This window comes from Chitinophaga qingshengii, assembly GCF_014529935.1.
In the GTDB taxonomy this organism is placed as follows: domain Bacteria; phylum Bacteroidota; class Bacteroidia; order Chitinophagales; family Chitinophagaceae; genus Chitinophaga; species Chitinophaga qingshengii.
The window spans coordinates 1-461,373 of the sequence record NZ_JACVFC010000004.1 but is presented as its reverse complement, the minus strand read 5'-3'; the positions used below and the strand labels follow the sequence as shown (position 1 = coordinate 461,373).

The window sequence follows — 461,373 nt, the reverse complement described above, 5'->3', positions numbered from 1 at the left end:
CGGTTGTGCATAGGTGACTAAGGTGGTAAACAGCAGTGCCAGCACTGCTACGATACTTTTTCTAGTGTTTTTCTCCCTGGCTGTAATCATTCATGATAGCTTTATACAGCAGCGCCCCCACTTTGGCCGCTCCCTGTCGGTTAAGGTGTGTATAGTCTTTGTTGGCAAGTACAGTATCGCCTTCTACCCATTTTACCATAGAGCCCTGACCGCCCATAGCAGCATACAGGTTCCAGTAAGCCGTACCGTAGGTAGTAGCCAGGTCGTGCTGCACTTTCAGCAGTGCTTCAACGCCCGGCGCTGTAATATAATGATCTCCTTTTCTGTAGGATTTGTCGGCCGTGCCGATGATGAGGAAAGCTGTTCCCGGCATGTCTTTACGCAGGGAGTCCACCACTTTTTTCATGGGTCTTTCGTACCAGCTATAGTCCGTGAGTTCCGGACGGAACAATACGTTGGCGCCATAGTGGAGTACCACCAGATCGTAGGGGCGTTCCTGTTGCATGTGGCGGATCATGTCGGCAGACAGGTGTCCGAGCTCTACGCCGCTGATACCGCGGAAAGAGTAGTTATCCACATACACGCCGTTATCGGTTTCAAAACAAACGCCGTAGAGCGGTGCTGCCGGGCTGCCGCCATATTTGATGGTAAGAGAAGCCGCGCCGGTATCCTGGCGCAGGTCCAGCCTGTTCACGGGTGCGTTGCCGGAAAGAGTGTATGATTTATCGTTGATGTCTATTGATGTGGAACCAGCAGGGCCATACAACAGGGATATCTCGTCGAACTTATCGAGGCGGGGCTTTTTCACCGGTGTGTACTTGATCCAGCTGCTACCGCCCGGGTAGAAGGTATGGCCGGAAAGGCCGAGTACAATATTGGAAGGGGGGGAATTTTTATAGTGATAATCTTTCCAGTCACGCGAGAAAGTGTGCGTGATGGTAGTTCGGAAGCTGGCCACTACCGAGGTGATGGGAACAAATCCAACACCAGCACCGCCGAAATGGGCTTGCAGGCTATCGCGCAGGTCAGTGGTGATGAGGTCGCCTTCGATCATGGAATCGCCGAAGTAGGCGATGCGGACCTTTTTACGGGTACCGGCTTTGAGTTCTTTAAGGGCGTTGACAAAGCGGTCGAGGCCGGCGTTGCTATCCCCTGATTCCGGGGAGGCATAGTTCAGGATACCCTGGTACGACATGTAGTCATACACCGCATCCGGGTTAACCGGTGTTCCTTCCGGTGTTTTACCGGCAGCCGCTGCAGTAGAGTCGGCATGAGAACGCTTACTGCCACCTTTCGTAGCAGTAAGCGTTCCGTTATCTTTATCTTTTCCCGGGGTGGACGATCGCAGTTCTGACAGCATGTCCAGTTTCCGGAATTGAAAATCTCTGAATGAAAAACTAAAGTTGAGCTGGGATATAATCACCAGACACACCATTGATCCTACAATAATGTAAAAAGGATAGGCAGACTTATTTTCGCCAGGCATATTTTTGAGTCGATTAGCACACTCACTGGTCGTCGGTTGTTGGCGGCAAGCCTACGGTTAACCAGGAAGCGCTCCGTGCCAGGCTATCACTATCCATTCCTTCGTCCAGTTTATATAGTTTGTAACGGTTAATAATGGCAGTCACTCTTCTGATCCATTCATGGCCGGCAGAGGAATAGCCGCTGTGATTCATATGTTTGAGCCACACTGCGAATTCGGGGTTACCTTTCAGTTGGCTGAACCATTTTTTTCTGGCGAGAACATCCACAAAATGCTCGTAAGACGCTACTGCGGAAGCATATTGTTTGTACCTGGATTTAGTACCAGGAGATGTTTTGGAAAGATTGTTTTTTCCAACAATACCAAAGTGGTTGTTGAGCAATTTAGCATTTCTGCTGGTACCGGTGCCGGATTCGAGCATGGCTACCCCGAGGATAACGCTGGCTGGAATGCCGGTTTCCTGCATAAGTTCTACAGATACCGGTTTAAATTTCTTCAGATAATTACTCGTGGACTGTTGAGCATACCCAACATTGCTGAGCATCAGCAATAAAAGCACCGCACATACCCATACTAACCGTTTGAAGCAGGTGGTGATTACCTTTCTCATAGGAGTATTCTTTGTTACAGGTGAAAGATTGTTGTTTGTTTTCAGCATCATTACTTACCTCACATATCAACGATGATCACACATCACACCGCAATATTACTTTAAAAAATTAAATAATACGTTCTTTCTTCTACTAGCCTTATCTTCGTCGTTAATTTCTTGTTAAAAAAAATTGTCCCTATATTTAGCATCAATCCCCTTTGATGCGGCAAAAGCGCCATACCAAAGGGGATTTTTTCGCGTTTAAGCTCCGCTTTATTGCAAAGATTATGCCGGTAATTGTTTTACCAGGCTGATCCTTAATTCATCTAATTGGGCCTGATCCAGTTCTCCGGGAGCGTCCATCATTACATCGCGGCCGTGGTTGTTTTTCGGGAACGCGATGAAGTCACGGATACTCTCACTACCGCCTAAAAGCGAGCACAAGCGATCAAATCCGAAGGCGATACCACCATGAGGCGGCGCACCATATTCAAAAGCTCCCAGCAGGAAGCCAAATTTGCGTTCTGCTTCTTCCGGTGACATACCCAGTGCAGCGAACATTTTCTGCTGCAGATCACGCTGGAAAATACGGATAGAGCCACCTCCTACTTCAGTACCATTCAACACAATATCGTATGCGTTTGCCTTGATTTTAGCGTATTGGGACCTGTCGTCCATCAGGGCAATCTGCTCTGGCTTCGGTGCGGTGAATGGATGGTGACGGGCTACCCAGCGGTTTTCCTCTTCTGCATATTCAAACAGCGGGAAGTCTATCACCCACAACGGTTTATACACGTCTTTATTGCGGAAGCCCAGGCGCTCGCCCATTTCCAGGCGCAACTCACTCATGGCCTTGCGGGTACGTTCTTCTTTGCCAGCCAGCACCAGGATCAGATCTCCCGGTTTAGCCTGACATTTTTGCGCCCACAATTTCAGTTGTTCTTCATTAAAGAATTTATCAACCGAGCTCTTCAGGGTACCATCTATGTTGTATTTAACATAGATGAGCCCGCTCATACCGATTTGCGGTCTTTTCACCCATTCTGTCAGCTCATCGGTTTGTTTGCGGGTATATTCGGAGCAACCGGGCGCAGCAATAGCCACCACTAACTCGGCCTCATCAAATACCTTAAAGCCTTTCTCTTTTACAATATCGTTCAGATTAGCCAGCTTCATGTCGAAACGGATATCCGGCTTATCGTTGCCGTAATATTCCATGGCGTCGTCCCAGGTCATCCGGGGGAAATCGCCTTCCAGCTCAATGCCTTTGACCTCTTTGAAGATATATTTGGTCATACCTTCAAAAATATTCAGTACATCTTCCTGTTCTACAAAGCTCATTTCGCAGTCGATCTGGGTAAACTCCGGCTGGCGGTCGGCCCTCAGATCCTCATCGCGGAAACATTTTACGATCTGGTAGTACCGGTCATAACCACTCACCATTAACAATTGTTTAAATGTCTGTGGAGATTGTGGCAAACCGTAGAACTGGTTAGGGTTCATACGGCTGGGTACTACGAAGTCGCGGGCGCCTTCCGGTGTAGAGTTGATCAGAAACGGTGTTTCTATATCAATGAAATTCCTGGTATGCAGGTAGTTACGTGCGGCACGGCCAACCTGGTAACGCAGTTCAAGGTTCTGTCTCACCGCATTACGGCGGAGATCGAGATAACGGTATTTCATCCGCAGTTCATCCCCTCCGTCCGTGTCGTCGGAAATGGTGAAAGGCGGTGTTTTCGCCGCATTGAGAATTTTATAATCTGTCACCGTGATCTCAATATCGCCGGTGGGGATGTTTTTGTTTTTACTGGTACGCTCTGTCACCTTGCCAGTCACCTGTACGACAAACTCACGGCCAAGGGGTTGTGCATCCAGCTTATCATTCAGGCTTTCGTTGAATAACAGCTGTGTGATACCATAACGGTCCCGCAGATCAAAGAAATTGATGCTGCCAAATTTTCTGACTGTTTGTATCCATCCGGCCAGCGTTACTTCCTGACCTACCTGCTCCATCCTTAACTCCCCGCAAGTGTGCGTCCTATACATGCGTATAAAATTGATTTTTAATGTTTTATGGTTGAATTCCCTTTGGGATTGCTGTCACTGATCAGCTGTTCAGCCATACCTGAAAGGTGGGCAAAGATACGGCATGAAGCGGGCATTTCACCCCCTGGAGATGTTAAAATATCGGTTTATGTCTACTTCCGGCATCAGCAGGGCGTTTCCAGCCAATACTTCTGTAAAATGAGCCGCCATAAAGGGCGCTAGCGAACAGCCTTTGGTACCGAGGCCGTTAAAGATACCTACAGCAGGCATTTCCGGATGCATCCCTATCATCGGACGGCGGTCATTCCCGGAAGGACGCACGGCGGCCAGCTGGGTCTCCACGGTATAAGGCACCTTCAGCAACTGCTGCAGACTTTTTTCCAACACCTCCCGCTGCCTGCCGGTAGGCAGGTCGTCTGTATAATCCCATACAAAAGAAGACCCCGCCCAGAACAACTCCGGTCCATACGGCACCAGCGTGATGCTCTTTTTGATAATATCAGCCGTATGTAATCCTGGCACCCGCACCATCAGCACCTCGCCCTTGTTGGGCAGAAAGGTAAGCTTGCTGAACCAGGGATTTTTCGCCGTCGCCATACCATCACAGAAAATAATTTTCTTCGCAGCAATATCACCGTAGCGTATGCCCGTTGCCGTTACTTCCAGCGCAGACAGCTCCAGGTGCGTTTCCAGCAAAGCCCCCATACCGGCCAGAAATTGCCGCCAGGCCGGTAACAGCTCCCGCAGGTTGACGGTGGCGCCCTTTACGATCGCTGCTCCATACGGCTGGTCCAGTATATCTTCATACTCCGGCTGCTCCGGTAAGGAGGTATACTGCCCTCCGCCGGCTTTCTTCATAAAGGCATCATACATCTGTTGCGAAGGGAACACATTCCATAAGCGCCGCTCCGTAAGCACCGGCACCTGTAATATATCCGACACCTGCTGATAAGCATCCCGGGCAAACGGATAAATGGTATCATACATCCATGCCGGCTCAAACCGGCGGCCAGACACCGGGTTGATAATCCCCGCCGCCACACGCGATGCACTGTTGAACTTCGCATCATCGATCACCAGCACCTTTTTGCCCGCCTTCCATAACGACCAGCTCAGCATAGTGCCTGCAATCCCCTGTCCTACAATGATATAATCTACACTTGTCATACGCTTTTCTGAAGATGTAAAAATAGGGGATAAAAGTTGAAAGCCCGTCCGGTAGTACCAGACGGGCTTTCAACAATATATCTGCGAAACTTATTCCACTACTTTCACATTCAGTCCTTCGCTATGCGCGCTGAACTCCGGCGCATACATACACTGGGCCGTACTGATGCCATTGGAGAATTTACCCTGATGTGTCACGAACAAGGCATATTCAAACACATAAGTACCTTTAGGCAGATAACTGAAGAAGAAATCTGTAGAGGCGTCTTTAGTGCTTTCATAATAGCTGAGGCCATTCTGCCATTTGGCACCGCTCAGTACATTTTGCGGCTCAAAGCAGGCGGCGCGCATGTCTTTCAGATGGATGTATTCCATGGTCCTGTCGGCACGCAACACGATCCGAACTTTGACTTTGTCCCCCACTTTCAACTCATTGCCATCGGCAATTTTAGTGAGGACGGGGCCTTTATCGGAAGCCACTTCTTTGTACAGCTCTTTTTCCAGTACCAACGGCGTTTTAGCGGAAGTGATTTTATCCAGCTCCTCAAAATATTGCCAGTAAACGGCGCCCCAGGTGGGTTGACCTTTGCTGTCTTTCACGGTTACTTTGATATTACCCATCTCTGGTTTCACCGCTTTCGCTTCAATCTGTTGTTTGAAGTAACCCGTACCGGCTTCGGTGGACTGCTGTTTGCTGCTAACCGTTTCCTGACCCAGACGGATCGTTACTTCCGGATTGGCAGTGAGCCAGTTGCTGCCTTGCAGCAGCATAGCGTAACATGCATCGGCGGTAGCTTTGGTGGTGCTCCAGTTGTTGGTCTGTTTGTTTTTCAGCAACCAGGTTTTCATATCGGCAACGGCTGCATTGTCTTTACCAGCTACCTCAAAGGCCTCTATCAACAGGGATTGAGTTTCTATCGGCGCTTCGTGCCAACCATAACCGGCTACTACATCTTTCCAGTACATACCCATTTCCGGGTTGTTGATCGCATTTTCTTTCAGCGATTTCAGGATAGCGGCAGGCGTGGCTTTATCACCTTTTTTGAACTGGCTCAGGGCAATCATACCTTGTGTATATCGACCCATTTTAGTCCAGTATGCTTTTTGTTGAGCAGCGTAGAAGTCAAACGCTGGCTGCATTTCCTTGGGAACCGGACGGTCAAAGAAGCTGCGGGCGTACAGGTATTGTACCTGTATCGCGTTGATCTGCTGCTTTTTCAGGTCAGCCTTTGCTTTGAGCAGCTGGTGATAATCTTTGTCAAGCTGAATATCCAGGTATTGCATGGCTTTGTCGGCGATGCTGGCAGCTACCGGATCTTTCGCGGCAGTCAACTGTTGCAGGTGACCGATACCCGCCAGGATGTACTGGGTAATATAACGGTCGGACCACATACCGTTGAACCAGGGGAAAGAGCCGTCTGACTGTTGTTTGGAAGCCAGTTGGTTCAACGCTGTTTTTCTTTCCCGCTGCATGCGTTGCAGATCAAACAGCAGCGCGATGTTTTTCTTTTGCTGCGCTTCATTCTTCGCTTCCAATACCCATGGTGTTTGTTGCAACAACAGGGATTTCAGTTCTTCATTTTTCTGCAGGTTGCTCAACAGAGCAGCAGTATCCGTGGTTTTCCATCTTTCAAAAACCTTTTGAATACCTGGTACCGTGTTGGCAATATGGGTAGCCAGCGCATTGGCATAATAGCGGTTAAATACCTGTTCGGAACAATCATACGGATATTCCATCAGGTACGGTAACGCCTGTACGGCGTACCAGGCCGGGTTGCTGGTGTATTCTACGGTGATGCCCTGCTGGCGCAGTGTGGAAGACTCCCCGGATTTTGCCAGCTTATCGAAGCTGAAGCTATGTGTGCCATCACCACGCACCGGCAGCGGCAGGGCTTCTGTTACCAGTATGGAATTGGTGAGCACCGGCAGTGCGTTTTCCTCTCCATCGCTGTAGTTGCCCGACTGTGCGGTAACGCGGTACAGTAACGCGCTGGTGAAGTTGTTCGGCACCTGCAACTGGAAGGTTACTACAGTGCTTTGTCCTGCTTTAGCCGTGAAATGCTGTACCGGGAAGATGTTCTGGAACCAGCCATCTACCGGCTGCATGGTAGCAGCATCCAACAGTTCCAGGTGAGCTTGTCCGATCAGCTGTGCGTCTGTCAGGTTGCTCACTTTGGCGGTGAAGTCAATTTTATCACCGGCTCTTACGAAACGCGGTGCGTTGGGCACTACCATCAATTGTTTCTGTGTAACGATGCTGGCGTTTACACTACCGAAAGCAGCGTCTTTTGTATGGGCCAATCCCTGGAAGTTCCATTTGGTGAGGGCTTCCGGCATGGTGAATTCAAAAGAGACGTTGCCGTTTTTGTCGGTGCGTAGTTCCGGCAGGAAGAAAGCAGTTTCCCGGAAGTCCTTTCGGAGTGCGACATTGCCGGCGTTGTCCTGTTTTTGTGGTGTTTCTTCGAGCTTATCGGCCACTGCTTTAGCATCAATGGATTGGACTTCTCTCATTCTCTCGTCTTTGGCAAGCGGTGCTGCCGGAGATGGAGGCGCTGCTGCTGACATCGCCACGCCAGCAGCCCTGCCAGCTAAACTCCTTTTATACATCACCCTGTTTTCAGACATTCCCCAGCCGAAGAAATCGAGCGCATCATAGCTTTTTTCCTTAGCGGCCAGTCCTTGTTTGTCTGTCTCAAAATAATACTGGGAAGTGATCATCCAGAAGTTGTTCTGGCCATTGTACTCATTGTTGCCATAAGGCATAATGGTTGGATAGATGTCCGGCGTGCTCCAGTGGTGCGGTACAAAGGCATCCAGCGATGCGTCGTACATAGAAGCCAGCATTTCAGTGGCTGCTTTTTCGCCTTTACTGCCAGCTATTTCCACGCTCCATTTTTCTTTTTCACCAGGCAGCAGTTTATCACGGTGGGTACCTATTTTGATATCCAGCATTTTATTATCCCAGGGAATGTTGATCTGTTCCCGGGTGGCGAATACGCGGTTATCTTTTACAAAAACATACTGCAGCAGCATACCGCCTCTGTCCTCTTCGGTAGCGTTGTAATCCAGTTGTTTTATACCGCTCAGGGTGAAATTAGAACGTTGAGCAGATTGGTTCACACGGGTAAGGCTCTGTAATACGTACAGGTCCTGCGCAGAAGATCCCAGCAGCACCGCTGCTTTTTTACCGGGTTCTGTGCTGTCAGCCGGCTGATAGGCCCACAAATAAGTGGGCGTAGCCAGTGTTTTGGCCTTAGCGTCTACCAGTTCAAATACAGCTTTCTGTACCACCGGTTGACCGTTTTTATCGGTAGCACTTACCACCAGCTCATAGTAACCGGGAGTTAATTTTTTAGTATCGATCGCTACTTCGCCGTTGGCAGTGCTGGTGAGCTGTTGTTCCCATACAGCCTGTTTACGGGCCCAGTTCTCCTGTTTGTCTTCATTATCATAAATATCCGCAGGGAAATCCTTGATATAAGCAGCTTTGGAAATCACGAACTGGTCGGCCTGTTCCCAGTAGCGGGGACGCAGCAGGCGTTTGCCCGGCTCCAGTGGTTGCAAGGCCACTTTGATGGAGGCGGGTTCAAAAGTACCATTCAGGTTACGGGTAGCGATGTAGGCCTTTTTCAGGGCTGATGCTTCCGTTTTTTCCGGTACGCCGACGCTGATCTCCAGGGACTGGTAACCGGCGTTGATAGTTTGTTCGGCACTGCGTGTTTCGCCGTTCAGGTCTGTCACATCAGCGGATACCACGTAGGTGAAAATCGGTTTGTGATCGGGAGACACCGTTTTATCTGCCAGCAGCGGGAAATTTACCGTGAAGTGTCCGTTCTCATCGGTAGTGGTTTCACCATGGGCAATTTCGCGGGAAGCGGTGGTAGGCAGATAGCCTCTGAACAGCCAGAGATAAGGGTAACGGGTCCTTCTCTCTACGCGGTATTTTACGATAGCGCCGTTAATGTTATTACCGGCATAGGCCAACGCTTTGGCTTTGGCAGTAACGGTTTCGCCTAAACGATAACTACCTTTCAGCGTATCAAATTCTACATAAAACTTAGGCCGTTTGTATTCTTCCACGCGGAAAGACTGACCACCATTATTTTTACTGTCCCGCATAGAGTAGATACCATTCAGACGGCCTTCCGGCAGTACAAACTTGCCGGAGAAAGACCCGAACTCGTTGGATGTCACTACAATCGAATCTACCTTTTCGTTATTGACATCGTACAGGGTGAGGGTCGATTTCAGACCCGCTACTACTGTGCTGGTATTTTTACCCGCTTCATGCTGCAGTACAATTCCTTTGAAATAGAGGGTTTGACCGGGACGATAAATAGCTCTGTCGGTGAACAGGAACAGGCGCGATTTCTTTTCTGCCTTGTTATCTGTATTGTAGTTGTAGAGGTAGTTATAATCATCCAGGAACAGCATATCTCCCTGGCGTTCCCATTTCAGGCGCACAGAGCGGTTGGTATTCTTTGCACTTAATTCAGCGCTGCCATCCGCACCGGTAACGGTAGATTGCAGCAATGTCCATTTCTCCTGGCCGTTTTGGTATTCCTGGGAATAGGCGGATAGTTTAGTACCTGCCAGCGGTTTGCCACTGCTGCGGTCCAGCGCTACGAAGCGGGTATTGCTTTCCAGGTAGCTGATATTGGAGACCCAGCTAAACTGCACTGCCATGGGATTTTCTTTCAGATCGAAGCCGGATTTGGTGCTTGCCAGGACAATGTAATGTCCGGCGGGCAGGGCATCGATCTTAATTTCCGCCGCATGGTGTTTATAATCTTTCGGGTCGGGGAGTGTTTGTTCCCAGGCTTTCAGCGGTTTTTTGCCCAACAGCAGTTGCCAATAGCGGTTTTGCCGGTCGCGGTAATCATTCTGCGCCGCGCGGAGCGTAGCCATAAAGGTTTCGTCTACCGCTAATACACGCAGGTATATTTTATCAGTGTTTTTATATTTCACCAGTGTCCGGAAAGGAAGCGATGGGATGTTTACCTTCTCCGTTACCAGTTCAAGCGCCTGCGATTGGATCTCTCTCAGCAGGTTGTGGCAGTCCACTGCGCCTTGGGTACCGGGGCCTTTTTGGATAGCCTGTTCACATATTTCTTTGGCCTTTTTCAGGTCGGCAGTAGTGTCGGGTTTCTCACTGTTGTACAATGCGTTGCCGATGTAGGTATTGGCCAACAGGGCCAGTACGCCGGTCACTTCTTTTTCGCTGTTATAGGCAGTAGCCATCTGTTCCAGCGCCTTACGGTATTGTTGTGTTTTATCTTCTGCCAAAGAAATCTGCTGCATGTATGCGATCCTTTCCAGGTCAACATCGAGCAGGGCGGCTTTATCATTTTCGTGCAGGCGTATCAGTTGTTGCAGCAGCAGGATAGCCTGATATTGCAGGGAGGACTTATCGCTGGCGGTAAATTCGTGCCGGGCGAAGGTGGCGGCCGGCGCAAAGGCAGCCGGATCGTCGAGTTCAAACTGGTTCACCGGTTTGGTGAGGGTATTTTCGCCGGACTTATAGTAATCCAGGGCGCGGTGGGCCAGCAGGTCGAACAGCACGGGGCGAAGCCGGCGGGTGTTGGCACCTTTCACCAGGATGGGATCAAATTCTCCTACCGGTGTTTTTTCCAGGGTGGCTTTATCGGCCAGGGAAGCCTGGTAAGCGGCGGTAATCTGGCTGTGGAGATAGTCCAGGCTCCAGGAGGTGAGGTCCGGACCGGCTTTCTCTTCCGCGATAGCGGTACGGTTATAGAACCGGTACCGGTTATTGCGGAGATAATTCAGCAGTATTTCGCCTTTGATGCTTTGCAGGATGGCTTGTTGCGCTCCGGCAGCCGCCGCAATTTTCTGATTGATTTTTTCCAGATTCTGTTGGATACTGCTGTCGCTCACCTGGTCGGTATACTTCATCTGGTAGATGAGCGCTTTGAGTTGTTGGGCAGACAGTTTGTCCTTCACCGCCTGAGCGTAGATCCGGTCCGCTTCTTCCTGCGCCGATTTAGGCAGTCCCTTCTCTTCCAGGGCGGTCACTTTCTTCCAGGCATTGTCATAATAGGTCTGAGCCATCACGCTGTTGGTTAAGAATAAAACAATGAATAATGAGAGGCATAAACGCATATATATCGCTATTTACGGGTAAGTTAGTCTTTTTGTACAGGATGCAGGTATTACACAGGTTTCCACAATGGGGGTTAAAAAAAAGGTGAAAAGTGATGGGGGACCCGCTTCACTTTTCACCTTTTCAAATATATCAGGCTAAGCTGATTAAGCCATTGCTGTTTTTTTGCTCAGCACTTCAGCCATGGTTTTACCGATGTTAGCAGGGCTTTCCACAACGGTAACGCCACATTCAGCCATAATTTTCATTTTAGCGGCAGCAGTATCTTCGGCACCACCGATGATCGCACCGGCGTGGCCCATACGGCGGCCCGGAGGCGCTGTCTGGCCGGCGATGAAGCCTACCACTGGTTTAGTACCGTATTCTTTGATCCAGCGGGCAGCTTCTGCTTCCATGCTACCACCGATTTCACCGATCATGATGATACCGTCGGTTTCAGGATCGTTCATCAGCAGTTCTACCGCATCTTTAGTAGGGGTACCGATGATCGGGTCGCCACCGATACCGATAGCGGTGGAAACACCCAGACCAGCTTTAACTACCTGATCAGCAGCTTCGTAAGTCAGGGTACCGGATTTAGATACGATACCGATTCTGCCTTTTTTGAAGATAAAGCCAGGCATGATACCTACTTTTGCTTCTTCAGCGGTGATAACACCGGGGCAGTTAGGCCCGATGAGGCGGGTATTGGACCCTTGCAGGAAGTTTTTCGCCTTGATCATGTCCTGAACAGGGATACCTTCCGTAATACATACTACCAGGGCAATACCGGCTTCGGTAGCTTCCATGATGGCGTCCGCGGCGAATGCCGGCGGTACAAAAATGATAGACACATTAGCACCGGTTGCTTTTACCGCGTCAGCCACGGTATTGAACACCGGGCGCTCGAGGTGGGAAGTACCGCCTTTACCGGGCGTAACACCGCCTACAACCTGAGTTCCGTATTCGATCATCTGTGTAGCATGGAAAGTACCTTCTGTACCGGTAAATCCCTGCACGATCACTTTGCTATCCTTATTAACTAAAACACTCATCGCGCTTGTTTTATTGGTTTATTATTTTATATGTTTCTTCTTTAGGTGCGGCAAAAATAAGCCGATTTCCATAAATCTGCAATTTAGTGCCTTTAAGATAAAGCTACCAAATGCCGGAACCTACTTTTTACCGTCCCGTTTCAGCTGTTCGTCCAGGTGCTCCTTCCATTTACCATCCTTAAACATATCGAGCTGGCGCATTTCTTTGGCTTCCCGGAGGAACTCGGAGGCAAAAATAAAGTCGTTGAGCTGCTGATCCTTACTGAATACAATGTCTTTATTGCTCCCCTCCCATTGTTTCTGCCCCTGATACATATATACAATGTGGTCGCCGCTTTCCATTACGGTGTTCATGTCATGGGTGTTAATAACTGTGGTGATATTGTATTCCTGGGTAAGCTCCTTGATCAGCTGATCTATCAGCAGGGAAGTCTGAGGGTCCAGGCCGGAGTTGGGTTCGTCGCAGAACAGGTATTTGGGATTCAGTACGATAGCCCGGGCAATCCCCACCCTTTTTTTCATCCCGCCGCTGATTTCCGCAGGGAATTTTTTGGCGGCATCTTTCAGCTGCACCCTTTCCAGGCACTCCTCCACCCGCTTCTTTCTCGTTTTTAAAGAGTCTTTGCTGAACATTTCCAGGGGGAACATCACATTTTGTTCTACCGTCATACTGTCAAACAGGGCCGAACCCTGGAACAGCATACCGATTTGCTGGCGGACTTCCTTTTTGGCGTGGGCATCCATGGCGGTGAAGTCCTGGTTATCATACAGGATAGTACCGGTATCTACTTCCATCAGGCCCACGATACACTTCATCATGACAGTCTTACCGCTGCCGCTGGAGCCGATAATCAGGTTAACCTTACCGGACTCCATAACGGCCGAAACGCCTTTCAGTATCTTCTTATCTCCAAAGCCTTTGGTTATATCTTTCAGTTCAATCATGATTACAGTAATATAGCCGTTAATGCGTAGTCCATAAATAATATCAGTACGCAGCTCACTACCACAGCGGTGGTGCTGGCCTTACCGATTTCCAGGGCGCCGCCCTGTACATTATATCCATAATAGGCCGACACACTGGCAATAATAAACCCAAACGTATAGGATTTAGCCATGGCGAAAAATACGTTATAAGCCTTAAACTCCTGTCGCAGCCCCATCATAAATTGTTCGCCGGAAAGTACGCCGGACAGCACCCCTGCTTCCTTACCACCCCAGATACCCAGGAAACCCGCGATGGCTACCAGCACCGGAATCATCAGCGTGGCCGCCAGGATTTTAGGCATGATCAGGTACCCTTTGGTATTGATACCCATGATCTCCAGCGCATCTATCTGTTCAGAGATACGCATATTCCCCAGCTCTGAAGCTATTTTGGAGCCGATCACCCCGGCCAGTACAATACTGGTAAGGGTGGGCGCAAATTCCAGAATGATGGTATCCCGCACAACCTGTGCAATGGTGCTTCTAGGAATGATAGGACTTACCAGCTGGTAAGCGGTTTGAAGGGTGGTAACCCCACCCATGAACAGGGAGATGATGAATACTATCCCGAACGACCCTACGCCAATATCTACACACTGCTGCATAAACTGTTTCCAGTACAATCGCATGTTTTCCGGGCGGGAAAACATGCCTTTCAGCATCAGCAAAAAGTTTCCAAAGTGATAAAAGAATCTGAATTCCATAGCTGGTCAAAGATATGAATGATTTTGCCAATCAGATCCGAATTTAAGATTTTATGGTACGGTTAACGTAAACTACCTACCAGTAAGCGTTTTAAACTACGCTCGATAATTTCACCCATGGTTTTGCACCGGGAAAAAACAGGATCGTGATAATAGGCTGCCAGTTCATCGCCCAGCTGCTGCACCTTCTCAGGGAAAGATACCCTGTCGGTCATAATCACATCGCGCAGGTCTTTGATACGGTGGCGCTGTACCTTCAGCCTGCGGGCTATCAACGCCCGCTCTTCCTGCTGGTACTGCTTTACTACTTCTGCATTGAGGTGTTTCATAGCCAGTTCCACAAATACCCGGTTCTCCTTGAAGAACTGCGGCATATACAAGGTGCGCCGGCCTTCATAAAACTGCTGGTCGAAGTCAATAGCCCGGATACGGAATTGTACATCATCAAAATCCGGGGTGATATCGATAATAAAATTATAGGAGCGCATGTCACCCAGCAGCCGCACAAAACAACGTTCGTTGAATTTCACAAACTCCTTGGCAATACGTTTGGGGTTAAAATCCAGGCGGTCCAGGTAATGCAGGATAAACTGATCGCCCGGCACCCCGGCAATATGTTCTTCTACCAGTGTGTTGCCATCAATCAGGAAGTTCATCCAGTAGGGCGACAGGATATGTTCCAGCTCCAGGCCATAGATACGGGATGCATCCGCTACCTTGATGTAGAAATAATCATACACCTCGTTGTAGTTATTGACGATTTTGATGCGGAAAGGATGGGAATTACCAAAAGTGCAGTAGTCGATGCGTTCTATATGCAGGTGTTCTTCCGCGGTCTGATCACCACCCGCTTTCAGGATGGAGTAAATCCGCTTCAGACCGGCATGTATAGGTCCCATCATACTTTGGGAGTAAAACACGGTTTCCCACAGGGTATCTTTACCCTCTTTGTCATATACGGAAATGGAATGCTCATAATAGCGCAGTTCCTGATAGGTTAGTGGCAGCTTCACTTCCCGTTCGTACAGTTTAAGGTATTTACGGAAAGCCTCGTTGATCGGGAAAAATATCTTCTTTTTGGAAATTGACTGCATCACGCAAAGGATAATAAGATAATAGTAAGAACGCAAAGGAGCGGAAATCTGCCGCGAGATCGCATTTAACCAATTGCTATAAAGTTAGTCACTTTTTATAAAAGAAAAGGAGGGGAAACCACCTGTTAATCTACCAGGTGATCTCCGCTCCTTTGCGTTCTTAACTATTATAAAATTTGTCTTATTATCCTTTGCGTGACTTCTTTTTCGCCTCCTCTTTGCACTCGGCTACCTTGCGGCATTTCTCCTGAGCGTCTACCACGGCGATGTTCACCATGTTAACGATCTGCCTTACCGTGCTACCCAGTTGCAGGATGTGCACCGGTTTTTTCATACCCAGCAGTACCGGACCGATGGCGTCGAAGCCGGCCACTTCCTGGAGCAGGTTGTAGGCTACGTTACCGGCGGTGAGGTTCGGGAAGATCAGGGTATTCACTTCCTCGTTCATCAATTCGGTAAACGGATAGTTGTCTTTCAGGATTTCTTTGTTGAAAGCCATAGCAGCCTGGATTTCACCATCTACTACCAGTGACGGTTCACGTTGTTTCACGATTTCGCGGGCCTTAGCTACCAGCTGGGCTTCCGGCGTTTGGCTGGAGCCGAAGTTGGAATAAGATAACATGGCGATACGCGGGGTGATATTGAAGTGTTTCACTTCTTTGGCCACCATCAGGGTGATATCAGCCAGTTCTTCAGCGGTAGGATTAAAGTTTACGGTGGTATCAGCCAGGAACAGCGGACCGCGTTTGGTATTGATGATATACATACCCGCCACACGTTTTGCACCTTCTTCCATACCAATTACCTGCAGGGCCGGACGGATGGTATCTGGGTATTTACGGGTAAGACCGGAAATGAGGGCATCTGCTTCACCGGTTTCCACCATCATGCAGCCGAAGTAGTTACGTTCGCGCATGATTTTGCGGGCTTCGTAATGGTTAAAGCCTTTACGTTTGCGTTTTTCGAAGAAGAGGTCGCCAAACTGGTGGCGTTTTGCCTGCATTTCGTCGCTTTTCGGGTCGATGATCACCACATCATCGATTTCGATGGAGTTTTCCAGCATGAGCTGACGGATGCGGGCCTCATTACCCAGCAGGATCGGGAAGGCGATACCTTCGTCGTTCACTACCTGTGCAGCTTTCAGGATTTTTACGTTGTCGGCTTCCGCAAACACCACCTTGCGGGGATCGCGGCGGGCTTTGGTACCGATTACCCGGAACAGCTGGTTGTCCAGGCCCAGACGGTTGTTGAGTTCCACTTTATAGGCTTCCCAGTCGGTGATGGGATTGTGCGCTACACCGCTTTCCATGGCAGCTTTCGCTACGGCAGGCGCCACGGTGCTTAACAGGCGTGGGTCCAGCGGTTTAGGAATAATATATTTAGGTCCGAAAACGATGTTTCTTTCGTTATAGGCCAGGTTCACGATATCCGGCACGGGAGATTTGGCCAGTTCGGCAAGCGCCCTTACAGCGGCCAGTTTCATGGCTTCGTTGATCTGGGTAGCTCTCACGTCCAGCGCACCACGGAAGATATAAGGGAATCCGAGTACGTTGTTAACCTGGTTAGGATAATCGGAGCGGCCGGTAGCCATGATGATATCCGGACGAGCGGCAATTGCAGTGTCGTAGGCGATTTCCGGGTCAGGGTTAGCCATCGCAAATACGATGGGATTTTTTGCCATGCTTTTAATCATCTCCGGCGTTACCACGTTACCTACAGAAAGACCGAGGAATACGTCGGCGCCTTTCATGGCTTCCACCAGGGTGGTTATTTTGGAAGTGGTGGCAAACTGCATGTGACGCTCAGTAAGGTCGGTACGGGATTTATTCAGTACGCCGTCCTTATCGAACAGGATGAAGTTTTCCGGTTTGGCTCCCAGTGCCACGTACAGTTTCACACAAGCCATGGCAGCGGCGCCGGCACCGTTTACCACTATTTTAACTTTGTCAACTTTTTTCTTCACCAGGTCCAGTGCGTTGAGCAGTGCGGCCGCAGAAATGATGGCGGTACCGTGCTGATCGTCGTGCATCACCGGTATTTTCAGCTCTTTACGCAGCCTGTCTTCGATTTCAAAGCACTCAGGGCTTTTGATATCTTCCAGGTTGATACCACCGAAGGTAGGTTCCAGCGCTTTTACAGCCGCTACGAAGCTATCCGGATCTTTAGTATTCAGTTCAATATCAAATACGTCGATATCAGCGAATATCTTGAACAGCACAGCCTTTCCTTCCATCACCGGTTTACCCGCTTCCGGACCGATATCGCCCAGGCCCAATACAGCGGTACCATTGCTGATAACCCCTACCAGGTTGCCTTTGGCAGTATATTTATAAACATTTTCTACATCTCTGTGAATCTCCTTGCAAGGTTCCGCTACGCCCGGAGAATAGGCCAGTGAAAGGTCCCATTGAGTCTTAGTATCTTTCGTAGGTATTACTTCAATTTTGCCCGGCCTTCCCTTTGCATGATAGTCCAACGCATCCTGCTTATTCAGTTTTCTTGCCATATAAAATATAAAAGATTGTTATTGGGCGTGCAATATACGAAGTATTACACTATACGGACTATCAAAATCCGCAGTCAGTTATCAGATATTGCACTTTTCAACCACTAAATTTGCTTACTTTTACCCCGTTAAACATTCACAAATATCATGATACAACGTATTCAGAGTCTTTACCTGCTGTTGGCTGCCGGAGCCGGAGCCGCCACACTGTCATTTAACCTGTGGACAGCCAAGCTGAGCAATGGAACCGCCATATCCGTCAATGCCTCCAGCAATTACCTGTTATTCGTGCTGTACGTGATCATCATCCTGTTAGCACTTTTCTGCATTTTCCTCTTTAAAAAGAGAAAACTGCAATTCCGCCTCACTATTTTCAATATCCTGTTTGCCTTTGCTGCACTGGGTTACACCTATTACACGGTAAAGGAAACGGGCAACAAATTTGCCGCCAGCGGGACACCGGTAGCCACCGGTTCGTTCCAGTTCCCGGCATTTCTTCCGGTATTGATGATCATACTCCTTTTTATGGCCGCCAGAGGCATCTATAAAGATGAGAAACTGATCAAATCACTGGACAGACTCAGATAAACACACTTCAATATAGCCCAACAAAAAGAGAGGACTGATCATCACTGACCAGCCCTCTTTTTTATTGGATATTTTTCATCTCTCTCAGAGAAATTTAGCGGTATAACTTTCCTTCACTTTTTTCAATCCTTCCGGCACGCCTGTATACAACAGGTTTCCGCCGCCGGCGCCGCCTTCCGGCCCTAAATCAATCAGCCAGTCGGCATTGCGGATCACATCCAGGTTATGCTCAATCACCAGTACGGTATGGCCCTGGTCTATCAACGCATTGAAGGAATCCAGCAGTTTTTTGATATCATGGAAATGCAGGCCCGTAGTGGGTTCGTCGAAGATAAACAGGATTTTCCCCTGTGCCTTGCCCTTACCCAGGAAAGAAGCCAGTTTCACACGCTGCGCCTCGCCACCACTCAGGGTATCGCTGCTTTGGCCCAGTTTCACGTAACCTAAGCCTACATCGCTCAAAGGACGGATCTTATTACATACATCCTTTTCATCTTTGAAGAATTCCAAAGCCTCGTCCACACCCAGTTCCAGCACTTCGTAGATATTTTTGCCCTTGTAGGTCACTTCCAGCACTTCATCCTTAAAACGTTTACCACCACAGCTTTCGCACAGCAGGTGTACGTCTGCGAGGAACTGCATTTCAACGATCACTTCTCCTTCTCCTTTACAAGCGTCGCAACGGCCGCCGTCTACGTTGAAGGAAAAATGTTTAGGCTGGAAACCACGCATTTTGCTCAGCGGCTGCTTCGCATACAGGTCGCGGATTTCATCGTATGCCTTGATATAGGTAACCGGGTTGGAACGGGAAGATTTACCGATCGGGTTCTGGTCCACCATTTCTATCTGGGTGATATCATCCACCGCGCCTTTCAGTGCTTTGTGGTATCCCACTCTTTCCGCAAACTCGCCTTTCAGTTTCATGAGGGCAGGGTACAGGATCTGCTTTACCAGCGTGGTTTTACCTGAACCGCTCACACCTGTCACCACTGTCAGTACTTCCAGCGGGAAATCCACGGTAATATCTTTCAGGTTATGTTGACGACAACCTTCGAGCGTGATGGCTTTTTTCCATTTACGCAGTTTCAGCGGCGGCTCTATCCGGAGGTTGCCGCTCAGGTATTTACCAGTAAGGCTTTTACCATCTTCCAGTATTTCCGGGTAGGTACCGGCAAAAATCACTTCGCCGCCCAGGTGACTGGCCAGCGGCCCCATATCGATGATATAGTCGGCCTCCTCCATGATCTGTTCGTCGTGTTCCACAATCACCACGGTGTTACCCAGATCGCGCAGCTCTTTCAATACCTTGATGAGGCGGTGCGTATCGCGGGCATGCAGACCAATGCTCGGTTCATCGAGAATGTACATGGAGTTGGTCAGGTTACTGCCCAGGGTGCGGGTCAGTTGAATACGCTGACTTTCGCCACCACTGAGAGTATTAGCCACCCTATTGAGCGTCAGGTATCCTAACCCTACATCCAGCAAGGTTTTCAACCGGTGGTTAATTTCAAACAGGATACGTTTGGCTACCTGTTGGTCGTAGTCGTTGAGTTGCAGGTTATCGAACCAGTTTTTCAGGTCGGCCACCGGCATGTCTACCAGCCGGGCGATATTGCTGTCGCCCACGCGGATATACAGCGCTTCTTTCCGTAAACGGCCGCCGCCGCATTCCGGGCAAACGGTACGTCCGCGGTAGCGTGCCTGTAATACGCGGTATTGTACTTTGTAGAGATTTTGCTCTACCATTTTGAAGAACTCATTCAGGCCGTAGAAGTGTTCGTTGCCGGTCCACAGCAGCTGCACCTGTTCATCCGTGAGGTCTGCAATCGGTTTGTGCACGGGGAATCCGAACTTACGGGCTACTTTGATCAGCGCTTCCTTGTATTCGCCCATTTTCTCGCCTCTCCACGGCGCCACGGCGCCTTCAAAAACGCTCAGGCGTTTGTCGGGGATCACGAGATCGGCATCGATACCCAGCACCTGGCCGAAGCCCTCGCAGGTAGGGCAAGCGCCGTAGGGATTGTTGAAGGAAAAAAGATTCGGCACCGGTTCCTCAAACTGGATACCGTCCAGTTCAAAACGGTTAGCGAAGTGGGTCATCTCTGTACCGTTCACTTCTACATTACAATCGCCTTCTCCTTCGTAAAAAGCGGTTTGAACGCTATCGGCTATACGGTGTTTATCGTCTTCTTCAAAATCTTTGACAACCAGCCTGTCTATCAGCACCCATGCATCCGCGGGCACAGCCGGTTTCTTTTGTTCCATCAGTTCTTCGATGCGCAGCAGGCCGTTGCCTCCGGCTGATGGAGCATACAAACGGGAGAACCCTTTCTGCATCAGGATATTCAGCTCCTCTTTCACATCGCGTTTTGCATGCCGGCGGAAAGGCACCAGCAGCAATACTTTAGCGCCGTGTTCGAGTTGACTGATATAGTCCACTACATCCGCCACTTCATGTTTTTTCACGAGCTGGCCGGACACGGGGGAATAGGTTTTCCCGACGCGGCCAAACAACAGGCGGAGATAATCGTAGATCTCCGTCATAGAGCCTACGGTAGACCGGGGCGTTCGGGTGATCACCTTTTGTTCTATCGCGATGGCCGGGCAGATGCCTTTAATATAGTCCACATCCGGTTTGTTCATCCGCATGAGGAACTGGCGGGCGTAGGAGCTAAGGCTTTCCGCGTAGCGGCGTTGTCCTTCCGCGTAGAGAGTGTCCATGGTCAGGGAGGATTTTCCCGAACCGGAAACGCCGGTCACCACCACCATTTTATTGCGGGGGATGGAGACGCTCACATTCTTGAGATTGTGGACCCTGGCGCCTTTTATGAAGATACTGTCCTGCGGGTTAACCTGCTGAGGATCAATGATGGTTTCTTTTTTCTTGAGTTTTGTTGCCATGACAGAACAAATTTAAGGGAAAAGATGTTAGTTGAATAGTAAATGACGAGTGAATTCATTCACAGAAAATTAACCGGAACAACAAACCCCAAAATGGCTAAAAGCTAATCTCCAAGGGCTGAAAAGCTATTTTTAATATTTGTTTTATTGAAGTATTCTTTTATATTTGCATAGAACGTTTTCTATACCTTGGAATTGTAACAAAATCTTTAACGCTTAAAACTGCTCATTATCGCCTAAACTTTACGCTAATTAAACAACCAACAGGCTGTAAAATCTGTATTTATTTACTAACCCGTTCTAGTTGTAGAAGTTTATGCAAATAATGTACAAATTGTGCGACGAGCAGTTGATTACCCTTTTTAAGAAAGGCCACACTTCAGCATTGGAGGAATTGGTTCACCGTCATAAAGACAAGGTGTACACTTCCATATTGTTGCTTGTGAAGGATTCCTTTCTGGCGGAAGATATTTTCCAGGATACTTTCATCAAAATCATCGACACGATCCGCGCTGAACGCTATACCGAGAAGGGGAAATTTTTACCCTGGGCGATGCGTATTGCTCACAACCTGTGTGTAGACCACTTTAGAAAGATCAAGCGGACGCCGATGATCAAAACCGGCGACGATAAAGATATTTTCGATGTACTGGGCTTCAGCGACAGCTGCGTGGAAGATAAGATCATGACCCGCCAGAGCCACGATCGCGTTCGGATCATGCTGGACATGTTACCGGAAGAGCAACGCGAAGTAATCATCCTGAGACATTATGCAGAACTAAGTTTTAAAGAAATTGCAGATCTCACGCAAGTGAGTATCAATACCGCCTTGGGTCGTATGAGATATGGCCTGATCAATCTCCGGAAGATGATGACGGAGAAGCAAATTTGTCTATGAACGACCCTTTTTTTTGCTTGCCAGCAGCGGGCGGCCGGATGTAATGTCCGACCGCTCGTTATTTTTAAGGCTATCCCTTAACACTTTTCAAAGATCATCGCGGCCCCCTGTCCTACTCCCACACACATGGTAGCAAGGCCATAGCGCGCTTCCGGCCGGCGTTTCATTTCATGCAGCAAGGTAGTGGTAATACGTGCCCCGCTACACCCCAGGGGGTGGCCGATTGCGATAGCGCCACCGTTTACATTCACAATATCAGGATTCACGCCGAGGTCGCGCATACAGGCCAGCGCCTGTGATGCGAAGGCTTCGTTAAATTCCGCCAGCTGTAGCTGACCAATGGTAAGGCCTGCCCGTTGCAAAGCCTTTTGCGTAGCAGGTACCGGTCCTATCCCCATGATAGACGGGTCTACTCCCGCCACCGCCATAGAACGCACCATCGCCAGCGGCCGGAGGTTAAAACGTTTCAGTGCATTCTCCGACACTACCATCACCGCTGCCGCGCCGTCGTTGATACCGGAGGAGTTGCCGGCCGTCACAGAACCGTCTTTCGCAAAAGCCGGGCGCAGGCTGGCGAGTTTTTCCAGGGTGGTTTCCCGGGGATGTTCGTCCTGGGATACCAGCACCTGTTCTTTACCGGCAGTAACCTGCAGCGGGATAATTTCATCATTCCAGCGGCCGGCTTTTAATGCCTGTGCGTATTGTAGCTGGCTGCGGAGGGCGAAACGGTCCTGTTCTTCTCTTCCGATTTGCCATTGCCGGGCAACGTTTTCCGCAGTTTCCCCCATAGAATAAGGGTGATGCAGCGCCGCCAGCTGCGGATTGGTGAAGCGCCAGCCGATGGTGGTATCAAATATTTCTGCTTTGCGGCTGAAGGGACCGTCGGCTTTACCCATGACAAAGGGCGCACGGGTCATGCTTTCTGTACCACCAGCCAGGTATATTTCGCCGTCGCCGCACATGATAGCCCTGGAGGCGTCCATAATCGCCTGTAGACCGGAAGCGCAGAGGCGGTTCACCGTATTGCCACCCACCGTTACCGGCAGACCGGCCAGCAGGGCCGCCATACGAGCTACGTCGCGGTTATCTTCGCCAGCCTGGTTGGCGGCGCCGGCAATAACGTCTTCAATGGCGGCAGGATCTATGGAAGGGTTCCTGTCTATCAGGGCTTTCAGCACATGGGCCAGCATATCGTCCGGGCGGACGTTACTCAGCGCGCCACCATAGCGGCCTATCGGCGTACGTACTGCATCTACAATGTAAGCGACTTGCATGTTGATCTGTTGGTTTATCTGCAATATAAAACTCTTTTTTACTTCCGGCAGACAGCGGGAACGCCGGTCCCATGGGGATCTATATATCACAAACAATTGATTCACAACATTTTAATCATCAGCCTATATCTTTTTAATTGATTATCAATCGAAAAGATGATAACAGCGGGTTAGAACGCTATTTTACCTATCTTTGCAGATGCTTTCCGACTGCCGTAAGGCAGCCATTTGCTCATATAACGGTCAATAATGAAGTCTGACAAGAAAAATATCCGGCACTTAAGTCTGCCAGCATTACAAGAATATTTCGGGTCTATAGAAGAAAAGGCCTTTCGTGCAAAACAGGTGTATGAATGGCTTTGGCTGCGTCATGCGACCAGCTTTGAGGCGATGACCAACCTGTCTAAAGATCTGCGTACCAAGCTGGAGGACAACTTTGTGTTGCCGGCGGTACGGGTGGATGCCACCCAACACAGCAACGACGGCACTATCAAGAGCCGTTTCCGCCTGCATGACAACCACCTCGTAGAAGGGGTGCTGATTCCAACGGATACCCGTCAAACTGCCTGTGTATCTTCCCAGGTAGGCTGCAGCCTCAGCTGCAAATTCTGCGCTACCGGTTATATGGACCGTAAGCGTAACCTCGATTTTGACGAAATATACGACGAAGTGGCCCTCATTAACCAGCAGGCCCTGGAGCATAACGGAAAGAAGCTGACTAACATCGTATTCATGGGCATGGGCGAACCCCTGCTTAACTATAAAAACGTACTGCAGAGCATTGAGCGGATCACTTCCCCCGATGGCCTGGGCATGTCTCCCAAACGTATCACCGTATCTACCGCCGGCGTGGCTAAAATGATCCGCCAGCTGGGCGATGACCAGGTGCGTTTTAACCTCGCCCTGTCCCTCCATGCCGCCAACGATAAGAAACGCAGCGAAATCATGCCGATCAACGATTCCAACAACCTGAAGGAACTGATCGCCGCGCTGAACCATTTCTATAAAGCCACCGGCAACGAAATCTCCTTTGAATACATCCTTTTCAAGGACTTCAATGACAGCAAACAGGACGCTGACGAACTGATAAAAATCTACCGTCAGGTGCCTGCCGACCTGGTGAATATCATCGAGTACAACCCGATTGACAATGCCCGTTTCCAGAAACCCGACGCTGAAAAGGCCGAGGATTTTATGGAATATCTCGCCAAAAACCGCGTGAATGCGAGGTTGCGCCGGAGCCGTGGTAAAGACATCGACGCTGCCTGCGGACAACTGGCCAACAAAGGTTAATCAGTACAAATAAAAATATCTATGGGCCTTGCATGCATGGCCATCATTTAATAATAATTTATGAAGAAAAAACAACCTGCTAAGAAGAGCCCGGCTCCTTTTAAAGGAAGAAACACAGACAAACCGGCAGCAGGCAACCGCAACCGCTCCTCCTTCGATGGCGAAAGGCCCGGAAGAGCATCTGCAAAAGATAATGCAGGAGAAGCTCCCACTCAACGGAAACGCATATACGGCAATGACGTTCGTAAACGCGCTTCCGATAACGATGAACAGCCCATCCGTAAAAAATCCTTTGGCAAAACCGATGAGGGTTTTAACAAAGACGAGCAAGCCAGTCCCCGCAAACGCAGCTTCGGCAACGGTAAACAACCCGTGCGCAAAAACGCTTCCCGGGATGAAAACACCGGGGACGATAAGCCAGGTTTCCGCAAACGTACCTTCGGTGATAAAAAACCTTTCCGGGATGAAAACACCGGAGATGATAAACCAGGTTTCCGCAAACGTACCTTCGGTGATAAAAAACCTTTCCGGGATGAAAACACCGGAGATGATAAACCAGGCTTCCGCAAACGTACCTTCGGCGATAAAAAACCTTTCGGTAAAAAACCGGCCGATAACTATACCCGAAAAGATGAAAGCTCCTTCCACGGAGATTTCAATGATTCCAAAGGTGGTTCTAAAAAGGAAACACCCAGTGGCTTCAACCGTAAAAAATTCTTTGACCGCACCAACGACCGTTTTACTGATAAACAGGAAAGACGCATGGCTTCCAAAACCGGAGGCAAAAGCCGCCCTGAGTTTGGCCGTCATAAAAAAAGTCCCAAAGAAGACGCTGAGAACATCGGCAACACTGATTTTTCCAGGAATAAAAAAGAAAACAAAGAAAGCAGCTTCGCTCCCGGCGAAATGCCGCTGAACAAATACATTGCCCACTGCGGCCTCTGCTCTCGCCGTAAAGCGGTGGACTTTATCAAGGAAGGTAAAGTAACCGTTAACGGGAAAGTAGTACTGGAGCCGGCTACCAAAGTGACCGGCGCCGACACTGTAACGCTGGCGGACAAAAAAATCAACCTGACCAAAAATCTGATGTACATCCTGCTCAACAAACCCAAAGGGTTTATCACTACCACGGAAGATCCGGAAGGACGTAAAACCGTGATGGACCTGATCAAGGATGCTACCGGTGAAGAAAGGGTATATCCGGTAGGCCGTCTGGACCGCAATACTTCCGGATTGTTGCTGCTCACCAACGATGGTGAACTGGCGCAGACACTGGCTCATCCCAAACACAATATCAAAAAGATATACCAGGTAGAACTCGACAAACCGCTTACCAAAGCCGACTTTGAACAAATCGTTGCCGGGCTTACCCTGGAAGACGGCGTAGCCTACGTAGATGCGTTGGGTTATGTAGATCCCAAGGACAAAAAGCAGATTGGTATTGAGATCCATAGCGGTAAAAACCGTATCGTCCGCCGTATTTTCGAGCACCTCTCCTATAATGTGGAAAAGCTGGACCGCGTGATGTATGCCGGCCTCACCAAAAAAACGTTGAACCGTGGCCAATGGCGTTACCTCAACGAAAAGGAAGTGATCCTGCTGAAACATTTTAAAAAATAACTGGTGCGATTACAAGAGCATATTTTACTGGAAACACCTGATTTTGTGGTGGTGAATAAGCCGTCCGGCATGCTAACGCTGCCGGACCGGCACGATAATGAGCTGACGTCTTTGATAGCGGTGATGAAAAAAGCATACGGGGAAATCTTCACCGTGCACCGGTTGGACCGCGACACGAGTGGTATTATACTGTTTGCCCGCAACGAAGCAGCCCATAAATATTTCTCCCAGCTGTTTGAAAGCCGCGATGTAGAGAAGTATTATCTGGGACTGGTGCATGGAGAACCGAATCCGCCGAAGGGTTCTGTGAATGAAGGCATTATGGAACATCCTGTGCAGAAAGGCAAGATGGTCACCAACCGTAAAGGCAAAGCCTCTCTCACCGACTATGAAGTGTTGGAGTCTTTTGGTCTGTACAGCCTGGTGAAGTGGCGGATCCATACCGGCCGTACCCACCAGATCAGGGTACATATGAAACATCTCGGTCACCCGATTGCAGTAGATGAGTTGTATGGCAGTGCGCAACCGGTGTTGTTATCATCCATCAAGAAAAAGTTCAAGCTGGGTAAGCATACTGAAGAGGAACGTCCGCTGTTATCCCGCCTGGCGTTGCATGCTGCCATGCTGGTGTTCAAAGATCCGTCTGGTAAGACTTATACCGTAGAGGCGCCGCTGCCGAAGGATATCAGTGCGGTGGTGAATCAATTGCGGAAGCAACGGTAATCATTTAGGGATTTTGGGATTTTGAAATTTCTGGATTTTGGGAATCCGGAATTTCGGATACCATGAAGGATGAAATAGGACAGAAGTTTTTTTGGTTTAATACTGGCCCGTTGGCATTATGCCGGCGGGCTTTTTTGTTTATCTGAAAGTAGTCACGTGGCGGGAATGAAAGAACTACTACGCCGAAACACAAATATTAAAATTTCAAAATATGAAAATAAAAAAACGGGGAAAAATCCCCGCTTCGTAAAAATCAAAAACCAACCATTAAAAACTCTTATCATGAAAAACCGGGACCTGGTGGTGTAGTAGCCCGGCTTCCTGTTGTGTCGTTTTTTACTTGTTAGGCTGTGGTGTTGTTCTCAGATAAGGCTTAATAATTTTATGCCCTTTCGGAAAACGTTCCGGTATATCAGCGGTTGCCACTGCAGCTGTCACTATTACATCTTCTCCGTCTTTCCAGTCAGCCGGTGTTGCCACGCTGTATTTGGCTGTGAGTTGCAGGGAGTCGATCACGCGTAAAACTTCGTTGAAGTTCCTGCCGGTAGAAGCCGGGTAAGTGATGGTCAGTTTTACTTTTTTATCCGGACCGATGATAAACAAGGATCTTACTGTAAATGTTTCTGAAGCGTTCGGGTGGATCATACCGTAGAGGTTGGCCACTGTTTTGTCTTCATCTGCAATAATAGGAAAAGTTACGTCACAATGTTGTGTTTCGTTAATATCTCCTATCCAGCTCATATGTTTATCCAGCGGATCTACGCTGAGTGCCAGCACTTTAACGTTTCTTTTGGCAAATTCGCCATTTAATAAAGCCGTTTTACCCAATTCAGTTGTACAAACAGGGGTAAAATCAGCAGGATGAGAGAAGAGTACGCCCCAGCTATCGCCGAGATATTCGTAGAAATCTATTTCCCCTATTGTGGTCTTAGCTTTGAAATTGGGAGCAGTATCGCCCAGTCTTAAACTCATAGTTTCACAATTTACTTGATCAAAAATAGCATTTTCCTACAAAAATTATAGACTTTAAAGGAACTTTTTCTCTTTTTTATCGCTTTTTTTTAAGAACTGGATAAACAGGGGTTGATAAGTGTCATTTTTTTAATCTCATTCTCATTTCGTTCTCATCTCAGCGAGTCCGACCGGGCACCCTCCTGGTATGAAAACCAGGGAGGGCAGCAGATGGGGTACCGGTAGGGATGGTTAGGGGCAGGCCGCGCACATTAGTTGGCATACTCAGCCTGCCCTTCGGGGGTAACAATGGATGAGAGGGGTTAAACACTACAGATGAATGGCTAGGTCATAAATAGGTTTTTGGGGTCAACAAACAGGGGCAAACAAACAGGATTCAATCAACGGGATTTAATGGAACTAACAAACAAGGATACTTCGTAGGTTAAAGGGACAATGGACGGGGTTTTACAAACATCCGGATGAAAAACGGGGTTCTCACTCAGGATGATCAGAAAGATGGAGCTGCCAGGCATAATAAGCCGTACTAAAGCTAAGATCGTCGGCCAGGCCGGCTTTTAGACGGGCAGCTTCCTCTTCCAGGTCTATTTCAATAAATCCAAGGTACAGGTCAAATTTGGCGCGGAGGGTATGCAGGCATTCCTCCATTTTTTCCGTCAGGGCAGCACGCGCCGGCGGAACCGGAGGGGTTACCGGCATCACTACCACTTTCTGGATAAAATAACAGGCATCATCCGCACAGATCTCCCATTCATGGTGTTCCGGCCTGCTCATATAAAAAGCCATGTTATCAAAAACCACGGCGCCACCCAGCTCTTCTTCCAGATCAATCAGTTCAGGCACCTGGTGCATCGCTTCCAACCGCTTCACAATGGTCATTTGTACGGCATCATTTTTCTCCTGGCTGTACCTTAACATTGTATTCATTACTTCATAAGTAGTTACAAGATCACAAGGATACCACACGCCATCCTGCTGCACATGACCCCATAATGTCAGATAGTTGGAATCGTCCATAATGATTTGGCCCACTGAAATGGCCTGCATTTGCATAGTTGCTGTTGCTGTATGTGTTTTACTCATAACTATCAGCTTTTGATAACAATACAAAGCTACCTGCTCCTCACGCAAGGGATTTGCGTAGTGACAACAACGTGTGAAATTTTTTTTATCGTTCTGCCCTAAAGTCGGGAAATGCTTATTTTTAAGCCTAAATTTTACGCTTGTGCCAAAAAACAAGGACGCAGTTTCGCGCTATCGCTGGATAGACGAGCGTTTGCGCAATAAAAGGCTGCCTAAACCCACCCTGGAAAACCTGATTGAATATGTATCTGAAAAAATGGACGCGGTAATTTCTACCCGCACTATCCAGAAAGATATTCAGGACATGCGCCAGGACCCGGAGCTCAATTATATGGCGCCTATCGTGTATGACCGTAGCAGCCGCACCTACCGGTATGCGGATGACTCCTTCTCTATCAGCAATATCCCTATTGAGGAAGCTGACCTGCAGGGACTGGAAATCGCTATCGGTATACTCGAACAATTCCGCAGCCTGCCCGTTGTGCAACAGTTTGAAGACGCTATCCTCAAAATAGCCGCGAGCCTCAAAATGAACCGGGAAGCCCTCCAACACAAAGGGCTCATTAAATTCACCCGCACCTCCCAATACAAAGGCGCGCAGTTTATCCCCGATATCGTAGACGCTATCAAAAACCTGGAAGTGATCCGTATCGCCTACCAGAGCTTTGACCGCGACGAACCCAAGGAACATTGGGTGGAACCTTATCACCTGCGGGAATATCAGCACCGCTTTTACCTGATTGGTAAAAGTCAGAAAACCAGAGGCGGCGCTGTAGTCACCTTTGCGCTGGACCGCGTGGTAGAGCTATGGCCTACCATGAAACATTTTGATGAGAAAAATTTTGATGACGCCAGCTATTTTCAGCATGCGATCGGCATCACCGTACACGAGGGAGAACCGGAAAAAGTAGTGCTGTCTTTCTCTCCCAGACAAGGGAAATATATTAAGTCGCAACCTATCCACTCTTCCCAGCAGGTGCTGACAGATAACAGCAAGGAATGCCGTATCGGGCTGCAGGTGGTGATCAATCCCGAACTGACCATGCTGTTGCTGAGTTATGGCGCCCAGGTGAAAGTACTGGAACCACAGCACCTGGCAGATAAACTGGCTACAGAAGCCAAAGAAATGATGAAACGCTACAAATAATGGCCGTGATTTCGCCGATGAGCGGAGATTAAGAAATAAGCCCGGGACTTTTGGACCCGGGCTTATTTCTTTCTATTTTAACACTGGCTTTTCAAACAGCGAATCTGCCATCGGCGGATTCACTTCCACCTTGTTGGTCCGGATCTTTACATTACCTCCTATCAACGCCTGTTCTGTCAAACCGGGATAAGCATAGCCATCCACCGTTTTCCGGTAATCCGACAAATTCGTTACCAGCTCTGCTTTATGCCCCTGGTTCTCAATATCATTGGTAGCCTTTACCAGATAAAAGGTATTGGCATCCAGGTAGGCAAAACCGGTAATACCTTCTGCAGTAGTTACTTTCAGCTTATATACGGAAGCGCCGGCCAGCGTATCTTTGCCTACCAGCTCCACTTTTTTACCCTTGCCTGTGATATCAAACAGTTCTCCCGTAACATCCAGCTGTGGCTGCATCAGCTTGCGTACATTGGGTTCTATTACTTCCACATTCGGATTGGCAGTTATCGGCATATATTGCCATCCTGAGTCTTTGCGCACTACCTGTATATTCTTTCTATTCTGTACCTCAAACTCTACCCGCATGGCTTCGCCCTGCTTCACCCATTTCCGGATGGGCACTTTCACGCCCTGCGCTTCCATCTCTCCTTCCGTATATTGTGTTTTGATGGCTTTCAGCTTATCGGTGCCGCCCATAGCGGCGGTATATTTGTCCAATATTTCCGTCAGCGTCTGGGCATGCAAACTGAAGCTGCCGATCACCATCCCTGCCGCCAGCGAAAAAACTTTTAGATATCTCATAAACTACCGTTGATTTTTTTTGAAAAGTCCAATGGTACCAAAAAACGTACCTGCCTTTGCGCAGCTGCGGCATCATCGCTGAAAATGCCGGCTATTGTGTAGCTTTACGGCATGAATCATTATCAGATCTCCGGCAATGTTGTAGACATCCTGCAACAGGAAATATATCCCGCCACACTCCATATTGTGGACGGACGCATCCGGCAGATAGTTCGTAACTCCAACGACTATCCGCATTTTATCCTCCCTGGGTTTACAGATGCACATGTACATATAGAAAGCTCGATGCTGATCCCTTCTGAATTCGCGCGGCTGGCTGTAGTACATGGCACCGTATCCACCGTTAGCGATCCTCACGAAATAGCCAACGTCATGGGAGTGGAAGGTGTACAATTCATGCTCGACAACGGCAAAAAAGTACCTTTTAAGTTTAACTTCGGCGCTCCTTCCTGTGTGCCTGCCACTGTGTTCGAAACAGCCGGCGCCACCGTTAGTGTAGCGGATGTGGAGCAACTGCTGCAACGCGATGACATCAGGTACCTCACCGAAATGATGAACTTTCCCGGCGTACTACACCAGGACCCCGACGTGATGGCTAAAATAGCCGCCGCCCAAAAATATAATAAACCGGTAGACGGCCACGCTCCCGGTCTTCGCGGCGCAGACGCACAAGCCTACATCGCAGCCGGCATCAGCACCGACCACGAATGTTTCACCTTTGAAGAAGGACGGGAGAAACTGGCCTATGGCATGCATGTACTCATCCGCGAAGGTAGCGCCGCTAAAAATTTTGAAGCACTCATTCCCTTACTGCACGACCATCCGGAAAAAATTATGTTCTGCAGCGATGACAAACATCCGGACAACCTCGTGGAAGGACACATCAATCAGCTGGTGAAACGGGCGCTGGCCAAAGGCATCGACCTGTTCAAGGTATTACGTGCCGCCTGTGTCAACCCGGTACTGCATTACAAGCTGGACACCGGCCTGCTGCGGGAGAACGATCCTGCCGATTTTATCATCACCGACAACCTGCAGGATTTTAATATCCTCGCTACCTATATTAAGGGTATCAAAGTAGCGGAACATGGTAAAACGCTGATACAGCCTGTAGAAACGGCTGTCGTCAACAACTTCGTATGCCAGCCTGCCACGCCCGCCGATTTTCGTATACCCGCCACCGGCACCACCGCCACCGTCCGGGTAATGGAAGCCATGGATGGCCAGCTGATCACCAACGCGCTGCAAGCCACCTTACCCGTAGCGCATGGTCACATTGCCTGCGATATCCAACAGGATGTAATCAAACTGGTGGTGGTAAACCGCTACCGGCAGGCGCCACCGGCTATTGCCTTTATCCGTGGCTTCGGGCTGCAACGCGGGGCTATCGCTTCGTCCGTGGCGCACGACAGCCACAATATCATTGCTGCCGGTACCGATGATGCCAGCATTTGCACCGCCATCAATGGCGTGATTACCCACCAGGGTGGCATTAGTGTAGCTGAACAGGAAAACGTACAGGTACTGCCCCTGCCGGTGGCTGGCTTAATGAGCAACCTGGACGGCTATACAATTGCGGAACAATACAGTCATTTCGACCAGGCGGCCAAACAGCTGGGTTCTACCCTCGCCTCTCCTTATATGACCTTGTCCTTTATGGCATTGCTGGTGATCCCTCACCTGAAACTCAGCGACCTTGGCCTGTTTGACGGGGATAAATTTGCTTTTACGCCGGTACAGGTGTAAACAAAATAACAGCGGCTGACCTATCCGGCCAGCCGTTGTCTATATCCTGTTATTATTTTTTTTATTGGCTGATCCAGAGCGCACCATTAATAGAATCTCTTTCTGCGCCTGTTACCGAAGACAATACATTTATTTCCTGTCTCCATCTCAAAGCGCCTATCAGGGCCATTACCAGGGCTTCCTTAAAAGCTACCGTCTGCTCATCCGGCACTTCTACTTCAATACCCAATGGTTCCAGTTGCCGGCGGATCGTATCTGCCAGGAACGTATTAAATGCCCCACCACCGGTAATCAGCAGTTTAGCCGGGCCTTCCGGCATGGCTGCTTTCAGCTGGCCGGCAGCTTGTGTTATCTGCGCCGCAATATGTTCTGTATAGGTACGCAGTTTACCCTGTACGGATATACGCAGTGCCTGGATCATGGGCAGTACGGTACCGGTGCCGAAATCATTAGCCAGTGATTTAGGCCATGGCTGCTGATAGTAGGGCAATGCGTTCAGTTGTGCCAGCAGACCGGCATCACTTACACCGCCGGCAGCAAGGGCGCCGCCGTCATCATAGGGTTTGTTGAGTTGCTGTGCCAGTTCATTGAGCACCCGGTTGGCCGGGCAGATATCGAATGCCACAAAGCCTTCCGGCAGTTGAGCGGAGATATTGGCAATACCGCCCAGGTTGAGCCAGAACTGATAACCACCCAGCAGGTATTTCTCACCGATAGGTACAATAGGCGCACCCTGACCGCCCAATGCCACGTCCACCGCGCGCAGGTCGGTGATGACCGGCAGTTTGGTAACCGCTGCCATAGCGGCGCCATCGCCCAGCTGAGCCGTCATTTTTTCCCCTGGCAGGTGGAAAGTGGTATGCCCATGCGAAGCAATAAAATGTACTTTATGATCCAGTTCATTTTTCTCTATAAAAGACAGAATACGCTGGCCCGCGTAGTGACCGTAGGCTGTATGCAGCAGCAGGTATTCCCTGGCAGGCAGCGTAGTAGCGGCAGCCAGCCTTTCTACCCATTCCGGTTCATAAGGCAGGCTTTCCGACGCCTTGATGACATAAGTCCATTGTCCCCTGATTTCCGTTAACTCAGCGAAAACGATATCCAGTCCGTCCAATGAGCTACCGGACATGGTACCTATTACGTTGTATACCATTCAACTAAAATTTTGGCAAAGGTAGGATTTCCCTTCGCTAAATTTTTTTTTACCCTTTTATGGAATCTGTTATTTCCCCTGCATCATGCCGACAGAAAATACCCATATATGAAGAAATACCTCTTTCTGCTATTGCTGAGTTGCCTGGTGGTCATCCAGGCCTCCGCCCAATTGCACTCCCTGACAGGGACGGTGCAGGACAAACAGACCCACGCCCCCATAGCCGGCGCCGTTGTTAGCCTTAAAAAAGGTGGCCAGGCCCTTACCCACAGCGATAAAAAAGGCCGGTTTACCCTGCAGGTACCCGATGGACCGTTGACCCTGCAAGTTATTGCCCCCAATTATGAAACTGCGACTATACAAATTAAAGCCGGCCTCTCATCCGTTGTTGTTAACATGACCCCTGTTTCCTTTGTCTCCCCCAAACCTATCATACAAGCAGAAGACCGCACGTTATCAGAAGTAATGGTCACAGGCTATGGGCAAGCGAATGCAGCTGCACCCGCCGGCGATATGGTCCGTAACGCCGCTCCTCCCTATGCCGCCAAGCGCCGTATGGTAATAAGCAGATCTCCCCGGCCCAGTACGGAAGATTACAGTCCGATTAACGAAAACGACTTCCATGCCGTCACCGACCAGCCACTCAGCACTTTCAGCATAGACGTGGACAGGGCCGCCTACAGTAATGTGCGCCGTTTCCTGAACCAGGGCAGTCTTCCTCCACAGGATGCCGTGCGGGTAGAAGAGATGATCAACTACTTCGACTATAACTATAAAGCACCTGCCGGTAAAGACCTGGTGGCTATTTACACCGATATGGCCGTATGCCCCTGGAATACTGATCACCAGCTGGTGCGCATTGCGCTGAAAGCCAAGCAGGTAGATGCCGGCAAGCTGCCGGCTTCCAACCTGGTGTTTTTAATCGACGTGTCCGGCTCTATGGACGAAGAAAATAAACTGCCCCTGGTAAAACGGGCTTTCTCCGCGCTGGTACAACAGTTGCGGCCGCAAGACCGGGTAGCCGTAGTGGTATATGCCGGTGCAGCCGGTGTGGTGTTGCCTTCTACGCCCGGCAGTGAGAAAAAGAAAATACTGGAAGCCATGGAATCCTTACAGGCCGGCGGTTCTACCGCTGGTGGCGAAGGCATCAAACTGGCCTATAAAATTGCTTTAGAGAACCGTACGGCTAAAAGCAACAACCGCGTGATCCTCGCCACTGATGGTGATTTCAACGTAGGCGCTTCCAGCGATGGCGAACTGCAACGGATCATCGAAAAAGAAAGACAGGAAGGTATCTTCCTTTCTGTGCTGGGTTTCGGCATGGGCAACTATAAAGACAACAAGCTGGAACTGCTGGCCGATAAAGGTAATGGCAACTATGCCTATATCGATAATTTCGAAGAAGCCCGCCGTACCTTTGTGACCGAGTTTGGTGGCACCTTGTTCACCGTAGCGAAAGATGTGAAACTGCAGGTAGAATTTAATCCCGCTTTCGTGCAGTCGTACCGGTTAGTAGGCTATGAAAACCGCCTGCTGGCGAATGAAGATTTTAATAACGATAAAAAAGATGCCGGTGATATGGGTGTAGGTCATACCGTGACTGCCCTGTATGAGATCGTTTCTTCCAAAGACAAAACGGGTAAACCCGTCAACTGGGTAGATCCTTTAAAATACCAGCAGACCACCGTTGTCGGCAGCCGGCCGGAAGTGCTCACCGTGAAACTGCGTTACAAACAACCGGATGCCGATAAGAGCCAGCTGATGGAACAGGTATTGCCTTACAACAACCAGGAAGTAACAGCCGCACCGGAAGATTTCCGTATGGCCACCGCTGTAGCAGCTTTCGGGCAACTGCTGCGCAACTCCGCCTACAAAGGGAACATCAGTTACGATACCATATTACAGCTGGCTTCCGGAGCTAAAGGCGACGATACCGAAGGATACCGGGCAGAGTTTATTCAGCTGGTGAAAAAAGCCCGATTGCTCAATAAAGACGAGGAATAGGTTTCCTATATTTTCGGTAATTTGCCGCTTCAAAGCGAAGCAGATATATGATAATCAATTTAAGTGAAACAAATTCGCTGGTAGGTGAATGGCTGAGCGAGATCCGGAATATAGATGTACAGCAGGACCGTATGCGCTTCCGGCGTAATATGGAAAGGCTGGGTGAAGTAGCCGCCTATGAGATCAGCAAAACGCTGGAGTATGAGGAAAAGGAAATTACCACTCCCATGGGTATTGCCAATTGCCGGGTACTGAAAGCACAGCCGGTACTGGCGACCATCCTGAGGGCCGGACTGGCGCTCCATCAGGGTTTGCTGCATTATTTCGACAAAGCGGACCACGCATTTATCTCCGCTTACCGCAAACACAACCATGACGGCTCTTTCGATATCAGCCTGGAATATGTGAGCAGTCCTTCCATTGAAGGGCAAGTGCTGATCCTCTCCGATCCCATGCTGGCTACCGGTTCTTCCCTGGTAAAAACAATTGAACACCTGGAAGAAATAGGAAAACCCACTCACATACACCTGGTGGTAGCGATAGCCTGCACCGTTGGTATTGAATATGTGCTGCGTAATACCAAAGCCAATATTACCATCTGGGCCGGAGACATTGATGACGAACTGACCGCCAAAGGGTATATCGTACCTGGTTTGGGAGACGCCGGTGATCTGGCTTTCGGAAATAAATTACAACAATAGTCCGTTTCCTGCGTTTAATACCTGGAATTTTCGGACAATACAGCTTACGGATTTAGCAATTTAAATGAGGGCAATATATCACACGATTTTACCACCTCATGTAAATTGTTAAATCCGTAAATTTATTATAGCGACAGGCATTTCTCTTCTGTATTAATTTTTTTACACATGGATTTAATTTGAAATATAACATTTTTGGTGTACCTTCACCCTTACTGCATAAACCCTATGCTTTAAGCTTATCTTATGAAAAGAGCTTTACTATTCTTGACCATATTCTTCTATCTAAACTCATTGCGGGCACAGGATCCGCACTTTTCTCAGTTTTTCGCCTCTCCGCTCACGCTTAATCCAGCTTTTACAGGTTTATTTTCAGGCGATTATCGTATGTCAGGCAACTATCGTTCTCAATGGCGCAGCATTTCCACACCGTTTGTAACGGGCACAGCCGCTATTGATTTCGGCATCCTGAAAAACGTAATCTCCTATACAGATATTTGGGGAGTAGGTTTGATGGCGATGTATGACCGAAGTGGCGGCGGCGCTCTCACAGCCACTTATCTTTCGGCCAGTACAGCCTATCACAAAGGGCTGGACCCGGAAGGCAACCATACCATTGCTATTGGTTTACAGGGAACGCTGGTACAGAAAAGAATAGACAACACTAAACTGCAATTTGAAAACCAGATGGACAACAACGGGTACAATCCTTTGATACCCAGTAACGAAACGCTGGTAAATCCGAAAATATCCTACTTCGATCCTAACATCGGCATACTTTACAATGGCCTGATTGGAGAGTCTTCCAACATCTACCTGGGCGCCTCTTATTATCATATTACCCAACCGATAGAATCCTTTATGGACCAAACCCAGAACCGTCTAAGCTATCGCTGGACGCTGCATGGCGGCGGCTCTGTGCCGGTAAACGGGAAGGACCGTTTTCATACCAGTATTCTGTACATGAAACAAAGCACGGCCTCTGAATTTACTTTTGGCGGCGCTTATGGTTTCACCCTGAGCGAGGTGGAAGAAAACAATCCTACCGTGCTTTTCCTGGGTAGCTGGTACCGTCTGAAAGACGCGATCATTCCTTACGTAGGGATGCAGTTCAAAGGATTCCAGGTAGGCATGACCTACGATACCAACGTATCCAGCCTGAAACCGGCTTCGAATGCCCGCGGCGGACTGGAAATATCACTGATCTACATCCACACCAGGAACGAGAACAACAAGTATAAAACGTTGTGTCCCCGTTTCTGATCACCAGACCTGTCACCCTGATTATATATCGGAACCGTGTAGCCTGTGCTTCACGGTTTTTTTTATCAAGAACCCCATAAAATCAACGATTTCCGTAAATCCGGATCCGATTTGAAATATTTTTGCCTTAGTTTCGTTCATCATCAATTATTCAGATAAAATTTTCTGTCACCAAAAAAATCTCAGGCGTTGTTTTTTTCATTCAGAGAGGTACTGTCGGCCATTCAATCATATGGAAAAGCCCATCAGTTCATTATGCAGCATAAGCTGTGGAAATGGATACTGATACCCGGCATTATCTACTGCTTATTATTTTTTACCGGGTTTTATTTTGTTTGGGGTTATTCCGGTGATTTTGTGGAATACCTGACCCGGCTGTTGCACATCACCGAATGGGTACAGGACCTGGAAAGCAGCTGGGTAAGTTTCCTGTTTATTCTCGTGGCCTTCTCTGTGCGGATTGTGTTTGTATTCTGGTATTTTTCCTACTTCAAATATCTGTTTCTGATTGTGGCATCCCCTGTTTTTTCCTACCTCTCGGAGAAAACAGAAGCGATCCTGGAATACCGGGAGTTTCCCTTTAGCTGGGCACAGCTGGGCCAGGACATCTGGCGCGGCGTCCGGATGTCGTTCCGTAATATCGTATACCAGACAGCCGCCATCCTGGTGTTACTAGTCGTATCCTTTATTCCGGTCGTAGGCTGGATTACCCCCATGATCGGGTTCTTTATTGAGGCCTATTTCTATGGCTTTTCCATGATGGATTACAGCTGTGAACGGCATCGCCTCAGCATGTCGCAGAGTATACAATTTATCCGTCAGCATCGTGGCATGGCCCTGGGCAACGGAATGGTGTTCTACGTCTTCATGCTGATACCGGTGCTCGGCTGGATGCTGGCGCCATCCTACGCTGTTATCGCCGCTACCATCGATCTGCAAAACAAAAAACTGATATAACCATGAGTGCTACAGGCAAAGTGTACCTGATTCCCACTGTGTTGAGCGCTGACGCCCTGTTCAGCATTCCTGCCTATATAACCACCATTGCCCGGCAATTGCGTGTATTTTATGTAGAAAATGAACGTACCGCCCGCCGTTACCTGAAAGCATTAGACAGAAACATCAATATCGATGAACTGCAATTGCTGCCCATGCATGAAAACCAGCCACCAGATACTGCTTTAGCGAAAAAGCTGTTACAGGCCGGTACAGATATCGGAGTACTGAGTGAAGCAGGATGCCCGGCCATCGCTGATCCTGGCCACCTGGTCGTACAGGCTGCCCACAGCATAGATGCCCGTGTGATCCCGATGGTAGGTCCCAATTCCATGCTACTGGCCCTGATGGCTTCCGGTATGAATGGCCAGAACTTTCAGTTTACCGGCTACCTGCCTATCAAAGCACCAGAACGTGGTAAAGTCCTCCGCCAGCTGGAAGACGAATCCGACCGGAAAAAACAAACCCAGTTGTTCATCGAAACACCTTACCGTAACAATCAGCTGCTAAAGGATATTTTGGACCACTGTAAAGACCACACCCGGCTGTGTATCGCGATGGATATCACCGGACCGGAAGAATTCATCAAAACAAAAACGATCCGTGAATGGCGGAAAGCGTTGCCGGACCTGCATAAGCGTCCTGCGATTTTTTTACTTTACGCCGGACAGGCTTAAAAATAAAGACACAAAAAAAGAGCGAAGACGATGGTCTTCGCTCTTTTTTTGTGTCTGGCCGATTAAGGTATATCTCTTCCGGATGCATCCCTCACGCTGATTACACTGTCTACGATAAACGGACTGTAACCGCGCCAGGGCAATGCGCCGAGATATTCCTTGTAATGCAGTTCCACCGCTTTGCCGCTGGCAGTCATCAGCTGCTGCGCAATACGTTCGTTCGCCACGGAGAACTGGAACTCATTGGATTGAATTGTTCCCGCAGCCTGGCCTTTATAGCCGGACTGGATTAACTTTCCTTCATAGGTTTTGAAAACGTAGCCCTTTTGCACGAAATAATTGAGTTCCCCCGCCTTTACGCCTCTGCCAAAGACAAAGTAAAACTTGTACAGGAAGAAACCGCCCAATACCAGGATAATGATGGTAACAACAATAAAAATAAACCGCCCCATGTGATGAGTTTAGTAAACGTTATGATCAAAAGTAAAGATCCACCAAATAAATAAGACCGGCCATACCAAAGGCGCCTAATTCCAGTTCACGTTTATTCACCGCTTCAAACACATCGTTGGCCGCGTGGTGAATATCAAAATAACGCTGACTGTCCGGAGAAAGTTCAGCCATAGGAGTACCCAACAGCCGGTTCAGTTGTCCTACGTCCACACCACCACCTTCTTCTTTAAAATCATACAGGCCATAGGGTTCCAGCAGCGGTTTCCAGCTAGCCATCTTCGCTTTTTTCTCCGGCTCCATGGTAGACATAAAGCCTCTGGGTGTAAAGCCACCAGCGTCGCTCTCCAGTGCAAAGACGTGTTTTTCATTCCGTTCTTTAGCCAGTTGCGCATATTTTTTACCACCACGGGTACCGTTTTCCTCATTGGCAAACAGCACTACACGCAAGGTGCGCGCGGGTTTTACACCCATAGCCTTAAAGGTACGCAACACTTCAATAGACTGTACACAGCCGGCGCCATCATCATGGGCTCCTTCGCATACGTCCCATGAATCGAGGTGACCGCCTACTGTAATGTACTGATCGGGATATTTGCTGCCCCGTATTTCCCCGATTACGTTGTGACCAATAGTATCTGCCAGCATCTGGCAGTTGGTGCGGAGAAATACTTTCGCGGAGTTATCTTTCTTCAGCCGGTCGCTCAGGCGGTCGGCATCCTGCAGGCCAATGGCCACAGCCGGAATTTTGGGATAGGCCGAGTCATAAGCCATAGCGCCGGTATGGGGTAAGTTATTGGCCCCATGCGACATAGAGCGTACAATCACTGCCACGGCGCCGTATTTAGCGGCGCGGCTGGCGCCCTGACCACGGTATTTCACCGCATCGCCGTATGAGTGGAAAGTTTTGATGAATTCCGGTTTAAAGCGGTAGTTGTAGAAGATGATTTTTCCTTTTACCTGGTCTTTTTTGGCTTCCAGGTCCTCAAACGAAGCGACTTCCAGCACAGGGGCGGTAATACCGGCCTTTCCGGTGCCTACGGAGTTACCCAGCGCCAGTATGTTCAGCGGTGGTACAAAGTCGCGCAACCGGGACACAATACGGGCTTCTTCTTTCTCACCGCGCACCCAATGGGGCACCATACATTCCTGCAGGTATACGGTGTCAGCGCCGGCGGCTTTCAGGGCTTTTACGCCCCATTGCTCGGCCTTTACCATCTGTGGAGAGCCGGCCAGCCGGCCACCGATCGTCTTCGTCAGTACCCGGAGATTTTCATAGGCGGTGCTGTTTCTCAGGATTTCGTCGGCCATCTGTCTTAAAACGAGGGAATCTGACTGCTGAGCCCTGGTAACTGCCGGCAACAGGCAGGTCAGCAGCATTGGCAAAAGGAGTTTTCTCATATAAGCGGCTAAATTTTGCAATAAAACTAACTAATTGGCAGGGTTCTTACAAATAACAAATAAATGGTTTTAGACGCTCCGCTAATTGAAAATTCAGCGTTACCTTCGTTACGCAAAGTAATCTGGTCGCTGGCACACATCATTACAGGGCTTTATTACTGGTTGCTTTCCGTTCGTTAAAATAAAGATCATGCGCATAGGAATAGTATGTTATCCGACATACGGAGGTAGTGGCGTATTGGCTACCGAGCTGGGTAAAGCCCTGGCTGACAAAGGCCATATGGTACATTTCATTACCTACCAACAGCCCGTGAGGCTCAATGCTTTTCACGCTAATATATATTACCACGAGGTGCAGGTACCGACCTACCCTCTTTTCGATTTCCCGCCTTATGAGTCAGCTCTCAGCAGCACCATGGTGGATGTTATCCTGAACCAGAAGCTGGACCTGCTCCATGTACACTATGCGATACCGCATGCCTCTACGGCGTATATGGCCAAACAGATCGTTAGCAAACAGGGCCGTGTAGTACCGTTCATTACGACCCTGCATGGTACCGACATCACCCTGGTAGGAAGAGACAAAACCTACGCTCCGATCGTTACCTTCTCCATCAACGAGTCTGACGCCATTACGGCCGTATCTGAGAATCTGCGGGACGAGACCTACAAATACTTCCAGATAGAAAAAGATATCTCGGTGATCTACAACTTTGTGGACACCCAGCGTTTCAGTCGCCGTGAAATGCCGCATTTCCGCAATGCCATTGCTCCCAATGGTGAAAAAATATTGCTGCACGTATCCAACTTCCGCAAGGTAAAAAGGGTGCCTGATGTGGTGAAAGTATTCGCGAAAGTAAGGCAGGAAATACCTTCCAAGCTGTTGCTCGTAGGCGATGGCCCTGACAGGCCTACTATCGAATGCCTGTGCCGTGAGCTGGGCATCTGTGAGGATGTACGGTTTGTAGGGAAACAGGAGCAACTGGAAGATGTGATGTCTATCAGCGATCTTTTCCTGCTGCCTTCCGACTATGAGAGTTTCGGTCTCGCTGCGCTGGAAGCCATGGCTGCCCAGGTACCGGTGATTTCCTCCAATGCCGGCGGCTTACCCGAAATCAATATTCCCGGTCAAACCGGCTATATGAGTAATGTAGGAGACGTGGACGGTATGGCCGCCCATGCCATTAAACTGCTGCAGGACGATGCGCTGTTGGCCAAACTGCGTAAAGGCGCACTGACACAGGCACAACGTTTCCATATCAATAATATCATTCCGCAATACGAAGCGTTGTACGAACAGGTATTGCAACAACAGGCGCAGCTACTCTAACGGCCGCGTATCCATCTTTCAGGATTCTGTTGTACCATGTTGCGATAGATCTGCAATTCTATCTCTCCGGTGCTGGCCACCGCACTGCCGGCGGCCGCACCGAGTACATGTCCGCGTTTGACAGACATGCCCTTCTTCACCTGCACATTGACCAGCCTCACGTAGTTGGTGAAATATTTCCCATGGCGCAGGGTGACCATATACCCGGCGCCCGGCACACTGAATACCATAATCACCTCTCCTTCAAAGATCGCTTTTACCGCTGCCCCTTTAGGCGTAGCGATAACGATACCATTGTGCTCCACTTCCACCTTACCGACGGTACTGGTACCAAAGCGCCCGGTGATTCGGCCTGCGTCCACCGGCCACGGCAAGCGGCCCCGGTTGGCTTCAAAATCACGCGAGAGTGACAATGCTTCCGGTGTTGCTGCCAGTACATCTTCTTTAGGTGTTGGCGCCGGATCATCTTCTTCCTCCTCTTTCTCCGGTTTAACCGGTTTCGCCGGCGGCGGTTTATGGCCTGCCTTTTTAGCCGCGGCGATAGCACGTTTGCGGGCCGCCTCCTGTTCCGCTTTACGTTTGGCTGCCTTAGCTGCGGCTGCACGTTTCCGTGCCGCTGCAGCAGCCAGTTCCCGTTTACGGGCAGCTTCTATTTCCTTACGGATAGCATCCTGGATAGCACGGTCTACCTGCCGGGCTTCTGCCCTGCTCTTTTCAATATTTTGCTGTAGTTCTTTTTCCTGTTGTTGTAGTTGTACAATGGTTTGATCGGTTTCTTTTTTATCCGCTATAAGCGCACCTCGCTGCCGCTGTTCGGAATGCAGGGCGCCCGCTTTCAGCGCGCGTTCCTGTTCCAGGTTCTGAAGTTTCTGCGCCAGCAGTACTTTGGTAGACAACAGGCTTTCCGCCTGACGGCGCCTGTTCTCCCGGTATTGCCGCAGATACTGGTAGCGGCGCAGTGCATCATTGAAGCTGGTGGCTGAAAACAGGAAGTTGAGTACATCGTAGTCTCCTTTGGTTTTGTAGGTATATACTACCAATTGCGCATAACGGGCGCGCAGGGAGTCTACTTCCCGTTCCAGCGTTTGTACGTTATCGTTAGTATTGCTGATAGCGCCATCCAGCTGACTGATTTCTATATTGATGTTTTTAATCTGGGCGTTGCGGCTATCAATTCTTTGCTGCAGTTCCCGTTGCAGGCCAAGGTTTTGTTTGGTGGATTTACGGGTATTTGCCAGGGTGCGGGTGGCTTCCTGTATTTCTTTCAACAGTTCCTGTTTACGGTTTTCCAATGCTGCGCGCGATGTTTTATTACCGCGTTGTGCATACAACACTCCCGGTAACAGCCAGCAAGCTATTAAAAGAGGGATTAGCTTTCTCAAAAAGGAACGGTTTTAACATTTAGCCATTGGGTTATTTTGTTATTTGATTATTGGGGGTATCCTTCTGTTCTTCAATAATCAAATAACAAAATGACCAAATACTCAAATTATCTGCGTCTTATCCACTGCTCGGGGTTTTGTTTGGTAACCCCTTTCCAGATCTGCAGTTCTACTTCACCGGTGTTCTCGATGTCATTCACACTGGCGGTACCGATTACCTGGCCGGTTTTCACCATATCGCCTTTCTTCACGCGGGTAGTCTGCAAACGAACATAGGTGGTAAAGTATTGTCCATGGCGGATAATAATTACATATCCGGAGCCGGGCATTACTACTACAGATTTTACTTCCCCGTCGAAGATGGATTTCACGGCGCCGCCTTTGGTGGTAGCGATCACGATACCATCAGAAGGCACTGTGATATGTTCCATCACCGCATGTTGGTGTATACCAAAATGTTCGATAATATTACCGGCATCCACAGGCCAGGGCAGTTTACCCCGGTTAGCTTCAAAGCTTTCAGACAGGGCCAGTGCTTCAGGGGTAGCTTCCAGCACGTTTTCACTACGGGTTGGTGCTGGTTTTTCCGGTACCGGTGTTGGTTTCGGAGGCTCCGGTGTTGCTGCCGGCGGTGGTGTTGGTTTCGCTGCAGGTGGGTTATTGGCAGCATTGTTGTTATTGGCAGCAGCGGCATCAGCCCTCGCTTTCTCAGCCGCAGCCAGGGCTGCTTTGCGGGCTTCTTCCTCGCGTTTGCGTTTTTCTTCCGCCGCTTTACGGCGGGCCGCTTCTTCCTCCATGGCTTTGCGGCGCGCTTCTTCAATCTCACGGCGGATTACTGCACGGATAGCGGCCTGCACTTTCTGGGCGTCTTTATTACGCTGGTTAATGTCGGCTACCAGCTCTTTTTCACGGCCTTTCAGCTTCGTGAGTACTTCGTCTTTTTCTTTTTTATCCTGTTCCAGGGTAGCCCGTTGTTCCTGCTCTGTTTTCAGGGCGTCAGCACGTTTTACACGCTGGCCTTCGAGGCTTTGGATTTTCTGGTTCAGTTGTTCCTGGGTGGATACGATATTATCAGCCTGACGGCGGCGGTATTCGCGGTATTGTTTAAGGTATTGAAAACGTTTTACGGCATCGTTGAAGCTCTGTGCAGAGAACACGAAGTTCAGCATGTCGTAGGAAGAACGGTTCTTGTAGGCATATACAATCAGCTGGGCGTATTGTGCCTTCAGGGTATCCAGGTCTTTTTGCAGGGTTTTTACATCACGCGCAGCGGTGTTAATATCACCATTGATAAAGTTGATTTCCTCGTTGATATTATTGATCAGCCGGGTACGGAGGGTGATCTTGTCTCTCAGCGCACGAAGCTGGCCCAGGCTTTCCCGGGTGGATTTTTTAGTATCCTTCAGCTGTGCGTTCGCCTCCTCGATCTCCTTTTGCAGCTCTTTTTTCCTGCGCTCCAGTTCGTCCCGCGTCGGTTGCTGCTGGCCGGTATTCTGCGCCACCAGTATAGCCGGTAACAACCATATGAAACATACTAACGGGATAATCTTCTTCAAATACAACATGACTATTTTAAGTAACTGCAATTAAGTACCTGGTTCAAGTATATAAACGATAAATATACAACGTTTATTAGTTTAATGAAGGTGACAATTTACCGGGAAATTTATTACATCCGTTTATAACCGGAAGGCGAGTTGAACGGAAAGCTCAGCGGTACGTCGAAATCATAGCGGGTAAAGTCCAGCGCTACTTTGGTCACATTTTTTTCTTCTATGAAAATGCGGCGAACAGTGGGAAATTTCCGGCTGGCAACATTGGCATAATCGCCGTAGGTCAGTTCACAGGAACGTTTATTCGCAACAGTACTATCAGCATCCATCACCTTGCTTTGCTGCAGGCTATAGTCGTCTGCAAATACGTTAAACAGGCTGATAAACCGGGCATCGGCGCAGCTGAAAGAGATCACGGAAGGTGTTTTTACGAGGCCATAGACGGAGTCTGTCAGGTATATAGGGTTACCGATCAGGATATCCTGCAGGGTTTTAAAGTCGAAAGGAATATTCAGTACCTGTTCCGCGTCTGCCATACTCCGGAGTATCAGCTGCTTATCCAGCCGGTTGTAGAGTTTAAGGCTGTCCGGGGTAATCACGGCACGTATCACTTCATCGATGATAGGAGCGCTCACAGATACCCAGATAATGCTGTCCTTCTTCATACGGATGGTAGCCGTCAGGTTATTGTGGCTTTTACTTTCTGTTTCAAAAGCCAGTTTCATCCTGCCGGAGAAAGTATTGAAATCGATCTTGTTGCTGCGGATACCTTTCAGCATATTGGTGATGAAGGCGTTTCTTTCTTCCGCAGAGGTGGTATCCCGGTGGGCAGCCACCTTACTGGTGTCTGTAGCCGGGAAAGTATTGCGTGACAGTTTCTTCGGGTGACGGCAGGCGGTAAAGGCCAGACCGGCTATTCCTATTAATAACAGTAATGTTTTTTTCATGCAGCTATTAGCTTTTAGCGGTATCAGCGCTACCAACGGTGGTGTTATCGGGCCTTCCGGCCGCAAGGCTATTGAATATATTTTTTTTCAGCGATCTTACGGACAAGGCCTACGGAAGTAGCTCCTTTGTCTTTAGCCTTCTGCCAGTATTCCACCGCTTTTGTGACATCTTTCAGGTTAAATAGTATATCCCCGTAGTGTTCCAGCACATTCGGATTCTGCTGTGCTTCCGGAAATTCGAGGGCTTTTTCTATCCAGTGCCTGGCATCTTCGAACTTATCTTGCCGGAATAAGATCCAGGCGTAGGTGTCCATGTAGGTTGGACTATCCGGTTCCAGTTCCAGCGACCGTTTAGACAATTCCGCGGCGCGATTCAGGTTTTCGCCGCGCAGTGACAGGTAATAACTATAGTTATTGAGTACGAGCGCATCGTCGGGCCTTAGCAGGAGGGCTCTTTCATAGCTGCTGTCGGACTGCTGGTGCTGTCCGGTAGCATGATAGGCATCTCCCAGCAACGACTGTACGTCGGCCATAAACTTTTTCTCTCCGCTGCCGATTTCCAGCGCTTTATTCAGCGCGTTGATGGTAGCCGGATACTGTTGCAGCAAGAAGCTGGCCACACCTTTGAAGTAGTACCCCATAAATTCTTGCGGGAACTTCTCCGTTACCGTATTACTAAGCGCCTGCAGCGCATTGGGATCTTCCTTACGGGAGTAGATCCACATCAGCTGATACCATACCGAAAAGCGGCTGGAATCGAGGCTCAGTGCTTTGGTGTAGTTCTGTTGGGCACTGTCCAGCATATCCACCTGTGAGTACATATCACCCCGCAGGGCATATGCTTTGGCATCTTTAGGGTGTGCTTTTACGATCAGGGAAGTGAGCTCCAGTCCTTCTTCCACCTTGGTAGAATCCAGCTGCATCATTTGCAGGTAAGGATACACGTAGGCCACTTTTTCATCGATGCTGTAGGTGGGATTGGCAAAGGCGCGGGTGAGGAAAGCCCAGTAGGCCGTTTTGTCGTTGCTTTTACGGGCGTAGGTAGCCAGGCCCAGCAGCGCTCTGGCGTTATCCGGGTCTTTGCGGAGCACATCCTGAAAGATAGCTTTCGCCTCGGGTACACGGTCGTTGGCATCGTACACTTCTGCCAACAGGAAATAATAACGCAGCTCCTGCGGGTTGTTGTCAATGAGTTTGCGGATCTCGGCAGCTGCCGCATCTACCTGGCTCATTTTGAGTAATAGCCGTTGTTTTTGGTAGATGACCTCTTCGACTACCCCCGTTTTTTCTTCCAGCTGTGCAAACACCGCCAGTGCCGCTGCCGGCCGGTTGGCTTTGGCGAGGAACATGGCTTTGTTATACAGGTAGTCTTCATTTTCAGGGTAACGCCGGGTCAGTTTATCAAAAACGGTAGCGGCGCTGTCAAATTGCTGGTTCACCGCAAAAGCGTCTGCCAGCGTGATCTGGAACCAATGATTATCGGGGTCCATAGTGGCGGCCCGGCGGGCAAAGCCCAGGGCGTAACCGGGGTTCTGGACTTCCATGAACAGGCGGGCCAGTTCATAATAAACGGTGGGATTATTCTTGTTTAACCGCAGGTAGTCGGAATACTGCGTGATAGCAGTACGGAAATCGCCCAGCATTTTAGAGCGTTGCGCAGCAAAGAAGAGGCTGTCAGCACGCTGCTCCAGCACGGCAGGGTCTTTGATCACGGTTTGATGGCGCAGGGAATTTTTAGGCCCGCTGCACGCGCCTGTGATCAATATACCGGCAACACCTATAACGGTTAAGAATACACGCATCTATCAGGATTTACCGGTATGACCGAAGCCACCTTCACCGCGAACGGTTTCGTTCAGCACTTCCACAGGCTGCATAACCGCCTGTACATAGGGAGCGATGATCATTTGGGCTATACGGTCTCCGGGTTGTATCGTTTGTGGTTCGTTGGACAGGTTGATCATAATTATTTTGATCTCTCCTCTGTAGTCGGCATCGATCGTACCGGGTGAATTAGGTATGCTCAGGCCCTGTTTAAAGGCCAGGCCGCTGCGCGGACGAATCTGCGCTTCATAGCCTACCGGTAGTTCCATAAAAAGGCCCGTAGGTACCAATACCCTTTCCAATGGCTGGAGCGTTAAGGCCGTCTCCAGGTGCGCACGCAGGTCCATTCCTGCAGCTTGATCCGTTGCATAAGACGGCAATTCATTATCCGACTTATTGATGATTTTCACAATTATATCAGCCATTGGGCAAAGATAATTTATTATTATTTAGCGATTTTCTCCAATAACACAACTGCGTGGGCAGTAACCCCTTCTTCGCGTCCTACAAAGCCCATGTTTTCTGTGGTGGTGGCTTTTACAGATACATCTTCCAGGCCAATCCGCAGTATTTCCGCAATCACGGACTGCATTTGCGGCACATAAGGCTTGATTTTAGGGGCCTGCAGGCACAAAGTGCTGTCTACGTTCACTACGCCATATCCTTTTTCACCGATCAGCTGTGCGCAGCGGGTCAGCAGTATTTTACTGTCAATGTTTTTATAGGCATTGTCCGTATCCGGGAAGTGTACACCGATATCGCCGAGTGACAACGCTCCCAGCATGGCATCGCAGATAGCGTGCAGCAGTACATCGGCATCACTATGCCCCAGGGCGCCTTTGTGATGCGGGACTTTTACGCCGCCAATCCAGAAATCACGGCCTTCCACCAGTTGATGAAAATCTACTCCCAGACCAATACGAATACTACTCATAGCTTATATTTTAGAACATTTTTGCCAATCCGCAAGGTAAGGCTTTAAATATAAAATCCCCCCGCTAAAAAACGGAGGGACCTGATATATTTAAAATTTTATTATTTAGTTATTTATGCATTTGTTTTTACCAGCCGGTTCTGCTGTCTTCGCCACGGGGCCCTAAGTCAAATGTAAGGGTAAAACGCAGTGTATTTGACAGCGGATTACGTTGGATACCGGAACCTGAAGGCACCAGGTAAGAGAAATTCAGGCCAAAAATATCGTATTTGATACCGATACCGGCAGTCACATATTTACGATTGCCTTTGTATTTATTTTCGTTGAAATAACCGGCTCTTACAGCAAACATCTGGTTGTACCAGTATTCTGCGCCAACGGAATACATCAGCTCCTGCATTTCTTCCTTAAAGCCTCCCGGTGCATCACCGAAGGAACTGAACATTCCCTGCAGTACGCCTTTTTCCTTGTAAGCTCCGGTGGAATCCGGTGTAGGCACCAGTAATTTATTGATGTCCAGCGCGAAGGTCAGCTGGTTGCTTTCATCCAGCGCCAACGTATAGGCAGCACCGATACCCAGGTTAGTGGGGAGGAAATCCTTGTTCTGGGCAGAGCTGGTGTAGGAGATCTTTGTACCGATATTGGTAATGGCTGCACCGATGTTCAAGCGGTTGGACAGGCCATCGTCTTTTTCAAAATCTTTGGTATAGAATGCAGAGAGATCGGCTGCAAAAGCTTTCGCCGGGCGGATCTGCGCACTGCCGTTGGATTGTCCGCCGGCCAGGTTGGAATAAATATAACGGCCGGTTAATCCCATAGAGAAGTGATCGGACAATTTACGGGCATACCCTGCGTCCAGTGCGAATTCACGCGGACGGAAATCGCCCAGGTCCTGGTTACCCGCATCCCGGAAGTTGATGGTACCCAGTGAAAAATAACGGAGCGATCCGCCAATAGCCTGGTATTCATCCAATTTCGTGTATCCGCTGACGGTTGCCAGGAATACGTCGTTCACCAGCTCTTTCAGCCAGGGAGTATAGGTTGCCGCTACGCCGGCTTTGGAATCTGCAAATGGCAATTTGGAAAGGTTCCAGTATACAGAAGAGGCATCCGGAGAAATGGCCAGTCCCACGTCTCCCATAGCACCGCTTCGTGCATCGGGTGTAATGCGGAGAAAAGGTACTGCTGTATTGATTGTATTTTGACGACCATCAAGTTGATCTCTGGTCACCTGGGCTGAGGTCTCTAAACTGTTGAAAGTACCATATATGAACACAAGGCTCAAAGCTACCTTTCGGATCATGCAACGTTCGAATTTTGATAGGGTGTAAAAATAAACTTATTTATTAATATAAAAACGAAAGGGGTTGATAAAGGGATTACTCCAAATTCTGCTCTCCCATGCATAGGTCATAATAATACCATTTTTCCACCCAATGCCCTGGTTTGATCATTACTGCCTATAATCAGCCTGTAGATGTAAATACCGGCGGGTAACCTTGCTCCGGAATCACCTTTGCCGTCCCAGGGGATTCCATCAAAACGGCTGGTTCCCGAAAATATTGTGCTACGCATTTTCTTTACCAACTTTCCATCTATGGAAAATATCTGTAAATCCACTTGTAGTTGTTGTCCTTGCTGGTTGTGCAGAAAAGAAAACCTGGTTACGTCGTAAAAAGGATTCGGGTAGTTGACTACCTCGTCTACCGTCAGCGATCCCGGCGTCGCCACTTTAAAGCGGATCGTTTTTACAGTGCTGTTGTTATAGGTGTCCCAAGCCTTAATGGTAATATGATGCGGTCCTGTTGTCAATCCTGCCAGCGGAAAACGCACCTGCCCCTCCCGGTAACTGTCCAAAGATGCTTCAAAATAATCATTTAAAATTAAATATTCTGAACTATCCAGTATCGCTACCAGGCTATGTGCCGGATTACTGCCCGATACATTGATACCATTACTGTCTGCCAGATCTATCATCAGCAAGGGTGACGGCCCCGTCATATCTCCATTAATAAACGCTTTGCTGTCGAGCCATACTTTTACATCCGGTCCGGTTACATCTGCCGGTACGCCCGGCAATGTTCCTCCGGTCATAAAGCCATCAAAGTAACCACCTCCGTCTGCGATGGCATTACTGGTGTAATAACTGATCTTCCCTTTTCCCTTTCCCGGCAGCAGGTCCGCAGGCACGGTGAAGGCCATGGTAAACTCGCCCTGCTGAACCGTTTGTGTGCCTTTGAACAATACGTTTTCCTGCACCTGGAAATCAGCCGCCCGGCTGCGGGGGTCATTGCCTCTCGTACGATGCGTTACGGGCTGGTCGTACACTGTAGCCGTCAGGGTACCGTTATAATCCCGCAGTATATTGCCTTGCGCATCGGCGATATGTCCTTTGATAATACAATGTTGCAATCCTTTCAGGGTATCCGTTTCCGTTGTAACCTTCCGGCCATTGACACTATCCGTGACCACCTGCCATTTCGGGAAAGCCAGCATCAGGGAAGGATCTCCCAGCAACTGGAACTTACGGTTATTGACCACATCACCGGAAGTACGGTAGGTTTTATTTTTCCCCTCCTGTATGGCAGCACCCAAACTACGCATGGCGCCTCCCGCCTGCGGCGTGAAAGCAGCTTCCAGGTAGTTGGCGTTCATAATGCGGTTGGAATTGGCAAAAACCGCCCTGGTGGTGGTCATCAAAGCAATAGCGCCACTTTGCTGTTGCAACAGTAATTGTGCTCCCAATGAGTTTATACCCGGATCATCGAACGGTGCAAAATCACAGGTGGCGGTGATCAATAACGGTAACTGCTGTTCGTTTTTCCAATCCCGTACACTGTTCTGGTCCATAACGGTTTCTTCGGCCAGGCGGTTATTGCTGCCATGACCGCTGTAGTTCAGCACCAGCGTGCCGTTGTTTATATTGGTATTGACCGCCCGTGTGACTTCCGGCGAGCGGACGCCTGCTGACGTATTTTCCTGCGGATAGGCGTCGATGTATATTTTGCTGATGTTGGGAAGCGGATTGTTTTTAAAGATGATATTACCCATCGCTTCAGCATCTTCCAGGTGCAGGTTATCGTCTTCATCGTCGGCCAGCAGCGTTGCCCGGTTGCGCCAGGGGCCAAAGGCTGCTGGCTGCTGGTAACGGATAATTTTATCCACGGCCATTTTCGCCTCGCTGTTGTTGCGCGCAGGCAACCGCCCGATACCGATATCCAGCAGATTAGGTATATCCGTTCGGGTGATATCTTCCGCATCATCCAGGAATCCGAAAAAATCATCTGATACGTAGGAATGAATGGCATCGAGCGAAGCTTCACTTTGCCAGGAAGGTACCAGGTTGGTGTTATTTTTCAGGCGCTGACGGTAATCGTAGGAGGCGGCGCCAAATAGCAGCAGGTATTTAGGATGATCGCCCCGGTCGTAATACATTTTCACATAGTCACGGATAGCTGTCGGGTCAGGGGTACCGGCGCCAAACTCGTTGAATACCTGCGTGGCGGTGACCACATTGACACTTAACCCATCGTGTGAACGCCGCCAGGCAGCCAGGCGTTCTGCTTCCGCCAGAAAGGCATCACAGGTGACTATCAGCAGGTCGGCCCCAGGCAACCCATGCAGGTCCTGGTTGGCGATAGCGCCGGCAGGCACTGGCCGCAGGAGCGCATTGGCATTAAAGGCTATAAATTCCCGCTGTGGTCCGGCTTCTCCCGTAAATATCAGGGTGTCAGCCTGCAGCCGGGTAGCCATACGTAAGGGCATCAGCGGGTTACTCACTTCCCACACCTGCGTTTGTGCGGCAGCGTTAGCCAGGAAATACTGTGTACGGCCCACGGGAGTGGTACAACGGAAGTCCAGCATACCGCCGGCAGGGAGTTTAAGCGGGCAACGGGCCGTTAGTTCCAGGTAATCCAGCCATCCTTTGGCGTTCAGGTCCCCCGGCTGGAAGGTAACACCTACATCCAGGGAGGCATTGGTGACTGCCGCCTGGCCGGCGCCGGTAGCGGCGGTGGCAAAGGCTTCAAACACGCTGCCGCCTACGGGCAACAGATAAGCGCTGGCCGCAGTGGTCTGGTTGAGGCTCACACTAAAATTACTGCCGGTAGCCCCGCGGGCAGCCGCACGGAAACCAACTGTGACGGGGCCCAGGGGCAGGGCGGGCAGGGAAAAGCCATAGGAGCGGCTGTTGCCAATTACCTTACTAAATTCCTGTCCCCACCATTGTTTACCACTGCTGAGGAAATTCAGGCTGTCCCGTTCGTAAAAGGTATGATAGTCAAAAGCAGCTGTTTTATTGTCTGCCGGCAGGGTGTTGTTGTCTTGCCGGATACGGGCGCCGTTTTCACCGATGGTAAGGAAATAGTAAGCCACGTCGCTGTACAGATTGTACTGGTGGGTAAACCCTGGTTTTAGCGGGTCCCACTGCCAGCGGTGCGGGCCGGGTGCATAAAAGAGGAGGTAATCGTTGCCATCCAGCTGGCCGTCGCCCCCATTCTGTGCCTGAAGGGATACTTCCGGCAGGTCGTCGTAGCGTGGCTGACTGTTGGGTTCCGGCAGTAGCTGGCCTCCGGTACCGAAAAGCCGGATACTGCCCGATGCCAGTTGCCGGGTATCTATCCCCAGTTGTTGCAACAGGGAAATATCAATTTTATAGATACCGGGAGCTGCCACCGATAGTTTATACCAATGGCCTGATGCCAGCACACTATGGTCTTTATAGGTACGGGGTACGGTTTGCCCCGTTGCTGTCCTGTAATGGTATAGAAAAAATAACAGGAGTACCGGAAAAATATACGAAGGTTTCATTATCTTGATAGCCCTTTACCATCCATCCTGAAAGGCCGGTGTAATGTAGAAAAAATATAGGATAAAAATTTGAAATATATCTCTTATTTTTCGCTGCTGTACTGTTCCTGACTGTCTCCGGGAACTGGTATGGCGAGGGCGAATTACAAATTAATTTTTTTCGCCATAAAATAAAAAAGATTACATTTGCGTTTACTGTAAATATAATCGACTAAAGCTGTATCGCATGCGTAGATTAACCTCTTTATCATTGCTCGTAGGTACCGGCGTAATGCTATCCATGACTGCCTGTCACAAGGACGGTGGAGGACTTTTCGGCAAAAAGAAAGAAGTTTCCTCTGCTACCGGCTGGAACTATAACGACCAGAAAATGGGTGGTTTCAGTGTAGCCAAGAATAAAAACCAGCAAACCGGCCCGGGCCTGGTGTTTGTACAGGGCGGTACTTTTGCCATGGGTGCTACTGAGCAGGATGTAATGGGCGACTGGAACAACATTCCACGTCGTATTACAGTATCCTCTTTTTACATCGATGAGTCAGAAGTAGCCAACGTACACTACCGGGAATATCTTTTCTGGCTGGCCCGTGTTTATGGAGAATCTTTCCCCGACGTATACCGCAACGCATTACCCGACACCCTGGTATGGCGTAGTGAGCTGGCTTACAACGAGCCCCTGGTGGAATACTATTTCCGTCACCCGGCGTACAACGACTATCCGGTGGTAGGTGTTACCTGGAAACAGGCCACCGACTACTGTAAATGGCGTTCCAACCGTGTAAACGAAAAAATGCTGATGGACAAAGGCCTGCTTTCCAAAGCAGACATCTCCAACCAGTCAGACGATAACACCTTTGACACCAAAGCCTATAGCGCCGGCCTGTATGAAGGTACACCCGGTAAAATGTCCAAGTCTACCAAAGACCAGTTCAAAAATGCGGATGGTACCCCTCGTACCGCCCAGTTTGAAGATGGTGTGATGCTGCCGAACTACCGCCTGCCCACAGAAGCAGAATGGGAATACGCTGCACTGGGCTATATCGGCCAAAACCCCGGCCCTTCCAAAAAAGAAGGCAAACACGGGGAAGAGCTGATCATGAACAAACAGGTATATTCCTGGGGCACCAATACCAGCGGCCTGCGTGATATCCGCCGTGGTACCATGCAAGGTCAGTTCCTGGCCAACTTCAAGCGTGGCTCCGGTGATAACATGGGTGTGGCCGGTGGCTTGAACGACCGTGCTTCCATCCCTGGTCCTACCCGCTCCTTCTACCCCAACACTTTCGGCATCTATAACATGTCCGGCAACGTGTCTGAATGGGTACTGGACGTTTACAGACCACTCAACCCGATCGATGGGGAAGACTTTAACTACTTCCGTGGTAACAAATTCCAGACGGTTTATCAGAACGAAAACAAAGAGTTCGAAAAAGACAGCCTGGGTCACCTGAAAATGCGTGATGTGACCGACGAAGAAAGTGCCAACCGTCTTAACTACCAGAAAGGTGACGTAATCAACTACCTCGATGGTGACTCCCTCTCTCAGGTGGAATATGGCTATGGCATCACCTCTCTCATCAACGACAAATCACACGTAGTAAAAGGTGGTAGCTGGAACGACCGGGCTTACTGGCTCTCCCCCGGCACCCGCCGCTACATGCAGGAAGACATGGCCACCAACACCGTAGGCTTCCGTTGCGCCATGGACCGTGTAGGCAGCCCTGAGGGTAACAAGTTCAAAACAGGTAACCTGTTCAAAAAACAAAGACAGAAGCGATAGTTCCCGCAAAGGCGCAAAGCAGCAAAGAGCGCAAAGTTTTTTTAAGTTCTAAATAAGAAAGCAAAGGAGCGAAGATCAAATGTTGATCTTCGCTCCTTTGCTTTCCTATATTCGCTTAAATAGTCTTTGCGCTCTTTGCTGCTTTGCGCCTTTGCGGGAACTAAGACCAGAGCTCCAGGATTTCCTCCGTGTGATTTTTGGTATCCGGCTTTTTGATGATGTGGTCAATCACGCCCTTTTCATTGATCAGGAAGGTAGTGCGGTGAATACCATCATACTTGCGGCCCATCATCTGTTTTTCGCCCCAAACACCGTACTGATTCACGATCTTATGATCTTCATCGGCCAGCAGGGTAAAAGGCAGTTCATATTTTTCGATGAACTTCTGATGGCTTTGTTCACTATCTGTGCTCACCCCAATTACCTCATATCCTTTTTTAGTCAGCCCGCTATAGTTATCGCGCAGATTGCAGGCCTGTGCCGTACAACCAGGCGTCATATCTTTCGGATAAAAGTAAAGCACCACGCGTTTCCCCTTCAGATCCGTCAGTGATACGGTTTTGCCATGCTGATCTTTTCCTTTGAATATAGGCGCTTTATCGCCTTCTTTTAAGTTTGTCATATTTTAAATTTTTTCTGAGAGATTAACGTTTGAAAGAAAGACTATAGCTGCCTTCATTGCCGGCAACATCGGTCACTTTCATCACCAGGGTGTGACTGCCTGCCGGACAATGTTCATCGAACGTATAGGTAAGCACGTTACCCTTGCGGGAAAACAGGATCCATTTACCATCCAGCTCTCCGCGGAAATTTTTGATACCGCTGGCATCGCTCATTACAAAAGAGAGTTTAGTGGCTTTAGACAGGTTAGCACCTGGCTTCACCCCTACCGGCGTTACTTTCGGCGCTTCCGTATCTATTTCCAGGTGGAAGTTACCGAAATCACGGAAAGAGCCTTTATACCAGCCATCTTCCTTTACCGTAGCGGAAGTATTGCTGCTGCCCAATCCTTCGCGTACCATCACCACTTTGGGTTGCAGGTATTCCGGAATTGTTTTGGCAGGTTTTAACCGCACGTCAAAATAGTCGTGTATAGGTACCAGCGGCGTGTGCAGCCGGTAGATATTGGAATAATATTTAGGTGAAGTGGCCGCTACCTCCTGGTAATTGAAACAGATCTGATCATACAGTGCCCGTTCATCGAGGTAGAACTCCACCTGGTTGTTTTCAAAGATATTGCGGGAGTCCGGATACATAGGATTGGCGCAGGTTTTCTCCGGCGCTTCCTCTCCCCCCTGCTGCAGGTTGAGTTTTACCGTGGAAGTATTGCCGTAGGCATCTTTCACCAGTAATTTCACCTCATGTACTTCTCCGTCAGAGAGGAAAATGGTACCGTCGCCTTTCAGGTCGTGGTAGATATCCAGTTCGTTGCCCGGCAGGGAGAATAACAGCTGGATATAAGGCCCATTGCCCTTTTTCAGTTTATAGTCAATATGCGCGTTCAGGTAACGGGTTTCTTCGTAACCGATATTATCCAGTTGAAAATCGATATCCGGCACATTGTTATTGTACATGAACACCTCATAGATGCCGTAGGTATTGGGTGCATTGTCCATCCGGTCAATCGCGTTAATACCCAGGCCTACCTTGCCTGCTTTCACTTTAATCACCGGTTGGGTGGTGGTGTAGTGGTCGCCCGTTTTTTTCACCGGCAGTATCATGGGTTGTTGTTCGTAGATACTGCGCTCTCTATCGTAAATGGCTATACGATAAACGTCCGGTGCATGGGTATCAGCGATATTAAAGCCAAACAGGAGCGGGTTCAGCGGCTTTTCTGTTTGGGTATTGCGTATTTCAAAGTGCAGGTGCGGACCGGCAGAACCGCCGGTATTACCGCTCCAGGCCACAAATTCGCCTTTCTTTACCGGGAACATACCGGCCGGGATAGACAGGTCGCTGGCCCAGCTTTCATTAGCATATTGCTGTTTTTTCACGTAGGCCTGCAGGGCCGGGAAGAACGCGTTCAGGTGGGCATATACCGTCGTGTACCCATTGGGGTGGGTAATGTACAACACATTGCCAAAACCGGTGTGGGATACACCGATACGGCTTACATAACCATCTGCCGCGGCATGTACCGCCATATTCTCCCGTTGCTGGGTTTTGATGTCCATACCGGAGTGAAAGTGATTGGGCCGGAGCTCTCCGAAGTTGCCCGCCAGCTGTATCGGGATTTCCAGGGGATTCCTGAAATAGCCTTTCGGGTAGTTCTTCTCAGGGAGGGATTGCGCCGTTAATAAATGCGGTAGTAAGCAAAATAAGCCTATGACTCTCTTCATAATATGCAATGGTAGAAAAAAAATAGGAATTGAAGGACGTAATTTCTTCCGTACATTAGATGCCGCAAAACATCATTATCCTAATGTCTATCCTGGTATCACAACTGAGTAAGGTCTATGGCGAACAACGCGCGGTGGACGCTATTTCCTTTGAACTGAAGAAAGGGGAAATAACCGGATTCCTGGGTCCTAACGGGGCGGGGAAGTCCACCACCATGAAAATGATCACCGGTTTCCTGCCACCTACCAGTGGCAGCGCCAGTGTGTGCGGCTACGACATTGTGAGCCAGTCGCTCGAAGTACGCAAACGAGTAGGATACCTTCCGGAATCCAACCCTTTGTACTACGATATGTATGTAAAAGAGTTCCTGGAATTCATTGCCGGCGTGCATCAGCTGGGCGCTTCCGGCGCCGCGCGTATCCGCCAGGTGATTGAGATGACAGGGTTATTGCCGGAGAGCGGTAAAAAAATCGGTGCTTTGTCCAACGGATACAAACAGCGTGTAGGGCTGGCGCAGGCCCTGTTGCATGATCCGGAGGTGCTGATCCTGGATGAACCTACCACCGGCCTGGACCCCAACCAGCTGGCCGATATCCGGCAGCTGATCAAAACATTGGGGACCGATAAAACGGTGATTCTTTCCACACACATCATGCAGGAAGTAGAGGCACTGTGTGACCGGGTGATCATCATCAACAAAGGAAAAATAGCAGCAGATGACCGGCTGGCCAACCTCCAGCAGCAAAATGCCGGTGGTGGCTACCTGCAGGTAACTTTTGGAGAACCGGCCGCTGCGGAAGAGCTGTCACAGATAGCCGGCGTTTCCCGGGTAACCGCCCTGGAAGGCAATACCTGGCAATTGTATACCAATGAGGTAGACGCTGTGAGAAAAAACCTGTTACAATTTGCTTTGATTAATAACCGGAACATCCTTTCTTTGCAGAGCAATTCACAAAGCCTGGAATCTATTTTCCGGGAAATAACAAAACGCGTTTGACCCCAGGGTTTAAACGCCCATGCTAACCGCTAATAGCTAACAATTATAACTTTCGAATTATGAGTACTATTTCAGCAATCCATGCCAGGCAGATCCTTGACAGCCGCGGTAATCCTACAATTGAGGTAGACGTAACCACAGAAGACGGTCACTTTGGCCGTGCTGCCGTTCCTTCCGGCGCCTCTACCGGTAAGCACGAAGCAGTAGAGCTGCGCGACAACGATAAGAGTGTTTACGGCGGAAAAGGCGTACAACAAGCTATTAAAAACGTTAACGAGATCATCGCAGAAGAGCTGATCGGCTGGGAAGTAACCGACCAGGCTGGTATTGACAAATTGCTGATTTCCCTGGACGGAACCGAAAATAAATCCAAACTGGGCGCCAACGCTACCCTGGCGGTGAGCATGGCCGTAGCGAAAGCTGCTGCAGAAGAGTGCAATCAGCCCCTGTATCGTTACCTGGGCGGTGTTAACGCATTCACCCTGCCTATTCCCCTGATGAACATCGTAAACGGTGGTGCACACGCCGACAATAAAATTGATTTCCAGGAGTTTATGATCGTTCCGATCGGTGCTTCCACCTTCTCCGAAGGTCTGCGCTGGGGCGTGGAAGTATTCCACAAACTGAAAACTGTACTGAAAGGCAAAGGCTACAGCACCAACGTAGGTGACGAAGGCGGGTTCGCTCCGGAAATCCAGAGCAACGAAGAAGCTATCGAAACTGTACTGGAAGCTATCAAAGCAGCCGGTTATACACCGGGCGAACAGATCGCTATTGCCCTGGATGCCGCCAGCAGCGAAATGTACAGCGACGAAACCAAAAAATACAAATTCTACAAAAGCTCCCAGAAAGAAATTACCAGCGATGAAATGGTCGCTTACTGGGCTGAATGGTGCAACAAATACCCGATCGTTTCTATCGAAGACGGCATGGCGGAAGACGACTGGGAAGGTTGGAAAAAACTGACCGAAGCCGTAGGCAGCCGCGTACAGCTGGTTGGCGACGACCTGTTCGTAACCAACGTAAAACGCCTGAAAGAAGGTATCGATAAAAACATCGCCAACAGCATCCTGATCAAAGTAAACCAGATCGGTACTGTTACAGAAACCATCGATGCGGTAAACATGGCCCACAAAGCCGGTTATACTTCCATCATGAGCCACCGTTCCGGCGAAACAGAAGATACTACCATCGCTGACCTCGCAGTAGCACTGAACTGCGGCCAGATCAAAACCGGCTCTGCTTCCCGCACGGACCGTATGGCCAAATACAACCAGCTGCTCCGTATCGAGGAAGAACTGGGTGAAGTAGCGATCTACCCTACTAACGCTATCCGCGTAAAAAAATAATACCTCCTCATTCTATTTAGGGATTTTTTGATTTTCGATTTAGTGATTTGAAATGCAGCGGAGGCCCGCTCTATTAAATTCCAAAATCGTAAATCAAAAAATCCCTAAATTGCATTATGTCTTTTCTGAAATCCATAAAACTGCCGCGCTATGTAAAGAACAAGTTCTTTATTACCGCTCTCGCTTTTGTGGTATGGATCGCCTTTCTGGACAAGACTAACCTGATGTATCAATATCAGTTCCAGTCAGAAGTCAACAAACTGGAAAACCAGAAGGAATTTTTCATCAAAGAGATCAGACAAACCCGGGAAGAACAACAGGAACTGCTGTCCAGTCCTGAGAAACTGGAGAAATTTGCCCGCGAAAAATACTATATGAAGAAAGATAATGAAGACCTGTTCATTATTACCCCCGCTCCCCGGCAGTAATTGATTCTATCCCCTTGTGAATCATAAAAATTTATCTTAAATTAACAATACATTGCACGTTTCTGTCGTTATAAAGTAGGATACGATATTTCTTATCAAATATATATTGCATGAGTAATTTTACACTGTCTACCCTCTCCACCTTGTGTCTTGTTACTGATAGCGATCTTAAACGCCAACAGGAAGCATCATTAACATTAACCCGGGAAGAGCAGGCTTGTTTCGAGGACACCAAAGCCGTCCTCGACACGGTTCATTTTTCTCCCAGGGCCGCTACGCTCCGCTTGATTTTTGACTACGCCGCCAAAAAACCGGAGCAACGATAACCGATTGAGCCTTACTGATCTGTCTATTGTACTGTAACGTCTTTCGTACGGTTATCGGCTTCATTTTCCTATCTTTACGGCATGACCAAAAAAGAGCGCTTCGCATTCGTTATCAGCTATTTTGAGCAACACACGCCTAATGCCGAAACCGAGCTGATTTATGATAATCCATATCAACTGCTGGTAGCCGTTATCCTGTCCGCCCAATGTACCGACAAACGGGTGAATATGACCACGCCCGCCATTTTCGAACGTTATCCGGATGTGGAAGCGCTTAGTCACGCAACCTTTGATGAGTTGTTTCCCCTGATCCGTAGTATCAGTTATCCTAACAACAAAACGAAACACCTCATCGGGATGGCGCAGATGGTCATGGAGGACTTCAACGGCGAAATACCGGACACCGTAGCTGAACTGGTAAAACTGCCCGGCGTAGGCCGTAAAACCGCCAATGTGATCACTTCTGTGGTGCACCAGCAGCCCAATATGGCGGTAGATACCCACGTATTCAGGGTTTCCGCCCGTATTGGCCTTACCACCAATGCCAAAACGCCCCTGCAAACAGAATTGCAGCTGCTGAAATATATACCAAAGGAAAAAGTGCATGTTGCCCACCACTGGCTGATTCTACATGGCCGTTACATCTGCGTGGCCCGGAATCCCAAATGTGGTGAATGCGGCCTGCGTCCGGCCTGTAAATATTATCAACAGATCACCAAGGCGCAATAACTCCGGTTGGTGTATATTCGGTCTCCTAAATCATCCGTATGCGCCCATTCCTGACTGCCAGCTGGCGAAACCTGCTCATGCTCAACTTCGCCGCAGATGCCCACACGCTCCGGCCTTACCTCCCGGCCCATACCGAACCGGATACCTGGAACAACATCCACTATGTAAGCCTGGTAGGCTTCCTCTTCCAGGATACCAAAGTAAAAGGTATCGGCTTTCCCGGTCACCGTACCTTTGAAGAGGTCAACCTCCGTTTTTATGTGCGCTATAAAGACCAGGGCCAGTGGAAACGCGGCGTGGTATTCATCCGGGAGCTGGTGCCTAAACCACTCATCACGCTGGTAGCCAATACCCTCTATAAAGAAAACTACGCTACCCACCGGATGCGCCACCAGTGGGATCAGCCAGATAACAACACCCTCAACGTTCGCTACGAATGGGACGTTGCCGGCCAGCCGAATTATATGGCAGCAACGGCCTCCGCTACCACCCTCCCCCTGGAAGAAGATAGTGAAGCCGCTTTTATCACCGAACATTATTGGGGCTATACCCGGCTGAACCACCAGACCACCGGTGAATATGAAGTGGCCCATCCCCGTTGGGACCTCCATCCGGTGATCGAATATGACTACCGTTGCCATGCCTCCCGGTTGTATGGCCCGGCTTTCGGGCCTGTACTCGAACAAGCTCCCTTATCTGCCCTGCTGGCCAACGGTTCCCCGATTGCCGTCATGCATGGCAGGAAGCTACGGTCCTGAGTTTCAGGAAACCCGCGTTGTTTTTTTCTTCCATCATAAATTTCGATACGATTTATAATAATTTGCTATCTTAAGCAGTTCATTCAGATGCATTTAAAAAGCTAAAAAAACGTTATGAAATCAGCCGTAAGAGTACAATTGTCGTTCATGATGTTCCTCGAGTTCTTTATTTGGGGAGCATGGTTTGTGACACTAGGTACGTTCGTATTAAAAAATCTGCAGGACACCAACGCCAACCAGGTGAGCGTTGCGTTCCTCACCCAATCCATCGGAGCGGTTATCGCGCCTTTCATTGTGGGGATTATTGCAGACCGTTTTATTTCCGCCCAGGTAATCCTGGGTGCTATTCACCTGATTGGGGCAGCGCTGTTATGGACCTGCTCCGGTATGACCAGCTTCGACAGCTTTTATCCTGTATTGCTGGTATACATGGTCCTGTATATGCCAACACTGGCACTGGTAAACTCCATCTCCTTCCGGCAGATGAGTGATCCCAGTAAAGAGTTCTCCACCATCCGGGTATTTGGTACCATTGGCTGGATCATTGCCGGTTTACTGATCGGCTGGCTCAACTGGGAGAAAAACAATACGCTGGGCCTCACTTTCAAGATGGCTGCCGGCGCGTCCCTGTTGTTGGGCCTGTTCAGCTTTACGCTGCCTAAAACACCGCCGTTGAAAAAAGGCACAGAGATTTCCGTCAAGGAAATCCTCGGGCTGGATGCTATCCGGATGCTGAAAAACCGCTCCTACCTGCTGTTTTTCCTGGCTTCCATCGCCATCTGTATTCCGCTGGCGTTTTATTACAACTTCACCAATCCGTTCCTGAATGAGATTGGGATGAATGCTGCTGCCGGTAAACAATCATTCGGACAGGTATCCGAGTTGTTCTTTATGCTGGTAATGCCACTGTTCTTTGTTCGCCTGGGTGTTAAGAAGATGCTCGCGCTGGGGATGCTGGCATGGGTACTGCGTTATGTACTGTTCGCTTACGGCAATGTAGATTCCAATTACTGGATGCTGATTGCCGGTATCGTACTGCATGGTATCTGTTATGACTTCTTCTTCGTTACCGGTCAGATTTATACCGATAAACTGGCAGGTGAAGAATTTAAAAGTTCCGCACAGGGCTTCGTTACGCTGGCCACCTATGGTGTGGGTATGCTGATCGGCTTCCTGATCTCCGGTCCTATCGTAGAGTCTTATAAAACAAGTGGAGGCCACGACTGGCATGGTATCTGGCTGATTCCCGCCGGTATTGCCGCAGTGGTACTCGTATTGTTCATGCTGCTGTTCACCGACAAAGCAACAGAAAAAACCGCCTGATTTTTCTGTCTCTATTTATACGCTTTTAAAATGCAGCGGGGCATGGCTTCGCTGCATTTTTTCATTTCAATAAACGAAAACCGTACTGTATGGCAAACATTGCAATGCTTGGCTCGGGCTTTATCGGGCGCTTTTATGCCGATTCCCTGCAAGGACAACGTAGCAGGGATAAGATCGTAAGTATTTATTCCCGCCGGGAAGAGAGTGCGAAGAAATTCGCAGACGATTACCAGGTGGCTCACTGGACGCTGGATATGGAAGAAGCCATTGCCCGTCCGGAGGTCGGGGTAGTCTGCGTTTCCCTGCCCAACAACCTGCATGAAACAGCGGTGAACCTGTGCTGTAAACATAAAAAAGCGGTCATCTGCACCAAGCCCCTGGGCCGTAATGCGCAGGAGGCCAAACGTATGCTGGAAGCGGTAGAAAAGGCAGGTATCTTCCACGGTTACCTGGAAGACCTGGTGTATACCCCTAAGTTCCTGAAAGCCTTACAAAGTGTACAGGATGGCGCATTGGGCCGTATCCTGTGGGCCAAGTCACGCGAAACGCATCCTGGTCCGCATAGCGAATGGTTCTGGGACAAAGAGCAGGCTGGCGGCGGCTGTATGCTGGACCTCGGCTGTCATTGCGTAGAAATAGGCCGTAGTTTTATCGGCAAGGATATTAAGCCGGTAGAAGTGATGTGCTGGGCAGATACGCAGGTAAAACCGATTGATGCAGAAGACCATGCCATTGGCCTGGTCAAGTATGAGAACGGCGCCATTGGCCAGTTTGAAGTAAGCTGGACTTTCCGTGGCGGGTTAGATCTCCGCGATGAAGTAATGGGCACAGAAGGTACTATCTGGCTCAACAGCTTCCTGCGTACGGGTTTCGACATGTTTACCACCGGCAAGGGCGCCGATTATGTCGCCGAAAAAGCTGAAAGCAATACCGGCTGGCTGTTTCCCGTAGGTGACGAGCTGAATGAACTAGGTTACAACCATATGTTTACCGACATGTTCAACGCTATGGAAGCCGGTAAAGCGCCCCGTGAATCCTTCTATGACGGTTATGTGGTGAATGCTATTCTTGATGCCGCCTATAAAAGCGCCGCCTCCAAAAAATGGGAACCTGTAGAACTGGAAATATGGCGTGGCCAGGAAGGGGTTACCAAAGCCAAAACCCTGCAGGATTACAATGATCAGTACTATCTGGTGAAAGAAGAAATGACGCACTTCGGCGCTAAAAAACTGATCCTGAAAGACAAGACTACCGGGCAGATAATAGAGCAGACGATATCCTGATTTTCGATTTTTTGATTTACGATTTTTTGATTTCGGGTAGGAGAAAAAATGTTATTCCTTCCCCGAAATCAAAAAATCGTAAATCAAAAAATCTGAAAATAGTTAGATCGTTTTAATAAACAGGGCTTTCCCGAATGTGTGGTTAACCTCTACTTCCGTCAATTCCCCGTTCGTATACTTGTAGATGTTTTTTTTGCCTTCCGGCAGTACCAGTTCATACTGGCCGCTTCCCAGCGGGTGCAGGGGCAGGAATTTACCCAGGGCTTCCGAGAAAATGCGGGATACCTGTTTGGGTTCTGAAAAATAAAGATCGGCCACACAATGAGCAATCTCTGTGTTATCGATCACGGATCGGGCGCCGTTCAACACTATCGTATAGTCGTTTCCGTTACGACGCGTAGTCGTTTCCTTATCTTCCCCGTTTTTTCCCGCCACGCGGGTAGATTTAGCGAGGGTAAGCACGTTGTTATCGTACTCATTCAGGATATCGCTGTTGACCTTTGCCAGCAGTGTCTGGATGCGGGTTTTAATGGTGATGCTTTTAGCAGCGCCACTTACTTTACGTTGTGCTTCGATAGTTCCCACTGCATGATTGGCAATCCGGACTTCAAAAGTCGTCTTCTGTGCCCGTACCGGGAGGTAGAATACAGCTACCGTTGCAACGCATAACAATACACGAAAAAGGTATTTCATAAATCAGGAAACTTAAACCAGAAAAAAAATAACACCAAGGGGGAGGTAGCTGTAATAGTCCCCTTATTGAAAGTACGAAAAATCCCGGAAGTTTGGTGTATTCCCTACGATACAACGGCCAGGGGCGCAGTGAAGACTAGCTTCGCTGCGCCCCTGGCCTATGCATGTATAAACGAATCTTAACTTATAACATTTCCTTAATGCGGGTAAGGAGTTCTCCTTTGGTGATGGGAACGCCCATGATTTTATGGTACCCCTGTGCATCGATCAGGAATTGATCGCGGATGATCTTGATCAGTTGACCATTATTGATTTCCGGGATCAGTACTTTATCGTAGCTGTGGAGGATTTCACCCAGGTTTTTAGGGAACGGGCGCATGTGGCGGATATGGGCATGTGCCACCTGATGGCCTTCCGCCAGCAGTTCCAGCACGGTGCTTTTAATTACGCCGAAGGTGGAGCCCCAGCCCAGCACCAGTACCTTTCCTTTTTCCGGGCCTACTTCTATTTGTTGCAGCGGAATATGATCAGCTATCTTGTCTACCTTTTCCTGGCGGATTTTCACCATCAGTTCGTGGTTTTCCGGATCGTAGCTCACATTACCGGTAATATTTTGTTTTTCCAGGCCACCGATGCGGTGTTCCAGTCCGGGTGTGCCGGGAACAGCCCAGGGGCGGACCAGGTTTTCATCGCGGTGGTAAGGCAGGAAGGTATCTTCTCCTTCTTCGAGTTGTTTTTTGAATTTCACCTCGATAGCGGGGAGGTCGGCTGTTTTCGGGAAACGCCAGGGCTCAGCGCCGTTGGCGATGTAGCCGTCACTCAGGAGAATCACCGGTGTCATATGTTGCACCGAAATGCGGAAAGCTTCAAAAGCAGCGGAGAAACAATCAGCCGGCGTGGAGGTAGAAATGATCGGCATCGGGCATTCCCCGTTGCGGCCATAATAAGCCTGCAGGAGGTCAGATTGTTCTGTTTTGGTAGGTAAGCCCGTAGACGGACCGCCGCGTTGAATATCCACGATCAGCAGGGGAATTTCGAGCATAACGGCCAGGCCCATCGCTTCACCTTTCAGGGCCATACCCGGACCGGAGGTGGTGGTAATGCCCATATGGCCGCCATAAGAGGCGCCGATAGCAGACGTGATGCCGGCGATCTCGTCTTCCGCCTGGAAGGTGCGGATACCGAAGTTTTTGAAGCGGCTCAGTTCATGCAGGATATCAGAGGCCGGTGTAATGGGATAGGTACCCAGGAATATCGGCAGATTTGCTTTTTGGGAGGCAGCCACCAGGCCGTAGGCCAGGGCGGTGTTACCGGTGATGCTACGGTAGGTACCCGGTTCCATACGGGCTTTCTCCACCCGGTAACGGGTAGTAAAGGCTTCCACCGTGTCGGCGAAGTGGTAGCCGGCGCGCAGCACTTTGAGGTTACTTTCCAGGATTTCCGGTTTTTTGCCGAATTTTTCCTGCAGGAAAGTTTCCGTGTTGTCCATATTACGGTCATACAGCCAGTAGAGGAAGCCCAGCACGAACATGTTTTTGGCGCGGTCTTTCTCTTTCATACCCAGGGTAGTCTCTTTCAGCGCTTCGCGGGTCATTTTGGTGACGTCCATGGTATGGAGCTGGTAGTTCACCAGGGAACCGTCTTCCAGTGGGTTTACCCCTTCCGGGTAGTTGGCCAGCCGGAGGTTTTTGGCATCGAAGCCGTCGGTATTGGCGATGATGATACCGCCTTTTTTGAGGCCTTTCAGGTTAGCTTTCAGGGCAGCGGCATTCATGGCCACCAGTACGTCGCAGGCGTCGCCTGGTGTAAATATACGGTTAGAGGAAAAGTGAAGCTGGAAACCGCTCACGCCCGGCAGGGTACCCTGTGGGGCCCGTATTTCGGCGGGGAAGTCCGGAAATGTGCTCAGGTCATTCCCGATCAGCGCGGTATTATTGGAAAACTGGCTACCTGTCAACTGCATCCCGTCTCCACTATCGCCCGCAAATTTTATCACTACATCATCCAGTTGTTGAATCGAAGTATTGGACATCTATTATTCTTTTAAGGTATCTTAGTATAAGGTATTCTGTATAAAGGTGTAAATTTAGGCAATCGGCAGATGTTATATACCAAACCTGCGCAAAATCATGTTTATTTCCCACAAAAGTACACAAATACAGTAGACTATTATCGCCAGAAAGCGCCGTTTACATTACTTCTTGTTATGGGTGATAACCACAGGTTATTGGCTAAATAAATGCTAATTTTAATACAAATTCGGTGATGGGATGCGTTGGTTCTCAAATCAAATCGTATTTTTATTCCGTTAATAATTTTTAAACTATATTTTATGGCACTGTTTCAATCGAACAACCCTGTACTCAAAGAAAGTATTTTTGACAAGGCTGCTCATTCTGATGGCGCTACCATGAGCATCCGTGGTACTGTTAACAAAATGTCTTTCCTGCTGATCATGCTGATGGCAGCAGCAGTTTTCTCTTACGGTCAATTTTTAAAAGGTAGTGCTAATGTGTTCCCGTTAGTAATCGGCGGCGCCATTGGTGGTTTTATACTGGCACTGGTTATCATTTTTAAGAAAGAATGGTCCGGTTACCTGGCCCCTGCCTATGCGCTGGCAGAAGGTCTTTTCCTCGGTGGTATTTCTGCTATGTTTAACGCACAATGGCAGGGTATCGTATTGCAGGCGGTAGGTCTCACTTTTGGTACCTTTATCGCGATGCTGGTATTGTACCGCACTGGTGTGATCCGCGCGACTGAACGTTTCAAATCCATCGTTATGACCGCCACTCTGGGTATCGGTATCTTTTACCTGATTGCCCTGGTACTGCGTTTATTCCATATCGATATGCCGCTGATCCACAGCAGTGGGCTGATGGGTATAGGCTTCTCCGTAGTGGTAGTGGCTATTGCAGCGCTGAACCTGATCCTGGACTTCGACATGATTGAGCAGGGTGTTAACATGCGCGCACCGAAGTATTTCGAATGGTACGCTTCTTTCGGCCTGTTGGTAACCCTGGTATGGCTGTACCTGGAAATCCTGCGTTTGCTGAGCAAATTGAACAGGAGATAAACAAGCTGTTTTTTATCTTATATAGAAAGTCTACCGGTAAACCGGTAGACTTTTTTTGTTTTGTTAATGTCTTCCAAAAGATTTGTTAAAGCAGATTTTTCCGCCATTTTATGGCACCGTGTTTGCAAAACTATCATCAGTTCTTTACATCCAAAAAAGCGATAGCAAATAAATGCTGACAACTTTACTTTAACCATGTAATCTTTATTGTTGAACTGTATAAATCGTGTGCCATGAAAAAATTGAAAGTAACCATGTTGGCGTTGGCAGCAGTAGCGTTTGGAAGCTTTGCTTTCAAAGGAATTGATGGAGGTAGTATTGCAGGAAAAGTAACACCTGCAGACGCGGCTACTGAAGCACTGGCTATCACTGGAACAGACACGTTAAAATCACCCGTTAATGACGGTGCTTTTAGCTTTAAAAACGCCAAATCAGGCACTTACACCGTTATTGTAGGTGCAAAAGCGCCTTTTAAACCTGCTACCCTTACAGATGTAAAAGTAGAAGATGGAAGAGCCACTGATTTGGGAGAAATTAAACTGACAAATTAATCAAGAGCAATAGTTGGTTTTCATAGGGGTTAATCAAAAGCCGGTTCCGTACGTCTGTACGGCCGGCTTATTTTTTTTGGGCAGGCCCGTAGGGGTAAATGTTTCTTCAGCCGTCATTTTTGCATAGGCCCCTTTAAAAATGACTTTTATGAAGAAACAAGCTATCATAACCTACACCAGTCTCAGTGTAAGCTGGTTATTACTGATGCTGGCGATTTTCTCCCTTATCCTGAGCAGCTGTGCCAGGGACCAGATCGCCGGGTCGGGTCATGTTGTAGCGGAAACCCGCAGCACCTCTCCTTTTTCAGAAGTGGAAATAGCCGGTCCGTTTGAAGTACATCTTATCCAGGACAGCACAGCTGCCGTGGAAATCAAAGCGGAGGACAATGTTATTAGCGCCATAGAAACCAGCACCGCTGATAATACGCTGTTTATCCGGGTACGCAACCATGTTAAGTTATGGCGTCATTTACCCATACAGGTATATGTGCACAGCCGCAATTATCAGCGCATTAATTTCGCGGGATCCGGCACACTTGATAATAAGGATACCTTACAAAGCAACAAATTCGCCTACCAGATTGATGGGAGTGCCGATGCCAGGCTGGCGTTGACCGTACAGGAATTGCATACCAGGATCAATGGTTCCGGCAGTCTCGACATGAAAGGAAAGGCAGTTTCCCTCAATAGTGACATTAACGGCAGCGGCCAGATCAGCGCACTGGAGCTGGATACCAACAGGCCGATATTACCATCCGGGGTTCCGGCGACCATTCCGTTAGCGTACGGAATCAGCTGTCTGTAGGTATTTACGGCAGCGGGGATGTTACCTATTCCGGTAATCCTGCCAAAGTACAAACAGATATTAAGGGATCAGGTAAAGTAAAAAAGATCTGATTCGTATAACCTGCACTGTTAGACTGTGGTAATGCACGGTTCAACACGCAAGGGTTTCTGCAGCTGTAGCGGAAACCCTTTTTTATTTTGGGATTTTGATATTTAGATATTTGATTGTGTTATGCACCAAAAAATTTAGCCATTTGGAACGATATCCAAATGGCTAAATCAATAACTAAATATCTAAATCAATAAATCTCAAAATGATTATGCACCGCCCAGTTTGCATTTCTGCAGTACTTCCCAGGATTTGCCGTTATGGCGCAGGAAGTAGAGGTTGTTTACTTTGAAAGTAGCCTCATATTCCTTGTTTTCATATTCCGGCCAGGCTTTGTTGAACTGTTCGTCGTCGAGGTCTTTGAAGGCCACGGTTACGTGCGGTGTGAAGCCGGTACGTGCCAGCATGGTGCTGAATCCGAATTCCTTACGCAGGAAGTTGATCAGCTGGCGATGCATAGCCGCCATCGTTTCACTTTTTTCCACGTTGATAAACAGTACACGGTTCTGTTTGTTCGGGAAGGTACCGAATCCTTTCAGGGACACTTCAAAAGGAGCCTGTGTTTTGGCGAACTCGGTGAGTTCATCGCAGAAGGCTTTTTCCAGTGCAGGATCAGCGGTGAAAGGTACCTGCAGGGTAATATGGGGCAGTACTTTCAGTGCGTACATCGGACCATATTGTTCTGCGAATTCCTGTTTTATTTTAATGATTTCCTTACCTACTTCTGCAGTGGGCAGCAGTGCGATAAAGTAAATTTTATTATCAGGTTTGGGTTCAAAGCGTCTGTTTTGGCCGCCTGGTCTTGGTCTGCCGCCGCCGCCACGATTGTAGCCGCCACCACCGCCACCGCGGTTATAGCCACCACCACCGCCGCCACGGTCGTAACCACCACCGCCGCCACCGCCGCGATTGTAACCACCACCACCGCCGCCACGGTCGTAACCACCGCCGCCACCGCCGCGATTGTAACCACCGCCGCCGCCGCCACGGTCGTAACCGCCGCCGCCGCCACCGCGATTGTAGCCGCCACCGCCGCCGCCACGGTCATAACCACCACCGCCACCGCGGTTGTAGCCTCCGCCGCCGCCACGGTCGTAACCACCACCGCCACCGCGGTCATAGCCACCACCGCCTTCGCGGTTATAACCACCACCGCCGCCGCGATCGTAGCCACCACCGCCTTCGCGGTTGTAACCACCACCGTTGCCACGGTCGTATCCACCACCACGGTCATAGCCGCCGCCACCACCGCGATCATAACCACCACCGCCGCCGCGGTCATATCCGCCGCCGCCACGATCGTAGCCACCTTCACGATTGTAACCACCGCCACCTTCGCGGTTGTAGTCTGTACGGGGGCGATACCCACCCTCGCGATTGTACTCAGTACGTGGACGACGCTCTGTGCTGTCTCCACCGTTGTAATCGGGTTTTCCACCCTCCCGCTCATTGTTTAAGTTGGGTCTGTAGTCACCTCTCTCCTTGTTGGGATCATTCTCTTTGTTGGTATCAGAAGAGTAGGGCCTGCGGGGGCGTTCGTTTCTCTCAAAATTCATCTTACTTAATTAAGCGTTTGAAGCAATATTAGCTATGATTTCATAAAAATGAAATACATCCTGATAAGAGTTATACATCGGTACCGGTGAAACCCTGATGACTCCGGGTTCTCTCTAATCAATGATTATACCGGCATCTGTCATTTGCTGATGTATCTCTTTTCCTTTTTTTAGGAACAGCAAAGATAGTTGTGCGCCACGTTCATTACAATTTTTAGGTGTAATAATTTCAAAATTAATGCCTTTCAACTGCTGCAGCAAAAACTCCAGGTAATTGGTTAGTCCCTGGCTCTTTTCTCTTAAAGCGCCGATACCGGCTGCTTCAAATAGTTCGAGGGATGCTTTCAGGCTTACCATGTTAAAAACCTGTGCGGTACTTTGTTGCCATCCTTCGGCGTCTTTCTTAGGCACAAACCTTTTTTCCATTTTAAAACGTGCACTCTCTTCGTTGCCCCACCAGCCACCCAAGCGGAGAAATCCGCGGTCGCTGGCATATTTCTCATGCACAAATGCGCTTCCTACTGCGCCGGGACCACCATTCAGGTATTTATACGAACACCAAACGGCAAAATCTACTTCCCAATTGTGCAAAGCCACCGGAATATTTCCTGCTACATGTGCCAGGTCGAAACCGGCATAAGCACCTGCCCTATGAGCAGCAGCCGTAATAGCGGGTATGTCAAAATATTGTCCGGTATAATAATTAATCCCTCCGAATAAAACTAATGCTAAGCTATCACTTTCCTTGTTAATAATATCTAAAATATCTTCCGTTCTTATCAAATATTCTCCGGTTCTGGGCGAAACCTCGATAATGGCTGTTTCCGGATCGAAACCATGGCATCTGACCTGCGTTTCCACCGCATACTGGTCGCTCGGAAAAGCTCCTGCCTCCATTAACACTTTAAACCGTTGTTTGGTTGGCCGGTAAAAACTTAACATCATCAGGTGGAGGTTAACCGTAAGTGTGTTCATCACTGTTAGCTCCTGCTGGCTGGCCCCCATCATATCTGTCAAGGGTTTGCTGCAATATTGCTGATAATAAAGCCAGGGATTTTGGGCGGACCAATACCCTCCCACTGCACACTGCTGCCAATCGGCCAATTCCTGTTCTATTGCTGATTTAACGTTTTTAGGCTGTAACCCAAGTGAATTGCCACATAAATAAATTGCGTCCTTTCCTTTTCTTTGGGGGAAATAAAACTGCTCCCTTAATTTATTTAATGGATCCTGCTGGTCCTGCTCTTTAGCAAATGCTAAGGTTGCTACGTACTCCATGGTCTTCCAATCATTTGCCAGTCTTCCATTTTAATGGCTGAGGGTATCTCATCCCGGATACCTTGTGTCTTGTCTATCTACGCTAAATATATCTACTTCATAAAACAGGCAAACCTGTATAACTGTTTAAAACAGACCGTCTTCTGTCGAAAAATTAACATCCGATAATCATATGGCATATAAGGCTAAGGCTGTATATAGCTAGTAACGTGAACGCTCTGAAGGGTCAAATGTAATAATAGCTATCGAATTGCCCACCATTCTGATTGTTAAAATTTGTTAATAAAACTAAAAATATGGTTTCATCCACAATATACAAAAAAAATCCGTCCTGAAGAATCAGGACGGAGACTGTTAACCTACAACTGTTACACTGTATTACTAAAAAACGTAATTATCTTGTTTTAATTCACGGAAACCTTGTCCACCTTAGCGCCTTTCTTCAGTATCTCCTCCTGCTGTTCCTGCTCAGGCGCCGGGAAAAAATTGTAAGGCTTGTCAGACACATACTTAGGGTCGTGCAACTGCCGCACGGTTTCCTTCTTCATAAATAGCTTTAAAATCAGTACCAGGAAAGGCACATACTTCAGTGTTCTGGAAAGCCCATACCTATCAAGTACGTCCAGTGAGCGCTTATTCATGGCATACATTACCGGTACCAGGATCAGGGTCAGGAAAGTCGCAAAAATCAACCCAAACACCATGGTCCAGGCCAGCGGCCCCCAGAAGGCTACGTTGTCGCCCCCGAAGAAGATATGCGGTTTAAACTCACTGAACAGGGTGGCAAAGTCAATGTTAAAACCAACTGCCAGCGGAATAAGGCCCAAAATAGCGGCAATCGCTGTCAGCAACACGGGCGTCATACGGGTTTTGCCTGCTTCCACCACCGCCTCATACACCGGCATGTTCTGCATAATCAGCAGGTCGGTGAATTCCACGAGCACAATACCATTACGCACCACAATACCTGCCAGCGCCATGATACCTACCCCGGTCATCACAATGGAAATGTCCATCTTAAAGATGCTGAAGCCAAGGAATACCCCTATGATGCTGAACAAAATTTCCATAAAGATGACCAGCGGACGGCCAATAGAGTTAAACTGGGTCACCATAATCATCAAAATCAACCCAAAAGCCCCCAGCATCGCCATTAACAGGAAGTTCATGGTTTCCTGCTGGTCTTCCTGCTCACCGGTCATCTTGATTGTCACGGAGTTAGGATGACTGAAGTCATGCAGCGCTGTCTGGATATGCTGCACTACCTCGTTGGCGTTGAAACCGGTCAACACGTTGGAATACAGCGTGATCACCCGTTTCTGGTCGATACGTTTGATACCGGCGTAAGTATTGGAATAATGAATATCCGCTACGGCCGACAGAGGTACCTGCCTTACAGCGCCGCCCATATTCATATCCCGGTATACCAGGTTGAGGTTCATCAGGTTATTGATATTGTTACGCTGATCGTCCCGTAATCTTACCATGATTTTGTATTCGTCTTTGGCATCGCGGATCTTGGATGCTTCAAAGCCAAACAAGGCTGTACGCAGCGCTCCACCGATCTGCCGGGTGGAGATCCCTTCGTTGTTGGCTCTTTCACGGTCTATGTTGACAACGATCTCCGGTTTGTTATCTTCAAAATCACTTTTCAATTCCTCCACCCCATCGATATGCAGTGAATCCAGATAACGTTTAAGTCTAAACGAAGAACTGGTCAGTTCATCAAAATTATCGCCGGTGATCTCGATGTTGATCGGTTTACCGGTTGGCGGTCCGCCCTGCTCCTGTTCTACCGTGATGTTGGTACCCGGAATACCTTTTACAGCATCACGGATTTTGGCAAGATAAGCAACAGTAGACTGCCCGTTTCTTGCGCCGAACTCCACGAAAGCCACGGTCACCTTCCCTTTCTGCGGCTGGGTGCTCATGTCCATCTGGCTCGGGTCACCGGCGCCTTTAGCGACGTTGGAAATGATAGACTCTACAATCGGATTGTTGGCGCCCACCACTTTGGTAATACGGTCTTCCACGATATGCGTGATAGAGTCCGTGTATTTCTGGTCGGTACCATTCGGCAGCTCAATATAGGTGTAGATAAAGTTAGGATCTGCCTGGGGGAAGAATACCACCTTCGGATTACGAATACCTGTGAGTATAATGCTGAAAATCAGCAGGCCGAAAGTGGCCACCAGTATCCATACCGGGCGCCATCCTACCAGGCACCATTTCAGGATACGTTTATATCGTTCCTGCACTTTAGGCCAGAAGCTGTGCTGGAAGTGACGCGCTACACCACCCAGCCAGAAACGTTCCAGCAGGATCATCAGATAAGCGAATACCACGAAGTTGCCTGTTCCCACGCTGCCATTGGCATAACCAATCAATGCGATCACCGCAAACACGATGGAGAGTATTCTGAACTTGCGGTCAAACTTCGGTTTGGGATGGTCTTCCCCTTCGTGCCGGTCCATAAAATCCACCGCAAATACCGGGTTGATGATATAAGCTACAATCAGCGACGCTCCCAAGGTGGTGATCAATGTTACCGGCAGGTAGAACATAAATTTACCGATAACGCCTGGCCAGAATAACAGCGGTACAAAAGGCGCCAATACCGTCAGGGTTCCTGACAATACCGGCAAAAACACTTCTCCCGCCGCTATCTTGGCGGCTCTTACTATACCCAGGTCTTTTCGTTCATTAAAAATACGGTGCACGTTTTCGATCACCACAATGGCGTCATCCACCACAATACCCAATGCCAGCAGGAAGGAGAACAGCACCATCATGTTAAGGGTAAACCCATACATTGGCATCAGCAGGAAGGCGATGAACATGGAGATGGGCACCGACAAGGCCACGAAGATGGCGTTTACCGCACCCATGAAGAACATGAGGATCAGCGTTACCAGGATGAAGCCGATGATGATGGTGTTGATCAGGTCGTGCAGGGTAACACGGGTAGACTTAGATTGATCCGCGGTAATGGTCACATGCAGGCCTTTCGGGAAGTAGTTGGCTTCCATATCGGCCTTGATGGCCTGTATTTTATCAGACGCATCGATGAGGTTTTTACCGCTTTGTTTGATTACGTTGAGCGTGATTACATTCTTACCGGCCAGGCGGGCATAACTTTCCTGTTCGAGGAAACCGTCCACCACATCGGCTACGTCTTTCAGATAGACTGTAGCGCCGGATTGACCGCGTACAATGATGTTACCAATCTTAGCCGGATCTTTATATTCCCCTTTTACACTGAGGGTACGTTTCTGGCCGTCCATAGACACCAGGCCTCCGGAGATGGTAATGTTTTCTCCCTGGATAGCGCCAATGATATCGTCAAAACCGATTTTGGCAGCATCCATTTTATATTTATCAACATTGATCTGTATCTCTCTTTCCAGCTCCCCTACCAGGTCTACGCGGGTGATTTCATTCAGTGCCTCGATGCGGTCTTTCATATCATCTGCATACCGTTTGAGTGTTTGCAGATCGAAATCGCCGGAGAGGTTTACGTTCATGATAGGAATCTGGGACACATCGATCTTAACGATCTGCGGTTCCTGTGTCAGGTCTTTAGGCAGATCTTTTTTCGCGTCGTCTACTTTCTCCCTCACTTGCTGGCGGGCCGCTTCGATGTCTTCGTTAGCGTTGAATTCGATGGTGATGGCGGAGAAGTCCTGCATGGAAGTGCTTTTGATCTTCTTCACACCGGAGATGCCATTGAGTTGTTTCTCGATGGGTTTCGTCACCAGGGTTTCCATATCTTCCGGGGAAGTACCGGCATAGATGGTATTGATAAAGAACTGCGGGAACACCACTTCCGGGAACTGTTCCTTTGGCAGGTTGATATACGAAAGAATACCCGCCAGCGCAATGATAATGGTGGCTACATAGATGCTCACCTTATTATCAATGGCCCAGCTGGTGGGTTTAAATTCTTTATGAAGATTATCTTGCATACACTTGGTTTTGGCTGTGATTCAGCATTACAGTTTGATCAGGTCATTGTCGTTGAGGCCCTGGTAACCAGTGGTGATGATCCTGTCGCCGGTTTTTAAGCCGTCTTTGATTTCAGCCTTGTCGTTATAGGTGCGTCCTACTTCGATGGTTCTGCGTAGTGAAGCCAGTTGACCGTTTTTATCAGCCGCCACCATCACGAAAGGTTTACCGGAAGAATACTGGATCAGGTTCACCGGTATAACTACGGCATTGCTGGCAGTATAGTCCACAATTTTGATATGGGCGATCATATTGGGACGGATAGCGTTATCCGGTTTCAGCGGCACTTCAATTTTGATGGTGCGGCTTAGCGGGTCGATCGTTCTGGAAGCGAAAGCGATATTGGTTTTGATTTCGCGGTTGATATCCGGGAAAGAGAGGATCACGCGGTCGCCTGTTTTCAGGAGGCCGGCATAGGCTTCCGCCACGTTGGCCGTTACTTTCAGGTTATTGGCGTTTACCACGCGGAAAGTAGGATTACCGGGAGCAGCGTTGTCGCCCACTTTAGCGATCACCGCGTCTACTGTACCGCCGATGGGTGCAATGATGCGGGTTTGGGCCAGCTGGTCCTGCAGGGTGGCCATTTTCCGTTCCAGCGCTTCCTTTTGGTTTTTGGCGTTGAGGTATTGTACTTCAGAGCCTATTTTCTGATTCCAGAGATTTTTTTGTTTTTCATAGAGGATGTTGGCGAGGTCCATCTGCGTATGCAGTTCCGCCATATTGGCTTTCAGTACCTGGTCATCCACCTGGGCCAGTGTTTGTCCTTTGCTGACCTGCTGGCCTTCGCGTACGTAGATAGCCGTGATCACGCCCATGGCGCGGGCTGATACGTTTACGTTTTCGCGGGCATCCACGCTTCCCTGTACATCGATATAATGTTCAAATACCGTGTCTTTCACAGCAGACACTGTAACGTCTTTCATTCTTGCTACCGTATCTTTTTTGCCAACTTCTTTTTCCAGGGCTGCGATTTTGGTATCGAGGGCAGTTCTTTCCTGTTTCAGTTTTTCCAGTTGCTGCACTTTGTTGCCTCCGCCGCCGCAGGCAGCTATTACCACAGAGAGCACGGGGACGATGAAAAGATATCTTTTATTCATATAGCTGATAGTGATAGGTGATTGAAAAGGTTTTGCACTATAGTTTTCCGTAAGCCTTGAGCAGGTCTACCCGTGCTACGATGGCATTGTACAGTGCGGTGAAATAATTGTTCTGGGCGGTGAGCAGGTCATTTTCGGCAGTCGACATTTCCAGGCTGGAGCCCACCCCTTCACGGTATTTGATCTGGGTAGTATTGTGTACTTCTTCCGCGAGTTTCATGTTTTTTTCCTGGGCTTCCAGGTTCAGCACGTTGTTACGGAAGGTAGAAGCCGATTGTTCTCTTTCGAGATCGATACCCAGTTTAGCGTTTTCGATAGCCACTTCACTTTTTTTGACGTTCAGCAGGGCCTGGTCTACCTGTCTTCTGCGTTGTAAGCCGCTGAAGATGGGCACAGAGAGGTTGAGGCCTGTATTGAGATAGCCGTACCATGTCTGGCTTTTGAGGTAATCGAACTTATCGCTTCCGCGGAGCGCGCCTGTAGCCGCAAAAAGCTGCAGCGAGGGCAGTCCTTTCATCCTATATCTTTTCAGGTCGTATTCGTTGGCTTTTTTCTGTGTTTCGAGCAACTGGTATTCAATCCGTTGGGAGTAGTCGAAATGGTCCATGTCGGGGATGCTTTCCGTGATCCTTTCCGTGGAGAGGGTATCGGAGAGTACGACCACCTGTTTCAGTGGCATGCCCATCTGGTATTTCAGTGCAGCTACCCCGAGTTCGATGAGATTACGGAGTTTGGTTTGTTCGGTCTGGAGGTTGGTGAATTGTACCACGAGGCGGTCTACATCCAGCTTTTCCACGAGACCGTTTTTATTGATTTCCCTGGTATCGTTGAGTATTTTTTCCAGGGTATTGATATTGTTTGTCAGGATAGACAATGCTTTCTGCGCTGACAGTACATTATAATAGGCTTTGTATACGTTGGCTTTCACATCGATCTGTGATTTGGCCACATTCTGCGATACCAGTACTTCCAGGGTTTTACGGGCCTGGAGGGCAACCAGTACGCTGGGATCGAACAGCGTTTGGGTGAGCCTTACTTCCCCCATGAGGTTTTGGGGAAGCTGGAAAGTGATGACCGCAAAAGTGTCTTTACCTCCGGTCGGGGCAAAGTTTCCCACGTTGAACATCTGTTTCTGCAGGATCGGGTTATATTGGTACTGGCCGGTACCGTTGATAGTGGGTAGTGCGAGGCCGGCGACCTCTTTATTTTTGGCCAGCTGGATCAGTTCATCCAGTTTGGCCGTTTTAACGGTAGACTGGTTAGCCAGTGCATAGTCCACTGCTTCCCGGGCCGACAGGCGGACAGGTTCCTGTGACACGGACTGCTGGGCGCCGGCGGTGGTAGCCAGGGCGAGCAATCCCGCCATGGAAGCCATGCCGGTGAGCCTTCTGATTCGTTGCATAGTATTATATGTTTAGCGATAGTTGTTTGTATTTTTCGATCAGCTTATACCCTTTGGCAGATGCTACTCCGTACAGATAGTTTTCCAGCAGTACCTTTTGTACTTTGGTCATATCTGAATTGCCAGGGAACGTTTCGGGTTGAAAGCTGAGCATACATCCGTAAACGCGGTATTGAGTCAGAATTCTAATGTCGAGGTCCGGTCTGTAGAGTCCTTCACTGATGCCTCTTTCCAGGTTTTCGCGGATGGTGTTGGCCAGTGAGTTGTTCTGATAGTTTATAAACACCTGATATGCTTTCGCATGGAATTTTTGCAGGTCGAGCAGGACTACCGGGTTCATGTTCCGCATGCGGCGGTCCAGCATATCCATCACCAGGAACAGTTCCTGGATGGCGTCGTCGGATTTTTCGCGGTTAGTCTGGCATTCCTGGTCTACGATACCTATAAAACGGGTGATAGCCTGTGTTACCAGGTCATCTTTATCCATAAAATGGGCATAGAGTGTTTTTTTGGAAATGCCCATTTTCACAGCGATGTCATCCATGGTGATAGACCTGGTGCCATATTGTCGAAACAGGCTAAAAGCCGTGTCCATGATACGTTCCTGCGGTTCCATAAGAGTGCTTTAACAGGCTTTGTAATGCTGAGACAAAACTATGGAAACTTTTTAAACTTCCAAAGTTTCCAGTATTTATTTTTTACATGTGGCAACACGGAACTGTGATGGACAGGATGATGACTGATTTACTGATTAGCGGAGATTATAGTGGAGATCGGAATAAGTGACAGGAAAAAACGGGGCAGGCAATCTTCCGCTTATTTGTCTAATTTTGTGCCCTCATTCCTTTTGCCATGTCGCCAAAACTCAAATTAAAAGTGTTTGCGTCCCGTTTATTGCGGTATTTCTTTCAGGGCCTGTTGATACTGGCTCCTATCGGGATCACTGCACTGACCTTATATTGGGCGTTTGTTACTATTGACAATCTTATTCCGAAGGAGATTATTCCGGATGATACCTCTTATAACTTTTTAAAATACAAGGGCGTAGGATTTGCGCTGGTATTGATATTAGTGGTAGTGGTGGGATACCTGAGTTCTTCGTTTATTATCGGGCGGATCTTTGATTTATTCGACCATTTGCTGGAGCGGACGCCGTTTATCAAATACATCTATACCTCTATCAAAGACGTATTTGATGCATTTGTGGGCGAGAAGAAGAAGTTTGATCACCCGGTGCTGGTGCAGATTTACGGGCAGGATGTATGGGAGATGGGTTTTATTACGCAGACGGACGTTACCCATCTTGGTTTAGAGGGTTATATGGCCGTATATGTTCCCCATGCGTATGCTATTACCGGTAAGGTGTTTATTGTACCGAAGGAGCGGGTAAAACCGCTGGAGAACGTATCGGCCGGAGAAGCGATGAAATTTGCCGTGAGCGGCGGCGTTACGAATATTTAGGGATTTGGTTATTGGGTTATTTGGTCATTTATTTTCCGTGGATGTTTTGGCATCCTTGGGATAAATGACTAAATTTCTAAATAACCAAATGTTTAAATTGTTTGTTATGTTAACCCGTATCCTGATACAGCCATTCGCTGTAAGTTTCACAATTGTATTATGGTTGATTTGTCCGCTGCGAGCCGGTGGCTGGGGCTTTTTTGCGCATGAGCGGATCAACCGGCTGGCGGTATTTTGTTTACCACCGGAGATGATGGTATTGTACAAGCCGCACCTGGAGTACATTCGTGTGCACGCTACCGATCCCGATAAGCGCCGGTACATGGTGGCTGCGGAGGGGGCGCGGCATTTCCTGGACATCGATCTGCTGGACAGGCCGCCTTACCGCAGCATCCCCCGCAGCTGGCAGGAAGCAGTAGCGCGGTATGGGGCCGATTCGCTACAGCGCAATGGTATTTTACCCTGGTACCTGGAAACCATGATGGCGAGGCTTACCAGGGCATTCAGGGAGCTGGACCAGCAGCGGATACTACAATTATCGGCTGAAATAGGCCATTACGTAGCCGATGCGCATGTGCCGTTACATGCCTGTTCCAACCACAACGGGCAGTTTACCGGTCAAACCGGCATCCATGGCCTTTGGGAATCACGTATCCCCGAATTGCTGGCAGATGCGGAGTTTGACTACTGGGCCGGTAAAGCGCGTTACATCGCTGATTGGCGGGCGTATGTATGGCAGATTGTGACCAGTAGTGGTCTTGCTGCCGATACCGTACTCAAAAAAGAGAAGAGGTTATGTGAACATACTTCTCCATCGCAGCGTTATGCCTATGAGATCAGGAACGGTGTGTTAACGCGAACTTACGCTGAAGGTTATACGAAAGCATATCATCGTTTATTGGGTGATATGGTGGAGCGGCGAATGAAACAAGCCATTGCAGCGGTGGCAGCCTGTTGGTATACCGCCTGGGTAAATGCAGGTCAACCGTCCTTGCAGGAGCTTCAGCATACAAGTCTTACGGAGAGTGAGTTGCAGGAGTTCGAGCAGCTGCAACAGCGATGGACAGAGGGGCGTATGCTGGGCAGGGCAGAATAAGCGGTCAAAATATTTAGGCTGATACAAAAAAATTGGAAAAGAAATTTTATCTTTGTTCCTACCGTCTTTTAACCTATCCTACACCAGCGCCTTACAGGTTTTAAAACACCCGTGCCGTTTTTTTTCCGTTTCCTTAGAAAAACCAAAACAAAGTGGAAAGATCAAAAAATGAATTTAATCTAGATCGTAACATGAAGGTGCATAATTTTAACGCAGGTCCTTCTGTATTGCCCAACGAGGTATTATACAAAGCCAGTAAAGCCCTGATAGATTTTGAAGGATCGGGGATGTCCATACTGGAGATAGGCCACAGAACAGCGCCGTTTGTAGCGGTGATGGAGGAAGCGCGTAGCCTGGTTAGGGAACTGATGCAGCTTGATGACGACTTCGAGGTACTGTATTTGCATGGCGGTGCCACCACGCAGTTTATGCAGGTGCCCATGAATCTGCTGGAAAGCAGTGAAACAGCCGCTTATGTAGATACCGGTGTATGGTCCAACAAGGCCATCAAGGAAGCGAAATTGTTTGGCTTCGTAGATGTAGTAGCCAGCTCCAAAGACAGTAACTACAACCACATCCCCAAGCAGTTCAACATCCCTGCGCAGGCCAGCTACCTGCACATTACCACGAACAATACCATCTATGGTACACAGTGGCATATGACCCCGGTGACAGACGTTCCCCTGATTGCAGACATGAGCAGTGATATTATGAGCCGCTCTATGGACTTCAATAAGTATTCGCTGATTTATGCCGGTGTTCAGAAGAACATGGGTGCTGCCGGTGCTACGATGGTAGCTATCCGTAAAAGCATACTTGGCAAAGTAACCCGCAAGATCCCGGCTATACTGGACTACAAGAATCATATTGAGAATGGGTCCATGTTGAATACCCCTCCCGTATTTGCGGTATATATCTCCATGCTCACCCTTCGCTGGTTAAAAGAGCAGGGCGGTATACCGGCCATCGAAAAAATCAATGAGAAAAAGGCCGCGCTGCTGTATGATGAAATTGACCACAACCCGTTGTTCCGCGGTACAGTGGCCAAAGAAGACCGCAGTCTGATGAACGCCTGCTTCATCATGGATAAACCAGAGATGGAAGAGGAATTCCTGAAATTCTGTAAGAAAGAAGATATTGTAGGTATCAAAGGGCACCGCCTCTCCGGTGGTTTCCGGGTTTCCATGTACAATGCATTGCCCTACGAAAGCGTAGAAGTAATGGTGGAAGCCATGAAATACTTCTCCCTGAAGAAAGCTTAAGCTACCTGTCATTACGAAATATGAATAACGATGATTTAACTGAACGATCATTTCAGTTTGATCATCGTTATTCGCATTTCGTAATTTTTATTATTACTTTTACCCTCATCTACATTATTTATCATGGCTATTATCAGACCTTTTAAAGGATTAAGGCCCAAGGAAGAACTGGCGGCGCAAGTAGCTGCAAGGCCTTATGACGTACTCAGTTCGGACGAAGCTAAAGCCGCCGCTGCCGGTAATCCGTATTCGTATTATCATGTTTCCAAATCAGAAATAGACCTGCCGGAAGGGACAGACACCCACAGTCAGCCGGTATACGACAAAGCAGCCGAAAACCTGCGAAAGCTGGTCAGCGATGGCGTATTGTTCCAGGAAGCACAACCTGCCTACTACATCTACAAACTGGTGATGAATGGCCGCTCCCAGACCGGCCTGGTATGCGCCTCTTCTGTAGATGACTACAATAAAGGCATCATCAAAAAACATGAGTTTACGCGCCCGGACAAAGAACTGGACCGTATCAACCACATTAAAACCACGCTGGCCCAGACAGGCAACGTATTCCTGGCCTATAACGATGTGCCGGAAGTAAATGCCCTGATAGACCGCTGGCAGAAAGACAACAAACCTGCGTACGACTTCACCGCCGACGACGGTATACAGCATACCATCTGGGTTATCAATACCCCGGCAGCCGTACAGGAAATCACGACCCTCTTCGCCGAAAAGGTGCCCTGCACCTATATCGCCGACGGGCACCACCGCGCTGCTTCCGCCAGCCTGGTACAGAAAGAATTCCAGGAAAACGGTAAAATCACTTCCGTGGAAAACCCGGTCAACTATTTCCTGACCACCATCTTCCCTGCCAGCCAACTGGCCATCCTGGATTATAACAGGCTGGTAAAGGACCTCAACGGTCTGAGTAAAGCTGAATTGCTGTCACGCCTCGACTATGACTTTACCGTAGAAGAAATAGGCCATCAGCCACAACAGCCTTCCATGCTGCACGAATTCAGCATGTACCTCGAAGGAACCTGGTACCGCCTGGTAGCCAAAGAAGGCACCTACACCACCGATCCGATCGGCATCCTGGATGTAACCATCCTGTCCAACAACGTACTGGACAAACACCTGGGCATCAAAGACCAGCGTACCGATAAACGAATTGATTTCGTGGGCGGTATCCGCGGTTTACAGGAGTTGGTAAAACGGGTTGACAGTGGAGAGATGAAAGTTGCTTTCGCCCTGTATCCGGTGACTATTCAGCAACTGTTTGATATTGCTGACAGTGGCAATGTAATGCCTCCCAAAAGCACCTGGTTTGAGCCGAAGCTGCGGGATGGCCTGATCACGCATGTTATTTAATTTAATATATTGATCCCCTGGTGAAAGGCCAGGGGATTTTTTTATTCCCTTTCCTTTCCTATGTATTCCACAGAGCCTACTCCATCTATTTTTGATGATACCGAATTTGCCGCACCTGAGATAAATGCCTATCCCAGCCTCAAACAACTGTGGATATTATTCATTATTTTTTTCGGCGGTTTATTCATTGTCAATGCCAGTCTGGGATTATTTGCCGGCATCACCCACCGCGCTATCCCTGAGATATACCAGTTTATTGGGCCGCTCAACCTTGTCCTATATCTCCTCATCGCTGCCTTTACCTATCGGGAAAAGAAAAAATATGAACCAGACTACAAGCCATCGTTTGCCATGCCTCCGCTCACCGTGCTGTTATTACTGACGCTTATTACACCGGCGCTGACCATTGCTTTTACCGGCATTTCCGCCTGGCTCCATGTCAATACCTGGGTAATGGTAATGCATAAGCCATTCCTATACTTCCCGGACAACCCCCTGATCATCTTCTTCACCTTCGCAGGTCTGACGCTGCTGGAAACGCTGATCATCCGGGGTATTTTGCTGGATGGCCTGTTAAAAAGATACCGGCCAGCCGTGGCGATCCTCAATTGTGTATTATTTATATCGATCATGGGTATCAAACCGGCGCTCATCCTTTTTTACATCTTCATCCATCTGTTGCAGAACTGGGTTTATTACTACACCCGTTCCCTGCTTCCCGGTATATGGGTCACCATCGTCGGTTTAGTATTTGCCCTCCTTGTCTTTAAAAGCGAATGGGAAGAATTGTTCGCAGAAGGTTATGTTCCCACTGTTGTTACCGCATTGGCTGTGTTAGCCATAGGAGGGCTTCTCCTTCAAAAAATATTTTTATCAACATTTAAAAAAAGTATAATATAAAATTTCCTGTTTTTTATTTACGCTTGCCCGGAGAACGACCTGTGGGACATTACCCCATTTTCCTTACTTTTACAACAAACGACAGACAGGAATGCATATGAGGTCTTCTTTATTGAAAGCAGTTTTAGTTGCGGGAGTACTATTTACACAAGCGGCCGTTGCACAGGATGCAAAGGAGTTATATAAAACCGCTACCAATTTCATGCGTAACGGGGATTACTCCAATGCTGTGCTGGTATTAAACCAGGCGTTACAGTTAGAACCCGACAATTTCGAATTCAGGAAGCAGCTGGGTTTCACCTTTTATCTGAAAGGAGACCTCAACAAAGCCAAGAGTGTGATTGAGCCCCTGCTGAATAAGAAAGAGGCAGATGTACAGGTGTTCCAGATTGCCGGTAACATTTATCAGGGGCGGGAAGAGTGGAAAACCGCTCAACGCATGTACGAAAAAGCGATCCGTAAATTTCCCAACAGCGGTGAGTTGTACAACGACAACGGCACGCTGGCCATGAACTTTAAGATGTATGACGGCGCCCTGCGTTCCTGGCTGAAAGGTATTGAGCAGGACCCTGGTTTTCCGGGTAACTACTACAATGCCACCAAAACCTATTATTACAGCAACAATCCACTGTGGTGCATCTTATATGGCGAAACCTTCATGAACATGGAGAGCTTCACCACGCGGACCGCGGAGATCAGGAATATCGTATTGGAATCATACAAAAAACTCTTTAACGACCCGAGCCTTTTCGATGCCATGGTGCCTGAAGAAGAAGGCAAAAAAGGCCGGAAAAGTAAAGGTGACGGCGGTTTTGTTCAGGCATACAAACAGTGCATGGGTAAACAGCTGAGTGTGATTACCGGTGGTGTAGATCCTGACGCCCTGATTATGGCCCGTACCCGTTTCCTGCTGGATTGGTACAATTCCTATAGCAACAATTACCCTTATGCACTTTTTGATTTTCAACAGACGATGTTGCAGCAGGGTATGTTTGAATCATACAATCACTGGCTGTTCGGTCCGGCCGCCAACCAGGCCAACTATAAAGCATGGGTAACGCTGCATAAACAGGATTACGACGATTTCCTGAAATACCAGCGTAACCATCCGCTGAAACCGAGGCCGGATGAATATTACAACGACGGAAGATTCACGCTGATCAACTCAGGGTATTAATATCAGCTTCCCGGAGCAGCAATGCCGGGACGAGGAGCATGGGATGAGTAAGTGAAGCGTTATTAGCAAGCTTTTTTCAGTCCGGGTACACCACCCGGGCTGTCTGAATAATCTCAAAATCTGAATATGCTCGCTACCAAACACCAAAACACGATTGATGCCGCTGTTAAAGCGAACCACGAGAGAACCTTCTATTCGCACTATCCGGAGCACCCCAAAGCGTACGGGGAAGAAGCCCACGCAAAAGGTGTACAAAGTTATCAGCAGTTGCTGAACAAACCCTTTAAACAGCTGCTGCAAACCGGTGAAACCGGCTGGGTGGGAGAAGAAGTATCCCCTTATACCCAGGAAGTGCTGGGTGTTACCTACCCTACCTTTGCGGTAGATGATCTCGTAAGCAGAGCCGGTGAAGCCGCTCACGCCTGGGCCCACACATCCGTACAGGAAAGAGCCGGCGTACTAACGGAGACGCTTGAACGAATTAAAGACTACTTTTTTGATATCGCCAATGCCACCATGCATACCACCGGCCAGAGCTTTATGATGAGTTTCCAGGCATCCGGTCCACACGCCAACGACCGCGCCCTTGAAGCCATCGCCACCGGTTATCATGAGTTGCTGCGATACCCTGCTGAACTGGAATGGGAGAAACCGATGGGCAAGACCAGCATCCGGCTTAAAAAGACTTTCCGGGCTATTCCGAAAGGAACCGGTGTAGTGATTGGTTGCTCTACTTTCCCGGTATGGAACACACTACCGGGCGTATATGCCAACCTGATCACCGGCAACCCGGTCATCATTAAGCCACATCCAAGAGCGATTTTGCCTATAGCCATTGCGGTGAGTGCCATTCAGCAAGTGCTGCAGGATAATGGTCACGATCCGCATTTGTGTCAGCTGGCGCCTGATAGTTCCGACCATCTCATCGCCAAAACACTGGCAGAACATACAGGGGTAAAACTGATTGATTATACCGGCAGCAGTGCCTTCGGCAACTACGTAGAGTCGCTTCCCGGTAAGACTGTCTTCACCGAAAAAGCCGGCGTGAACTCCGTATTGCTGGACAGTGTTAATGACCTGGACGCAGTGATACAGAACCTCGCTTTTTCCGTGAGCCTGTACTCCGGCCAGATGTGTACCGCTCCGCAGAACTTCTTTATCCCCGAAACCGGTATCAACACCGCAGCAGGGCATGTGAGCTTCAATGATGTGGTACAGCGGTTCCACGATGCGGTAGTAGCGCTCGTCAACAATCCGAAAATGGGTCCCGGCACATTGGGCGCCCTGCAAAATGAAAACACCTACCACCGGGCGCAGGAAGCCGCGCAACTGGGTGGTAAAGTAATACTGGCCGGCACTCCGGTGAATAACGAAGAATTCGCCAAAGCCCGGGTACTGGCGCCTACCATTCTTGAAGTAAGCAGTGCTGATAGCAGTATTTACGAAAAAGAACTGTTTGGCCCGATTGTGCTGATCGTTAAGACGAAAGATACCACACACACCATTCAGCTCGCCAAACAGATGGCGCAGAAACACGGCGCCATTACATGTGCCGCTTACACCACCGATCCTGCCACCAAAGAAAAAATCACAGATGAAATGAACAGTGTATTTACCCCTGTTTCATTTAATCTTACTGGTTTTATCTGGGTAAACCAGCATGCCGCCTTTTCCGATTTCCACGTAAGTGGAGGTAATCCGGCTGGCAACGCCAGTTTCACCAATCAGGAATTTATTATCAAACGGTTTGTATGGGTAGGTAACCGGGAAATGATCGCATAGATGGATGATACCGGCGTTCGGAGCGTTCCCCGAACGCCGGGCTTTATAATTGCAGGGAGATATTTATGAAAAGTATTGCATTTATTCTTTTACCCGGCGTTATCCTGGTAGCCTGCGAGCAGGCGCCCAAGGCAGACAAGGCCAGCGCCACCAATGCGCAGACAGTGACAGCCGCCACCGGCAATGCTTATCTGGCTGATACCGCTGCCTGTCTCATTGAATGGATTGGGACCAAACCTACCGGTCAACACCGCGGTACCCTGCGGCTGGCCGGCGGCGCTATCTATGTAAAAGACTCCCTCATTACCGGCGGACAACTGGTGATCAACATGTACACATTGCAGAACATAGACCTCGCCTCAGATACCGCCATGAAAAATAAACTGGAAAGAGAACTGAAAAGCAGTTCCTTTTTTGACATAGAAAAGTTCCCTACCGCTACTTTCGACATTACTGCCGTTAATGCCTATCATCCTGCCGTTGGAGAAGAAGTAGCACTAAAAGGTGCCACCCATCTTATTTCCGGAAACCTGACGCTTAAAAGCGTGGTTAAAAACATCTCCTTTCCTGCGCGTGTTCATATAGACAAACATCAACTCACTGCTGTCGCCAATTTCAACATAGACCGTACCCTGTGGGGCATTAACTACCGGGCAGACAAATCATTACAGGACAAACTGATCAATTCACAGGTCAATATCGGGTTTCATATCAGCGCATCCAGATAGGCTATATTTTTTCGTTTTTTCTGCCGGAAAGCCGATAAAATATTTTAAATTGAGTACAGCAGCTGCTTCAATCTAAAACCACTTCACATGGAAACTACCCAGCAAAGAGATGCACGTCTCTGGCGCATTGCAAAAGCCAGGGCCGGCTTTAAATGTCATCTCATCATTTACCTGGTGGTGAATATGGGTTTATGGACCGTGTGGTTGCTCTCCGACCGGGATCTTCCCGAAAATGCTCCCTGGCCATTGGCGCCAGCCCTGGGATGGGGCATTGCACTCCTGTTACAGTACTATACTACTTATCATAAAGGCACTTTCGATGATACGCTGAAACGAATATAGCCACCCAAAAAGACAGCATAATGGACCGACCGCAGCGACTATTTGACGTAATCCGCTATCAGCTGGAAACCTATCCCAGAGAGGATATGCTTACCGGCAAAGAAAACGGACAATGGAGAAAATACAGTACACAGGAAGTAGCAGCCCTCACCCGCAAATTCAGTGCTGGCTTACTAAAGCTGGGTATCCGGCAAAATGAAGAAAAAGACAAAATCGCTATTATCTCTCCCAATAAACCGGAATGGATATTAACCGATCTTGCCGTGCAGCAGATCGGCGCCGTTTTAACGCCTATATATCCCACTATCAGTCAGCATGAACTGGAATATGTACTCAACGATGCGGAAGCGCGTATCCTCTTTGTCAACGATCAGGAATTGCTGCAAAAGGTACTTGCCGCCCGGGATAAATTTCCTACTATCCGGGAGATCTTTACTTTTAACCGGGTACCCGGCGCCCGTCACTGGACGGAGATCCTGGAGCTGGCAGACGAGGCAGACTATCCACAGATAGATCAGATTCAACAAAACATATCACCGGAAGAGTTAGTCACCATTATCTATACTTCCGGCACCACCGGCACGCCCAAAGGCGTTATGCTCTCGCATCACAATATCATGAGCAATGTGCTGGCCTGTCAACCTTACCTGCCTGTCAGCAAAAATGCCCGTGCGCTTAGTTTTCTGCCGCTTAACCACATCTTCGAGCGGATGGTCACTTACCTGTACCTCACCAGTGGTGTACCCGTCTATTATGCCGAAAGTACAGATACCATTGCCGCCAACCTGCGGGAGGTAAAACCGACCATCTTCACCACCGTGCCACGACTGCTTGAAAAAGTATATGAAAAAATTATGGCCACCGGCCTGGAGCTCAAAGGCATCAAACGGATGCTGTTTTTCTGGGCAGTGGACCTGGGCAAACGTTATGAGATTAACCACCCGCTGAGTTTCTGGTATACACTACAGCTGAAACTGGCCAACAAACTGGTGTTCAGCAAATGGCGCGCCGCCCTGGGCGGAAATATCGACTGTATTGTAAATGGCGCCGCCGCCTGTCAGATTAGGCTGCTGAAAATATTCACGGCTGCCCGTGTTCCCATACTGGAAGGTTATGGTCTTACAGAAACGTCCCCAGTCATCAGTGTTAACCGCTTCAATGTAGAAGATCGTATGTTCGGTACCGTAGGACCGGTGATCAGCAATGTAGAAGTGAAAATCGCCGAAGACGGGGAAATTCTGTGTAAAGGCCCCAGTGTGACGATCGGGTACTATAAACGCCCCGATCTCACTGCAGACGCCATCACCGATGGCTGGTTCCATACCGGTGATATCGGTGTGCTGATAGATCATAAGTTTCTCAAGATCACCGACCGTAAAAAGGAACTTTTCAAGACCTCCGGCGGTAAGTTCGTGGCGCCGCAGCCCATAGAAAACAAGTTCAAGGAATCGCCCTACATAGAGCAAATCATGGTGGTGGGAGAAGACCGCAAGTTCACCGCAGCCCTGATTGTTCCGTCCTTCGACAATCTCCGCGGTTGGGCGCAGAAACGGGGCATTGCCTTCGACAGCGATGAAACACTGCTGAAACAACCTGCCGTACAGGACCTGTACAAACAAGCTGTTGATAAGTACAACCAGTTCTTTAACCATATAGAGCAGGTAAAAAAATTTGTATTACTGCCCCACGAATGGAGTGTAGATGCAGGAGAACTCACCCCTACCCTGAAGGTAAAACGGAAGGTGATCCTCGAAAAGTACAAAAAAGAGATTGACGGTATTTATGCGCCTTCCGGCGGGAAAGTTGATATAGAAAGTCTTTAAATATTAATTTAAAACCCTTACTTTTGCAACCCGATACCCCCAAAAGGGTACCAGGATGGTCCCGTAGTTCAATGGATAGAATAGAAGTTTCCTAAACTTTAGATACAGGTTCGATCCCTGTCGGGACTACAAAAACGCTTATTCGCCCAAACTTAGTAAAGCTAAGTTTGGGCGTTTTTCATTTATGGACGTGGGTTTCAGATTAAGTAAAATATTCCCCAAACTCCTATCCGGTCTAAGGCGTTGATGAAACACCTCTCAGCTCTCTACCGGATCTTTCATCCCCGACCACTCTTTCACGGCAGTATCCACCAGCTGCCGCAATCCAACAAGTACCCCTTTCCCCTCTCCCAGCGTACCACTGGCAGCCATTCCTGATGCCAGTACCGCAGCACCTACCGGCAGAAATACAGCGCTATCCATTACCTGTGGCACCTGAAAGGATACCCATTGTTTTTTTCCATGCACCATCAGCGGGGCGCCTTCCATAGTTTTACGCCGACCCGGCCATACGATCTGTTCGGCCAGATGCAATGCTGTGCATTTATCGAAATCTACACCAATCAGCAGGACTTTTGCCGGTAATTGATAGAGCTTTCCCAGGGGGGAACTCATGCCTAACGGGTCGTGCAGCGGATGGTGACTGATAATTTGTTCAGACAGCGGCCCCAGTGCAGCGAACGAAGAGAAGGGATGATCACTACGCACAGCGCCCGGCCAGGTCCGAAACAGCTCGGCAATCTGTCCCATATCCCGTGTAGGTGTAATGCGGGGATCATAAGCGGGCATGGTATAACGAATCGTATCGACCCAGTCTTTGGGAACAGCAGGCGCTTGCCAGTTTTCAGGGTTGGTGATGCTGGCTGACTGTGCAGGCATGACTATAGTGCCTTCCTCACCGACCGCTTGTAATAATGCCTGAATAACCGCTACAGGTCCCCCATTTACCCAGCCCAGGGAACTGAGCGATGAGTGAACAAGCAGTGTGTCCCCTGACTGAATGCCCAATGATTTCAGCTGGTCGAAAAGAGCCTCTGCAGTGACAGGTTTTGTCGTCCTGTTGATCAGGTTTTCTTCAGACATAATGAAGTAAGTTTTCTTGTTAAATTATATTCAACACATAAAGTTTACCAAATAATCTTCATCTGTCTATTTTTTATATTATTTCCTGGAATGAAGGCCGATCATATTCCCTTCTGTATCCTTTAAAACAGATATAAACCCAAACTCTCCAATAGACATTTTTGGTTTGATAATTTTGCCGCCGGCATTTTCCACCCTAACCTCTTCGGTAGTACAATCTTCAGAAGCAAAATAAATGATCGTATTGTTCCCACTGCTATCCCCATCCACTTTTTCAACCAGTGCACCGGAAATATTCAAACCGTCATAATCTGCCGGAAAAAAAGACTGTTTACCCCACTCAGCCGGAGCATCCGCCAGCTGAATACTGAACACGGTTTCATAGAATTTTTTGGCACGTTCCAGGTTGGACACGTAGATATCAAACCAACAAACAGGATTTACATTTTTCATCTTTAACTTGTTTTATGTTATAGCACAAAATTGCGCCGTACAGGAAACATAAAATTGTAAAAATGGGACAAGGCTACTCTTTTCTGTCAAAAATCAAAGACATGGTTAAATGATCCCCATAAAATTCTTTGGGTGTTAGTCCGGTGAATTCTTTAAAGTCCTTAATAAAATGCGCCTGGTCATAGTATTCACCCTCATAAGCCAACGCAGTAAGACTGACATCTTTTTTATTCAACAGCATTTTGAGTGTATGCTGCAACCTGATTGTTTTCGACAGTTGTTTGGGACTTAGTCCTATTGCGAATGAAAACTTGCGGACTAACTGCCGGCGGTTAACATTTGCCTGTTTGGAAAGTTCATCTACTGACAGCTGTCCGTTGGCTGTTAATATGGTTTCGACGGTTGATTGTACAATATGATCTATTGTGCCGGCATCTTTTAGTTTGTTACATAAAAATGTTTCCACCAGGTTTATTCGTTCCGCCGTATCGTGAGCGCTTAAAATATGCTGTTCGAGGCTGGCACCTTCTTTTCCGAATAATATTTTCAATGGCACCGCCGTATTTTCCATCTCCCTGATGGGCATGGAGGTAAAGGGTAAGAACCCGTTTGGATGAAAACAAACAAAGAAAGTACCTGTTTCTCCTGTTGGTTCCACTTCATATGGCCTTGTCAGTTGCCCGATTAAAAAACATCTCGGCAACGTAATACTATCGCCGTGCTCAGGGTAGTGTTTATATACATCGCCGTAGTGGAAAATCAGTTTCATGCAACCGTCAGGAACGATGGTATTTCTTTCAGGCGTAGTTCCTGCAGGACTTTCCAATGTCCAATAACATTTTACCAGCGCTGCTAAGTCCAGATGTGGTTCATTGATTTGGCGGTTCATATATCAATATAGCCGTTTACGTGCATATATAAAAACAATAATACAATTATTTCATGCGTTCCGGCTGAACAAATCCCGATATCAACTGTAAATAATGTTACCCCAAAATCATTTGTTATGAATAACCCCGAAATACCTTTGCATCAGGCTAACCCTGAATTGTTTAAAACCTATCTGCTGGATCCCGCCTTTTCTGATGAGATCATGGTGATAAAAGGAGTTACCCTGGATGACCATCTCCTTAAATCGGAGCTGCATATCAAAGCGATTATTCAATTCCAGACCGAAGCCTGTACGAAGTTTAATGGCACGCCCGCTATACAGGTACTGGCCCGCCTCAGAAGGCGCATCCGGAATTTTATGCACTCTTCCCGGATGGCTACAGCCATCAGAAAAATAGTATTGGCGCTCCCCCTGGAAACACACGCCCTGTATGAATTAAACCCGGTTTTATTCGAGCGTTTTGTGATGGAAGATTTTTCTGTCCGTCCTTTTTCGATAGCTATCGGTGGTATTACCCAACGGGACAGGATGTTGCGGATAGAGATCGCCCTGTATATTCTGGATGATGAAATCATCCGGTTGAGCGCACGCGTAAAGCGGCAGGCCGTTGCTACTGTACGGGCGGAACACCGCAAGAACGTGAACCGCGTAATGGCGGCCTATGGCAGACTATTACCCGCTACCAACGACAATTGAATATCAGGATATTCGCCCAAACCACGGCAGATACCGCTATATCTGCCATTCTTGCGAAACCGATAAATTTTGTTGGCATTCCATACATTTATTATCTTTAATTACTACTTACGACCCATTATTTCACCCAATCACTTATTGTCATGTTAAATGTTCGTTGTCATGCCGCGGGTGAATTATGCACAGTTGTCACTGTTCCGTAGTTATGAGTACTTTCTGTTACTTTCTCCGGAGCCGTTTATTATCCGCAAGGTGGCGGCCATGAAAAGCCGGCTGGCAGCGATGATCAGCCTGCCGTCCTATAACCTGCATTCATTGGCCCACATTTCACTCATGAAATTTTTGATGGAGGAAGAAGACCAGCGGATTCTCCGGTGGGTAACTCAGGCGGTGGAGAATATTCCGGCGTTTCGGATACAACTCAATGGTGCCGGTATTTTTCATCATGGAGCAACTGCTACATTAATGTTACAACCGGCTAACCCTGATACTATCATGCACCTGCATGGCGCTATCAGTAAGCCTTTCAAACAGCAAAGAAATATCCGGCCCCACATTACCATCGCAAGAAATATCCCTGTTGCAGAATTGAGTAAGGTAGATTTGCATGATTTTGACTGCCATGACAGCTTCTGCTGCAATAAGGTCACTGTATTAAAGAAAGCAGTGGAAGCGTCCCGTTACGAGATACTACAGGAGATACCGCTGCCCGGCTATTCGCGGAAAAACTGATCCACACTACCATCCAGCCGGAAGCTGATAGCATACCGCTCCCGGCTGCCGCTGATAGACCGCGGGTACCACGAGAAACGTTTTTCATGAATAACACCGTATATGTGTGTGGGAGGTTTAGCCCCTTCTATGGTGGCAGACTTCTCAACCAGGTTCCGGTATACGTTGGCGATCGCTTTAAAGTCGATACCATCCAATGGTACCAGCTTAGCGTCTACTTTATCCCGCACCGACAGTTGTACCGGTTCCGGGCCGGACCATTGACCATGCTCAAACTGATACTTATCCACGTATTCCGGATTGGAAGGATGACGCAACTGCAGATTAATCCTGCCATCATCATATACATGGATGTCATCATAGAGATACATTTTTTTACCTGCATACGCCGGCAATGCTTTCAGTTTCGCCTCTGCTGCCTGTAGTGCCGCTTCATCGGCCAGGAAGGCGGTTTGTTTGTCGTTGCTACGGGAAGAAACACGGACCGTATCCCGATGAATGCGTGTTTCTATAGTGATAGAGGAAGAAGAAGACGTCACTGTGCTGGCCGTTGGCGCATTCTCTTCCTTCTTATTATCGGTGCTATCCTCTTTAAAAGTGTCTTTAAAAGTATCCGTCAACTGGTTGCAGGAGAGACAGCCCAGTATCAACAATAAGCCCGAAAACTTGTGCAGGTTTTTCAACATAAAATAAATTTAATCATCCAGATCACTCGCAAATGCTACTTCTGAGGGATTTTCCTTTAAATAGAATATGGAAATCTTTTCCTGCCGGACCGTTCCCAGGTCAATAAGGGAAACGATCTTTTTCAGTGCAGCAGTATAGGTTTTACCGTAGGTATCGCGATAACGCAGTTCAAACTTCACCTGCGGCTGCTCATTGATGTAAGTACCGGTTTGTGTCGCGTTCACTACGTCCGCCATGGTTTGCACACCGAAGTATTTGACATGTAACAATTTACCCGGATCACCGCCGGTAAACAGCTTCAGTAATAATCCCAGTCCATAACGGGTGAGGAAAAGAATCAGCGGGCACAATACCAGCGGGTGATAAAATTTCATGAAACGCCAGCCATAACCATTACTTTCTGTGGTGTAGGAAAAATAAAAATACCAGACGATGGCTATCGTCAGCACCAGCCAACCTACTACCAGTAATATGATCCGGCCGGGATTCAGCCCTGCCTGCCCACCGTCCACCATCATATACGGCCGCAATTTCAGTGTTTTATCGATCACCAGGCGGATAGATTTCCCTTTTTCGTAGCGCATCTCCGACGGCCTGGTATCGATCAGTTCCAGTTTTTCGGTGATGTCTGTTCCCACAAAATTTTTCAGTCCCAGTGTCAGCTTTTTTTCCACCGTATTATTCACCGTCTTCCCCTGTAAACTTTCCAGAATACGGGCATCCCGGTGCTCTCCTTCACGTAACAGGTAGTCGGCATTGCGTTTCATCTTAAACGGCAATAATATCCAGTTCCGGAACCAGCGCACTACCAGAATACCCCACAACACCACTGACAACAACAGGAGAGCGATAGCCAGATAGGGGTTGGTATCGTTTAACCCTTCCCGTGTGTTGTAATAAATAAGCATGGGAAATGGGATCGCAAAAAACAAGATATATGCTATCCAGAAATATGACCAAAATCCTTTCATGATACGAATTTAAACCAAAACGGCTAATATTAACTTTTCCTTTGAGAAAGCATCTTTATCTTTCTGTTATGTGTTGGTACAGGTTTTCCGTTTTATCAATCGTATTGTTATTAGCGTTAGTATCCGCCAATGCCCAGAATGCCGTGCAGGGAAGCATTCTGTCGGAAGACAGCATTCCGGTTGCCGGAGTAACGGTATTGAATAAACGTACCCAATTTGCTACCACCAGCAATGAGCAGGGATACTATCAATTAACCGCCCGGAAAGGCGATACCCTGCTGCTGAAGGCATTGGGTTTTGTGCCACTGCTATACATTGTCAGCAAGGACAAAACGACTGTTGTACACCAGCTTCAATCCCAGCCACTGGAGCTGAAAGCTATCAACGTAATACATTATAACTACCTGCGCGACTCGCTGCGCCTGCGCCAGGAATTCAAGAAAGAATTTGATTTCCGCCGGCCCCGTTGGAATGAAGTACTCGTCAGCGTAGGACCTGTAGTAGCTGTTAATATCAACCAGTTATACAAGGCGGTCTCTTTTAAAAAGAATAAAAAGAAAGCACGTTTCAGAAAAATATTACTGGATAAAGAAAAGGAAAACCTGGTGGAACGAAAATTTAATCCGGTACTGATACAACAACTCACTGGCATGGAGGGAGATAGCCTTACACAGTTTATGCTGAAGTACCAGCCTTCGTACGACCAGGTGAAAGATATCAGTGATTATGATTTGTATGTGTATATCCGGCAGCAGTATGATAGGTACAGGCAGCCATAAAGTTATAAAACAGGCCGTTTCAGTTGTTGTTTGCTGATGGTAAACGGGAAAACATTGGAATAGATGCTATCTCTAAACTGCCTGAATTTTAACCTGGCTTCCGTAGGGTAATCACCTTGCAGCAGAAACAGCTTAGCCACCGCCATTTCCCCGGATTGCAGCACTTGCATACTGGCGCCGGTGCTGCAATAATACTTAGCCGGCAGTGCTATATCCTGCCATTTGCCCTTTTCATTCCTAACCTGCAATGTAATCCCGGTCAAGGCACCAAATATTCCGATGCTAAATATACCGCTCCCCCGATTGTACAGAAAAACCGGTATCGCTTTATAACTCACTATGGAATCCAAAACCATTTGTGGCTGATCGTCTATCTGTTCATAATGGTAATACCGGGCAGTATTGGATATACGAAAAGCAGCATCCACCATAATTTGCAGATGCGCGCTGTCTGTATGTGTCCAGGTACTGTCTCTATAAAAATCTCTGTCTCCGGTTTGGCGGAAATGAGGTAAAGGCCGCGATGGTAATACAATTCTGTCCGTAGCAGGCCCTATGTAATAGACGGGGAATGCCGTCGTATAGTCGTCATTGTTATAAAACTTTGCCTTATCTACCGGTAATGACGAATCGATCAATATCCTTTTATCATTAGTCAGGATATTAACTGGCTGATAACGGCATCCGGCGGCCAATATGTATATAAACAATAGCAGGCGTAGTGGCATGAAGATGCTTTTACAATCAGATTCAGAAAATCACTAAATCCATATTCTTTATTTAACTTAACAGCAAATTCCCCTCATGAAAATAACACTTACCCGTACCCGTCTACTGACGATCCTTTTCATCGTGGCAGTCCTCCTGAAAGTGTTATCCCTGCTGCTTTCTGGGCATGGGCATCCGTTAATGGACAAGATGCTTTCCGGCCTGATGCTGGACATACTGTTGTTACGGGTCATTATCCTGGTACATGGCACCTATGGCCATTACCGGCAGCTGCGGGAGCAGAACCCCATACAGGATTTCCCGGAATTGCTTTTAGCGGCGTTGCAACGGGTGATCCGGCACGACAAAGTATGCCGCGCACTGGCAACAGAAATTACGCTGGTATATTATGCCTTTTTCAAATGGGGAAAGCGGGACACCGAAGCCCCGCGTTCCTGGTATGGCCGGCAAGGATTACCGGCTATTTATGGCGTTTTTATCTTCCTGTTCCTGCTTGAAATGACGGGCATGGGGTTATTACTTCCCCGGCTTCACTACCCGATGCTACACCGGCTGCTGCTGGCTGCCGGAGCTTATTCTGTCGTTTTTCTGCTGGCACAGGTGAAGGCAGTATGCGCCCGGCCAATACAGGTGGATGATAACGGTATTTACCTCCGTTATGGCCTCGTAACCTCCCTGTACATTCCCTTTGAGCAGGTGAAGGCGATCCGGGATTTCCGGGGCGCGGTAACGGACCATACCCTTCAACTCTCGCTACTGAAGGTTTTCGAGCCCTGTAACCTGGCACTGGAGCTAAAACGGCCCATTTCCGTACATGTATTGTTTAAAAAGAAAAAGCAGGTAGAACAGATCGTTTTCCGGGTGGACACCGCTGCTGCTTTCCGGGAGATGCTGATCCCCCGTATTACTTGCTGATCAGGCGATCCAGCGCATAACCGTTATACTGTATAAAGGCCAGTAACACCCCAAAAAAGGCAGCGTGTATCAGCTGTGATCCCAGTGAGTGCCAGTCTTCTATGAGGGTGGTACCGAATATGAGCATCATCATCACGATACCGCCGGCAATCAACGCCGGGCGGGTGAACAGACCCAGTATTAATAACAGGCCGATAGCAAATTCCGCGATGGGCAGTACATAACTAAAAGGCAGCACGAGGGTACGGGGTAACATGGATTTTTCGAAGGAAGTAACCATCCATTGGCTGAACCCGCTGAGTTTGGGAAGTCGTACCAGACCGTGGCCAAACATGCTGGCTGCCACCGCCATCCGTAACAGTGCAAAGGCAATTGTGTTGTTTTCCATTATTGTAATTTTATATATCAAAGGTCCGCCTTTTGCCGGTAAAATACTTTGTACAAATAGGGGATCATTCTGTAAATTTATAAGATGATACAAGAGAACTTATACCAGCCTTTTGAGATCGAGTTCCGGGAATGCACGGAGTGCCCGATAGAGCCTCATAAACACAATTTCTTTGAATTGGTGTACATTATAGAGGGCAGCGGCCTGCAGTGCGTGAATAAAAACCAGCTGCCGTACAGCGCCGACAAACTGTTCCTGCTCATGCCGCAGGATTATCATTCCTTTCAGATAAATGCCAGCACCAAGTTTTTCTTTATCCGCTTTAATGACATCTACTTAAAAAATCAGCCTAAAGAGTGGATACAACAGCTGGAATTCATCTTCCAGAATAACAATCACCTGCCGGGTTGCCTGCTGAAAAATAAAAGTGACAAACCATTGGTAAAATCACTGATAGAAGCCCTGATCCGGGAACAGGTGAACCAGCAACCATATCACAAGACCTTATCTCAACAGATTGTCAATACCATCCTGGTGATTGTAGCGCGTAATATTTCCAGCCAGTTACCGGAATCATCCAGGCAGCCGGGCAAAAGTGAAGGACCGCTCAATATCCTGCATTATATCCACGAAAATATTTACGCTCCGGAGAAGCTGCGGGCCGAACAGATCGCATCGCATTTCAATATCTCCCCTACTTACCTGAGTGAGTATTTTAAAAGGAATAACGGGGATAGCTTACAGCAGTATATTATGCAATACAAACTGAAACTGGTGGAAACGAGACTGCAATACAGCAGCATGCGGGTAGGTGAAATAGCCTATGAGCTGGGTTTTACCGATGAAAGTCATCTCAACAGGATGTTCAAAAAATACAAAGGGGTCAATCCGTCTGCATTCAGAAAAGAGTTGCAATTACAATTACAACCTAACTGATCATGCAACAAAAAAGCGCCCGCCGACGTGGCGGACGCTTTTCAATTTCTTGCAGTTACTATTCTTCCTCATCTTCTTCCTCGCCGTCGTCTTCCAGCCATTCCATGTAAGAGTAGTACCAGTCTTCCAGTTGTTCAAGCAGTTCCTGTTTCTTTTCCGGAGCGCTTTTGTAGAAGGCCTCTACATCATCAATTTCTTCAATGATATCGATGTAGGCAGTTTCTTCGTCTTCTTCTACACGTTTGGCAAAGAAGCGGGGTTTCTCGGTGTGAAAAATATATTCGTTCTCCGGATCTGTTACAGGATCGTCTGCGATCAGAAATTTAGGTAACTGTGCCATAGTGGTATGTTTTCGTTTAAATGATGCTGGTTACAAAAGTAGGGATTTCTTTCACGTGCCCGCAACATATCCCGCTTTTATTTATGGCCGAATTTTTACATCTTTATAGTCGGTTTAAACCCATACCATATGCAAGAATACTGGACAAGATGGGAAAATTGGATGAGACAGTATGCCCCAAAACTATTGCATCATCTGAATCCCGGGGTATCATACGGTGCATTCGACTCCCTTGAAAAACTTACCGAAGCAGCCATACCGGCTGATTTCAAAGATTTTTATGCCATACATGACGGTCAGCGTAAAGCCCGGCCCGGCCTGGTAGATGGCGACCAGCTGTTACCCCTGGAAGAGATCGAAAATAAATGGCATTACTGGCATGACCTCATTGCTTCGGGTACTTTTACCTACAATGACGAGCCCATCGCCTCCGAGCCGGACACCGGTATCCGGGCCGATTGGTGGAATCCCCGGTGGATACCCTTTACAGCCGATGGCTTCGGTAACTTTGTCTGCATTGACCTGGACCCGGCCCCCGAAGGCAACTACGGCCAGATCATCACCCTCTGGCATGATGACGGCCACCGCGAAATCGTAGCACGTTCCTTCCGGGAATGGATAGACCGCTACATTGATGCCATCGAAAGAGGGGATTATATTTTTGTTAAAAAGTGGGGCATTGTCAACAAAAGCACCTCCCTCAACTACAACGACTGATATTGTAACGGACTGCTGCCCGTCCACCGCCTGAAAGCACGGGTAAAAGCACTCAGTTCGTTATACCCCAGCATATACGAAATGTCCTTTAGCGGATAATTACCGGACGAGATATAATACAAGGCCAGCGATTTTCGCACCGCATCGGCTACTTCCTGGTACTTCACTCCTTCTTCCTTCAGCTTACGTTGCAGACTACGCGGACTCAGGTTAAAATTGGCCGCCATATCCTCCAACGATATAATACCCAGGTAAGAGTTGGCCAACAGGTGATTGTATACCCTTATTTGCAGGGTATTTTGGGTAGATGATTGCTGCGCCACGGCTGCTACTTTTTTCAACAGTAGCTCCTGCAGTTCATAATTGGCCGTTAGTATCGGCTCCTCCCAGTACCGGCTGTCAAACACCAGCGCATATTCCCCCGTACGCTTCACCGGGCGGCACCGGAATATCTGTTCATAGGCTGCTTCATCGGGTACGTGGTAGGGCAACCTTACCGCCTGGGGAACAATCTTTTCCAGCATCAGTCCGGATAGCTCATAAATGGTGATCACCATCAGCAGCTCTATTAAGGTACGAAGACCAGCCGTAGGCTCGTTCCCGTTACCCGTCGCCGGAATGTAACGTATCGTAAAGTTTTTGTTATTCCGTGCTATTTCCAGCCGGCATCGATCTGTCAATATATGCGTTAATGCCACCGCATGCGTCAGCGCCTCGCCCACCGTGGCGCTGGTCTGAATAATCTGTCCTACCACGCCCAATGCTGCCGGCTGCACAGCAGCTGCGAAATGCAATCCCAACAACGGATCATTGGACAGCTGCACACCATGCAACCACAGCGCATCCAGCTGCTGTGGCGTAACAGGAGGTGTATTGGTTTTCTTTAAAGCGGCCAGGTTAATGCCTGCCAGCTTGCAAAGCCTCGCCGCATCTATATCACGCTGCACGGCATATGCGATGATAGCTAATACTAGTTCTTTCATATCCTAAAGTTATTTATCCGCCACGGTATAAAAAACAGGTTGGCGTGAAATGGTAAATGGTTGTCGTGAAAAGATAAACAACAGGGTTATCGCCGATAGTAGCTTTGTATCATCAAACAAACAATAACTCATCACTCAAAAAAAAATATCATCATGGAAAATCAAACCTTATCCGTCGTAAAAGCATTTGTTACCGCTGTTCAACAGGTAGACCTTGAAAAACTGGGCGCTTTGCTGCATCCTGAGATCCAATGGCACCAGCCGGGCAACAACCGCTTTTCCGGCACCAAAAACTCCAGTGGGGAAGTATTTCAAATGGTAGGCGGTATGTTTGAAGTATCTGCCAATACCATGACTTTATCTGATGTTAAATCCATTACCGTTAACGGCGATCAGGCTGCGGTAGTATTAAACTGGAAAGCATCCCGTCCGGGCGCCACACTGGACACTGATAACGTAGACGTATATACGGTAAAAGATGGTCAGATTGTGGCAGCTAAAGTATATGCTGCTGACCTGGCGCATGAAGACCAGTTCTGGGGCAATTAGACGCGTTTGCCAGGCATCCGGCACTCCGCAAAATGAAACAACCCTTTCGGAAACGGGCATCCGGAAGGGTTGTTTTGTTGGTTGTGGCAAACAACCGGAATAATTAAGACAAGCTCAAAGTATATTTAAAACCAACGTTTCTTTTTTTTCTGGCGGCGTTCATCATCCGTAGGATATATCGGGTCTATCATGTTGCGACGCAGCATGCTACCCCCTGCTGACTGCAGCCGGTCATCCGTGGCATCCTTTGGCTGCACTGAACTTTTAATAACAGAACAGGTTATCACCACTTTTCCTATGGAACGCGGATATGCGGTAACCTGTACTTCAGGCAAATCGTATTGTTTCATGGGCTGCTGCTGCACAGTATCTTTAGGCACTGATGACAATGCCATTTCCACCTTTTCAAAGCCCCTTGCTTCCGCATAGGAATAGTTGGCAATACCTGTAATAAGACCAGCAGTAAGTAATAAAGCGGGTAAAAAAGTTTTGCGGGGAGATGCCGGTGGTTGGATAAGCCTGTTGAGCTGGTGGTCCTGGAAACGGCCACAAACTTCCCGATGGCTGTTATTGATAACAGCAAAAATTTCAGCATCCGTCATATAGGAGAAGTCTATTACGGTTTTAGCACAACTATCGCAGTGTTTACCCGCAGCAGTATTGGTCATTTTTTCCCAATTCTCCCCGCAAGGTGTAGGAACAGACAGGTACAGACCATTCGAATATCTCATAGACACAGGTTATCTCGTTAACCAATATACGAAAAAGTCCTTATACTGCCATGGGGAAAATCCCCGGTATTCCTTTTCCAGCACAAAAAAGCGACATCTGTAATTCTTTATTTTTCAACGCTGCAGAAAAAGTATTTTGGAATGGCATCAAAATTGGATTAACGCTCACAACAATCAAGTTGTTCACCTAAAAAAGATTATAATTATGAAAGCTCCAAAAAGTATTTCCGCCGTGTTGCTTGCCCTCGCTTTTGGCGCAGTGGCTACTTTACCTGCACAGGCAGTTTTTGCACAGCATAAAAAAAACAAAGTCGACAGCACTGCCGAAAAGATAGGTAACAAAACAGCCTCCATCGCAGTAAAAGGCGCTTCCGCCGTCACCGATAAAATATACAAAGGCAAAGAAGGTCCGCATGGAGAAACTGTTTACATCAATAGAAAAGACAAAAAATATATTGTCGACGAAAAGGGTAAAAAGGTATATCTGAAACCATCACAGATTCACGACAAGAAAGAGTAAGTTGTAAGTTGAAATCGTATATCTGAAACCGTCCTGGCAGCGTCCCGGACGGTTTTATTTTTTGACGGTATCTGTCGCACATAAAATTATCAAGACCCTATTCGTAGCGCAACGCTTCTATCGGATCCAGGCGGGAGGCTGCCTGCGCCGGGTAATAACCAAAGAAAACACCTGTAAGCGCACATACCATAAACGACAACACAATAGAGGATTCAGAAACAATAGTAGGCCATCCCAGCGTGAGTGTGATCACTTCCGCGGTAGTGATACCCAATATCACACCGATGACGCCGCCGGTAACGCTGATGATGATCGCTTCTACCAGGAACTGCAACAGTATATCCACCCCACGGGCGCCGATAGACATGCGTAGCCCGATTTCCCGGGTACGTTCCGTTACAGACACGTACATGATATTCATGATGCCGATACCACCGATAACCAGGGAAATACCCGCAATGGCGGTTAACAGAATGGTGAGTAAACTGCTGGTAGAGCTCAGTGTTTTAATCAGCTCTTCCATGGTTCTTACCTGGAAATTGTTTTCATCGGTGGGGCGAAGCCGGTGCGTTTCCCGCAGTATGTCTATGATCTCGTCAGTAGCCAGGGCAGAAGTCCCTTCACTGACAGCGGAGGCATAGATACTTTGAAAATAGATCGTGGCCAGGATACGTTTTTGTACGGTCGTATAGGGAGTGAGGATGATATCGTCCTGGTCCTGTCCGAAAGAGCTTTGTCCCTTGGGTACCAGGGTGCCGATCACCTGCAGCGGTATCGAATTCAGCCGGATCACTTTGCCTACCGGGCTTTCCCCGCTGGGGAACAGGTTATCGATGACGGTTTTCCCCAATACGCATACTTTGGCCGCAGTAGCTACATCCGCATCGGTGAAACTAACGCCATCGGCTATCTCCAGTTTACGGATATCGAAGTAGGAAGGCGCTACGCCTTGTAAACTGGTGGGCCAGTTGAGCGCCCCATAGATAGCCTGACCTTTGGTAGAAGATACAGGCGATACGGCACTCACATGTTCGGCATTCTTCTGTATGGCTTTTACATCTACGATGGTGAGTGTCTGAAAGCTGGCCCCCTCCACCCGCACCCCGCCAGACACGTTACTGGACGGCAGCACCGTGATCATATTGGAGCCCATAGCGCTCAGCTGGGACTGGATACTTTCTTTAGAGCCTTCCCCAATAGCCACCATGGCAATCACCGCCGCCACGCCGATAATAATACCGAGCATGGTCAGGAAAGCCCGCAGCTTGTTGCGTTGCAGCGCCTTAAAAGCGATCCGTATGAGATTGAGCGCACTCATGTTGTTTAGTTAGTAATCATCTGCCGGCGGCAGGGCGTCCAGCGCCTCTTTAGCCGAGCGAACATTTTCATTGACCGTATCCTTTACCACCTTACCATCGCGCAGCATGACGGTGCGGCTGCTAAAGGCGGCGATATCCGGCTCATGGGTCACAAAGACGATCGTTTTACCGTCTTTGTTGAGGTCCTGCATAAGCGACATGATCTCGTAGGATGTACGGGTATCCAGGTTACCGGTAGCCTCATCTGCCAGGATCATCACCGGCTGGTTTACCAGCGCACGGGCGATAGCGACCCTTTGTTGCTGTCCGCCGGAAAGCTGGCTGGGTGTATGATCCAGCCGGTCGGCCAGTTTCACCGCTTCCAGGGCTTTGATCGCCTTTTCCTTTCTCTCCGATACCGACAGGGAGGGATTGTAGAACAACGGTAGTTCTACATTCTCCAGCGCGGAAGTACGGGGTAGCAGGTTATAGGCCTGAAACACGAACCCTATTTTCCGGTTACGCAACCTGGCCAGCTCATTACGCGAGAGGTGACTGACATTGACACCATCCAGCAGATACTCGCCCGCAGTGGGCTTGTCGAGACAACCCAGGAGGTTGAGCAGCGTAGTTTTACCGGACCCGCTGCTGCCCATGATAGTCACAAATTCACCGGCATATACATCAAAAGAAACACCTTTTAATGCGCGGACCACCTCCGTGCCCATGACAAACTCACGCTTGATTTGTTGCAGTTCCAGGATCTTGTTGCTCATCGTCTGCGCCCTCCTCCCATCTTAGGCAAGAACGGGCTTTTATTACCGGCTGCCGCAGCCGGACCTGAACTACCATTGACAGCCGTTATCACGGCGTCCTGCGGCGTGAGGCCGTGGATAACTTCTATCTGCGTATTATCGTTGAGGCCTGTACGAATATGTTTCTGTAACAGGGTATCGCCCCGTAATACCCATACATAATTGGAAGAGCCTACCCTTTCCACACTTCTGAACTTGCCGCTCGTATCTGCCGGAGGCCCTTGCCGCTGCCGGTGACCGATGGCGCTCACGATCACATAATCTTTTAGTAAGGCAGAATCCGGGCGGAACTTGAGTGCCTTTACAGGCAATAGCAACACACTGTCTTTCTCCGCAGTATAGATGGTCACGTTGGCCGTCATGCCCGGCTTCAGCTTCATGGATTCATTGGAGGCATTGATGATGGTATTATACGTCACCACATTAGACGATACGGAGGGTTGCAAGCGGATCTCCTGGACATTGCCGGCAAACACATCTTCCAGGTAGGCGTCTACCGTAAAGGTCACCCGCTGCGAGTCTTTTACGGCGCCAATATCAGCTTCGTCTACACTGGCTTCTACCTGCATTTTGGTAATGTCCTTGGCAATCACAAACAAGGTAGGTGTGTTGAAACTCGCGGCCACGGTTTGTCCTACGCTCACGCTCCTGTTGAGTACCACCCCATTGATGGGCGAAATAATATCTGTAAAAGAGAGATTTTTCAGGGCCGATGCCAGCTGTGCGTTTACGCTGGCCACCTGCGCTTTTGCCTGTCCCAGTTGATTGTAGGCCACATCATAATCTGCTTTGGCAATAGCGCCGGTTTTATACAGCAGCTCCTGCCGGTGGAAGTTGTTGTTCTGATAATCCAGGTTGGATTGCGACACCTGCAGGTTGGCGCGGAACTGGTCTACCTGTGCCTGAAACAGCACCTTGTCCAGCTCTCCCAGCTTCTCTCCTTTTTTTACTTTCGAGTTAAAATCCACGTACAGGTATTTCAGCGTACCGGACACCTGAGCGCCCACAGCAACGGTATCCACCGGTTGAACGGTACCGGTGGCAGTAACGGTAGTGGCTATATGACCATAGGCAGGTTGTACGGTATCAATCGTTATCTGCTGGCGTTTCTTCCTGATAAAAACAAACCAGATGAGCAACGCCAACAGTAGTATAACCACCACGATGATAACCCGTTTATATTTTTTCATACGTCAATGCATTTATAGTTTTACAGGTACGCCCCTGTAAAAATCATATATCCTGATTGTCAATGCAGCATTGTATTTAGCCTGTATATAAGCCTGGAAGGCCTGTACATACAGGTTTTTCTGTTGCAGAAAATCCACCATATTGGCCACTCCAACTTTCAGTTGCTCCGTAGCGATACGATAACTTTCTGAAGCGTAACGCAGCTGTTCTACCGAAGCATCATACTGCCCCTGGGCGTTCAGCACGTTGATATACGCCTGTTCCACCGTTTGAGACAGGTTAGTACGTGTATCCTTCAGCGTTAGTTTCGATTGATCTACTTCTATTTTGGAAAGTTCTACATTGGTTTTATTGGCCCTTCTGGTGAATATGGGAACAGACAGGGTGAGGCCTATCTGCTGGTAGAAATTATTGTCCAGCTGTTTAAAGAAGTTGGCGCCGGGGTCTTTCAGGTAGGAGCTCCCCAGTGCGCCGCCGGCGGTGAGCGTAGGCCAGAATCCCGCGCGGGCTTTGGCCAGGTCCAGGGAAGATACGTTCACGCCCAGTTCAGCGCTTTTTATTTCCGGCCGGTTGGCCAGCGCGGTGTCCTGTGCATCCTGCAAAGGCACTACGAGGTGACTGGACACCAGTGTATCCGGGGAAAAAATATCAAAATCGTAGGCGCCGGGTAGTTGCAGCAGTTGTTTTAGGGTGAGTTTATTCAGCCGGCTCTGGTTTTCTGCTGTCACCAGGTTATAGCGGTCGGCCGCCAGCTGCGATTGCAGCGAAGCCAGGTCTTTCAGCGCAATGCTGCCTACATCGTAGCGCTGTTGTGCTTGTTGTACCTGTGCTGTGGAAGTGGTGACCAGATCCCTTACATAAACAATATTTTCCCGTGCCAGCAGGATATTCAGGTAGGCCTGGGTAATCAGGATAGTGATGTTATTGATTTCCTGGGCTACGTTCAGATCGGCGACCTGGGTAAGCAGGCCTTTTTGTTTGATGTCATAGTTGAGATAACCGCCCTGGTAGAGGGTAACACCTGAGTTCACCGCATAATTGCCCGATAAGGCGCCTTCATAGGGCATGTTACCGCCGGCGGTGAGCGTTTTGCGGCCCGTCAGGTTCATGGAGGCCGAACCCGTGAGATTAGGCAAACGGGCTGCCTTCGATAGCAACAGGTTCTGTTCGCTGCTCATCCGGCTCAGCCGCAGGCTGTTGAGCTGGATATTATTTTTCATTGCGTAGTCCAGACAATCCTGTAAACTCCAGATAGCCGGCAGTGTTGATTGTGTGCTGTCCTGGGCTATCAGCGGATTGTTGTAATACGTCCAGAAGGACAGACATAACAAAGTAACAAACCGCCGGGAAAATGTCATCGTGTAATCATTGCTGTTAGTAAATAGCTAATGACAGATATGGGGCTAAATAGCTATCCTAATATAACGAAAAAAACGAAGACCCGGGCAAAAATACCCGGGCCTTCGCCTTTTCATTCGTTATACTCAATCCTACTATCCTTTGTTATATAGCATTTTTAAACGTAGCGTTCACACGGCCGGTGCTCTGCGGAGGCTGGTGCCAGTCTTCATCATATCTCACAAAAAAGGCCATCCAGATAGTCCTGGACCAGCGCATCAGCACCGGCTGCAGGCTCAGCAACAGTATACCGTTGAAGCCCAGCCACCAGTAAATACTGTTGTCGTATATGGAGAAACCAATAAACAACCACCAGGCAATAAGACTGGCCACACAGATGGCGATAGAAAGCGCATAGCTTACATAACCGGTACCGTAATAAAATCCAACTTCCACTTCCACCTGCTGACCGCATACCGGGCACTTTTCCGGCATCTTCATACAGTTTTTCAAGTCATAGGGATTTTTGCTGAGGAAAATAGATCCTCTTCTGCAGCGCGCGCACTTGTTCGTAAATACACTTTTGAAAACATTCGGTTTATCATGATTTTTATCTGCACACATATATTGAAGCATTTAATGTCAGGAAATGTTCTTCCGGAATTCTTCAGGGGTCACCCCTTCATATTTTTTGAAGAACTTCGTGAAGTAGGAATTGTCGGCAAAGCTCAGCTGGTAAGCGATAGTAGAGATACTGATATCTACATTGATCAGTAATCTTTTTGCTTCGAGCAGCACCCGGTCGCGGATAATTTCCCCGGCCGATTTGCCCAGCATATGCCGGCAGAAAGCGTTGAGGTAATTGGGCGTTACGTATAGCAGCGCGGCATAGTCTTTCGGCAATCGTAACTGCATATAATGCTGTTCCACCAGTTTGCGGAAGTTGCGCAACAATACATAGTTATGCGGCGGTTCCTGCCGGGTATCGTCTTTCCTGGCTACCCGGCTGACTTTCACAAACATTTCCAGCATCAGCAATCGTAACATATCATGGCTATAGGCTTCCGTGCTGTCCATCTCCACCAGCATTTCCTCAAACAAGGCTGCCACTGCGAGGCTGGCTGCTTCGGGCAATGTTACCACCCCTTCTGCACTCACACCACTGAAAAACGGGAACCGTTCCACATAGGCCGCATCCTGCAGGAAAGCGTTGAAAAAACCGGCTGACACGTTCACTACATATCCGGTTACTTTTCCTTCAAAAAACCAGCTGTGCACCTGCCCCGGTATCATAAAATACATTTGCCCCCGCTCTACCGGAAAACGTTCAAAATCGATGGTATGCGATCCTTTTCCACCGGTAAAAAATGCCAGGTGATAAAAAGAATGGCGATGTGGAAATTTGATGTCCGGATGTGCTGCCAGGTAATCGGTAAACCTTGCTACCAGCATCTCTTCTGATGCGGGTTTTCCCATTCCCAACGAACAGATGTCATATGTATGGATATGTGCCTTTGACATGATACCACAAAGGTACGGGGCACCGGGAGAAGTTGATTGTGTTATATGGGGCTTCAATGGTACTTTTTACCTATTCCGGGTATTTGCAGGTTTTTCGTCATATTAGGCCCCCAGGGCTGAAGCCCTGGGGATCTGGATTATTTCACATATTTCATCAGCCAGTTATCCATCTCCCACAGCATATGCAGGATGCTTTCCTTCGCAGCATAGCCATGGCTTTCCTGTGGCAGGAATACCAGGCGTGCGGTACCGCCGTTGCCTTTGAGGGCATTGTACAGTCTTTCGCTCTGGATAGGGAAAGTACCGGAGTTATTGTCAGCCTCGCCGTGGATCAGCAGGATCGGTGTTTTCAGCTTATCGGCATAGGAAAACGGAGACATTTTATAATACACGTCGGGCGCCTGCCAGTAGGACCGTTGTTCGTTCTGGAAACCGAAAGGCGTGAGTGTACGGTTGTAAGCGCCGCTGCGGGCAATACCGGCTTTAAACAGGTTCGTATGTGCCAGCAGGTTAGCCGTCATAAAGGCGCCGTAAGAATGGCCACCTACCGCGATACGGGCTTTGTCGCCCACACCCATGGAAGTGATCTTATCCACGGCCGCTTCTGCGTTCATCACCAGCTGGTCTATGAAATTGTCATTCGGCTCTTTATCCCCTTCGCCTACAATCGGCATTTCGGTAGCGTCCATTACCGCGAAGCCGCGGGTAACCCAGAAAATAGGGGAACCGTAGGTGACACGGGTGAATTTATAGGCAGAACCACGTACCTGAGCCGCATCGCTGGCCGATTTGTATTCACGTGGATAAGCCCACATCAGCACCGGTAAACGGCCGTCTTTAGCGGGATCGTAGCCTTTGGGCAGGTACAGCATCGCGGTGAGGTCTACCCCGTCTTTACGTTTGTATTTCAGCAGCTCTTTCTGTACACCCTGCAGCAGTGGCTGCGGATGCGGGAAGTTAGTCAGTGCTGCCGCTGCTGATTTTTTCTTCAGGTTCTGCAGGTAATAGTTCACCGGTGTAGCGGCAGATTCACGGGCCACTACAATTTGCAGTTTGGCCGGATCGATTACTTCAGCTACCTGTTCAAAATAAGGAGCCTGGGAGCGCCACAGGATATTTTGTTTACCGTTTTTCAGGCTGAAGCTGGACAGGAACGGACGGTCGCCTTCCGGAGAAGCGCCCGGCGCTATCATCAGCAGTTCATTGGCCGGAGAAACGTACAATACGGAGCGGTTGTATTGGTTTTTCACGGTTACCGGATCTCCGGGATCGTTGTACCGGTCGTTTTCAGAGCGGTCGATGATGGTCACCGGCTCCTGTCCCGGATGGGAAGGGTCGATACGGCTTACCTTAACGGTCTGTTTGGTGCTGTTGCCTTCTGTTACCAGCGCCAGTTGGTTGTTAGCCCAGGTGAGACCCTGGAAACGGTCTTTCGTTTTCACCAGTTCTACCGGCGCAGCGGTGAACGGCGCTTCCAGTGTATTGATCACATCACGGAAAGGCACTTCCTTTTTAGGATCGCCGCCGTCGAGGGCCTGTGCCCAGCAGATAGTAGCGGGAACGTCGTTACGCCATTGATAACTACGGGGGTAGTTGCTGGTAGCGTCGAAGCCTTTAGGCCGCACTTCATCCAGCGGGTTTTGGGCGAGCTGTTTTACTGTTTTACCCTGGAGGTCCCAGATAGCAGTCGTGGTAGGGAAACGGTAAGCGCCCACCAGGTAAGAGTAAGGGCGGCTCAACTGCTGCACCAGTAAATATTGTTTATCCGGAGAAGGGCTGACTTCTGTATATACACCGGGTTTACCGATAACGGTTTCGCCGCTGTTGCTGATCATAACTGGTTCGGACTGGAAGTAGTAGTCGAACAGTTGTTCATCGTAAGGGTTTTTCAGCATATCCTGGTAAGTGGCGGCAGGAGCGGCTTTACCGGAGGTTTGTTGTACCGTGGGACCGTCCGGGGCCAGTGGTTTCTGCGGCGCGGCGGCGATACCGGCAGGTACCGATAATACCAGGATACGATCTTCATCGATCCAGCGGAAAGCCCCGCTGAAGGTATCGTTGAGGCGGCGGGAACTGAGTTGTTTCGCTACACCTGTGGCTACATCTGCTTTCCACAACGTGATGCTGTTGTTGGTGGTTACCGTAAAAGCCAGGCTTTTTTTCCCGGGAGACCAAACCACCTTACCAATGCGGGCGTTGGCAGGCAGCCCTGTTACCGCATATTCGCGTTTACCGTTTATTTCCTTAATACGGATGCCGGTCACGTAATTGGCGCGGCTGGGGCCAAAGTTGGCCGGATTGATGCGGTAACCGGCCAGGCGGTATTCCGGTTGCGACAGTTCTTCGATAGTAGGGAAACCGGTGCGGTCCATGATCAGCATCAGGTCTTCCCTGCCAAAGCTAACGGCTGGCGATGGCGCTGCCATGGCCAGTTCCACAATGCTCTCAGCAGGTGTCTGATACTTCAATGCGTCCTGTGCATAGGCACGGAAGGTAATGAACACCGACAGTGTTAATACTAATTTTCTCATACAGCAGTTTGATTCTGAAAAATGAATCCGGCCAAAATAGTACATTATTCCGGTTATCGGAAGCCCGATACACAAGCGGTTGGTGCTGTCAGCGTTTCAGGGTACCGAAGAGGCGGTCCCACAGGCTGGTATAAAACCCGTAATTATAGTTTTCCTGGCGATGGTGATCATGATGAAACGTAGAAGTACCGAGGTATTTCAACACTGGCCACTGTCGTATTTTTTCGGGGAGTGGTTCTATACCCAGGTGGCCTGCCATGCCAAAGACAACATTGACAGCCAGATAAAACAGGATACCGTACAGATTGAGGTTGAATGGCAACAGTAACAGTAGCCAGAGGGCGCCGAAGCTGAGTGTTTCGAGCGGATGCAGTACAAACAAATCGATCGGCGCCGGGTCTATGGCCTCGTGGTGAAGACGGTGTAACAGGCGGTATAAAAATGTTTGGTGAATCAGGTAATGAAAGGCATACATCAGCAGGTCCATCAGGAGGAACAATGCCAGCGCGTCTGTCAATATCCGCCAGGATAGTGTTTCATGTATACGGATATACCCGTGTTTCCACAGCCAGCATCCGGCAAAGGTAATGACGGTATTCAGCAGTGTGGTGAGCAGGCAGATCTGCCACTGGTGACGGCTATAGGCAAACATCTGTTGCCAGGGCCGGCGCAGCAGGCGATTACCCCAGGCCAGTACACCCAGCATGATCAGGGTATTCTCCAGGAGAAATAAAAGCCACAACTGTTCATTGGGTATATTTAGGTATTTGGTCATTTGAATATTTGATTTACGGATGTTGGAATTTTTTGATTTACGGATTTCGGGATTTGCAAGCGGTGATTAATCAAACATGGTTTAATAATAACCATCTCAAAGACAACTTCTCCCTATAAGTGCGAAATCAAAAAATTTCAATACAAAATAACCAAATAAAAAAATTCCAAAATCTTTTCCTACCTTTGCAAACATCTGATGATATGATGAATACAGGATCCGCACCATTAAAACGTCAAAACCTCGCTGAAGAAGTGGCCGACAGGCTGCAGGAGTTGATATTTTCCGGTAAATATACGACCGGGCAAAAGCTACCGACAGAACCGGAGCTGATGCAACAGTTTTGTGTGGGCCGTTCGAGCGTACGCGAAGCGGTGAAGATATTGGTGAACAAAGGATTGGTGCGGGTACAGCAGGGATTGGGTACTTTTGTGATATCACAGATTGGCGCCGGAGAGCCGCTCAGTCAGCGTTTACAACGGGCTGATTTTGAAGAGCTGAATGAAGTAAGGTTGCTGCTGGAAGTAAAAATTGCCGAGCGGGCAGCCATGCATCGGAATAACAAGGACATTGAAAAGATGAAGGGTTTCCTGAAGAAACGTTTCACCTATGCTACTTCCAATGAGCTGGAAGCTTGTATCCAGGCGGATATTAATTTCCATACAGCCATTGCCGAAGCATCCAAAAACGATATTATGCTGGACCTTTACAAAACGGTAGCCACTCACCTGAAGACCTCCTTTGTAGCGCGTTACGGCAATACTGATTCCTTTGTAGAATCACAGTCACTGCACGATGCCCTGCTGCAGAGTATTGTGGACAAAGATCCCAAGAAGGCATTGCTCTGGGCTACAAAAATCAGTACACACAGCAAATAACAATAGTACATACGGAGTTTGCGCAAGCTTCCTTCATTTTTTTATTTTAAAACATCAGATGATCTGATCTCCAAAAAAGAAACCATGGCAACACTAACACAGGAAGCGCCCAAATCGGCTTCCCAGCAGGTAGCACAGCAGACGGTTTTCCCCATTCTGATCGCGCTGAGCTTCACGCATCTACTCAACGACACCTTGCAATCGTTGATACCAGCTATTTATCCGCTGGTAAGAAACTCTCTCAAGCTGAACTTCACGGAGATAGGCCTTATTACGCTTACCTTCCAGATGTCGGCTTCTATTTTACAGCCGCTGGTGGGCTTGTACACCGACAAAAAGCCGCAGCCGTTTTCCCTGGCGGTGGGTATGACCTTCACCCTGGCCGGGCTGATCAGTTTATCCATGGCCAATTCCCTGCCGATGGTATTGATATCCGTAGCACTGACGGGCGTAGGGTCTTCCATCTTCCATCCGGAAGCATCCCGGCTGGCGCATATGGCCTCCGGCGGCAAACATGGCATGGCACAGTCCTTATTCCAGGTGGGCGGTAACGCCGGCAGTTCACTGGGGCCTTTACTGGCAGCATTGATCATTGTACCCTTCGGTCAGTTTCATGTGATCTGGTTTTCCGTACTGGCGCTGATTGCCATTTTTGTGATGATCTATATTGGTAAATGGTATCAGAACAATACCCATCGTATTAAACCGAAGAAAGTAGTGCAACAGCTGCAACAGCAGACATTGCCCAAATCAACGGTCATCATATCCATGAGTATTCTGCTGATGCTGATTTTCTCCAAATACTTTTACATGGCCAGCATGACCAACTACTATACCTTTTACCTGATAGACCGTTTTGGCTTATCTATTCAGAGTTCACAGGTATACCTGTTCATCTTCCTGTTTTCCGTAGCCGCCGGTACTTTCATCGGTGGACCTATCGGCGACCGGATTGGCCGCAAATACGTTATCTGGATATCTATTTTAGGCGTAGCGCCCTTTGCGTTGTTACTGCCTTATGCGAATCTTTTCTGGACCGCCATACTGAGTGTATTCATCGGCGTTATCCTCTCCTCCGCCTTTTCAGCTATCCTGGTATATGCACAGGAGCTCATGCCGGGTAAAGTAGGCATGATTGCCGGCCTGTTCTTCGGACTGGCATTCGGTATGGCGGGTGTAGCTTCCGCCCTGCTGGGCAAGCTCGCCGATGCCACCAGCATCCGGTACGTATACCAGGTTTGTTCTTTCCTTCCCTTGATAGGGCTCCTGACAGGATTCCTGCCTAACCTGGAGAAGAAAGAAAAGCACTAACTTTGATTTTCGGTTTTTTGATTTTTTGATTTTCGATGTTGAGAATTACTAAATCTCAAAATCGAAAATCAAAAAATCGAAAATCATTTTAGCATGTGGAAAGGTATTCTGTTGGTGCTACTGGGCGCCTGCAGCTTTGGAATTTTATCGACGATTGTGAAACTGGGCTACCAGGAAGGTTTTACCCTGGGAGAATTATGCAGCGTGCAAGCAGGCTTTGGGATGCTGGCATTGTGGGTGCTGCATCTGTTATCCGGACGTACCACCCAGGGGCTTAAAAACAAGGAAGCCCGTACCTGTTTTATATTAGGCAGCTCTACCGGCCTGGTCAGCATTACCTATTATCAAAGTGTACAATATATCCCTGCCAGTATGGCTATCATCCTGCTGATGCAGTTCACCTGGATGAGTATGCTGGCAGAATGGATGATTTATAAGAAACGTCCGGGCGCTATACAATGGGTAGCCGTATTGTTTATCCTGGCCGGGACCCTGCTGGCCGGTGGTTTATTTAACAGCAACGGCATTCAGCTGGACTGGCGGGGTATTGGATTTGGCATGCTGGCAGCCCTTTTTTACACCACCTTTATCGTAGTCAGCGGCCGGGTGGGTCATTCCCTCACGCCGGTACTCAAAAGCGCCTGGATTGTGACGGGCGCCTTTATCATTATCACCCTGTTATTTCCGCCGGCTTACCTGTGGAACGGCCGTTTCACCACTCCTCCCCTATGGATGTGGGGTATTCCCCTGGCGCTTTTCGGAACGGTATTACCACCTTTCCTGTTTGCCAAGGGTATGCCGCAGACAGGCGTAGCCCTGGGCGCCATTCTCAGCGCTGCAGAGTTGCCGGTGGCCACCATTGCGGCCACGCTGTTCCTGCGCGAAACCATTACCCCTCTCCAGGTAGGCGGTGTGTTCATCATCCTGGCGGCCATTGTAGCGGCCAACCTGAAAAAACCGAAAGCAGCACCGGCCAAAAGCGAACTATTAAACCCATGAGGTGTTTTTTTTATTTATCTTTGCCCCCGCTATAAAGCATCAAGTGATTTACGAACAGTTTTTTCATGAAAGCATTTAACTTTTTTATTCTATATCGTTTCCCGATCGGGATCGTGTTATTGGTGGCCGGTATTGCCCTCGGAGTTTCGATAGGATGGTGGGAAGCGACCGTTGTATTGCTGATCGCCGTTGTTTGTATTGTAACCCATCTCCTGTTTGGCCCTATGCGGTTGGTACAGGAAGCTGTGGAGGCCGGTGATATAGAAGGCGCCACCGCCCTGATGAACAAGGTGAAGTTCCCTAAACTGCTGTATAAACCGATCCGTTCCGTATACTACTTCATGCAAAGTAACATGGCTATGTACAGCAACGACCTGGATAAGGCCGAAGCTACTATCCGCCAGAGTATTCAGTCCGGTAGCCCGATGAAGGAATACGAAGGCATGCAGTATTTCCAGCTGGGCACTATCGCTTACCAGAAAAATGATCTGAAAACGGCTGACCAGAACCTGAAAAAAGCAGTGCGCATGGGTTTACCTGACAAGGAAAACACCGCCGCCGCCCTGCTGACACTGGCTTCTATTGCCATGAGCCGCCGTGACTTTAAATCTGCCAAGGAATACTTTCGCAGAGCCAAAGCACAGAAACCTACTACCGCCCAGATTGTAAACCAGATCAAGGAAATGGACAAGTACATCTCCAGGATGCCTGGTTGATCCAATACATATCATTAAAAGCGGGGCCGGATGATCGAATCATCCGGCCCCGCTTTTTTTAATCTCCTGCAATTGGGCGAATTCGTAATTTCGCCCCCTATGAATGCAAAATTTTACGCACTTCCCCTTCTCTTTTGGTTGCCATTTTCCGCTACAGCACAGGATTCTGTGCCCAGGATCAGCCAATTGAACGAGGTCTCTGTCACCGCCACTAAAGGCCCCCGGAAAGCCAGCGAAACCGGTAAGGTAGTCACCATCCTCACACACGAATACCTGGAGAAAAACAGCGGTAAAACCATTGCCGCCATCCTGAGCGAGCAGGCCGGAATTACCATCAATGGCGCCCAAAACAACCGGGGTACGGTCCCGGAAGTATATATGCGGGGCGCTACCAACGGCAATACCCTTATACTCATAGACGGTTTGCCGGTAAGCGATGCTTCCCAGATTGCCAATACCTTCGACCTGAACTTCATTGCTCCGGAACTGGTGGAAAGAATCGAAATCCTCCGGGGCAGCCAGTCTACTTTATATGGCTCCAATGCCGTGGCGGGAGTCATCAACATTATCACCCGGAAAAACAACGGTAAAAAATTCGGCCTGACAGCCAATACCAGCTATGGCAGCTATAATAGCTTCCTGGGCAATGTAACCGCCTATGGCAATGCAGATAAGTTCTCCTATATGGCCGGATACAAATACGAAACCTCCGACGGTCTGTCCGATGCCTATGATCCTACCGGCAAAGCCGGTTTCGACAAGGATGGTTTCCGGCAGCAATCCGTATTTGCCAAACTGGGACTGCAAGCCACTTCCCGCTGGCGGCTCCATTACCTGTTTAATTACAGCAACTACCATCACGACCTCGATGAAGGCGCCTTTATCGACGATCGTGACTATACCAGCCGTTCCAACAATATGCTCCATGGGTTCAGTAGCGAATACCAGTTTAAAAAAGGCAGCTGGCATGTGTTGTACAGCTACCAGCGTACCAAACGGCATATCCTGAATGACTCCAATTACATTGCGCCTGACGGGTTCAGTAAATACGACCTGTCCGACTTTTCGTCCAATATTCACCAGGTAGAAAGCTATGTGAACTGGAACATTTCAGGCATCCTGAGACTGGTAGGCGGCGGCAGTTTCGCCGCAGCCCGTATGGACCAGTTCAACCAGCGACTGGGCCAGCCTGCGATCTGGGACCCCAATCCGCAGATGCAGTTTTCCCACCTGTCTGACGACAGCACCCATGCCCGGCAGACCAGCGTATACGCTTCCCTGTTACTCGGTAACATCGGTGGTTTTAACATAGAAGCCGGCGGCCGGTTGAATTACCATAACATCTACGGCAGCAACCAGACATTTACCTTCAACCCTTCTTACCTGATTAATCAACATCATAAGGTATTTATTAATATATCATCCGCCTATAAAGTGCCTTCACTGTATCAGCTGTATGCGGGTATGTGGGGCAATAAAGACCTGAAACCCGAATCCACGCTGAGTTATGAAGGTGGTTACCAGGCTACGGTGGCCCATAATGCGGTAGATTTCCGGGCAGTGGGTTTTGCCCGTCGTACCAAAGACCTCATCCTCTATACCTCTCACTATACCAATGCCGACAAACAGTGGGCTTACGGTGGAGAGGCAGAGGTTGACTGGCATATTAACCACAAGCTGGGCCTGAATGTAAACTATGCCTATACAGATGGCAGGGTGTACTCCGTTGCCAAAAACGGCGGAGATTCTTCCTGGTACAACCTGAACAGGGTTCCTAAACATGCCGTGAATGCAACGCTGGGCTACCAGGTAACGCCTGCGCTTTATACCAGCGCCAGCTTCCGGTATACCGGCGAACGTTACCAGATATCTCCTGTAGCTCAGCCGATGGGAGATTATTACACCGTGGACCTTTATGGTGAGTATAAATTTGGTAACTTGCTTAAAATTTTCGCCGGGTTCCGAAATATTACGAATTATCAGTATTTTGATATCCTTGGCTATAATTCCCGCCGGTTCAACTGGAATGCGGGTCTTGTGTTGAATTTGTAAACATTAAAACCAACATAATGTCTTTAAAGAATCTTAATCCCCGGTTTGGTATACTGCTGCTGTTTATGCTGGTAGCTGGTATTATACGAGTAGTGTTGGGAGCTGATCAGTCTACTCTCCAACCCATCGCTATGTTTACGCCGGTAGGAGCCATGGCCCTGTTTGGCGGTGCATCTTTCTCTGACAAGTGGAAGTCTTATGCTTTCCCGTTGCTGACGTTATTCCTCAGTGATGTTATCCTGATGCAGGTATTCCACCGGGAATATGCGCAGGGACTGCTGTATAAAGGCTGGGCAGCCAACTATATCAGCTTTGTGTTCATTGTGCTGATTGGCCAGCTGGTCATCCGCAAAATGAGCGTAGGCCGTATCGCCGTTGCCGGTGTATCCGCAGCGCTGGTACATTTCCTGATTTCCAACTTCGGCGTGTGGATAAGCGGTTCTACCGATATCACCACCGGATTACCTTTCACCAGAGACATGGCCGGTCTGATGAAATGTTACGCTCTGGCGGTTCCTTTCATGAAGTATTTCCTGGTAGGTACCCTGGTATACAGCGCTATCTTCTTTGGCAGCTATGCCCTTGTACAACGCAAACTGCGTCTGGCACACTAACATATTTTTTCATTTTTTTATTTAGAGATTTAATTATTGTTGTAGAGCGGTATGGGTTATTACAACCTTGTTCTACAACAGTAACTAAATCTCTACATGTTTACATCCAACAAACATCGTCTCATGCGAAGATTTACACACCGTTTGCACCAGCTCTTTCTCCTGGCAGCAGCTGCATTGCTGACTTTTTCCGCCTGTCAGAAAGATAATGTGGCAGAAGTGGTCATCCCTGTTATCAGTAACCCCGGGCTTAAGGATGGTAAAGATACCATCGCTGTTGGCGACACCCGCGTACTGCGGCCGCAGCTCACCAATGCTGTCAATCCGACTTTCCTTTGGGTGGTAAACGGTACAGTGGCCGGCACAGATTCCATCTACACTTTTAAACCTACCGCTACCGGCGATTATACCATCTCCTTCAAGGTAAGTGCCGGTAACAGCCTCAACTCCTACTTTTACCGTATTAAGGTAACCGACAAGTATGACAATGGCCTTTTCATTATCAATGAGGGCTGGTTTGGTCATGCCAACGGGAGTGTGAACTTTTACCGTTACGGCGAAGATACCCTGTACCAGAACGTATACGAGCGGGAAAACCCGGGTAAAACCCTGGGTACCACCGTTGACTATGGCACTGTTTTCAACAACCGGTTTTACATCGTGTCCAAAGACGCTCCTATGGTGATTGCGGATGCGCATTCCCTGAAAGAGATTGGCCGCACGCCGAAGTTAACCGGCAACGCCAACGCTTTCTGCGGTGTTAACAGCAGTACGGGCCTTATCTCCACGACCGATGGCGTTTACCCGGTAGACCTGGGGGCCTTTACCGTAGGCGCTAAAATTGCCGGTATCACCGGCCAGGCAGGCAGCATGATCAGAGCGGGCGGTTATGTATTTGTGATGACCGAAACGGCCGGTATCGTGGTGCTGAATGCATCAGATCTGAGTGTTGCCACTACCCTGGTGAAAGCGGAAGTAGGTTTTGCCCGTACACCGGATGGCACCATCTGGGCCGGACAGGGACAGAACCTGTATGCAATTGATCCGAACAGTCTTACCGTACAAACCATTGCCCTGCCCTTCCCGCTGTACGGCGCCTGGGGAGCCTGGAACCCAACCATCATAGCCGCTTCCACGATAGAGAACGCGGTATTCCTTACCCAGACCAATTCCTGGGGCATCAATGGCAAACAAATATATAAATACCAATCCGGTAACCCGGCTTCTTTACAGACGCCCTTCGTTACCTTACCGGATAACAGAGAGTTGTATGGCGGCGGTTTCCGGTACAACCCGGCCAACAATACCCTGGTGGCCCTGGGCGTAGAACCTGGTTATGGTCAGCATTTCCAGTTCAATACCCTGTTCCAGTTTAATGCTACCACCGGTGCTGTTGTGAAGAACGTGCAGTATAACGGCTTTTTCTTCCCGGTTATCCCGGTATTCAATAACTAATTAAAGCCAACGCGCTGTACATGACGGTACCGTCATGTACAGCGCGTTTTCATTTGTATCATGATCACACTCGTTACAGGTGGCGCCCGGTCCGGCAAAAGCCGGTATGCACAAGACCAGGCGCTGGCCATTAGTCAACAGCCGGTATATGTAGCCACCGCCAAAATATGGGACGAGGATTTCGCACAACGTATCTGTCGCCATCAGGCGGAGCGGGGCGCCAACTGGACCAATTACGAAGAAGAGCTGTATGTGAGCCGGCTTCCGCTGGCAGGGCATACCGTGGTGATAGACTGTGTTACCCTATGGCTCACGAATTTCTTCGCGCTCCACGATTATGATACCGATAAAGCACTGGTATCCCTGCAAACAGAGGTGGATGCGCTTCAGCAACAGGAAGGCCACTTCTTCATAGTTACCAATGAAATAGGTATGGGCGTACATGCCGAAACAGCGATAGGCCGCAAATTTACCGACCTTCAGGGTTGGGCCAACCAGTATATAGCCCGTGTAGCCGATACCGTAGTGTTAATGGTATCCGGCATTCCGGTTGTAATTAAGAAAAGAGAGCTTTAAATCAACAACATGATGCAGATAGCCGTGTCCCCCTTGTCCGATGAGTTAAGGGCAGCCTTACAGGATAAGATTGATCAGAAAACAAAGCCACCCGGTTCCCTGGGAAGGCTGGAACAGCTGGCATTACAGGCCGGGTTGATACAAAACAGCCTGACGCCGGCATTACATCATCCTCATATTATTGTTTTTGCGGGCGACCATGGCATCGCTGCCGAAGGGCTGGTGAATCCGTTTCCACAGGCCGTTACCGCACAGATGGTGTATAATTTCCTGCAGGGAGGCGCCGCCATCAATGTATTCTGCCGGCAGCATCAGTTACAGCTGACGGTGGTGGATACCGGTGTTAATCACGAGTTTCCGGAGCACCCGTTGTTGCATGTACGTAAGATTGCCTGTGGCACCCAAAACTACCTGAAGGGTCCCGCCATGTCGCCGGAGCAATGCCGGCTGGCCATGCAGGCTGGTGCAGAAGAGGTAAAACTGGCGCACGAAGCCGGTTGTAACATCATCGGATTCGGAGAAATGGGCATTGGCAACACTTCTTCTGCCGCTTTGCTGATGAGTCATTTCACCGGTATTCCTATTGCGGATTGTGTAGGTACCGGTACTGGCAGCAATGCCCAGCAGCTGACGCAGAAAAAAGCAGTGTTGCAGCAGGTGATGGCCCATCACGTAAGGCCACATACGCCCGAACTGGCGCTGGCCACCTACGGCGGTTTTGAGATAGCCATGACGGTGGGAGCCGTTCTGCAGGCTGCCGCACTGAAAATGATCGTAGTCATAGATGGCTTTATTGTGAGTTCCGCCTTACTGGTAGCTGCCGCCATGCAACCTGCCGTAAAGGATTATTGTGTTTTTGCACATTGTTCAGAAGAAAAAGGCCACAAGGCCATGTTGGAATTCCTGGGTGTGAAGCCGCTGTTGCAACTGGATATGCGGCTTGGAGAAGGTACCGGCGCAGCCATGGCTATTCCTGTTATCCAAAGCGCTGTACTGTTCCTTCGTGAGATGGCCAGCTTTAACAGTGCCCAGGTATCAAACCGCACCATATGAAAAAACAGTGGCAGGTTTTGCTAACCGCTATCATGTTCTATACACGTATACCCGTTACCGTTAGTGCCCCCTATAGTCCTGAAATGCTCAACAAAGCTACCCGCTATCTTCCGTTGGTAGGCTGGATCACCGGCAGTTTTATGCTGGCAGTACTATATGCATTCGGCGATATTGCGCCCCGGCTGGTCACTATTCTGTTATCGATTATCATCAGCATCTGGGTGACCGGCGCTTTTCATGAAGATGGTTTCGCCGATATGTGCGATGGTTTTGGTGGCGGCTGGACAAAGGAAAAGATACTGGAAATTATGAAAGACAGCCGTATCGGCACCTACGGGATGCTGGGGCTGTTGCTGCTGATGACCATGAAATATATTTGCCTGATACCGCTGCCCCTCCATAAAGTGATGATGGCTGTGATCGTTGCGCAGCCGCTGAGCCGTTTTGTAGCAGTGACGATTATCTACACCCATCAGTATGTGAGGGAAAACGAAGACAGCAAGGCCAAGCCGGTATCCAAGGGTATCAGTCTCCCGGACCTTTTGCTGGCAGGTACTTTCGGTGTAGTGCCCCTGTTTATCGTGACCGCTTTCACCCGTAATTACGCGTTGTTGCTCATTTTACCCGCGCTGGTGCTGGTACGCTGGTACATGGCCCGCCTGATGACCAAATGGATTGGCGGCTATACCGGCGACTGCCTGGGGGCTGTTCAGCAGGTTGCGGAAACAGTCATATATTTGTGCTTTTGTATTCTCGCATGGAAATTTACCTCATAAGACATACCACGCCTGCCATTGAAAGCGGCGTGTGCTACGGCTTTTCCGATATTGACGTTGCCGATACTTTTGAAACAGAAGTAGCTGCCTTGAAGGCCAAACTGCCCGCCGGCACATTCGACGTATATACCAGCCCGTTACAGCGCTGTCATAAGCTGGCTACAGCTCTCTTTGGTAACGATGTTATCACTGATGAACGGCTGAAGGAAATGAACTTCGGCGCCTGGGAAATGCAGCCGTGGGAAGCTATTGGTAAAGAAGAACTACAAACCTGGGCGGATGATTTTGTGCTAGCCAAAGTACCACAGGGCGAAAGCTATGAAGACCTGTATACCCGCAGTATGGCGATGATAGATGAAGTGATCGTGAAGGGCAATAATGCCGTACTGGTTACACATGGCGGTGTCATCCGCTCTATCCTGGCACATGCCACCAATACCCCCCTGGTAGATTCCTTCGACCTGAAGGTGCAATATGGGAGAATTTCACAACTTCAAGTGGAAAATGGAGATATAAAAGTTATTTTTTATAATTCGTAAAGTATTCTTTTTATTAGAGTTATGTTAAAATTCCCAAATATCTCGGCAAAAGTCGAAAAAACTCTTATTTCGTGTTAACTTTATGTCCGGAATCGCCGTATATTAAAAGCACACAATAAAAAAACAGTTTATAATGGCAACATCACTTTTGAATATTCCGTTTTTGTTTCTGCAGGAAATTGGTATCAAAGAATTACTGCTGATTGCACTGGTAGTTCTGCTCCTGTTTGGTGGTAAAAAGATACCTGAGTTAATGCGTGGTTTGGGTAGCGGCATACGCGAGTTCAAAGATGCCAAAGACGAAACACCTAAAAAAGACTCAAAAGAAGCATAAAAATTTAGGGATTTTTTGATTTACGATTTTTTGATTTTGCAAATGATAAAAGCGAAGATCAAAGCGAAAGTTAATTTGCTTTGATCTTCGCTTTTATCAACCTATGAAATCAAGAAATCGTAAATCAAAAAATCCCTAAATGTTTTATTCGCAGGGAGATGCTATCTCCATTATACTTTTTTTTGAAATACCAGGAAGACACCACCATCATCACAATACCTGTCACACATACGCCCAGCACCGCATCCCCAAAAAACTGGCTCCAGGAAAGGGGCATACGGCTGGCATTCTTGAACAACATTACCCCTACACTACCCAGGTACCCGAAAGAATCCGCTACATACATGATGAATCCCACGTTACTGGCGTATTTAAACACCGCAATCAATCGTTCAAAGAAAATACAGTTAAACGGGATATAGCCCATATACAGTCCGAGACCTGTTAATGTCATCCAGGCTACCGGGTCCAGGCGGTGCTGCCGGAACAACAGTGTACTCACCAACGCTATCAGAAAACCGAAGATCACAATCAGGTGATTGAGCATAAAAGCATGATAGTTATTCTTCACAAATACCAGCAATCCCATGATCACGATAATGGCAACAGATACGGGTATTTCCGTACGGGTGAAGATGCCGGTATCGGTACCATAACCGAGGTCCTTCCAGATATCCGCCGCAAAATTGTCGCGCATATCGCGCAGTACGGTGAGCAGCACATAGCTGCCTATCAGCAGCACCAGGCCCGGCAGGAAAGTTTGCAGGAAACGTTTCCGTTCCTGTTTGTTCATAGGCACCCTTTTGGTGCGCATCTGCACGTCGGCAGCTGCCGGCGGGGGTATCTGTTCCAACAGCAGGATAAACACGAGAATAGGGCCTATAAACATCAATCCCGTTACGAAAGGCATCCAGGATTCAGAGACATGCCAGGATAACATCGTCATCTTCCCGGCAGATTTTACAAAACCGGAAGAAAAAATAAAACTGATAGACAACACTGCTCCCATAAACTCTGTGCCCCGCCTGCCTTCCAGGTAACTGAACACCAGTCCCCAGATCATACCCAATGGAAACCCATTAATAAAAAGGAATAGCACATTATACGGCGCCGGCACCATGGCAAAACCCAGCAATGCCGCCCAGGAAATCAGGATCAGCAGGATGATATATTGCGCCCGGTTGTTGCCTTTCATTTCCGCAATAAACCGGATGCCGTAAAACTTACTGCAGGCGTACCCGATCGTTTGACTGATCACCAGCCAGATTTTATAGTCGATTCCCCAGAAGGAAAGTCCTTCAAATATGCCGGCAGTAAATGGTTTACGGAAAGCATACATGCAGGAATAGGTACCAAAGGCCACTAAGGCGGCATATATAGTTAAAACAACAGTTGGCGCACGTTCCAGCCTCTTCTGTATCCAGGGAATAGTCAGCATTTCAGATCAGGTATTTGGGCCAAAGGTGCGGCTCCAATGTAAACTAATTGTTAAGCAATACTGAACTAATTGTTAAGTATTACTAAATAAAGGTATAACGGCATTAAATACAAAACGGGCCGGCCTTTTGGGCCAGCCCGTTATATAATCTTCACATTTCCGGCATTATTGCAGCAACCACATCTGTGCATTAATATCATCTGTAGGGCTACCGAACTGGCTCTTCAGGGAAGCGGTCCAGTTAATGGTATTGGCAGATTTCTCTGTATCCGGATATTTAAAACGTTTAGGTATTACGCCGCTATTACCGGTACCGGCGCCTGTCAGGAAGGTAGGCACACCCGTACGACGCCAGTTGAGGTACGCCTCCCAGCCGGAGTTTTCAAAGAAAGCCAGATATTTCTGTGTAAGGATCTGTGCGAGGCCCTGCGCATTGTTACCCTGGTACTTTACGGCTGCCTGCTGGTAATAACTGTTTTCAAAATCAAATGCGATGTCATAACGTACACCCTTATACGTTTTGGTAACTGTACCGGCAACATCGGTAGTGATGCCATAGAATCCCAGCGACGCTTTGATACCTTTTTTATACCAGGCTTCTGCATCTGCGGAAATCCATCCGCGATTGGCTGCTTCGGCCATATTAAAACACAGCTCCGGAAAACCGACGATAACACCAGGTTCGGCGGCATAACTGCTGTAGTAACGGTTCCTGCTGCGCAGGGAGTAAGCAGCGGTATCCACATTGGACATTTTGGAAGACATATCTTCCTGGCTTTCTCCGGGGGAAGCGCCTACATATGCTGTGATATCGGAAGGCAGTTTATGCAGCTCGTTTACCTGTTTGGTAGCCGGTTCCGCAGTCACGTAAACCCGGGGATCGTTCAGACCGGCCAGTGTATTGAGATAGGTAGCAGACATGTTATAACGGGTAGCGTCGAAGCCCAGGTTATCGGGGTTGGATGGATACTTGTTGATATTATTGTAGATGAACTGCAGGTTATGATCCATCGACTCCATTAATGGGTATTTAGCAGGATTACCAACAATATCCTTAAACTGTTGTGATACCTTCAAATCAGCATCTCCTGTTTTTTTGCTCAGCGCTATCAGCACCCGAAGGCGGAAGGTATTCACCGCGCGCTGCCATTTGGTTAGATCGTTGCCATAATAGAAGTCGCCTTTCAGTACCTGTCCATCGGCGGTATTGGATTTATCAGGATTGGCAATCTGCGCCGCCAGTTGAGTGTTGGCATCTTCCAGCCATTGCAATATCTGTACAAACACGGCTTTCTGTGCATCGTAAGTGGGCGTGGTATTATCCTTGCCCTGCAACGCTGTTTTCAAGGGCACATCACCTACCAGGCTGGATAAACGATAGTAGAAAAAAGCACGGGCAAACTTTCCCAATGCCGTATAGGGGTTTACGTCCTTTCCTCCCAACCGCTGCGCTTCCAGCTCCATTTGTTGTACGTTGGTAAGCGAAAAATAGCTGCTGAAATCAGCACCGTTCCAGTCATAACGCTGATCTCCGTAATAGTTATAGTTACAGCAGTCAAACTGATTCCAGCGCATCACGGCGCTCCAGGGTTTGTCTGCATTCATATCTCCCAGGATACCACCCAATACCAGGCTTGGCGGCACCTTGGAAGGTTTGTTGGTATTGATGGCATAATCTTCAAACTTTTTGTTGCAGCTGCTGAAGGCGATACCGGTGAGTGCAGCGAGGGCAACTATTTTCAATGATTTCATACGGTTCATGTTTTAGCGGATCAGAAAGTGAGATTAACGTTGAAGCCATATCTGCGGGTAGTAGGTGTTTGCAGCGTAGAAGAGCCCTGGTCTGCGGATGGATACTGGTCCAGATCCACATCCTTATTCTTGGCGAAATACAGGAGGTTTCTACCCACAAAAGAGACATTGGCAGAACGGATAAATGTTCCTTTCAGCAGGCTTTCCGGCAGGGTATATCCCAGCGTTACTTCGCGCAGTTTGGCAAAGGTTTTACTGATCAGGTTTGCTTCATTGGCTTTGTAGTATACGCTGATATAGTCCTGCAGGAAGGTTTTGGTAGTATTGGGGGCAAACTGCAGTTTATCGGCGTTGGTTACCTTCCCGCTGTTATCGTACTGGATAGGAACACCATTAGACACTACCACACCTTGCCCCAGCCATGATTTTACACCTTTATAATCCTGGTAACGGGCGTCACCCATAGCGCCTTCGGTAGTCAGGATATTACGGCCGCCGCGGAAGGTTTGTTGCTGGATATAGTCGATCATCTGGCCACCTACCCTTCCGTCGAACTGGAAGCTGAGGTTAAAGCCTTTATAGCTGAAACTGTTGTTGATTCCCCATACCCAATCGGCGCTGGCATTACCGAGGTATTGCTGATAAGGGTTCACGAGCGGACGGCCATCCGGACCGTTGATAATTTGTCCATCCGGTGTTCTGACGAATTTGGTACCGAAGAATTTATCTACCCGGTCACCTATGCCAACATTTACGTCCAGCATTGTCTGTTTACCATCTATCTCCACATATTTCTCCTGGAAGGTAGACCAGTTGGCAGTTACCGTCCATGTGAGACCGCGTGGATTTTTGATCGGAGTGCCATTCACGGTTATTTCATAACCGGTTTTACGGGTTTTCACACCGTTGAGCAGATAAGCAGAATCGCCGGTACTTGGCGCCAGCAAAAGGGTATAGATACGCGGTCCGTTAAGGTTCGTGAAGTAAGTAGCGTCAACGCCTATACGGTTTTTCAGGAACCGCAGATCCATACCCACCTCCGTCACCTTACTGGTAAAGGGTTGCAGGTCTTTATTATAAATTACCCGTGAGTAATAAGCGGCTGCCTGGTTACCATATACCTGGGATACGGAATATACCGGGGAGTTATAACGGGGACCATCATACGAAGATTGGTATTCGGTGCCATATCCCAGCGGGTAGTTAGCTTCCGGTGTAGCGCCGATGGTTGGCACCGTGAAACCACCTTTCACGTTGGCATAGGAACCACGGAATTTCAGAAAAGAGATCACTTCCGGCAGCCGTACATAGTCGGATAGTACAGTACTAAGCGAAACAGAAGGATAAGAGTAGGCATTGTGCGCCGGCGGCAGACTGGAAGCCTTATCCAGCCTGTCAGTCAGCGATATCGTAGCATATTTGCCCAGATCAATATCTACATAACCATAGGCGCTGAGCACCAACATAGGTGCGCTGTAACTGGTAGCATACAACGGATCACGGGTGTTTCCGAAACCATACCATTCCGGGGCATTCAGGTAGTTGGTGGAAACGAAGCTGGAATTATATTTAAACGAACGGGCACTACCGCCTACGGATGCACGTATACCAATTTTGTGTGGGAACACGTTGGCATAGGACAACATCAAATCCGTATTGTTTTCGTAGAGCGAACGTTTGTCTTCCCGGTAGTCGCCTTTACCTTCTTCACGGCCATACGGGTGAGCAGAGAAAGGCATTTTTTCTGTACGGATCAGGTCATAGCTGGTTATCTGCGTGCGAGCCATCAGCTCCAGCTTGTCCGTGAATTTGTAAGTCAGCTTAGCATAACCGTTGAGGTCTGTTTTATGATGACCGCGCAGCCATTCGTAAGCCAGGAACCAGGGGTTGTGGTAGCGCTGGTATTCAGCGTAGATGGACTGAATCCCTTCTTTACCAGGCTGCCAGTAGTTACGCATATCGTCCATGCTCCAGTCGGCGCCTGCCCAGATAACGGTGTTATAGATAAGGCTGTTAGGCCCGTAGGTTACGTCCGGGAAGTTGTCGCTCGACTGCCGGTTGTAGTTGAGATATCCTTCCAGCCGCAGTTTGGGTGAGAAACTGTAACCAGCGGAGATATTAAAGTTGACGATATCGAGGGAGGTATTGGGCACAATACCTTTCTGATAGGAATTGGACAGGGAGAAGCGCAGATCAGCTTTATCAGTATGGGCAGAAACAGCCAGGTTGTTGGTACTCAGCATACCGGTACGCAGGAAACGCTGCAGGTTATTTTTTCCGCGGGCGATCCAGGGTGTACCGGTACGTTTACCCGTAGCCGGGTCAATAGGGCTGTCATACTGCGGGATGAGCTGTCCTTCAAATTTAGGTCCCCATACATCGTAGTCCGCGTCGTTTACGCCGGCGCCTTTACCGTCCACGAAAGCGTATTTACCGTGGTCGCCGGGGCCGTAGAGATCCTGCACCTTAGGGATGGCATTAAAGCCTTTCTCGAACATGGTACTGGAGTTGAACTCAATGGAGTAGCCTCTTTTATCTTTAGAACCTTTTTTAGTGGTGATCATGATAGCGCCGTTGAGGCCGCGGGAGCCATAGAGCGCCGAGGCTGTCGCGCCTTTGAGGACGGTATAACTTTCGATATCATCCGGGGAGATGTTCCAGGTATCCGAATTGATGGGTACCCCATCCACCACGTAGAGGTTAATGTTATTACCGCGGAGCTGTACCAGTGGCGCAGCCAGCAGTTCAGCTGACGCCCCTACCGTGAGGCCGGCTACTTTACCTACCAGGCCGTTGACAGGGTTAGGTTCCCGGGCTTTAACCAGGTCGGCGCCTTTTACTTCCTGTACGGCATAACCTACCCGTTTTATTTCCTTACGTATACCCAGTGCCGTTACCACTACTTCATCCAGTGCTTTTTTATCCTGTTGGAGGAGCACGGTGACGAAGGTTTGATGGTTGACCGGGAACTTGCCGGTGAGGAAGCCGATAGATCTTACTTCCAGGATGTCGGCAGGATTGGCGCTGATACTGAAGTTACCGTTGGCATCGGTGACAGCTCCTTTATTGGCGCCTATTACTTTTACCGTAGCGCCGATGACCGGTTGGTTATCGCCGCCGGAAAGGACTTTTCCGGTTACGGCTTGTTGAGCTGCCGCTGACATTACGTTCAGCAAAAGCAATAGCAGGGCACATAGCTGCGTAAGCGCCCGTCGTAGGTTTAACTGCATGGCAATTTAGATTAAGGGGTAATGTTGATTACCATGCAAAGGTTAAGTTCGAATATGACGGAAATGTTAAGCTATACTAAAATTAACGTTAAGTATTTGTATATAACTAGTAAAGAAAGTTTACTATTTATCATTCTCCAGGAAGAAGTAAACGACGAGGATCTGGGCGGTATCTTCACCGATATTAGCCGGTTTGTGTCCCAGCCGGCCATCGAAGAAGAGGGAATCACCTTCTTCGAGGATATATTTTTCATTGTCGATCTGGTATTCCACACGGCCTTTGATGATATATTTATATTCATAGGCATCGGTTTTCACGATCTGGGATCGGCGGGCTCCTTTTCTAAGCTCCAGCATCACGATATCTACCGGGAAATGTTTGACGTTTTTGGTCAGGATTCTTTTGTACTGAAAACCTTTAGCCGGTTCCTTTTCAAACTCCTGATAGGAAGATTTTTGTTTGATGATGACTTTAGACTGTTGCGACTGCTGGTCTATTTCGTTGAAGAACTCGTTAAGATCGAGATTCAGTGCCCGGATAATATTGATGAGTACCAGCAGGGAGGGCACGGTACGGTTATTCTCGATCTGCGAGATGAGGCCTTTACTGACTTCTGCCTTGTCTGCCAGCTCCTGTATGGTAATGCCTTTGGCTTTCCGTTTTTCCTTGATCCTGTTACTGATCTGAATAATAATGTCCTCGGTCATATAGGTCGGTCTTGGCGCAAAGATAGGGAGAGAAAGCTAATGCTTTACGTTATATTTCTGCCGTTTTCCCTTTCGCAAAATGCTGATTGGCAGGCGCTCTTCGTGTATCCCAGCCGGTTAATCCGCTAATTTTTTTTTAAAAATAATATCAATATTTCATGTAATTTGGGATTATTCCGGAGAAAATGTAACTTCGCGTTCCCTTTTGGCCTCGTAGTACAATGGATAGTATAAGAGTTTCCGAAGCTCCAGATTCAAGTTCGATTCTTGACGAGGCTACCAGCAAAAGCCGCAAACGCAATACAGATAAGCGTTTGCGGCTTTTTTATTTTAACATCGTTGTCATTCTTGTTGTCAGAACGTTAGAAAGTTAATTTTTTGAGGTTTTGAGAGCTTTTGTAATAGTACTTTCTGCGCTCATTTTATTACTTTCAGATAAAAAGTAAGGGAATTCAGCGGTATCAAGTGAGAAAATCTCGATTCATATAATTCAGGTTTCCTTTCTGCGAACTTAATGAGTCTCTTTCGGAAAAAACCCATCTTCCCATTTTTATATTCTCTGTCAAATTCGATTCGTTCTATTTGAAATTTCACCCTGGAATACTGGTACTTATGGTGAAAAGCGTGATTAGGGTCAAAATATTTAAACCACCATACCCCAAAAAAGTTAACATGAGTAGGGTCGATGGCAGCATAAAAGCTTCTAAAATAAGGCACGGCAATATTTACCCGGGCCCCATTTTTTGAAATCCTGTAAATTTCTTCAATTACATTTATTGGTTGCGGAATATGTTCAAGAACATTATCCATCCATATCTCGTCCACCGTATTATCTTCGAATGGATAAGGATAGTTGGTTAAATTGTGAACAATATCCACCCCCGTTAAGGATAGCGAATCCACACCGACGAACCCCTCCCGTTTGGAGATACCGCAGCCCAAGTCTAATTTTAACATAATTTGACGTTGATATTTTATTTTAAATTTCTTGGTTATTGGGATATAATTACTATTACTATATCATTCTCGGGAACTCACTTACAAAACAAACCAAATCTATTAAATATTCATCAATAATGGATTTTCCCAAAAAAATATAATAAAAAATACCCACTCAGAGAACTGAGTGGGCGCTATAGTCTTTGGGGTTACACTATTAGTCCTGGTTATTGACGATCTTTTAGGGTTAACATTTAACTATTGGGCAACAAAACAATGAATGCACTTTCGAGTAACTTCTTTTAGGAAACTGATGTAAAACTACAGTATCAGGGTACGCCATTTAAAGTGTATCAATATCCGCAGGGAATGCTTTGATATTCGCGGCGAATACTGATATTTCTGCTGATGATGAAAGGGGATTTTATTAAGAATAATATTGCACAAACTTACCTATCACACCAAGGTGTTATGCTATATAGCAGGCTTTTATCTATATTTGGGATCGACGTAACTAGATAACCAAAATCTGAAATTGTTTCCCAACTCCTTATGCCAATGACACCTATTGATTTGTTTGGGACCAACAGCTGAATCTGTAAACAACAAACATAAAATCTAAAAAAAATTGTGCTGTTGCAAATACTGATGGGATAGATCATTTTTCAACCAAAAAATTAATTTTCCCTATTATCCAGGTGTTACTTTAAAGCACTGTAGCAAACCCGGTTTTTGTTTTCGAAGAAGTGATGTCAACATCCGTACTGTAACTTTTCAGATCTAACCCGGTCTGCCTGAATTTTTTTGCCGTTTACAAGATATACTTATGAGTAACCTGTAGTAACGGGGGAATCAACCTTTCTGCTATTACCAGGCTCAGAACTATATACCGTAAGTGGTAGGGGAACCCTTTTTTCTAAAAATTATCAACCAAAATCTAAATCTAAATTGCTCATGAAAAATTTGCTACTCTTATGGCTGTTCGTGGCCAGCAGTATTGTGCATAGTTATGCTCAAACACGAACAATCAGCGGAAAAGTCACAGATGGAAAAGACGGCACACCACTGCCGGGTGTCACCGTTAACATTAAAGGCACCAAAGCAGGCACCATGACGGGCTCCGATGGTGGTTATAAAATACAGGTAGGCGATAATGCCACGCTGGTTTTTTCCTATGTTGGTTATTATAGTACCGAAGCGCCGGTCAACGGTAAAACCCGCGTAGATGCAGCACTACGGGTAGATATGAAAGGATTGCGGGAAGTAATTGTGACCGGTACAGGCTCCGCTATTGACAAAAGAAAGGTCGCCATCTCCGTAGAAGCATTATCTGCCAAAGACCTTCCCAAAGTACCGGTAGCATCTATTGACCAGGCCCTGGTAGGAAAAATAGCCGGTGCGCAGATATCTTCTATTTCCGGTCAACCAGGACAACAGGCACAGATCATTTTGCGTGGTATTAATACCCTAAAGACCACTCAACCTATGATCTTGCTTGATGGCGTAGAAGTCAATGCCGGCTATAGTATGAACGGTTCTGAAAGTAACCTCTCCTCCAGGCTTTCTGATATTGATCTTTCCAACATTGAAAGAGTGGAAGTAGTGCAGGGCTCAGCTGCCGCTACTATCTATGGCGCACAGGGCGCCAACGGTGTTATCCAGCTGTTCTCCAAAAAAGGCTCACGGAGTGGTAAAATCAATGTTAATTTCAGCTCACGGGTGAGCTATGACAACGTGCTGAAAGGTAATTTCAAATATCTTAACAAACACTACTACCCTACCGATAATGAAGGTTATATCGTGGATGGCGCCGGTAAACGCATCAGGACTAACGCCTCAGGACAATGGAGCCAACCTAATAAAGAGGTGACGAATAACACGGTAATAGACAAGGATTATAAAGAGCCTTTATACGATCACATTGATCAGGTATTCAGGAAAAATTCTCCTACCTACAATAATAACATCAATATTTCGGGTGGCCGCGAAGGATACGATTTCTCGATCAATCTCTCTAATCTCAAACAACAGAGCATTATTCACGGAGACTACAGCAGGACCAACCTTTCCGTGAACCTGGGAGCAGACATCCTGAAAAATCTGAAAATCCGGTCCACGACACAACTCGTTACCTCTAAAAATACCACAGGAGGCATTACCGGTCAGAATAATATCTATAGCGGCCTGGGCACCGCCATGTCGACAGAACCGTTCGTAGACCTGCTGTTAAAGGATTCTATTGGTAACTACCCTGTCAACAGCGTTCTAACCAGCAACGCTGTATTCCCCTACTATACTTTCCAAAACAGAAGTTATGAGTCGAAAAATAATCGGGTCATGCAGGCCATCAATCTTAATTACAAGCCTGTTAAATACCTGGAAATAGATTATAAATATGGTATCGATTACTCCCGGGTTGATCTCACTGATTTCATTCATAATCAGGAGAACACTTTAACGCCCGATAACAGCATCAGTCCCATCAACGGGAAATTAGTGCACGACCAGGATAAGGAAACGATTCAAAACTCCCTGCTGTCCCTTTTCGTAAGAACTGACTTCGAGAACGATTTCAATTGGAAGATTCCGATTCAGACCACTACCAATTTAACCTATGACTGGCGCAAACGTTCTTATGGCAACCTAACAGCAGAAGGGGTTGGTTTCGCTCCTTTCCCTCCTTATACCATGCGTTCCGCAGGCACCAAGACAAATAACGAAACAATCACCGAGTTCATTACCTTCGGTTACCTGATCAACCAGCGTATTGATTACGGCAACCTGTTTGGTATATCAGGAGGTGTCAGGGTAGATTACTCTTCCGCTTTCGGCCGCGGTAATAAACCTTTTGCTTTTGCCCGTGGTGACGCGTATTTCAGATTGAGTGAAATACTAAAAATTCCCAGCATATATGAATTTAAGATCAGAGGCGCCTATGGGGCGGCAGGTATCCAACCAGACGCATATGACCGGCAGGTTACATTGACGGGAGCTGCCATCGGCGATGCCAGTTACCTGAGCCTTAGAAACACCTTAAATAACCCTGATCTTACCGTGGAAAAGTCTTCAGAAACTGAAGTGGGAATCGACTTCAGCATGGAGTTAAGTAAAGGAAACTGGTTTAGAAAGCTCGCTGTTACGCCCACTTACTGGATCAAGAATACGACCAACGTTATCAGGCCGCTCGATCTTCCGCTTTCTACCGGTGCTGCTGAAATTACTACCAATGCACTAAGCATCAAATCAAATGGTTTCCAGTTTTCTGTTGACCTCGATGTACTGGAAAGCAAAAAATGGTACTGGAATTTTGGTATCAGGTTCGGTAAACAACGTTCCCTGGTTGACCAGATAGCCAATCACAAATCCATCACTATTGGGGGTTCAGGTTCCGGACAATTTGTACTGAAAGAAGGAGAAGCACTGGGGGCCTTTTTTGGCGTTACGCCGCTTACCAGCATCGATGATCTTCCTGCAGGCGCAGTAAAAGGTAATTACGAAATAGGGCCGAATGGATGGGTCGTTAATAAAACTTCAAAAATGGTGATGTTTGGCTCTGAGAATAAAAAAATCGGCGACCCTACCCCTAAGTTTAATATGAGCTCCACCAATACCCTTACCTTCAACAGTCAGCTTACGCTCTCCTTCCAACTGGACTGGGTATACGGCGGCCAGGTATATAACCAAACCCGTCAATGGTTATACGCTGATAAAGTCAGCAGCGACTTTGCAAAACCCGTTACGATCGATGGTAAAACAGGGGCTTTTGTAAATTATTATAACAGCCTTTACAACACCAACAATACCAACTCGGCATTTGTGGAAGATGGCTCCTTCCTGAGACTGCGTGACCTGACGCTGAACTACCGGTTGGATAAATACCTCCGCAACAAATTCATCAACAATGCACAGGTAAGTCTTACCGGAAGAAACCTGTTCACTATCAGTAATTATTCAGGACTTGACCCTGAAGGCAGCGCGATGCTTAACAATCCGGCCCAGAGAGGTATTGATGTATATGCCTTCCCTAACTTCAGGTCCATACAAATTGGTGTTACGTTCGGTTTCTAAAAAACAAAAATCACGATCATGAAGAAGATATTTCTTACAATATTATCAGCATCCCTTCTTTTTAGTTGCAGCAAAGACAGCCTGGACCTGGTGAATCCCAACTCCCCGAATCCCGCCGTACTAAAAACAGAAGAAGGTCTTACCAGAGGCGCCCTGGGTATCTATGCGAAGTTTGGCCTTGAATACTGGTGGCTGACCCTCGCCAACCACGACATCATGGGGGATGCCTTTACTATCAGCGCCGGTAACTATTCCTGGAGATGGATTAACCAGGTCAGCAAAATCACGTTATCTGACGGAACGGTGCTCACCCCTCCCCAGGGCGGTGCACAGGGAACGGAGCTGAAGAACCGTAACGACCGGTCCTTTGGTAATGACAACGCTTTCTACAACGAATGGGCCGCGCTTTATTTAGTGAATAACCAGGCTAATCTCCTCCTGGATGTTACTTCCAAAGATGATCTGACAATGAGCGGCAGTGCGGATGCAGTAACTTCCAAAAAAGCGCTGATACGTGCTTTCGCATATTGGTGGAAAGGATTTGTCTATTCCCGCATCGGTTCCATTTATATTGCCGGTGTTCAGGCCGACAAATTCGAAGGCGGCACCCTGCTCAACAGCAACTTCGTCACACATGATGCCATTGTAAAACTTGGCAATGACAACTTTGATGCCTGCGCCGCAGAGCTGAACAAAGTAACGAACGAGGATGCCTACAATGCATTGTTTGCACGCATCATCCCCGGCTTTACGATGGGAGGAAAAGGCGGGGTTATCAGTCCGGCTGCCTGGAAAAGGCACCTCAATACCTACAAAGCCAGGAACATACTGGCCAACAAAAAGGTAGCTCAGATGACCAGTGCCGACTGGACTAATGTTTTAACACTCGCTACTGCGGGCCTTGCCAAAGACGACCACATCTTCACCATGCGTAGTTACGACGTGAAAGATCTCGTAGGTATCACCGCCTGGGCCCCTTATCGCCTGCTGAATGGCTGGGACCTTCCCAGTGAACGTTTCGTTCAAGACATCAAAGCCGGCGACAAGCGGTATACCCGTAATGTCATTGGTCCTGTTACCCCTTATGGCAATGAAAGAAACAGGGGCGCCCAATACTCCACCAGGTGGCGGCTGAATGATATCAGAACCGGCGGTGACTGGGTTTCCACGACCATTGGTATGGCAGAAATACCCGTCGGTTGCTCTTATGAAGAAAATGAGCTGATGATCGCCGAAGCCAATATTTATCTCAACAATATTGAGGAAGGCTTAAAACATGTTGATAACGTACGCGATTACCAGAAATCAGGGCTCCCACATGTTTCCGGCACCGGTCTCTCACAAGCGGATGCACTCGAAGAGCTGCGCCGCGAAAGAAGAATCGGACTTTTCCTGAAAAATGTAGCCTTCTATGATGCCAGAAGATGGGGTATTACCGCAGCAGGTGGTGGCCGTAAACATGCCTGGGTGGTAAAACCCAACAACCAGGTGGACACCGATGCTACGATCGAATACAACTATCTCGAGTACTGGGACGTACCACAGAATGAGCTGGACTTCAATACTCCCAGCAGCGTATCTGCACCGGTAAAATCCAATTAATTATTCATTTTGTACATAAAAAACGGGGACGGCTAAAGGCCATCCCCGTTTTTTAAATTTTTAAGATCCTATTTTTCCAATACCAGTTTATCCAGCTCCGCAGTGATAAAACGAATTTCTTCTCCACTCAGCTGTATCTGCGCCGCTCGGGCGTTTTGTACGGCCTGTTCGGCATTACGGGCTCCTACCAGCGCAATGGTGATGCCTGGTTGTTCGATTGTCCAGCGAATGACGAGTTGGGAGAGCGACGCATTTTTAGCTGCTGCCAGCGGCGCTAACTTTTCCAGGAACGCATTGGTTCTTTTCAGGTTTTCCTCGCGGTAGAAGTAGATACCGGCGCGATGGTCGCCTGGTGCAAACTGATGCCCTGGCTTCATCTTACCCGTCAGTAATCCACGTTCCAGCGGACTGTATGCCAGTATAGACAAGCCATTCTTCATACAGTAGGGCACATCTTCCACTTCAATTTGCCGTTTTACCATGCTATAGGGTACCTGATCAGACACCAGCGGTACATATTTACGGGCTTCTTCCAGCTGTTCAGCATTGTAGTTGCAGACGCCGGCATAACGGACCTTTCCCTGTTTGATCAATGCTGCCACGGTTTCCATGGATTCGGCAATAGGCGTAGTAGAATCAGGCCAGTGGATCTGATATAAGTCAATATAGTCAGTACCCAGCCGGCGCAACGTATCCTCACACTCCTTAATAATACTGGCTTTTCCCGCATATTTATAAATATCGATGTCCTTGCCATAATTATCCTGGCTTTTGAAGGCGAAGTCACCTTTGGCCAGGTCCCAGCGCATACCGAATTTCGTCAGGATCTGTACTTTATCCCTTGGAATACCTTTGATCGCTTCTCCCACAATTTCCTCGCTGGTACCCTGTCCGTAAATAGGAGCAGTATCAATGGCGGTAACACCCTCTTCATAGGAAGCCCTGATGGCCCTTACGGCGTCTTTACGTTCCGTGCCGCCCCACATCCAGCCACCGGCAGCCCAGGCGCCGAAAGTGACTACAGATGCTTTTAAGTCTGATTGGCCTAATTGTCTGTATTGCATAGTCTCAATTTTATCATGCCCGAAAACGTTTTTTACAGGCTTACAGTAAATTCAGCATAAAATACTACTTTCCTGTTTTAATACGTAATACTCCCGATCAGTATGATGATACTTAGAAAAGTTAATATGGAAGACTGGCCTCTTCTTCTTGAATGGAGAAATGATATTGAAACCAGGAACAATTCCCATCATCCCGAACCAGTAGCGGAAGAAGATCATAAGCGCTGGCTCAATACGGTATTAAATAACCCTAACAGGCATTTATATATTGCTGTTGACGATAATGAGCCGGTTGGAACAGTAAGGGCCGATTTCGAACCGCATACACAGACATATGAGTTATCGTGGACGATCTCTCCGCAATTCCGGGGGAAAGGGGTAGGTAAAAAAATGGTCGGACTGCTGGTTGCCTTGCTGGCTACCGGTGCAAAAGTCAGAGCAGAGGTAAAAAAAGGGAATATCGCATCCGCCAAAATAGCTGAATCCGCCGGTCTTTCCTTTCAAAAAGAAGAAAATAATATCCTTCATTACTCCAACTATATGGAATAACGAAGGATATAGGTCTTACACAGCCCTTCGTAATACCATACGTATGTTTATCCGGAAAAGAAAGACAGACCACATATACAAAAAATAAATCCTGCAGTAATAAAAGCGGCCTGATCTATCAATCAGGCCGCTTTTATTTTCAGGACAGGTCTAATTCACTTAACTCCAGCCAGCGCATCCCCTTGTCATCCAGCAGTTGTATTACTTCGCCTATCCGGTGTGTAAGTGGTTCCATTTCTTCATAAGGCAGTGTACCGCTGGATAATTTCGCTTCTATGGCCTTCTTTTCTTCTTCCAATGCCGCCATTTCTTTTTCCAGGTTTTCGAACTCTCTTTTTTCCTTGAAGCTCATTTTACGGGCGCCATCTGCGGGAGCGGCAATTGTAGTCTGAAAAGTTGCAGCTTTGACTTCTTTCTTTTCCTCTGTTTTTCGTTTGTCCTCGTCTTTTTGCCATTCCCGGTATTGGGTATAGTTACCAGGATAATCCCGTACTACGCCGTCACCCTCAAATACAAAGAGGTGGTCTACCAGTTTGTCCATAAAGTAACGGTCATGGCTAACAATGATCACACAGCCCTGGTATTCCAGCAGGAAGTTTTCCAGGATGCTGAGCGTAGGCAGGTCCAGGTCGTTGGTAGGTTCATCCAGTACCAGGAAGTTGGGATTGCGGAACAGGATAGAAAGCAGGTGTAACCTTCTTTTTTCTCCGCCGCTAAGCTTGGAGATATAGGTATATTGTTTTTCTGCAGGGAACAGGAATAATTCAAGGAACTGGGCGGCACTCACTTTGGTGCCATCAGCCAGCGGAAAGTTCTCTGCAATATTTTTCACAAATTCAATCACCCTCATATCTTCCTTCACTACCAGGCCGGTTTGGGAATAGTTACCAAACACGATGGTTTCACCGATGTTGATTTTACCGGAATCCGGCTGTTCGGCGCCCAGCAACATATTCAGGAAAGTAGATTTACCGACGCCGTTTTTACCGACAACGCCTACACGCTCTCCTTTTTTGAAGGTATAGTCAAACCCTTTGAGGATGACGTGATCACCATAGGCTTTATATACTTTTTTAAGTTCCAGTATTTTTCCACCCAGGCGGGTCATTTTAACATTTAGCTCCAGCTGCTGATCGGCGATCCGGGTGGTGGCTTTTTCCTTCACATCATAAAAAGCGTCCTGGCGGGCTTTGGACTTGGTAGTACGGGCTTTCGGCTGTTTCCGCATCCATTCCAGTTCTTTCCGGTAGGTATTGCGGGCTTTTTCAACGCTGGCGCGGTCCATGTCCTCACGGGAAGCTTTGCGTTCCAGGTAGTTTTCGTAGTCGCCTTTGTAGATGAAGAGCTGTTCCTGGTCCAGTTCCATGATTTCGTTGCAGACGCTGTCCAGGAAGTAGCGGTCGTGCGTAACCAGTAAGAGGGTTACCCGTTCCTGGTCGAGGTAGTTTTCCAGCCATTCGATCATGCTTACATCAAGGTGGTTGGTGGGTTCATCCATGATGAGCAGTACATGTTTATGCTCAAATCCGATGTCTATCAGCACTTTGGCCAGGGCCACCCTTTTTTGCTGTCCGCCGGACAGGGAGCCTACCGGCTGATCCAGGTGATGTATATTGAGTTTACCGAGGATCTGCTTTACCTTGGCATCGAAGTGCCAGGCATTGAGCTCATCCATGCGGGCAATGGCGGCTGTGAGCTTTTCCAGGTCCGGTTCCTGCCCTTCTTCGGTCAGGAGTTCGTATTCCTTGATAGCGTTGAGGGTGGGGTTATCGTGATCGAAGATGTTTTCGATAACGGACTTGTTCAGGTTAAAATCGGACTGTTGCTCCAGCATTACGACGGTCACATCCTTATGTATCCATACTTTTCCTTCATCAGGGATTTCTTTTCCCAGGATAATTTTAAGCAGGGTGGATTTACCCGTTCCATTCAGCGCCACCAGCGCTATTTTATCACCTTCTTCGATATGAAAAGAGATATTCCGGAATAAAGGCTTAACGCCGTATGATTTAGTGAGCCCTTCTACTGTAACGTAATGCATAACCGCGAAGTTATACATATTCAGGAAAACTCCCCGAAATCCCGAATTATGTATTTGATATTATGATTTTTTTCGTATATTCAGTATAGGAATGGATCGCCGGACGGATAATCCTACACCTCATGATAAAGTCTTTTGTTGTTCGTTTTATTTCGGCCTTTGTCCATTATCCTTGCCCCTCTTTTGCGTAAAATAAAAAGCCCTTGCGCGTGAAGCGGAAGGGCTTGCGTGTTTTTAGCACCTACACATTCTTAAAAATCGTAATAGAACTGTCTGAAGGAGCTACGAAGCCCGAAACTAAAGATCAGGTCATTTCTGGAATCAATATCATTTTTCAGCCGACGGACAGCCAGAGAAGTTTCCAGACGAAGATTGTATTTGGGATTCAAGACATAGGCAATAGTACCTTGTGCATAGAGCAGGTTGGTTTTAACACCTTGTCCGATCCAGTTCCCATATTCGTTGGGGTGAGTTGTGTAAGGTTTGGAAATATCGTGGCCGAAGTTGGTTTTTTCATCCGGGTCGCCGCCATATTTGGCGTACATGAGTTCTCCACGGCCGTACCAGCGCTTATAGCGGTAGGTAGCGATCCCCAACACCTCCTGGAAGTTAGCGCCTAATGGGTGAGCCAGCGACTGGTTATAGTGTTCGTAGTTGATCATAGTGCTCTTATAGCTGTAGGTATAAGGTCTTACAGCATTATATTCTCCCTGCAGGTCCAGGTTTTTCACCTTAAACAGGTCAAATGAACGGAAGCCCAGTTGCCAGCTCTGTTTATTGGCCCACCAGCCTTTTCCGCGGAATACCTCTTTCAGTTTGAATTCATCCAGCACCAACTGACCATAGACGGTAGTTTTGGGGAACAGTTTGTACTTGAAACTGGCACCTACCAGGGCGTTATCAGATGACCCTTCAGAAAACTCCGCTGAACGGAGGAAAATGATCGGGTTCATATAACTCCAGTCGAAGCCCCGTTTGCGGCCGGAAGAGTCGGCATCAGGCCATATAACGGCATCAAAGAGACCGATTGTCAGGCGTTTGTTGACATTCCAGTCCAGGAAGTGGAAAACGCCCCATTTTTTATAGTAGCCGAGGTCATTATAGGCTGTTGCAAAGTCCTTACTGTGTTTGTCCATAAATTGGGCCCACATGGCAGTGTATTGAACATTACCAAGGTTGCCTGTCAATTTAAGATAAGGATAGCTGAACTGAATATCAGACAAAATCAGGGAGCGGTAACCATCGCCGATAAAGTTTTGACCGTAACCGGCAGTAACGTTCAGGTATTTATTGGGCGTGTAAGATAACAATGCTGTGGCATAATTATAGTCATACGCTTTGCCATCGCCATAATACTTAATGCCACCCTGACCAGGAATGATATCGTTTTTCCGGATATACTGGTCCAGGTAATAAGGAAATTTACCTTGATTTTCGTAGAAGGAAGATTCAAAATAGAACCTGGTACCAATATTCGCCTGGATAATGGCTCCCCGCGTATTTAACCAGGTCGTTTTGCTGCCATCACGGGTTTTACCTATCTGGAAGTCTGGCAGGAAGTCGATAAATACATTATATTCTTTGTTTCTGAATTCAAGCAAATGCTCCTGGAATAATTTACGGTAAAGCAGGCTACGTTTTATAGTATCCGGCTGGGTATACATTGCGCTGGTATCCACATGCAAAATAGGCTTAAAAGCAGTGTGGTGATTAACAGTGTCAAGATACAGCTCCCGTATGTTCATATGATTGTACGGAAGAGTAACCGGTAATTTTTCCTGTGCACTGGCGGCACGGGTCAGCAATAAGATTGCCGCCACCCAAACGAGATACTTCATTAATTTTTGTTTGGTTCTAAAATTTGTTAACGCACAAAATCAGGTGTCACAAACATCTTCACTATGACCTGGCAAATGCGTATGGCAGGTTCCAATAAAGCGTAAAGATAATATTTTCGGTAAACTGTGATGACAGCGGCGGGATGAAATATAAAAAAGAATAACCCTGTCTTCTACACGAAAAAAGGCAGGGCTATAAAAGCAATGTTCAAATTTCCGGAGTTAGGGGAAATAATCCAAAACTATTTTGCGGCAAATTGGCTTGATCGTACTTCTTCATATACTTTACGGATGCCTTCCTCCAGGTGGATCGAAGCTTTCCAGCCATAGCTATGCAGCTTGGTTACATCCATTAATTTGCGAGGAGTTCCATCCGGCTTAGTAGTGTCAAATACCAACGCCCCTTTATAATCAACTATGTTACTGATCAGGTGTGCTAAATCCTTAATGCTGATATCTTCTCCTACTCCAATGTTTACAAGGCCTTTTTCATTGTAATGCTGCATAAGATAGTAGCAGGCGTCAGCCATATCATCTGCATGAAGAAACTCGCGCCGTGGCGTACCTGTTCCCCAAAGCACAACTTCCGGTTGCCCATTCTGCTTTGCCTCATGCATCTTTCTCAACATAGCAGGCAATACATGCGAATTATTCAGATCATAATTATCATTAGGCCCATACAGGTTGGTAGGCATCACTGAAATAAAGTTACAACCATATTGCGCCCGATATGCATCACACATTTCGATACCTGCGATCTTGGCGATGGCGTATGGTTCATTGGTTGGCTCCAGCAGGCCGGTCAGCAAATATTCTTCTTTTAATGGCTGAGGGGCCATTTTGGGATAAATGCAGGAGGACCCCAGAAACATTAACTTTTTGGCCCGGTTCAAATATGCATGGTGAATAACATTATTTTGAATCATCAGGTTTTCATAAATGAACTGGGCCCGATATGTATTGTTAGCAACGATACCTCCCACTTTAGCCGCAGCCAGAAATACATATTCCGGCTTTTCCTGTTCAAAAAATGCAGCTACTGCCGCCTGGTCACGCAGATCCAGTTCATTGGATGTACGGGAAAGAATGTTGTTAAATCCTTCCTTCTCCAACCTTCGCACAATGGCAGACCCCACCATCCCGCGATGGCCGGCTACATAAATCTTAGCTCCCGATTCCATGCTATTCAAATTGGTTTAACACTTTATAACCTGCATCCAGTAACAGTTTTTCCCTTTTGAACAACTCTACGTCAGCAGCTACCATTTCTTTCACCAGAGCCGGCAAGTCGTAACGCGGGCTCCAGCCCAGCTTGCTTTTAGACTTTGCCGGATCTCCAATCAGCAAATCTACCTCAGTTGGCCGGAAATACCGGGGGTCTATCGCTACTACTTCCTGGCCTGGCGTTAAAGAACAGTCAGGATGGGCAACATGTTTCACGTATCCTTTTTCTTCTGCTCCTTCTCCCTGAAACTCCACTTCTACACCCACCTCAGCAAAAGCCATACGGATAAACTCCCTGACGGTGGTAGTGATGCCGGTAGCAATCACAAAATCCTCCGGCTCTTCCTGTTGCAGCATCCTCCACATCGCCTCCACATAATCTTTGGCATGGCCCCAGTCCCGCCTGGCATCCAGGTTCCCCATATAAAGCATGTCCTGCATACCCATTGACAACTTGGCCACAGCCCGGGTAATTTTACGCGTTACAAAGGTCTCTCCCCTCAACGGACTCTCATGGTTAAACAGAATACCGTTGCAGGCAAACATACCATAGGCTTCCCGGTAATTGACTGTGATCCAGTACGCATACATTTTAGCTACCGCATAAGGCGAGCGGGGATAAAAGGGCGTTTTTTCTGATTGAGGCACCTCCTGAACGAGACCATACAATTCCGATGTGGAAGCCTGGTAAATCCTGGTTTTTTTGGTAAGCCCCAGTAATCTCACTGCCTCCAGTATTCGCAGGGTCCCAACACCATCCACATCCGCTGTATACTCAGGCGCTTCAAAACTTACCTGAACATGGCTCATCGCACCCAGGTTATATATTTCATCCGGCTGTACTTCCTGGATAATCCGTATCAGATTAGTACTGTCCGTAAGATCGCCGTAATGCAGTTTAAAACGAACATGCTTTTCATGCGGATCCTGATACAAGTGATCTATTCTATCTGTGTTAAAAAGAGAACTTCTTCTTTTAATACCATGTACCTCGTAACCTTTCTTTAATAGAAGCTGTGCCAGATATGCACCATCCTGGCCCGTAATGCCTGTAATAAGGGCAATTTTCATTATAGTATATGTTGTATTTACACAAAAATAGGGTTCTTTTCCTATCTCACATAAGAATTATACAAAACATATCAATAAACTCCGATTGGATAATGTCTTGTTTCAGGCTTGGAAAAGTATCAATAAGAAACTCCTGACACTTTTAAAACCCTGCCTTCACCACCCTGAAAATCCACATATACAGTAGTAGTATTTGAGCTGCTGTTATAGCTGGCCTTTAGCGGGCTAAACACCTTTACTCCTTTTCTGTAGTTCGTATAAGGTACCGCCAGGGAAACCCTGGACACCAGGTTATTTTTTAATACAATGGGCACCTGTTTGAGCGTTTGTGCTGATTTATTAAAAAGCATTAAATTATACTCCCCGTTTTTCACCAATGATTTGAAGACCCCAATAGTCATGTTATTGTTTTTCACAGCAGCCAAAAGTGGCGTGCCGGCGGTAATGGTTTCTCCGTCTTCCGGCTGCTGATTATAAGGCTGTCCGGATATCTGATAAACGCCTGTACTGGTGGAATTCATTACAATCGGCCCCCACACGTCCCGCATAAAAGCATTGATTTTCTGTATCTGAAAATACTTGTTGGTGGGCTGTTTGTTATCAGCAATCATAGCGGCCCCAAAAGGCATACTTGACCCTACAATGGTCTGATAAGTAAAATATAATAACCCTTTAAAACCGTATGTAACGGGTGCAAAGACCATAAAATTGATCTGATAGGGCCCCACGTCAGTATATTCCCTGTGTTTGGTTGTCAGTACACATCCCCAGAGTGGCCGGCCGGCCGCTTTTTTCCGCAGAATATATAAATTATAGAAATAATTGTCCTTAATTCCGCCTTGTATAAAGGGATAGAAATCATATGAAATCATATCCGGCGTTTCAGGGGAGTTGACCGGGGAAATATAACTGTCGAGATAATTTTCATACTCCTGTCTGGTCTTGAAAACATAAACCGGTAACAGATTTAGGTAGGCCAGTTTCCCAGGGTCCTTCGTTTTCACAAAAGCCATCCATTTCCTGATGGCAGCAGCATCCTTGGGCAACGGCTCATCATATACAAAATAGCCATAGAATGCCGACCGCTGTTGAGCATCAAAACCAGATACAAATTTCAACCAATCAGCGGCCTGAGCTGCATTAAAATCAACACCATTCTTTTTCGATGAGCTCAGATTTATTTGTAGCCCCTTCAGGCCCAGTTGGCTTAACAGCTTAAATTTATAAGCGACAAATTTAAAATCATAACACCCGTCCACTCCTGTCAGCAACTCCAGGTTACAATTTTTAACTCCTTTCAATAAGCTGATGTATGCCGCGGTGTCAAGTTTACAATCCTTTACCTGCGGGTCATAAAAAGTCCCCAGTATAAATTTGTCCTGTTTCCATTGCCCATAACCACTAAAGGAAAAAATACATGCATAAATGATAATAGCTATTATCTTTTTCATAGAATGTGAATTTCGCATATATTATAATTTTAACTAAAACATAACCAAATTAGGTTATAGGATAAAAGGAGTGGGGACTGAAAAATAAAGTTAAGGATTTCCTGCTGGATTTAGATCTGCAAAATAGAGCCGGGTTTAAACTATCAATATTTTATGTAAATTACAGAGAGTCCTCATTTCCCTTATTTTAGTATTGTAATTCGTATCGTTATTCCTGATCATTGCCAGTATCGATATTCTATATTGTTATTTCTGATTAAAATATCAGCCATGCAGCAAAACATCTATGAGACCACAAACGGAGCATATAAACAAAAGAATCCAAACTGGCATATCGAAGATTCTTCCTGGAAGGCTTCACAGATTATGTCTATGTTGAACCGAAATAACCTGCACCCCCAAACGATCACTGAAATCGGCTGCGGCGCCGGAGAAATATTACATCAGTTATACCTTCGGCTGCCGACAGACACCATTTTCGAAGGATATGAAATTTCGCCGGATGCTTATGCACTAAGCGTATCAAGAGCTAACGAAAGACTCTCTTTTAATTTGAGCGACATGTCAGAAGTGACGGCCCCAACAGACTTACTGCTGATGATGGACGTATTTGAACATGTAGAAGATTATATTGGTTTTATCAGGAGCTGCAAAGACAAAGCCCGGTATAAAATATTTCACATTCCACTCGACATTTCCGTACTCGCGCTTTTCAGAGGCACTATTATGAAAACCAGAGAGAAAGTGGGTCACCTTCACTACTATACCAAAGAAACGGCCATTGCTACCATTAAAGACTGTGGATATACCATCATTGATCATTTCTATACCCCAAGTGGAGTTCAGCTCTCCAGGTCATTCAAATCAAAAATAGCGAAGCTGCCAAGAATATTATTATATAATATCAATAAAGATTTTGCCGTTACTTTATTAGGCGGTCATTCTCTTCTTGTGTTAGCTGAATGAACATAGCCGGCTATTTAAATTCAACTCAATGCCTTATTGATCTTACTCCTTTCCTTATCAAAAAACCAACCCCATTTATTAAAATAATAAATGGCGCTTTTGATATGATATTTCAGTAGCAACGGCGATTTATAGGATCCTTTCGCGAATTCATGATAGATAGCCACTTGTGGATAATATATAGTATCATATTTGCTGTGTATCCGCCTGGTAAGGTCTACATCTTCCATGTACATAAAAATGTTCTCATCAAACCCTCCGACTTCTTCTAAAACACCTGCCCGCATAAACATAAAACAACCCGATAAATTTGGGATATTCATAATATCATCCAAACTCCGATGCTGCATTTCATACCTCATCATCCTTTTCTTAAATAGCCCGTGAAGCGGCTTAGGTATAAACCTTCTGGCAAAAAGATCAAATGGCGTAGGCAACATTTTGCATGAACTCTGTAAAGAACCATCCGGATACAACGTTTTTACGCCTAACTGACCTATATGCACATGCTTTTGCATATAGTCGAAAATATCCGGCAAAACGGTGGAATCAAAATACACATCACCATTCAAAATAAGGTTATAATTCGTTTCATTCCTGCTTTTTCGGATAGCAAGATTATGAGCTGAGCCAAAACCAATGTTTTTACCAATATGTATATATTCAATATTCTCCTTGTCAATATCCGCTAATACCCGCAATGAGTCATGAAGAGAATTATCAACCAGATACACTTTCAGTTTTAACGGGCTTTTGAGTACTGAAACAATTGCATTTTTCACCGTTTCAGCATCACTATTATATAAAACGATGGATACCACTACATCATACATAAATCACAATTATCTGAGATAAAAAACATTAGTTAATATTTAGTCATTATAAACTTCGGAACAAGGAAAAATACTGATCACAGATAATGCTAATTCGATAGTTTTCGTTATATCTTTTCAGAATATTCTTCGAAAATTCCGTTTTATTGTTCAACACGCTGTCCAGCGTATTACTCAGGTCCTCTATATCATGTAGCCTGTAAAAACCAACCTCATGGTCACTAAACATTTCTTTCAGGTTGGATAGATTGGAACAAACGGTAGGTATTCCCCGGCTCGCCGCCTCTAGTAATACAAGCGGAAATCCCTCAGAAATAGAAGTCAATCCATAAACATCAAAATAGCGAAAATAATCAGTAGCATTAGCCCTGTAGCCTAAAAACAAACATCGATCGGTCACTCCCAGCTCATTAGCCAGTTGTATAAGCAACTCTTTTTCTGCTCCGTCTCCTATGATCACCAACGCAAAATTCCGGTTCAGCTTCAACACCCTGATCAATTGATCGTATCCCTTTATTTTTGAGATGCCTGCCACCGCGCCAATAACATGATAAGATTTCTTCAGAGCAGCGATCTGTTTCAGATCGGAAGCATCTATCATACCATCTTCCGTAGCAACAGTAGTCCTTCCATTATAAATATAGGTAAGCAATGTTTTATTGATCCGCTTTTCATAATACCGTTGCATATCACGGGACAAACAAACAACTTTATCAAAACGGTTTAAAAAGGCACACCATATACGTTCAATAAAAAAAGCTTTGAAAGCACCGTAATTATTCTTCATATCCTTATCCATATAACTATGAATGGTAGCCACCATCTTGGCCGGCCTGATATGTTTCTTACCACGTGCTACCAACATGTTGGGCATAAACATATGCGAATGCACAATATCGTATCCGTTTAGTGCGATGTCTTTAATAGAACGGAATTGAATAGTTTCGCAGTTAAACTTCAGCTCTACAATATCCTTTAAATAAAAAACGGTACATTCCACACCCGCTCTTGTCACCATTTCGTTGACCAGGTCCCTGGCCACAATAACGGGTCCTTTATTGGCGAGAGAAGGTAGTATGAATGCAATTTTCATATTGAATATTTAATTTGTTAAATCAGCCCCTCATCTTTCCATCTGCAAAACATCACATTTATGATAAACAAAGGAGTCCATAAAACAACCACGCTGCTCAGGAATATCAAATTGGCCAACATATAATACTTACTTTTCTTCGTATTGTTAACCAACCACGCAATTATCAGCAGCGAAATAAAGATGCCTTCCTCCACCAGCAATTTCATATACTGGTTAGACTCTCCTTTTCCAATGCCGCTATTTTCGATGTAACTGGGGGAATGCCCTAACGCCAGATCTACGATACCGGAAGTCGCTAATATCAGCAAGCTCGATTGAATACGTTCATCCCTGTCACCGTATGACGAATTACCTAATGACTCCCCCACCTGGTCTTTGGGTATCATCAGCATCCCTATAAATGCCAGCGCCATGACAGCCCCAATTACGATGTTCTTTATTCTAACCCCCAGATTAAGTTTTCCCAGTACACCATAGGCCACCATTACCAGAAATACAACAGCAAATACCAGGACTCCTCCCATGGACAGGGTAGATAACGCTCCCGCAAAAATTATTGCTTTAGATAAAAAATAAGGCAGCCCTCTGGACTTAAAATACTTGTCTGCAATAAAAAAATTAGTCGTCAGAAACCATGCCGTATAACTAGGCTCCATCATATAACCAACAACACGCCCCAATTCAACATCTCCAAACTTCTTTGGAGCGATATATCCAAATAGTGGATGATAATAAAAGTTGTAATAATCAAAATCCCCCAGCTTAACTTCCTTATACGGGATTAAATCCAGATTGAAGGCCAGAAAGGATAAAACGGCCATTACAGCAGTGACCATAACCAACATATACAAGCCTTTTGACAACAGGTAAGGTAATAGTGGTAATCGTCTGGCAATGTGCATCAATAATACTGCATATCCAATGAAGGCAATAGTATACAGTATGCCGGGTAATGACTGTGGAGAGTTTTTTCTCCACAACAAAGTCAATACGACAGCAACCGGAATATAAATCAAAAAAAAGTAGAAGATGGGTTTCTTCCTCCATGATATAATAAACGAAAGCGCTAACAGAAGCAACAGCACTCCAATACGGACGGCAGCCGGTACCAGCAGCGACCCTGCAAAAGGCAGAGAACTCATCGTCAGTATGGATATTAGAAAAAAGAAAATCGCTTCCAGCATCTGTTATTATTATCGTAAACCAATTTCTATTTGCGAATCATTGCTATTAACAGGTGGCAACAGGCATTAAATTTTATTACCGGCGCTCCTTTGGCTATAGCCTTTGTGTAAAGCTTTATCGCTTCCCGGAATTCACACATCTTATGCTTGATCCTTCCGGTAAGATAATATTGAAATCCCAGCGACTGTGCATAAGCAACACTACCGGCCGGCAGTTCATGCATATGACGCCCAAACACAGCGCGGATGCGGGCAATCTGTTTATCATTCACCCCGGTTATATTACCATCTCCTGTCCAATAAGCGCCCATGGACTCCGAAATAACCCCAAAACGATATCCTTTTTGAGCCATGCGCAACCATAAGTCAAAGTCTTCCACAGCAATCAGCTCCTTTTCAAGAGAAAATCCTTTCATCTCACGGAACACTTCTTTTCTTACACAAACACTGGAAGTTACAATCGAATTGCCTTTCGTCATTAAAGTTCTGAAAACATCTTTCCCAAATTGACGGGTTTTCAACCTGGATCGATACGTGATCTTACCTTCCACGTCAAAATCATGACAAATTAAATCATATGCATCCAGCTGCTCTTTTACCCGTTCTAATTTTTGTGGGTACCAGCTGTCATCAGAATCTAAAAAACATAACCAGGGAGCTGCTGCATTTTCAATACCCACGTTTCTGGGATATGCCGGCCCTCCCCAGTTATCATTGTAGAAATATTTTATATTGAGACTGTCCCTGAATAAATCTACCACCTCTTTACTATTGTCCCGGGAACCATCATCACACACCAGGACCTCAAAATTCTGATAGGTTTGTTTCACTATTGACTCCAGGCATTTCCTTAGCTTTTCAGCCCTGTTATATGTTGGTATAATAATAGAAAATGTTAGTCCCGTTGCTGTTCCTGTATCCATTTATACGTTTTGTTAATTCCACTTTCAATATCCAGTAAATCGAAATCAATAAACCCTGTCATTTCGCTGGTATCCAGAATAACCTTGGGCACGTCAAACGACTTCACATCCTGGTATTTGATTTCAAAAGAAGGTACCAATCCTTTTACAATCTCCAATAATTCATTAATGGAATAACCTTTACCTGATCCCACATTGATCACCTTATTGATAACTTTTTTCTGTAACAACCGGAATATGATCCTTGCAAAATCTTCCGCATAAATATAATCTTTGATATTCGTTCCATCTCCCCATACCTCAAAGCTTTCCCGCTTCAGCGCCTTTCTTAAAGCTACATTAATTAATCCCTGTTTTTCTGACAAATGATATGCCCCATAAGGATTAGACAATCTAATGGCCAGATAGTCGATACCATGCAGATGATTATATAACTTCAGGTATTTTTCAATCGACATCTTAACGATGCCGTATGAACTGATAGGATGCAACGGGTCTTCTTCCTTGTGAACATACTTCGATGCAGTACCGTATATAGCCCCTCCGGAAGAAATATAAACCACATTCTTAATGCCGTATTCCCGTGCCAGATCCAGCAAATGAATTGTAGGCACCAGGTTGGACTCTATATCGTAAACAATGTTATTATTGGAAGTAGACGGAACGGTCGTACTGATGAAATGAAATATATAGTCTATTTTATTTTCAGCAAAAATGGTCCTTAAATCTTCCTGATTGGTAAAATCCCCTTTGTAGGATTTAAGCACATTGCTGAATTGAGCCTGCAACGGATGATTAACATAAAAGTCGAATACAATAAAATTGTATTGTTTATTTAAGCATCTTTCCGCATAGTCAATGACATTACTTCCCAAAAAACCATATCCTCCCAATACTAATACTGTCTCCATTTTACATACTTTAATAAGCGTTTTTTGCTATGCCGCCGCCCTGTAAAGACATATCATATAACCTCGACAATGCTTTCCCATAGGCAGCTTCCGAATACTTTTCATTAAACGTCCGTCTTGCTTCCACCCCTAGTACTGCTCTCTTGTCAGGAGATTCAAACATCTGAATGATGGCAGACTTTAATTGTGCGGTAATTTCGTCTGGTGCGTTTGAAATCAATATCCCGTTCTCGCCATTCTTTATCGCCTCCAGAATACCGGCAAAGCCGGTTGAAATCAGCGGTTTACCCATATTCATCGCCGCCAGCAATGCTAATGGCATATCTTCATTTGCGACAGAGGGCAATATGAATACATCACACGCCTGAATGAAATCAACAGAATTGGCCCGGTACCCGGTAAAGAAAACATAGTCCTGGAGGTGATTGTCGGCAACATACGCTTTAAGCAGCCCCTCATCTTCACCATTCCCTACCAGCAATACCCTTAATTGCTGTGTCAAAACAGGATGCTGGCTATCTCTGATCTCCTTTAAAGCGCGCAGTAAATAAATCTGCCCTTTCCGTGCCGTCAGGAAAGCTACCTGAACCAGCAGAAAAGTATCTTCCGGCCACCCTGACTCCGCCAAAATTTCGGCCCTGCCAACCATAGTAGCTTCTAATTTCACCGTATTCGGGATCTGGACAATTTTTGTTGCATCAAAGCTTCTTTGACTGATCAGGGCCAATCTGGCCTGAGAAGAAGCCGTAATAAATGAATACACATATTTACCGATCAGCTTATCATACCAACGCGAAAAGATACTTCCAGGCGGGTAAGCAATATTGTTAACCTGATAAACGATGGAACGGATTTTCAATATATGGCAACAAAGCACAAATTGGTTACATGAACGTGCTCCCGGATATCCGCCATTATTCACATGTACAATATCCGGCCTCTTTTTCAGCAGGAAGCCAAGTATAACAAATATATTAAAAACAAAATATATACCTAAGCGTTCTACCAGATAAAAAGGAATTTTTATACCTTTTTTTATAAGTGGGTGAAGACCCGAACAGGAAATTCTGTGAAAAAGAGCTGTGTTTGAGAGTAATGTAACCGGAAGAGTTTTTGCCTCAACGCCCCATTTCCGCAGATCACTGTTCAATCCTTCTACATATGATTTGTGACTTCTAAAGGCTAACGTAAGATCAAACTGCTCATTCAACAATTGATTACTTAGTAGAAAAGTCATTAGTCTTTCACTTCCCCCATAAATATAACAATCTGTAAAAATCAACACATTCTTCTTAACCATATCATACTTTGAACAATAAGCATATTATATTTATTCTATTTGATGTTTTTTCACCCTTTACGAACAAATTTATAATATATATTCTTTATATAGCCACAAAAAATAACAGAGGTAAAATAGTAAATAACCAACGCCACAAATGCAGCAACACCGCCAACAGATATTGTCAACAACAGGCTCAGCTTATTTTTTTCCTGTGGAAGGTAACCTGACAAAGGAATTAACAATAAAAGCATCGCCAGCACAGGCAGAATGGCAGGCACTATGATGGTACGCAGGAACGTCAACGCTGTCATTCGCAAAAATTTTAGCGAAATCCACAGATATATAGCCCCGCTTACCATAAATGATAAGAAGGTAAAATAGGAAAAGGCAAAATAACCAATATGAGGGAATAAGAGGGCAATCCCTGCCCAGAAAAGTATGGGTTGTAATATCGCCAGAAAATAGAGGGCCTTAATATTTTTATTGGCCACCATCAACATGCCGGATGGATAGGATATAAAAGCCAGTATATTACTCAGGACCAGCAGCCTTACTATTTGTACACTATCCACAAAGTTAGTCCCCACCCAGCTATAAACGAAAGGTTTGCCCAGGCAAACAACCGCAACAATCGGAAAAACAACAGGAGGAAGCATTACACAAAGCACCGTTTTATACAGTGACCTGAGGCCATTTTCATCATTGAGCGCTACAAAATGGTTAAAACGGGCAGAGAAAGGATTAAAAAGTGTCCCGAAAATCGAGCGAAAAAAAGATAAGCAGGTCAGGCCAATAGAATAATAAGCAACAGCCTGTGCCCCGGATAACCTGGCTATAGCATAAATATCCAACTCATAGTATACTATCCATGACAGGGTAATAAAAAAAGTACTTAATGCCAGGCCTCTGATCTCCGTAAAAAGAACAGGGGAAAATTTCAACTTTTTAAGGACCCCTATCAGTGAAATACCATACTTTTTCCCCGTCAGGTAAAATGCATATAATAACCCGATAGTGGTGACTACCTGGGTAAAAAGAAAATAAGGAACAATATCATAATGTCCGGAACGGAAATAATAGAATACTGATAATATTTTACAGATACTTACAACGATTAATACTATCTGATAAATATAGTCTTCAAGACGGACACCGAAAATAACCTGCAATGCACGTTGCAAGACAACATTAGGAGAAAAAATTGCCAGGATCAGCAGCAGCCGTTGCGCTATCAACAGATTCCCGTCTTTATTTATTCCCTTTATCAGCCATTCAGGATGAAATGACAACAACAACATAACCCCGGAAAACACCAGGACCAAACACAATAAAATAAAACAGATAAAACCAACAATGTCAATTTCCCGGTTACGGTCATGTTTTGCATAGGCTTCACTGGCATATTTATATCCGGCACTTAAAAACCCTAAATCTGCATAAGAAAGAAAAATGATGGCCGACACACAAATGGAGTAAACACCATAAATCCCTGGCTGCGATGATAACTGAGGTATAACAATAAAAAGGGAGAGCAGGTTAAGTACAATTGAAAGTATCTGCCAGAAATAAATACGTATATAGTTTTTTGTATATGACTGTAACATCTTTTACGTAATCTCTTTAATGAATCCAATGTCAAATGGAGCAATATATTCATTGAAAATTGCTGTATCAACTTTTACGTTATCTGTCAGCAGCTTCTCGAGAGCAGATACAGAGTCCGCAAAAGGCACCCTTTCCTCTTTTCCATCAAACGGGGCTACCAAACGTTCATTAAAGATATTCACCCCCTGTTCACCTGGTTCAAAAACCATGTAATTCACGCCATGATATAATGCTTCCAAAAAAACAGTTGAAACCGGTCCGATCACTAAACTGGCCTTTTGCAGCGAGTCATTTAATGGCTGAAAATCGGGTTGAAAGAAGTTCTTATCAATAAACTGATAGTGCCAGTCAGGACTTGCAGATGGATGGAACCTGAGTCTTACTTTTTTAATGCCTTTTTGTTGAAGGACCTTTTGAATCTCCATCAAATAAACGATCTGTGCTCCCCTGTCATATAGTATCATGCCATCACTGTGAGGTGTTCCGGGGCCTGTTTTGGCAAGCACCAATATATTGGTCATATCTGAACGCACTTCCTTGACGGATAATTGTTTATAAAAAGGATGTCCCGATACCCAAATTTTGTCAGGAGAAAAACCGGTATCAACATAATGTTGCTTTATTCTGGGCCCCCAAACAATCAGGTGGTCAGTTCTGTTTTCGTCGATTATATTGTACCTGCCCGGCAATCCGTGTGTAAAAAGAAAAGAAGGTCTCTTAAGCTCCTTAAATACATTTATCGACAGGTTTTCAAAGAAGGCTACATCATTGGGAACAAAAAGTGCTTTGATCTCAGAGGATACAATTTCATCTATCAGCTTGCTACGAAAAGCATAGTATTCCTTACTAAAATCGTCACTGACAAGGTAGTTAAAGTCCGAATCAAAAGCTTGTCTGCTAATATGCTTGATTGCCTTATAAAAGGCAATATCACCAAATAGGCGACTATTTTTTCTAAAAGACCAGCAAGGGCTCAATACCTGATAGCCGATTTTTTCCAGTTCGGAGTCAACTGTAAAATAGGCATTCGATAATATTTGTGGCCTGGCATCTTTCGTCCTTCTACCGATAAGATTGTAATACACATAACATGTCTTTAACAACTCTTTCCACCTTAAAGCTTTGTCGGCAGATCGTTTGCGCTCGTTGGAGTATAAAAAATGGTTCCCATAGTAATACACCTGACTTTCTAAAATGTATCTCAGATTATCATACAACAACAAGTCTTTGGAATGTAACTGTCTGACATACTGATATAAAGAGTCGTTATTCATCAACAAGTTAAAATTTATTTAAATCTCCTATTTGAGCACTTCCGGCAAATTTATTTTTGCCAGATAGATGTTGCTCCCCGATCCGCCGTTTTCTATTGAATAATAGGAAACCCACATTTCAGATTTGTTGGCAGGGTTAAAAGACATCCCCCCATATCCTACTTCGTAGCCACCCTTAAACGTAATTTCCTTTTCTATTTTACCGCTCACCTGGTTATAAGCAAAAAATCTGAATTTATTATCTTTCAGGTCCCGCCCGGTTATTAACAGATATGATTTATAAATCAAAAAGTTAGGCGACGCCAGTCTCGTAAAATCCTTATTAGGCAACCAAGCAAACTTTGTGTAAGGTTTAACTGCATTTCCAATATAGAACGCCCCTTCATCCGACCGGACTATCATCACCATTCGCTTATCATCCTCAAATCTGATCGTACTTTCTGTTGGCTGCCCTCTTAAGTTCAGGCGATTGATGATCTTACGATCACCAAATCTATGATTTCCAGCTAATAATATCAAGTTTGTTGTGGTATCATCATATCTGGAGATCCGATAACCGACACAATAATTTTCACTGCTTTCGAAAGTCCACCGCCATAAATAGTAATTGTCTTTATTAGGCCATTCCTCCACTATTTCTGAAATAGAATCATTCCGACCGTTATGCATATACTCAACGTAATAATTCGATACACGCGCTGCTGGCTGATATTTCAAATTAGCGCCGAAGAAGGTTATATACACGCTATTATTGATCGAATCAATCATGATTTTGGGATCCCGCAGATCTATGGAATCAAGGGCAAACGTCTGTTCAACCATCCAGTTTTTCCCATCACTGCTTGTTAGGAGCTTAATACGCCCAGGCATTCCTCCCAAATGTTTTGTCCCTTCACGGAAGACAACCATCCACCGGCCCTGAAAATATGCCAGGTCGGTAAATGCGTTGAATTTACTGGTAAAATATACACTCCCCAATACCACCCCTGGCATCATTTGGGATTCTGTATATTTAAAGTTTTGCCCTTCCTGGCCGTTGAAACGCTCTTTTTTACATCCAATAAGAGTCCACAACAACAGGCAACACGCTGACAAAACAGCGGTTCTGAATCCGAAAGAAATTGTATTCATATATAGGAATAAATCATATCAACTCCCACGTCAGGGGCGTTCCCCTCAGCAATTTCTGTTTGCTCGCCCTTCCCAGCAAACGCTCATAATATTTGGGGGCAAGACCATCTCCGGGCCTAATAATCCTGATATTCTCCGCTGTCAGCACTTCACCTTCCTGAATATCTTTAACAACGTATATCGAACGTTTATAGCGCAGGCTTTTTTCCTCCGCTTTCATTATTCCATACTGTACTTCTCCTAAAGACAGAAATGCCCTTTCTGTTTCTATTACCAACTGTTTAAACTCAGCCGGTTCCAGTGAAAACGCACTATCCACACCGCCTTCCGCCCTACTCAGGCAAAAATGCTTCTCTATTATCCTGGCTCCCAAAGCAACAGCCGCCACCGCCGCGCCAACACCCATAGTATGATCAGACAGCCCCACCTCGCATTTAAACATCGCCCTCATATGAGGTATTGTTAATATGTTTGTATTTTCAGGCGAGGATGGGTAGGAACTGGTACATTTCAACAATGCCAGGTCCTGGCACCCATTACTTCTCAAAACTCCTACACTCTCATTGATGTCGCTCAGGGATGAAATGCCTGTCGACATAATTACCGGTTTTCCGGTTTTTGCAATTTTTCTCAACAGAGGATGGTGGTTATTTTCAAATGAAGCGATTTTATGACAAGGAGCCCCCAATTCATCCAGCATGTCTACCGCAGCCTCATCAAACGGGGTCGAGAAACAAAGTACACCCAACTCTTTTGCATACTCGAAAATGGGCTTATGCCATTCGTAAGGAGTCATCGCCTCTTTATAGAGCTCATATAAATTACGACCTTTCCACAGTGATTGTTCATCATTGATGTCAAATAACCCTCCTTTATGATCAATTGTAAGTGTATCCGGTGTATAAGTCTGTAACTTTATTGCATGTGCTCCGGCTTCTGCCGCTGCTTTAACAATTTGCAGCGCTCTTTCCAGCGACTGATTATGATTCCCGCTCATTTCTGCAATGATAAAAGGGCGGTTGTTAGTGGCTATATCGACATTGGCTATTCTCATGAAAATCTATTTTAGTAAACTGTTGGATTGAACGCAATAGGCGTCCTTATTATATATTACTTAACCGATAACGTTTTAAAAATATCAATCAACCTGGCATCGGAATGCCCGTCAAAAACCTGTTGTTGACATGCAATGGCTCTGGTTTTCTGGTCATTGTTAATCCGTCCAAATTGATTGAAATTGAATGCCAGTCCTGATTCAAGAAAATATTTCCCGAGGTCCCGCTGATTATCTGCAATCATATGCAGATAAAGCTCGCCTCCAACACTAAGATATTCAAAAGCAATACTGCTGGGGGGACAAACAGCCGTTCCGCATTGCTGCATTAAATCACACATGTCAGCAGCTGTCAGGTTCTTACAGAGGTGAATTGATTTTTTTTGCCGGAGGATAAATGCCTCCAACGCTTCAAGATGCCTATAAGCCCCTCCTATCACTACATGAAAATCATCGATCACTTCATTTTCCAATGCAGTTGCCAGAACCGACAACGTGTCATTGTTGGGATCAGCTCCTCCCATACAGATCATCAGTTGATTTTGCGGCTTCACGCGTTTTCTGTTTCTGGCAGCCTGCAGGAAAGGTTCACGGAGCAGGGCATAAGCAGGTCCCAAATAAAAATCAGCACCTGGGGTCGCATTATAATCAGCCGGGCTAATGCCACCGGCATGATTGATAATAACATCAGCCAGAAAGGGGTATTGGTGGATATCATCAATACAAACGAGTTTGACGCCAACCTCTTTTACAATACGTTGATATTCATATGAAAAATTGTAGCCATCCAGAATAACAATATCTCTATCTGAAAAAAAGTGCGTACAGTACCTGGCATCGGTTAAATAATCTGTTTGAAGGGGGAGCGCTATTACCTGGGCTCCGGCCAACTGAATTTCTCTCTGAAGCATCTCCAGCGGTTCCTGAATCAGGAAAAAACAATCGAATTCATGTCTTAACATGTGTGCCAGCGCACAGGTCCTTATTACATGCCCCAATCCTATTTTGCTACTCCCATCAGCCCGGAAAAAAACGCTTGATTTCATTCAGATGTCCCCAACTTTAATACCACTAAATATGAAAATATGATGGTGCGAATTTACTAAAGTTATATGTCGAAATGAATATGAAATTATTTATATGTATTTTCTAAATACAGGCTTTATAGGACTTCCGGTCAGCAGTTTTTCAAATCCAGCAGACAGGCCTTCCTTATATCTTTCCAAAGATGCACGAAATACGTCCGCAAAAAAGTCAACATCCTCAGTAGTATGGCTGAAACAAGGAACAAATGAGCCCTGAAAAAGCACGCCTCTGCCAATCATTTCCTGCAGAAACAGCGTCCTCATACCCATACTCGGTGTTCCGGAAGCATCTTTGAAAATAAATATCGGCATCCAGTTGCATGCGGCCATTTGGATATATTCACCTAACCCGCTTGCAGTAATTTCAGTTCCGATCTTTGTCAGGAAGTAATCTCCTATCCCGTGGTTATGTTTAATCACGTTTTTTTCCTGAAATTCTTTAATAGTGGCCAACCCCGCGGCAATGGCATGTGTTTCGCCTCCATGTGTTGTGGAGGTCAGAAACACCTTTTCCTGTCCATCGTTTTTAATTCCACCCAGGTCCATGACTTCCCGCTTACCGGTCAAAGCACAAAAAGAAAATCCGTTGGCAATACCTTTACCCCAGGTAGCCAAATCCGGTTCTACATTGTATTTTTTTATGGATCCCGGAAAATCGGTTTTAAACCCGGTGATCATTTCGTCCACTATATACAATGCTCCGTGTTTATGAGCCAGATCAATAGCCTGTTGCAAATAGTTTTCTGACAGGCCAAAGTTTTTCTCCGGTTCAGAAATGACGCAGGCAATCTGGCCCGGGTACTTTTCGAACAGTTCTGTCAGGGAAACCAGGTCGTCAGATTTATAGGTTACGGATAATACGGCATTTTCCGGAGGCACCCCTTTAGAGCAGGCCGTCTGTCCGATAAACCAGTCATCATAAGAATAAAAAGGATGGTCAGAAGGGAATGCGACCATTCTCCTGCCTGTAAATGCCCTTGCCAGCTTAATAGCAGCTGTTGTGACAGTAGATCCGTTTTTGGCAAATTTTATCATTTGGTGACAAGGTACCAGCGACAGGAAAGCTTCCGCCATCTCCATCTCTATATAAGCCGGACGTTGGAAGTTCACTCCCTTTGCCAATTCCTCCCGGACCCTTTCCAATACAGGTTCATAGGCGTGTCCCAGACTGACAGATGTCAAGCCCATAGAACAGTCAAGAAATTTATTTCCATCTATGTCCCATACATAGGCACCTTTGCCATAAGCAATGGCTGCAGGCGAAAGTTCAGGAAACTGATCGTCACCTTTTGAATAAGTGTGTGCGCCACCTGGAATGAGCTCATGAATTTTTGCTCTGTACTGATCAGACATATAGTAATTTGTGATCATATTTAAAACTAATTATCGTTTGAAAGGGATTTAAGATAACCCTCGTTATGAATGATATCGCTATTGATACGCAACAACTCCGGATGTTGTTCCAGATAGGTAACATAATCCAGCCAGCCGGCCTTGCTTCCTAGTTGTGTAATCAGTTTAGTGATCAGTTCCAGGTCAGCAGGTTCATCAACTGTTAACCGGAGACTCCCATAATCGGGTTCATTGGTAACATTGCCAGATAAAAACATTTCACCGCCTTTAAAAGTTGAATTACGCCATATGTAAGGAGTTACATGTTCCCTGTCAGACCCTAGCACAGCTTCCTTCCATGCCTTCTCCAATGCATCAAACGTAAACACTTCAACATCCATCCCGTCCGGAAAGGTGGTAACCATTGTATTGGACGCATATGCCAATCTATTTGTTACCGCAAAAGAAATTACTTTATCGATTATTTTCGGATCTATCAATGGGCAGTCTGCCGTAACACGGACAACATAATCCGGTCTTTCTTCTTTAACCGCATGATAAAACCGGTCTAAAACGTCTGTCGTATTGCCTTGGTAGTATTCAACTCCAAGTGTAGCGGCTATTTCACAAATTGCTTCAGCCCCTGTTTCCAGGGTGGTAGCTACTTTTATTTTATTCGTTTTTTGGGCCAACCCTATCCTTTCCAGATGGATCTGCAGCAATGAAATACCATTGATCGTTTTCAGTACCTTGCCGGGCAAGCGGGTAGATCCTATCCTCGCTTGAGTGACAGTTATGATGTTCATTTCCAGTTAACGGGATTTAATAAACGGGATTCTTTAACGAGAATTTTATCAATTTCTGAGAAAACGGACTTATCCAGCGGTATTTTAAGCCCTTCCATATTACAGGCAAGTTGTTCAACTGTATCAACGCCGATCAGTATCTTATCGATATAGGCATTATTGTGGACGTATTGCAACGCAAGCGTGTTCATATCTACAGAAAGGTCTTTGGCTATCTGTGCTATTTTTTTTAGGTAAGGTGCTAAAGGTACAAGGTTCTGGGGGATTTGTTCAGGAGACATAAAAAACAGCCCCTGCAAATACACAGAGCGTACATGTAACTCTTTTCCCGCCGTTTTGGCTTTTTCCAACAATATTCCTTTTTGTGCGGAATTATCAAGAAGGTTATAGGGAATCTGAATGACGTCACAACGGTCATCCTGGATGACTTCCAATAATTCTTCATTCGTGTAGATGGACACACCTACTTTTCGCATTAATCCCTGATTTTTCATGACCACCAACTCATTCAACAATCCGGGGGATTCTTTATACATCCGAAAATTGTGGAACAGGTAAGCCTCCAAACTTCTTATCTCTAAAACAGATAAAGTACGTTTTACATGTTCTGCGAGAGAATAGGTATCAAATTTACTTGACATTTTGGAAATGATGCCAAACTCCTCCTCTACCTTTTGGGTGGTATGATATCTCCCGATCAGCTCCTGAGCTGAACCATAATCTTCAGCAGTATCCAGTGTTTCTATTCCGATTCTCCTGGCAAATTTAAGAATTTCAAAAACATCTTCGGGCTGCGGCTGCCCATTTTTATTACTTATTCCATAATTTAACCCAAACTGGACAGTGCCCAGTACCAACTTTTTCATAAAAGGAGTTTAGATGCAGTACTCTTTAACAACGCTTAATGTGAAAACCCCCTCTATAAGCCGATCTCCAATTAAGCAAAAAAGTCACATTGGAGTTGGCATTGGTTAAATTATTTATTCAATTCATATTTTAGTTCCGCAAGCTTCCAATCTTCTTCCGTATCTATATCCTGAAATTCAGTAAAGTTTAATTCAATTATTCCTGAATTTGGAGTGAATAAGGCATTGTGCGTCCTAAATCCGTATACCCTGACCCAATAAAATTGACCGCAATCATGATAAGCGTCCGGAATATCCTGTGTACGGGTCTGCATATATTCTGGCCACACCATAGAAACCTTATTGGTGGAGCTGTCCACATTTAATGCCCGCATAATAGGATAAGAGAATCTGGAAGCGGGGAAAACAGATAAATATTTTTTCTCATTCATAAGATCATACGCCGATTTGAGCCTTTCCGGAGTTGTAAATGGCGCGGTAGCAAAAATACAACAGAGGTTATCAAACTCGAGGTTTAATCGTGACTTGTAATTGTCCAATACTTCCTTAATAACATCAGCAATGGTTGCATAATCATCTGATGTTTTAGCCGATCTCAAAAAGGGGACTTTGGCACCAACCTCTTTGGCGATGCTGGCAATTTCCTCATCATCAGTTGACACCATTACTTCATCAAATAAGCCAGACCCGATAGCGGCTTGAATAGCATAATGGATAATGGGCTTACCAAGAAAGTTCCTGATGTTTTTCTGAGGAATTCGCTTACTTCCGCCACGAGCAGGTATAATAGCAATATTTTTCATGAGATTTGCTCCCTTAGTTCCGTTTATGAGATTGCAACATTCTCTGATATGGGTAATGGAAATTACAAGATTTTAATATTATAAAATATTTAATCCTATAATATTACAGGCAATCAAATTTAATAAAAAATCAACACGTAAAAATACTGGTATTACGCTCACCTGGATATTAAAAACTGATTAATCTTATCAATTACGAATTGTTGTTCTGCTGTTGTTAAAGCAGGGTACATTGGTAAACTCAAGCATTGGCCATAGTAGGCTTCAGCCAGTGGGAAATCTCCCGGATTCCAACCTTGCTCCCGATAATAAGGCATCAGGTGGGTTGGGAAATAATGTACCTGGGCATAAATATTATTTTCTCTCAGATAGTTATATAATCCCAGTCTATCCGCTACCTTAATAACATACAGGTGATAGGCATGCTCAAAGCCGCGTGACTTCAACTGTAACTGCTGGATTTCAACATTGCTGTTATGCTGAAAAGCTTCGTCATAGGCCCTGGCGATTGCAATCCTGCGCGCCAGTCCTTCATCAGCTCTTTGAAGCTGACTTAGGCCCAATGCAGCCTGAAAATCGGTGAGGCGATAGTTGAAACCAAGGTCCTGCATTTCCATATACCAACCGGGGAATGCGCCGGTTTCCAGTCCTGGGATACCTGCAGCAACGGCTAACGTATTGCTGAAATCGTCCTGATTCCGGGTAATTCCATGCGTTCTCAGTGTCAGCAGCTTTTTGTATAGTTTTTCATCATTGGTAGTGATCATTCCACCTTCTCCGGCAGCAATATGCTTCACAGGATGAAAAGAATAAATAGCCAGGTCTGCATATACACCATTCCCGGCGATTTGTTTTACACCCTTGCTATCTGTAAACCAGGCGCCAGGTGCGTGACAGGCATCTTCAATGATCCACAATCCATATTCATCGGCCAACTTTCGGAAAGCTTCCATATCAACCGGATATCCCGCAAAATCAACAGGGATAATGCCTTTGAAAGTATTTTGGGGATGTTGTTCCAGCAAGGCTCTCACCTTATTTATATCCAACAGGTAGGTGTTCGGGTCAATGTCTGCAAACACTACTTCTCCCCCACAATAACGGACACAATTAGCAGAAGCTGCAAATGTGATCGGTGTTGTAATTACTTTATCCCCTGGCTTAACATCTACAGCCATCGCTGCCAGATGTAATGCGGCAGTACCATTAGATACGGCTACAGCATATCTGGCTCCTATGTATGCCGCGAATGCATCTTCAAAAGCCTTAATATTCGGTCCCTGTGTGAGGTAGTCGGATGTTAAAACACTGGTTACTGCCTGAATATCTGAAGCGGTTATTTCCTGTTTTCCGTATGGTATTGGTTTCATCATTTGTAATTAAATAGTAAAGGTCGGATCAACATGATCTTTGATAAGGGTACGGATTTCTTCAACAGACACCCATTGATCATTTTCTCCTGAATTATACCGAAATCCCTGCGGTACTGGTTTAGCATTCAACTGTTCAACAAAATCCGTTACCTTGAACGTCAGATTTTGTGGCAGGATAGCATAATATCTTCCAAGATCATATGTGCTGAAAGAATCCGAGGTCGTGATCATTTCCTCATGAATTTTTTCGCCGGGACGAATACCTACAACTTTATGTTCACAGTCGGGGCCGATAGCCGTCGCAACATCTGTGATTTTGTAAGACGCTATTTTCGGAACAAATATCTCTCCTCCCCATGCGGTATCCAGCGCGTGCAATACCATTTCCACCCCTTCTGTAAGGGTGATATTGAAACGGGTCATTGTAGTATCAGTAATAGGCAGCACTCCTTCCTTTCTTCTATTCAGGAAGAAAGGAATAACAGAGCCATTGGACCCCATCACATTTCCATACCGCACGACTGAAAATTTTATAGGATTAGCTCCTTTAATATTATTCGCTGCCACAAACAATTTATCTGATGCCAGCTTGGTTGCTCCATATAAATTGATGGGTGCTGCTGCTTTGTCTGTTGATAAAGCAACTACCTTCTGTACACTTGTTTCCAAAGAAGCATTGATTACATTTTCTGCTCCCATGATGTTGGTCTTAATACATTCCATTGGATTGTACTCTGCAATTGGCACATGTTTCATGGCTGCGGCATGAATCACATAATCCACCCCTTTGAAAGCTCTTCTCAGCCGATCATAATCCCTCACATCACCGATAAAGAATCTGATCTGAGGATACTTTGATTCAGGGTACTCCATGGCCATCTGAAATTGTTTCTGTTCATCACGTGAATAGATAACAAGTCGCTTAATCTGCGGCCAGCGTTGTAAAATGATTTTTGTGAATGCTTTACCAAAAGAACCAGTACCACCGGTTATAAGAATGCTTTTGTTATTTAAATCCAACATTTAGAATTATTATTAAAGTATTATCAATACTTAGTTTACAAGAAAATCATCGGGAAATCCACAACTATCTTAAGCCATTTCTTCCCTAATCAGCCTATTTCCAATTAAAACTATCATACACAACATTCCTCCCAGAATACCACCGAGTACAATACCTTTCAGCTTGCCAAACTTCCTTTTATCAAGTGGGAGAATAGGCTTATCAACGATCTGGATAACAGGCATATCCTGCGTCATAGCTATTTTACTCATTTCCAGGTTTTTCACCACTTCTGCATACATTGTCTGCAGCACTACTTTATCCCTCATCACTAACTCGCTTCTGACATTGGCGACCTGTCTCGCAGGATTCTGGTTGATATCCTGTACTCTTGCCGTTTCATACGTCTTTTGATTCAGTAATACTTCCATTGAGTCTGCCTGGGTTTGCAGACGGCTTACACTTGTTGATGAACGCTTCGTCTTCGTTTCTATGTAAAAACGGGTGGCCTCACGAACCAATGTTTCTACAAATGCTTTTGAAAAGGTTTCATTCAATGTTGTACAACTGACAGAGATAAAACTAAGTTTTTTATCTGGTCTCGCCACGCTGAGATTAGTGGTGGCTATTGTCCCCTGTATTGAATTCAACACGCTATCCTGGGTCCGAGAAAAAGTACTTCTGTTTGCATTTAAAGGAAATTTTACATTTTTTAACACCGCGTCTTTTTCCCAACCCTTCCTGATACTATAGGCATCCATATACAACTCCGCCAGTGTAGTTTCCTTATTTTCATAGGACACTGCAGACAATAATGCCTTTTCAAGCATCAACCGGGACCGGAGGAATTCCATGATGTTATCTCCTTCAAAAAGTCCACTGCCGCCCTTTGCTCCCAGGTCCAGGCCAAACTGGCTTGCGATTCCCATATAAGCGCCGAGAGGATTTGAATTACTTTCCTCCATCACAAATGTCAGCTCCGCTTTATAAGTTGGTTTTGACATAAAAGCCAATGTAAGACCGATTCCACCGCCTATCAACCCAAATAGTATTACAATAAATTTTTTACGCCATAAATATTTAGATATCTCTGTTAATTTATTAATCAGATCCTTGAGAGAAACCTCCTCTATAGAATTATTTTTTTCGATAGTAGTTGTGGTATTTGGCACCGCCATAAAAACGTTGTTTACGAAGTCTATTTTACCGTATTTAGAATTGTTACGATTACCAGTGCAATGGATGCCAGTCCGCTTGCAAGCGCAACCCCTTCCTGGCCGGTCAGACCTTTTCGTTCTTTCTTTGTTGGCACATATATTTCCGCTCCTGGTTTCACCCTTGGATAGGAATTAAAAAAGAGAACCTTTTTTGTATTCCGAACTTCTCCGTTTGCATATACTATATAACTCCGCCGTTTCATCGCCTGTGCGGTAAACCCTCCTGCACCATGAATATAATCTTTGAAGCTATACTTACCATCAAACCTTACTTTCTTAGGGAAGTACACCTCTCCAAATAACTGCACAGTCTGCAGTTTTTTAGGTACTTTAATAACATCCCCTTCTTCGAGCAATAGATCATACTTGGAACCCGGGTGTTTCATAATATGATCCAGGTTGATACCCAATAACTGCTCTTTCCTGTCAACCGCCGCCTGTACCCGTTCAATATCCGTACTATCCTGCAACTTATTATAGAACACCTGCAGTTTGTTAGCCAACAGCACGCTGTCACTTTCATTGATGAATGTCTTACGCATCATCACCGCACCTTCCGGATATGCTTCCGGGCGAAGTCCTCCCGTCCTTTTAATTAAATCAGAAATCCGCTCTGAACGGCTATTAATCGTATAATCGCCAGGGTATACCACTTCTCCGCTCACCAATACATTCGCTTGGGATGAATACGCCGGAGCACGCCGTACAACTACTTCATCAAATGGATGTAATACAAAAGCCTTTGCTTCCGGACTATTACTGAGATCAGCGTTGATATCAAAACGCTGTACAATCGCTTTGGTACTATCTTTCGGATCATAAGCCGCACCTCGCTTTCTGCGGGAGATCTCTACCTGTTGCAGGGAAGCCGCATCTGTCAACCCGCCAGCCATCAGGATAAGATCTTCCAGGTGCATACTGTCAGCATAGTTGAAGTAACCAGGCTTGTTTACCTCTCCATCTATCCTTACTTCATAGTCTTCCCGAAGATCAAACTTGGAATAGATCATCACACTATCTTCCTTCTGTAAACGCAAGCCGGATTTACCGGTCAGCTCATCCTGTACATTAAAATTGATGAAAGCGGGTGTATAGTCAGCCTGTAAACGACGGATCAAACCCCTTGATAAAGCAGCTACTTCTTTTACCCCGTCGGCTCTTTTGATCAGGTCTTTCACTGTCATATTATCTTCCAGCGCATAGTTGCCGGGATGGAAAACAGCGCCCGTGATGGTCACCCGGTTGCTGAAACGGTTCAGAATCGAGTCTATAAAAAACTGATCCCCGGATTTTAATTTGAAGGAGGCAACTTCGCTGGCTGGAATATTAACCACTTCGCGCTCTTTATTGTTCACCCGGTAAGCCCGGATCACGTCCCGGAAGGACATATCCGTATAACCACCGGCGTAGTCCAAAATATTTTGCAGGGTTTCGTTATCCTTTGCCTCAAAAATAGCCTGGCGTTTTACCTCTCCGGTTAATTCCACCCGCGTTTTATAAGGATTTACTTTCACGATGTCCTGGTCCTGCAGTACGATATTGTTGCTCAGGTCCCCATGTGCCAGAAAATCATACAAGTCGAAAGTAGTTGCTACCGAACCGTTACGGATTACCTGGATGTTCCGGAAAGAACCATTATCGCTGGGGCCGCCGGACACATACAGTGCATTGGCCACTGTGGCCAGGGATGGAATGGTGTAAGACCCCGGATTCACTACTTCCCCTATCAACAGCACCCGGATGCTCCGGATATTACCCAGGGTTATCTGCACGGAGGTGTTCCCGGATTTAATACCACTGTAAATAGTGGCTAATTGTTTGGTAATGCGATTCTTAGCCTCCTCCATGGTCAAACCGTTCACATATACCGGCCCCAGGTTGGGAATCCGGATATACCCGTCAGGGGTCACTTTCAGGCGGTGTTGTACTTCAGAATAACCGTAAACATCTATCAGGATCTCATCATTGGCTGCCAGGCGATAGTTGGGAGGGGTAGGCATTTTGAGGTTAGGCTCAAAAGTCAGGTTCTTGTTATTAAAGAGCTCTGAGCCAAAAATCTTTTTTCTTCTTTTCTCCCGTTCACGCTCTTCCCGGGTTTGAGGTTTTTCTTTTTTATTGGAAATACTGTCATCTGCAGGCTCATCCTCATCAATTTTCCGGGTACCCGTCTCATCCTCGTTCTCCTTTTTGCTCTTGTCCCTGTTCTTCTGAGTCTGATCCAGCTCCTTATCCAATCCCATCTGCTGAATACGCGCCTTCAACTTACTGACCTCAATATCCGGAATGCCTTTCTGTTGAGCATAGATGTCTATATCGGAAAAAGACATGTTATTCTTTTTCATCTCAGCCACCAATTGACGAACCTGATCATCACTCAGGTTGTCAACCTTCATCTGCCGGATTTGTTCTTTGGATAATGCTGGATTCTGCGCAGTCACACAATAGCCAATAAACAGGAAAAGCTGTAGCAGCAATAATTTTCTGAACATGTATTAATAGGATAAAAACTTCTCGAATACTTTCTGGAAAACACTTATTAGGAGCAACACCCCGGGGGTATCGCCAAACAAGCTGCAAATCTATTAAAAATAACATATAAATGTGACAGGAATCGGTTTACCTAACCATTTTGTTTTGAAATCGTTAGATAATATCCGATATACGTTTAAACATTCACCTGTTTTCTGCTGTAAGATTAACAAAAATAGCGATTCACAAATAACACTTCTCTTAACTTTAAGTAATTTATAATATAAAAATTATCTTAATCTATCAGAATAAATATAACTGAAACATTTCCAATCCGTTTTCACGGTTTTATCGTTAATACCATCAGAGAGTCATGCTGATAGACCTGTTGTTTTTATAAAATACCCGAAATCATTCTCAAAAGACCATTTTCGTATCCTTAAACCATTTTAAATCAACATTTTATACACTCCGTGAAAGCCTGACACTGTGCGGTTCCGTTTCATTCAGTTAAGCCAAAACCGAAACATTATGTCATCTGTTGAATTCAACACCTTGCTCGTTGGAAACGCCGATTTCCTGAAACCCTTTGCTTTTACCCTTACCAAAGACGCCGAACAGGCCAAAGACCTATACCAGGAAACCCTGTTCCGAGCCCTCTCCAACCAGGAAAAATACCTGGAAGGCACTAATATCCGCGCCTGGCTTTTTACCATTATGCGCAATATCTTTATCAACCACTACCGTAAAAAAGCCAAAAACCGCATGATAGCCGAACCCAGCGTCAGCGACTTTTTCCTTAACTACCAGCAAAGCCCCACCAGCAACAAAGCAGACACCAACCTTCGCATGAAAGATATCCATGTGGCGGTTTATCACCTCCCCCAGATCTTTAAACAACCTTTCCTCCTTTATTATGAGGGATATAAATATTTTGAAATAGCAGATATGCTGCAAGAACCGCTGGGGACCATCAAAAGCAGGATACACTTCGCCCGTAAAATACTCAAGACACAGGTCCTCCGCCACTAATCTCCTATTGTGCACCATCACTATAATAGTTATCTTGGCGAATTACCAAACAACCAAATAAACCTATAGTGACTGCTTCACAACGTTTTTTATCACTGGACGTGTTTCGCGGACTAACCGTAGCCGCCATGATCCTGGTCAACAATCCCGGTAGCTGGGAATACGTGTACGCGCCGCTGGAACATGCCAAATGGCACGGCTGCACGCCCACCGATCTGGTATTTCCCTTCTTCCTGTTTGCCGTGGGCAACGCCATGAGCTTCGCCATGAAAAAATATGCCGACGCCGGCAACGCGGCCGTTATCCGGAAAATTCTGACCCGTACCTTGCTGATATTCGGTATCGGCCTGCTGCTCAACTGGTTCCCATTCGTGAAATGGTCCGACGGCCACCTGGTCATGAAACCACTCAGCTCCCTCCGCATCCTGGGGGTATTCCCCCGTATAGCCCTGTGCTATGGCGCCGCTGCACTGATGGTCCACTACCTGAAGGATAAAGGCGCCTTCGTAGCGGCCTGCGTTATCCTCCTCGGATACTGGTTCGTACTGGTAGCCTTCGGCGCCCCCGGTGATCCATACAGCCTTCAGGGTTATGCCGGTCTGCCACTCGATAAATTAATACTGGGAGAAAATCATATGTATAAAGGCGAAGGTGTCCCCTTCGACCCGGAAGGCATCCTGAGCACCTTCCCCGCTACCTGTAATGTTATCTTCGGCTACCTGGCAGGAAAATTCATCCAGGAAAAAGGGAAAACCTACGAGATGCTGGCCCGCCTCATGATCATGGGCTGCCTCCTCATTTTCACAGCCCTCTGCTGGGATATGGTATTCCCCATAAACAAAAAAATATGGACCAGCTCCTATGTGCTCTACACGGTAGGCATCGCGCTGCTGCTGCTCTCTATTCTCATGTATATCGTGGAATTCCGTGGCCAAACCAAATGGACCACCTTCTTCACCGTATTCGGCAAAAACCCGCTGTTTATCTACGTATTGTCCGGCGTGGTGGTAAAACTATACCTGCTGATACGCCCTGTTCCCGGCCAGAATATGTATTCCTGGCTGTATCAGAACGTATTCCAGCCTATCGGCGGAAATATGGTGGGCTCCTTCCTGTTCGCCCTGTTCCACGTATGTGCCTTCGCGGCGATAGGCTACTGGATGGATAAAAAGAAAATCTACGTACGGGTATAACCGTATACCAGCCGGTAATATTGTTCCTTCAAACGCGACTGGAAATAGAGCGCAGTGGTTAATACCAGCGCCGCCAGCGTTAACAGGGAAGGATGCGGCCAGTAGTAGTATAATGCCAGGCATAAAACGCCGTAACGGGCGTACTCCAGGTAAAACACCCAGCGTTTCTGCTCCAGGATGGCGCCACAGTTAATGAGCGTGAGCAGGATCAGCAGGGTGACACATACGACTACAAATACCGGCACATAATGCTCCAGCAATAAAAAAGTAAATAATAATGTGAGTGTGGCGGCCATCTGCCACACCACATAATTGTTCAGCTTAGGCGTCTCCCTTATCTCCCGGTTCCTTAACAGAAAGGTCTTCTCCAGCACCTCCCGGGCGCCGGGGTCTACATAATCAGGCTTACCAAAAACTACCCGCAACTTGTTCTGCCATCCACTGGTTTTTCTGACGGAATACAACATCTCCAGGAAGAAATGAAAATGCTGCCATAAAAAACTATTACTCTCCAGCGGTTGGGTAAGACCGTATACCGGCTCCTCCTCTTCTCTCTGAAAAGTGCCAAACAATTTATCCCAGATAATAAACACGTCGCCGTAGTTTTTATCCAGGTACTTTGGATTACTCGCATGGTGCACACGGTGGTGCGACGGCGTTACCAAAATATACTCCAGTATCCCCAGCTTCCCGATGGTACGGGTATGAATAAAAAAAGGATACAGCCCATGTACCAGTAACATACTGGTAATCATCCCCGGCGGGAAACCAATAACGGGCAATACGGTCCAGAAACCGGTGCGGATAAAGGCCTGGAAGACAGTGATCCTCGCAGACACGGTGTAATTAAACTCCTCGCTCTGATGATGCACCACATGCGCACACCAAAATAAGGATACTTCATGCGCCAAACGATGATACCAGTACCATACAAAGTCGGTACATACCAGCAACGCTACCCATAACAATACCCCCGGCCTGATGTCGAACAAGGCATAATGCCGGTGCAGATAGTCGTACACGAAATAAAAAAGCCCTACCGTGAAAGTGTCCAGCAACCGCTCGGCAATACCCACACTGATATTGGCTACTGAATCGTTGAACTTAAAAAAACGTTTCCCTTTTTTATGTGCCACCAGATACTCCAAACCCATGAATGTCAGGAAAAAGGGAACCGCCAATGCCAGGAAATTCAAATGCACTTGATAAAGTTTTAAAAATGAAAACACAGGTCTCCCTGCATGGTGCCAGCCCATGTACAGGGTTTGTTGCAGCTTGTTATTGGTGGTAACTGATAACAATATTAGAAAATATATTTCTAATATCCTACTGAATTTGTAGACTATAAAAAACAAAGGGCGGAAAACAGCTGTACGCCGTTATTCCGCCTTTGCGACATTGCATATATCTATTTAGTCTTCGCTAATCTTCTGCCGGTCCACCGTCAGCCATCCGCACCATTTTAGGCTGGAATTGCCCTACCACTTCCACCAGATCGGACTGCGCCGCCATCACGGTATGGATGTCCTTATAAGCGCCAGGCGCCTCATCCAGTCCACCGCCGATCAGGGTCACGCCATTATCCTGCAGCATTTTCCGCATCTCATCATTGGTGATGGAAGCGATGGCTTTGGTACGGGACATCTGCCGTCCGGCGCCATGTGACGCAGAATGCAGGCTGGTGGACTCCCCTTTACCCCGCACAATAAAGCCGGGGGCGGTCATGGAGCCAGGGATGATACCCAGTACGCCTTTCCCTGCCGGGGTAGCGCCTTTACGATGTACGATCAGCTCTTTACCATGATGCACCTCCTTCCAGGCGAAGTTATGGTGGTTCTCCACCCGGGCCAGCAAAGTGGCGCCCATTTCAGCAATCAGCCTTTTATGAATCAGGTGGTGACAGGCCGAAGCATAGTCACCTGCCAGGTTCATGGCCAGCCAGTACTCCTGCCCCGCTTCGGTGCTCAGGTCCAGGTAAGCCAGGTGCTGAGCTTCTTTGGGTAATACACACAGCTCTTTAGCCAACCGGGTATAATGCCCGGCTACCTGTGCACCCAGGCCACGGGAGCCGGAATGCGACAGCAACGCTACATAATCGCCGGGCACCAGGTTCCATTCGTTGTTTATATCGGTGATGCTCACAATACCCCACTCTACAAAGTGGTTACCGGAACCGGAAGTCCCCAGCTGACCGGCAGCTTTCTGCTGCAGGTTACGTAGTATCTGTATCTCTTTGAACTCATCTCTTTCCAGTACGGCATCCGTATCATTTCTTTTCCACTCCGCACCGGCGCCGAATTTAGTCTGGTACTTCAGTGCTTTTTGATACTGCGCATCTTTCGTCACCAAAGTGTCCACCGGCAGGTCCAGTATACTCAAACACATACGGCATCCGATATCCACGCCTACGCCATAGGGAATCACTGCATTTTCAGCCGCTAATACACCGCCGATAGGCAATCCATAACCCTGATGGGCATCCGGCATCAGGGCGCCTGCTACGGCCACGGGTAAACGTACGGCGTTATTCAGTTGTTTGATAGCGCCCTCCTCTATAAAGCCGGCGCCAAAAACGGCATAATCCACCGGGGTATCCCGCAGGGCTATTTTCTCCGGCCCTTCTTCAGGTAACAGTGCGGTGGCTACTGCCACCCATACTGCATCTGCGGTATATGCCGCAGGATCGGCCAATACTTTAGTTAATATCATTTCTACCTCTTCTGCGGTAGCATCTGCGTAATGTTGGGTAACTACGTCAATGGCTGCACGAACAACCAGGCCCTGCGGGTAACCTAAGGCGCGCAACTGTTTGCCGGTAATTTTCAATTCAGACATAATGGGGGTTCAAATTCAATCAATGTTATTGTAATATTCCTCCTGCAATAGCTGCAGCAAGGGTTTCTTTTTATATCGTTCTCTTGCTTTCAAAGGGCGGTCCCAGCTTCTCCAGGCGCTGCTGTTACTACGGCTTTGTGTTAACCAGGTCATCCGCGGCCGCAGGTTACAGCTGTCAATATAACTCCGCATCTCCTGCAATTGCGTTTCAAGCACCGGGTCCACTATCCGGCGGTGTGTGAGCATATAAGGCCGCACCCGCAAAACAAAACGCCAGGGTTGGGTGAATATCCAGGTGGGTATGTCTCTTTCCTTCCGCTCGCACCTGATCATCCGCAACTCAAAATAGGCCTTTTCTTCTTTGGTAAACATGTGTTTGTCAAATTCCCATTGAAAAAGAGGTTTCAGTCGCTGCTCCTTGTCCACCCAAACTTTTTTCCCACGCACTCTTTTTTTCTTTTTAAAATCTCTCCGGTGAAAATGTTGCTGGGTATTGATTTTATCAAGAATGCCCTGAAAAAATGATGCTTGTCTGCCGCGGGCCACATCGTCCCTTAACACAAAAAAACGATAAAATCCTTTCTGTATCGGCGGCTGCAGCGGAACATACACCGGCTGGCTCATTCGCTTCCAAAGCGCGTCCTCCTGCTTATCCAGCCTTAATAATGCTTTATCTCTTCCTTCAATTACTGCGCGGCGTTTTTGTCTCGCTGTTTTGAGCCGTGCAGTATCGATATAATATTGTAATTCGTCAGAAAATAACTTGTCCATAACAAATGGTCTGTTTGTTTTTCAATAGTATTCACCGATCGGTGAATACGATGTACCATCGGGTTGTATACAGACAAGTGATTCTTTTTCATGACGATAATATTTTTAGTAAGATGAATAATGTTTTTATACTGTTTCTTCCAGCAGGGTTCTTCTGAAACCGATCACGTTTTTTACGCTCTCAAAAGAAGGTTCATGCTGATTGGCTATTTCTGCTATGCTCATGGATTTGTTGATCACGGTTTCATAGCCTAAGTGAGTAGACAATCGTTGTGCTTTCGCCGCAGAGAGTTTTTTAAACTCATACTTGGCGATCAACCGGCCTTTACGCAGCAAGGCGTTGTCAATGGCCGACAGATCGCTGTTAAAGGAACATACCAGCTGTATGTTCAGGCAGTCTGCCAGCAGGCCGTCCGACAGGTTCAGCAGGTTAGACACAGACGAGTTACCGCTGAATTTCCGGTCCATAATCACATTTTCCGCATCTTCAATAATCACTACACAATTAGGATTATCGATCAGCAGTTCCATGAATTCCGGATTCATGATATTGTTGGCCAGGTCTGGTGATACAAACAGGATCCGTTTTTTGATTTTCCCGATAAGATAACGCAGGTAGGTTGTCTTACCCGTTCCTGGTATACCATGCAGGAGTACGATACCTTTATCTTTGTCCTTACGCAGCCGTTGTTGTATCACTTTATCCACGTCGCGGAAATCATCTTCATAAAACAATCCGATGTCCAGCTTCGTGCGTTTGATCTCCATGCTTTTCAGTTCCAATCCTTTGCGGCCGCTGACAATGAGATTGATCTCATGCGGTTCGCGGCGTTGTTTCTCCTTATAGCGTGTAACCATTTCCGTTACTGCCGCAACAAATGCCGTATCGGACCCATCGTGCAATATTTCACACCAGGTATGCCAGAACGCAACGATACTGTTATTGTTCAGCACCAGCATGGTTTGGGCATGTTTGTATTTTTTCTTTTTGGTATCAAAGTCGGTATAGCGGTAAGTATGCAGTACCTTTCCTTCAAATGTTTTCAGAAACGCCGCTTCTGCCTTCTCACCGTCTATATCGTAGATATTATTGATATTGGGTATACTGTTAAAATGAAACGTATACACCCCTTTGGGTGCAAAGTATTCTCCGTCAGTTATATCTATCTGGTTATTGACCATTGTTTTCATTTACTCGTTTTCGCTTTTAAAATGAATCTTCCCTGATAGTGATTTACCGGAGCCCTGGCGGGCTCCGGGCAAATCTTGCTTATCATTTCCGGTACGGATGTGTACCTCTTTTTGGGGGAAGTTACAAGTTATCCTCTTGATAACCTGAAGATGGGGGTTAATTCAAACAGAGACGAAAAAAATATCATAAAGGGAGATAAAGTCAGCGGAGCAGGATTACTCCGCTACCTGTTTATAAATTGTACCTCCTCAAATAATCCTTTCGTGATGAACACAAAAAAACCCGGCCTGTTTTACACGGACCGGGTCACTAACGTTAACGCATATACTACGTTAAGGCATACCGGGTCCGTTTAGCATAAATTGTATTTATGCTATCCAGAAACCATTTACTGTGGCGCATTTCAGCGTTCAGCGGCCAGTCTTTTGTTGTATTCAGTGGTAATATCATTGCCAATGCTATAACAAAAAAGCCCGGACCAATTGATCCGGGCTTCAGTTATATGATACAAATATATTGGTACTACCTGTAACCATAAAACGCCCGGAACCCGCTTCTATCTTGCATTGCGCAAGGTAGTGCTGATCCGATATTTAAATTAAAGCGTTCCATTTTTACAAGCGTTTACTATTATCAATTTTTACGTTGCAAAGATAACGTGATAAACATTGATAATGCAAATTTTTAACACACTTTTTTGAAAAATATTTTTTATGTAGATAAAAATAGTGTCGGGTCCTGACGGCACAAAAAAACCGGAAGTGCGCATACTTCCGGTTGCTGTAATCAATAAGGATAACAATAATAGATGTTGCTGGTCGACCAAAAAAAATCAGATCAGAACGGCGCTTTCTTCATATTCCTTTTCCAGTCTTTTCATCTGGCGGATATGACGTTCAATATGTTTGGTCAGGAAATAGATGTACTGATAGATATCCAGTTTGCCTAGGTGGTTGACAGACATATTGGTGAGCACCAACAGTCCTTCTCCATTTTTGAGCAAAGACAGATTGTACATGCACTGTGCGTACTGCTGTTTCAGCAGCACTTTTATTTCCTGCATATCTTTAAGGCCGGTGGGTTCCATGTGTTCAGGTCTTACCCATCCGAAAGACTTGCTGCTGATCACATCGATCTGGCTGAATTTCTCCGGGTAATCGGCTTGTAACACTACGGTATGGCCGTTTCTTTTACGGTCCAGCGCCCTGCGGGTGCTTTTGTTAATGATCAGTAACAGGAAGTAATTGGTGAGGGTAATATGTTCCAGTACTTCCCGGATACTCCATTGATCGCGGTCAGGTTTGAAGTCCAGCAATGCCGGTTCTTTGTCAAACCAATTGTCCAATTCTCTGAAATTGGTGAGTAAAGCCTCTCTTACAACTTGAATAACGTTCCTCATAATACTAACGTTTTTGGGGTTATGCACTGTACCTGTCTGTAGCGAGATCAAATGGGCTTAGCACATAACTGTCTTAAATAAATTGTTTGCCATTTCTGTGCCGGAATTCCGTGAAATAAAAAACCCGGCCGTATTTACGGACCGGGCAATCATGTAATGGGTTAGCTTACATCAATGCATACCTTGTCCGTATGGCTTTTTTAAGGCAAAGCCATTCCGTTTACACCTAATGGTGTATTGTATAAAATGTTCAGTTATCGTCTGAATGTCTTTCACAGTCTTCATTTCAGTGCAGCTCCCAAAGCAAAAAGTCCCGCCTCATTTGAGAGCGGGACTTTTGTTTATATCGTTTGATAACTTTTTTCGTTAACAATCGGTGCAACGTGCCCGCAATCCGTCATAGACCTGCTTTTGCTTGCAGGCCATCGCTATAATCTTATATGTTGACAGAAGTTGCACTAAGAAATTTTGTTATTTTCAACAAAGGTAGATTTTATTTTTTTTATTACACAATAATATAGCCTACTTTTTTTATAGAGTTAACAATTAGTTTACAGCTTTCGATTTTCCATTGCTCATTTTCCGTATCTGTTGCAGGATTTCATGGTTTTGCTGCTGTAATTTTTCAATTTCCTCCTGCTGCCGGATCAGGTGTAAGGTAAGCTCCTCCACCTTTTTCAACAACCGTGCATTCATGTCGCCCAGGTCCAAGCCTTCACTGTTCACCTCTTTAGCGGAGGGTATTTCGGGCAGATGTTTATGTTGTGCGATAAAGGCAGCCGTGCTTTTCAGGGACGGCAGCGGATAGTCTTTCTCAAATACATAGTCCGGCCAGGCTCCTTTAGCCTTCACCTTGATACGTTCAGCAATCATCGATCCGGCTACGGCCAGCTGGTAGCCGGCTGTTTGATGAGTGCCAATGCCAATGGTATTGTCGAGAGCGGAGACAAAAAGCGCAGGCTTAGAAGCATATTTCAGGGAGTCATAATAATAGGACAGCGAAGAGCCCTGAAAATACAGACCATACCCAAATCGATCCACATTAGCCCCCATCTTAACGCCATAAGATAAGCTATCTGTAGCATGGTTGACAAATTCTAATACACTACCCCCATTATTACCATCTTTCCCGATGTTGAAACGCTCAAAATTATAAGTCCCCTTGAATGTAATTTGCCCATTCTGCTCCATTACCACCTTAGACCAGGGAGTAGCAGGGTTATTAATCGTTTTCCTGAAATACAGATTCTGATCGAAGAAACTGCCAGCAAACTGCATGGCAAAATTATTGGATGGTTCGGCATGCCGTACGTCCAAAAGATGCCACCAACTTTGGGCTCCCTCTGGATAGTTTACCGGATAAAGCGTCTGGAAAAACCCGGACATCGCTCCATCCCGGCCTTGCAAACCTGCGTCATTTCTCGTTTCTGTCCGGGAACCCAATACTCCCCAAATCGTGGTATCAGGAAGTAGTGCCAGTGATCGAACAGCGGTTGTTTGCGCTACAGCCGCTACAGAACAGCCCAGCATCAGGGCTAACAAGGATAATATCTTCATAGATAAAGGGTTTATAAAACGGGTAAACAATTTTACCTAAGATACTTCAATCCCTTAAAATAAACTCAGCTGACTGGTAGGCCTCCGGAAAGACTCCGTATTAAACTCAAACCGCTCCTGGTTTAGGCCATTCTTCTTTACATGCACCCTGAACTGCTGCCGGATCAGGTCCGCGATGTTACCGTCTCCCCGCATACGCCGGCCAAATTCGCTGTCGTTCACATTACCGCCATGCAGGCTCTCGATCTGATGCCATACCTTATCGGCCCGGTCAGGGAAGTTCTTATACAACCAGTCATTGAAAATGATTTTCACGGCATCATTCAGCCGCACCACCGTGTAGCCGGCATATTTGGCGCCGTTCGCCGCCGCGGTTTCCAGTAGTTTCGGCATCTCATGATCATTCAGCCCGGGGATCATAGGGGCCGTCATCACGCCAACGGGTATACCGAGTTCGCTCAGCTCCTTTACAATTTTGAACCGCTGCGCTGCCGTAGTGGTGCGGGGCTCCATTTTCTGGCGTAGCTCCTCCTGTAAGGTAGTAATGGACACGTATACACAAACCAACTTCTCCTGCGCCAGCTGCTGCAACAGGTAACGGTCCCGCAATACCAGTGAATTTTTGGTGATGATGCCTATCGGCTGTTTATATTCCAATGCCACCTCCAGCAACTGCCGGGTGAGCCACATTTTACGTTCTACCGGCTGATAACAGTCCGTATTCCCCGAAAGGGAAATGGGTTTGGGTACCCAGTTTTTGTTGTCCAGGAACTTGCGTAACAGTTCCGGTGCATTGTGTTTGACAATAATCTTGCGTTCAAAATCCAGCCCGGCGCTCAAACCCCAGAACTGGTGGGCATTACGCGCATAACAGTAAATACAGCCATGCTCACAGCCCTGATAAGGATTCATGGAATACCACATGCCCACATCCGGACTATCCACTTTATTTACCAGGGTTTTGGCGTGTTCTTCAAATATCTGGGTTGGCACATCCGCCTGCCACCACTCATCAATACCCTCTACATGCTCCTGCACATACTCTCCCTTCAGGTATTTGTTCTTCGGATTTACCTGTGCACCACGTCCTTTGTAATAGGGGTTTTCAGCTCCTCCTTCCTGGAATGGCAATGTCATACACTAAATATTTTAGTAAAAATACTAAAATATTTGGCACTTTGTTATTTTGTTATTTAGATATTTTCTTATTTGAATGCCTGGGCTCCCTCATGATACCCATCAAATAATAAAATATCTAAATAAACAAATGACTAAATAATCTCCATCTGTTTCATCAGGAAAGTAGCGTTTTTATTACGGGCAATTCCCGGCCGGATACGGTAATCAAAGAAAAGATGATCATCCTGGATAGTGCTTTCAAAACAATAGTTCCTGATTTTGTCCGGGTAATTATCTTCCAGGTGCCCCAATTCCAGGTCATGCGTGGCAATCATGCCCAGGCAGTTATACACCAGGAAATGTTCTATCAGGCTGCGGGAACCGGAAAGTTTGTCCTCCGAATTGGTCCCCTTCAGGATTTCGTCCAGCAGGATAAATACCCGCTCCCCTGTTTTCAACTGCTGAATAATATGTTGCAGCCTTAACAACTCTGCCTGGAAATAGGAAGTATGACTGGCGATTGAATCTTTTATACGCATGGAGGTCATGATACGCATAGGGGTAAACGCCAGGCGGCTGGCACATACCGGCGCACCGCACATGGCCAGTAACAGGTTAGCCCCCACGCTACGTAGGAAAGTACTCTTACCCGACATATTGGAGCCGGTGATAATCAGGAAGCTGGCCTGCCGGCCAATATGACCGTCATTCTTAACGGATTCCTTCTCAGGAATCAGCGGATGCCCCAGCGCTTCCGCTTCCAGTATCATAGACGCAGCCTCCGGTTGTGGATAGGTATAACCCGGATGATTATACGCAAAGGTGGCCAGGCTGTTCCATACCTCCAGCTGAGCAATTACTTCTATCCATTTATCTACTGCCGTTTTATGTTTTTCCTTCCAGCGTTCCAGCCGGAGGATACAATGCAGATCGTAGAGCAACAGGGAATTCAGTACGATGCCCACCAACAGGTTCAGCCGCTGGTCAAAAGCAGAACTGATACGGGACAACTGCTGCAAGGCTACGTCTGCCTCCCGGGCTACTTCCTGTTGCTGTTTCAGTAACCCCGACTGCTCAAAGCGGCCTTTGCGAATCAATCCCAGCAAGAGTGCGAACTTCTCCAGTATCTGTTCCTTCTGGGAAATCAGTTTGTACTGTTCCATGATCCGGGGCTGAATACTCAGCAACACCAGCCAGTTAACCATGATCATACCAATGAAAAGGTAATAGTGCCCCAGGTAACTACCCGTTGCGATAGCGGCAACCGTCAATGCCGGCAGCAACCACCGGGCGATATTCATAAACCGGTTATGGATAAACGAAAAAGGCATCTCCAGCCAGAGGGCCAGCTCCCGCCGGTCGCTGGCGGCTTCTTTCGCCAACATGGCATTGGCGGTAAGATGCTGGCGGAACTCAATTTCCGGCGCCAGCACTTTCAGCGCTTCCTGCGTAGCCAGGATGGCTGCGGGGTCCAGCATGGGAGCCGCCAGGGAGGCTGCCAGCTGCTGTTTGCCGGACAAGGTGCCGGTACGGTTAATGCTCTGGAAAATGGAAGCGGGGCCAAATACATCCAGGTCACCGGAATAATCATGCCGGTCATCCACAAACTCCTGTCCGTTCTCAAAGGTAGACTCCCCTGTGATGGCCTGGTGCCACTCCTTTTTATTCAGCTCCAGCAAGGTTTTTAACAACGCCAGCTGCTGCAGGGAACGATTATGCCGCTTCAGAAAAAAACCGAAGGCCACCACTCCTGCTGCTGCCGCCAGCAACCATATTATTTCCCGGTCCTGGCGGAAGTATAATATCACACCGGCAATGATCAGCAGAAAACTCAACAAACGCGCCCAGGACAACAGCGAGGTACGCTTCTTTTCCTGGTCGATAGCCTGTTGATAATCGTTGATTCGCTGCTGGTATAGCTGAGGGTGCTCCATCACATACATTTTTAAAAGTGAAATGCAGCGTCTCCGCTGCATTTCAAATATCAACATAAAAAAATAATAAAATAACAAAATAATGATCAGGCGTACTGTCTTTTCAACAGGTCCGGATACTCCTGGCTTACCTTCAGGATAAGTTCACCAAACAGGGTACAAGCCCAGGCAAACCACTTACGGGTGAACTTCGCAGGGTCGTCTTTATGATACGACTCATGTATAAATCCGGTATTACCGTCGGTATTACGCAGTGTTTTGATACACTCAGCAATTTCCTCCTTGCTCTGGCTGGTTAAAGCTCTCATGATGATGCTCATCGGCCAGATATAGTTTTCGCCGGTATGCGGACTACCTACTCCATCACCAAACTTACCCTTATAAAACCAGGGATGGAAACCACTCCATACAAAGTGACGGGAAGCCTGGTACAACGGATCGTCCGCAGTCGTGTAACCCAGGTAGGGAATAGACAGCAGGCTGGGCACATTGGTATCGTCAATGAATAAACGATTTCCAAAGCCATCCACTTCAAAACCATACATATTACCCAGTTTCGGGTGCTCTACAATTGCATAAGCTTTGATAGCGCGGTCTACTTCATCGGCCAGGTCTGCACATTCTTTCGCAAAGGCGGCGTCTTTATACACATCGGTGCTGATTTCCGCCAGCTGACGCAGGGATACCACGGCAAACATGTTGGACGGAATCAGGAAAGGAAATACTGTAGCATCGTCAGAAGGACGGAAAATAGAAACGATCAGTCCTACCGGCAACATCGGCGAGCCATAACCGGAGTTAGGCACGGTGTCCGACTGCCAGGCGGTTACCCGCTGGAATTTATACGGCCCTTTGCCTTCCTTGCGTTGTTGTTCCTTAAACGTTTTCACGATCAGTTGGGCAGCCTGTTTGTATTTGGCATCAAATACGCTGGTATCGCCACCATGTTTCCAGTAGTGATACGCCAGCCGCACCGGGTAACAAAGCGAGTCTATCTCCCATTTACGTTCATGCAGTTCCGGTTTCATATCGGTCAGGTCCTTTTCCCATTCACTGCCGGTAGGACCGTCATTGAAAGCATTGGCGTACGGATCTATCAGGATACATTTAGTCTGACGGTTAATAACGCCGGCAATCATCTGCTCCAGTTTCTTTTCTTCCCTGATCAGCGGAAGATAAGGCCATACCTGGGCGGAGGAGTCGCGCAGCCACATGGCGTTGATATCGCCGGTGATCACGAAAGTATCGGGCCGGCCATCCAACGTTTTGTAATTAACAGTCGTATCAAGGGTGTTCGGGAAACAATTCTCAAACATCCAGGCCAGTTTATTGTCTGCAATTTGTTTTTTGACGCTGGTAATCGTTTTTTCCACCGCCTCGCTGGTGAACTTACGTTTGGCTAACGCCGGACGCTGGGAGTTGTAACCATCCCAGCCCAAAACGGTTTTGGGCATTCCCAGCCCTACAGCACCTGCCAGCAGTGCGCTGTTCCTGATAAAATCTCTCCTTGCTACCATACTGTTTATTACGTTTAAGTAGGGCTAAAATAGAAAAGTTTCCCGGATTTGCTTAAACGATTTATCAATCGTCATCATCTTCCTTTTCCTGCAGCTTCACAAAGGCGCTTCTACGGGGAGCCGGCATCACTGCATTTTCGCCACGGATGGCCTTCCACACTACTTCGTTCAGCTCCAGATCGGGTACCCGGTCTTCATGGGCCAGGTCAAAGGTGGCAGAACGGCGGGCACTCTCATTCCAGGCGGTATTGCGCTCACGGATGTCCACATTGGCATCCAGGGCTATATAAGGCGTCAGGTCAGGCGTAGCGGTAAACAGCTCCCACATAGGGGTAGCAGCAGCATCGTACTGGCTCATTGGCGGCAGCCCCAGGATCAGTTCCATGGTACGCAGCATACCGGAGGTGGAGTACATATTGTGGTTCACACTGTTACGTTTCACATAAGGGCTGATCACATAAGCGGTGGAACGGTGGGCATCCACATGGTCAGGACCATTTTGCGCATCATCTTCCAGGATAAAAATGGCGCTCTCCTTCCAGATACGGCTATGAGAAATGTATTCAATCAGTTTTCCTACTGCAAGATCATTATCCGCCACAGATGCATAGGGAGAATAGGCGCCCTTACGCATACCGCTGGTATGGTCGTTACCCAGCCGCACCGTATTAAAACGGGGTACGGCATCTATCGCCAGCAAAGAATCAAAATCACGTTGCCAGATCTGCTGGCGGTCCACATCCAGCACGGTCAGGTCAAATGAAGGATAATCCTTGCAGAAATGCCCTTCCAGCGTTTTGAGAGTGGCCGAACCTTTGCCGGTAAACTCGCCATAGCTACGGAAACTCACGCCGGCACGTTTGCAATAATCCCAGATAAATCCCTTTTTAGGATAGGCAATTTTACGGCTGCCCTCATAATCGTAGGTACCACCCCGGCCGCCATAACTGGTAGGCCAGGTTTTCTCCGTATAGTCGGTAGCGTAAGCAGCAGTACTCCAGTTATGGCCATCGGCACTTACTTCAGCATCTACATAAAAATTATCCAGCAACACATAATCCCTTACCAGTTTATGCTGATTAGGCGTAATTCTTTCCGGGAAAATACAAAGACTGCTATCTCCATTCCCTTCTTTGATATCGCCCAGCACCTGGTCATAGGTGCGGTTTTCCTTGATCACATAAAACACATATTTGATCGGGGAAGATTGTCCGGCTTCCTGCGGAATAGGATTACCTTTTTCACCGGATGCACGCAATTCTTTTTCCTTCGTATAGGGGGTATTGTCATATACCAGTTTAGACCACTGCCCCAGCACTTGCTCACCGGGCTCCCGGAAGATGGACAGGGTACCTTTGAACAATCCGGCTATATATTGTACCGGACGGTCTTTACGGGTATTCGCCTGGTGCGAACCGCTGGCATCCTTACGGCTGATAGGATTAGGACCTTCAGGATTAGCCATGGACGTAAAACCTTTGCCATTAGCGACCAATACTTTTTTGCCGGTGATACGTACGCAGGTGGGATACCATCCTACCGGGACAAATCCCTCCGCATGACTTTTACCAGGAGTAGCCACATCAAATACCGCCAGGCAGTTGTTGTCTGCGTTGGCGATGTACAGCGTTTTATTATCTTCCGATAATGCCAGGCCATTGGTAGTGGAACCGGTTGGCGCATCGGGATACAGCGCTGCATGAAGGTTTTCAATCACCTTACCATCGGCGGTTGTGATAACAGACACTGAGTTATCGTTCGCATTGGCTACATACAGGTATTTGCCATTTTTCGATAAAATAATTTCGTTAGGATGACTACCTGTTTTAATTTCCTGTACAATTTTTTCCGTAGCGATATCGTATACTGCCACCGCATCACCTCCCCACAGAGAGATGTACAGCGTTTTATTATCTTTCGACAGCAGACAGGTAAAAGCCTCCGCCGGCAACGGAATATGTTTAATTACCGTCTTCGCAGCCAGGTCCAGGAGGTAAAGACTATTATCTTCTTTTGTAACTACGTATAATCGGTTACGTGAGTGATCAATAGCCATGCCGGTCGGACAAATTTTTTCCTTTGGCCAGGCTAGTCCGAGCCGTATGCTATCTGTAGATACCAGCTTATTGTTGTTTAACTGATACGCTCTGATCACATTATCATTGGCGCCGGAAGCATACAGCGTTTTCTCATCCTTGCTGAAAGCCAGTCCGTACCAGGATTTGGGGATCACTACTTCATCCAGCAGTGTTTCCTTTTGCGCATCTATCAGTTGCAGCGTGTGTTTGCTTTGCCCGTTATTATTCACGGCCAGGTATTTACCAGAGCCGGAAACCACCATATTCAACGGCAAATCGCCCAGTGGCAACGAATGCCCGACCGGCGTGAGGGACCATCCATTGGGCAATAATATCCGGGAGGCCACGGTATCTGTTTTTTGTGCGGTAGCCTGTATCGCGGCCAGCAGCAGCGCACTGAAAATCAGTTTTTTCATATGAATAAACACCATTAAGAATAAACACCATTAAGCCGGTAAAATTAGAACAGGCGTGCCGCGCAAAGCAATAGTCACAGGATTGATAATACTAAGATAACATACAGGACGGGCATTACATAGCCGTCTTCACAAATATTAAACTCATCAAAACACAATGGGCTGACCCAAGGCCAGCCCACTATCAACATAAAATAATCATCTTAAAAAATCTTCGCTCTCATCTCCGCCAATCAGCGAAATCAGCCCAGGCACAATCATGTCCATCACTGTTACATGTTGCGGCGGTATTGCCCCCCCACCTCATACAACGCGTGCGTAATTTCACCCAGCGAACAGTGTTTCACAGTCTCCATCAGCTCTGCGAACAGGTTTCCGTTGTTAACGGCCACCTGTTGCAGATGTTTCAGCGCAGCGGCGCTTTTATGCTGGTGCCTGTGCTGGAAGGCTTCCAGGGTTTTGATCTGGAAATCTTTCTCTTCCGTGGTGGAGCGGATTACTTCTGCCGGGATGATGGTCGGTGACCCATTTTTGTTAAGGAAGGTGTTCACACCAACGATCGGGTATTCACCGGTATGTTTCAGTGATTCGTAGTAAAGACTTTCCTCCTGGATTTTATTACGCTGATACATTCTTTCCATGGCGCCGAGTACGCCACCACGTTCGGTAATACGCTCAAATTCGGCCAGTACGGCCTCTTCCACGAGGTCGGTCAGTTCTTCGATGAAGAAAGAGCCTTGCACCGGGTTTTCGTTTTTAGCGGTACCCAGTTCGCGGTTGATGATCAGCTGTATCGCCATGGCCCTTCTCACGCTTTCTTCTGTGGGCGTGGTGATGGCTTCATCGTAAGCGTTGGTATGGAGGGAGTTACAGTTATCATAGATCGCGTACAGCGCCTGCAGCGTGGTGCGGATATCGTTGAAGTCGATCTCCTGTGCATGCAGGCTTCTGCCGGAAGTCTGGATATGATATTTCAGCTTCTGGGAGCGGTCGTTGCCCTTGTATTTGTATTTGATGGCTTTAGCCCAGATACGGCGGGCAACGCGGCCTATCACCGCATATTCAGGGTCCATGCCGTTGCTGAAGAAGAAGGACAGGTTCGGCGCGAAATCGTCGATATGCATACCCCGGCTCAGGTAGTATTCTACGTAAGTGAAGCCGTTAGCCAATGTAAAGGCCAGCTGGGTAATAGGATTGGCGCCGGCTTCCGCGATATGGTAACCTGAAATGCTGACGGAGTAGAAGTTACGGACTTTCTGCCTGATAAAATACTCCTGCACATCACCCATGAGTTTAAGCGCAAATTCTGTGGAGAAGATACAGGTGTTTTGTGCCTGGTCTTCTTTCAGGATGTCTGCCTGTACAGTACCGCGTACAGTGCTGAGGGCATGAGCGCGGATTTTCTCATACACATCGCGGGGTAATACTTCTTCCCCGGAGATGCCGAGCAGCTTTAATCCCAGGCCATCATTGCCTGCCGGCAGATCGCCGTTGTAATGCGGCAGCGGGTGGTCTTTGAATTTCTCCCGGATGGTGGCCTGTACCTGTTCGGTGAGTCCGTTTTCCCGGATGTATTTTTCGCACTGCTGATCCACGGCTGCATTCATGAAGAAAGCGAGCAGGATCGGCGCAGGGCCGTTGATGGTCATGGATACGGAGGTCTTCGGATCACAAAGATCGAAACCGCTGTACAGTTTTTTGGCATCGTCTACTGTAGCGATGCTGACACCGGAGTTACCAATTTTCCCGTAGATATCCGGACGTACGGCCGGGTCTTCACCGTAGAGCGTTACGCTGTCGAAAGCGGTGGACAATCGTTTCGCCGGCTGGTCGAGCGATACGTAATGGAAACGCTTATTCGTTCTTTCCGGACCACCTTCCCCGGCAAACATACGGGTAGGATCTTCCCCTTCGCGTTTGAGCGGGAATACGCCGGCAGCATAGGGAAATTCGCCCGGCAGGTTCTCGGTAAGCTGCCACCGCAGGATGTCGCCCCAGTCTTTGTACTTAGGCAGACTAACCTTCGGAATACGGCTATGGCTGAGGCTTTCGGTGAACAAAGGCAGTTTAATCACTTTGTCCCTTACCTGGAATTCGTAATGATCTGCGGCGTATTTTTTCAGCAGTGCCGGCCATTCGTCCACCAGCTTTTTGCATTCAGGATGCAGCGCTTCCGTGAGTTTAATCTGAATATCAGCCAGCAGCGGCGCTTTGGAAGCATCCAGGTCTATCACGCCCTGTATCTGGTACAGCTGCGTGGCGATCTTGCATTGTTCGTCAACCCACTTGCTGTATTCGGCGATGCTCTCGCCGATTTCCGCCAGGTAACGCACGCGTGCCGGAGGAATGATCTGCGATTTGGTAGTGGTGGATTTCAGGCTTTCATGTGCCAGCGGGCCAAAGGTGGCGCTGGTTTTTTCCACTACTTTCTCCATCACTCTTTCAAAGAGGAGGTTGATACCAGCATCGTTGAACTGGGAGGCGATAGAGCCTACCACCGGCAGTTCCTCGTCTTTGGCAGTCCACAGCCCGTGGTTGCGTTTATATTGTTTGCGCACATCGTGCAGGGCATCGAGGGCGCCGGCTTTATCGAATTTGTTGATAGCGATAACATCGGCATAGTCCAGCATGTTGATTTTTTCCAGCTGGGAGGCCGCGCCGTATTCAGGCGTCATCACATACAGGGATACATCGCAGTAGTCGGTGATGGCGGTGTCGCTTTGACCGATACCGGATGTTTCGAGGATCACGAAATCGAAGCCTGCCAGTTTGCAGACATCGATCGCTTCCTGGATATGTTCGCTGATTGCTTTATCGCTTTCGCGGGTAGCGAGGGAGCGCATATAAGCCCGGGGATGGTGAATGGCGTTCATCCGGATACGGTCGCCCAGCAAGGCGCCACCGGTTTTCTTTTTGGAAGGGTCTACCGAAATAACGGCAACTGTTTTATCCGTAAAATGGCTCAGGTAACGGCGGACCAGCTCATCGGTCACGCTACTTTTACCCGCCCCGCCGGTGCCGGTGATACCCAGTACCGGAGAAGTTCTGTCTGCCGGGGCGTTGGTGATATGAGTGCCGGCGTCCGCATCTACCGTAACGGCTTTGCGGGCTTTCACGCCGCTGAGCAGCGCTACCGGCATATCGTTTTCCGCCAGGCTGATAGCACGGGCGATGATTTTCGGATTTTTGGTTTTTTTCAGCTGCGGGATATCTTCCACGCTGCTGCCGCCGGTAAGCGGTGTAACGGCGGTATCGCACTGCCGGATCAGGTCTTCAATCATACCTTCCAGGCCCATCTGCCGGCCATCGTCCGGAGAATACAGGCGGGCAATGCCATAGGCATGCAGTTCTTCAATCTCCGATGGCAGGATGGTACCACCACCGCCGCCAAAGATCTTAATGTGACCGCAACCTTTTTCCTGCAGCAGGTCATACATGTATTTGAAAAACTCTACGTGCCCACCCTGGTAGGAGGTAACGGCTATTCCCTGCGCATCTTCCTGCACGGCACAGTCTACTATTTCGGCAGCGGAACGGTTATGTCCCAGATGGATCACTTCTGCTCCCTTTGCCTGCATGATACGCCGCATAATGTTAATGGCGGCATCATGCCCATCGAATAGTGCTGCTGCGGTAACGATACGGACCTTATGTTGTGGTGTATATGACATATAAGATTCTTTTTTTCACGCAAAGGCGCAAAGCAGCAAAGATGCAAAGACAAACACATGTTAAAAAAATATATAAATTCTTTGCGCCTTTGCTGCTTTGCGCCTTTGCGTGGGCTATGCAAGTTACGGAAAAACTGCCGCAAATACAGGATCTACAGGGCTTTCGAAGAGATTAAACAGAAAAAGATTCCTGTTGCAAATTATTTAAACAGATCCCCGAAGGGTTAGTTATTCCCTAAAACAACTTTCCCCTGTACAAATGACTGTACAAGGGAAAGCGTAGAGATAAGACACCATACAAAAGTGCTCAGCGGCCTTCTTGTTTCATAACGTGGAACTATAAAATCAAACTATTGATAAATACTTTATTGATTTTTTTCTGGCATACTTGATAAATGGAAATTTTCTAAAATTGACCTCTATGGCAAAACGTGCAAACGATCTAAATTCTGGTTTTCATCCACCCCTGTTTAACAGCGTTTTTTCAGGGTGTGTATATTTTACACAATCTTACTTAAATTTTTGTTAAAAACAAACTTTTTTTTCCTTTTTATGTAGAAATAAGCCCAAACTGCTCATACAGTGGGACATGCAGCGTCTAACCCTTCCTGGCAAAGGATTTCACCAATAAATATATTAACAGAAATAAGGGTAAAAATCGCCCGAAGGGCTAAAAAAATATCATCCCCGAATACAGAAAAGGTATATATACCGGGGAACTAAAATCCAATGCCCAGGTAACGCTTTTTGCGCTGGTCGTATTTATCGAAGTTAAACTTATACAGCTTGGCCGGGCGATGCGGCACATCTTCCTCTTCCTCATTAAGGTCCATCAGCAAATCCATAGAAAGAAATTTCTTCCGGAAATTACGGCGGTCCAGTTCCACGTCCAGGATAGCTTCATAGAGGTTCTGCAATTCGCGCAGGGAGAATTTTTTGGGCAGCAGGTTAAACCCGATGGGCTGTACCATTACCTGTTGTTTCAGGCGTTCATGGCAGGTATCCAATATCTGCTTATGATCAAAAGCCATCTGCTGCAACTCTTTTACAGAGTGCCAGTGCAGCTCGTTGTTATGTTTTTTCAGTTCTACGTGTTCAATATTTACCAGGGAATAATACGCCACGGTGATCACCCGGCCGGCCGGGTGCCGGTTGATCGCACCGAAAGTCTGTACCTGTTCCATATACAGGTCATCCAGTCCTGTACGCGCTTTCAGCACTCGGTACGCCGCTTCGTCCAGCTCTTCATCCGGCCGCACGATATCTCCCAGCAGCGACCATTGCCCTTTGTATTCTTTCAGGTCAGACTCAATCAGTAACACTTTCAGCTCATTTCCGTTAAACCCGAAAATGACGCAATCCACCGATATCGCTGCCTTAAAAAAATTCTTGATCTCAACAAGGTGAGTGTTGATGTTTTTGGTGTACATAGACATCATAAAAATACGTGGAATTTCAGTTATATCTTAAATCTCGCAGTTAGGTATTATAATTCAAATGAAAGAAAAAATCGGGACAATAAAAGCAAAAAGACCGAATTTTTTGCTTTGTTTTAGTGAAGCGGAAAGATAAGTCTATTTTTACAGCTCAGTATCAAGTATTATGTACACAAAGGAAATTGAAATAACCCTGGCACAGCTGGCTAAAGACCTGCTGCACCACCAGCAGCAACAAACATTGCTGCACTCCATTGACGAAACCCTGGAAGCCTTACGCCGGGTCATTACCTACAACGATTGGCGCTACTACGTACAGAGCGATCCCGTACTCAGCGACTATGAGTATGACCAGCTCTTTACCTGGCTGAAAAAACTGGAACAGGAACGGCCGGACCTGATCAGTCCCGACTCCCCTACCCAGCGCGTAGCTAAAGGTCTCACCAAGGAATTTATAACGGTACAGCACCTGGTACCCATGCTCAGCCTGGAGAACTCCTACAACGCGGACGATCTCATTGACTGGGACCGTAAAGCCAGGGAAGCCTCCGGCCTGTCCGAAATAGAATATTGCATCGAACCTAAATTCGATGGCGCCAGCATCTCGCTGATTTATGAGGATGACCGCCTTACCAGAGGCGCCACCCGGGGCGATGGTATTGCCGGTGAAGACATCACCACCAACATCCGCCAGATCCGCTCCATTCCGCTGTCTGCCAGCTTTTCCAAATATGGTATTCACGCCATAGAAATACGGGGAGAAGTGCTCATCAATAAAAACACTTTCAAAGCCTTCAACGATAAACGTATCGCGGAAAACCTGCCCCCGCTGGCAAACCCGCGCAATGCCGCCTCCGGCTCCCTGCGCATGGTGGACCCCAACGAAGTGGCCAAACGGGGACTGGAAGCGTTTCTCTATCACATGAGCTATCATACCATGGAAGCCGGTCAGGCTGAACCGGATGCCATCAAAACCCATAGCGGCACGCTGGACCTGTTGTCCACCCTCGGTTTCCGTAGCCCTGCGAAAGAGAAAAAAGTAGTGAAAGGGGTACAAGCGGTCATCGACTACTGCCTGCAATTTGAAGCCGAACGCGACAACCTGCCCTATGAAATTGATGGCATGGTGATCAAGGTAAATGACTATGCCCTGCAGGATAAACTGGGTATGACTACCCACCACCCCCGCTGGGCCATCGCTTATAAATTCAAGGCCCGCCAGGCTACCAGCCGGCTGCGCGCCGTGGAATTCCAGGTAGGCCGTACAGGCTCTATCACGCCGGTAGCTAAAATTGATCCGGTACATATCGGTGGTGTTACCGTGTCTTCCATCTCTCTTTTTAATGAAGATGTGATCCGGGAGAAAGACCTGAAACTGGGCGATATGGTGCTGGTAGAAAGAGCCGGCGACGTAATCCCCTACATAGTAAAATCCGTAGCCGACCTGCGCACCGGAGAAGAACAGGATATTGTGTTCCCAACCCAATGCCCCGTTTGTAACGACCAGCTTGTAAAACCGGAAGGAGAAAGCGTTTGGCGCTGCACCAATATCAACTGTGAAGCACAGGTAGTGGAACGCATGATCCACTTCGTGAGCAAAGATGCCATGGACATTAAAAGTTTCGGCGAAAGCAATGTCCGTAAGTTCTATGCCCAGGGCCTCATGAAAGATATTCCCGGCATCTACGAACTGGACTTCGATAAAATAGGCACCATGGAAGGTTTTGGTAAAAAATCGCTCAGCAACCTGCAGACCGCGATTGAACAATCCAAAACACAACCCCTGCACCGGCTCATTTTCGGCCTTGGTATCCGTTATGTAGGAGAAACCACCGCTAAAACACTGGCCAATGCTGTCACTAATATCATGGACCTGCGCGGGTGGACAGAAGAGCAGATCCTGGCACTGGAAGACATCGGCCCTAAAGTAGCCGGCTCTATCCGCCTGTTTTTCTCCAACGATGATAATATTCACATGCTGGAGAAACTCGCTTCCCTGGGCATCAACATGACCAACACCAAAAGCGAACGCCATACCGGTGGTAACCTGGCCGACCAAACCTTCCTCTTCACCGGTACCCTGCATAAACTGAAACGCAGCGAAGCGGAAGAAATGGTGGAACAACAAGGCGGCAAAATCGTGAGCGGAGTGAGCAGCAAACTCAACTATCTCGTAGTAGGAGAAGAGGCCGGCAGCAAACTGGAAAAAGCGAAGAAGATCAACACCATCAGGATTATCACCGAAGATGAGTTCCTGGAGATGATTAAATAGGATTATGATTGACGATACTTACTATATGAAACAGGCGCTGAAAGAAGCGCATAAAGCTTTTGAAGACGGAGAAGTGCCCATCGGGGCAGTAGTGGTGCTCAACAACCAGGTAATAGGCCGGGGGCATAACCAGGTAGAGCGGCTGAACGATTGTACCGCCCACGCAGAAATGATTGCTCTCACTGCGGCTTTTAATACGCTGGGCAGTAAATACCTGATGGAGGCTACCCTGTATGTGACCGTAGAGCCGTGCCTGATGTGTGCCGGCGCTTTGTACTGGAGCAAAATAGGCAGGATCGTATATGCCGCCGCGGATGATAAAAACAGTTATCGCCGCGCTACCGGTGAACGGTCGCCCTTCCATCCCAAAACAAAGCTGGAAGCCGGTCCCTGTAAGGAAGAAAGCCTGCAGCTGATGAAGACCTTTTTCGAGCAAAAACGCTAAGCATATTTTTTAACCATTTTTTATTGAGAGACCGGATTTTATGCAACAGAAAAACATCGTTGTTATTGGCTCATCCGGCCATGGTAAGGTAGTGGCAGATATCCTCTCCCACATGCCGGAATACCGGCTGGCAGGGTTTATCGACACCAACAAGGAAAAAGGGACCCGGTGTTTCGGAGCACTGACTGTACTGGGCAACGAAGCCGATCTGCCGGCGCTGATGGCGGCACAACAAATCAGCGGTGGTATCGTGGCTATTGGCGATAACTGGATACGCAGCCAGGTGGTGGCTAAAATACAGGCGATAGCACCCGCTTTTGCCTTTATCAATGCGATTCACCCATCCGCTGTGATATCCGATACTGCCAGCATCGGTACAGGCAACCTTATTGCGGCCAATGCGGTCATCAATACCGGTGCGGTCATCGGGCACCATTGTATTATCAATACCATGGCCTGTATAGAACACGACAACCGTATGGATGATTATGCCAGTGTAGCCCCGCGGGTAGTTACCGGCGGTAATGTGAGCATTGGCGCCTACACCGCCGTGAGCATCGGCGCAGTAGTAAAACATGGCATCAGCATCGGGGAACAAAGCCTGATCGGCGCCGGTGCGGTAGTACTGAAACCGGTGGATGCTTTCAGCACCTGGTATGGCGTTCCGGCCCGCAAAATGGGCGAACGCAAAGCGGGCGACAAATACCTGTAATTTTTTTCTTCCCATAAAAAACGCCCGGCAGTATATCACTGCCGGGCGTTTATCTATAAAGCCGTGATGGTTATTTTTCCATTTTGGCTTGCATCAGTTTATTCATGGCCATCATCTGTTTCATGGTCTGGTCCATGCCTTCGGCCGAGCCATCCAGGAAGATGACGTTGCCTTTGGAGTTCTCTGCAAAGTTTTTGATCGCTTCTGTCCACATAGAGAAGAGGATCACCGAAGTATCCAGGTTGGCCTGCTGCATTTCTTTGGCGGCGGTGGTCATACCTTTGGCCACTTCCTCACGGAACAGGGCAACACCCATACCGCGCAGCTGCGCCGCCTGGCGTTCTGCTTCTGCGGCAATTTTGATGGCATTACCATCGGCTTCTGCAGCTTTGGTTTTAGTGATCAGCAAGGCCTGGCCTTCGTTTTCTGCCGCGGCTTTCAGGTTGTTGGAAGATACCACCTGCGCCATGGATTTCATAATCACTTCATCGAATGTAATGTCATTCATTTGCAGATCGAGCAGGTGAAAGCCCCACTCTTCCAGGGTTTTGTCTATCTGCTCTTTTACGTGTTCGGTAATGTCTTTACGCAGACCGAGTACTTCCGCCTGTCTTTTGGTAGCCACAAAACCACGGATAGAACCTTCAATGGTACGCACCAGCGCCTGCATGAAACTTCTTTCATCCATAAATTTAAAAGCTACATTTTTCAGGGTTTCTTCTTCCTGGTTCCATACGGAATACAACAGCATCGCCTTAAAATATACGTTGGCCTGGTCAATGGTAATCGCCTGGAACTCCAGTTCCACAGAGCGGTTCTGAATGGAAATTTTCTTGAAAACTTTTTCAATCAGGGGTATTTTCCAGTTCAGGCCCGGAAACAAAATACGGTTGTACTTACCGAAGATAGTCATAACGGCTACATTCCCTTGTTGTACGGTCACAAACGAGGATAAGAATACGATCAGTACGAGAAAGCCTACAATCGACAAAAATACGTTCATAATGGGTGTTTTTAATTAGGTAGGGTTTGAACGCCTAAATATAATCAAATAAACCGCAATGGAAGTGTAGACAAAGGTTTTCCGGCGAGCTAAAAGCAGGTTAATTTTGAGGGTGTTTGTACGAAGACAAACAATGGATGAAAAACTGAGCTTAAAAAAGACAATGAATGAATATTATAAAAAGCTAAGTCTCTTAGATCCGCTGTTTTCTTCTGAAGTAGATAAATACGTCGTCCAATTCGATTTGTTTTAACTGGTAGGCCAGCCGGGTTCTCAGATCTTCCGTTTCGTCCTTGATCTTTCTGTACTGATCCTTCAAATTTTCATAACGCTCCACAATCTCCTCCGCGGTGGCAGTCTGTTCCAGTTGTAAGATATAAAATGCTCTTTCCTCGGTTATCATAGTGATAGGGGTATTTCAGCCAATAATCATGTCCGGATGTTTAAAAAACATACTTTTCTTTAATACACTAAATTAGTGGAGATACAAAAGCAAGCAAATACCCAACCTTGGGTATTTTTGTGAAAATTTAGCAAAGTTTAGCAAAAGTTTTTTCGCAATTTTTGCATCCGCAATAGTTGACAATCAGCAGTATACAATTTAATAATATATTTTTCATGCCAGAAGGTGTATTTTGAGGGTGCGTATTTTTTGATAAAAATTTGCGAAATACTGATATTATTTTAACATAAAGAAGACTACTGAAAACCAATCTTCCGGGCAATGGCAACCAGTTCTGTGGTATTACGGACTTTCAGCTTCAGCCGGATATTTTTACGATGTGTTTCTACGGTATAACGACTCAGGTTCAGTGAGTTGGCAATTTCCTTGTTGTTCAGTCCCTGTACGGCCAGTCCCAGTACATCTTTCTCCCGCGGCGTGAGTTTATTCACCAGGTTTTCGTTCTGCCGGCGCAGTATTTCATTCAGCGCCACGGTCAGCTGGGCGTTGGTATCAATGGCATTGGTCAGGTCCAGGAAAACACAGATGATTTCCTCCACCTGGCCCAGGCTATCCCAGGTAAACGGCACTTCCATTCCCAGCAACCAGCGGTAATCTGTTTCGCCGATCTTCCGCACACGGGCTACCCCACCAAATTGGCTCTTGTTGTCCCTGAAGGACTGCTGTGCAACACCCGCCATTTTGAAATCATCCGGGTGCATGATGTGACGGAAAAAATCCATTCCCAGGCCCGTCATTTCTGCCGGACTATACCCAAAAGCATCCGCCAGATAGCGATTACACCAGGTGATGGTTTTGTTGTTATTATCATAACAGTAAAGCATGGCAGGTACATTGTTTACAATGCTCTCCAACCACTGGTAACGATCTCTTAGCTGCTCATTTTCCTTTTGCAAGGCGGTGAGGGAAAGGTTTTGCCCTAAGTCCGAGCCTGTATGCATACTATACGTTTTAAACAAACAATAGGTAAACAACTGTCAGGCACATACGAAAAAACATGTCTGATGTTACGTCCTGTTAAACCGAGTCTATGTAAATATAAAATAATTTTCCATATGACATAGCATTGGGCGGGGCCTAATTTAGTAATTGAAAAATGAAATTGATTTTTAACGGATTGGCAGTAAATTTGGCGACTATCAATAAATAATATTTTCAAACCCAATAAAAACCAGAGTTATGGCATTTACACTCCCGAGCTTACCCTACGCTACCGACGCGTTAGAGCCGCATATTGATAAATTGACAATGGAAATTCACCATGGTAAGCATCATCAGGCATATGTTGACAATCTGAACAAAGCGATTGCCGGCACTGAGAACGAGAATAAATCACTGGAAGAACTGGTGGCAAATGCTGGAAAAATCAGCCCTGCTGTAAGAAACAACGGCGGTGGTCACTGGAATCACAGCTTTTTCTGGACCAGCCTGGCTCCTAATGCCGGTGGCCAGCCTACAGGTAAACTGGCGGAAGCTATTAACACCGCTTTCAATTCTTTTGATGCCTTCAAGGAGAAATTCAACGCTGCCGGCGCTACCCGCTTCGGTTCCGGCTGGGCATGGCTGATCGTAAAAGACGGCAAACTGGAAGTAACTTCCACACCTAACCAGGACAACCCGCTGATGGATGTTGCTGAAGTAAAAGGTACGCCTATCCTGGGTGTTGACGTGTGGGAACACGCCTACTATCTGAAATATCAGAACCGCCGCCCGGAATACCTGGCTGCTTTCTGGAACGTAATTGACTGGAACGCAATCAGCAAAAGATACGAAGCCGCTATTTAATTTACGGATTTTGTGATTTTTTGATTACGGATTTCGTGAATTGATAAAAAAAGGAGACCGAAGCGAGCAATTATTCGCTTCGGTCTCCTTTTTTTATCAATTCACGAAATCAAAAAATCGTAAATCAAGAAATCCCTAAATTTCCTTGATTTTAATATTCTTGAACCAGATCTCGCTGCCGTGATCCTGCAACGCAATGTGGCCTTTTTTAGACATTCCGTAGCCTTTGGCATCTTTCCATTTGCCTTCTGCCTTGTGTTTTTTCCACTCTTCAGAACCCAGCTCATATTCAGCCGTTTTCTGGCCATTCAGCCAGTGCTCTACATGCCCTTTGTTCACAATGATTTTGGTGGTATTCCACTGTCCGATAGGATTGGAAGCAGCCACCAGCGGAGGATTCATGGCATAGTTAGCGCCGGTTTTCTGCCAGTCTTCCAGTTTCTCCGGGAAGTTATTGTCGTCAATGATCTGATATTCCGGTCCGCTCAGATATGGCGCATCAAATTCTTCTGTCACCATATACAGGATACCGCTATTGCCTTTAGGCGCCAGCTTCCAGTCTGCTGTCAGCTCAAAATTTTCATATTCCTTATCAGTGATCAGATCACCCCGTTTATCACTTTTATCGGTGGTGCTGCCCAGGCAGTGCAGGATACCATTTTCCACTACCCATGGTTCGGTAGGTTTGTTTTTGAAACCACGCCAGCCATCTTTGCTGGTACCGTTGAATAACAGCTGCCAGCCTGCTGCTTTATCTGCTTCGCTGAGGGAAGTAATGGCAGTAGTGTCAACAGTGGTGGCAGGTGCGGTAGTGGTCACGGAATCTTTTACCGCTGTTGAATCGCCGGCTTCTTTGGTAGCGCCGCCGCCGCATGACATGACTGTAATAGCCATTACGGACAGGGCAGGTACTAAAAACTTCTTCATATGGTTCACGTTTTATGGATTATACAACTTTCAGGTTCTGTGGGTCCCACTGAATGATCTTATTGTTGAAATAACTTTCGTTGCACAGCAATGCAGGAGCGGCTGCACGGAAACCAAACAGCGGATCTTCGGCTACTTTACCACCGGTACGCATGGCGTTGAACAGGTTGTAGAAGTGGTCGAAATGCGCGCCTTTATAACCTTTGTCGGCTTCATATACCATTTTATCCGGCGGCAGCATATCGGCACGGTGATAGGTATACGCTTTTCCTGCTTCAGCTGCTGCGTTGGCAGCTGCCAGCGGATCATTCTCGTCAACGGCTACACGATTACGGAGCAATGTTACACGGTCCCATTCTACGGTCATAGAACCTTCACTACCCACCATACGCAGGTAATTGGTTCCACCGGTACCGTCTACAAAGTTTACGCGAAGTGACAGGTTAAACGCCGGATGGATCGCTGTTTCAGGATAGTCGAACATACCGAGCATAATATCCGGTACTTCGCGGCCATCTTTCCAGTAACGCAAACCACCGGTAGCCATTACTTTATTAGGGCCTATGGAGCCGGTTACCAGGTGAAGGCTGGAGAACAGGTGCACGAACAGGTCGCCGGAAACGCCGGTACCATAGTCTTTGTAATTACGCCAGCGGAAAAAACGCAGCGGGTCAAAAGCGCGTTTGGGTGCGTTTTTAAGGTACATATCCCAATCCACTGTTTTGGTGGAAGCATCTGCCGGAATAGGATATTGCCAGGCGCCGGTGGGCGACATACGGGCCCAGAAACCTTCGGCATAGTTCAGTTTACCGATAGCGCCGTCTTTCAGCAGCTGACGGGCTTTTTCATTGCCCAGGGAACTCATGCCCTGGCTGCCTACCTGGTATACGACTTTGCCGTTCCTTTTCTGTGCTTCTACCACAGCAGGACCTTCGCTCACGTCATGTACCATTGGTTTTTCACAATAAACAGATTTGCCTTTGTTCATCGCTGCCACAGAAATCTCCTTATGCCAGAAGTCAGGCACTGCAATAATTACCGCGTCGATATCTTTACGGTCAAGGATTTCATTGTAGTTGCGGGTCGTGAAAATATCATTGCCCCACTTCTTTTTGGCGTCCGCCAGGCGGCCGTCGTACAGGTCGCAGGCAGCTACCAGTTTCACACCGGGTACGGTAATAGCAGTATTGGCATCTGCCGTGCCCATGCCACCGGCGCCAATCAATGCCACCTGGATCTGATCGTTGGCACTGTACTTTTCTTTGAGTCGTGAGAGTGATTCAACGTTCCGTTGTCTATCAGCGGCGGTGATGATGTTGGGCAACAGAGAGGCCCCCACCACGCCTTTTGCAAATTTGCTGATAAAATGCCGGCGTGAGCTTTCGTTGGAATTTACTGGCATGTATAGCTTTTTACTTTAATGGAAGAAATTGATGAATGCGTTGGTTAAAATAAATACAATAAATGGGAAATCATAATTTTATACATACGAAAGCCTGCTCCGGGTAAGGGAAGCAGGCTTTACAGTAATATCTTGTCTGTTATTTTACTGGCGGCCGGTACTCAGCAATTGCTTATAGGCAACAGGATCGCGCAGCATGGCAGCGGCGGTATTCACCTCCTTGTCCCAGGCCAGCGACCGCGCAATACGCCCCTGCTGTGCATAGTAACGATTGGTAATTTCCTCTTCCAGCAGGCGTTTGATCTCGGTTTTATTTTTCAGCAGGTCCTGCTTCTTATCATGTTTCATCTTTTGCTCCAGCTGTTCCAGCTCTTTAGACACGGCATCGTAGTACTTTTCTTTCCGTGCCGTGTTTTTGAAATTCTCCAGCGCATCTTCACTACGGGTCTTATAGCTGTAGTCCTTATTGTCGAGGAAACGTTCAAAATCGGAGAACTCTTCATCTGTCAGGGAGAAGCTGGCTGCCGGCGCTACTTTAGAGTGACTGTAATAATAGCTGGTGGCGTAATCGAAGATAAATTGTTTGCGTAGCAGCGTAGCTGATACCTGGCTGATATAGGTAGGCGCCACCACGGTATCCGGTTCTATCCCGCCACCGTCTTTTACGGTACGGCCACCGGCAGTACGGAAGGTCTTTTTCAGTGAATCGGGTACATAGTCTACGCTGCCATCGTCGTTACGATGGGAGTAATCGATCGCCTGTATACAGCGGCCGCTGGGTGTGTAGTATTTGGCGGTGGTGACTTTCAATTTGGTATTATAAGGCAGCTGGCGGGTGGTTTGCACCAGGCCCTTGCCATAGGAGCGCTGCCCCACTACCAGGCCCCTGTCGAGGTCCTGAACGGCCCCTGCCACGATTTCTGAAGCGGAAGCAGAAGAGTGGTTCGTCAGTACCGCCAATGGGATATGCACATCTGCGGGTACTTCTGATGTTTCGTAGTTACGGTCCCAGTTTTTCACTTTGCCTTTGGTACTGACAATCAGTTTGCTTTTATCCACGAAGATATTGGCCACCACAACGGCTTCATCCAGCAGGCCGCCGGGGTTACCGCGCAGGTCCAGTATCACCCCTTTGAGGCCGGGATTGGCCTGCTTCAGCTGCTGGAAGGCACTGCGTACCATTGCGCCGCTGTTTTCGGTGAACTGTGTCATACGGATATAGGCGATGTCTTTCCCTACCAGGCCGGAGTAGCTGACCGGTTTTACATTGATTTCCTCACGGATGATTTTTTTAGGTGTTTCCTTACCGGAAACAGGGTTACGGAACAGGATGTCCAGCGCTGTACCGGGAGCGCCTTTCAGCAATTTGCTGATTTCTTCCTGGGGAGTATCTTTTACAGATTTACCGTCCATGGTAACGATGATATCTCCCGGTTTTACGCCGGCTTTATCCATCGGGCTGCCTTCATATACATCGGTGATGGCGGTCCATTCCCCGTTTTTATTGATAGAAGCTCCTACCCCGCCGTATTTGCCGGTAGCCATGAACTTGAGGTCGTCCAGGTTTTCTTCCGTCACAAAATCGGTAAAAGGGTCTGTTTCTTCGAGAATGGCTTCAATGCCGCGATGCATTACTTTTTCCGGGGGCAGGTCATCTACATAGTAGGTGTTCAGTTCCCGGTAGAAAGCGGCGAAGATATCCAGGTTTTTGGCGATCTGGAAGTAGCGGTCGCTTTCATTATAAGCGAAGAGGCCACCGGCGGTGATCAGCAGCAGCAAAGCTGCCAACAGCTTTTTTCTTTTATTCAACAATGCACGCATGCAAAAGGATATAAGATGAACGATAAGTTGGCGGGTAAAACGGAATGTCAGGGAACCGGGTCATAGCCATGCCCACCCCAGGGGTGGCAGGACAAGACACGTTTTATGGTGAGCCAGCCGCCTTTAAAAACGCCATATTTCCGGAACGCTTCCAGTCCGTACTGGGAACAGGAGGGCGTATAGCGGCATTTGGCGCCGAGCAGCGGAGAGATCAGCCATTGATATACTTTAATCAGGAAAATAAATGGATAACTTAACCAGCGCTTCATCATAGCATCGCTTTTAGGCCAATAGCCGGCCGGGGGTGTCGGCTTTTAGTAAAACAACTTCCCAGCATTCCCTAAAAGCTAACAGCAGGAGACTAATAGCTATTCTTCAATTTCTCTAAAATTACCGAAATTTTGTGGTGCAGGGTAGAAAAATCACCTATTTTTTTGTCGGTATAGACGAGGAAAACTGCGAGTTGACGGGATTCGGCGCGCAGGTGGTCATACAATCCCTGCTTCTGGAGGCGCCAGGCTTCACGGGACAACCGTTTGATACGGTTACGGTCCACCGCATGGGGAAAACGGCGGGTAGAGGCGCTAAAACCTACCTGTACCGGGTATTTATTTACCGGCAGCTCCTTTACGGGCAGGTAAATCACACGGAACGGGAAAACAGAAAACGCTTTTCCTTCACGAAAAAGCGTTTCAATAAGTTTTCTGCTCTTTAACCTCTCTTCTTTTGTAAAAGAATAAGTTTTTATGGCAAATAGTATTTAGCTACTGGATTATTTCAGCTTACGCTCGTCAGAAACAGTCAGCTTCTTACGACCTTTTGCTCTACGGGAAGCCAGTACCTTACGGCCGTTGGCAGTTTCCATTCTCTTTCTGAAGCCGTGAACGCTCTTTCTGCGTCTGTTATGCGGTTGAAAAGTACGTTTCATTTCTTTTTTATGTTTTTACCTGTACTATACTAAAAGACTCCCCTTTCGGAGATACTATTTTTTAAAACGGAAGGCAAAGGTAGCAGAAATAATTTAAAAAGTAAAATAAATCCCAAAATACCTGCCTCCTCAATAAAAAATGGAATACGGCGGATACCGTATTCCATCTCTTATATTAAAAACGTTGATTATTTAATACCGAGTTTAGCTTTTACTGCAGGCAGCAGGTCGTCAGCAGAAGGTGACACCAGTAACAGACCAGCAGAGCTGTCGATTACATAACCATAGCCTTTTTCTTTGGCAACATCTTCGATGGCTTTACGGGCTTTATCGTAGATGGGTTTCAGCAGTTCCTGCTGTTTTTGCTGTACTTTCTGTTCAGCCTGATCGCGGTAGTCCTGGATACGTTTCTGCGCATCCTGGATTTCACGGCCTTTGATTTCTTTCATATTGTCGGTCATGCTGGCCGCCTTGTCGTCGAATTCTTTTACTTTTTTAGTGTACTCGTCCACCATTGTTTTGCCTTCACCTTCCAGGCTCTGTGCAAAAGTCTGGAGATCAGTCTCTGCTTTTTTGGCTTCCGGCATACTACCTACGAGCGCTTGCGCATTGATATGAGCTACTTTGGACTGGGCCATTGCATTCACGCTGAACAAACCGGTAACTGCTACGAAAGCAATAATTACGTACTTCTTCATGATGTTGTCTGTGTTTAAAAAAATTTTAATACTTATTAGTTAAAAAATAGGTACAAGATGATTATTTCTTTACGCCCAGCGATTTCAGTATCTCCTCGCTTTTATCCAGTTTAGGGTCTGAAAAAATGACGGTGGTGCCGCCTGCCTTGTCCAGTACAAAGTCATACATCCTGCTGGCAGAAAGCTTCTGAACAGCGTTGTAAATTTTGTCCTGGATCGGTTTTACCAACTCCTCCCGTTTTTTAAACAGGTCCCCTTCATATCCAAAACGTTTTTTCTGCAGGTCTTTGGCATCTTTCTCCTTGGCCACAATCTCGTCTTCCCGCTTGCGTTTCAGTTCTTCCGTGAGCATTACCTGCTCCGCCTGGTAAGACTTATACATTTTATCCACTTCCTGGAACTTGGCATCAATCTCTTTCTGCCATTGTTCTGCCACCGCATCCAGTTTTTTCTGGGAGTCTTTATACTCAGGAATGCTCTCCAGGATATATTTCGTATCTATCACACAATAGCGCTGTGCATTGGCTGCACCTGCCATGGCCAACACAATGGCCGCTGTAATAAATATTTTCTTCATGCTACTTTAGATTTTTGGGCTTCCGGAATACCGGTTAATATTTGCAATATATAAATTTATTTCACAATTATTCTGGTTCAAAGCCGAGCATGAAGGTAAACTTAGCCGCATCCTTCAAGCCTCCGCCGGGCTTGATACGGTCAAATCCTATACCATAATCAAAACCAAGCAGGCCAAACATCGGCAGATAGAAGCGCATACCTATACCAGCAGAGCGACGCAGCTGGAAAGGATTGTAATCTTTCATATCGCGGTAACCGTTGGCTGCCTCTACGAACGCCAGGCCAAAAATGGTGGAACTGGGGTTCAGGCTGAACGGATAACGCAGCTCCATCACATATTTGTTGAATACGGTGAAACCTTCGTAACCGATCGGTTGACCGCTTTCCGGATTTACACTCGGATCGGAGGTATAATATACCGGATAACCTCTCTGGGAGATGATATCGCGGTCGTAGATCGCAAAGTTGCTCAAACCATCGCCACCCAGCTCGAAACGACCGAACGGAGACAAGGTTGTACGGTTGTTGTAGCGGGAGATGTAACCGAATTTGGCAGCCACTTTCAACACGAAAGTTTTGTTGTCGCTACCCATCGGACGGCTCAATGGTACATACCATTCCGCATTGAAGCGGTATTTCTGGTACTCGATAAAATTAAACTGTTTGCCGATCGGATCTGCTTTGTAATCCTTGTTCGGGTTGAACACGGAATACGGCGGCGTATACTGGGCAGACAGCATGAAGTTGGAACCACTGCGCGGGAAAATCTGCTGGTCAACAGAAGAACGGGCCAGGGTGAACTTCAGGTTAAGGTTATTGGAAGTACCGTTATCGAAACCGGGAATACCGAAGTAGTTATAGTTTTTCAGCTTGTACTGCTGATAGTTCACGGAGTAGATCAGCGTAAAGAAGTCATCCGGCCATTTCAGCTGCTTACCCAATGATACGGAAGCACCCAGTACCTTGAAGTGACCGTCGGTAGTGGTAGCGTTCTGCGTATAGTAGTTTGCGTAGTAGTTGCTGTAAGCGTACGGGTTCTGGTAGCTGCTGTAGAAGCTCACGGAGAACTGGTTACGTTTTTTACCGCCCAGCCATGGCTCCGTAAAGGAGAAGTTATAGGAACGATACGCTTTACCGTTGGAGGATACACGGACAGAGAGTTTCTGACCATCGCCACTTGGCAGCGGGTCCCAGGTTTCCTTGCGGAAGATGTTACGCAGGGAGAAGTTGTTGAACGTTACCCCCAGGGTACCGGTCAAACCGATATAACCACCCCAACCGGCAGACAGCTCCAGCTGGTCGTTGGCTTTTTCTTCTACGGTGTAGTCAATATCCACCGTACCATCCTGTACGTTAGGCACCGGGTTCATACCGATCTTTTCCGGGTTGAAGAAGCCGAGGTTGGCGATTTCACGGTTGGAGCGGATCAGGTCAGCGCGGCTGAATTTTTCACCGGGGATGGTACGCAGTTCACGACGGATAACGTGTTCGTTGGTTTTTTCGTTGCCCGCGATACGTACTTCCTTGATGGTAGCCTGCGGACCTTCGCGCAAACGGATTTCGTAGTCGATGGTATCGCCACGGATACCGATTTCTACGGGGTCGATCTGGAAGAAGAGATAACCATAGTCCATGTAGTAACCGGTGATATCGCCTCCTTCCTGGGACATTTGTTTACCCAGTCTTTTTTCCAGCAGTTCCAGGTTATAGATATCGCCTTTTTTGATACCCAGGATGCGGGTCAGCACGGAGTCACTGTAACGGGTATTGCCTTTCCAGGTGATATCGCCGAAGTAGTACTTTTTACCTTCAGAAACGGCGATGTCGATATTCAGGTTCTGGGAGTTGGATTTGTAGGTAGTGTCTTTGAGGATCAGCGCGTCTCTATAACCTCTGGAGTTATAGTAGCCTACTACTTTTCCTTTATCCTCGTTGTATTTTGTTTCGTTGAATTTAGCAGAGCTGAAGAGTTTAAAGCGGAAGTAGGGGTCCAGTTTATCCAGTGCACGGGTAGGCTGCAGGAAACCGTAGGTTTTCCAGAAGTCGTCCGGCTGGGCGAGGGAATCTACATACACTTGTTTAATGTCGGGGTGCAAGGTCATACGGGTACGTTCCTTGGTGCCCTTCATTTTCTTTTTCAGTTTGGAATCGGGGATATTGTAGTTACCGACAAAGTTGATATTGTCGATACGTACTTTATTTCCTTTATCTACGTAAAAGACGAGGCCCATGGAGTTTACCTGGCCGCTGTCTTTTCTTTCTTCTGTTCTTACGGAGGCGTTACCAAACCCTTTATCTGCGTAGAATTTATGTACTACGCCGATCACGTTTTGTTTCAGGGCGGGTGTTACAACGGTTCCTTTACGGAGACCAGCTTTGGTAGCGATATCGTCAGCTTCGGATTTTTTGATGCCTTTGAACGAAAAGCTGTTCATGCGCGGCATTTCCACCAGGCCGATTTCCAGCCAGATTTTGCCGTCTTCTATTTTGGTAACGTAGATGGTCACATCAGCAAAGAGGCGTTGGGACCAGAGGCTTTGGATAGCTTTGGTGAACTGGTCGCCACCCGGATATACCACTTTGTCGCCTACACTGAGGCCGGAGAGTGACAGCAGCAATGCTTTATCCAGGTACTGGGTCCCGGCCACGGTAATATCGGCAATTTCATATTGCTGCGGATTAGCCATGCTAAGCGGTGAAATAGCCGGTGGATTAGCGGGTGGCTGTACGGGGGGTACGGTATCTTTCTGTTGGGCGGATACACGTAGGCCTGCACTGCAACATAATGCTATAGCCAGAAGGCCCTTAGGAAATAATTTCTTCATTCTGCTGAATTTGATCGCTTGTTTTGCCAAAGCGCCGTTCTCTGGTTTGATAGTTTAAGATGGCTTGGTAAAGATGTTCATTGCGGAAGTCCGGCCAACGGGTTTCTGTAAAATACAGTTCCGCGTAAGCCAGTTGATATAGCAGGAAATTACTGATCCGGCATTCTCCACTGGTACGGATCATTAATTCCGGATCGGGCAATCCTGCAGTACAGAGATATTTGTCCCATACCTCCGGCGTCACCGTCGCAGGGTCCAGGGTCCCTTTTTTCACATCCAGAGCGATTTTCTGGGCAGCATTCACGATTTCCCAACGGGCACTGTAGCTGAGGGCCATGATAAGATTAAGGCCGGTATTGTGGCTGGTCAGTGCGATGGCTTCCTCCATTTCCTGCTGGGCTTGGGGGGGTAGCATACTCATATCACCGATGACACTCAGCCTGATATTATTTTTAGATAGGGTCCCCACTTCCTTGCGGATAGTATTCACCAGCAATTCCATGATGCCGTTCACCTCATAAACGGGGCGATCCCAATTTTCTGTTGAGAAAGCATATAGGGTTAGGTAGCCTATTCCAAGTTCTGCACAGGTTTCTACGATATTGCGCACACTTTCCACGCCTTCGTGATGCCCATACAGCCTGTCTTGTCCTCGCTCCTTAGCCCAACGGCCGTTACCGTCCATGATAATGGCGATGTGGCGGGGTAACCGTTGTAAGTCTAATTTATCCTTCAAGCTCATTTGTGTCAGGCGTATTATATCAATTTATACAGATTCACTTTAAAAGTGTGCAAAGATACAAAAATAGAGCAATGACTTTTTTAGCAAAGCTCGCCCCCCTGTTTTAACGTAGTTTTAACAGCGAATTCAATACCAGCGGGGTTTTTAGAGAGTTTCGGCGGTATAACCAGGCTATCTGGAGGCAAGAACTGCCGGCCTGTAGAAAGTATATTATCTGTAAATTAAAATTTACAGTGGTAGGAGGTGAAGAGGATACTAATCGTGAGCTCTATGGTCAGAAACTGGTCCTTGTCGCGGCTATTGCCCCGTTGTCGCCCGGCAACACCAATAGGCTCGCCGGTTACGTAGGAACGGTCCTGCAATTGGGCCGCCACACTGGGCTGTCCGTTGGGCAATGTCGTAAATACCCCCGGTCCGGCATAGGTGGTGCTTACATCATCCAGGTAGTCCGTTTGGGTAAACCGGTACAATGCTTCCAGGCCAACATTCACTTTTTTTGATATATTATATTTAAAGCCCCCGCCTACAAGAAACGCGTAGGAAATCAGGCTATAAGGCTTACGCTCGGGATACAGGGCAGATCCCTGCCCTTCCGTACGCATGGATTGTAAAAAATATTTTTTGCCATCCAGATAGGCGTAAGGGTTAAAATGGAAAATACTGGCGCCGGCGGATAAATACGGGGAAAAACGATGATCCAGGCTGCCCGGCTCAAACTTGAAAAAATTAAAATCGCCTTGCAAAGCGAGTTCTTCTACGTTGGTATTAAAACTCAAGTTCCGGCGGCGTTCAAATTCATTTTTATTATATACGTCTGAATAACCCAGCTGTAAAAAACGGGCATGGGCGCGTACCCCTACGTACTCGTTCAGGTACTTACGATAGTAAATACCTACTGCCGGCTTGATAGTGTTCAAAGCCCCTCTTGTATTCAGGTCCCCGAAATATTGCGCCCCCCCGACAGATATTCCCAGCTCTCCTACATATTCCAGTTCGTTTTGCGCTTTCGCCTCGCCGGCCAACAGACACGCTGCCGCCAACAGGAACGAGCACACGAAGTTTTTAGGATATAAAAAAGGTTTCAGCATAAATCAGTTCTACTTAAACGCAATAATGCCGGATTTATTTAATGTGTGACTGATCAATTATGCTAACAGCATGTATACTAAATCGATCCACAGGCATAATTTACTTTACAATCAACAGAAAATACATTTGTAAATGTAGGAATATATTTTACAAATAATATATCCGGAACTCATATTTTGATCCGATTCCGGGCATCGATGCCCCAGAGCAGTTTATTACGCAGGGTATGCAGGAAATTACTTTCATCCAGCCGTAACAGGCTAAGTTTAAACCTTTCCTTTTTGATGGCCAGCTGTACAGAGCTATCGATGGTTTCCATCCGGCTGTCGAGGGTACACAGGAACTGGTCACTCCGGCCTTCTACCTCAAAGGAAATAACGCTTTCATTAGGAACGATGATAGGGCGCACGTTAAGGTTATGCGGCGCCACCGGGGTAATCACAAAACTACCGGCATCAGGGAATACGATAGGGCCGCCACAGCTCAACGAATAACCTGTCGACCCGGTTGGAGTGGACACAATCAGGCCGTCTGCCCAATAGGTGTTCAGAAATTCCCCGTTCAGGTAAGTATGGATTTTCACCATCGCGGAGGTATCCTTCTTGTGGATGGTAAACTCATTCAATGCGTAGGGGATCTCTCCAAACAACGGCACGTTGGCGTCCAGGTGTATCAGCGAACGCTGATCTACCACATAGGTCCGGTCCAGCAGGGCCTGTACCAATGCATGGATCTCTTCTTTGCCGATACTGGCCAGGAAGCCCAGCCGCCCAAAATTAATCCCGATCACGGGGATATTGGTATCTCTGACGTAACACACGGTGTCCAGCAGGGTGCCGTCGCCGCCAAGACTCATCAGGAAGTCTATTTTTCCCGGCAGGTCTTCTGCACAGGCAAACAGGGCCGGCTCCTTTTCAAAAGGAATATATTGTACCAGGATGCGGTAAAACGGTTCGTAAAAAGTAGCGGAGATCTCCGCACGCTGTAATTCTTCCAGTAACAACCGGATATTATCAATGTCCTCTGAAATAAATCCCCTGCTATAAAGAGCAACCTGCATAATGAACACTTTTTTTGACTACATATCTACACTGGTGTGTAAAAATAGTCCTTTTTGTCCTAACTGGTTAACGCTGTACTCTATACGTAAACAGGTATCGTAAAAGGAAACGATGTCGATGCCTATCCCGCCGGTGTACAGGAAGCGGTTGTTAAGGAAACTGTTGCCCGGGAATTTGTTATAGGCATAACCCGCATCCGCAAAGGTTTTAGCCAGGATGCGGACAGGCACGGTATTAAATTTTTTGGGCACAATCGGCAGCTTGATTTTAAACGACACCAACTCCTGCCGCAGCGTGGATTTCAGCAGGGCGAAACTGGTACCGTCTATCACATAATATTCCAGGCCCCGCAGGTAATCATCTGCATAACCCAGTGCCTGCTGGTTGATATAAGGCTGCTCATCAGAGAATTTCGCCTGCGCACGGGTACCCAGCGAGAAAAACGTTTTACGGCGCAGCTGCCAGAATTTGGTGAAGTTGAGCCGGAAACGGATATCATCAATATCACTCAGCGGCCCGATCCCTCTTTTGGCGACTTCCCCCATGATACTGATGCCTTTGAGCGGGTATATCCAGCTATCTGCTTTGATATAGGAGAACCGGTAGGTCAGGTCCAGGAAGCGTACGTGAGTACGTCCTTTACCGAGATAATTCGGATTGAGGAGGGCTACCGAATCGGCCACTCTTTCGTAGTTGTAGGTCAGAAATACCTGGTGACGGGCATTGATGGCCCTGCGGTAACTGTAACGAAGTCCGACCGTATACACCTGCCGCAGGTACTCGTCATCTTTCCGGAAAAACTTTTGTTTGTTATCGCTGGTACTGTCGTTCACCTCACGGTTACGGCTATATGAAAACAGGATACCGAGTCCATGCCGGAAACTTTTATCGATATAAGGCAGGTTATAGGCGACCGCTATTTTTTGGGTATAGCCGAACTGCAGGGTGGCATCGAGGCCATCGTTGCGGCCGGTAAGGTTTTCCTGGGATCCTTTTATGCCGAAGTTGATACGGTTGAGTTTATGTCCTTTTTCTACCCACCACTGGTTGAAGTTACGGTCGGCCAGTTTGAAGATAGGAAAGGCGAAGGTGTACCACCGTTCCCAGACTTCAAAGACCAGGTCGGCCGTGTTGCCGTCCCAGTTTTTGACATTGGCGGTGACATTGAGGAAGAGGGAGGTATTGAGTATCTGTTTGCGGCGTTCTTCCAGTGTTTCCGCCAGATCTGTCAGGCGGATGGTATCCCCTGGTACAGTACTGATTTCCCGGAGTATGATGGAGGTACGGGTTTTCTTGTTTCCGACAACAATGATATTTCGGACAACCAGGTAGCCAGAATCCTGCACCAGCGCCGCCTTCCCCTCTCCTTCCATTCGGCCTGAGGCCGTGCCGGATAATGTGGTGCCAAGCAGGCACACGATTACCAGCAAGTAATAACAGCATCTCAGCATTGTAGGCGTCTCTGATTTAGAAAATTCTAAAGTTAGTTTAAATGTGTCGTTATCATGGAAGATAATCAACCCCATCAACATAATCAAATAAGAAATAAATGCAGAGTGCCTTACATGCTGATATAATTCATCAGCAAATCGTAGTTCTTTTTAAGCAGGTCTTCTTCCTGTTCTTCAGAGTAGATGTATTTGATCGTGTAGTTAAACCGTTCGTAGGTAGCCACGAGGGAGTGCAGCTCCTGCCGGTTGGTTTTCAGCAGCACTTCCAGCTTGCCGGAAGGGTCAGTTATGGTATTGACGCTCAGCAGCGTCACGTCATTGGATTCCGCAATACGGGCTATTTCGCTCAGGCTATAGTCTCTTGGGTCCATTTCCAGTGCCAGGATACCACCGGCTTCCTTAGCGCTGTTGTATGCCGCCAGGGCAGCCAGCAGGCTATCTTTGGAGATGATGCCCAGGTAGTCATTTTCTTTGGTGATGACGGGCAATACAGACAGCTTGAATTCATAGAATAACTTCAGCGCTTCAAAAAGATGGGCGCCTTCCTGTATAGCCGGGCGGTTAGCTCCGTTGTACTGGATGGATTCCACCTTCATTTCCGGCTCTTCCAGATCCATGATCTGGTCTTCTTCTACCAATGCCACATACTTATTATCCACGACCATGGGCAACTGCGTCAGATGAAATTCGTTCATCAGTCGCAATGCTTTGGACCCTGCATCCGAAGGTTGCAGAATTGGCACGGTGGATATGAGTTCTCTGGCAGTCATTTTCGTGTATTCTTACACAATAATAACAAAGAATCTTCCAACAGAAAAAGAAATTACATGTACAGACTGCCTCCCGCTCCTGAAGAGGGCGGTGTGCAGGCTACCGGGCACAGTTTCAGGTGGTTGGCTGCGTTTTCAGTTTTTCCAGGAAAGCGTGCAGGATCTTGTTGAATTCATCGGGTACTTCCATCATAGGAGCATGGCCGCATTTATCGATGAACTGCAGTTCAGAATTAGGTATAAGTTTCTGGAACTCCTCGCCTACCATTGGCGGTGTAACCGTGTCGTTGCGGCCCCAGATCAGTAAAGTAGGTTGTTGAATATCTTTCAGTTCATCGCCCAGGTTATGCCGGATAGCAGATTTCGCCAGAGTAATGATCTTGATCACTTTCAGGCGGTTGTTCACAATTTCAAACATCTCATCTACCAGCTCTTTGGTAGCGATCTTCGGATCATAGAAGGTAAGCTCCGCTTTTTTACGGATATATTCATAGTCGCCTCTTTTGGGATAAGTTTCTCCCATGCCGTTCTCAAACAGTCCGGAACTACCGGTGAGTATCAGTGACTTAACAGGCGCCTCCGGGTGTTTCAGCAGGTACACCAGGGCCACATGGCCCCCCAGGGAGTTACCCAGCAGGTGTATGTTCTGATAGCCTCTGGCCTCCACAAACTTATGCACAAACTTCGCCAGCCCGCCAACAGACGTTTCCAGGATGTTTAAATCATACAGGGGTAACATGGGTATCACTACCTTGTTATACTGCCGGAAATACTCGATCATGTGCGAGAAATTGCTCAATGCACCAAACAATCCATGCAATAATACCAGTGGTTCTCCTTCGCCTTCTTCTATATAATTAAACTTACCCTGTGTTTTGATTTCGTAATCCATTGCCAAATCTTGAAAGTCAATTTTACGCTAAAATAATTCTTTTTATTAATCTAATTGCTGTCAGGCCGGTTGTAACTGCCGGGCGGCCTTATCAAAGAAGGCCTGCAACTGGGAGAAAATATCCTTGAAGACAGGTATCCAGTCACCCATGTGGTCCAGTACCCAGGGGCCAATGTGCTCAATATAGGGATACACTACCGATTGTAATTTGGTTTCAGGGCTCAACAGATAGATCTGGTTGGCCATCCACAATACCACACTGTAGATAATCGTAAATATCAGGCTATACAGCAGGATGCCTCCCAAACGGTTCAGCCAGCCCATCATCACCATTTCCACCAGTTTCTGCAAGGCTCCTGCGCCCAACCGTACCAGCAACACTACGCCTACAAAAAGACAAACGAAACAAAGTACAGGGACCCAGCGGGAATGCACATCCCAGCGTTGCTGGACCTGCAGGGCCGTTACTGCGGATAGTTTAAGCGCTACAGCCATCCCCAATGTGACGGCTACCAGCGAAAATACCGCCACTATCAAGCCCCGGGTATAACCCTTATAAAGGGCCAATACCATGATAATGGCAAAAACAATATCGATTGACAAAGCAATATATTTGATTATTCAAATATTTGATCATTTAGTCATTAAAAAATAACCAAATGATCAAATATTAAAATAACTATTTAAGGAGTTCTTTCACCATAGCGGAAATAGCTTTTCCGTCGGCCTTACCGGCCAGCTGTTTGGTAGCAGCGCCCATTACCTTGCCCATATCGGCGGGAGAAGCAGCACCTACGGAAGCGATAATATCGGTGAGTGCGGCTTTTAATTCCGCTTCGGTCATTTGTTTAGGCAGGAAACGCTCAATTACTACCAGTTCTTCCTCTTCTTTAACAGCCAGGTCTTCACGGTTCTGTTGACGGAAAATTTCCAGGGAATCCCTCCGTTGTTTGGCCAGTTTCTGTAACAGTTTGGTTTCGTCGGCCTCGGTGATTTCACCATTGCCGCCTTCTGCTGTTTTAGCCAGCAGGATAGCCGCTTTAATAGCACGCAGCGCACGCAGGTCTGCTTCTTTTTTACCCAGCATCGCCGTTTTTATCTCGGCATTGATGTTTGTTTCTAATGACATATGTGGTTACGTTTAATGGATTATCAGCTGAATTATTTGGTTTCTGCCGCTTGTTTGTCCTGGAATTTTTTGAAGAAATCCCGGGCAAAAGCCTTCATTTCATCACCCTGGTCGCGGTACTGCGTAGCCCGGACATAGGTATCGGCCATGGTCATCATGGTCTGAAAGAAAAAGTCAGCCATTTCGTCTACCATCATGTCTTTGGTCCACAGGTCAATCCGCAGCGCGGCTTTTTCTGCCGGGTCCCAGAAAGAAATCATCATGGCTTTCGCCTTGATCATACGTTCTTCCTTACTGTCGGTGGCACTCCACTCAATCGATTCCGGCACTTTATTTTCGTCCAGACCCACCTGGATCTGTATGTTTTTCTTACTCATGTTTTTCTATTAAAGCGCAAAAATAACTAATCATTCAGGATTTTGGCATTCCGCCCTATTTTAACGCGTTCCCCAGCGCCGCAGCAGCCGCATCCCAGCTGTTGCCCGGCCTTACCGGTGGCTCCATTGCCAGCAGCCGGCTACGCAACTGCTCGTCCTTATACAACAGGCTCATTTTATCTGCCAGATCATCCACACTGGCAGGATCTGTATATAATACAGTTTCTCCGCCAGCTTCCCGGGCTGCCAGGCTCTCCATGGCGATTACCGGCACTTTACACTGCTGCGCCATGTACAAGGGCAACGGCAAGCCATCAAAACGGGTAGGATAAATAAGGGCATAAGCCCCGCCTATCGCAGCGGCCAGTTCATCCATGGTCAGTTGCTCTTTCCATACCACATCATGACGGAACTTGTAACTTTCCAGGGCTTTGGCAATTTCGCTGCCCGCAGGAGTCTGACTACCAGCCAGCACCAGTTTGAGGTTGGTACGCTGCCGCTTCTTCAAGGCAGAAAAGGCTTTGAATACGGGCATCAGGTTATTGCGCGGGTGAATACTGCCGGTGACCAGGAAATACTCCACACCACCGGACCAGGCTTTTTTAGCGGCCTCCCGGTCATCCCATTCCAGCGGCCGGAAAGTACTGCTGACAGCCGGCTCCAGCTGTACCACCTTATTGGCAGCGCCGGGCGCATAATGCAGCAACTCCGCTTTAGCGGTAGCCGACAGCACGGCAATTTGCCGGGCCTTATCCAGGTAACGGGTAATATTTTTTTTCAGGGAATCCTGCTCCCGGGCCGGTTGCAGACCGGCATCCTTCAGGAAAGAGAGGTCCCGTAACAGGATCAGCGCGGGTATTTTGCTACGCAAGGGCAATGTGCCATCCAGTCCTATATACCATTGGGCGCCACCAGCCTTTATGGCGCGGGGCAATTGCCATTCCCGCCACCAGTAACGATGCCATCTTTTGCTACCTTTCAGCGGCAACACGACGGTTGTAACATTGGCGGGAAAAGTAAGATGCGCGGGTATCTCCCCATCAAAATAAAAAGTAAAGCGGTGCTCCGGCTGTTGCCGGCAGAGTGCAGAGATGATCTCAGTTGCCACCTGTCCCGTATCGGCAGGCATATCCCTTCTGAGGCAAGCAGCATTAACAGCAATTTGCATAGTCGTTTCACTTGATGTGACAGCCTGCAAACCTACATTATTTTGCCTTTCCGGGAGGTGGATAATTTATCAGCCGGCCTTGTTGGTGATCAGGAATTCCAGCGGGGTGGCGATATTGGCGGTATTACCCAAGGATGCTACGGTAACGGTCACCTTGTAAGTCTTCACCTCTTTCAAATGCTTCAGGGTAACGTTGATCACGTTACCGGTTGCATCCGGCACCGCGTCCTGGTCCAGGGGAATACCACCCGGATCAGTTACCACGTTCAGCGTTATTTTCACGCCTTTATCCGGCACTTTGGAGGTGATTTTTACCTGGAAAGTAAAAGTGCTGTCCATGGCTACATTGGCCTTACCGGCTACTACGCCGGCCAAATCCAGCTTCAGCGATTCCTCCTGTGTGGGTGGCGCCGGATCGTCGGACTTTTTGTTCTTTTTACAGGCTGCCAGTGCTATTACAGCACCTATCAACAATATAGATAAATAATTTTTTAAAGACATGGCAAGGGTATGTAAGCAATAAAATTATATTTTTTTTACATGTAAATCAAATTTTACTTCTTACATCCAGCGCATCGCGCAAACCATTGCCTAACAGGTTGAAAGCGAGTACCAGCAACATGATAGCTACACCGGGAGCTAATGCCAGTAAAGGATTATGGGTGATGATGAAGTTGTAGTTTTCTTTTATCATGAGTCCCCAGGAAGGCTGTGGCGGTTGTACCCCTACGCCCAGGAAACTCAATCCTGCCTCTACTACGATAGCGGTAGCGAAATTACCAGCTGCCACTACCATCACCGGCCCTAAAATATTGGGTAAAATATGCCGGACGATAATACGGGTATGCCCATAACCCAATGCCCGCGCTGCTTCTACAAACTCCAGCTCCCGCAGGGTGAGTATCTGCCCGCGGATAATCCGGGCCACGCCCACCCACAGGGTAAGTCCCACGGCAATAAACACCTGCCAGAAACCCTTTCCCATAGCCAGCGTCAGGGCAAATACCAGCAACAGCGACGGCATAGACCATACCACATTCACCAGCCACATCACCATGTCATCCACAGTACCCTTAAAATAACCGGCAAGCGCCCCCATCAGCACCCCGATGGTCAGGGAGATGATCACCGCTACACAACCTACACCCAGACTAACACGGGTGCCTACCAGCAGGCGGCTCAGGATATCGCGGCCAAATTTATCGGTACCCAGCCAGTAGGTCACCGGAAAAATCCTTTCCTGTGTAATTTTTTGCTGTAGTCCGGTCAACGGGATACCTCCCTCCTGCCGGCTGCCATACCATATCTCCCGGAGATCGTATTTTTCTTCACGGGACAAGGATTCGTCCACATACCGCTGTACTACCAGCATGCTATCCTTAAACTGCCAGGAATGTACCGGTGTCCAGGTGACATCGGATTCCTGTCCGTATAATAGTTTTTGAAAAAAAGATACCCGGGCCACCGGCTGCGCTTTTTTAACCGCCAGCATATGCACGCGGAAACCAGGGTGCTGGCCGCCCACCTCCAGTACCATCCTGTTGGCATCCGGCGTATTATCAGGCGCAATGAGATAAGCCAGTAAACTTACTACCACAGCGGCTGTGATGACGATAAGACCCGCCAGCGCACCTTTGTTTTTTCGAAGCCTTTTCCAGGCTGATTGCATATCGATCTTTTTTTATTTTTCTATTTGGCTATTTTCTTATTTGAAGGCTCAACATCCTTCAAATAAAAAAACAACCAAATGAACAAATTAACTCACCTGCCGGCCTTTCCACTGGTAACTACCAAACTTGCCCAACCATCCGGCGAGAACAATATAAGGAATATGAAATATCTGTCCGGGTATAAACCATAACAGTAAGGCCGTTTTATGAAAGAAACCCGCCACCGGCACGAGGAAATAGAGTTCCACCGTTACCTTAAACAGCAGCAGGATCAGAAAAGCAGGCCACCAATGCGGTATAAACAGCGCAATGGCTCCCATAGCGAACATTCCCACGTTGAAAAAATACACCAGCACCAACATCCAGGTGAGACGCTTGTCTTCGTATTTGTCGGCTTTGGACGACCACCTTATCCGCTGGTTCATAAAACCCCGCAGCGTTTCTACCGGCAATGTGCGTACAATCACGTCATCATTTTTCAGGTACATCACCCCGTCAGGATAGGCGTTATAAATTTTATACATCAGCAGCATATCATCGCCGGAAGCAATATTATCAATCCCTGCAAAGCCCCCTACTGCATGAAAAGCCGTCTTTTCATAGGCCAGGTTGGCGCCATTACACATGGTGCCGGATTTCAGCCGGGCCACTGCGCCGGTAATGCCCTGCATGGTAATAAAATCGAGCGATTGCAGCTTCATGAAGAAGTTACGTTCCTTATAAAAACTAACCGGTGCCGCTATAAATTTCGGGCGGTGTGTTTCATAGAACCGGACAATGGTTTCTATCCATTTAGGTCCCATTACACAATCAGCATCGGTCGTCACGATAAGATCCCCTTTCGCATGGGCGATGGCCATGGAGATCGCTTTTTTCTTGTAGGAATTCAGGCGTTCATTTTTAGTGAGCAGATCTGCCATCTTCAGCAGATGGATGTTAGTGGCCGGAAAACGGGTGATAATACCGGGGGTGTCGTCTGTAGAAAAATCATCTATAATAATCACTTCCAGCAGGTCAACAGGATAGGTTTGTTGTTCCAGGCATTTCAGCAGGGCAGGCAAATTCTCCGCCTCATCCCGTGCGGGGATAATAACCGTGACAGTAGTAGTACCCATCGGCGACGGAGCCGGTATATACTCGGCAAGCTTTCTCCAGCCCCGGCTATACCATAGCATCAATAATCCATAACCGAAGGCCAGTACGGCCACAAAAATCAAGAAAAAATACATTCAGCTCAGGTTTGTTTTAATAACGGTGGCCAGGTCCTTTGTAATCAGCTGGTGGCCTTTATCCAGCACCAGCATTTTACAGGGAAATGAACCATCCATAAACCGGGTACCCAGCACTGGCGGTATTACCCGGTCAAATTTTCCAAATATCAGGAGTGTAAAAACGTGGTGAGCACCCAATAATTGTTTACACTTTTTTTTATCCGGCATCATGCGGCGCATCAGCGTCCAGATGTTATAGACCTGTTCTCTTTTAGCTTGCTGATTCATGCGGTGCAGGGCGAATTTATACACGCTTTGATTCAGCAGTCCCAATTTCCGCCACAGCTCCAACAGGGTAAAGAACAGACGGGGATTGTCCGTATTGTATTTAAAGATACGGTTGCCGATGCTGGTCTGCGTTACAAACATATGCCAGGGGTTATTCCGGAGGCCATCGGCAGCCAGCATGATCAGGTTATCTATTTTATCAGCCGTGGTTTCCACCAGGCAAAGTGCCAGGCGGCCTCCCATGCTGTATCCCAGCAGGGAAAACCGTTCCCGCTGTTGTTGTTGCAGCACCATGTTCACCACCGCTGTCAGGTCGGCTTTTTCAAAAGGACGGTCTTCCTGCCAAACGGTTTCCCCATGCAATGGCATATCCAGCGCCACCAGGGTGAACCGGTCGCCCAGTCCATCCGCCAGCGGCGTAAAATGGGCGGCACTTTCACCGAATCCATGCAGGCAGATCAGCAACTGCGGACCTGTTCCGCTGCTGATTCCATGGAACCGGCTTTTAGCATATGGCAGATAAAAATCCATAAGGGGCAACAATGATAGGGAAAAAACCGGAGCCATTTAGGGATTTACGAATTTTTTGATTTACGGATTTTGGGATTTTGGGATTTTGGGTGAGCCCGGTGTATTTCTAATCCCCAAAATCCGTAAATCAAAAAATCCCTAAATAGCGGTATGGTTATATTTCAGCTTAATTCGGTAAATTACGGAAGTACCAAAAAAATCAGAAAACATGGACGCAACAGTTGACAATAAGCAGGCGCTGAAAGGCGCAGAGTTCCTGGTCAGAGAAAGTGTACCGGAAGATGTGTTTACTCCCGAAGATTTTTCGGAAGAACAGCTGATGATTAAAGACATGGCCGATCAGTTCATCAGTAAGGAAATAACGCCGATTGTAGAACGGATTGACAAGCTCGAAGAGGGTCTGATGCCTTCTCTCCTGGAAAAAGCAGGTGAACAGGGGCTGCTGGGCGCTTCCTTTCCTGAAGAATATGGTGGATTAGGTAAAGATTTTGTGACGGCTACCATTATTAACGAAGGGCTGGGTGCAGGCCACTCGTTCTCAGTAGCCATGGCCGCCCATACCGGCATCGGTTCGCTCCCGATCCTGTATTTTGGTACAGCAGAGCAGAAACAAAAATATATCCCCAAACTGGCTACCGGCGAAATGAAAGGCGCTTACGCCCTCACCGAACCCGATTCCGGTTCCGACGCCCTCGGCGCCCGGACCACCGCCAAGCTCACGGAAGACGGGAAATACTATGTACTCAACGGCCAGAAAAGCTGGATCACCAATTCCGGCTTCGCGGACGTATTCACCGTATTTGCCAAAATTGACGGCGATAAATTCACTGCTTTCATCGTAGACAAAGGTACCCCCGGCTTCACCCTGGGAGCAGAAGAACATAAAATGGGCATCAAAGGGTCTTCCACCCGCCAGATCTATTTCCAGGATGCCAAAGTACCCGTGGAAAATGTACTGGGCGTTATTGGTAAAGGACACCTGATCGCCTTTAATATCCTCAACATCGGCAGACTGAAACTTTGTGCCGCCGCCCTGGGCGCCGCTAAAAAGTGTATCGCCACTTCCGTACAGTATGCCAATACCCGTCAACAGTTCAAACAACCCATCGCCAATTTCGGCGCCATCAAACATAAGCTGGCAGAAATGGCGATCCGTACCTGGACCGCTGAATCAGCCCTGTTCCGTACCGCACAGCTGATCGACGAAAAAGAAAAAGAACTGCTGGCCTCCGGCAAACCTTTCAACGAAGCCCTGCTGGGCGCCGCCGAAGAGTATGCCGTAGAATGCGCCATCCTCAAGGTAAATGGCTCCGAAGTACTGGACTACGTGGTGGACGAAGGCGTTCAGATACATGGTGGTAACGGCTTCAGCGATGAATACATTATCTCCAAAGCATACCGCGATTCCCGTATCAACCGCATCTTTGAAGGTACCAACGAAATCAACCGCCTCCTCACCCTGGACATGACACTGAAACGTGCCATGAAAGGTAAACTGGACCTCATGACTCCCGCCATGAACGTAATGAAGGAGCTGATGAGCATCCCCGATTTCGGCAGCGACGATGAAACAGCTTTCAGCAAGGAAAGAAAACTCATCGCCAACTTCAAAAAAGCTATCCTCATGACTGCCGGCGCCGCCGCTCAAAAGCTCATGATGAAACTGGAAACAGAACAGGAAGTACTGATGGATATCGCCGATATGGCCATCGAAACTTTTGTGGCGGAAAGCGCCCTCCTGCGCCTCATGAAACTGGTGCAACACAAAGGAGAAGCCGAAGCTGCACTGCAAACAGACATCGTACGTACTTACCTCTATGATGCCGCAGACCGTATCAACAAATCCGGTAAAGACGCCATCAATGCCTTCGCAGAAGGCGATGAACAACGGATGATGCTCCTGGGCCTCAAACGTTTCACCAAAGCAGAACCCTTCAATGCAAAAGAGTCCCGCAGGAGAATAGCGGATAAACTGATTGCAGAGAACAAATACATCTTCTAATATTTAGGGATTTTTGGATTTACGGATTTTTGGATTTCGGGGATTTTTGGAATTTTTATACTTGTTGTAAGTGCAAAACATGATAAAAAATTCCCAAAATCCATAAATCCAAAAATCCGTAAATACCTAAATATCAATTGCTTTCTCCTATTTCCCTCTTATCTTTACATGATCACGCAGGGATATGAAGCACGTAAAGAGATTACTCCAGACATTAATTGCCATTGTAGTTCCCCTATCGGTCAGCAGCCAGGGATTCCTCCGGCTCAGCCTACCCTCCAGGGAAACCAGTAATGTGAGCACCGCCCGGCAGTTTATTGCCGGCAGAACCTGCACCGGTTGTAAGGTCTCCATCAACAATGAAGCTGTGTATGTATACAGTACCGGCACTTTCGCCGTAAAAAAAGAATTGACCGAAGGCAGAAACACTTTCACCGTATTGGCAGAAGATGCTAACGGTAAAACCTACACGAAAAATATTACCTGGTATTATGCACCGGTCCCTCCTCCCCGTGTGACCAGCGCTTTTCGTATAGACTTTATGGAGATATCGCCCAAAGGTAACCTGGAGTTGTCTGTTGGCGACACCCTGCATGTAAAAATCAAAGGATACCCCGGCGCTAAAGCCAGCTGGTTCAATAACATTCCTTTACGCGAACTGCCCGCCTCCCAAACCGGCGGTGTAGCCGGCTATTACAGCGGCAGTTACGTACTGCAACCTGCCGACTCGCCACTCAACGGGAAAATACAGGTACGGTTGCACAACGGCAGTGAAACAGCCATCCTGAACAGCACCTACCGATATAGCATGATGCCGCATGGCGTAGCCCTCACCGGCCGTACCATCGACAATATGACCTACCTTACTTCCACACCGGAAGGCGACCGGCTGGGACCCAACAAAATAGGGTATCTCGATAAAGATGTACTGCTGCATGTTGTAGGCAAACAGGGCGACTACTACAAAGTCCGCCTGTCATCCCGCGAAACAGCCTTCATCCCCGAGCCGCTGCTGGATACCGAAATCCCCCAGGAAGCACCCGCAGTAAGCATTGTATCAGATGCTAAAGTATGGGGCGATGAAAAAGCAGATTATGTATCCGTAGAACTGTCCGACAAACTGCCTTACACCTCTACCCAGATCGTATCTCCGGGTAAAATCATTGTAGATGTACACGGCGCTTATACAGAACAGGGCATCAACAGTTTGTTGCAGGGTACCCGGGAAATCACCGGCGTACAATGGCAACAGCCCTCGCATGATGTATTCCGGATGATCATCTCCCTAAAACATGCGCCCTGGGGCTATCAGATTTATTATGAAGGCAACCGTATAACGGTAAAGGTTAAACGCGTTCCGGAAAACCTCTCCCTGCGCGGCCTCATCATCGGCCTGGATGCCGGTCACGGTGGCGGTAACATGGGATCTGTAGGGCTTACCGGCGTTTACGAAAAAACACTGACGCTCAACCTCTCCCTGCAATTAAAAGCAGCACTGGAAAGAGAAGGCGCCTCCGTTATTATGACACGCGCCACGGAGAAGTTTGTTGCCAATGAAGACCGGCTCTCCCTTTTCCGTCGTGCTAATCCTGATTTGTTATTGAGTATCCACCTTAACTCTTCCGGCAATCCGGTAGACGTTTCCGGTACTGCCACCTATTATAAACACCCTTTCTGCGAACCGCTGAATGCCGCTATACACCGGCGTTTGCTGGAGACAGGATTAAATGATTTCAAAAACAACGGCGACTTTAATTTTATCCTGAATAATCCAACTGAGTTTCCGGATGCACTGATTGAAACGTTGTTCATCAGCAATCCCGGTGATGAAGAGAAACTACTCAGCCCAGCATTCCAACAGGAATTGATCAATAAGATTATACTGGGGTTGAAGGATTACCTGAAAAATCTGGAAAGCGGGAAATATTGATGGTAGCGGGTACCCCGTGCTACAACGTATAGGCGTATTCGGAAAAACGCAGAAACCCAGGGCTTCAGCCCTGGGTTTCTGCGTTTGCATCCCCACCATTCCACGTGGCGGGGATGCAAATCCATCAATTCGTTGTCAATGTTTGCAGGTATTTAGCCAGCCGGCTGATAGCCGCTGCCGCTGCATCTATCTGCTCTCCGGCTTCCTGCCAGCGACGTTGTTCAAGCGCTTCCCTCACACCCGGGATAGTTTTCACACCATAGCCGGTATAGAAGCCCGGGGCATATAAGGTATGTTTATACCAGGCACGGGAAGGCAAGCCTTTTTCGTTTAACAGCTGTTGTTCGGCCTGATAAAGTTGTTTATTCAATTGTGGTTTATTGGCAGCCAGTTTACCGGAGAAACCCTGGGTAACGGTATCCAGTGCAACCAATGCATTCTGTATAGGGGCAAAATCGATGAAAGGCACGGCAGCCCTTACGGGCGGGGGCGACAAGTGTTTGGCTGTATCAGCAGCCAGCTGGTATTTATTTTCGCGGAGGAGCTGATTTTCCAATGCGGTGGATTCCCGCAGGTCGGAGGCCAGTTCTGTCAGCTCGTTCACATATCCATTCACCGTTTCATACAATTTCCGGAAATCAAAAGGCAGGGTAACGGCATTGGCTATACGCAATGCCGTATGACCGGCAGTTTGTGACAAAACAACACCATAGCTGAAAGTGGGATCTTTGAACCGTACATAGTTATCATACGAATCATAGATGGAGTGATATTCCCCGCCGGCATCTTCGCCACCGAAGCCCAGGTCGAGTGAAGGTACACCCAGGTGTTGCAGGAAAGAAGAGTAATCGGAGCCGGAGCCCATCGCGTTGATGGTAATCCCCTGACGGGCCAGCTTTTCTTTCTTTTGTTTGACGGTAGCCGCCCGCAACACGTCAAAAGCCTGGCGGCGGGCCAGTATGCTGACTTTCGTTTGTGGATCGATGATGTCGCGCCCTACCTGGTTAATCAGTGTTTCGAAGGCATGGGAACCGCTGGCGTTGAGGAATCCGCGGCCGTTACCGTCAGAGTTGATGTAGACCACCGCTTTTTCCTGTAGTTCGGCAGCGTGATCTTCCACCCATTCGGTAGAACCGAGCAAGCCCGGTTCTTCACCATCCCACGCACAATATACCAGCGTGCGGCGGGGTTTAAAACCATCCTTGCTTAGTTCGCCGATCGCCTTCGCTTCCTCTAGCAATGCAGCGAGGCCACTGATAGGATCTGCCGCGCCATTTACCCAGGCATCGTGGTGATTACCCCGTACCACCCATTGATCCGGTTCTTCACTGCCTTTCATCTTCGCAATCACGTTATGGCAGGGCTTCATATCCCAGTTGAACACCAGCTTCAGGTGTACTTTGGTTTTGCCTGGGCCGATGTGATAGGTGAAAGGCAGGCCGCCCCGCCAGGCATCGGGAGCTACAGGGCCATCCAGTGCCTTTAACAGCGGGGCTGCGTCGTGATAACTGATAGGCAGTACCGGTATTTTCAACAGATTGGTTGCCTGCTGACGGTCCAGCCGCCTGGCGTTGGCGGTAGCGCCGATATTGGGTGTCAGCGGATCGCCGGGGTAAATAACCATGTCCATGATAGAACCCCGTTGTACACCGTATTCATTTTTGAAAGCGCCCTGCGGGTATACCTCACCAGCCACATAACCATCGTCTTTAGGGTCGGAGTAAATAATACAACCGATAGCGCCGTGTTCCTGCGCTACTTTGGGTTTAATGCCCCGCCAGGAACGGCCGTATTTGGCGATCACAATTTTGCCCCGTACGTCCACGCCGGCGCGCTCCAGGTATTCATAATCTTCCGGCAGGCCGTAGTTGACGAATACCAGCGGCGCTGTTACGTCTCCATCGGCGCTCCAGCAGTTGTAGGTAGGCAGCTGGCCTTCCTGGCCGGAAGTACCGTCTTCTTTGAGGGCTGGTTCTTTTAATACAGCTTTGTAGGTGGTGGGGCCGGTCATTTCCAGCAGGCGTTCTTTAGGCGTGGGAAACAATACCTGGTAGGTAACAATTTCCGCATCCCAGCCGTAGCTTTTAAACCGTTGCAGGATATCTTCCGCTACGGCTTTACCACGGGCCGAACCGATGTGGTGAGGCTGTGAGGAAAGGGATTTAATGGTTTCGCCAAGGTGAGTGCTGCTGAGATGTTGGTCAAAACGGGCTTCCAGCTGTTGCTGGCGGGTGGCTTCGCTGTCGGTATAACCGAGCATTTTCCGGTCCTGCGCCAGTACAGTACTGCCGGTGTACAGGCATACAGCCAGCAGCGGGTAAAAAAACGTTTTTTTCATAATCAGAGGTTCAGATATGTTGGTTGACAAAAGAAAGTTGGTATATCGGACAATATACAAATAGTCCACCATACCAATAGACTTTTTTAATGAAGAAATTATGAATATAACTTTTAGTTATTGCCCATAATCATACATTATAGGCCGAATAGTCTACTCGACCAGTAGATTAGTCTATATTTGTAAACACTTTCATAGCTTTATCCCTGTGAAACCATCCGTTAAACAATCATAAAGGATTTATATGTCAAATACGATACAAGAGTTCAACGACTACCGTGCAAAGATGAACGAAGTCATTTTGGGAAAGCAGAACAAAGTGATTAACAGGCTCTTCAATCTCGATACCAACACCTATGCCGAGGGCGCGCTCAGTACTAAAACCAAGGAAATGCTGGGTTTGGTGGCATCGATGGTGCTTCGTTGTGATGACTGCATTAAATACCACCTGGGAAAATGCCATGAACAGGGCATCAGTACAGAGGAGATGTATGAGATTTTTGCCGTTGCCAACATTGTGGGAGGTACTATCGTTATTCCGCATACCCGCCGGGCAGCAGAATATTGGGAAGAGCTGAATAATCAGTAACTTTACAGACTATATATACATATACTCATATATATTTAACTCATACAAATGTCAACAGCAACTATAGCTCCGCAGGCCTTAACAGCCAAAGATTTTGCAACGGACCAGGAAGTACGCTGGTGCCCTGGCTGCGGCGACTACTCTATACTTAAACAGGTACAAACTATTATGCCTTCGCTGGGTATTCCCCGCGAAAATATTGTGATCGTTTCCGGTATCGGTTGTTCTTCGCGTTTCCCCTATTACATGAATACTTACGGCATGCACTCGATCCACGGGCGTGCTACCGCCATCGCTTCCGGCCTGAAAGCTACCCGTCCGGAGCTGAGCGTATGGATCGTTACCGGTGACGGTGACGGCCTGTCCATCGGTGGTAACCACACCATCCACCTGCTGCGCCGTAACTTCGATGTGAATGTAATGTTGTTCAACAACCAGATTTATGGTTTAACAAAAGGACAGTATTCACCTACTTCCGAAGAGAACAAGGTCACCAAATCCACTCCTTTCGGCAGTATCGATCACCCGTTCAACCCGCTGGCACTGGCACTGGGCGCTGACGCCACCTTCATTGCCCGCAGCATGGACCGTGATCCGAAACACCTCCAGGAACTGCTGAAACGCAGCCACGCCCATAAAGGCGCATCCTTCCTGGAAATATACCAGAACTGTAACATCTTCAACGACGGCGCTTTTGAGATATTCACCGAAAAAAGCAGCAAGGCGGAAGAAACCCTGTTCGTAGAACAAGGACAGCCCCTGATCTTCGGCGCCCAGAAAAATAAAGGTATCCGCCTCGATGGTATCAAACCCGTAGTAGTGGAACTGGGCAGCGAATACAGCGCCAACGATCTCTGGATACACGACGAAAGCGACTTCTATAAAGCGCAACTGCTGACCCGCCTGTTCGATGACCCGCGCATTGAAGGCCATATGCCCCGTCCTTTCGGCGTATTTTACCAGACCCAGCGTCCTACCTACGAAGCAGTAATGGCCGCCCAGCTGGAAGATGCCCTCTCCAGGAAAGGTCCCGGCGATCTGGACAAGTTACTGGCAGGTAGTGAAACGTGGACTATTACAGCCTGATACCACCAATAGTTTATAAAAGAAGAAGGCCCTTTGATATGGTATCAAAGGGCCTTCTTCTTTTATTTTATCGGGATAAAATCTTACTCTTCTACCGCTGTTAATGGCCTAATGCTCCCAGCTCAAACATCACTTTATACAACAGCACCACACCGAAAATAATCATGCTGGCACCGGCGATGCGGTTAAGCCATTCTACGTTGGTGAGGGTAAGTTTATGACGGATTTTGTCGGAAACAAATACCTTGAGGATATCGGCGGAGAGTACCAGGGTGAGACATACGGTGTACATCACAAAACGGTGTCCTACGGTGGTGGCGCTATTGGCTACACATACGCCCAGCCAGAAGATAATAACGCCGGGATTGAGGGTATTCATCAGAAAACCGGCCAGCCATATCTTCAGGTAGTCGTGGGTACGGAACATTTCCGGTTTTTCTTCGCCGGTACTGATCTTCACCTTCTTAAAGAACAGTCCGTACACGCCCATCCCGATGAGCAGGAAACCACCTACCACACCAATGGAACGTTTGTATTCTTCCAGTCCGCTGATAAAGGACGTGGCCAGATTGCCGGTCAGTACAAACATAATATCGCTCAAAGACACGCCCAGCGCGAACGCGATGCCTGCCTTGAAACCATTATTAATACTGTACTTGATGATGGCGAATATTACAGGCCCCACCGATAACGACAGAAATAAACCCAGTCCTAATCCTGCTACAATTGATGTTATCATGCGTATATATTCGGGGTCACGGATTATGCCTGATGCTTCACTGTTTTACCAGCCAGGAACTTCTCCCAGTCTTTCAGTTTGTCTCCTTTCATCACCCGTGGGAATTTGTTCATCGCCCCTTCCTTGCCTTTGCAACGGAGATAATCGATGAATACTTCGTTAGGCAACACTTCCACGAACACTTCTTTCAGCGCAGATGTTCTTTCCACCGCGTAGTCATCATTCACTTCCGCCAGTGTTTGGTCGATGATTTCCCGCATACGGGCTATATCAGCTACGGGTTGGTCTGTGCCAATATACCAACGGTGGGCGAACAGGTTTTCGTATGGGAAACCGGCTACGGTAAACTCACGGATGGTAATACCCATCTTTTTCTGCACCGTATCGATCGCTTTGTTCATATTGTCGACGCTCATGTGCTCGCCAGCCAGGCTGAGGAACTGTTTGGTACGGCCTACGATCACGATTTCGTGTTCTTTCACCGAAGTGAATTTCACCACGTCCCCAATCAGGTAACGCCAGGCGCCGGCACAGGTAGACAGCATCACCGCATACTCCACATCTTCCACCACCTCGTTGATCATGTAAGATTTAGGATTCGGTTTTACTTCTCCGTCAGCGTCAAAATTTTCTTCATTAAAAGGAATGAATTCGTAGAAGATGCCCGCGTTGAGTACCAGTTTGATACCTCTTACACCCGGGCGCGCCTGGAACCCGAAAGAACCTTCAGAAGCCATGTAGGTTTCTATGAAGTTGACCGGCTTACCCAGTAATTTCTGGAAGCTGTCGCGGTAAGGCTCAAAAGACACCCCACCGTGAATATAGATAGCCAGGTTAGGCCATATTTCGTGAATATTTTTAACGCCGTGGTATTTGATGATCTCTTCAAATACGATCTGTACCCAGGCAGGAACCCCGCAAACGGTGCCTACATCCCAGGTAGGCGCTTTACGGACAATCAGCTTGATACGCTGCTCCCAGTTAGGCTTGCGGGAAATGCTTCCTCCGGGCTTATAAAAACGGCGAAACCAACGGGGGATATTCTTGGCCTGGATGCCGCTCATATCGCCCTCGTAATAGTCCCCTTTTTCAAAAAGGGAGGTCGTTCCCCCCAGCATCAGGATTCCTTTGGTAAAAGACTTGGGTGGAATATTGAAGTTAACCATGGAGTACAGCTGCTTCACCCCTACCTTCTTCACCGTTCTCAGCATGGCTTTGGTAACAGGAATATGTTTGCTGGCAGATTCAGAAGTACCGGAGCTCAGCGCGAAGTACTTGATCTTCTCCGGCCAGCTAACGTTGGCTTCCCCCTCCAGGCAACGGTACCACCATTCCTTGTGCATCTTGCTATAGTTGTGCACGGGTATTTTATCCCGGTACTGACCGATAAAATTCGGACTGTCCAAAATGTCCTGGAAATCGTAGTGCCGGCCAAACTCAGTATCCTTGGCCTTCTCCAGCAGACGGTGCAGCACCTGCAGCTGGTATTGGCGAGGTGTACCTAACTTAAACGTGAACTTCTTCCTGATACGTAGTGACCTGGAAATCAGATTACCTATGATGGCCATTAACTTTCCCTCTCTTTAAATGAACTGCAAAAATAAGTTGAATAATGAATATAAACGTGAATTACCTCTTATGAATTGCAAGTTAACGAATAACACATGTATTATTTAATAATAAAGCTATAAAATTGGCAACCGGCAATTGATAATTCGTTTTTACCTTTGCGGCATGCTAAAATCTACTTTACTCAAAGCTACTGAAGCCGGCGGAAAAATACTCCAACAATATTTTAACGGGGCTTTTGAAGTGAGCAGCAAAAGCACTGTCAACGACCTTGTAACGGAAGCGGACAAAAGATCTGAAGCGGTAATTATCGAGGTCATACGCGAAACCTACCCCGACCATTTTATTCTCAGCGAAGAAGTAGGCGCAATCAAAACCGATTCTGCCTATAAATGGATCATTGACCCGATAGACGGAACCGTTAACTTTGCCAATGGTATCCCTATCTGCTGTGTCTCCATCGGCGTGGAAAAAGAGGGCGAAATGATACTGGGAGCGGTATATAATCCCTTTATGAACGAACTGTTCATCGCGGAGAAAGGTAAAGGCGCCACCCTGAACGATAAACCCATCCATGTGTCTGCCAAAAACAATATAGCCACCTCCTGCCTGGTCACCGGCTTTCCCTATAAATGGGAAGAAAGCGATAACAACCCCTTACAGGTACTGCAACAGGTCATCAAAGAGGGTATTCCGGTACGCCGGCTGGGTTCCGCAGCTATTGACCTCTGCTGGGTGGCCTGCGGCCGTTTCGATGGCTTCTGGGAACACCACCTGCAAGCCTGGGACAGCGCTGCCGGATACCTTATGGTAGAAGAAGCCGGCGGTAAAGTAACCGACTTTTCCGGAAACAAATATTCTCCTTATCAAAAAGAAATACTGGCCACCAACGGCCATATCCATAGTGAATTGAAGCACCTCATTAACGGTAAATAAGTACTGGACAATATGGAAGAAAGAACAGAAATAAAAGACCTGGGAGAATTCGGCCTGATCGACTATCTCACCCGGAACATCGAAATACAGAACGCCAGCACCGTACTCGGTGTAGGCGACGATGCCGCCGTCATCGATCATTTCGGCAAACAAACGGTGATCAGCACAGACATGCTCGTGGAAGGTATCCACTTCGACCTCATGTACACCCCGCTGAAACACCTGGGCTACAAATCAGTGGTGGTCAACCTCTCCGATATCTATGCCATGAATGCTACGCCTACACAGATCACCATGAGCATAGCCTTCTCCAACAAGGTATCACTGGAAGCTCTCAACGAATTTTATGAAGGCGTATACGCTGCCTGCGAAAAATACGGCGTAGACCTCATCGGCGGCGATACCAGCAACTCCCAGAAAGGATTTATCATCAGCGTTACTGCCATCGGCGAAGTAACACCTGACCAGTTCGTAAAAAGATCTACTGCCCGGAAAGGCGACCTGCTCTGCGTTACCGGCGACCTCGGCGCCGCTTACCTCGGTCTCACCCTCCTGGAAAGAGAAAAGAAAATATTCCTGGAAAACCCGGATGTAAAACCAGACCTGGAAGACCAGACCTATATCATCGGACGGCAACTGAAACCGGAAGCCCGCAAGGATATCATCGAATTCCTGCAGGAACAGGAAATAGTACCTACCGCCATGATGGATGTAAGTGACGGCCTTAGCTCCGAAATACTCCACATCGCCAAACAAAGCAACCTGGGCGTAGTACTGTATGAAGATAAAATTCCGATCGCCCAGGAAAGCAAGGAAATGGCCCTGAAATTCGGCCTCGACCCTACTGCCTGCGCACTCAGCGGCGGAGAAGATTATGAGCTGCTGTTCACTATGAAACAGCAGGACTACGATAAAATTGTGCTCAATGAACAAATCAGCGCCATCGGCTACATGACAGACATCTCCGAAGGAGCGCATATTCACACCAAAGGCGGTAATAAATTCAAACTGGTGGCACAAGGCTGGAACGCCTTCCAACAGTAGCATTTAGCGATTTGATCATTTGGTTATTTAATTATTTAGGGATTGTCTCAAAGTCAGACAATCCCTAAATAATTAAATAACCAAATGATCAAATGATTTTATTTCGTTACGATTACTTTAATCCCCTGGCTGTTATGCGTAGGCGGCAGGTCACCGGCAAACACACAGAACTTCAACAGGTATTCTCCTGGTTTATCAGGCATGACTACCGGCATCGTAACCACCCTGCGCAACATAGCACGTTCCAGTGTTAAATCAGATTTCACCGGCGATAACCACTCTTCCTTAGCTGAAAAACCATACCCCAGCATCGGCGGATGTTCCCGGTCTATCGGGAGCGGTCTTTTGTAACCATTATTCGGTTGCAGCACAACATTCACCACTTCCCGCGGACGGGCCTTGATTTGCTGCAATCCCGCCTTCATCTGTACCAGCGAATACGAATAGTAAGCCGGCTGTATATTGATATCCCAGGTACCACGAACGGTTTTAATACTATCGTTGACCGGCATATCCGCTCCCGGCTCAAATACCACCAGGGCCGGTTTTCCCCACAGCTGCGTTTCCGTATCCCAGAAGTTATATTGACTGCGGCGGGAATACCGGCTGTTAAGGCTGTACGATAATTCCCCGGTATAAAACATATACTTGGAAGGCAACTGGTAACTGTTTAAAAACACTACCGGGCGGCCTGCGGCCCTGGTAGCCAGGGCAGATGTCCATGCTTTGTTATGATGTATTTCAGGTCGTACTTCTACACCCGGCATAAAGTCCCACATCATATACACCCTCACCACCAGCACCAGAAACAGAGAAACAGGCAACGTATATAACAGCGCTTTCCGGGACCATCCTTTGCGCACAATCGTCTGATGGGCCAGTATCACTACAGGCGTGAACACCATCACCGTCCAGTTGGCCTCTACCCTGCCTTTGAAGGTACTGATGCAGAAAAACACCAGCACGCCGATCAGGCTGAATTTGAGCGCCCGCTCAAATGTGTTCTGAATCGGGCAACGGAAAGCATAATACAACAGCAGCCAGCCCATTAAGGGACCAAACAGCAATAGCTGTCCGCCGAGGTAATCCAGCGTAAACGTGATATCGTAAGCAGAAGCATTTCTTTCTACCAGGTGATATTGCAGGGAAGGAAAACCATGGGTATACTGCCAGTAAATATGCGGGAAAAAGAGAATAGTCGTAATAATACAGGCGGCCCAGAACTTACCCACCCGCAGCAGGTTCATGTTCGACAGTACAGTGAAAAATACCAGTAACACGCCGTGGTACTTGCTGTAAAACATCAATGCCATGGCCAGGCCCAACAGCAGCGTATTCCGCCAGTTCTGGCTGGCCAGGAAATAACGGTATGCCCAGAAATATACCGCAGCAAAGAAAATCAGCGGCACGTCCGGTACGGCCAGCATGCCTCCTATCTGCATAGCGCCCATGGAGCCTATGATCAGATAAAACAGGATATTGTCTTTAGAAGCGATCAGCCGGGCAGTGATCCATAGTGTAATGGTATTGATCAGCACAATAAATAACCGCACCCCCAGTTCATTATGGAAAATGCCGTAACCCATTTTTATCAGGAGGGCAATCATCGGCGGATGATCAAAATATCCCCAGTCCATATGACGGGAATATACCCAGTAGTAGGCTTCATCGTCCCACAGTTCAGAGAAACAGGCTTGTAAAAGCCCCAGGACCAACCAGGTCAACAGAAACAGGTTCTTATATTGTCTTCTCGTAAAAAAGCGGATTATGGCATCCATGCAGCTAATTAATGATGATTTATCTGCGAAGATACTGGTATTAACAGTAACCTGTCGTGTTCCGGTGCCTGTCCGGCACGATAAATACAGCTTGATAACCAGCTTCCGGGCATTCCGGCCGGGTACCGGATGAATATCAGCGTGTTGAATAGCGGGCGGAGTAGGGCTATATTTCGTATAACTCCAGGGGCAGCCCATCAGGGTCGGTGAAAAAAGTGAAACGTTTACCCGTGTACGGGTCTATCCGGATGGTTTCGGTGGGTACGCCTTTGTGGTGCAGTTCCTGCACAGCGGCAGCGATATCATTCACGGCAAAAGCCAGGTGACGGAGGCCGCAGGCTTCCGGGCGACTGGCCCGTGGCGGCGGATCGGGAAAAGAAAAAAGCTCGATGACGTACTGGTCGCCCAGCGCCAGATCCAGTTTCCAGGAATCCCGTTCATCGCGGTATATTTCCCGGATGATCCGCAGGCCCAGCACATCGGTATAAAAGGCTTTACTACGTTGGTAATCAGCACAAATAACAGCGATATGGTGCACAGCCTGCAGGAACATCCCGGTAAAAATTAAACGAGTTCGTTACTAAGGAAAGTGAAGTTATCTGCGTCTTTCAGGAAAGGAATGTTTTTCCTCACTTCTTCCAGACGGTCACGTTGAAGGGTATACGTAAAAATATCTTCATCGTGTGACTTGCGGTAGATGATTTCACCCATAGGGTCTATCAGGCTGGTTTCCCCGCTGTGATAGATGTTATTACCATCATTGCCTACTCTGTTGACGCCGATAGCGTAACATTGGTTTTCGATGGCGCGGGCCTGCAGCAGTGTAGTCCATGCAGTGCTGCGGCGTTCGGGCCAGTTGGCCACATATACCAGCACATCATAGGCCGGGTTGCCATCCGGCTGAATGGTATTACGTGCCCATACCGGGAAACGCATATCATAACAGATGTTCAGGTTGATTTTCCAGCCTTTTACCTGGGCAATCAGGCGTTTATCGCCCGACTGGTAATGCTCATGTTCGCCGGCATAACCAAACAGATGGCGTTTATCGTAAGTGCCAAAGGTGCCGTTGGGCAGCATCCAGATGAGCCGGTTTACATAGTGACCGTTTTCTTCGATAGCGAGGCTTCCGGCGAGAATGATATTTTTTTCGGCGGCTTTTTTCTTCATCCACTGCACAGCGCTTCCATCCATAGTTTCAGCCACTTTTTCCGGCTTCATGCTGAAACCGGTGCTGAACATTTCAGGTAAAAACACCACTTCTGTCCGCTCTCCTATGCTGTCGATTTTTTCATCAAACATCCGGAGGTTAGCCGCAATATCTTCCCAGTAAAGTTGGGATTGTATCAGTGTAATTTTTAAATCTGCCATTATCGGGTATTGTAACACAAAAGTACAGCCTGACGGATTAGAAACTTTTCAAATTATCCCTGCTTCAGGCGTCGTTATTTGCGATTTGTTCAAGCACATCATTGATAAGGGCACTTTCATAGCCCCGCTGCAGCAGGTGTTGGGTGGTTTTATACCGCCGTTTCAGCGCAGTTTCACCTTTGAGCGACGCCAACTTTTTCTCCGCCAGCTTTAGCAGCGCAGCATAGTAATCGTCTTCATCAATCTCTGCCAGTCCTTTGCGGATGCAGTAGTCAGACACCTGTTTTTGTTTCAGCTCCGCCTTAATCTTGTTACGGCCCCACTGTTTAATCCGGAACTTACCGCCGGCAAAAGCTTTGGCATATCGTTCCTCATTCAGGAAATTGTCTGCTATCAGTTCCGCGATCGCTTCTTCCACAGCATCGCCCCGTAGTCCCAGCTCCAGGCATTTATATTTCACTTCCTGGTGGCACCGCTCCTGATAAGCGCAGTAGCGTCGCAGGGCTTCTAAATCTTTCTGCATGCGGACTATCTTACGATCCTCAGCTTGGCGTAGTTAAGCATGATTTTCTTTTCCCCCCCGCCTTTCGGAAATACGACCGTAGCAATACGGTTGTTGGGAGCGCCTTCCATAGCGGTAATGGTACCAAAGCCAAATTTCTGGTGTTCTACCTGCATACCTGGTTCCATTTCTGCCGGATCATCCGGTGCAAATCCGGGGGTAGGTACGTGTGTAGTAGCGGCAGAAGTTGGTCGTGGCGCCGGTTTCGGAGAAGAGGGCTGGGATACGGGTTGGCCCGGTGTCTTTTTCTGCATCCGGTCAAACATGTTGCCCATATTACCGCCGCCGCCCCATCCGGAGGTACTGCCACTGCCGAAAGCATTGCGAACGCTTCCGCCACCGGCATAACTGCGGTCTATAAATTTCTCCGGCATTTCTTCCAGGAAACGGCTGGGCTCATTCTGTACCAGGTTACCAAAGCGGTAACGGCTGTTGGCATGCGTAAGCCACAGTCTTGCTTTAGCACGGGTAATGGCCACATAAAACAGGCGTCTTTCTTCTTCCAGCTCTTCGCGGGTGTTGATAGACATGCCACTGGGGAAAAGGGTTTCTTCGAGGCCCACGGTAAATACAACCGGGAACTCCAGTCCTTTAGCCGCGTGGATGGTCATCAGTTTCACCACGTTGCTGTCTTCATCATTACCCTGGTCCGCATCCGTCAGCAAAGTAATCTGCTGCAGGTAGGTGCCCATGGTTTTGTTGTCCAGCAGCTCCCCTTCTTCATCCGGTGTTTCGGTGAATTCCTTGATGGAGTTGAGGAGTTCCTGCACGTTTTCGTAACGGGCGAGGCCTTCTGTGGTTTTATCGTTGAAGAGTTCTTTAACAATATTGGTGGATTTACCTACTACCACGGCTACATCGTAGGCGTTGTGGGTGGTAAGCATTGCCTGGAAGCTTTTGATCATTACCACGAAGGCTTCGATCGCTTCTACGGTACCGCCTTTGAAGCCGAATTCCCGTGCTCTTTCCAGCACTTCCCACATGGTGATATTGTGCTCATTGGCGAGTACGATGGTTTTTTCCAGGGTAGTTTTACCGATACCCCGCACCGGGTAGTTGATGATCCTTTTGAGCGCTTCTTCATCGCGGGTATTCATGGTTACGCGGAGGTAAGCCACGAAGTCCTTGATTTCCTTACGCTGGTAGAAAGACAGGCCACCGAAGATGCGGTAAGGGATGGCTTTGCGGCGCAGACATTCCTCAAAGGCACGGCTTTGGGCGTTGGTACGGTAGAGGATGACGAAGTCGCGGTTTTCGTAGTGGTTGCGCAGTTTCTGCTCCGCAATGGTGTCCGCTACAAATTTACCTTCTTCATTATCGGTCATGGTACGTACCAGTTTGATGGTATCGCCCTCTGTATTATCGGTCCACAGGTTTTTCTCGATCTGTCCTTTGTTGTGGGCAATCACTTCATTGGCCACGCTGAGGATGGATTTGGTACTGCGGTAGTTTTGTTCCAGTTTCACCACTTTCACATCGTCGTAGTCTTTTTCAAACTGGAGGATGTTTTGGATGGTAGCGCCACGGAAGGAGTAGATGCTTTGAGCATCGTCGCCTACCACGCAAATATTTTCGTTGACCGCTCCCAGCAGTTTAATGATCTCGTACTGGGCCGGGTTGGTATCCTGGTACTCATCGATCATGATGTATTTAAACTTGTGCTGGTATTTATGCAGCACTTCAGGGAAACTTTTCAGCAGCACGTACATTTTAAACAGGAGGTCATCGAAGTCCATGGCGCCATTTTTAAAGCAGCGTTTGGCGTACATGTCGTAGATTTTTCCGATAAGGGGTCTGTTGGCCCGCATATCTTCCTGTTGTACGAGGTGGTCGAGCTGGTATTCTTCCGGTCCCATCAGGCTGTTTTTGGCAGCGGAGATACGGTTATATACGAAGTTCGGTTTGTAGTGTTTATCGTCGAGGTTAAGCTCGTTCACGATGGTTTTAACAACGCTTTTGGCATCATCTGCATCGTAGATGGTAAAATCGTTGGGATAGCCGAGCCGGTGTGCTTCTGCGCGGAGCAGGCGGGCAAATACGGAGTGGAAGGTACCGATATAGAGATTGCGGGCTTCGCTGCCTCCCAGGATTTTTTCCACACGTTCTTTCATTTCACGTGCTGCCTTATTGGTAAAAGTCAGCGAGAGAATATTAAACGCGTCTACCCCATTCCGCATCAGGTGTGCAATACGCGTTGTCAGTACTTTCGTTTTTCCCGAACCCGCGCCTGCAACGATCATCAGGGGGCCATTGATATGTGTAACTGCTTCCCGCTGTCTTTCGTTAAGCTCGTCTAAATAATTTTCCTTCATCACGACTTTTTTGTGAGGGTGTAAAAGTACGAAATGAAACTGTGATTCTATGGATTTTGCGGATGCTGTTAAGCAGTGCACATGGCTTTTACTTGCCAGCGCGGCATGCGGGCTAAAAGACAATGGCTTCCGGTTTTATAAATCTTTACAACAGGTTATATTTCAAAAAAACGCTATTAATGTCTGGTTATCCTGGTTTTCAGCATTTTCCGGGCAAAGTGAATGCGGCTTTTCACGGTGCCTAATGGCTCATTCAGGATAGCAGCGATTTCATAGTACTTATACCCTTCAAAATACAGCAGGAAGGGTTGTTTAAAGATAACGGGCAGGTTGTAGACTGCCATCTGTACGTCTTTCACCCGCAGGTCCGATTCCGCAAAGTTGCCGATAGCGGAAGGCTGGTGGCTCAACAGGTAATCGCCCACCGCATTGTCCAGTAATTTATACTGGCGGTTACCTCTGCGGTAGTTGTTGATAAAAATATTCCGCATAATCGTATACAACCATGCGCGGATATTGGTACCGGCGAGGTATTTATCGCGGTTAGACAGAGCCCTGAACAAGGTTTCCTGATAGAGGTCCTTGGCAGACTCTGAATCTTTGGTGAGCGTAACGGCATACGGCCGCAGGAAATCGGCATTTCCCAGTAACAAGTTGTTGAATTCGGTGGATGACATAACGGTTAACTTTAATTTTTCAAAATAGGCTACAGTAAGCAACCCTTTCCGGGGCAGGGAGTAAACAATCAAAAAATGGGGGGGGCAGCAATGGTAGCCACCGGTACTCCGGACCGATGTACTGCCGGCACCTGTAAGCGCCTTGAGCCGCGGTGGTATCAACACCGGCAGGCCGACGAGAAAACAGGTACCACTAACCAGGTGTTTTAATTTTCATCGTATAAGCGTTTTAGTTAGAGAATAAACTTACATCTGGGATCTTTTGTTGAACAACAACAGGGTCTTCCGTTTTTCATTTATTTTCTTCGTAACCGGAACGATAAGGATATCAGCATTACCCCCGATATCACTGCATAAAAGCCAAACAACCATGTCAGCGTAATAGCAGCCGTTTCAGGGTTAGATAATAACAGGATGCCAAAAAGAATCGAAAGCACCCCGCCAGCGATATACCAACCTTCTCCGGTTATCAAAGCTCTTAGCCTGATTGCAATAATAATTTCAAAAATACCGGCCAGCATGGCCCAGAAACCTACCAGGAAAATTAATGCAGCACCCGTCGCAAATGGATTATATAAGGTCAGGATACCTAATATAATACCTACCAGTGCCGACAATAAAAACATGCCCCAGTTCTCAGCTGTCTTACGGGCCGCTATAGCCCCCACCATGGCAAATGTGCCGGCAATAAAAAGATAGGCTCCTAAAAAAACAATCAGCGTGGTGAATGTAACTCCCGGCCATACAATAGCCAACACGCCCAACACCAAAGCAAAAACACCCCTGAGCAAAAAAATCCACCAATAGGCACTATAAAAATTACGCATGCATCCTCGTTTTATAATTCACAAATAGGTACTCCGACTCATCCGATAGGGTAAAAAATCGCGTAAACAACCAGGTATATTTTGAGTTTTCATAAGGATTAATTATAAAACGATAACGATGCCCTCTTCCTAGGGTATTCCATGACAACGGCTCCACTGGCGCGGGACTAATGCATACATCCTGCGGGTACAATGGGCAATCAAAGGAAAGATGGCAGGTGCTTTCATAATGGTAATTTTAAATGGTTACCAAATAGCGGGGTCTAAGTTTCCGGTTCAATAACAAGCTTATACACCGCCTGATACTATAAATGCCAAATTTGAACAACAACAGGTAAGTCGAAAAGCTAAAGGGTTTTTCCTGACTCTCGCAAAAATAATCCGATCACACAAATGACAATGCTTACATTCAATCACAAATTCACATACGATATATAATATATATCTCTATTATTACAAGCTAGGACTCTATACACAATTTATAAAATTTTGTTAAAAAAACCAAAAATAACTTTGATAACCATGATGAGTGCTGATTACGCTGATTTAGCGGAGATATAAACGGAGATTAAATCAGCCCTAACCATGCTTTATAGACAGGACTACTACCGATGCTGATGAAACGCAAATACGATGATAAATTGTGTTGACGATAAAGCTGACAGGTCTTTGTACCGCTTTATATGACCATCGTTCCTGGGGTTGGTTTAAAGCCCCTATTTTTTTCTTTCGGGAGATGATAGCCTGGTCCGAAAACAAAGCGCCCTGTAGAAAGTCAGCTTGACAGACCTTTCTACAGGGCGCTTTGTTTTATTTTAATGCTACCGCATTGATCTACGCTTCCATCTCCGCTAATCAGCGAAATCAGCACTCATCATGACTATCACAGTTACAATTTTGTATCGGTCATCGCTATCTGCCATGCGGTATAAAACACCAGCTGTGCTCTTCTCGCCAGCAGATCGTAATTAATTTTTTCCACGGTATCCGTAGGCTGGTGATAATCGGCATGGGTACCGTTGAAATAAAAGATCACCGGAATACCATGACGGGCAAAGTTGTAGTGGTCTGAACGGTAGTAGAACTGATGCGGATCATTGGGATCATTGAATTTATAATCCAGCTGAAACCGGGTGAAAGTATTGTTGACGTTCTCACTTAAAGGTCTCAATACCTTACTGATCTTATCATCGCCGATGAGGTAGATATAATTGGTATCCTGTTCATGCTCCGGATCAATACGGCCAATCATGTCAATATTCAGGTCCACCACAGTTTTTGCCAGCGGATAAATAGGATTGGAAGTATAATAGTCCGAACCCAGCAACCCTTTTTCTTCGCCGGAAACTGTCATGAATACAATGCTTCTGCGTGGCCGGTAGCCTTCGCGGGCAGCCTTACCAAAAGCTTTCGCCATTTCGATCACGGCGGTAGTGCCCGATCCGTCATCATCTGCGCCATAATGGATTTTACCGTCTACAATACCGAGGTGGTCGTAATGTGCGGTAATAAATACAATCTCATCTTTTTTGTCTGTTCCTTCCAGATAGCCCAATACATTGGATGGCCGCAGTGTCAGGTCCTTTTTCTTAAAACGGATTTGCAGCGGTTGAGCAGATTGTACCGGCAGTAAACCCTTTTCTGCCTGCGCACTGTCACGATTCATGATAGCTGCGGCTGTTGCCGGTGTGATATAATATACACCGGGCCTGTTACTGGTATCACGGTTTTTATAGATGTCTGTTTTACGGAGATACTCCTGGTCCAGCAACCGGAACCGGTTAGCACTTTTACTTACGACCAGTAAAGCGCTGGCGCCGCGGAAAGCGGCAATCGCGGCTTTTTCAGCGGGATTGGCCTTTTCACGGGCTACGCCGGCAGGCACGCCTTCCCGCACCATCACGATTTTACCTTTTATATCGAGACCTTTGTAATCATTACGGTCCGGTGTAACGATGCCGTAGCCGGCATACACAACGTCTGCTTCGATAGCAGCATCCGGTGTTTCCATTACATTGGCGTAGAAATCGGTACCAAAATGAAAAGTACGGTCTCCGGTGGTGAGGGTGCCTGTTTCCAGGCTATCGCGGTACAGGGGATAATGTTGTTCCCAGGTACCATTGGCGCCGGGTTGCAGTCCTGCTGCCTTAAACTGTGATAAGATATAAGCGGCAGCCCGTTCCTGGCCACGGGTACCGGTTTCCCGTCCTTCCATCTCTGCTCCGGCAACAACGGCCAGCTGTGCTTTGGCGGAGGCGGGTGTAATAGTGGCGCCATACCGCTGGGCGGCGGCTTTGTTGGCAATAGGTGATAGTTTCCCTTGTGCACATGCGGTGGTCAGCGAAAAGAAACATACTGCTGTAACAAGCAATCTCATGAACTACGTTTTGGTGAAGCCGGGTACCGGCCTATAAAAAAAGAGCCGGACTTACATCCGGCTCTTTAAGTTACAAATAATATACGCAGGTATCGGCCATCCTTTGTGGGGAGTGGTCAAAAACCATTACAGGCAGGCCATTTTGCTGACACGGTTCTGGTGGCGGCCACCTTCAAACGGCGTATCAATGAAGATATCCACCATTTGATTAGCTACTGCAACATCTACGAAACGGGCAGGGATACACAATACGTTGGCATTGTTATGAGAGCGGGCCAGTCTGGACAGCTCTTCACCCCAGCAGATAGCGGCGCGGATGCCCTGGTGTTTGTTGGCCGTAATGGCTACGCCGTTAGCGCTGCCACAGATCAGGATACCAAAAGCAGCCTGACCTCTTTCCACCGCTGTAGATACCGGATGTGCGTAATCCGGGTAGTCTACCGAATCTTTGGAATGTGTACCAAAATCTTTTATGGTCAACCCTTTTGCTTCCAGGTAGGAAATAACTTCTTCCTTGTATTCAAATCCGGCGTGATCGGACCCGATAGCTACAGGTAAAGTAGTGTCAAAGGTAGTATGTTGTTGCATAGCGTTACTGTTTACGGTTAATAGGTATCCACTGTATTAAGACCATTCCTGTACTTCATTTTTTTCTTTACGCTCTACCGCTTCTCTGTCACGGAGGGCTTTTTTCGATATAAAGATACTGATTTCGTAAAGACAGTATAACGGCGTGAATACAATCAGCTGGTCTACCAGGTCGGGAGGCGTGATAATAGCCGCCAGGATCAGGATTACCACGATAGCATGCCTTCTGTAGGAACGCAGGAAGTCAGGTGTGAGGATACCCAGCTTAGTCAGGAAAAACACCAGTATCGGTAATTCAAACAATAACCCCATACCCAATACGATCTGGGTCATCAGGTCAAAATAATCATCGATAAAAAACTGGTTGACTGCTTTCTCCGTAACGGTATAGGAAGCCAGGAAGTTGATGGTGAAAGGCGCCATCAGGAAGTAGGCAAAACAGATGCCCAGGAAAAACTGGAAAGATACCCAGAAAATAGCGCCCCTGGCTCCTTTCAGCTCTTTCTCCTTGAGCGCAGGTTTTACAAAACGCCAGAACTCCCAGAAAATATAAGGGAAGGCGCAAATAAAGCCAATGATAAAAGCCAGCTTAAATTGGAGCATGATCTGGCCTACCATCTTGTAGTTGAGGAAGGTCACCTTCACCGGGGTAATACAAAGACTGTCGCCCAGGCCCACCAGATGGCCCAGCTTACACAAGGCGATATAGGAGGGGAAATTTGCATTGGTAGGTCCGAATATCACGTTATCCAGGATTTCCTGGGTGTATACAAAGCCGAAAATACTAAACGCCACTAAAGCCAATGCAGATCTTACGAGGTGCCAGCGGAGGTCTTCGAGGTGGTCAAAAAAAGACATCTCTGCCTTGTCCTCATTATTGGAAAAAAATTTCTTTAACATGTTACGCTCGATCGAAGTTGAATGTTTCTTCTAGGATCACAAATATAGCGGATGGAGACTAGAATTTACAGCGCAGCGGAGATAAAGTCTGTCGTTTTAATAGTCTTTTAAGACAAACGGAGATATAACGGGATGAAGTAAAGCAAGATAGAGAGAGATGAGGTAGGGACAAAAAAAGAGCCAGCCCGAGAAGAATCAAGAGCCGGCCTTTCATCCATTGTTTGTTAACCCCAAAAAAGTTGAATTCGAGAATGTCTTTTGCTTCCAGTTCAGCTACTTACCTAATTGATGGCAAGCGTTCAGAATAAGTAAGAATCACTGGTCGCTTTTATTTTGTAATACAAAAATAACAAGAATTATTTTATTATCAATGTTGGAACACTTTTTTTACAACCTTTTAACAAAAATCAAATCATTGTGTTACATCATCTATAGCAAATGTATACAATCCGTGTTAAATTCCTACTACTTTTTTTGAAAACGTTTTAGCAAAATTGTTATTATACCGTTAATACAGACATTACAAAAAAAATTATATCATATAAACATCGTATACCAATGGTGAAAAAACGGTTTTTTATCCCAGTATTTTCATCTTCACCATCTCGATACGTGTATCTGTAACATTCAGTATATCAAACTCATAGTCCCCGATAATGATCCGTTCCTTGATCTTTGGAATGGTTTCATGATGGTTGATGATATAACCGGATAATGTTTCACTTTCATCTTCCGGAAAATCGAGACTATATTTTTCATTTAAGTAATCTAGCTCCAATCTGCCTGAAAAAATGTACTCTTTTTCAGCGATCTGTTTTTCTACGAACTCTTCTTCATCATGTTCGTCTTTGATCTCTCCGAAAATTTCTTCCAGTACATCTTCGATAGTGACAATACCGGCAGTACCGCCAAACTCATCCACCACCCAGGCAATACTTTTACGTTCCTTGTTAAACTTGCTCAGCAGATCAATGGCGCTCATTGTCTCCGGTACAGCGAGTATCGGGTGAATGATGCTTTCAATGTTCTGTGGATTTTTGAACATATCCAGCTGATGGATATATCCGAGAATATTATCGATGGTAGCATCATAGATAATGATCTTGGACAACTTGGTTTCCATAAATTTTTTCCGGGCATCGATAATCGGGCTTTTGATATCGAGCGCTTCTATTTCCTTACGCGGTATCAGGCAACCGCGAATTTTTACGTGTGCCAGTGACAGGGCGTTTTCAAACAGTTCGGTATTCAGTTCCTGGTTTTCGCCTACATGTTGTTGCGATTGCCGGATAAAATGCTCTACATCTACCCGGGTAAAGGATTCACGGCTTTCCAGGATACGAACGTTGAAAAGGTATTTCAGCATCCATTCGGAAATAGACACCAGCACGTTACCAATTACATACAGTGGTTTAGCCACGATAGAAATAGGCAATGCAAAAAAGCTCAGCAATGCTTCCGGACGGGAGCGGAAAATAGCCCGCGGGATGAAAAAGCCCAGAAACAGCATCGCCAGGGATGCCAACAGAATTTCCAGGAAAATCACCAGGGGCATAGGCACATTGTCCGGTGTGGCGGTACTGGCTTCCCATACAGGCTGGAAAAAGCCCGCCAGCAGGATGCTGTAGATTACCACGGTAATCGTCAGCCCTACCAGGCTGGTAGCCAGAAAACGGCTGGGGTGTTCGGTAAACCCGGCCAATATTTTACCGGTAGCTCTTCCCTGCTTTCTTTTCAGCTCAATGCTCAGTTTATTCACATTGGCAAAAGCAGCTTCAATGCCTGCAAAAAAGCCTGCCAGCAGTAAGAGAGAAACGAGAATTATGATTGTGTATCCGTCCATCTTAACAAAAATAATGAATTAGGTACACCAACGATCACCCTGCTATTTTATATTTAAAAAATCCTGTACCAGGTTTTTTACTTCTTCGTATGCCCGTTCCAGTTCGTCGTTGACAACAATCTTATCAAACTCATGCGCAAAGGAAAGTTCATACTGCGCCTTAGCGAGGCGTTCATCCAGCGATGCCTGTGTTTCTGTGCCCCGGCTACTGAGACGGGTGCGCAGCGCATCAATGGAAGGTGGTTGAATAAAGATCGTCAGGGCTTTATCGTGGTAATGGTCTTTAATAGAGAGGGCGCCTTTTACATCGATGTCTACCATGGGAATCTGTGTATTGTTCCAGATACGTTCCAGTTCACTTTTCAGGGTGCCATAGTATTTACCGGCATACACCATTTCATATTCCGCGAAAGCATTTTCTTCGATTTTGGTGTGGAACTCCTCGGTGGTCATGAAATAATAATCTTTTCCATTCACCTCACCTTCGCGGGCAGTGCGGGTGGCGGCAGATATGGAGAAGGCCAGTACAGGCATGCTGGCCAGCAATTTCTTTACGATAGTGGTTTTACCCGCTCCGGAGGGGGCGGTAATAATGATGATCTTTTTTTCCATTATGTTATTCAAAAAACGAAAATTGGCGGTTTGCATTCAAATGCAAAACCCAAAATCCGGCAAAAGGGTGCCTGGAATTTGGGCTTTGAGGTAATATAAACCGTTTTGTCTATACGCGTTTGATGTCGGCGCCCAGGTTCCTCAACCGTTCGTCGATATACTGGTAGCCGCGGTCAATCTGGTCGATGTTCTGGATGGTGCTTTTGCCTTCTGCGCTGAGGGCAGCAATCAGCAACGACACACCCGCACGGATATCCGGGGAAGACATGGTGATACCACGCAGCGGATGCTGGCGGCCCAGGCCTATTACAACGGCACGGTGCGGATCACACAACACAATCTGCGCACCCATGTCAATGAGCTTATCCACAAAGAACAAACGGCTCTCAAACATTTTCTGGTGGATCATCACACTGCCTTTGGCCTGTGTAGCCACTACCAGCACAATACTGAGCAGGTCGGGCGTAAAACCGGGCCAGGGATGGTCCGAAATGGTCAATATAGAACCATCCAGGAATGTTTGTATTTCATACGATTCCTGGGAAGGAATATAAATATCGTTGCCTCTTATTTCCAGCTGAATACCGAGGGAGCGGAACTTGTCGGGGATGATACCCAGGCTTTCCACGCCGGCATTTTTGATGGTCAGCTCACTCTGTGTCATGGCAGCCAGGCCAATAAAGGACCCGATCTCGATCATGTCCGGCAGCATGGTATGCTGACAACCACCCAGGCTGGTAACCCCTTCAATGGTGAGCAGGTTGGAACCTACACCGCTGATACGGGCACCCATGCTGTTGAGCATTTTGCAAAGCTGCTGCAGATAAGGCTCGCAGGCAGCATTGTAGATCGTGGTAGTGCCCTGTGCCAGTACGGCAGCCATCACGATGTTGGCGGTACCGGTCACACTGGGCTCATCCAGCAGCATATAGGTGCCTTTCAGCCCACCGGGGGCTTCAAGGCGGAAATAGTTATCGTCAGATTCGTAGTTAAAACGGGCACCCAGCTTTTCAAAGCCGATAATGTGCGTATCCAGGCGGCGGCGACCAATTTTGTCGCCTCCCGGTTTAGGGATCAGCGCTTTACCGAACCTTGCCAGCAGCGGACCGGCGATCATCACAGAACCACGGAGCCGGCCGGATTTCTTCTTAAAATCGGCGCTCTGCAGGTAGGCCTGATCAATATCATCTGCCTGAAACTCGCACTTGTCGCGGGTAATGCGGTTTATTTTTACACCGGCATCTCCCAGTAACTCTATCAACAGGTTGACATCTACTATATCGGGAATGTTGTGAATGGTGACCTTCTCGGGAGTCAGCATCACGGCACTGATGATTTGTAAAGCTTCGTTTTTGGCACCCTGGGGTATAATTTCCCCTTTCAGACGGTTGCCACCTCTTACTTCGAAAGCACTGCTCACTTGTTCCTGTTTTTGTTGTATTTGTTATTGTGCTTGTTATTGTTTTTACCTCCGTTGTTGTTTTTGAACTGTTTGTTCTGCTGGAAGTTCTTATTACGTTTGTTGGAACGGAAATGATCTCCGCCGCCGGTATTGCCGCCAGGGCTAAAGGATACCGGTTGGGAAGCAGCGCTGGTATTGCCCGTCTGGTAATCCAGTGCTCCATTGGTGATAGACAGCAACTCGGCCTTGATGGCGTCGTCGTGCACACTTTCTTTATGCCAGTTGGAGTAGGCCAGTTTCATATAATTGCCTACGGTTTGGGTAAACCCTTCTTTTTTCTCCTGATTCTCCTCGTGCAGGGCTTTATCGATCACCATCTCCAGGTTTTTACCAAAGTGACGGTTACGCGGATATTTTTTGGGATAAGGCAAACGGTCCGGTTTTGCCCTCAACGCTTCCTGCGTTGGTACCGGATATGGTGATTCCACATTCAGGTTAAAGCCGGATATATTGAACAGATGGTCCCATAATTTATGCCTGAAGTCTTCCACATTTCTCAGATGCGGATTAAGCGTACCCATTAATTCTATCACGGCCATTGCATTGCGCTGGCGATCCTCATCGTCTTCTATGGTTACCAGGAATTCCACCATTTTCTGGATATTCCTGCCATATTCCTTCATTATCAGGTAATTACGCGTGGTATTATATTCCATTATATGTATTTAAAAGTATTATTGATGTAGGAACATCTTAAAGTGAAGATAGTAAAGTGACAACATCCCTGCAAAAATAACAAAAAAATACAAGGAACATTTAACCCGCCTGCATTGTTAATGACCGAAAACGGTGTTATGGAACTTCTAAAAGACAAGGTGGCACTGGTTACCGGAGGTAGCTCCGGTATTGGTCGCAGTGTGGCGGAACTATACGCCCGTAACGGCGCCAGCGTGATAGTCAGTGATATTGACGAAAAAGGCGGACTGGCAGTCGTGGAAGAGATAAAACGGGCCGGCGGCAAAGCGGCTTTTGTGAAGACTGATGTAAGCAAGGCTTCGGACAACGAACAACTGGTAGCTGCCACCATCAAAGAGTTTGGCAAACTGGACATTGCCTGCAACAATGCAGGCATTGGCGGTGAAGCCGCCCCTACCGGCGCTTACAAACTCACGGAATGGGAAAAAGTAATTGGTATTAATCTCAACGGTGTGTTTTACGGTATGCGTTACCAGCTGCCCGTCATGGAGAAAGCCGGTGGCGGCGTGATCGTCAACATGGCTTCTATCCTCGGTACGGTAGGCTTTGCCGGTTCCTGCGCCTATGTAGCCGCCAAACACGCGGTAGTAGGCCTTACCCAGACAGCCGCCATGGAATATTCAGCCAAAGGTATCCGTGTAAATGCCGTAGGCCCCGGATTCATTGAAACACCTTTATTAACCAAACATCTGAGCCAGCAGGAGATGCAGGCATTAGTAGGTTTACATCCCATAGGCCGGTTGGGCAAGCCGGAGGAGGTAGCAGAGCTCGTATTATGGCTAAGCGCTCCGCTCTCTTCCTTCGTAACCGGCGGTTATTACCCGGTAGACGGGGCATACCTGGCCAGATGATTTTCTGATTTTCGCATTTTGAGATTTTGATATTTAGTTATTTGATTGGCACTTTTTTGTTTTTAAAAGGATTTTCTTTTAAATAGCAATAGCTAAATAACTAAATATCAAAATTTCAAAATGATAAAACTCCCGCTCCTATTGCTGCACGGCTCCCTGGGTTCAGGGGAACAGTTCAAAACGCTGGCAGCCCAACTGGAACCCTACTACGATATCCACACCCTCAACTTCAGCGGTCACGGTGGTAAGCCGTTTTCCCCCAATGGTTTTAATATACAGGTATTTGCGGCTGAGGTACTGGAATACCTTGAACAGCGGCAGCTCGACTTTATACACGTCTTCGGCTACAGCATGGGTGGCTATGTAGCCATGTACCTGGCCCGGCACTATCCCGAAAAAATTGGCCGCGTGATGACGCTGGGCACCAAATTCAACTGGAACGAAGCCACCGCAGGCAAAGAGATCAAACAGCTGAACCCTGCGCTGATGTCGGAAAAAGTACCCGGTTTCACTAAACTGCTGGCAGAAAGACATAACCCCAATGACTGGCAGGAGGTAGTTTCCCGTACCGCGCAGCTGATTGAAGACCTGGGGCACCAGTCCCTGCTGAAAGCACAGGACTATGCACAGGTGGCTTCCCCTTGTATGTTGTTGCTGGGAGACCGCGACGGAATGGTTTCTTTCACCGAAACCATCGAGGTGTATAAAACATTGCCGGAAGCGCAACTCACCGTATTGCCGGACACGGCGCATCCGCTGGAAAAGGCGGACATGCCGCTACTGGCCTATTTCATCAAAAAATTCACTACGCAGAAAATAGACTGATCGTTATTCACGCATCGCCAGTTTACCCCAGTTGTTTAACGCTTCATCGGTCCACAACTCCGGGAAAAATACAATCCGTTTGTTTTTCGGAGGCAGGAACTGTTGCCAGTTCGTGCCGCCCGTAGCGGCAATATCTTCCGGACTTTTATGCAGGTATCTGACGGCTGACTTATAATGCACCAGGGGCCACCGTACGTTGATATTGAGGTCATACTCCTTCAGCAGGGGGATCACAACGGCTTTATCCGCCTCCGGCAGCAGCCGGTAGGCTGCCTGAATATTTCCATATTCATAACGGGTAGCCAGTTCCAGGAAAGAGGCCATATATTTTTTCTCAAACTGTTGCAGGGTAAGGGTTTTCTTGCCGGTAGCCAGTTCAGTGGCGCCGCTTCTCCAATAAATATTATCCAGTATTGTTTTCAGGTCACTGTTTTCCAGCGCGGAGCGCTGGGGTTCATACACCAGGTTCAGCAAACGGGTAGAACAGATCTCTATCATCCTGAACTGACCGCTCTGGAAGCCGCTGGCTGGCAGCAGGGCCATTCTGAACCGGAGGAACTGTTCTTTATCCATCCCGTCCACCATGATATCGAAAGAGTGGATCAGGTTATGCATGTAGCTGTTGATCCGCTTCAGCTGCGTGGTAAACACAACAGCAGTCCGTTCCGGCGTCAGGCAGATCTGTTCGATAGCCTGTAACGTCAGTTTAAAATACAATTCCGTTATCTGGTGATAAATGATGAAGATGTTTTCATCCGGAATCGGCGTGCGCGGATGCTGCAGATTCAGCAGCACATCCAGTTGGATATAGTCCCAGTACGTCAGATAGTCCGCGTATAGCAGCCCGTCCAGATAGGAAGACAGGTTCTGCCCCATAGCGGCATATTTTTCTTCCAGCCGTTTTATTTTATCGGCGATGTCTGTTGTAACCATGACGGAATTTAAGCATTCCGGCTGAAAAAGCGATGACAGCGCTTTTCGGGCCGTCGGGCCTTATTCCACCACATTAATGGTACGGTAAAAGCTTTCTTCGAGAGAGATCAGGGTTTCGGTTCTTTCGATGCCTTTTATTTTCTGTAATTCATCGTGGAGGATACGGCGTAACTGGGTAATATCTTTACAGATGATTTCTGCGAACATGCTGTAGCTGCCGGTGGTATAATTAAGGCGCACCATTTCCGGGATTTTACGCAGTTCTTTGGCCACAGTATCATACATGGAACTTTTTTCGAGATAGATACCGATAAAAGCGATTACATCGTAGCCAATCATTTTCAAATCTACATGTAATTTAGTACCTTTAACTATACCCAGTTCTTGCAATTTCTTCATTCTCACGTGGATAGTGCCGCCGGAAACGAACAGTTTCTTCCCCAGATCGGCGTAGGAGATCTCAGCATTATTCATCATCTCGCTGATAATCTGCAAATCGAGTTTGTCAATATTCAAATTGTGGCTCATTTTTACAACTTGTTTTGGAATGTTTTAAAGTTATATGCAAATATTTAAAAAATATCGAAAATTCAAAAATTTTTCTTAAAAAATTTGCAAGAAATCACTCGTGTCGTTAGATTTGCATTATAATCGTTATCAAAATAGCCACTGAAAAGAAAGCGTTGGTAATGATAATAAAAATTGTGGGATGATGAAACTGGCAGACATGCCCCCTTGTCTCGGGGGTGGGGAGTCCGGGATAAACGTAGCATAACTGGGTTGACCACTAATCTTAATTGTGCTATGGCTAACTGCCCCGTGGAGGTTCGACTCCTCCTCCTACAGCCAAATTGGTTTAAAGAGCTCGTGGGTCCTTGACCCATGGGCTTTTTTTATTGGGGGATTTTTTGATTTACGGATTTTTTGATTTTGGGGATTTGGATCGGAGCGAAGGGGACCTTTGTTGTATTTCCGTCCTATCCTCCCAAATTTAAAAATCAAAAAATTTGTAAATCCAATCCAAAGGCCCCCTTCGCTCCGATCAAAATCCCCGAAATACGTAAATCAAAAAATTCCAAAATCCGTAAATCCAATATTCGTGGTATTTTTGCGCCAAATGGGACAGAAAAAACTACAACGCTTCGCTGAAATTGAGACCTTCCCCAACGTATTGATATACCCGGAAGGCATGCAGGGAAAATGGCACGAATACTTTAAGAACAACCATCCGGTTACGCTGGAACTGGCCTGTGGTAAAGGAGATTATACCCTGGGAATGGGCCGCCTGTTCAAAGAACAGAACTTTATCGGGGTAGACCTGAAGGGCAACCGTATCTGGAGAGGCGCTAAAACCGCCCTGGACGAATCCCTGGACAATGTAGCTTTCCTCCGGACACAGATCGAAAAACTGGACAACTACTTTGCGCCCGGAGAAATCAAGGATATCTGGATTACCTTCCCGGACCCGTTTCTCCGTAAATCCAAAGCCCGCAAAAGGCTTACCCACCCGCGTTTCCTGCAGCTGTATCAGCCCTTGCTGGCCCCCGGCGCCACTATCAACCTGAAAACAGATTCACCGGAATTATATGCTTTCACACAGGAGGTAATTGCCGCCGCCGGCCTCATCCTCCTGGAGGATATCCCGGATGTATACGCCTTACCGGAAGTACCGCCCTTGTTGAAAATACAGACCTACTACGAAGGCATGCACCTGGCAGATGGCCGCACCATCCGTTACCTGAAATTCCAGCTGCCCGCCACTCCCTTGAACTGGCGCAGCATAAAACTGCCTTCCGATGAAGCAACCGTTGGTGGAGAAGATTGATTTCTATTATAACGCGGAAGGCTATATGGTTTTTACCGAAAAGTATCACCTGGACCGGGGCTACTGCTGTGGCAACGGCTGTAAACATTGTCCATTTGCATATGAAAAAGTACCCGAACCCAAAAAGTCCTTCCTCCTCGAAAAACGCCGCAACGAAGAAAAAGACGGAGGATCCTAAACCCGTCTCTTTCTTCGATGTGGTGTATAAAATAGCCCGTAAAATTCCTAAAGGGCGGGTTACCACCTACGGCGCCATCGCAGAAGCGGCCGATATTAAACTAACACCCCGCATGGTAGGCTGGGCCATGAATGGCGCCGGCAACGCCAAACCAGCAGTACCGGCACACCGGGTGGTGAACCGGAACGGAGAATTGAGCGGCCGCCAGTTCTTTGCCACCCCCACCCTGATGCAGGAACTGCTGGAACAGGAAGGAGTAACCGTAAAAAATGACAAAGTCAGCGATTTTAAAACCGTATTTTGGAGTCCTGGCAAGCCGAAAGCCACTACTGCCACAAAAACTGTCAAAAAGAAAATCTGAGCGTTTTTATGTCGATACTCAAATTAAAACTGGACCAGGAGCAGTTGGTAGAGGATTTCTTTGAAAATACCCACCTGATCGGTATCGCCTCTACCGCCCGCGATTACCAGCTCTGCTGGCAAATTAACCGGCAACTGCATACCAACTTCCGGGTCAACAACCTGCTGGAAATCACGCTCTCCAAGAAAAACAGGTCCTTTCATTTCACCGTCATGGAATTTCATGAACCAACGAACTCGGTTGCACACTATTTCTATAACAACCACTGTCAGGCCGAATACCTGCTGCCAGAGCTGAAAAACATCCAATTCCTGTGGATGATCAAGGGCGATTACTACCAGGCTGACGATATCAAAAAATTATTGGAGCAATTACGCCTTGTACCGCTTGTACAATTAGTATCTTTACTGGACACGAGAGAAATAAAAAATAAAATGAACCTCATTTTCTAAAATAGGAAGACGATCAGCCTGAACATTATATTTTTGACCAGTACCCTAGTGAATTGCCGCATTTTCACCTTTAAACACTCGCTGTATGTGGGAAGAAAAAGACAATCAACTGCACCGGGCCTTTACCTTTAAAGATTTCCGGGAAGCATTCGGGTTTATGACCCGGGTGGCACTGGTCGCAGAAAAAATGGACCACCATCCCTACTGGACCAATGTCTACAATAAGGTAGACATCTACCTCAGTACACACGACGCAGGCAATGTGGTGACGGAAAAAGACAAGACGCTGGCAAAAGCGATTGATCAATTATTATAATCAAATCCATACACCATTTGTGAAGCGCATTATTATTTTAATGCTGTTGTTGTACTGTTACACCGCAGGAACCTTTGCCTACAACCCCGCTCCGGACACCCTGACAGCAAAAGATGGTTTTGCTGCCTCGGCGCTGGACCTGCGTCCCTACATGAACAGCCTCTCCGACCCAAAAGGCCATCTGACTATCCAACAGGTGGTACACCTGCCTTTTACCACTACCCCTCAACTTTTTCACGACTATAAAAAAAATAACGGTCAGGGAAACAACTGCTGGTTCCGGCTACAAATAAAAAACAACGGAAAAGATACCCTCCAGGCAATTCTCTTTGCCGGCTGGCACGACTTTATGTACTGGTACGAAAAACCGCCCGGAGATACCGCCACCCTGCTGATGCAGACCGGCCTCATGTACGACAAGGGAGGCGTTGAAAGATGGGACCACTATGGTTTTAACGTGAGCGTTCCTCCCCATGAACACCGTACTTTCTACCTGCACGTCATTAATAAATCATACAACGAAAACCCACTGATGCCGGCTCTTTTCAGCGAACAGGCTTTCGCCAGGTTTCACAACCGGGAGCAGGACAGCTATCGCAAGGAGGCCGTGGTGATCCAGGTGCTGCTGGGCATGCTGCTCGTTTTTTTCAGCATTTCCATTATCAGTTACATCCAATTACCCGACCGGTCCTATATCTACTTCGCCATTTATATCCTCGGACTGATTCTCTTTTTCGCGCTGCGGCTGGAGAGTAAGCCCTACCAGCTGTCTTTTTTCCATCGCTGGCCCATGTTGAAATACTACTGGGATATTCCGGGGCTGCTGTTCTGTTTTTACCTGATGTACCTGCTGTTTGGCAATACCTTCCTGAACCTGAAAGAACGGTATCCCTTTATGGAACAGGTATTCACCTGGGTATCCACCATCGTGGGCGGTCTGATCATCGTATGTATTTATTGCATTATGATGGAACAGTATCATCTGCCGGTGATCATCTACAGTTATGTTTATTTCTGTACGCTGGTACCATTGCTGGTGGTATTTGTAGCGCTGGCCAAACGTTCCCGGCATCATCCGCTGGTGCGGTTTTTCCTGTATGGGTCCGTATGCCTGTACCTCGCCTGCCTCGGCTCTTTTCTCATGCATATACGGCCGTTAGGCTTGCTGAGCGCCCTGGGGGAACTGGCAGCACCCAGTATGCTGCTGATTGGCGGCGTATTGTTGCAGGCTATGTTTTTCCTGGCCGGTCTTAGTTACCGTAATAAATTAGTACACCTGGAACGAACCCGCACACAGGAACTGCTGATCAAACAGCTGAATAAAAACAAGGAGTTGCAACACAAACTCAATGAGCAACTGGAAGAACTGGTGAAAGAGCAGACCACAGAAATATTGCGGAAAAAACAAGAGCTGGAAGAGCAGCGGAAAATACAACTGGAGACCGAATACGACAAAAAACTAACCGAGATAGAACTCAAGGCCATCCGGGCACAGATCAATCCCCACTTTATTTTCAACTGTCTGAATTCTATCCAGCTGTTTGTGATGCAGCGGGATTATGAATATGCCCAAAAATACCTGTCGGACTTTTCTTACCTGATCCGCAAAACGCTGGATTTCTCGCGGCGCAACTTTATTTCGCTGGCCGATGAGATCACCTATCTCAATACCTACCTGGGTTTGGAAAAGATGCGGTTTGAAAACAGGATGGAGTACGAAATTGTTGTAGATCCGGAGATCGCCACCGCCGAGCTGGAGATCCCTGCCATGTTGCTGCAGCCTTATGTAGAGAATGCGGTTAAACATGGGATGACCAATCCGCAGCAGCCTATTGGTCAGCTTTCCATCCGATTTACGCAGGTGGCCGCCGATATGCTGGAATGTGTGATTGCCGACAATGGTATTGGGATAGCGCGATCGCGCTCCCTGCGTACGCTGCCCAAACATCACCAGTCCTCCGGTATGGAGATTAGCCAGAACAGGGCCGAACTGTTGAATAAGATGTATAACACGGAGATTCATATAGAGATCATCGACCTTTCAGCCCGGGATGAAGCGGATAGCGGTACTGTTGTAAAGATCCTGATACCGCAATTATAATATATACGTAAACGTTAGCGCAATCATTTGTCATGATAAAAGCAGTGATCATCGATGATGAACGAAACAGCCGGGATATTATCGTCCTGATGCTGGAAAAATATTGCCCCGAAGTAACGGTCGCAGCTACGGCTTCCGACTGCGCCGAGGGTATTGCACAGATCAGGGAGCATCAGCCCGAACTGGTTTTCCTGGACCTTGAAATGCCGGATGGCACTGGCTTTGACGTATTGCTGGGTACCCGGGGCGATGTTTCTTTCGAAGCGGTGTTTGTCACTGCTTTTGAAAAGAAGTTCCTGCATGTGATTCGTTGTAGTGAAGTAGAGCTGATCCTCAAACCGATTGATAAGGAGAGCCTGTTGCAGGCGGTATCGCTGGTGAAAGAGCGGATTATCGGTAATAGCAGCAAAGAGCGTTATCAGGTATTGCTGGAGAACTTCCACAATTTGCAGCATGCTTCCTGGAAGCTGCTGGTACAGGATACTAACGGTGACTCCCAAACGATATTCCTCCCTGCCGTAGAATGCCTGGAGTCGCGGCAGGACAACTGTCTGTTCCGGTTGGATTCCGGTGCGGAGATTCAGGCGGAGCGGCCTTTCCGGTATTATGCCGATCTGTTCTCCTCTTTACAGTTTTACCAGGTGAACAATATGCAGATGATACAGCTGCCAAATATCAGTCAGATAGATGCCAATCATGGTAAGATAGTATTGAAAAGCGGCCTGGTAGTGGAGATTACAGAACGGCGGCGTAAGGATCTGCTCGCCCGTTTGCAGCGGTAGCAGGGTATCGCGCGGAAAGTGTATCTATAAACGCCGGTATATCCGGCGTTTGCCCCTTCTATATTACTCAACTTCAATATTTTAGGTAACCTCTTTGCATTTCCTTCAAATAAATCTCCTTTTTTTAACGGGCTAAGCAACCCCTACCCTGTTTTTTTCCTTTTTGATGTTTTTGCGCGGAGAATACGTAACAATAATTTAACAAAAAAATTTGGTCGTATTGGTTTTGGTTGTACTTTTGACTCGTCAAACAAAAAAGTCAGACAGTCAGACTTAAGAAATTTGACGAACGATCTATGGCAGAATTAGACCAGAAGCGAACACTTATTCTTGAGGCCGCTTTAAAGCGCTTTAAAAGGTTCGGGCTGTCTAAAACTACCATGGAAGAGATCGCCAGGGATCTGGATATCTCAAAAGGGTCTTTGTATTATTATTTTTCAGATAAGGAATCCATTTACGTAGCGGTAGTAGAGCGGATGATAGCGGACTGTTTCATTGATATGTCGGCTTTTGTGGAAACGGCTGCTTCTACCGATGCGATTATTAACCGGTATCTGGAATTGAAGGAAACCATGCTGATAGAGTATCATTTTCTGTTTGGGATTAACCAATGGATAAAAGATATGCCATCGAGCCTGATGCGGCAAACGATCGAGTTACTGCAGACAGTGGAAATTTCCTTCCTTTCCGCCACTATCAGAAAAGGGATTAGCTTGGGAGAGCTGAATGAAAACATTGACGCTGATGAAACAGCGCAGTTGTTGATCAACGTATTATTCGGTTTATGGGTGATATGGTGCAAATGGCAGGCCACCGGCTTTGATCCACGGGATCGTGAGGGTTTACATTGTTTCATGGACCGTGAAAAAAAGGTATTGGATATTTTCTTTAATGGATTAAGATATAGACCAGCAATCAACCAAGCTAGGCTTTAATGTATGTAGAAGAATCAAAGACACACGAGAACAGTTTTAATGTATATTTAAATTTTACGAAAGATGAAAAAGTTGATTGTAATGGCCGCAGTAGTACTGTTCGGCACACAAGTAGCTAAGGCACAGTTATCAAAAGGCGATGTTATCCTGGGTGGCAATGTTAATGTAAAAACCACTTCCGCGAAAGTAAAAGACACTGACAACAAAACCACCAATACTTCTTTTGGTGTTAGCCCTAAAGTAGGTTACGCGCTGAATTCCAACTGGGTAATTGGTGTTTTCGCTGAAACTCAGTTTGGCAACAAAAAAGTTACTACCGCAACCGGTGATGTAAAAACTAAAACCCTGGATATCACTCCTGGCGTATTCGTTCGCAACTACCACATGATTGGCCAGAGCAAATTTGCATTCTTTGCTGAAGCAAATGCCGGCTACGGTTTCGGTAACACTAAAGTAGAAGGCGACAAAACTGAAAGCTACACTGGCTTCAACGTAAACGTACTGCCTGGTATCACTTACTTCGTGACTAAACACTTCATGATTGAAGGTGCTTTCGGTGGCCTGGGTTACACTTATGCTCAGCACAAAGCTGAAGGAACCGGTGTTAAAACCAACGTTAGCGACTTTGACTTCAACTTTACTAAACAGTTGAACCTGGGTGTGAACTTCATTTTCTAATCACCTGTATAGATTGATGTTTTACATAAGAAAGTCAAAAGGTTAGATAGATTGGATAATCCCGCTGCAGCCCTGCTGTAGCGGGATTTTTGTTTGTAGCTGTTTTTATTTTTGCCTGATACATATCTGATAAAAAAAGCCCCGCGAGTATATCGCGGGGCTTTTTTGTTATGAGTTGGATTCCTGATTATCCGTTCATAGAGATCAGGAATTCTTCGTTGTTTTTGGTACCACGCATATGCTGCAGCATGAAGTGCATGGATTCGTCGGTATTCATATCTGCCAGGTGATTGCGCAGGATGTGGATACGTTTGAGTGCATCCTTGTCCAGCAGCAGATCGTCGCGGCGGGTAGAAGACGCAGATACGTCGATCGCCGGGAAGATACGTTTGTTGGCCAGTTTGCGATCCAGCGCCAGTTCCATGTTACCGGTACCTTTAAATTCTTCGAAGATCACCTCATCCATTTTGGAACCTGTATCAATCAGGGCAGTGGCCAGGATGGTGAGGGAACCGCCGTGTTCAATTTTACGGGCAGCACCAAAGAATTGTTTAGGTTTCTGCATGGCATTAGCTTCCACACCACCGCTCAGTACCTTGCCGGAGGCCGGTGCTACGGTATTGTGGGCTCTTGCCAGACGGGTAATGGAGTCGAGCAGGATTACTACATCGTGGCCGCATTCTACCAGTCGCTTTGCTTTCTGCAGTGCAATAGCAGACACTTTCACGTGTTTTTCAGCAGGTTCATCGAAAGTAGATGCAATTACTTCCGCTTTCACGCTACGTTCCATATCGGTCACCTCTTCCGGACGTTCATCGATCAGTACCACCATCAGATAAATTTCGGGGTGGTTGGTAGCGATGGCGTTGGCTACTTCTTTCAGCAACATGGTTTTACCCACCTTCGGCTGCGCCACGATAAGGCCGCGCTGTCCTTTACCGATAGGGGTAAACATATCCATGATACGGGTGGAGTAGTTATTGGAAGTGGTGGTGAGCCTCAGTTTTTCGAAGGGGAACAGCGGTGTCAGGTAATCGAAAGGTACGCGGTCACGTACTTCTTCCGGTGACTTACCGTTGATCGTTTCCACTTTCAGCAGTGCAAAATATTTCTCTCCTTCTTTCGGCGGGCGAACGGAACCGTTCACGGTATCGCCGGTTTTCAGTCCAAACAATTTGATCTGGGAAGGAGATACATAAATATCATCAGGGGAGCTGAGGTAGTTGTAATCAGAAGAGCGGAGGAAACCGTAACCATCGGGCATCATTTCCAGTACGCCTTCACTGAGGATTACACCATCAAACTCTATATTAAAAGCGGCGTCCTTTTTAGGATAGCGCTGCTGTTTCTGTGCGGCAGGAACAACCGGGTCCAAACCTTCCGGCATTACAAAATCGTCATCATCATCTTCTTCCTCTGCGGCTTCCGGGGCTGGTGCCGGCGCTACTTCTTCCTCTTCTTCTACTTCATCTTCCGTGAAAGCAGGGATAATGATATCATCATCATCATCAAAAGTGAGGGAAGGAATGCTGTCCAGATCTATATCAAAGTCTTTTATTTTAGATTTAGGCGCCGGAGCGGGAGCAGGCTCTGCTTCTACTTCTTTGCTTTTGCTTCCGGAAACTTTTTTGGTAGATTTTTTTGCGGCTGGTTTTTCTTCCGCTACAGGTTCTTCAGTCTCTTGATGCGCTTCGTCTTTCTTTACAGGTTTGCGTTTGCGTGCTTTTTTCTCTTCTCCGTTGGACTGGTTATCTTCTGAGGCCATCACTGCTTGTTTGTCCAGAATTTTGTAGATCAGGTCCTGTTTGTTCAGTTTTTTTGCGTTGGGAACATCAAGCTTCTCTGCAATGTCAAGCAGCTCAGGAACGAGCATGTCGTTCAATTGTAAGATGTCGTACATCATCTGTGTTGTCAAATTTTAGAAGTGTTGTGAGGCGGGTACCACTGCATACCAACATACACCAATTACAAATAATTGTTTTGTGTCAAGAAATTTAATTAGATTATTAAATTTGATAGGGAATGATTGAGTTTAGGAACTGCTGATGAAGGTGTGAAAATGAACTTAATCAGTCAGATTATACCGCAAGATTAAAACAAGTTTTATTATTATCCAAAAAAATTTCAGCCCAAATGCCCCATAGTCACCGTTGTAACGCTGTTTTCACCTCCCTGTTCCGGCTATAAATGCGCGAGGGCGCGGTCCTTAAAACAGCCCCTATTCATATATCCTTTTTTATATTATATCCATTTTTAACATTTCTTTTGCATCCGGGCAGGAGTAATTATCTTGTAGAATCGGCATAATCACCCCTATGGACTATGGCCGGGAAAACTTATTTTTGCAATCCAAAATTTAATTTTTTATGAGCCAAAGACAGAAAGTCAAACAAATCCTGTCAGACGACAGGACGCATTATGAAGCAACAGTAAAAGGTTGGGTGCGGTCTTTCCGTAACAATCAGTTTATAGCTTTAAACGACGGCTCTACCAATAATAATTTACAGATCGTTATTGATACTGAAAATATAGATGCTGCCCTGCTGAAAAGAATCACCACCGGTGCAGCCATCAGCGCTACCGGCGAAGTTATTCCTTCACTGGGTAAAGGTCAGCGTGTAGAACTGAAAGCCGTAACGCTGGATATTCTGGGCGACTGCGATCCGGAAAAATATCCGCTGCAGCTGAAAAACAAGCCCAGCCTGGAATACCTGCGGGAGATCGCTCACCTTCGTTTCCGTACCAACACCTTCGGCGCCGTATTCAGAATCCGTCACTCGCTTGCTTTTGCGGTGCACAAGTTCTTCAACGAACGAGGTTTTGTATACCTGCACACCCCCATCATCACTGCTTCTGACGCCGAAGGCGCCGGCGAGATGTTCCGGGTAACCACGCTGGACATGCAAAACCCGCCCCGTACCGAAGGCGGCGAAATTGACTACAAGGAAGATTTCTTCGGAAAATCTACCAACCTTACCGTATCCGGTCAGCTGGAAGGCGAACTGGGAGCGATGGCCTTTGGTGAAATTTACACCTTCGGTCCAACCTTCCGTGCAGAAAACTCCAACACAGCCCGCCACCTGGCGGAGTTCTGGATGATCGAACCGGAAATGGCCTTCTATGAACTGGAAGATAACATGGACCTCGCTGAAGCATTTATCAAATCGCTCATCAGCCACATCCTGGAACATAACCGCGAAGACCTGGATTTCCTCGCCACCCGCCTGGTAGAAGAAGAAAAACAAAAGCCACAGCAGGAACGCAGTGAAATGGGCCTGATCGAAAAACTGGAGTTTGTGTTGCACAACGAGTTTGTACGCATCACCTATACCGAAGCGATCGATATCCTGAAAGACAGCAAACCCAATAAGAACAAGAAGTTCCAATACCTCATCGAAGGATGGGGCGCTGACCTTCAGAGCGAACATGAACGTTATCTGGTAGAAAAACATTTCAAAAAACCGGTGATCCTGACGGACTATCCGAAAGAGATCAAGTCCTTCTACATGAAGCTGAACGCCGACAACAAAACCGTACGTGCCATGGACATCCTGTTCCCCGGCATCGGTGAAATGGTAGGCGGTTCCCAACGGGAAGAGGACTACGAAAAACTGGTGGCACGTATGCAGGAAATGCATGTACCGGTAGAGGAGCTGTCCTGGTACCTCGATACCCGCCGCTTTGGTACCGCACCGCATTCCGGCTTCGGTCTTGGTTTTGAACGGATGATGCTGTTCGTAACAGGTATGACCAACATCAGAGACGTGATACCATTCCCGAGAACACCAAAGAGCGCCGAATTCTAACGGTGGCGGTCATATTTCGCTAGATTGTCTGAAGCGGATGTTTGACAAGATTGTGATTTGATTTTAATCACTTTTATCTACCTTCGGGCAATTCTCTTTTTAGATATTTATGGAACCCGTGCAGGCCTTGCCTGTACGGGTTTTTTCTTTTTGTTTATGGAAAGCAGGTAACATCGCATCTCTTGTACAGAAAGCGCTTTCAACCAATTTCGTACATCCCAAACCGTTACTTATGGCTGACATAAACAATAGCACCCCGCAAGGCCGGTCCGGCAGTAAAAATATCCGCTGCAATAAAAAATCAACCCGCGTAGATATGACGCCCATGGTGGATCTCGGCTTTCTGCTGATTACTTTTTTTATGCTTACCACTACCCTCGCGCAGCCCAAAACCATGCAGCTGCTGATGCCCCGCAACGATGGGCCGGCGATGCCATTATCCGACAAAAAAGCGTTGACCGTTATCCTCGGCCCGGATGGCCGCATCGCATGGTATGAAGGCATGGGTGATGATCCGGCAGCGCCGCCAATGGTCAACTATACCAGCTTCGCCAATCATAACGGCATCCGCGATATTATCATCCGCAAAAAGGCAGCAGTATACCAGCACACTAAAAAGAATGATCTGATGGTGCTGATCAAAGCTGATAAACAGGCCCGTTATGAAAACGTGGTAGATATCATGGATGAGATGCTGATTAACCAGGTGGACCGCTACGCCATTATGGATATCAGCAGCCGGGAAGAAGGCTATTTTCAATAATGGATTCCGTACCTTTACTGCTCCAAAACAATATACAATATGGCAATAACCCATTCCATCCCCTCTGTAGACCTGGCGGATTTTACCTCCGGTGACGCCAGCCGGAAAGCTGCCTTTGTGCAGCAACTGGGAAAAGCTTATGAAGAAGTTGGTTTTGTGGCAGTAAAGAATCATGGCATTCCTGACGAGCTGATTGCCGACCTTTACAAATACGTACAAGAGTTCTTCAAGCTGCCCTTTGAAACCAAGCATACATACGAAATCCCTGAACTGGCGGGCCAGCGCGGGTATACTTCTTTCGGCAAAGAACATGCGAAAGGGTATGAAGCCCCTGACCTGAAGGAGTTTTTCCAGTTTGGACAAACTGTGGAAGACAACGATCCGATTGGGGAAGAATATCCGCCGAATGTACAGGTAGCAGAAGTACCCGCGTTTACGCCTACTTTTTTTAAGGCTTATCGTGGTTTTGAAACTTCCGGTAAATACCTGCTGCAGGCGATTGCCCTGTTCCTGGGACTGGAAGAAAACTACTTCGACGATAAAATCCACAATGGTAACTCCATCCTGAGAGCCATCCACTACCCTCCGATTACACAGGAGCCTAAATCGGCCATCAGGGCAGAGCAACATGAGGACATCAACCTGATTACCCTGCTGGTGGGCGCTTCCGCCGACGGGTTGCAGATCCTGGATAAACAAAATAACTGGGTTCCGGTAACTTCCCTGCCTGAGCAGATAGTGGTAAACGTAGGCGATATGCTGCAACGTTTAACCAACAACCGGTTAAAATCCACCACTCACCGGGTAGTAAATCCTCCCCGCGAAATGTGGAATACTTCCCGTTACTCCATTCCCTTCTTCCTGCATCCTAAATCCGCGATGAGACTGGATTGCCTGGAAAGCTGCGTTACCGCAGAAAATCCGCTGGCATACGAGCCAATCAGCGCCGGAGAATACCTCGATGAGCGCCTGCGCGAAATTGGGTTAAAAAAATAACCGTCTTGTTTCATACAAGTCCCGGCAGGGCTTACCTACCGGGACTTTTCATTTATCCTGCGCAGGGGCAGGCACTGGTTATTTAAAGCATGGTTATTCGTTTTCAAGGTTTTTCCGATATGGTCACACTTTTAGTCCGGGCATTCTCGTGCCGGTGGGAGTAAGCTCACAGTACAAACTATTACAACGGATAAAAGGCCATATTCGATTACGTAGCCACCCATATTACAAGTATTGTGCCTTTATTATATTACAGATTAGTATTATTAGCAACACTGTTGTATTTTGTCGGATTATTTTTACTAACTTATTGAATCCTTCGAGCGGAATTCACTTTATCAATCACTGTGTTTCTACGTCATATACCTTTTTTGAAAGCGGTGCTATTACATAGCATAACTGCCTACGGGGGCCCTCAGGGGCACCTGGCGATGATGATGAAAACATTCGTATACCAGCGAAAAGATGTTACCGAGCAGGAACTGATGGAATATAATGCCTTTTGCCAGCTGCTCCCGGGCGCATCTTCTTCCCAAACCCTTACCCTTATTGGTTATAAACGTGGCGGCGTTATGCTCGCCATTCTTACCCTGCTCATCTGGATTACACCTGCCTGCCTGTTGATGGGATCGCTCAGTTTCCTGCTACAATATTTCGATAAGCGGGCGCTGCAGACAGATATTTTTAAATACGTACAGCCGATGGCGGTAGGTTTCCTTGCTTTTGGCAGTATCAAGGCTTTCCGGATCAGTATTAACAACCTGGCCACCTTCCTGATTATGATTGTGGCGATGTTTGCCGCCTTTTACCTGAAATCGCCCTGGACTTTCCCGGCACTGATCATACTGGGGGGAATCGTATCCAATTTTAGTAACAAACGTATCCCCGACATCCAGGACAAACCCAAAAAGATTCAATGGGGCAATATCTGGTTGTTTGTGCTCATCTTTATCCTGGCCGGCTTTCTCTCGGAATATGCGCGTTCCCATGAGTGGATCACCCGCCGTCCGTTTAACCTGTTTGAGAACTTTTACCGTTTCGGCAGCCTGGTCTTCGGTGGCGGCGATATCCTGATCGCCATGATGCTGGAGCAGTACGTTACCCGCGCCAAATCGAACTATATGAGCGCGGAAGAGCTGCTCACCGGCGCCGGTATTATGCGTGCCCTTCCCGGCCCCACCTTCTCCATTTCCGCCTATGTGGGCGGTATGGCTATGCGCAACCTGGGAATGGGTTACCAGTTTCTCGGCTGTGTACTCGCTCCCATCGCCATTTTCCTGCCCAGCTTATTACTGGTGCTGTTCTTTTTCCCCATTTGGCATAACCTGAAAAAATACGTGATCATTTACCGGGCATTGGAGGGGATTAACTCAGTAGTAGTAGGCATCATGTGGGCAGCCACCCTGATCCTGTTTTTTGCCATCCCTATCAACTGGTACAATCTGCTGATTATGTTCTCCACACTGGCGCTGCTGCTGTTTAGCCGCCTGCCGTCGCCCTTCATTGTATTGGCTTGCCTGCTCATGGGCTGGCTGTTATAATTTAGATATTATATTCCTTTATCTTATTGTACAACGTGGTAAGACCAATATCCAACAGCTCCGCAGCCTTGGTTTTATTGCCTTTTACATGGGCCAGCACCCGGATAATATGGCTTCGTTCCATATCGGCCAGCCGCAGGGAAGATGAAGCATTATCCGTACCCTGCTGAAAATCGAAAGGCAGGGATGACACATCCAGTATGTCCGTATCCGTGAGGATGGCTGCCCGTTCCAGTACGTTGCGCAGTTCCCGGATATTTCCTTTCCAGCTATGCTGCTGCAATGCCTGCAGGAAAGCCGGACTCATACCGGTCAACCGTTTATTCAGCTTTGGGGAAAACTGCTGTATAAACCAATCTGCCAGCAGGGGTATATCTTTTTTGCGGTCGTTGAGAGAAGGTAAGGATATCTGGAAGACAGACAGGCGGTAAAACAGGTCTTCCCGGAAATGACCGGCCGCAATTTCCTGCTCCAGGTGACGGTTAGTGGCCGCAATGACCCGTACATCTGTTTTTACCGGCTTGGCCTCCCCTACTTTATAAAACTCCTGTGCCTCCAGTACCCGCAGCAATTTAGCCTGCAGTTCTACCGGCATCTCCCCGATTTCGTCGAGGAAAATAGTGCCTCCGCGTGCTTCCTCAAAAAAGCCTTTTTTGTCTTTCACCGCACCGGTAAAAGCCCCGGCGACATGGCCAAACAGTTCACTTTCCAGGATGTCTTTACCGATGGCGCTGCAGTTAACCGCTACAAACGGCTGCTGGCGCCGGCCGCTGCCCTCATGAATAGCATGGGCAAACACCTCCTTGCCGGAGCCGGTTTCACCCAGCAACAGCACGGTCATGTCCGCAGGCGCCACCTTGCGGGCCAACTCTTTGGCAGTATTGATTTCAGGGGAATTACCCAGGATGTTGTCGAAGTTATATTTACCGGCAATTTTCTTTTCCAGGTCCCGGATGCGGAACTGTAACCGGGCCTTGTCCATCGCTTTGCTCACCAGTGGCAGGATACGATTGTTATCATCACCCTTGGTGATATAATCAAAAGCACCGTTTTTAATGGCCTGTACGCCGTCAGCGATATTGCCGTAGGCGGTCAATACAATGGTTTCCACCTGGGGGAAACGGCTGCGGATCGTTTGCACGAGCTCTACCCCGTTACCATCCGGCAACTTCACATCCGATAACACCACGCTGATCTCTTCTTTTTCCAGGATTTTCATCGCGGAGCGGACATTCCCTGCTTCGTGCATCGTATATCCTTCCAGGCCCAGCAACCGGCTCAGGAGTTTCCGCAGCTGGTCTTCATCATCGATAATTAGTATATGCCCCTTCAAAGTATGTTGTTATTTGGTTATTTGGATATTTTGCCGTTCTCACAGAAAGACACAACAAAGTAACTAAATAACCCAATAGCTAAATAAACAAATAACTAAATAAGCAAATGACTAAATGTTTTACTCCGGTTCGTTTTTGGTAGTTTTCTGGTTGGCTTTAAATACCAGTGCTCCCAGGGCTGCTGCCAATACGCCCATCACGAAATTGGCAAACAGCACGTTACCCAGGAACATCACCCAGAACTTCTGCTGCTCCGACCGTTCACTGCCTACTACATTGGTCACTCTCCCTATCTGCTGTTGTATGTCGTAGTGCCCTTCCCGGTTCACCACAAAAAAATAAAATATCAGTGAAAAAACGGCTACCAGGAAGATGGCCTGCAAGGTAGCCCTGAAGCCCATTGCAAAAGACGACACCATAGAAGTTCTATTACCATGCCGGGCATTGTAATGTACAATAGATATCAGGATACCCAGGAAAAATACGAGGCTGGTACAAAAGCCTGTCCACAGTGTACCATACTGGTTGGTCATATAAAAAATGAGAATCATTGCGATACAAATAACCCCGATAATAATCCCGTAAACAGGCGACAGTTTTACGGGTCCTTTCGATGAGTGTTGCATAGCATCAGATTTAAAAGTCCAAAAATCAGGTCGCTGCGGCCTGTTCTACGTCATGAATAAACCGTCGCAGATCATTTTTTGTACTTTGAATATCGTGCCAGCTGTCACCAATTTCGTTTAGTCGTTCCAGTGAGTTAAACATATCAAAATCACCGATACGTAATTTTTCATTCACCTCTTTCCATTGCAACGGCATAGACACGGTAGCACCGGGTTTGGGCCTGACAGAATAAGGCGCGGCCACCGTTTGCCCACGGCTGTTTTGCAGAAAATCCAGGTATACTTTTTTATTACGCGCCGATTTTGCACGGGTTACACTGGTGCTTCGCGGCAACTGTTTGTTTACATGGCGGGCAATATATTCCGCAAACAACCGGCCTGTATCGTAGGTATATTTTCCGCCGGTAGGAATATAGATATGCAGACCGGTAGAGCCGGACGTTTTACAGAAAGCCGTGATTTTATATGGGTCCAGGAAGGCTTTGATATGCAACGCAGCTTCTACCACGTATTTAAAATCGATTTGTTCCGGGTCCAGATCCATCACCACATAATCAGGATTATCCAGCTTGCTGGTGCGTGACAACCACGGATTCACCTCTATACAGCCCAGGTTGGTCATATAAGCGAGTGTAGCTTCGTTGTTGCATAACAGGTAGTCCACATCCTTGCCGGTAGAAGCAGCGTGCAGCGCAATACTTTTGATCCATGCCGGGGTTTGTTCCAGGTCCAGGTTTTTCTGGTAAAAAGAAGCGGCGGCAATCCCGTTCGGGAAGCGGTGTAACGACAATGGCCTGTCTTTCAGATGCGGCAGCATATACTGCGCCACAGACAGGTAATAATCCACCAGCTGACCTTTGGTAATTTTTTCTTTAGGCCAGTATATTTTCTGTTGATTGGTAAGGTTTACTTTTTTACCGTTGAGGGTGATCACCTGATCATTTTCAATAGTAGTGGTAGCGTTGGCCATAGTCTGAACAGTTTTAGGCGTTTCCGGATGTACGTCTGCAGCAGGCTTATCTTCTCTCAGTCCCAGGTATATCGGCATACGGAGGATACCGTCACCGGTCCACTCCGAAAATTTCACCTGACATACCAGTTCGGGTTTCACCCAGGTGATGGGCATGTCTGTCTTTATTTTACGGCCGAACGGCGACGTTTTTTGTATCAATGGCTGTAGCTTCTCATACAGCATAGCCAGCGATGTTTCATTGAACCCGCCCCCACAGTTACCGATATACTGCAGCTGTTTATCTTTATACAATCCCAGTACCAGAGCGCCCATTTTTTTCCGGCTGCCTCTGGGCGCGGTAAATCCGCATATAACAGCCTCCTGTTCGTTGGTGACCTTAATCTTCAGCCAGGCATCGGAACGGCGGCCTTCTTCGTATATACTATCTGTTTTTTTTGCCATCATACCCTCCCATTGCTGTTTCCGGGCTTTCTCAAAAAACGTTTTCCCTTTTTTAAGCACATGGCCGGAATACTGTACCCGCTTATCATTCAGCTGGTCCACCACATCCTTCAAAAGGCTTTTTCGTTCCAGCAACGTTAGCTGCTGCAGCTCATTGCCATTGAGATGCAGCAGGTCAAACACCATATATACCAGGTTGCCCTTACCGGTAGTTTTGTAATTCTGTAACGATTGAAAATGCGAATTCTTTTTACTGTCCAGTACGATAATTTCGCCGTCCAGCACCACATTGTGCGCAATATTCTCCACGGCCGTCACTACAGCGGGATAGTCTTTCCCGAAATCTTTTTCATTGCGGGAATACAGTTGTACTTTATGGTTCTGTACCGCAGCAATGGCGCGGTAGCCGTCCCATTTGGTTTCAAACAGCCAGTCAGCGTCGTCGAAAGGCGCATCTACCAGCGTAGCCAGCATGGGTTTATATACTTTTTTAATGGGTTGCTTTTTCGGCGCGGCGGGTTGTTTCTCCGTTTTTACCGGTGCGGGTATGCGGACGGGGCTTTTTTTTTACGGGCATTTTCTTTCTCCCGGATACCCTGGGCTTTTATGCGCTCCGGCGTATAGTCTTCACTGTCATACTTTTCTTTCACGTATTTATCGCGGTGTTTTATCAGCAACCAGGCGTTATCATCTGAATTTTTCATTTTCACCAGGGCAAATTCCCCTTTCAGTTTTTTCCCTTTCAGCACTATTTTCAGATCGCCGGCATTAATTTCTTTCAGTGCTTCCTTATCAAAGTTTTTACCGTCATCGCGTAGCAGTTCAAAGGTGCCTTTATCCCAGATATAAACGGTACCGGCGCCGTAGTTTCCTTTGGGAATGGTGCCTTCAAAGTCTTTGTAGTCGTACGGGTGGTCTTCCACCTGCATAGCCAGGCGTTTGTCTGCCGGGTCCAGGGAAGGTCCTTTGGGTACTGCCCAGCTTTTCAGCACTCCATCTACTTCCAGCCTGAAATCATAATGCAGCCGGGTAGCGTGGTGCCGTTGTATCACAAAAATGTGTTCCCCCTTTTGGGGTTTACCCGCAGTAGGTTCCGTAGTTTCATCGAAATTTCGTTTCTGTTTATATTTGGTAAGACTCATGAGGCGCGTTTTTTACTGGTAGATGGTTTGCTGCCCAGACTGGCTTTGAGTTGATCGAAAAGATCGTCGCTCTTGGTATGCACCACTTTCATTTTCTTCACCACCGGCTTCTTGCCGCTGGCTTTCGCCTTGATGATCTTCAGGAGCTCCGCTTTGTATTCATCTTTATACTGGCTGATATCAAATTCAGCAGCATATTGTTTGATCAGTTCTATAGCCATATCCAGCTCCCTTTTGGCAATTTTGACATGTTCCGGTAGTGTCAGGTCTTCCGCGGAGCGGATTTCTTCCTCATAACGCAATTGCTGCAACATGAGATAGTTTTCCCTTGGCCTGATCACAGACAGGTGTTCCTGCGTGCGTAACACAAAACGGCTGAGGCCCGCTTTCCCTGTCTTTTGCAATGCCTGTAACAACAGTTCATATGCTTTTTCTCCTCCTTTGGCCGGCTCCAGAAAGTACGGGTTTTCAAAATAGATATCATCTATAGAAACCTCATCCACAAAGGATTCTATTTCAATAATCTTACTTTTTTTAGGGCTGGCCGCCTCAAAATCTTCATCTTCCAGTACCACATATTCATCATTGTAGAGATATCCTTTCACAATTTGTTCCCAGGGCACCTCTTTTCCGGTATTTTCATTCACTCTTTTAAACCGGATATGCCCCAACCCGTGGCTGTCCAGCATATCGAGGTCCAGCCGGCTGTCCTGTGTGGCGCTGTATAATTTGACGGGTATATTCACTAACCCGAAGCCTATTGCTCCTGACCATATTGCACGCATGGTGTAAAGGTTTGGTTATATGTTGATGTTATCACAAATAGTACCAGTGTACGCTATATGGATAAACAGCGCGGCATAACTTTTGGTTTTTCTACCCGTAACTAAAACCCTTATTTTATGGAAAAGCCCGGAGAAATGACAACACTTACCCGTGTATTGGAAAGACTGCATGAGAAAGGTTTTGATCACGAACTGAAGATGAGCGACCACGGTAGAATGCAATCGCCGGACACGCAGAAAATTTATGATCCGGAGGATCTCACCATTATTAAAACCTACCGTTTTGAAGGAGAATCCGATCCATCAGACTCTTCCGTGCTGTATGTAATGGAAGATAAGGATGGCAATAAAGGATATGTACTGGACGCCTATGGCGCCTATACGTCGCACGATGAGCCCTGGTTTGATGAATTTCTCAAGAAAATCAAGGTAGAAGACAGGGAAGAACAGCTGCTATTTGGTTAGTTGTTTTAAGTACGACAGCAAAATTTTTTCATCTGCATGCAGCCCGTCCGTATTGGCGGGCTGTTTGTTTTGCAGGCGTATTTTCCGGAACCAGGGTCCCAGGCGGTTATTTTCATAATCATCCAGCAATTGGGGATGGATATAGTATTTTTTGCAGACGGCGCGGGTATTCCCCAGTTTGGCGGCCACAGTGTCTATAATAAACACCACGTTACGTTTACAGGCAGCCATAGATGTAAACTCCTCCAATTCAGCTAACAAATTAAGCGCATGTACCGTACCAGCCCAGGTACGGAAATCCTTACAGGTAAAATCTTCACCAGTACATTGTTTGAGGTAGTCATTGATTTCTCCTGAATCCAGTGCATGTGTTTCCCCGTTTTCGTCGTAGTATTGAAACAGCTCCTGCCCGGGTATGTCCCGTACTTTTTTGAGCAGGCGGGTCAGGGCAGCATGGCGCAACCGGATTTTATGCGCTACGCCTTTTTTACCGCTGAACTGAAAAAAGGCCTCACTCCCATTGATTTTAACGTGCTTATTACGCAGGGTGGTTAGTCCGTGGGAACCATATAGTTTTTCATAGGCGCTGTTCCCCACGCGGATAAGTGTTTCTTCCATGACGGCCAGCGCGATGGCAATCACCTTCTCCTTATCCAGCTGGCTGCGGTGAATATCCTGTTGTATTTTCGTTCTGATAGCCGGTAGTAACTCACCGAAGTAACGCAGGCGGTCGTATTTGGTTTCATTGCGTACCTGCGACCAGGTAGTATGGTAACGGTATTGTTTACGTCCTTTCACATCGGTGCCGGTAGCCTGTAGATGACCATTGGGCCATTTGCAGATCCAGACATCTTCCCATGCCGGCGGCAGTACCAGTTTCCGGATACGTTCCAACACGGTTTCATCCGTAATAAGAACGTCCTGTTCATCGTGATATACAAATCCGTCTTTCGTACGTATACGGGCATATCCCGGGGCGCCGGCTTTTACATAACGCAGTTTGACCGCTTTGGCCACTGCTACCGGGTCTGTTATGAGCGCGATATTATCCATTCACGATTTCCCCTCCATTGGGATGCAGGATTTGTCCGGTGATATAAGCAGCTGCATCGCTGGCCAGGAATACATAACAGGGCGCCACCTCCACGGGTTGCCCGGCCCTTTTCAAGGGTACATCCGAGCCAAATTCGGACACTTCCTCCGGCTTAAAAGTAGCAGGGATCAAGGGTGTCCAGATAGGGCCGGGCGCCACGCCGTTTACGCGGATACCCTTTTCCGTGAGGGATGCCGACAATGACCGTATAAACGAAACAATAGCTCCTTTCGTAGCCGCATAATCAATCAGGTGGCTGCTACCGCGATAGGCCGTTACCGAGGTGGTGCAGATAATACTACCGCCTTGAAGCAGGTGTGGCAAGGCTGCTTTCGTAAGATAAAAATGCGGGTAGATATTGGTCTCAAAGGTTTTGTGCAACTGTTCCGCCGTAATGTCTTCCAATCCGGCCTGTGGGTATTGCACAGCTGCGTTATTTACCACAATATCCAGTTTTTTAAACTGTTTGATCACTTTTCTGATGATATCCCGGCAATGGTTTTCTTCCCGGACATCACCAGCGATCGTAAGGCATTGACGGCCGTAACGCTTCACTTCCTTCGCCGTGATGCCGGCATCTTCCTTTTCATCAAAATAGGCGATAGCCACATCGGCACCTTCGCGGGCGAAGGCTACCGCCACCGCCCTGCCAATACCACTGTCTCCGCCGGTGATGACAGCCACCTTACCTTGCAGGCTGCCTTTAACCGGTTGTTTTTTATCAAATACGGGCCGGGGGTCCATTTCCGTTTCCAGTCCGGGTTGGCGGGGCTGTTGCTGGGCTGGCCGCACTGTTTTCTTAGGATGTGATTTCTGCATATGGGTTCATTTAACAAAAAAGGCCCCTGCGCAATAACAGGGACCTTTGCAGTTTTCTATATCAACAACTAACAATCTTTTACGACAAGCATGGTTTATTCGGCAGCCGCTTCCTCATTAACGGTAGACTCAGCGATCTCCGTTAGCAGGCTGTCTGCATGTTTTTCTTCTTCCAGGGTTTGTTCCAGCAGATCGGCGGCCTCAGTATGTCCCATTACAGTAGCCAGGGTACGGAGGCTGCCATAGGCAGCAATTTCGTAGTGTTCTACCTTCTGCGCACAAATGATGATGCCGGCATCCCTTACCATGGAATCTTCATCAGTATCTTCAATGCACTGCTGCGCCTCGGATATCAGGCCTTCCATGGCATCACATTTTTTCCCCTGGGCTCTTTTACCCATCATTTCAAAAATTTCTTCCAGGCGGGTAACGTGCGTTTTTGTTTCTTCCAGGTGATTGCCGATGGCATTTTTCAGCTCTTCTGAAGTAGCTGCTTTCTGCATCCTGGGCAATGCTTTTACCAGGTTTTTCTCGGCCCAGTAAATGTCTTTTATTTCTTCCATGAACAATTCATGGAATTTGGAATTACTCATTTGCTCCGCTGAAGTGCTTTTGCGGGCGGGCCTTTTGTTTGCGGAAACTGCTTTTGCTGTTGTTTTGGACGTAGGCATAAACTAAAAAATTTGTTGCGTGAAGAAATGCTACTTATCTGGTGTGTGTCTTTGAAATGCTTTTTCAGCTTGTGGATCCGCCGGTTGACGGGGAACTTCCCTTTCCGGCAGTTCTTCCGGAATAGGCTCCGGTTTATCTGGAGGCGGCTGCACAGGCGTCGGGTTTTCTTTTCCCGGCGTTTCTTTATCTGGCTTAGGCTCCTCGTCTGGCTGTTTTTTTCTTTCCGGGTTCATAGCTTCTGATTTTATGGGTTAAATAACTATCTGAAAAAAATCAAAGTTCATTCCAATGCCGCAACATATGTTACGAACATCTGTGCAATATCTATTAAGAAGCGCTACCACAAAAGATTTCACCGGCATATAGATCACTGCGCCGGCGCTCGCCGCAGTGCCTATTTACCATTCTGCATGAGCCGTAGAAATAAGTAGCATACTGTGGAAATAGTTGCGCAGAAAGGGCTTCAGAAAAATACGCAACGCCGTTACCCGTTTTTAACACATAAAATAGTATCTTGAATTGCTTACACCAGTAACCACCTATTGTAGAAATCAAATGCTTTTTCCAGTACACAAAAAAATACGCATCGGGTTTTTCATTGCCTTTACGGTTATCATAGCGGCTTCCATCTTCTCTTACCTGGTAGCTAAAAACCTGCTGGAAAACGCCGGCAGGCTTAATCATGCTATTGAAGTATCCAAGCGGCTGGAAGTAATTACCCGTCAACTGAAAGAAGCAGAGGCCGCTATCCGGGGGTACAACCTCACGAAAGACAGCGCCTTTCTGGACCCCAGTATGCAGGAAAGAAGCCAGCGTATAGAAAAGGAATATCTGCTGCTACGTAAAATCACGGCTGAAAGTCCGCAGCAGCAACGCCACCTGGACACCCTGCGACAGCTGCTGGCCATCAAATACCAGCAACTGTTGTCCGGTAGCCAGAAAGAAACCGTAGCCCGGCAGGAAAGCTCCGTAAAGGAAGGGGAAAAATCGGCGGACCAGCTGGACCGCAAAGTGCAGGACATGATCCGTATCGAAGAAAACCAGGTACATGAAAAGTCGAAGCTGTTCCATTTCTTCTCGGTGCTATGGGTACCGGTCATCTTCATCTCCTCTATTGTGGCCATCCTGATCGGTATCTACTCCTATGTAACGCTCACCCGCGAATTCAGGCTGCAACTACATATTGAGAGTAAGATGAAGTCCTACCAGCGCGATCTTCAGCAAAACATTTCCCTGCTCAATAAAACCAACCAGGAACTGGAACAGTTTGCTTATGTAGCCTCTCACGACCTTCAGGAACCTTTACGCAAGATCTCCACTTTCAGCGACCGGTTGCAGATGAAATACAAAGAACAGCTGCCGCCCGACGCTATTCAGCTAATAGACAGGATGGTATCCGCCGTATCGCGGATGCGGGTACTGATCAACGATCTGCTGGTATTTTCCCGGGCTGGCCGCCTCACACCGGAAAGCATCACCCGGGTAGATATGAACGTGCTGCTACAGGAAGTGCTGACCGACCTGGAAGTGACCCTGGAAGAAAAAAAGGTAACCGTTACCTATGATAGTCTGCCCGAAATAGAAGGCAGCGATACCTCTTTCCACCAGCTATTCCAGAACATCCTCGCCAATGCAATTAAATTTGCCAGCCCCGAGCGGCCGCTTATTATCAATATCAAACAGGAAGTAGTTTCGGGGAAAGATCTCCCTTTCGTGAAGGAAAACCGGAAAGACGCACTTTTCTGCCGCATCAGCATTATTGACAATGGTATCGGCTTCGATCCGGCCTTTGCGGAGAGGATATTCCTGATCTTCCAGCGCCTGCATGGTATCAGCGAATATACCGGCACCGGGATAGGACTGGCTATCTGCAAAAAAATTGTTGACAGCCACAACGGTTTTATATTCGCAGAGGGTGAACCTGGCCATGGTGCTACGTTTATCATTGTTTTACCCCTCGTTCAGCACAACAAAAATGAAGGCTGAAGCGATTTAGTAAAAAGTTAGCATTTTTCTTGCGGGGGCTAAGGGATAGATAACTGAGCCAAACTTTAACTTATCCAGATGAGCGAACGCCCGATACAGATACTCATGATCGATGACGATGAAGACGATTTTTTCCTGGTAACGGAATTACTACGTGATATTTCCCCTGGTCAATATTCCCTGGAATGGGCCCCTACCTACCCAAAAGGCGTAGAAGCGATAGAAAGAAAAGCCCATGATATATTCCTGGTGGATTACCGGCTGGGACCACATACCGGCCTTGATATCCTTCATCACTTTCAGGAGATGCAGTACAGCATGCCTGTTATCATGCTTACCGGCAAAGGCGATTACGCCATTGACCAGGAAGCCATGAAAGCCGGGGCATACGACTACCTGGTAAAAGGTGAAATCACTGCAGACCTCCTGGAACGCTCTATCCGCTATGCGCTCGATGAATACAAACATCTGCGTACCATTGAGGAAAGTGAGAAAAAATACTTCGGAATCTTTGAAAAAGCACACGACCTGATTATCCTGGCCGATTGCGATAAAAATATCATCGATGCTAATCCTGCGGCACTGCGGAGACTTCAATATAACAAGGAAGAAATTCTGAAGCTCCACCTGCGCGACCTTTTCGCATCTGCAGAACCAAGCGAGCAGTTCCTGGAGAATATCTGTAATAATAACGTTGCCAGCACGCAGGAGTACGAGTTCAAAACCCGTGACGGCAAAAAGTTATTTGTGCTCATCAATGCCGTCATGCTGGATGAAGCAGCACAAATTTTTCTTTGTGTTATACAGGATATCACCGAGAAAAAAAGAGAAGAACAGGAAAAACAACACCAGGAAAAATTTGTGATCACCGGTCGTATTGCCCGTGTTATAGCCCATGAAGTCAGAAATCCGCTTACCAATATATTGCTGGCAGTAAGTCAGTTTAAGGAAGAAGAAGAGGTGGTAACCAGCGAAGACTCTTCCCTCTACACCGATATCATTGAACGTAACTGCACCCGTATCAATCAGCTGATCACCGAACTACTGGACAGTACCCGCATGATAGAGCTGCATACCGCAGAACATGGCATCAACCAGCTGATCAATACAGCACTCAGGCTGGCACAGGACAGATTGCACCTGCATGAAATGCGGCTTAACAAACAGTTGGCAGATCCCGATATAAAAGTGAATGCCGACGATGAAAAAGTAGTGATTGCCTTCCTGAATATCATCATCAATGCTATTGAAGCCATGGCGCCGGGCAAAGGTATTCTCACCATTACCACGCGGCGTAATCTTGATAAAGCGCAGGTACAGATTTCCGATAATGGCATCGGTATCCCGGAAGACAAGCTCCCAAGACTGTTTGATCCTTTCTATACCAATAAGGCCAAGGGTACGGGTTTAGGGCTTACCAGCACACAAAATATTTTGCTGAATCACAAGGGGACGATTCACGTTGACAGTGAGCAGGGAAAAGGGACTACATTTACCATTACGCTGCCGGCGGTTTAATCTTCTCCCGGACTACCGCCTTCCGTATATTTTTTACGTTTGCGAAGATGTTCTTCATGTTTGCTCAAAGCCCCTTCTATAGCTTCTTCCACTGAATGTGATTCATTCATGGTGATTCTTTTTTTGGTTTCTTCAGCCATCGCACGATAGTATTTGTGCAGAATATCCAGCTCCTCTTCGGAAAGGGATTCTATATCGATGAGGCGGTTGCTGGCCAGTTTGTGTGCCGCAATGAGTTCATTCAGTTTTAGCTGTATGGATTTGGAATCTTTATTCTGTGATTTCTGAATGATAAACACCATCAGGAAAGTGATGATAGTAGTGCCGGTGTTGATCACCAGTTGCCAGGTGTCTGAATAGTGGAAGACAGGACCAGTAATTCCCCAGATAATAATTATACCAAGTGCTACAAAAAATGCCCAGGCGCTGCCGGTAGCGGCAATTACCCTGGCGGCCATGGCTTCAAAAAAACGTGCGCCGGATTTTTTTTCGGATAGTGGTTTCATTGCTGCCGGTTTTTGATAGATCGGGTTTTCCTGGTTGTTAAGCAAAAAACGGGCAGGAAAAAAATCCTGCCCGTTTCTGCCTATATCTTTTAATAATTAATATTCAATAATCGTAGCTTATTGTACAGTGTTTTACGGTCGATGTTCAGCAGTTGCGCCGCTTTGGTTTTATTGTATTTTACTTCTTTCAGTACATTAATGATTTTATTGTATTCAGCCTGCAGTGCCACTGTTTTCAGGTCGTTGTCATTGGCCATGATAGCCAGTTCTCCACTTACCGGCAATTCTTCCTGTGGTTGGGCAAATGCTTCTTTCATTTCCAATGGCAGGGCAGCCATGCTAATCTCCTGCATTTCCGGTGTCAGCAGGCAGGCACGGCGGATAATATTTTTCAGTTCGCGGATATTCCCCGGCCAGTTGTATTGATGGAAACATTTCCATACTTCCGGCGATATTTTGCCACAGGATTTTTCCAGTTCTCTTTCCACCTGTTCCACAAAGGCGGCCACAAACAGCGACAGGTCCTCCCTGCGTTCGCGCAGTGGTGGAATGTAGATGGTAAATTCATTAAAGCGGTGGAAAAGATCTTCCCGGAATTTGCCGCGTTGTACGGATTCAGAGAGCTTTTCATTAGAGGCGACGATGATACGTACATCAACGGGTATTTCCTTGAGGCTGCCTACGCGGCGGATCACTTTTTCCTGTAATACACGCAGCATGGCTACCTGGATATCATAAGACAGGTTGGATATTTCATCGAGGAAAAGCGTTCCCCCCTGTGCCTGTTCAAAGGCGCCGATTTTGGTACCGATTGCACCTGTGAACGCGCCTTTTTCGTGTCCGAACAATTCGCTTGCTGCCAGCTCTTTGGAGAGACTGCCGCAGTCCAGCGCTACGAATGGTTGTGAAGAACGTTTGCTGTGATGGTGGATCAGGTGTGCTACGGATTCCTTACCAGTACCGGTTTCACCGAAGATAATCACACTGTAGTCTGTGGGCGCTACCAGTTTAATCTGCCGGATTAATTCACGGGCGCCTTCACTTTCACCATATACATATTTGTCATTTTTTTCGCTCTGGTTGCGGGACAACAGTGTTTCCCGGGCTTCCGGCGCGCTGCCGGCATCTACCGGTTGAACCGCCAGGCGTTCCTGTTCCGATTCCTTGTGTGCAAATGCTTTGTGCACCAGGTTGAGAATTTCATCCGGATACAGTGGTTTTGACAGATAGTCATATGCCCCGTTTTTCACCATTTCCACCGCTACGCGCACATCCGTGTAGCCGGTGATAATAATGACGATCGTTTGCGGATTGATTTGATGGATGTCCTGCAGCAGTTGGGCACCATCAGTGTCTTTCAGCCTGTAGTCGCATAATACGAGATCGAATGTTTTTTCCTTCATCATTTTGAGCGCAGCGGCGCCCGTCATGGTGGTATCTACATTAAACCCATGTTTACTCAGAAATTTACTGAGGAGCGTACAGATATTGATCTCGTCATCTATAATCAGAATATTTTTCATACTTCTCTAATATGTGGTATTTGTCAACAGCTATCTAAAATTACTAAATAAATCCGGGCTTGGGGCCGCTAGTGCCTGATACTGCCTATCAGTTCATCAACATGTTTTACACTGAAAGGTTTAGGCAGGAAGAAAGTAGCACCTGCGCTGAGGGCTTTTTGTTTTTCCATACCGTTATCATAGGCACTGATGGTAATCACCGGTAAAGATGGGCATTTCTTCCTGATTACCGGTAATGCGTCCAGTCCCGATCCGTCGGGCAGGTGAATATCCAGAAACAGCAGGTCCGGCTGCTGTTGTTGCAGATATATCAAACCATCGGTCAGCGCATGTACATATTTGACCTGGTAGCCATGCCTGACGAGTGTTAATTGCAGTAACCGACAGATGTCCGGTTCATCATCGATAATCAGGATACTGGGTCCATTCTGTATTTTATTATCCATTGAACCCAATCCGGATCGGTTCACGGATGTCTTTTTTGGTTGTAACATACTTGTGTTTGTTCCATTGTTCCATTAAAAGACGGGCTATCAGATAGCACACGGTCGATTCGGCGCCCTGGTTCTGGTTGACGTTGGTACGTTCCAGTCCATCATAGCAGCCGTAGGTAAGGGGGTTGTAAACCAGTTGTTTAAGATGGTTATTCCCCAGGTACCAACTGAAGGCGACGCGCATTTTTTCCAGGTACAATTGGTTTTTAGTGGTATTAAAAAAAGTGTCCAGCGCCAGCATGGTATAAGCCACTTCTATAGATTGCTCGCCTCCGGCTTCGTTGACAGGAGGTGTGTTTTTATGATACCATGTTTTATTACTGATGACTTTCATATAACTATCGGTAAAGGTCTTGCTACACAGAAATGCCAGGCTCTCTTCGGCCGTTTTACGGAAAGCGGGATTACCCGTTACCTGGAAGGCCATCATCATGGCTTCCGGAAGCACGGCATTGCCGTAGGTAAGGCTGGATTCAAACCATTTCCAGTTATCATCCGCTTCCGCTGTATAAAGTTCCTGCAATCCGGAGGCCAATTTATGGAGGAGATCGGCTACCTGTTCTGTTTTTCTGTATTGCAGCGAATAAAACAGGCCTTTGATAGCAAACGCCATCGCTCTGGGGGACGTTAAAGTACTCACCCAGCGCAGGCTGGGTCTGAAAAGCGACAACAATTCCTGGATGATATCGAAAGACAGGGAACGATGGCAGGAGAGCGCATAACCGAGCGCCCATATGGTACGACCGTTAGCGTCTTCCAGGTTTACTTCCCCGTTTTGGGCAGTGAAATTCCCTTCTTTGTCCACATAGTTGAGGAAACGTCCGGAGGGTTTACTGCAGTAAGCGATAAAACGGATGTATTTCCGGATCAGGGAATCCGCGAAGCTGGTGGATTTGATCGTGGAAATATACATGCAGAGGGCTATCAGGGCCCTGGCGTTATCGTCGAGCGTATAGCCGTGAGCGGGGTCCGGCACATCGTGATTGGCAAACTGCAGCATCCCCATTTCATCCGTGAGGCGGTCGATGTGGTCCAGGTAAGGCGCCGGCAGGTTAGGCATGGTCACTTTATTATCATCCAGCACGCTGCTGAACATGGCCATATGGGCAATGGCCACGTTATCCCAGATGGAACTGCGTGTTTTTTCGATAGCGTTGCGGCTCATACGGGCACGGAGTTCCGGGTTACCCAACAATTTCATGGCAGCTTCCGCCAGCTGGCCGGCATTGTTAAAATCGATCAGGCAGCCGCAGCTTTCATCCAGCATTTCGCGGGCTTGTACAAAAGCTGTGGAAATGACCGCACAACCTGCGCTCATCGCGTATACAAAGGTGCCGCTTACAGCCTGATGGGGGTCTTTGGAGGTGAAGAGGTAAATATCTGTCAGTGATAAATAATCCAGCAAGGCAGGGAGAGAAAGGTAGGTATTCACAAACCGTACGTTGTTTTCCAGCTGATATTCCTTTACCATTTCTTCCAGTCGCTGGCGGTAGCGCTCTCCTTCGCGGGCAACCACTACCGGGTGGGTTTTACCTAAAATGAGATAGATGGCATCGGGATAATGTTGAACGATTTCCTTCATGGCCCTGATGCCTGTTTCCAGCCCTTTATTTTCACTTAACAGGCCGAAGGTGCTGAGTACCAGCTTATCCTCCAGGTCGTATTGTTTTTTAAGGGCGTTTACATCGTCGATGATATGAGCATGGGTACCATGGGGAATATGTACTATTTTATGTGCCGGCACCTGGTATATATCGCGGAGCAGATCCACTGAGGAGCGGGTCATCGCTGTTACTTTGGTCGCCAGTGCGCTGATGAGGCTCACTACTTTCAGGCATTTTTGGTCCGGAGCAGGCAATACGGTATGAAAACGGACGATAAAGGGCTTATCGAGCAGGGACAGCATCGCCAGCAGGTTATGCCCGTATTCGCCTCCATAAAGGCCAAATTCGTGTTCAAAACAGAGCAGGTCTATTTTGCTGTTTTCATTGACTTGCTGCGCGAAGGCGATACAGCTATCAATATCAAAAGGGTTCACGGAATAGGTAACACGGGCTTGCTTATCTACCCATGGTTTTCCTGACTCTTCCAGTGCACAAACGTCGATATGCAGTTTTCCGGCGAAAGTTTTGTCCAGCGCGTTGATCAGATCTTGCGCAAATGTAGCAATGCCGCACTCACGGGGCGGAAAGGAGGATACAAAAAGCAAGTTTTTAGTCATTGGTCAAAAATTTAAGGCTTTCGTTTCACAGCGAACCTAATGGGTTAGTCCGGGACGTATAGCTTTTCAAATATCAATCCAATGCCCCTACCATGGCTTTTAAGCGAATTCATCAAACTAAAACTGTAGAAAATTATCCACATATGTTTATCCCATTTTCCCGCCTGTGGAAACAATTTTGGACTCGTTTAGATTTGATTAACATTTGATATAATTATTTATATTTACAATTGTAAATTATTTGTCCAGATAAGAAAAGAATGCTCCGGGAATGGATATTTTGTTTAAAATATCTCCATTATTCATTATCAGGAGTAAAAAACGGGTAAAAAACAATTATTTATCATCAGTCAAAACAATTACAAAAAACAAAAAAATGTATACAATTTTGTTAATTGTCCAAACTTGCTTAATTTTAAACTCATAACCATATTGAACCCAATTAACCAAAGATTAACACACTCCTTTTAGGCTATTAACAGCTAGTTGCTCTGGATCAAATCTATCTATTCATTATAAAAACCTTACCGCGCTTATGCGACATATTGCATGTACCCTCAACGTGGATGGAGTCCCCACCAAAATCAACATCCGGAAAGTAGCCAAGGAAAGAAGATTTCTGGCAATCGTAGATCAGACCGTTACAGAATACATCATCTCTGATGAGACCAATGAAGTGGAATATTATGAAGGACCTAAGCTGGATGACTATCTCTTTGAGAAAATAGCTGCCCTGATAAAGCAGTATTTTCCCAAAGTAAAAGCCATTGTAAAAGTGGGGGAAGATAATTACGAGGATTATGACGACTACTAGTCGTCAGTCCTTGGGTTAGATAAACCCTTTTTCGAGCGACAGGAATGCTTCCGATGGATGCACCTGCTGCCATAATATCGCATAAACCGCTTGCGCAACGGGCATCACCGCCCCTATTTCCTTATTCATTTCATACATGCATTTACTGGCATAATACCCCTCAGCAATCATATTCAGCTCCAGCTGTGCAGCTTTCACGGAATAACCTTTACCGATCATATTACCGAAAGTACGGTTCCTGCTATGCAGCGAGTAACAGGTTACCAGCAAATCGCCCAGGTAAGCACTGGCACTATAGTTATGCACCACCGGCTCCGTGCCCTGCTGCACGGCCTTTTGCGCCTCGTATTGCTCCAGGAAAGCCTGCATCTCGCGGAAACAGTTGGTAATAAATACACTCAGGAAATTATCGCCATACTCCAGTCCATGCGCAATACCGGCGCCTAAAGCATAAATATTTTTCATCACCGCGGCCAGCTGCACTCCTATCATATCTGTATTGACGATGGTTTGCAGGTAGCTGCCGGTAAATTTATCCGCGATAGCCTGCGCTGCCGCCTGGTGTAGGCCAGAAAAAGTGAGGTAAGAAAGTTTTTCGTTGGCCACTTCTTCCGCATGACAAGGGCCTGTAATGGTGAAGTAATGCGCCGGTGACAAACCAAACTGCTCTTCCAGGTATTCATGAATCAATTGGTTGTTGCCCGGCACCAATCCCTTGATAGCGGAGATCACCTGCTTTCCTTCCAGCGCCGATGATGGCAACTGGTCCAGCACATCTGTCAGAAAAGCCGAAGGCACGGCCAGCACCACCTCATCACAGGCTGCCACTACCGCCTGCACATCGCTGCTGAGCGACAACAGGCTGGTATCGAAATATACAGAAGTCAGGTAATGTTTGTTATGATGCCGCTGCTGCATATGGCGGATGGTATCTTCATTACGTATCCACCAATGGATATGCTGTCCATTGTCTGTCAGTATCTTGGCCAGTGCAGTAGCCCAACTGCCACTGCCGATAATACCAATGCGATTCTCCTTACTCACAATACTAATTTTACGCAAGATAGGAAATCCTTCACGCAAAGACGCAAAGCAGCAAAGCAGCAAAGTTTTTATAAGAAAGCAAAGGCGGGAAGATCAAAAATTGATCTTCCCGCCTTTGCTTTGCGTCTTTGCTGCTTTGCTACTTTGCGGGACTATTTCGATTGTCCTTCAAAAAGTTTGTCTTTAGCTACCACCTTCACCTTTTTGCCGTTGGACAGGGAGCGGGAAACCGCGCTGTAAGGCGCGCTGATCACCTGGTCACCTTCCTGCAAACCGGAAAGGATCTGGATATTGGTATCGTCCTGTACACCGGTTTTTACCGGTACCATTTTCACAGAATTATCTTTCTGTAATACGAATACCACTTCATTCATATCCGATTTGTTGCTACCGGAGTTCTCCGGTTTTTTATCACCGCTTTTGGTGGAATCTGCGTCGCGGGTAGTAACGGCGTTGATAGGTATCGCCAGTACATTGTTTTCGTGACGGGTTTGAATATCCACGCTGGCGCTCATGCCGGGACGGAAAGGAAATGCTTTATGGCGAGAACGGTCCAGCAGATCGGCATAGGATTCCGGCAGGATGCGGATATGCACAATATAGCTGGTCACCTGCTCGGCGGAAGAAGCAGTAGCTGCAGTAGCCGTAGCAGCTCCTTTACTGGAGCTGGCGATTTGTGTTACCACTCCTTTGAAACGGCGGTTATTATAGGCATCTACCTCAATAATAGCAGTATCGCCATATTTTACCCGGGGAATATCGTTTTCTCCCACATCCACCTGTACTTCCATGCGGCTGAGATCTGCAATACGCAGCATTTCAGTACCGGTCATCTGGGCGGTACCCACCACGCGTTCTCCTTTCTTTACATTCAGGAGGGACACGATACCGTTCATGGGTGCGGTGATAGTAGTACGACCGAGGTTTTTATTAGCTTCGTTCAGGTTGGCTTGTGCACTCTGTACGCCATATTTACTGCTGTTGATTTGTTGCTGGGCAGCATTGTAATCAGCCTGGGCAGACAGGTAAGCAGCTTCGCTGGTTTCATATTCCGAGCGGGAGATTACTTTCTGTCCGAGCAATTCTTTATTACGAAGATAAGCGGCCTTGTTTTGATCGAGACGGGCTTTGTAGGAATTGAGCGCCGCCGCTGTATTGGCCAGCTGGGCTTGCGACTGACTAACGGAAGCCATGGCTTTGTCTACCATGGAGCCGTAGATATCACCGTAAATACGGGCCAGTACCTGGCCTTTTTTCACCGTATCACCTTCCAGCACTGTTAATTCAGTGATCTCGCCTGATACGTCGGAGCTAACTTTTACTTCTATTTCGGGATAAATCTTTCCGCTGGCGGTCACCACCTCAATAATATTCTTCTTTTCCACCTTGTCTGCCGCTACATTCAGCACTTCTTCCTTACCGATAACACCCGATGCTTTTAAAACAATGAGCAAAATAACAAGTAAACCTAAGCCCGTGAGCCAAAAAAGGGTCTTTTTCTTCTTCATAAAGCAATTTGTTTCCCGGTATCCTACAGGGATATTCTCTGGTCCCGGTAAAATTCCAGCAATTTCATTTTAAAAATATAGTCGTATTGTGCCGAGACTTTATCAATCTGGGCTTTGAACAATCTGGTTTGCGTTGTGATATAGTCAATGGTGTTCATTAACCCCAGGTTAAAGCGTTTGGTAGCAAAATCATACGCTTTCTGTGCGGCCATTACACCGGTGGCAGAAGCGTTGTATTTCTGCAGCGCGGCTACCGCGTTGGCATGGGCAGTATAAATGTCCTGGCGCAGTTTCTGGTTATCCAGATCACGGTTCAGCTGCATATTATACACATTCACCTTTGCTTTGGAAACAGCGGTCCGTTGCTGGTAACCGTTAAATATCGGAATTCTCAATCCCAGCCCGATGTTTTTGTTGAAGGTATTGTCAATCTGCTGACCAAAGGGAACCAGCTTCATGTTCCGGTCATAGAAGTTGTTGGCATAACCGGTACTCAACCCACCTCCAATTGTCAATGCGGGGTACAGTTGTCCTCTGGTAGCTCTAAACGTCTTGTCGGCGCTTTTTATTCTCAGCTCATCGGACTTTACCAGTGGATAAGTGGTGAGTGCGGCGCTATATACCATTTCCGGGTCCATTTCCCCCAGCGGGGTGATAGGCAGGGATGATACATTTTCCGGGATTTCCGGCACAAAAGCAATATCGAAACCCAGGTTCAGGTATGCTTTCATCTGTAAGATAGACAAAATTACGTCATTCTTGGCGGTCACCAGGTTGGTACTGTCCTGCGCCAATTGCGCTTCCAGGTCAGCCTGGTTGCTTTCAGGAACAGAACCGGCAATCACCAGTTTTTTAGTGTTATCGAGATTAGATAAGGTTTGATGTACCTGTACTTCGTTCACTTTTACCTGCTCTGTTTTTAATAAAATCTGCAGAAAAGCTGTTGCAACATTAAAAGCAAGGTCGTTACGGGCTTTTTGCAGCAGAAAGCTATTGGATTCCGCATCCAGCCTGTTGGCCGCGATGGTATTTTGTTTGGAAAACCAGTTAAAAATATCCCCCCCCATTGACAGCTGCCCGCTGGCATTAAAAATGGATTGGTTAATATACTGGTTTGTCACGATGTCATTGGTTCTACCATCAGAATAGCCGGCATTGATCTGGCCGGAAAAACCGGGTATCATACTGAGACGGCTTTGCTGCAGGGTGAGGTCAGCCAGCCGCTTTTGTACCTCCTGTTGTTTTACAGTGATACTATGTTCCATCGCATAATCCACACACCGTTTCAAACTCCACGTATCCTGCGCCACTGTTGGGGTTATGTTAGCGAAAAAGCAGAAAACCAGGAAAACTCCTGTGATTTGGGATATTCTCATAACAGGCCAAAAATATAATAAATGTAAGGATAGTTTTCCTCCCTTCTTGATAGAAGGCAAAATTTTGTTAGGTATGGTGTCATTCCTAACGCCACGCATATACAACATACTTATTTTTTTACAGATTAATACTGACAGAAAACACCTTTCTGAATTTATCCCTGTATATGTCCATCCCGGATCTGGATAATCCGGTTTCCATAGGTGGCATTCAGATCGGAGTGAGTTACCTGTACAATGGTTATTTTATCCTGCTCATTGAGTTGTTTAAACAGTTCCATGATCGATTTCGCCTGATCGGAATGGAGGTTACCGGTAGGCTCATCTGCCAGGATCACCCGGGGCTCTGCTACAATGGCCCTGGCAATACCCACCAGCTGCTGTTGCCCGCCAGACAACTGATTAGGGAAAAGGTCCTTTTTGGCTACCATATTAAACCTGTCGAGCACATCTGCCACCTTACTTTTTCGCTCGGAACCGGAAAGACTTTTATATAATAACGGGGTTTCAATGTTTTCATAAACGGTCAGTTCATCGATCAGGTGATAAGCCTGAAACACAAAACCGATAGCACCGCGGTGTAACTGCGTCCGTTTTTTTTCATTCATTTTATCCACCCGCTCTCCCTGAAAGAGGTATGCTCCGGCAGAAGGTTCTTCCAGCAGTCCCAGGATATGCAACAAAGTTGACTTACCGGATCCTGAAGGCCCCATAATCGACACAAACTCTCCTTCCTCAATAGTCAGGTCAATATCTTTCAGAATCTCATTTTTCCCAAATCCTACCGGGTAATGCTTGGATATTTTCTGCAGTTGTATCATGATAGTTTTTTTTAAGAATATAGACTTGCTTTTGGTTTTCCGGTAAAGCAATATAATGTCATTTCACCGGATCTTTTTATTCAGTTTTTAAAGTATGGGCCGGATTACTCAGGGCGGCCTTTATTGTTTTCAGACTCATGGCCGCCAGCGCCATGAAGGCCATCATCATGCCTCCTGCCAGAAATATCCACCAGGAAAGGCCGGTACGGTAGGCAAAGGATTGCAACCATTGATTCATGGCCCACCAGGACAATGGTATCGCCAGCAGAAAGGCTATCAGTACCGGTTTCATAAAGTCACCGGTCAGCATACGCACTACCTGCCATACCGTGGCGCCCAATACTTTGCGGATACCTATTTCTTTGGTACGCTGGTCGGTAGTGAAAATCACCAGGCCCAACAACCCCAGGATACTGATAAAAATGGCCAGTCCCGCGCACCAGTTTAACAGGTTGCCCATCCGTTGTTCCTTGCTGTACAGGTTGGCAATGGTTTTATCCAGGAACTCATAATCGAAATCTTCCCGGGGATATACTGTCTTCCATGCCTGCTCCATACCTGCAATGGCGTTTTTCCAGACAACACCGGCTTCGCCCGTTTGGCGTAGCCGCACATGCAAGGTGCGATGATACCGCGTGGCGTAGCTGGCAATGGCGGTTGCAGGTATTTCACTGCGCACACTTCTGACGGCAAAATTCTTCACCACCCCTACTACCGGAGCCCCTTCCACCACCTGACCGATGGCGTCCTGCGGGCGATCAAAGCCCAATGCGGTAACCGCATTTTCATTGAGTATCCACTCCCGTATAGAGTCTGTGGTGGTCAGGTTTCTGCCGGCCAGCAAGGGAAGCTGGTATAAAGGCAGGTAAGCACTATCGCCATAACGCACTTCTATGGATTTCTTTATCTCCTGTTTGCCGTTATTACGGCTCAAAATACTGGTCATAGAGCCGTTTATTACCGGCGCTCTGCCCGACAGACTCACCATAGCCACTCCCGGCAGCGCTGCTATACGCGCTTCCAGCTGGTTTCGCCTGGCAGGATCTTCATCACTATAGGGCGTTGGAATAGTCAGAATGGCGTCTTTCCGGAATCCCAGGTCTTTGTTCAGGGAAAAATTGATTTGTTTACTCACGATCAGGGTGGCAATCACAAAAAACTGCGCGACGGTGAACTGTGTTGCCGTCAACGTCTGGCGCAACCACGCTTTCCCTGCACTGCGACCTGTATTCGTTTTCAACACCGCTACCGGCTGAAAACGCGCCAGCACATAAGCCGGGTATATGCCTGCCAGCAATGCCACCACCACAGGCAGGGCGAACAGGAATGCCAATACCGGTACGGTATACAGCTGGGACACCGGTAAGTCCTCCGGTAAAAACGCATGGAAACTGAGGATCAGCAGCGGCGCCAGCAGCAAAGAGAGTATAGCTGCCATGAGGGTGAGTACCAGCGTTTCGCTCAGGAACTGCCGTATCAGCTGGCTGGTAGTACCGCCGATAGCTTTCCGGATACCGGTTTCCTTTGCCCTGCGGGATGCCTGCGCGGTAGTCAGGTTCACAAAATTGATCACCGCCAACCCCAACAGCGCCAGGGCTATCAGCGTCAGGATACGCAGCTGCTTTCTGTCCGCAGTCCGGTAATATGCCTGGAAATCCTGGCTAAAATGAAGATCTTCCAGCGGCTCCAGCGCCATTGTGGTGGCAAAGTCTTTATTATTATTGGGAGCCATATACTTAGCCAGCGTGGCATTTACCTCCTGTGGTGCGGCTCCCGGCCGTAGTTTCAGGAACAGCTGCGTGGAAGAACCGATGTTCTGCCAGTTGTCGGAAGCATACACCTTTTTAAACGCGGCGTTGGCGTTGATGGTAGGCATCGAAATCATCTCCTGGAACCAGAAATCGGTACGATAAGACAAATTCTTCACCACACCGGTTACGGTAAGCCTGATACTATCGTCATACAGGAGCTGTTTTCCCAGCACCTGGTCCACCTGCAAACGGGGGAAATAGAGACGGGCCCGTTCTGCTGTCAGTACTACTGAAAAGGGTTGTGATAACGCCGTAGCAGCCGTTCCGCCCAGCCATTGGTAACCCAGCATGTCCGTGTAACTCCTGTCAGCAAAAATGATATCTTCCTTATTCTTAAAATCTTTTCTATCTACCGTGATACGGCTTGTAACATCGTTTCTAAAGAAGTTCACCACTTTTTCTACCTGGGGAATATTCTCCTTTGCTACTGCTATCAAAGGTATCGGCACCCCGGCATTCTTTACACTATCCCCGGTAAAAGTGATGGTAGACACCACCCGGTAAAGATGCTCCCTGTCGGCCACATTTTTATTAAACCCCGATTCATAGAACACGACCAGGTATACCACCAGGGCAGCGCTGATACCCACTACCAGTCCTGCAATATTCAGGAGAGAGAATACTTTATTGCGCCATATATTCCTGATCGCTACCAGAAAATAGTTTCTAATCATAGGGATATTTTTATTCTGACTTAAGGCTTTTTACCGGATTCATCGTTGCTGCTTTGACCGACTGCAGGCTGACTGTCAACAACGCCACCCCGATAGCCAGTACACCCGCTATGAGGAAAAGTCCCATACTCAGGGCAGCATGATAAGCAAAAGCTTCGAGCCACTGGTGGCCGATATACCAGGCTGCCGGTATGGATATCAGCAGCGCTATCAATACCAACCGGACAAAATCTTTTGAAAGCATCGCCACCACATTGGTCACGGATGCGCCCAACACTTTACGGATGCCGATTTCACGGGTACGCTGCTGTGTGGTTAACGCTGCCAAACCCAGTAAACCCAGACAAGACACCACCATTACCAGTGTGGCAAAAACACCCAGCACAGCGCCCACCCGGTATTCTGACTTATACATCCGGTTGAAATCATCATCCAGGAAATGATAGTCAAAGGGAATGGCTGGCTGCACTTCTTTCCAAAGCGCACCAATGGCGGCAATCACCCGCTGTTTATCACTTCCGCCTGTTTTCACATATATCTGCTGGAACCAGTCATATTCGGGGAATAACACAATAGGCTCAATCTTGCTTTTCATGGAAGCAAAGTGAAAATCTTTCATGACACCTTTTACCGTTCCGGTACGGCCGTTGAGCATCATCCGTTTACCTACAGCGGATGCCGGTGTCCAGCCCAATTTCCTGACCGCTGTTTCGTTCAGAAAAAAGTGATATTTACGCTCTTCAGATTGCTCACTCAGAATATCTGCAATATCAGCCCGGGTAAGGTCTTCCCCCGACAACAGCCCGATGCCCACTGTTTTCAGGTAATCTTTTTCTATTGGCAGTGCGTTGATATTCAGTGTATAAGACTCCGGCCTATCTTGTATATGGTCTATACTGTATCCCCCCTGAATGTCTACCGGCGATTCTGCAGCAGCGGTTACGTTCGTCACCCCGGAGAGTTGTAATAGTCTTCCCTTAAAGGATTCCAGCGCCTGTACATCGCCTTTGAAGCCATTGAGCGCCACTATCTCCGAGCGGTCCAGGCCCAGTTTCTTATGCTGTATATATTGCATCTGCCGTTGGACGATGAGCGTGCAGATGATGAAGAAAATGGAGGCCGCAAACTGGAACACGACCAGTGACTGACGGATACCGCGGCCCCGGGGCGTGGCTGTCTGCGAGCCTTTCAACACCTGTACCGGTTTGAATCCGGAAAGGAATAACGCAGGATAAATGCCGGTAACGAAAGAAACAAGAAAGAAAACGACCACCAGTATCGCATAAATACGATAACCGCCGGCGCCGCTCATTTGCAACTGTACGTCTGCCAACTGGTTGAAGGCAGGCAGTAATAGTCTCGCCAGCACCAATCCGATACCCAGCGCAATGCCAGTCAGTAACGCCGATTCCATCATAAATTGCCAGAAGAGTTGTTCCCGCTGTGCGCCCAGCGCCTTGCGCACGCCCACTTCCCGGCTTCGCTCGGTAGACCGTGCGGTGGCCAGGTTCATAAAATTAACACAGGCGATGATCAGCAACATCCCTCCTATCAGCCCGAAAATATAATTGTAACGTATGTCCCCTTTTTGTTCGGTAAGATCGGCGGCTACAGAATGCAGATGGATGTCCGCCATACGCTCCGGCACAAAATTCAGATTAGCACCGCTGCTCCGTTCTTCATCGCTGAGCTGCTGCCGGGCCAGTGCAGTGAGGCTTGCCTGAAGGCTCGCCAGCTGCGACGGTTGCTGTACCTGCACATAGGTGTAATAGTTAGCCGAACCCCAACGTTCCGGAAACTGCAACGTACTGTAACTGGCCACAAAATCAAACCTGAGATGTGTATTGGAAGGTGGGTCAACCGCTACGCCCGTCACCTGATAGGAACGCTTCCCATTGATCAACAGGGTTTTTCCAATCGGGTCTGTATCTCCGAAATATTTTTTTGCCATAGACGCTGATATCACCACCATATCAGGTCCATTCAGTACGGTTGCTGCATTACCGGCTTTCAATGAGAAAGAAAACAGTTGAAAAAACGAAGGATCGGCATAAATAAACCGCTTTTCGTTCCAGCTTTTGTTATCATATTGAATGCTGACATCGCGGTGGTATACCCGCACTACTTTTTGGATTTCCGGCAGGTCTTTAATAGCAGTAGCCAGGATATTGGGCGTAAGGGCTATTTGCACCGGTTTCTCTCCTTTTTCGCCATAGTCCATGCGCAACCGGTAGATTTCTGACACATTTTTGTACCATCTGTCGTAGGTCCATTCGTTTTCCAGGTATAGGGCTAATAATACAAAACAAGCGATAGCCGTAGCCAGACCAAAAACATTGATCCCCGCGTACAACTTGCGTTTCAGCAGGTTCTTAACAGCTATCTTAAAATAGTTCTTCCACATGGGCATCGGTTTTATAACAACTAATCTATTTTCAGGCTCTTCACCGGATTGGCCAGAGCTGCCCTGATGGCTTGCAGGCTGGTCGTTATTAATGCGATGACAACAGCCACTACTCCTACCAAAGCAAATATCCACCAGTGAATCTCGGTATGGAAGGCAAAACTGCTCAGCCACCGCTGCATACCGTACCAGGCTATTGGTGTTGCCAGGAATACCCCTATCAGTACCAATTTGAGAAAATCCCTCGACAACAACAGTACGATACCGCTTACAGAAGCACCAAGCACCTTACGGATACCGATTTCCTTCCGGCGCTGCGCTATCACCAGTACGGCTATCGCAAACAGGCCCATACAAGAGATAACAATCGCCAGGATGGCGCCGCTCATGAATATCTTTGAAAACCGTGCTTCCTGGCGATATAACCGGTCAGCGTTTTCATCGAGGAAACTGGGATCATTCTTTGCCAGCGGATTGATTTCTTTCCAGATACCATAGATTTTATCCATGGTGGCAACAGGATGGTTGGTGTTGACTTTTACAAAGAGATAATTTAACCTGACCGTTGCAGACATCGTCAGCATCAATGGACTGATCTTATTCCGAAGCGATTCAAAATGATAATCTTTTACTACACCAATAACATGAAATGTTCTGCCATTGGTGTTTAGTATAATGTTCAACGGATCTTTTTCACCCAGCTGTTTCGCCATTTGCTCGTTGATGATCACCCCGGTGGTATCCGCTCCGTATTGGCGGGAAAAATCACGACCGGTCACCATTTTCAGGTCTAATGTTTTGACATAATCATAGTCCACCACAATGTTCTGTGAGCTCACCTGGTTGCCTTTATAGTCAAACCCAAGTACCCAATTGCCGGAAGATCCGTCTTTTCCCATGCCCAGGTTGAGCATACTGCCGGTAACGCTTTCCACTGCAGGCTCCGAAGCCAACCGGTTGCGCATGGCTACCAGTGCCTGTTGTGACGCATTGTCTATAGGAATACTGATCACCTGAGTGGTGTTATACCCTAACGGTGCAGCACGTATGAAATTCAACTGTTGCCAGATAATAGCCGTACAGCTGATCAACAGCGCCGCTACCACGAACTGGAAAACGATGAGACCATTCCGGACACCACCACCTTTAGTCAGACTCAGCTTGCCTTTCAGTACCTGTATAATGTTCACCCGGGCTATTTTCCAGGCTGGATAACCTCCCGCCAGTAATGTTACCAGGAAGAAACCCGATGCTATCGCCAACACCAGCCATCCGTTCTCCAGGAGACGAAAACTAAGGTCATGCCGGAAAGTGGCATTATAGTAGGGTAACAATATCGCCGCCAATACCATGCTTACCAGCAGGGAAATAAAACAAAGCAGGAAGGCTTCTGTCCAGAACTGCATCATCAATTGCCGGTCCATAGCTCCCAACGCTTTTCTCAACCCGATCTCACCCCCACGGGTAAACGATCTCGCAACGGAGAGATTAATAAAGTTTATACAGGCAATACCGATAATCAAACAAGCCAATAGCAACATCATCCAGGGATACAGCGGATTCAGTCCTGTGCTGAATGTACTATTGGGGGAAAGATGAAGATCTTTCAACGCAATGGTTTGTATACGCAGTAGCTGTCCTTCTTCATCGGGTGTTCCTCCCATCGTTTTCAGGTCCTTGATAAGATCTGCCATATACTTATTGGCAATAGTTATCAGGCCTTTGTTCAGCACTGCTGCTTTTGCAGATGGTTCCATCTCCACCATGACCGGATAAGTGGAAAAATGCCAGTCTCCTTTGATTTCATGATAATCCTCCACGTTCTCGAACCGGGCTAGTGCCTCATAGCTGATAGTGGAATTGTCCGGTATTTTGTCTGATACGGCTGAAACAACGAAAGGCTTCCAACGATCATTGATACTTACCTCCACCGTTTTACCAACAGGATCTTCCTGGTTAAAAAGAGATTGTGCGGATTGTGGGGTAAGCACCAGCTGATCCAGCTTATCCAGCGCTGTGTGCGGGTTTCCTTTCTGTAAAGGGAAGGAAAACATCTGCAGGAAATCAGCATCTACCATCTCTACATCCAGGTAAATATTTTTGTTTTTATAGCGGACAGGCATCTCTCCGCCACCAATACGGCTCACGTGTTTTACACCTGGTAATTCCTTTTTCAGTACGTCTGCCATAGGTTCCGAAAAACTCTTGGAAACACGCACTCCCTTTGCTGTAATATCCTGACGGTACAGCTGGTACACGTTGTTCCGGTTCTCCTGGAAATTATCGTACGACCATTCATGATAGGCTGTAAGGGATAACAGCAACGCCACACAAATAGCGACACTCATGCCGGCCATATTCACCGTTGCAAATACTTTCTGCTTCCATAAATTTCGCCAGGCGATCCTGAGATAGCTTGTAAACATGAGATATCAACTATTTAAAAAAGTTAAAAAATAAAACAGGGCGCGTAGATACACACTCCGATTAGCTGTTCACTTGTTATTCTCTTTATAATATCTTTAATCATTTCTCAATACATCCACCGGGTTAGACGTGGCAGCGCGCCATGTCTGGGAAACAATTGCCAGCAGCGCAATACACAGCAAGGCAACGAAACTGCCCGCCAGTGTAAAAAATCCGATGCTGATCCGGTTGGCAAATATGCGCAGGAACAGTTGACTGGCCAGGTAACCAAGTGGCAGTGCTATCAATGCCGCCAGCGCAATCAGCCGGAGATAACTGCGGGAAAGCAGCATCACCAATCCCGGTACACCGGCGCCCATCACTTTGCGTACACCAATTTCCTTGCGGCGCGTGAACGTAGTGTAAGACACTACGCCCAGCAATCCCAGTGCAGCGATGACCGTAATCATGACCACCAGTAATGCCAGCCCGGTAACAGGCTCTTTGCCACTGGTTTTCTCATATAGCTGGTCACTCATCCATTGTGTGGAAAAAGTCTCTCCCGGATGCATTTCCAGCCAGGCTTGTTTGATGCCGGCCGTCAACCCTGCTTTGTCCTGTGTATTGACCAGCACCTGTAACTGCCTGAACTCATTTGGAGCAAAGCGGATGGCCATCGGAAAAACCGGTACCTCTATAGGTTGATAATTAAAATCTTTTATTACACCCAGGATGCTAACCATCGAAGAATCATTCAGCCAGATGGCTTTACCAATGGCATCAGCGGGTGATTTCAGATTCAGCGCTTTTACCATCTGCTCGTTAACAAGGATGTACTGCTCTTTATCGCGGGACACCGCAGGCGGGAAGTTAGATCCAGCCAGCAATTTCAGCTGCATAATCTTCAGGAAATCGGCATCGCCGGCGTAATAGCCCATCTCCATCCGGCTACCGTTCACATCGGCCTTTACCCGCATGAAACCACTTTGGTTCGGCATTCCCAGGGTTCCGGAACTAGCGGTGACGGCCTCCACCCCGGTCACCTGCATCATACGGTCTTTCATCAGCTGAAAATCAGCATCTGCCAGCGGCACATTCAATATATTATCACGCGAGAAGCCCATGTTAAAGGCCTCTTTATAAGCAAACTGCCGGTATACCGTTACAAAAAAGATAATGGCCGTCATTGATAAGGTAAATTGGATAACGATCAATGTTTTACGCAAACCCAGTCCACCAAACAACTTTATGTCCACCATGTTACGCAACACCTTTGCCGGTTGGAAGGAAGACAAAGCCCAGGCTGGGATAATACCCGCCAGGATACCGGTCAGGATACTGAATACCAGGAACCATGCAATCAGGCCGATATCTATCGGTTCCCCAAACATAAAACTGATGCCCAGGGGAGTATACACTTCTGCCAATACCAGCATGATGATAGCCAGTATCAATGCCAGCAGGCACATCACCACCGACTCCGTGATGAACTGCATAAACACCTGCCAGCGATGCGCGCCGTTCACCTTACGCACACCCACTTCCCTCGCCCGTTGCAGGGAACGGACGATAGACAGGTTCGTATAATTAAAACAAGCGCACAATAATAAAGCAAAAGCTACTGCCATAGCGCCCAGCACCTTAGCCCAGGGCGGTGCATTGCCAATGTCGTTGTACAATTCCCGGGAGGGGGAAATGCTCCCCAGGGATTGTTCTTCCAGGGTAATACTGCCTATTCCCTTTTTTGCCGGCAGATAAAACCGCTGGGAAATGAAGGACAGCGCGGTAGACAAGGAACTTCTGCTGACACCGGGTTTCAGCATCACATAGGTGTAATCATCCTGTACCTGGTTCCAGTCTGTCAACCGGGCAGGCAATATACCCTGTTGTTCCAGCGCAGGCACAGACGACAGGGATGCATAGGCGTCGTAGTCAATGTGGCTCAAACCCGGCGGCGCTGCCAGGATACCGGTAACAATATAATCACCCAGCTTTTCAAAGTGCACTACTTTCCCCATAGCCTGGGCATTACCGAAAATGCGGCTGGCGGTAGCTTCACTCAGTACAATACTATTCGGTGCATTTAACGCCGTGATTGGATCTCCGTTCTGCAAGCGGAAACCAAATACCTGAAAAAAAGAGGGTTCTGTAAAAGCTCCTCTCAGCGGCAGTTTCTTTTTCCCATCGATCACATTGCCGGACAATGTGCCGTACACCCGCACTACCTCTTCGGTAAAGGCGTAGTCTTTCCGCAGCACATCTGCCAGCGGCATCGGAGAGCTGGCCATATGATAGTATTTCCCTTCCTGCGTAGTAGCCTGAGAGGTGATACGCCAGGTACGGGATGCCGCCGGATGGAATTTATCGTAGCTAAAATCTTTTTTGGTAGATTTTAATACCATCAGACACACAGTCATACTCAGCGCCAGCCCGGCAATGTTGATAAAGGCAAAAAGCCTCTGCCGGCGCAGGTTCCTGAAAGCGATCTGTATGTAACGGAATAGCATATACGTTAATTAAAAATTATTCTGTTCTCAGTGATTTTACCGGATTCATTAGTGCTGCCTTTATTGACTGTATACTCACGGTAAACAAGGCAATCAAAAGAACAATCAGTGCGGTAAGGGCAAACATCCACCAATACAGGTGTATCCTGAATGCAAAACGATGCAGCCATTGTTCCATACAATACCAGGCTACCGGCACACCAATCACAATACCTCCCAGCACCTGTTTCAGAAAATCCCCGGATAACAGCGCAGACACGTGTACCACAGAAGCACCCAGCACTTTGCGGATACCTATTTCACGGGTACGCTGCCGCGCTATCAGCATAGATAATCCCAGCAACCCCATACAGGCAATGAAAACAGCGAGGCCCGCAAAGAGGCCAAAGATTCGTCCCATGGTTTGCTCGCTGGCATACTGCTTTTGCAGGTCATTTTCCACAAAAGAAAAATTGAAAGGATTATCCGGCGCCAGTTTATTCCAAATTTTTTCTATGCCGGCCAGCTGTGCCAGGTGATTACCCCGCGCCAGTCTTACGGTCAGTATTTCTGCGTCCTGTGGCCTCACCTGGTAGATAACAGGATCTACCTGGTAATGCAGGGAGCGGAAATTAAAATCTTCGGTAACGCCTATAATGGTACCGTGTTTAACAAAATTGCCCGGTCTCCATTCAATACGTTTGCCAATGGGATCTGTCCATCCCAGTCTTTTGGCGGCTGCCTTGTTAATGATAAAGGCATCGGTGGAATCTGTGGCCATCGCCGGATTAAAGTCTCTGCCCGCAATCAGTTTGATACCCGTAGTTTTTAACAGGGCTTCATCCCCTGCGATAGTACTGGTAACAAAAGCTTCTTTATCTGAGGCACCTTCCCTGGCCACAGGACACGCTCTCTGAATGCCAACGCCAACACTAAAATCATTCAGCGATGATTGCCGCACGCCAGGCAGATCCTGGACTGCGGCCTTAAATAAGTTCATCTGCGACAGGCCATCTAAACCGTCCAGGTATACACTGACCAGGTGCTCTTTATCAAAGCCCAGGCTTTTTTGCTGCCAAAAACGTAATTGCGTATATACTACTACGGTAGCAATGATCAACACGACGGCAGTGGCAAATTGAAACACTACCAGGCCCCGGCGGATAAATGATTTCGCGCCGGCTGTCATCAAGCGCCCTTTTAACACTTTCACCGGCATTAACCCGGACAGGTACAAGGCCGGATAACTGCCAGCCAGTAAGCCCACCACGGTCGCCAGTATTAACAACCCACCATATACAAAGCTATCTCCGGAGGCGAACAAACGTAGTTCCTTCCCGGTCATCTGGTTAAACACCGGCATAAATGCCATCACCAGTATTAAAGCCGTTATCAGCGAAAAAAAAGTAATCAGAAATGATTCCGACAGGAACTGCAGTATCAGGCTTTTTCTCTCTGCGCCCAATGTTTTACGAAGCCCTACTTCCCGGGCCCTTTCATTGGCCCTGGCTGTTGTGAGATTCATAAAATTGATACAGGCGATCAATATGATAAAAGCTGCTATGGCTATATAGATTTTGATGGAAACAGTATTGTCTATTTCACCCTCATCGCCGTTAGGTCGCAAATGCACATGTGACAATGGCTGTAATTGCAGCGAAAACTGAACGTCATACTTCTGCAGGACACTACCGATGTGCTGTTGCACAAACTCTTTCAGTGCTGGCTCCAGTTTTCGGGAGTCAGTACCATCCGCCAGCTGCACATAGGTTACATTGTTGGTAAACATGTACCACAATTTATCCCAGGAAGGATTCCGGTCCAGTAAGGTAGGAAAGGACTGGATAATATCCATCCGGAGATCGGTATTGGACGGCATATCTTTCATGACGCCGGTTACCGTAGAGGCGTAGGCGTTAGCTATCTTCAGTACTTTACCAACAGGCGATTGATCGCCAAAATATCTTTTAGCGGCACTGGCACTCAGTACTACAGTATAGGGGTCTTTAAGTACGGTAGCCGGATTACCTTCCAGCAAAGGGTAACTGAACATCTGGAAAAAAGATGCATCCGCATAACCATTGTATAATTCCAGTATTTTTTTTTCGCCATAGGTAAACAACGTGGTGCCGGGAATATATATTCTCACGGCATCTTTGATACCGGCAACTTCCTTTTTAAGTGCGGGGCCAACAGGGAATTGAATAGCAGGGTCATGATTCATCGTGCCATTGGCATTGTTGCTTTCTGTTTTCGTAAGCCGGTAAATATTAGCTGCCTGGCGGTGAAACCGGTCAAAACTCAGTTCATCTCTCACATACAGCACAATCAGTATACAGCAGGCCATTCCCACTGCCAGCCCGCAAATGTTGATGGCAGTGAGAATTTTATGCCGCCGCAAATGACGGAGAGCGATTTTGAAATAATTCCGGAACATGGCTGGGCAATTTTTAGTTTGGCGGAAGGAGAAAATCACACGTGAAACTGTTCCTTAATATTCTCTGTCACTACCCGTCCGTCGAATAAATTGATGATCCGGTGTGCAAAACCGGCGTCGTAGGGTGAGTGCGTTACCATGATCAGCGTGGTACCGGCGTTGTTCAGCTCCTGCAACAGCTTCATTACTTCTTCCCCATTGGAAGAATCGAGGTTACCGGTCGGTTCATCCGCGAGGATCAGGTTGGGTTTGGCTACTACTGCGCGGGCAATGGCCACGCGTTGCTGCTGACCACCGGAAAGCTGCTGGGGGAAGTGATTACGCCGGTGCATGATATTCATGCGCTCCAACACTTCTTCTACTTTTTGTTTTCTTTCTGCAGGCGCCACTTTCAGGTATAACAGCGGCAACTCTACGTTTTCATAAACCGTCAGTTCATCAATCAGGTTAAAACTCTGGAATACGAAGCCGATGGAGCCTTTGCGGAGCTGCGCGCGTTGCCGCTCGCTCATTCTCGCTACTTCCTTTCCCCAGAAATGATACTCACCGTCGCTGGGGTTATCCAGTAAACCGAGTATATTCAGTAAGGTCGATTTACCGCAACCAGACGGCCCCATAATCGCCACAAACTCGCCATCCTGTATCTCCATGTTGATACCATTGAGTGCGGTTGTTTCCACTTCTTCTGTTGTGAACAGCTTTTGTAAGTTAACGGTGCGTATCATATTGTCTCGATTATCTTTAATGAAATGATGTATTTTATGTAAAAATGGATGATGCTAAAACGCCAGTACGTCCTTGTTGCCAAAATTCTCGTAAGAAGAGGTTATCACCTGGTCGCCCGGCTGTAACCCTTCCAGTACTTCAAAATACAAAGGATTTTTTCTTCCCAGCGAGATATTGCGTTTAACGGCTTTTTTCCCGCTTCTGTCTACTACATACACCCAGTTGCCACCGGTGTCGGAGAAGAACCCTCCCAAAGGTAACAGCAGCGCCTCCTGGGATTTACCCAGTACCAGGCGGATCGGGGTAGACTGCCCACGGCGGATACCTTCAGGTGTCTGTTTTTCAAAATTCATATCAGCCTGAAAACGACCGCTTTTAACCTCAGGATACACTTTGGTAACCACCATATCATACGATTTACCGTCAAATTCAAAGGTGGCTTTCAGTCCGGCAAAAACCTGCGATACATAGTGTTCATCAATATCTGCACGTAGCTTAAAACCGTTCAGGTCGTCAATCTGACCAATATTTTGACCAGCGGTAATGCTGGACCCTACTTCTACATCGATGGAGGACAACTGACCGGATACAGGAGCCCTTACTATCAGGCTGTTGAGGTTTGCTTTCATCAACTCCAGGTTACGCTGGGTACGGGACAGCGTACCTTCCAGCTGCGTGATTTGCTGCCGCGCATTATCCCGCTGATAGGACTGGGACTGTAATTGTATGTCCCGCTGCCTTTTCAGGCCTTCCAGCTCTATTTTGTTTTTGTTGAACTCCTGGCGGGCAACGATCTTCTCGTCTACCAGCTGTTTGTTGCGGTCATAAAGATCCTGAGCAGCGTCTATCTTGGCATCCAGGTCGGAGATGGTCTGCTGCATCACGAAGTCCTGTTGACGGATATTCAACCGGGTATTCTGCAACTCGTTCCGCAACCGGTAAATCTCCGTTTCGTGGTTCACAAACTCCATCATCATATGCTGGTTGTCCAGCTTCAGAATGGAATCGCCTTCTTTCACCATGCTACCTCCTTCCAGGTACTTGCGGCTTACATAACCACCTTCAATGGCATCCAGGCGAATGGTTTTCAAAGGCATCACTACGGCGGTAACAGCTATATATACATCGAAAGTCCCTTTTTTAACAGCAGAAATCGTGATCTTGTCCTTCTCCACATTAAGCGTGGCCCGGTGATCCGCGAAAATCAGCGTATACAGCAATAACATTGCTACCAGCCCACCACCACTGATCATCAGGATGCGTTTTTTATTCCAGAACTTCTTTTCTATTTTTCTGTCCATGTTGAGATCAAAAAGTTTGTGACCAGAGAATTCCAATCCATATGCCAAAGCACAAAAACGTTTACCAACAAGCCTTTTACGGTATAAAACCCCTTAAAAATGTCCTATGGCGGACAACCGGTGTCCATTAACGGACACTTTTGTAAAACCCATAAATAAAGCGCATTTGTAAAAAAATCTTTCTGTAATATTGTCACCATTCACCCTTTATTCATAACCACCATGCAACCAGGAAAAATTCTGATCGTTGATGACGATGTTGATGTATTACGCGCCGCTCGTTTGCTGTTGAAACGGCACTTTGAACAGGTGGATTTTGAAAAAAATCCGCAGAAGATCCCCTACCTGGTCACCAATTTCGACTACGATGTGATCCTGCTGGATATGAACTTCACCCGTGACCTCAGCAGCGGCAAGGAAGGCTTTGAATGGCTGGACCGTATCCTCGACATCAAACCGGATACAGCGGTCGTTTTATTCACCGCCTATGGCGATGTGGAAATGGCGGTGAGAGCCATCAAATCCGGTGCAGTGGATTTTGTGCTCAAGCCCTGGGAAAATGAAAAATTACTGGCCACTATACAAACAGCCTACAATAAACGGGCATCCAAACTGGATAAACCACCGGTAGTACACAATACGGGTAATCTCATTGTAGGTAACAGTCCGGCTATGCAGGCGGTATTTGATACCGTTTCCCGTGTAGCCGCTACCGATGCCAATGTACTGATACTGGGAGAAAACGGCACCGGTAAAGATATGCTGGCACGGCATATCCACCAGCAATCACACCGCAGTGCCAAACCCATTGTCAGCGTAGATCTTGGCGCCATCAGCGAAACACTTTTCGAAAGCGAACTTTTCGGTCACGTAAAAGGCGCCTTTACCGATGCCCGCGAAGACAGGGCCGGCCGCTTTGAAGAGGCCGCAGGCGGTACCATCTTTCTCGATGAAATCGGAAATATCTCTATTCCTTTTCAAGCCAAACTATTAACGGTACTGCAAAACAGATCGGTCACCAAAGTAGGCTCCAATAAGAGTATACCCATTGACGTTAGACTGATATGCGCTACTAACCGTAACATCCAGCAACAGGCGGCACAACACCTGTTCCGCCAGGATTTGCTATACCGTATCAACACCATCGAAATACACCTGCCCCCCCTGCGCGAACGCAAGGAAGACATCGTTCCGCTGGCCGAACATTTCCTGCAACTCTACCGCGATAAATACAAACGTACGGTGAACAGTATGCATGAATCCCTGATCCAGCAACTGGAAAAATATGAATGGCCCGGTAATATCCGTGAGCTGCAACATGCCATGGAAAGAGCGGTCATCCTCTCCCAGGGCAAAACACTGCAGGCGAAAGACGTGTTCGTGAAAAACAACAGCACGCCCGATCAGCAAATGGATACCGGTTACAACCTGGAAGAAATGGAACGTACCATCATCACCCAGGCCATGAAAAAATGTAACGGGAATATCACCGAAGCCGCCAAGGAACTGGGCCTCAGCAGAGCCGCCCTGTACAGAAGGCTCGAGAAATACAATATTTAGTATCCGGTTTTGCCGGGCTTTATTCCGGCAAACACACCATCATGAACCGCTTCAGCGTCAATATCATCCTCCGTATACTGCTGCTCACCCTTACGCTGGCGGCGGCAGTATGGCTGTTCATGCATGGCATGACACCCCTGACAGTGCTCACCATACCACTGGTGGCATTACAGATATACGGTATCTACCATTATCTCAACCGGATCAACCGTAAACTCACGCTCTTCCTCGAATCTATCCGGTATGAGGATTTCTCTATCCGCTTCAGCGCCGATAATCAGCTCGGCCGCAGCTTCCGGATGCTCAACCACCAGTTCAACGAAGTATTGGAGGCTTTCCGGCAAACACGTGCAGAGAAGGAAGCCAACCTGAAATATATTGACACCCTTATTCAGCATATCAGTATCGGCGTGTTTTCATTTGATGCGGAAGGCCGGATAGAACTGATCAACCCCGCGGCTTTCCGCCTGCTGGGCATCTATCGCCTGCGGAATGTGGCGGAGCTGAAACCGGTGCACCCCGGTCTCGCGGAGCTGCTCAATGAACTCTCTTCCGGCAATAAAACACTATACGCCACCAGGCAGGAACAACAGCTGTCTATACATGCTGCTACGGTGCGCTTACAAGGGCGTCTCATCAAACTGATCTCTATCCAGAACATCCATTCCGAACTGCAGAAAAAAGAGCTGGAAGCCTGGCAGAACCTGACTAAAATCTTACGGCATGAGATCATGAACTCCGTTACGCCTATTGTATCACTGATCGGCACCATGAAAGAAATTGTGGACCTGGACATCGCCCCTTCCTCCGGTAACCGGGAAGGCATTGAAGATCTCCGGGAAGCCCTGCTGACAGTAGAAAGCCGCAGTAAAGGCATCATGAATTTCGTCAATGCCTACCGCGATTATACGACGCTGCCACAACCCCAGTTTACCCGCGTTAATATTAAATCACTGGTATCCACGGTGAGCAGCCTGTTCCAGGCCGATATGAAACAGCGTAATATTCACTTTCAACTGGAGGTAGATGCGGAAAACGTAGAGATACATGCCGATATATCACAGTTGCAGATGGTGCTCATCAACCTGGTCAAAAACGCAATGGATGCGCTGGAACATACTGACAACGCCGGCATCCACATGAAAGTGTTTCTCAACAATATCCAGCAGGTTTGTATAGAGATCACCGATAACGGCCCTGGTATTGATACCGAGGCCATGAATAAAATTTTCATTCCCTTCTTCACCACTAAAAAAACCGGCTCGGGCATTGGTCTCAGCTTATCCCAGCAAATCATTCAGATGCATGGGGGCCAGCTGAAAGTAATCAGCCCGGGTAATAACGGCAACGGCTCTACGTTCTTTATCTTACTGAATACCTGAGTTTTACAAAAACTTTGTTATATTGTAATAACAACTTATACAGCTCATGAACGCATCCAGATGGTTAGTCCTCTATTTCCTGACCCTGCTGGCCGATCTGATACTGATCAGCCTGAATATGGACGGTTTTCGTTTTGCTACCAAACCTTTGCTGGTACCGCTGTTGGCGGTTTACTTCCTTTCTGCTGACAGTATGATGCCGGGCAAACAACGGGCATGGATGTACGGAGCCCTGGTATTTTGTTTGTTGGGAGATGTGTTACTGATGTTTGACCACCTGTTTTTATCCGGACTGGGCTGTTTTCTGGTCGGTCACGTTTTCTATATTATCTTCTTTCTCACCATCCGGTATAGCAATCCACCGGTACCACATTGCAAGTATCTCTGGGTATTTCTGAACGCCGCTGCTGTCATCGGTTACATCCTTTTCCTGGCGCCTTACCTCGGCACAATGGTGATCCCGGTGATCATCTATTCGCTGGTGATTTCCATTATGCTGCAAAGTGTGATTCATGCTTTCCATTTCCGCTACCAGCGGATGGCCTGGTATTGCGTGATAGGTGCGCTGCTGTTTGTAGTATCCGATTCCCTGATCGCACTGGGACGGTTTTACCATCCGCTGCCGGGGGGCGGACAACTGGTGATGCTCACCTATGGCCTGGCCCAGGCGGGATTGGTTTATGGGGCGGTACAGTATTATCGCCGCTGACAAAAATCACCGGTATTGGTATCAAAAAAGCGGTAATTTCGTACCCTATGCAGCAAACAGACTTTCTTGTCATCGGTTCCGGGATTGCAGGCTTGACCTATGCACTCAAAGTGTCACAGCAATGCCCTGATAAAAAGATCACCATTATTACCAAAAGCCGTGAGGATGAGACCAATACCAAGTACGCACAGGGTGGCGTGGCCGTGGTCAACGATCTGGAAAACGACAGCTTTGAAAAACACATCGAAGATACCCTCATAGCAGGAGACGGACTCTGTAACGAACGCACCGTGGAAATTGTAGTCACGGAAGGACCGGAAAGAGTCAATGAAATCATCGAATGGGGCGCCAATTTCGATAAAAACCCGGATGGTGATTTCTCCCTCGGCCGTGAAGGCGGCCATTCCGTATTCCGGGTGATACACCATAAAGACGTTACCGGTAAAGAAATTGAACGAGCGCTGCTCGAAGCGATACACCGCCGGCCTAATATAGAACTGGTTACCCACTGTTTCGTGGTAGACCTCATTACCCAACACCATCTCGGCTACCTGGTTACCAAATCCACCCCGGACATTGAATGTTTCGGCGTATATGTACTCAACCTCAACAACAGGAAAATTGAGACCATTCTGGCGAAAGTAACCTTGCTGGCTACCGGGGGCAACGGCCAGGTATACCGCAGTACCACCAATCCTACCATCGCTACCGGCGACGGCGTAGCCATGGTGTACCGCGCCAAAGGCCGTATCGAAAATATGGAGTTCATCCAGTTTCACCCTACTGCCTTGTATCAGCCCGGCGTTAATCCTTCTTTCCTGATCACAGAAGCCGTACGGGGCGATGGCGGTATTCTCCGCAATGTGCACGGCGAAGACTTCATGCACAAGTACGATCCGCGCCTGTCACTGGCGCCACGCGATATTGTGGCCCGCGCTATCGACAGTGAAATGAAGATCACCGGCATGGAGCACGTGTATCTCGACTGCCGCCATATGGACATAGAGAAGTTCATTCATCATTTTCCCAATATTTACGAAACCTGTAAGGCGATGGGCATCGATGTACAGCATCAGATGATCCCTGTACAACCGGCAGCACATTACAGCTGCGGCGGTATCAAAACCAACGAGTGGGGCCAAACCTCCATCCGTAACCTGTATGCCTGTGGCGAATGTGCCAGCACCGGTCTGCATGGCGCCAACCGCCTCGCTTCCAACTCCCTGCTGGAAGCCATGGTATTCGCGCATCGTTGCTTCATGGATGCTACCGCCAAAATAGATGCGCTGGAATACCGTGAAAACGTGCCCGACTGGGATGCCCGCGGTACTACCGCCCCCAGGGAGATGATCCTCATCACGCAGAGCCTGAAGGAACTGAAACAGATCATGAGTGACTACGTGGGTATTGTACGTACCAACGAACGTCTGGCACGCGCCCTTCGCCGCCTGGATATGCTGCACGAAGAAACGGAAGCACTGTATGAAAAAACAGAAGTATCTCCGCAACTGTGTGAACTGCGTAACCTGATCACGGCCGGCTATCTGATCGTTAAAGGAGCTTCCTTCCGCAAAGAAAGCAGGGGCCTGCATTACAACACAGATTACCCGTACAAATGTGAGCTGGTGCAAAATATTGTCTTGTAAGCCAACCCGTTGGTTTTCACTACCTTTGCCGTGCGTTTAAGTTATACAGGAATATGTACTATTTACTACTTGCTTTTTGTTATGGCATTTCCTTATTGCCTTTCCCGGTACTTTACTTCATCAGCGACGTTCTGTATGTACTGGTGTTTTACGTGTTCAGATACCGGAGACAAGTAGTACTGGCTAATATGAAGCAGGCTTTCCCGGACAAATCACCGGAAGAGCTTCACCAGCTGGCAAAAAAATACTACCGCAATCTCACCGATATGATGGTGGAAACCATCAAACTGCTCACCATGAGCAAAAAGCAGCTGCAGGAACGTTTTATCTGCGATCTGACAGTGCTGCATGAATTATACGCCAAAGGCAAGAGCTGCCAGCTGCACCTGGGACATAACTTCAACTGGGAATGGGCCAACCTGTTCTGTATGCAGGGGGTGGCTTTCCCTTTCCTCGTGGTGTACATGCCACTCAGCAGCAAGCCGGCAGACCGTATGTTCCGCCATTTCCGGGAGAAATTCGGCTCTATCCTGATTCCTGCCAATGACATGGCCAACAGTATGAAGCCATGGCTCGATAAACAATATCTGATTGCATTAGTGGCCGACCAGAACCCGGGTAATCCGAAAAGCTGCTTCTGGTATCCTTTCCTCAATAAAATGACGCCTTTCTACAAAGGCCCTGAAATGGCGGCCCGCAGAAATGATATTCCTGTTGTATTTGTAGATATCCGTAAAAAGAAGCGGGGATATTACCACGCTACCCTCAAACTGATGTTTGAAGAACCACAACAGGCGCCCGTAGGCGAGATCACCGAATCTTTCGTACGTTTCCTGGAGAAAAATATTCACGAACAACCGGAAGTATGGGTATGGAGCCACAGAAGATGGAAACACACCTATCCCGGTACGGAAACAAAATAAAAAACGAAGCCCTGAGCATTGCTCAGGGCTTCGTTTTTATAACCTGTATGATCTGTTATCATCCGGGTATTTTCAGTTTCCACCCTGGTTGGATCAGGTTGGGGTCTTTGATCTGGTCTTTATTGGCCTCATAGATATCTTTCCAGGATACGCCGGGATAGTTTTTGGCAATCTTGCTCAAACTGTCGCCGGGCTTTACTTCGTAGGTCTGTTCCCCACCACCGCCATCTGCGACAGCGATGTTCATCACTACATCAGCAGCACGCATGTCGGGGTCCAGTTTTTCGTAGGTGCTCCACAGTTGGTCTTTCACGTCGGCGGTAGCTTCCCCATCGATGTACAGTACATTGTCCTGTTCCCTTACCTGTAAATTGGTAACACCGGCACTATTAGCCTGGCTGATCAGTTCCTGGTATTTATCCTGTAAGCTCATGACAATAATTTTTAAAGGGTTATTTCAATTTAAGATTGTTGTTAACTTTCTTGGGTTTGGACTCCTGGGCTGTTTGCATAATCTTGCGCAGATCGCTCTTTTTAGCTTCACCTGTCAGGGTAACTTCACCATTGGCTACCGCTACGGATACGGTAGAAAATCCGGCTGCGGCATAAGCAGAATCAAGAGTTTTCTTCAGTACGTCGTCGGGGTTGATGGTAACCGGTGCTGGTGTAGGTTCCGGCGCTTTTACGGTGATGTTGTTGGTGACAGATTTAACACCGGAAACACCTTTTAAAGCTTCTTCCGCTGCTGCTTTGGCGGCATCGTCGGTCACTTCGCCGCTCAGGGTTACTACGCCGCTTTTTACTTCCGCAGTAATGCCGGGAATAGTGCTCAGTTTTTCATTGACGGCCTGCTGAATTTTACTATCCGATGGTTTACAGGCGAAAAAGAACATGCCCATCACCATCAAAAGGGCGATTGCTAAGGATTTTCTATTCATGGTAGAAAGTTTTAGTTCCAGAAGATAACAAATAACATGCTAATAGAAAATTTTTTCTCACTTAACTAATTGTTAATCAATAGAAAATTGATACAACAATAAAAGTATCCCCTTTAAAAAGCGGCTGCAATAAAGGATTCGGGGAAAAATGGCCGCAGTGGTACACATAATCTTATTTATCTATGTAAAAACAGGCAGGCCGCAAGGGAATCCCTTGCGGCCTGCTGATATACGATCGTTGAACGGTTATTAGTTCAGTACATTTTTTTCCTGTACTACTTCCAACCCTTTTTCATCTTTCATTTTGGCGAAACCACCTTCTACATTACGCAGGTTGTGGATACCTTCTCTTTTCAGGATAGAGCAGGCAATAATGCTGCGATAACCGCCCTGGCAGTGTACATACAGGTTCAGATGCTCTTCCAGGTTAGCCAGGTTGGCGGCGTCCATCATATCTCCCAGGGAGATGTTGATGGCATCTTTAATATGTCCGTTGGCGTATTCTACCGGTTTACGAACGTCCACTATCACGAGGTTATCGTCATGAGGAACATCCATCGCCAGTTCATCTGCCTCTACAGTGATGATCATATCTCTTTCTTCGCCGGCTGCTTCCCAGGCAGGGAAACCACCTTCGAGATAACCTGCTACGTTTTCAAAACCTACGCGGGCCATTCTCACTACGGTTTCTTCTTCTTTGCCAGGTGTAGTTACCAGGATAATTTCCTGATCAAATGGTAACAGGCTGCCCGCCCATTCTGCAAAACGGCCTTCCAGACCGATGCTGATGGATTCAGGCACAAAACCGTTTCCAAATTCGGTAGCCGGGCGTGTATCCAGTATCAACGCGCCTGCGGCACGTCTTTCTTTCAAAGCAGCGGGAGAAAGCGGTTGCAGCGCTTTGCTCATCACAGCCTGCAGAGCATCATAACCTTCCTTGTTGATTTTCGCATTAATCGGGAAATAAGAAGGCGGTGTAGATAAGCCACTGGTCACTTCCTGGATGAACTGTGCCTTATCGGTAGCCAGCAATGCGTAGTTGGTGGCTTTTTCTTCTCCGATAGTGCTATAGGTATTCGGACCGAGGTTTTTACCACAGGCAGATCCGGGACCATGCGCAGGGTATACGATTACGTTATCTGGTAATGTTTTGATGCGGTTGTTCAGGGAATCGAACAGGAACGCAGCCAGTTCTTCCTTGGTGAGGTTGCCGCTGAACAGGTCCGGGCGGCCCACATCTCCAACAAACAGCGTATCGCCGGTGAATACAGCGTGCGGCGTCTTGTTGGCATCAAGCAACAGGTAACAGGAAGATTCCAGGGTATGTCCTGGTGTATGTAATACTTCGATGGTTAGCTCACCGATAGCGAAGGTTTCATTATCTTTTGCCACATAGGCGTTAAAACCGGTTTCTGCATTCGGACCAAACACGATCTGTGCGCCGGTCGCTTTCGCCAGCTCCAGATGACCCGACACGAAGTCCGCGTGGAAATGTGTTTCAAAAATGTATTTAATCGTGGCATTGCGTTCTTTGGCAAGGTCCAGGTATACATCGATATCCCGCAGTGGGTCTATCACTGCAGCCACTCCACCGGATTCGATGAAATAAGCTGCCTCAGACAGGCAATTGGTGTATAATTGTTTAACGTACATTGTTGGTTTTTTGATTTTCACAAATTTACGAATAAATCACCCCTCAGACGTATGGATAAAATCTATACTAAAATAAAAAAGTAGCCTTTCGGCTACTTTTTTAAATAATTCAATTCCGTATTTAAAAATGGCTAATATGCATTAACCAACCAATTCTTCCACAAATTTTGCTACCTCAGCAATACGCTGCTTGTTGATAGTATAGTGGATGAACTTACCATCTCTTTCTGTAATTACAATACCTGCCCGCCTTAATATGGCCAGATGCTGCGATGCTACCGATTGTTCCAAACGCAATTTTACATATATCTCTGTCACAGTCATTTTCTTATGGTCCTCCAACAGCTTTATCATCTGCTGGCGCAACTTATGGTTGATAGCACGCAAAACCATAGCGGCCTTTTTAACGGCAATGTAATCCAATTTGATCTGGTCTTTTTCATTGTTACCTCTAGAAATAATAAGAGTATTAGAAGAGGTAGTTAATAATGTTTTTTCCATCGCATAATAGTTTTTAAAAAATGATGAAATGAAAGGGATCAACGGACAGTAATCGCAAAATAGTTAGACAACAAATGCGGTTATCGATTTATACAAAAATATAATATCTGTCACAATAAAAAAAATTTCCATACCTTATTTTATCATATATAACCCGAGGATATGTGCAAATTAGATGTAATTTGACAATACCGTGACAAATAAAACGAATGTGTTAGGGTTTCTGGGGGAAATAATAGCCCTTGAGGTAAAAAGGACTAAAATAAGCGAGGTCAGCAAAAGATTTTTGATGGAATAACTGTTCTGCCAAAGGCGCCATATGCGCGGCAGTCATTTCATGGTCAACAAAAACGGCATTATCGATGGAAGGCAGCATAGCGGCCCATTTCGGGCTACCGTTGCCGAAAAAATATATCTTTCGCTGCGCCAGCCACGCATCCAGAGACGTGGGCTCCAGCACCAATGCCTGCGGCTCCATTACCGGCTGCAGCTTTGCATCATAAATAGCAGTAAATACTTCCTGCCGGCGTGCATCCAGCATAGGACAATACCAGGCATTTTCATCCTGTACGGCATCTTTGGCGCCCTGCGCCATCATCTGCAAGGTGGAAACAGCCAGCAACGGCTTATTCCAGGCATAACATAGACCTTTGGCAGTAGCCACGCCTACACGCAAACCTGTGTAAGAGCCCGGCCCTGCACTAACAGCCACCGCATCCAGCTCCGCTGCCGTTATACCCTGCTCACGCAATATCTGCTGTACATACACCGCCATCGTCGCAGCATGGTCCTGCTGCTGCTCGTTCACCAGTGTCTGTATTGCTTTACCATCGCGGGCCAGGCTCACTGAACCAGTGCTCGTGGCGGTGTCTATGCTAAGTATGAATGCCATCGTTATATTGCCTCGTATTCTGTTTGTAATAATGCTGCTACCTCGTAACGGTCATCGCCGGTAGCATCGTGTACTGCTTTCAGCACTTCATACACGTGTTTCACGCCTATACGCTCACACCATTCAAAAGGGCCATACGGATAGTTGGTGCCCAGTTTCATGGATGTGTCGATATCCTCACGGGATGCAGTACCCTCCTGCGCTGTCAGGTAAGCCTCGTTGATGATCATACACACCACTCTCGGTGTAACCATGCCCGTTGTATCCGCTACCACGGTATGTTCCCAACTCAGCTGGTACATGATGTCTGACAACACTTCCTGCTGCCCTTCGTCCATCAGCGTTACTTCCAGTAAAGGCAGACTGATAAATCCGGGCAGGAAGTTACAGCCCATAATATTGAAACCCTGCTCAAATGCATAATGATTCATCACATCCGATAAGGATGTTTTCACCATTCCCGCCAGCACCGGCACACCCGGATTACGGGCATATATGGCCGCATGGTCGGGCCTGTCATCGAAAATAAGATCTATGACCAGGTCAAATGCTTTCACAGACAATACTTCCTCCAGGCTGGTCTTCCATTGTACCTGATGCCGGGACAAATCTCTCTGCTGCAATTCTTCATACCGCTGCGCATCTGCTATGACGAGGATATTCATGCGTTAAATTTCGGCAAACCTAAGAAAAAAATCCCTTTATCTTCCTGTTAAACCAGCCCCCTGCCGGGCAACAGCCGATGCCGGCACCACTTATTTTTTTACTTTCGTTATATGGAAAAGCAAATTATCACTACTAATCAGGCGCCCGCTCCTATCGGGCCATACAACCAGGCTGTAAAAGCTGGTAATATTCTTTATGTGTCTGGTCAAATCCCTGTTGACCCTGCTACCGGTGAACTGGTAAAGTCAGGCATTGTGGATGAAGCCCAAATGGTCATGAAAAACCTGCAGGCGGTACTGAAAGAAGCGGGCCTTACTTTCGATGCCATCGTAAAAACAACCATCTTCCTGACAGACATGAATGATTTCCCTAAAGTAAATGAAGTATACGGCAGTTACTTCAGCGGCAACTATCCTGCCCGCGAAACCGTGCAGGTAGCCGCTTTGCCCAAGGGTGTCAATGTGGAGATCTCCGTGATAGCACACAGCTAAAAAAAAGCCATGTCCGCGGACATGGCTTTTTTTTAATATTTTTCCTGGCCGTCTGTCAAAGCAGCCTTCGCCGGCTTTGTTTCGTTGCCCCCGAATAAGGTAGCCGCCAGTCGTGCATCGTGACCGTATACATCGTCACGGAAGTTTAGCTTTCCTTTACTGTCCACGAAGGCAGTAAAGTACACAATGAACACCGGCACTTTATCTTTCACGGTCGCATATTTTTCTTTACCGGCATCCAGCGCCTCGTCAATCTTTTTATCTGTCCAGCTGGAATCAGCCCGCAGCAGCCATTGTGCCAGGTGTTTGGGTTCTGCTATCCGGATGCAGCCATGGCTGAAGGAACGTTTATTCTCCCCGAAAAGATAGCGGGCAGGTGTATCATGCAAATAGATATTATACTCGTTGGGGAACAGGAATTTCACCTTACCCAGTGAGTTTCTGCCACCAGGCTTTTGTCTTACCACATACGGGAAATTATTGGTGTATTTGCTGAAATTGATAGAGCCGGGAGCAATCACCTTACCGCTGGCGCCCACAATTTCCATGTTTTGGCGGGCCAGGTAGCCAGCGCCGCTGCGTTTCAGGCCAGGTAGCACTTCTTTGGACAGGATACCCGGAGGCACGTTCCAATATGGACTGAACACGATATAACGCAGCTCTTTGGAGAATACCACGGTATTGGCGCCGGGCTTACCCACCACTACATTACAGCTCCAGTCCAGCTTTCCTTTATCGTAGACATACATCGTAAATGCCGGGATATTCACCAGTATATAATCTGTGCTGGGTTCCAGCGGCACCCAGCGGGAACGTTCCATGTTCACCAGTATCTGGCGGATACGTTGCTGCAAAGGCACGTTGAGTGCGTCTACCGTCGTTTGTTTGATGATACCGTCTACTTTCTGTCCCATACGTGCCTGGAAGGAACGTACAGCGCTATCCAGTTCGGGGGTGAAGCGACTGCTGCTGTCGTTAACAGTAAGGTCTCCCAGTGCTGCCAGTTTATTTTTTATGGAGATGATGGATTGGGAGGAATCTCCTTTTTTGAAAGTGGCTTTCGATGCAAGGTGAATAGTGTCCCATTTCGTTGATGCTTCGAGGTTAGCCAGTTTTTTCAGGGCGGTGCGCAGCAGTTTATACTGCCGGTTCACCGGTTCATCTTCCTCAAAGGCGTTGGATTTCTTGCGGACTACAGAGTCCAGCAGGCTTTCCATATCAATTTTTTTCCGGGGGATAAACCATTCCAGGTCTTTGGCCGAATCGGCTGTCAGGCCGCCCCATACCTTGTTGCCATAGGCGAAAAACTGGGCGGTGAGCAGCATTTCCAGGTGTGGGCGGGAGGTATCCGCAATATGAAGGCCTGCATCGCCCTGTGAGAGGCTATCTGTGAGCCGTTGCAGATCAGGGTTTATCAGGCTGCTGTCTTTGATACCGTAGGAAGCATCATTTTTCATCATGTTGATGAAGTTGGCCGCCTGTTCTGTCAGCGAGTCTTTATTGATCCAGGCATAATGATAGCCGCGCTTCTGGTAGAAATTACGGATGTATTCATCATACTGATCAAAGTTCGTGTTGGTAGCCAGGAATTTGTTGAGCACATTACTGTCCAGCGCCTCTTCAATATACGCTTCTTTTGTGTAATGCGTAGTATCTCTGATTTTCAGCTTCTTCCGGAAGCCTCCATTTTGCTGACAGGCAACAAAAATAACCAGGGCCAATAAAGAGAGGGTGGTGTAAAAACGTACGGTCATAAGTGTAATGGATGTAATTAAGAAACAAGAACAAACATGACAAGTAAACAGTATGGGATTAGTACTGGTTTACCGCATAAATGTATGAAATATATACAGTTTGAAGGGGGTTGGGGACTTTTTGATTTTTTGATTTTCGGATTTTGGAATTTATTTAAGCATTTTGTCATTTTGAGGTCCTCAAATAATAAAATGCTTAAATAAATTCCAAAATCCGAAAATCAAAAAATCCGAAAATTTTTATAGTTTGATTTCTTCATCATTCGCGTCGAAGAAACGATATTCAGTAAGATGGTAGTTGGTGTCTGCTTTCAGCTTGATCCACTTTTTATATTGGAAATACCATTTCCATTGTTTGGAGGAGAGGAAGCCTTTGGTCAGGTAAGCATGCAGGATTGGATGTACGCGGATGGTCAATCCTTTGTGCTGGTGGTTCAGGAGGTATTGCAGGTTTTTCTCGATATCTTCCAGTATCAGCATAGAGGCGCCGATTTTGCCGGTGCCACGGCAGGTAGGGCAATCTTCTGCTACAGAGATGGTGATCTCCGGTTTTACGCGCTGGCGGGTGATTTGCATCAGCCCGAACTTGGAAATTGGCAGAATGGTATGTTTTGCCCGGTCCTGAGCCATGAATTTCTCCATTGCTTCGAAGACGGTCTTTTTATTCTCCGGCAGTTTCATATCGATAAAATCGATGATGATAATGCCACCGAGGTCGCGCAGGCGGAGCTGGCGGGCAATTTCTGCTGCCGCTTCCAGGTTGGAGGCCAGGGCATTTTGTTCCTGGTTGTTGCTGGAGCTTTTGTATCCGCTGTTGACGTCTATTACATGCAATGCTTCCGTAGCCTCAATAATGAGGTATACGCCACTGTCCAGGTTGACTGTTTTCCCGAAGGAGGCCTTTACCTGGCGGGTGATACCGAAGTTATCGAAGATAGGAGAGCCATTATTGTAGTAGTTAACGATATCCTGTTTTTCCGGGGCGATCTTCTGGATATATGTTTTGGTATCCGTGTAGATATTTTTATCGTTGATCACGATCCGGTTAAAGCTCTCGTTGAGCAGGTCGCGGAGAATGCTGGTGGTTTTCGTTTGCTCGCTCAGTATTTTCTGGGGAGCCTGGGCGCCGTTCAGGTTGGACTGGATATTTTTCCAGGTTTGAACGAGCGTGGTCAGATCTTCGTGCAGTTCTGCTGTCTTTTTTCCTTCCGCGGCAGTCCTTACAATCACGCCGAAATTAGGCGGTTTGATGGCTTCCACGATTTTCTGTAATCTTTTTCTTTCTTCGGAAGAGTGGATTTTTTTAGAAACCGCTACAATATCATTAAAGGGAGTTAACACGATAAATCTTCCGGGAAGAGAAATTTCACAGCTAAGGCGCGGGCCTTTGGAAGAAATGGGTTCTTTCAGAATTTGTACGAGGATATTGGGTTTACCACCCAGAACATCGGTTATTTTGCCGGTCTTAACGATTTCCGGTTCATTTTTAAATTTCGTGAAATCAAACCCTTCAGGCGTTTTATCGCTGATGGCCGTTGCCGTAAATTTAAGAATGGAGCGGATATATGGGCTGAGATCCGTATAATGTAAAAAGGCATCCTTTTCGAAGCCTACGTCCACAAATGCAGCATTTAAGCCGGGTATCAGCTTCTTGACTTTTCCCAGGTATAAATCGCCTACTGCGAAGTTAGGGTTACCACTCTCGTGGTGTAGCTCCACCAACTTTTTATCTTCCAGTAACGCAATTTCCACCCCTGTGGGAGCCGCATTTATAATAAGTTCCTTATTCAAGCGTCCAAAATTTTAACCTTAAAAACTTCACCTTTTATGCTATGCACACAGCTATGTAAGAACAGCTTACTGCATACCAAACAATAGCTCACTATAAAGTTAGCATATTCTTCACCGATGTGATGATGGATTGCTTAAGGGTTCAGCGATCACTGCAGGCAATGTCCGGGGATCGGGTGCGGGGATCTATGGAAACAACCTGCATGACTCAGGCAATTTAAGATTAAATGCCAGAATCATGCAGGGTATATGAAAATTTTTTATCCGACCACCGCGCCGGGATATACCTGGTAAGTATAAATGGCGGGAAACTGGAGTAATTATTTCTTCTTACTTTTATGCCGGTTCTTTCTCAGTCTTTTTTTACGCTTGTGAGTGGCAATTTTATGTCTTTTTCTTTTCTTACCGCAAGGCATACGCTTATACGTTTTTAAATGATGGAAAAAATAAAATATTATTGAATGCTCTTAATATAGCTGTCTACTTCTTTCTTCAGCTCCGGATCGGTCATCGCCTGTTTGCTTTTCTCAAACAGCGCTATTGCTTTTTGTTTATCGCCTTTGCTTCTGTAGGATTCTGCCAGTACAAAAAGTACTTTGGCATTATCCGGATGTTTCTGCATCACGCCTTCCAGTCTTTCGATAGCTTTATCATACTGGCCTGATGTAATGGCCAGGTTCGCTAAAGTAACCTGTGCGTCGATATTATCAGGATTTTTGGCAACAACTTCCCTCAATTTGGCAACTCCCGTCATCGGCTCGCCGGTGTTCATATACACCATGGCCTGTGATATCTTCAGGGTGTCGTTAGCCGGATTTAGCTGAATTGCCTGTTCAAACAGGCCGACAGCTTGCTCGGCTTCCCATTTTGCAATCCGTGGATCCTGTGCATGTTGCAGATGAGCCAGAAACAAATTGGCTGCAAAGGTGAGGCTTTTTTCGGAATTTTCCAACTTGGCGGCTTGTCCGAGGTAATAAGCCGCTACGGGCAGCTGGTTGAGGCTGTCCCACGTATTATACAACTGCCTATACGCCGCAATCTGCTGGGTTTTTACATCCCCGCGTATAACGTTGGTTTCAATCGTATTGATCAGTAATAATTTCTCAGCAGGAATCTTTCCTTTCGCTGTTTCCAGCAGTTCCGAAAAGGCAATAGCTTCCACCCCCTGTCCGCCCTGTGCAGGAGCGGCAGTCGACATAGCTTGCTTCTCTGACCGGGGTACAGTACGGCCAAAAGCATATAAAACCACCAATAGTGCTACAGCAGCACTTACCAAGAGAACTTGTGACTTTTGCATCGCCTAAAGATTAGGCTGCAAAACTAAGAACTTTTAAGCTTCTTTACCTCGGCAACAAATTCTTTCGACGGTTTGAACGCCGGAATAAAGTGCTCAGGAATCTCCACAGCCACGTTCTTCTTGATGTTGCGGCCAATCTTGGCGGCTCTTTTCTTTGTGATAAAACTGCCAAATCCCCTGATGTAGATGTGCTCACCATTGGCCAGGGCTTCTTTCACCTCTTTAAACATAGCCTCCAGTGTGACTAGAACATCTACTTTTGGGATGCCGGTTTTTTCAGCAATGTTGTTTATTAAATCAGCTTTTCTCATATGAAAGCGAGAGGATTACTTTACTCTCAAAGTTAATTTAAAAATTTTAATTGCTGAATTTTAAGCAAATAAATTTTATCATTTTTTCTTATAACTGTATTGATGATAATTTATATTTATTTGCATGCCCGGAAAAGGGTATCTGATGTACCTCCATAGGGTTTTTGGACAGCTTTTACCATATCAATTTACTAAATAATTTTATTAAAATAATATATAAATGGCCGATTCCCGACTTTTTTTTACAGAAAAATTATTGGAATGGAACCAACTCAGCAATACCCGCACCATGCCCTGGAAAGGAGAAAAAGATCCCTACCGTATATGGCTATCTGAAATTATCCTCCAGCAAACCCGCGTGGAACAAGGGTTGCCTTACTATGAGAAATTTATCAGTAACTACCCCACCGCTACCCACCTGGCCCAGGCCCCGGAAGAAGAAGTTTTCCGCCTTTGGCAAGGCCTCGGATACTACGCCCGCTGCAAAAACATGCTGGCTGCCGCCCGCGAAATAGCCACTACCCACAAAGGAAAATTCCCGGACAACTACGACCAGATCAAAGCCCTGAAAGGAATCGGCACCTACACCGCCGCCGCTATCGCCTCTTTCGGCTTCGGTTTACCTTACGCAGTGCTGGACGGGAACGTGTACCGCGTCCTCTCCCGCTACTTCGGCATCGATACGCCCATTGATTCCACTGCCGGAAAAAAACAATTTGGCGACCTGGCACAGGAACTGCTGCCGGCAGACCAGCCCGCGGCCTATAATCAAAGTATCATGGACTTCGGCGCCGTGGTCTGCAAACCCCAACAACCCACCTGCGGTACCTGTCCGCTTAACCGGAAATGCCTGGCACGCCAGCAACAACTGGTGGAGGTACTCCCGGTGAAATCCAAAAAACTGCAGATCAAAAAACGCTATTTCAACCACTTCCTGGTGGAATTCAAAGACAGTATATATATCCGTAAAAGAACGGAAAAAGATATCTGGCAAAACCTGCACGAATTTATCCTGATCGAAACTTCAGAGGCTGCTGAGCTCGACGACCTCCGGAAAAATGAGGCCTTCCGACAGCTTTTTGGAAAAACACCCTTTACTGTGGTCAACGTTTCTGCCCCGCAAAAACAACAACTGACCCACCAAACCATCCACAGCCGTTTCTTTACACTGGAAATAAAACAGGCCCTGCCCCTTACAGACCACCTGCTCGTTTCCCGTAAAACACTTGATAAATACGCGTTTCCAAAAACAATCACCGCTTTCCTCCAAAGCAAAAAACTACAGTTGTTCTAAGTCAAAATACATATATTATAATTTTAATGTATTATACCCTAAAATTACAGGAAGTTATAATACATGCTCCCATTCATGCTTAACACGCTGCCAGTAAGAAATTTTTCACTTTCGATTGGAAAAAAATATTAACTTTAAGAAGGTTGTTTATTTATAAAAGAAGAACCTTTTAACAATAGACTAAAAAAACCTACAACTATGAGAGGTGTTAATAAAGTAATTCTGATAGGCAATTTAGGCAGAGACCCGGACGTGCAGTTTCTTGAAGGTAATATCGCTGTAGCGAAATTTTCCCTGGCTACCACAGAAACCTTTAAAGACAGAGCGGGAAAGCTCATTTCTCAAACAGAATGGCACACAGTAGTGCTGTGGCGCGGATTGGCGGAACTGGCCCAGAAATACCTTCACAAAGGCAGCCTGGTCTATATTGAAGGTCGTTTACGGACCCGCAGCTGGGAAGATAAGGAAGGCAATAAAAAATTTGCAACCGAAGTTGTAGGCGACAACCTGGTCATGCTGGACAAGCGCATGGACCTCAACAACACAGATCACCCCGTACCTCACCACAGCAGTTCAGGAACCTCCAGTGGAGAGAATTTCGCAAACAACATGGAAATCCCCCCTTCACTGAACGAACCTGCAGACGATCTGCCGTTTTAGTCACCTGTTAAAATATTATCTTTCCGGAAGTACGTAATCCCATATAGGGACATTACTTATATTTGCGTGCAGGAAAATGTAGTCGTGTGATTTACTTTCCTGTTTTTTGATTGATTACATCAAAGCTAAATATCTTGGAGATCCTCTCGGCAAGCAACATGTCCTGTTTGTTACAAGTAAATACACCTATCGCAACGCCAAACATGGTGGTATTCCTACTTGTCATTTTTGTAATACTGCTGCTTACCTTTATCGTTTCCGGTGCAGAAGTAGCGTTCTTTTCCCTGAACTATAAGGACCTGAACGTACTCAAAACCAGACAGAACACCTCCGGCAAACTGATTACCAAACTGCTGGAAAAACCAAAATCACTCCTGGCATCCCTGCAGATCGCCGGTATCATCCTCATGATTGCCTTCATCATGATCACCAACTACCTGGTGACACAAATGGAAGACCTGCAAACCCTGCCGGTCGTGTCCTTTGTGGTAAGGATTTCCCTGATCTGCCTCATCCTCCTGTTCTTCGGACAAATACTGCCCCGCGTATGGGCCGCTCAGAACAATATCCGCTTCGCTACCTACTTCGCCTGGTTCGTAAGCCTGATCCATGCTACCCTGGAACCGGTCAGCGACTTTTTTGTAGGCATCAGCGGCAGCATCGAAGCCCGCCTCTTCCACCGCGGCGCCGGACCCGTCAATTATCACGAAATTGATGAAGCCATCGAAATGAGCGTAGACCCAACCGCCTCCCAGGAGGAAAAAAATATCCTCAAAGGCATCCTTAAATTCGGCAATATCACCGTTAAACAAATCATGCGCGGCCGCCTCGATGTAAACGGTATCGAATATGACAGTTCTTTTGAAGATGTTGTCAAACAAGTGGCCGACCTCCACTATTCAAGGCTGCCGGTATATAAAGGTAACCTCGATAGCATCGTGGGCGTTATCCACACCAAAGACCTGCTCCCCCACCTCGATAAAGGCAATAAGTTCGACTGGCACGAAGTAATGCGCCAGCCCTTCTTTGTGCATGGCCACAAACTGATCGAAGACCTGCTCTCCGAATTTCAGAGCAGACGCATGCACTTCGCCGTAGTGGTGGACGAATTCGGCGGTACCTCCGGTATCGTTACCCTGGAAGATATCATGGAAGAAGTGATCGGGGATATCAAGGACGAATTCGATGAGGAAGAATTTAACTACAGCAAACTGGACAATTTCACCTACGTTTTTGAAGGTAAAACCATGCTCAACGACGTTTGCCGTATTATGAACATCCCACCGGAAACCTTCGAATCCGTAAAAGGCGAAAGCGATTCCCTCGGAGGCCTCATCCTCGAACTGGCCGGAAAATTTCCGGAGGAAAACAGCGTTATCAATTACAGCAACTACGATTTCACTGTACTGGAAGTGACTAAAATGCGCATCCAGAAAGTACAGGTAACCATACGGCCGGACGCCGCTGAGGAAGCGTAATCCAGCCCCGTTAAACGATTTCAGAAAAATGCCACACTTCAAAGGAAAGGGCATCACCCTCCTGTCCCTGTTGATTATTATCCTGGCGGCTGCCTGCAACACTCCGCCCACACCTAAGCCCAGGGGCTTCTTCCTGATGAAATTCCCGGAAAAAAAATACCGCACCTTCGATATGCCGGGCTATCCATACACCTTCGAATACCCCGTGTATGCTAATGTGGTAAAAGACACGTCCTTCTTCGGAGAAAAACCTGAAAACCCTTACTGGATCAATATCGACTTCCCCACCCTCAACGGGAAAATATACCTCAGCTATAAGATCATCGGTAAAGGCAACAGCTTCCAGCAACTGGTGGATGATGCCTATAAAATGACCTATAAACACACCTACAAAGCGGAATATATCGACGAAAACAGGATTCATACGCCCAACCATGTGTCAGGCACTTTCTATGAAGTAGGCGGCAATGCGGCCTCTGCCAAACAATTCTATGCGACCGACTCGATCCGGCACTTCCTGCGGGGTGCCCTCTATTTCTACGCTCCCCCTCAGGCCGATTCCCTCGCGCCGGTAAATGCCTTCCTCGAAAAAGATATGTGGCACCTGGTGGAAACCCTCCGCTGGAGATAAGCCGGCAATCTTGTAACTTTGTGGTCTTTACATGCTTGTTTATCCCCCGGGATCAGCAAAAGACCATTACCCGATGATTATTATCGACGATAAATACATTAGTGACGAAGTAGTTGAAGAGCAGTTCGTATGCAATCTGTCAGCCTGCAAAGGCGCTTGCTGTGTAGCGGGCGACTGTGGCGCTCCCCTGGACAAGGAAGAGACCAAAACCCTGAAAAAAATCTACCCGCAGATCAAATCATACCTCCGGCCGGAAGGTATCGAAGAAATTGAACGCACCGGTACCCACACCACCGATAAGGAATACGGATATGTAACTCCCATCGTAGACAAAGGTATCTGCGCCTACGCCTCCATCGATGAACATGGTATAGTAGGCTGTGGTATCGAAAAAGCACACAAAGATGGCGTGGTAGACTACAAAAAACCTATCTCCTGTCATCTCTATCCCATCCGCATAAAAAAATATGAATCATTTGAGGCAGTGAATTATGATCGCTGGGATATATGCAAACCCGCCTGTAAAAACGGCCGGGCACTGAAAGTACCGGTGTACCGCTTCTTAAAAGAAGCCATTATCAGAAAATACGGCACGGAATTTTATGAAGTGCTGGATAAAATCGCAACTAAGAAATACTGAATCATTTGCGGATTTTAGGATTTACAGATTTTGGAATTTTGATATTTGAATTTTTGGATACCTGGATATTTTAGCCTGCGATAATCATGCAGCGCTTAAATAAGCTATATTTATCAAGGAATTATCGTTTGCTTATGCATCAAACAGCCTCCACTTTTCTCGAAGCAAGTGAAAAAAAAGCGTTAGACCTTGGTCACCGCCAGACGATCAACTTCAATATAGGAAAATATAATACCGCCGTAAAGGCCGGCAAACAACAGTTTGCAGACCTGCCGGTGGCTCGCGAACGCGCTAAAAATATCAAGTGGAGAGCCATTGAGCACCTGGATAATCATCTCGAAGAATTTGAAATGAACTTTACCAAACGGGGTGGCAAAGTTATCTGGGCAGAAACAGCAGAACAGGTACAACAGGAAATACTTGCTATCTGTCAGGCCAAACAATGCAAAAGCATTGTCAAAAGTAAATCCATGGCTACAGAAGAAGTACACCTCAACGACTTCCTGGCCCAACATAATATTGAATGCGTGGAAACCGATCTGGGAGAATACATCCAGCAACTGGACGGTGAACCACCTTATCACATTGTAACACCGGCTATGCATAAAAGCAAGGAAGACGTGGCCCGCCTCTTTGCAGAGAAACTGGGCACCCCGCCGGACCTCACCCCCGAACAACTCACGCTCGTAGCCAGGGAAAAACTCAGACAGAAATACCTCGAAGCAGAAATCGGTATCACCGGCGCCAACTTCATCCTCGCCGACACAGGCTCTGTAGCGGTAACGGAAAATGAAGGCAATGCCCGCCTGAGCACCGCTTTCCCCAAAACACATATCGTGCTGGTAGGTATCGAAAAAGTGCTGCCCTCCGTGGCCGATCTGGCGTTGTTTTGGCCGCTGCTGGCCACTTATGGTACCGGTCAGAAAGTAACGGCTTACAACAGCATCTTCTCCGGCCCGCGCCAGGAAGGCGAAACAGACGGCCCGGACGAAATGTATGTAATCCTGATGGATAACGGGAGAACCAATATCCTCAAGGACACCGTCGCCCGTGAAAGCCTTTATTGCATCCGTTGCGGCTCCTGCCTCAACGCCTGCCCTGTATATAAAAACATCGGCGGCCATAGTTACGCTACTACCTACAGCGGTCCTATCGGCTCCGTGATTACACCGCACCTCAAGGGCATGGACAACTACATGCACTTGAGCTTTGCTTCCTCATTGTGCGGCAACTGTACAGAGGTATGCCCTGTACGTATTAATCTGCATGAACTGCTGCTCCACAACCGTCAACAGGCGGTAGAGGAAAACTACACTTCCGGTGGGGAGAAATTTGCATGGTTTGTATGGAAACAGGGATGTAGCAGCCGCAGAATGATGAATATGGCCAGCGGTAAAATGAAAAACTTCTTCTTCCGTAAATTCTTTGCAAAAAGTTGGGGAGATAACCGGGACTTGCCCGTATTTGCTGCCAAATCCTTTAACCAGCAATGGAAAGAGCGGAAAAGCTAAGCCTTACTCCGCTATTTTTTCTCTGAATATCACGTCCACAGTCGCCTCGGCGGGTTTTCCATCTGCCGCAGGTTTCCATGCAGGTCCGTCTTTTATGACCCTGATAGCTTCCGCATCACAAACGGCAGCCAGACTTTTAATCACCTTAAATTGTTGCAGGGTACCGTCAGGCATAACGGTAAACACTATACGTACCAGACCATTGAGCCCTCCAGGATTGGCGGTATGTTCCTCCAGGTATGCTTTATAAGCCACGCTGCCGCCTACAGGGGAAGGCAAAGAATCTTTCACGACAATGGCCCTGGCTTTCTTACGGCTACGGCTATATCCCGTTACCATTACTTCGTTTAAAGCCCCTCTGCTATTGGCCAGGGAGGAGGAATCGGGTTCAGACGCTCCCGCTATTTTCATGCGTCTTTCAGCGCTGGCTTGCTGCGAAAGGGCAACATCCCCCATTGGAGGCGCGGCTGATACGGGTGCTGCTGCCGGAGGTGGTACCGCAGCAGGTGCGGGGGCATGCACAGTAGCGGGTGCCGGCTCTTCTTTGATTACTTTCTCTGCGGCAGGCTTTTGTACTGCTTTTTCGTCTTTCGCACTCATATCTGCAGCCGGTTCATTCATCGCACGCGCGGCGGCTGCCGGTGGCGCAAAACTTTTAGGCGGAACAGGTGCCGCTTTTTGGCTGTTAGTCTCCGACATTTCCGCTAAAACGGGCGCCGCAGGCGTGGCCGGTGTATCCTGCAAAGCTGCCGGCGGCGGCGTGACGGACTGGGCAATCGGTTCCTGCTGGCGATGCTGTTCCCGGATCAGGAACCAGCCACCGGTAAATAACAGCAACAGGATAGCTGCCGCTGCCGCCATGCGTGTATATAATGGACGTACCACCGCCTTACGCGGTGCTACCCGCGCTGTCAACCGGGCCATCAGGTCTTCCTGGTGGGCCTGCTGATCAGGGGCGTGCATCGCATAACCTTCCAACGCATCCGCCAGGAACGGGTCATCCAGCGCCTGGCGTTCCAGGGCGTGCATGGCCTTATCATCCAGCTCTCCCGCCAGATATTGGCGGATAAGCTCGGCGCTTACGGTAGGCTTGTTATGTGCGTGCTTGTCAGGCATGTTGTTGTTGCTCCATACAAATTTTAAGATTCCTTTTCCCGTTCTGGATATAGCTTTTCACCTTGTTCATTTCATAACCGGTCATAGCCGCTACTTCCCGGTAGCTTCTTTCTTCCAGATAAAACAGGTTCACACTGCGCTTTTGTTCTTCAGGCAAGGTCTCCAGGCATTTTTCCATGGACCGGAGATTGTCTTCCAGCGTGACTTCGTGGTCATGATGCGCCAATTCCCCGTTTTCCATAATCGGGGAATCATCCCCGATGCTAACCTGTAGGGATTCTTTGTTTTTCATGGCCCGCAGCTTCATCAGGCAGTGGTTTCTGGACAAAACATGCAACCAGCTTTTAAAGTTCTGGACCTCATGTTGTTTCAGTTTACCAATCAGCTCTTCAAAAATCTGCATTACGGCGTCTTTACTGCCTTCTTCATCAAAATATTGCAGACACACACCATATACCAGGTTCATATAACGCTGGTACAGGGCAGCCAGCAGCTCCAGGTTACCGGAAGTTTTATACTCCCGGACCAGGTCTGCGTCTGTTGCATCCTGCATGATATTTTGCTTGATAAAGGCCATGAATGACAATACTAGCTATTTTCAGGCAATGCCGCCAATTTTTCTTTAAAAAAAAGCGAAGGTCATTGCTGATCCTTCGCCGTTATTTTTTTACTGTTAAACCCGATTAGTGGCGGAAATGACGCATGCCGGTCATTACCATGGCCATATCATGTTGTTTGCAGAATTCGATAGAATCGTTGTCACGAACGGAACCTCCTGGCTGGATCACTGCTGCAATACCCTGTTCGTGGGCAATACGTACGCAGTCATCGAAGGGGAAGAAAGCGTCGGAAGCCATCACCGCACCTTTCAGGTCGAAGCTGAACTGGCCGGCTTTTTCAATAGCATGGCGCAGCGCGTCGATACGGGAAGTCTGACCACAGCCTTTACCGATCAGCTGTTTGTCTCTCACCAGGGCGATAGCATTGGATTTCAGGTGTTTACATACAATGTTGGCAAACTCCAGATCTGCTTTCTGTTCGGCGGTAGCGGCATGAGCCCCCACATCGTTCCATTCTTTATAGTTACCGTTGTCGCTGTCCTGCAGCAGTACGCCGTTCAGTACATTTTTATACATGTACTTGCTCTTAACCGGCTGTTTCTGTTCCAGGAGAATACGGTTTTTCTTGGCTTGCAGTACCGTCAGTGCTTCTGCATCAAAACCAGGTGCAATCAGGATTTCAAAGAATATTTCGCTGATGGATTCGGCAGTGGTTTTATCGATGGTTTTGTTGCATACCAGTACACCACCGAAGGCGCTTTCCTTATCACCGGCCAATGCTGCGTCCCAGGCTTCTTTCAGGGTAGCGCGGGAAGCAATGCCGCATACGTTGGTATGTTTGATAACAGCGAAAGTAGTTTCGGTAAATTCCTGTATCAGCTGGCAGGCAGCGTCCACGTCTACCAGGTTGTTGAAGGAAAGTTCCTTACCATGTAGTTTATTGAAAATATCGTTCAGATTGCCGTAGAAAACACCGCGCTGGTGAGGGTTTTCACCGTAACGGTTTACCTGGCCCTGCGGAACGGATACCTGGAAGTAATCACCAGGCTCGTTGTTCAGGAAATATTGGGAGATGGCCACATCATAGTGGGCACATACTTCAAATGCTTTAGCAGCAAAGTTTCTGCGGTCCTGCAGGGAAGTGGCGCCGTTGTTTTCTGTCAGCACTTTTTCCAGGTCGCCATACTGATCTTTGGAAGCTACAATCACCACATCTTTGAAGTTCTTGCCAGCTGCACGGATCAGGGATACACCGCCTATGTCTATTTTTTCGATGATCGCCTGTTCTTCTGTCGTGTTTTTCACGGTTTCTTCAAACGGATACAGGTCTACGATCACCAGGTCTATTTCAGGGATCTCGTATTGTTTCAGTTGTTCCAGATCCTGCGGATTTTCACGACGCGCCAGGATACCACCAAATACTTTAGGATGCAGTGTTTTTACACGACCGCCCAGGATAGACGGATAAGCTGTCAGATCTTCTACCGCCACGCACTTTACGCCCTGTTCCTCAATGAATTTTTGGGTACCACCGGTAGAATAGATGGTTACACCTTGTTCACCTAATTTTTTAACAATGTTCTCCAGGTTATCTTTATAGAAAACGGAGATCAGCGCTGATTTAATTTGCTTTTGCATGAATGGAAAACATTAGAAATTTTAATAACATAGGCCCCTGGTCCGGAACCGAAAAGTTGCGCAAAGTTAACACGTCAGGATCACTTTTCCATTTTCTGCTACCGGAGAGTATGCCGGGAAGGCCTGGAACACCGGGCCGGGCAACGAAAAAATATTTATTTTGATGAATACCCTTCCCTAACAGCAAGCAGGATTAAAACGGGATCATCTTTGCACCTGCTGCCGGGATACTGTAATAAGGAATACCGGCAGCAGTGCATTCTTCTACCCAATGCCGGATACGGTATGGCGGGCAGGCAGCCCCGAATATCACGGTATCGCAATCATATAATGCCAGCACCCGGTTCATATTTGCCCTGATACGCCCATTCAGTAATACATAGGTGACCCGCCAACGGGTAGCCGGAGCGCCAACGGGTAAAACACTATCCAATATCGCCAGCTGCCGGCGCCCAAAGGAAACGTGACGGCCATGCCGATACAAACCGGCTACGATGCCGGGTTTCACGCCCAGTGCTGTGCGGGCCGCCTGTATCGGCGACAGCGACAACATACTGTCATGGCCGATAAACTGTACCTTACCTTCTCCAACAACATCTATCGCCGTATAGGCGGGAACGTTATAGACGATCAGCTGCCGCCGCTGCCGGTTGTTGATTTGTTGTATAGCCTGATCAGCCACCATTCCCCAGCAGGCTGCCAGCGCCAGCCAGTATCCGCGGCGGTATTGCCGGCACCACCACCCTGCCAGTCCCGCGATGAGCAGGTAACAACAGCCCGTCTGCAACAGGCTCCATTGTAATCCCTGTACCAGGGCAAAAGGTAGTTGTCCCAACCAGGCTACGCTCACATTCATTGCATGTATCAGCCAGTGGAGCGCCATGCCGGCCCATCCTGCCGGTGCATCAAAAGGAGATAACAGCAACAGCATCACTTCTCCATAAATCACCACAGTAGATAAGGGGACTGCTAAAAGATTGGCAGGCAGAAAATAAACCGGGAACTGGTGAAAATAATAAACGGATACCGGCAGGGTAAGTATCTGTGCCGCCAGCGACAACGCGGCCAGTTGCCAGATAGCCTTCGCCCAGCGGGACCGGAGCGGCCAGCATTGATAGATCTTATCATAAAACAGGAGTATGCTGAGCACCGCCAGGTACGACAGCTGGAAACCGGCATCAATAGCCAGCCAGGGCTGGTAACATAACAATACAAAAGCAGAAGCGGCCAGCGTATTGTAGGTACTGGCTTTCCTGCCCAGCAACAGGTTGCCGATGGTAATCCCCGAAAACATCACAGCTGCCCGCAATACAGAAGCAGAAGCACCGGTCAGCAGGGCAAAGCCCCATAAGACCAGCAACAATATCATCGCCCGCAGGGCATTCGCCGCTTTCCTGGCGGGCAACCAGCGTAACAGCCATAGCAGGGAACCGTATAACAATGCCAGGTGCATTCCTGAGATGGCGATGATATGCACAATACCGGTATTGCTGTACGCACTCACCACGTCGGGGTCCAGGTCCTGCCGGTAACCAATCAGCAACGCTTCCGCCATACCTGCTTCCGGTCCCGCTCCAATGCGTATTTTCAACTGGTGCAAACAAAAATCCCGGGCTTGTAACAGCCAGGCCGTCATGTTGCGGGCAGGAGCACGGGCCAACTGCCGGTAATCGCCTCCTTTCAGGAATATCTGCTCATACAGCTGCTGTCCTGCACAATAACGGCGGTAGTCAAAGGCGCCGGGATTGCCGTTATTATTAATTTTAACGGGCTTTTTTGCCAATAATACCACGGAGCCATATGTTAATGCCGATGCAGCACTATTCCTGCTGAAATAGGCTAATAAACGGCCACGGGCCGGCCTCCATACACCCTGCGTGTATACGGCAGTAACCGCCAGTATTGTTTTACGGGAACGGGGTTTGTCGACCAATGGTTCTTCTACCCTGGCCATCCAATACCGACTGCTATCTGTTGCAGCGGAAAAATACCCGTTGCTTTGTCGCATATCGGCAGAAAACAGCAAGAGGGCACCGCTGCCATACAGTAAGATAAAAACAGGAATACCACCCGCCCATGCAAAATGGTAACGGTATGCCACCGGTAACAAACGAGTACACAATAACCCCGCAGATGCAGACAGAATAAGGATATACAACCATACTGCGGTTAGGGGTACATATAACTGCATGCAGGCCCCCGTCAGTAATGGGATGGTTAATCGCAGAAAGGGCGCACGTTTCCAACATGCCGTAACAAACATGGATGACTCAAATTGCATAAGGGTTAACTTTTGTATCTTTAAATGTAAGCTTTAAACCGTCTCAAAACAGCAAAAACAGCACATGCGAAAAAGATATGATAACTAGGTAATTTTTGCTTCAGGACGTGTTAAGATAAATTAGACCCAAATCTTTCGTATTATATAATACATTAAATATCAATATGATAAATATATCAACTTCCCAAATCTGTTATTGATTAGTTAACATCTTCTTTAAATATAATATTATTTGTAAAATGCATTACCGGTCACGCTATTTGTGTCGTATCAAGATTCAATAGTCGTGTCTTTAATGGTTATTTTGAGGGAAAAGAAGGAGCCTGATCTTTATCAGGCTCTGTTATTTTTATAACTGTCACATATAACTGATAAAATAGAAAAGCCCGTCAGTACGATACTGACGGGCTTTTCTATTTTATTATGCAGACCTGTTCTATTTAGACAGGTACATACTTTTCTCTTTATACAACTGACGGAAGTAAGGATCCCTCAGGTCTTTGATAAAGCGGATCGCTTCACCGGTGGACTTCATTTCAGGCCCCAGCTCTTTATTCACGCCCGGGAACTTATTGAAGGAGAACACTGGTTCTTTGATAGCAAAGCCGGTCAGTTTCTTTTCGATCTTGAAGTCTTTCAGTTTCTTATCACCGATCATCACTTTGGTAGCGATGTTCAGGTAAGGCACCTGGTAAGCTTTCGCAATAAACGGTGTGGTACGGGAAGCACGTGGGTTTGCTTCAATCACATACACCTGGCCGTCTTTCACGGCAAACTGAATGTTGATCAGACCGCGGATATTCAGTGCGCGGGCAATTTTTTCCGCGTAGTATTCCATGGTCGTTACTTCAATCGGCGTCAGGTTGAAAGCTGGCAGCAACGCATGGCTGTCACCACTGTGGATGCCGGCAGGCTCAATATGTTCCATTACACCCATCACGTGGAAATCGGTACCATCAAAGATACCGTCGATTTCCGCCTCCTGGCAACGGTCCAGGAAGTGGTCGATCAGGATCTTATTGCCCGGCAAGTGACGCAGCAGGCTTAATACCGATTGTTCCAGCTCTTCTTCGTTGATTACGATACGCATACGCTGACCGCCCAATACATAAGAAGGACGTACCAGTACCGGGTAACCTACTTCTTTCGCTACTTCGATAGCGTCGTCCGTATTCAGGGCGGTACCATATTTCGGATAAGGGATACCCAGATCTTTCAGCATGTCGGAGAAGCGGCCACGGTCTTCAGCGATATCCATGTTATCGAAAGAAGTTCCGATGATTTTAACCCCTTTTTCTTCCAGGCGTTTCGCCAGCTTCAGCGCTGTCTGACCACCCAACTGTACAATCACCCCTTCTGGTTTTTCCAGCTCGATGATTTCCCACAGGTGTTCCCAGAATACCGGTTCGAAGTACAGTTTATCCGCCATGTCGAAATCGGTGGATACTGTTTCAGGGTTACAGTTTACCATGATCGCTTCATATCCGCAATCCTGGATAGCCTGCAGACCGTGTGTACAGCAGTAGTCAAATTCAATACCCTGACCAATCCTGTTTGGACCGGAGCCCAGTACGATGATTTTTTTGCGGTCGGTTACCTTGCTTTCGTTTTCTGTATCGAAAGTGGAATAGAAGTAAGGCGTTTTCGCTTCAAACTCTGCAGCGCAGGTATCTACCATTTTATAGGTGCGTACAATACCGTTGGCTTTTCTCTTTTCATATACTTCTTCTTCCTCGCAGTTACCCAGGATCACTGCCAGCTGCTGGTCGGAGAAGCCCATTTTTTTGGCGTCTCTCAGCATATCTGCCGGAACGGTGGTCAGGTCGTGCTCTGCCAGTTGTTTTTCCAGATTTACGATATCCTGTATCTGGTGCAGGAACCAGCGATCGATGTAAGTCTGCTGGTGAATATGTTTCACAGAAGCGCCGGCCATCAGGGCATCTTTAATGCGGAAGATGCGATCCCAGGTTGGACGTTTCAGTTTTTCGATGAGTTGTTCAGATTTCATCAGGGACTTGCCATAGTAACCCAGACCCAGTGCATCGTTCTCAAGGCTCTGGCAGGCTTTCTGTAAAGCTTCCGGGAAAGTACGGCCGATGGCCATTACTTCACCTACTGATTTCATCTGCAGGCCCAGGGTATCGTCTGCACCTTTAAATTTATCGAAGTTCCAGCGTGGCATTTTTACGATAACGTAATCCAGCGCCGGTTCGAAGAAAGCGGAAGTGGTTTTGGTGATCTGGTTTTCCAGTTCATCCAGGGTGTAGCCAATCGCCAGTTTAGCAGCGATCTTCGCAATCGGATAACCGGTAGCTTTGGAAGCCAGTGCAGAAGAGCGGCTCACACGCGGGTTGATCTCGATCGCGATCAGTTCTTCATTTTCCGGGTTAAGGGAGAACTGTACGTTACAACCACCGGCAAAGTTGCCCAGGTCGCGCATCATCTTCATGGCTTTGTTACGCATGTCCTGGAAGGCAGTATCGCTCAGGGTCATGGCAGGTGCCACGGTGATGGAGTCACCCGTGTGGATACCCATCGGGTCCAGGTTTTCCACCGTACAGATGATCACTACGTTGTCATTCTTATCACGCAACAGCTCCAGCTCATACTCTTTCCATCCCAGTACGGCTTTCTCTACCAGTACTTCGTGGATAGGAGAGGCTTTCAGACCACGGTCCAGCGCTTCATCCAGGTCTTCTTTGCTGTGTACGAAACCGCCACCGGTACCACCCAGGGTGAAAGAAGGACGGATTACCAGCGGGAAGCCTATCTCCTGCGCAAACTCTTTACCTTCCAGGAAGGAGTTTGCTGTTTTAGCAGGCGCCACCGGTATACCGATCTGAATCATCCACTGACGGAACTGTTCGCGGTCTTCCGCTTTGTCAATCGCTTTAATGTCTACCCCTATCAGGCGAACATTATACTTCTCCCAAACTCCCAGCTCATCTACCTCTTTACAAAGGTTCAGTGCTGTTTGACCACCCATGGTAGGTAATACGGCATCAATCTGGTTTTCTTCCAGAATCTGCTCAATGCTTTCCACGGTTAATGGGAGCAAATAAACCTTATCGGCCATCATAGGATCCGTCATGATGGTAGCCGGGTTGGAATTAATCAAAATCACTTTAATTCCTTCTTCCCGCAACGAACGTGCTGCCTGGGAACCAGAATAGTCAAATTCACAAGCCTGACCAATAATAATGGGTCCAGATCCGATAATGAGGACAGATTTGATAGATGAGTCTTTTGGCATTTTTGTAATCTATTGAAAATGAAAAACCACATTGATTTTAATGCCGTACGAGGGACCAAAAAAATCGTGCAAAGTTACGCGATTTGAAATTTAATAATGGAATAAAATTTCTTTTTTTAAGATTTTTTTTTGAGAAGCCTATGATAGAAGGCTTTTTTTACATACAATAATTGTTTCATAAAACAGTAAGGCAGCGGCAGCTTTCAGGGGAAATACGAAGACATTTTTCCCGTACAAATACGGTGCATTATCTTTCTCAAATATCCTACCTTTGAATCCTGTCACCCCAATATCTCAGAATGACTGGCATCTGAACGAGCAGCTTTTTAGTTTTTATATCTATCATTTATCACCCCAAAACCAAATGTCATGCGTACAGCAGAAGTTCATTACGGAACTGACGGCCATGTAGATCTCGCCGTTCCCAAAGGCACCAAAATGGCCGATATCGCCAGATTACAGGAACTGGTGATCTCCAAAATTAATCCCCGCGGCTGCCAGGCTTGCCTGTCCGGCGTTCACTTCAACATCCGGGAACAACTGGAACATGTAGTGAAAGTGGACCTCGACAAAATGGCTCCCATTAAAGAAACAGCCATCGGCCGTTAACGAACCAAAGTCCCGCTCCCTCCTTCCGGGGCGGGACTTTTTAAACTGCTTACCATGTCTATCGCTACACCTGCCCGCTATACCAGCCGGCTATACGAAAAAACCATCCCGCAACTCGGCGTAGGACTGCTGTATAATCCATCGCTGGAACTGTACCTGGACAGTCACCCCGCCTGCTGCGACTACGTAGAAATTATCCCGGACATGTTCTGGTCCGACCTTGGCAACGGTCACCATGAACGCTTTGAGGAAATAGACAGCTGGATGGCCGTACTCCATAAAATCGCGGCACACTATCCGCTTACCGCCCATAATATCTCCTACTCACTCGGCAGTGCCGGCAGTTTCGATATGGACTATCTCCGCAAAATGGAGGAATGGCACCGGCGCTACTCGTTTGTATGGCACAGCGATCACCTGTCTTTCGTGAAAGTACACGACAACGAACAACAGGAGCACAATGCCGGAATGGCTGTACCCGTGCCGTACGACTATGAAGTGCTGGACATGATCGGCAACCGTATCAATACCATTTGCAGCAATATCCGGGCGCCTTTCCTGGTAGAAAACAATGTCTACTTTATTGACCTCCCCGATCAGGAACTGACCGAAACCGGTTTCCTCAATGAACTATCGAAAGACACTTCCTGCGGACTGTTGCTGGATATTCATAACGTATACTGCAATGCCGTCAACCACGGCTTCGATGCCCGGGATTTCATAACGGCACTGGACCTGGAAAAAGTAATAGAGATACATATCGCCGGTGGTAATGAAATGGCCGGTATGTATACCGACTCTCACGCCGGGCCTTGCCCCGAAGCAGTTTGGGAACTTCTCGTGTATACGTTACCGTTAGTACCCAATCTCTGCGGCATTACCTTCGAATTTCATGAATCCTATTTCCACCTGTTACAGTTTGAAGGTATCAACCGGGAACTAAACAGAGCCAAGACCTTGTGGAATCAATATCATACCTGAACCGTTATGTCACTTCTTTCCTTTCAGCAGGCACTGGCTGCCCTTATCGCCTCGCCGGAACTGTGCCTGGAAGCCAGGCAACAACCGGAAACCGTTTTCGCCTCCTACGATCTCAGCGACCGGGAAAAGAAGCGGCTGCAAACCGTGGTGTTTCAACGGGGCATGTCTGTAAATTGTACCCTATACCGGGTAAACCGTATCACGCCTATTTATACACTTCTCCCCTATACCTGCCTGCTACTGGGCGATCAGCTGATGCCGCTGGCTACCCGGTTCTGGGAAACCTGCCGGCGGTCGGACCTGCAATTCAAACGGGAAATACAGCTGTTTACGGATTATCTGGACCATCAAATCCAGGAAGGGCGCCTGCAGATCACCTATCTGCCGGAAATACTGCGGATGGAAACTGCTATCAATGAGTTGAAATTTTTATCGAAACAGCAGGACGCCGCTTCATTCGTGAGAAACATACCTTTTGATCATGAGCCGGGCCCTTTGCTGGAAGCGCTATCGGAACTGCGGATACCGGAGCCCGCACCGCCTGCCGGCAACTGGTCGCTGATCATCGATTACAGCGGAGAGGAGATGATGTTCAGTATTCCGCAGTCATCCAGGGCTGAAGCCCTGGGCTAAGATCTTGTTCAGGTTCTTTTGAATCAGTAGCTTCTAAGTTTACGAGAGATAAACATCTTAGAGTACCATCATGAACGCTATACCTTCAGACGGGTGGACATCAGCGCGATAGTGGCGCCCATGATAGCAATGAGAGAGAAAGATACACCCAAACTGGTAGCCTGCGCCACGAAACCAATCAACGGCGGACCAAACAGAAAGCCCAGGTATCCAACCGTAGAAACCGCTGCCAGCGCCATTCCCGGCGATAATACCTTTGACTTGCCGGCTGCACTGTACACCAACGGCACTACCGCTGACACACCTGCGCCCACCAGCATAAAACCCAGTGTAGCAGTAGCCAGGTAAGGAAAAGCAACAGCGATCAACAAACCACCTGCCGTAAACGTTCCGCTGATGATCAGCATTTTTCGTGTACCCAATCGCGTTATAATCCAATCTGCAACAAAACGTCCGGACGCCATAGTGCCCATAAACGCTGCATAGCCGGCCCCTCCCAGTCCTTCCTGTACTTTTACGACCCGGCGGAAATACACGCCGCTCCAGTCAAACATAGTACCCTCACAAATCATGGAACACATGGCGATGATGCCCAGCGTCAGCAAAAACCGGTCAGGCTTAACAAACAAAGGCTGATTCGTTTGTACATTGGCATCCTGTTGCACGATATGCCGCATGGTGAGCAATACCAGTGTCCAGGCAATGCCGGTGATCAACAAAAAATGATATACCGGGGGAACATGTAATCCGCTCATCGCCGCGCCAATAGCAGCGCCGGTAAAACCGGCCACGCTCCACAATCCATGGAAAGAAGCCATAATAGAACGGCCATACATCGCTTCTACCGCTACCGCCTGTGTGTTGACCGCAATATTGGCCAGGTTACCACAGAAACCAAAAAACACCAGTACAGTGATTAGCTGCCAGGCCGCTGTAGCGAGCCCCATGACGGGCAGCAACGCCGCATACGCGGTGGCCGCCACCATCAGCACCTGTTTGCTGCCAAACCGGGATACCAGTATACCCGCTATCGGCAGGGAAATCAGTGAGCCCACCGGCAAAGCCAGCAAAACGCTACCCAGGCCGGCATCATTAAGCTGCAGGGACTGTTGTATATCAGGGATACGCGACGCCCAACTGGCAAAACACAAACCGGTTAGAAAAAACAAGGCACTTACGGCGATCCGCGCCCCTCTCTTATGTACTACCGGTAATGATAAATCCTGTAACATCGTTGTGTAATTCAGATAATGATTTCCGTTTAACGTTTAAATCACCTGGATGCCCAGGTCCTGGTAGGGTTTAAATAAAGGCAGTTCCGGTTTATCGGTCACAATGATATCGATACCGGTGATATCGCAGACCTTGAATGGTTCCGCGGTATCCATTTTATCGCTGGTAGCCAGTGCCACACATTTATTCGCCGATTCTATCATCACACTTTTCACCTCTGCTTCCTCAAGGTCCAGGCCAGTTACGCCGGCAGTCGGATGTAAACTGCAAATACCGGCAAAGGCCAGGTCAGCATGAACCTTCTGCAATGCCCGGATGGTTTCCAGTCCGCTGGCAGTCTGCGAATTTTTGCCGATGCGGCCGCCGGTGAAGATGACTTCTATGGTAGGATGTTCTATTAATTGCGTTACAATAGGTACGCTGTTGGTGATGATGGTCATCCGCAGGTTGGGGGGCAGTATTTTCACCAGTGCCAGTGTAGAAGTACCACCGTCCATCAGCACGGTTTGTCCGTCATGCAGCAATGTCAGTGCTTTACGGGCCATATGCTGTTTGTCGGCTGCATGCCGTTCAATTCTTTCCTTAAAAGAATAGGGATTGGGCGAATGTGGAATAGCACCGCCTCTTACCTTGATCAGCTGCCCGCTTTGAGCCAGCGCTTCCAGGTCCCGCCGCACCGTATCTTCAGATACCTGCAGGTCAGAACTGAGTTCAGTCTGTAACACCTTCTGGTCTGTCTGCAGTTTCTTCAATATATAGTCAAGTCTTTCCTCTTTCAGCATGTTTGCTATTTTCTGCAATATTATGAAACATTTTGCAATATTTTGCAAATACTTGCATATATTTGCAACAAACAGCAAAATATGGCAAGAATAGTAATAGACATGGATAATGTAATGGCAGATCTGACTGCCCATTATGTGAACAGTTATGAAGCATCACATGGCATTAAGCTGGACCTTCAGGCGTTGCATGGTGTTCCGGAAGGAGAAGTATTACCGGAAGGATTAGTACACAAATTGTTGCGTTCAGCAGGATTTTTCAGGACTGCGCCGGTAATACCGGGAAGTCAGGAGGTGATTAAAGCGCTGATGGAAAAATATGAGGTATTCATTGTATCCGCAGCAATGGAGTTTCCCTTATCACTCAAGGAAAAACTGGAATGGCTGAATGAACATTTTCCATTCATCAGCTGGCACAATATTGTATTCTGCGGTTCCAAAACCATTGTGGAAGCCGATATTATGATCGACGATTACGACAAGAACCTGCGGCATTTTAAAGGAAGACAGTTATTGTTTACCGCACCGCATAATGTTCATCTGGCAGATTATGAGCGGGTAAACAACTGGGAAGATGTAGCAGCCGCATTGGGAGTAGAGGTACCGGCGGCCAGGGTATAATCGCAAAGGGGTAACGGCAACAGCAGGTTGCAGGAGATTACCCCTTCTTCGTTTTTCCCTTACGAAGGGTGGCCAGCTCTTTTTTCATTTTCAGCACCTCATCTTTCAGGGCTGCATGGCTCTTTAGCAGTTGTGTGTGTTCTTCCAGTATTTTATAGTATTTCTCGCGCAGCGTCATCATTTCATCGCTGTCTGTAAGCCTGGTTTCCTGCGTAGTGCCGGGGTTCAGAAACGCTTCCGGTGTCATGTCCAATCCACGGGCCACACGATCCAGTTCATCCGGCGAAAAAGTCTCTTTCTCAAAAACATTATACATCGTTCGCCGGCTCATATTCAGTCGTTCCGCCAGTTTACTTTTATTCAGTCCTTTCTCCGCAATAAGGTGCTGCAGGCGGTTGCCATGGTGAATACTTTTCCCGTTGGCCAGCTGCATCGTGCCGTTCCAGCGGATAAATTCATCTGGCGTAATACCGATAATCTGACAGAAACGTTCCAGGTTAACCCGTTTCATATCTCCGTTCCGCAGGTGATAGTGGGCAATTTGGTTGGTGAAGCCGGCCATTTTTGCAAAATCGATGATCTTGATTTTTTTCTGCTTCAGTATCTGTTTTAGGCGCTGACCCATGTGTATCAAACTCGACTGCATCGTTCGTGTTTTTATAAAAGATGGTATAATATAACAATTAATCTTTCATTTCGTAAATAAAATTATCAAAACACTTCAAAAAATAATAAAATGATCATGGGAAGTAGCAGAATGATCGTAATGGCTAACTTTTATGCATAAACGTAGTAGGGAAAAATTATTTTTCGATCATTTTGATCGGAAAAAAGCGCTAATGATTGAAATAATTACAGGAAAATAGCCCCCCTGTCATGATGAGAGATCACACATGATATTTGATCGGAATTCTGTCCGTAAAATCACTCTAAAGCAGCGCCAGAAAGCATTCCCGTGGATAGTATCAGCAAATAGTGTAATTTTATGCTGATAAATTTCACAGTTATAACTGTATTCACTGATAGCTATTAATACTCTCATTTTGCTACAGTTCATACGGGATAATTGGAATGGCATTATTCACCATAAAAAATCAATTTGCTATGAGTAAAGACTCTCCTAACCTTTTATTTGCGATTCATGAAAAGTTTGCAGGCATGGCCACCCTCTTCCGCGAAAGAGTATGCCAGGACTGTAACTGGAGCACTCCCACCTTCTACCGGAAAATGCGCGCCAAAGAAGGAGCACGTCTCAACGCAGACAAAAACAAACTAAGCTCCTATTTGAGCAGCGCGGAAAGCAAGCGGGTAGTGGAAATCATGGATGAAGTGTACAACTCCTTCTGGAAAGACGCGACAAAAATCAGGAATAAACACCAGCTGTAGACAATTTCCGGAGATACAGACCAGCTATCCGCTCCCGTAACCCACCACCTTTCCCATCTTTTTCCAGCACCTTAGTGGCCTTACTATCACCTGCCCGCCATAGGCAGTAGCTATTGTATTGCTCTATAGGTGCTTTCTCATGGCCCATTCCAGGATGCGTTTTGAAAAATAATCTGGTTTTAACATGTTTTTTTAGATTTTCTCTAGCATACCGTCGGGTTTTTCTTAAATTTAAAGCCCGTTAGGAAAAAATCTACTTAACCAATAAACATTTATGGTGCTATGTCGTACCCATACCAGATTAAGACTATAGAAGATTATCAACAGGTTTATCAGCAGAGCGTAATAGACCCGGAAGGATTCTGGGCCAATGTAGCCGATCACTTTATGTGGCGCCGTAAGTGGGACAAAGTATTGGACTGGAACTTTAAAGATCCTGAGATCAAATGGTTCTCCGGTGCTAAACTGAATATCACCGAAAACTGCCTGGACCGCCATCTCGGCACGCTCGGCAACACCCCGGCTATCATCTGGGAACCCAACGACCCTGAAGAACGCCACCGTATTATTACCTACCGTGACTTATATAACAAGGTATGCCAGTTCGCTAACGTACTGAAAAACAATGGCGTTAAAAAAGGCGACCGCGTTTGTATTTATATGGGCATGATCCCGGAACTGGCAATCGCTGTATTGGCCTGCGCCCGCATTGGCGCCATCCACTCTGTGGTATTCGGCGGCTTCAGTGCCCAGTCAATCGCCGACAGGATCCAGGATGCGGAAGCAAGCCTGGTCATCACCTGCGACGGCGCTTTCCGCGGCAACAAGGACATCCCCCTGAAATCCGTGATTGACGACGCTCTGATGGCTTGCCCTACCGTTAAAAAAGTAATCGTATGTACCCGCACCCGCACTCCGGTGAGCATGCTCAAAGGAAGAGACGTTTGGTGGGAAGATGAAATCAAACAGGTAGAAACCATGGGCAATCCCCCCTGCCCCGCTGAAGAAATGGATGCGGAAGACATGCTCTTCATCCTCTATACTTCCGGCTCTACCGGTAAACCTAAAGGTGTGGTACACACCTGCGGTGGCTATATGGTGTATACCAACTACACTTTCGTTAACACTTTCCAGTACCAGCGCGGTGAAGTATTTTTCTGTACTGCCGACATCGGCTGGATCACAGGTCATAGCTATATCGTATACGGCCCGCTCAGCGCAGGTGCCACCACCCTTATGTTTGAAGGCGTACCAACTTACCCGGATGCCGGCAGACTCTGGGAAATTGTTGACAAGTTCCGTGTCAACACCCTGTATACCGCGCCCACGGCTATCCGCAGCCTGATGGGCTACGGCCTCGGTCCGGTTAACCACAAAGACCTCAGCTCTCTTAAAAAGCTGGGTAGCGTAGGGGAACCCATCAACGAAGAAGCATGGCACTGGTTTAAAGACAATATCGGGAAAGGCCGCTGCCCGATTGTAGATACCTGGTGGCAAACAGAAACCGGTGGTATCATGATCACCCCGATAGCCGGCATTACCCCGGAAAAACCGGGTTTTGCCACTTTACCCCTGCCAGGCGTACAACCTATTCTGGTTGATGAAAACGGGAAGGAAATAGAAGGCAACGGTGTTAATGGTAACCTCTGTATCAAGTACCCATGGCCCGGTATGCTCCGTACTACCTACGGCGATCATGACCGCTTCCGCAAAACCTACTTCTCCACCTACGAGAACCTCTACTTCACAGGCGACGGTTGTATGCGCGATGAAGACGGCTACTACCGTATCACCGGCCGGGTAGACGACGTACTCAACGTGAGCGGACACCGTATCGGTACCGCTGAAGTGGAAAACGCAATCAATATGCACGCCGGCGTCATAGAAAGCGCTGTAGTAGGCTACCCCCACGATATCAAAGGACAAGGGATCTACGCTTATGTGATCATGGAAAGAATGTCACATGAACCGGAACTGAGCAAAAAAGATATTGCACAAACAGTATCCCGCATTATCGGACCTATCGCTAAACCAGATAAGATCCAGTTTGTAAGCGGCCTCCCTAAAACACGCTCTGGTAAAATCATGCGTCGTATCCTGCGCAAAATCGCGGAAAACGAACTCGATAACCTCGGCGATACCTCCACCCTCCTCGATCCTGGTGTGGTCGACGAAATCAAAAGAGGCAGGCTCTAAAATTTAGGAATTTTTTGATTTAGATATTTAAAAATGCAGCGAAGATCATCTGTTATAATGTTGATCTTCGCTGCATTTTTAAATATCTAAATCAAAAAATCGTAAATCCATCAATTCCTATGCGGCGTTTCTTCAAAAAAGCCCTCTATACCTTACTGTTTATCACGCTGCTATTCAATTGCATCGCGGCTTTCCACGCCTGGAAATTCACCCACTTCTATGAAAATAACCGCCAGCGGAACAAACGCCCGGAGGAAATGAACGTGGGAGAAAAATTAAAAATGATCTTTTTTGGGGTACGACTCTCCAAATCCATTACCAGCACGCACCCTAATATAACTTATGACACCGTGCAACTGCTTACCTCCAACGGGCTGCACCTGGAAGGATGGTGGATGCCGGTACCCAACGCCAAAGGCTCGGTCATTCTCTTCCACGGATATGGCGGCAATAAAGGAGGACCGCTACCGGAAGCCTATTGGTTCCGGCAACTGGGCTATAATACTTTTCTGCTCGATTTCCGGGGCCATGGCAACAGCGATGGCAGTACCTGTACTATCGGATACAAAGAAGCGGAAGATGTAAAACTAGCCTGGGATTATGTACAGGCCCGGTCTAAACAACCGATTACCCTTTGGGGAGTAAGTATGGGTGCAGCAGCCGTTCTGAAAGCAGTGCCGGAATATCACCTCACTCCGCAGAAAATTATCCTCGAGGCGCCCTTTGCTACCCTGGTAGATGCCGTACGGAGCCGTATGCGGGCTGTTCACCTGCCAGCTACGCCACTCTCGCAAATGCTGACTTTCTGGGGCGGGCTGGAACTGGGATTCTGGGGATTCGGTCATAACCCCCAGGACTATGCCCGTCAGGTAAAGATGCCCGTGCTCCTTTTTTGGGGCCAACGCGACCCACGGGTCACTAACGACGAAACCCGACGCGTATTCAACCAGCTGGCTTCCCCGCAAAAACAATTGTATGTTTTTAAAGACGCGGCCCATCAATCTTTCTGCATGAAAGACGGCCCGGTATGGAAACAACTGGTAAAAGATTTTATGGCAAAATAAAAAAGCGCGCACCATCCGAGTGGAGCGCGCTCTTCACAGGATCTGACCCGCCGTATATATTGGAGTCATGGTACAGTACATTAAGTCCGTACCATTAGATGCAGTACACAATGATTGCAGTAAAGTTAGTTCCTTACGCTGCCATTGGAAAACACCTGTACTCTCCACAAAAACCTTTCCTTTTTAACGACGGATCACCACCGGTGTGCCGACTTTAACAATTTCATATAATTCGTTCACATCTCCATTTTTCATACTCACACAACCCAGTGTCCAGTTAACCCTGCTATCCACATAATTATCGCGGATACCGGCCCCGTATTCTACACCGTGTATACCAATACCTCCGCCCATACTGGCGCTCTGGGACAAGCTTCCATCACTTTGCCGCTGATAAAATTTCTGTTTGGAATCTTCATTCGGATAATCCAGCAACATAAAACGGCTCCATCTATTGTCCATCCGTTTGTTCTGAATATGGAAAGTACCCTCCGGTGTTTTGCGATCACCTTCCACCAGCTTATCTCCCTGGTCTTTGTTACCAAAAACCACTTTGTAAATTTTTCTGAGTGTTACATCTTCATACAGATACATCCGGTAATCACTTTTGTCTACCAGCAGGAAAATCTTATCCGGATTGATATTGCCGGGACTCAACCGTACATTGTACAGATCCACAGTGCTCCCAACAAACCCGGACAACGGTAGCAGCAATAGTATAACTGCGTATCCGTAAAATCGGTACATTTTCATAGGGTGATTAAATATTGCTGATAACGCAACAGGGTGTTTATTTATTGCAGTGCAAAAAAAACGCGGCATACAAATATGCTGTATGCCGCGCCTATATTATATTTCAACGGTATTAGTAACCGAAGATCTCTTCCAGGGAAAGTGTTTTCACCGGACCGATTTTTTTCAGATCGTCTATATTGACTTTCTTGCCGGAAGCCACTATGCAGTACATATAAGGCTTGTGGGCAATATTGGTATCGTGGAATTTCTTCACATCATCGAAATTCATTTTATCAATGGACTCGTATACCTGTTTGCGGATATCTGTGCTGAGGCCCAGTTTCTGCGCAGCCAGGTAGCTGAAGATGATACCATCATTGGTGATCCTTTCTGTTTCGATATCCTGTTTCATGGATTCTTTAGCCGTTTGCAGCGCTTTGTCTGAACGTGGAATATCATTCAGCAAATCATTCATGCCCTTGATCGCATCGTTCATTTTGTCGGCCTGGCTACCTACGTAGGCAAACTGAGAATAACGCTCTCCTTTTTTGTCGGGAGATGCAAACATAGCATAGGTAGAGTATGCCAGTGCTTTGGACTCACGGATGGTTTGGAATACAATAGAACCCATACCTCCACCGAAGTAAGCGTTGAACAGGGAAATGACACCGGTATTAGCCGGATCATACACTGCACCATTACCTACCCAGTTTACTTCCGTCTGTACCATGTCGTAATCAGCAAACAGCACCTGGTTGGCAGTTTGCGTGGTTTTGGTGAATTTCACCGCAGCAGGTATTTCTTTGAAGCTGGCAGGCAGCGTATGCAGTTTTTTCACGTCGGCAGCAGCAGTCGCCAGTGGCTGAGGACCATAGTAGATAATCGTGTGTTTGTAGGAGGGCAACTCATGCAGCATACCAGTCAGTTCTGCAGCAGTGATACCATCCAGATCGGCCTGGCTCAGCTGGTTGTTGAACGGATTATTAGCACCATACATCGCGTAGTTCACCACACCTTTCATGATAGCGCCTTTATTCAGCTTGGCATCTGCACGGGATTTCTGTAACCGTCCTTTCAGCGCAGCCAGTGCTTCTTCATTAGGTTTGCAATTGGCCAGCACGTGTTCAAACAGGGATACCGCTTTATCGAAGTTCTCCTGCAGACCGCTGATAACAATCGTGGTATTTTCTGTTGAAGCACTTACGCTGAAGTTGCAGGCAATGTTATAGAACTCTTTACTGATCTGTTCGGAAGTGTATTTGTCTGTACCCAGGAATTGCAGGTATTGTGCAGCCAGGCCCAGTTTTTTGTTATTCCAGGAGCCCATGTCAAAACGATAGTACAAACGGAACAGGCCATTGTCCTTGTTTTGCACGTACATCATATTGGTGTTGCCAACAGGAGCAGTCTGAATATCTTTTTCATAATCCAGCCATTGTGGTTTCACTGCAGTAGCCGGGATAGCAGCCACTTTCTGCAGGAAAGCGGATTGAGCTTCGCGGTTTACTTCCACCGGTGTGATAGCCGGTTTCTCCACCTTCTCGATGTTTTTGTCTTCCCCTTTACGTTTGTAAACCACAACAAAGTTGTTAGCGAAGTATTTATTGGCGTAGTCAACAATTTGTTTTTTGGTGACTTTACCCATGTCGTCTACATAAGACACATCATGAGCCCAGTTGGCAGCCCTGCTTTTAATGAAAGCGTCCATGATGGAAGTAGCGCGGTTGTTGTTGCTTTCCAGACCCTGGAGCTCAGACAGTTTGGCGTTGTTTACGATGGCTTTCACCAGCGACTCATCAAACGCGCCTTTTTTCAGGATATCCAGTTGTCCCAGTAACAGGCTTTTCACATCATCCAGGGTTTGGCCTTGTTTGGCTTTACCGGACAATATCATGGCGGAGTAGTCTTTCAGACCCAGTACCTGTACACCGGCGCTCAGCGCTTTCTGTTGTTTGTTGATGTTCAGATCCAGCAGACCGGCTTTACCATTCTGCAGGATGCTGGTGAGTACGCCTAATACCAGGCTGGATTGGGTATCGAGGGCCCCTGGCAAGCGGAAAGCGATATCGATGCTTTCAGCATCCGGACCGAATACTTCTTTCACCACCGGCGCTTTGAAAGGTGCTTCAGGAGCGGGTTTGTATTCTTTCACCGGTTTAGCTTTCATATAACCAAATTGTTGGTCGATGGTTTTGATCACGTAGTCAGGATCGAAATCACCTGCCATTACGATGGCCATATTATTAGGCACATAGTAAGTGTTATAGAAATCCCGGATAGCCTTCAGGTTAGGGTTTTTCAGGTGTTCTACCGTACCGATGGTGGATTGCTGTCCATAGTTATGGGTAGGGAACAGTGCAGCCAGCAAGGTTTCATATACCTTACGGCCGTCGTTGTCCAGTCCACGGTTTTTTTCCTCGTATACCGCTTCCAGTTCGGTATGGAAGAGGCGGAATACCGGGTCGCGGAAACGTTCAGCCTGTACAGTGAGGTACTTATCGATCGCATTGGAAGGAATATCTTCCTCGTAGATCGTTTCTTCCACCCAGGTGTGCGCATTGGTGCCCTGTGCCCCCATGCCGGTCATCATCTTATCGTATTCGTTGGCAATCGCATATTTCGCCGCGATGCCGGATACGCTGTCGATCTGATGGTACACTGCTTTACGGGCAGCAGGATCTGTTGTTTTATTGTATTTATCATACAGGTTCTCGATCTGGTCGATATAGGGCTTTTCCTTTGCCCAGTCGAGTGATCCGTACTGTTGGGTACCTTTAAACAGCAGGTGTTCCAGGTAGTGGGCCAAACCGGTATGATCTTTTGGATCGTTGTTGCTACCGGCGCGGGTACCGATTAATGTCTGAATGCGAGGCTCTTTTTTGTTAACACTCAATATGACCGTGAGACCATTTTTCAGTGTATAAAAGCGGGCCTTCATGGGGTCATCCGTTACGTACCGGTAAGTATATCCGCCGGCGGTAGCTTCCTTCCACTGAAATTTTCCCTGGGCCATAGCTGTTTGCAGGCTTCCTGCGAACAACAACAGCGAAACAGTTAGCTTAAGCAGTTTCATAGAAATCTGTTAGGTTGGTTTGAAAATAGTCACCAAATATAAAGGAAGCAGCAACATAACAGCGGACTCACGAAAGATAATTCTATGAGCGGTAACACAAGAAAAGATACAACCGATTGAAAATCAGCAGTCAAGGAGGGGCAACAAACCTAACTATCTAATTAATTATCAAGGAGTTAGATTATTCATTAAAAATACAGCCCGTTTTCCCAATACAAGGCTATTCCAGAGAGAATCGGCCTGGGCAACGGAAGAATAGTGCTTTTTGGCGGTGACAGACCTGGCAACAACTTTATGAACGGCAGGTTCCGGCTGAGCAGCAGCCATCACTATTTTTACCGGGGCAGCTGCCGGAATGCTGCTGAAAGAGGGTAAATCCACAGGAAGTTGCTGACTATCACCGGACATAGCAGCTGCTTTTACACCGAGCAGGCGTTTATCACAGGAATGCACCCACGCAATACAACCAATGCACGCCAACAGCGCGACAAAAGAACGCATAGAAAGAATTTTGGTCTGGTCAAAAAAATTTAGAAACCATTTAACCGCAACCCGATAGAGAACGGATATTGTTGTAATCCGTAATCATGCAAAGGCGTAAGGGCGAAGTTACCATACAGCTTCACCGGGCCGTAACCCAATTCGCTGGTAAGTCCGAAACGCCATTTGTTGAGGTTGAAATCATCGGTTTTCCTCACCTTTCCTCTCTCCTCACTGATCTGTTTGGTCCTGGATTTAATCAGATAACCACCAGAGACCCCTAAGCTCACCTGAAACGCGCGATTAGGGCGAGCTGGGTTAGAATTGAAGTTGAGCATTACCGGGATCGATATGTATTCGGCAAACAACTTATTTTTTGAAAACTCTACTGTATCCCTGATTATTCTCGAAACATAGCCCGTTTCATATGTAATATTACGGGCATATCTGAAATTATTCATCTCCAAGCCCAGAGCATATAACAAGTTAAGTTTGTGTTTTGTTATATTAAGTCTCTGTTCAAACAACCAGATATTAAAATTGATCGATTTTCCGGTGATAAGTTTAAATTCAGCCGGCGTTAAAGGTTCACTTCCATCCCGGGGCGCCAGGGTATTGAGTCCTCCGGCTGAGTAATCATAGTATCTTTGAGCGGGCATGGCGCCGTTGAAAGCGTTGGTGTTATTGGGATAATAAGCAATGTAACTGGCCCCGCCGTATTCACTCCTGTCGATATAGTTATTAAATCCGATATCGAATACAAACCACCGGGTATGCAGGTTTTTTTTCAGCCTGGCACGGGCGTAGGCAGTATCGCTGTATATTTTGTAGGTATTTTTCCCTTTTTCGTTCTTCCCTTTGATCAGGATCAGGCCTTTTATCCAGAAGGTATCCGGAACCGGTGCGGTGGCGGTAGTGGCGGTGATATTGCCCTGATGGCTGGTGTCAACGTTTTGCCCCTGCGCCCATGCTCCACACAATACCAATAAAAAACAGAGTAAAACTTTATGCTTCATAATTATTTATTCCTTTTACGGGAGAAAAATTTAGCTACGTTGGTGACCTTGTCCAGTATACGGCTGTCACTTCCGCTGACAGACAGGATCAGTTCTCCTTTCACAGCGGCAGGTGCAGCCACCGGGCTGGTTGCCTTCGCTACAGTGGCCGGCATATTAGCGGCCATAACAGGTTCCTTCGCATGACCGGCAGCCGGCGCATTGTCTGCCGGAACCGCTGCTGCAATCGCTGTATTTTGCTGGTGCTTTTCCACTATCTCCTCCGAAGTATTACGGGGAGCAGGCAACGTAGAAATCACCGGTACATCAGCAGGTACAGGGGCGGCGGCGACCACATTATTATTTTGTAGCTGTTGGGGAGTCGGGGTTACCGGCGCTCGTTTAACCGGTGTCATATCTTTTTTCCGGGCAGCGGCACGGTTTCCCGGTGCGTGGGCCATCTCAGGGGCCGATACAAACGGCGTTGCCGGCGCTTCTGACGTTACTGCCGGAGCCTGGACCGGTGCGGTAACAGGTGCAGATGGTGTTGTCACCGGTTTCATTGCCTCATGGGTAACAGTGCCGGCTATCGGCTGACTGTTATGCTGTTTACCCGCCGGCAGTAACCATATGATGAGCCCGGTCAGTACAGCGGCGGCAGTAGCACCCCACCAGTAAGGCGTCATCCGGATGGTTTTACGGGAACGACGGTACAGGCTTGCCTTGTCTTTAAATACAATAGCCGTATCCGGCTCCAGCTTCACCACCTGCAGCAGCGCCATTTCCTTTTGGGCTTCCGGATGCTGCTGTAACCAGGATTTTAAACGGACGGTGTCTTCGGCTGACAATTCCCCGTCCACATAACTCAGCATCATCGACTCGTAATCCATCGTTTCTGCTGACGTATGCCGGTAAAGCGTTGCTTTCTGATCAAATACCACTTGCTCGTCGGGCACCACACGGACGCCTTGCAGTAGTTCCAACTCTGCCCGGATTGGTGGATGTTGTTGCAAAAACTGTTCGAGCGCGGCTAATTCCGCGTCGTTCAGTTCATTATCCACGTAACTGAGCAGGTAAGATTCGTAGTTCGATATGTTGATCTCTACAGCCAAAAATCAATTTATTATTAATCAATAACAATTATAAAAAATTTATATAACGTTTTCCATCTTTACAAGATAGTTTTTCAGGTGTATCCTCGCCCGGTGGAGGTAAACTTTTACCTGGGAAGGATTCAGCTGCATAATTTCACCAATCTCCTCATAGCTGTACCCTTCGTAATCTTTCAACATCACCAGCGACCGTTGCACCTCGCTTAAATTAGCCAATGCTTTGGCAATCACTTCCTTAGCATTATTGATCTTATGATCAGCCACTTTTACTTCATCCTTAAACTGATCTACCAGCGTTACCCGCTTTGTCTTACGTACATGGTCGATCATATTATGGTACGCCACTGTAAACAGGTACGATTTTGCCTTTTCAAAAGGCACGTCCTGGCAGTGCTTCCACAATATTTCGAATGCGTTCTGTACTACGTCCCTGGCATCTTCCGCGTGATCCAGATTTTTGATGATAAAGCGGAATATATTGTCCGAATACAGATCCACACATTTATTGTACTCCTTTTCCGTCATTCCGGTGGTGCGGGATTTTAGTGCTAAGTTCCAACTTTTACTTTAATACCTGTCATGGTCACTCTCCGGCTTACCCACACCTTATATTGTTACTTTCCGGTTTGCACAGCAGGAACAGCTCCTTTCAAACTGATCATCAACCCTTTATCCAACAAATTATTTTCACATCTCTTTCGCTCAGGATTTAGTGACAGTTTTCCACTACGTGGCATTTAGAATCATGATAGTATTATGACGGAATGCTGCCGGCAAATGTTACACCTGGGTCAAACTTTTTACTGTCAACATCGTTAACTGTGGATGCGACTGAGATTCGTAATACTTTTATCGTGCATAACTTTGCACAAGCGTTATTTTTAAATATTGTACTTACTATGAATAAGAAGTTTACATCCCGCTTACGGGAAGAACTGGATGAAATCGATAAAGCCGGTCTGTATAAGAGAGAACGTATCATCACCTCAGAACAGGGAGCAGAGATACAGGTTGGCGGTAAGACTGTCATAAATTTTTGCGCCAACAACTACCTGGGGTTATCTTCTCATCCGGCAGTGGTGAAGGCCGCCAAAGACGCCATTGACACGCATGGTTACGGCATGAGCAGCGTCCGCTTTATTTGCGGTACCCAGGATATTCACCGCGAACTGGAACAAAAGATTTCCAAATTCCTGGGCACAGAAGATACCATCCTGTATGTAGCCGCTTTCGACGCTAATGGTGGCGTATTTGAGCCGCTGTTTGGCGAGCAGGACGCTATTATCTCCGACGCCCTGAACCACGCCTCTATCATCGACGGGGTACGTTTGTGCAAAGCCAAACGTTTCCGTTATGAACATAACGACATGGCCGACCTGGAAGCCAAACTGAAGGAAGCACAGGACTGCCGCAGCCGTATTATCGTAACAGATGGCTCTTTCAGCATGGACGGTACCATTGCCCAGCTGGATAAGATCTGCGACCTGGCAGATAAATACGATGCCATCGTGATGTCTGATGAAAGCCACTCTTCCGGCTTCCTGGGTAAAACCGGTCGCGGTACCCACGAATACCGCAATGTAATGGGCCGGGTAGACATCATCACCGGTACCCTGGGCAAAGCCCTGGGTGGCGCTTCCGGTGGTTTCACCAGCGGTCCGAAAGAGGTTATTGATATCCTGCGTCAGCGCAGCCGTCCTTACCTGTTTTCCAACTCCGTAGCCCCCAGCATCGTAGGCGCTTCTATTGCCGTACTGGATATGCTGAGCCAAACCACCGAACTGCGCGATAAACTGGAATACAATACCCGGTATTTCCGCACCAAAATGACCGAAGCAGGCTTCGATATCAAACCCGGTGACCATCCCATTGTACCGGTTATGCTGTACGACGCCGTACTGAGCCAACAAGTGGCAGAAAAACTGCTGGAAGAAGGTATCTATGTGATCGGTTTCTTCTTCCCGGTAGTGCCTAAAGGACAGGCCCGCATCCGTGTACAGCTGAGCGCAGCCCACGAACAGGCACACCTCGATAAAGCCATCGCCGCCTTCACCAAAGTAGGTAAGGAACTGGGCGTGATCAAATAATTTATGGGTTAGCCATCAGCCATTGCTGGTAAACGGCCATTTGGATAAGCAGATTCATTACAATCAATTATATATTGTAGTATCTCTTATTCAAATGGCTGTTTGCTTGTTGGCCCTAATCCGTCATTCCTAATTTATTCTTCCCTACTTTTGCACCTGATTATTTACTAAATCATGATACCGATGAAACGATTTGGCTGGATGTTCTTAGCACTGTGCCTTTTTATGGCCGCCTGCGCACCGAATAATGTCAAGGAAGAAAAAGGCTGGGAAAAATATTTCACCCAATACAAGGTGGAAGGTACCTTTATGTTATTCAACAATGCCCAGGGTATATTTAAAGTGTATAACCTGGACCGCGCCAAAGAACGTTTCCTGCCGGCATCTACCTTCAAAATTTTCAATTCACTGGTTGGACTGCAAACCGGCGTTATCAGCGACACTGGTATGGTCATTCCCTGGGACGGCGTTGTCCGCAAAATTCCGGCATGGAACCAGAACCTGAGCATGCAGCAGGCCTTCAAAGTTTCTTCTGTTCCCTACTTCCAGGAAATTGCCCGCCGTATCGGTAAAACCAATATGCAGCGTTGGCTCGACTCCGTTAAATACGGCAACATGAAAATCAGCACTATCGATACTTTCTGGCTGGATAATTCCTTACAGATCTCTCCCGATGAAGAACTGGGCTTTGTAAAAAAGCTGTATTTCGATCAGCTGCCCTTCGCCAAAACCAATATGCAAACGGTACGCGATGTGATGCTCATGGAAAAGACGCCTAAATATGAGCTGTCCTACAAAACCGGATGGGGCACGATGGGCGCTAAACAAATCGGCTGGATTGTAGGCTGGGTAGAAGAAAACAGACACCCCTCCTTCTTTGTGCTCAATATAGAAACCGAAGATCCCAACTTTGACATGGTCAAAAACCGCATGGATATTCTCCGTAATATCCTTACAGACGCCGGCTATTTCAAAGGCGAAATGTAACCATTTACGGATTTTTTGATTTACGGATTTTTTGATTTTGCGAAGATCACCTATATCAACAAAACATCTTCTCCACAAAATCCCAAAATCCGTAAATCAAAAAATCCGTAAATGAAGAGGCCAAATGCTAAAAAAAATATAAACCCCTCTCCCCGCTCTTGTAATACGTAACAAAAAAATTATTTTTGAGATCTTGCCAACGGCAAGCGACCTTAAAACAGCATATGTTACGTTTTCAGCATAGTGAATATTTATGGGCACTGGTATTGTTACTGGTGCTGCAACTGGCCTTCCTGGGTGTGTCCTGGTGGAAACGCCGTTCCATACGCCGTATCGGAGACCCGGCCCTGGTAGAAAAACTCTTTGCCGGTTATTCCCGTAAACTGTTCGTATTCAAGTTCCTGCTTATTTTCCTGGCTTTTTTCTTTGGCGTAGTTGGGCTGGCTAACCTGCAAAAAGGCAGCCGCATGGAAAAGATCACCCGCAAAGGGGTGGACGTAGTGATTGCCCTCGACGTGAGTAAGAGCATGCTGGCCAATGATATACAGCCCGACAGGCTTACCCGCGCCAAACAACTGATCAGCAAATTGATGGACAAACTGGACAACGACCGCGTTGGCCTGGTAGTATTTGCCGGTAACGCCTATCTGCAAATGCCGCTCACCATCGATTATTCCGCCGCTAAAATGTATCTCAGCACGGTATCCCCGGATATGATCCCCACGCAGGGCACCGCCATCGGACAGGCTATCCAGGTATCAGATGATTCTTTCAATAAAAAAGAACGTAAACATAAAGCGCTGGTAATCATCTCCGATGGGGAAGACCATGACGAAACAGCCCTGCAAAAAACACGGGCAGCCTTCGAAAATGGCGTGGTCACCAATACCATCGGTATCGGTTCCGTATCTGGTTCCCCCCTCCCGGACCCCGAAACAGGCAGCTACAAAAAAGACAGGCAGGGAAATACCGTCATCTCCAAACTCAATGAAAACGAGTTGAAAGGCATTGCCGCCGCCGGAAAAGGTATTTATCAACACCTGGACAATAACACCGACGATGTGGTGAATACATTGGTGAACAAAATCGATAGCATGGAGCAGAAGGAATTCGGCGAAAATGTATTCACAGATTATAACAGCTATTTTCAGTATTTTCTGGGCATATGCCTGGCATTGCTGCTGATTGAATTTTTTATCCCGGAAGTACGCCTGCCGCGCAAAACCCGGGAAACTACAGCAGCTTAATTTTAACGGATCATGAACATTACTTTTATAAAACAGGGTTGCTTTTTGGCGGTGCTGCTGCTGGGCGGGATGACCGCCATGGCGCAGAATGGCACCAACAAACTTATCCGCAAAGGCAATGAACTGTATCAGAAACAACTGTTCAGCGACGCAGAAGCCAACTACAAAAAAGCACTCGAACAAAATGCACAATCTGCCGTAGGCAGTTATAACCTGGGCAACTCCCTCTATCAGCAAAAACGATATGACGATGCCCGTACGCAGTACGCCAACAGCCTGAAAACAGCTGATAACAGCCATATCAAGTCGGAGGCAGATTATAACATCGGCAATACCTATATGGAAGGCAAAAAGTGGGAAGAGAGTATCAAATCCTACAAACAGGCATTGAAAATCAATCCTTCCGATGAAGATGCCCGTTATAACCTGGCTTATGCACAGGCCATGCTGAAAAAACAACAGCAGGATAACAAAGACAATAAAGACAACAAGGATAAGAAAGACAAGGACAAAAATAAAGACAAGAATAAGGACCAGAACAAAGATCAAAATAAAGACCAGCAGGATAAGGATAAAGACAAGAATAAAGATCAGAACAAGGATCAACAGGATAAAAACAAAGATCAGAATAAAGACCAGCAGGAACAGCAAAAGCCGGAACCTCAGCCCAGCAAAATGAATAAGCAGGAGGCAGAAAGGCTGTTGCAGGCATTATCTCAGGAAGAAAAGAAACTACAGGATAAAGCCAAAAAAGTGAAAGGACAACCCGTACCGGTGGAAAAAGACTGGTAAACTTTTTATACTCAACAAATGGCTAAATCCGGCAGTATCCTGTATACTGCCGGATTTTTTTGCCCATAAAAAAACCGGAACATGATTATTCCGGCCATTTTACCTAAACCTACAACAGTTACGCATGGTAACAGTATTTTTTTGCCTGCAATAAGGTAAGGGGAAGATACCTGCCATGACTGGTTACTCTTTACCTATTTGCCAGCCGGATGGTCATTGTATTCATCTTACGCTGCCGGCAAGCACCTCCCCAAACTTTAAAACACACTTATCTTTAAGCAGCCCTGTAAGGACCACTGTTTAATCTTCATTGCTTTATCGCTGGCATCTGACCAGTGGGCGTCCCGGCCCTTCTGGTCCCCTGATTTACGGGGTGACGGGAATAATTACAGTACAGTTCACTCAATGGGCATCCCTTGCATGATTTCCAATTTAACGTCAGCGGGTGAAACAATTCAATACACAAAACTAAGGTGCAGGTGGACCAATCTGCTAGGACAATTCAGCTATTGACTTGTACTATTTGAACATAATGTCCCGGAAGTCCTGCGGAGAGATACCGGTGTTATTTTTAAAAAACCTGCTAAAGTAGGCAGGGTCTTCAAATCCAAGCTCATAGCATATTTCTTTCACGCTTTTATGACTGAAGGCCAGGTTTCGTTTGGCTTCCAGCACAATACGGTCATGCAGCAGCTCCGTTACGGTACGGCCGGAGGTTTCCTTGGTTATTTCATTTAACCTTTTGGGTGTCAGGGCAAAAGCATTGGCATAGAAGGCCACTTGGTGTTCCCGGGTGTAATGTTTTTCCAGCAGGCGGCGTAGCTGCACTACCCTGGAATCGTGATGGAGGGGCCGCATGGTATCGGTAACATTGCGTTTTTTCTCCCGTTCGGCCAGCAGCAGAAAAGCATTCAGATAATGTTTGATGATACTGCGGCTATTGGCGCCCGGGGCGCGGTGTTCCCTGTTCATCAGGTCTACCAGTCCCAATAACGACGGCGTAGTGCTTTCACTGACACAAATAGGGCCGTAACCATGCCAGTTGTCGAAAAGATGGGAAAAGTCGTACAGGGTTTCTTTGTCGTGTTTGTTGGCGAAATAAAAGCGTTCCGTAAAAAAAATTACATGGCCTTCCCGTTCACAATCCAGCTGATGTACCTGGCCGGGCCGTAACAGGAATAACATATTGTCTTCCATTTCATACCACACAAAGTCCACCATATGCCGTCCACTGGCTTTGGTAAACCACAGGATCTGGAATTGATGATGCCGGTGTGGCTGGTGGCTGAAATCCATCACTGCCATGTTTAAAGGGGCAATGTTGAACTGAGATTTCAGCGGCCATTCCTGGTAGGGAATGTCCAGACTTTTATTATTCGACATAAGTGGTTCAAATTTAAGCGAATGGCCACCTTTGCAGGTACCGTTCGTGGAATTTAATGTAGCTTTAAGGTGTGGGGTAATTGCCCCGCAGGTTTATTAACTTTGCACCTGCAGAAAACAAACACGTATGCAGCTTTATTGCAACTCATTAACAGAATACAAACGACTGGCCACACTGGAAGTAAAGGTAGGAGATCTTCTCATTGGCAACTTCCATCCTATCCGTATCCAGACGATGACCACCACCGATACCATGGACACCGCCGGCACCGTAGCCCAGGCCATCCGTTGTATCGAAGCAGGCGCAGAGCTGGTCCGCATTACCGCTCCCAGCAAAAAAGAAGCGGAAAACCTGTTGAACATTAAAAACGAATTGCGGCGCCAGGGTTACCATACCCCGCTGGTTGCTGATATACACTTTACGCCCAATGCCGCCGAAATAGCCGCCCGCATTGTGGAGAAAGTAAGGATCAATCCCGGCAATTATATCGACAAAAAGAAGTTTGAAACACTCGAATATACTGATGCTGAATACCTGGAAGAAATAGACCGTATCCGGGACCGTTTTACCCCGCTGATCAACATCTGTAAGGAACACGGCACCGCTATGCGCATAGGCACCAACCATGGCTCCCTGAGCGACCGTATCATGAGCCGTTATGGTGACACCCCTATGGGCATGGTGGAAAGTGCCATGGAATTTCTGCGCATCGCAGAAGACCTGCACTACCGTAACATTGTGCTGAGCATGAAAGCCAGCAACCCACAGGTGATGGTACAGGCTTACCGCCTGCTGGTACAAACCATGCAGCAAGAGCTGGGCCACTGTTACCCGCTGCACCTGGGCGTAACAGAAGCTGGTGACGGTGAAGATGGCCGTATCAAATCCGCCATTGGCATCGGTACCCTGCTGGAAGATGGTGTGGGTGACACTATCCGCGTATCACTGACAGAAGATCCTGAGTTTGAGCTGCCGGTATGCCGCGACATTGTAAAACGCTATAGCGGCGCCCGTAGCGAAAAACAGGCAACCAGCCAGCCGCTGGGAACACTGCCTTACTCCCCGTTCTCCTACAAACGCCGGGAAAGTATTACCGTAGATAATACCGGCGACAAACACGTACCCGTAGTAGTTGCAGACTACCGGGACGTAGCCGGTTTACATCCATCAGACCTTAACGCGATCGGCTATACGTACGACGAACCTTCCGACAAATGGAATATCGCCGATGCCGCCGCAGACTATATTTACACCGGCACACAAACGCCTTCCTTCGGCCTGCCGGGCACCCTGCAGGTAGTAGTGGATGCTGTTCAGTGGGAAAATATGACAGATAAGGCCGCCTATGTGCCTTATTTCCAGCCCCGCGCCTACCTCAACGCCGTAGCAGGTGGTCAGACGGGTAAAAAGAACTTTGTAGCCGTTGACTGCGACAACCTGGACACCGCTGATATCACCGCCCTGTTCACGCAGCTGCAGCAACCTGCTGTAGCCGGCGCCACCATCCTGGCGGCCTATGCCAGCGGCAGTAATGCCATGGCCGGCATCAGGAGGTTCTTTATCCTGCTGGCAGCACAACAGGTAACCGTACCGGTGATTATACACAGTATCAGCAGCCAGTCCACTATGGACGAGCACCTGATTCATCATGCCACGGAAGCCGGCGCTCTGTTGCTGGATGGATTTGGCGATGGATTGTGGCTGACCAACCGTAACGCATCGCCCGCACAGCAGGCCACGCTGAACAACATTGCTTTTGGCATCCTTCAGGCTACCCGTACCCGTATTTCCAAAACAGAATATATCTCCTGCCCTTCCTGTGGCCGTACCTTGTTTGACCTGCAGGAGACCACTGCCCGTATCAGGGCGGTTACCCATCACCTGAAAGGCGTGAAAATCGCTATCATGGGCTGTATCGTTAACGGTCCCGGTGAAATGGCTGACGCCGATTTTGGCTATGTGGGCAGCGGCGTTGGTAAAATCACCCTCTACCGGGGCAAGGAGATCGTAAAACGCGGACTCAACAGTGACGTGGCTGTTGACGAGCTGATCAACCTGATCCGTGAAAATGGCATGTGGGTCGAGAAAAACTAATTATTAAATATTGCTTAAAAATGTATCCTGAAGTGTATTATCATCAATAAAAAAGCTTAATTTTTGGTAAAACATTTCTTATGAAAAAGTTGCTTACAGGTGTTCTGGCAATGTTCATGGGTTTAACAGTCGCCATGGCCCAAACTCCTGCCACCACCGCCCAAAAAGAAGCTAAAACGAAGGCTAAAACTGAACAAAAGGCTGCTAAGAAGGAAGCCGAAAAGAAAGAAGCCACCGTTAAGAAGGAAGCTGCCAAACCAGCTCCGGAAGCTTCACCTGTAGCTAAATCAGAGCACGTTACAAAGAGCGGAGCTCCTGACAAGCGCTTCAAAGAAAATAAGGGCACCAGCACAGCGCCGGCATCAGCAGGACCCAAAAAGAAAGACGGTACTCCTGACATGCGCTACAAATCCAACAATCCGAACGCAGGCAAGAAAAAGTCCTGATTTATAATCTCTTTTCTTTATAAGGATTAGGCTTCCAACCGGTAGCTTAATCCTTATTTTTTTGTCTTCTGCCCCGCAAAACCTTATTTTTATTGCATGTTCGATTTCAGACTCAGAGTATTTCACACTGTTGCGAAGAGGCTCAGTTTCACCAAGGCCGCAGAAGAATTATATATCTCCCAGCCCGCTGTTACCAAACATATCCACGAGTTGGAACAACAACTGGGCATGGCCTTATTTGAAAGGATCGGTAACCGGATTAAACTGACCCGTGCCGGCCAGCTGGTCATGCATCATGCGGAGATTATCTTCACCGACTACCGTAACCTCGAGTATGAAATCAACCAGCTGAAACACACACAGGGCGGTCTGCTGGCCATTGGCGCCAGCACCACTATTGCACAGTATCTGATTCCCCCGTTACTGGCTAAATTCAACCAGCGGTACCCCGACGTAAAAACTTCGCTTACCAATGGCAATACAGAACAGATAGAACAAGCCCTTTTTGAAAAGAACATCCTGCTGGGCATTATAGAAGGTAGTTCCAAAAATCCATTGCTGAAATATGTGGAGTTTGCACGCGATGAAATAGTCCTCATCGGAAACCCCAAACACGTCTATGGCAGCGGAGAACCACTTTCCCCCGGCGAATTACGCAACATTCCCCTGTTGATGCGGGAACATGGCTCCGGTACCCTGGAGGTGATCACCGATGAGCTGAAACGGTTGAAGCTAAAAATTACCGACCTGAACGTAGCCATGTATATGGGCAGTACGGAAAGCATCAAATCTTACCTGCACCATTCTTCCTGTGCTGCATTTATATCGTTGCAAGCCGTACAAAGGGAGCTGGAAGCCGGTGAATTTGTGGTGTTGCCTATCAAGAACTTCCGGGTGATAAGGAAACTTCATTTCACCTACCAGCAGGGATTGCAGGATAAGCTGGCACAGCTTTTCATCAAGTTTGCCCGGCAGCACATAGCAGAATAGTATTCTCCTCTTTTTATGGTTGTAGCCTGAAATCCTTTTTCTGCAAACGCCAGCGGAACATATTGTCCTGCATGCCGGTTTGCTGCATACCCAGGCGTTGCAGCACTTTTCCGGAGGCGGTATTATCCACCGCGCATTCGGCTTCAACACTTTCCACAAAGGGTTGCCGGAACGCCCAGCTGATCAGGGCTGTAGCAGCTTCCTGCATATAACCCCGGCTGCGATGACCGGGGAGCAGGGAATAGCCGATTTCCACCATACCGTTTTCGTCGGGGCGGCCTTTAAAACAGATGTCGCCCAATACGGTTTTATCTGTAACGGATACGATGACCCATAACAGCCATGGGAAGGCCTTGGGATCATGCTGTAACTGTTCAATTAAGTGTGGTAACAGGTCTTTCAGTTCCGTCTGCGGCCATTCGGGCGGAATGGATGCATTCAGCAGGGCGACAGCTTGCGGGTCCTGCAGGTATATCGCTGTAATCAGCGGCAGGCGGCAAGGGCATACCAATAATCGGGATGTGGTCAGGGGTAACATATCAGGATGATTAAAACCATAATAAGGAACAGCTACGGATGATGTAGCTGTAATTGGGACATATCCAGCTCTTCGCCGGCTTTTAATGCGTGAATCTGCAGCTTCTGCTGGTCCTGCGTAAGCTCTTTCAGTCGTTGAGGCGTGCCCGTAAGTGCGGGCATCGTACCGTAATGGCAAGGGATCACATGTTTCACTTTCAGCAGGCGGATAGCAAAGGCAGCTTCCAGCGGGCCCATTGTAAAGCGGTCGCCGATAGGCAGGATCGCAATATCAGGTTCGTAGATTTCGCCCAGCAGGGCCATATCACCAAATACAGCAGTATCTCCGGAATAATAAACAGACGTATCGTCGCTCATCCAGACGATAAATCCGTTAGCGGCGTGTGTATAACCAATTTTACCATCGGGCATCCATACCTGTGCAAAGTGGAAGGCGTTGGTCATGGTGACTTTGGTATTCAGGATGGATACGGTGCCGCCGGCATTCATCTGTTCAAACACATGTTCCGGTACACCCTGTTCCTGCAGGAAGAGGCGAACAATAGGATTGGCGATTACCTTGGGGGAATGGGAGCGTATCAAATCGATGATTTTGCTGTCCAGGTGGTCCCGGTGGCCATGAGTAATCAGGATCAGGTCAATTTTTCCCGGAAGGGCGTAATCGGCCGGTAGTGCCGGATTACCGGTAAACCAGGGGTCTACGAGAATGACATGGCCTTCCGGTGTAGTCAGTTGAAAACTGGCGTGGCCCAGGAACTTAATTTTGGAATGCTGCGTGCTCATAGTTCATCTGGTTTTTAACCTTTTCTAAATATACTATTATCTTGTGAACAGCTAAAAATGAAAAATCCTGCCTGGACATCGCCGGGCAGGATTTGTTTTTGTATAAACGGGTAAAAATTATTTCCGTTGTAAAGTGTAGATGATGGAGGCATTTTTGCCTTCGAAAGGCACGTTGGCTCTCCATGTCATGGAGCTCCCAGCTTCTGTACATTCCATCAGGTAACCGTCGGCCACATTTTTAGCTTTTACGCCGGAGTACAGTTTTTTGAAACCGAACATGGTCACATTTCCCTGTTTGCTCAGTGTCCATACAATTTTCTGGGAAGCGGGGCTGCAGCCGTCAGCAGTGGACGATAACGTATAGGAACCATTTGCATTATTGTCCGGCAGTATCCATTGGCTGCCGATAAAGCATTTGGCGTTGGCTTCGTCAAAAACGGTTACTTTGGCGTTGTCGGGGATACCTTCATAGCGGATATCGGTAAGCACCCAGTTGCCTTTTACAGCGCCTTTGTTAATGTTGGTAGTTACCCCCTGTTTGGGAGAGCAGGAAGTACCCAGGATTGCGACCAGTGCCAGAAACAATGCTGCGAATGATAAATTTTTCATGGAATAATAATTTGGATGTTATAATGCCTTCTCTGCATTCAACAGCTGCCGTGCAATAAGGTTTAAACAGCCGGAATACAGCGGCAAGTTCAGCATTTGCAAGAAACGTACCAAATGAATATACCTGCAGTTTAATGGCTGGCGGGCAGCAAGGCCTCTGCAGGGGTTTTGAGTTTGATCAGCACATCTTCCAGCTGATTGGTCCGTTTGTAGAGATACCAGGTGCTGGCAGCCAGCGACATCGTTAATACGCACAGGGCGAGAAATGCGCAGCGCCACCAGATGCTGACCGTTATTTTACGGTTCCATCCGGGCTTAATATCGATGTACACGGGTTCTTGTGGCGGTTGCTGTCCTCCGTCGTTATCGTTGTGTTTAAAATAATATTCCTGGTGTTTGAATCGCCGGCCTTCTTCCATCACTTTATCTCTCAGATGGGTGGGCGGCGGAATGGCTTCGGCCATGATGTTGCTTTCGATACGGAGTTCTGCAGCAGCTATTTCCTGCTCCAGCATAGGATGTAACCGTCTCATATACGTTAATTCTCTTTCCTGCTCAGGTGTGGCAAGGCCGAGTAAATAACGTTCAATTACTCCACTGTCTATATAGGCTTTTAAGTCCAAAGCAATGATTTAAAAAATCCTATACCCATCAAAAACATGATTGATAAACAAAATATCTACGAACCGGGAACCCTGGTTGGATTGTAAAATTGAGAAAATAATTTAAATAACGGATTGCCCCAGGTAATATTATATATAAAAAATATTTGCTTTTTGCTCATGTATAAATGTGATAGCAGCAGGATGTTGCTCTTGTCTTTCCTTTTCCTGGCGGTATTTTAGGTAATAGAGGATAGCAAAAAAGAGGAAGATTTTGGACAATATAAAGAGGATGATGAAGAATATTTTCCACCAGCGATGTACGGAGATATAACTACCGTCTTTCGGCTGGATATTGATAAACGTATAATTGGATTGTGCATCCGCCTGTGCACCGGCGTATTCCCAGCGAACTTTCTGCAGTACGCGTTCCCGTATTTCCATAGGCGGCAGCACTGCTTCATCGAAACAAGCCCTTTCCAGCCGGCGTTCTGCCAGTTCCACCTCTGTATCCAGTTCAGGAAACAGTTTTCTCATATGCTCCAGCTCCTCCACTTCTGTTTCAGAAGCGAGGCCCAGCACATACGATTCGATGATGCCGCTTTCGATATAAAATTTTAGTTCCAATGTTCTTTTAAGAATTTTCGGAAGGCTTTCATTGCTTCCCCCAGTATTTCATTTACCTGCCCTTCTGGCATGGCCAGCATACGGGCTATAGTTGTGATCGATAGTCCTTTAAAATAACTCAGCCGAAACACCTGCTGCTCGGAGGCCGGAAGAATAATATAAAACTGCTGCAAAATACCCTCTTCCTTCTTCATGAGTTCTGTCCCCGTGAGCGCCGTTTCCGGGATGGCTTCTTTGATAGCCAGTTCCCTCGTTTTCCGTAATAACCAGGCGAATAAAGTGCGGAAGCCTGAGGAGTAGAACGCATTGATATGTTGGAATGCCCACGCAAAAACCTTTACTATAACGTCGTTGGCCCTATCTTTTATAGGAACCAGTTGTAGCACAACCCCATATAGTGCGCCGGCATAGCGGTCGTATAAGACTTCCTTCGCTGCGGGATCTCCTAACGCCAGCCTTTCTATAAGCATTTGCTCACTTATATGTGTCAGATCTCTCCGCAAACAGTTGTGCTTACAATTTAAGTTCGCTAATTTAAGTAATATCTGCATTGCTTCCGCAGCTACTTATGCACATTTAAAGCTGAAATGGACAACATTTTGGTTTACAACGACATCTTGTATAACCAATATTGCTGTCCCAGTATCGGCGGCAGCTCCCGGATCAGGGAAAACCCCAGTTCATCATACATTTTGCGGGCTGCAGGCATTATTGTACTGGTATGCAGGCCCAGCACCTTTTCACCGGAACGGCGGGCCTCTTCAATAGCCAGTTCCATCAGCCGCCGGCCAATTCCCATCCTCCGGAACGCCGGATCTACACCCAACTGCCGGATATAGGACCAGTCAGCCGGATAAATAGTCGTAGCCTGACCGGAAGGCACCAGGAACACAACGCCTACCAAACGCTCTCCTGAACGGCAAACAAAAGTACCTGCCTGTTCCATCAAGGCTTCCAGCTTATGCATATCCGTTTGATGCTGCTGCATGGCATGCCGGTGTTCCGGCTCCAATGCCGCCGCAAACTCACGATAACTTAATAAAGAGAGATCCCGTATCGCAGCCGCATCTGCCGCGGTAGCCATTTCATAAACCAGGGTGTCCATTTATTTCCTCCGCTTTTTGACTATCCAACAAATAAACGGTGCCGGTTGTTGGATAACACAGATGCATATAAAAATACAACATGATATTGCTCATAAATAATCTATAAAACGCTCGATAAATTTGCTTAACCAACAACGTACGAATGTCTTATACATCTATCCAACATGCCATCCAGCTGATTCAGTCAGGCCACACTGTTTTCATCCATACCGCCGCTGCTACTCCCCGCGAGCTGGTCAAAGCCCTTTCCAACCGCAGCCATGAATTGAAAAATGTACGGCTGGTCAGCATCCACACCGAATGGGAAGCTCCCTATGCTTCTCCGGAACACGCCCATGCCTTTGAAATCGATACTTTTTTTGTCGGTAAGAATGTCCGTCAGGCGGTGAATGAAGGAAGAGCCAACTACATCCCTATGTTCCTCAGTGAAGTACCCCGGTATTTCCGTACCCTGGAAACAGGTATCGATGTAGCGCTGATTACAGTTTCCCCGCCGGACAAAAATGGTTACTGTACACTGGGCGTATCCTGCGACGTATCCAAAGCAGCTATTGACACCGCCCGTATCGTCATTGCAGAAATTAATCCGAATATGCCCCGGGTACTGGGTGATGGCGTGATTCATATTTCCCGCATTACCGCCGCCGTAACAGCCGATTACCAGATCTATACACAGGAAGTGCGGCCCCCCAGCCCTACTGAACTGGCGATTGGTGAACATGTGGCTTCGCTGGTAGAAGACCGGGCAACCTTACAGTTGGGCATCGGAGGTATTCCCAATGCGGTACTGCAATGCCTGCACCACCATAAGGACCTGGGCATCCACACCGAAATGTTTTCTGATGGCGTGATCGATCTGGTAGAAAAAGGAATCATCACCAACCGGTGCAAGGCCATCCACCCTGGCCTGATAGTATCCAGCTTTGCCATGGGAAGCCGGCGGCTGTACGACTTTATGGACAACAATCTGATCATCCGCCTGATGGACGTGGAATATGTCAATAACCCCACGACTATACGAAAAAATCCGCGGGTGACCGCTATCAATAGTGCTATAGAAATTGATATCTTTGGGCAGGTATGTGCCGATTCTATCGGATTCAGGCAATACAGCGGTGTAGGCGGCCAGATGGATTATATGCGGGGCGCAGCCCTTTCTGCCGGCGGCAAACCGATCATTGCCATTCCATCTACCACTTCCAAAGGCATTTCCCGTATTGTATCACAGTTACAACCCGGCGCCAGCGTTGTCACCACCCGGGCTCACGTACATTATGTGGTAACGGAATACGGTATTGCTCATCTGTTGGGAAAAAATCTGAAACAACGCGCACAGGCGCTGATCAATATCGCGCATCCCGATCACCGGGAACAATTGCAGAAAGACGCCTTTGAAATATTCAAGGTGTTTTGATAGCTGAATAACTGTCGGAAACAAAAGGAGGTGCCTATGAAAATCTTTTTATGGGGAATATTCATTTGTCTCAGTACACTCACCGTCGCGCAGGCACAGATCACACAGAATGCCACCAGACAACTGCGCCTGTATGAGGACGACGATTTCTTCAATATATGGGGACGGGGAACAGACCGGGGCTATACCAACGGTACGGCTATCGGTTACGTGTATATGAAAAAGAAAAAATCAACCTTCCTGGATAAATGGATATTTCCCAGGACCGGCCCTTATTCCGTCAATGTTTTTGAGTGGGATCTGATGCAGACTATGATAACGCCCAACCAGATTGCAGATTCCACCTTTGATCCCGGCGACTTTTATTATGCCGGTGCGTTGTTTGCTACCCATGGCCTTACCTCCTATAACCCGGCCAAGAAGTTCCTCGTACATTCGGAGCTGGTATTCGGCGTACTCGGTCCCTGGGCCGGAGCTGAACAGGCACAGCGTTTTTTCCATCAAATTATTCACTACCAGCAACCCGAAGGCTGGGGCAACCAGGTACCCAATGCCCCGTTGCTGAACTACAATATCTACTTCGAAAAAATGTTGTGGCATCCCGTCAAAAACCTGGAAACCCTGGGAGGTATACAAGCCCAGGCCGGCACTATGATGACATCCCTGGGCGCCTGGGTGTATGGCCGCTATGGCCTGATCAATCCTTATTTTGGCGCACTGGACCTGGAGGCCGCCACCCACCGGAAATTCCAGCTATATATATTTGCCCGGCCACGTTTCGCTTTGAATCTGTTTAATGCACTGCTACAGGGAGGCATTTTCAAGTCGACAGATACCAACTTTGAAGAACTAAACAACCAGCAAACCTCTCACATGCGCCGTTTCACCATTGGCATGGATTATGGCATTGGCATTGGCATTGGCCGCACCACTATCCGTTACACACAACAAACCGCCACCGCGTGGATGAGTGGTACCGGCAAACACTCGGTAGGTAATATTACCCTGTTAATTCCCCTGTCCAGGGCAACCTATTTCCCGCAATGATGTTATCTTACTAAAAAAAGAAAAACATATGAACAGCCGTCTATCTTTTTCTGCCGCCGCTCTCCTGCTGCTGGTTGCCTGCGGAGGTGCTACCCGTAACAATACCACCGATTCGGCCCATCTTAATGACACCGCGCTGAACGTGCACGCCGACGCCGGCAGCAACCTCGATGTACAGCCCCTGAGCGGCTATTTCGTCAAAAACAGTATCCAGGTAAACGACAGCCTTACCTTCTGGTTGATCGACAATCCCACTACGTTCGACAGTCTTTTTGGCGTCGCCAAAACCATGAATAATAAAATTGACCGGCCGGATTTCGGCACACAACTGGTGGTTGCCGCTACCATGCCCGCTACTTACTATGGTACGCAGATACAGCTATCCTCCGCCACCACCGACGATTTGACCAATAATGCGGAGATGCATTTTATAGCCACTTCCCAACCGGAAAAAAGTTCTTCCAGTATGATGCCACTGTGGGTAGGCAGCATCCCCAAAACAGGTCAGAGCTCCATTAAAGTGTATACCGGTGATGCGCTTAGCACTACGCTGAAGACCAGAGAATAGCACATTTATCCGAAAAGTTCCTGCACTACCCGAAGCCGGTAGGCAAAAATATTCTCCAGCTGACGTTTTACAAACAGTGTATGCGCCAGACGGCCCAGCCATCCCAGCGGCAGGCGGTAATGGACAGTATCTGTCATCTCCACCCCTCCAGGCACCTCCCTGAAATGATGCTGGTGATGCCATAACCGGTAGGGGCCTACCCGTTGCTCGTCCACAAAATAATCGCCGTTTTGTACGTGGGTGATTTCCGTCATCCATTCCAGCGAAATGCCGGCCAACGGGCATACGGTATAGGTGATGACCTGTCCGGGGTACACCTTCCGTTCATCCGGCGGGGAGGTTACCCTGAATTTCATATAGGCTGGCGTGATCTTCGCCAGGTTACCGGGATTGGAAAAGAAGTCCCACACCTGCTCCAGCGGCGCTGGAATAAACTGCGTACGTTGCAGCAAAAAAATACTGGCCATGTGATAAAGATACATCCTGCGCCGGTCAAAAGAAAAGTGCAGCTTTCCGCCGTTTTCGTAAGTTTGCAGCATTATTTTAATACGACCCGGAAATATGTATCAATATATCAGGAGCTGGGCATTCTGGCTGATTTCTCTTATGATAGCTGTTTCGATGACCCGTTGTGCCAACATTGTGCCACCAGGAGGCGGACCGCGCGACAGTCTCCCGCCTACCCTTTTGGCCGTGAATCCACCGGATTCTTCACTGCATTTCAAAAACAAGAAGGTATACTTCGTGTTTGACGAATTTGTGGAGCTGGATAACGTGAACGATAAGCTCATTGTGTCTCCCACCCTGAAACGCACACCTATTGTGACCGCCAAACTGCGTACCGTCACGATGGAGATAAAGGATACCCTGCAGGAGAACACTACTTATACCTTCAACTTTTCTGATGCTATCCGGGATATCAATGAACGCAACATGATTGCGGAATTCCAGTATGTGGTATCTACCGGTAATTACCTGGACAGCCTGCAGATCAAAGGTCACCTGATAGATGCAGAACTGGGCCGGCCGGATAGTAATGTAGCCGTAATGCTGTACCGCAACCTGGAAGATTCCATCGTATCTAAGGAGAAACCTGTGTATTACGCCAAAACCCGTCCCAACGGCTCATTCTGGTTTAAGAACCTGGCTCCCGGCACTTATAAAATATTTGCCCTGAAAGAAGAAGACCGTGACCTTCAATACAACCAGCCTTCCGAAATGATTGCTTTCCAGGAGCAGCCGATTGTTATCAAGGAAAAAAACCTGGATGACATTAACCTGCTGATGTTTATGGAGCGGGACAGTACCATTAAAGAACCTTTACCAGCGCAGGATTCCCTGGATCTGGCCCAGGAACAGGAAGAAAAGGAAAGGGAGCGGGAGAAGGAAAAGGACAAAAAGAAAAAAAACCCGAAGCTGCAGGTAACACCTACGCTGGACGGAGGTTTACAGGAGCTCCCGGCTCCCATGCAACTGACCTTTAACCTACCGCTGAGGACGCTGGACAGTGCCCGGATGATATTGGGTGAAGACAGCACATTTTCACCGGTGACCTTCCATTCCAATATGGACAGTACCCATACCAAACTGACGCTGCACTATCCCTGGAAAGAGGGAATGGCCTACCGGTTGATTATTCCGGCGGATGCCGCCACGGATACCACCGGGCAACAGTTGCCCAAACCGGATACCATCAGCTTCAAATCCAAAAAGGCCAGCGATTACGCTATTTTTGTCGCTACCCTGAAAGTCAGCGACAGTACACGGCAGGCCATTCATGACGATTCCATGCACTATGTTATACAGCTCGTACAGGACAAAGCCATCAAATACTCCGGTACTGTAGAGAATGGCACCTGGACCCAGAAATTCATTACACCCGGGGAATATGAAGTACGGGTATTGCTGGATGCCAATAACAACGGTAAATGGGACCGCGGCCAATATTACAAGGAGCCTAAACGGCAGCCTGAACGGGTTATCCTGGTACCAGGCAAACAGAACCTGAAGGCCTATTGGACCATCCGAAGCCCGATAGAAATATAACTGATGGCCGGTGTACCGCTGTAGCCAGTACACCGGCAATATTCCTACCTTTGCATTATGGTATTCTCTTCCGCTCTGATAGAAAACGCTGTCAATGAATTTGCCAAGCTACCGGGTATCGGTAAAAAGACTGCCCTTCGTTTGGTATTACATCTGTTGAAACAGGAAACCGTGCAGGTACAGCAATTTGGTGAAGCAATCGCCCGTATGCGGCAGCAGATCCGGTTTTGTAAGGTATGCCATAACGTTTCCGATGAAGAAATCTGTGGTGTTTGCAGCAGTCACTCCCGCCAAAGACAGGTGGTTTGCCTGGTGGAGAGCATCCGTGATGTAATGGCCATCGAAAATACCCAACAGTTTAACGGTTTGTATCATGTATTGGGTGGCATTATCTCCCCTATTGATGGCGTTGGTCCTGAGCAACTCAATATTCAGTCGCTGGTAGAGCGGGTAAAAAACGAGGGTGTAACGGAGGTGATTATGGCGCTAAGTCCTACTATTGAAGGAGATACCACCATTTATTATTTATCCAAGAAGCTCCGGGAATATCCGGTGAAGATTACCACTATTGCGCGGGGAATTGCTTTTGGCGGAGAGCTGGAATACGCCGATGAGATGACGCTGGCCAGGTCTATTTCCAACAGGTTACCGCTGGATAGCTACGTTAAACCATAAACATTTACGGATTTTTTGATTTACGGATGTAGGAATTTATTAAGAAATTTTGCTCTTGGGGCATTATTAAATTATTCAATAAATTCCAAAATCCGTAAATCAAAAAATTCCAAAATAAAATACGGGCGTTCAATAACGCCCGTCTTCGTTTAACCTGTAATTCCACGTTATGAAAAAGGTCAGTGTACGTCTTTTTCAGGCGTACCCTGAAATATGGTATGATTGGTTTCTGATTGTTTTTCCCGCAGCTCTTTCCAGCGCTGCATTTCGTATTTATTAAGGAAACATACCTTAAATACCGCTGGTTCGTTTCCATCATTCAATTCCGGCACTGGTTGCAAGCCCAAGCCTGCCAGGTGTTCCCTGAGCGCATGGATATGTTCTGCTATCGTCATGACCAAACCTCTTTTTGTTGTAATAAAACATGGGAAGAAACTCCCTGAAAAAACGATGCGCTGTTATTGGCAACAGCATCCCGAGGGACAGCAGGCATAGGACTGGTGGGGGGCCACGGCCGGGTTCAACAGTATGTTCAGCTTTTGTTGCATGGTGTTTTTCTATTACCCTACAAATATAGTAGACTTTATAGACTTCTACCAAATAAAAATAATGTTATAGACAAAATCTATATAAACCGATACTAGTATCAATCCATGAAAAATCGTTGCTCCATGCAGTACAGAACGGACAAATAACCTGTTTTAGGATATGAAAATAGTTTATCTTTACAGGATACTACGGGGTGGATTTGTTTATTGTTCGACCCTGTTTCGATTCTAAACAGCAACTAATAAACACCTAAAACATGAAATCTTTACAAGACTGCGCTAATGAGCGTGTGCTCATCATTGACGGTGCCATGGGCACCATGATCCAGCGGTACAAACTCCAGGAAGCTGACTACAGAGGCACCCGTTTTGCCGATTATCATATGGATCTTAAGGGGAACAACGACCTGCTCAACCTCACCCAGCCTCAGATCATAGAAGCCATCCACAAGGAATACCTGGAAGCAGGTGCTGATATTATTGAAACCAATACCTTCAGCAGCACTTCTATTGCCATGGCGGACTATGACATGCAGGCCCTGGCTTATGAGCTGAATGTGGCTGCCGCCCGGCTGGCTAAAAAGGCTGCCGCGGAATATACGGCTAAAAACCCCGACAAGCCCCGTTTCGTAGCGGGCGCCATTGGTCCGTTGAACAAAACGTTGTCGCTTTCCCCGGATGTAAACAATCCCGGTTACCGCTCCGTTTCTTTCGACGAAGTGGCGGACGCCTACGCTGAGCAGATCAAAGGCCTTTCAGACGGCGGTGCAGACATCCTCCTGATTGAGACCATCTTTGACACACTCAACTGCAAGGCGGCGATATATGCCATTAAGAAATACTTCCGCGAATCCGGCAAACCGGAGTTGCCCATTATGATCTCCGGCACCATCACGGATGCTTCCGGCCGGACATTGAGTGGTCAGACACTGGAAGCTTTCTATATTTCCGTGATGCATGCCAACCCGTTCTCAATAGGCCTCAACTGCGCCCTTGGCGGTCAGCAGATGCGCCCTTATGTAGAAGAACTGTCCAATATCGCCAGCTGCTATGTGAGCTGTTATCCAAACGCCGGGCTGCCTAACGCCTTTGGGGAATATGACGAGGAACCGGAAGATACTGCCTGCATCATTGAAGACTTTGCCAGTTCCGGGTTTGTGAATATTGTAGGGGGCTGTTGCGGTACTACTCCAGACCATATCCGGCACATTGCCCAGCATGTAAAAAAGATCGCTCCACGTCGGAAACCGGAGCTGACAGACACCCTGGCATAACCCCCTAAAACAGAGAAAGTAATCATGAGTGCAAATACATCTCCCAATACAAGCAACGAAACATTCATCATGGAACCGGACCAGTCCGAACAACGGGTGATCCGGCCATATATGCGCCTGAGCGGCCTCGAACCCCTGATTGTAAGGCCGGAGACCAATTTTATCAATGTCGGCGAACGTACCAACGTAACCGGCTCCAAAAAATTTGCCCGCCTGATACGGGAAGGTCTTTATGAAGAAGCCCTGTCCGTAGCCCGTCAACAGGTGGAAAACGGCGCCCAGATACTGGACGTGAACATGGACGACGCCCTGCTCGACGGGGAACAGGCCATGTCTACCTTCCTGAAACTGCTGGCGGCAGAACCGGATATCTCCCGTATCCCGATCATGATTGACTCCAGTAAATTCAGTGTAATTGAAGCAGGTCTGAAGTGTGTACAGGGAAAATGCGTGGTGAACTCTATCAGTTTGAAAGAAGGTGAAGCCAAATTCATAGAACAGGCCTATATCTGCAAAAGTTATGGCGCCGCCGTTGTAGTGATGGCTTTCGATGAACATGGCCAGGCCGATACGGAAGAAAAACGTGTCAGCTTCAGCCACCGCGCCTATAAAATACTGACCGAAGTAGTGGGTTATGACCCGCAGGATATCATCTTCGACCCCAATATCTTCGCGATTGCCACCGGTATCGAAGAACATAACAACTACGCCGTGGAGTTTATCAACGCCACCCGCCGTATCAAGGAACTGATGCCACTGGCCAAAGTAAGCGGTGGTGTCAGTAACGTGTCTTTTTCTTTCCGTGGTAATGAAACCGTGCGGGAAGCGATGCACTCCGTATTTCTTTTCCACGCCATCAAAGCAGGTATGGACATGGGCATCGTGAATGCCGGTATGCTCCAGATCTATGATGATATTGAACCACAACTCCGCGAGCTTTGTGAGGATGCCATACTGAACCGCCGGGACGATGCTACCGAGCGACTGATACAGTTTGCCGATACCGTGAAGTCCAAAGGCAAAGTGATAGAAAAAGACGAAACCTGGCGCCAGGGCACCGTGGAAGAAAGGCTGAGCCATGCGCTGGTAAACGGTATCACCGAATATGTAGACGCCGATACGGAAGAAGCCCGGCTCAAATATCCCCGCCCGCTGGACGTGATCGAAGGTCCGCTGATGGACGGTATGAACATCGTAGGCGACCTGTTTGGCAGCGGTAAAATGTTCCTCCCGCAGGTAGTAAAAAGTGCCCGCGTGATGAAAAAATCGGTAGCCATCCTTACTCCTTATATAGAAGAAGAAAAACTGCGTAACCAGGCTATCCACGGCGGAGAGATCAAATCTGCAGGAAAGATACTGCTGGCCACCGTAAAAGGCGACGTACACGACATCGGTAAAAACATCGTGGGCGTAGTACTGGCTTGTAATGGCTATGAAATCATCGACCTGGGTGTGATGGTGCCTACAGAGAAAATACTGCAGACTGCCCGCCAGGAAAAAGTGGATATCATCGGTCTCAGTGGCCTGATCACCCCCAGCCTGGATGAAATGGTACATGTGGCCCGTGAACTGCGGCGCCAGGAGTTTGACATTCCGCTCATCATCGGCGGCGCCACCACTTCCCGCACCCATACTGCAGTGAAAATAGCCCAGGAATACGCCCATGGCGTAGTACACGTACTGGATGCCTCCCGCAGTGTAACCGTTACCGGCAGTCTGCTCAACAAAGCCCTGAAAAAGGACTTCCTGGCCTCCGTGAAAGCGGAATACGAGAAACTGAACGAGGCCTTCCGGAACAAAAAACCGGTTAAACAATACCTTCCTTTCGAAGTTGCACAGCAAAACAAGGCCGCTATTGACTGGGAGAAATTCACCCCTGTGAAGCCGAAGTTTACCGGTGTAAAAGTATTTGAAGACTATGACCTCGCGGAAATAGCCCAATATATCGACTGGCAACCATTCTTCATTGCCTGGGAACTACATGGTAAATTCCCCCAGATCCTGACGGATGAAGTAGTAGGCACTGAAGCTACCCGGCTGTATAAAGATGCCCAGGACCTCCTGGCCAAAGTGATCAGCGAAAAATGGCTGGGCGCTAAAGCCGTGATCGGCATTTTCCCGGCCAATGCCACCGCCCCGGACACCATACAGGTGACGCCGGAGCAGGCAGACATTAAACCGGTTGCGCTGGAATTCCTGCGGCAGCAGATCAAAAAAGCACCCGGACAGCCCAATCAGTCCCTTGCAGACTATATCGCTCCCGCTTCCTATGGTAAAACCGATTATATCGGTGGTTTCGCCGTAACAGCCGGTATCGGTATCGAAAAATGGCTGGAGAAATTCAAGGCCGAGCACGACGACTACAACAGCATTATGCTGAAAGCGCTGGCCGACAGGCTTGCAGAAGCCTTTACAGAGCTGATGCACGAACGGGTGCGGAAAGAATTCTGGGGTTATGCCAGCGAAGAACACCTCAGCAATGAGGCCCTGATCCGGGAAGAATACATGGGTATCCGGCCGGCGCCAGGTTATCCGGCCTGCCCCGAACATACCGAAAAATACAAGCTGTTCGACCTGCTGAATGCTACCGAAAACGTCGGCATTACGCTGACCGAATCATTGGCCATGTATCCTGCCGCCAGTGTTAGTGGCTGGTATTTCGCCAACCCGGAAGCACGGTATTTCGGCCTGGGCAAGATCGAAAAAGACCAGGTGACCGACTATGCCGCCCGTAAAGGCTGGACCATAGAAGAAGCAGAAAAATGGCTCCGTCCCAATCTGGAATACGACATTTAATCCAATACATGAGAATCATATCATACAACGTGAACGGCCTCCGTTCCGCTATGACCAAGGGTTTCACCGAATGGCTGCAAACAGATCCTGCAGACGTGATTTGTTTACAGGAGATCAAAGCCCACCAGGATAATGTGGACTTCAAACAATTTGAAGCACTGGGTTACGAACATTACTGGTACCCTGCGCAGAAGAAGGGCTATAGCGGCGTTGCCGTGCTCACACGCATCAAACCGGACCAGGTGGTTTATGGCAGCGGCCATGCCCAAAGCAATGAAGAAGGCCGCTTTATCCGGCTGGATTTCGGCGATCTGACGCTGATCAATACCTACTTCCCCTCCGGTACCAGCGGTGATGCCCGTCAAACCTACAAGTACCAGTGGCTGGACGAGCTGTTTACTCACCTCGGTGAACTGAAACAAACCAGGCCCAACCTGATACTGTGCGGCGATTACAACATTTGTCATAAAGCGATCGACATCCATGATCCTGTCAGCAATAAGAATGCTACCGGTTTTCTGCCGGAAGAAAGGGCTTGGATGGACCGTTTCTTTGAAAGCGGTTTTGTGGATACGTTCCGGCATTTCAACCCGGACCCGCATCAGTACAGCTGGTGGAGCTTCCGCGCCAATGCACGGAACAACAACAAGGGCTGGCGGATCGATTATATCAACGTGACCACCCCGTTAAAGGACAAGCTGAAACATGCCTCCATTTACCAGCATGTGAAACATTCAGACCACTGTCCGGTGTTCCTGGAACTGTCCCTCTAGGCGGTTTTGCGACATCCGGACAGCCGGATTTTATACCTGCACGAATATCATGATCATTTATAACGTAACGGCCAAAGTGGCTACAGATAAGCATTCCGACTGGTTACAATGGATGCGGGAAGAACAGATTCCGGCGATGTTAAGCACCGGTCTTTTCAATGATTACCGTATGTGCCGCCTGTTAGAGCAGGACGATACGGAAGGTCCTACCTACGTAATACAATACTTTACCTCCAGCCTCGAACACTACAACACCTTCCTGGCTGTGCAGGCAAATGCCCTCCGGCAAAGAGGTTACGACCTGTTTGGCGACCGTTTTATCGCCTTTCATACCGTGATGGAAGTGTTGTAAACGATGCTTAACAATTAAATTTATCCACAGGAAATTCACTATTTTCAAGGCCTCCGGACTTTGGTACAATACTTGAAAAGCGCCCGCTTTTGCAGCCTAAATATCCGGAAATCCGCTATGGCACAACGTTTTACGAGAGCCTGCTAAAGTTTCCCACTTTAGCAGGTCATCGCCCAATCAGCTGTAACCGTTACCAGTAGCGTTTTCCAGCCGATAAAAATTTCTATAAAAAAGTTGTGAAAAATTTGGTAATCTGATAAAACGCGCTATATTTGCTCACATCAAACATTTTTTCACTAGTTAAATCTTACTAACTATGAACAAAGCCGAATTAATCGACAAGCTCGCTAAAGACGCAGCAATCACTAAAACCCAAGCTAACGAAGCACTGGATTCCTTCACTAAAGCTGTTGCTGATACCCTGAAAAAAGGTGGTAAAGTAACACTGGTAGGTTTCGGTACTTTCTCTGTTTCTAAACGTGCAGCACGTAACGGTAGAAACCCACAGACTGGCCAGATCATCAAGATCAAAGCTAAGAAAGTTGCTAAGTTCAAAGCTGGTAAAGCTTTATCCGACAAGCTCTAATCAGTTAGCACAACTTATTCAAGCAAGGAACAATCATGTTTCTTGCTTTTTTTTTATATAGAAGTCCGACTGTATGCTATTTCCGCGATTTAGCGTATTTTGCAGTCTGATAACAATTAATAACACAACAAATTTCAAATTATTCTTTTATGGGTAGAGGAGATGTAAAAACCAAAAGAGGTAAAATCTTCAGCAAATCTTTCGGTAAATCAAGACCAGCAAGAACCAGGAAAGGCGCTGCTGCAGCTGCTCCTAAAGCTGAGAAAAAAGCATAAATATTTAGGGATTTTCTGATTTACGAATTTTTTGATTTCGTTATCTACATCAAAAAATTCGTAAATCAGAAAATCCCTAAATTATCACGGTGCCAGCCTTTCTATTTTCCAGCTGCCACCGGGGGTTAGCGTGTACAAAATACGGTCATGCAGGCGGCTGCTCCTACCCTGCCAGAACTCCATCGCTGTCGGTTTCACGACATATCCACCCCAGTAATCCGGCCTTTGCGGCGCTTCCTTTTCATATTTTGCGGCGATAGCGTCCACTTTTTCTTCCAGGAAATGACGATCTGGAATCACCTGGCTTTGCGGTGAAGCAATGGCGCCGATCCGGCTACCCAGCGGACGGCTGTTATAATATTCATTGCTCAGGTTTTCACCGGCCCTGGATACAATCCCTTCAATGCGCACCTGGCGTTCCAGCTCGCGCCAGAAAAACAGCAGCGTTACATAGGGGTTCCTGGCCAGCTCCTGGCCTTTACGGCTTTCGTAGTTGGAAAAAAACATAAATCCATCCTCATCAAAACTCTTTAGCAGCACAATTCTCGCTGAAGGGCGGCCATCCGGTGTACTGGTGGCCAATGTCATGGCATTGGGCTCGTCCAGTTCGCTGGAAGTGGCGTCATTCCACCATTTTCCAAATTGTTGCAAAGGTGTTGGCGCTACCTCCTGTTCATTGAGAGAGGCCAGTTTATAGTCTTTCCGCAGGTCTGCTACTTTCTGGTTTAACATGGTTGTAAATATTTAATTGGTTCAAACCTCTCAACAAAGGTATGGAAGGATAATAGTAATTTTGGGAGACCTGATATAAATCATAGTATGAAAAGAGCGCTCCTATTACTATTACTGGCCGGCGGGCTGTTGCCTGCCTGCCACAACAGTAGCCGGCAGAAGGATCAACCCGATACAGCCAGTGCCGTTATCCCCCTGGCCAGTACACCTTATTATTATACACAGCTGAAAGGCTTGGTAGGAAACCGTCACATTACCATGCAGCTCCTGAAAACAGCGCCGAACCTGTTTCGCGGCTATTATAGTTATGACAGCGCCGGGCAGCCCATTAGTATATGGGGCAGCCAGGACGGAGAACAGGTAAAGATTTATGAAGATAATGGCAGCCATGAAGAAGAACGTTTTTTTGGTGGCAGCTTAGGAGATGATGGCACTTTTAAAGGCGTATGGCATGGCGACAGTACCTCCTGGCATTTTGAGCTGCATACAGACCTCCGGAAGGCTCAACCGCTGCAGGTATATTATGATGCAGACTCCGTGAAGTTGTTACCTTCCTTTCCCGCTTCTCCGCTGGGGATTGCGTCCAATAGCATTATATGGCCGGACTCGTCTGCCGATTCCAGTCTCACTGTTTTTATCAGAAAAGCGATTACCGGCGATGTGCATATCAGCGATCCCCGGCAATATGTCAAAAGGGCTATTGATTCTTTTGTGACCAGTTACCGTATTGCCGCCAAAGATGCCGACAGCAGCGATATTGCCGATGGTGAATCGGCCTCGTGGAACTGGACTACCGAGAGTGATATGAAGGTAGTGTATAACACCTGGCCGCTGCTGGTGATAGAGAAATATGCCTACGACTTCACCGGCGGTGCACACGGCAATTCCGGTGCTTTTTACCAGACGCTGGACCTGGCCAAACACAAGGTGATAACGCCGGAAGAGTTCTTTAAGCCAGGTTATAAGGATAAGCTGTCACCTTTACTGGACAAGGCTTTCCGTAAAAAATTCCATATCGACGAAGATGAGTCTTTGGACCAGAATCTGTTGGTGAAGACGATTGTGCCGAACAACAACTTTATTGTTACCGATAAAGGGGTGGCCTTTAGTTATGTGCCCTATGAGATTGGGCCTTATGCGTTGGGACAGGTGACGTTGTTTATTCCGTTGACCGAGCTAAAAGGGATATTGAAATAATTTAGGGATTTTTCGATTTACGGATTTTTTGATTTCTGCAAATAAAAGAGCGAAGACCCAAGCGATTGTAATCGTTTAGGTCTTCGCTCTTTGTCAATCTACGAAATCAAGAAATCCGTAAATCAAAAAATTTCATAATTGGTATTAGCCTTTCACCAGGGTACCTACATTTTTGCCCATGATGACGTTCAGGAGGTTTCCTGGTTTGTTCATGTCAAATACGATGATAGGCAGTTTATTTTCCTGGCAGAGTGTAAAGGCCGTCATGTCCATGACGTTGAGTGATTTCTGGTATACTTCAGAGAAGGTGATGGTTTCGAACCGGGTAGCAGTGGCATCTTTTTCCGGGTCGGCGGTATAGATACCGTCAACGCGGGTTCCTTTGAGGATGACATCGGCCTGGATTTCGATAGCACGGAGGGAAGCAGCGGTATCAGTCGTAAAGTACGGGTTACCGGTTCCGGCTCCAAATATAACCACGCGACCTTTTTCCACGTGGCGGATAGCGCGGCGGCGGATATAGGGTTCTGCGATTTGTTCCATTTTAATAGCCGATTGGAGGCGGGTATAGAGCCCTATTTTCTCCAGTCCGCTTTGCAGGGCCATTCCATTGATCACGGTGGCGAGCATGCCCATATAGTCACCCTGGGCTCTTTCAATGCCGGTTTCGGCTTCATTCATTCCACGGTAGATATTACCGCCGCCGATCACGATGGCTACCTGTACACCGAGGTCGGTAACAGCTTTGATATCGTAGGCATACTGGGTAATTACCTTATGATCAATACCATAATTTGCATCCCCCATAAGGGCCTCACCGCTCAATTTGAGCAAAATACGCTTATACTTTGGCAACATGACGCTATAAAATATTGTAAGATTGTGATTTGCTAATGTAATTACGGTATCCTAAGATACAATTTAAAAGCAAGAACCTGCCAATGAAAGCAAAATGCGGTTGATTTTGTTGTTGGCCGGAAATTGCCGGCGCCTGATTTTACAGTGCGCAAAAAAAAGGAGAGAATATTTAGTTCTCTCCTTTTTTTAATGATGTTGATATTAACCTAAAGCGATTCGCTTAAAGCCAGTTACTTTCAGGTCAGCATCTACGGATTTCAGGTAATCTGCTACGGATTTGTTGTTATCCTTAACAAAGGCCTGAGCCAGCAGGGTGCTTTCTTTGAAGAATTTGTTCACTTTACCTACAGCGATTTTTTCCGCCATTTCAGCAGGTTTGCCTTCAGCTTTCACCTGTTCAACAGCGATTTCTTTTTCGCGGGCGATTACATCAGCAGGAACGCTGTCTGCGTCTACTGCGATTGGGTTCATCGCAGCGATCTGCATAGCGATATCTTTACCTGTTTCTTCAGATACAGGTTTAGAGAAAGCAACGAGAACGCCCATACGGTAGTTACCGTGGATGTAGGCAGTTACACCACCCGCTTCCACGAATTCGAATTTATTCAGGGTGATTTTTTCACCGATTTTAGCCACCTGGTCGTTTACTTTATCAGCAACGGTAGCACCTTCCAGCTCAGCAGCATTCAGGTCTTCGATGGTTTTGATACCTTTAGACAGGGCCAGGTCAACGATAGCCTGTGCAAATTTCACGAAGTCTTCGTTTTTAGCTACGAAGTCAGTTTCGCAACCCAGGCCTACGATCACACCGGATTTACCATCAGCAGCAACTTTAGCGATGATAACACCTTCTTTAGTTTCGCGGTCGGAACGCAGGGCAGCTACTTTCTGACCTTTCTTACGCAGATAATCTACTGCTTTTTCGAAATCGCCATCACTTTCCACCAGTGCTTTTCTGCAATCCATCATACCCGCACCAGTTTGCTGACGCAGTTTGTTTACATCAGCTGCTGTAATTGTTGCCATGAGCTATATTGATTTAGAGTATTAATATTTAGTTATTTCTGATTTGGTTATTTAGTTATTTAAAATGCAGCGAAGGTAATCTTCGCTGCATTTTAAATAACTAAATATCAAAATTCGATATTATTTACCGGCTGGTTTTCTTGGACCGCTGCCGCCAGCGTTGGAAGGACGACGTTGTCCGCCACCCTGGCCACCGCCACGGTTACCACCGCCGCGATTTGCACCGCCGCCCTGGCCACCACGGTTACCACCCTGGCCACCGCCACGGTTAGCACCAGCGCCCTGACCACGGCCACCGCCCTGGCCTGGACCTTTACCACGGCCTCTTTCGCGATCTTCGCCACCTTCTACGTCAAATCTGCGAGCCTTGTCGTCTGCTTCTTCTTCCTCTTCTACTTCTTCAGATTTTTCAGTAGCTCTCTCAGACAGACCTTCTGCGATAGCAGCGCAGATGTAGCTGGTGATGATAGCGATAGATTTAGTAGCATCGTCGTTCGCAGGGATCGCGAAGTCAACTTTGCTTGGATCGGAGTTGGTATCCACCATACCGAAAGTAACGATGCCCAGGCGTTTAGCTTCTGCCAGTGCAATATGTTCGTGGCTGATATCTACCATGAACAGAGCGGCCGGAACACGTGCCAGTTGGGCAATACCACCCAGCACTTTTTCCATTTTCTCTTTATCACGGCTTAAAGTCAGACGTTCTTTTTTGGTAATGTTGTCGAAAGTTCCGTCCTGCAGCATTTTTTCGATGCTCTGCATTTTCTTCACGCTCTTACGGATAGTAGAGAAGTTGGTGAGCATACCACCTAACCATCTTTCAGTAACGAAAGGCATGTTGATGTTACGCGCAGCATCCGCTACGATTTCTTTCGCTTGCTTTTTAGTAGCAACGAACATGATCTTTTTACCGCTTTTTGCGATGGATTTCAGGGCAGAAGCTGCTTCCTGTAAACCTTCTACGGTTTTGTTCAGATCGATGATATGAATACCTTTCTTTTCTGCGAAAATATAAGGCAGCATTTTAGGATTCCATTTCTTCTTCAGGTGACCGAAGTGAACACCTGCCTCCAGTAACTGCTGCTGCAATGAGGTATTATTTTCCATGTTTTATATTGCTCAATTAAAAGGATCAAATAATGTTTAGCGATAATTGCTAAGTACTCAAAATTAGCGTTTAGAGAACTGGAAGCTTCTTCTTGCTTTCGCTTTACCTGGTTTCTTACGTTCTACGCTTCTCGGATCACGTTTCAGCAGACCTGCTGCTTTCAGTGCTGGACGGAACTCGATATTCACCTCGCACAGTGCACGGGCAATACCCAGTTTAATCGCTTCAGCCTGACCTTTGATACCACCACCCTGTGCATTGATCTTAACATCAAATTTATCCAGTGCGTCGATCGTTTTGAAAGGCAGCTCCACCTGATTTTGCAGGTAGATCAGAGAAAAGTAGTTTTTATAATCTTTGTCGTTTACAGTAATGTTACCGGTACCCTTGTTGATATACACACGGGCAACAGCTTCCTTACGACGACCTATTGTATTTTTTTGCTTTTCCATGTTATCAGAGAAAAATTAGAAAGTTAATGGTTTAGGTTTCTGTGCTGCGTGAGGATGTTCTGCACCTGCATATACAAACAGTTTTTTGTACATTTTACGACCGAGACGGTTTTTAGGCAGCATACCTTTGATAGCCTTCTCAATCATCACCTCAGGACGGCGACGGATCAGATCCTTTGCCAGTTCGATTCTCTGACCACCTGGGTAACCAGTGTAGTGCATGTATTCTTTTTCCGCCATTTTATTGCCGGTCAAAGCGATTTTTTCCGCATTGATCACGATGATATAATCACCACAATCAGTATGAGGCGTATAGTAAGGCTTGTTCTTACCTCTCAGAATAGCTGCCATTTTCGCACACACTCTTCCGAGGGTCAGGTTGGTAGCGTCTACTATATGCCAGTCACGCTTTACGTAAGCGTCGTTAGCCGATTTAGTTTTAAAGCTTAATGTGTTCATTGTTGTATACGATATAAAATTACACGTCTTGTAAACAATTCCCTTTGTAACGAGGGAGTGCAAAGGTACATCGGGTATTCTGAATAACCATACATTTTAGTTACTTTTTTAAAAGACACCTTTGCAACTAATTGGTTTTCAATAAAAAATTTGAATAAAAGTTATTAACACCCACGTAAAGGCCTGTAGGCCCGCTCCCCCGGTATTCCACTTTTACTATTCCCGCACAGACCTGATCTTTGGCAGAGATCTGTCAGGTAGATGATTATGCAGATGTTGTATTTATATATTATATTTTAACAATACAACAGTCACCGGGCATTAAAAAGGGCCTTCCCGCAGGAAAGGCCCCTTTTTCCATATTTTTCCGGTACAGAAAGGCTAGCGCCTGTCCCTGGCACCCATATATATTAAGATATACTGGAAAAGCGTAGCCAGAGAAGCCAGGGCCGCCACCACATAAGTCATAGCCGCCCACCAGAGGGCGTTCTTCGCCTTATCATGTTCCTGCGGACGCATGACCTGGCTACGGTCCAGCCAGGCCAGTGCCCGGCGGGAAGCGTCAAATTCCACCGGCAGCGTAATCAGGGCAAACAAGGTGGTGATACCAAAAAGGATAATACCGGCCAGCAACAACTGGGGAAATACATTAATCAGCAGAATACCCCCCAACAGGATCCATTGTACCAGGGAAGCACTGAACTGTACCGCCGGCACCAGCCTGGACCTTAGGCCCAACCAGGGATAAGCCGCCGCATGCTGCACGGCATGCCCGCATTCGTGGGCCGCCACTGCCGCCGCAGCCACGTTCGCCCCGGCATATACGTCCGGGCTCAGGTTGACCGTCTTATTCGCCGGATTATAGTGATCTGATAAAAACCCGTCCACAGACAGCACCTGTACATCCAGGATATTATTATCCCTCAACATCTTCTCCGCGATCTGCTTACCGGTAAGTCCGGATGAGGTCGGTATCTCACTGTAGGTCCGGAACTTGCTCTTTAAGACATAACTGACAAGAAAGCTGATCCCCACAAAAATCAGCGAAACAAACATGATTCCTGGTGTCATACATTCATAACTTTGAATGGGAAAAAGCACAAATTTCTATCCAGATACCCCGTTTTAAGTTTTATTTAAGAGTTTTCCTGCCAACCCTTCCTCTTACCATTCATACATAAATTTAACACTGCCATTTTGTCTTTTTTAAAGAAAAACGCCTGAAAAAACGGCCGGTTTGGCAGAAGTAAAAGGCTGTCTTATGTTAATTTTTTCATATGCAAAAATCATCAACATCAACCCTATTTATCAACATTTTACGAGTTGCCAATGAAAGTAATATTGGACAATTTACGGCCTGAAACAAGCGATGGCAGCCACTTTCTTACATTACGAAAATCAATCAAAAGTTATTCACATCAATCAAATAAACTTTTTTATTCTGAAGCCATTTTGTAATTTAGACCTGAATTTAATGGGTTAGTAAGTAGAAAGAGTCAACGGAATCTTCCGTTTGGCTCTTTTCTCTTTTAAGGACCTCCCTCCCCCCATTTTAACCCGAATATTTTAACATTTCACCCCCAAATTTTTCAAAACACCTTACTTTGTATCATCCTGTTTTAAAAAAATTATGAGTAAGATAAGAACTGCTTTTTTTTGTCAGCAATGTGGATACGAATCTGCGAAATGGAATGGTAAATGTCCGAGTTGCGGACAATGGAACACCTTCGTGGAAGAAAGAGTACAAAAAGATATTCCCGGTAAACAACACGACTGGAAATCGAATGACAACGGCAACGGCCGTACACAAAAAATCGTTAACCTCTCGGAGGTTGTTACCAATGAAGAAAAACGGATACTCACACCCGACAATGAGCTGAATCGTGTGCTGGGCGGTGGTATCGTAGCCGGCTCTCTCGTACTGGTTGGCGGCGAACCAGGCATCGGTAAGTCCACCCTCTTCCTGCAAAATGCATTGCAACTGAAGCATATCAAAACACTTTATATCAGTGGTGAAGAAAGTGAACAACAGATAAAAATGCGGGCCGACCGCATTAAAAATTCCAATGAACAATTTTATCTGCTCACGGAAACATCTACCCAAACCATCTTCGCTGAAATAAAAAAATTACAGCCTCAACTGGTCATCGTCGACTCTATTCAAACACTGCATACACCATTGATAGAATCTGCCCCGGGCAGCGTATCACAAATCAGGGAAACAACTGCAGAGTTGCAGCGCTTCGCAAAAGAAAGCAACACCCCCGTTTTCCTCATCGGTCATATTACCAAAGATGGCTCCATCGCCGGTCCGAAAGTACTGGAACATATGGTAGACACAGTACTGCAGTTTGAAGGCGACCAACATTATGCCTATCGTATTTTACGCACGATTAAAAACAGGTTTGGCTCCACTGCCGAACTGGGCATTTATGAAATGACCGGCACCGGTCTCCGGCAGGTCACCAATCCTTCAGAAATACTGATTTCCCAGCGCGACGACCTGCTGAGCGGCGTAGCTATCGCCGCCACCATGGAAGGCCTTCGTCCTTTGCTGGTGGAAGTACAGGCACTCGTTACACAATCGGTATACGGCACCCCACAACGTACGGCTACCGGGTTTGATTTACGCAGACTGCAACTGCTGCTCGCCGTACTGGAGAAACGTGGCGGCTTCCACTTCGGCGTAAAAGATGTGTTCCTGAATATCGCGGGTGGTATCCGCGTAGAAGATCCGGCTATCGACCTGGCTGTGTTATGCGCTTTACTTTCTTCCTATGAAGACAATGCCATCGCCAACAAAATATGTTTTGCCGGCGAAGTAGGACTGAGTGGAGAGATCAGGGCGGTTAACCGGATTGAACAACGTATCGCGGAAGCGGAGAAGCTCGGTTTCCATAAAATTTTTATCTCCCGTTATAATAAAAAAGGAATAGATCTCAGTAAATTCAATATAGAAATTGTGCCGGTAGGAAGAGTGGAAGAAGTATATCAACAATTATTCTGATACACTACATACCAACCCAATGTTTACCCGTTTGTTATCCCCTTTGGTAAACCTGTTTTATCCGCACTGTTGTGAGATTTGCGGCCAGGAGCTGTTATCTGCTGATGATATGTTATGTATACGCTGTCACGACAGTTTACCGTTAACCGGTTTCCAATATTATGCAGACAATCCGGTCACCCATATTTTTCATGGGCGCATGCCGGTAGTACAGGCAACGGCTGTCTATTATTATAGTCAAACCTCCGGGTTGCAGCAACTGATACATCAGTTTAAATATCATCAGCGGCAGGATATTGCCGGGTGGCTGGGCAGGCAGATGGGGTATGCCTTGCGGTGTGCCAACTGGACCAGCACTGTCGACTACCTGGTGCCGGTACCATTGTTTCCCGGCAAGGAAAAACAGCGCGGCTATAACCAGGCGGCGTTACTGGCCGGAGCGATGGGAACCGTTGTAGGGAAGCCGTTGTTATCCCAGGCACTACGCCGGGTACAGTACACCGGTACCCAAACGCGGAAAAGCAGGACCAGCCGGTGGGAGAACGTAAAAACGGTGTTTGAGGCAAGCCCTGCGCTACTAACGGGCAGGCATGTACTCCTGGTGGATGATGTGATTACCACCGGCGCCACCACAGAAGCAGCCGGCCAGGCGCTGTTACAGGCAGGCGCTACCGTCAGCATTTGTTGTCTGGCATGGACCTGCACCTAACAAAAAGTTAATTCTTTTTCTTCCGCCGGATGTGTATCTTTACACCCGTATAGTCCGCAGCACACGGATATACTACCACCGATCCATCCCTCTAAAAATATTTTTATGCTGAGACTGGCCATACTTTGGGTCCTCCTTTTGTTTGCAGGTCCGCGGATCTACGATTTTAAAGTAGATGCAGTGGATGGAGGCAAAATTGATTTCTCCCGTTATAAGGGGAAAAAAATTATGATTGTTAACACCGCCTCTCTTTGTGGCAATACGCCACAATATGCAGGTTTGGAAAAAATATATCAGAAATACCAGGATAAACTTGTGATCGTAGGTTTCCCGGCTAATAATTTCGGCTCGCAGGAGCCCGGCTCCAATGCAGAAATCAAAACATTCTGCACCAAACAATATGCTGTCACCTTTCCGATGGCCGCCAAAATATCTGTAAAGGGGGATGATATTCATCCGCTGTACAAATGGCTGTTGGAAGAAAGTAAAGCCAAACACCTGGAGCCGGCAGACGTTAAGTGGAATTTCCAGAAATATTTGCTGGATGAAAAAGGAAACCTCGTTGCTGTGTTTTCTCCCAAAACACAACCGGATGCACCGGAAGTAATAGCCGCTATTGAAAAGTAAGCGTTGCTTCCCTCCTTTTGCCAACTTAGTGTAATAAAAAACTGCACGTTTGCGTATATACCTATACGTTAGCGTGTGCGCGGCCATTACAACAAGTGGATACACAATAATAAATGAAAAACCAACATTCCGAACACCGTAGAAAAGCCGTAGTCCCGGTTTTTGCGGCCCTTATGCTATTATGCATGACGGCCTGCCAACATGATATTGACACACCGATTCTATCATGCCCCGACATGAAGATGACTGGCGACGTTCAAATGACCAGCCGGCCAATGAATCTCTCTACGAGCACCTTGTTCCGGCAACAGATGGACACGGGGGCTGTTAAGTTTCTCAGCATCGAAGCGGTGAGTGACAGTTTCAAGATAGTGCTCAATCTGATGGATGGTCCTTATCCGGATGCTGCCATCAAGAATGACAGCCTGAAACTGAAAACATATGTATACTCCAAATCCCGCCACCTGCAGGGAGGCCTGGTAGTGGGCGCCATAAAGACCCTGGTGGATTATGACTACCTTCAGACGGATACGTCCAGTATTACGTTGACCTTTATCAATACGAAACTGAAAAAGGTAAGCGGCTCCTACTATTTCGAGGCCAATGGACGTACTATCAGTGGTTCCGGTATCTTTCGAAATGCTTGTTATGTGACATTACCTTAACCGGTGATTAACCCCTTTTCAGTATCTTGCGTCCATGCTTTTTTCGGAGATCATAGGACAAGCAGCGGCGCAACAGCAGCTGATACAATCAATACAGCAGAACCGTCTCAGTCATGCGATGATATTACTGGCCCCTGAAGGGGCTGGTGGATTGCCGCTGGGCCTGGCTTTTACCCAATACCTCGTTTGTGAAAACAAACAAGCCCATGATGCCTGTGGTCAATGTCCTTCTTGTTTGAAAGCGGCGCAGCATATCCACCCCGATATTCACTATTCTTATCCGGTGATACCCCGAAAACCCGGTGACAAGCCGGTGAGCACGGACTATATCTCCGAATGGCGGGAATTTGTGACCACCAATCCGTATGGTAATGCCTACGACTGGCTGCAGTTTATCGGGGCCGAAAACAAGCAGGGTAATATCACCGCCAATGAGTGCCAGGATATTATCCGGAAGCTGAACCTGAAGAGTTTTGAAAGCGGTTATAAGATTCTGCTGATGTGGATGCCGGAATACCTGGGCAACGAAGGTAACCGGTTGCTGAAGCTGATAGAGGAGCCGCCGGCCAATACGCTGTTTATCCTGATTGCTGAAAACCAGGAGCAGATCCTGGCGACCATCCTGTCGCGCACCCACCTGGTGAAGATCAATCCGCTTTCCCGGGAAGACATGGAAAAAGCCCTGACAGAAAGAGCGAAAGTTCCGGCCGCCAAAGCCAGGCAGATTGCCACCATTGCAGCCGGCAACTACCGGGAGGCGATTTTCCTGCTGCAAAACTCCGACGATGATTATCACGAACTGCTGCGTAACTGGCTCAACTACCTGTTTACCGGCAACCGGGTAGCCCTGCAGGAATGGATAGAAGCTATTTCCAGCGCCAAAACCGGCCGGGAGAACCAGAAGCAGTTCCTCCGGTACTTTATCAACCTGCTGGAACATACCATCCGGCTGCAGTATATTGACAAAGCTCACCTGGCTTTCTCCGAGGAAGAGATGGATTTTGCGGCCAAGCTGGCTAAATTGGCCAATCTGGAGCAAACCCGGCTGATTGCGGATGCACTGGATAACGCCTATTATCATATAGAGCGGAATGCCAATGCCAAGATGTTATTTCATGCGCTGTCTATCAAACTACAATATATATTCAAAAAGAAACCTATGCCGGTTCTGTAATAACCGGAAAGCCGCTCTCCTCTTGTCATGGCATTTCCTTACCTTTGTCATCTCCCGTCCTTTTTGTTTTTCTGAAAGGAAAAATGTATTTTAAGGGAATGGAGTAACCTGAAATGCTTATTTATAAAATTTAAACTATTTACTAATATGGCTTGTGCCGGATGTGGTACGGGTGTGGAGGGAAAGCCGTCAGGATGTAAGAGTAATGGAGGATGCAGTACGGGAGGTTGTAACCGACTGAATGTATTTGACTGGCTGTCCAATATTCCGCTTGGCGATAGCTTAGCACCATTCGATATTATAGAAGTGAGTTTCAACAACGGCAGCCGCAAGGACTTCTACCGGAATGTGACCAAACAGCTCTTTGATAAGGGTGAAATGGTAACTGTAGAGGGCGTTAGCGGCTTTGATGTTGGCACAGTGAGCCTTACAGGCGAACTGGTAAAGCTTCAAATGAAGAAAAGACGTGCAGAAGACACCCCCGAGACCAAAAAAGTTTTACGTCGTTCCAGTAACGACGACCTGCAAAGGATGGCCGATAACAAGGCCCGCGAAAAAGACGCCCTGATTAAATCCAGGGCCATTGCCCGTAATCTGGGCCTCGAAATGAAATTAGCAGAAGTGGAGATACAGGCTGATGGCCGTAAAGCCACTTTCTTCTACACAGCAGACGACCGTGTCGATTTCCGTGAACTGATTAAGGTATATGCCTCTGAATTCCGCGCCAAGGTGGAGATGCGTCAGATCGGCGCCCGCCAGGAAGCCGGAAAAGTAGGCGGTATTGGCAGCTGCGGCCGTGAGCTTTGCTGCTCTACCTGGCTGTCAGATTTCAAAAGCGTGAATACCACTGCCGCCAGATATCAGAACCTGTCTATCAACCAGGCTAAGTTATCCGGGCAATGCGGACGTCTGAAGTGCTGCCTCAATTATGAGCTGGACACTTATCTTGATGCACTGAAGGAATTCCCTGATGATGCCGATACCATCGAAACATCCGGTGGTGTTGCCAACCTGCAGAAAAGGGATATCTTCAAAAGCCTCATGTGGTACTCCTATGAGGGCAGCAATAAACAGTATCCGCTTACTATTTCCAGGGTAAAAGAAATCCGTCAGCTCAACCGTCAGGGTATTAAACCTGATGAACTGAAAGCAGTGGAAGTAGTGACGGCCAAACCAAAAGAAGCCGACCTGGGCTTCGCAGATGTGGTAGGTCAGATCAGTCTTAAATCACTGGAAAAAACAGTACAGAAGCGGAAACAGAAGGATAAAGACCGTCAGAAACAACAGAAAGCTGCTGAACAGCAGCAGCCCAAACAAGGTGGTCATCCTAAAAACGAACCTAAACAGGAACAAAAAACGGCGCAACGTCATGAGCGCCACGAACGCCATCATCCTGACAGAAAAAACAAACAGGAAGGTCGCGGCGGTGGTGGCCAGCAACAACGCCAGGGCCAGGGACAGCAACAAGGCGGACAACCCAGGCAGGGCCGTGACCGGGAACAACAACCCCGGCCGGAACAAGGTCCAAGACCACCGCAAAACCAGGGTGGACAGCAGGGACAAGGCGGACAACCCAAACAGGACCGCCGCCCTCCCAGGCATAAACACAAACCCAAACCAGATAATAACAACAAAGGATAAAAGAAAAAGACAACCGTAATGGTTGTCTTTTTTTGCTTAATTAAGTAGATATATATAAAACTAAAAGGCCGCCCAGATGAGGCAGCCTTTGTTAACAATTGGTTTTTGCTTATGAGAAAAACTTAATATTTTTTTGATCATCTCTCTTCACCAATTCAACATCACGGCTACCTGTCTACCGCTTACGTTTCGTTTTCAAACATCAGTTTATAGTAGTTCAGGTTGGTAGCTTCATCATATCCGCGTTCAATCATTTCGCGGTTACCATGAATATACACATGGAAATTGCGGTCCAGTTTCAGTATGCTCTTAAAAACCTTTTGTTGTTTTTTTACTGCAGGGGCCGATATTTCAAATTCATCAGGGATCTCCTGTTGATAAGTTTGCTGGTACTCATTTCTGAACTCCCTGAAAGAAGCAATCGCGTCCGGATGGCCTAATACCTCCTGTGCAAAATCGTCCAGCTGAAACTGTTCTTTTTCTTTAAAGTAGGTGGCTGATTTATTCAGCAGATCAACCTGGTCCACACGATCCATCTCATATTCGGTTGGCAGCTTGTTGTGAATAAATTGTTTGCACATATTCACCGCAGTTTCTGTTTGATGGTAGCTGTCTTCACGGCGCTGCACCTGTAAAAACGCGTCTTTCCAATAAACTGCTTCTGTTTGTTTGCTGATGCTGTCAACTATGCTGACCTTGTAACCATTCTCCTCTTCTGTGTTAAAGATCAGGCAACCTTTGTCAAGTTTATTAATGTTGATGCCATCTTCATAGTCCACCTGGTAGTTCTCGTCAGACAAAAACACTTTCAGATAGGTATCCCGGTTCTCTGATTTAAATATGCCAATGGCCGCTACTTCTTCTCCATCCACCTGACATTTGCTAAAGTAAGCTATATAAAGCTCGCCACCTTTTATTTTTGGATGGGTGGAATGTTTATATAGATGTTTGGCGATATTAACAGATTGCTCCTGAAACTCATTCTCGTCAGTAAATATACGGCGACAATATTGAAATATTTCATTCAATTGTAAATCTGCCTCATGATAAAACCGGAAAAACTCCGCTGAATTAGCAAAAGGCTGTATAAAATAGGTAACGAGCAGCTGTGAAATGGTCTCGTCTTCCAGCTGCAACGGAGCCTTGGAAAAAAGAAGCGGCTCATCATTGGCTGCGTTGCCTACCTTATGAATCGTAAGCTGAGCAAGGTCTTTAAACTCCGAAACATGAATCATGGGCGCAAAATTAAGAAATAAGTTGACAGTCCCCTTCGCTCCCTTTTACCAACTATATCCCCTACCCACCTCCCGGCAACAACCCGGCATTAAAAAATCGGTAATTCTTGTTTAACTTAACCCTTCAAATATTCTAGCTCATGAAAAGACACCTCTATCTGATGGCGCTGATGGCCTGCCATGGCCTCTCTGCGTTGGCCCAGCAAACCCACCGCCCCCTTTATCAGGCCCAGGACCTCACTGCAGAAAATATGTTCTCTGTCAACATTGAAGGCCCCAACTTCGATAAAGCCGGTAATTTTTATGTGGTCAATTTCCAGAAGGATGGCACGGTGGGCAAGATCAACACCAAAACCGGCGCCGGAGAAATCTTTATTACCCTGCCAGACAGCAGCGTCGGCAACAGTGTGAATTTTAACAGCAAAGGAGATATGTTTCTTCCCGATTTCAAAGGGCATAACGTGCTGCGGGTAGATATGAAAACCCGTAAAATCAACGTATACGTGCACTCCTCTCAGTTCAATCAACCCAATGATCTCTGCATTAATAAAAAAGACCAGATCTTCGCTTCAGACCCTGCATGGGCCAGCAACGGCGGCCAAATCTGGCGTATAGATCCCAACCGCAAAGCAGTATTGCTTGAAACCGGCATGGGCACCACCAATGGCATTGAACTCAGCCCGGATGAAAAAACATTGTACGTGAATGAAAGCGTGCAACGTAAAGTCTGGAAATATGATGTGGATAAAAACGGGAACATCTCCAACAAAACCCTCTTTACCAGCTTCCCCGACTACGGCCTCGATGGTATGAAATGTGACAAAGCCGGTAACCTACATATCGCCCGTTGGGGTAAAGGCGTTATCGCAGTGTTCTCTCCCAAAGGTGAACTAATCCGCGAGGTACCGCTCAAAGGAAAAAATTGCAGTAACCTTATCTTCGGCGACAAAGACGGCAAAACCGTATATGTAACGCTCCAGGACCGGAAATGCGTGGAAACATTTCGTGTAGACATTCCCGGTAAACGATATTAAACATTTAGGAATTTTTTGATTTACGGATTTAGGAATTTAAAAATGCAGCGAAGATCACCTTATATAACATAATCTCCGCTGCATTTTTAAATTCCTAAATCCGTAAATCAAAAAATTCCTAAATCTTACCGAATAATAAGTATCCAGCCTTTATTCTTCGCTACCGGTATTTTCGCGTCTTTCGCAAACGTACGGCCTTCCTGGAAATTACGTACAGCCGGCGCCGTGATCACCGCCTTCGCAGGATCTATACCCAGGGCCTTCCAGTCAATATTCAGTTGTACCATAGTATCCGCCGGAGCCCAGCTGGCCAGCGATACCAGTACCGCGCCATTCTTTTTATAAATAGTGGCCGGCACCTGCGCATTACCGGTTTTCACCGGATTGTTCTCTACCCAGTAACCAATCATTTTAGTTCCCTGCATACCGAAATCGTCCCATACTTTCCAGATAGGCCGCGGGTCGGCATTATCAGACCAGGGCATGCGGTTGGTCATACCGTATACCATCCCTCTCCATGGATTGCCGCCATCCTGCAACATTTCACCCATTAATCCGAAAGGAATGCCACTCACTTCTGTAAGGAAAAAGTCGGGGTTATTGTTTTCGTAATCAAAGTATTCACCGAACCAAAGCCTGTTCAGATAAGGGAAATGCTCCATGTACAGCATGCCGCTGTTGATGAAACCATCTGATTTATTGTATTGATTGGCGGAATGCAGATCAATGATACCAGGGTGGCCATCCTGCGTCAGCACTCTTTTGATACGTTTCATGGTCACCCGGTCAAAAGCCACATCATCGAGATAAATACCGTCCACACCTACATTTTGTACCAGCCAGTTCATGCCTTCCACATAATAGTTATGCCAGCGGTTCATACCACTGTTGATGATGGCTGCATCTTTAAACTCCGGTACAAACCAGGCAGCGATATAATCACTGTCGATATGTTCCTGTAACCAGGAGAAGCCGCCGCCTTTACCCGGACTGTACACTTCATGGCCCAAACTCCGCAGGGGGAAGGTTTCCCAGGCATGATTGGACAACTCCCGAACGGTATTATAGATCTTCACTTTCAGTCCTTTCCGGTGCGCCTCATCAATATAGTCCTTCATCTTTTTCCATTCTATAAACGGATAATTGATCCAGGGATTGATATCATTACCATGGTGGATATTCACCACTGAAGCGCCGGTAGCCTTAATGCTGTCCAGATTGTTGTACTTATGATAAAAACGGGTGCTCCACTGAAAGTCGGTGTTGATAGGATGAAACGGCGTAATGATCAGGTGGAAGTTGAAATACAGCGTATCTCCCTTATGCATGGTCCGTTCACCGCTGTAACCATTGACCAGGATCGCTTTTCCCTTTTCTCCGATGGTGATACCACCTTTCTCGCCATTGCCCCAGGAAGTGGGCAGCAGCAAAGGCTTCTGCAGGTAAAAGTTGGTATTGAGCGGGCGTACATAACGTTCATCCCGCAGGGTGAACTGCAGGCCGGCGTTTACATCGCCCAGCCAGGCGCCGTCCTGGTTTTTATGTTGTACATCCCATTTCCAGTCGATTTTTTCCGGACGGATCCCTCCTTTCTGATTGAGGCCCATCATGTATTTGGCGGCGTTTTTCTCAAAAGGCAGGTGCAGGGTAATATCCTTCAGCGCGATGTCTTCGAGGGCGGTCACTTTTACGGTATAGTCCATAAAGCCGTCGAACTCCAGCGATGCCAGTACGTCCATTTGCAGAGCGGTAGTGGTATTGGTGGCTTTCCAGGTAACTTTGCCGGCTTCCTGACTGGTGATTTGCCAGCCGTTGTTTTTCCATTTCAGGTCCTTTCCATCGGCGGCAGCGATGAAATGGAAGTGTACCGGTTCCGTAAAAATATTTTTAGCCTGGTCAGACAGCGCCGTCATCTCCGGGGTGAAGAATGTCTGTATCTGCGCAGGGAAGCCATCTTTATGAATGCCCACCTTGCGGCCCAACAGGCTGATAACGCTGTCTTTCACCACCAGTGGCGTGTAGGGCGCGATCACGGAGTTATCCTGCGCCATGGTGGAATTCAGCCATTTCAGGCGGGTTTGTTTCCAGGGTTCGTTGAAGCCGCTGTTGATAGCTGTTTTAGCCGTTACGGTCAGCGTTAGTCTGACTGGCATCGCCGGCATTCCTTCCGGTTGAACGGTGGCAATGCCTTTGTACACGCCCGGCGCAGCGTTGGCCGGCACGTCAATACCACACCACAGCGCCTGTATGGCGCCTTCGGGCACATTCACGGTAGCGGTAAAAGGCTGTGCATCGTAGGTGGTACCATGGGTATTGATACAATGCAGCTGTGTTGCCGGGATACTTTTACCATCGGTTGTTTTAAGGTCACCAAAGTTGACCTGTACATTTTTCAGTGCATGAAGCGCATAGATGCCCAGCTGAAAGGCATAGTACTCGCCTTTATCTGCCTGGCCGGTAAAAGCTTGGGAAGGTCCTTGCTGTATCCAGCGCTGAGGCAGATCGTGCTGCATCCGGATGGGAAAGGCACGGTCTTCCGGGAATAAGAGGTAACCGGCGCCGGGATGTTTCAACAGCAGCTGTTTCGTTTCCGCGGCGGTGGCAATCACTTCCATCGGATAAAAAGTGTTGAAGGTATCGATTGCTTCCAGCTCCCGCACGGTAGCATTAGGTTTTGGCGGAACTGCTAAGTTACCTGCCGGCGCCGGTTTAAGGTATATGCCTTTGGGATAGTTGGCCCTTCCCTCGTTTTTATATGGCAGATAATAGATGTAATAGGTTCCTTTACCGGACACCGCATCGAACACAATGTCTCCCTGTTCGCGGTTGATGGACAAAGGCAATACGTTGCTGACAGGCTTTTGGGTCTGTCCATCCTGCACGATGATACGTTTTGTTTCCGGGTGCTGGTCGCGGCGGCGCCAGGGAATAACTACGCGGGCAGGTCCGGCTGCACCGCTGAAAGTCACTACAGCCCGGTGATTACCGAGCGAATCGGCATCCCAGTTGTTATTGCCGGCAGTATACTTTACCTGCTGGGCATTGGCCGCGCCCAGGAAAACGAAGGTAAAACCTGCCAGTATGAGTGTGTTCCGCACCAGGCGGTGGTGGTATTTAAATTGATCCATTCAATGATTATTTAACTTTTTTCATGTGGTCACTGTGGGGCTGAATTTACGCAGGATGGCGGTTTTTTTCCGGGATATTTATATAAATGGGAAAGCCCCGCTGAGCGGGGCTTTCCGGCGATGGATTATTGTATGGGATTCTGTATCAAGTTCGGGTCCAGCAAAATTTCCGATTCCGGGATGAAATGTACCACCCTCGCATCGGTGTATTTGATGGTCTGCGGGTGACTGGGCTGCACGCCGGGATAATCGCGGAACACGTTCCGGTTATTGCGGAAGAGGTCAAAAGCACGATGTGTTTCAAAGGCCAGTTCCAGGCGGCGTTCGTCCAGCACAACATCCAGTACGGAGGCATACCCCTGCATGTTACCGGCAGAGAAGAGGAAGTTACCCAAACCCGCACGGGTACGGATAACGTTCACATCTGCCAATGCTGCCTGATCGTTACCCATTTTCGCGTTGGCTTCCGCCCGGATAAGATACATTTCCGCTAACCGCAGCACCACCGGGGAACTCAGCGTCGGCACGTTATCCTGGTTGGAGTACTTCAGGATATACCATTTAGGTACCCCATTACGCTCCGCTATTATTTTGTTTCCGTTGGCATCCAGCGAATCCTGGCCAGCCTTGTTTTTCAGGTATACTACCTGCAGAAAGGCACGGCGTATATCTTCAGGATGTTTGTCAATCAGATCCCGATAGGATTTAGAGGCATACATCTCTCCATATCCCATCCCTCCGGGCGACATATAATACATAGAGCCAATGGAGGCCCAGGTACGGTCGTCCTGTAAGGTGTGATGGATAGCGAAGATAGTTTCATCGTTGTTTTCGTTGCTCTTGGTGAAATAACGGGGCAACTCAGCACTGGCTACCAGTTTATATTTCCCTTTAGTGATCACAGAATCAGCATAGATAGCGGCCGAGTCGTTACGTCCCATGTAAAGATATGTTCTCGCCAGCAGCGCCATGGCAGCGCTTTTGGTAGCATAGCTACTGGTATTATCATTGTTCATCAGCGCTTTCGCACGGGTAAGGTCCGCCACTATCTGTGCATATACTTCTTTAACGGTATTACGTTTAGGCATGGCTGTTATATCATACTTCGTAATAACCGGAACGCCTAAATTTGTTTCGGGACTTTGACTGTAAGGCCGGCCAAAAGTTCTCACCAAAGAGAAATGTACGAATGCACGGATAAACAGGTTTTCGCCGATCAGTTCATTTACCGCATCGGACTTGCCTTCCGGCATCACTTCCAGCAGTCTGTTACAACCGGTAACCGCTTTATAGCCCATCCTCCACAACTGGCCTGTGTTGGCCTGGTTGGTAAGATGCCCATAGGTGTAAGAGTAAAACAACGCGTCTGTGGTAGCGCCGCTCAATGCTACATCATCGCTGGGGAACTCACCCATCTGAAAATAGTTACGGGTAAAATCAGCATTTTTCAGCAAAGCATAGTTGCCCGCAGTAGCGGCAGGCCATTTGGTTTCATCTTTCAATACACCATCGTCGGGGATAGCGCTGTATGGTTCTTTATCGAGCGAACAGGAAGCGGTAAAAGCCACCAGTGAAAGCCCTGCAATATATTTGGTTATCTGCTTCATGATAATATCTTTTTTGCACCCTGTTAAAAATTGATTTCAAGTCCGGCAAACCACTTGGTACTGAAGGGATATTTGGTCCCGTTGATACCGCGGTCATCTACTTCAGGGTCAATACCGGAGAATTTGGTAAGGGTCCACAGGTTGTCACCGCCCACGGATACACGCACATTGTTCACCTTTACCCGGTCCAGCCATTGTTTAGGCAATGCATAGCTCAGATTCACATTTCTCAGGCGCAGATAGCTGCCGTTTTCCAGGAAACGGGAAGATGGTTTATGTGCGTTCTTGTTACCGCCGATTTTGTATTTAGGGTGAGTGGCGTTGTCGTTGGGGTTCTGCCAGCGGCTCCAGCCTTTATCGAGCTGCATCTGGTTGTAGGTGTAATAGGCGCCGTCGTTATCCATCAACTCACGGGTACTGTTATACACGTCATTACCGGATACAAAGGCCAGGAAGGCCGACAGCTGGAAGTTTTTATAAGACCATACGTTGCGCATACCACCAAAGAACTTCGGTGTAGCAGAGCCTACAATCTGAAGAGAAGCATCGTTATAGTTGTTGGTGGTAGTGACGGTTACTTTACCATTAGCGTCGGTAGTCAGTTTCTCCCACAACGGATCACCATTGGCAGGATCTACGCCTACCCATTTACGCATATAGAAACTACGCATATCCTGACCTTTCTGCAGAATGAAGCTGCTGCTCAGCGGATCGATGATGTAGTTTTTCCCGGCATACAGATCACGCACCGTGTTTTTATTGAAGCCGATGTTAAAATCGGTGCTCCATTTAAACTCACCCACCAGGTTATCCGTGCTTAGGTTGATTTCAATCCCTTTGTTACGCACACCGCCTACGTTCTGTGAAATATAGCTATAACCGGCAGTTCCAGGCAACGGCACATTAAACAGCAGGTCTTTGTTGTCTTTTTGATACAGGTCTACACTCAGGTTGATGCGGTTGAACAGGCCCAGGTCAAACCCAATATTGGTATTGTAGGCTTTCTCCCAGGAGAGATCAGGCACATTGTAAATACCGGGATAAGCGCCGGGAAAGCCATTATACTGGGTATTAATAGCATAGGCGCCGATAGCGGCGTAATCACCGATTTCCGCGTTTCCGGTAGTACCGTAGCTGGCCCTTATCTTCAGGTTGGTAATGGCTTTAACGGATTTGATGAAATTCTCTTCAGAGGCAGCCCAGGACACACCAAAAGCATAGAAGTTACCATACTGCTGGTTGGCGCCAAACTTGGAAGAGCCATCCCTTCTGAAGGAAGAGGTAAAGTAATATTTGTAGTTGTAGTTATAGTTCGCCTGGATGAAATAGGAATTAAACACCCGGTCCGTTTTGGAGCCTCCGATAGACATCGGGGAAGAAGTAGCGTCCAGCACATCTTTCCCGGCGAGAATACCCTTTCCTTTTGCATTGAGGTCACCCAGGTTTACCTGTTGGAATTCGGCCCCTGCCAGTCCATCGATGTTATGCACCTTGTTAACGGTATAACGGGCTTTCAGCAGGTTGGAGCTGATGTATACGGTAGTATCCTGGTAATAGTTGTACAGGTTACCGCGATCATCCGCACCGGCAGCAGTTCTCACGTCGCCATTGCTTTCGTTGCGGTCGTGATAATACTGTGCCCGGTTGGTGGTACTGAAGGTCAACCATTTGGTAATGTCGTATTCCAGTTTCAGCAACCCTTCCAGCGATTGTCTTTTGTGTCTGTTGTAGTTGTACTGCTGATCGTAAAGGAAGTTGGTCATATCCCGGCCATTCCAAACCGGGGCGGTGAGGGGGTTGACCGGTTTGCCATCGGCGTCGTAGGGTATGTCCCAGGGCTGATTGGTATAATACTGGTATAATGAACCGGCGGAGTTGTCCCGGTCCTGTTGTTGCACCGCCGCGAAGTTGGCGCTTACCCGGAGTTTTTCTGTGATGTTATGGTCCAGGTTAAGACGGGCGCTGAAACGTTCTACACCGGTGCCTTTCAGGATACCGTCTTCTTTATAGTAGTTACCCCCCAGGTAGAACTTTGTTTTTTCGTTACCTCCGCTGGCTGACAGCTCGTAGTTTTGGTTGGCTGCGTTCTGGAAAGCCAGTTTCTGCCAGTTGGTATTGATGTTTCTCAGGGCAGGATTCAGTTGTCTGCCGGCAGCTGTTTGCAGGTCGTACAACTCAGTGCCATTCATCAAATGAAAATGCCCGGTGTTGAGTTGAGCCGACCCTACATTGGTGCGGAAATTCACCTGTGTTTTACCGGCTTTCCCGCGTTTGGTGGTGATCACCATCACGCCGTTGGCTGCGCGGGCGCCGTACAGGGTGGTGGCCGCAGCATCTTTGAGAACGGTCACCGTTTCAATATCGCTGGGGTTAGGCAGCCCGCCAATGATACCGTCTACCACCATCAGCGGAGCGTTGCCGGCGGTAAGGGTACTGTTACCCCTGATACGGATGGCGGGAGCGGCGGCAGGATCTCCGGAGCTATTACCTACAAACACCCCGCTCACTTTACCCTGCAACATTTTATCTACGCTGGTAGCCTGTACATCTTTCAGCTTGGCCCCGCCTACGGATTGTGCCGCACCCGTCAGGTTTTTAACGGTGGTGGTGGTATAGCCCATCACTACTACTTCTTCCAGCTTTTTGGTATCTGCATCCAGTTTAACGTTGATCTCTGTACGATTATTAACCGGTACTTTCTGCTGTACATACCCCATAAAGGAAAACACCAGGGTAGCACTACCGGAGGGTACCTGTACCGCATAATGACCACTGGCATCGGAGACTGCGCCGCCAGTGGCGCCTTCCACGGTAATGGTAACACCCGGCAATGGTTCATGCGTGCCGGCATCAGTTACCCGACCGGTAATTTTCATTTGCTGTTGATTCGCTGGTGTGATCACTACCAGGTTGTTTTCCAGTACCCGGTAAGTAACGTTGGCACTGGAGAACAGCTGACCGAGAATGTCATTGAGCTTTTTGTTTTTCACATCAATAGACACTGCCCTGTCCAGGTCAGCAAAATTTTCATTGTAAAAAAAGCGGTAATTGCTGTTGTTTTCAATCATTTTGAAAACCTCGCGAACGCTCTTGTTGGTTGCATGTAGTTCGCTAATTCGGTCCTGGGCGGAAATGGAGGCGGATACCTGTAAAATACTTCCGAAAATTAGCCAACCCGTCAGTCTCATCATAAGCAATAATTTTCGCCTGGGGCAAAGAAATGCCGCCAAGTTTAGAGTGGATTTCATAAACTTGTATAGATTTTAGTTAACGAAGAATTACGGCCGATAGCCCGTCGCAAAGGCTATTGACCAGAAAGTGATTGTCGTTGGATTGGGGTGAGTCGCATTACCCCAATTTTTTTTCAGTTGTTCCTACTGTTCATGCATTGGTTTTTACAGGTGAATAATTGTTGTTCTGTTGAAGGCCTGCCTGACGGTCATTTACCGTTTCGCAATGCGTTGGCATATTTTTCTTTCAATACTTTATCCACGCTGATGGTAACCGTCCCCTCCTCTATCTTATAGTCCAACGGGGCCGTCAGTTTAAGGATGTTGAGCACCTGCTCCAGTGTTTCCTGGCGGAAAGTCCCGCTGAAACGGTAGTTTTTCAATTCATCTTCCTTAAAAACGACTTGTACATTAAACCGGCGTTCCATCGTTATGGCCAGTTCCGCCAGTGTTTGACCGGCAACGATCCAGTTACCGTCTTTCCAGGCGGTGTATATATCGGTATTGTTCACTTCTTTTGTTTCTACCGGAGCCGGGTTGCCGGCTACTTCGCTGTTATTGTTCCCTTGTTTGCCGGCTGATGATGGAGCTGTGCTCTGTTTGTACACCACATGCTGATGTGGTTTCATCATCATTTTAAATGGCTGCGCGGTGCTGCTGCCGTCAATCCTTACCGAGCCGTCCACCAGGGTGGTTACTACCCCCTTATCTTCCGGATAGGCCTTCACGTTAAAGGAAGTGCCCAGCGCCAGTATTTTCAAGTCGGAAGCATTGACTGTAAAAGGTTTTCGCGGATTGGTATGCACTTTAAAAAAGGCTTCCCCTTCCAGTTTCACTTCCCGGCCGGCGGTATTAAAGGAGGAAGCATATTCCAGCTTACTGCCGGCATTCAGCCATACCTCTGTTCCGTCGGACAGCTCTATTTTGGTAGTAGCCCCTTTCGGGCTGGTCACCGTTACCAGGCCCTGCTTGCCTTCCCCTTTCTTCAGGGATAACCAGGAAAACACCACACCGCCTCCCAATACAAACGGTAAGGTATAAGAGGCGGCCATTTTCAGTACCTGTTTCCATCTTTTCACAGATACCGGCGCATTGATCTGCCGCAATTCCTCCCAGGCCGCTTCGGTATCATAGTTCCCGGCAGTGGCGGTAACCATCCAGGCATCCCGCAGCTGTATAAAATACGCCCGGTTTTCCGGGCTGGCGTCCACCCATTTTTCCAGCTCCTGCTGGTCTTCCGGTGAGATATTACCGGACATAAATCGCGCGATCAGATCATCCATCTGCCCAGGTGAATAGTTAGGCTGCATAGTTTTAAACAAGTAGTGAGACAATTCTTACACCACAACAGGGTGACAAACAGGAAAAAAATTTTTCAGTATTTATTTCAGTAATGGCAGCAGTTCGTCCCGCAGGCGTTGTAAAGCCCGGGTCATCTGTGTTTTTACTGTATTGATGGAAATGCCCAGGTGACGGGATATCTCGGGATAACTCAGCTGCTCGAAGCGACTTAGCCGGAATACGTCCTGGCATTGCGGGGGCAGTTTCCGGATAGCATTCTCAGCTATATATTCCAGTTCAGCATTCTCCAACCGCTCTGCCGGTGTAGGCGCCGCAGGCATATTCATTAAGGTAATACGGGATTCCAGCTGTTGCAGCAGCTCATGACCATAACGCGCCCTGATACGGTCCTGTTTGATGTAATTGAGGCAGTTATTTTGTACTGCCCTATATAGATAGGCTTTTACAGAAACCTGGATATCCAGGTCATCATAACGTTCCCATATTTTCAGGAAAGTGTCCTGTACAATTTCTTCCGCCAGCTCATGACGGTTTACAAAATCGAAAGCAAAAGCACAAAGCGCAGCATAATATGTTTTGAAGAGTCCTTCAAAAGCCGGCAGCTGGCGTTTATGCTGATCGATATGTAAACTCTCTTCCAAAGTATTCAAATCCTGACACGCAATGATATGGCGATAGTGCTACAGGTGCGGTCACTTAATTGTTCACTTTCATTGCCCACCCCCGCAAACAAATATATGCTACGGTCATGAAAAGATACGACAAGTATGGGGCTAATTGACAAATTCCGGGAAAGAACACAGAGATGTGTGGAAAAATCAACATTCCATTGTTTTGTTCAGCCTGTAATCGTCATCAGAATTTCATCATTTCGGAGGTTAAATTTATATGAATATGATCTTCAACAACTTAATAGTTTTGTAAACATTTATTAATGTCCTCATAACACCAATGCTATTGTTTTGCGGTTTAAAATTTTTTTTAAACCAGTCAAAGCATGAAGAAAAAATTTACAAAGTATCTGAAGCGACCACTGGGCCTGGCCACTGTACTGTTGCTTTCCGGACATCTGTATGCTCAACAACCTATCCATTTTAAAGGACGTGTGGAATCCTTCGACAAAGGAGAGCCCATTCCCGGCGCGGCTATCATGGCCGGTGGAAAACTCGTTGGCATTACAGATGTAAATGGCGCCTTCGATATTAAAGACCTTACACCCGGCGTTGAATTATATATCTCTATGATGGGATATGAAAAAAAACAACTGGTGTTTGATGGCGCCTCCCTCAACCTGCAGGTTCGGCTGAAAACGGCCACCGGCAAGCTCAACGAGGTGGTTATTACCGCCCTCAACATCAAAAGACCGGAGAAGTCACTGGGGTATGCACAACAAACGCTCAACGAAGAATCCATGACAGATGCGCGTCCCAACAACTGGTCAGACGCGCTCCGTGGAAAAGTTGCCGGCTTAAATATTGCCTCCCTCGGTGGTCCGCTCAACTCACAGGAAATAAGGCTGCGCGGCACCAACTCCCTCACCACCAACGGGAATGCAGCGTTAGTAGTGGTAGACGGCGTACCCGTTAACGGTAGTCTCACTACTTCAGGCGCCTCCAATGGTTACATGGGTGGCGATGCCTCCATTGACGTACCGGTGGATTTTGGTAACGGTATCGCCGATATCAACCCCGATGATATTGCCAGCGTGACGATCCTGAAAGGCCCGGGTGCTACTGCGTTATATGGTAGCCGCGCTGCCAACGGCGCCGTGCTGATCACCACCAAATCCGGCGCTAAAGCCAAAAGAGGTCTCGGCGTTTCTTTCAACTCCAACACCAGCTTTGATGTTATCACCCGCTGGCCCGACTGGCAATACGAATACGGTCAGGGCGATGGTAAAACCAACTATAACGCCAACGGCGAACTGTTCTACTCTTACGGCGCCTCCGCAGACGGCCGCAGTACCAGTGGCAGCAGCAGCGCCTTCGGCCCCAAATTCGACGGACAGTATTACTTTCAGTACGACCCCAATAAAATGGGCGCCGGTGCTGAAAGAACATTGTGGCAGCCTTACAAAGACAACCGCAAATCTTTCTGGCAAACAGGACGTACCACCACCAATTCCCTGTCTGTCGAAAACTCCGGCCAGGACGGTTCTGTACGCGCTTCCGTGACGCATTCTTCCAACAAATGGATCATGCCCACCACCGGCTTTGAACGTATAACCGCCGCCGTTAACGCAGCCTATAAAGTATCCGACCGCATCCGCGTGTCGTCTGCGATCAACTATACCAATAAATCCAGCGACAACCTGCCAGGCTTGGGGTATAACAACCACTCCATCGCCTACTTTATGATTTTCCAAAATCCCAACGTAGACCTCGACTGGTACCGGGCTAAATGGAAACCAGGACAGGAAGGGATTTCCATGATACGTCCTTACAGCTCCTTTATCGATAACCCGTTCGTGATCGCGGAAGATATTACCAATGGCCTGCGTAGCAACGCCATCACCGGTAACCTGAAAGCAGATATCCAACTGGCTACCAAACTCACCCTGATGCTGCGCGGTGGTATCAATACCAACCACCAGGCCAGGGACCAGCGCCGCCCATATGATACCAACCGCTTCGGACAAGGATTCTACAACAAACAAAACATGTACACACAGGAAATCAATACCGACTTCCTCTTGTCGTACAAAAATGCCTGGATGAATGATCAGTTCACCCTGACCGCCTCCGCCGGTGGCAACACGATGAGCAACCGCTACGACCGTACAGACAATACACTGATCGGACTGGTAGTACCGGGTGTTTATAAGATGACCAACGGCGTCAGCAATCCACTGGTAGCCACTTATGACTCCAGGAAAAGGGTAAACAGTTTGTATGGCTTTGTGAACCTGGGTTACAAAGAGAAGATCTTCCTCGATCTGACAGGCAGAAACGACTGGTCCAGCACCCTGCCGGAAGCTAACTGGTCTTTCTTCTATCCATCTGCCAACCTGAGTATGATCATCAGTGAAATGGTGAAAATGCCAAAGGCCATCAGCTACCTGAAATATCGCCTGTCACTTGCGCAGGTAGGTAATGATACCGATCCGGGAAGAACGGCCAAATACTATAACCGCAGCCCTTTCCCCAGCTCGGCAGAAGCGCCTTCGGAACTGTATAACCTGGAATTCAAACCCGAGATATCCACGAGCCTGGAAACCGGTATAGAGGTTGCTTTTCTGAAAAACCGCCTGAAACTGGATGCATCCGTATACCGTACCCGTACCAAAAACCAGATCTTATCCGTTCCGCTGGAACGCTCTACCGGCTTCAGTTCTGCACTGCTGAACTCCGGAGAAGTACGTAACCAGGGCCTCGAGCTGATCTTAAATGCCACACCGGTCACCAATAAAAACTTCACCTGGAACACTGTTATCACCTGGGCGGCTACACGCAGTAAAGTGCTGAGCCTCGATCCACGCTTAGGTGGTAAACTCACGATCATGGGTTCTTCCAGCGCCACGCTGACAGCGGTAGAAGGAGAAACCGCTTCCGCCTTATACGGTCTGAAGTTCCAGCGTACACCTGATGGACAGATCATTTATGTAAACGGTATCCCCAGCGTAACACAGGTAACCGAATATGTAGGCGATACCAACCCCGAATGGAGAGCCGGCTGGACCAACAGTCTTACCTATAAAGGTTTCAGATTAAGCACTACGATCGACGGACAACTGGGCGGTATCCTGTACTCCCACTCTCATCACAAAATGACCGAACAGGGTAAACTGAGACATACCTTAAAAGGCAGGGAAGAAGGCTGGATCGTAGGGGAAGGCGTTATGCAAAATGCAGATGGCAGCTATAGCCCTAATACGGTAAAAGTAAGGCCGGCTGACTATTATGCACAATACTACCGCCTTAACAATACAGAGGCTAACTCCTTTGACGCTTCATTCATGAAACTGCGGGAGGTATCCTTAGAATACACGTTCCCGAAAGCATGGTTTGGCCGCACCAAAATACAGAACCTGAGTCTCGCCATCTATGGCCGTAATCTCGCTACCCTGTCTGATTTCCCCATCTATGATCCGGAAGTGGCTACACAGGCTGGCGGAACAGGTATCCTCACCGGTGTGGAAGTAGGCCAGCTGCCGACACCATCTACTTTTGGCTTTAACCTGAAAGTAAAATTATAATCGATCATTCTGTTACTGAAATAAGCATCAACATGATATTGCCGAACTTAAGCAACCGTATAAAAATCATCTCTGCCGCTGTACTGGCCACGGCATTACTGGGCAGTTGCACCAGGGACTTTGTGGAGATCAATAAAGATCCCAACCGCCTGGAATCTGTTACTCCCGGCACTTTGCTCAATCCTACCATCTACAACGCCGCGTCCTATGGCATGAGCCGCAGCCGGTCCTTTACTTTTGAACTGATGCAGGTAGCCGGCGCTTACCCAAGTGAATCTGTAGAAGACCAAGCCTATCTGTATGATTTCCGCGAAGATATCGGCAACGGAATCTGGGATACCTATTATAAGTGCCTCGCCAATACAAGGGAAATGGAATTGTCCGCCATCAAACTGGGCAACAACAACTACCTGGCGATATCCCTGACACTGAAAGCCTTGTTCTATTCCATCCTGACTGATTGTTTCGGTGATATTCCCATGAGCACCGCCCTGAACGGCGAACAGGGTAACTTCTTCCCGGCATTCGACAAACAGGAGCAGGTATACACTACTATCCTGGCTGACCTGGAAAAGGCCAATACATTGTATGGCACTGGTCTGAATACCATGTACGCGGCAGATATCCTCTTCAACAACGACCTGACCAAATGGAGGAAGTTCACCAACTCACTCCGTCTTCGTTTGTTGCTGCGCACGCTGAAAAAGATGCCGGGTAATGCAGCCATCATGGCCGGCATGTTGCAGGATGCGACCAAATATCCCATCTTCCAGAGCAATGCCGATGCCGCAGTGCTCTCCATCACAGGCGTTACACCTAATATTTCCCCCTGGAGCAGGCCGCAAGACTATAGTACCGGCCGGGTGTTTTTCGACTTTTTTACCAGCAACCTGAATAACTTCAAAGATCCCCGTGCAGCCTTGTTTGCGGGTCAGGCAAAAGATAAAAACAACAAAAACATTGGGATCAAAGGCCTGCCGGTAACCTTTATAGAATCTCCTGCCAGCGTTGATTTCAGTCCTTCAGGATTATTACAGCGACTGGTTATTGCACCGATGATTGCACCTATACTCAGTTATGCAGAAGTAGAACTGATACAGGCAGAGCTGGCACAGCGAAACATTATCGCTGCTACCACCGCAGAAGAGCACTATAAAAAAGGGGTGGAAGCTGCCATTACGATGTGGGGCGGTGTGATGCCAACGACTTACTTCAACCTGGAGAGCACCAAATATGACGGCACGCTGGAGCGCATCATGCTACAGAAATACTATGCGCTTTTCTTCACGGATTATCAGCAGTGGTTTGAACAACGTCGTACAGGCTTCCCCGTATTACCAACGACCACATTTATGTATAACGACCGGAAGATGCCCAGCAGGCTATATTATCCTACCACGCTGAAGGTGTATAACACTGATAACTATTTGAAAGTAGTGGAGCAGATGGGTGGTGATAAGATTAATGTCAAAGTGTGGTGGGAACAATAATTTTCTCCATAAAAAAACGCGGGTGATGATCACCCGCGTTTTTTTTATCAAAAGAAAAAAATTACATGCATAAGCCACCGCAGGCGCTGATAGTTTGACCAGTAACGTAGCTGCTCATATCAGAAGCCAGGAAGAGGCATACATTGGCAATATCTTCCGGCGTACCGAAGCGGGCCAGCGGAATTTGCTGGATATAGCCGCTTGCCTGTTCACCTTCTTTCAGGTAGCTGGTCATATCTGTTTCAATAAAGCCTGGTGCTACGGCGTTGCAACGGATGTTGCGGCTACCCAGTTCCTGTGCAATAGATTTGCTGAAACCGATGATACCGGCTTTAGAGGCAGCGTAGCTGCTTTGACCCGCGTTACCCATGATACCGATAACAGAGCTCATGTTGATGATGCTGCCGGATTTGGCTTTCATCATCGGGCGGATCACCTGTTTGGTCATGTTGTATACGCTTTTCAGGTTGATGTTCATCACATCATCCCATTGGTCGGGGCTCATACGCAACAGGAGGTTATCTTTGGAGATACCGGCGTTATTCACGCAGATATCAATTTTTCCGAATTCTTTCAGCACTTCCGTTACCAACACTTCTGTCTCTTCGTAAACACCGGCGTTTGATTTATATGCTTTCGCCTGTACACCCAGCGCCCGGAGTTTTTCTTCCAGGATTCTCGCTTTTTCGTCAGAACTTACATAGGTAAAAGCCACGTTAGCTCCCTGTTCTGCAAATTTTACAGCAATCGCTTCTCCAATACCACGGCTGGCGCCAGTTACAATCGCTACTTTGTTCTCCAGTAATTTCATGTTATAGTTGATAGGTTTTAAGTGTTCATGGTTGCCGCAAATTTCAGAATTTCTTCCAGATAATTACGGTCGTTATTCAGGCGGGGCACTTTATGCTGGCCTCCCAGTTTCCCTTTGCTTTTGAGGAACTCACAGAAGGTTCCTTTTGGTAATACGTGTATTACCGGCGGGCGCAGGGCAATATCCTTATGCCTTTTGGCTTCGTAATCCGAATTGATGGATTTCAGTGTATTGTCCAGTACGGTCGCAAAAGTATTGACATCATTCGGCGCCACTTCGAACTCTATGAGCCATTCGTGTCCACCGTTGCCCTGGTCGCTGAAATATACCGGTGCTGCGGTGTAATCGTTTACCACTGCGCCGGTAGCTTCGCTGGCTTTAGCGATCGCTGAATCGGCATTTTCCACAATTACTTCTTCACCAAAAGCATTGATAAAAGATTTGGTCCGGCCGCTTACCTTGATACGGTAAGGCAACAGGGACGTAAACTGAATGGTGTCACCTACCAGGTAACGCCATAAACCACCATTGGTACTGATAACCAGCGCGTAGTTTTTCCCGGTTTCCACTTCCTGCAACTGGAGCGTACGTGGATTTTCCTTACCCAGTTCCTCCATGGGCATAAACTCATAGAAGATGCCATGGTTCAGGAACAGCAGCAATCCTTCTTCACCGATAACATCCTGGGCAGCAAAGAAGCCTTCAGACGCGTTATAGGTTTCCTGGTAATGCATCAGTGGGTTGCGGATCAGTTTCGCGAACTGATCGCGGTAAGGTGTGAAGCTCACGCCGCCATGCATATACAGTTCGAGGTTAGGCCATACGTCTGCCAGGTTATCTTTGCCGGTCAGCTCAAATATCCTTTTGATCAGTACGATGGTCCAGGTAGGCACGCCGGCGATGGAGGTCACGTTTTCGTGAATCACCGCATTGGCCATGCGTTCTATCTTTTCTTCCCATTCGTCCATCAGGGCTATTTCCAGGTCCGGTGTGCGGATCATGTTACCATAAAAGGGCATGTTCTGCAGCATCACCGCGCTGAGGTCGCCACAGTAGGAGTCGCTATCTTCCGACAATTTGTTTACCTGGTGGCTACCGCCGATAATCAGCGATTTCCCGGTAAATACGTCGGAGTCAGGGAAATTATTGTAGTAAAGGGAAATAACGTCTCGGCCGGAGCGGTAATGGCATTCGTCCAGGCTTTCTACGGTAACGGGGATAAACTTGCTTTTGTCGGCAGTAGTACCGCTGGATTTGGCGAACCACTTGATAGGCGTATTCCAGAGTACATTCTGCTGGCCTTCCATGGTACGCTGGATATAGGGTTTGATGGTATCGTACGTGTGTACCGGTACCCTTTCTTTATATTCCTCTATCTTATAAATCTTCGAAAAGCCGTGTTGCTTACCGAATTCCGTATACTGGGCGGCGCTGATAAGGTTTTGGAATACCTGCTGCTGTACTTGCACGGGATATTGCATAAAATAGGCGATGCGCCCCATGCGCAAACGTGCGAGTTGTGATATGGCAGGACTTAAAATCTTCATATATAGGATGCTGTATCTTGGTTTTTATTGTTTAGCTGCTTCGTCCAGGTAATTCTTTCTTCGGAGAACGAAATTCTGGCCAAGATACACTTTTCTCACCTGTTCATCTTCAGCCAGTTCTTCGGCCGACCCGGATTTCAGGATTTTACCTTCAAACAATAAATAAGCCCTATCAGTAATGGATAAGGTTTCCTGTACGTTGTGGTCCGTAATCAGGATACCGATGTTTTTATATTTTAGTTTGGCTACGATAGACTGGATATCTTCCACGGCAATGGGGTCAATACCGGCAAAAGGTTCATCCAGCAGGATAAATTTAGGATCTACCGCCAGGGCACGGGCAATTTCGGTACGACGGCGTTCTCCCCCGCTCAATACATCGCCGGGGCTTTTACGTACGTGCGTCAGGCGGAATTCGCTCAACAGCGCTTCCAGCTTGTCCTTTTGCTCGGCCTTTTTCAGGTTGGTCATTTCCAGCACGGCGGCGATATTGTCTTCCACACTCAGTTTGCGGAATACAGAAGCCTCCTGCGGCAGGTAACCGATACCCATTTTAGCCCTTTTGTACATGGGGAGCTTGGTAATATTGACGTCGTCGAGGTACACATTGCCCTCGTCCGGCTTAATAAGCCCTACTACCATATAAAAGGAGGTGGTTTTACCCGCCCCGTTAGGGCCCAGCAGCCCTACGATCTCCCCCTGGGACACCTCAACAGACACGTGGTTTACCACTGTCCGGGCGCCATAACGCTTTACCAGCTGGTCCGTATGTATTCTTAATGCCATATGATCAAACTTAGCAAAATTAATCAATTCATTCACTTGGCCTACTTATAGTTCCCCCAAGATGAAAAATCTGGAATATTGACAGGGGGATATACTATTTTTGCTCCCGTAAATTTTCAGGAGGAATAAGGTTTAACCAAACAGCCATTATTCCACAAATTCCAACACATGAAAGTAACAGAACATATTGCCCAAGCGAAGGATACACTGATATCTTTCGAAATCCTTCCCCCACTGAAAGGTAAAAGCATTGATTCCATCTATGATCACCTCGATCCGTTGATGGACTTCAAACCTGCTTATGTTAATGTGACCTACCATCGTAGTGAGCATATGTTCAAAAAGAAGGCCGATGGTGCTTTTGAAAAGGTAGAAATCCGCAAACGCCCTGGTACAGTAGGTATCTGCGCCGCCATTATGAACCATTATAATGTAGATGCCGTTCCCCACCTGATCTGTGGCGGTTTTAGCCGGGAAGAAACCGAAAACGCCCTGATTGACCTCAACTTCCTCGGAATCGATAACGTATTGGTTCTCAGAGGTGATGCACCTAAAAACGAGACTTTCTTCGAACCAGACCCTCACGGACACAGTTATGCCACTGAGCTGCTGGATCAGGTAGTTCACATGAACAATGGTGTTTACCTGGAAGACGACCTCCAAAGCGGTGTAAAAACCAATTTCTGCATCGGTGTAGCAGGCTACCCCGAAAAACATTTCGAGGCGCCTAATATGCAGACAGACATGGGCTATCTGAAACGGAAGGTGGAAATGGGAGCCGATTACATCGTTACCCAGATGTTCTTCGACAACCAGAAATTCTTCGATTTTGTGGCCAAATGCCGTGAAATGGGCATTACCGTACCGATTATACCAGGACTGAAACCCCTTACCTCCAAAAAACAGATGACTATTTTGCCCCGCATTTTCCATGTGGACCTGCCCACGGAGCTGTCCAGCGAAATTATGCGCTGTAAAACGGATAAAGAGGTGGAACTGGTGGGTACTGAATGGCTGATTGCCCAGTCCAAAGAGCTGAAAGCCTTTGGTGTACCGGTGCTGCACTACTATACCCTTGGCAAACCCCAGGTGGTGCGCAAGGCCGTAGAAGCCATCGTATAGGATTAACCAATTTGATATAAAAAGAAAGGGAATGACGAAAGTCGTTCCCTTTTTTGCTTTTCTTTCATATTATAATGCCATTACGTAGAGACGTAGTGGCATATCCCTATAACTGTCACACATTTAAATTAACTGTCCAATGATCATCGCAACCCCTCAGGGAAGCAACTTTCTATAAAAAAGACGCACGCCGCTGACTTCACCCCTACGCCCCCCCGAAAAAAAAGAAACCGCCTGCAATGGCGGCCTCCGGGTCAAAAAAAAAGTTCCCATCCTGCGGACGAGAACTTTTTTCTATCAGTTAAATAATTTCTTACCAGTCTTCCCGGTTAAACAGAATACCCAGGTTAATACCGAAGTAACGGTTTCTTATCTCTCCGCCCGACCGGTCAATATCCACCAGTCCATAACTGTAGTTGACGCCTAACGTAATATAGCAGTTAAACTCAATTCCGGCGGTAGCGTTTAGCCCGGCATCCCAACGGTTCAGGTTATACGGTGTAGTTAATATGTTGGGGGATTTGCTGAAATCCACCCGCTGATCGCTGGATTGCAGTAGTTCTCCTTCTTTATAAATAGACAGGTGGTAATCTCCGCGGGTAGCGTAGGCTGCATAACCGCCACCGCCAATGGCCAGTTTCCCGATGCCGATAGGAATTTTATATACCAGGTTTACAGGCAGTTCCAGGTATTGCAATTTAATCCTGGTAGCCCCCGGCAATACTATATTCACGCCCGTTTCCCCGTAAAATGGCCGATTGGCACCTTTCACAATGTAACTCAGTCCCGGTTGCAGGGCGCCATTAGGGAAAACGGGAATATTCAGGTAAAAACCGGCCTGCCAGCTATGCAGCGGCTCTGATTCAGGTTGGGAGCTGCTTCCCTGGGAGGAAACCCCCATCCTGGCATTAACATAACCACCCCGTAAGCCTAAGCTCACCTGGGCCTGAACAATGGTGGCACACGCCATACAGGCGAGTACGCACAGGAATTTTAAACACTTCATTTAGAACTGTACTACGGGATTAATTGATACTTGCTCGATATCGTTATGAATAGAACGGGATCTTTCACTCAACTATGGTTAGTAACGGCGAAACTAAACAAAAGGTTTTGAATTATATAAAAAAGGCTGTCTGGAACCTACCAGACAGCCTGTTAATTAATTGTAATGCGTGCTATATGCAGTGATTAATGACCACCGAATTTATATCCTACAGACACTCCAAAGGAGGTGTTTTTGAATTTGCGGTCATTATCAGTGTTATCGAAAGCATTCACCATACCCAGGTCGGCATTCAGGCCAAAATAGAGGCCTACCGGCATTTCATAACCAATCTGGATGTTACCGCCTGCATCAAAACGTTTCAGTTTGTAGAGTGCAGTAGCTTCATCATCAAAAGCTTTACGTTCACCCAGCAGTGGCAGGTCTGTATATTTACCACCCAATCCATAAGCAATGTAGGGGCCTATAGCCAGTACCAGGTTACCGCTGCCTACTTCAGGTTTAAACATGAAGTTGACGGGCAATTGCAGGTAGGACAGGTTAGCTTTGGTGTCCATATTCTTGAATTTACCACCCCTGCCGGTGTACAATAAACCGGTACCAACATAAAATTCGTCTCCCAACGGAATATCAACGGTTACACCCGCTCTCAGTCCTGTCTGGATTTTGCTGGTTTCCTTGGAGGTTGCACCCAATGCTGCAGCCTTATAAGTTACACTGGAAAACTGCGGGCCCGCAACGATGCCCCATTTAGCCTGACCAAATGTAACGCCTGCGATCAGCAAAGCTACCGCAGATAAAAGTACCTTTTTCATTTTTATGTGTATTTGGATGATGGTAAAAGTGATGCCTACAGGCTGGCGACACCACTTTTTGTCTTCTTTCTGATTGTTAATTGATTATGAATCAGCCTGTACTTTTTGCTTGCTAGCTGTAATTACAAAACGAGTTGGAAATTGTTCGGGAAAAGGTTTTATCTGCCACCGAAGAGATAACCGACAGAAACACTGAACACACGGTTCTTGTCTTTATTGTCTGTACTGTTATCCTGGCCGGAGTATACTTTGGCAAAACCAATTCCGTACTGAGCACTGATTAAGAAATTGCTGAGTTCGGCACCCACCTGAATATTACCACCCCAGTCAAATCGTTTCCATTTATCACGGCCGCGGTTAGGGTCATCCGTAAAAGGGGTATCATCATCCCACTTAATACTGGAAGAACCACTGGTAGTACCTGCTATGGTTGTCACCTCATACTTGTTCTTACCTGCCACCCCAAATGCAAAATATGGGCCGACACCTGCAAACAAGCTGGCGTGCTCTCCCACCGGCAGTTTGGCAACAAAGTTTAAAGGCACCTCGATGTAAGAAGGATTCTGTGTATACTTAGCATAAGGACTGGTGAGGGTCACATTGTTTTTATCTCCTATTTCGGATTTTGTGCCCTTCGTGGTATAAAACACGCCCGGTTGAAATGACAGAATGCGTGGCACCAACGGTAAATCCGCGATGACACCGACATTGAAGCCGGACAAACTCTTCGCATCTTTCGTACTACCGTCATTGGTAGTGGTAATATTGGAAAGGTTCCAGCCACCTTTAACGCCTACACGGGCTTGGGCCATCGCGGCAAAAGACAAGGTCATCGCTGCAAAGGATAATAAAATCGTCTTTTTGGTCATAACCTAAATTTTTGGTCCGCATGCCAAAAGTCAAAGAATATGCCAAAAGAATGTTAAACTCACACAACGAATTGATTATCAGTATTAAACGAGGTGTATATTCTACGTTCTACACCCGGTTTTCTACAGCTTTGCAGCCGTGGTTTTCTGTCCCGAACGTTCTATAAAGTCGTTCAATTGTTCTACAGCGAGCCGTTTGGCCATGATTTTTTTGTTTTCATCCAGCAGATACACTACCGGTGTACTATAAACGTCGTATAGCCGGCGATAGTTGGTTTTGTTATCAGCATCGAGCGCATGCACCCATCCGGAAAGGTGGTGGTCTTTGATGAAAGACAGCCATTCATCACGGGTTCCTTCTGTTTTGATCCCGATCATAGCCACCCCCTTGTTTTTCCAGCTGGCATTAAAAGCTGAATCCAGCCGGGGAACTTCTGTTTTACAATGCCCGCAGGTGGGGTCCCAGAATACCAGTACAGTGTATTTTGCTTTGGTTTTATACAGGGAAACGGGTTTCGATGCGGTGTCTTTCAACTCCAGCGGAGCGGCCTGCTGGCCAATCAGATTCGGCGCCAGCGTATAGGCACGGCTCACAATCTTATTCAGCTGGTCGTCATTGAGCCAGAAAGCATCTCCGGGAACATAGTATTTTTCCACCAGGTGCACGAATACGGCATCCATGCCCATATAGGGGGAACTTTCGTAGTTATAGGTAAGCCACCACAGCACATATTTGAACGTCTCCCTGCTTTTGCGGGTGCGGGCAATGAGCGCGTCGCAATCGGCGATAATGGAATCCGGCATGTTCATCACCAGCTGGGAAAAATATTTTTTCAGCTTGCCTTCCAGCACCGGTGTTCTCACCAGGCGGTCGGTAGACAGCTCTACATCATCCCAGTAATGCCCTTTGAAATACCGGTAGGCGAAGGTAGAATCCTCATTTTCCGGCTGCTGTGGTATTTCCGGCTCTTTCATGGCCTTGAAAATAGCCGACAGGATGGCGTTGGGGTGTTTTGTAATCAGTTCCTGCCGGTATTCCTGGAGTTTTTTACCCAATTCCTGCTGTAAAGGAGCCACTTTAGCGGAGTCTGCAGCCGTTTTAGCCGCTTTTAGCTGAGCGGAAATATTGTGGGTCAGCGCCTCCTGCTGGTACAGGAACTGGTTGTAGCCCAGGAAAAGTTCGTTATCCGGTGAACCTTTATAGACGGTTTTGTTTATCAGGTCAGCCGTATCAATGGAAACACTGAATACCTGCTGTTTGTCAATCAATGTTTCAACATATTTCTGCTTTCCGGGCAATACAATCAGGTAAATACCTGGCAGCAGGGGTTTATTCCCTTTCAGCACCACTTCTCCCGAAGGGCTTACCATGGCTGAATCAGTCAGGTAGGTGGTCCGTCCCATATAGTTGGCCAGAAACAGTTGTCCGCTGGTATAGTTCTTCAGCCGGATAGTGAGCTGATAACCCTGCGCATGCAGGTGAAGCTGGATAATGAGTGCTGCCAGGAGCAGGAAAAATACTTTACGCATAGGAATTGGTAACAATATGTAAAAATACAAGTAAAAAAGGTAACTCCGGCATCCTTTTACGGCCTCGATTCATGATTTCCTTTTACCTTTGCAGCCGTGAGGAAAAAAAACGTAGTCATAGAAAAAGTACCTGTATCCGGCTATGCCGCAGAAGGTAAGGCCCTGGCGCGGCAAGACGGTAAAGTCATCTTTATTGAAGGCGGCGTTATGCCCGGCGATATAGTAGACGTACGTCTGTCCAAAAATAAAAAAGACTGGGCAGAAGGCAAGGCCATTCATATACATAGTTATTCCGACAAACGGATAACCCCGTTCTGCCAGCATTTTGGCACCTGTGGCGGTTGTAAATGGCAGATGATGCCTTATAGCCTGCAGCTGGAATACAAACAACAGCAGGTGGCCGACCATCTGCAGCGTATCGGTAAGCTGGTACTGCCGCCTATGAGTCCCATCCTCGGCTCGGCCCATACGGAACATTACCGCAACAAACTGGAGTTCACCTTCAGCAATAAGGCTTATCTCACCAATGAAGAAGTACAGGCCCTGAATGGCGACATCCCCAGGCGGCCGGCACTGGGTTTCCATGTGCCCAGGCTGTTTGACAAGGTGCTTGATATCAATACCTGCTACCTGATGCAGGAACCGGTTAACCTGATCCGCAACACTATCCGGGAATACGCGGTAGCGCATGAACTTTCTTTCTACGATATCCGTTTACAGGAAGGCTGGCTGCGGAACCTGGTTGTACGTTTGTGTACCACCGGTGAAATTATGGTGAACCTGGTGATTCATCATGAAGACAAGGAAAACAGGATGGCCTTGCTGGACCACGTACTGAAAACAGTACCGGCCATCACGACCCTGCTGTACACTATCAACCCTAAGAAAAACGATTCTATCTTTGATCTGGAGCCTAAGGTATATTTTGGCAAAGGTTATGCAGAAGAGAAGTTGGAGGACTTTGTTTTCAAAATTGGTCCTAAATCTTTCTTCCAGACAAACACCTACCAGGGAGAAGTGTTATATAAAGTAACCCGTGATTTTGCGGGATTGACCGGCTCGGAAATTGTGTATGACTTGTATTGTGGTACTGGTAGTATTGGTATTTTTGTATCCCGGCAGGCACGAAAAGTGGTGGGTATTGAATTAATCAGGGAAGCCATTGACGATGCCAAAGAAAATGCCGCCCGGAATCAGGTTAACAATGCCGAATTTTTTGCCGGCGATGTTGTAGATATTTGTGATGATGCATTTTTTGCTCATCATGGTCAGCCCGATGTGATCATCACAGATCCCCCACGGGCAGGCATGCACGAAAAGCTGGTCAACAAACTGCTGGAAATTGCTGCCCCGAAAATCGTATATGTAAGCTGTAACCCGGCTACACAGGCCAGGGATCTGGCATTGCTGGATGCGCTGTACACGGTGGAAAAGGTACAACCCGTAGATATGTTTCCGCACACCCATCACATCGAAAATGTGGTGTTACTGAAGAAAAGAGAAAATAATCAGCAATAAATGAACGAGTACAGGCCCGGAAAATTTCAGTTCTTACCCCTGGTGATCAAAAATCTGATGATCATTAATGGGTTGGTTTGGTTGGTTCAGATTACCCTACTCAAGCGGGGGTATGACATGAATGACCTTTTTGCCCTTCACTACTGGGGGTCACCGTTATTCCGGCCTCATCAGTTCATTACCCACCTGTTCATGCACTCTACCAGTAGTATCTGGCACCTGGCGCTGAACATGTTTACGCTTTGGATGTTTGGCACTACATTGGAAAACCTCTGGGGGTCCAAACGTTTCCTCATCTTTTACATCATCTGTGGCATTGGGGCATCGCTTTGTTACATGGGTGTGCTCACCTATGAAAACATGACACTGGCCAAATATGCCAGGGCTTTCCTGGATGATCCTACGTTCGGCAACTTTGTGGCGCTGGACCGGAAGTTCCACCTGGATTCCGCTACTGAAAGCGTAAAAGGAATGAAGGACGCCATTGCACAGGGCAACCAGTTTGCCATTGATATGGCTAAAATCTATGTCAAACAATATGTGACAGATTACGCCAATACAACAGTGGTAGGTGCTTCCGGTGCGGTATATGGTATCCTGTTCGCATTTGGGTACCTGTTCCCCAACTCTATTATCCAATTGTACTTTTTTATCCCTGTAAAGGCCAAGTATTTTGTAGCTGTCATCATCCTTTGGGAAGTTTGGGCAGGTATCCAAAACGCTCCCGACGATAACGTGGCGCACTTTGCCCACCTGGGCGGCGTGCTTTTTGCATACCTGCTGCTTAGACACTGGAGTAAAAGTAACCGAACGGATTTTTATTGACGTAAGACTATATTTAGCCGTAATTTTGTATTGAAAAATACTTGTACCATGCATGCGTTGGAAAAAGAGAAAATGCCTCGTCTCTCCCTTGGGGAAGGGCGGAATATGGTCACCCAGTTAGTGGTTGTTAACCTTACTATTTTTATATTCCTGCTTTTTGCGAAGGTGATATATACCATGGAAATAGGAAGAGAGGGAGATGCCCTTTTCTATAAAAATATTATGAACTGGCTGCGGTTGCCGGCAGATTTTTCCATGCTGTTGAGGCGCCCGTGGACGTTGCTCACTTCCCTTTTTACGCATATTGAAGTACTGCAGGTATTTACCAATATGGTATGGTTATGGTGTTTTGGCACTTTCCTGCAACACATAGCCGGTTATCAGCGCATACTGCCGATGTACCTGTTTGGTGGCCTGGCAGGCAACCTCTTTTATATACTTGGGGTACAGGCGATTCCCGGTTTGCATAGTCTGTTGCCCGGTGCGGCCACTATGGGATCTTCCCCCGCCATTATGGCCATGGCTGCAGGCGCCACCCTGATTTCCCCCCGCTACCGCATTTTCCCTTTACTGGGCGGCGGTATTCCGCTGTGGATCATTACCATTGTATACGTGGGCCTTTCTATCGGCACCAGCGTCACCAGCGCCAATGGCATTGCCTACCTGATACAGCTGACTGGCGGTGGTTTGGCCGGACTGATGTTTATGTACAGCTGGAGAAAAGGCCATGACTGGGGTGCTGGGTTCAACCATCTCCTGTTCAAACTGACACATGTCTTCCATCCTGCTTCCCAACAGATAGATCCGAATCATCCGAAAAGCGCCGCCAAAATATTGGCCAAACTGGAGAGCCAGCCTTACCGCAGGATCGGTCAGGTACCGGAACAACGGCTCAACGAGATTCTTGATAAGATCAATGAAATGGGACTCGACTCTCTGTCGCCCGAAGAAAGAGAGACTTTACTACGCGCAAGTGACAACTAAGTATTTACGAATTTTGAGATTTTGTTATGTAGATATTTAACAGAATGGTATTGATTGTGCTGCTCATTTGCCAATTAATATGATAATTTACCATCCTTAAATATCTACATAACAAAGTCCCTAAATCTGTACATATTTCATGAAGTTTGTTTGCTCATTGTTGTTCATTGCGATACTAACTACCGCTTTCTTACCCCTGCTTAACCCCGGAACCTGGTGGATTTCCGGATTCGCCGCCCTCGCTTTCCCCCTTGTTTTTCTGCTTGGCCTGCTATCATTGCCACTCTGGTGGTGGCTAAAAAAGAAATATGCCCTGTATACCGGCATAGCGCTGTTATTGTGTATTCCGCCTGCATTAAAAACATGGGGACTTCATTTTTCACCCAGAACGAATATTACCAAAGAAACCGGTAGCCGTGATTTTACGCTGATGACCTACAATACCAGCAGTATGGGTGTACAGGCGTATAAACTTAACGCCGGGCTCCGTTCCTCCATTTTCCGTCAGATTACCGATACGCAGCCGGATATTCTTTGTCTGCAGGAGTTTTATAACAATGATGCTCCGCAGTTATCGCATAATATTGATTCATTGCAGCAAGTCGGGCACTACCCGTATCATTATTTCACGCGCGACCAGGTACTCTGGACGACCTGGCATTATGGTATCGCAGTTTTTTCCCGTTATCCTATCGTAGCAGCTACCACCATCCTGAGTGACAGCCTGGCCAAAGGCAGTGGGCGCAGCTTTCTGCAGGCCGACGTACTTATTCAGCAGGATACCGTGCGGATCTTCAGCGTTCAGTTCACTTCGTATATGCTTTCCCGTGAAGAGCTACGCATATCGCAGCTACGCAGTTTGACGCGCAAAATGAAAACCACCTTCTCTCGCCGGGCATCCCAGGCGAAACAGCTGGCCGCGTTGGTAGCTGCCAGTCCCTACCCCGTGATCGTAACCGGTGATTTTAACGACACCCCGGCTTCCTGGTGTTACCGCACCGCAGCGGCAGGGCTGCAGGATGCTTTCCTGGCAACAGGCCTGGGATGGGGCAGAACGCTCTCTTTCCTGTCGCCCACCCTGCGTATCGATTATATCCTGGCGGGCAACCGTTTTAACATTGAAGGCTACCGGACGATAAAAATGCCGCAGTCAGAGCATTTCCCGGTTATCTCCCGTCTCTCGTTGAAAAAACATTAACTTTATTCATTCAACAAACGTGGAAACGCGGTGCGATTCTTAAGATTATTTACGAAGGGCTTTTTTGTGATCATCAACATCGGAGTGATGTTGTTGTTTCTTGCCGCCTGTCTTGCACCGTATATTTCACCGGCGTGGTTCTGGCCTATCAGTTTTATTACGCTCGCTTTCCCTTTTTTACTGGGTTTGCTGGTAGTGTTTCTGATCGGGTGGTTGTTTTTCAACTACAAGTACGCTTTTCTGTCGCTCATTGCCTTGTTTCTGGGTTGGAAATCGATCAGTGCCTTCCTGGCGTTTAACCTGCCTTCCGGCAATAAGCCGGCGCCGGCAGCGCAAAGCCTCACGGTGATGAGTTATAACGTCAGCCAGTTTGGCCTTTACCGGGAGAAAGACAGCAAATACAACCGGCAAGCGATGTTTGCGCTGATCAAGAAGCAGGAACTGGATGTGGCTTGTTTCCAGGATTTTTACACTTCTGAACGGAAAAATGATTTTAATAACCGGGAGGATATCTCCCGGGAGATGAAACTGCCTTACCGCTTCTTTTCCAGCGATTTTAACCGGAACGGGATGCAACACTGGGGGTCTATCATCTTTTCAAAATATCCTATTATTGCATCAGACAAGGTGAAAATGAGCATGGGTCCTCTGAGCGAGAGCCTGATTTATGCTGATATTGTAAAGGATAACGATACCATCCGCATTGTCAACATGCACCTGGAATCGTACCGTTTCAATGAAAAAGACTATACCGATATCCGTAAGATCAAAAATCAGGAGGATACCGGTCTGGTAGCCACCAAAAACATTATCCAGAAAATGCGCGAGGCGTACATACGCCGCAGTCAGCAGGCCGATATTGTAGGTAATTTTATCCGGCAAAGTCCTTATCCGGTGGTGGTATGCGGAGATTTTAACGATACGCCGGCATCATACACCTATTTCACCATCAAGGGCAACCTGCAGGATGCTTTCCTGAACAAAGGTTTCGGCGTAGGCCGTACTTTCAATGGGCTGGCGCCGACCTTGCGTATTGACTATGTGTTTGCCAGTACCGATTTTAAGGTCAACAGTTTCCGGAGGATTATTTCCGACCTGTCGGACCATTACCCGGTCATCGCCAACCTCAGCCTCATTGGCAGTGGTTTACCGGAAGTAGAAGTAAACAAATAAGTATATTATTATGAAAATGTTCAATATTTTGAGATCTGACCGATGTTGTTCCCGGACTTTTAACATACATCTGGAACAATATTTATCTTTGCCATCCACCACCGGAAAAAAGGCCTGTTGCCTGTAACAGGTCCCCGGAAATCTTAATTACAGCATATGTCAGAACTCAAAATATACAATTCAATACACCGCCAGAAAGAAGTATTCACCCCGTTACATCCCGGCCACGCGGGCATGTACGTATGCGGGCCTACCGTATCAGGCGAATCTCACCTGGGTCATGCCCGTCCGTACATCACTTTCGATGTGGTATACCGTTACCTGCAGTTCCTCGGTTATAAAGTACGTTATGTACGCAATATCACCGATGCCGGCCACTTTGAAGAAGAAGGCCGCGCAGCGGAAGACAAGGTGTCCAAATCCGCCATACTGGAGAAGCTGGAACCGATGGAGCTGGTGCAGAAGTACACCAACCTGTTCCACTGGGCCATGCTGCAGTTTGGCAACCTGGAACCCAGCATAGAACCTACCGCTACCGGTCATATTATAGAGCAGATAGAAATGATCAAAAAGATCATGGAAAAAGGATATGCCTATGAAGTAGGCGGCAGCGTGTATTTTGATGTAAAAAAATACGCCGCCAGCTATGACTACGGCATCCTCAGCGGCCGTGTGCTGGAAGATATGCTCGAAACCACCCGTGAGCTGGAAGGCCAGGATGAAAAACGCAACAAAGCGGATTTTGCCCTGTGGAAAAAAGCGCCGGCTGAGCATATTATGCGCTGGCCAAGCCCCTGGGGAGAAGGTTTTCCCGGATGGCATATCGAGTGCTCCGCCATGAGCGCCAAATACCTGGGTCAGCAATTTGATATCCATGGTGGCGGTATGGACCTCCAGTTCCCGCACCATGAATGCGAAATAGCGCAGAGCGAAATCGCCCATGGCGAGATGATGGCGCGTTACTGGATGCACAACAATATGATCACCATCAACGGCCGTAAAATGGGTAAGGCTTATGGCAACACCATTAAGCTCACGGAAATGTTCACCGGCGATAATGCGCAGCTGGACAAGGCCTACAGCCCTATGACCATCCGTTTCTTCGTATTACAGACACACTACCGCAGCACGCTCGACTTCTCCAACGAAGCCCTGCAGGCGGCGGAAAAAGGATTACAGCGCCTGTGGGCAGCCTATGAAACGCTGCAGAAACTGAGCTATACCCCTGGTGGTGGCGCTCTCAACGAAGAACTGGAAAAACAGGTACGCAACTGGTGCCTGGAATGCCCTGAGTTCATGAACGATGACTTCAGTACCGCCAAGGTATTGGCTAATCTGTTTGAATTGACACCGGTTATCAATTCCCTGAAAGGTGGCCAGATCAAAATGCATGAAATCAGCGAGGATACCTTTAACCTGCTGCAACAAACCTGGAAAACATACCTGATTGACATCCTGGGTATACAGCAACCACCAGCCAGCAGCGACGACCAGTTATTGGACGGCGTGCTGCAAATGCTGATTTCCATGCGTAAGGAAGCCAAAGGCCGCAAGGACTACGCTACCTCCGACAGGATCCGTAACGAGTTGCTGGGCATTGGTATACAGCTCAAGGATGAAAAAGACGGTAACGTCACTTATAGCGTTCAATAAGCAAATAGTCACAGATCATAATGCGTAAAGCTCTTAGCATACTGACAACACTGGCGGTTCTGGCCAGTGCTTGTCAGCAGCAGTCAACAACTACAGACAACTCCGCCGACAGCACCGGCGCCAGTAAGGTAGCTAAGCTGAATGTGCCGGTACCGGCCTTCAACGCCGATTCCGCCTACGCCTATACGGCCAAACAGGTAGGCTTCGGTCCGCGGATACCCAATACACCGGCGCAGCAACGTTGCGCGGACTGGATGATCAGCACCCTCAAACAGTGGGCAGATACAGTATACATACAACGTACCACGGTAGACGGTCCGCATAAAGAGAAGCTACCCTGTATCAATATCATCGCCAGTTTCAACCCGGCTGCCAAACAACGCGTATTGCTGCTGGCGCACTGGGATACCCGTCCCTGGGCCGACGAAGACGCTTTCGATAAAAAAGCCAAACTGGATGGCGCTGATGATGGCGCCAGCGGTGTAGGAGTATTGATGGAAGCTGCCCGCCAGTTCCGCACACAGAAACCGGAAGCAGGCGTTGACATTCTGCTCGTAGATGTGGAGGATTACGGGGTAAAAGACAACGAAAACTCCTTCTGCCTTGGTACCCAGTACTGGGCTAAAAACCCGCATATAAAGGGCTATAAAGCCAATTACGGTATCCTGCTGGATATGGTAGGCGGCCGTGGGTCACAATTTTATATGGAAGGATCTTCCCAACAGTATGCTTACGGCCCCATGAAAATGTTCTGGGACGTAGCCAATCAGCTGGGGTACTCCGATTATTTCCGTTACGAGAAAAACGGTTCCTATATTACCGACGACCACATTTATGTGAATACCATGGCTAACATCCCGACTTTTGATATCATCGCGTGGCAGGCCAGCGGCAACTTTGCGCCGCACTGGCATACCCAGAATGATAACATGACCGTGATTGATACCAAAACTTTAAAAGCAGTAGGACAAACCATCCTGCAGGTGATTTATAATCAGCCGTTTTCCTATTGATGCCCGTCTCCGGAGTGCAGGACAGCGGATATCAACATTTAATTGATCGTTTATGCCTAAGCCATCCCGCACTCCGGTATCGGAGCATGCATATATTCAACATCTCAGCAAAGACAAGAAGCTGCAGAAAATCATCAAAGGGCCGCTGGCGGAGCGTGTAAAGCAAAAAAACATTTCGCTGCGCCTGATGGTGGCTATTATGAACCAGCAGCTCTCCACCAAGGTGGCCGACGTGATTTACGCCCGTTTCCTCGCCCTTTATGATAACAAGGAACCTACGCCCCGACAGGTAGCCGCCACAGCGCCGGAATTACTGCGTGGCATCGGATTATCCAACGCCAAAGTGTCCTATATACAGAATGTCGCCAACTTCGTGATTGCAGAAAAGCTTACCAACGCCAGGTTGCATAAAATGGATGATGAAGCCGTGATTGTATACCTGACCCGCATCAAAGGGGTAGGCCGGTGGACAGTGGAAATGTTGCTCATGTTCCATTTGCACCGGGATGATATCTTTTCTATTGATGACTGGGGCATACAACAGGCGATGGCCAAACTGTATAAGCTGGACATCAGTGATAAAAAAACGTTCCGCGAGAAAATAAGAAGCATATCTGATAAATGGTCCCCCTACCGGACCCATGCCTGCCGTTATCTCTGGCAATGGAAAGATCAATAAAATAAGAATGTAAATACGTTGCGTACCGCCGTTGTAAATTTGTATCATGAGTTTGCAGGGAAGCCTTTTTGAAGAGCCCGGCCCCGGGGATGCCATCCACCTGAAAAACGGAGAACTGGCTTATTATCCGCGCTTTTTTACGCAGGCGGAGAGTGATGTTTATTACCGGACATTACTGGACACGATCGACTGGAAACAGGAATCAATGAATATGTATGGCAAACAGGTATTATTTCCCCGGTTAATGGCCTGGTATGGAGATGCCGCCACTTCCTATCGTTTTTCCGGCAATACCTTTGAACCCCGCCCCTGGACACCTGCGCTGCTGGAGATACGCGACCGTATTGTTCCTGCTGCCGGCACCGGTTTCAATAGCGTATTGCTCAATTACTACCGCAGCGGCAGCGACTCTATGGGCTGGCATGCAGACGATGAGCCGGAACTGGGGCCACGGCCGGTGATCGCCTCTGTCAACATCGGCGCCTCCCGCCGCTTTTTATTACGCTATAAAAATGATCATCACCTGAAACATGAAATATTGCTGGAACATGGTTCCCTCCTGGTCATGAAAGGGACACTACAGCAATACTGGGAACATCAGGTACCCAAAACAAGCCGGCAGATCCCGGGAAGGATTAACCTCACCTTCCGTTTTATCCACCCATAAAACCATATACACCTGCTATGAACAACCTTATTTTGTTAATCGGAAATGATATCAACAACATTTCCAGCGGACAAAGCTGGAAAGACCTGTTGCAGGAAATCATCACTTTCTGTCATACAGGCGACTGCGTGGAACTGGACGATAAAAAACCATTCCCCCTGTTGTATGAAGAGATTTTTTTAACCGCCATCAAAAGAGAAAAACTCCGGGAGAGAGAACTGAAATCATTTATCGCCATCAAAGCGGCCGAAATCAAAGCCAATGGCATCCATGCTGCCATCCGTGCGCTGAAACCGGCCCATATACTGACGACAAACTACGAGTTTACGCTGGAAGGCCGGACACCATACGAAAATACCAGCCTTATCAACGAAAAATTCTACAGCATCTTTCGCCGGTATACCCTGGATGATATCCACTACTGGCATATCCATGGAGACTGTCTCAATCCGATGAGTATCAATCTCGGGTTCGAGCATTACGGCGGACAATTACAACTGATGCGTAATTACGTTGTCAGCGGTACTTTTTATTCGAGCAAGGAAGTGCCGAAAGTTTCCTTACTGCGACGGATACACGCCAAACAGGTGTATTACCATTCCTGGATAGACTTTTTCTTTACGCACGATATTCACATCTTCGGATTATCACTCGATTTTGTGGAAACAGACCTCTGGTGGCTGCTCACCTACCGTGCCCGTCAGAAATTTCATCATAAAAACGTGCCGGTGCCCAACACCCTCTACTACTACATTCCAGAGGAGTTGGTATCCGCCTGTAAGTTCAAGCTGGACCTGCTTACCGCTAATGACGTACAGGTAATTACCTTGCCGGGGAAAGATAAACTGGCCTATTATACCAGCATTATTCACCGCATAGGGAAACGGAAATCATAGGGATAGCTGTAACATTTTACATACTGGCAGCGTTTTTGCAACGGAAGGTATCTGGCAAAAGTAAACCGTCAGGTACCTTTTGTTGTTAAAGATTAAATTCATTATTATGTTTTTCGAATTAGCATTGGCGGTGACTACGACACTGATGACGCCCGCGAAGCCTGTACAGCAGACCTCAAAAAATCAGACTATTTATGTGAAAGAATCCAAAGAGCCATGCACCGGCGTTGCCCCCATGGAATGCCTGCAGATCAAGGGCTTGAAGGACAAGGATTGGTCTAACCTGTATACCAATATCGAGGGATTTAAATATACGCCCGGCTATCGCTACAAATTGCTGGTAAGGGTTACACCCGTTAAAAATCCGCCGGCAGATGGCTCTTCTATCAAATACACCTTGCGGAAAGTATTGGAAAAGAAAAAAGTAAACACCACCCCTCCCAAAGGTTCTATCTGGGCATTTATCGCCAGCAAAAGATGGAATCTTATCAAAATGGGTGACAGCACATTAACACAATCCGGCATCTGGATAGAGTTTGATCCTGCTACCAAACGTTTTCATGGAAAAGGTGGTTGCAATGGTATCGGCGGAGGTTATCAAACCAGCGGAGAAAAGATTACCTTTACGATGGGTATCAGCACAAAAATGGCCTGCCCCGATGAAAATGTGATGCGCCGTGAAACCGAATTTCTGAAGATGATCAGCGAACATACCTATACTTACGATGTGGCCGACCAGACTTTAAATTTCTATGAAAATAACAAGCTGGTCATGATCTTCGGCATGCAGCCCAAAGACCTGAAATAGACTACTTAGTAACCCATTATACAATAGAAGAGGTTGTCTCACATCGTAGAGGCAACCTTCTTTTTTTTCGGGAAAGCGGAATGATTTGCGTATATTTAGTATACCTATTACCAACACCAGTACCCCTGTTTTCGAATACCCTGCAAGCTCGTTTTTATTGTTCATCCCTAATCATCCGCACCCATGAAACAGCTGTACTATTTGTGTTCGCTCACATTTCTTTTTCTATTTCTTTTTTACAGCGGGCATACCCAAACCTGCACCAATCCTTTAAGGATCGTAGTACTAGGCTCTTCCACCGCCTGGGGCAACGGCGTTCCCGCCCGCGACAGCGCCTGGACCTTCCGCTACCGCAGTTATCTGAAAGCGACACACAACGCAGCAGATACCGTGATTATCCTCGCGAAAGGAGGTAACACCACCCAGACCTTACAGGCCACCGGAACACCGCCCTACACGGTTTCCGGGGTTACTTTCCCGGTAGATACCACCTGTAACATTACCCGCGCCATTGCACTGGCGCCTGATGCCATTATCGTTAACATTCCTAATGAAGATGAAGCCCGCAACTTTCCGCTGACCGTACAGGTGGCCAATCTGCTGGCATTAGCCAGGCAGGCAGCACTTTACAATATACCCTTGTGGGTAGCCACCACACAGCCACGCGGTAATCTCGGACTGGCGGCAGGTACCCGTCTTACTCAAATGAAAGATAGTATTAACACCTATTTCGGCAGCAAAGCGATCGATTTTTGGTCGGCCCTGGCGGACAGCAGAGGTTACATACTGCCAGCATACAACAGTGGAGATGATGCCTTGCTGAATTCCGCCGGGCAACGGGTTCTTTTCGACAGGGTGGTAGCAAAGCAACTGCCACAAGCACTATGCACCACTGCGCCAGCACCACCTTTCCGGCTGTCGTCCTTTTCTGTAGCCACAGCCGGCCAGCAACTGCAACTTTCCTGGACTACCCAGGAAGAGAATAATACCGTAAAATTTACCATCGAGCGGAGCATTGACACGATCAGCTGGACGGCGGTGGGCACCGTAAATGCAGCCGGAAATGCTGCTGCACCCCGCAATTACCAGTTCACCGATACCTCCGTAGCACTTAATCAGCAATACTATTACCGGCTGAATATGGAAGCCACCTTGAACCGGCATTACTACAGCAACAACATGGGAGGTAAAGTGGTATATGTGCCTGGCAGCTGTAACAAAGCGCTACGCATTGTAGTACTGGGCTCTTCCACCGCCTGGGGCAACGGTCTTCCTGACCGTGACAGTGCCTGGGTAATGCGATATAACCGTTATCTCAAACAACAGCATAACAGTGCAGACTCTATCATTCTGATGGCCTTCGGCAGCAGTACCACACAGGCCCTTATGCCTACCGGAACGCCGCCTTATACCGTGTCCGGTATCACCTACACGGTAGACACAGCGCATAACATCACGAAAGCGATTGCCCTGCAACCGGATGCGATTATCATCAATATGCCCAGCAACGATGAAGCAAGAAACTTTCCTATATCCCAGCAGACGGCCAATTATCTTGCTCTTAAACAGGAAGCAGCGGCACACCATGTTCCTTTGTGGGTAGCTACCACGCAGCCACGCGGTAATCTGGGCTATGCAGCAGCGGCAAGACTGGCACAGATGAGGGATACCATCAATCTGTATTTTGGCAATAAAGCGATTGATTTCTGGAGCGGACTGGCGCAACCTAACGGGTATATTCTTCCCGCCTATAACAGCGGAGACGATGTACATTTTAATGCCGCAGGCCATGCTATCCTGTTTCAACGGGTTGTGGACAAATACATCCCTGCGGCGGTATGCCCCGATACCGGCACGGCAGCACCGGTCATGGCTCCGGTTAAAGCTGCCTACGCAGACGCCGGTCATATTACCAGCAACAGCAGCCCACTAACGATATTCCCCAACCCTGCCACCAGTTATGTGGTTATACCTCCGGTAAACAACGCGCCGTTTATCCTGGAAGTATACAATGCAACCGGGAACAGAATTCTCAGTGAGCGCCGCGCCGGAAGAACAATGTTATCTGTTGAAAACTGGGCTCCCGGTATTTATATCATTCAGCTTATTTATGGCCAGGAGCGGTTCCGGCACCGGCTGGTAAAAATATAACGAAGATCAGCTGCAATACACAAAGGGCCTCTCATTTTGAGAAGCCCTTTCATGTGTACTTTACTAATAAAGCTATGGTATAACAATTAAACGCTGCGTTATTAATATGCCACGCTGGCCATGTCCTGCACCGAAGCTACCAGCTTCCGTGCGGAATTATACTCAAACAACATAGCGTTGGAGGTGTTAGCTCCTACTGCTACTACCACTTGTACAGTATCTGCCTTCTGCTCCGGTACTTGTACCAGCAGATAGTCGGCATCCGCATGCAATATCTGCGCTGCCACATCGCCAAAGATCACTTTGTTCGCGGCTTTCTCTGTGCTAAAACCATGACCTTTGATGATCAGAAAATTACCGGCATTACCGGTTACTGTAGCTGTTTCTTTTTTTTCCTGGTTTGGGGAACAAGCCGTCATAGCTGCTACCAGCAGCATAAGGGCCACCACAAACATGTTGTAATGTTTCATCTTATTTTTTTCTTTGGGGTAGGGTAACAAACCCTGTTACAAATAAATCCGGGGTAACACCATTGCATGTAGCAACTCTTATTCGCAACAGTATTATTTAGTCGGTATTAAAACGGATGCAAATCTACAACTTATTCAGCAAATAACATCCGTTTTAACCAACAATTTTTAAAATTACGTATTAATACGTATCGCCCGTAACGCAACACTGCGCTATTTTTTCAGCAGTTGTGCCTTGTTGTATTCCCAGTTCATCCGCGCAATATGCAATACCGAAATTTGTTGCGGACACTCCGCTTCACAAGCCTCTGTATTGCTGCAATGCCCAAACCCTTCTGCATCCATCTGATCTACCATATGTCGCACTCTTTCCTGCGCTTCCACTTCTCCCTGTGGTAATAAAACCAGGTGCGTGACCTTGGCGCTGGTAAACAATACAGCACTGGAATTTTTGCATACCGCCACACAGGCGCCACAACCTATACAAGCCGCCGCATCAAACGCAGCCTCCGCCACAGGATGGCCTATCGGTATACTATTGGCTTCCGGCGCCTGACCGGTATTGACGGAGATGTAACCACCCGCCTGTATCACCCTGTCAAACGCACTGCGATCGATCTTTAAATCACACTTCACCGGAAAGGCCGTAGCACGGAAAGGCTCAATGTAAATGGTATCGCCATCCCGGAAACTGCGCATATGCAGCTGACAGGTAGTGGTGTTCTTTAAAGGCCCGTGCGCACGGCCATTGATCATCATCCCACATTGCCCGCAGATGCCCTCACGGCAATCGTGGTCAAACTCTATGGCCCGTTGCCCCTGCTCCAGCAACTGCTCATTTAACATGTCCAGCATCTCCAGAAAAGACATATCAGGATTTACATCAGCCAGTTCATAATCCAGCATTTTGCCGGTATCCTGGCCGCTTTCTTGTCTCCATATTTTCATTCGTATATGCATATACGTTATTTATAACTTCTTACTGTAGGTGTTACAAATTCAAACGTCAGGGGTTCTTTATGCCAGACTGGTGGCTGGTTCTCCCCCGCCCATTCCCAGGCGGAGATAAAAGCGAAATCCTTGTCGTTACGCATCGCCTCGCCTTCCGGTGTCTGGAACTCCACCCTGAAATGGGCGCCGCACGACTCTTCCCGCGTCAGCGCATCATGACACATCAGCTCCCCCAGTTCCAGATAGTCGGCAACCCTGCCTGCTTTCTCCAGCTCGCTGTTGATCGCATAGCCGCCAGGTATATTCAGATCCCGGTAGAATTGTTGCCGCAAAGCTTTTATCTCCCTGATAGCGGTTTCAAGCCCTTCTTTAGAGCGTGACAATCCACATTTATCATACAGTATTTTACCCAGCGTCCGGTGGAAATAATCGGCAGAAAGCTTACCGCCAATAGCCTTCAGCAAATGCAACTGCTCTTCTACCTTTTTAGCCGCTTCGGCAAAGGCCGGATGCTGAATATCGGTAGCAGGCGTTTTAATCTCATCTGCCAGGTAATTGGCCAACGTATAAGGCGCAATAAAATAACCGTCTACACAAGCCTGCAAGAGGGAATTAGCGCCCAGCCGGTTGGCGCCATGGTCTGCAAAATTTGCTTCTCCCAGGGCAAACAATCCGGGGATAGTGGTCATTAATTCATAATCCACCCATAGCCCTCCCATGGAGAAGTGCGCCGCCGGCGATATTTTCATCGGTTCCTTATAAGCATCTACGCCGGTAATTTTTTCGTACATGCGAAACAGGTTGCCGTATTTCTCCCTGATTTTATGAATGCCCTGGTCTTTGATCGCCTTGGAAAAATCTAGGTATACCGCGTTCTTCAGCGGCCCTACGCCGAAGCCCGCATCGATACGTTCCTTTGCTGCTCTGGAGGCAATGTCGCGGGGTGACAGATTGCCAAACGCCGGATAACGGCGTTCCAGGTAATAATCCCGCTCTTCTTCCGGCACCTGGTTCGGCAAACGGTCTTCCTGCGCTTTCTTAGGTACCCAGATACGGCCATCGTTGCGCAATGATTCCGACATCAGCGTCAACTTGGACTGGTATTCGCCCGACTGCGGCAAACTGGTAGGATGTATCTGTGTCCAGCTGGGATTAGCCAGCAGCGCGCCTTTTTTATGCGCCCGCCAGATAGCGGATCCATTACAGCCCATAGCCAGGGTAGACAGAAAGTAGATCTTCCCGAAACCGCCCGTGGCCAGTATCACCGCATGGGCGCCATGACGCTCTATTTCGCCGGTATCCAGGTTACGTACAATTACCCCTTTCGCTTTGCCGTCGATGGTAACCAGGTCCAGCATTTCATGCCGGGCGAATAACTGCACCGTACCCAAATGCACCTGCCGCATCAATGCCTGATAAGCGCCCAGCAACAGCTGTTGCCCTGTTTGCCCCCGGGCATAGAAAGTCCGCGATACCTGCACCCCTCCAAAGGACCGGTTGTTAAGGTATCCCCCGTATTCCCGGCCAAAGGGCACACCCTGCGCCACCGCCTGATCTATCAAATTGGCGCTGCATTCCGCCAGCCGGTATACATTGGCTTCGCGCGACCTGAAATCGCCTCCTTTGATCGTATCATAGAACATACGGAAGATATTATCGCCGTCATTCTTATAGTTCTTACAGGCATTTACACCGCCCTGCGCCGCCACAGAGTGGGCACGGCGCGGCGTATCCTGAAAACAAAAACTCTTCACACGATACCCCATCTCTCCCAGTGAAGCCGCAATGGCACTACCTGCCAGGCCCGTACCCACGACTATTACTTCGAGTTTCTTACGGTTGGCAGGGTTGACCAGCTTTGCATGTTCCTTGTAATGACGCCACTTGTCCTCCAGTGGCCCATCCGGTATTTTTGATTCCAGCATGACCGATTATTTTAAGAAGTGAACATAAACCGGTATCCAGGCAAAGCCAGCACAGATACCTACACTATATATCCAGCCAAAAACCCTGATCCATTGTACATACCGCGGATGATACACCCCCAGCGTTCTGGCGGCGCTGAAAAATCCGTGCAACAGATGATAACACAGCGCCACCATACACAACACATATACCAGCACATACCATGTTTCACTGTAAACCGCCACCACCAGCTTGTACAGGTCTTTATGCCCCTGCTCGTCCAACGGCAGCGAGCCAAACTTATACACGTACCAGAAATCGCGGAAATGAATCACCAGAAAAATAAAAATGATGGTTCCCAGCAACCCCATATTACGTGTATACCACTTACTGACCTCACCTCTTTTGTCATAGTGGTACTTCACCTCCCTGGAGCGTTTATTCGTCAACGTTATAATGACCGCATATATAACATGGGCGATAATACTCGCATACAGCACCCAGGAAATAATTTTGATGATGATATTACCCGACAGCAGGTGGGAATAGGCATTGAACTGCAGGTGCGCCTTTTCATCCGGCAGCATCAGTTGCAGGTTTCCCAGCAAATGAATAACAAGAAAAAAACACAGGAACAACCCTGTAAATGCCATCCAGTTTTTCCTGGTTAATGTTTTTTGTTTCCATTGACCCATAAGCTTAATTTAGATGTTACCAGATGCCCAATACTTTCCACCATCCCGCGCCGATGCCCATCCATAGAATGATATAGACGATACTTAACAGAAATCCGCATTTCCACCAATCCTTCAGCTCCACATAAGTGCTGCCAAAAAATACCGGCGCCGGGCCATGTCCATAGTGGGTCAGCGTTCCGAAGATGCCTCCGCAGAAGCCCAATACCAGCGCCAGCAACGTTCCCGGTATACCCACAGAAATACCTACCGCCAGAAAAGCGGAATACATAGCCGCCACATGTGCCGTAGCACTGGCGAAAATGTAATGACTATAAAAATATACCAGCACGATAATCGGAAAAGCCACCAGCCATTGCATACCTCCTACCTGTCGTTTGATCAGCTCACTGAACCAGGGAATAAAGCCCAGCGAATTCAGAAAGCTGGCCATCATCACCAGGGCTGAGAACCATACAATCGTGTCCCATGCTCCTTTTTCAGACTTTACATCTTCCCAGTCCAGCACCTGCGATAACAGCAGAAACACCAATCCAATTAATGCGGTGGTAGTAGCGTCAATACCAAACAGGTCACCAGTAATCCACAACACCAGCAGGATCACAAATGCCAGTAACATGAGCCATTCGTTTTTATGTACCGGTCCCATTTCCTTCAGCTTTTCAGCTGCCATGGCCGGTGCATCGCCGGTAGATTTTAACTCCGGCGGATATATCTTATACAACACATAAGGCACGGCAATAACGGACAGCGCTGCCGGCACCAAGGCCGCTGCAAACCATGACATCCAGGTAATATCGATCCCCATGTTTTTGGCGAACTTCTGACACATCGGATTACTGGCCGTTCCGGTCAGGAAAAGCGAAGATGTGATGAGGTTCATGTTGTAGCTGCTCAGTGTCAGATAACCGCCCAGCTTACGGTGCGTGGCCGGATCTTCCGGCATAGAGCCGAAGTTCATCGCCATGGATTTCATGATGGGATAAATGATACCGCCACCCCTGGCCGTATTGCTGGGTACCGCCGGCGCCAGTACCAGGTCTGCCAGACCAAGGCCGTATGCCAGTCCCAGTGAGCTTTTCCCGAAGATGCGGATAAAAATATAGGCGATACGTTTACCCAGACCCGTCTTAATAAATCCACGGGCAATAAAAAATGAAATGCCGATAAGCCAGATCACTTTATCTCCAAAGCTGCTAAGCGCCAGCGTGATGGACTTTCCCGGGTTACCCGGCGCCAACACACCACTCAGCGCTACCAGGGTGATAGCGATCATGGACATGGTACCCATGGAAGCTGCTTTCATGATGATACCCAAAATGGTAGACAGGAAGATGGCCAACAGATGCCATGCTTCCGGTGTAACGCCTGCCGGTGGCGGAATAAACCAGATAATAACGCCGAAAGCGACGGTGATCAACAGCTGTGGATACTTTATTTCTTTCATGATATTGGCATTTTATATTCTGCATTGCACCTGTACGATCATCAGGTTACTGCTATGTGTTTTTGTTCCCGGAATATCCCGGTCGTAGTTGTCGATCTGCATACCGAACTGGATACGTCCGCCATAATCTTTAAGGAACGCCAGGCTTACCATGGGAATATAGCTCCGCCGGGCATTGCCGCTATGCTTGAAATCGTCGTTAAAATATTCATAGCGCATAGATACTTCTATGGACGTCAGCTTGTGATAGTTGATTTTGTAGCGGAAATTGGGCAACAGGTAAACGCCGTGCATCTGGTAGTCGCTCAGGGGACCTTTCCGGAGACTATCAGCCAATCCGTAAAACAAACGATGATTGGTGCCCTGTTTAAACTCCGATTGCAGCTGCAGGTCAAATTTTTCCGCCAGGGGTATCACTCCGCTGAAGTCAACCCCCAACGCATATACGCTGCCGCGCTTCACTGCGCCATAGCCGCCATTCAGTCCCAGCGACAGCTTATTCATATCTCCGAATTCCAGTCTGGCAGATCCCAGTTTACCGTTATCATCATCCGATACCTGGTTGCGGTTATTCCCGTTCACGGCAGTCAGGGCGTATTTGATAGGTAGCCGGGTATTTTTCCGGAAGGTACCGAACATAGACACGCCCACCTGGAAACTTTGCCAGCCGTTGTTGCCAAAAGCGGTGTATTGGTTGGAGAAGTCCATGGATTGAATGATATCCACCGGGTAGAGGTCTTCCAGACCGAAGGATGGCCGGAACTGGCCTATGGTGAAATTGACTGCATCATTCCAGCGATAGGACACAAAAGCATTTTCCAGTACTTTTCCTTTCGGGTCGCTGGCGAAATCGGCGAGGTTGACCAGCACGCCTGCCTGGAAACGGTCGCTCACCTGTGCTTTTACCTGCAGCCTGGCCCTTTTGATACTAAAACTGTTGCGCACCACTTCTTTTTCAGCATCGGCCTGATGCAGGCCGTTTACATCCACATCCGGGTTAAGGGAAACCGTGTACCGCGCCTGGAACACGCCGCCCAGTGTTATTTTTTTTAAGAATCCGGGTTTAATGCTGCTGGTATCTTTAATGGTAGAATCACGCACAGGCGTCTCCCCTGCATAGGCCAGGTGAATACCCGTAAACAGGCAACAAAAGAAGGCAATCAGTCGGACATTTCGTTTATGCATGCACGGTTGTTGAGTTTTCGGAATAGGCGGTTATTTCAGGGAATAACAACGTATAGTCGTTAAATGTTTGGCAACCAGGCATAAAAAAATCCCGTTCCGGTATAGCCGGAACGGGATCTGTATGAAATAGCGTGTAAGGTTTATTTTACCAGCTTCAGTTCATTGATGATGTTTTTGGCACCACCCAGTTTTTCGATGCACCACAGTACATAGCGTACATCTACGCAGATAGTACGGTTGTATTCAGCGTCGAACTGGATTTTGTGGCTCAGCGCTTCGTAGTTACCATCGAAAGCGAGGCCGATCAGTTCACCATTGGCGTTGATTACCGGAGAGCCGGAGTTGCCGCCGGTGATATCGTTGGTAGTGATAAAACCAACTACAAGATCGTTACGTTTAGCGTCTTTATACTGACCGAAATCTTTTTTGTTGTACAGGTCCATGTAGTTGGCCGGCAGGTCGAACTCATAATCGCCCGGTACATATTTTTCGATCACACCTTTCATGGTGGTTACGTAGTCGTAATGTACAGCGTCGCGTGGAGAGTAAGGTTTCACCTGGCCATAAGACAAGCGCATGGTGAAGTTCGCATCCGGATATCTGTTGGCGTTAGGTTGCATCTGCATTACACCTTTCAGGTACTCGCGGCCCAGGTCGTTGTTTTTCAGCATAAACTGGCTGTAGATAGGCTGGTATTTGCCGCCGTAGTTTTTGATGAAAGTGCTGGCATAGTTAAATACCGGATCGTTCTGCAGGGTAACACCATCAGGATTTGCGATAAATGCTTTCCATTTTGCATCATCGAAGATGATGGTATTGTTCATCAGGGAAGCAGCCCAAAGCTTCCATGTATTGTCTTCTTCGAGGCTACCGAATTTATTTTTCAGCGCATCGAAGTAGCCGATAGGCTGCTGATCTTTCGGAACGTCGTTATAGTACATACGGGCGGTAGCAGCCAGTATTTTCTGATCGCTGGGTTTATTTTCACCTTCCAGGAAAGCGGTGCGTGCTTTATCGGCAGCTGCTGCTGCCTGCTGAACAGCATCTTTTGGAGCGCCCGGTGTTACCAGGGCTTTTTCCAGGGCCATCAGGGAGGCAGCATAAGCAGCTACCGGAGAGCCGAGGATGCCTTCATTGATGTATACGCGGTGTTTAGCATAAGGAGTCCAGGCTTTGTAGGCAGCAGCATAGTCGTTCATGATCTGCGCAAATTCAGGTTTATCCTGTGCCCATTTAGCGAAAGCCGCTTCATTTTTTTCCTTGTCTTCCAGTACGTGGTGTTGTTTCAGCTGTTTGGTTTCGCCGTCAAAGAATTTCCAGTAGTTGGCGATGCCGGCGTAGGAAGATGCCAGCTGCAGTTTCACAGCAGGATCTTTCAGCATTTGTTCCATCATGGCTTTCAGTCTCACATCACGCAGGTTTACCAGGGATGGGTTTTCCACTTCTGTTTTCAGTTTGATACCGTAGGAAGTTTCATAACGGTTGGTACCACCGGGATAACCGAAGATCATGGCGTAATCGTTTTCTTTCACGCCTTTGATAGATACCGGCAGGAAGTGTTTAGGCTTCAGGGGCACGTTATCTTTGGAATAAGCAGCAGGTTTGCCGTCTTTGGTAGCATATACACGGAAAACGGAGAAGTCGCCGGTATGACGGGGCCATTCCCAGTTGTCGGTATCACCACCGAATTTACCCACACTTTCCGGAGGGGTACCTACCAGGCGGATATCTTTGAAGCGCTCGTATACAAACAGCAGGTATTGGTTACCTTTGAACATCGGAACCACTTTCGCTTCATAGCCGTTGCCGGTAGTAGCTTTGGTGATGATGTCCGCATAGGCAGCCTGTTCTTTGTTAATTCTTTCCAGACCGCTGAGTCCTTTCAACTGAGCTTCCACATCTTTGGAAACGTCTTCCACTTTTACGAGGAACTGAACAGACAACATCGGGGAAGCGATTTCTTCCTGTTTATTTTTTGCGTAGAAACCGTTTTTGAGATAGTTGTGTTCTACTGAACTGGCAGCAGCAATTGCGCCGTAGCCGCAATGGTGGTTGGTGAAGATCAGACCTTCATTGCTTACAATTTCACCGGTGCAGCCTCCGCCAAAGATCACGATCGCATCTTTCATAGATGCTTTATTGATGCTGTACAGCTGCTCCTTGGTTAGTTTAAGGCCTTTTTTGACCATGTCATTGTAAGTCTGCTGGCCCAACAAATAGGGGAGCCACATGCCCTCGTCTGCTTTCGCCCATTTTATACTTACGCTAAGCAGCAAGAGCAAAACCAGTAGTTTTTTTCTCATATCAGTTTGATTTTGTTATAAAAGGACCTCAAACCTAGCTATTTTTTTGCTAACGGACGCATGAGAGAAGCATAATGAGTAGGTTCTTCCCCGGTATGACGGCATTTTAAATTATATTATTAATTTATACATGTTTTTTTCTCTGTAAATAATATCTCCCGCAGCGTGAACAAAAAAACTGGAATATGTTTTGATAAAAGGGAGCAGCGCAATAGGGCGTGCCAAAAATTTGTCAGACCTATATTTTTTAATTGTTTAAATCTGTTGATCATGAAAAAAATAATGTTAATACTGGGTGTTGTTGGTTTTTTGGCGTGCAATGAGAATAAAAAGCAGGAAGAGAAGCGGGAAGAAGTAAAAGACAATGCCGCGAAAGTAAAGGAAGACCTGAAAAATACGGCCAACAGTGCAGGGGATTATCTGAATGAACAAAAAAAGCAGGCGGAAGATGCTATCCGGGAGCGGATTAAACAGATAGACCAGACCAGTGAAGAATTGAAAAAAGAGGGTACAGAAAAAAGTAAGGTGGCCCGGAAAAAGCTGGAAGGTCTGAAAGCAGACATGAACAAGAAAATGAAAGATATACAGAACAGCAGTGCCGATGCGTGGGATAGTACCCGTAAAGCCACTGATGAGCTGATGAAAAAATCCGATAAGGAGTGGACTGATTTTAAACAGGATTTCAAAGACCTGTTCAAACGTGATTCCGAGTAAGCCGTGTAAAATTCCTTAGTCCTTGTTCCGTGACCATTAATCTTGTAATTTTACCCGTCTTAAACAGAACCGGATTTGCTACTATCTCATTATCAGGACGAATTATTGGAGGCTGGCTGCGATGAAGCCGGCCGGGGGTGCCTTGCAGGCCCTGTGTTTGCAGCGGCGGTGATTTTGCCGCCGAAGTTTCGCCACCCGTTGCTCAATGATTCCAAACAACTGACAGCTGCGGACCGGGACAAATTGCGCAAAGTCATAGAAAAAAAGGCATTGTATTACGCTGTAGCCAGTGTAGACCATGCTGAAATTGACAAGATAAACATACTAAAGGCCTCTTTTAAGGCTATGCACCTGGCATTGGAGCAGTTGACACAGCAACCGGAGTTTATTATCGTGGACGGTAACCGGTTTTACGCTTATGGTCAAACCCCCTTTGCCTGCATTGTTCAGGGAGATGGCAAATATGCATCCATTGCGGCCGCCTCTATTCTGGCTAAAACGTATCGTGACGAGTACATGCAGCGGTTGCACCTGGAGTATCCACATTTTGGCTGGAACGAGAACAAAGGCTATCCGACCAGGCTGCATCGCGAAGCCCTGCGGGAATTTGGTGAATCACCGTACCACCGCAAGTCTTTCCGCCTGTTGCCTGATGAACAACTGGAATTGGATTTATAGCCCGCCGGCTGTTAGCTGCCACCGTTAGCGGCATATTTCTGCTAACTGTTGACTGCTAAAGGCGGTAAGGCTATTCGTTAACCTTATACTTATTAATTTTGCCCTATTGGGGGAACGATTATTATGCTAAAGCAGACACAACAGCAGAAGTTATTACAAAAGCTTTCACCACAGCAGATTCAGCTCATGAAATTGCTGCAGGTACCTACTGTCAACCTGGAAGAAAGAATTAAAGAAGAACTGGAAGAGAACCCTGCCCTCGAATACGGCGAAGAGACCCATGACGATGAATTCAAAGAGCAGGAAGATTTTGACGCCAAAACCGACAGTGAGGGAGAAGGTGAAGATGAATTTGAGCCGGATGGCAGTGAAAGCGAATATGACAATATTGATATTTCCGAATATGTAAGTGATGGAGATGACGATGTGGCGGATTATAAATTAAGGGATGATAACTATCCTGATCCGGATGAGAGCAATAAAACTATTCCTATCCGGGTGGAAACCTCCTTCCATGAGCACCTCCTGAGCCAATTGGGCATGCTGGAGCTGGACGATCACCAGAACGCCATCGCCGAACATATTATCGGCAGCATTGACGACGACGGCTATTTGCGCCGGGAGGTCAGCGCTATGGTAGATGACCTCTCTTTCTCCCAAAATATCGACACTTCAGAAGAAGAAATCCGGGAGCTGATCAAAAAAATTCAGGAGTTCGATCCTGCCGGCGTATGTGCCACTGACCTGAAAGAGTGCCTGCTGCTGCAGTTGAAGCGGAAACCGCAGGACGACGAAGGGGTACATACCGCCTACCTGATTCTCGAAAATTACTTCGACGAGTTTACCAAAAAGCACTACGAAAAAATACAGAAAGCGCTGAGCCTGAGTGATGAAGGCCTGAAAGCATCCATCAATCAGATTATCAAGCTAAATCCCAAGCCAGGCGGCAATTACGCCACGCTCAATAAAGCAGAAAGTTATGTATTACCGGACTTTTTCATCATGAACAATGCCGGTAAACTGGAGCTGACGCTGAATTCCCGGAATGCGCCCGACCTTCGTATTTCCGGCGGTTACCGGGACATGCTGCGGGAATACGACCGGGGAGATAAAAAAGATAAGCGCCAGAAAGAGGCCGTATTGTTTATCAAACAAAAGATTGATGCCGCCAAATGGTTCATTGACGCCATTAAGCAGCGGCAGCATACGTTGTTGTCCACCATGGAATCCATTATGGATTACCAGCGGGAGTTTTTCCTGACCGGCGATGAAACCACCATGAAGCCGATGATCCTGAAGGACATCGCCGACCGTACCCAGCTGGATATCTCCACGGTAAGCCGTGTGGCTAACAGCAAGTATGTACAGACCGAGTTCGGTACTTTCAAGCTGAAGTTCTTTTTCTCCGAGTCCTTGTCTACCGACAGCGGGGAGGAAGTATCTACGCGGGAGGTGAAAAAGATCCTGTCGGACCTGATAGAAGCAGAGAACAAGCGGAAGCCGCTAAGCGACGAGAATCTGACCAAGATGTTGCAGGACAAAGGATATAACATTGCCCGCCGGACGGTGGCCAAATACAGGGAGCAGCTGAATATACCGGTTGCCCGTTTACGTAAAGAACTATAAGAAAAAATGATGCATCAACAAGCAGTACCGGAAAGTAATGCCCGCACCAGCGAAGGTCCGGTATTTTCACCCGCCGCCAGATCGCTGGCGCAGGTTATCTCGTATATTACCCATCCGCTGTTTATCCCCACCCTGGTAACGTTTTTAATACTGCAGTCCATTCCAGAGTACATGGTGGCCTTCAAGCCGTTGAGCCGGAAGTTTGCCTTTGACATTCTGTATTTCCGGGTAGTGATGATCACGTTGTTTTTCCCGTTGCTGACAGTGCTGCTGGCCAAACAGCTGGGATTTTTGCCTTCTATTTATATGAAGACACAGCGGGAGCGGATTATTCCTTACGTTGCGATTATTATCTATTATTTCTGGGCTTTTTATACTTTTTTACAGGAAGGCCGTGCGCCGCGGTTTTATTCCGCTTTTTTCCTGGGCTCCTTCCTTGCAATATCTATCTCTTTCATTACCAATAGTTTTATGAAAACCAGTCTGCATGCCCTGGGTTGGGGCGGTGTGATTGGTTTCCTGTTATCGCTGATGTGGGGCATGCATATGAACGTGTCTTTACCGTTGGTGATTACATTTTTTGTGACAGGTATTGTAGCTACCGCGCGGATGGTATTGAGTGCCCATACTCCCGGTGAGATTTACACCGGTTTATTTATTGGTATTATTACCCAGTTGGCCGCCTGTGCTTTCCTGGTGATCTGATTCCGGCAACAGCATATTCCCTGCCGGCTTTCTCTTTTGGAGAAAACCCAACAAGGAATATGCGCTGATTTGGATGGGGAAAAGACTTTTTGGGGTTTACCTTCACAGCCGGACTGCTTCTTCCGGTGAAATGGATGCAAGGCCGCAAGGCAGGTTAACAAACAATCTAACAAACATTGCATTGGGGTACAATCATCAACAACTAAACTTGACAATGCAAAAGTCCGATATTCTATATTGATCCTCAAGCGTATAACTACGCTTTTTAAAAATGCAGTATTTCCCCCCGGCCTTTTCTTTTAAATATTTTTTTGACGGGAGATGATTACGCATATTCAATGCGTAATGGCTGCCGATCTTTGTATTGTCATCAGGGCGTAAGGGATAAGGTGAGGATGAGGGCGATATAAATACTAGTTTTTTTAGTATTGGAAATAAAATGCTAAAAAATTTAGGAAAATTAAAAATTAGGTTATAATTTAGCATTCCAGTTGGAGATATGCTTTTCGATTAAATTTGTAAAAAACAACTACAGATATGTCTACAGCCAATACAGAAAAACTGAAGGCGTTACGCCTTACAATGGATAAGATTGAGAAAGATTTCGGTAAGGGATCTGTGATGATGATGGGCGAAAAAGCAGAAGCTCCGATGGAAGTTATTTCTTCCGGTTCTCTGGGGCTTGATATCGCACTGGGCATTGGCGGTTTTCCGAAAGGAAGGATTATAGAGATCTATGGTCCTGAGTCTTCCGGTAAAACAACCGTAGCGATTCATACTATTGCCGAAGCGCAGAAAAAAGGTGGTATTTGCGCCATTGTGGATGCGGAGCACGCCTTTGACAGCAGTTATGCCCGCAGACTGGGTGTAGATGTGGATTCTCTGTTGATTTCACAGCCAGACCATGGTGAGCAGGCACTGGAAATTGCAGACCGTCTGATCTTATCCGGAGCAGTAGACGTTGTGGTAGTGGACTCTGTAGCGGCACTGGTACCGAAAAGCGAGCTGGAAGGTGAAATGGGTGAGAGCAAAATGGGTCTGCAGGCACGTTTGATGTCTCAGGCGCTGCGTAAGCTGACGGCCACTATCTCCAAAACCAACTGTTGCTGCATATTCATTAACCAGTTACGTGAAAAAATCGGTGTTATGTTTGGTAACCCGGAAACCACTACCGGTGGTAACGCGTTGAAGTTCTACGCTTCTGTAAGGCTGGATATCCGCCGTATGAGCCAGATTAAAGATGGTGATGAAGCAGTAGGTAACCGCGTAAAAGTGAAAGTGGTTAAAAATAAAGTAGCACCTCCGTTCCGCCAGGCTGAATTTGATATTATCTATGGTCAGGGTATCTCCAAAATGGGTGAGATCATCGACATGGGTGTAGAATACGGTATCATCCAGAAGAGCGGTAGCTGGTTTAGCTACGACTCCAATAAACTGGGTCAGGGCCGTGATGCGGTAAAACAGTTACTGAGCGACAATCCGGAACTGTCCGCAGAAATCGAAGCAAAGATCAAAGTGAAAATTGCGGAGAAACAAGAAGAGGCTTAATTATTATGTAAGCTGTAAAATTAAATTTACTCTTTATACATAGAAGTTAGTTTTAGTTTTAGTAAGCATTGGGTTAGTATGCACATCCCTGCCTTATCCTGGGCGGGGATTTTTTTGTCCCGGGAACCTGGGGCTGAAGCCCAGGGCTAAGATGTTATTCAGGTGCCCTCTTATTAAAATCCCATCATTTATGAGCAGTTCATTTTAATCCTGATTATTCGGAGAGAGTCGCTGAAATGGAATTAGGCTCAATTCCATTTCAATAAAAATCCTTCCTTTATGAAGGATCCTTTTTACAGATGTATTCATTTCAACAACATGCCCTAACATGAAGCCATACATCATTAAAGGGTACTTGTAATAACATCTTTGCCCGGGGCTTCAACCCGGGAAATCCGGGATTGGCTTTTTGCCTCTGAAATTTGAGAATTATCCCGTTTTTTTCCATAGGGACCTCCGTCAATAACAAAAGCGGCTGACCCATCGGCCAGCCGCTTTCTCTCAAACATTATTTTTCAAGCTAGTGCTATCATTTTATGAACCTGCCTTTCGGCTGGCCTTCTAATCTGATTAAGCTTCTGCTTTCAGGCTTTTCGCACTTCTCTTACGCTCTTCTTCGTCCAGGATGGTTTTACGCATACGGATGAAGTTAGGTGTAACTTCGATACACTCATCATGCTGGATGTACTCCATGCACTCTTCCAGTGTCATCAGAATTTTAGGTGCGATATTAGCAGCGCCGTCGCTACCGCTGGCGCGCATGTTAGTCAGTTTTTTACCTTCGTTCGGGTTTACTACCAGGTCACCAGGTTTGTTGTTTTCGCCGATGATCATGCCTTTGTACACTTCTTCTCCCGGATCTACGAAGAAAGAACCTCTGTCCTGTAATTTATCGAGGGAGTAAGCGGTAGTGGAACCAGCTTCTTTAGCGATCAGCACACCGTTGTTACGGCCAGGGATCGCGCCTTTCCAGGCTTTGTAGTCGTTGAAGCGGTGAGCCATTACAGCTTCGCCGGCAGTAGCAGTCAGCATTTGAGTACGCAAACCGATCAAACCACGGGAAGGAATTTCGAATTCCAGGTGTTGCATTTCACCTTTGGTTTCCATGATCAGCATTTCACCTTTACGACGGGTAACCAGGTCAATTACTTTGCTGGCGAATTCCTGCGGAACGTCTACCACCAGGGTTTCATATGGTTCGCATTTTTTACCGTCGATGTTTTTCACGATAACCTGCGGCTGTCCTACAGTCAGCTCATAACCTTCACGACGCATGGTTTCAATCAACACGCCTAAGTGAAGGATACCACGACCATATACCAGGAAGCTATCCGCACTGTCAGTATCTACAACACGCAGCGCCAGGTTCTTTTCGGTTTCTTTTACCAGACGGTCACGCAGGTGACGGGAGGTAACGAACTTACCATCTTTACCAAAGAAAGGTGAGTTGTTGATACCGAACAGCATGTTCATGGTAGGCTCGTCCACGCTGATAACTGCCAGTGCTTCCGGTTCTTCCCCATCAGCAATAGTGTCACCAATATTAAAATCTTCGATACCAACAACGGCGCAAATGTCACCAGCCAGTACCTTGCTTACTTTTCTTTTACCTAACGCTTCAAAGATGTACAGTTCACGAACCTTCTGTCTTTTAGCGGTGCCATCAGCCTGCATCAGGGTGATCCACTGATTTTCTTCGATAGAACCACGGGTAACTTTACCTACTGCGATACGACCAAGGAAAGAAGAGTAATCCAGAGAAGTGATCTGCAACTGCAGGTTACCTTCCGGGATTTTAGGAGCAGGAACGTATTCGATGATACCATCCATCAGCGGAGTGATGTCGGCGCATTGTTCCAGAGAAGAGTTAAACCAGCCGTTTTTACCGGAACCGTAGAAGGTTGGGAAGTTCAGCTGCTCTTCAGTTGCATCCAGGTTGAAGAACAATTCAAATACAGCATCGTGTACTTCATCAGGACGGCAGTTAGCCTTGTCCACTTTGTTGATCACCACGATGGGTTTCAGGTTCAGCTGTAACGCTTTCTGCAACACAAAGCGGGTCTGTGGCATCGGGCCTTCAAAAGCGTCAACCAGCAGGATTACACCATCAGCCATTTTCAATACACGCTCCACCTCACCGCCAAAGTCGGCGTGGCCCGGGGTATCGATCACATTAATTTTGGTGCCCTTGTATTCAACAGAAGCGTTCTTACTGAAGATGGTGATACCACGTTCTCTTTCAAGATCGTTACTGTCCATGATCAGTTCACCGGATTCCTGGTTAGCCCGGAAAACGTTCGTCTGATGAAGAATTTTGTCCACCAGGGTAGTTTTACCATGGTCTACGTGTGCGATAATTGCAATATTACGAATGTTCATATACTTAATTCTTTAGCTATAAGCAGCTTGTAAGATTATAGCTCATAGCTGCAAAAATGAGGCGCAAAGGTACGAAAACCTGACGAGAATGAAGGATTCGAGCTTTAAATAAATGTAACCATTTAGTCACTTATGCAAACCGTCTTATAACTATCTAAATACCAATCAGTTATAAGCATCCACATCATAGCCTGACGTAAACATTCTCCGGTAGGCATATCCCGCCAGCTTTATGGCGGGAGTTTTGATTCACATCCGGTTAAAACCTATCTGCATGAAACGTACCTTTTTCTATCTGGTATTATGTTGTTATTGTTTCTGTACTACGCTCGTCGAAGCTCAACTCATTGCTACACAGGATATTATGTTATCATCCTATAAATACCCTTACCCCGTTCACCTCCTGAAATTTCATGCCCAGGGACAACCTCTGGAAATGGCGTACATGGACATACAACCATCACGCCCTAACGGGCAGACAGTCGTACTGCTGCATGGTAAAAACTTCTGCGGCGCCTACTGGGACAGCACCGCCGCCACATTGTCCAACAACGGGTACCGTGTCATCATCCCCGACCAGATCGGCTTCGGAAAGTCTTCCAAACCCGCCCATCTCCAATACAGTTTCCAGTTCCTGGCACAAAACACCAAAACCCTGCTGGATACCCTCGGTATCACCAAAGCAGCTATCCTTGGGCATTCTATGGGAGGAATGCTGGCCGTCCGCTTCGCCCTTATGTACCCTGACATCACCACAAAATTGATACTGGAAAATCCTATCGGCCTGGAGGACTGGAAAGTGGTGGTTCCGTACCAATCTGTGGATAAATGGTACCAGTCTGAACTGAAACAGACCTATGAGAAAATCAAACAATACCAGCTGGAAAATTATTACGCCGGCCAATGGAAACCGGACTATGATAAATGGGCCTCCCTGCAGGCCAGCTGGATCCACAGCCCCGATTACGCACAGGTAGCCTGGAACGCCGCACTTACCTATGACATGATTTTCACACAACCGGTTATCTATGAATTCCCGAATATTCAGGCGCCTACCCTGCTGATCATCGGACAACGCGACCGCACCGCGCCCGGCAAAGCCAGTGTATCGCCTGACATCCGTAAGACGATGGGGAACTATCCGGAACTGGGAAAAGAGGCCGCCAAACGTATACCACACGCTACACTAGTACCCATCGAAGGTGTAGGTCATCTGCCTCACATTGAGGCCTATACGAAATTCATTACGCCATTGCTGGAATTTTTACAGCATTAGAGATAACGCTACTCTTTCATCAGCTTCACCACAAAATCGAGAGCGCTTTGGTTGGCAGGATTATCAATCGCATGCGCGATATCCAGCTTCTCACGGGAAGTAAGATGCCAGGAAAGCGCAGCTCCCTTGTCCTGTTTCTGTGGTACATACTGGAAAATAATCCGGTGGAATTTGTTGGGGAAATAACCTTCCATATAATTCACCAGGTCGTCCTGGTCGAAGTCCTGCATAGCGCTCCAGTGCTGCTGCATGGTGAATAGCGGTTCAAATAACAGGTCGCTGAGGTCTTTTGTTTTTTTGATGGGGGTAATATCATTTTTGCGGGTATCGCGGATCTGTATATACACTACCCCGCTGGTGTTTTCATTGATCCATTTGCTGAAAGTATAAAGATAACGCAGGGTGGTTTGCTGGCCGAAGTTGTCCCGGATACCGGCATCCATCACGTCAACAATAGGGTTACTGGGCAGGAAAGTATTGGGCAATACATAAGGGAAAGTCGCACACATCCGGATGGCACTGGTAACACGCAGGTCCATGGCGTCCTGGTTGGCAAAATACTGCGCAAAGTCCACCCCGTCAATGTCCCGCACCTGCCTGGTAGGATACAGGTATTGCGGACTACACAGGTAGCTGATGGGCTGCGGTGAAATCATCAGCCGGCGCCCGTCTGCATTAATAGTTGCATTCCAGATCAGCATCGGGATTTCTGCATTTTGTTCCGGCGCCTTATAGTCTCTTAGTATTTTATTCAGGGCATTATCGGTATTCTGATTCAGCTGCATCTCAAAGGCATAACCACGGTCTTTTGCGTAACGTTTATTGTCCAGCTTGAAACTTCGCCAGGGCGTAATAAAATCATTCACGGCCATGGCGCTGAACACAGAGTTGAGCAGGTCCCTGGAAACCCGGTCGGAATAAATGCTGTCCGTGAGGCGGATGTGTTTGCCCATCTGCTGCTGATAATATAACTCCCGGAAATAACTGGCGCCCAGCATGCCCCCGGAGGCGCCGGTCATCAGTACGGTATGTTTCATCAGGCGGCCCTGCAGCAGGCTGTCCAGCCGCTGTAATACATTCAGCGTCCAGGTAGCGGAGCGGCTGCCGCCACCGCTGAAATTGAGCACAATCAGCTGCGGTTTTTTATTGGCCGGAAACTTACTGCGCCACTTCTTTAAAATATCGAGCGACTCCTTTCTGTCGGCTTCCGACTTCTCGCGGGTAAAAAACTGTTGTAAAGCCTCCACACTGTATTGCGGACGGGCTTTTTTCTGCTGATACTCAAGGCCGTAAGCTTTATTTCGGTTATCTACCCAGTCATGTTCCACCATCCAGTTGAGGGCAAATAGAAATACCAGTACCACCGGTATGGACCAGGTTTGCAGCAGATAGGAATAAGCCCCTGCCACGCCGATCAGGAAGGCAAAGAAAATCAATACACTGGCGCCGGCAGGAATCCTGAATACCTCGTAATCCATCATATAGGCCAGTATTACCAGGAAAATGAGGGCGCAGCCCACGGTGATCATAGCCGCAAAATGGTGTTGTTTAAGGATACTGTCGAGGTAGTGTTTGTTGTAGTGGTCTACATTGCGTGCCCGGCGTATCTTCCAGGGCGTAGAGAAATAGTTGTGTACCGGTAATGCATTTTCATCTGGCTCCTGTGTAGGTTTAAGGATCACCCTCAGGAAATTGCGGGGGTTACCAAAACGTTTTTCCAGCCGGCGGCCAATGTTCTTGTCTGCATTAAAAAAATAAAAGAACGCGAAAAACACCACAAACAAGGCCCCGCAAATAAAGCCCTCCCCCAGCAGCAGAATTTCAGGCACAGTGCTTAGTTGTTCATAGCGTTGATACTCCCATCCACGATATAGCAGGCAGAAGAAGAATGTCAGCGGGATCAGCGAATTATTAAGGCAGTAACGGAAAAAAGGCTGTGAAGTAGTGGCCAGGAACTTAAACCGGCCGGTATGCAGGATGAAGGTAGTGATCTGCCAGCTCATGATAAACATGCCCGTGGCCAGTCCGAGAATTGCCGTACTGTAGAAGTTCACTTTCCCCAGGTACTCCGGCGCCAGATAGAGTGCATCGCCCCCGAATACCTTGGCAAATCCGCCATTGATCGTGCTAAAGAGAATTACCCAGAAGATGAGCAACACCTGATATTTCCTGAAATGCAGCAGTAGCAACTGAACAGGGAAAGAATAGTACGTTTTTATTAGGAATAGCTTCACCTTCATCACACCGATAATTACCAATAAACCTACGTAAAAATTCACTAAAAACGAATAAGGGGCTCATGCCTCGCATGAACCCCTTATTCCATATCGGTGGTTTGTTATTCGTCGTTATGCTTCTTTCCCCCGGCTGAGGTAAAGCGTCCATACCAGGGACAGCAGCAACAGCATGCCCACACACTGGTGCAGAATACCATAGCTGACCGGTATTTTCACCTGGCTGTTGAGCAAGGTTAATACGCCCAGTAATACCTGCAGCAGCACCAGTAACAAGGGCAGGTAACGGATACCGTGCAGCAGGCTGGTAGCCGGTATTTGGGCAGATTTCCACCACCAGACGGCTATCAGGATGGTAATGATATAAGCCAGGCCGCGGTGTATAAACTGAATGGTGATGGCATTATGCACGATATCTGTCAGAAATCCACCCTGGGTAAACATACCTCCCGGTACCCAGGCTCCGTTGATATCCGGCCAGGTATTGGCTACCAGTGCGGCATGCAGGCCGGCCATAAAAGCACCGTATATCAATTGCACGGTCACCAGTATCAGCAACCACACATTTAACCGCTTCAGAGAGGCTGCTTTCAGTATTTCTTTACCCGGAATGCTGATTTTCAGGGCAAACCAGAAGAGATAACACAGTAATACCAGCGCAGACATGAAGTGTATGGCCAGTCTGATATGGCTTACATAGAGGTTTTCATCGTTCAGTCCGCTCTTTACCATGATCCAGCCGATCAGTCCCTGTAGCCCGCCCAGCACGAAAAGCACGATCAACGGGTTAATCATCTCTTTACTGATCTTCTTCTTCACAATAAAATAGAGGAAAGGTATAATGAATACCACACCAATCAGCCGCGCCCAGTCACGGTGCAGCCACTCCCAGAAATAGATGAATTTAAAATCTGATAAGGTGAAGTGATTGTTGACATATTTATATTGCGCAATTTGCTTATATCCATCGAAGGCCTTCTGCCAGGCGGCTTCATTCATCGGCGGAAACGCTCCCAACAGGGGCTGCCACTCTGTAATTGACAAACCGGAGCCTGTTAAACGGGTCAGCCCTCCCAATAACACCTGGATCACCAGCATGCCCACTCCTATATACAGCCAGATGGCCACCGGGCGGTTATTCTTGATATTAACTGTTTCCATAAACGCTGCAAAAATAGGGAATTACCGCTCCCGAAATACTCACATTCTTTTAACAATCGCGTAATATTCTGTTAACGCTGGGATCAGAGCTTTGCAGTGAAAATTAAAGGCAACAAATTGTATTAGCTAATACCTGCCCAAACAAGTAAAAAAGACAACACATTAAAAAAATAATGTCATGAAACACTTTTGTTTTGTTTTAGTACCCAAAGCAACGATGATTGTATTAGCCACTATCCTCATTCCCTTTGTAACCATGCATGCACAGGACAGATCATTTGCTTATAACAGCAACAGATATATCGCTGAGCAGCCTTCGACCGGTGTAAAAAAGGACCTGGAAGTGGAAATCACCCAGCCAGAGAAGACAGCACTAAACTTCACCCTGGCCGTGATCAACCCGGAAAACGAGAAGTTGACACTTTACATTAAAGATAGCTTTAACAATACCCTTCACCGGGAAGTATTACCTGCAACTGTTAAATTTGAAGCCCGCTACAACCTGCAATCTCTCGAAGACGGCCAGTACGTTTTCGAAATCAGAAGCGGAAAAAACAAAGTAGCGGAAAAATCCATCGGCATCAAAACACAGACCATGGTAAACCGGCTCGTTTCCGTAGAAAAATAATTCCCGCATACTATTTCTGATTTGGTTAATTGGTTATTAAAAAAGGCGTCTCATTGGATTGAGACGCCTTTTTTGTGCATGATGTCAAAAACTAACAGTCCATATTCTCATTCCTTTTTACGAATTGACACATTAATACTTTCACCTATGTTACCTACAAGATTTATGCTCAACTCTTTTCTCTCCACATGATCAAACCCGCTCGTTATATCTACGATAGCACGCCCTTTGGAAGTCAAAAAAACTCTTCTTTCAACAATAACTCCAGGAAATCTCTGAGAAAGCGGAATTTCATACCTAATTGACAACATTTCCACACCTCTCTGTTTTCGCATTCCCTTTTCCAGTAGTATCATATTGGGATAGAGATGCTGTAACCAATTAATGTGATAAGGTATTAAGCCTTCGAACAAAGGGACAGTATCTTTGCTAATTTCAATATCTACCTTAATTGTAGAGTCCTCATTATTAAAAATTTTCCAATACAAAATATCATCCCCATAGATGGTACGAGGTGCCGTAGATGCTTTAACTCTCGGAGGGAGACTAATTGTAAAAGCATCATATATTGATGTTTTCACTTCACCTTTATGAGCGCACCCAACAATTAGCATAAGTACAAGGAGCTTTATCTGTTTCATTTTATTCGGTTTTAATATTAGCGCTAGGAACTGCTGGGTTATTTCCAAACCGACGTTGGTAATATTGCTGAACCACTCCATGATTTTCGACAGAAGACACAAAACTCCCCAGCTTATAATTTGTAGTTGGATTATCTACCCGCTGTTGGATGGTAGGATTAACATATCTATAAACAGAGTTTCCCTTTGTCATAATAGAAAAATAAGGAATCGCAGATTCCCGCATTGTTGGCAAAACTAAATTACCGTCTTGCCAACCACTAATAAATTCAGATGCTTTATCACCGTCATGGCCTAATCCTGCATTATGACCGGCCCCGTGATTAATCAAATATGCTGTGGTCTCTGCAAACGAAGCTTGCAGGTCTTTTGCTGTGCTTCGTGCAGCATCAGAACTAATAGCAATCACCTGCCCTCCTGGATTATTTTCACTCTTTTCCGGGTTTGAAGTTCCGCTACTAAACCCAAAGCTCGAATTTGACAGCTCTTTTCCAAATTTCAGCCCTTGATTGGTTACATAATCTGCCACTGCATTTGTTTTACCAATCACAGCAAACCCATCGGTCTTATCCATTTTAGTCCTATCAAAATTCTTGGCACTCGCAATTCCGACCCTTGTCTTCAATCCCATTTCCCTAAAATTAGCATTGGCTTGTCTTTTAATTTCTCGCAGCTCTTTGTTTGTCACACCCGATCCTTCCAGATTTACTAAGTAGATCATATTATCTCTTCCATCAGGATCTATATACAAAATAGGGTTATTCACAGCGTAGCTATATGGGCTTAGTATATTATATTTTTCTACCTTGGGGTCTATAACGCCCCACCTGCCTATCTGCGCATCATACATCCTCGCTCCGTAATCATACCACTCCAACCCACTTCCATCTTCAAATTCTTTATGCTGCAACTCTTTACCATTATACTTCATCTTATTTTCCGGATACCTGGTACCCATCAACGCATTGGAAGAGATCCCCGCCATCGTCAACCCAAACGGATAATAATGCGTTTCCTCCAGCACAGCCCCGGCTGTATGCGTTATCACCACATTATCAAAAAACACATCCTGAGGACTTTCATTGCTGGTATAAACGTATAGGAAACCACTTTGACTGATGACCATTTTATCCTGGGCCAACGTCTGCAGCTGGTCGGGTTCTGCTTTCACCTGTTTTATACCGCTGTTCGTTTCAACTAATTTAAACTGATCGTCGAACAGTACAAAATTAAGGTATGCTTTAGGCCTGTCTGTCCTATGTTGATCGGGGTCTTTCTCCTTCAGTTTACGGTAGTCGTTATTGTAGAAGTTCGTATTGAAGGGGGTTGCGTTATCCATCGCTTCACCGCCATGATTACCTGCTCCTGCTGGTGTACCCCCGAAAGCCTGTACAAGATCTGCCAGTATGTTTTCTGCAGGCGATTCTTGTGATTTCCGTTGCTGTGGGCCGGCAGACTTATAGAATGCCTGGGCACCGATTTGAATGGTATCTCCTGCCATTACCCGCAGCACCAGTGAGGGTCCTATTTTTTTCCCGCCATTTTTAGCGTTCAGTTTAGCAACGAATTCATTTTTTTCCACCTGTTGAGCTGTAGGGTAGCCTATTGGCTTATTAACCCTCGTATCATCAATATTGCTGAAAAGGGAGGTTTCCTTTGCAGCTGCAGCAGTTTCCATGGTAGCTCTGTAAGTATTCACATCATTGGAATGAGTCATTACCAGTCTTGTGTTACCCAGATGATCCTTTATAAAATAGTCGAATACATATACCGGAGCTTGATTGGGCTTATACGCAAAGCGAATACGGCCTTCTTCCTGCGGTGCAAATTGAAGTGTATCATTTTGATATACAAAACCGTCAGCATAATCAATAATGGTGGTCTTAGAAGGAGAAACAGTGAGGTCTATTACTTTCTTTCGAAGTTTAATGCCCATTGCATCATATTCATAAATAACGGTCCCCTTATTTTCTATCTGGATTTTTGTGGGCAGGTTCAGATGGTTATAACTGATAGCACTGATAGATTTATTCAAATCCTTGATAAGATTACCATTCACATCATAATCATAATCATCGCCGGTATTCGTTCCATTTTTGAAATCTCCCAACAGATCATTGACAGTACTACTATCATGTACGGCAGATAGTTTGTTGCTGTTTTCCCGATAGACATATTTCAGACGATCCAATTCTACAGCAGCGGTGCCGGACATCCCATATTGTTTCATTCGCTGGATGTTACCATTAGCGTCATAGGCAATCCAATCAGTAGAGAAATTCATGACATTTTTCTCCCAGGAGCTTCCGGGGCTATCTTGCTGGGTGAAGTTGGCATTGGTAAGCCGGTTTGCCTGATCATACTGATAGCCATATGCGCGGGGCTTTTTATCGTTCCAGCCTCGCCAGCGGATGCCGGCAATATTTCCATTAAACTGCGGCTCTTTAAAACCCTGATCATAGTTCAGTTCCTGTCCAAAATGAGACGGACTGTTATTCGGATTGTTCAAATAGTCTTTATTAATACTTTTCAACCAACCCCTTACATTGTATTCATAAGACAACAACTCTATTGGATCAGAACCGGCCTTTATTCCCAGGGATTTGGTCTTTAACTGTCCTAATTCATTATACTCATTACGGGCAATAATCTGTTCATTTGAACTGTCATCATTGATTCTTTTCTTTACGGTAAGTACCCGGCCTGCGGCATCGTATTCCATCATTGTCAGCATAGAGGTCCATGGAGAGACGCCACTGCGGGGATTTTTATGTTTGAGATAGCTGCAAAGTAATTTGCCGCTAAAATCGTACATATTGGTAAGGGTGTCCAGACCTCCGGATGCATTATCGCCAATGCTCTGCAATATCCTTCCTTTATGATCATAATAGGTAGTGGTGGTAAGCCATTGATCAGTGTCAAGTACGCGTACTTTAGTACCGGTGACGAATCCGGTGGTTAGCCCGCTGATAGCAAATGACTCCGAAAACGGATTATTACCTGCGGTCAAATGTTGTGCGTCTCCGGTTGCAGGCCCCTGCTTACCCGGAAAATTATAGTCGTCATAAAATGTAAAGGTTAGCGGTGTTAAGGCAGATGCAGGTAAACCCGGCAGAGGATTAGTAATCTGCAGACTTATATTCTCACCTTCCAAAGAAGGATCCACGAACGCTTCTGTCTCCCCACCTCCGGTATCAAATCCAGCTTCCAGCGTCACGCTATTTTTGGCCTTGTAAATATTTTTGTCGTGTACGGCGACGATAAGGTCGGCAATCGCGGGAACCTGATAAGGCAATGAGCCGGTAGTGCCCTTAACCGCATTCATGGCGGACTGAAGATCCTGCCTAGAAGATGCAGCATGATAAATGGCTGTTTCCACAGGACGGTTCAGCGCATCATAAAAAGTAACCAGCCATTTTTCCTGCCCAGGCCTCCTCATATTGCCATCACGGGTGAAAACGAGCCTGTCTCTTACATCATAGACCATTTCAACCACTTCAGCACCAGGAACCTTTTTTATGATCATCCTGTTAAGATCATCGTAAACATACTGGAAACAAAGCTCATCAGCCACCGCAGATATATTACTGCCGGTAGTAATCTTTTCCACGGCAAGCGGAGGCAATACAAACCGGAGATTATTGAGATCGTCGTATATATAATAGGTGGATAGCCAGCCGGTATGGCCTTTTTTCGGATCGGGAACAGCCTGCACTTTTTTCAATACCACATGACCGTCCTTATCTTTAAATTCTATAATCCGGTTGGATGCCTCGTCGGTTATCATGCTTTTATATAACTGGCCAGGGGTAAAATAACCCTTAATGGAAGGAAGACCACTTTCCGGCATATGCCATAAATAAACCGAATCCTCAGCTGTATTGATCAAATATTGTGTATTAATGGGATGATTCCCTCCTGATTGGGCCCAACCGTTTCCCGGAGCATAGGAATTCAGAACCCTGTTTAATGGAGAGGGTTCAAAATCTATCTGTGTATAGAAGATTTTTTCTTCCCTAAAACCCGGATTTAAGCTAGTGTCGAGATAAAACTGTTGCTGTGCGCTAAAAGGGTCTGTCTTAAACAGGCCGTCACTGGTTTTTCCTGTTTGAGGTACATAGGGAAGGTACTTAAACTGCTCCCTTCCATAGGGATCATAGACAACCGGTGTAACCAGGTCTTTCCCGCTGGCGCTGACACCTTTTATAACAGTCTGCAATGGTCTTCCCAGACCATCGAAATACTGCGTACTTTGTTTTACTTCCCCGGCCGTTCTGGAAGGCAGCACCACAGCTGCCGTATCTGCTGTCGGGAAACCGGGTTCCCAGGTACGGATAAAATTGATGTTGGCGCCGCTATAAGGCGCTGGCAAGGGCGCAGCAACAGGCTGGGGTCTCTCAGTGTTTTCCGGTTTGTTTTGTGCGTTGAGACAAATACTGATAAATAATAATATAGCTAGAAAACTGTGCTTTTTGATATTAGGATACATAGGTTGAATAATTTGGGTAAAAACATACTGCTATCAGGATTCTTCTGCGGCCGCTTCATGCTTTACCAGATCCGGTCCTCTGGAGCCGTCAGACCAGGCTTTATGATAAGTGACAGCTTGCATCTTTTTCCCGTTGGCATCGTAGTAGATTTCTATATTGGTGGTAACATAGTGTGCTGCTTCACACTTGCCATTGATGTATTTATTATCTTCCCCTATACAGTATTTAGGGTCCATCGGGCAAGTATCTGAAGGATATCCCTTTGACCACATTCTCATCTGATAACTAGGGCTTTTAGGATTTGTATCCACTGCTTCAGATTGCACTTTCCCTGTGTAAAGACTGTCGTTGTCTTTTTCACACCTGGTGTTTCCGGTGCCAACCAGGATTGGTTGTCCATCATACACCCACTGAGAATTACCGGGGTTAACAATCGTATCTGCGTAGCTATAGGATAATTGTTTAAGTACCATCCGCTTGGCATCCCGGATTGTAGTTAACCTTGAGAATTGATCATACTCATAATAGGTAATCATGTTTTTGGCATCAGCAATACTGGTTGCACCTACCAAAGGAGTATGCGTATAACTGGTCATCTGGGCACCTTCGGGGTGAAGCCTTAGCTCATCGATGGTTACGTTCCCGGACACCGTTACATTCGTGCTGTTGATCACTTTGTGCCTAAAAAGTGTCCAGCCATTTTGAGTCGTGATCGCAGTTCCCGTGTTATTATTTACAAGGGCACTCCCTCCCGCGGACCAATAGCTGACAAAATACCCCGAGGTCTGTTGTAGCCCATTTTTGGTGATGGCGCCATCCCTCAGGCTATAGGAGGCCTTTCCGGTTAAGAAACCGGAAGTATTCCGGTTACTGGCGCTGATACTCCAATTTCCATCTGCGTCAGACTCAAAGCTGGTAAACGCTACTTCATCGACATTAGCATTTTTAACAGTCGCCAGGATAAGTGATTGATTATATCCCCAAATATTAACCCCGTTAATATTATCGATCATTTGTGCAGCAGTAGGATTACCCTTTTCATCGTAACTGTTATATCTGATCCTGGGCTTCAGCGTGCTATTTCCGACTTGTTCATAACCTATCTCTTCATAAAAGCGATTATCTCCCCATTTTTTGAAATCAACCCTGCTCTTGTTGGCTACTGTAGTTTTATTAATCACCGTCTGTTCAATAGGCACTTCTAACATGTTATTGAGAATCATGCCATTGATTGCAGCGGTTGCCGATGGTGTCAGATTGCTGATCTGTGCGGCATCCTGGGCGTACCGGATTATTTTTTCACTACTATCCTGCTTGGCCCTGGTATAGGTTTGTATCCTGGTTGGATAAAGGTGAAGAGGGTTGTCATAAAATATATTCTTGACAATCTCCAATGAATCATTAGCATAATCGGTTTCAACAGACTGAGTCAACATTTTAGCACCCGTAACCATATATACATCTCCGTATTCAAAATGATCTGTCATAACGGTTGTAGCGGGAGCTTCCAGTGCAAGGAAAGTCATAAGATTGGGCGCTATTGTTGACACCTCGCAAATCTGTCCAACTTTAAATGCACCCTCTTTGATTTTGGTGTAGCTGTTTTTAATGGATTTAATTAAACTGAAGCCATTATCTGCTTTTTTATATATTTTTTTTCTTATCAGCTGCCCTCTTGCCCAGCTTTTATCTGTGGTGAAAGCCCGGTATTTATCTAATACACCGCTTCCGTATCCACTGTCATCTTCAAACTCAAATTCATACTCCGTTTTACCAGAACCAAGCCCTGGATATCCCTCATATTCTATTACTTTTCCATAAAAGATAGGGACACCATTAAATGTATTAATAGGAGAAACAGGATTTTGAGCGATAAAAAGTACGCTTGACACACAGTAACCAATACAATGCGTCTTGTGAAGCTTAGTTGTCTCATAACAAAAATCAGTAGCTATATTGGGGGAAATAAGACTCCCCTTATCATAACTGTAGTTCTTCATTTGAACATTACGCCCCAGGGAATCAAAAGTGGTGATTCTGGCAATTCGTTGTCCTCCTACCAAGCTTTGCTCATCATTTGTGTAGGAGGTACTATTACTCTCAAAATCAAATTGTGTATACCCTCCTGTAGGATAAACAATCCTATTCAACATGCAAGCTTTGGCAGCGCTGGGATTAACAGACCGGGAGAATGAACGGCTGGAGTATTGATCCAAAACACTTTGGCTGATATTTGAAAATCGCTTCCATAAAAACATAGCTATTCTGTCCCTGTAAGTATTGGGCAAGAGAGAAGTAGCAGCACTATTTCCATTATAATACCCCCAATAATCTTGTGCAAAATTGGAAACTTCATATCCCTTATATTCCTTATACGGAGGAAGGATACCATTTTCATAGCCGAAACCATAAGCATTAACCGTATGAGAATCATTACCCTTGAACTTAATTTTATCAAGTTTTAGCCGCCTTGCATATTTTTTGTAATCCGCAGGTTGATTCTCAGATGTATCAAAGTAAGATTGTATCAACTCAACTTCCTTAATCAACCCTGCTGTATTGCTTATCCGTATACTTGCCAACCTATCACTAAGCGGATCTATTCTATCCTGTTGATATACAAACTTTATAGATCCATTTGTAAACTGTATGCTATCTATAAGTTTTCTATAATAAGTATATTGAGTGGAAGGAGTCTGAAATTGTACCTGAGGCCCGCCTGCCAATATACAACATGCATCGACGGACATACCATACTTATATGACATGTCTATTGAATAAAGCATACTGGTGAAACTCTGCCTGACAATGCTGGCATCTTTATAAACGAACGTTATAGTATC

Annotated in this window: 391 protein-coding genes, 2 tRNA genes and 2 pseudogenes (1 of these 395 only partly in view); 160 read left to right on the top strand and 235 right to left on the bottom strand. The window is 47.4% G+C overall.

All coding sequences use genetic code 11. The annotated features are described in order from the left end of the window. From ICL07_RS26340 to ICL07_RS26290, 11 genes are all read right to left on the bottom strand, one after another. On the bottom strand, window positions 1-90 hold the 5' end (the start) of the coding sequence (locus ICL07_RS26340; RefSeq protein WP_188091045.1) for a GDSL-type esterase/lipase family protein. Its footprint begins 1,191 nt before the window's first position; only the first 90 of its 1,281 coding nucleotides appear in the window; it begins with the start codon at window positions 88-90; its stop codon lies off the left edge, out of view. Then, window positions 62-1,486 (bottom strand): SGNH/GDSL hydrolase family protein, encoded by a 1,425-nt coding sequence (locus ICL07_RS26335; protein WP_223152107.1) that lies wholly within the window; start codon window positions 1,484-1,486, stop codon window positions 62-64. The genes ICL07_RS26340 and ICL07_RS26335 overlap by 29 nt, the downstream gene beginning before the upstream one ends. Window positions 1,487-1,508: 22 nt before the next feature. After that, complete coding sequence (locus ICL07_RS26330; RefSeq protein WP_188091043.1) at window positions 1,509-2,096, bottom strand: glucosaminidase domain-containing protein; 588 nt, start codon at window positions 2,094-2,096, stop codon at window positions 1,509-1,511. A gap of 267 nt (window positions 2,097-2,363) precedes the next feature. Next, a complete protein-coding gene (aspS, locus tag ICL07_RS26325) occupies window positions 2,364-4,124 on the bottom strand; it encodes an aspartate--tRNA ligase (protein ID WP_188091042.1) in 1,761 nt (586 codons plus the stop codon). 117 nt (window positions 4,125-4,241) lie between these two features. Further along, window positions 4,242-5,291, bottom strand: coding sequence for an NAD(P)/FAD-dependent oxidoreductase (locus ICL07_RS26320; RefSeq protein ID WP_188091041.1), 1,050 nt, complete (start codon window positions 5,289-5,291; stop codon window positions 4,242-4,244). A gap of 90 nt (window positions 5,292-5,381) precedes the next feature. Beyond that, a complete protein-coding gene (locus ICL07_RS26315) occupies window positions 5,382-11,360 on the bottom strand; it encodes an alpha-2-macroglobulin family protein (RefSeq protein ID WP_188091040.1) in 5,979 nt (1,992 codons plus the stop codon). A 198-nt stretch (window positions 11,361-11,558) separates the two neighbouring features. After that, window positions 11,559-12,446 (bottom strand): succinate--CoA ligase subunit alpha, encoded by an 888-nt coding sequence (sucD, locus tag ICL07_RS26310; RefSeq protein WP_188091039.1) that lies wholly within the window; start codon window positions 12,444-12,446, stop codon window positions 11,559-11,561. Window positions 12,447-12,566: 120 nt separating this feature from the next. Next, window positions 12,567-13,391: an ABC transporter ATP-binding protein gene (locus tag ICL07_RS26305; protein WP_188091038.1), complete on the bottom strand. Its 825-nt coding sequence runs from the start codon at window positions 13,389-13,391 to the stop codon at window positions 12,567-12,569. A 2-nt stretch (window positions 13,392-13,393) separates the two neighbouring features. Next, complete coding sequence (locus ICL07_RS26300; RefSeq protein ID WP_188091037.1) at window positions 13,394-14,137, bottom strand: MlaE family ABC transporter permease; 744 nt, start codon at window positions 14,135-14,137, stop codon at window positions 13,394-13,396. 62 nt (window positions 14,138-14,199) lie between these two features. Further along, window positions 14,200-15,231, bottom strand: coding sequence for a hypothetical protein (locus ICL07_RS26295; RefSeq protein ID WP_188091036.1), 1,032 nt, complete (start codon window positions 15,229-15,231; stop codon window positions 14,200-14,202). 184 nt (window positions 15,232-15,415) lie between these two features. Further along, window positions 15,416-17,737: an NADP-dependent malic enzyme gene (locus tag ICL07_RS26290; RefSeq protein ID WP_188091035.1), complete on the bottom strand. Its 2,322-nt coding sequence runs from the start codon at window positions 17,735-17,737 to the stop codon at window positions 15,416-15,418. Window positions 17,738-17,884: 147 nt separating this feature from the next. On the opposite strand from ICL07_RS26290, the gene ICL07_RS26285 reads away from it, so the two are divergent. Beyond that, window positions 17,885-18,325 carry a DUF4293 domain-containing protein gene (locus ICL07_RS26285; RefSeq protein ID WP_188091034.1) on the top strand — a complete coding sequence of 147 codons (441 nt, stop codon included), beginning with the start codon at window positions 17,885-17,887 and terminating at the stop codon, window positions 18,323-18,325. An 84-nt stretch (window positions 18,326-18,409) separates the two neighbouring features. On the opposite strand, the gene uvrA is transcribed toward ICL07_RS26285, so the two are convergent. Continuing rightward, entirely contained in the window at window positions 18,410-21,226 is a 2,817-nt protein-coding gene (gene uvrA / locus ICL07_RS26280) for an excinuclease ABC subunit UvrA (protein WP_188091033.1), read from the bottom strand. Between the two features lie 325 nt (window positions 21,227-21,551). Here uvrA and ICL07_RS26275 point away from each other — a divergent pair, with 325 nt between their 5' ends. After that, window positions 21,552-22,124, top strand: coding sequence for an RNA polymerase sigma factor (locus tag ICL07_RS26275; protein ID WP_188091032.1), 573 nt, complete (start codon window positions 21,552-21,554; stop codon window positions 22,122-22,124). Between the two features lie 77 nt (window positions 22,125-22,201). Here the strand turns inward: ICL07_RS26275 and ICL07_RS26270 are convergent, their stop codons facing one another. Further along, a complete protein-coding gene (locus ICL07_RS26270; protein WP_188091031.1) occupies window positions 22,202-23,398 on the bottom strand; it encodes a thiolase family protein in 1,197 nt (398 codons plus the stop codon). A gap of 249 nt (window positions 23,399-23,647) precedes the next feature. Here ICL07_RS26270 and rlmN point away from each other — a divergent pair, with 249 nt between their 5' ends. Genes rlmN through ICL07_RS26255 form a run of 3 tightly spaced genes read left to right on the top strand, consistent with a single transcriptional unit; the run spans window position 23,648 to window position 27,034 of the window. Then, window positions 23,648-24,691 carry a dual-specificity RNA methyltransferase RlmN gene (gene rlmN, locus ICL07_RS26265; RefSeq protein WP_188091030.1) on the top strand — a complete coding sequence of 348 codons (1,044 nt, stop codon included), beginning with the start codon at window positions 23,648-23,650 and terminating at the stop codon, window positions 24,689-24,691. Window positions 24,692-24,751: 60 nt separating this feature from the next. Continuing rightward, on the top strand, window positions 24,752-26,311 hold the full coding sequence (locus ICL07_RS32505) for a pseudouridine synthase (RefSeq protein ID WP_246485171.1): 1,560 nt from the start codon (window positions 24,752-24,754) through the stop codon (window positions 26,309-26,311). A 3-nt stretch (window positions 26,312-26,314) separates the two neighbouring features. Further along, complete coding sequence (locus ICL07_RS26255) at window positions 26,315-27,034, top strand: RluA family pseudouridine synthase (RefSeq protein ID WP_188091029.1); 720 nt, start codon at window positions 26,315-26,317, stop codon at window positions 27,032-27,034. 336 nt (window positions 27,035-27,370) lie between these two features. Here ICL07_RS26255 and ICL07_RS26250 read toward each other — a convergent pair whose 3' ends face one another. Together ICL07_RS26250 and ICL07_RS26245 are read right to left on the bottom strand one after the other, a co-directional pair. Beyond that, window positions 27,371-28,006: a peroxiredoxin gene (locus tag ICL07_RS26250; RefSeq protein ID WP_188091028.1), complete on the bottom strand. Its 636-nt coding sequence runs from the start codon at window positions 28,004-28,006 to the stop codon at window positions 27,371-27,373. Window positions 28,007-28,483: 477 nt separating this feature from the next. Next, window positions 28,484-29,089, bottom strand: a complete 606-nt coding sequence (locus tag ICL07_RS26245) for a hypothetical protein (RefSeq protein WP_188091027.1) — start codon at window positions 29,087-29,089, stop codon at window positions 28,484-28,486. 142 nt (window positions 29,090-29,231) lie between these two features. Here ICL07_RS26245 and ICL07_RS32755 point away from each other — a divergent pair, with 142 nt between their 5' ends. Then, window positions 29,232-30,236 carry a WCX domain-containing protein gene (locus tag ICL07_RS32755; protein WP_188091026.1) on the top strand — a complete coding sequence of 335 codons (1,005 nt, stop codon included), beginning with the start codon at window positions 29,232-29,234 and terminating at the stop codon, window positions 30,234-30,236. A 72-nt stretch (window positions 30,237-30,308) separates the two neighbouring features. Here the strand turns inward: ICL07_RS32755 and ICL07_RS26235 are convergent, their stop codons facing one another. Beyond that, complete coding sequence (locus ICL07_RS26235; RefSeq protein ID WP_188091025.1) at window positions 30,309-31,037, bottom strand: hypothetical protein; 729 nt, start codon at window positions 31,035-31,037, stop codon at window positions 30,309-30,311. A 111-nt stretch (window positions 31,038-31,148) separates the two neighbouring features. On the opposite strand from ICL07_RS26235, the gene ade reads away from it, so the two are divergent. Next, the gene (ade, locus tag ICL07_RS26230) at window positions 31,149-32,783 is read left to right on the top strand and encodes an adenine deaminase (RefSeq protein WP_188091024.1); all 1,635 of its coding nucleotides are present in this window, start codon (window positions 31,149-31,151) and stop codon (window positions 32,781-32,783) included. A 61-nt stretch (window positions 32,784-32,844) separates the two neighbouring features. On the opposite strand, the gene ICL07_RS26225 is transcribed toward ade, so the two are convergent. Next, entirely contained in the window at window positions 32,845-33,936 is a 1,092-nt protein-coding gene (locus ICL07_RS26225) for an anhydro-N-acetylmuramic acid kinase (RefSeq protein ID WP_188091023.1), read from the bottom strand. A 108-nt stretch (window positions 33,937-34,044) separates the two neighbouring features. Here ICL07_RS26225 and ICL07_RS26220 point away from each other — a divergent pair, with 108 nt between their 5' ends. From ICL07_RS26220 to ICL07_RS26200, 5 genes are all read left to right on the top strand, one after another. Beyond that, complete coding sequence (locus ICL07_RS26220) at window positions 34,045-35,940, top strand: YfbK domain-containing protein (RefSeq protein ID WP_188091022.1); 1,896 nt, start codon at window positions 34,045-34,047, stop codon at window positions 35,938-35,940. 47 nt (window positions 35,941-35,987) lie between these two features. Then, on the top strand, window positions 35,988-36,641 hold the full coding sequence (gene upp, locus ICL07_RS26215) for a uracil phosphoribosyltransferase (protein ID WP_188091021.1): 654 nt from the start codon (window positions 35,988-35,990) through the stop codon (window positions 36,639-36,641). A 246-nt stretch (window positions 36,642-36,887) separates the two neighbouring features. Continuing rightward, window positions 36,888-37,904: a PorP/SprF family type IX secretion system membrane protein gene (locus ICL07_RS26210; protein ID WP_188091020.1), complete on the top strand. Its 1,017-nt coding sequence runs from the start codon at window positions 36,888-36,890 to the stop codon at window positions 37,902-37,904. 189 nt (window positions 37,905-38,093) lie between these two features. Further along, a complete protein-coding gene (locus tag ICL07_RS26205) occupies window positions 38,094-38,861 on the top strand; it encodes an EI24 domain-containing protein (RefSeq protein WP_246485170.1) in 768 nt (255 codons plus the stop codon). Between the two features lie 2 nt (window positions 38,862-38,863). Next, window positions 38,864-39,577, top strand: coding sequence for an SAM-dependent methyltransferase (locus ICL07_RS26200; protein WP_188091019.1), 714 nt, complete (start codon window positions 38,864-38,866; stop codon window positions 39,575-39,577). Between the two features lie 62 nt (window positions 39,578-39,639). Here the strand turns inward: ICL07_RS26200 and ICL07_RS26195 are convergent, their stop codons facing one another. Beyond that, window positions 39,640-40,029 carry a hypothetical protein gene (locus ICL07_RS26195; RefSeq protein ID WP_188091018.1) on the bottom strand — a complete coding sequence of 130 codons (390 nt, stop codon included), beginning with the start codon at window positions 40,027-40,029 and terminating at the stop codon, window positions 39,640-39,642. A gap of 25 nt (window positions 40,030-40,054) precedes the next feature. Then, a complete protein-coding gene (locus tag ICL07_RS26190; protein WP_188091017.1) occupies window positions 40,055-41,428 on the bottom strand; it encodes a M20/M25/M40 family metallo-hydrolase in 1,374 nt (457 codons plus the stop codon). Between the two features lie 190 nt (window positions 41,429-41,618). On the opposite strand from ICL07_RS26190, the gene bshA reads away from it, so the two are divergent. Next, complete coding sequence (bshA, locus tag ICL07_RS26185; RefSeq protein ID WP_188091016.1) at window positions 41,619-42,758, top strand: N-acetyl-alpha-D-glucosaminyl L-malate synthase BshA; 1,140 nt, start codon at window positions 41,619-41,621, stop codon at window positions 42,756-42,758. On the opposite strand, the gene ICL07_RS26180 is transcribed toward bshA, so the two are convergent. The 8 genes from ICL07_RS26180 to porU form a co-directional block, all read right to left on the bottom strand. Further along, window positions 42,755-44,140: a murein hydrolase activator EnvC family protein gene (locus ICL07_RS26180; protein ID WP_188091015.1), complete on the bottom strand. Its 1,386-nt coding sequence runs from the start codon at window positions 44,138-44,140 to the stop codon at window positions 42,755-42,757. The genes bshA and ICL07_RS26180 overlap by 4 nt on opposite strands. 107 nt (window positions 44,141-44,247) lie before the next feature. Continuing rightward, entirely contained in the window at window positions 44,248-45,696 is a 1,449-nt protein-coding gene (locus tag ICL07_RS26175) for a murein hydrolase activator EnvC family protein (RefSeq protein ID WP_188091014.1), read from the bottom strand. Window positions 45,697-45,809: 113 nt separating this feature from the next. Further along, the gene (lolB1, locus tag ICL07_RS26170) at window positions 45,810-46,640 is read right to left on the bottom strand and encodes a lipoprotein insertase outer membrane protein LolB1 (RefSeq protein ID WP_188091013.1); all 831 of its coding nucleotides are present in this window, start codon (window positions 46,638-46,640) and stop codon (window positions 45,810-45,812) included. A gap of 68 nt (window positions 46,641-46,708) precedes the next feature. Beyond that, window positions 46,709-48,442: a tetratricopeptide repeat protein gene (locus ICL07_RS26165; protein WP_188091012.1), complete on the bottom strand. Its 1,734-nt coding sequence runs from the start codon at window positions 48,440-48,442 to the stop codon at window positions 46,709-46,711. A gap of 3 nt (window positions 48,443-48,445) precedes the next feature. Next, window positions 48,446-48,889 carry a dUTP diphosphatase gene (gene dut, locus ICL07_RS26160; RefSeq protein ID WP_188091011.1) on the bottom strand — a complete coding sequence of 148 codons (444 nt, stop codon included), beginning with the start codon at window positions 48,887-48,889 and terminating at the stop codon, window positions 48,446-48,448. Between the two features lie 20 nt (window positions 48,890-48,909). After that, window positions 48,910-49,398 carry a 2-C-methyl-D-erythritol 2,4-cyclodiphosphate synthase gene (gene ispF, locus ICL07_RS26155; protein WP_188091010.1) on the bottom strand — a complete coding sequence of 163 codons (489 nt, stop codon included), beginning with the start codon at window positions 49,396-49,398 and terminating at the stop codon, window positions 48,910-48,912. 127 nt (window positions 49,399-49,525) lie between these two features. Continuing rightward, window positions 49,526-50,701, bottom strand: a complete 1,176-nt coding sequence (porV, locus tag ICL07_RS26150; protein WP_188091009.1) for a type IX secretion system outer membrane channel protein PorV — start codon at window positions 50,699-50,701, stop codon at window positions 49,526-49,528. 107 nt (window positions 50,702-50,808) lie between these two features. Then, window positions 50,809-54,207, bottom strand: a complete 3,399-nt coding sequence (gene porU, locus ICL07_RS26145; RefSeq protein WP_188091008.1) for a type IX secretion system sortase PorU — start codon at window positions 54,205-54,207, stop codon at window positions 50,809-50,811. Between the two features lie 226 nt (window positions 54,208-54,433). Here porU and ICL07_RS26140 point away from each other — a divergent pair, with 226 nt between their 5' ends. Beyond that, a complete protein-coding gene (locus tag ICL07_RS26140) occupies window positions 54,434-55,984 on the top strand; it encodes an SUMF1/EgtB/PvdO family nonheme iron enzyme (protein ID WP_188091007.1) in 1,551 nt (516 codons plus the stop codon). A 160-nt stretch (window positions 55,985-56,144) separates the two neighbouring features. Here ICL07_RS26140 and bcp read toward each other — a convergent pair whose 3' ends face one another. Beyond that, window positions 56,145-56,606 (bottom strand): thioredoxin-dependent thiol peroxidase, encoded by a 462-nt coding sequence (gene bcp, locus ICL07_RS26135; protein WP_188091006.1) that lies wholly within the window; start codon window positions 56,604-56,606, stop codon window positions 56,145-56,147. A gap of 22 nt (window positions 56,607-56,628) precedes the next feature. Continuing rightward, window positions 56,629-58,323, bottom strand: coding sequence for a peptidoglycan DD-metalloendopeptidase family protein (locus ICL07_RS26130; RefSeq protein ID WP_188091005.1), 1,695 nt, complete (start codon window positions 58,321-58,323; stop codon window positions 56,629-56,631). A gap of 83 nt (window positions 58,324-58,406) precedes the next feature. Between ICL07_RS26130 and gldA the strand changes: the two genes are divergently transcribed. From gldA to ICL07_RS26090, 8 genes are all read left to right on the top strand, one after another. Continuing rightward, window positions 58,407-59,321 (top strand): gliding motility-associated ABC transporter ATP-binding subunit GldA, encoded by a 915-nt coding sequence (gldA, locus tag ICL07_RS26125; protein WP_188091004.1) that lies wholly within the window; start codon window positions 58,407-58,409, stop codon window positions 59,319-59,321. A 59-nt stretch (window positions 59,322-59,380) separates the two neighbouring features. Beyond that, window positions 59,381-60,670, top strand: a complete 1,290-nt coding sequence (eno, locus tag ICL07_RS26120; RefSeq protein WP_188091003.1) for a phosphopyruvate hydratase — start codon at window positions 59,381-59,383, stop codon at window positions 60,668-60,670. 116 nt (window positions 60,671-60,786) lie between these two features. Next, window positions 60,787-61,098: an FtsB family cell division protein gene (locus ICL07_RS26115; RefSeq protein ID WP_188091002.1), complete on the top strand. Its 312-nt coding sequence runs from the start codon at window positions 60,787-60,789 to the stop codon at window positions 61,096-61,098. A gap of 110 nt (window positions 61,099-61,208) precedes the next feature. Beyond that, a complete protein-coding gene (locus ICL07_RS26110) occupies window positions 61,209-61,424 on the top strand; it encodes a hypothetical protein (RefSeq protein ID WP_188091001.1) in 216 nt (71 codons plus the stop codon). Between the two features lie 81 nt (window positions 61,425-61,505). After that, window positions 61,506-62,153, top strand: coding sequence for an endonuclease III (nth, locus tag ICL07_RS26105; protein WP_188091000.1), 648 nt, complete (start codon window positions 61,506-61,508; stop codon window positions 62,151-62,153). A gap of 38 nt (window positions 62,154-62,191) precedes the next feature. After that, the gene (locus tag ICL07_RS26100; RefSeq protein WP_188090999.1) at window positions 62,192-62,911 is read left to right on the top strand and encodes a YqjF family protein; all 720 of its coding nucleotides are present in this window, start codon (window positions 62,192-62,194) and stop codon (window positions 62,909-62,911) included. A 114-nt stretch (window positions 62,912-63,025) separates the two neighbouring features. Further along, on the top strand, window positions 63,026-64,234 hold the full coding sequence (locus ICL07_RS26095; RefSeq protein WP_188090998.1) for a nucleoside permease: 1,209 nt from the start codon (window positions 63,026-63,028) through the stop codon (window positions 64,232-64,234). An 89-nt stretch (window positions 64,235-64,323) separates the two neighbouring features. Beyond that, complete coding sequence (locus ICL07_RS26090) at window positions 64,324-65,517, top strand: Gfo/Idh/MocA family protein (protein ID WP_188090997.1); 1,194 nt, start codon at window positions 64,324-64,326, stop codon at window positions 65,515-65,517. Window positions 65,518-65,619: 102 nt separating this feature from the next. Here ICL07_RS26090 and ICL07_RS26085 read toward each other — a convergent pair whose 3' ends face one another. Together ICL07_RS26085 and ICL07_RS26080 are read right to left on the bottom strand one after the other, a co-directional pair. Continuing rightward, window positions 65,620-66,210: a DUF6134 family protein gene (locus tag ICL07_RS26085; protein ID WP_188090996.1), complete on the bottom strand. Its 591-nt coding sequence runs from the start codon at window positions 66,208-66,210 to the stop codon at window positions 65,620-65,622. A gap of 184 nt (window positions 66,211-66,394) precedes the next feature. Then, window positions 66,395-68,242, bottom strand: coding sequence for a 2-oxoacid:acceptor oxidoreductase subunit alpha (locus tag ICL07_RS26080; RefSeq protein ID WP_188090995.1), 1,848 nt, complete (start codon window positions 68,240-68,242; stop codon window positions 66,395-66,397). Between the two features lie 300 nt (window positions 68,243-68,542). On the opposite strand from ICL07_RS26080, the gene ICL07_RS26075 reads away from it, so the two are divergent. The 3 genes and pseudogenes from ICL07_RS26075 (at window position 68,543) to ICL07_RS26065 (ending at window position 70,731) form a co-directional block, all read left to right on the top strand. Continuing rightward, entirely contained in the window at window positions 68,543-69,283 is a 741-nt protein-coding gene (locus ICL07_RS26075; RefSeq protein WP_188090994.1) for a Bax inhibitor-1/YccA family protein, read from the top strand. A gap of 233 nt (window positions 69,284-69,516) precedes the next feature. Beyond that, window positions 69,517-69,834 carry a peptidase associated/transthyretin-like domain-containing protein gene (locus ICL07_RS26070; RefSeq protein WP_188090993.1) on the top strand — a complete coding sequence of 106 codons (318 nt, stop codon included), beginning with the start codon at window positions 69,517-69,519 and terminating at the stop codon, window positions 69,832-69,834. Window positions 69,835-69,973: 139 nt separating this feature from the next. Continuing rightward, window positions 69,974-70,731: pseudogene (locus tag ICL07_RS26065) on the top strand (head GIN domain-containing protein). Window positions 70,732-70,938: 207 nt separating this feature from the next. On the opposite strand, the gene ICL07_RS32495 reads toward ICL07_RS26065, so the two are convergent. The 6 genes and pseudogenes from ICL07_RS32495 to ICL07_RS26030 form a co-directional block, all read right to left on the bottom strand. Next, a complete protein-coding gene (locus ICL07_RS32495) occupies window positions 70,939-72,285 on the bottom strand; it encodes a 2'-5' RNA ligase family protein (protein ID WP_246485169.1) in 1,347 nt (448 codons plus the stop codon). A 9-nt stretch (window positions 72,286-72,294) separates the two neighbouring features. Next, a pseudogene (kynU, locus tag ICL07_RS26050) lies at window positions 72,295-73,563 on the bottom strand (kynureninase). Window positions 73,564-73,967: 404 nt separating this feature from the next. Next, complete coding sequence (locus ICL07_RS26045; RefSeq protein WP_188090991.1) at window positions 73,968-77,528, bottom strand: efflux RND transporter permease subunit; 3,561 nt, start codon at window positions 77,526-77,528, stop codon at window positions 73,968-73,970. A gap of 27 nt (window positions 77,529-77,555) precedes the next feature. Further along, window positions 77,556-78,665 carry an efflux RND transporter periplasmic adaptor subunit gene (locus ICL07_RS26040; RefSeq protein ID WP_188090990.1) on the bottom strand — a complete coding sequence of 370 codons (1,110 nt, stop codon included), beginning with the start codon at window positions 78,663-78,665 and terminating at the stop codon, window positions 77,556-77,558. 37 nt (window positions 78,666-78,702) lie between these two features. Then, window positions 78,703-80,067, bottom strand: a complete 1,365-nt coding sequence (locus ICL07_RS26035; protein WP_188090989.1) for a TolC family protein — start codon at window positions 80,065-80,067, stop codon at window positions 78,703-78,705. A gap of 4 nt (window positions 80,068-80,071) precedes the next feature. Further along, a complete protein-coding gene (locus ICL07_RS26030) occupies window positions 80,072-80,683 on the bottom strand; it encodes a TetR/AcrR family transcriptional regulator (RefSeq protein ID WP_188090988.1) in 612 nt (203 codons plus the stop codon). A 236-nt stretch (window positions 80,684-80,919) separates the two neighbouring features. Between ICL07_RS26030 and ICL07_RS26025 the strand changes: the two genes are divergently transcribed. From ICL07_RS26025 to ICL07_RS25975, 11 genes are all read left to right on the top strand, one after another. Next, complete coding sequence (locus ICL07_RS26025) at window positions 80,920-81,528, top strand: DUF502 domain-containing protein (protein ID WP_188090987.1); 609 nt, start codon at window positions 80,920-80,922, stop codon at window positions 81,526-81,528. A gap of 106 nt (window positions 81,529-81,634) precedes the next feature. Next, the gene (locus ICL07_RS26020; RefSeq protein ID WP_246485168.1) at window positions 81,635-82,624 is read left to right on the top strand and encodes a zinc dependent phospholipase C family protein; all 990 of its coding nucleotides are present in this window, start codon (window positions 81,635-81,637) and stop codon (window positions 82,622-82,624) included. A gap of 191 nt (window positions 82,625-82,815) precedes the next feature. Beyond that, entirely contained in the window at window positions 82,816-83,886 is a 1,071-nt protein-coding gene (gene serC / locus ICL07_RS26015; protein ID WP_188090986.1) for a 3-phosphoserine/phosphohydroxythreonine transaminase, read from the top strand. 123 nt (window positions 83,887-84,009) lie between these two features. Continuing rightward, the gene (locus tag ICL07_RS26010) at window positions 84,010-85,254 is read left to right on the top strand and encodes a DUF1015 domain-containing protein (protein ID WP_188090985.1); all 1,245 of its coding nucleotides are present in this window, start codon (window positions 84,010-84,012) and stop codon (window positions 85,252-85,254) included. Between the two features lie 60 nt (window positions 85,255-85,314). Continuing rightward, window positions 85,315-86,154: a CPBP family glutamic-type intramembrane protease gene (locus ICL07_RS26005; protein WP_188090984.1), complete on the top strand. Its 840-nt coding sequence runs from the start codon at window positions 85,315-85,317 to the stop codon at window positions 86,152-86,154. 97 nt (window positions 86,155-86,251) lie between these two features. Further along, a complete protein-coding gene (locus tag ICL07_RS26000) occupies window positions 86,252-87,331 on the top strand; it encodes a tetratricopeptide repeat protein (RefSeq protein ID WP_188090983.1) in 1,080 nt (359 codons plus the stop codon). A gap of 126 nt (window positions 87,332-87,457) precedes the next feature. Then, complete coding sequence (paaN, locus tag ICL07_RS25995; RefSeq protein WP_188090982.1) at window positions 87,458-89,113, top strand: phenylacetic acid degradation protein PaaN; 1,656 nt, start codon at window positions 87,458-87,460, stop codon at window positions 89,111-89,113. A 65-nt stretch (window positions 89,114-89,178) separates the two neighbouring features. Then, window positions 89,179-89,841, top strand: coding sequence for a YceI family protein (locus ICL07_RS25990; RefSeq protein ID WP_188090981.1), 663 nt, complete (start codon window positions 89,179-89,181; stop codon window positions 89,839-89,841). 87 nt (window positions 89,842-89,928) lie between these two features. After that, entirely contained in the window at window positions 89,929-90,183 is a 255-nt protein-coding gene (locus ICL07_RS25985) for a 2TM domain-containing protein (protein ID WP_188090980.1), read from the top strand. Between the two features lie 20 nt (window positions 90,184-90,203). Further along, the gene (locus ICL07_RS25980; RefSeq protein WP_188090979.1) at window positions 90,204-92,006 is read left to right on the top strand and encodes an AMP-dependent synthetase/ligase; all 1,803 of its coding nucleotides are present in this window, start codon (window positions 90,204-90,206) and stop codon (window positions 92,004-92,006) included. A gap of 57 nt (window positions 92,007-92,063) precedes the next feature. Continuing rightward, window positions 92,064-92,135: transfer RNA gene (locus ICL07_RS25975), tRNA-Arg, on the top strand. A 129-nt stretch (window positions 92,136-92,264) separates the two neighbouring features. On the opposite strand, the gene ICL07_RS25970 is transcribed toward ICL07_RS25975, so the two are convergent. The 3 genes from ICL07_RS25970 to ICL07_RS25960 all read right to left on the bottom strand — a co-directional run bounded on the left by ICL07_RS25970 (window position 92,265) and on the right by ICL07_RS25960 (window position 94,431). Continuing rightward, window positions 92,265-93,089 (bottom strand): AAC(3) family N-acetyltransferase, encoded by an 825-nt coding sequence (locus ICL07_RS25970; RefSeq protein ID WP_188090978.1) that lies wholly within the window; start codon window positions 93,087-93,089, stop codon window positions 92,265-92,267. Window positions 93,090-93,167: 78 nt separating this feature from the next. Beyond that, window positions 93,168-93,542, bottom strand: a complete 375-nt coding sequence (locus tag ICL07_RS25965) for a VOC family protein (protein ID WP_188090977.1) — start codon at window positions 93,540-93,542, stop codon at window positions 93,168-93,170. A 73-nt stretch (window positions 93,543-93,615) separates the two neighbouring features. Continuing rightward, window positions 93,616-94,431 (bottom strand): helix-turn-helix domain-containing protein, encoded by an 816-nt coding sequence (locus ICL07_RS25960; protein WP_188090976.1) that lies wholly within the window; start codon window positions 94,429-94,431, stop codon window positions 93,616-93,618. A gap of 117 nt (window positions 94,432-94,548) precedes the next feature. On the opposite strand from ICL07_RS25960, the gene ICL07_RS25955 reads away from it, so the two are divergent. Together ICL07_RS25955 and ICL07_RS25950 are read left to right on the top strand one after the other, a co-directional pair. Then, window positions 94,549-95,130, top strand: a complete 582-nt coding sequence (locus ICL07_RS25955) for a hypothetical protein (protein WP_188090975.1) — start codon at window positions 94,549-94,551, stop codon at window positions 95,128-95,130. A gap of 162 nt (window positions 95,131-95,292) precedes the next feature. Beyond that, window positions 95,293-95,862, top strand: coding sequence for a 2'-5' RNA ligase family protein (locus ICL07_RS25950; RefSeq protein WP_188090974.1), 570 nt, complete (start codon window positions 95,293-95,295; stop codon window positions 95,860-95,862). Here the strand turns inward: ICL07_RS25950 and ICL07_RS25945 are convergent. Together ICL07_RS25945 and ICL07_RS25940 are read right to left on the bottom strand one after the other, a co-directional pair. Further along, entirely contained in the window at window positions 95,844-96,548 is a 705-nt protein-coding gene (locus ICL07_RS25945; RefSeq protein ID WP_188090973.1) for a hypothetical protein, read from the bottom strand. The two genes, ICL07_RS25950 and ICL07_RS25945, sit on opposite strands and share 19 nt — an antisense overlap. 9 nt (window positions 96,549-96,557) lie before the next feature. After that, the gene (locus ICL07_RS25940; RefSeq protein WP_188090972.1) at window positions 96,558-97,457 is read right to left on the bottom strand and encodes a hypothetical protein; all 900 of its coding nucleotides are present in this window, start codon (window positions 97,455-97,457) and stop codon (window positions 96,558-96,560) included. 167 nt (window positions 97,458-97,624) lie between these two features. On the opposite strand from ICL07_RS25940, the gene ICL07_RS25935 reads away from it, so the two are divergent. Then, window positions 97,625-98,299: a carboxypeptidase-like regulatory domain-containing protein gene (locus ICL07_RS25935; RefSeq protein WP_188090971.1), complete on the top strand. Its 675-nt coding sequence runs from the start codon at window positions 97,625-97,627 to the stop codon at window positions 98,297-98,299. Between the two features lie 2 nt (window positions 98,300-98,301). Here the strand turns inward: ICL07_RS25935 and ICL07_RS25930 are convergent, their stop codons facing one another. Then, entirely contained in the window at window positions 98,302-99,027 is a 726-nt protein-coding gene (locus tag ICL07_RS25930; protein WP_188090970.1) for a hypothetical protein, read from the bottom strand. 76 nt (window positions 99,028-99,103) lie between these two features. Here ICL07_RS25930 and ICL07_RS25925 point away from each other — a divergent pair, with 76 nt between their 5' ends. Further along, window positions 99,104-99,943 (top strand): hypothetical protein, encoded by an 840-nt coding sequence (locus tag ICL07_RS25925; protein ID WP_188090969.1) that lies wholly within the window; start codon window positions 99,104-99,106, stop codon window positions 99,941-99,943. Here the strand turns inward: ICL07_RS25925 and ICL07_RS25920 are convergent. Beyond that, on the bottom strand, window positions 99,933-100,331 hold the full coding sequence (locus tag ICL07_RS25920; RefSeq protein WP_188090968.1) for a DoxX family membrane protein: 399 nt from the start codon (window positions 100,329-100,331) through the stop codon (window positions 99,933-99,935). The two genes, ICL07_RS25925 and ICL07_RS25920, sit on opposite strands and share 11 nt — an antisense overlap. A gap of 84 nt (window positions 100,332-100,415) precedes the next feature. Between ICL07_RS25920 and ICL07_RS25915 the strand changes: the two genes are divergently transcribed. After that, window positions 100,416-101,267, top strand: a complete 852-nt coding sequence (locus tag ICL07_RS25915) for an AraC family transcriptional regulator (RefSeq protein WP_188090967.1) — start codon at window positions 100,416-100,418, stop codon at window positions 101,265-101,267. Between the two features lie 58 nt (window positions 101,268-101,325). Here ICL07_RS25915 and ICL07_RS25910 read toward each other — a convergent pair whose 3' ends face one another. Next, the gene (locus ICL07_RS25910; protein ID WP_188090966.1) at window positions 101,326-101,607 is read right to left on the bottom strand and encodes a hypothetical protein; all 282 of its coding nucleotides are present in this window, start codon (window positions 101,605-101,607) and stop codon (window positions 101,326-101,328) included. Between the two features lie 129 nt (window positions 101,608-101,736). Here ICL07_RS25910 and ICL07_RS25905 point away from each other — a divergent pair, with 129 nt between their 5' ends. Continuing rightward, window positions 101,737-102,324, top strand: a complete 588-nt coding sequence (locus ICL07_RS25905) for an SMI1/KNR4 family protein (RefSeq protein WP_188090965.1) — start codon at window positions 101,737-101,739, stop codon at window positions 102,322-102,324. Here ICL07_RS25905 and ICL07_RS25900 read toward each other — a convergent pair. Further along, on the bottom strand, window positions 102,312-103,307 hold the full coding sequence (locus ICL07_RS25900; RefSeq protein ID WP_188090964.1) for an AraC family transcriptional regulator: 996 nt from the start codon (window positions 103,305-103,307) through the stop codon (window positions 102,312-102,314). The genes ICL07_RS25905 and ICL07_RS25900 overlap by 13 nt on opposite strands. Before the next feature lie 153 nt (window positions 103,308-103,460). Between ICL07_RS25900 and ICL07_RS25895 the strand changes: the two genes are divergently transcribed. Beyond that, window positions 103,461-103,856 carry a nuclear transport factor 2 family protein gene (locus tag ICL07_RS25895; RefSeq protein ID WP_188090963.1) on the top strand — a complete coding sequence of 132 codons (396 nt, stop codon included), beginning with the start codon at window positions 103,461-103,463 and terminating at the stop codon, window positions 103,854-103,856. A 125-nt stretch (window positions 103,857-103,981) separates the two neighbouring features. Here ICL07_RS25895 and ICL07_RS25890 read toward each other — a convergent pair whose 3' ends face one another. Then, complete coding sequence (locus tag ICL07_RS25890; RefSeq protein ID WP_188090962.1) at window positions 103,982-104,587, bottom strand: hypothetical protein; 606 nt, start codon at window positions 104,585-104,587, stop codon at window positions 103,982-103,984. Window positions 104,588-104,792: 205 nt separating this feature from the next. Between ICL07_RS25890 and ICL07_RS25885 the strand changes: the two genes are divergently transcribed. Continuing rightward, window positions 104,793-105,107 carry a hypothetical protein gene (locus tag ICL07_RS25885; protein ID WP_188090961.1) on the top strand — a complete coding sequence of 105 codons (315 nt, stop codon included), beginning with the start codon at window positions 104,793-104,795 and terminating at the stop codon, window positions 105,105-105,107. Window positions 105,108-105,204: 97 nt separating this feature from the next. Here ICL07_RS25885 and ICL07_RS25880 read toward each other — a convergent pair whose 3' ends face one another. The 8 genes from ICL07_RS25880 to ICL07_RS25845 form a co-directional block, all read right to left on the bottom strand. Further along, on the bottom strand, window positions 105,205-106,425 hold the full coding sequence (locus ICL07_RS25880) for an ABC transporter permease (RefSeq protein ID WP_188090960.1): 1,221 nt from the start codon (window positions 106,423-106,425) through the stop codon (window positions 105,205-105,207). 9 nt (window positions 106,426-106,434) lie between these two features. Then, complete coding sequence (locus ICL07_RS25875; RefSeq protein WP_223152105.1) at window positions 106,435-107,181, bottom strand: ABC transporter ATP-binding protein; 747 nt, start codon at window positions 107,179-107,181, stop codon at window positions 106,435-106,437. Continuing rightward, window positions 107,178-108,410 carry an efflux RND transporter periplasmic adaptor subunit gene (locus tag ICL07_RS25870; RefSeq protein ID WP_188090959.1) on the bottom strand — a complete coding sequence of 411 codons (1,233 nt, stop codon included), beginning with the start codon at window positions 108,408-108,410 and terminating at the stop codon, window positions 107,178-107,180. Before ICL07_RS25870 ends, ICL07_RS25875 begins: the two co-directional genes overlap by 4 nt. Before the next feature lie 12 nt (window positions 108,411-108,422). Continuing rightward, entirely contained in the window at window positions 108,423-109,769 is a 1,347-nt protein-coding gene (locus tag ICL07_RS25865) for a TolC family protein (RefSeq protein ID WP_188090958.1), read from the bottom strand. A gap of 145 nt (window positions 109,770-109,914) precedes the next feature. Then, a complete protein-coding gene (locus ICL07_RS25860; RefSeq protein ID WP_343071124.1) occupies window positions 109,915-110,244 on the bottom strand; it encodes a DUF983 domain-containing protein in 330 nt (109 codons plus the stop codon). 147 nt (window positions 110,245-110,391) lie between these two features. Then, window positions 110,392-111,225: a helix-turn-helix transcriptional regulator gene (locus ICL07_RS25855; protein WP_246485167.1), complete on the bottom strand. Its 834-nt coding sequence runs from the start codon at window positions 111,223-111,225 to the stop codon at window positions 110,392-110,394. 182 nt (window positions 111,226-111,407) lie between these two features. Further along, on the bottom strand, window positions 111,408-113,801 hold the full coding sequence (locus ICL07_RS25850) for a S9 family peptidase (protein ID WP_188090955.1): 2,394 nt from the start codon (window positions 113,799-113,801) through the stop codon (window positions 111,408-111,410). An 88-nt stretch (window positions 113,802-113,889) separates the two neighbouring features. Further along, window positions 113,890-114,576: a sterol desaturase family protein gene (locus tag ICL07_RS25845; protein WP_188090954.1), complete on the bottom strand. Its 687-nt coding sequence runs from the start codon at window positions 114,574-114,576 to the stop codon at window positions 113,890-113,892. Between the two features lie 203 nt (window positions 114,577-114,779). Here ICL07_RS25845 and ICL07_RS25840 point away from each other — a divergent pair, with 203 nt between their 5' ends. From ICL07_RS25840 to tatA, 12 genes are all read left to right on the top strand, one after another. Further along, window positions 114,780-115,454 carry a FadR/GntR family transcriptional regulator gene (locus tag ICL07_RS25840; RefSeq protein ID WP_188090953.1) on the top strand — a complete coding sequence of 225 codons (675 nt, stop codon included), beginning with the start codon at window positions 114,780-114,782 and terminating at the stop codon, window positions 115,452-115,454. 84 nt (window positions 115,455-115,538) lie between these two features. Further along, complete coding sequence (locus ICL07_RS25835) at window positions 115,539-116,765, top strand: MFS transporter (RefSeq protein WP_188090952.1); 1,227 nt, start codon at window positions 115,539-115,541, stop codon at window positions 116,763-116,765. Window positions 116,766-116,858: 93 nt separating this feature from the next. Then, on the top strand, window positions 116,859-117,764 hold the full coding sequence (locus ICL07_RS25830) for an EamA family transporter (RefSeq protein ID WP_188090951.1): 906 nt from the start codon (window positions 116,859-116,861) through the stop codon (window positions 117,762-117,764). 65 nt (window positions 117,765-117,829) lie between these two features. Then, window positions 117,830-118,480, top strand: a complete 651-nt coding sequence (locus tag ICL07_RS25825; protein WP_188090950.1) for a tetratricopeptide repeat protein — start codon at window positions 117,830-117,832, stop codon at window positions 118,478-118,480. Between the two features lie 99 nt (window positions 118,481-118,579). After that, window positions 118,580-120,532, top strand: a complete 1,953-nt coding sequence (locus ICL07_RS25820; protein ID WP_188090949.1) for a TonB-dependent receptor plug domain-containing protein — start codon at window positions 118,580-118,582, stop codon at window positions 120,530-120,532. 17 nt (window positions 120,533-120,549) lie between these two features. Continuing rightward, window positions 120,550-121,146, top strand: coding sequence for a DUF6580 family putative transport protein (locus tag ICL07_RS25815; RefSeq protein ID WP_188090948.1), 597 nt, complete (start codon window positions 120,550-120,552; stop codon window positions 121,144-121,146). Between the two features lie 123 nt (window positions 121,147-121,269). Continuing rightward, window positions 121,270-122,601: a DUF5074 domain-containing protein gene (locus ICL07_RS25810; RefSeq protein WP_188090947.1), complete on the top strand. Its 1,332-nt coding sequence runs from the start codon at window positions 121,270-121,272 to the stop codon at window positions 122,599-122,601. 60 nt (window positions 122,602-122,661) lie between these two features. After that, on the top strand, window positions 122,662-123,177 hold the full coding sequence (locus ICL07_RS25805; RefSeq protein ID WP_188090946.1) for a bifunctional adenosylcobinamide kinase/adenosylcobinamide-phosphate guanylyltransferase: 516 nt from the start codon (window positions 122,662-122,664) through the stop codon (window positions 123,175-123,177). A 9-nt stretch (window positions 123,178-123,186) separates the two neighbouring features. After that, complete coding sequence (gene cobT, locus ICL07_RS25800) at window positions 123,187-124,230, top strand: nicotinate-nucleotide--dimethylbenzimidazole phosphoribosyltransferase (RefSeq protein WP_188090945.1); 1,044 nt, start codon at window positions 123,187-123,189, stop codon at window positions 124,228-124,230. Next, entirely contained in the window at window positions 124,227-125,006 is a 780-nt protein-coding gene (locus ICL07_RS25795) for an adenosylcobinamide-GDP ribazoletransferase (RefSeq protein WP_188090944.1), read from the top strand. The genes cobT and ICL07_RS25795 overlap by 4 nt, the downstream gene beginning before the upstream one ends. Then, window positions 124,988-125,545: an alpha-ribazole phosphatase gene (cobC, locus tag ICL07_RS25790; RefSeq protein WP_188090943.1), complete on the top strand. Its 558-nt coding sequence runs from the start codon at window positions 124,988-124,990 to the stop codon at window positions 125,543-125,545. Before ICL07_RS25795 ends, cobC begins: the two co-directional genes overlap by 19 nt. Before the next feature lie 133 nt (window positions 125,546-125,678). Beyond that, entirely contained in the window at window positions 125,679-125,879 is a 201-nt protein-coding gene (tatA, locus tag ICL07_RS25785) for a twin-arginine translocase TatA/TatE family subunit (protein ID WP_188090942.1), read from the top strand. 124 nt (window positions 125,880-126,003) lie between these two features. On the opposite strand, the gene ICL07_RS25780 is transcribed toward tatA, so the two are convergent. From ICL07_RS25780 to ICL07_RS25765, 4 genes are all read right to left on the bottom strand, one after another. After that, window positions 126,004-127,317 (bottom strand): DUF5690 family protein, encoded by a 1,314-nt coding sequence (locus ICL07_RS25780; RefSeq protein ID WP_188090941.1) that lies wholly within the window; start codon window positions 127,315-127,317, stop codon window positions 126,004-126,006. Window positions 127,318-127,482: 165 nt separating this feature from the next. Further along, the gene (locus tag ICL07_RS25775) at window positions 127,483-129,069 is read right to left on the bottom strand and encodes a SusD/RagB family nutrient-binding outer membrane lipoprotein (protein ID WP_188090940.1); all 1,587 of its coding nucleotides are present in this window, start codon (window positions 129,067-129,069) and stop codon (window positions 127,483-127,485) included. Between the two features lie 20 nt (window positions 129,070-129,089). Continuing rightward, window positions 129,090-132,299, bottom strand: coding sequence for a SusC/RagA family TonB-linked outer membrane protein (locus tag ICL07_RS25770; RefSeq protein ID WP_188090939.1), 3,210 nt, complete (start codon window positions 132,297-132,299; stop codon window positions 129,090-129,092). Between the two features lie 123 nt (window positions 132,300-132,422). Beyond that, on the bottom strand, window positions 132,423-133,007 hold the full coding sequence (locus ICL07_RS25765; protein ID WP_188090938.1) for a helix-turn-helix domain-containing protein: 585 nt from the start codon (window positions 133,005-133,007) through the stop codon (window positions 132,423-132,425). A 207-nt stretch (window positions 133,008-133,214) separates the two neighbouring features. On the opposite strand from ICL07_RS25765, the gene ICL07_RS25760 reads away from it, so the two are divergent. Beyond that, a tRNA-Arg gene (locus ICL07_RS25760) sits at window positions 133,215-133,289 on the top strand. Window positions 133,290-133,424: 135 nt separating this feature from the next. Here the strand turns inward: ICL07_RS25760 and ICL07_RS25755 are convergent. After that, window positions 133,425-133,964 (bottom strand): class I SAM-dependent methyltransferase, encoded by a 540-nt coding sequence (locus ICL07_RS25755; RefSeq protein WP_188090937.1) that lies wholly within the window; start codon window positions 133,962-133,964, stop codon window positions 133,425-133,427. A gap of 936 nt (window positions 133,965-134,900) precedes the next feature. Between ICL07_RS25755 and ICL07_RS25750 the strand changes: the two genes are divergently transcribed. Further along, a complete protein-coding gene (locus tag ICL07_RS25750) occupies window positions 134,901-138,014 on the top strand; it encodes a SusC/RagA family TonB-linked outer membrane protein (protein ID WP_188090936.1) in 3,114 nt (1,037 codons plus the stop codon). Between the two features lie 18 nt (window positions 138,015-138,032). After that, window positions 138,033-139,616 (top strand): RagB/SusD family nutrient uptake outer membrane protein, encoded by a 1,584-nt coding sequence (locus ICL07_RS25745; RefSeq protein WP_188090935.1) that lies wholly within the window; start codon window positions 138,033-138,035, stop codon window positions 139,614-139,616. Window positions 139,617-139,684: 68 nt separating this feature from the next. Here ICL07_RS25745 and ICL07_RS25740 read toward each other — a convergent pair whose 3' ends face one another. Further along, complete coding sequence (locus ICL07_RS25740) at window positions 139,685-140,680, bottom strand: aldo/keto reductase (protein WP_188090934.1); 996 nt, start codon at window positions 140,678-140,680, stop codon at window positions 139,685-139,687. A 102-nt stretch (window positions 140,681-140,782) separates the two neighbouring features. On the opposite strand from ICL07_RS25740, the gene ICL07_RS25735 reads away from it, so the two are divergent. Then, window positions 140,783-141,229, top strand: a complete 447-nt coding sequence (locus ICL07_RS25735) for a GNAT family N-acetyltransferase (RefSeq protein WP_223152104.1) — start codon at window positions 140,783-140,785, stop codon at window positions 141,227-141,229. 139 nt (window positions 141,230-141,368) lie between these two features. Here ICL07_RS25735 and ICL07_RS25730 read toward each other — a convergent pair whose 3' ends face one another. The 5 genes from ICL07_RS25730 to ICL07_RS25710 form a co-directional block, all read right to left on the bottom strand. Next, entirely contained in the window at window positions 141,369-143,270 is a 1,902-nt protein-coding gene (locus tag ICL07_RS25730; RefSeq protein WP_188090933.1) for an ABC-F family ATP-binding cassette domain-containing protein, read from the bottom strand. A 251-nt stretch (window positions 143,271-143,521) separates the two neighbouring features. Next, a complete protein-coding gene (locus ICL07_RS25725; RefSeq protein ID WP_188090932.1) occupies window positions 143,522-145,108 on the bottom strand; it encodes a hypothetical protein in 1,587 nt (528 codons plus the stop codon). Window positions 145,109-145,350: 242 nt separating this feature from the next. Then, entirely contained in the window at window positions 145,351-146,289 is a 939-nt protein-coding gene (gene fcl, locus ICL07_RS25720) for a GDP-L-fucose synthase (protein ID WP_188090931.1), read from the bottom strand. Between the two features lies 1 nt (window position 146,290). Continuing rightward, window positions 146,291-147,403, bottom strand: coding sequence for a GDP-mannose 4,6-dehydratase (gene gmd, locus ICL07_RS25715; RefSeq protein WP_188090930.1), 1,113 nt, complete (start codon window positions 147,401-147,403; stop codon window positions 146,291-146,293). Window positions 147,404-147,522: 119 nt separating this feature from the next. Beyond that, complete coding sequence (locus ICL07_RS25710; RefSeq protein ID WP_188090929.1) at window positions 147,523-148,854, bottom strand: hypothetical protein; 1,332 nt, start codon at window positions 148,852-148,854, stop codon at window positions 147,523-147,525. Window positions 148,855-149,124: 270 nt separating this feature from the next. On the opposite strand from ICL07_RS25710, the gene ICL07_RS25705 reads away from it, so the two are divergent. Beyond that, the gene (locus ICL07_RS25705) at window positions 149,125-149,820 is read left to right on the top strand and encodes a class I SAM-dependent methyltransferase (protein ID WP_188090928.1); all 696 of its coding nucleotides are present in this window, start codon (window positions 149,125-149,127) and stop codon (window positions 149,818-149,820) included. Window positions 149,821-149,840: 20 nt separating this feature from the next. On the opposite strand, the gene ICL07_RS25700 is transcribed toward ICL07_RS25705, so the two are convergent. The 19 genes from ICL07_RS25700 to ICL07_RS25610 form a co-directional block, all read right to left on the bottom strand. Further along, window positions 149,841-150,653 carry a glycosyltransferase gene (locus ICL07_RS25700; RefSeq protein ID WP_188090927.1) on the bottom strand — a complete coding sequence of 271 codons (813 nt, stop codon included), beginning with the start codon at window positions 150,651-150,653 and terminating at the stop codon, window positions 149,841-149,843. Window positions 150,654-150,699: 46 nt separating this feature from the next. Next, window positions 150,700-151,746 (bottom strand): glycosyltransferase, encoded by a 1,047-nt coding sequence (locus ICL07_RS25695; protein WP_188090926.1) that lies wholly within the window; start codon window positions 151,744-151,746, stop codon window positions 150,700-150,702. A 17-nt stretch (window positions 151,747-151,763) separates the two neighbouring features. Further along, a complete protein-coding gene (locus ICL07_RS25690) occupies window positions 151,764-152,933 on the bottom strand; it encodes a hypothetical protein (protein ID WP_188090925.1) in 1,170 nt (389 codons plus the stop codon). Between the two features lie 26 nt (window positions 152,934-152,959). Continuing rightward, window positions 152,960-153,856 (bottom strand): glycosyltransferase family 2 protein, encoded by an 897-nt coding sequence (locus ICL07_RS25685; protein WP_188090924.1) that lies wholly within the window; start codon window positions 153,854-153,856, stop codon window positions 152,960-152,962. Then, window positions 153,829-154,767 carry an NAD-dependent epimerase/dehydratase family protein gene (locus ICL07_RS25680; RefSeq protein WP_188090923.1) on the bottom strand — a complete coding sequence of 313 codons (939 nt, stop codon included), beginning with the start codon at window positions 154,765-154,767 and terminating at the stop codon, window positions 153,829-153,831. Before ICL07_RS25680 ends, ICL07_RS25685 begins: the two co-directional genes overlap by 28 nt. Window positions 154,768-154,777: 10 nt before the next feature. Continuing rightward, window positions 154,778-156,067: a glycosyltransferase family 4 protein gene (locus tag ICL07_RS25675; protein ID WP_188090922.1), complete on the bottom strand. Its 1,290-nt coding sequence runs from the start codon at window positions 156,065-156,067 to the stop codon at window positions 154,778-154,780. Between the two features lie 50 nt (window positions 156,068-156,117). Beyond that, complete coding sequence (locus ICL07_RS25670; protein ID WP_188090921.1) at window positions 156,118-157,656, bottom strand: lipopolysaccharide biosynthesis protein; 1,539 nt, start codon at window positions 157,654-157,656, stop codon at window positions 156,118-156,120. A gap of 3 nt (window positions 157,657-157,659) precedes the next feature. Further along, window positions 157,660-158,931, bottom strand: a complete 1,272-nt coding sequence (locus ICL07_RS25665) for a hypothetical protein (protein ID WP_188090920.1) — start codon at window positions 158,929-158,931, stop codon at window positions 157,660-157,662. Between the two features lie 27 nt (window positions 158,932-158,958). After that, the gene (locus ICL07_RS25660; RefSeq protein WP_188090919.1) at window positions 158,959-160,062 is read right to left on the bottom strand and encodes a hypothetical protein; all 1,104 of its coding nucleotides are present in this window, start codon (window positions 160,060-160,062) and stop codon (window positions 158,959-158,961) included. Window positions 160,063-160,075: 13 nt separating this feature from the next. Further along, window positions 160,076-161,116, bottom strand: a complete 1,041-nt coding sequence (gene pseI / locus ICL07_RS25655; RefSeq protein WP_188090918.1) for a pseudaminic acid synthase — start codon at window positions 161,114-161,116, stop codon at window positions 160,076-160,078. A gap of 56 nt (window positions 161,117-161,172) precedes the next feature. Beyond that, a complete protein-coding gene (gene pseG, locus ICL07_RS25650) occupies window positions 161,173-162,162 on the bottom strand; it encodes a UDP-2,4-diacetamido-2,4,6-trideoxy-beta-L-altropyranose hydrolase (protein WP_188090917.1) in 990 nt (329 codons plus the stop codon). A gap of 90 nt (window positions 162,163-162,252) precedes the next feature. Further along, window positions 162,253-163,572 carry a glutamate-1-semialdehyde 2,1-aminomutase gene (locus tag ICL07_RS25645; RefSeq protein ID WP_188090916.1) on the bottom strand — a complete coding sequence of 440 codons (1,320 nt, stop codon included), beginning with the start codon at window positions 163,570-163,572 and terminating at the stop codon, window positions 162,253-162,255. Window positions 163,573-163,580: 8 nt separating this feature from the next. Beyond that, window positions 163,581-164,339, bottom strand: coding sequence for a cytidylyltransferase domain-containing protein (locus ICL07_RS25640; RefSeq protein WP_188090915.1), 759 nt, complete (start codon window positions 164,337-164,339; stop codon window positions 163,581-163,583). Next, on the bottom strand, window positions 164,336-165,205 hold the full coding sequence (locus tag ICL07_RS25635) for an aldo/keto reductase (RefSeq protein ID WP_188090914.1): 870 nt from the start codon (window positions 165,203-165,205) through the stop codon (window positions 164,336-164,338). The genes ICL07_RS25640 and ICL07_RS25635 overlap by 4 nt, the downstream gene beginning before the upstream one ends. 110 nt (window positions 165,206-165,315) lie before the next feature. Beyond that, window positions 165,316-166,008, bottom strand: a complete 693-nt coding sequence (gene pseF / locus ICL07_RS25630) for a pseudaminic acid cytidylyltransferase (RefSeq protein ID WP_188090913.1) — start codon at window positions 166,006-166,008, stop codon at window positions 165,316-165,318. Between the two features lie 158 nt (window positions 166,009-166,166). Next, window positions 166,167-167,381, bottom strand: coding sequence for a UDP-4-amino-4,6-dideoxy-N-acetyl-beta-L-altrosamine transaminase (gene pseC / locus ICL07_RS25625; protein ID WP_223152103.1), 1,215 nt, complete (start codon window positions 167,379-167,381; stop codon window positions 166,167-166,169). A gap of 6 nt (window positions 167,382-167,387) precedes the next feature. Continuing rightward, the gene (gene pseB, locus ICL07_RS25620) at window positions 167,388-168,404 is read right to left on the bottom strand and encodes a UDP-N-acetylglucosamine 4,6-dehydratase (inverting) (RefSeq protein ID WP_188090912.1); all 1,017 of its coding nucleotides are present in this window, start codon (window positions 168,402-168,404) and stop codon (window positions 167,388-167,390) included. Window positions 168,405-168,473: 69 nt separating this feature from the next. Further along, entirely contained in the window at window positions 168,474-169,562 is a 1,089-nt protein-coding gene (locus ICL07_RS25615) for a Wzz/FepE/Etk N-terminal domain-containing protein (RefSeq protein WP_188090911.1), read from the bottom strand. Window positions 169,563-169,582: 20 nt separating this feature from the next. Further along, entirely contained in the window at window positions 169,583-172,090 is a 2,508-nt protein-coding gene (locus ICL07_RS25610) for an SLBB domain-containing protein (protein WP_188090910.1), read from the bottom strand. Window positions 172,091-172,601: 511 nt separating this feature from the next. Here ICL07_RS25610 and ICL07_RS25605 point away from each other — a divergent pair. Then, window positions 172,602-173,102, top strand: coding sequence for an RNA polymerase sigma factor (locus ICL07_RS25605; RefSeq protein WP_188090909.1), 501 nt, complete (start codon window positions 172,602-172,604; stop codon window positions 173,100-173,102). 68 nt (window positions 173,103-173,170) lie between these two features. After that, window positions 173,171-174,295, top strand: a complete 1,125-nt coding sequence (locus ICL07_RS25600) for an acyltransferase family protein (protein WP_343071123.1) — start codon at window positions 173,171-173,173, stop codon at window positions 174,293-174,295. Here ICL07_RS25600 and ICL07_RS25595 read toward each other — a convergent pair. The 12 genes from ICL07_RS25595 to ICL07_RS25540 all read right to left on the bottom strand — a co-directional run bounded on the left by ICL07_RS25595 (window position 174,280) and on the right by ICL07_RS25540 (window position 194,223). Next, the gene (locus ICL07_RS25595) at window positions 174,280-175,497 is read right to left on the bottom strand and encodes a sterol desaturase family protein (RefSeq protein ID WP_188090908.1); all 1,218 of its coding nucleotides are present in this window, start codon (window positions 175,495-175,497) and stop codon (window positions 174,280-174,282) included. The genes ICL07_RS25600 and ICL07_RS25595 overlap by 16 nt on opposite strands. A gap of 220 nt (window positions 175,498-175,717) precedes the next feature. After that, window positions 175,718-177,130, bottom strand: coding sequence for an RtcB family protein (locus ICL07_RS25590; RefSeq protein ID WP_188090907.1), 1,413 nt, complete (start codon window positions 177,128-177,130; stop codon window positions 175,718-175,720). A gap of 15 nt (window positions 177,131-177,145) precedes the next feature. Then, window positions 177,146-177,901, bottom strand: coding sequence for a hypothetical protein (locus tag ICL07_RS25585; RefSeq protein ID WP_188090906.1), 756 nt, complete (start codon window positions 177,899-177,901; stop codon window positions 177,146-177,148). 126 nt (window positions 177,902-178,027) lie between these two features. Beyond that, window positions 178,028-179,092: an AAA family ATPase gene (locus tag ICL07_RS25580; protein WP_188090905.1), complete on the bottom strand. Its 1,065-nt coding sequence runs from the start codon at window positions 179,090-179,092 to the stop codon at window positions 178,028-178,030. An 833-nt stretch (window positions 179,093-179,925) separates the two neighbouring features. Beyond that, on the bottom strand, window positions 179,926-180,492 hold the full coding sequence (locus ICL07_RS25575; RefSeq protein WP_188090904.1) for a DinB family protein: 567 nt from the start codon (window positions 180,490-180,492) through the stop codon (window positions 179,926-179,928). 546 nt (window positions 180,493-181,038) lie between these two features. Continuing rightward, window positions 181,039-182,049: a hypothetical protein gene (locus ICL07_RS25570; protein WP_188090903.1), complete on the bottom strand. Its 1,011-nt coding sequence runs from the start codon at window positions 182,047-182,049 to the stop codon at window positions 181,039-181,041. A gap of 54 nt (window positions 182,050-182,103) precedes the next feature. Then, entirely contained in the window at window positions 182,104-183,186 is a 1,083-nt protein-coding gene (locus ICL07_RS25565) for a PA0069 family radical SAM protein (protein ID WP_188090902.1), read from the bottom strand. Between the two features lie 134 nt (window positions 183,187-183,320). Next, a complete protein-coding gene (locus tag ICL07_RS25560; RefSeq protein WP_188090901.1) occupies window positions 183,321-185,102 on the bottom strand; it encodes a MutS-related protein in 1,782 nt (593 codons plus the stop codon). A gap of 86 nt (window positions 185,103-185,188) precedes the next feature. Beyond that, the gene (locus ICL07_RS25555; RefSeq protein ID WP_188090900.1) at window positions 185,189-186,619 is read right to left on the bottom strand and encodes a glycoside hydrolase family 125 protein; all 1,431 of its coding nucleotides are present in this window, start codon (window positions 186,617-186,619) and stop codon (window positions 185,189-185,191) included. A 64-nt stretch (window positions 186,620-186,683) separates the two neighbouring features. After that, complete coding sequence (locus ICL07_RS25550) at window positions 186,684-189,113, bottom strand: bifunctional YncE family protein/alkaline phosphatase family protein (RefSeq protein ID WP_223152102.1); 2,430 nt, start codon at window positions 189,111-189,113, stop codon at window positions 186,684-186,686. A gap of 272 nt (window positions 189,114-189,385) precedes the next feature. Then, on the bottom strand, window positions 189,386-192,784 hold the full coding sequence (locus tag ICL07_RS25545) for a methylmalonyl-CoA mutase family protein (protein WP_188090898.1): 3,399 nt from the start codon (window positions 192,782-192,784) through the stop codon (window positions 189,386-189,388). Window positions 192,785-193,503: 719 nt separating this feature from the next. Then, window positions 193,504-194,223, bottom strand: a complete 720-nt coding sequence (locus ICL07_RS25540; protein WP_188090897.1) for an NUDIX hydrolase — start codon at window positions 194,221-194,223, stop codon at window positions 193,504-193,506. Window positions 194,224-194,386: 163 nt separating this feature from the next. Here ICL07_RS25540 and ligA point away from each other — a divergent pair, with 163 nt between their 5' ends. Genes ligA through ICL07_RS25525 form a run of 3 tightly spaced genes read left to right on the top strand, consistent with a single transcriptional unit; the run spans window position 194,387 to window position 197,649 of the window. After that, window positions 194,387-196,492: an NAD-dependent DNA ligase LigA gene (gene ligA, locus ICL07_RS25535; protein ID WP_188090896.1), complete on the top strand. Its 2,106-nt coding sequence runs from the start codon at window positions 194,387-194,389 to the stop codon at window positions 196,490-196,492. 4 nt (window positions 196,493-196,496) lie between these two features. Further along, window positions 196,497-196,937, top strand: coding sequence for a nucleoside deaminase (locus ICL07_RS25530; RefSeq protein ID WP_168871166.1), 441 nt, complete (start codon window positions 196,497-196,499; stop codon window positions 196,935-196,937). A gap of 40 nt (window positions 196,938-196,977) precedes the next feature. Further along, a complete protein-coding gene (locus ICL07_RS25525; protein ID WP_188090895.1) occupies window positions 196,978-197,649 on the top strand; it encodes an acetyltransferase in 672 nt (223 codons plus the stop codon). 70 nt (window positions 197,650-197,719) lie between these two features. Here the strand turns inward: ICL07_RS25525 and ICL07_RS25520 are convergent, their stop codons facing one another. From ICL07_RS25520 to ICL07_RS25510, 3 genes are all read right to left on the bottom strand, one after another. After that, complete coding sequence (locus tag ICL07_RS25520; RefSeq protein ID WP_188090894.1) at window positions 197,720-198,652, bottom strand: SPFH domain-containing protein; 933 nt, start codon at window positions 198,650-198,652, stop codon at window positions 197,720-197,722. Window positions 198,653-198,845: 193 nt separating this feature from the next. After that, window positions 198,846-199,055 (bottom strand): hypothetical protein, encoded by a 210-nt coding sequence (locus ICL07_RS25515; protein WP_188090893.1) that lies wholly within the window; start codon window positions 199,053-199,055, stop codon window positions 198,846-198,848. A gap of 296 nt (window positions 199,056-199,351) precedes the next feature. Next, window positions 199,352-200,056, bottom strand: coding sequence for a helix-turn-helix transcriptional regulator (locus tag ICL07_RS25510; protein ID WP_188090892.1), 705 nt, complete (start codon window positions 200,054-200,056; stop codon window positions 199,352-199,354). A gap of 238 nt (window positions 200,057-200,294) precedes the next feature. Between ICL07_RS25510 and ICL07_RS25505 the strand changes: the two genes are divergently transcribed. Continuing rightward, a complete protein-coding gene (locus ICL07_RS25505; RefSeq protein WP_188090891.1) occupies window positions 200,295-200,900 on the top strand; it encodes a superoxide dismutase in 606 nt (201 codons plus the stop codon). A 135-nt stretch (window positions 200,901-201,035) separates the two neighbouring features. On the opposite strand, the gene ICL07_RS25500 is transcribed toward ICL07_RS25505, so the two are convergent. From ICL07_RS25500 to ICL07_RS25390, 23 genes are all read right to left on the bottom strand, one after another. Next, window positions 201,036-201,827 (bottom strand): 3-keto-disaccharide hydrolase, encoded by a 792-nt coding sequence (locus ICL07_RS25500; protein WP_188090890.1) that lies wholly within the window; start codon window positions 201,825-201,827, stop codon window positions 201,036-201,038. Window positions 201,828-201,846: 19 nt separating this feature from the next. Further along, entirely contained in the window at window positions 201,847-203,229 is a 1,383-nt protein-coding gene (locus ICL07_RS25495; protein ID WP_188090889.1) for a Gfo/Idh/MocA family protein, read from the bottom strand. A 144-nt stretch (window positions 203,230-203,373) separates the two neighbouring features. Continuing rightward, entirely contained in the window at window positions 203,374-205,050 is a 1,677-nt protein-coding gene (locus tag ICL07_RS25490) for a S41 family peptidase (protein WP_188090888.1), read from the bottom strand. 47 nt (window positions 205,051-205,097) lie between these two features. Further along, window positions 205,098-205,322 carry a membrane protein insertion efficiency factor YidD gene (gene yidD, locus ICL07_RS25485; RefSeq protein WP_425490634.1) on the bottom strand — a complete coding sequence of 75 codons (225 nt, stop codon included), beginning with the start codon at window positions 205,320-205,322 and terminating at the stop codon, window positions 205,098-205,100. Window positions 205,323-205,411: 89 nt separating this feature from the next. After that, entirely contained in the window at window positions 205,412-205,798 is a 387-nt protein-coding gene (locus ICL07_RS25480) for a ribonuclease P protein component (RefSeq protein ID WP_188091182.1), read from the bottom strand. 24 nt (window positions 205,799-205,822) lie between these two features. Next, window positions 205,823-205,978 carry a 50S ribosomal protein L34 gene (rpmH, locus tag ICL07_RS25475; protein WP_012788729.1) on the bottom strand — a complete coding sequence of 52 codons (156 nt, stop codon included), beginning with the start codon at window positions 205,976-205,978 and terminating at the stop codon, window positions 205,823-205,825. Between the two features lie 188 nt (window positions 205,979-206,166). After that, a complete protein-coding gene (locus tag ICL07_RS25470; protein ID WP_188090887.1) occupies window positions 206,167-206,676 on the bottom strand; it encodes an OmpH/Skp family outer membrane protein in 510 nt (169 codons plus the stop codon). Between the two features lie 61 nt (window positions 206,677-206,737). Then, on the bottom strand, window positions 206,738-207,253 hold the full coding sequence (locus ICL07_RS25465; protein WP_188090886.1) for an OmpH/Skp family outer membrane protein: 516 nt from the start codon (window positions 207,251-207,253) through the stop codon (window positions 206,738-206,740). Between the two features lie 67 nt (window positions 207,254-207,320). After that, window positions 207,321-210,080: a BamA/OMP85 family outer membrane protein gene (locus ICL07_RS25460; protein ID WP_188090885.1), complete on the bottom strand. Its 2,760-nt coding sequence runs from the start codon at window positions 210,078-210,080 to the stop codon at window positions 207,321-207,323. Then, window positions 210,061-210,822, bottom strand: a complete 762-nt coding sequence (uppS, locus tag ICL07_RS25455) for an undecaprenyl pyrophosphate synthase (protein WP_188090884.1) — start codon at window positions 210,820-210,822, stop codon at window positions 210,061-210,063. The genes ICL07_RS25460 and uppS overlap by 20 nt, the downstream gene beginning before the upstream one ends. 221 nt (window positions 210,823-211,043) lie before the next feature. Beyond that, a complete protein-coding gene (gene porG, locus ICL07_RS25450) occupies window positions 211,044-211,910 on the bottom strand; it encodes a type IX secretion system protein PorG (RefSeq protein WP_188090883.1) in 867 nt (288 codons plus the stop codon). Between the two features lie 170 nt (window positions 211,911-212,080). Next, window positions 212,081-212,971 (bottom strand): NAD kinase, encoded by an 891-nt coding sequence (locus ICL07_RS25445; RefSeq protein WP_188090882.1) that lies wholly within the window; start codon window positions 212,969-212,971, stop codon window positions 212,081-212,083. A gap of 18 nt (window positions 212,972-212,989) precedes the next feature. Next, complete coding sequence (locus ICL07_RS25440; RefSeq protein WP_188090881.1) at window positions 212,990-214,423, bottom strand: POTRA domain-containing protein; 1,434 nt, start codon at window positions 214,421-214,423, stop codon at window positions 212,990-212,992. A 110-nt stretch (window positions 214,424-214,533) separates the two neighbouring features. After that, the gene (locus tag ICL07_RS25435; protein ID WP_188090880.1) at window positions 214,534-215,193 is read right to left on the bottom strand and encodes a CBS domain-containing protein; all 660 of its coding nucleotides are present in this window, start codon (window positions 215,191-215,193) and stop codon (window positions 214,534-214,536) included. 115 nt (window positions 215,194-215,308) lie between these two features. Next, window positions 215,309-216,085 (bottom strand): alpha/beta fold hydrolase, encoded by a 777-nt coding sequence (locus ICL07_RS25430; RefSeq protein WP_188090879.1) that lies wholly within the window; start codon window positions 216,083-216,085, stop codon window positions 215,309-215,311. Window positions 216,086-216,145: 60 nt separating this feature from the next. Then, a complete protein-coding gene (locus ICL07_RS25425) occupies window positions 216,146-216,688 on the bottom strand; it encodes a CvpA family protein (protein WP_188090878.1) in 543 nt (180 codons plus the stop codon). 76 nt (window positions 216,689-216,764) lie between these two features. Next, on the bottom strand, window positions 216,765-217,214 hold the full coding sequence (locus ICL07_RS25420; RefSeq protein ID WP_188090877.1) for a GatB/YqeY domain-containing protein: 450 nt from the start codon (window positions 217,212-217,214) through the stop codon (window positions 216,765-216,767). 32 nt (window positions 217,215-217,246) lie between these two features. Beyond that, window positions 217,247-217,591: a gliding motility protein GldC gene (gene gldC, locus ICL07_RS25415; RefSeq protein WP_188090876.1), complete on the bottom strand. Its 345-nt coding sequence runs from the start codon at window positions 217,589-217,591 to the stop codon at window positions 217,247-217,249. Window positions 217,592-217,646: 55 nt separating this feature from the next. Then, complete coding sequence (locus ICL07_RS25410; protein WP_188090875.1) at window positions 217,647-218,759, bottom strand: glycosyltransferase family 4 protein; 1,113 nt, start codon at window positions 218,757-218,759, stop codon at window positions 217,647-217,649. A gap of 69 nt (window positions 218,760-218,828) precedes the next feature. After that, entirely contained in the window at window positions 218,829-219,260 is a 432-nt protein-coding gene (locus ICL07_RS25405; protein ID WP_188090874.1) for a hypothetical protein, read from the bottom strand. A 46-nt stretch (window positions 219,261-219,306) separates the two neighbouring features. Next, on the bottom strand, window positions 219,307-220,428 hold the full coding sequence (locus ICL07_RS25400; protein WP_188090873.1) for an ABC transporter permease: 1,122 nt from the start codon (window positions 220,426-220,428) through the stop codon (window positions 219,307-219,309). Between the two features lie 87 nt (window positions 220,429-220,515). After that, the gene (locus ICL07_RS25395) at window positions 220,516-221,658 is read right to left on the bottom strand and encodes a glycosyltransferase (protein ID WP_188090872.1); all 1,143 of its coding nucleotides are present in this window, start codon (window positions 221,656-221,658) and stop codon (window positions 220,516-220,518) included. Further along, window positions 221,659-222,459 (bottom strand): alpha/beta hydrolase, encoded by an 801-nt coding sequence (locus ICL07_RS25390; protein WP_188090871.1) that lies wholly within the window; start codon window positions 222,457-222,459, stop codon window positions 221,659-221,661. Between the two features lie 208 nt (window positions 222,460-222,667). Here ICL07_RS25390 and ICL07_RS25385 point away from each other — a divergent pair, with 208 nt between their 5' ends. Both ICL07_RS25385 and ICL07_RS25380 read left to right on the top strand, forming a co-directional pair. Then, a complete protein-coding gene (locus ICL07_RS25385) occupies window positions 222,668-224,461 on the top strand; it encodes an acyl-CoA dehydrogenase family protein (RefSeq protein ID WP_188090870.1) in 1,794 nt (597 codons plus the stop codon). A gap of 184 nt (window positions 224,462-224,645) precedes the next feature. Then, window positions 224,646-226,391, top strand: a complete 1,746-nt coding sequence (locus tag ICL07_RS25380) for an N-acetylmuramoyl-L-alanine amidase (protein ID WP_188090869.1) — start codon at window positions 224,646-224,648, stop codon at window positions 226,389-226,391. 124 nt (window positions 226,392-226,515) lie between these two features. On the opposite strand, the gene ICL07_RS25375 is transcribed toward ICL07_RS25380, so the two are convergent. Continuing rightward, on the bottom strand, window positions 226,516-228,729 hold the full coding sequence (locus tag ICL07_RS25375; RefSeq protein ID WP_188090868.1) for a transferrin receptor-like dimerization domain-containing protein: 2,214 nt from the start codon (window positions 228,727-228,729) through the stop codon (window positions 226,516-226,518). Window positions 228,730-228,973: 244 nt separating this feature from the next. On the opposite strand from ICL07_RS25375, the gene ICL07_RS25370 reads away from it, so the two are divergent. After that, on the top strand, window positions 228,974-229,318 hold the full coding sequence (locus ICL07_RS25370; protein ID WP_188090867.1) for a carboxymuconolactone decarboxylase family protein: 345 nt from the start codon (window positions 228,974-228,976) through the stop codon (window positions 229,316-229,318). 48 nt (window positions 229,319-229,366) lie between these two features. Further along, window positions 229,367-230,404 (top strand): 2-oxoacid:ferredoxin oxidoreductase subunit beta, encoded by a 1,038-nt coding sequence (locus ICL07_RS25365; protein WP_188090866.1) that lies wholly within the window; start codon window positions 229,367-229,369, stop codon window positions 230,402-230,404. Between the two features lie 100 nt (window positions 230,405-230,504). Here the strand turns inward: ICL07_RS25365 and ICL07_RS25360 are convergent, their stop codons facing one another. Further along, window positions 230,505-231,143 (bottom strand): LysE family translocator, encoded by a 639-nt coding sequence (locus tag ICL07_RS25360; RefSeq protein WP_188090865.1) that lies wholly within the window; start codon window positions 231,141-231,143, stop codon window positions 230,505-230,507. A gap of 23 nt (window positions 231,144-231,166) precedes the next feature. Beyond that, window positions 231,167-232,711: a GH3 family acyl-acid amido synthetase gene (locus ICL07_RS25355; RefSeq protein ID WP_188090864.1), complete on the bottom strand. Its 1,545-nt coding sequence runs from the start codon at window positions 232,709-232,711 to the stop codon at window positions 231,167-231,169. Window positions 232,712-232,877: 166 nt separating this feature from the next. Here ICL07_RS25355 and ICL07_RS25350 point away from each other — a divergent pair, with 166 nt between their 5' ends. After that, the gene (locus tag ICL07_RS25350) at window positions 232,878-233,648 is read left to right on the top strand and encodes an inositol monophosphatase family protein (protein WP_188090863.1); all 771 of its coding nucleotides are present in this window, start codon (window positions 232,878-232,880) and stop codon (window positions 233,646-233,648) included. Window positions 233,649-233,660: 12 nt separating this feature from the next. Then, window positions 233,661-234,692 (top strand): thiamine-phosphate kinase, encoded by a 1,032-nt coding sequence (thiL, locus tag ICL07_RS25345; protein ID WP_188090862.1) that lies wholly within the window; start codon window positions 233,661-233,663, stop codon window positions 234,690-234,692. Window positions 234,693-234,790: 98 nt separating this feature from the next. On the opposite strand, the gene ICL07_RS25340 is transcribed toward thiL, so the two are convergent. The 6 genes from ICL07_RS25340 to ICL07_RS25315 form a co-directional block, all read right to left on the bottom strand. Then, entirely contained in the window at window positions 234,791-236,470 is a 1,680-nt protein-coding gene (locus ICL07_RS25340; RefSeq protein ID WP_188090861.1) for an ArnT family glycosyltransferase, read from the bottom strand. Between the two features lie 166 nt (window positions 236,471-236,636). Continuing rightward, window positions 236,637-237,023, bottom strand: coding sequence for a VOC family protein (locus tag ICL07_RS25335; RefSeq protein WP_188090860.1), 387 nt, complete (start codon window positions 237,021-237,023; stop codon window positions 236,637-236,639). Between the two features lie 11 nt (window positions 237,024-237,034). Beyond that, window positions 237,035-237,841, bottom strand: a complete 807-nt coding sequence (locus tag ICL07_RS25330) for an amidohydrolase (RefSeq protein WP_188090859.1) — start codon at window positions 237,839-237,841, stop codon at window positions 237,035-237,037. Between the two features lie 64 nt (window positions 237,842-237,905). Next, window positions 237,906-238,364, bottom strand: coding sequence for a regulatory protein RecX (locus ICL07_RS25325; protein ID WP_188090858.1), 459 nt, complete (start codon window positions 238,362-238,364; stop codon window positions 237,906-237,908). A 5-nt stretch (window positions 238,365-238,369) separates the two neighbouring features. Then, entirely contained in the window at window positions 238,370-240,715 is a 2,346-nt protein-coding gene (locus tag ICL07_RS25320) for an ATP-dependent helicase (protein ID WP_188090857.1), read from the bottom strand. A 176-nt stretch (window positions 240,716-240,891) separates the two neighbouring features. Continuing rightward, entirely contained in the window at window positions 240,892-241,392 is a 501-nt protein-coding gene (locus ICL07_RS25315) for an RNA polymerase sigma factor (protein ID WP_078669945.1), read from the bottom strand. A 75-nt stretch (window positions 241,393-241,467) separates the two neighbouring features. Between ICL07_RS25315 and ICL07_RS32635 the strand changes: the two genes are divergently transcribed. Further along, window positions 241,468-241,602: a hypothetical protein gene (locus ICL07_RS32635; RefSeq protein WP_281389723.1), complete on the top strand. Its 135-nt coding sequence runs from the start codon at window positions 241,468-241,470 to the stop codon at window positions 241,600-241,602. 86 nt (window positions 241,603-241,688) lie between these two features. Here ICL07_RS32635 and ICL07_RS25310 read toward each other — a convergent pair whose 3' ends face one another. The 8 genes from ICL07_RS25310 to ICL07_RS25275 form a co-directional block, all read right to left on the bottom strand. Then, window positions 241,689-242,219 carry an HdeD family acid-resistance protein gene (locus ICL07_RS25310; RefSeq protein WP_188090856.1) on the bottom strand — a complete coding sequence of 177 codons (531 nt, stop codon included), beginning with the start codon at window positions 242,217-242,219 and terminating at the stop codon, window positions 241,689-241,691. 889 nt (window positions 242,220-243,108) lie between these two features. After that, on the bottom strand, window positions 243,109-244,596 hold the full coding sequence (locus ICL07_RS25305; protein WP_188090855.1) for a M28 family peptidase: 1,488 nt from the start codon (window positions 244,594-244,596) through the stop codon (window positions 243,109-243,111). Between the two features lie 126 nt (window positions 244,597-244,722). Further along, window positions 244,723-245,184, bottom strand: a complete 462-nt coding sequence (gene rpiB, locus ICL07_RS25300) for a ribose 5-phosphate isomerase B (RefSeq protein ID WP_188090854.1) — start codon at window positions 245,182-245,184, stop codon at window positions 244,723-244,725. A gap of 36 nt (window positions 245,185-245,220) precedes the next feature. Further along, complete coding sequence (gene tatC, locus ICL07_RS25295) at window positions 245,221-246,084, bottom strand: twin-arginine translocase subunit TatC (protein WP_188090853.1); 864 nt, start codon at window positions 246,082-246,084, stop codon at window positions 245,221-245,223. A gap of 577 nt (window positions 246,085-246,661) precedes the next feature. Continuing rightward, a complete protein-coding gene (locus ICL07_RS25290) occupies window positions 246,662-247,927 on the bottom strand; it encodes a hemolysin family protein (protein WP_188090852.1) in 1,266 nt (421 codons plus the stop codon). 42 nt (window positions 247,928-247,969) lie between these two features. Then, a complete protein-coding gene (gene gmk, locus ICL07_RS25285) occupies window positions 247,970-248,539 on the bottom strand; it encodes a guanylate kinase (RefSeq protein WP_188090851.1) in 570 nt (189 codons plus the stop codon). A gap of 109 nt (window positions 248,540-248,648) precedes the next feature. Beyond that, a complete protein-coding gene (murA, locus tag ICL07_RS25280; RefSeq protein WP_188090850.1) occupies window positions 248,649-249,959 on the bottom strand; it encodes a UDP-N-acetylglucosamine 1-carboxyvinyltransferase in 1,311 nt (436 codons plus the stop codon). After that, on the bottom strand, window positions 249,956-250,657 hold the full coding sequence (locus tag ICL07_RS25275) for a DUF4290 domain-containing protein (protein ID WP_188090849.1): 702 nt from the start codon (window positions 250,655-250,657) through the stop codon (window positions 249,956-249,958). Before ICL07_RS25275 ends, murA begins: the two co-directional genes overlap by 4 nt. A 138-nt stretch (window positions 250,658-250,795) precedes the next feature. On the opposite strand from ICL07_RS25275, the gene ICL07_RS25270 reads away from it, so the two are divergent. Together ICL07_RS25270 and ICL07_RS25265 are read left to right on the top strand one after the other, a co-directional pair. Then, a complete protein-coding gene (locus ICL07_RS25270; RefSeq protein ID WP_188090848.1) occupies window positions 250,796-251,548 on the top strand; it encodes an SDR family NAD(P)-dependent oxidoreductase in 753 nt (250 codons plus the stop codon). A gap of 120 nt (window positions 251,549-251,668) precedes the next feature. Then, on the top strand, window positions 251,669-252,373 hold the full coding sequence (locus ICL07_RS25265; protein WP_188090847.1) for an alpha/beta fold hydrolase: 705 nt from the start codon (window positions 251,669-251,671) through the stop codon (window positions 252,371-252,373). Window positions 252,374-252,376: 3 nt separating this feature from the next. Here the strand turns inward: ICL07_RS25265 and ICL07_RS25260 are convergent, their stop codons facing one another. Both ICL07_RS25260 and ICL07_RS25255 read right to left on the bottom strand, forming a co-directional pair. Then, on the bottom strand, window positions 252,377-253,306 hold the full coding sequence (locus ICL07_RS25260; RefSeq protein WP_188090846.1) for a tryptophan 2,3-dioxygenase family protein: 930 nt from the start codon (window positions 253,304-253,306) through the stop codon (window positions 252,377-252,379). A 60-nt stretch (window positions 253,307-253,366) separates the two neighbouring features. Beyond that, the gene (locus tag ICL07_RS25255) at window positions 253,367-253,834 is read right to left on the bottom strand and encodes an Lrp/AsnC ligand binding domain-containing protein (protein ID WP_029465139.1); all 468 of its coding nucleotides are present in this window, start codon (window positions 253,832-253,834) and stop codon (window positions 253,367-253,369) included. A gap of 589 nt (window positions 253,835-254,423) precedes the next feature. Here ICL07_RS25255 and trmB point away from each other — a divergent pair. The 9 genes from trmB (at window position 254,424) to ICL07_RS25210 (ending at window position 260,934) form a co-directional block, all read left to right on the top strand. Then, window positions 254,424-255,131 carry a tRNA (guanosine(46)-N7)-methyltransferase TrmB gene (gene trmB, locus ICL07_RS25250; RefSeq protein ID WP_188090845.1) on the top strand — a complete coding sequence of 236 codons (708 nt, stop codon included), beginning with the start codon at window positions 254,424-254,426 and terminating at the stop codon, window positions 255,129-255,131. Then, window positions 255,103-255,309 carry a DUF5522 domain-containing protein gene (locus ICL07_RS32750; RefSeq protein ID WP_188090844.1) on the top strand — a complete coding sequence of 69 codons (207 nt, stop codon included), beginning with the start codon at window positions 255,103-255,105 and terminating at the stop codon, window positions 255,307-255,309. Before trmB ends, ICL07_RS32750 begins: the two co-directional genes overlap by 29 nt. Next, on the top strand, window positions 255,233-255,670 hold the full coding sequence (locus ICL07_RS25240) for an MGMT family protein (protein WP_188090843.1): 438 nt from the start codon (window positions 255,233-255,235) through the stop codon (window positions 255,668-255,670). Before ICL07_RS32750 ends, ICL07_RS25240 begins: the two co-directional genes overlap by 77 nt. An 8-nt stretch (window positions 255,671-255,678) precedes the next feature. After that, on the top strand, window positions 255,679-256,122 hold the full coding sequence (locus tag ICL07_RS25235) for an IPExxxVDY family protein (RefSeq protein WP_188090842.1): 444 nt from the start codon (window positions 255,679-255,681) through the stop codon (window positions 256,120-256,122). A gap of 85 nt (window positions 256,123-256,207) precedes the next feature. After that, window positions 256,208-256,438 (top strand): 4a-hydroxytetrahydrobiopterin dehydratase, encoded by a 231-nt coding sequence (locus tag ICL07_RS25230; RefSeq protein WP_188090841.1) that lies wholly within the window; start codon window positions 256,208-256,210, stop codon window positions 256,436-256,438. Window positions 256,439-256,457: 19 nt separating this feature from the next. Continuing rightward, the gene (locus tag ICL07_RS25225) at window positions 256,458-258,539 is read left to right on the top strand and encodes a histidine kinase (RefSeq protein WP_188090840.1); all 2,082 of its coding nucleotides are present in this window, start codon (window positions 256,458-256,460) and stop codon (window positions 258,537-258,539) included. Between the two features lie 32 nt (window positions 258,540-258,571). Beyond that, the gene (locus ICL07_RS25220; protein WP_188090839.1) at window positions 258,572-259,321 is read left to right on the top strand and encodes a LytR/AlgR family response regulator transcription factor; all 750 of its coding nucleotides are present in this window, start codon (window positions 258,572-258,574) and stop codon (window positions 259,319-259,321) included. Window positions 259,322-259,617: 296 nt separating this feature from the next. Next, window positions 259,618-260,256: a TetR/AcrR family transcriptional regulator gene (locus ICL07_RS25215; protein ID WP_188090838.1), complete on the top strand. Its 639-nt coding sequence runs from the start codon at window positions 259,618-259,620 to the stop codon at window positions 260,254-260,256. A 63-nt stretch (window positions 260,257-260,319) separates the two neighbouring features. After that, a complete protein-coding gene (locus tag ICL07_RS25210) occupies window positions 260,320-260,934 on the top strand; it encodes an outer membrane beta-barrel protein (protein ID WP_188090837.1) in 615 nt (204 codons plus the stop codon). A 187-nt stretch (window positions 260,935-261,121) separates the two neighbouring features. Here ICL07_RS25210 and rho read toward each other — a convergent pair whose 3' ends face one another. Next, window positions 261,122-262,834, bottom strand: a complete 1,713-nt coding sequence (gene rho, locus ICL07_RS25205; protein WP_188091181.1) for a transcription termination factor Rho — start codon at window positions 262,832-262,834, stop codon at window positions 261,122-261,124. 466 nt (window positions 262,835-263,300) lie between these two features. Between rho and asnS the strand changes: the two genes are divergently transcribed. From asnS to chrA, 4 genes are all read left to right on the top strand, one after another. Next, window positions 263,301-264,740, top strand: coding sequence for an asparagine--tRNA ligase (asnS, locus tag ICL07_RS25200; RefSeq protein WP_188090836.1), 1,440 nt, complete (start codon window positions 263,301-263,303; stop codon window positions 264,738-264,740). Window positions 264,741-264,972: 232 nt separating this feature from the next. Then, window positions 264,973-265,503, top strand: a complete 531-nt coding sequence (locus ICL07_RS25195; RefSeq protein ID WP_188090835.1) for an ExbD/TolR family protein — start codon at window positions 264,973-264,975, stop codon at window positions 265,501-265,503. A 39-nt stretch (window positions 265,504-265,542) separates the two neighbouring features. Beyond that, entirely contained in the window at window positions 265,543-266,499 is a 957-nt protein-coding gene (locus ICL07_RS25190; protein ID WP_188090834.1) for an isopenicillin N synthase family dioxygenase, read from the top strand. A gap of 380 nt (window positions 266,500-266,879) precedes the next feature. After that, window positions 266,880-268,040 carry a chromate efflux transporter gene (chrA, locus tag ICL07_RS25185; protein WP_343071126.1) on the top strand — a complete coding sequence of 387 codons (1,161 nt, stop codon included), beginning with the start codon at window positions 266,880-266,882 and terminating at the stop codon, window positions 268,038-268,040. A gap of 1 nt (window position 268,041) precedes the next feature. Here chrA and ICL07_RS25180 read toward each other — a convergent pair whose 3' ends face one another. From ICL07_RS25180 to ku, 5 genes are all read right to left on the bottom strand, one after another. Beyond that, window positions 268,042-269,373: a sigma-54-dependent transcriptional regulator gene (locus tag ICL07_RS25180; RefSeq protein WP_188090832.1), complete on the bottom strand. Its 1,332-nt coding sequence runs from the start codon at window positions 269,371-269,373 to the stop codon at window positions 268,042-268,044. Between the two features lie 120 nt (window positions 269,374-269,493). Then, window positions 269,494-270,000: a DUF4199 domain-containing protein gene (locus ICL07_RS25175; protein ID WP_188090831.1), complete on the bottom strand. Its 507-nt coding sequence runs from the start codon at window positions 269,998-270,000 to the stop codon at window positions 269,494-269,496. A 25-nt stretch (window positions 270,001-270,025) separates the two neighbouring features. Next, a complete protein-coding gene (gene ligD, locus ICL07_RS25170) occupies window positions 270,026-271,888 on the bottom strand; it encodes a DNA ligase D (RefSeq protein WP_188090830.1) in 1,863 nt (620 codons plus the stop codon). 59 nt (window positions 271,889-271,947) lie between these two features. Further along, complete coding sequence (locus tag ICL07_RS25165; protein ID WP_188090829.1) at window positions 271,948-272,556, bottom strand: DNA polymerase ligase N-terminal domain-containing protein; 609 nt, start codon at window positions 272,554-272,556, stop codon at window positions 271,948-271,950. Continuing rightward, window positions 272,553-273,341: a non-homologous end joining protein Ku gene (ku, locus tag ICL07_RS25160; protein ID WP_188090828.1), complete on the bottom strand. Its 789-nt coding sequence runs from the start codon at window positions 273,339-273,341 to the stop codon at window positions 272,553-272,555. Before ku ends, ICL07_RS25165 begins: the two co-directional genes overlap by 4 nt. A 117-nt stretch (window positions 273,342-273,458) precedes the next feature. On the opposite strand from ku, the gene ICL07_RS25155 reads away from it, so the two are divergent. Further along, window positions 273,459-273,806: a hypothetical protein gene (locus ICL07_RS25155; RefSeq protein WP_188090827.1), complete on the top strand. Its 348-nt coding sequence runs from the start codon at window positions 273,459-273,461 to the stop codon at window positions 273,804-273,806. On the opposite strand, the gene ICL07_RS25150 is transcribed toward ICL07_RS25155, so the two are convergent. From ICL07_RS25150 to ICL07_RS25135, 4 genes are all read right to left on the bottom strand, one after another. Further along, window positions 273,795-274,859 (bottom strand): DNA topoisomerase IB, encoded by a 1,065-nt coding sequence (locus tag ICL07_RS25150; RefSeq protein ID WP_188090826.1) that lies wholly within the window; start codon window positions 274,857-274,859, stop codon window positions 273,795-273,797. The two genes, ICL07_RS25155 and ICL07_RS25150, sit on opposite strands and share 12 nt — an antisense overlap. Further along, window positions 274,852-275,718: an SDR family oxidoreductase gene (locus ICL07_RS25145; RefSeq protein ID WP_188090825.1), complete on the bottom strand. Its 867-nt coding sequence runs from the start codon at window positions 275,716-275,718 to the stop codon at window positions 274,852-274,854. The genes ICL07_RS25150 and ICL07_RS25145 overlap by 8 nt, the downstream gene beginning before the upstream one ends. Before the next feature lie 95 nt (window positions 275,719-275,813). Then, complete coding sequence (locus ICL07_RS25140) at window positions 275,814-276,389, bottom strand: YciE/YciF ferroxidase family protein (RefSeq protein ID WP_188090824.1); 576 nt, start codon at window positions 276,387-276,389, stop codon at window positions 275,814-275,816. 30 nt (window positions 276,390-276,419) lie between these two features. Further along, window positions 276,420-276,623 (bottom strand): hypothetical protein, encoded by a 204-nt coding sequence (locus ICL07_RS25135; protein ID WP_188090823.1) that lies wholly within the window; start codon window positions 276,621-276,623, stop codon window positions 276,420-276,422. A gap of 322 nt (window positions 276,624-276,945) precedes the next feature. Between ICL07_RS25135 and ICL07_RS25130 the strand changes: the two genes are divergently transcribed. Continuing rightward, the gene (locus ICL07_RS25130) at window positions 276,946-278,376 is read left to right on the top strand and encodes a sensor histidine kinase (RefSeq protein WP_188090822.1); all 1,431 of its coding nucleotides are present in this window, start codon (window positions 276,946-276,948) and stop codon (window positions 278,374-278,376) included. Window positions 278,377-278,454: 78 nt separating this feature from the next. Next, on the top strand, window positions 278,455-279,894 hold the full coding sequence (locus ICL07_RS25125; protein WP_188090821.1) for a hybrid sensor histidine kinase/response regulator: 1,440 nt from the start codon (window positions 278,455-278,457) through the stop codon (window positions 279,892-279,894). Here ICL07_RS25125 and ICL07_RS25120 read toward each other — a convergent pair. From ICL07_RS25120 to ICL07_RS25105, 4 genes are all read right to left on the bottom strand, one after another. Continuing rightward, window positions 279,891-280,400, bottom strand: a complete 510-nt coding sequence (locus ICL07_RS25120) for a low affinity iron permease family protein (protein ID WP_188090820.1) — start codon at window positions 280,398-280,400, stop codon at window positions 279,891-279,893. The genes ICL07_RS25125 and ICL07_RS25120 overlap by 4 nt on opposite strands. 89 nt (window positions 280,401-280,489) lie before the next feature. Then, window positions 280,490-281,923, bottom strand: a complete 1,434-nt coding sequence (locus ICL07_RS25115) for a sigma-54-dependent transcriptional regulator (RefSeq protein WP_188090819.1) — start codon at window positions 281,921-281,923, stop codon at window positions 280,490-280,492. Between the two features lie 68 nt (window positions 281,924-281,991). Further along, window positions 281,992-282,393 carry a response regulator gene (locus tag ICL07_RS25110; RefSeq protein WP_343071122.1) on the bottom strand — a complete coding sequence of 134 codons (402 nt, stop codon included), beginning with the start codon at window positions 282,391-282,393 and terminating at the stop codon, window positions 281,992-281,994. Beyond that, window positions 282,362-284,638: a glycosyltransferase gene (locus tag ICL07_RS25105; RefSeq protein WP_188090817.1), complete on the bottom strand. Its 2,277-nt coding sequence runs from the start codon at window positions 284,636-284,638 to the stop codon at window positions 282,362-282,364. The genes ICL07_RS25110 and ICL07_RS25105 overlap by 32 nt, the downstream gene beginning before the upstream one ends. A 535-nt stretch (window positions 284,639-285,173) precedes the next feature. Here ICL07_RS25105 and ICL07_RS25100 point away from each other — a divergent pair. Beyond that, window positions 285,174-285,452, top strand: a complete 279-nt coding sequence (locus tag ICL07_RS25100) for a hypothetical protein (RefSeq protein ID WP_078669906.1) — start codon at window positions 285,174-285,176, stop codon at window positions 285,450-285,452. Window positions 285,453-285,467: 15 nt separating this feature from the next. Here the strand turns inward: ICL07_RS25100 and ICL07_RS25095 are convergent, their stop codons facing one another. The 11 genes from ICL07_RS25095 to ICL07_RS25045 form a co-directional block, all read right to left on the bottom strand. Next, window positions 285,468-286,496, bottom strand: coding sequence for an NAD(P)H-dependent glycerol-3-phosphate dehydrogenase (locus ICL07_RS25095; RefSeq protein WP_343071121.1), 1,029 nt, complete (start codon window positions 286,494-286,496; stop codon window positions 285,468-285,470). 152 nt (window positions 286,497-286,648) lie between these two features. After that, the gene (locus ICL07_RS25090) at window positions 286,649-288,004 is read right to left on the bottom strand and encodes an efflux RND transporter periplasmic adaptor subunit (protein WP_188090816.1); all 1,356 of its coding nucleotides are present in this window, start codon (window positions 288,002-288,004) and stop codon (window positions 286,649-286,651) included. A 23-nt stretch (window positions 288,005-288,027) separates the two neighbouring features. Continuing rightward, window positions 288,028-289,380 carry a TolC family protein gene (locus ICL07_RS25085; RefSeq protein ID WP_223152099.1) on the bottom strand — a complete coding sequence of 451 codons (1,353 nt, stop codon included), beginning with the start codon at window positions 289,378-289,380 and terminating at the stop codon, window positions 288,028-288,030. A gap of 155 nt (window positions 289,381-289,535) precedes the next feature. Further along, window positions 289,536-290,201 (bottom strand): ABC transporter ATP-binding protein, encoded by a 666-nt coding sequence (locus ICL07_RS25080; protein ID WP_188090814.1) that lies wholly within the window; start codon window positions 290,199-290,201, stop codon window positions 289,536-289,538. 76 nt (window positions 290,202-290,277) lie between these two features. Next, window positions 290,278-292,686: an ABC transporter permease gene (locus tag ICL07_RS25075; protein ID WP_188090813.1), complete on the bottom strand. Its 2,409-nt coding sequence runs from the start codon at window positions 292,684-292,686 to the stop codon at window positions 290,278-290,280. A gap of 10 nt (window positions 292,687-292,696) precedes the next feature. Then, window positions 292,697-295,090, bottom strand: a complete 2,394-nt coding sequence (locus tag ICL07_RS25070) for an ABC transporter permease (RefSeq protein WP_188090812.1) — start codon at window positions 295,088-295,090, stop codon at window positions 292,697-292,699. Window positions 295,091-295,110: 20 nt separating this feature from the next. Then, window positions 295,111-297,516 (bottom strand): ABC transporter permease, encoded by a 2,406-nt coding sequence (locus ICL07_RS25065; protein WP_188090811.1) that lies wholly within the window; start codon window positions 297,514-297,516, stop codon window positions 295,111-295,113. A gap of 96 nt (window positions 297,517-297,612) precedes the next feature. After that, window positions 297,613-300,003 carry an ABC transporter permease gene (locus tag ICL07_RS25060; protein WP_188090810.1) on the bottom strand — a complete coding sequence of 797 codons (2,391 nt, stop codon included), beginning with the start codon at window positions 300,001-300,003 and terminating at the stop codon, window positions 297,613-297,615. 16 nt (window positions 300,004-300,019) lie between these two features. Continuing rightward, window positions 300,020-302,419: an ABC transporter permease gene (locus ICL07_RS25055; RefSeq protein WP_188090809.1), complete on the bottom strand. Its 2,400-nt coding sequence runs from the start codon at window positions 302,417-302,419 to the stop codon at window positions 300,020-300,022. Between the two features lie 35 nt (window positions 302,420-302,454). Next, window positions 302,455-303,144 carry an ABC transporter ATP-binding protein gene (locus ICL07_RS25050; protein WP_188090808.1) on the bottom strand — a complete coding sequence of 230 codons (690 nt, stop codon included), beginning with the start codon at window positions 303,142-303,144 and terminating at the stop codon, window positions 302,455-302,457. A 54-nt stretch (window positions 303,145-303,198) separates the two neighbouring features. After that, a complete protein-coding gene (locus ICL07_RS25045) occupies window positions 303,199-304,446 on the bottom strand; it encodes an efflux RND transporter periplasmic adaptor subunit (RefSeq protein WP_188090807.1) in 1,248 nt (415 codons plus the stop codon). 222 nt (window positions 304,447-304,668) lie between these two features. Between ICL07_RS25045 and ICL07_RS25040 the strand changes: the two genes are divergently transcribed. Genes ICL07_RS25040 through ICL07_RS25020 form a run of 5 tightly spaced genes read left to right on the top strand, consistent with a single transcriptional unit; the run spans window position 304,669 to window position 310,666 of the window. Further along, entirely contained in the window at window positions 304,669-306,006 is a 1,338-nt protein-coding gene (locus ICL07_RS25040; RefSeq protein ID WP_188090806.1) for a sigma-54-dependent transcriptional regulator, read from the top strand. Between the two features lie 41 nt (window positions 306,007-306,047). Further along, complete coding sequence (locus ICL07_RS25035; RefSeq protein ID WP_188090805.1) at window positions 306,048-307,388, top strand: sensor histidine kinase; 1,341 nt, start codon at window positions 306,048-306,050, stop codon at window positions 307,386-307,388. A 46-nt stretch (window positions 307,389-307,434) separates the two neighbouring features. Continuing rightward, complete coding sequence (locus ICL07_RS25030; RefSeq protein ID WP_188090804.1) at window positions 307,435-308,097, top strand: lysoplasmalogenase; 663 nt, start codon at window positions 307,435-307,437, stop codon at window positions 308,095-308,097. Window positions 308,098-308,144: 47 nt separating this feature from the next. Continuing rightward, the gene (gene nadB / locus ICL07_RS25025) at window positions 308,145-309,743 is read left to right on the top strand and encodes an L-aspartate oxidase (protein ID WP_188090803.1); all 1,599 of its coding nucleotides are present in this window, start codon (window positions 308,145-308,147) and stop codon (window positions 309,741-309,743) included. A 53-nt stretch (window positions 309,744-309,796) separates the two neighbouring features. Beyond that, complete coding sequence (locus ICL07_RS25020) at window positions 309,797-310,666, top strand: lysophospholipid acyltransferase family protein (protein ID WP_188090802.1); 870 nt, start codon at window positions 309,797-309,799, stop codon at window positions 310,664-310,666. Between the two features lie 58 nt (window positions 310,667-310,724). Here ICL07_RS25020 and ICL07_RS25015 read toward each other — a convergent pair whose 3' ends face one another. From ICL07_RS25015 to ICL07_RS24990, 6 genes are all read right to left on the bottom strand, one after another. Then, window positions 310,725-311,099 (bottom strand): LysM peptidoglycan-binding domain-containing protein, encoded by a 375-nt coding sequence (locus ICL07_RS25015; protein ID WP_188090801.1) that lies wholly within the window; start codon window positions 311,097-311,099, stop codon window positions 310,725-310,727. A gap of 19 nt (window positions 311,100-311,118) precedes the next feature. After that, window positions 311,119-311,604, bottom strand: coding sequence for a BON domain-containing protein (locus ICL07_RS25010; protein WP_246485166.1), 486 nt, complete (start codon window positions 311,602-311,604; stop codon window positions 311,119-311,121). A 249-nt stretch (window positions 311,605-311,853) separates the two neighbouring features. Next, window positions 311,854-313,257, bottom strand: coding sequence for an MBL fold metallo-hydrolase (locus ICL07_RS25005; protein ID WP_188090800.1), 1,404 nt, complete (start codon window positions 313,255-313,257; stop codon window positions 311,854-311,856). Between the two features lie 141 nt (window positions 313,258-313,398). Beyond that, on the bottom strand, window positions 313,399-313,758 hold the full coding sequence (locus ICL07_RS25000; protein ID WP_073084462.1) for an ArsR/SmtB family transcription factor: 360 nt from the start codon (window positions 313,756-313,758) through the stop codon (window positions 313,399-313,401). A 214-nt stretch (window positions 313,759-313,972) separates the two neighbouring features. Continuing rightward, window positions 313,973-314,650, bottom strand: a complete 678-nt coding sequence (tsaB, locus tag ICL07_RS24995; RefSeq protein WP_188090799.1) for a tRNA (adenosine(37)-N6)-threonylcarbamoyltransferase complex dimerization subunit type 1 TsaB — start codon at window positions 314,648-314,650, stop codon at window positions 313,973-313,975. A gap of 2 nt (window positions 314,651-314,652) precedes the next feature. Further along, entirely contained in the window at window positions 314,653-315,315 is a 663-nt protein-coding gene (locus ICL07_RS24990) for a 3-hydroxyacyl-CoA dehydrogenase family protein (protein ID WP_188090798.1), read from the bottom strand. A 111-nt stretch (window positions 315,316-315,426) separates the two neighbouring features. Here ICL07_RS24990 and ICL07_RS24985 point away from each other — a divergent pair, with 111 nt between their 5' ends. Then, window positions 315,427-315,807, top strand: coding sequence for a RidA family protein (locus ICL07_RS24985; protein ID WP_188090797.1), 381 nt, complete (start codon window positions 315,427-315,429; stop codon window positions 315,805-315,807). 32 nt (window positions 315,808-315,839) lie between these two features. On the opposite strand, the gene ICL07_RS24980 is transcribed toward ICL07_RS24985, so the two are convergent. The 4 genes from ICL07_RS24980 to ICL07_RS24965 all read right to left on the bottom strand — a co-directional run bounded on the left by ICL07_RS24980 (window position 315,840) and on the right by ICL07_RS24965 (window position 320,960). After that, a complete protein-coding gene (locus ICL07_RS24980) occupies window positions 315,840-317,561 on the bottom strand; it encodes a L,D-transpeptidase family protein (protein WP_188090796.1) in 1,722 nt (573 codons plus the stop codon). Window positions 317,562-317,801: 240 nt separating this feature from the next. Then, window positions 317,802-319,352 (bottom strand): Rne/Rng family ribonuclease, encoded by a 1,551-nt coding sequence (locus ICL07_RS24975; protein ID WP_188090795.1) that lies wholly within the window; start codon window positions 319,350-319,352, stop codon window positions 317,802-317,804. A gap of 454 nt (window positions 319,353-319,806) precedes the next feature. Then, window positions 319,807-320,649: a tetratricopeptide repeat protein gene (locus tag ICL07_RS24970; RefSeq protein WP_188090794.1), complete on the bottom strand. Its 843-nt coding sequence runs from the start codon at window positions 320,647-320,649 to the stop codon at window positions 319,807-319,809. Between the two features lie 23 nt (window positions 320,650-320,672). Further along, a complete protein-coding gene (locus tag ICL07_RS24965) occupies window positions 320,673-320,960 on the bottom strand; it encodes an HU family DNA-binding protein (RefSeq protein ID WP_073084475.1) in 288 nt (95 codons plus the stop codon). Between the two features lie 220 nt (window positions 320,961-321,180). Here ICL07_RS24965 and mutY point away from each other — a divergent pair, with 220 nt between their 5' ends. From mutY to ICL07_RS24935, 6 genes are all read left to right on the top strand, one after another. Then, window positions 321,181-322,254, top strand: a complete 1,074-nt coding sequence (gene mutY, locus ICL07_RS24960) for an A/G-specific adenine glycosylase (RefSeq protein ID WP_188090793.1) — start codon at window positions 321,181-321,183, stop codon at window positions 322,252-322,254. Between the two features lie 198 nt (window positions 322,255-322,452). Further along, window positions 322,453-322,914, top strand: coding sequence for a single-stranded DNA-binding protein (locus tag ICL07_RS24955; RefSeq protein ID WP_188090792.1), 462 nt, complete (start codon window positions 322,453-322,455; stop codon window positions 322,912-322,914). Between the two features lie 158 nt (window positions 322,915-323,072). Continuing rightward, on the top strand, window positions 323,073-324,392 hold the full coding sequence (gene gldE / locus ICL07_RS24950) for a gliding motility-associated protein GldE (RefSeq protein WP_188091178.1): 1,320 nt from the start codon (window positions 323,073-323,075) through the stop codon (window positions 324,390-324,392). Window positions 324,393-324,420: 28 nt separating this feature from the next. Further along, window positions 324,421-325,023: a gliding motility lipoprotein GldD gene (gene gldD / locus ICL07_RS24945; protein WP_188090791.1), complete on the top strand. Its 603-nt coding sequence runs from the start codon at window positions 324,421-324,423 to the stop codon at window positions 325,021-325,023. 31 nt (window positions 325,024-325,054) lie between these two features. Continuing rightward, window positions 325,055-325,663 carry a DUF3109 family protein gene (locus ICL07_RS24940; protein WP_246485165.1) on the top strand — a complete coding sequence of 203 codons (609 nt, stop codon included), beginning with the start codon at window positions 325,055-325,057 and terminating at the stop codon, window positions 325,661-325,663. Between the two features lie 134 nt (window positions 325,664-325,797). After that, entirely contained in the window at window positions 325,798-327,174 is a 1,377-nt protein-coding gene (locus ICL07_RS24935) for a LutB/LldF family L-lactate oxidation iron-sulfur protein (protein WP_188090790.1), read from the top strand. Between the two features lie 3 nt (window positions 327,175-327,177). Here ICL07_RS24935 and ICL07_RS24930 read toward each other — a convergent pair whose 3' ends face one another. The 5 genes from ICL07_RS24930 to carB all read right to left on the bottom strand — a co-directional run bounded on the left by ICL07_RS24930 (window position 327,178) and on the right by carB (window position 336,022). Next, on the bottom strand, window positions 327,178-328,290 hold the full coding sequence (locus ICL07_RS24930) for an energy transducer TonB (protein ID WP_188090789.1): 1,113 nt from the start codon (window positions 328,288-328,290) through the stop codon (window positions 327,178-327,180). Beyond that, a complete protein-coding gene (locus tag ICL07_RS24925; RefSeq protein WP_246485164.1) occupies window positions 328,283-328,843 on the bottom strand; it encodes an RNA polymerase sigma factor in 561 nt (186 codons plus the stop codon). Before ICL07_RS24925 ends, ICL07_RS24930 begins: the two co-directional genes overlap by 8 nt. Window positions 328,844-328,973: 130 nt before the next feature. Then, the gene (purH, locus tag ICL07_RS24920; protein WP_188090787.1) at window positions 328,974-330,488 is read right to left on the bottom strand and encodes a bifunctional phosphoribosylaminoimidazolecarboxamide formyltransferase/IMP cyclohydrolase; all 1,515 of its coding nucleotides are present in this window, start codon (window positions 330,486-330,488) and stop codon (window positions 328,974-328,976) included. A 193-nt stretch (window positions 330,489-330,681) separates the two neighbouring features. Continuing rightward, window positions 330,682-332,769, bottom strand: coding sequence for a ComEC/Rec2 family competence protein (locus ICL07_RS24915; protein WP_188090786.1), 2,088 nt, complete (start codon window positions 332,767-332,769; stop codon window positions 330,682-330,684). Window positions 332,770-333,205: 436 nt separating this feature from the next. After that, window positions 333,206-336,022: a carbamoyl-phosphate synthase large subunit gene (gene carB, locus ICL07_RS24910; RefSeq protein WP_188090785.1), complete on the bottom strand. Its 2,817-nt coding sequence runs from the start codon at window positions 336,020-336,022 to the stop codon at window positions 333,206-333,208. Window positions 336,023-336,391: 369 nt separating this feature from the next. Between carB and ICL07_RS24905 the strand changes: the two genes are divergently transcribed. Genes ICL07_RS24905 through ICL07_RS24895 form a run of 3 tightly spaced genes read left to right on the top strand, consistent with a single transcriptional unit; the run spans window position 336,392 to window position 338,245 of the window. After that, the gene (locus ICL07_RS24905) at window positions 336,392-336,631 is read left to right on the top strand and encodes a hypothetical protein (RefSeq protein WP_188090784.1); all 240 of its coding nucleotides are present in this window, start codon (window positions 336,392-336,394) and stop codon (window positions 336,629-336,631) included. Between the two features lie 54 nt (window positions 336,632-336,685). Beyond that, a complete protein-coding gene (locus ICL07_RS24900) occupies window positions 336,686-337,612 on the top strand; it encodes an MbnB/TglH/ChrH family RiPP precursor modification enzyme (protein WP_188090783.1) in 927 nt (308 codons plus the stop codon). Window positions 337,613-337,618: 6 nt separating this feature from the next. Next, complete coding sequence (locus tag ICL07_RS24895) at window positions 337,619-338,245, top strand: hypothetical protein (protein ID WP_188090782.1); 627 nt, start codon at window positions 337,619-337,621, stop codon at window positions 338,243-338,245. Between the two features lie 77 nt (window positions 338,246-338,322). On the opposite strand, the gene ICL07_RS24890 is transcribed toward ICL07_RS24895, so the two are convergent. Continuing rightward, window positions 338,323-339,477 (bottom strand): MFS transporter, encoded by a 1,155-nt coding sequence (locus tag ICL07_RS24890; protein WP_188090781.1) that lies wholly within the window; start codon window positions 339,475-339,477, stop codon window positions 338,323-338,325. 36 nt (window positions 339,478-339,513) lie between these two features. After that, complete coding sequence (locus ICL07_RS24885; RefSeq protein WP_188090780.1) at window positions 339,514-340,260, bottom strand: DeoR/GlpR family DNA-binding transcription regulator; 747 nt, start codon at window positions 340,258-340,260, stop codon at window positions 339,514-339,516. A gap of 81 nt (window positions 340,261-340,341) precedes the next feature. Between ICL07_RS24885 and ICL07_RS24880 the strand changes: the two genes are divergently transcribed. Further along, a complete protein-coding gene (locus tag ICL07_RS24880; protein ID WP_188090779.1) occupies window positions 340,342-340,881 on the top strand; it encodes a 5' nucleotidase, NT5C type in 540 nt (179 codons plus the stop codon). 37 nt (window positions 340,882-340,918) lie between these two features. Here the strand turns inward: ICL07_RS24880 and ICL07_RS24875 are convergent, their stop codons facing one another. Next, on the bottom strand, window positions 340,919-341,527 hold the full coding sequence (locus ICL07_RS24875; RefSeq protein WP_188090778.1) for a helix-turn-helix domain-containing protein: 609 nt from the start codon (window positions 341,525-341,527) through the stop codon (window positions 340,919-340,921). A gap of 458 nt (window positions 341,528-341,985) precedes the next feature. Here ICL07_RS24875 and ICL07_RS24870 point away from each other — a divergent pair, with 458 nt between their 5' ends. Then, entirely contained in the window at window positions 341,986-342,267 is a 282-nt protein-coding gene (locus ICL07_RS24870) for a hypothetical protein (RefSeq protein WP_188090777.1), read from the top strand. Here ICL07_RS24870 and ICL07_RS24865 read toward each other — a convergent pair. Beyond that, window positions 342,245-342,415 (bottom strand): hypothetical protein, encoded by a 171-nt coding sequence (locus ICL07_RS24865; RefSeq protein WP_188090776.1) that lies wholly within the window; start codon window positions 342,413-342,415, stop codon window positions 342,245-342,247. The genes ICL07_RS24870 and ICL07_RS24865 overlap by 23 nt on opposite strands. Window positions 342,416-342,549: 134 nt before the next feature. Here ICL07_RS24865 and acs point away from each other — a divergent pair, with 134 nt between their 5' ends. Both acs and ICL07_RS24855 read left to right on the top strand, forming a co-directional pair. After that, a complete protein-coding gene (gene acs / locus ICL07_RS24860; RefSeq protein WP_188090775.1) occupies window positions 342,550-344,463 on the top strand; it encodes an acetate--CoA ligase in 1,914 nt (637 codons plus the stop codon). Window positions 344,464-344,582: 119 nt separating this feature from the next. Next, window positions 344,583-345,527 carry an alpha/beta hydrolase gene (locus ICL07_RS24855; protein ID WP_188090774.1) on the top strand — a complete coding sequence of 315 codons (945 nt, stop codon included), beginning with the start codon at window positions 344,583-344,585 and terminating at the stop codon, window positions 345,525-345,527. A gap of 183 nt (window positions 345,528-345,710) precedes the next feature. On the opposite strand, the gene ICL07_RS24850 is transcribed toward ICL07_RS24855, so the two are convergent. The 6 genes from ICL07_RS24850 to ICL07_RS24825 all read right to left on the bottom strand — a co-directional run bounded on the left by ICL07_RS24850 (window position 345,711) and on the right by ICL07_RS24825 (window position 352,447). Beyond that, a complete protein-coding gene (locus tag ICL07_RS24850) occupies window positions 345,711-346,274 on the bottom strand; it encodes a L,D-transpeptidase family protein (protein WP_188090773.1) in 564 nt (187 codons plus the stop codon). Window positions 346,275-346,392: 118 nt separating this feature from the next. Continuing rightward, entirely contained in the window at window positions 346,393-349,335 is a 2,943-nt protein-coding gene (locus tag ICL07_RS24845) for a M16 family metallopeptidase (RefSeq protein WP_223152098.1), read from the bottom strand. Between the two features lie 168 nt (window positions 349,336-349,503). Next, the gene (locus tag ICL07_RS24840) at window positions 349,504-349,836 is read right to left on the bottom strand and encodes a hypothetical protein (protein WP_188090772.1); all 333 of its coding nucleotides are present in this window, start codon (window positions 349,834-349,836) and stop codon (window positions 349,504-349,506) included. A gap of 29 nt (window positions 349,837-349,865) precedes the next feature. Further along, a complete protein-coding gene (locus ICL07_RS24835; RefSeq protein ID WP_188090771.1) occupies window positions 349,866-350,831 on the bottom strand; it encodes an outer membrane beta-barrel protein in 966 nt (321 codons plus the stop codon). 2 nt (window positions 350,832-350,833) lie between these two features. Continuing rightward, window positions 350,834-351,922 carry an anti-sigma factor family protein gene (locus ICL07_RS24830; RefSeq protein ID WP_188090770.1) on the bottom strand — a complete coding sequence of 363 codons (1,089 nt, stop codon included), beginning with the start codon at window positions 351,920-351,922 and terminating at the stop codon, window positions 350,834-350,836. Window positions 351,923-351,961: 39 nt separating this feature from the next. Continuing rightward, window positions 351,962-352,447, bottom strand: a complete 486-nt coding sequence (locus ICL07_RS24825; RefSeq protein WP_188090769.1) for an RNA polymerase sigma factor — start codon at window positions 352,445-352,447, stop codon at window positions 351,962-351,964. 374 nt (window positions 352,448-352,821) lie between these two features. Between ICL07_RS24825 and kbl the strand changes: the two genes are divergently transcribed. The 4 genes from kbl (at window position 352,822) to ICL07_RS24805 (ending at window position 357,035) form a co-directional block, all read left to right on the top strand. Continuing rightward, window positions 352,822-354,009: a glycine C-acetyltransferase gene (gene kbl / locus ICL07_RS24820; protein ID WP_188090768.1), complete on the top strand. Its 1,188-nt coding sequence runs from the start codon at window positions 352,822-352,824 to the stop codon at window positions 354,007-354,009. A 183-nt stretch (window positions 354,010-354,192) separates the two neighbouring features. Next, window positions 354,193-354,996 carry a class D beta-lactamase gene (blaOXA, locus tag ICL07_RS24815; protein WP_188090767.1) on the top strand — a complete coding sequence of 268 codons (804 nt, stop codon included), beginning with the start codon at window positions 354,193-354,195 and terminating at the stop codon, window positions 354,994-354,996. A gap of 224 nt (window positions 354,997-355,220) precedes the next feature. Further along, a complete protein-coding gene (locus tag ICL07_RS24810; RefSeq protein WP_188090766.1) occupies window positions 355,221-356,243 on the top strand; it encodes a VWA domain-containing protein in 1,023 nt (340 codons plus the stop codon). Between the two features lie 12 nt (window positions 356,244-356,255). Further along, window positions 356,256-357,035, top strand: coding sequence for a tetratricopeptide repeat protein (locus tag ICL07_RS24805; RefSeq protein WP_188090765.1), 780 nt, complete (start codon window positions 356,256-356,258; stop codon window positions 357,033-357,035). A 519-nt stretch (window positions 357,036-357,554) separates the two neighbouring features. Here ICL07_RS24805 and ICL07_RS24800 read toward each other — a convergent pair. Further along, on the bottom strand, window positions 357,555-358,418 hold the full coding sequence (locus ICL07_RS24800) for a helix-turn-helix domain-containing protein (RefSeq protein WP_188090764.1): 864 nt from the start codon (window positions 358,416-358,418) through the stop codon (window positions 357,555-357,557). A 127-nt stretch (window positions 358,419-358,545) separates the two neighbouring features. Here ICL07_RS24800 and ispG point away from each other — a divergent pair, with 127 nt between their 5' ends. From ispG to ICL07_RS24785, 3 genes are all read left to right on the top strand, one after another. Further along, on the top strand, window positions 358,546-360,513 hold the full coding sequence (gene ispG, locus ICL07_RS24795; RefSeq protein WP_188090763.1) for a (E)-4-hydroxy-3-methylbut-2-enyl-diphosphate synthase: 1,968 nt from the start codon (window positions 358,546-358,548) through the stop codon (window positions 360,511-360,513). 80 nt (window positions 360,514-360,593) lie between these two features. Further along, entirely contained in the window at window positions 360,594-360,959 is a 366-nt protein-coding gene (locus ICL07_RS24790; RefSeq protein ID WP_188090762.1) for a hypothetical protein, read from the top strand. A 96-nt stretch (window positions 360,960-361,055) separates the two neighbouring features. Then, window positions 361,056-361,949: a LysR substrate-binding domain-containing protein gene (locus ICL07_RS24785; RefSeq protein WP_188090761.1), complete on the top strand. Its 894-nt coding sequence runs from the start codon at window positions 361,056-361,058 to the stop codon at window positions 361,947-361,949. Between the two features lie 13 nt (window positions 361,950-361,962). Here ICL07_RS24785 and ICL07_RS24780 read toward each other — a convergent pair whose 3' ends face one another. From ICL07_RS24780 to ICL07_RS24750, 7 genes are all read right to left on the bottom strand, one after another. Continuing rightward, entirely contained in the window at window positions 361,963-362,487 is a 525-nt protein-coding gene (locus ICL07_RS24780; protein WP_188090760.1) for a GNAT family N-acetyltransferase, read from the bottom strand. A gap of 32 nt (window positions 362,488-362,519) precedes the next feature. Then, a complete protein-coding gene (locus tag ICL07_RS24775; protein WP_188090759.1) occupies window positions 362,520-363,269 on the bottom strand; it encodes a metal-dependent hydrolase in 750 nt (249 codons plus the stop codon). Window positions 363,270-363,386: 117 nt separating this feature from the next. Then, entirely contained in the window at window positions 363,387-363,878 is a 492-nt protein-coding gene (locus ICL07_RS24770; protein WP_188090758.1) for a lipocalin family protein, read from the bottom strand. Window positions 363,879-364,009: 131 nt separating this feature from the next. After that, entirely contained in the window at window positions 364,010-364,501 is a 492-nt protein-coding gene (locus tag ICL07_RS24765) for a hypothetical protein (protein ID WP_188090757.1), read from the bottom strand. 129 nt (window positions 364,502-364,630) lie between these two features. Further along, complete coding sequence (locus tag ICL07_RS24760) at window positions 364,631-365,107, bottom strand: hypothetical protein (protein ID WP_188090756.1); 477 nt, start codon at window positions 365,105-365,107, stop codon at window positions 364,631-364,633. Then, window positions 365,098-365,577, bottom strand: a complete 480-nt coding sequence (locus tag ICL07_RS24755; protein ID WP_188090755.1) for an RNA polymerase sigma factor — start codon at window positions 365,575-365,577, stop codon at window positions 365,098-365,100. The genes ICL07_RS24760 and ICL07_RS24755 overlap by 10 nt, the downstream gene beginning before the upstream one ends. A gap of 134 nt (window positions 365,578-365,711) precedes the next feature. Continuing rightward, on the bottom strand, window positions 365,712-366,212 hold the full coding sequence (locus ICL07_RS24750) for a GNAT family N-acetyltransferase (RefSeq protein ID WP_188090754.1): 501 nt from the start codon (window positions 366,210-366,212) through the stop codon (window positions 365,712-365,714). Between the two features lie 143 nt (window positions 366,213-366,355). On the opposite strand from ICL07_RS24750, the gene ICL07_RS24745 reads away from it, so the two are divergent. The 3 genes from ICL07_RS24745 to ICL07_RS24735 are packed head-to-tail and all read left to right on the top strand — an operon-like array spanning window position 366,356 to window position 369,242. Beyond that, window positions 366,356-367,627, top strand: a complete 1,272-nt coding sequence (locus tag ICL07_RS24745; RefSeq protein ID WP_188090753.1) for an acetyl-CoA hydrolase/transferase family protein — start codon at window positions 366,356-366,358, stop codon at window positions 367,625-367,627. A gap of 36 nt (window positions 367,628-367,663) precedes the next feature. Further along, the gene (locus ICL07_RS24740) at window positions 367,664-368,674 is read left to right on the top strand and encodes a lipid A deacylase LpxR family protein (protein ID WP_188090752.1); all 1,011 of its coding nucleotides are present in this window, start codon (window positions 367,664-367,666) and stop codon (window positions 368,672-368,674) included. Between the two features lie 28 nt (window positions 368,675-368,702). Further along, complete coding sequence (locus tag ICL07_RS24735) at window positions 368,703-369,242, top strand: hypothetical protein (RefSeq protein ID WP_188090751.1); 540 nt, start codon at window positions 368,703-368,705, stop codon at window positions 369,240-369,242. A gap of 5 nt (window positions 369,243-369,247) precedes the next feature. Here the strand turns inward: ICL07_RS24735 and ICL07_RS24730 are convergent, their stop codons facing one another. After that, the gene (locus tag ICL07_RS24730) at window positions 369,248-369,709 is read right to left on the bottom strand and encodes an SRPBCC family protein (RefSeq protein WP_188090750.1); all 462 of its coding nucleotides are present in this window, start codon (window positions 369,707-369,709) and stop codon (window positions 369,248-369,250) included. Window positions 369,710-369,803: 94 nt separating this feature from the next. On the opposite strand from ICL07_RS24730, the gene ICL07_RS24725 reads away from it, so the two are divergent. Both ICL07_RS24725 and recR read left to right on the top strand, forming a co-directional pair. Continuing rightward, a complete protein-coding gene (locus tag ICL07_RS24725) occupies window positions 369,804-371,288 on the top strand; it encodes an Ig-like domain-containing protein (RefSeq protein ID WP_188090749.1) in 1,485 nt (494 codons plus the stop codon). A 57-nt stretch (window positions 371,289-371,345) separates the two neighbouring features. Further along, the gene (gene recR / locus ICL07_RS24720; RefSeq protein ID WP_188090748.1) at window positions 371,346-371,963 is read left to right on the top strand and encodes a recombination mediator RecR; all 618 of its coding nucleotides are present in this window, start codon (window positions 371,346-371,348) and stop codon (window positions 371,961-371,963) included. Window positions 371,964-372,142: 179 nt separating this feature from the next. Here recR and ICL07_RS24715 read toward each other — a convergent pair whose 3' ends face one another. Beyond that, on the bottom strand, window positions 372,143-372,358 hold the full coding sequence (locus ICL07_RS24715; RefSeq protein ID WP_188090747.1) for a hypothetical protein: 216 nt from the start codon (window positions 372,356-372,358) through the stop codon (window positions 372,143-372,145). Between the two features lie 410 nt (window positions 372,359-372,768). Between ICL07_RS24715 and ICL07_RS24710 the strand changes: the two genes are divergently transcribed. From ICL07_RS24710 to ICL07_RS24685, 6 genes are all read left to right on the top strand, one after another. Beyond that, the gene (locus tag ICL07_RS24710) at window positions 372,769-373,785 is read left to right on the top strand and encodes a homocysteine S-methyltransferase family protein (RefSeq protein ID WP_188090746.1); all 1,017 of its coding nucleotides are present in this window, start codon (window positions 372,769-372,771) and stop codon (window positions 373,783-373,785) included. A 24-nt stretch (window positions 373,786-373,809) separates the two neighbouring features. After that, window positions 373,810-376,581, top strand: coding sequence for a methionine synthase (metH, locus tag ICL07_RS24705; RefSeq protein ID WP_425490631.1), 2,772 nt, complete (start codon window positions 373,810-373,812; stop codon window positions 376,579-376,581). Window positions 376,582-376,589: 8 nt separating this feature from the next. Further along, window positions 376,590-377,354 carry an exodeoxyribonuclease III gene (locus ICL07_RS24700; RefSeq protein WP_188090745.1) on the top strand — a complete coding sequence of 255 codons (765 nt, stop codon included), beginning with the start codon at window positions 376,590-376,592 and terminating at the stop codon, window positions 377,352-377,354. 49 nt (window positions 377,355-377,403) lie between these two features. After that, complete coding sequence (locus ICL07_RS24695; protein WP_188090744.1) at window positions 377,404-377,706, top strand: DUF4286 family protein; 303 nt, start codon at window positions 377,404-377,406, stop codon at window positions 377,704-377,706. Between the two features lie 316 nt (window positions 377,707-378,022). Beyond that, window positions 378,023-378,292, top strand: coding sequence for an HU family DNA-binding protein (locus ICL07_RS24690; protein WP_029465307.1), 270 nt, complete (start codon window positions 378,023-378,025; stop codon window positions 378,290-378,292). Between the two features lie 149 nt (window positions 378,293-378,441). After that, on the top strand, window positions 378,442-378,567 hold the full coding sequence (locus ICL07_RS24685) for a 30S ribosomal protein THX (RefSeq protein ID WP_188090743.1): 126 nt from the start codon (window positions 378,442-378,444) through the stop codon (window positions 378,565-378,567). Between the two features lie 84 nt (window positions 378,568-378,651). Here ICL07_RS24685 and pdxH read toward each other — a convergent pair whose 3' ends face one another. Beyond that, on the bottom strand, window positions 378,652-379,299 hold the full coding sequence (gene pdxH / locus ICL07_RS24680; RefSeq protein ID WP_188090742.1) for a pyridoxamine 5'-phosphate oxidase: 648 nt from the start codon (window positions 379,297-379,299) through the stop codon (window positions 378,652-378,654). Window positions 379,300-379,386: 87 nt separating this feature from the next. Here pdxH and ICL07_RS24675 point away from each other — a divergent pair, with 87 nt between their 5' ends. Next, on the top strand, window positions 379,387-380,496 hold the full coding sequence (locus ICL07_RS24675) for a DUF3298 and DUF4163 domain-containing protein (RefSeq protein WP_188090741.1): 1,110 nt from the start codon (window positions 379,387-379,389) through the stop codon (window positions 380,494-380,496). A gap of 144 nt (window positions 380,497-380,640) precedes the next feature. Here ICL07_RS24675 and pyrH read toward each other — a convergent pair whose 3' ends face one another. The 6 genes from pyrH to ICL07_RS24645 form a co-directional block, all read right to left on the bottom strand. Next, window positions 380,641-381,354, bottom strand: a complete 714-nt coding sequence (gene pyrH, locus ICL07_RS24670) for a UMP kinase (protein ID WP_113616223.1) — start codon at window positions 381,352-381,354, stop codon at window positions 380,641-380,643. Between the two features lie 201 nt (window positions 381,355-381,555). Next, a complete protein-coding gene (gene tsf / locus ICL07_RS24665) occupies window positions 381,556-382,380 on the bottom strand; it encodes a translation elongation factor Ts (RefSeq protein WP_188090740.1) in 825 nt (274 codons plus the stop codon). Between the two features lie 120 nt (window positions 382,381-382,500). After that, window positions 382,501-383,487, bottom strand: a complete 987-nt coding sequence (gene rpsB, locus ICL07_RS24660) for a 30S ribosomal protein S2 (protein ID WP_188090739.1) — start codon at window positions 383,485-383,487, stop codon at window positions 382,501-382,503. A gap of 63 nt (window positions 383,488-383,550) precedes the next feature. Then, window positions 383,551-383,940, bottom strand: coding sequence for a 30S ribosomal protein S9 (gene rpsI, locus ICL07_RS24655; protein ID WP_078669826.1), 390 nt, complete (start codon window positions 383,938-383,940; stop codon window positions 383,551-383,553). Window positions 383,941-383,955: 15 nt separating this feature from the next. Further along, window positions 383,956-384,399, bottom strand: coding sequence for a 50S ribosomal protein L13 (gene rplM, locus ICL07_RS24650; RefSeq protein ID WP_188090738.1), 444 nt, complete (start codon window positions 384,397-384,399; stop codon window positions 383,956-383,958). 381 nt (window positions 384,400-384,780) lie between these two features. Beyond that, window positions 384,781-385,470, bottom strand: coding sequence for a zinc metallopeptidase (locus ICL07_RS24645; protein ID WP_188090737.1), 690 nt, complete (start codon window positions 385,468-385,470; stop codon window positions 384,781-384,783). Window positions 385,471-386,029: 559 nt separating this feature from the next. Between ICL07_RS24645 and radA the strand changes: the two genes are divergently transcribed. From radA to ICL07_RS24615, 6 genes are all read left to right on the top strand, one after another. Then, entirely contained in the window at window positions 386,030-387,406 is a 1,377-nt protein-coding gene (gene radA, locus ICL07_RS24640; protein WP_188090736.1) for a DNA repair protein RadA, read from the top strand. 19 nt (window positions 387,407-387,425) lie between these two features. Further along, complete coding sequence (locus tag ICL07_RS24635; protein WP_188090735.1) at window positions 387,426-388,115, top strand: ComF family protein; 690 nt, start codon at window positions 387,426-387,428, stop codon at window positions 388,113-388,115. Window positions 388,116-388,220: 105 nt separating this feature from the next. Continuing rightward, window positions 388,221-388,742 carry a glutathione peroxidase gene (locus ICL07_RS24630; protein WP_188090734.1) on the top strand — a complete coding sequence of 174 codons (522 nt, stop codon included), beginning with the start codon at window positions 388,221-388,223 and terminating at the stop codon, window positions 388,740-388,742. Between the two features lie 275 nt (window positions 388,743-389,017). Beyond that, window positions 389,018-389,407 (top strand): hypothetical protein, encoded by a 390-nt coding sequence (locus tag ICL07_RS24625; protein ID WP_188090733.1) that lies wholly within the window; start codon window positions 389,018-389,020, stop codon window positions 389,405-389,407. A gap of 34 nt (window positions 389,408-389,441) precedes the next feature. Then, entirely contained in the window at window positions 389,442-390,581 is a 1,140-nt protein-coding gene (locus tag ICL07_RS24620) for a DNA polymerase III subunit (protein ID WP_188090732.1), read from the top strand. 147 nt (window positions 390,582-390,728) lie between these two features. Beyond that, window positions 390,729-392,222, top strand: coding sequence for a PSP1 domain-containing protein (locus tag ICL07_RS24615; protein WP_188090731.1), 1,494 nt, complete (start codon window positions 390,729-390,731; stop codon window positions 392,220-392,222). 182 nt (window positions 392,223-392,404) lie between these two features. On the opposite strand, the gene ICL07_RS24610 is transcribed toward ICL07_RS24615, so the two are convergent. Further along, complete coding sequence (locus ICL07_RS24610) at window positions 392,405-393,457, bottom strand: nucleoid-associated protein (protein WP_188090730.1); 1,053 nt, start codon at window positions 393,455-393,457, stop codon at window positions 392,405-392,407. Between the two features lie 140 nt (window positions 393,458-393,597). Between ICL07_RS24610 and ICL07_RS24605 the strand changes: the two genes are divergently transcribed. Beyond that, window positions 393,598-394,491: an SMP-30/gluconolactonase/LRE family protein gene (locus ICL07_RS24605; RefSeq protein WP_188090729.1), complete on the top strand. Its 894-nt coding sequence runs from the start codon at window positions 393,598-393,600 to the stop codon at window positions 394,489-394,491. Window positions 394,492-394,616: 125 nt separating this feature from the next. Here the strand turns inward: ICL07_RS24605 and ICL07_RS24600 are convergent, their stop codons facing one another. From ICL07_RS24600 to ICL07_RS24580, 5 genes are all read right to left on the bottom strand, one after another. Further along, on the bottom strand, window positions 394,617-397,619 hold the full coding sequence (locus ICL07_RS24600) for a glycoside hydrolase domain-containing protein (RefSeq protein WP_223152097.1): 3,003 nt from the start codon (window positions 397,617-397,619) through the stop codon (window positions 394,617-394,619). A 125-nt stretch (window positions 397,620-397,744) separates the two neighbouring features. Then, the gene (locus tag ICL07_RS24595) at window positions 397,745-399,226 is read right to left on the bottom strand and encodes a RagB/SusD family nutrient uptake outer membrane protein (RefSeq protein WP_188090728.1); all 1,482 of its coding nucleotides are present in this window, start codon (window positions 399,224-399,226) and stop codon (window positions 397,745-397,747) included. A gap of 23 nt (window positions 399,227-399,249) precedes the next feature. Beyond that, window positions 399,250-402,417 carry a TonB-dependent receptor gene (locus ICL07_RS24590; protein ID WP_223152096.1) on the bottom strand — a complete coding sequence of 1,056 codons (3,168 nt, stop codon included), beginning with the start codon at window positions 402,415-402,417 and terminating at the stop codon, window positions 399,250-399,252. A gap of 248 nt (window positions 402,418-402,665) precedes the next feature. Continuing rightward, on the bottom strand, window positions 402,666-403,766 hold the full coding sequence (locus ICL07_RS24585) for a FecR family protein (protein WP_188090727.1): 1,101 nt from the start codon (window positions 403,764-403,766) through the stop codon (window positions 402,666-402,668). A gap of 72 nt (window positions 403,767-403,838) precedes the next feature. Further along, complete coding sequence (locus ICL07_RS24580) at window positions 403,839-404,399, bottom strand: RNA polymerase sigma-70 factor (protein ID WP_188090726.1); 561 nt, start codon at window positions 404,397-404,399, stop codon at window positions 403,839-403,841. Between the two features lie 356 nt (window positions 404,400-404,755). On the opposite strand from ICL07_RS24580, the gene ICL07_RS24575 reads away from it, so the two are divergent. Beyond that, window positions 404,756-407,953 carry a SusC/RagA family TonB-linked outer membrane protein gene (locus ICL07_RS24575; protein ID WP_188090725.1) on the top strand — a complete coding sequence of 1,066 codons (3,198 nt, stop codon included), beginning with the start codon at window positions 404,756-404,758 and terminating at the stop codon, window positions 407,951-407,953. 32 nt (window positions 407,954-407,985) lie between these two features. Then, complete coding sequence (locus tag ICL07_RS24570; RefSeq protein ID WP_188090724.1) at window positions 407,986-409,443, top strand: SusD/RagB family nutrient-binding outer membrane lipoprotein; 1,458 nt, start codon at window positions 407,986-407,988, stop codon at window positions 409,441-409,443. Between the two features lie 61 nt (window positions 409,444-409,504). On the opposite strand, the gene fabG is transcribed toward ICL07_RS24570, so the two are convergent. Genes fabG through lptB form a run of 3 tightly spaced genes read right to left on the bottom strand, consistent with a single transcriptional unit; the run spans window position 409,505 to window position 412,587 of the window. Next, on the bottom strand, window positions 409,505-410,254 hold the full coding sequence (fabG, locus tag ICL07_RS24565) for a 3-oxoacyl-[acyl-carrier-protein] reductase (RefSeq protein ID WP_188090723.1): 750 nt from the start codon (window positions 410,252-410,254) through the stop codon (window positions 409,505-409,507). Between the two features lie 17 nt (window positions 410,255-410,271). Then, on the bottom strand, window positions 410,272-411,801 hold the full coding sequence (locus tag ICL07_RS24560; protein WP_188090722.1) for a GH3 auxin-responsive promoter family protein: 1,530 nt from the start codon (window positions 411,799-411,801) through the stop codon (window positions 410,272-410,274). A gap of 24 nt (window positions 411,802-411,825) precedes the next feature. After that, complete coding sequence (gene lptB / locus ICL07_RS24555) at window positions 411,826-412,587, bottom strand: LPS export ABC transporter ATP-binding protein (RefSeq protein ID WP_188090721.1); 762 nt, start codon at window positions 412,585-412,587, stop codon at window positions 411,826-411,828. Between the two features lie 168 nt (window positions 412,588-412,755). Here lptB and ICL07_RS24550 point away from each other — a divergent pair, with 168 nt between their 5' ends. Continuing rightward, window positions 412,756-413,709, top strand: coding sequence for a methylenetetrahydrofolate reductase (locus ICL07_RS24550; RefSeq protein ID WP_188090720.1), 954 nt, complete (start codon window positions 412,756-412,758; stop codon window positions 413,707-413,709). A 313-nt stretch (window positions 413,710-414,022) separates the two neighbouring features. Here ICL07_RS24550 and ICL07_RS24545 read toward each other — a convergent pair whose 3' ends face one another. The 4 genes from ICL07_RS24545 to ICL07_RS24530 form a co-directional block, all read right to left on the bottom strand. After that, a complete protein-coding gene (locus ICL07_RS24545; RefSeq protein WP_188090719.1) occupies window positions 414,023-414,715 on the bottom strand; it encodes a porin family protein in 693 nt (230 codons plus the stop codon). A 185-nt stretch (window positions 414,716-414,900) separates the two neighbouring features. Beyond that, window positions 414,901-415,530, bottom strand: a complete 630-nt coding sequence (locus tag ICL07_RS24540) for an outer membrane beta-barrel protein (protein ID WP_188090718.1) — start codon at window positions 415,528-415,530, stop codon at window positions 414,901-414,903. 158 nt (window positions 415,531-415,688) lie between these two features. Continuing rightward, window positions 415,689-416,399 (bottom strand): porin family protein, encoded by a 711-nt coding sequence (locus ICL07_RS24535; protein WP_188090717.1) that lies wholly within the window; start codon window positions 416,397-416,399, stop codon window positions 415,689-415,691. A gap of 123 nt (window positions 416,400-416,522) precedes the next feature. Next, on the bottom strand, window positions 416,523-417,929 hold the full coding sequence (locus ICL07_RS24530) for a TlpA family protein disulfide reductase (RefSeq protein ID WP_188090716.1): 1,407 nt from the start codon (window positions 417,927-417,929) through the stop codon (window positions 416,523-416,525). Between the two features lie 96 nt (window positions 417,930-418,025). Between ICL07_RS24530 and rlmD the strand changes: the two genes are divergently transcribed. From rlmD to ICL07_RS24470, 12 genes are all read left to right on the top strand, one after another. Then, on the top strand, window positions 418,026-419,447 hold the full coding sequence (gene rlmD / locus ICL07_RS24525; RefSeq protein WP_188090715.1) for a 23S rRNA (uracil(1939)-C(5))-methyltransferase RlmD: 1,422 nt from the start codon (window positions 418,026-418,028) through the stop codon (window positions 419,445-419,447). Between the two features lie 117 nt (window positions 419,448-419,564). Then, on the top strand, window positions 419,565-420,272 hold the full coding sequence (locus ICL07_RS24520) for a rhomboid family intramembrane serine protease (RefSeq protein ID WP_188090714.1): 708 nt from the start codon (window positions 419,565-419,567) through the stop codon (window positions 420,270-420,272). A gap of 48 nt (window positions 420,273-420,320) precedes the next feature. Beyond that, a complete protein-coding gene (locus tag ICL07_RS24515) occupies window positions 420,321-421,256 on the top strand; it encodes a rhomboid family intramembrane serine protease (protein WP_188090713.1) in 936 nt (311 codons plus the stop codon). Window positions 421,257-421,395: 139 nt separating this feature from the next. Continuing rightward, a complete protein-coding gene (locus tag ICL07_RS24510) occupies window positions 421,396-422,454 on the top strand; it encodes an endonuclease/exonuclease/phosphatase family protein (protein WP_188090712.1) in 1,059 nt (352 codons plus the stop codon). Window positions 422,455-422,484: 30 nt separating this feature from the next. Further along, on the top strand, window positions 422,485-423,627 hold the full coding sequence (locus ICL07_RS24505) for an endonuclease/exonuclease/phosphatase family protein (protein ID WP_188090711.1): 1,143 nt from the start codon (window positions 422,485-422,487) through the stop codon (window positions 423,625-423,627). A 156-nt stretch (window positions 423,628-423,783) separates the two neighbouring features. Further along, window positions 423,784-425,280, top strand: coding sequence for a cysteine--tRNA ligase (gene cysS, locus ICL07_RS24500; protein WP_188090710.1), 1,497 nt, complete (start codon window positions 423,784-423,786; stop codon window positions 425,278-425,280). A gap of 20 nt (window positions 425,281-425,300) precedes the next feature. Further along, window positions 425,301-426,293 (top strand): M28 family peptidase, encoded by a 993-nt coding sequence (locus ICL07_RS24495; RefSeq protein WP_188090709.1) that lies wholly within the window; start codon window positions 425,301-425,303, stop codon window positions 426,291-426,293. Between the two features lie 52 nt (window positions 426,294-426,345). Then, a complete protein-coding gene (locus ICL07_RS24490; RefSeq protein WP_188090708.1) occupies window positions 426,346-426,972 on the top strand; it encodes a DNA-3-methyladenine glycosylase family protein in 627 nt (208 codons plus the stop codon). Window positions 426,973-427,018: 46 nt separating this feature from the next. Next, the gene (locus ICL07_RS24485; protein WP_188090707.1) at window positions 427,019-427,639 is read left to right on the top strand and encodes an alpha-ketoglutarate-dependent dioxygenase AlkB family protein; all 621 of its coding nucleotides are present in this window, start codon (window positions 427,019-427,021) and stop codon (window positions 427,637-427,639) included. Window positions 427,640-427,656: 17 nt separating this feature from the next. After that, window positions 427,657-428,535 (top strand): hypothetical protein, encoded by an 879-nt coding sequence (locus ICL07_RS24480; protein WP_188090706.1) that lies wholly within the window; start codon window positions 427,657-427,659, stop codon window positions 428,533-428,535. Window positions 428,536-428,641: 106 nt separating this feature from the next. After that, the gene (locus ICL07_RS24475; RefSeq protein WP_188090705.1) at window positions 428,642-429,343 is read left to right on the top strand and encodes a DUF4377 domain-containing protein; all 702 of its coding nucleotides are present in this window, start codon (window positions 428,642-428,644) and stop codon (window positions 429,341-429,343) included. A 183-nt stretch (window positions 429,344-429,526) separates the two neighbouring features. After that, on the top strand, window positions 429,527-431,494 hold the full coding sequence (locus ICL07_RS24470; RefSeq protein WP_188090704.1) for a GDSL-type esterase/lipase family protein: 1,968 nt from the start codon (window positions 429,527-429,529) through the stop codon (window positions 431,492-431,494). 101 nt (window positions 431,495-431,595) lie between these two features. On the opposite strand, the gene ICL07_RS24465 is transcribed toward ICL07_RS24470, so the two are convergent. From ICL07_RS24465 to ICL07_RS24435, 7 genes are all read right to left on the bottom strand, one after another. Then, a complete protein-coding gene (locus ICL07_RS24465; RefSeq protein WP_188090703.1) occupies window positions 431,596-431,964 on the bottom strand; it encodes an IPT/TIG domain-containing protein in 369 nt (122 codons plus the stop codon). A 213-nt stretch (window positions 431,965-432,177) separates the two neighbouring features. Then, window positions 432,178-432,924, bottom strand: a complete 747-nt coding sequence (locus tag ICL07_RS24460) for a succinate dehydrogenase/fumarate reductase iron-sulfur subunit (RefSeq protein ID WP_188090702.1) — start codon at window positions 432,922-432,924, stop codon at window positions 432,178-432,180. A 5-nt stretch (window positions 432,925-432,929) separates the two neighbouring features. Then, the gene (locus ICL07_RS24455; protein ID WP_188090701.1) at window positions 432,930-434,840 is read right to left on the bottom strand and encodes a fumarate reductase/succinate dehydrogenase flavoprotein subunit; all 1,911 of its coding nucleotides are present in this window, start codon (window positions 434,838-434,840) and stop codon (window positions 432,930-432,932) included. 6 nt (window positions 434,841-434,846) lie between these two features. Continuing rightward, window positions 434,847-435,515 carry a succinate dehydrogenase cytochrome b subunit gene (locus ICL07_RS24450; RefSeq protein WP_188090700.1) on the bottom strand — a complete coding sequence of 223 codons (669 nt, stop codon included), beginning with the start codon at window positions 435,513-435,515 and terminating at the stop codon, window positions 434,847-434,849. Between the two features lie 16 nt (window positions 435,516-435,531). Then, window positions 435,532-436,962, bottom strand: coding sequence for an anion permease (locus ICL07_RS24445; protein WP_188090699.1), 1,431 nt, complete (start codon window positions 436,960-436,962; stop codon window positions 435,532-435,534). Window positions 436,963-436,974: 12 nt separating this feature from the next. Further along, window positions 436,975-438,147 (bottom strand): porin, encoded by a 1,173-nt coding sequence (locus tag ICL07_RS24440; protein WP_188090698.1) that lies wholly within the window; start codon window positions 438,145-438,147, stop codon window positions 436,975-436,977. Between the two features lie 140 nt (window positions 438,148-438,287). Then, window positions 438,288-440,450, bottom strand: coding sequence for a S46 family peptidase (locus tag ICL07_RS24435; RefSeq protein ID WP_188090697.1), 2,163 nt, complete (start codon window positions 440,448-440,450; stop codon window positions 438,288-438,290). A gap of 270 nt (window positions 440,451-440,720) precedes the next feature. Here ICL07_RS24435 and ICL07_RS24430 point away from each other — a divergent pair, with 270 nt between their 5' ends. The 5 genes from ICL07_RS24430 (at window position 440,721) to recA (ending at window position 445,721) form a co-directional block, all read left to right on the top strand. Next, window positions 440,721-441,164 carry a hypothetical protein gene (locus ICL07_RS24430; RefSeq protein ID WP_188090696.1) on the top strand — a complete coding sequence of 148 codons (444 nt, stop codon included), beginning with the start codon at window positions 440,721-440,723 and terminating at the stop codon, window positions 441,162-441,164. A gap of 75 nt (window positions 441,165-441,239) precedes the next feature. Continuing rightward, on the top strand, window positions 441,240-441,842 hold the full coding sequence (locus ICL07_RS24425) for a ribonuclease HII (RefSeq protein WP_188090695.1): 603 nt from the start codon (window positions 441,240-441,242) through the stop codon (window positions 441,840-441,842). A gap of 123 nt (window positions 441,843-441,965) precedes the next feature. Further along, the gene (rpoN, locus tag ICL07_RS24420; protein ID WP_188090694.1) at window positions 441,966-443,468 is read left to right on the top strand and encodes an RNA polymerase factor sigma-54; all 1,503 of its coding nucleotides are present in this window, start codon (window positions 441,966-441,968) and stop codon (window positions 443,466-443,468) included. Between the two features lie 6 nt (window positions 443,469-443,474). Continuing rightward, window positions 443,475-444,173 (top strand): hypothetical protein, encoded by a 699-nt coding sequence (locus ICL07_RS24415; protein WP_188090693.1) that lies wholly within the window; start codon window positions 443,475-443,477, stop codon window positions 444,171-444,173. Between the two features lie 537 nt (window positions 444,174-444,710). After that, the gene (recA, locus tag ICL07_RS24410; RefSeq protein ID WP_188090692.1) at window positions 444,711-445,721 is read left to right on the top strand and encodes a recombinase RecA; all 1,011 of its coding nucleotides are present in this window, start codon (window positions 444,711-444,713) and stop codon (window positions 445,719-445,721) included. Window positions 445,722-446,291: 570 nt separating this feature from the next. On the opposite strand, the gene typA is transcribed toward recA, so the two are convergent. Beyond that, complete coding sequence (typA, locus tag ICL07_RS24405) at window positions 446,292-448,100, bottom strand: translational GTPase TypA (protein WP_188090691.1); 1,809 nt, start codon at window positions 448,098-448,100, stop codon at window positions 446,292-446,294. 274 nt (window positions 448,101-448,374) lie between these two features. Here typA and ICL07_RS24400 point away from each other — a divergent pair, with 274 nt between their 5' ends. After that, window positions 448,375-449,376, top strand: a complete 1,002-nt coding sequence (locus ICL07_RS24400; protein WP_188090690.1) for an alpha/beta fold hydrolase — start codon at window positions 448,375-448,377, stop codon at window positions 449,374-449,376. Window positions 449,377-449,384: 8 nt separating this feature from the next. Here the strand turns inward: ICL07_RS24400 and ICL07_RS32740 are convergent, their stop codons facing one another. Both ICL07_RS32740 and ICL07_RS24390 read right to left on the bottom strand, forming a co-directional pair. Beyond that, complete coding sequence (locus ICL07_RS32740; protein WP_188090689.1) at window positions 449,385-451,610, bottom strand: patatin-like phospholipase family protein; 2,226 nt, start codon at window positions 451,608-451,610, stop codon at window positions 449,385-449,387. Window positions 451,611-451,724: 114 nt separating this feature from the next. Continuing rightward, window positions 451,725-452,771 (bottom strand): COX15/CtaA family protein, encoded by a 1,047-nt coding sequence (locus ICL07_RS24390; protein WP_188090688.1) that lies wholly within the window; start codon window positions 452,769-452,771, stop codon window positions 451,725-451,727. Between the two features lie 178 nt (window positions 452,772-452,949). Between ICL07_RS24390 and ICL07_RS24385 the strand changes: the two genes are divergently transcribed. After that, window positions 452,950-453,399, top strand: a complete 450-nt coding sequence (locus ICL07_RS24385; RefSeq protein ID WP_188090687.1) for a hypothetical protein — start codon at window positions 452,950-452,952, stop codon at window positions 453,397-453,399. Between the two features lie 107 nt (window positions 453,400-453,506). Here the strand turns inward: ICL07_RS24385 and ICL07_RS24380 are convergent, their stop codons facing one another. From ICL07_RS24380 to ICL07_RS24370, 3 genes are read right to left on the bottom strand one after another with little or no spacing between them, the layout of a single operon-like run. Continuing rightward, complete coding sequence (locus ICL07_RS24380; protein ID WP_188090686.1) at window positions 453,507-454,040, bottom strand: hypothetical protein; 534 nt, start codon at window positions 454,038-454,040, stop codon at window positions 453,507-453,509. A gap of 1 nt (window position 454,041) precedes the next feature. Beyond that, entirely contained in the window at window positions 454,042-458,529 is a 4,488-nt protein-coding gene (locus ICL07_RS24375; RefSeq protein ID WP_223152095.1) for a DUF6443 domain-containing protein, read from the bottom strand. A 33-nt stretch (window positions 458,530-458,562) separates the two neighbouring features. Continuing rightward, window positions 458,563-461,298, bottom strand: coding sequence for a hypothetical protein (locus tag ICL07_RS24370; RefSeq protein ID WP_223152094.1), 2,736 nt, complete (start codon window positions 461,296-461,298; stop codon window positions 458,563-458,565). Window positions 461,299-461,373: the final 75 nt, after the last annotated feature.

What these genes read in the sequence shown, in the direction of transcription:
- ICL07_RS26335 (WP_223152107.1), bottom strand. Translation starts at nt 1,486, where the DNA reads ATGCCTGGCGAAAATAAGTCTGCCTATCCTTTTTACATTATTGTAGGA.
- ICL07_RS26330 (WP_188091043.1), bottom strand. Translation starts at nt 2,096, where the DNA reads ATGAGAAAGGTAATCACCACCTGCTTCAAACGGTTAGTATGGGTATGT.
- aspS (WP_188091042.1), bottom strand. Translation starts at nt 4,124, where the DNA reads ATGTATAGGACGCACACTTGCGGGGAGTTAAGGATGGAGCAGGTAGGT.
- ICL07_RS26320 (WP_188091041.1), bottom strand. Translation starts at nt 5,291, where the DNA reads ATGACAAGTGTAGATTATATCATTGTAGGACAGGGGATTGCAGGCACT.
- ICL07_RS26315 (WP_188091040.1), bottom strand. Translation starts at nt 11,360, where the DNA reads ATGGCTCAGACCTATTATGACAATGCCTGGAAGAAAGTGACCGCCCTG.
- sucD (WP_188091039.1), bottom strand. Translation starts at nt 12,446, where the DNA reads ATGAGTGTTTTAGTTAATAAGGATAGCAAAGTGATCGTGCAGGGATTT.
- ICL07_RS26305 (WP_188091038.1), bottom strand. Translation starts at nt 13,391, where the DNA reads ATGATTGAACTGAAAGATATAACCAAAGGCTTTGGAGATAAGAAGATA.
- ICL07_RS26300 (WP_188091037.1), bottom strand. Translation starts at nt 14,137, where the DNA reads ATGGAATTCAGATTCTTTTATCACTTTGGAAACTTTTTGCTGATGCTG.
- ICL07_RS26295 (WP_188091036.1), bottom strand. Translation starts at nt 15,231, where the DNA reads ATGCAGTCAATTTCCAAAAAGAAGATATTTTTCCCGATCAACGAGGCT.
- ICL07_RS26290 (WP_188091035.1), bottom strand. Translation starts at nt 17,737, where the DNA reads ATGGCAAGAAAACTGAATAAGCAGGATGCGTTGGACTATCATGCAAAG.
- ICL07_RS26285 (WP_188091034.1), top strand. Translation starts at nt 17,885, where the DNA reads ATGATACAACGTATTCAGAGTCTTTACCTGCTGTTGGCTGCCGGAGCC.
- uvrA (WP_188091033.1), bottom strand. Translation starts at nt 21,226, where the DNA reads ATGGCAACAAAACTCAAGAAAAAAGAAACCATCATTGATCCTCAGCAG.
- ICL07_RS26275 (WP_188091032.1), top strand. Translation starts at nt 21,552, where the DNA reads ATGTACAAATTGTGCGACGAGCAGTTGATTACCCTTTTTAAGAAAGGC.
- ICL07_RS26270 (WP_188091031.1), bottom strand. Translation starts at nt 23,398, where the DNA reads ATGCAAGTCGCTTACATTGTAGATGCAGTACGTACGCCGATAGGCCGC.
- rlmN (WP_188091030.1), top strand. Translation starts at nt 23,648, where the DNA reads ATGAAGTCTGACAAGAAAAATATCCGGCACTTAAGTCTGCCAGCATTA.
- ICL07_RS32505 (WP_246485171.1), top strand. Translation starts at nt 24,752, where the DNA reads ATGAAGAAAAAACAACCTGCTAAGAAGAGCCCGGCTCCTTTTAAAGGA.
- ICL07_RS26250 (WP_188091028.1), bottom strand. Translation starts at nt 28,006, where the DNA reads ATGAGTTTAAGACTGGGCGATACTGCTCCCAATTTCAAAGCTAAGACC.
- ICL07_RS26245 (WP_188091027.1), bottom strand. Translation starts at nt 29,089, where the DNA reads ATGAGTAAAACACATACAGCAACAGCAACTATGCAAATGCAGGCCATT.
- ICL07_RS26235 (WP_188091025.1), bottom strand. Translation starts at nt 31,037, where the DNA reads ATGAGATATCTAAAAGTTTTTTCGCTGGCGGCAGGGATGGTGATCGGC.
- ade (WP_188091024.1), top strand. Translation starts at nt 31,149, where the DNA reads ATGAATCATTATCAGATCTCCGGCAATGTTGTAGACATCCTGCAACAG.
- ICL07_RS26225 (WP_188091023.1), bottom strand. Translation starts at nt 33,936, where the DNA reads ATGGTATACAACGTAATAGGTACCATGTCCGGTAGCTCATTGGACGGA.
- ICL07_RS26220 (WP_188091022.1), top strand. Translation starts at nt 34,045, where the DNA reads ATGAAGAAATACCTCTTTCTGCTATTGCTGAGTTGCCTGGTGGTCATC.
- upp (WP_188091021.1), top strand. Translation starts at nt 35,988, where the DNA reads ATGATAATCAATTTAAGTGAAACAAATTCGCTGGTAGGTGAATGGCTG.
- ICL07_RS26210 (WP_188091020.1), top strand. Translation starts at nt 36,888, where the DNA reads ATGAAAAGAGCTTTACTATTCTTGACCATATTCTTCTATCTAAACTCA.
- ICL07_RS26200 (WP_188091019.1), top strand. Translation starts at nt 38,864, where the DNA reads ATGAGTGCTACAGGCAAAGTGTACCTGATTCCCACTGTGTTGAGCGCT.
- ICL07_RS26195 (WP_188091018.1), bottom strand. Translation starts at nt 40,029, where the DNA reads ATGGGGCGGTTTATTTTTATTGTTGTTACCATCATTATCCTGGTATTG.
- ICL07_RS26190 (WP_188091017.1), bottom strand. Translation starts at nt 41,428, where the DNA reads ATGAGAAAACTCCTTTTGCCAATGCTGCTGACCTGCCTGTTGCCGGCA.
- bshA (WP_188091016.1), top strand. Translation starts at nt 41,619, where the DNA reads ATGCGCATAGGAATAGTATGTTATCCGACATACGGAGGTAGTGGCGTA.
- lolB1 (WP_188091013.1), bottom strand. Translation starts at nt 46,640, where the DNA reads ATGAAAAAAACATTACTGTTATTAATAGGAATAGCCGGTCTGGCCTTT.
- ICL07_RS26165 (WP_188091012.1), bottom strand. Translation starts at nt 48,442, where the DNA reads ATGCGTGTATTCTTAACCGTTATAGGTGTTGCCGGTATATTGATCACA.
- dut (WP_188091011.1), bottom strand. Translation starts at nt 48,889, where the DNA reads ATGGCTGATATAATTGTGAAAATCATCAATAAGTCGGATAATGAATTG.
- ispF (WP_188091010.1), bottom strand. Translation starts at nt 49,398, where the DNA reads ATGAGTAGTATTCGTATTGGTCTGGGAGTAGATTTTCATCAACTGGTG.
- porV (WP_188091009.1), bottom strand. Translation starts at nt 50,701, where the DNA reads ATGATCCGAAAGGTAGCTTTGAGCCTTGTGTTCATATATGGTACTTTC.
- porU (WP_188091008.1), bottom strand. Translation starts at nt 54,207, where the DNA reads ATGAAACCTTCGTATATTTTTCCGGTACTCCTGTTATTTTTTCTATAC.
- ICL07_RS26140 (WP_188091007.1), top strand. Translation starts at nt 54,434, where the DNA reads ATGCGTAGATTAACCTCTTTATCATTGCTCGTAGGTACCGGCGTAATG.
- bcp (WP_188091006.1), bottom strand. Translation starts at nt 56,606, where the DNA reads ATGACAAACTTAAAAGAAGGCGATAAAGCGCCTATATTCAAAGGAAAA.
- ICL07_RS26130 (WP_188091005.1), bottom strand. Translation starts at nt 58,323, where the DNA reads ATGAAGAGAGTCATAGGCTTATTTTGCTTACTACCGCATTTATTAACG.
- gldA (WP_188091004.1), top strand. Translation starts at nt 58,407, where the DNA reads ATGTCTATCCTGGTATCACAACTGAGTAAGGTCTATGGCGAACAACGC.
- eno (WP_188091003.1), top strand. Translation starts at nt 59,381, where the DNA reads ATGAGTACTATTTCAGCAATCCATGCCAGGCAGATCCTTGACAGCCGC.
- ICL07_RS26115 (WP_188091002.1), top strand. Translation starts at nt 60,787, where the DNA reads ATGTCTTTTCTGAAATCCATAAAACTGCCGCGCTATGTAAAGAACAAG.
- ICL07_RS26110 (WP_188091001.1), top strand. Translation starts at nt 61,209, where the DNA reads ATGAGTAATTTTACACTGTCTACCCTCTCCACCTTGTGTCTTGTTACT.
- nth (WP_188091000.1), top strand. Translation starts at nt 61,506, where the DNA reads ATGACCAAAAAAGAGCGCTTCGCATTCGTTATCAGCTATTTTGAGCAA.
- ICL07_RS26100 (WP_188090999.1), top strand. Translation starts at nt 62,192, where the DNA reads ATGCGCCCATTCCTGACTGCCAGCTGGCGAAACCTGCTCATGCTCAAC.
- ICL07_RS26095 (WP_188090998.1), top strand. Translation starts at nt 63,026, where the DNA reads ATGAAATCAGCCGTAAGAGTACAATTGTCGTTCATGATGTTCCTCGAG.
- ICL07_RS26090 (WP_188090997.1), top strand. Translation starts at nt 64,324, where the DNA reads ATGGCAAACATTGCAATGCTTGGCTCGGGCTTTATCGGGCGCTTTTAT.
- ICL07_RS26085 (WP_188090996.1), bottom strand. Translation starts at nt 66,210, where the DNA reads ATGAAATACCTTTTTCGTGTATTGTTATGCGTTGCAACGGTAGCTGTA.
- ICL07_RS26080 (WP_188090995.1), bottom strand. Translation starts at nt 68,242, where the DNA reads ATGTCCAATACTTCGATTCAACAACTGGATGATGTAGTGATAAAATTT.
- ICL07_RS26075 (WP_188090994.1), top strand. Translation starts at nt 68,543, where the DNA reads ATGGCACTGTTTCAATCGAACAACCCTGTACTCAAAGAAAGTATTTTT.
- ICL07_RS26070 (WP_188090993.1), top strand. Translation starts at nt 69,517, where the DNA reads ATGAAAAAATTGAAAGTAACCATGTTGGCGTTGGCAGCAGTAGCGTTT.
- ICL07_RS32495 (WP_246485169.1), bottom strand. Translation starts at nt 72,285, where the DNA reads ATGAATTTTGAGAGAAACGAACGCCCCCGCAGGCCCTACTCTTCTGAT.
- ICL07_RS26045 (WP_188090991.1), bottom strand. Translation starts at nt 77,528, where the DNA reads ATGCAAGATAATCTTCATAAAGAATTTAAACCCACCAGCTGGGCCATT.
- ICL07_RS26040 (WP_188090990.1), bottom strand. Translation starts at nt 78,665, where the DNA reads ATGAATAAAAGATATCTTTTCATCGTCCCCGTGCTCTCTGTGGTAATA.
- ICL07_RS26035 (WP_188090989.1), bottom strand. Translation starts at nt 80,067, where the DNA reads ATGCAACGAATCAGAAGGCTCACCGGCATGGCTTCCATGGCGGGATTG.
- ICL07_RS26030 (WP_188090988.1), bottom strand. Translation starts at nt 80,683, where the DNA reads ATGGAACCGCAGGAACGTATCATGGACACGGCTTTTAGCCTGTTTCGA.
- ICL07_RS26025 (WP_188090987.1), top strand. Translation starts at nt 80,920, where the DNA reads ATGTCGCCAAAACTCAAATTAAAAGTGTTTGCGTCCCGTTTATTGCGG.
- ICL07_RS26020 (WP_246485168.1), top strand. Translation starts at nt 81,635, where the DNA reads ATGTTAACCCGTATCCTGATACAGCCATTCGCTGTAAGTTTCACAATT.
- serC (WP_188090986.1), top strand. Translation starts at nt 82,816, where the DNA reads ATGAAGGTGCATAATTTTAACGCAGGTCCTTCTGTATTGCCCAACGAG.
- ICL07_RS26010 (WP_188090985.1), top strand. Translation starts at nt 84,010, where the DNA reads ATGGCTATTATCAGACCTTTTAAAGGATTAAGGCCCAAGGAAGAACTG.
- ICL07_RS26005 (WP_188090984.1), top strand. Translation starts at nt 85,315, where the DNA reads ATGTATTCCACAGAGCCTACTCCATCTATTTTTGATGATACCGAATTT.
- ICL07_RS26000 (WP_188090983.1), top strand. Translation starts at nt 86,252, where the DNA reads ATGAGGTCTTCTTTATTGAAAGCAGTTTTAGTTGCGGGAGTACTATTT.
- paaN (WP_188090982.1), top strand. Translation starts at nt 87,458, where the DNA reads ATGCTCGCTACCAAACACCAAAACACGATTGATGCCGCTGTTAAAGCG.
- ICL07_RS25990 (WP_188090981.1), top strand. Translation starts at nt 89,179, where the DNA reads ATGAAAAGTATTGCATTTATTCTTTTACCCGGCGTTATCCTGGTAGCC.
- ICL07_RS25985 (WP_188090980.1), top strand. Translation starts at nt 89,929, where the DNA reads ATGGAAACTACCCAGCAAAGAGATGCACGTCTCTGGCGCATTGCAAAA.
- ICL07_RS25980 (WP_188090979.1), top strand. Translation starts at nt 90,204, where the DNA reads ATGGACCGACCGCAGCGACTATTTGACGTAATCCGCTATCAGCTGGAA.
- ICL07_RS25970 (WP_188090978.1), bottom strand. Translation starts at nt 93,089, where the DNA reads ATGTCTGAAGAAAACCTGATCAACAGGACGACAAAACCTGTCACTGCA.
- ICL07_RS25965 (WP_188090977.1), bottom strand. Translation starts at nt 93,542, where the DNA reads ATGAAAAATGTAAATCCTGTTTGTTGGTTTGATATCTACGTGTCCAAC.
- ICL07_RS25960 (WP_188090976.1), bottom strand. Translation starts at nt 94,431, where the DNA reads ATGAACCGCCAAATCAATGAACCACATCTGGACTTAGCAGCGCTGGTA.
- ICL07_RS25955 (WP_188090975.1), top strand. Translation starts at nt 94,549, where the DNA reads ATGAATAACCCCGAAATACCTTTGCATCAGGCTAACCCTGAATTGTTT.
- ICL07_RS25950 (WP_188090974.1), top strand. Translation starts at nt 95,293, where the DNA reads ATGCCGCGGGTGAATTATGCACAGTTGTCACTGTTCCGTAGTTATGAG.
- ICL07_RS25945 (WP_188090973.1), bottom strand. Translation starts at nt 96,548, where the DNA reads ATGTTGAAAAACCTGCACAAGTTTTCGGGCTTATTGTTGATACTGGGC.
- ICL07_RS25940 (WP_188090972.1), bottom strand. Translation starts at nt 97,457, where the DNA reads ATGCTTATTTATTACAACACACGGGAAGGGTTAAACGATACCAACCCC.
- ICL07_RS25930 (WP_188090970.1), bottom strand. Translation starts at nt 99,027, where the DNA reads ATGCCACTACGCCTGCTATTGTTTATATACATATTGGCCGCCGGATGC.
- ICL07_RS25925 (WP_188090969.1), top strand. Translation starts at nt 99,104, where the DNA reads ATGAAAATAACACTTACCCGTACCCGTCTACTGACGATCCTTTTCATC.
- ICL07_RS25920 (WP_188090968.1), bottom strand. Translation starts at nt 100,331, where the DNA reads ATGGAAAACAACACAATTGCCTTTGCACTGTTACGGATGGCGGTGGCA.
- ICL07_RS25915 (WP_188090967.1), top strand. Translation starts at nt 100,416, where the DNA reads ATGATACAAGAGAACTTATACCAGCCTTTTGAGATCGAGTTCCGGGAA.
- ICL07_RS25910 (WP_188090966.1), bottom strand. Translation starts at nt 101,607, where the DNA reads ATGGCACAGTTACCTAAATTTCTGATCGCAGACGATCCTGTAACAGAT.
- ICL07_RS25905 (WP_188090965.1), top strand. Translation starts at nt 101,737, where the DNA reads ATGCAAGAATACTGGACAAGATGGGAAAATTGGATGAGACAGTATGCC.
- ICL07_RS25900 (WP_188090964.1), bottom strand. Translation starts at nt 103,307, where the DNA reads ATGAAAGAACTAGTATTAGCTATCATCGCATATGCCGTGCAGCGTGAT.
- ICL07_RS25895 (WP_188090963.1), top strand. Translation starts at nt 103,461, where the DNA reads ATGGAAAATCAAACCTTATCCGTCGTAAAAGCATTTGTTACCGCTGTT.
- ICL07_RS25890 (WP_188090962.1), bottom strand. Translation starts at nt 104,587, where the DNA reads ATGAGATATTCGAATGGTCTGTACCTGTCTGTTCCTACACCTTGCGGG.
- ICL07_RS25885 (WP_188090961.1), top strand. Translation starts at nt 104,793, where the DNA reads ATGAAAGCTCCAAAAAGTATTTCCGCCGTGTTGCTTGCCCTCGCTTTT.
- ICL07_RS25880 (WP_188090960.1), bottom strand. Translation starts at nt 106,425, where the DNA reads ATGAGTGCGCTCAATCTCATACGGATCGCTTTTAAGGCGCTGCAACGC.
- ICL07_RS25875 (WP_223152105.1), bottom strand. Translation starts at nt 107,181, where the DNA reads ATGAGCAACAAGATCCTGGAACTGCAACAAATCAAGCGTGAGTTTGTC.
- ICL07_RS25870 (WP_188090959.1), bottom strand. Translation starts at nt 108,410, where the DNA reads ATGAAAAAATATAAACGGGTTATCATCGTGGTGGTTATACTACTGTTG.
- ICL07_RS25865 (WP_188090958.1), bottom strand. Translation starts at nt 109,769, where the DNA reads ATGACATTTTCCCGGCGGTTTGTTACTTTGTTATGTCTGTCCTTCTGG.
- ICL07_RS25860 (WP_343071124.1), bottom strand. Translation starts at nt 110,244, where the DNA reads ATGCCGGAAAAGTGCCCGGTATGCGGTCAGCAGGTGGAAGTGGAAGTT.
- ICL07_RS25855 (WP_246485167.1), bottom strand. Translation starts at nt 111,225, where the DNA reads ATGGGAAAACCCGCATCAGAAGAGATGCTGGTAGCAAGGTTTACCGAT.
- ICL07_RS25850 (WP_188090955.1), bottom strand. Translation starts at nt 113,801, where the DNA reads ATGAGAAAATTAGTATTAACACTGTCGGTGTTCATTACCTTCCGTGCC.
- ICL07_RS25845 (WP_188090954.1), bottom strand. Translation starts at nt 114,576, where the DNA reads ATGACCAAATACCTAAATATACCCAATGAACAGTTGTGGCTTTTATTT.
- ICL07_RS25840 (WP_188090953.1), top strand. Translation starts at nt 114,780, where the DNA reads ATGATGAATACAGGATCCGCACCATTAAAACGTCAAAACCTCGCTGAA.
- ICL07_RS25835 (WP_188090952.1), top strand. Translation starts at nt 115,539, where the DNA reads ATGGCAACACTAACACAGGAAGCGCCCAAATCGGCTTCCCAGCAGGTA.
- ICL07_RS25830 (WP_188090951.1), top strand. Translation starts at nt 116,859, where the DNA reads ATGTGGAAAGGTATTCTGTTGGTGCTACTGGGCGCCTGCAGCTTTGGA.
- ICL07_RS25825 (WP_188090950.1), top strand. Translation starts at nt 117,830, where the DNA reads ATGAAAGCATTTAACTTTTTTATTCTATATCGTTTCCCGATCGGGATC.
- ICL07_RS25820 (WP_188090949.1), top strand. Translation starts at nt 118,580, where the DNA reads ATGAATGCAAAATTTTACGCACTTCCCCTTCTCTTTTGGTTGCCATTT.
- ICL07_RS25815 (WP_188090948.1), top strand. Translation starts at nt 120,550, where the DNA reads ATGTCTTTAAAGAATCTTAATCCCCGGTTTGGTATACTGCTGCTGTTT.
- ICL07_RS25810 (WP_188090947.1), top strand. Translation starts at nt 121,270, where the DNA reads ATGCGAAGATTTACACACCGTTTGCACCAGCTCTTTCTCCTGGCAGCA.
- ICL07_RS25805 (WP_188090946.1), top strand. Translation starts at nt 122,662, where the DNA reads ATGATCACACTCGTTACAGGTGGCGCCCGGTCCGGCAAAAGCCGGTAT.
- cobT (WP_188090945.1), top strand. Translation starts at nt 123,187, where the DNA reads ATGATGCAGATAGCCGTGTCCCCCTTGTCCGATGAGTTAAGGGCAGCC.
- ICL07_RS25795 (WP_188090944.1), top strand. Translation starts at nt 124,227, where the DNA reads ATGAAAAAACAGTGGCAGGTTTTGCTAACCGCTATCATGTTCTATACA.
- cobC (WP_188090943.1), top strand. Translation starts at nt 124,988, where the DNA reads ATGGAAATTTACCTCATAAGACATACCACGCCTGCCATTGAAAGCGGC.
- tatA (WP_188090942.1), top strand. Translation starts at nt 125,679, where the DNA reads ATGGCAACATCACTTTTGAATATTCCGTTTTTGTTTCTGCAGGAAATT.
- ICL07_RS25780 (WP_188090941.1), bottom strand. Translation starts at nt 127,317, where the DNA reads ATGCTGACTATTCCCTGGATACAGAAGAGGCTGGAACGTGCGCCAACT.
- ICL07_RS25775 (WP_188090940.1), bottom strand. Translation starts at nt 129,069, where the DNA reads ATGAAATCATTGAAAATAGTTGCCCTCGCTGCACTCACCGGTATCGCC.
- ICL07_RS25770 (WP_188090939.1), bottom strand. Translation starts at nt 132,299, where the DNA reads ATGCAGTTAAACCTACGACGGGCGCTTACGCAGCTATGTGCCCTGCTA.
- ICL07_RS25765 (WP_188090938.1), bottom strand. Translation starts at nt 133,007, where the DNA reads ATGACCGAGGACATTATTATTCAGATCAGTAACAGGATCAAGGAAAAA.
- ICL07_RS25755 (WP_188090937.1), bottom strand. Translation starts at nt 133,964, where the DNA reads ATGTTAAAATTAGACTTGGGCTGCGGTATCTCCAAACGGGAGGGGTTC.
- ICL07_RS25750 (WP_188090936.1), top strand. Translation starts at nt 134,901, where the DNA reads ATGAAAAATTTGCTACTCTTATGGCTGTTCGTGGCCAGCAGTATTGTG.
- ICL07_RS25745 (WP_188090935.1), top strand. Translation starts at nt 138,033, where the DNA reads ATGAAGAAGATATTTCTTACAATATTATCAGCATCCCTTCTTTTTAGT.
- ICL07_RS25740 (WP_188090934.1), bottom strand. Translation starts at nt 140,680, where the DNA reads ATGCAATACAGACAATTAGGCCAATCAGACTTAAAAGCATCTGTAGTC.
- ICL07_RS25735 (WP_223152104.1), top strand. Translation starts at nt 140,783, where the DNA reads ATGATGATACTTAGAAAAGTTAATATGGAAGACTGGCCTCTTCTTCTT.
- ICL07_RS25730 (WP_188090933.1), bottom strand. Translation starts at nt 143,270, where the DNA reads ATGCATTACGTTACAGTAGAAGGGCTCACTAAATCATACGGCGTTAAG.
- ICL07_RS25725 (WP_188090932.1), bottom strand. Translation starts at nt 145,108, where the DNA reads ATGAAGTATCTCGTTTGGGTGGCGGCAATCTTATTGCTGACCCGTGCC.
- fcl (WP_188090931.1), bottom strand. Translation starts at nt 146,289, where the DNA reads ATGGAATCGGGAGCTAAGATTTATGTAGCCGGCCATCGCGGGATGGTG.
- gmd (WP_188090930.1), bottom strand. Translation starts at nt 147,403, where the DNA reads ATGAAAATTGCCCTTATTACAGGCATTACGGGCCAGGATGGTGCATAT.
- ICL07_RS25710 (WP_188090929.1), bottom strand. Translation starts at nt 148,854, where the DNA reads ATGAAAAAGATAATAGCTATTATCATTTATGCATGTATTTTTTCCTTT.
- ICL07_RS25705 (WP_188090928.1), top strand. Translation starts at nt 149,125, where the DNA reads ATGCAGCAAAACATCTATGAGACCACAAACGGAGCATATAAACAAAAG.
- ICL07_RS25700 (WP_188090927.1), bottom strand. Translation starts at nt 150,653, where the DNA reads ATGTATGATGTAGTGGTATCCATCGTTTTATATAATAGTGATGCTGAA.
- ICL07_RS25695 (WP_188090926.1), bottom strand. Translation starts at nt 151,746, where the DNA reads ATGAAAATTGCATTCATACTACCTTCTCTCGCCAATAAAGGACCCGTT.
- ICL07_RS25690 (WP_188090925.1), bottom strand. Translation starts at nt 152,933, where the DNA reads ATGCTGGAAGCGATTTTCTTTTTTCTAATATCCATACTGACGATGAGT.
- ICL07_RS25685 (WP_188090924.1), bottom strand. Translation starts at nt 153,856, where the DNA reads ATGGATACAGGAACAGCAACGGGACTAACATTTTCTATTATTATACCA.
- ICL07_RS25680 (WP_188090923.1), bottom strand. Translation starts at nt 154,767, where the DNA reads ATGGAGACAGTATTAGTATTGGGAGGATATGGTTTTTTGGGAAGTAAT.
- ICL07_RS25675 (WP_188090922.1), bottom strand. Translation starts at nt 156,067, where the DNA reads ATGGTTAAGAAGAATGTGTTGATTTTTACAGATTGTTATATTTATGGG.
- ICL07_RS25670 (WP_188090921.1), bottom strand. Translation starts at nt 157,656, where the DNA reads ATGTTACAGTCATATACAAAAAACTATATACGTATTTATTTCTGGCAG.
- ICL07_RS25665 (WP_188090920.1), bottom strand. Translation starts at nt 158,931, where the DNA reads ATGAATAACGACTCTTTATATCAGTATGTCAGACAGTTACATTCCAAA.
- ICL07_RS25660 (WP_188090919.1), bottom strand. Translation starts at nt 160,062, where the DNA reads ATGAATACAATTTCTTTCGGATTCAGAACCGCTGTTTTGTCAGCGTGT.
- pseI (WP_188090918.1), bottom strand. Translation starts at nt 161,116, where the DNA reads ATGAGAATAGCCAATGTCGATATAGCCACTAACAACCGCCCTTTTATC.
- pseG (WP_188090917.1), bottom strand. Translation starts at nt 162,162, where the DNA reads ATGAAATCAAGCGTTTTTTTCCGGGCTGATGGGAGTAGCAAAATAGGA.
- ICL07_RS25645 (WP_188090916.1), bottom strand. Translation starts at nt 163,572, where the DNA reads ATGATCACAAATTACTATATGTCTGATCAGTACAGAGCAAAAATTCAT.
- ICL07_RS25640 (WP_188090915.1), bottom strand. Translation starts at nt 164,339, where the DNA reads ATGAACATCATAACTGTCACTCAAGCGAGGATAGGATCTACCCGCTTG.
- ICL07_RS25635 (WP_188090914.1), bottom strand. Translation starts at nt 165,205, where the DNA reads ATGAAAAAGTTGGTACTGGGCACTGTCCAGTTTGGGTTAAATTATGGA.
- pseF (WP_188090913.1), bottom strand. Translation starts at nt 166,008, where the DNA reads ATGAAAAATATTGCTATTATACCTGCTCGTGGCGGAAGTAAGCGAATT.
- pseC (WP_223152103.1), bottom strand. Translation starts at nt 167,381, where the DNA reads ATGATGAAACCAATACCATACGGAAAACAGGAAATAACCGCTTCAGAT.
- pseB (WP_188090912.1), bottom strand. Translation starts at nt 168,404, where the DNA reads ATGTTGGATTTAAATAACAAAAGCATTCTTATAACCGGTGGTACTGGT.
- ICL07_RS25615 (WP_188090911.1), bottom strand. Translation starts at nt 169,562, where the DNA reads ATGGCGGTGCCAAATACCACAACTACTATCGAAAAAAATAATTCTATA.
- ICL07_RS25610 (WP_188090910.1), bottom strand. Translation starts at nt 172,090, where the DNA reads ATGTTCAGAAAATTATTGCTGCTACAGCTTTTCCTGTTTATTGGCTAT.
- ICL07_RS25605 (WP_188090909.1), top strand. Translation starts at nt 172,602, where the DNA reads ATGTCATCTGTTGAATTCAACACCTTGCTCGTTGGAAACGCCGATTTC.
- ICL07_RS25590 (WP_188090907.1), bottom strand. Translation starts at nt 177,130, where the DNA reads ATGTCTGAATTGAAAATTACCGGCAAACAGTTGCGCGCCTTAGGTTAC.
- ICL07_RS25585 (WP_188090906.1), bottom strand. Translation starts at nt 177,901, where the DNA reads ATGGACAAGTTATTTTCTGACGAATTACAATATTATATCGATACTGCA.
- ICL07_RS25580 (WP_188090905.1), bottom strand. Translation starts at nt 179,092, where the DNA reads ATGAAAACAATGGTCAATAACCAGATAGATATAACTGACGGAGAATAC.
- ICL07_RS25575 (WP_188090904.1), bottom strand. Translation starts at nt 180,492, where the DNA reads ATGAGGAACGTTATTCAAGTTGTAAGAGAGGCTTTACTCACCAATTTC.
- ICL07_RS25570 (WP_188090903.1), bottom strand. Translation starts at nt 182,049, where the DNA reads ATGAAGATATTATCCTTGTTAGCCCTGATGCTGGGCTGTTCTGTAGCG.
- ICL07_RS25565 (WP_188090902.1), bottom strand. Translation starts at nt 183,186, where the DNA reads ATGACATTGCCATTCCAGGAAGGAGGAGCTGAAAACCCCTATTACAAA.
- ICL07_RS25560 (WP_188090901.1), bottom strand. Translation starts at nt 185,102, where the DNA reads ATGGAGCACCCTCAGCTATACCAGCAGCGAATCAACGATTATCAACAG.
- ICL07_RS25555 (WP_188090900.1), bottom strand. Translation starts at nt 186,619, where the DNA reads ATGGTAGCAAGGAGAGATTTTATCAGGAACAGCGCACTGCTGGCAGGT.
- ICL07_RS25550 (WP_223152102.1), bottom strand. Translation starts at nt 189,113, where the DNA reads ATGAAAAAACTGATTTTCAGTGCGCTGCTGCTGGCCGCGATACAGGCT.
- ICL07_RS25545 (WP_188090898.1), bottom strand. Translation starts at nt 192,784, where the DNA reads ATGTCATATACACCACAACATAAGGTCCGTATCGTTACCGCAGCAGCA.
- ICL07_RS25540 (WP_188090897.1), bottom strand. Translation starts at nt 194,223, where the DNA reads ATGATGTCTATGTACACCAAAAACATCAACACTCACCTTGTTGAGATC.
- ligA (WP_188090896.1), top strand. Translation starts at nt 194,387, where the DNA reads ATGTACACAAAGGAAATTGAAATAACCCTGGCACAGCTGGCTAAAGAC.
- ICL07_RS25530 (WP_168871166.1), top strand. Translation starts at nt 196,497, where the DNA reads ATGATTGACGATACTTACTATATGAAACAGGCGCTGAAAGAAGCGCAT.
- ICL07_RS25525 (WP_188090895.1), top strand. Translation starts at nt 196,978, where the DNA reads ATGCAACAGAAAAACATCGTTGTTATTGGCTCATCCGGCCATGGTAAG.
- ICL07_RS25520 (WP_188090894.1), bottom strand. Translation starts at nt 198,652, where the DNA reads ATGAACGTATTTTTGTCGATTGTAGGCTTTCTCGTACTGATCGTATTC.
- ICL07_RS25515 (WP_188090893.1), bottom strand. Translation starts at nt 199,055, where the DNA reads ATGATAACCGAGGAAAGAGCATTTTATATCTTACAACTGGAACAGACT.
- ICL07_RS25510 (WP_188090892.1), bottom strand. Translation starts at nt 200,056, where the DNA reads ATGCATACAGGCTCGGACTTAGGGCAAAACCTTTCCCTCACCGCCTTG.
- ICL07_RS25505 (WP_188090891.1), top strand. Translation starts at nt 200,295, where the DNA reads ATGGCATTTACACTCCCGAGCTTACCCTACGCTACCGACGCGTTAGAG.
- ICL07_RS25500 (WP_188090890.1), bottom strand. Translation starts at nt 201,827, where the DNA reads ATGAAGAAGTTTTTAGTACCTGCCCTGTCCGTAATGGCTATTACAGTC.
- ICL07_RS25495 (WP_188090889.1), bottom strand. Translation starts at nt 203,229, where the DNA reads ATGCCAGTAAATTCCAACGAAAGCTCACGCCGGCATTTTATCAGCAAA.
- ICL07_RS25490 (WP_188090888.1), bottom strand. Translation starts at nt 205,050, where the DNA reads ATGCGTGCATTGTTGAATAAAAGAAAAAAGCTGTTGGCAGCTTTGCTG.
- yidD (WP_425490634.1), bottom strand. Translation starts at nt 205,322, where the DNA reads ATGATGAAGCGCTGGTTAAGTTATCCATTTATTTTCCTGATTAAAGTA.
- rpmH (WP_012788729.1), bottom strand. Translation starts at nt 205,978, where the DNA reads ATGAAACGTACTTTTCAACCGCATAACAGACGCAGAAAGAGCGTTCAC.
- ICL07_RS25470 (WP_188090887.1), bottom strand. Translation starts at nt 206,676, where the DNA reads ATGAAGAAGTACGTAATTATTGCTTTCGTAGCAGTTACCGGTTTGTTC.
- ICL07_RS25465 (WP_188090886.1), bottom strand. Translation starts at nt 207,253, where the DNA reads ATGAAGAAAATATTTATTACAGCGGCCATTGTGTTGGCCATGGCAGGT.
- ICL07_RS25460 (WP_188090885.1), bottom strand. Translation starts at nt 210,080, where the DNA reads ATGAAGAAATTATTTCCTAAGGGCCTTCTGGCTATAGCATTATGTTGC.
- uppS (WP_188090884.1), bottom strand. Translation starts at nt 210,822, where the DNA reads ATGAGCTTGAAGGATAAATTAGACTTACAACGGTTACCCCGCCACATC.
- porG (WP_188090883.1), bottom strand. Translation starts at nt 211,910, where the DNA reads ATGCTGAAACCTTTTTTATATCCTAAAAACTTCGTGTGCTCGTTCCTG.
- ICL07_RS25445 (WP_188090882.1), bottom strand. Translation starts at nt 212,971, where the DNA reads ATGCAGGTTGCTCTTTATAGCAGGGGATTTATTTCAGAGGACATTGAT.
- ICL07_RS25440 (WP_188090881.1), bottom strand. Translation starts at nt 214,423, where the DNA reads ATGCTGAGATGCTGTTATTACTTGCTGGTAATCGTGTGCCTGCTTGGC.
- ICL07_RS25435 (WP_188090880.1), bottom strand. Translation starts at nt 215,193, where the DNA reads ATGACTGCCAGAGAACTCATATCCACCGTGCCAATTCTGCAACCTTCG.
- ICL07_RS25430 (WP_188090879.1), bottom strand. Translation starts at nt 216,085, where the DNA reads ATGGATTACGAAATCAAAACACAGGGTAAGTTTAATTATATAGAAGAA.
- ICL07_RS25420 (WP_188090877.1), bottom strand. Translation starts at nt 217,214, where the DNA reads ATGTCATTAGAAACAAACATCAATGCCGAGATAAAAACGGCGATGCTG.
- gldC (WP_188090876.1), bottom strand. Translation starts at nt 217,591, where the DNA reads ATGAGTAAGAAAAACATACAGATCCAGGTGGGTCTGGACGAAAATAAA.
- ICL07_RS25410 (WP_188090875.1), bottom strand. Translation starts at nt 218,759, where the DNA reads ATGCAAATTGCTGTTAATGCTGCTTGCCTCAGAAGGGATATGCCTGCC.
- ICL07_RS25405 (WP_188090874.1), bottom strand. Translation starts at nt 219,260, where the DNA reads ATGTCTTTAAAAAATTATTTATCTATATTGTTGATAGGTGCTGTAATA.
- ICL07_RS25400 (WP_188090873.1), bottom strand. Translation starts at nt 220,428, where the DNA reads ATGCAATCAGCCTGGAAAAGGCTTCGAAAAAACAAAGGTGCGCTGGCG.
- ICL07_RS25395 (WP_188090872.1), bottom strand. Translation starts at nt 221,658, where the DNA reads ATGTATTTTTTCTTGATTTTTGTGGCCGTACTGGCCTTCGGTTATGGA.
- ICL07_RS25390 (WP_188090871.1), bottom strand. Translation starts at nt 222,459, where the DNA reads ATGGATTTTTATCTGCCATATGCTAAAAGCCGGTTCCATGGAATCAGC.
- ICL07_RS25385 (WP_188090870.1), top strand. Translation starts at nt 222,668, where the DNA reads ATGGACGCAACAGTTGACAATAAGCAGGCGCTGAAAGGCGCAGAGTTC.
- ICL07_RS25380 (WP_188090869.1), top strand. Translation starts at nt 224,646, where the DNA reads ATGAAGCACGTAAAGAGATTACTCCAGACATTAATTGCCATTGTAGTT.
- ICL07_RS25375 (WP_188090868.1), bottom strand. Translation starts at nt 228,729, where the DNA reads ATGAAAAAAACGTTTTTTTACCCGCTGCTGGCTGTATGCCTGTACACC.
- ICL07_RS25370 (WP_188090867.1), top strand. Translation starts at nt 228,974, where the DNA reads ATGTCAAATACGATACAAGAGTTCAACGACTACCGTGCAAAGATGAAC.
- ICL07_RS25365 (WP_188090866.1), top strand. Translation starts at nt 229,367, where the DNA reads ATGTCAACAGCAACTATAGCTCCGCAGGCCTTAACAGCCAAAGATTTT.
- ICL07_RS25360 (WP_188090865.1), bottom strand. Translation starts at nt 231,143, where the DNA reads ATGATAACATCAATTGTAGCAGGATTAGGACTGGGTTTATTTCTGTCG.
- ICL07_RS25355 (WP_188090864.1), bottom strand. Translation starts at nt 232,711, where the DNA reads ATGGCCATCATAGGTAATCTGATTTCCAGGTCACTACGTATCAGGAAG.
- ICL07_RS25350 (WP_188090863.1), top strand. Translation starts at nt 232,878, where the DNA reads ATGCTAAAATCTACTTTACTCAAAGCTACTGAAGCCGGCGGAAAAATA.
- thiL (WP_188090862.1), top strand. Translation starts at nt 233,661, where the DNA reads ATGGAAGAAAGAACAGAAATAAAAGACCTGGGAGAATTCGGCCTGATC.
- ICL07_RS25340 (WP_188090861.1), bottom strand. Translation starts at nt 236,470, where the DNA reads ATGGATGCCATAATCCGCTTTTTTACGAGAAGACAATATAAGAACCTG.
- ICL07_RS25335 (WP_188090860.1), bottom strand. Translation starts at nt 237,023, where the DNA reads ATGTTCCTGCAGGCTGTGCACCATATCGCTGTTATTTGTGCTGATTAC.
- ICL07_RS25330 (WP_188090859.1), bottom strand. Translation starts at nt 237,841, where the DNA reads ATGGCAGATTTAAAAATTACACTGATACAATCCCAACTTTACTGGGAA.
- ICL07_RS25325 (WP_188090858.1), bottom strand. Translation starts at nt 238,364, where the DNA reads ATGCAGAAAGATTTAGAAGCCCTGCGACGCTACTGCGCTTATCAGGAG.
- ICL07_RS25320 (WP_188090857.1), bottom strand. Translation starts at nt 240,715, where the DNA reads ATGAAGGAAAATTATTTAGACGAGCTTAACGAAAGACAGCGGGAAGCA.
- ICL07_RS25315 (WP_078669945.1), bottom strand. Translation starts at nt 241,392, where the DNA reads ATGTCATCCACCGAATTCAACAACTTGTTACTGGGAAATGCCGATTTC.
- ICL07_RS32635 (WP_281389723.1), top strand. Translation starts at nt 241,468, where the DNA reads ATGGGGGGGGCAGCAATGGTAGCCACCGGTACTCCGGACCGATGTACT.
- ICL07_RS25310 (WP_188090856.1), bottom strand. Translation starts at nt 242,219, where the DNA reads ATGCGTAATTTTTATAGTGCCTATTGGTGGATTTTTTTGCTCAGGGGT.
- ICL07_RS25305 (WP_188090855.1), bottom strand. Translation starts at nt 244,596, where the DNA reads ATGAGATTGCTTGTTACAGCAGTATGTTTCTTTTCGCTGACCACCGCA.
- rpiB (WP_188090854.1), bottom strand. Translation starts at nt 245,184, where the DNA reads ATGCAACAACATACTACCTTTGACACTACTTTACCTGTAGCTATCGGG.
- tatC (WP_188090853.1), bottom strand. Translation starts at nt 246,084, where the DNA reads ATGTTAAAGAAATTTTTTTCCAATAATGAGGACAAGGCAGAGATGTCT.
- ICL07_RS25290 (WP_188090852.1), bottom strand. Translation starts at nt 247,927, where the DNA reads ATGGACGGATACACAATCATAATTCTCGTTTCTCTCTTACTGCTGGCA.
- gmk (WP_188090851.1), bottom strand. Translation starts at nt 248,539, where the DNA reads ATGGAAAAAAAGATCATCATTATTACCGCCCCCTCCGGAGCGGGTAAA.
- ICL07_RS25275 (WP_188090849.1), bottom strand. Translation starts at nt 250,657, where the DNA reads ATGGAATATAATACCACGCGTAATTACCTGATAATGAAGGAATATGGC.
- ICL07_RS25270 (WP_188090848.1), top strand. Translation starts at nt 250,796, where the DNA reads ATGGAACTTCTAAAAGACAAGGTGGCACTGGTTACCGGAGGTAGCTCC.
- ICL07_RS25265 (WP_188090847.1), top strand. Translation starts at nt 251,669, where the DNA reads ATGATAAAACTCCCGCTCCTATTGCTGCACGGCTCCCTGGGTTCAGGG.
- ICL07_RS25260 (WP_188090846.1), bottom strand. Translation starts at nt 253,306, where the DNA reads ATGGTTACAACAGACATCGCCGATAAAATAAAACGGCTGGAAGAAAAA.
- ICL07_RS25255 (WP_029465139.1), bottom strand. Translation starts at nt 253,834, where the DNA reads ATGAGCCACAATTTGAATATTGACAAACTCGATTTGCAGATTATCAGC.
- trmB (WP_188090845.1), top strand. Translation starts at nt 254,424, where the DNA reads ATGGGACAGAAAAAACTACAACGCTTCGCTGAAATTGAGACCTTCCCC.
- ICL07_RS32750 (WP_188090844.1), top strand. Translation starts at nt 255,103, where the DNA reads ATGAAGCAACCGTTGGTGGAGAAGATTGATTTCTATTATAACGCGGAA.
- ICL07_RS25240 (WP_188090843.1), top strand. Translation starts at nt 255,233, where the DNA reads ATGAAAAAGTACCCGAACCCAAAAAGTCCTTCCTCCTCGAAAAACGCC.
- ICL07_RS25235 (WP_188090842.1), top strand. Translation starts at nt 255,679, where the DNA reads ATGTCGATACTCAAATTAAAACTGGACCAGGAGCAGTTGGTAGAGGAT.
- ICL07_RS25230 (WP_188090841.1), top strand. Translation starts at nt 256,208, where the DNA reads ATGTGGGAAGAAAAAGACAATCAACTGCACCGGGCCTTTACCTTTAAA.
- ICL07_RS25220 (WP_188090839.1), top strand. Translation starts at nt 258,572, where the DNA reads ATGATAAAAGCAGTGATCATCGATGATGAACGAAACAGCCGGGATATT.
- ICL07_RS25215 (WP_188090838.1), top strand. Translation starts at nt 259,618, where the DNA reads ATGGCAGAATTAGACCAGAAGCGAACACTTATTCTTGAGGCCGCTTTA.
- ICL07_RS25210 (WP_188090837.1), top strand. Translation starts at nt 260,320, where the DNA reads ATGAAAAAGTTGATTGTAATGGCCGCAGTAGTACTGTTCGGCACACAA.
- rho (WP_188091181.1), bottom strand. Translation starts at nt 262,834, where the DNA reads ATGTACGACATCTTACAATTGAACGACATGCTCGTTCCTGAGCTGCTT.
- asnS (WP_188090836.1), top strand. Translation starts at nt 263,301, where the DNA reads ATGAGCCAAAGACAGAAAGTCAAACAAATCCTGTCAGACGACAGGACG.
- ICL07_RS25195 (WP_188090835.1), top strand. Translation starts at nt 264,973, where the DNA reads ATGGCTGACATAAACAATAGCACCCCGCAAGGCCGGTCCGGCAGTAAA.
- ICL07_RS25190 (WP_188090834.1), top strand. Translation starts at nt 265,543, where the DNA reads ATGGCAATAACCCATTCCATCCCCTCTGTAGACCTGGCGGATTTTACC.
- ICL07_RS25175 (WP_188090831.1), bottom strand. Translation starts at nt 270,000, where the DNA reads ATGCAACACTCATCGAAAGGACCCGTAAAACTGTCGCCTGTTTACGGG.
- ligD (WP_188090830.1), bottom strand. Translation starts at nt 271,888, where the DNA reads ATGCTGGCTACGCTGGTAGATGCGCCTTTCGACGACGCTGACTGGCTG.
- ICL07_RS25165 (WP_188090829.1), bottom strand. Translation starts at nt 272,556, where the DNA reads ATGAGTCTTACCAAATATAAACAGAAACGAAATTTCGATGAAACTACG.
- ku (WP_188090828.1), bottom strand. Translation starts at nt 273,341, where the DNA reads ATGCGTGCAATATGGTCAGGAGCAATAGGCTTCGGGTTAGTGAATATA.
- ICL07_RS25155 (WP_188090827.1), top strand. Translation starts at nt 273,459, where the DNA reads ATGGAAAAGCCCGGAGAAATGACAACACTTACCCGTGTATTGGAAAGA.
- ICL07_RS25150 (WP_188090826.1), bottom strand. Translation starts at nt 274,859, where the DNA reads ATGGATAATATCGCGCTCATAACAGACCCGGTAGCAGTGGCCAAAGCG.
- ICL07_RS25145 (WP_188090825.1), bottom strand. Translation starts at nt 275,718, where the DNA reads ATGCAGAAATCACATCCTAAGAAAACAGTGCGGCCAGCCCAGCAACAG.
- ICL07_RS25140 (WP_188090824.1), bottom strand. Translation starts at nt 276,389, where the DNA reads ATGCCTACGTCCAAAACAACAGCAAAAGCAGTTTCCGCAAACAAAAGG.
- ICL07_RS25135 (WP_188090823.1), bottom strand. Translation starts at nt 276,623, where the DNA reads ATGAACCCGGAAAGAAAAAAACAGCCAGACGAGGAGCCTAAGCCAGAT.
- ICL07_RS25130 (WP_188090822.1), top strand. Translation starts at nt 276,946, where the DNA reads ATGCTTTTTCCAGTACACAAAAAAATACGCATCGGGTTTTTCATTGCC.
- ICL07_RS25125 (WP_188090821.1), top strand. Translation starts at nt 278,455, where the DNA reads ATGAGCGAACGCCCGATACAGATACTCATGATCGATGACGATGAAGAC.
- ICL07_RS25120 (WP_188090820.1), bottom strand. Translation starts at nt 280,400, where the DNA reads ATGAAACCACTATCCGAAAAAAAATCCGGCGCACGTTTTTTTGAAGCC.
- ICL07_RS25115 (WP_188090819.1), bottom strand. Translation starts at nt 281,923, where the DNA reads ATGAAAAATATTCTGATTATAGATGACGAGATCAATATCTGTACGCTC.
- ICL07_RS25105 (WP_188090817.1), bottom strand. Translation starts at nt 284,638, where the DNA reads ATGACTAAAAACTTGCTTTTTGTATCCTCCTTTCCGCCCCGTGAGTGC.
- ICL07_RS25100 (WP_078669906.1), top strand. Translation starts at nt 285,174, where the DNA reads ATGCGACATATTGCATGTACCCTCAACGTGGATGGAGTCCCCACCAAA.
- ICL07_RS25090 (WP_188090816.1), bottom strand. Translation starts at nt 288,004, where the DNA reads ATGAAGAAGAAAAAGACCCTTTTTTGGCTCACGGGCTTAGGTTTACTT.
- ICL07_RS25085 (WP_223152099.1), bottom strand. Translation starts at nt 289,380, where the DNA reads ATGAGAATATCCCAAATCACAGGAGTTTTCCTGGTTTTCTGCTTTTTC.
- ICL07_RS25080 (WP_188090814.1), bottom strand. Translation starts at nt 290,201, where the DNA reads ATGATACAACTGCAGAAAATATCCAAGCATTACCCGGTAGGATTTGGG.
- ICL07_RS25075 (WP_188090813.1), bottom strand. Translation starts at nt 292,686, where the DNA reads ATGATTAGAAACTATTTTCTGGTAGCGATCAGGAATATATGGCGCAAT.
- ICL07_RS25070 (WP_188090812.1), bottom strand. Translation starts at nt 295,090, where the DNA reads ATGTGGAAGAACTATTTTAAGATAGCTGTTAAGAACCTGCTGAAACGC.
- ICL07_RS25065 (WP_188090811.1), bottom strand. Translation starts at nt 297,516, where the DNA reads ATGTTTACAAGCTATCTCAGGATCGCCTGGCGAAATTTATGGAAGCAG.
- ICL07_RS25060 (WP_188090810.1), bottom strand. Translation starts at nt 300,003, where the DNA reads ATGCTATTCCGTTACATACAGATCGCTTTCAGGAACCTGCGCCGGCAG.
- ICL07_RS25055 (WP_188090809.1), bottom strand. Translation starts at nt 302,419, where the DNA reads ATGTTCCGGAATTATTTCAAAATCGCTCTCCGTCATTTGCGGCGGCAT.
- ICL07_RS25050 (WP_188090808.1), bottom strand. Translation starts at nt 303,144, where the DNA reads ATGATACGCACCGTTAACTTACAAAAGCTGTTCACAACAGAAGAAGTG.
- ICL07_RS25045 (WP_188090807.1), bottom strand. Translation starts at nt 304,446, where the DNA reads ATGGACAGAAAAATAGAAAAGAAGTTCTGGAATAAAAAACGCATCCTG.
- ICL07_RS25040 (WP_188090806.1), top strand. Translation starts at nt 304,669, where the DNA reads ATGCAACCAGGAAAAATTCTGATCGTTGATGACGATGTTGATGTATTA.
- ICL07_RS25035 (WP_188090805.1), top strand. Translation starts at nt 306,048, where the DNA reads ATGAACCGCTTCAGCGTCAATATCATCCTCCGTATACTGCTGCTCACC.
- ICL07_RS25030 (WP_188090804.1), top strand. Translation starts at nt 307,435, where the DNA reads ATGAACGCATCCAGATGGTTAGTCCTCTATTTCCTGACCCTGCTGGCC.
- nadB (WP_188090803.1), top strand. Translation starts at nt 308,145, where the DNA reads ATGCAGCAAACAGACTTTCTTGTCATCGGTTCCGGGATTGCAGGCTTG.
- ICL07_RS25020 (WP_188090802.1), top strand. Translation starts at nt 309,797, where the DNA reads ATGTACTATTTACTACTTGCTTTTTGTTATGGCATTTCCTTATTGCCT.
- ICL07_RS25015 (WP_188090801.1), bottom strand. Translation starts at nt 311,099, where the DNA reads ATGAGCTTACAGGATAAATACCAGGAACTGATCAGCCAGGCTAATAGT.
- ICL07_RS25010 (WP_246485166.1), bottom strand. Translation starts at nt 311,604, where the DNA reads ATGAATAGAAAATCCTTAGCAATCGCCCTTTTGATGGTGATGGGCATG.
- ICL07_RS25005 (WP_188090800.1), bottom strand. Translation starts at nt 313,257, where the DNA reads ATGTACGTTAAACAATTATACACCAATTGCCTGTCTGAGGCAGCTTAT.
- ICL07_RS25000 (WP_073084462.1), bottom strand. Translation starts at nt 313,758, where the DNA reads ATGGAAAAAACATTATTAACTACCTCTTCTAATACTCTTATTATTTCT.
- tsaB (WP_188090799.1), bottom strand. Translation starts at nt 314,650, where the DNA reads ATGGCATTCATACTTAGCATAGACACCGCCACGAGCACTGGTTCAGTG.
- ICL07_RS24990 (WP_188090798.1), bottom strand. Translation starts at nt 315,315, where the DNA reads ATGAATATCCTCGTCATAGCAGATGCGCAGCGGTATGAAGAATTGCAG.
- ICL07_RS24985 (WP_188090797.1), top strand. Translation starts at nt 315,427, where the DNA reads ATGGAAAAGCAAATTATCACTACTAATCAGGCGCCCGCTCCTATCGGG.
- ICL07_RS24980 (WP_188090796.1), bottom strand. Translation starts at nt 317,561, where the DNA reads ATGACCGTACGTTTTTACACCACCCTCTCTTTATTGGCCCTGGTTATT.
- ICL07_RS24970 (WP_188090794.1), bottom strand. Translation starts at nt 320,649, where the DNA reads ATGCAAAAGTCACAAGTTCTCTTGGTAAGTGCTGCTGTAGCACTATTG.
- ICL07_RS24965 (WP_073084475.1), bottom strand. Translation starts at nt 320,960, where the DNA reads ATGAGAAAAGCTGATTTAATAAACAACATTGCTGAAAAAACCGGCATC.
- mutY (WP_188090793.1), top strand. Translation starts at nt 321,181, where the DNA reads ATGGCCGATTCCCGACTTTTTTTTACAGAAAAATTATTGGAATGGAAC.
- ICL07_RS24955 (WP_188090792.1), top strand. Translation starts at nt 322,453, where the DNA reads ATGAGAGGTGTTAATAAAGTAATTCTGATAGGCAATTTAGGCAGAGAC.
- gldE (WP_188091178.1), top strand. Translation starts at nt 323,073, where the DNA reads ATGTCCTGTTTGTTACAAGTAAATACACCTATCGCAACGCCAAACATG.
- gldD (WP_188090791.1), top strand. Translation starts at nt 324,421, where the DNA reads ATGCCACACTTCAAAGGAAAGGGCATCACCCTCCTGTCCCTGTTGATT.
- ICL07_RS24940 (WP_246485165.1), top strand. Translation starts at nt 325,055, where the DNA reads ATGCTTGTTTATCCCCCGGGATCAGCAAAAGACCATTACCCGATGATT.
- ICL07_RS24935 (WP_188090790.1), top strand. Translation starts at nt 325,798, where the DNA reads ATGCATCAAACAGCCTCCACTTTTCTCGAAGCAAGTGAAAAAAAAGCG.
- ICL07_RS24930 (WP_188090789.1), bottom strand. Translation starts at nt 328,290, where the DNA reads ATGCCTGACAAGCACGCACATAACAAGCCTACCGTAAGCGCCGAGCTT.
- ICL07_RS24925 (WP_246485164.1), bottom strand. Translation starts at nt 328,843, where the DNA reads ATGCAGGATGCAACAGACGCAGACCTGGTCCGGGAGTATAAAACTTCC.
- purH (WP_188090787.1), bottom strand. Translation starts at nt 330,488, where the DNA reads ATGCAAAAGCAAATTAAATCAGCGCTGATCTCCGTTTTCTATAAAGAT.
- ICL07_RS24915 (WP_188090786.1), bottom strand. Translation starts at nt 332,769, where the DNA reads ATGCAATTTGAGTCATCCATGTTTGTTACGGCATGTTGGAAACGTGCG.
- carB (WP_188090785.1), bottom strand. Translation starts at nt 336,022, where the DNA reads ATGCCAAAAGACTCATCTATCAAATCTGTCCTCATTATCGGATCTGGA.
- ICL07_RS24905 (WP_188090784.1), top strand. Translation starts at nt 336,392, where the DNA reads ATGCGTACAGCAGAAGTTCATTACGGAACTGACGGCCATGTAGATCTC.
- ICL07_RS24900 (WP_188090783.1), top strand. Translation starts at nt 336,686, where the DNA reads ATGTCTATCGCTACACCTGCCCGCTATACCAGCCGGCTATACGAAAAA.
- ICL07_RS24895 (WP_188090782.1), top strand. Translation starts at nt 337,619, where the DNA reads ATGTCACTTCTTTCCTTTCAGCAGGCACTGGCTGCCCTTATCGCCTCG.
- ICL07_RS24890 (WP_188090781.1), bottom strand. Translation starts at nt 339,477, where the DNA reads ATGTTACAGGATTTATCATTACCGGTAGTACATAAGAGAGGGGCGCGG.
- ICL07_RS24885 (WP_188090780.1), bottom strand. Translation starts at nt 340,260, where the DNA reads ATGCTGAAAGAGGAAAGACTTGACTATATATTGAAGAAACTGCAGACA.
- ICL07_RS24880 (WP_188090779.1), top strand. Translation starts at nt 340,342, where the DNA reads ATGGCAAGAATAGTAATAGACATGGATAATGTAATGGCAGATCTGACT.
- ICL07_RS24875 (WP_188090778.1), bottom strand. Translation starts at nt 341,527, where the DNA reads ATGCAGTCGAGTTTGATACACATGGGTCAGCGCCTAAAACAGATACTG.
- ICL07_RS24870 (WP_188090777.1), top strand. Translation starts at nt 341,986, where the DNA reads ATGAGTAAAGACTCTCCTAACCTTTTATTTGCGATTCATGAAAAGTTT.
- ICL07_RS24865 (WP_188090776.1), bottom strand. Translation starts at nt 342,415, where the DNA reads ATGGGCCATGAGAAAGCACCTATAGAGCAATACAATAGCTACTGCCTA.
- acs (WP_188090775.1), top strand. Translation starts at nt 342,550, where the DNA reads ATGTCGTACCCATACCAGATTAAGACTATAGAAGATTATCAACAGGTT.
- ICL07_RS24855 (WP_188090774.1), top strand. Translation starts at nt 344,583, where the DNA reads ATGCGGCGTTTCTTCAAAAAAGCCCTCTATACCTTACTGTTTATCACG.
- ICL07_RS24850 (WP_188090773.1), bottom strand. Translation starts at nt 346,274, where the DNA reads ATGTACCGATTTTACGGATACGCAGTTATACTATTGCTGCTACCGTTG.
- ICL07_RS24845 (WP_223152098.1), bottom strand. Translation starts at nt 349,335, where the DNA reads ATGAAACTGCTTAAGCTAACTGTTTCGCTGTTGTTGTTCGCAGGAAGC.
- ICL07_RS24840 (WP_188090772.1), bottom strand. Translation starts at nt 349,836, where the DNA reads ATGCGTTCTTTTGTCGCGCTGTTGGCGTGCATTGGTTGTATTGCGTGG.
- ICL07_RS24835 (WP_188090771.1), bottom strand. Translation starts at nt 350,831, where the DNA reads ATGAAGCATAAAGTTTTACTCTGTTTTTTATTGGTATTGTGTGGAGCA.
- ICL07_RS24825 (WP_188090769.1), bottom strand. Translation starts at nt 352,447, where the DNA reads ATGACGGAAAAGGAGTACAATAAATGTGTGGATCTGTATTCGGACAAT.
- kbl (WP_188090768.1), top strand. Translation starts at nt 352,822, where the DNA reads ATGAATAAGAAGTTTACATCCCGCTTACGGGAAGAACTGGATGAAATC.
- blaOXA (WP_188090767.1), top strand. Translation starts at nt 354,193, where the DNA reads ATGAAACGATTTGGCTGGATGTTCTTAGCACTGTGCCTTTTTATGGCC.
- ICL07_RS24810 (WP_188090766.1), top strand. Translation starts at nt 355,221, where the DNA reads ATGTTACGTTTTCAGCATAGTGAATATTTATGGGCACTGGTATTGTTA.
- ICL07_RS24805 (WP_188090765.1), top strand. Translation starts at nt 356,256, where the DNA reads ATGAACATTACTTTTATAAAACAGGGTTGCTTTTTGGCGGTGCTGCTG.
- ICL07_RS24800 (WP_188090764.1), bottom strand. Translation starts at nt 358,418, where the DNA reads ATGTCGAATAATAAAAGTCTGGACATTCCCTACCAGGAATGGCCGCTG.
- ispG (WP_188090763.1), top strand. Translation starts at nt 358,546, where the DNA reads ATGCAGCTTTATTGCAACTCATTAACAGAATACAAACGACTGGCCACA.
- ICL07_RS24790 (WP_188090762.1), top strand. Translation starts at nt 360,594, where the DNA reads ATGAAAAAGTTGCTTACAGGTGTTCTGGCAATGTTCATGGGTTTAACA.
- ICL07_RS24785 (WP_188090761.1), top strand. Translation starts at nt 361,056, where the DNA reads ATGTTCGATTTCAGACTCAGAGTATTTCACACTGTTGCGAAGAGGCTC.
- ICL07_RS24780 (WP_188090760.1), bottom strand. Translation starts at nt 362,487, where the DNA reads ATGTTACCCCTGACCACATCCCGATTATTGGTATGCCCTTGCCGCCTG.
- ICL07_RS24775 (WP_188090759.1), bottom strand. Translation starts at nt 363,269, where the DNA reads ATGAGCACGCAGCATTCCAAAATTAAGTTCCTGGGCCACGCCAGTTTT.
- ICL07_RS24770 (WP_188090758.1), bottom strand. Translation starts at nt 363,878, where the DNA reads ATGAAAAATTTATCATTCGCAGCATTGTTTCTGGCACTGGTCGCAATC.
- ICL07_RS24755 (WP_188090755.1), bottom strand. Translation starts at nt 365,577, where the DNA reads ATGCTTATAGAAAGGCTGGCGTTAGGAGATCCCGCAGCGAAGGAAGTC.
- ICL07_RS24750 (WP_188090754.1), bottom strand. Translation starts at nt 366,212, where the DNA reads ATGGACACCCTGGTTTATGAAATGGCTACCGCGGCAGATGCGGCTGCG.
- ICL07_RS24745 (WP_188090753.1), top strand. Translation starts at nt 366,356, where the DNA reads ATGTCTTATACATCTATCCAACATGCCATCCAGCTGATTCAGTCAGGC.
- ICL07_RS24740 (WP_188090752.1), top strand. Translation starts at nt 367,664, where the DNA reads ATGAAAATCTTTTTATGGGGAATATTCATTTGTCTCAGTACACTCACC.
- ICL07_RS24735 (WP_188090751.1), top strand. Translation starts at nt 368,703, where the DNA reads ATGAACAGCCGTCTATCTTTTTCTGCCGCCGCTCTCCTGCTGCTGGTT.
- ICL07_RS24730 (WP_188090750.1), bottom strand. Translation starts at nt 369,709, where the DNA reads ATGGCCAGTATTTTTTTGCTGCAACGTACGCAGTTTATTCCAGCGCCG.
- ICL07_RS24725 (WP_188090749.1), top strand. Translation starts at nt 369,804, where the DNA reads ATGTATCAATATATCAGGAGCTGGGCATTCTGGCTGATTTCTCTTATG.
- recR (WP_188090748.1), top strand. Translation starts at nt 371,346, where the DNA reads ATGGTATTCTCTTCCGCTCTGATAGAAAACGCTGTCAATGAATTTGCC.
- ICL07_RS24715 (WP_188090747.1), bottom strand. Translation starts at nt 372,358, where the DNA reads ATGACGATAGCAGAACATATCCATGCGCTCAGGGAACACCTGGCAGGC.
- ICL07_RS24710 (WP_188090746.1), top strand. Translation starts at nt 372,769, where the DNA reads ATGAAATCTTTACAAGACTGCGCTAATGAGCGTGTGCTCATCATTGAC.
- metH (WP_425490631.1), top strand. Translation starts at nt 373,810, where the DNA reads ATGAGTGCAAATACATCTCCCAATACAAGCAACGAAACATTCATCATG.
- ICL07_RS24700 (WP_188090745.1), top strand. Translation starts at nt 376,590, where the DNA reads ATGAGAATCATATCATACAACGTGAACGGCCTCCGTTCCGCTATGACC.
- ICL07_RS24695 (WP_188090744.1), top strand. Translation starts at nt 377,404, where the DNA reads ATGATCATTTATAACGTAACGGCCAAAGTGGCTACAGATAAGCATTCC.
- ICL07_RS24690 (WP_029465307.1), top strand. Translation starts at nt 378,023, where the DNA reads ATGAACAAAGCCGAATTAATCGACAAGCTCGCTAAAGACGCAGCAATC.
- ICL07_RS24685 (WP_188090743.1), top strand. Translation starts at nt 378,442, where the DNA reads ATGGGTAGAGGAGATGTAAAAACCAAAAGAGGTAAAATCTTCAGCAAA.
- pdxH (WP_188090742.1), bottom strand. Translation starts at nt 379,299, where the DNA reads ATGTTAAACCAGAAAGTAGCAGACCTGCGGAAAGACTATAAACTGGCC.
- ICL07_RS24675 (WP_188090741.1), top strand. Translation starts at nt 379,387, where the DNA reads ATGAAAAGAGCGCTCCTATTACTATTACTGGCCGGCGGGCTGTTGCCT.
- pyrH (WP_113616223.1), bottom strand. Translation starts at nt 381,354, where the DNA reads ATGTTGCCAAAGTATAAGCGTATTTTGCTCAAATTGAGCGGTGAGGCC.
- tsf (WP_188090740.1), bottom strand. Translation starts at nt 382,380, where the DNA reads ATGGCAACAATTACAGCAGCTGATGTAAACAAACTGCGTCAGCAAACT.
- rpsB (WP_188090739.1), bottom strand. Translation starts at nt 383,487, where the DNA reads ATGGAAAATAATACCTCATTGCAGCAGCAGTTACTGGAGGCAGGTGTT.
- rpsI (WP_078669826.1), bottom strand. Translation starts at nt 383,940, where the DNA reads ATGGAAAAGCAAAAAAATACAATAGGTCGTCGTAAGGAAGCTGTTGCC.
- rplM (WP_188090738.1), bottom strand. Translation starts at nt 384,399, where the DNA reads ATGAACACATTAAGCTTTAAAACTAAATCGGCTAACGACGCTTACGTA.
- ICL07_RS24645 (WP_188090737.1), bottom strand. Translation starts at nt 385,470, where the DNA reads ATGACACCAGGAATCATGTTTGTTTCGCTGATTTTTGTGGGGATCAGC.
- radA (WP_188090736.1), top strand. Translation starts at nt 386,030, where the DNA reads ATGAGTAAGATAAGAACTGCTTTTTTTTGTCAGCAATGTGGATACGAA.
- ICL07_RS24635 (WP_188090735.1), top strand. Translation starts at nt 387,426, where the DNA reads ATGTTTACCCGTTTGTTATCCCCTTTGGTAAACCTGTTTTATCCGCAC.
- ICL07_RS24630 (WP_188090734.1), top strand. Translation starts at nt 388,221, where the DNA reads ATGCTGAGACTGGCCATACTTTGGGTCCTCCTTTTGTTTGCAGGTCCG.
- ICL07_RS24625 (WP_188090733.1), top strand. Translation starts at nt 389,018, where the DNA reads ATGAATCTCTCTACGAGCACCTTGTTCCGGCAACAGATGGACACGGGG.
- ICL07_RS24620 (WP_188090732.1), top strand. Translation starts at nt 389,442, where the DNA reads ATGCTTTTTTCGGAGATCATAGGACAAGCAGCGGCGCAACAGCAGCTG.
- ICL07_RS24615 (WP_188090731.1), top strand. Translation starts at nt 390,729, where the DNA reads ATGGCTTGTGCCGGATGTGGTACGGGTGTGGAGGGAAAGCCGTCAGGA.
- ICL07_RS24610 (WP_188090730.1), bottom strand. Translation starts at nt 393,457, where the DNA reads ATGATTCATGTTTCGGAGTTTAAAGACCTTGCTCAGCTTACGATTCAT.
- ICL07_RS24605 (WP_188090729.1), top strand. Translation starts at nt 393,598, where the DNA reads ATGAAAAGACACCTCTATCTGATGGCGCTGATGGCCTGCCATGGCCTC.
- ICL07_RS24600 (WP_223152097.1), bottom strand. Translation starts at nt 397,619, where the DNA reads ATGGATCAATTTAAATACCACCACCGCCTGGTGCGGAACACACTCATA.
- ICL07_RS24595 (WP_188090728.1), bottom strand. Translation starts at nt 399,226, where the DNA reads ATGAAGCAGATAACCAAATATATTGCAGGGCTTTCACTGGTGGCTTTT.
- ICL07_RS24590 (WP_223152096.1), bottom strand. Translation starts at nt 402,417, where the DNA reads ATGATGAGACTGACGGGTTGGCTAATTTTCGGAAGTATTTTACAGGTA.
- ICL07_RS24585 (WP_188090727.1), bottom strand. Translation starts at nt 403,766, where the DNA reads ATGCAGCCTAACTATTCACCTGGGCAGATGGATGATCTGATCGCGCGA.
- ICL07_RS24575 (WP_188090725.1), top strand. Translation starts at nt 404,756, where the DNA reads ATGAAGAAAAAATTTACAAAGTATCTGAAGCGACCACTGGGCCTGGCC.
- ICL07_RS24570 (WP_188090724.1), top strand. Translation starts at nt 407,986, where the DNA reads ATGATATTGCCGAACTTAAGCAACCGTATAAAAATCATCTCTGCCGCT.
- fabG (WP_188090723.1), bottom strand. Translation starts at nt 410,254, where the DNA reads ATGAAATTACTGGAGAACAAAGTAGCGATTGTAACTGGCGCCAGCCGT.
- ICL07_RS24560 (WP_188090722.1), bottom strand. Translation starts at nt 411,801, where the DNA reads ATGAAGATTTTAAGTCCTGCCATATCACAACTCGCACGTTTGCGCATG.
- lptB (WP_188090721.1), bottom strand. Translation starts at nt 412,587, where the DNA reads ATGGCATTAAGAATACATACGGACCAGCTGGTAAAGCGTTATGGCGCC.
- ICL07_RS24550 (WP_188090720.1), top strand. Translation starts at nt 412,756, where the DNA reads ATGAAAGTAACAGAACATATTGCCCAAGCGAAGGATACACTGATATCT.
- ICL07_RS24545 (WP_188090719.1), bottom strand. Translation starts at nt 414,715, where the DNA reads ATGAAGTGTTTAAAATTCCTGTGCGTACTCGCCTGTATGGCGTGTGCC.
- ICL07_RS24540 (WP_188090718.1), bottom strand. Translation starts at nt 415,530, where the DNA reads ATGAAAAAGGTACTTTTATCTGCGGTAGCTTTGCTGATCGCAGGCGTT.
- ICL07_RS24535 (WP_188090717.1), bottom strand. Translation starts at nt 416,399, where the DNA reads ATGACCAAAAAGACGATTTTATTATCCTTTGCAGCGATGACCTTGTCT.
- ICL07_RS24530 (WP_188090716.1), bottom strand. Translation starts at nt 417,929, where the DNA reads ATGCGTAAAGTATTTTTCCTGCTCCTGGCAGCACTCATTATCCAGCTT.
- ICL07_RS24520 (WP_188090714.1), top strand. Translation starts at nt 419,565, where the DNA reads ATGAATGACCTTTTTGCCCTTCACTACTGGGGGTCACCGTTATTCCGG.
- ICL07_RS24515 (WP_188090713.1), top strand. Translation starts at nt 420,321, where the DNA reads ATGCATGCGTTGGAAAAAGAGAAAATGCCTCGTCTCTCCCTTGGGGAA.
- ICL07_RS24510 (WP_188090712.1), top strand. Translation starts at nt 421,396, where the DNA reads ATGAAGTTTGTTTGCTCATTGTTGTTCATTGCGATACTAACTACCGCT.
- cysS (WP_188090710.1), top strand. Translation starts at nt 423,784, where the DNA reads ATGTCAGAACTCAAAATATACAATTCAATACACCGCCAGAAAGAAGTA.
- ICL07_RS24495 (WP_188090709.1), top strand. Translation starts at nt 425,301, where the DNA reads ATGCGTAAAGCTCTTAGCATACTGACAACACTGGCGGTTCTGGCCAGT.
- ICL07_RS24490 (WP_188090708.1), top strand. Translation starts at nt 426,346, where the DNA reads ATGCCTAAGCCATCCCGCACTCCGGTATCGGAGCATGCATATATTCAA.
- ICL07_RS24485 (WP_188090707.1), top strand. Translation starts at nt 427,019, where the DNA reads ATGAGTTTGCAGGGAAGCCTTTTTGAAGAGCCCGGCCCCGGGGATGCC.
- ICL07_RS24480 (WP_188090706.1), top strand. Translation starts at nt 427,657, where the DNA reads ATGAACAACCTTATTTTGTTAATCGGAAATGATATCAACAACATTTCC.
- ICL07_RS24475 (WP_188090705.1), top strand. Translation starts at nt 428,642, where the DNA reads ATGTTTTTCGAATTAGCATTGGCGGTGACTACGACACTGATGACGCCC.
- ICL07_RS24470 (WP_188090704.1), top strand. Translation starts at nt 429,527, where the DNA reads ATGAAACAGCTGTACTATTTGTGTTCGCTCACATTTCTTTTTCTATTT.
- ICL07_RS24465 (WP_188090703.1), bottom strand. Translation starts at nt 431,964, where the DNA reads ATGAAACATTACAACATGTTTGTGGTGGCCCTTATGCTGCTGGTAGCA.
- ICL07_RS24460 (WP_188090702.1), bottom strand. Translation starts at nt 432,924, where the DNA reads ATGCATATACGAATGAAAATATGGAGACAAGAAAGCGGCCAGGATACC.
- ICL07_RS24455 (WP_188090701.1), bottom strand. Translation starts at nt 434,840, where the DNA reads ATGCTGGAATCAAAAATACCGGATGGGCCACTGGAGGACAAGTGGCGT.
- ICL07_RS24450 (WP_188090700.1), bottom strand. Translation starts at nt 435,515, where the DNA reads ATGGGTCAATGGAAACAAAAAACATTAACCAGGAAAAACTGGATGGCA.
- ICL07_RS24445 (WP_188090699.1), bottom strand. Translation starts at nt 436,962, where the DNA reads ATGAAAGAAATAAAGTATCCACAGCTGTTGATCACCGTCGCTTTCGGC.
- ICL07_RS24440 (WP_188090698.1), bottom strand. Translation starts at nt 438,147, where the DNA reads ATGCATAAACGAAATGTCCGACTGATTGCCTTCTTTTGTTGCCTGTTT.
- ICL07_RS24435 (WP_188090697.1), bottom strand. Translation starts at nt 440,450, where the DNA reads ATGAGAAAAAAACTACTGGTTTTGCTCTTGCTGCTTAGCGTAAGTATA.
- ICL07_RS24430 (WP_188090696.1), top strand. Translation starts at nt 440,721, where the DNA reads ATGAAAAAAATAATGTTAATACTGGGTGTTGTTGGTTTTTTGGCGTGC.
- rpoN (WP_188090694.1), top strand. Translation starts at nt 441,966, where the DNA reads ATGCTAAAGCAGACACAACAGCAGAAGTTATTACAAAAGCTTTCACCA.
- ICL07_RS24415 (WP_188090693.1), top strand. Translation starts at nt 443,475, where the DNA reads ATGATGCATCAACAAGCAGTACCGGAAAGTAATGCCCGCACCAGCGAA.
- recA (WP_188090692.1), top strand. Translation starts at nt 444,711, where the DNA reads ATGTCTACAGCCAATACAGAAAAACTGAAGGCGTTACGCCTTACAATG.
- typA (WP_188090691.1), bottom strand. Translation starts at nt 448,100, where the DNA reads ATGAACATTCGTAATATTGCAATTATCGCACACGTAGACCATGGTAAA.
- ICL07_RS24400 (WP_188090690.1), top strand. Translation starts at nt 448,375, where the DNA reads ATGAAACGTACCTTTTTCTATCTGGTATTATGTTGTTATTGTTTCTGT.
- ICL07_RS24390 (WP_188090688.1), bottom strand. Translation starts at nt 452,771, where the DNA reads ATGGAAACAGTTAATATCAAGAATAACCGCCCGGTGGCCATCTGGCTG.
- ICL07_RS24385 (WP_188090687.1), top strand. Translation starts at nt 452,950, where the DNA reads ATGAAACACTTTTGTTTTGTTTTAGTACCCAAAGCAACGATGATTGTA.
- ICL07_RS24380 (WP_188090686.1), bottom strand. Translation starts at nt 454,040, where the DNA reads ATGAAACAGATAAAGCTCCTTGTACTTATGCTAATTGTTGGGTGCGCT.
- ICL07_RS24375 (WP_223152095.1), bottom strand. Translation starts at nt 458,529, where the DNA reads ATGTATCCTAATATCAAAAAGCACAGTTTTCTAGCTATATTATTATTT.
- ICL07_RS24370 (WP_223152094.1), bottom strand. Translation starts at nt 461,298, where the DNA reads ATGTCATATAAGTATGGTATGTCCGTCGATGCATGTTGTATATTGGCA.